The sequence below is a fragment of the Tropicimonas marinistellae genome, from assembly GCF_001509585.1.
GTDB classification, from domain to species: Bacteria; Pseudomonadota; Alphaproteobacteria; order Rhodobacterales; family Rhodobacteraceae; genus Tropicimonas; species Tropicimonas marinistellae.
The window spans coordinates 227,085-567,919 of sequence record NZ_LNCI01000003.1 but is presented as its reverse complement, the minus strand read 5'-3'; the positions used below and the strand labels follow the sequence as shown (position 1 = coordinate 567,919).

312 protein-coding genes, 1 tRNA gene, 4 pseudogenes and 2 riboswitches (1 of these 319 only partly in view) are annotated in these 340,835 nt (G+C 63.7%); of the genes and pseudogenes, 114 read left to right on the top strand and 203 right to left on the bottom strand.

Features of this window, described 5'->3' with window-relative positions:
* Positions 1–144: 144 nt before the first annotated feature.
* Positions 145–600, bottom strand: coding sequence for a methyltransferase family protein (locus ARC39_RS08885; RefSeq protein WP_068113158.1), 456 nt, complete (start codon positions 598–600; stop codon positions 145–147).
* A 223-nt stretch (positions 601–823) separates the two neighbouring features.
* On the opposite strand from ARC39_RS08885, the gene ARC39_RS08880 reads away from it, so the two are divergent.
* Together ARC39_RS08880 and ARC39_RS08875 are read left to right on the top strand one after the other, a co-directional pair.
* Positions 824–2,737, top strand: coding sequence for a DUF3604 domain-containing protein (locus ARC39_RS08880; protein ID WP_068113155.1), 1,914 nt, complete (start codon positions 824–826; stop codon positions 2,735–2,737).
* A gap of 337 nt (positions 2,738–3,074) precedes the next feature.
* Positions 3,075–4,502, top strand: a complete 1,428-nt coding sequence (locus ARC39_RS08875; protein ID WP_068113152.1) for an FAD-binding oxidoreductase — start codon at positions 3,075–3,077, stop codon at positions 4,500–4,502.
* Positions 4,503–4,786: 284 nt separating this feature from the next.
* Here ARC39_RS08875 and ARC39_RS26385 read toward each other — a convergent pair whose 3' ends face one another.
* From ARC39_RS26385 to ARC39_RS08855, 4 genes are all read right to left on the bottom strand, one after another.
* Entirely contained in the window at positions 4,787–6,349 is a 1,563-nt protein-coding gene (locus ARC39_RS26385; RefSeq protein WP_161470949.1) for a calcium-binding protein, read from the bottom strand.
* Positions 6,350–6,544: 195 nt separating this feature from the next.
* On the bottom strand, positions 6,545–7,234 hold the full coding sequence (locus tag ARC39_RS08865) for a helix-turn-helix transcriptional regulator (RefSeq protein ID WP_068113135.1): 690 nt from the start codon (positions 7,232–7,234) through the stop codon (positions 6,545–6,547).
* Positions 7,234–7,614: a VOC family protein gene (locus ARC39_RS08860; protein ID WP_068113132.1), complete on the bottom strand. Its 381-nt coding sequence runs from the start codon at positions 7,612–7,614 to the stop codon at positions 7,234–7,236. Before ARC39_RS08860 ends, ARC39_RS08865 begins: the two co-directional genes overlap by 1 nt.
* Positions 7,615–7,666: 52 nt before the next feature.
* A complete protein-coding gene (locus ARC39_RS08855) occupies positions 7,667–8,050 on the bottom strand; it encodes a VOC family protein (protein WP_068113129.1) in 384 nt (127 codons plus the stop codon).
* Positions 8,051–8,305: 255 nt separating this feature from the next.
* Between ARC39_RS08855 and ARC39_RS08850 the strand changes: the two genes are divergently transcribed.
* On the top strand, positions 8,306–9,214 hold the full coding sequence (locus tag ARC39_RS08850) for a sulfotransferase (protein WP_068113127.1): 909 nt from the start codon (positions 8,306–8,308) through the stop codon (positions 9,212–9,214).
* A gap of 82 nt (positions 9,215–9,296) precedes the next feature.
* On the opposite strand, the gene ARC39_RS08845 is transcribed toward ARC39_RS08850, so the two are convergent.
* The 12 genes from ARC39_RS08845 to ARC39_RS08790 all read right to left on the bottom strand — a co-directional run bounded on the left by ARC39_RS08845 (position 9,297) and on the right by ARC39_RS08790 (position 20,243).
* A complete protein-coding gene (locus ARC39_RS08845; RefSeq protein ID WP_068113124.1) occupies positions 9,297–9,734 on the bottom strand; it encodes a DUF302 domain-containing protein in 438 nt (145 codons plus the stop codon).
* 49 nt (positions 9,735–9,783) lie between these two features.
* Entirely contained in the window at positions 9,784–11,055 is a 1,272-nt protein-coding gene (locus ARC39_RS08840; RefSeq protein ID WP_068113121.1) for an NAD(P)/FAD-dependent oxidoreductase, read from the bottom strand.
* A 65-nt stretch (positions 11,056–11,120) separates the two neighbouring features.
* Complete coding sequence (locus tag ARC39_RS08835; RefSeq protein ID WP_068113118.1) at positions 11,121–11,846, bottom strand: c-type cytochrome; 726 nt, start codon at positions 11,844–11,846, stop codon at positions 11,121–11,123.
* Positions 11,843–12,910, bottom strand: a complete 1,068-nt coding sequence (locus ARC39_RS08830; RefSeq protein ID WP_068113280.1) for a c-type cytochrome — start codon at positions 12,908–12,910, stop codon at positions 11,843–11,845. Before ARC39_RS08830 ends, ARC39_RS08835 begins: the two co-directional genes overlap by 4 nt.
* A 364-nt stretch (positions 12,911–13,274) precedes the next feature.
* Positions 13,275–14,546 carry a sulfite dehydrogenase gene (soxC, locus tag ARC39_RS08825; RefSeq protein WP_068113115.1) on the bottom strand — a complete coding sequence of 424 codons (1,272 nt, stop codon included), beginning with the start codon at positions 14,544–14,546 and terminating at the stop codon, positions 13,275–13,277.
* A gap of 35 nt (positions 14,547–14,581) precedes the next feature.
* Positions 14,582–16,285, bottom strand: a complete 1,704-nt coding sequence (soxB, locus tag ARC39_RS08820; RefSeq protein WP_068113112.1) for a thiosulfohydrolase SoxB — start codon at positions 16,283–16,285, stop codon at positions 14,582–14,584.
* 121 nt (positions 16,286–16,406) lie between these two features.
* Entirely contained in the window at positions 16,407–17,264 is an 858-nt protein-coding gene (gene soxA / locus ARC39_RS08815) for a sulfur oxidation c-type cytochrome SoxA (protein ID WP_068113109.1), read from the bottom strand.
* Between the two features lie 83 nt (positions 17,265–17,347).
* Entirely contained in the window at positions 17,348–17,677 is a 330-nt protein-coding gene (gene soxZ / locus ARC39_RS08810; protein WP_068113106.1) for a thiosulfate oxidation carrier complex protein SoxZ, read from the bottom strand.
* Positions 17,678–17,759: 82 nt separating this feature from the next.
* The gene (soxY, locus tag ARC39_RS08805) at positions 17,760–18,176 is read right to left on the bottom strand and encodes a thiosulfate oxidation carrier protein SoxY (protein ID WP_068113103.1); all 417 of its coding nucleotides are present in this window, start codon (positions 18,174–18,176) and stop codon (positions 17,760–17,762) included.
* A gap of 46 nt (positions 18,177–18,222) precedes the next feature.
* Positions 18,223–18,702 (bottom strand): sulfur oxidation c-type cytochrome SoxX, encoded by a 480-nt coding sequence (gene soxX, locus ARC39_RS08800; protein ID WP_068113100.1) that lies wholly within the window; start codon positions 18,700–18,702, stop codon positions 18,223–18,225.
* 202 nt (positions 18,703–18,904) lie between these two features.
* Positions 18,905–19,477, bottom strand: coding sequence for a thioredoxin family protein (locus tag ARC39_RS08795; RefSeq protein WP_068113096.1), 573 nt, complete (start codon positions 19,475–19,477; stop codon positions 18,905–18,907).
* 31 nt (positions 19,478–19,508) lie between these two features.
* A complete protein-coding gene (locus ARC39_RS08790) occupies positions 19,509–20,243 on the bottom strand; it encodes a cytochrome c biogenesis CcdA family protein (protein WP_068113094.1) in 735 nt (244 codons plus the stop codon).
* 79 nt (positions 20,244–20,322) lie between these two features.
* Here ARC39_RS08790 and ARC39_RS08785 point away from each other — a divergent pair, with 79 nt between their 5' ends.
* The 3 genes from ARC39_RS08785 to ARC39_RS08775 all read left to right on the top strand — a co-directional run bounded on the left by ARC39_RS08785 (position 20,323) and on the right by ARC39_RS08775 (position 22,348).
* Positions 20,323–20,709: a thioredoxin fold domain-containing protein gene (locus ARC39_RS08785; RefSeq protein ID WP_149866364.1), complete on the top strand. Its 387-nt coding sequence runs from the start codon at positions 20,323–20,325 to the stop codon at positions 20,707–20,709.
* 178 nt (positions 20,710–20,887) lie between these two features.
* The gene (locus ARC39_RS08780) at positions 20,888–21,232 is read left to right on the top strand and encodes an ArsR/SmtB family transcription factor (RefSeq protein WP_068113277.1); all 345 of its coding nucleotides are present in this window, start codon (positions 20,888–20,890) and stop codon (positions 21,230–21,232) included.
* A gap of 60 nt (positions 21,233–21,292) precedes the next feature.
* Positions 21,293–22,348: a YeeE/YedE family protein gene (locus ARC39_RS08775; protein ID WP_068113088.1), complete on the top strand. Its 1,056-nt coding sequence runs from the start codon at positions 21,293–21,295 to the stop codon at positions 22,346–22,348.
* On the opposite strand, the gene ARC39_RS26550 is transcribed toward ARC39_RS08775, so the two are convergent.
* Positions 22,323–22,736, bottom strand: coding sequence for a cyanase (locus ARC39_RS26550; RefSeq protein ID WP_078059150.1), 414 nt, complete (start codon positions 22,734–22,736; stop codon positions 22,323–22,325). The two genes, ARC39_RS08775 and ARC39_RS26550, sit on opposite strands and share 26 nt — an antisense overlap.
* 438 nt (positions 22,737–23,174) lie before the next feature.
* Between ARC39_RS26550 and ARC39_RS08770 the strand changes: the two genes are divergently transcribed.
* Together ARC39_RS08770 and ARC39_RS08765 are read left to right on the top strand one after the other, a co-directional pair.
* Complete coding sequence (locus ARC39_RS08770) at positions 23,175–24,917, top strand: NirA family protein (RefSeq protein WP_068113085.1); 1,743 nt, start codon at positions 23,175–23,177, stop codon at positions 24,915–24,917.
* 26 nt (positions 24,918–24,943) lie between these two features.
* Complete coding sequence (locus ARC39_RS08765; RefSeq protein ID WP_068113083.1) at positions 24,944–26,695, top strand: diflavin oxidoreductase; 1,752 nt, start codon at positions 24,944–24,946, stop codon at positions 26,693–26,695.
* A 70-nt stretch (positions 26,696–26,765) separates the two neighbouring features.
* Here ARC39_RS08765 and ARC39_RS08760 read toward each other — a convergent pair whose 3' ends face one another.
* From ARC39_RS08760 to ARC39_RS08745, 4 genes are all read right to left on the bottom strand, one after another.
* Positions 26,766–27,752 carry an aldo/keto reductase gene (locus ARC39_RS08760; protein ID WP_068113275.1) on the bottom strand — a complete coding sequence of 329 codons (987 nt, stop codon included), beginning with the start codon at positions 27,750–27,752 and terminating at the stop codon, positions 26,766–26,768.
* Between the two features lie 123 nt (positions 27,753–27,875).
* The gene (locus ARC39_RS08755) at positions 27,876–28,721 is read right to left on the bottom strand and encodes a hypothetical protein (RefSeq protein ID WP_068113079.1); all 846 of its coding nucleotides are present in this window, start codon (positions 28,719–28,721) and stop codon (positions 27,876–27,878) included.
* A gap of 379 nt (positions 28,722–29,100) precedes the next feature.
* Positions 29,101–30,141 carry a zinc-dependent alcohol dehydrogenase family protein gene (locus tag ARC39_RS08750; RefSeq protein WP_068113076.1) on the bottom strand — a complete coding sequence of 347 codons (1,041 nt, stop codon included), beginning with the start codon at positions 30,139–30,141 and terminating at the stop codon, positions 29,101–29,103.
* Between the two features lie 208 nt (positions 30,142–30,349).
* A complete protein-coding gene (locus ARC39_RS08745; protein WP_068113073.1) occupies positions 30,350–31,732 on the bottom strand; it encodes a bifunctional enoyl-CoA hydratase/phosphate acetyltransferase in 1,383 nt (460 codons plus the stop codon).
* A 374-nt stretch (positions 31,733–32,106) separates the two neighbouring features.
* Between ARC39_RS08745 and ARC39_RS08740 the strand changes: the two genes are divergently transcribed.
* Positions 32,107–32,532, top strand: a complete 426-nt coding sequence (locus ARC39_RS08740; protein ID WP_236545159.1) for a hypothetical protein — start codon at positions 32,107–32,109, stop codon at positions 32,530–32,532.
* Positions 32,533–32,576: 44 nt separating this feature from the next.
* Here ARC39_RS08740 and ARC39_RS08735 read toward each other — a convergent pair whose 3' ends face one another.
* Positions 32,577–33,716, bottom strand: coding sequence for an alpha-D-ribose 1-methylphosphonate 5-triphosphate diphosphatase (locus ARC39_RS08735; protein ID WP_068113070.1), 1,140 nt, complete (start codon positions 33,714–33,716; stop codon positions 32,577–32,579).
* A gap of 74 nt (positions 33,717–33,790) precedes the next feature.
* On the opposite strand from ARC39_RS08735, the gene ARC39_RS08730 reads away from it, so the two are divergent.
* Positions 33,791–34,480, top strand: a complete 690-nt coding sequence (locus tag ARC39_RS08730; protein WP_068113067.1) for a DUF1045 domain-containing protein — start codon at positions 33,791–33,793, stop codon at positions 34,478–34,480.
* Here ARC39_RS08730 and phnN read toward each other — a convergent pair.
* The 5 genes from phnN to ARC39_RS08705 form a co-directional block, all read right to left on the bottom strand.
* The gene (gene phnN / locus ARC39_RS08725; RefSeq protein ID WP_368085971.1) at positions 34,462–34,947 is read right to left on the bottom strand and encodes a phosphonate metabolism protein/1,5-bisphosphokinase (PRPP-forming) PhnN; all 486 of its coding nucleotides are present in this window, start codon (positions 34,945–34,947) and stop codon (positions 34,462–34,464) included. The two genes, ARC39_RS08730 and phnN, sit on opposite strands and share 19 nt — an antisense overlap.
* A gap of 58 nt (positions 34,948–35,005) precedes the next feature.
* Complete coding sequence (gene phnL, locus ARC39_RS08720; RefSeq protein WP_068113059.1) at positions 35,006–35,689, bottom strand: phosphonate C-P lyase system protein PhnL; 684 nt, start codon at positions 35,687–35,689, stop codon at positions 35,006–35,008.
* 21 nt (positions 35,690–35,710) lie between these two features.
* Positions 35,711–36,631, bottom strand: coding sequence for a CorA family divalent cation transporter (locus tag ARC39_RS08715; RefSeq protein WP_161470948.1), 921 nt, complete (start codon positions 36,629–36,631; stop codon positions 35,711–35,713).
* Positions 36,632–36,676: 45 nt separating this feature from the next.
* Entirely contained in the window at positions 36,677–37,447 is a 771-nt protein-coding gene (phnK, locus tag ARC39_RS08710; protein WP_068113054.1) for a phosphonate C-P lyase system protein PhnK, read from the bottom strand.
* A 79-nt stretch (positions 37,448–37,526) separates the two neighbouring features.
* Positions 37,527–38,411: an alpha-D-ribose 1-methylphosphonate 5-phosphate C-P-lyase PhnJ gene (locus ARC39_RS08705; protein ID WP_268874333.1), complete on the bottom strand. Its 885-nt coding sequence runs from the start codon at positions 38,409–38,411 to the stop codon at positions 37,527–37,529.
* A 57-nt stretch (positions 38,412–38,468) separates the two neighbouring features.
* Between ARC39_RS08705 and ARC39_RS25950 the strand changes: the two genes are divergently transcribed.
* On the top strand, positions 38,469–38,615 hold the full coding sequence (locus ARC39_RS25950; RefSeq protein ID WP_201455733.1) for a hypothetical protein: 147 nt from the start codon (positions 38,469–38,471) through the stop codon (positions 38,613–38,615).
* 28 nt (positions 38,616–38,643) lie between these two features.
* On the opposite strand, the gene ARC39_RS08700 is transcribed toward ARC39_RS25950, so the two are convergent.
* Genes ARC39_RS08700 through phnG form a run of 3 tightly spaced genes read right to left on the bottom strand, consistent with a single transcriptional unit; the run spans position 38,644 to position 40,771 of the window.
* Positions 38,644–39,753 (bottom strand): carbon-phosphorus lyase complex subunit, encoded by a 1,110-nt coding sequence (locus ARC39_RS08700; protein ID WP_068113049.1) that lies wholly within the window; start codon positions 39,751–39,753, stop codon positions 38,644–38,646.
* On the bottom strand, positions 39,738–40,325 hold the full coding sequence (gene phnH / locus ARC39_RS08695; RefSeq protein ID WP_068113045.1) for a phosphonate C-P lyase system protein PhnH: 588 nt from the start codon (positions 40,323–40,325) through the stop codon (positions 39,738–39,740). Before phnH ends, ARC39_RS08700 begins: the two co-directional genes overlap by 16 nt.
* Entirely contained in the window at positions 40,322–40,771 is a 450-nt protein-coding gene (gene phnG, locus ARC39_RS08690; RefSeq protein ID WP_201455729.1) for a phosphonate C-P lyase system protein PhnG, read from the bottom strand. The genes phnH and phnG overlap by 4 nt, the downstream gene beginning before the upstream one ends.
* Before the next feature lie 98 nt (positions 40,772–40,869).
* Here phnG and phnF point away from each other — a divergent pair, with 98 nt between their 5' ends.
* Both phnF and ARC39_RS08680 read left to right on the top strand, forming a co-directional pair.
* A complete protein-coding gene (gene phnF / locus ARC39_RS08685; protein WP_068113044.1) occupies positions 40,870–41,586 on the top strand; it encodes a phosphonate metabolism transcriptional regulator PhnF in 717 nt (238 codons plus the stop codon).
* Positions 41,587–41,672: 86 nt separating this feature from the next.
* The gene (locus ARC39_RS08680; protein ID WP_068113041.1) at positions 41,673–42,854 is read left to right on the top strand and encodes an alpha-D-ribose 1-methylphosphonate 5-triphosphate diphosphatase; all 1,182 of its coding nucleotides are present in this window, start codon (positions 41,673–41,675) and stop codon (positions 42,852–42,854) included.
* A 39-nt stretch (positions 42,855–42,893) separates the two neighbouring features.
* Here ARC39_RS08680 and ARC39_RS08675 read toward each other — a convergent pair whose 3' ends face one another.
* The 14 genes from ARC39_RS08675 to ARC39_RS08610 form a co-directional block, all read right to left on the bottom strand.
* Positions 42,894–44,438 (bottom strand): acetolactate synthase large subunit, encoded by a 1,545-nt coding sequence (locus ARC39_RS08675; RefSeq protein WP_068113038.1) that lies wholly within the window; start codon positions 44,436–44,438, stop codon positions 42,894–42,896.
* Positions 44,439–44,565: 127 nt separating this feature from the next.
* Entirely contained in the window at positions 44,566–46,146 is a 1,581-nt protein-coding gene (locus ARC39_RS08670; RefSeq protein WP_068113036.1) for a hypothetical protein, read from the bottom strand.
* 2 nt (positions 46,147–46,148) lie between these two features.
* A complete protein-coding gene (locus ARC39_RS08665) occupies positions 46,149–47,180 on the bottom strand; it encodes a glycosyltransferase family 2 protein (RefSeq protein WP_068113033.1) in 1,032 nt (343 codons plus the stop codon).
* Positions 47,155–47,607, bottom strand: a complete 453-nt coding sequence (locus tag ARC39_RS08660; protein WP_068113030.1) for a GtrA family protein — start codon at positions 47,605–47,607, stop codon at positions 47,155–47,157. Before ARC39_RS08660 ends, ARC39_RS08665 begins: the two co-directional genes overlap by 26 nt.
* Positions 47,608–47,915: 308 nt before the next feature.
* The gene (locus ARC39_RS08655; protein ID WP_068113027.1) at positions 47,916–49,334 is read right to left on the bottom strand and encodes a radical SAM/SPASM domain-containing protein; all 1,419 of its coding nucleotides are present in this window, start codon (positions 49,332–49,334) and stop codon (positions 47,916–47,918) included.
* Positions 49,335–49,727: 393 nt separating this feature from the next.
* Positions 49,728–50,804: a glycosyltransferase gene (locus ARC39_RS08650; protein ID WP_149866363.1), complete on the bottom strand. Its 1,077-nt coding sequence runs from the start codon at positions 50,802–50,804 to the stop codon at positions 49,728–49,730.
* The gene (locus tag ARC39_RS08645; protein ID WP_068113022.1) at positions 50,794–52,086 is read right to left on the bottom strand and encodes a hypothetical protein; all 1,293 of its coding nucleotides are present in this window, start codon (positions 52,084–52,086) and stop codon (positions 50,794–50,796) included. Before ARC39_RS08645 ends, ARC39_RS08650 begins: the two co-directional genes overlap by 11 nt.
* Positions 52,087–52,174: 88 nt before the next feature.
* Positions 52,175–53,287: a glycosyltransferase family 2 protein gene (locus ARC39_RS08640; protein ID WP_068113020.1), complete on the bottom strand. Its 1,113-nt coding sequence runs from the start codon at positions 53,285–53,287 to the stop codon at positions 52,175–52,177.
* 26 nt (positions 53,288–53,313) lie between these two features.
* On the bottom strand, positions 53,314–53,760 hold the full coding sequence (locus ARC39_RS08635; RefSeq protein WP_068113017.1) for a hypothetical protein: 447 nt from the start codon (positions 53,758–53,760) through the stop codon (positions 53,314–53,316).
* 24 nt (positions 53,761–53,784) lie between these two features.
* Positions 53,785–55,203, bottom strand: coding sequence for a GMC oxidoreductase (locus tag ARC39_RS08630; RefSeq protein WP_068113013.1), 1,419 nt, complete (start codon positions 55,201–55,203; stop codon positions 53,785–53,787).
* Positions 55,200–55,949 carry a glycosyltransferase family protein gene (locus ARC39_RS08625; RefSeq protein ID WP_068113010.1) on the bottom strand — a complete coding sequence of 250 codons (750 nt, stop codon included), beginning with the start codon at positions 55,947–55,949 and terminating at the stop codon, positions 55,200–55,202. The genes ARC39_RS08630 and ARC39_RS08625 overlap by 4 nt, the downstream gene beginning before the upstream one ends.
* Before the next feature lie 3 nt (positions 55,950–55,952).
* A complete protein-coding gene (locus ARC39_RS08620) occupies positions 55,953–57,584 on the bottom strand; it encodes a phosphotransferase (RefSeq protein ID WP_068113008.1) in 1,632 nt (543 codons plus the stop codon).
* Between the two features lie 3 nt (positions 57,585–57,587).
* On the bottom strand, positions 57,588–58,820 hold the full coding sequence (locus tag ARC39_RS08615; RefSeq protein WP_068113006.1) for a lipopolysaccharide biosynthesis protein: 1,233 nt from the start codon (positions 58,818–58,820) through the stop codon (positions 57,588–57,590).
* Positions 58,817–59,227: an HAD family hydrolase gene (locus ARC39_RS08610; RefSeq protein WP_068113003.1), complete on the bottom strand. Its 411-nt coding sequence runs from the start codon at positions 59,225–59,227 to the stop codon at positions 58,817–58,819. Before ARC39_RS08610 ends, ARC39_RS08615 begins: the two co-directional genes overlap by 4 nt.
* 575 nt (positions 59,228–59,802) lie before the next feature.
* Here ARC39_RS08610 and ARC39_RS08605 point away from each other — a divergent pair.
* From ARC39_RS08605 to ARC39_RS08585, 4 genes are all read left to right on the top strand, one after another.
* On the top strand, positions 59,803–60,357 hold the full coding sequence (locus tag ARC39_RS08605) for a putative colanic acid biosynthesis acetyltransferase (RefSeq protein ID WP_068113001.1): 555 nt from the start codon (positions 59,803–59,805) through the stop codon (positions 60,355–60,357).
* Between the two features lie 510 nt (positions 60,358–60,867).
* Positions 60,868–62,142 carry a WcaI family glycosyltransferase gene (locus tag ARC39_RS08600; protein WP_068112999.1) on the top strand — a complete coding sequence of 425 codons (1,275 nt, stop codon included), beginning with the start codon at positions 60,868–60,870 and terminating at the stop codon, positions 62,140–62,142.
* A 331-nt stretch (positions 62,143–62,473) separates the two neighbouring features.
* Complete coding sequence (locus ARC39_RS08595; protein WP_068112996.1) at positions 62,474–63,886, top strand: mannose-1-phosphate guanylyltransferase/mannose-6-phosphate isomerase; 1,413 nt, start codon at positions 62,474–62,476, stop codon at positions 63,884–63,886.
* Positions 63,887–65,393: 1,507 nt separating this feature from the next.
* Positions 65,394–66,956: a hypothetical protein gene (locus ARC39_RS08585; protein WP_068112990.1), complete on the top strand. Its 1,563-nt coding sequence runs from the start codon at positions 65,394–65,396 to the stop codon at positions 66,954–66,956.
* Between the two features lie 218 nt (positions 66,957–67,174).
* On the opposite strand, the gene ARC39_RS08580 is transcribed toward ARC39_RS08585, so the two are convergent.
* The gene (locus ARC39_RS08580) at positions 67,175–68,911 is read right to left on the bottom strand and encodes a calcium-binding protein (protein ID WP_068112988.1); all 1,737 of its coding nucleotides are present in this window, start codon (positions 68,909–68,911) and stop codon (positions 67,175–67,177) included.
* 478 nt (positions 68,912–69,389) lie between these two features.
* On the opposite strand from ARC39_RS08580, the gene ARC39_RS08575 reads away from it, so the two are divergent.
* The 5 genes from ARC39_RS08575 (at position 69,390) to ARC39_RS25585 (ending at position 75,692) form a co-directional block, all read left to right on the top strand.
* Positions 69,390–71,669, top strand: coding sequence for a hypothetical protein (locus ARC39_RS08575; RefSeq protein WP_068112985.1), 2,280 nt, complete (start codon positions 69,390–69,392; stop codon positions 71,667–71,669).
* Between the two features lie 93 nt (positions 71,670–71,762).
* Positions 71,763–72,113, top strand: coding sequence for a hypothetical protein (locus ARC39_RS08570; RefSeq protein ID WP_068112982.1), 351 nt, complete (start codon positions 71,763–71,765; stop codon positions 72,111–72,113).
* A complete protein-coding gene (locus tag ARC39_RS08565) occupies positions 72,110–73,201 on the top strand; it encodes a glycosyltransferase (RefSeq protein ID WP_149866362.1) in 1,092 nt (363 codons plus the stop codon). The genes ARC39_RS08570 and ARC39_RS08565 overlap by 4 nt, the downstream gene beginning before the upstream one ends.
* A complete protein-coding gene (locus ARC39_RS08560; protein ID WP_068112977.1) occupies positions 73,198–75,261 on the top strand; it encodes a glycosyltransferase in 2,064 nt (687 codons plus the stop codon). The genes ARC39_RS08565 and ARC39_RS08560 overlap by 4 nt, the downstream gene beginning before the upstream one ends.
* Entirely contained in the window at positions 75,258–75,692 is a 435-nt protein-coding gene (locus ARC39_RS25585; protein WP_149866361.1) for a hypothetical protein, read from the top strand. Before ARC39_RS08560 ends, ARC39_RS25585 begins: the two co-directional genes overlap by 4 nt.
* 127 nt (positions 75,693–75,819) lie before the next feature.
* On the opposite strand, the gene ARC39_RS08550 is transcribed toward ARC39_RS25585, so the two are convergent.
* On the bottom strand, positions 75,820–77,700 hold the full coding sequence (locus ARC39_RS08550) for a calcium-binding protein (protein ID WP_068112971.1): 1,881 nt from the start codon (positions 77,698–77,700) through the stop codon (positions 75,820–75,822).
* Positions 77,701–78,134: 434 nt separating this feature from the next.
* Between ARC39_RS08550 and ARC39_RS08545 the strand changes: the two genes are divergently transcribed.
* Entirely contained in the window at positions 78,135–80,582 is a 2,448-nt protein-coding gene (locus tag ARC39_RS08545) for a beta-glucosidase (RefSeq protein WP_068112968.1), read from the top strand.
* Positions 80,583–80,693: 111 nt separating this feature from the next.
* Here ARC39_RS08545 and ARC39_RS08540 read toward each other — a convergent pair whose 3' ends face one another.
* Positions 80,694–82,328, bottom strand: coding sequence for a ribulokinase (locus ARC39_RS08540; protein ID WP_068112963.1), 1,635 nt, complete (start codon positions 82,326–82,328; stop codon positions 80,694–80,696).
* Positions 82,329–82,495: 167 nt separating this feature from the next.
* Here ARC39_RS08540 and araC point away from each other — a divergent pair, with 167 nt between their 5' ends.
* The gene (araC, locus tag ARC39_RS08535; protein ID WP_068112960.1) at positions 82,496–83,476 is read left to right on the top strand and encodes an arabinose operon transcriptional regulator AraC; all 981 of its coding nucleotides are present in this window, start codon (positions 82,496–82,498) and stop codon (positions 83,474–83,476) included.
* An 82-nt stretch (positions 83,477–83,558) separates the two neighbouring features.
* Here araC and araA read toward each other — a convergent pair whose 3' ends face one another.
* The 10 genes from araA to ARC39_RS08485 form a co-directional block, all read right to left on the bottom strand.
* The gene (gene araA / locus ARC39_RS08530; protein WP_068112958.1) at positions 83,559–85,067 is read right to left on the bottom strand and encodes an L-arabinose isomerase; all 1,509 of its coding nucleotides are present in this window, start codon (positions 85,065–85,067) and stop codon (positions 83,559–83,561) included.
* A 90-nt stretch (positions 85,068–85,157) separates the two neighbouring features.
* The gene (gene araD, locus ARC39_RS08525; protein ID WP_068112955.1) at positions 85,158–85,850 is read right to left on the bottom strand and encodes an L-ribulose-5-phosphate 4-epimerase AraD; all 693 of its coding nucleotides are present in this window, start codon (positions 85,848–85,850) and stop codon (positions 85,158–85,160) included.
* A 167-nt stretch (positions 85,851–86,017) separates the two neighbouring features.
* Positions 86,018–87,235, bottom strand: a complete 1,218-nt coding sequence (mmsB, locus tag ARC39_RS08520) for a multiple monosaccharide ABC transporter permease (RefSeq protein WP_068112952.1) — start codon at positions 87,233–87,235, stop codon at positions 86,018–86,020.
* Between the two features lie 4 nt (positions 87,236–87,239).
* Positions 87,240–88,766, bottom strand: a complete 1,527-nt coding sequence (mmsA, locus tag ARC39_RS08515; RefSeq protein ID WP_068112950.1) for a multiple monosaccharide ABC transporter ATP-binding protein — start codon at positions 88,764–88,766, stop codon at positions 87,240–87,242.
* An 86-nt stretch (positions 88,767–88,852) separates the two neighbouring features.
* Positions 88,853–89,875: a multiple monosaccharide ABC transporter substrate-binding protein gene (gene chvE / locus ARC39_RS08510; protein WP_236545168.1), complete on the bottom strand. Its 1,023-nt coding sequence runs from the start codon at positions 89,873–89,875 to the stop codon at positions 88,853–88,855.
* Between the two features lie 600 nt (positions 89,876–90,475).
* Positions 90,476–91,588: a GGDEF domain-containing protein gene (locus ARC39_RS08505; protein WP_236545158.1), complete on the bottom strand. Its 1,113-nt coding sequence runs from the start codon at positions 91,586–91,588 to the stop codon at positions 90,476–90,478.
* Positions 91,585–92,184 carry a heme NO-binding domain-containing protein gene (locus ARC39_RS08500; RefSeq protein ID WP_068112944.1) on the bottom strand — a complete coding sequence of 200 codons (600 nt, stop codon included), beginning with the start codon at positions 92,182–92,184 and terminating at the stop codon, positions 91,585–91,587. The genes ARC39_RS08505 and ARC39_RS08500 overlap by 4 nt, the downstream gene beginning before the upstream one ends.
* A gap of 77 nt (positions 92,185–92,261) precedes the next feature.
* Positions 92,262–93,866, bottom strand: coding sequence for a trimethylamine methyltransferase family protein (locus ARC39_RS08495; RefSeq protein WP_068112943.1), 1,605 nt, complete (start codon positions 93,864–93,866; stop codon positions 92,262–92,264).
* A 96-nt stretch (positions 93,867–93,962) separates the two neighbouring features.
* Positions 93,963–94,658, bottom strand: a complete 696-nt coding sequence (locus ARC39_RS08490) for an HAD family hydrolase (protein WP_068112940.1) — start codon at positions 94,656–94,658, stop codon at positions 93,963–93,965.
* A gap of 62 nt (positions 94,659–94,720) precedes the next feature.
* Entirely contained in the window at positions 94,721–94,999 is a 279-nt protein-coding gene (locus ARC39_RS08485; protein WP_068112937.1) for a DUF3572 domain-containing protein, read from the bottom strand.
* A 101-nt stretch (positions 95,000–95,100) separates the two neighbouring features.
* Between ARC39_RS08485 and ARC39_RS08480 the strand changes: the two genes are divergently transcribed.
* The gene (locus ARC39_RS08480) at positions 95,101–96,579 is read left to right on the top strand and encodes a diguanylate cyclase (protein WP_068112934.1); all 1,479 of its coding nucleotides are present in this window, start codon (positions 95,101–95,103) and stop codon (positions 96,577–96,579) included.
* Between the two features lie 152 nt (positions 96,580–96,731).
* On the opposite strand, the gene ARC39_RS08475 is transcribed toward ARC39_RS08480, so the two are convergent.
* From ARC39_RS08475 to ARC39_RS08460, 4 genes are all read right to left on the bottom strand, one after another.
* Complete coding sequence (locus ARC39_RS08475) at positions 96,732–97,301, bottom strand: periplasmic heavy metal sensor (RefSeq protein WP_068112931.1); 570 nt, start codon at positions 97,299–97,301, stop codon at positions 96,732–96,734.
* Between the two features lie 19 nt (positions 97,302–97,320).
* Positions 97,321–97,704, bottom strand: coding sequence for a hypothetical protein (locus ARC39_RS08470; RefSeq protein WP_068112929.1), 384 nt, complete (start codon positions 97,702–97,704; stop codon positions 97,321–97,323).
* Positions 97,694–98,293: an RNA polymerase sigma factor gene (locus tag ARC39_RS08465; RefSeq protein ID WP_068112926.1), complete on the bottom strand. Its 600-nt coding sequence runs from the start codon at positions 98,291–98,293 to the stop codon at positions 97,694–97,696. The genes ARC39_RS08470 and ARC39_RS08465 overlap by 11 nt, the downstream gene beginning before the upstream one ends.
* A 101-nt stretch (positions 98,294–98,394) precedes the next feature.
* Complete coding sequence (locus ARC39_RS08460; protein ID WP_068112924.1) at positions 98,395–98,961, bottom strand: EF-hand domain-containing protein; 567 nt, start codon at positions 98,959–98,961, stop codon at positions 98,395–98,397.
* Between the two features lie 233 nt (positions 98,962–99,194).
* Between ARC39_RS08460 and ARC39_RS08455 the strand changes: the two genes are divergently transcribed.
* Positions 99,195–99,617, top strand: a complete 423-nt coding sequence (locus ARC39_RS08455; protein ID WP_068112921.1) for a DUF983 domain-containing protein — start codon at positions 99,195–99,197, stop codon at positions 99,615–99,617.
* A gap of 6 nt (positions 99,618–99,623) precedes the next feature.
* Positions 99,624–100,295, top strand: a complete 672-nt coding sequence (locus tag ARC39_RS08450; RefSeq protein WP_068112918.1) for an NUDIX hydrolase — start codon at positions 99,624–99,626, stop codon at positions 100,293–100,295.
* Between the two features lie 49 nt (positions 100,296–100,344).
* Here the strand turns inward: ARC39_RS08450 and ARC39_RS08445 are convergent, their stop codons facing one another.
* From ARC39_RS08445 to ARC39_RS08435, 3 genes are all read right to left on the bottom strand, one after another.
* Complete coding sequence (locus ARC39_RS08445; RefSeq protein ID WP_068112916.1) at positions 100,345–101,253, bottom strand: EamA family transporter; 909 nt, start codon at positions 101,251–101,253, stop codon at positions 100,345–100,347.
* 27 nt (positions 101,254–101,280) lie between these two features.
* Complete coding sequence (locus ARC39_RS08440; RefSeq protein ID WP_068112913.1) at positions 101,281–101,622, bottom strand: hypothetical protein; 342 nt, start codon at positions 101,620–101,622, stop codon at positions 101,281–101,283.
* Positions 101,623–101,699: 77 nt separating this feature from the next.
* Complete coding sequence (locus tag ARC39_RS08435; RefSeq protein WP_068112911.1) at positions 101,700–102,743, bottom strand: aldo/keto reductase; 1,044 nt, start codon at positions 102,741–102,743, stop codon at positions 101,700–101,702.
* A gap of 505 nt (positions 102,744–103,248) precedes the next feature.
* Between ARC39_RS08435 and ARC39_RS08430 the strand changes: the two genes are divergently transcribed.
* Together ARC39_RS08430 and ARC39_RS08425 are read left to right on the top strand one after the other, a co-directional pair.
* Positions 103,249–103,872, top strand: coding sequence for a hypothetical protein (locus tag ARC39_RS08430; RefSeq protein ID WP_236545157.1), 624 nt, complete (start codon positions 103,249–103,251; stop codon positions 103,870–103,872).
* Between the two features lie 77 nt (positions 103,873–103,949).
* The gene (locus tag ARC39_RS08425; protein WP_068112908.1) at positions 103,950–104,264 is read left to right on the top strand and encodes a c-type cytochrome; all 315 of its coding nucleotides are present in this window, start codon (positions 103,950–103,952) and stop codon (positions 104,262–104,264) included.
* Positions 104,265–104,629: 365 nt separating this feature from the next.
* Here ARC39_RS08425 and ARC39_RS26145 read toward each other — a convergent pair.
* The 10 genes and pseudogenes from ARC39_RS26145 to ARC39_RS08370 all read right to left on the bottom strand — a co-directional run bounded on the left by ARC39_RS26145 (position 104,630) and on the right by ARC39_RS08370 (position 112,991).
* Positions 104,630–105,768: pseudogene (locus ARC39_RS26145) on the bottom strand (DUF4857 domain-containing protein).
* A 116-nt stretch (positions 105,769–105,884) separates the two neighbouring features.
* On the bottom strand, positions 105,885–106,550 hold the full coding sequence (locus ARC39_RS08410; RefSeq protein WP_068112895.1) for a hypothetical protein: 666 nt from the start codon (positions 106,548–106,550) through the stop codon (positions 105,885–105,887).
* Entirely contained in the window at positions 106,550–107,449 is a 900-nt protein-coding gene (locus ARC39_RS08405; RefSeq protein ID WP_068112892.1) for an ABC transporter ATP-binding protein, read from the bottom strand. Before ARC39_RS08405 ends, ARC39_RS08410 begins: the two co-directional genes overlap by 1 nt.
* A 21-nt stretch (positions 107,450–107,470) precedes the next feature.
* The gene (locus tag ARC39_RS08400; protein WP_068112889.1) at positions 107,471–107,791 is read right to left on the bottom strand and encodes a hypothetical protein; all 321 of its coding nucleotides are present in this window, start codon (positions 107,789–107,791) and stop codon (positions 107,471–107,473) included.
* A 76-nt stretch (positions 107,792–107,867) separates the two neighbouring features.
* Positions 107,868–108,104: a FeoB-associated Cys-rich membrane protein gene (locus tag ARC39_RS08395; RefSeq protein WP_068112886.1), complete on the bottom strand. Its 237-nt coding sequence runs from the start codon at positions 108,102–108,104 to the stop codon at positions 107,868–107,870.
* On the bottom strand, positions 108,101–110,608 hold the full coding sequence (gene feoB, locus ARC39_RS08390; RefSeq protein ID WP_068112883.1) for a ferrous iron transport protein B: 2,508 nt from the start codon (positions 110,606–110,608) through the stop codon (positions 108,101–108,103). Before feoB ends, ARC39_RS08395 begins: the two co-directional genes overlap by 4 nt.
* Entirely contained in the window at positions 110,601–110,939 is a 339-nt protein-coding gene (locus ARC39_RS25235) for a FeoA family protein (RefSeq protein ID WP_201455728.1), read from the bottom strand. Before ARC39_RS25235 ends, feoB begins: the two co-directional genes overlap by 8 nt.
* 87 nt (positions 110,940–111,026) lie before the next feature.
* Entirely contained in the window at positions 111,027–111,815 is a 789-nt protein-coding gene (locus ARC39_RS08380) for a DUF4198 domain-containing protein (RefSeq protein ID WP_068113264.1), read from the bottom strand.
* 24 nt (positions 111,816–111,839) lie between these two features.
* The gene (locus ARC39_RS08375; RefSeq protein WP_068112876.1) at positions 111,840–112,160 is read right to left on the bottom strand and encodes a hypothetical protein; all 321 of its coding nucleotides are present in this window, start codon (positions 112,158–112,160) and stop codon (positions 111,840–111,842) included.
* A 336-nt stretch (positions 112,161–112,496) separates the two neighbouring features.
* Positions 112,497–112,991, bottom strand: a complete 495-nt coding sequence (locus tag ARC39_RS08370) for a MarR family winged helix-turn-helix transcriptional regulator (RefSeq protein WP_068113262.1) — start codon at positions 112,989–112,991, stop codon at positions 112,497–112,499.
* 158 nt (positions 112,992–113,149) lie between these two features.
* On the opposite strand from ARC39_RS08370, the gene ARC39_RS08365 reads away from it, so the two are divergent.
* From ARC39_RS08365 to ARC39_RS08345, 5 genes are all read left to right on the top strand, one after another.
* A complete protein-coding gene (locus ARC39_RS08365; protein ID WP_068112874.1) occupies positions 113,150–114,100 on the top strand; it encodes an MBL fold metallo-hydrolase in 951 nt (316 codons plus the stop codon).
* A 34-nt stretch (positions 114,101–114,134) separates the two neighbouring features.
* Entirely contained in the window at positions 114,135–115,757 is a 1,623-nt protein-coding gene (locus ARC39_RS08360) for an FAD-dependent oxidoreductase (RefSeq protein WP_068112871.1), read from the top strand.
* On the top strand, positions 115,754–115,957 hold the full coding sequence (locus ARC39_RS08355) for a DUF2783 domain-containing protein (RefSeq protein ID WP_068112867.1): 204 nt from the start codon (positions 115,754–115,756) through the stop codon (positions 115,955–115,957). The genes ARC39_RS08360 and ARC39_RS08355 overlap by 4 nt, the downstream gene beginning before the upstream one ends.
* A 147-nt stretch (positions 115,958–116,104) precedes the next feature.
* Positions 116,105–117,352, top strand: coding sequence for a fumarylacetoacetase (fahA, locus tag ARC39_RS08350; RefSeq protein WP_068112864.1), 1,248 nt, complete (start codon positions 116,105–116,107; stop codon positions 117,350–117,352).
* Between the two features lie 87 nt (positions 117,353–117,439).
* Positions 117,440–117,802, top strand: a complete 363-nt coding sequence (locus ARC39_RS08345; protein WP_068112863.1) for a DUF1636 family protein — start codon at positions 117,440–117,442, stop codon at positions 117,800–117,802.
* A 69-nt stretch (positions 117,803–117,871) separates the two neighbouring features.
* On the opposite strand, the gene ARC39_RS08340 is transcribed toward ARC39_RS08345, so the two are convergent.
* The 7 genes from ARC39_RS08340 to ARC39_RS08310 form a co-directional block, all read right to left on the bottom strand.
* Complete coding sequence (locus tag ARC39_RS08340; RefSeq protein ID WP_078059159.1) at positions 117,872–119,317, bottom strand: cobyric acid synthase; 1,446 nt, start codon at positions 119,315–119,317, stop codon at positions 117,872–117,874.
* A gap of 88 nt (positions 119,318–119,405) precedes the next feature.
* Positions 119,406–120,014, bottom strand: a complete 609-nt coding sequence (gene cobO, locus ARC39_RS08335) for a cob(I)yrinic acid a,c-diamide adenosyltransferase (RefSeq protein ID WP_068112857.1) — start codon at positions 120,012–120,014, stop codon at positions 119,406–119,408.
* Positions 120,011–120,418, bottom strand: coding sequence for a GFA family protein (locus tag ARC39_RS08330; protein WP_068112854.1), 408 nt, complete (start codon positions 120,416–120,418; stop codon positions 120,011–120,013). Before ARC39_RS08330 ends, cobO begins: the two co-directional genes overlap by 4 nt.
* 133 nt (positions 120,419–120,551) lie before the next feature.
* Positions 120,552–124,367 (bottom strand): cobaltochelatase subunit CobN, encoded by a 3,816-nt coding sequence (cobN, locus tag ARC39_RS08325; RefSeq protein ID WP_068112851.1) that lies wholly within the window; start codon positions 124,365–124,367, stop codon positions 120,552–120,554.
* Entirely contained in the window at positions 124,367–124,822 is a 456-nt protein-coding gene (locus ARC39_RS08320; protein WP_236545156.1) for a GNAT family N-acetyltransferase, read from the bottom strand. The genes cobN and ARC39_RS08320 overlap by 1 nt, the downstream gene beginning before the upstream one ends.
* A complete protein-coding gene (cobW, locus tag ARC39_RS08315) occupies positions 124,819–125,889 on the bottom strand; it encodes a cobalamin biosynthesis protein CobW (protein WP_068112850.1) in 1,071 nt (356 codons plus the stop codon). The genes ARC39_RS08320 and cobW overlap by 4 nt, the downstream gene beginning before the upstream one ends.
* A 105-nt stretch (positions 125,890–125,994) precedes the next feature.
* A riboswitch (cobalamin riboswitch) is annotated at positions 125,995–126,196 on the bottom strand.
* A complete protein-coding gene (locus tag ARC39_RS08310) occupies positions 126,191–126,955 on the bottom strand; it encodes a cobalt-precorrin-6A reductase (RefSeq protein WP_068112848.1) in 765 nt (254 codons plus the stop codon). Its footprint overlaps the riboswitch before it by 6 nt.
* 174 nt (positions 126,956–127,129) lie before the next feature.
* Here ARC39_RS08310 and cobA point away from each other — a divergent pair, with 174 nt between their 5' ends.
* Positions 127,130–127,990 (top strand): uroporphyrinogen-III C-methyltransferase, encoded by an 861-nt coding sequence (gene cobA, locus ARC39_RS08305; protein ID WP_068113256.1) that lies wholly within the window; start codon positions 127,130–127,132, stop codon positions 127,988–127,990.
* On the top strand, positions 127,987–129,276 hold the full coding sequence (locus ARC39_RS08300; RefSeq protein WP_068112846.1) for a cobyrinic acid a,c-diamide synthase CobB: 1,290 nt from the start codon (positions 127,987–127,989) through the stop codon (positions 129,274–129,276). The genes cobA and ARC39_RS08300 overlap by 4 nt, the downstream gene beginning before the upstream one ends.
* A 145-nt stretch (positions 129,277–129,421) precedes the next feature.
* Here the strand turns inward: ARC39_RS08300 and cobM are convergent, their stop codons facing one another.
* From cobM to ARC39_RS08270, 6 genes are read right to left on the bottom strand one after another with little or no spacing between them, the layout of a single operon-like run.
* Positions 129,422–130,186 (bottom strand): precorrin-4 C(11)-methyltransferase, encoded by a 765-nt coding sequence (gene cobM / locus ARC39_RS08295; RefSeq protein ID WP_068112843.1) that lies wholly within the window; start codon positions 130,184–130,186, stop codon positions 129,422–129,424.
* Positions 130,183–131,991 carry a precorrin-3B C(17)-methyltransferase gene (gene cobJ, locus ARC39_RS08290; RefSeq protein WP_068112838.1) on the bottom strand — a complete coding sequence of 603 codons (1,809 nt, stop codon included), beginning with the start codon at positions 131,989–131,991 and terminating at the stop codon, positions 130,183–130,185. Before cobJ ends, cobM begins: the two co-directional genes overlap by 4 nt.
* Positions 131,984–132,682, bottom strand: a complete 699-nt coding sequence (gene cobI, locus ARC39_RS08285) for a precorrin-2 C(20)-methyltransferase (protein ID WP_068112835.1) — start codon at positions 132,680–132,682, stop codon at positions 131,984–131,986. Before cobI ends, cobJ begins: the two co-directional genes overlap by 8 nt.
* Positions 132,679–133,872, bottom strand: coding sequence for a precorrin-6y C5,15-methyltransferase (decarboxylating) subunit CbiE (cbiE, locus tag ARC39_RS08280; RefSeq protein WP_236545155.1), 1,194 nt, complete (start codon positions 133,870–133,872; stop codon positions 132,679–132,681). Before cbiE ends, cobI begins: the two co-directional genes overlap by 4 nt.
* On the bottom strand, positions 133,869–134,588 hold the full coding sequence (locus ARC39_RS08275; protein ID WP_068112831.1) for a precorrin-8X methylmutase: 720 nt from the start codon (positions 134,586–134,588) through the stop codon (positions 133,869–133,871). The genes cbiE and ARC39_RS08275 overlap by 4 nt, the downstream gene beginning before the upstream one ends.
* Complete coding sequence (locus tag ARC39_RS08270) at positions 134,588–135,700, bottom strand: sirohydrochlorin chelatase (RefSeq protein ID WP_068112829.1); 1,113 nt, start codon at positions 135,698–135,700, stop codon at positions 134,588–134,590. Before ARC39_RS08270 ends, ARC39_RS08275 begins: the two co-directional genes overlap by 1 nt.
* A 361-nt stretch (positions 135,701–136,061) precedes the next feature.
* A riboswitch (cobalamin riboswitch) is annotated at positions 136,062–136,282 on the top strand.
* A gap of 138 nt (positions 136,283–136,420) precedes the next feature.
* Between ARC39_RS08270 and ARC39_RS08265 the strand changes: the two genes are divergently transcribed.
* From ARC39_RS08265 to ARC39_RS08245, 5 genes are read left to right on the top strand one after another with little or no spacing between them, the layout of a single operon-like run.
* Positions 136,421–137,212 (top strand): DUF4198 domain-containing protein, encoded by a 792-nt coding sequence (locus ARC39_RS08265; protein WP_068112826.1) that lies wholly within the window; start codon positions 136,421–136,423, stop codon positions 137,210–137,212.
* 3 nt (positions 137,213–137,215) lie between these two features.
* Complete coding sequence (gene cbiM, locus ARC39_RS08260) at positions 137,216–137,833, top strand: cobalt transporter CbiM (protein WP_068112823.1); 618 nt, start codon at positions 137,216–137,218, stop codon at positions 137,831–137,833.
* On the top strand, positions 137,830–138,468 hold the full coding sequence (locus ARC39_RS08255; protein WP_068112821.1) for a NikL family nickel/cobalt ECF transporter subunit: 639 nt from the start codon (positions 137,830–137,832) through the stop codon (positions 138,466–138,468). The genes cbiM and ARC39_RS08255 overlap by 4 nt, the downstream gene beginning before the upstream one ends.
* Positions 138,465–139,259 carry a cobalt ECF transporter T component CbiQ gene (cbiQ, locus tag ARC39_RS08250; protein ID WP_068112819.1) on the top strand — a complete coding sequence of 265 codons (795 nt, stop codon included), beginning with the start codon at positions 138,465–138,467 and terminating at the stop codon, positions 139,257–139,259. The genes ARC39_RS08255 and cbiQ overlap by 4 nt, the downstream gene beginning before the upstream one ends.
* Positions 139,246–139,929 (top strand): energy-coupling factor ABC transporter ATP-binding protein, encoded by a 684-nt coding sequence (locus ARC39_RS08245; RefSeq protein WP_068112816.1) that lies wholly within the window; start codon positions 139,246–139,248, stop codon positions 139,927–139,929. The genes cbiQ and ARC39_RS08245 overlap by 14 nt, the downstream gene beginning before the upstream one ends.
* 74 nt (positions 139,930–140,003) lie before the next feature.
* On the opposite strand, the gene ARC39_RS08240 is transcribed toward ARC39_RS08245, so the two are convergent.
* On the bottom strand, positions 140,004–140,705 hold the full coding sequence (locus ARC39_RS08240) for a rhomboid family intramembrane serine protease (protein WP_068112812.1): 702 nt from the start codon (positions 140,703–140,705) through the stop codon (positions 140,004–140,006).
* Between the two features lie 75 nt (positions 140,706–140,780).
* On the opposite strand from ARC39_RS08240, the gene trpS reads away from it, so the two are divergent.
* Positions 140,781–141,809, top strand: coding sequence for a tryptophan--tRNA ligase (trpS, locus tag ARC39_RS08235; RefSeq protein ID WP_068112809.1), 1,029 nt, complete (start codon positions 140,781–140,783; stop codon positions 141,807–141,809).
* A 377-nt stretch (positions 141,810–142,186) separates the two neighbouring features.
* On the opposite strand, the gene ARC39_RS08230 is transcribed toward trpS, so the two are convergent.
* The 10 genes from ARC39_RS08230 to ARC39_RS08185 form a co-directional block, all read right to left on the bottom strand.
* A complete protein-coding gene (locus ARC39_RS08230) occupies positions 142,187–142,489 on the bottom strand; it encodes an FtsB family cell division protein (RefSeq protein WP_068112807.1) in 303 nt (100 codons plus the stop codon).
* A 171-nt stretch (positions 142,490–142,660) separates the two neighbouring features.
* Positions 142,661–144,475, bottom strand: coding sequence for an AMP-dependent synthetase/ligase (locus ARC39_RS08225; protein WP_068112804.1), 1,815 nt, complete (start codon positions 144,473–144,475; stop codon positions 142,661–142,663).
* Between the two features lie 175 nt (positions 144,476–144,650).
* A complete protein-coding gene (locus tag ARC39_RS08220) occupies positions 144,651–145,223 on the bottom strand; it encodes a hypothetical protein (RefSeq protein WP_068112800.1) in 573 nt (190 codons plus the stop codon).
* 246 nt (positions 145,224–145,469) lie between these two features.
* Complete coding sequence (locus ARC39_RS08215) at positions 145,470–146,399, bottom strand: class I fructose-bisphosphate aldolase (RefSeq protein ID WP_068112798.1); 930 nt, start codon at positions 146,397–146,399, stop codon at positions 145,470–145,472.
* A gap of 289 nt (positions 146,400–146,688) precedes the next feature.
* Positions 146,689–148,053, bottom strand: coding sequence for an aminotransferase class III-fold pyridoxal phosphate-dependent enzyme (locus tag ARC39_RS08210; protein WP_068112794.1), 1,365 nt, complete (start codon positions 148,051–148,053; stop codon positions 146,689–146,691).
* Between the two features lie 4 nt (positions 148,054–148,057).
* A complete protein-coding gene (locus ARC39_RS08205) occupies positions 148,058–148,825 on the bottom strand; it encodes a carbon-nitrogen hydrolase family protein (RefSeq protein WP_236545154.1) in 768 nt (255 codons plus the stop codon).
* Positions 148,822–149,847: an extracellular solute-binding protein gene (locus ARC39_RS08200; RefSeq protein WP_068112788.1), complete on the bottom strand. Its 1,026-nt coding sequence runs from the start codon at positions 149,845–149,847 to the stop codon at positions 148,822–148,824. Before ARC39_RS08200 ends, ARC39_RS08205 begins: the two co-directional genes overlap by 4 nt.
* Before the next feature lie 28 nt (positions 149,848–149,875).
* Positions 149,876–150,685 carry an ABC transporter permease gene (locus ARC39_RS08195; RefSeq protein ID WP_068112786.1) on the bottom strand — a complete coding sequence of 270 codons (810 nt, stop codon included), beginning with the start codon at positions 150,683–150,685 and terminating at the stop codon, positions 149,876–149,878.
* A 220-nt stretch (positions 150,686–150,905) separates the two neighbouring features.
* Positions 150,906–151,823: an ABC transporter permease gene (locus ARC39_RS08190; protein WP_068112783.1), complete on the bottom strand. Its 918-nt coding sequence runs from the start codon at positions 151,821–151,823 to the stop codon at positions 150,906–150,908.
* Positions 151,823–152,896: an ABC transporter ATP-binding protein gene (locus ARC39_RS08185; protein ID WP_068112781.1), complete on the bottom strand. Its 1,074-nt coding sequence runs from the start codon at positions 152,894–152,896 to the stop codon at positions 151,823–151,825. The genes ARC39_RS08190 and ARC39_RS08185 overlap by 1 nt, the downstream gene beginning before the upstream one ends.
* Before the next feature lie 213 nt (positions 152,897–153,109).
* On the opposite strand from ARC39_RS08185, the gene ARC39_RS08180 reads away from it, so the two are divergent.
* Positions 153,110–153,775: a helix-turn-helix transcriptional regulator gene (locus tag ARC39_RS08180; RefSeq protein WP_236545153.1), complete on the top strand. Its 666-nt coding sequence runs from the start codon at positions 153,110–153,112 to the stop codon at positions 153,773–153,775.
* 82 nt (positions 153,776–153,857) lie between these two features.
* On the opposite strand, the gene ARC39_RS08175 is transcribed toward ARC39_RS08180, so the two are convergent.
* From ARC39_RS08175 to ARC39_RS26140, 11 genes and pseudogenes are all read right to left on the bottom strand, one after another.
* Positions 153,858–154,562, bottom strand: coding sequence for an HAD family hydrolase (locus ARC39_RS08175; RefSeq protein ID WP_078059144.1), 705 nt, complete (start codon positions 154,560–154,562; stop codon positions 153,858–153,860).
* A 47-nt stretch (positions 154,563–154,609) separates the two neighbouring features.
* Positions 154,610–156,223: an FGGY-family carbohydrate kinase gene (locus ARC39_RS08170; RefSeq protein WP_068112777.1), complete on the bottom strand. Its 1,614-nt coding sequence runs from the start codon at positions 156,221–156,223 to the stop codon at positions 154,610–154,612.
* A 101-nt stretch (positions 156,224–156,324) separates the two neighbouring features.
* Complete coding sequence (locus ARC39_RS08165; protein ID WP_068112773.1) at positions 156,325–157,056, bottom strand: SDR family oxidoreductase; 732 nt, start codon at positions 157,054–157,056, stop codon at positions 156,325–156,327.
* Between the two features lie 35 nt (positions 157,057–157,091).
* Positions 157,092–157,817: an SDR family oxidoreductase gene (locus ARC39_RS08160; RefSeq protein WP_068112770.1), complete on the bottom strand. Its 726-nt coding sequence runs from the start codon at positions 157,815–157,817 to the stop codon at positions 157,092–157,094.
* Between the two features lie 281 nt (positions 157,818–158,098).
* Positions 158,099–159,085 carry an ABC transporter permease gene (locus ARC39_RS08150; protein ID WP_068112764.1) on the bottom strand — a complete coding sequence of 329 codons (987 nt, stop codon included), beginning with the start codon at positions 159,083–159,085 and terminating at the stop codon, positions 158,099–158,101.
* A complete protein-coding gene (locus tag ARC39_RS08145; RefSeq protein ID WP_068112762.1) occupies positions 159,075–160,577 on the bottom strand; it encodes a sugar ABC transporter ATP-binding protein in 1,503 nt (500 codons plus the stop codon). The genes ARC39_RS08150 and ARC39_RS08145 overlap by 11 nt, the downstream gene beginning before the upstream one ends.
* Before the next feature lie 72 nt (positions 160,578–160,649).
* Entirely contained in the window at positions 160,650–161,567 is a 918-nt protein-coding gene (locus ARC39_RS08140) for an ABC transporter substrate-binding protein (protein WP_068112759.1), read from the bottom strand.
* Between the two features lie 94 nt (positions 161,568–161,661).
* Positions 161,662–162,546 (bottom strand): helix-turn-helix domain-containing protein, encoded by an 885-nt coding sequence (locus tag ARC39_RS08135; RefSeq protein WP_068112756.1) that lies wholly within the window; start codon positions 162,544–162,546, stop codon positions 161,662–161,664.
* A 477-nt stretch (positions 162,547–163,023) separates the two neighbouring features.
* A complete protein-coding gene (gene xylB, locus ARC39_RS08130; protein ID WP_068112753.1) occupies positions 163,024–164,472 on the bottom strand; it encodes a xylulokinase in 1,449 nt (482 codons plus the stop codon).
* Between the two features lie 19 nt (positions 164,473–164,491).
* The gene (locus tag ARC39_RS08125) at positions 164,492–165,535 is read right to left on the bottom strand and encodes an NAD(P)-dependent alcohol dehydrogenase (RefSeq protein ID WP_068112751.1); all 1,044 of its coding nucleotides are present in this window, start codon (positions 165,533–165,535) and stop codon (positions 164,492–164,494) included.
* 509 nt (positions 165,536–166,044) lie between these two features.
* Positions 166,045–166,173 (bottom strand): annotated as a pseudogene (locus tag ARC39_RS26140) (IS6 family transposase); the annotation flags it as partial.
* Between the two features lie 165 nt (positions 166,174–166,338).
* Between ARC39_RS26140 and ARC39_RS08115 the strand changes: the two are divergent.
* Positions 166,339–167,502 (top strand): glycosyltransferase, encoded by a 1,164-nt coding sequence (locus tag ARC39_RS08115; protein WP_068112749.1) that lies wholly within the window; start codon positions 166,339–166,341, stop codon positions 167,500–167,502.
* A gap of 201 nt (positions 167,503–167,703) precedes the next feature.
* Here the strand turns inward: ARC39_RS08115 and ARC39_RS08110 are convergent, their stop codons facing one another.
* The 3 genes from ARC39_RS08110 to ARC39_RS08100 form a co-directional block, all read right to left on the bottom strand.
* Positions 167,704–168,375, bottom strand: coding sequence for a glycosyltransferase (locus tag ARC39_RS08110; RefSeq protein WP_236545165.1), 672 nt, complete (start codon positions 168,373–168,375; stop codon positions 167,704–167,706).
* A 425-nt stretch (positions 168,376–168,800) separates the two neighbouring features.
* The gene (locus ARC39_RS08105; protein WP_078059142.1) at positions 168,801–169,919 is read right to left on the bottom strand and encodes an NAD-dependent epimerase/dehydratase family protein; all 1,119 of its coding nucleotides are present in this window, start codon (positions 169,917–169,919) and stop codon (positions 168,801–168,803) included.
* A gap of 223 nt (positions 169,920–170,142) precedes the next feature.
* The gene (locus ARC39_RS08100) at positions 170,143–171,573 is read right to left on the bottom strand and encodes a lipopolysaccharide biosynthesis protein (RefSeq protein ID WP_068112739.1); all 1,431 of its coding nucleotides are present in this window, start codon (positions 171,571–171,573) and stop codon (positions 170,143–170,145) included.
* 523 nt (positions 171,574–172,096) lie between these two features.
* On the opposite strand from ARC39_RS08100, the gene ARC39_RS08095 reads away from it, so the two are divergent.
* The 6 genes from ARC39_RS08095 to ARC39_RS08065 all read left to right on the top strand — a co-directional run bounded on the left by ARC39_RS08095 (position 172,097) and on the right by ARC39_RS08065 (position 179,356).
* Positions 172,097–173,248 (top strand): glycosyltransferase family 4 protein, encoded by a 1,152-nt coding sequence (locus ARC39_RS08095; protein WP_161470946.1) that lies wholly within the window; start codon positions 172,097–172,099, stop codon positions 173,246–173,248.
* 536 nt (positions 173,249–173,784) lie between these two features.
* Positions 173,785–174,363, top strand: coding sequence for a sugar transferase (locus ARC39_RS08090; protein ID WP_149866357.1), 579 nt, complete (start codon positions 173,785–173,787; stop codon positions 174,361–174,363).
* 4 nt (positions 174,364–174,367) lie between these two features.
* Entirely contained in the window at positions 174,368–175,594 is a 1,227-nt protein-coding gene (locus tag ARC39_RS08085) for a glycosyltransferase (RefSeq protein ID WP_149866356.1), read from the top strand.
* Positions 175,595–176,032: 438 nt separating this feature from the next.
* Positions 176,033–177,157, top strand: coding sequence for a hypothetical protein (locus ARC39_RS08075; RefSeq protein ID WP_149866355.1), 1,125 nt, complete (start codon positions 176,033–176,035; stop codon positions 177,155–177,157).
* 10 nt (positions 177,158–177,167) lie between these two features.
* Positions 177,168–177,659, top strand: a complete 492-nt coding sequence (locus tag ARC39_RS08070) for a hypothetical protein (protein WP_149866354.1) — start codon at positions 177,168–177,170, stop codon at positions 177,657–177,659.
* 461 nt (positions 177,660–178,120) lie between these two features.
* A complete protein-coding gene (locus ARC39_RS08065; RefSeq protein ID WP_078059141.1) occupies positions 178,121–179,356 on the top strand; it encodes a glycosyltransferase family 4 protein in 1,236 nt (411 codons plus the stop codon).
* Between the two features lie 35 nt (positions 179,357–179,391).
* Here ARC39_RS08065 and ARC39_RS26470 read toward each other — a convergent pair whose 3' ends face one another.
* The 6 genes from ARC39_RS26470 to ARC39_RS08040 form a co-directional block, all read right to left on the bottom strand.
* A complete protein-coding gene (locus ARC39_RS26470) occupies positions 179,392–179,586 on the bottom strand; it encodes a transposase (protein WP_078059140.1) in 195 nt (64 codons plus the stop codon).
* A gap of 53 nt (positions 179,587–179,639) precedes the next feature.
* Complete coding sequence (locus ARC39_RS08060) at positions 179,640–180,563, bottom strand: right-handed parallel beta-helix repeat-containing protein (RefSeq protein ID WP_068112714.1); 924 nt, start codon at positions 180,561–180,563, stop codon at positions 179,640–179,642.
* 360 nt (positions 180,564–180,923) lie between these two features.
* Entirely contained in the window at positions 180,924–182,042 is a 1,119-nt protein-coding gene (locus ARC39_RS08055) for a GumC domain-containing protein (protein WP_149866352.1), read from the bottom strand.
* A complete protein-coding gene (locus ARC39_RS08050; protein WP_236545164.1) occupies positions 182,035–183,474 on the bottom strand; it encodes an O-antigen ligase family protein in 1,440 nt (479 codons plus the stop codon). The genes ARC39_RS08055 and ARC39_RS08050 overlap by 8 nt, the downstream gene beginning before the upstream one ends.
* Positions 183,475–184,090: 616 nt before the next feature.
* Positions 184,091–186,079, bottom strand: a complete 1,989-nt coding sequence (gene asnB / locus ARC39_RS08045; protein ID WP_236545152.1) for an asparagine synthase (glutamine-hydrolyzing) — start codon at positions 186,077–186,079, stop codon at positions 184,091–184,093.
* Positions 186,015–187,142, bottom strand: a complete 1,128-nt coding sequence (locus tag ARC39_RS08040) for a glycosyltransferase family 4 protein (protein WP_268874334.1) — start codon at positions 187,140–187,142, stop codon at positions 186,015–186,017. The genes asnB and ARC39_RS08040 overlap by 65 nt, the downstream gene beginning before the upstream one ends.
* A gap of 491 nt (positions 187,143–187,633) precedes the next feature.
* Here ARC39_RS08040 and ARC39_RS08035 point away from each other — a divergent pair, with 491 nt between their 5' ends.
* Positions 187,634–189,226, top strand: coding sequence for a right-handed parallel beta-helix repeat-containing protein (locus tag ARC39_RS08035; RefSeq protein ID WP_068112700.1), 1,593 nt, complete (start codon positions 187,634–187,636; stop codon positions 189,224–189,226).
* A gap of 85 nt (positions 189,227–189,311) precedes the next feature.
* Here the strand turns inward: ARC39_RS08035 and ARC39_RS26135 are convergent.
* Positions 189,312–189,487, bottom strand: a pseudogene (locus ARC39_RS26135) (IS6 family transposase); the annotation flags it as partial.
* 32 nt (positions 189,488–189,519) lie between these two features.
* Here ARC39_RS26135 and ARC39_RS26545 point away from each other — a divergent pair.
* On the top strand, positions 189,520–189,753 hold the full coding sequence (locus ARC39_RS26545) for a hypothetical protein (protein ID WP_438273257.1): 234 nt from the start codon (positions 189,520–189,522) through the stop codon (positions 189,751–189,753).
* Here the strand turns inward: ARC39_RS26545 and ARC39_RS08025 are convergent.
* Positions 189,743–190,036 (bottom strand): hypothetical protein, encoded by a 294-nt coding sequence (locus ARC39_RS08025; RefSeq protein ID WP_068112694.1) that lies wholly within the window; start codon positions 190,034–190,036, stop codon positions 189,743–189,745. The two genes, ARC39_RS26545 and ARC39_RS08025, sit on opposite strands and share 11 nt — an antisense overlap.
* Before the next feature lie 497 nt (positions 190,037–190,533).
* Here ARC39_RS08025 and ARC39_RS08020 point away from each other — a divergent pair, with 497 nt between their 5' ends.
* From ARC39_RS08020 to ARC39_RS08005, 4 genes are all read left to right on the top strand, one after another.
* Positions 190,534–190,986 carry a ParB/RepB/Spo0J family partition protein gene (locus ARC39_RS08020; RefSeq protein WP_068112689.1) on the top strand — a complete coding sequence of 151 codons (453 nt, stop codon included), beginning with the start codon at positions 190,534–190,536 and terminating at the stop codon, positions 190,984–190,986.
* 259 nt (positions 190,987–191,245) lie between these two features.
* A complete protein-coding gene (locus ARC39_RS08015; RefSeq protein ID WP_068112685.1) occupies positions 191,246–191,452 on the top strand; it encodes a hypothetical protein in 207 nt (68 codons plus the stop codon).
* A gap of 3 nt (positions 191,453–191,455) precedes the next feature.
* Complete coding sequence (locus ARC39_RS08010) at positions 191,456–191,758, top strand: site-specific integrase (protein ID WP_068112682.1); 303 nt, start codon at positions 191,456–191,458, stop codon at positions 191,756–191,758.
* A 15-nt stretch (positions 191,759–191,773) separates the two neighbouring features.
* Complete coding sequence (locus ARC39_RS08005) at positions 191,774–192,274, top strand: site-specific integrase (protein ID WP_068112679.1); 501 nt, start codon at positions 191,774–191,776, stop codon at positions 192,272–192,274.
* Positions 192,275–192,369: 95 nt separating this feature from the next.
* Here ARC39_RS08005 and ARC39_RS08000 read toward each other — a convergent pair.
* A tRNA-Cys gene (locus ARC39_RS08000) sits at positions 192,370–192,443 on the bottom strand.
* A gap of 1,573 nt (positions 192,444–194,016) precedes the next feature.
* Between ARC39_RS08000 and ARC39_RS07995 the strand changes: the two genes are divergently transcribed.
* Positions 194,017–194,352, top strand: coding sequence for a hypothetical protein (locus ARC39_RS07995; RefSeq protein ID WP_068112676.1), 336 nt, complete (start codon positions 194,017–194,019; stop codon positions 194,350–194,352).
* Between the two features lie 198 nt (positions 194,353–194,550).
* On the opposite strand, the gene ARC39_RS07990 is transcribed toward ARC39_RS07995, so the two are convergent.
* From ARC39_RS07990 to ARC39_RS07965, 6 genes are all read right to left on the bottom strand, one after another.
* Complete coding sequence (locus ARC39_RS07990; RefSeq protein ID WP_068112674.1) at positions 194,551–195,321, bottom strand: YdcF family protein; 771 nt, start codon at positions 195,319–195,321, stop codon at positions 194,551–194,553.
* Positions 195,322–195,467: 146 nt separating this feature from the next.
* Positions 195,468–195,818 carry a hypothetical protein gene (locus ARC39_RS07985; protein WP_068112671.1) on the bottom strand — a complete coding sequence of 117 codons (351 nt, stop codon included), beginning with the start codon at positions 195,816–195,818 and terminating at the stop codon, positions 195,468–195,470.
* A gap of 222 nt (positions 195,819–196,040) precedes the next feature.
* Positions 196,041–196,307, bottom strand: coding sequence for a hypothetical protein (locus ARC39_RS07980; protein WP_068112668.1), 267 nt, complete (start codon positions 196,305–196,307; stop codon positions 196,041–196,043).
* Between the two features lie 236 nt (positions 196,308–196,543).
* Positions 196,544–196,693 (bottom strand): hypothetical protein, encoded by a 150-nt coding sequence (locus tag ARC39_RS25830; protein ID WP_161470944.1) that lies wholly within the window; start codon positions 196,691–196,693, stop codon positions 196,544–196,546.
* Between the two features lie 391 nt (positions 196,694–197,084).
* On the bottom strand, positions 197,085–197,726 hold the full coding sequence (locus tag ARC39_RS07970) for a response regulator transcription factor (protein ID WP_068112661.1): 642 nt from the start codon (positions 197,724–197,726) through the stop codon (positions 197,085–197,087).
* Positions 197,727–197,900: 174 nt separating this feature from the next.
* On the bottom strand, positions 197,901–200,222 hold the full coding sequence (locus tag ARC39_RS07965) for a PAS domain-containing sensor histidine kinase (RefSeq protein WP_068112658.1): 2,322 nt from the start codon (positions 200,220–200,222) through the stop codon (positions 197,901–197,903).
* A gap of 737 nt (positions 200,223–200,959) precedes the next feature.
* Between ARC39_RS07965 and ppc the strand changes: the two genes are divergently transcribed.
* A complete protein-coding gene (gene ppc, locus ARC39_RS07960; protein WP_078059138.1) occupies positions 200,960–203,665 on the top strand; it encodes a phosphoenolpyruvate carboxylase in 2,706 nt (901 codons plus the stop codon).
* A 448-nt stretch (positions 203,666–204,113) separates the two neighbouring features.
* On the opposite strand, the gene ARC39_RS07955 is transcribed toward ppc, so the two are convergent.
* From ARC39_RS07955 to ARC39_RS07925, 7 genes are all read right to left on the bottom strand, one after another.
* On the bottom strand, positions 204,114–205,145 hold the full coding sequence (locus ARC39_RS07955) for an extracellular solute-binding protein (RefSeq protein WP_068112656.1): 1,032 nt from the start codon (positions 205,143–205,145) through the stop codon (positions 204,114–204,116).
* A gap of 163 nt (positions 205,146–205,308) precedes the next feature.
* Positions 205,309–206,703 (bottom strand): TRAP transporter large permease, encoded by a 1,395-nt coding sequence (locus tag ARC39_RS07950; protein ID WP_068112654.1) that lies wholly within the window; start codon positions 206,701–206,703, stop codon positions 205,309–205,311.
* A gap of 5 nt (positions 206,704–206,708) precedes the next feature.
* Positions 206,709–207,413, bottom strand: coding sequence for a TRAP transporter small permease (locus ARC39_RS07945; protein WP_068112651.1), 705 nt, complete (start codon positions 207,411–207,413; stop codon positions 206,709–206,711).
* 75 nt (positions 207,414–207,488) lie between these two features.
* Positions 207,489–208,490 (bottom strand): TRAP transporter substrate-binding protein, encoded by a 1,002-nt coding sequence (locus tag ARC39_RS07940; RefSeq protein WP_068112648.1) that lies wholly within the window; start codon positions 208,488–208,490, stop codon positions 207,489–207,491.
* A 291-nt stretch (positions 208,491–208,781) separates the two neighbouring features.
* Positions 208,782–210,023 carry a sigma-54-dependent transcriptional regulator gene (locus ARC39_RS07935; RefSeq protein WP_068112645.1) on the bottom strand — a complete coding sequence of 414 codons (1,242 nt, stop codon included), beginning with the start codon at positions 210,021–210,023 and terminating at the stop codon, positions 208,782–208,784.
* Positions 210,020–211,798, bottom strand: a complete 1,779-nt coding sequence (locus ARC39_RS07930) for a sensor histidine kinase (protein ID WP_068112642.1) — start codon at positions 211,796–211,798, stop codon at positions 210,020–210,022. Before ARC39_RS07930 ends, ARC39_RS07935 begins: the two co-directional genes overlap by 4 nt.
* 192 nt (positions 211,799–211,990) lie before the next feature.
* A complete protein-coding gene (locus ARC39_RS07925) occupies positions 211,991–212,458 on the bottom strand; it encodes an Lrp/AsnC family transcriptional regulator (RefSeq protein ID WP_068112640.1) in 468 nt (155 codons plus the stop codon).
* Between the two features lie 144 nt (positions 212,459–212,602).
* Here ARC39_RS07925 and cysG point away from each other — a divergent pair, with 144 nt between their 5' ends.
* The 6 genes from cysG to ARC39_RS07895 all read left to right on the top strand — a co-directional run bounded on the left by cysG (position 212,603) and on the right by ARC39_RS07895 (position 218,137).
* A complete protein-coding gene (gene cysG, locus ARC39_RS07920; RefSeq protein ID WP_068112637.1) occupies positions 212,603–214,003 on the top strand; it encodes a siroheme synthase CysG in 1,401 nt (466 codons plus the stop codon).
* Positions 214,003–214,314, top strand: coding sequence for a DUF2849 domain-containing protein (locus ARC39_RS07915; protein ID WP_068112634.1), 312 nt, complete (start codon positions 214,003–214,005; stop codon positions 214,312–214,314). Before cysG ends, ARC39_RS07915 begins: the two co-directional genes overlap by 1 nt.
* Before the next feature lie 75 nt (positions 214,315–214,389).
* On the top strand, positions 214,390–216,054 hold the full coding sequence (locus ARC39_RS07910) for a nitrite/sulfite reductase (RefSeq protein WP_068112631.1): 1,665 nt from the start codon (positions 214,390–214,392) through the stop codon (positions 216,052–216,054).
* Positions 216,044–216,781, top strand: a complete 738-nt coding sequence (locus tag ARC39_RS07905) for a phosphoadenylyl-sulfate reductase (RefSeq protein WP_068112629.1) — start codon at positions 216,044–216,046, stop codon at positions 216,779–216,781. Before ARC39_RS07910 ends, ARC39_RS07905 begins: the two co-directional genes overlap by 11 nt.
* 17 nt (positions 216,782–216,798) lie before the next feature.
* On the top strand, positions 216,799–217,212 hold the full coding sequence (locus tag ARC39_RS07900; RefSeq protein ID WP_068112626.1) for a DUF934 domain-containing protein: 414 nt from the start codon (positions 216,799–216,801) through the stop codon (positions 217,210–217,212).
* Positions 217,213–217,285: 73 nt separating this feature from the next.
* Positions 217,286–218,137, top strand: coding sequence for a ferredoxin--NADP reductase (locus ARC39_RS07895; RefSeq protein ID WP_068112623.1), 852 nt, complete (start codon positions 217,286–217,288; stop codon positions 218,135–218,137).
* Positions 218,138–218,434: 297 nt separating this feature from the next.
* Here ARC39_RS07895 and ARC39_RS07890 read toward each other — a convergent pair whose 3' ends face one another.
* Positions 218,435–218,626: a hypothetical protein gene (locus ARC39_RS07890; protein WP_068112620.1), complete on the bottom strand. Its 192-nt coding sequence runs from the start codon at positions 218,624–218,626 to the stop codon at positions 218,435–218,437.
* A gap of 280 nt (positions 218,627–218,906) precedes the next feature.
* On the opposite strand from ARC39_RS07890, the gene infC reads away from it, so the two are divergent.
* Positions 218,907–219,452 carry a translation initiation factor IF-3 gene (gene infC / locus ARC39_RS07885; protein WP_068112617.1) on the top strand — a complete coding sequence of 182 codons (546 nt, stop codon included), beginning with the start codon at positions 218,907–218,909 and terminating at the stop codon, positions 219,450–219,452.
* 64 nt (positions 219,453–219,516) lie between these two features.
* Positions 219,517–220,164, top strand: a complete 648-nt coding sequence (locus tag ARC39_RS07880; RefSeq protein WP_068112615.1) for a YceI family protein — start codon at positions 219,517–219,519, stop codon at positions 220,162–220,164.
* A 16-nt stretch (positions 220,165–220,180) separates the two neighbouring features.
* On the opposite strand, the gene rocF is transcribed toward ARC39_RS07880, so the two are convergent.
* From rocF to ARC39_RS07865, 3 genes are all read right to left on the bottom strand, one after another.
* Entirely contained in the window at positions 220,181–221,110 is a 930-nt protein-coding gene (rocF, locus tag ARC39_RS07875) for an arginase (protein WP_068112612.1), read from the bottom strand.
* 434 nt (positions 221,111–221,544) lie between these two features.
* Positions 221,545–222,132 (bottom strand): YeeE/YedE thiosulfate transporter family protein, encoded by a 588-nt coding sequence (locus ARC39_RS07870; protein ID WP_068112609.1) that lies wholly within the window; start codon positions 222,130–222,132, stop codon positions 221,545–221,547.
* Positions 222,133–222,135: 3 nt separating this feature from the next.
* On the bottom strand, positions 222,136–222,849 hold the full coding sequence (locus ARC39_RS07865) for a YeeE/YedE thiosulfate transporter family protein (RefSeq protein ID WP_268874332.1): 714 nt from the start codon (positions 222,847–222,849) through the stop codon (positions 222,136–222,138).
* On the opposite strand from ARC39_RS07865, the gene ARC39_RS07860 reads away from it, so the two are divergent.
* Together ARC39_RS07860 and ARC39_RS07855 are read left to right on the top strand one after the other, a co-directional pair.
* On the top strand, positions 222,841–223,398 hold the full coding sequence (locus ARC39_RS07860) for a hypothetical protein (protein ID WP_149866349.1): 558 nt from the start codon (positions 222,841–222,843) through the stop codon (positions 223,396–223,398). The two genes, ARC39_RS07865 and ARC39_RS07860, sit on opposite strands and share 9 nt — an antisense overlap.
* Positions 223,399–223,518: 120 nt before the next feature.
* Complete coding sequence (locus ARC39_RS07855; protein WP_068112599.1) at positions 223,519–224,418, top strand: hypothetical protein; 900 nt, start codon at positions 223,519–223,521, stop codon at positions 224,416–224,418.
* 410 nt (positions 224,419–224,828) lie between these two features.
* On the opposite strand, the gene ureG is transcribed toward ARC39_RS07855, so the two are convergent.
* The 6 genes from ureG to ureC all read right to left on the bottom strand — a co-directional run bounded on the left by ureG (position 224,829) and on the right by ureC (position 229,521).
* Positions 224,829–225,440: an urease accessory protein UreG gene (gene ureG / locus ARC39_RS07850; RefSeq protein ID WP_068112596.1), complete on the bottom strand. Its 612-nt coding sequence runs from the start codon at positions 225,438–225,440 to the stop codon at positions 224,829–224,831.
* A gap of 38 nt (positions 225,441–225,478) precedes the next feature.
* Positions 225,479–226,117, bottom strand: a complete 639-nt coding sequence (locus ARC39_RS07845) for an urease accessory protein UreF (RefSeq protein WP_068112593.1) — start codon at positions 226,115–226,117, stop codon at positions 225,479–225,481.
* A complete protein-coding gene (locus ARC39_RS07840; protein WP_068112591.1) occupies positions 226,110–226,634 on the bottom strand; it encodes an urease accessory protein UreE in 525 nt (174 codons plus the stop codon). The genes ARC39_RS07845 and ARC39_RS07840 overlap by 8 nt, the downstream gene beginning before the upstream one ends.
* A 71-nt stretch (positions 226,635–226,705) precedes the next feature.
* The gene (locus tag ARC39_RS07835) at positions 226,706–227,344 is read right to left on the bottom strand and encodes a hypothetical protein (RefSeq protein WP_068112589.1); all 639 of its coding nucleotides are present in this window, start codon (positions 227,342–227,344) and stop codon (positions 226,706–226,708) included.
* A gap of 123 nt (positions 227,345–227,467) precedes the next feature.
* A complete protein-coding gene (locus ARC39_RS07830; RefSeq protein ID WP_068112586.1) occupies positions 227,468–227,689 on the bottom strand; it encodes a hypothetical protein in 222 nt (73 codons plus the stop codon).
* A gap of 122 nt (positions 227,690–227,811) precedes the next feature.
* Positions 227,812–229,521 carry an urease subunit alpha gene (gene ureC, locus ARC39_RS07825; RefSeq protein ID WP_068112583.1) on the bottom strand — a complete coding sequence of 570 codons (1,710 nt, stop codon included), beginning with the start codon at positions 229,519–229,521 and terminating at the stop codon, positions 227,812–227,814.
* A gap of 542 nt (positions 229,522–230,063) precedes the next feature.
* On the opposite strand from ureC, the gene ARC39_RS25580 reads away from it, so the two are divergent.
* Positions 230,064–230,672, top strand: coding sequence for a hypothetical protein (locus ARC39_RS25580; protein ID WP_161470943.1), 609 nt, complete (start codon positions 230,064–230,066; stop codon positions 230,670–230,672).
* Between the two features lie 131 nt (positions 230,673–230,803).
* On the opposite strand, the gene ARC39_RS07815 is transcribed toward ARC39_RS25580, so the two are convergent.
* The 4 genes from ARC39_RS07815 to ARC39_RS07800 are packed head-to-tail and all read right to left on the bottom strand — an operon-like array spanning position 230,804 to position 232,780.
* Complete coding sequence (locus tag ARC39_RS07815) at positions 230,804–231,109, bottom strand: urease subunit beta (protein WP_068112576.1); 306 nt, start codon at positions 231,107–231,109, stop codon at positions 230,804–230,806.
* Positions 231,106–231,633 carry a hypothetical protein gene (locus ARC39_RS07810; RefSeq protein ID WP_068112573.1) on the bottom strand — a complete coding sequence of 176 codons (528 nt, stop codon included), beginning with the start codon at positions 231,631–231,633 and terminating at the stop codon, positions 231,106–231,108. The genes ARC39_RS07815 and ARC39_RS07810 overlap by 4 nt, the downstream gene beginning before the upstream one ends.
* Positions 231,634–231,638: 5 nt before the next feature.
* Positions 231,639–231,941 (bottom strand): urease subunit gamma, encoded by a 303-nt coding sequence (locus tag ARC39_RS07805; RefSeq protein ID WP_068112570.1) that lies wholly within the window; start codon positions 231,939–231,941, stop codon positions 231,639–231,641.
* A gap of 8 nt (positions 231,942–231,949) precedes the next feature.
* Positions 231,950–232,780 (bottom strand): urease accessory protein UreD, encoded by an 831-nt coding sequence (locus tag ARC39_RS07800; protein ID WP_068113243.1) that lies wholly within the window; start codon positions 232,778–232,780, stop codon positions 231,950–231,952.
* A gap of 194 nt (positions 232,781–232,974) precedes the next feature.
* Between ARC39_RS07800 and pyrC the strand changes: the two genes are divergently transcribed.
* The 6 genes from pyrC to ARC39_RS07770 all read left to right on the top strand — a co-directional run bounded on the left by pyrC (position 232,975) and on the right by ARC39_RS07770 (position 239,556).
* Positions 232,975–234,018, top strand: coding sequence for a dihydroorotase (gene pyrC / locus ARC39_RS07795; RefSeq protein ID WP_068113241.1), 1,044 nt, complete (start codon positions 232,975–232,977; stop codon positions 234,016–234,018).
* A 115-nt stretch (positions 234,019–234,133) separates the two neighbouring features.
* On the top strand, positions 234,134–234,808 hold the full coding sequence (locus tag ARC39_RS07790; RefSeq protein WP_068112565.1) for an orotate phosphoribosyltransferase: 675 nt from the start codon (positions 234,134–234,136) through the stop codon (positions 234,806–234,808).
* 278 nt (positions 234,809–235,086) lie between these two features.
* Entirely contained in the window at positions 235,087–236,586 is a 1,500-nt protein-coding gene (locus ARC39_RS07785; protein ID WP_149866372.1) for a replicative DNA helicase, read from the top strand.
* A 374-nt stretch (positions 236,587–236,960) separates the two neighbouring features.
* Positions 236,961–238,013, top strand: coding sequence for an alanine racemase (alr, locus tag ARC39_RS07780; protein ID WP_068112560.1), 1,053 nt, complete (start codon positions 236,961–236,963; stop codon positions 238,011–238,013).
* Positions 238,010–238,813: an MlaE family ABC transporter permease gene (locus tag ARC39_RS07775; RefSeq protein ID WP_236545150.1), complete on the top strand. Its 804-nt coding sequence runs from the start codon at positions 238,010–238,012 to the stop codon at positions 238,811–238,813. Before alr ends, ARC39_RS07775 begins: the two co-directional genes overlap by 4 nt.
* Positions 238,810–239,556: an ABC transporter ATP-binding protein gene (locus ARC39_RS07770; RefSeq protein ID WP_068112557.1), complete on the top strand. Its 747-nt coding sequence runs from the start codon at positions 238,810–238,812 to the stop codon at positions 239,554–239,556. The genes ARC39_RS07775 and ARC39_RS07770 overlap by 4 nt, the downstream gene beginning before the upstream one ends.
* A gap of 83 nt (positions 239,557–239,639) precedes the next feature.
* Here ARC39_RS07770 and ARC39_RS07765 read toward each other — a convergent pair whose 3' ends face one another.
* The 3 genes from ARC39_RS07765 to ARC39_RS07755 all read right to left on the bottom strand — a co-directional run bounded on the left by ARC39_RS07765 (position 239,640) and on the right by ARC39_RS07755 (position 244,486).
* Positions 239,640–240,128 (bottom strand): GNAT family N-acetyltransferase, encoded by a 489-nt coding sequence (locus ARC39_RS07765; RefSeq protein ID WP_068112554.1) that lies wholly within the window; start codon positions 240,126–240,128, stop codon positions 239,640–239,642.
* Between the two features lie 397 nt (positions 240,129–240,525).
* Positions 240,526–242,289: an autotransporter outer membrane beta-barrel domain-containing protein gene (locus tag ARC39_RS26130; RefSeq protein WP_236545149.1), complete on the bottom strand. Its 1,764-nt coding sequence runs from the start codon at positions 242,287–242,289 to the stop codon at positions 240,526–240,528.
* A gap of 697 nt (positions 242,290–242,986) precedes the next feature.
* Entirely contained in the window at positions 242,987–244,486 is a 1,500-nt protein-coding gene (locus ARC39_RS07755; RefSeq protein WP_149866347.1) for a LysM peptidoglycan-binding domain-containing protein, read from the bottom strand.
* 113 nt (positions 244,487–244,599) lie between these two features.
* On the opposite strand from ARC39_RS07755, the gene ARC39_RS07750 reads away from it, so the two are divergent.
* Entirely contained in the window at positions 244,600–245,175 is a 576-nt protein-coding gene (locus ARC39_RS07750) for an LOG family protein (protein ID WP_068113235.1), read from the top strand.
* Here the strand turns inward: ARC39_RS07750 and rarD are convergent.
* The 10 genes from rarD to ARC39_RS07690 form a co-directional block, all read right to left on the bottom strand.
* A complete protein-coding gene (gene rarD, locus ARC39_RS07745; RefSeq protein WP_068112548.1) occupies positions 245,097–246,005 on the bottom strand; it encodes an EamA family transporter RarD in 909 nt (302 codons plus the stop codon). The genes ARC39_RS07750 and rarD overlap by 79 nt on opposite strands.
* Positions 246,006–246,151: 146 nt before the next feature.
* Positions 246,152–246,751 (bottom strand): superoxide dismutase, encoded by a 600-nt coding sequence (locus tag ARC39_RS07740; protein WP_068112534.1) that lies wholly within the window; start codon positions 246,749–246,751, stop codon positions 246,152–246,154.
* 179 nt (positions 246,752–246,930) lie between these two features.
* Entirely contained in the window at positions 246,931–247,746 is an 816-nt protein-coding gene (locus ARC39_RS07730; RefSeq protein WP_068112529.1) for a class I SAM-dependent methyltransferase, read from the bottom strand.
* Positions 247,718–249,466: a hypothetical protein gene (locus ARC39_RS07725; protein ID WP_068112526.1), complete on the bottom strand. Its 1,749-nt coding sequence runs from the start codon at positions 249,464–249,466 to the stop codon at positions 247,718–247,720. The genes ARC39_RS07730 and ARC39_RS07725 overlap by 29 nt, the downstream gene beginning before the upstream one ends.
* A gap of 28 nt (positions 249,467–249,494) precedes the next feature.
* Entirely contained in the window at positions 249,495–250,856 is a 1,362-nt protein-coding gene (locus ARC39_RS07720) for a GSCFA domain-containing protein (protein WP_068112523.1), read from the bottom strand.
* Between the two features lie 100 nt (positions 250,857–250,956).
* Positions 250,957–252,096, bottom strand: coding sequence for a hypothetical protein (locus tag ARC39_RS07715; protein WP_068112521.1), 1,140 nt, complete (start codon positions 252,094–252,096; stop codon positions 250,957–250,959).
* Positions 252,097–252,254: 158 nt separating this feature from the next.
* Positions 252,255–252,818, bottom strand: coding sequence for a sarcosine oxidase subunit gamma (locus ARC39_RS07710; RefSeq protein ID WP_068112518.1), 564 nt, complete (start codon positions 252,816–252,818; stop codon positions 252,255–252,257).
* A complete protein-coding gene (locus tag ARC39_RS07705) occupies positions 252,811–255,810 on the bottom strand; it encodes a sarcosine oxidase subunit alpha family protein (protein WP_068112516.1) in 3,000 nt (999 codons plus the stop codon). The genes ARC39_RS07710 and ARC39_RS07705 overlap by 8 nt, the downstream gene beginning before the upstream one ends.
* Positions 255,807–256,130 carry a sarcosine oxidase subunit delta gene (locus tag ARC39_RS07700; protein ID WP_068112513.1) on the bottom strand — a complete coding sequence of 108 codons (324 nt, stop codon included), beginning with the start codon at positions 256,128–256,130 and terminating at the stop codon, positions 255,807–255,809. Before ARC39_RS07700 ends, ARC39_RS07705 begins: the two co-directional genes overlap by 4 nt.
* Before the next feature lie 271 nt (positions 256,131–256,401).
* Complete coding sequence (locus ARC39_RS07690) at positions 256,402–257,649, bottom strand: sarcosine oxidase subunit beta family protein (protein WP_068112507.1); 1,248 nt, start codon at positions 257,647–257,649, stop codon at positions 256,402–256,404.
* Positions 257,650–257,923: 274 nt separating this feature from the next.
* Here ARC39_RS07690 and ccmI point away from each other — a divergent pair, with 274 nt between their 5' ends.
* Genes ccmI through ARC39_RS07675 form a run of 3 tightly spaced genes read left to right on the top strand, consistent with a single transcriptional unit; the run spans position 257,924 to position 260,191 of the window.
* Positions 257,924–259,444 carry a c-type cytochrome biogenesis protein CcmI gene (ccmI, locus tag ARC39_RS07685; protein WP_068112504.1) on the top strand — a complete coding sequence of 507 codons (1,521 nt, stop codon included), beginning with the start codon at positions 257,924–257,926 and terminating at the stop codon, positions 259,442–259,444.
* 7 nt (positions 259,445–259,451) lie between these two features.
* A complete protein-coding gene (gene ruvX / locus ARC39_RS07680) occupies positions 259,452–259,928 on the top strand; it encodes a Holliday junction resolvase RuvX (RefSeq protein WP_068112501.1) in 477 nt (158 codons plus the stop codon).
* Positions 259,925–260,191 (top strand): DUF1289 domain-containing protein, encoded by a 267-nt coding sequence (locus ARC39_RS07675; protein WP_068112499.1) that lies wholly within the window; start codon positions 259,925–259,927, stop codon positions 260,189–260,191. Before ruvX ends, ARC39_RS07675 begins: the two co-directional genes overlap by 4 nt.
* A gap of 22 nt (positions 260,192–260,213) precedes the next feature.
* Here ARC39_RS07675 and dusA read toward each other — a convergent pair whose 3' ends face one another.
* The 3 genes from dusA to ARC39_RS07660 all read right to left on the bottom strand — a co-directional run bounded on the left by dusA (position 260,214) and on the right by ARC39_RS07660 (position 262,816).
* The gene (gene dusA, locus ARC39_RS07670) at positions 260,214–261,236 is read right to left on the bottom strand and encodes a tRNA dihydrouridine(20/20a) synthase DusA (RefSeq protein WP_068112496.1); all 1,023 of its coding nucleotides are present in this window, start codon (positions 261,234–261,236) and stop codon (positions 260,214–260,216) included.
* 128 nt (positions 261,237–261,364) lie between these two features.
* Entirely contained in the window at positions 261,365–261,988 is a 624-nt protein-coding gene (locus tag ARC39_RS07665) for a GNAT family N-acetyltransferase (protein WP_068112493.1), read from the bottom strand.
* A 39-nt stretch (positions 261,989–262,027) separates the two neighbouring features.
* Positions 262,028–262,816: a hypothetical protein gene (locus ARC39_RS07660; protein ID WP_149866346.1), complete on the bottom strand. Its 789-nt coding sequence runs from the start codon at positions 262,814–262,816 to the stop codon at positions 262,028–262,030.
* Positions 262,817–263,067: 251 nt separating this feature from the next.
* Here ARC39_RS07660 and pepN point away from each other — a divergent pair, with 251 nt between their 5' ends.
* The 5 genes from pepN (at position 263,068) to ARC39_RS07635 (ending at position 268,928) form a co-directional block, all read left to right on the top strand.
* Complete coding sequence (pepN, locus tag ARC39_RS07655; protein WP_068112488.1) at positions 263,068–265,632, top strand: aminopeptidase N; 2,565 nt, start codon at positions 263,068–263,070, stop codon at positions 265,630–265,632.
* Complete coding sequence (locus tag ARC39_RS07650) at positions 265,625–266,392, top strand: SDR family oxidoreductase (RefSeq protein ID WP_201455726.1); 768 nt, start codon at positions 265,625–265,627, stop codon at positions 266,390–266,392. The genes pepN and ARC39_RS07650 overlap by 8 nt, the downstream gene beginning before the upstream one ends.
* A 112-nt stretch (positions 266,393–266,504) precedes the next feature.
* Positions 266,505–267,380, top strand: coding sequence for a 1-acyl-sn-glycerol-3-phosphate acyltransferase (locus tag ARC39_RS07645; protein ID WP_236545148.1), 876 nt, complete (start codon positions 266,505–266,507; stop codon positions 267,378–267,380).
* A 186-nt stretch (positions 267,381–267,566) separates the two neighbouring features.
* Entirely contained in the window at positions 267,567–268,556 is a 990-nt protein-coding gene (locus tag ARC39_RS07640; RefSeq protein ID WP_068112483.1) for a hypothetical protein, read from the top strand.
* Positions 268,557–268,565: 9 nt separating this feature from the next.
* A complete protein-coding gene (locus ARC39_RS07635; protein ID WP_068112480.1) occupies positions 268,566–268,928 on the top strand; it encodes a Pepco domain-containing protein in 363 nt (120 codons plus the stop codon).
* Here the strand turns inward: ARC39_RS07635 and ARC39_RS07630 are convergent.
* From ARC39_RS07630 to ARC39_RS07620, 3 genes are all read right to left on the bottom strand, one after another.
* Positions 268,915–269,553 (bottom strand): LysE family transporter, encoded by a 639-nt coding sequence (locus ARC39_RS07630; RefSeq protein ID WP_068112477.1) that lies wholly within the window; start codon positions 269,551–269,553, stop codon positions 268,915–268,917. The two genes, ARC39_RS07635 and ARC39_RS07630, sit on opposite strands and share 14 nt — an antisense overlap.
* A complete protein-coding gene (locus ARC39_RS25825) occupies positions 269,550–270,014 on the bottom strand; it encodes an Lrp/AsnC family transcriptional regulator (protein WP_161470942.1) in 465 nt (154 codons plus the stop codon). Before ARC39_RS25825 ends, ARC39_RS07630 begins: the two co-directional genes overlap by 4 nt.
* 167 nt (positions 270,015–270,181) lie before the next feature.
* On the bottom strand, positions 270,182–270,874 hold the full coding sequence (locus tag ARC39_RS07620) for a transglycosylase SLT domain-containing protein (RefSeq protein WP_236545147.1): 693 nt from the start codon (positions 270,872–270,874) through the stop codon (positions 270,182–270,184).
* A gap of 312 nt (positions 270,875–271,186) precedes the next feature.
* Here ARC39_RS07620 and gatB point away from each other — a divergent pair, with 312 nt between their 5' ends.
* On the top strand, positions 271,187–272,695 hold the full coding sequence (gene gatB, locus ARC39_RS07615) for an Asp-tRNA(Asn)/Glu-tRNA(Gln) amidotransferase subunit GatB (protein WP_068112469.1): 1,509 nt from the start codon (positions 271,187–271,189) through the stop codon (positions 272,693–272,695).
* Between the two features lie 121 nt (positions 272,696–272,816).
* On the opposite strand, the gene ARC39_RS07610 is transcribed toward gatB, so the two are convergent.
* Entirely contained in the window at positions 272,817–275,072 is a 2,256-nt protein-coding gene (locus ARC39_RS07610; RefSeq protein ID WP_068112465.1) for a Calx-beta domain-containing protein, read from the bottom strand.
* 297 nt (positions 275,073–275,369) lie between these two features.
* On the opposite strand from ARC39_RS07610, the gene ARC39_RS07605 reads away from it, so the two are divergent.
* Together ARC39_RS07605 and ARC39_RS07600 are read left to right on the top strand one after the other, a co-directional pair.
* Positions 275,370–275,921: a DUF4177 domain-containing protein gene (locus ARC39_RS07605; protein WP_068112464.1), complete on the top strand. Its 552-nt coding sequence runs from the start codon at positions 275,370–275,372 to the stop codon at positions 275,919–275,921.
* A 53-nt stretch (positions 275,922–275,974) separates the two neighbouring features.
* Entirely contained in the window at positions 275,975–276,745 is a 771-nt protein-coding gene (locus ARC39_RS07600; protein ID WP_068112461.1) for a sulfotransferase, read from the top strand.
* Positions 276,746–276,770: 25 nt separating this feature from the next.
* Here ARC39_RS07600 and ARC39_RS07595 read toward each other — a convergent pair whose 3' ends face one another.
* Positions 276,771–278,375 carry a L,D-transpeptidase family protein gene (locus tag ARC39_RS07595; RefSeq protein WP_068112458.1) on the bottom strand — a complete coding sequence of 535 codons (1,605 nt, stop codon included), beginning with the start codon at positions 278,373–278,375 and terminating at the stop codon, positions 276,771–276,773.
* A gap of 351 nt (positions 278,376–278,726) precedes the next feature.
* Here ARC39_RS07595 and mepK point away from each other — a divergent pair, with 351 nt between their 5' ends.
* A complete protein-coding gene (gene mepK, locus ARC39_RS07590; RefSeq protein WP_068112455.1) occupies positions 278,727–279,302 on the top strand; it encodes a peptidoglycan L,D-endopeptidase MepK in 576 nt (191 codons plus the stop codon).
* A gap of 461 nt (positions 279,303–279,763) precedes the next feature.
* On the opposite strand, the gene ARC39_RS07585 is transcribed toward mepK, so the two are convergent.
* From ARC39_RS07585 to ARC39_RS07560, 6 genes are all read right to left on the bottom strand, one after another.
* On the bottom strand, positions 279,764–280,369 hold the full coding sequence (locus tag ARC39_RS07585) for a DAK2 domain-containing protein (RefSeq protein ID WP_068112451.1): 606 nt from the start codon (positions 280,367–280,369) through the stop codon (positions 279,764–279,766).
* On the bottom strand, positions 280,366–281,364 hold the full coding sequence (locus ARC39_RS07580; RefSeq protein WP_068112449.1) for a dihydroxyacetone kinase subunit DhaK: 999 nt from the start codon (positions 281,362–281,364) through the stop codon (positions 280,366–280,368). Before ARC39_RS07580 ends, ARC39_RS07585 begins: the two co-directional genes overlap by 4 nt.
* Positions 281,365–281,393: 29 nt before the next feature.
* Positions 281,394–282,185 carry an HpcH/HpaI aldolase family protein gene (locus tag ARC39_RS07575; protein ID WP_068112447.1) on the bottom strand — a complete coding sequence of 264 codons (792 nt, stop codon included), beginning with the start codon at positions 282,183–282,185 and terminating at the stop codon, positions 281,394–281,396.
* Positions 282,182–283,702 (bottom strand): tripartite tricarboxylate transporter permease, encoded by a 1,521-nt coding sequence (locus tag ARC39_RS07570; RefSeq protein WP_068112444.1) that lies wholly within the window; start codon positions 283,700–283,702, stop codon positions 282,182–282,184. Before ARC39_RS07570 ends, ARC39_RS07575 begins: the two co-directional genes overlap by 4 nt.
* A 7-nt stretch (positions 283,703–283,709) precedes the next feature.
* Positions 283,710–284,183, bottom strand: coding sequence for a tripartite tricarboxylate transporter TctB family protein (locus tag ARC39_RS07565; RefSeq protein WP_068112442.1), 474 nt, complete (start codon positions 284,181–284,183; stop codon positions 283,710–283,712).
* 117 nt (positions 284,184–284,300) lie between these two features.
* Complete coding sequence (locus ARC39_RS07560; RefSeq protein WP_068112438.1) at positions 284,301–285,287, bottom strand: tripartite tricarboxylate transporter substrate binding protein; 987 nt, start codon at positions 285,285–285,287, stop codon at positions 284,301–284,303.
* A 200-nt stretch (positions 285,288–285,487) separates the two neighbouring features.
* Here ARC39_RS07560 and ARC39_RS07555 point away from each other — a divergent pair, with 200 nt between their 5' ends.
* Entirely contained in the window at positions 285,488–286,510 is a 1,023-nt protein-coding gene (locus ARC39_RS07555) for a LacI family DNA-binding transcriptional regulator (RefSeq protein WP_078059132.1), read from the top strand.
* A 9-nt stretch (positions 286,511–286,519) separates the two neighbouring features.
* On the opposite strand, the gene ARC39_RS07550 is transcribed toward ARC39_RS07555, so the two are convergent.
* Positions 286,520–289,219 (bottom strand): calcium-binding protein, encoded by a 2,700-nt coding sequence (locus tag ARC39_RS07550; RefSeq protein WP_068112432.1) that lies wholly within the window; start codon positions 289,217–289,219, stop codon positions 286,520–286,522.
* Positions 289,220–289,612: 393 nt separating this feature from the next.
* Between ARC39_RS07550 and ARC39_RS07545 the strand changes: the two genes are divergently transcribed.
* A complete protein-coding gene (locus tag ARC39_RS07545) occupies positions 289,613–289,957 on the top strand; it encodes a hypothetical protein (RefSeq protein WP_068112428.1) in 345 nt (114 codons plus the stop codon).
* Positions 289,958–289,971: 14 nt separating this feature from the next.
* Here the strand turns inward: ARC39_RS07545 and ARC39_RS07540 are convergent, their stop codons facing one another.
* Positions 289,972–290,436 (bottom strand): Lrp/AsnC family transcriptional regulator, encoded by a 465-nt coding sequence (locus ARC39_RS07540; RefSeq protein ID WP_068112425.1) that lies wholly within the window; start codon positions 290,434–290,436, stop codon positions 289,972–289,974.
* 123 nt (positions 290,437–290,559) lie between these two features.
* On the opposite strand from ARC39_RS07540, the gene putA reads away from it, so the two are divergent.
* The gene (putA, locus tag ARC39_RS07535; protein WP_068112422.1) at positions 290,560–294,018 is read left to right on the top strand and encodes a bifunctional proline dehydrogenase/L-glutamate gamma-semialdehyde dehydrogenase PutA; all 3,459 of its coding nucleotides are present in this window, start codon (positions 290,560–290,562) and stop codon (positions 294,016–294,018) included.
* 83 nt (positions 294,019–294,101) lie between these two features.
* Here the strand turns inward: putA and ARC39_RS07530 are convergent, their stop codons facing one another.
* The 6 genes from ARC39_RS07530 to ARC39_RS07510 all read right to left on the bottom strand — a co-directional run bounded on the left by ARC39_RS07530 (position 294,102) and on the right by ARC39_RS07510 (position 299,419).
* A complete protein-coding gene (locus tag ARC39_RS07530) occupies positions 294,102–294,611 on the bottom strand; it encodes a CarD family transcriptional regulator (RefSeq protein ID WP_068112420.1) in 510 nt (169 codons plus the stop codon).
* On the bottom strand, positions 294,608–294,745 hold the full coding sequence (locus ARC39_RS25820; protein WP_161470941.1) for a hypothetical protein: 138 nt from the start codon (positions 294,743–294,745) through the stop codon (positions 294,608–294,610). The genes ARC39_RS07530 and ARC39_RS25820 overlap by 4 nt, the downstream gene beginning before the upstream one ends.
* A 177-nt stretch (positions 294,746–294,922) precedes the next feature.
* Positions 294,923–295,258, bottom strand: a complete 336-nt coding sequence (gene fdxA, locus ARC39_RS07525; protein WP_068112416.1) for a ferredoxin FdxA — start codon at positions 295,256–295,258, stop codon at positions 294,923–294,925.
* A 47-nt stretch (positions 295,259–295,305) separates the two neighbouring features.
* Complete coding sequence (locus ARC39_RS07520; RefSeq protein ID WP_068112414.1) at positions 295,306–295,707, bottom strand: RNA-binding S4 domain-containing protein; 402 nt, start codon at positions 295,705–295,707, stop codon at positions 295,306–295,308.
* 16 nt (positions 295,708–295,723) lie between these two features.
* Positions 295,724–298,819 carry a helicase-related protein gene (locus ARC39_RS07515; RefSeq protein WP_068112411.1) on the bottom strand — a complete coding sequence of 1,032 codons (3,096 nt, stop codon included), beginning with the start codon at positions 298,817–298,819 and terminating at the stop codon, positions 295,724–295,726.
* Positions 298,820–298,846: 27 nt separating this feature from the next.
* Entirely contained in the window at positions 298,847–299,419 is a 573-nt protein-coding gene (locus tag ARC39_RS07510; protein WP_149866344.1) for a tetratricopeptide repeat protein, read from the bottom strand.
* Positions 299,420–299,487: 68 nt separating this feature from the next.
* Between ARC39_RS07510 and ARC39_RS07505 the strand changes: the two genes are divergently transcribed.
* The 5 genes from ARC39_RS07505 to nusB all read left to right on the top strand — a co-directional run bounded on the left by ARC39_RS07505 (position 299,488) and on the right by nusB (position 303,001).
* Positions 299,488–299,781 (top strand): SCP2 sterol-binding domain-containing protein, encoded by a 294-nt coding sequence (locus tag ARC39_RS07505; RefSeq protein ID WP_438273256.1) that lies wholly within the window; start codon positions 299,488–299,490, stop codon positions 299,779–299,781.
* An 11-nt stretch (positions 299,782–299,792) separates the two neighbouring features.
* Positions 299,793–300,758, top strand: coding sequence for an alpha/beta fold hydrolase (locus ARC39_RS07500; RefSeq protein ID WP_068112406.1), 966 nt, complete (start codon positions 299,793–299,795; stop codon positions 300,756–300,758).
* 117 nt (positions 300,759–300,875) lie between these two features.
* The gene (gene ribB / locus ARC39_RS07495; RefSeq protein ID WP_068112404.1) at positions 300,876–301,982 is read left to right on the top strand and encodes a 3,4-dihydroxy-2-butanone-4-phosphate synthase; all 1,107 of its coding nucleotides are present in this window, start codon (positions 300,876–300,878) and stop codon (positions 301,980–301,982) included.
* Between the two features lie 3 nt (positions 301,983–301,985).
* Complete coding sequence (locus ARC39_RS07490; RefSeq protein ID WP_068112401.1) at positions 301,986–302,537, top strand: 6,7-dimethyl-8-ribityllumazine synthase; 552 nt, start codon at positions 301,986–301,988, stop codon at positions 302,535–302,537.
* Positions 302,538–302,545: 8 nt separating this feature from the next.
* Positions 302,546–303,001: a transcription antitermination factor NusB gene (gene nusB, locus ARC39_RS07485; RefSeq protein WP_236545146.1), complete on the top strand. Its 456-nt coding sequence runs from the start codon at positions 302,546–302,548 to the stop codon at positions 302,999–303,001.
* Between the two features lie 276 nt (positions 303,002–303,277).
* On the opposite strand, the gene ARC39_RS07480 is transcribed toward nusB, so the two are convergent.
* The 3 genes and pseudogenes from ARC39_RS07480 to ARC39_RS26120 all read right to left on the bottom strand — a co-directional run.
* Positions 303,278–303,637, bottom strand: a complete 360-nt coding sequence (locus tag ARC39_RS07480) for a DUF1428 domain-containing protein (RefSeq protein ID WP_068112398.1) — start codon at positions 303,635–303,637, stop codon at positions 303,278–303,280.
* Between the two features lie 11 nt (positions 303,638–303,648).
* The gene (locus ARC39_RS26125; protein ID WP_236545171.1) at positions 303,649–303,822 is read right to left on the bottom strand and encodes a hypothetical protein; all 174 of its coding nucleotides are present in this window, start codon (positions 303,820–303,822) and stop codon (positions 303,649–303,651) included.
* 14 nt (positions 303,823–303,836) lie between these two features.
* Positions 303,837–304,130 (bottom strand): annotated as a pseudogene (locus ARC39_RS26120) (VOC family protein); the annotation flags it as partial.
* Between the two features lie 346 nt (positions 304,131–304,476).
* Here ARC39_RS26120 and ARC39_RS07470 point away from each other — a divergent pair.
* The gene (locus ARC39_RS07470) at positions 304,477–304,947 is read left to right on the top strand and encodes a MarR family winged helix-turn-helix transcriptional regulator (protein ID WP_068112392.1); all 471 of its coding nucleotides are present in this window, start codon (positions 304,477–304,479) and stop codon (positions 304,945–304,947) included.
* Positions 304,948–304,987: 40 nt separating this feature from the next.
* Here ARC39_RS07470 and rhaD read toward each other — a convergent pair whose 3' ends face one another.
* The 9 genes from rhaD to ARC39_RS07425 form a co-directional block, all read right to left on the bottom strand.
* On the bottom strand, positions 304,988–305,833 hold the full coding sequence (gene rhaD, locus ARC39_RS07465) for a rhamnulose-1-phosphate aldolase (RefSeq protein WP_068112389.1): 846 nt from the start codon (positions 305,831–305,833) through the stop codon (positions 304,988–304,990).
* Positions 305,834–305,844: 11 nt separating this feature from the next.
* Positions 305,845–307,092 carry an L-rhamnose isomerase gene (locus ARC39_RS07460; protein WP_068112386.1) on the bottom strand — a complete coding sequence of 416 codons (1,248 nt, stop codon included), beginning with the start codon at positions 307,090–307,092 and terminating at the stop codon, positions 305,845–305,847.
* Entirely contained in the window at positions 307,089–308,498 is a 1,410-nt protein-coding gene (locus ARC39_RS07455) for an FGGY-family carbohydrate kinase (protein WP_068112382.1), read from the bottom strand. The genes ARC39_RS07460 and ARC39_RS07455 overlap by 4 nt, the downstream gene beginning before the upstream one ends.
* Positions 308,495–308,809 (bottom strand): L-rhamnose mutarotase, encoded by a 315-nt coding sequence (gene rhaM, locus ARC39_RS07450; protein ID WP_068112379.1) that lies wholly within the window; start codon positions 308,807–308,809, stop codon positions 308,495–308,497. Before rhaM ends, ARC39_RS07455 begins: the two co-directional genes overlap by 4 nt.
* Positions 308,809–309,807 (bottom strand): ABC transporter permease, encoded by a 999-nt coding sequence (locus ARC39_RS07445; protein ID WP_068112376.1) that lies wholly within the window; start codon positions 309,805–309,807, stop codon positions 308,809–308,811. Before ARC39_RS07445 ends, rhaM begins: the two co-directional genes overlap by 1 nt.
* On the bottom strand, positions 309,804–310,787 hold the full coding sequence (locus tag ARC39_RS07440; protein WP_068112373.1) for an ABC transporter permease: 984 nt from the start codon (positions 310,785–310,787) through the stop codon (positions 309,804–309,806). The genes ARC39_RS07445 and ARC39_RS07440 overlap by 4 nt, the downstream gene beginning before the upstream one ends.
* Complete coding sequence (locus ARC39_RS07435; protein WP_068112369.1) at positions 310,784–312,328, bottom strand: sugar ABC transporter ATP-binding protein; 1,545 nt, start codon at positions 312,326–312,328, stop codon at positions 310,784–310,786. The genes ARC39_RS07440 and ARC39_RS07435 overlap by 4 nt, the downstream gene beginning before the upstream one ends.
* Before the next feature lie 73 nt (positions 312,329–312,401).
* Complete coding sequence (gene rhaS, locus ARC39_RS07430) at positions 312,402–313,397, bottom strand: rhamnose ABC transporter substrate-binding protein (protein WP_068112367.1); 996 nt, start codon at positions 313,395–313,397, stop codon at positions 312,402–312,404.
* Positions 313,398–313,442: 45 nt separating this feature from the next.
* Positions 313,443–314,249, bottom strand: coding sequence for a DeoR/GlpR family DNA-binding transcription regulator (locus tag ARC39_RS07425; protein ID WP_068112363.1), 807 nt, complete (start codon positions 314,247–314,249; stop codon positions 313,443–313,445).
* A gap of 189 nt (positions 314,250–314,438) precedes the next feature.
* On the opposite strand from ARC39_RS07425, the gene ARC39_RS07420 reads away from it, so the two are divergent.
* Entirely contained in the window at positions 314,439–316,541 is a 2,103-nt protein-coding gene (locus ARC39_RS07420) for a bifunctional rhamnulose-1-phosphate aldolase/short-chain dehydrogenase (protein WP_068112358.1), read from the top strand.
* A gap of 82 nt (positions 316,542–316,623) precedes the next feature.
* On the opposite strand, the gene ARC39_RS07415 is transcribed toward ARC39_RS07420, so the two are convergent.
* Positions 316,624–316,902 (bottom strand): DUF2798 domain-containing protein, encoded by a 279-nt coding sequence (locus ARC39_RS07415; RefSeq protein WP_078059131.1) that lies wholly within the window; start codon positions 316,900–316,902, stop codon positions 316,624–316,626.
* A gap of 382 nt (positions 316,903–317,284) precedes the next feature.
* Here ARC39_RS07415 and lptF point away from each other — a divergent pair, with 382 nt between their 5' ends.
* From lptF to rsmA, 6 genes are all read left to right on the top strand, one after another.
* Positions 317,285–318,421 (top strand): LPS export ABC transporter permease LptF, encoded by a 1,137-nt coding sequence (gene lptF, locus ARC39_RS07410; protein WP_068112356.1) that lies wholly within the window; start codon positions 317,285–317,287, stop codon positions 318,419–318,421.
* Positions 318,418–319,524, top strand: coding sequence for an LPS export ABC transporter permease LptG (gene lptG / locus ARC39_RS07405; RefSeq protein WP_068112354.1), 1,107 nt, complete (start codon positions 318,418–318,420; stop codon positions 319,522–319,524). Before lptF ends, lptG begins: the two co-directional genes overlap by 4 nt.
* Complete coding sequence (locus ARC39_RS07400; protein WP_068112351.1) at positions 319,521–321,671, top strand: LPS-assembly protein LptD; 2,151 nt, start codon at positions 319,521–319,523, stop codon at positions 321,669–321,671. The genes lptG and ARC39_RS07400 overlap by 4 nt, the downstream gene beginning before the upstream one ends.
* 95 nt (positions 321,672–321,766) lie before the next feature.
* On the top strand, positions 321,767–322,993 hold the full coding sequence (locus ARC39_RS07395; RefSeq protein ID WP_068112349.1) for a peptidylprolyl isomerase: 1,227 nt from the start codon (positions 321,767–321,769) through the stop codon (positions 322,991–322,993).
* Positions 322,993–323,994: a 4-hydroxythreonine-4-phosphate dehydrogenase PdxA gene (gene pdxA / locus ARC39_RS07390; RefSeq protein WP_068112347.1), complete on the top strand. Its 1,002-nt coding sequence runs from the start codon at positions 322,993–322,995 to the stop codon at positions 323,992–323,994. The genes ARC39_RS07395 and pdxA overlap by 1 nt, the downstream gene beginning before the upstream one ends.
* Positions 323,991–324,851: a 16S rRNA (adenine(1518)-N(6)/adenine(1519)-N(6))-dimethyltransferase RsmA gene (gene rsmA / locus ARC39_RS07385; RefSeq protein WP_068112345.1), complete on the top strand. Its 861-nt coding sequence runs from the start codon at positions 323,991–323,993 to the stop codon at positions 324,849–324,851. The genes pdxA and rsmA overlap by 4 nt, the downstream gene beginning before the upstream one ends.
* Before the next feature lie 257 nt (positions 324,852–325,108).
* Here rsmA and ARC39_RS07380 read toward each other — a convergent pair whose 3' ends face one another.
* The 3 genes from ARC39_RS07380 to prfA form a co-directional block, all read right to left on the bottom strand.
* Entirely contained in the window at positions 325,109–325,855 is a 747-nt protein-coding gene (locus tag ARC39_RS07380) for a DUF4167 domain-containing protein (protein WP_068112342.1), read from the bottom strand.
* Positions 325,856–326,081: 226 nt separating this feature from the next.
* Positions 326,082–326,933, bottom strand: a complete 852-nt coding sequence (gene prmC, locus ARC39_RS07375) for a peptide chain release factor N(5)-glutamine methyltransferase (RefSeq protein ID WP_236545145.1) — start codon at positions 326,931–326,933, stop codon at positions 326,082–326,084.
* Positions 326,930–327,985, bottom strand: a complete 1,056-nt coding sequence (prfA, locus tag ARC39_RS07370; protein ID WP_068113220.1) for a peptide chain release factor 1 — start codon at positions 327,983–327,985, stop codon at positions 326,930–326,932. Before prfA ends, prmC begins: the two co-directional genes overlap by 4 nt.
* A gap of 127 nt (positions 327,986–328,112) precedes the next feature.
* Between prfA and mazG the strand changes: the two genes are divergently transcribed.
* Complete coding sequence (gene mazG / locus ARC39_RS07365) at positions 328,113–328,925, top strand: nucleoside triphosphate pyrophosphohydrolase (protein WP_236545144.1); 813 nt, start codon at positions 328,113–328,115, stop codon at positions 328,923–328,925.
* Between the two features lie 165 nt (positions 328,926–329,090).
* Here the strand turns inward: mazG and ARC39_RS07360 are convergent, their stop codons facing one another.
* Positions 329,091–330,710 carry a bifunctional ADP-dependent NAD(P)H-hydrate dehydratase/NAD(P)H-hydrate epimerase gene (locus ARC39_RS07360; RefSeq protein ID WP_068112339.1) on the bottom strand — a complete coding sequence of 540 codons (1,620 nt, stop codon included), beginning with the start codon at positions 330,708–330,710 and terminating at the stop codon, positions 329,091–329,093.
* 179 nt (positions 330,711–330,889) lie between these two features.
* Here ARC39_RS07360 and ARC39_RS07355 point away from each other — a divergent pair, with 179 nt between their 5' ends.
* From ARC39_RS07355 to metA, 6 genes are all read left to right on the top strand, one after another.
* Positions 330,890–331,228 carry a P-II family nitrogen regulator gene (locus tag ARC39_RS07355; RefSeq protein ID WP_068112338.1) on the top strand — a complete coding sequence of 113 codons (339 nt, stop codon included), beginning with the start codon at positions 330,890–330,892 and terminating at the stop codon, positions 331,226–331,228.
* A 56-nt stretch (positions 331,229–331,284) separates the two neighbouring features.
* The gene (gene glnA, locus ARC39_RS07350) at positions 331,285–332,691 is read left to right on the top strand and encodes a type I glutamate--ammonia ligase (RefSeq protein ID WP_068112336.1); all 1,407 of its coding nucleotides are present in this window, start codon (positions 331,285–331,287) and stop codon (positions 332,689–332,691) included.
* Between the two features lie 191 nt (positions 332,692–332,882).
* Positions 332,883–333,773 (top strand): DMT family transporter, encoded by an 891-nt coding sequence (locus tag ARC39_RS07345; RefSeq protein ID WP_068112333.1) that lies wholly within the window; start codon positions 332,883–332,885, stop codon positions 333,771–333,773.
* 204 nt (positions 333,774–333,977) lie between these two features.
* Positions 333,978–335,228, top strand: coding sequence for an OmpP1/FadL family transporter (locus ARC39_RS07340; RefSeq protein WP_078059129.1), 1,251 nt, complete (start codon positions 333,978–333,980; stop codon positions 335,226–335,228).
* A 477-nt stretch (positions 335,229–335,705) separates the two neighbouring features.
* Positions 335,706–336,581 (top strand): ATPase, encoded by an 876-nt coding sequence (locus ARC39_RS07335; protein ID WP_068112327.1) that lies wholly within the window; start codon positions 335,706–335,708, stop codon positions 336,579–336,581.
* A gap of 41 nt (positions 336,582–336,622) precedes the next feature.
* Positions 336,623–337,549 (top strand): homoserine O-acetyltransferase MetA, encoded by a 927-nt coding sequence (metA, locus tag ARC39_RS07330; RefSeq protein ID WP_068112324.1) that lies wholly within the window; start codon positions 336,623–336,625, stop codon positions 337,547–337,549.
* Between the two features lie 21 nt (positions 337,550–337,570).
* On the opposite strand, the gene ARC39_RS07325 is transcribed toward metA, so the two are convergent.
* Positions 337,571–338,317 carry a class I SAM-dependent methyltransferase gene (locus ARC39_RS07325; protein WP_068112321.1) on the bottom strand — a complete coding sequence of 249 codons (747 nt, stop codon included), beginning with the start codon at positions 338,315–338,317 and terminating at the stop codon, positions 337,571–337,573.
* A 134-nt stretch (positions 338,318–338,451) separates the two neighbouring features.
* On the opposite strand from ARC39_RS07325, the gene ppk2 reads away from it, so the two are divergent.
* The 3 genes from ppk2 (at position 338,452) to ARC39_RS07310 (ending at position 340,402) form a co-directional block, all read left to right on the top strand.
* The gene (gene ppk2 / locus ARC39_RS07320) at positions 338,452–339,324 is read left to right on the top strand and encodes a polyphosphate kinase 2 (RefSeq protein WP_068112318.1); all 873 of its coding nucleotides are present in this window, start codon (positions 338,452–338,454) and stop codon (positions 339,322–339,324) included.
* Positions 339,317–339,937, top strand: coding sequence for a TetR/AcrR family transcriptional regulator (locus ARC39_RS07315; RefSeq protein ID WP_068112315.1), 621 nt, complete (start codon positions 339,317–339,319; stop codon positions 339,935–339,937). Before ppk2 ends, ARC39_RS07315 begins: the two co-directional genes overlap by 8 nt.
* Before the next feature lie 231 nt (positions 339,938–340,168).
* Positions 340,169–340,402, top strand: a complete 234-nt coding sequence (locus ARC39_RS07310; RefSeq protein ID WP_068112312.1) for a hypothetical protein — start codon at positions 340,169–340,171, stop codon at positions 340,400–340,402.
* Positions 340,403–340,420: 18 nt separating this feature from the next.
* Here ARC39_RS07310 and ARC39_RS07305 read toward each other — a convergent pair whose 3' ends face one another.
* Positions 340,421–340,835: the 3' portion of a helix-turn-helix domain-containing protein gene (locus ARC39_RS07305; protein ID WP_068112310.1), read on the bottom strand. 221 nt of this gene lie beyond the right edge of the window; only the last 415 of its 636 coding nucleotides appear in the window; its start codon lies off the right edge, out of view; it ends in the stop codon at positions 340,421–340,423.

Here is a 340,835-nt window from a genome sequence, read left to right as displayed (position 1 = left end):
CCCTAGGTGAACCTATCTTCACGTCCCATACCTCTCCTTCAGGGCCACGCCATCCGCTGGTGCCGTCGCCATCGACTTCCCCGCAGGCTTCATTGCACTCCGGATGTGGCTTTACCAGCCCTTTGGCTGTTCCGCGGCTTTATATCAAAGCCAGCGGCGGGTGCGAGCGGCCCAATCGTCCCATTGCGGGCCGAAATCCTCTGCCAGCCAGCGTTCTTCCTCCAGGATGAAACGGTCGGTGACCAGCCACATGAAGAGCGGCACGAGCAGCAGGCTGGGCCAGGCGCTCCAATGCACGATCAGGCCCAGCAGGACCATCGCGTCGCCGAGGTAGATCGGGTTCCGCGAGCGCGCGAAAACGCCGTTTGTCACCAGGTGCCGGGCATGGCGGTGCGGGATGATCGTGGTGTGATTCTGCCGCATCTGCACCACCGCCACCGACATCAGGAGCAGCCCGCCGCCGACCAGCAGGCCGGCCAGCAGGTCGGTCAGGGCGGTGTCGAGACGCCCCACCGGCAGCCGGACCGCCTGTATCCGCGCAAGCAGGATGAAGAGCAGCAGCCACAGCGGCGGCAGGTCGATCCATTTTCGGAGCGGCATGACGGTTCCTTTCCTGTCGCAGCCCGCGCGGCGGATGTGCGGGCTGCGGTCATCGTGACCGGCCTACGGGTACCGGCAGGAGCGCCCGCGCCCAAGCGCGATCTGCCCCGATGCGACATCGCCGCCGCGTGGGCGGCGTGCGACCCCGGCGCGTCGGGCTTGCCCTTCGCCGTCGCGCCACTACCATCGAAGGTGTTTTCATTCGAGGGAGGGAGGCTCGACGATGGCGACGAGAATTCATGGACATGCCTTGCCGCTGGCGGCGATGGTTGCGCTTGGCGCGGCGTCCGGGGCCGGCGCGTTCGACGGATCGGTGCCCGCGCAGGCGGTGGAGGGGACCGCGGCCTATTCGCCCTTCGTCGGGCGGGCCTATCCCGACCGGGTGCTGTTTGGCGATCTGCATTTCCATACGGAGATTTCCTTCGATGCCGGGTTGATCGGCACATCGCTGACGATGCACGACGCCTTCCGGATCGCGCGCGGCGAAAAGATCGTCTCCAACACCGGCCAGCCGGTGCAGCTCGTCCGGCCGCTGGACTTCCTCGCCATCACCGAACATGCCGAGATGCTGGGTATCGCCACGGCAATCCGCGGCTCGGACCCGCGGCTGCTGGCGGACGATTGGGGGCGTCAGACCTACGATCTGTTCAACTCCGGCCAGGAGGGGCGGATGGCGGCATTTGCCGATATCATCGACATCGGCACGGTGCAGGGCGTGGACCCGACCGAGGGGCTCGATCTCGACGGCGATATCTGGCTCGACATCGTGGAAACCGTCGATGCCTACAACGACCCGGGGCGGTTCACGTCGCTGGCGGGCTTCGAATGGACCTTCACGCCGCAGGGCGACAACCTCCACCGGGTCGTGCTGTTCGGTGACGGGGCGGCACGGACCGCGCAGACCCGCCCCTTCACCTTCTTCGAGGGCTCGGACCCGGAACTCCTGTGGGATTACATGGCCGGCTACGAAGCCGCGACCGGCGGGCAGGTCATCGCGGTGCCGCACAATGCCAACATGTCCAACGGTCTGATGTTCGCGCCGACGAAGTTCGACGGAACGCCGATGGATGCCGGCTACGCCGCCAAGCGTATCCGCTGGGAGCCGATGCACGAGATGACGCAGATCAAGGGGGACGAGGAAACCCACCCGATGCTGTCGCCCGACGACGAATTCGCCGATTTCGAGAGCTGGGACGTGGCGAACCTTTCGGGCAGCGCCCCCAAGACGCCGGAGATGCTGCGCTACGAATACGCCCGGTCCGCCTTGAAGGTCGGGCTGGAAGTGGAACGCGAGATCGGCGTGAACCCGTTCAAGTTCGGCCTTTACGGAACGACCGACACCCACACCGCGATCCCGACGACGCGGGAGGACAATTACTTCGGCAAGTACCAGCATACGGAACCCTCGCCGAACCGGCACAATATCGAGGTGATCCCGGCCGAGGACCCTGCCCTGCGCATCTTGACCGCACAGGAGAGCGCCGCCGGGCTGACCGCCGTCTGGGCGCGGGAGAACACGCGCGCGGAGGTGTTCGGCGCCCTGACCCGTAAGGAAGCCTATGCGACCACGGGGCCACGGATGTCGGTGCGCGTGTTTGGCGGCTGGGATTTCACCGAGGCCGACCTCGGGGCCGCGGATTTCGTCGCGACGGGCTACCGCCGCGGCGTACCGATGGGCGGCGATCTGAGCAATGCGCCGGAGGGCGCGGCGCCGCGGTTCATGGTGCAGGCGCTGCGCGATCCGGATGGCGCCAATCTCGACCGGATACAGATCATCAAGGGCTGGATCGACGCGGCGGGCGAAACCCACGAGCGGATCTATGACGTGGCCGTTTCCGGGGACCGGGAGATCGGCGAAGACGGCCGCGCGCGGACGCCCGTGGGCACCACCGTCGACATTCCCACCGCGACCTACACCAATTCCATCGGGGCCGCGGCGCTCGCCGGCTTCTGGGAAGACCCGGAATTCGACGCGGCGCAGAACGCCTTCTACTACGTGCGCGCGATCGAGATCCCGAAACCGCGCTGGACGACGCATGACGCGGCCTTCTTCGGCGTGCCACTGCCCGAAAGCGTGCCGCCGACGGTGCAGGACAGGGCCTACACGTCGCCGATCTGGTACAGCGCCGGGAACTGATCCTGTCAGCGTTTGTCCGGGGTTGGGAACGCGCGAGGCGGCGGGCATCGCGATGCGCGCTGCTCGCCGCATGGCCGCAAGCGCATGACCCTTGGGAAGCCGGATCTGTTTTTGAACCGCATCATCGTGTATGATGCCCCTGCGCGTTCAGGAAAATTTCAACGAACACACGTGTCGGCGGGCGGCCAATCAGCCCGATGCCACGGCGTCGAACAGATAGTTCTCTGCTTCTTGCGAAAGTGACTTCGTTACTGGCTGTTCCGTCGCCCCGGGGGAAGTCGTCGTCCCGACCCGACCGTTCATTCCGTGAGCGGCATGTGTCTTGGGAGGACAAAAGATGACAGCAAAAACACCAAGCGAGTTGCGGGACCTGGTACGGGGCGAAGTGATTGCACCGGAAGACGACGGCTACGACGACGCCCGGAAGGTACACAACGGCATGATAGACAAGCGCCCCGCCGTGGTCGTGCGCGCGGCGAACGCGGGCGATGTCATGACCACGGTGCGGTACGCCCGCGACAATGGCCTTGAGCTTGCCGTGCGCGGCGGCGGCCACAGCGGACCGGGGTTCGGCACCTGCGACGGCGGGGTGGTTATCGACCTCTCGGCGATGCGTGGCGTTCGCGTGGACCCGAGGGCGAAGACCGCCCGCGCCGAGGGCGGCACGACCTGGGGCGACTTCAACGCCGCAACCCATGCGTTCGGGCTGGCGACAACCGGCGGCATTATCTCCACCACCGGCATCGCGGGGCTGACGCTCGGCGGTGGTGTCGGCTACCTGACGCGCGGCTGCGGGCTGTCGCTCGACAATCTCGTCTCGGCGGACGTGGTGACCGCCGATGGCGAGATGGTCGTGGCCAGCGAGACGGAGAACCCGGACCTGTTCTGGGCGCTGCGCGGCGGCGGCGGCAATTTCGGTGTCTGCACCTCGCTCGAATACCGGCTGCACCCGGTCGGCACGGTCTACTGGGGCCCGATGTTCTACGAGATCGAGGAGGCCGGGAAGATCCTGAAATTCTTCGATGAATATATCGAGACGGCGCCGCGCGAGATGGGCGGCTTCCCCGCCTTCCAGATCGCGCCGCCGCTTCCGTTCATCCCCGAAAACCGCCACGGGGACATGTTTGCGGCCATCGTCGCCTGCTGGTCGGGTGATCCGGAGGAAGGCGCGCGGCAGTTCAAGGTGTTCCACGACATTGCCGAGGTGAAGGCCGAACACGTCGGCCCGGTTCCCTACCCGGCGATCAACGGCGCGTTCGACGGCCTCTTCCCGACGGGTATTCGCCAGTACTGGAAGGGCAACTTCGTCAAGGAACTGACCGACGAGGCGATTGCGGTGCACGTGGAGCATGGCGCGAAGGCGCCCAGCGTGAGTTCGACGATGCACCTCTATCCGGTCAACGGCGCCTGCAAGGACGTCGCGCCCGACGCCACCGCCTACGGGCATCGGGACGCGAAATACTCGATGGTGATCATCGCCGCCTCGGACAACCCCGCGGACGACGCTGCCAACACCGCCTGGGTGCGCGGATATTCCGATGCGATCGCGCCCTATTCGGAGACCGGCGGCTACATCAACTTCATGGACGCGGACGATGCCGGACGGTCGAAGGCGAACTTCGGCGCCAATCACGACAGGCTGGTCAGGATCAAGGGCCGGTATGACCCGGAGAACCTGTTCCATGTGAACCAGAACATCGCGCCAGCGAAGTCCGAACGCCGCTCGGCGGAAGACCGCGCCAAGGTGCCAGAGCCGACCGGCTAAGAACACCGCTGAGGCAACCGGCAAACCCCGGCCGCTCGCGCGGCCGGGAGCGACCATGCGGTCGATGTCATCACCGTCGGGTGAGCACCTCCTGTTGCGCCGACCTTTCTCGGCATTGGACCGGCCGCGCGCAGGTGAGCGCAATGTGGGTCGGATCACGACGAATGGACAGGATGCACCGCGGCGGCCTTGCCACCGGGGCAAGCGAGCGATGCGGTATTCCCAATTGAGTACAGAATTACCTCGGTGGGGTGCGCGCGATTGGATCGCGATTTTCGGGCGCGTCACCCAAGAAGGTCGAACATGCCCGGATTGAATTCCGAAAACTCGACATCGCGGAATTCAATCGTTTCCATTCCGTTGTTCCCCAAATCAAAGATCACCGAGTTTTCGCCGACATTGCAGGCGGCAACGAAGGTTGCATAGTCACCCGGGAGTTCCCCGCCACGCCCGAAGGCAATGACGTCTACGGTTGGGTCGAAATCAAGGATGATGTCGGCGCCGAAATTCGCCCGGAATTCGAATTGATCCGTTCCCCCGCCGCCCTCCAGGACATCGTCCCAGGGGCCGCCCATGAGCTTGTCATTTCCCTCGCCGCCGCTCAGCGTATCGTCACCGTCGCCGCCCTTCAGGATGTCCTGGTCGGCCCCGCCAACGAGGGTGTCGCCGCCATCGCGTCCACTGAGCACGTCGCGGCCCGGGCCGCCGCGCACGACGTCATCACCGGCACCGCCGTCCAGCTCGTCGGCTCCGTCTTCGCCGAGCAGGGTATCCGCGCCGGCATTGCCCTGCGCCTGGTCGTTGCCAGCCCCGCCGTTCAGGTGGTCGTTGCCGTCACCGCCGCGGAGCACATCGTCGTCGGCGCCCCCCTTGAGGGTATCCGCCCCATCCTGCCCGCGCAGGGAGTCTTCCCCCTTCTCGCCGAGCAGGATGTCGTCCCCGCGCTCGCCATAGAGAGCGTCCTTGCCGGGGCCGCCTTCGAGGCGGTCATCGTCCAGCCCCCCCATGAGCGTGTCCTTGTCAGGGCCGCCGATGAGGATGTCGCGACCGGATTTTCCATCCATCCGGTCGCGGCCGTCGCCACCGAGCAATCTGTCATCGCCGGGGCCGCCGTCCAGCCGATCATCCCGATCGCCTCCGAAGAGCCTGTCATTGCCCTCTTGACCATACAGGATGTCCTTGCCGTCTTCGCCCTTCAGGATGTCATTCCCGTCGCCACCGTAGAGCGAGTCGTTCTTGTCACCGCCAAACAGCCGGTCCTTGCCATCCATGCCGGAGATCTCGTCGTTGCCGGCGCCGCCGTAGAACCAGTCGGCACGCGCCGTTCCATGGATGTCGTCGTCTTCGGAGACCTGCAGCCCTGGAAGTTCGGCCAGCCCGATTTTCTGGCCGGGCGCGAAACCGCTGCTGCGTGTTGGCGCGCTGTATTCGAAGGTGTTCCAGAATTTGTAGAGGCCGTTTGTGCCCGCATGCGCCGGCAGGTGGTCCCCTTCCAGGCGGACCATGAAATGCTTGCTGGTGTCGTGGCTGTAGTAGTCCAGTACAATCGCATTGCGCGATCCGTTGTTCCACGCGATGTCCAGGACATAGGGAAGGCTGTCGCTGGGCAAAGCCGTTTCGAAGGGAATCATTTTCGCGGTGTACGGGCTCTTCTGTACGGAAAAGTTATAGATGTGTTCGACGAACGGGAATGTCGCCGGGAAAACCGAACCGGGGGCCTTTCTTTCGACGCTGTATTGAATGGACCGAATATCATCCGGAAGGACCATTTCGAATTTCAGCTTGTTGGCGCGAGGTATGCCCCTCTCCCAATGGAATCGCACGAAATGCCCGCTGTATGTCGTCATGACCTCCTCCATCCGGAAATCTCGACCACGTGCATTTTATCAAAACCCGGTAAGTCGTGCGTTGACCTGCAACAATTGCATTCTCGCACGCAAACCCGGAACCGGCGAACCCGGTCGGGAATTGCGGAGATCGAGAAACGGCGTGGAGGCAGGCTGCGCCCCACCGGGGCGGCACGGCAGGTGCGCGCGCGTGCCTCAGTCGTGCTCGCCGCATTCGCGGCGGCGGTAGAATTCCTGCAGGCTGCGCCGCCGCTCCGGCGCGAAATGGCGCCCCGCAGGCGAGAGGCCGCGGATCCGGTCGAGGCGGAACATGCGGAAATCGTCGCGCAACTCGCACCAGGCGACGAGGGTCCAGACCTTGCCCCAGAACCACAGGCCGAGGGGGCGCACCTCGCGCAGGGAGCTTTCCCCGGCGCCGTCGACGTAGTCGAGCGCCAGCACCTCGCGGGCCTCCACGGCCTGTTCCAGCCGGTCGATGGTGGCGCGGACATCGTCGGTCATCTCCGGAGCCATCGCGTGCACCTGCACGGCACCCGCGCGGGCGCGTTCGGCTTCCGGCAGCACGGCCTCGATCTTGATCAGCGCCTCTTCGGCGGCACGCGCCATGCCCGCGCCGCCCCAGGCCCGCACCAGCCGCGCACCGGCCACCAGCGCGACGATCTCGTCACGCGAGAACATCAGCGGCGGCAGTTCGAACCCGCCCTGCAACACGTAGCCGACCCCGGCCTCCCCCTCCACGGGGACGCCGGAGCCCTGAAGATCCGCGATGTCGCGGTAGATGGTGCGTTCCGACACTTCCAGCCGCTCGGCCAGGTGCCGGGCGGTGACGAGCCGACCGCCGCGCAGATGCTGCACGATCTGGAACAGGCGGTCGGCCCGGCGCATCAGGCGGCCGCCTCGAAGAGCCCGACGCGGTTGCCGTCGGGATCGGCGGCGTAGACGTAGCGCCCGGGCGGGATCGTCACCACCTCGCCGAGCAGGGTGCCGCCGGCGGCCTCGGTACGCGCCATCGCCGCCTCCAGCCCGCCGTCGATCAACAGGTAGAAGGCGACACCGCGATCGGGCTTGCCGGGCTCCCCGACGTAGAGGTTCGCGGAGACGCCCTTGCCGGGCTCCTCGGTGCGGAAGAACGCGACGGTTTCGCCGCCCATCTCCACCTTGTCGAGCGCGCCGCCGGTCGCGGCGGCATAGAACGTCATCGCCTTGTCCAGATCGCGGACGGGGATCTCGGCCCAGACATTGAAATTCTTCGGTGCATAGCTCATGGGGGTGTCTTTCTGTCTTGATGGAAAATGTGGGTTGGAAAAGTGGGGGCCGTCAGCCGCCCGCCGCCGCGAAAGCGCCGAAGGAATTGCCGTCGAGATCCTGACAATAGGCGAACCGCCCGGCCGGGATCTCGATAGCGGGCGAGAGCACCTTGCCGCCAGCGGCTGTCACCCGCTCCAGCGTGTCCTCCAGCTTGCCCGGCGTGGCAAGATGCACGGTCGGCCCCTGCCCCTCTGCCGCCGGTTGTCCCGGATAGAGATGCCCGGCCACGGCGGTCGCCATGTCCGCGGCCTGAAAGACAGCAATGGGGTTCGGGCCGGTTTCGTCGAGTTGCAATGCCATGCCGGTCACCTCGGTGTAGAAGGCCATTGCCTTGGTCATATCGCGCACCGGCAATTCGAACCAGACGGCGGCGTTCGGGGGGATGTGGGTCATCGGGGTCTCCTGTCACTTCGTGCTTCCGATGACCCCTCTCTCGCACACCCCTCCTGACAGCCTGCTGTCAGGAGCCTGTCAGCGGGGCGAAGGTTTCGAGATCCGCGCGAGGACCGGCCCGACGCGCGAGCCCGCGGTCGCCCCCCCTTCCGCCGCCGCGCATGCTAGCCCGGACAGGAAGGAAGAGATTGCACCTCTATCCCGCGTCTGTTTGTGTTCCACCGAAGAGATAATCGCGCCGGGAGATCGCACGAGATGACCGCCAATCCCGATTTCGACCCGCGGTTCCGCCAGCCGCGCAGGATTGTCTTCGGCATCGGCGCGGCGAAATCCGGCACGAGCTGGTTGAATGCCCTGTTGCGCGCCCATCCGGAGGTGCACGTGGCGCATCAACGCGAGTTGCACTACTGGGACGTCGTGCGCCCGCCCTTCAACCAGAAGCCGAAGGATCACGCCCGCACGACGCTCGATGCATTGGAACGCCAAGCGCTCTGGAGCCGGCTGACACGGGCGCCGGCGCTGCGATATTACCGGGCAGCGGCGCGGATGCGCGAGGCCCCGGACCCGCGCCACAGCGCCTATGCCGACGTCTTCTTCGAGGGGTACAGGGGCGCGCCGGTTGCTGGCGAGGTCACGCCGGCCTATGCGCTCCTCGACGCGTCGACCTACGCCGAGATGGCCGCGCTCAACGACGATTGCCGCTTTGTCTTCCTGATGCGGGACCCGATCAGCCGGTTGCACGCCGGAATCCGCCACAAGCTCCGCAAGTCGGGGGAACACACGGAACTGACCGAGGCGCAGGTCCTGGCCGAGCTGAAACACCGGCTCGCCCCCCAGAGCGAGGCGGACATGCGCCGCGCCTATTACCTGACGACGATTGGCAACCTGGAACAGGCGGTGCCCCGCGAACGCGTGCACTACGAGTTCTTCGAGAACCTCTTCCGGCCCGAGAGCGTCGCGCGGCTCTTTGCCTTCCTCGGACTGAAGACGCTCGAGGTGGACCCGACGCAGAAGCGCAACGCGGGCTGGTCCACCGGCGCGCCCATGAGCGAGGAGTTTCGTGCCTTGGCCGGCAACCAGCTTGGGGGTGTCTACCGCGCCATCCGCGACCGGTTCGGAACGCAGGTCCCCGAAAGTTGGCTGGACCCCACCGAAAGGAATTAGGGCGCGCGGGCCTCGCTCCCCGCTGCCCGCGCGCCCCAACGACCGGACCGCCTGCCGTTTCGACAGCAGGCGGAGCGTCGGTCTATTCGCCCATGGCCTCCTGCACGATCCCGTCGAGCAGCGCCTGCACTTCCTGCATCGGCCCGTCGGGATAGGTCCGGTGGCCCACCTGCACCTTGCCGTCCATCTCGACGACGAAGACGTTGTAGGGACAGTGGATCACATTCATCGGGTCGGCCTCCATGACGCTGCGCGACACGGTCGCGGAGCAGAACAGGTAGACGTTGGCGGCCTCGAAGATCTTCACGTCGCTGCCCACATCGGCGCCGGTGCGGTTCAGCATGTCGCCGACGTGGCTGACATAGTCGATCACCAGCCCCTGCCCGACGATTGCCGATTCCACGGCGAAGGCCGCGTCGTCGAAGCTGCCATCGAAGTCGTGCAGCACAGCCTCCTGCGCGGTCGCGGGCGCGGCCAGCGCGAAACCCGCCGCGGCGAGCATGGGTATCAATCGTTTCATGTCTTCCTCCCCTTGATCATTGTCATCATCATGCGCGGGTCGTCACCGGTCAGCCGAACATGTCGGTCGTGATGCCGGAGTACCATCCGACGGATTCCACGAAGGTTTCCATGCGCTGGTCGGCATCCTCGCCCAGCTGGCTGATGAAGCCGTCCACCTTGGCGATCTTGTCTTCCGTGGCCTCGTAGGTCGCGCCCACCTTGATCCCGTTCTCGGGAGAAATCAGCGACCAGCAGGTGTTGGTGAATTTCGCCGGGAAGACCTTTGATCCGGTCAGCGCACCGCGGATCGCCATTGCCGCGACCTTTGCCTGGCTGTTGGCGGCGAAGCCGGATTTCGGCATATCCCCCTGGTTCGTCGCATCGCCCAGGACGTGGATATTCTCGTCCATCCGGCTTTGCATCGTCGCCGGCACCACCGGGCAGAACCCGGTTTCGTCGGCGAGCCCGGCAAGTTCGGCGATCCGCCCGGCCTTCTGCTTCGGGATCACGTTGCAGACGGCAACCTCGTTGACCTCGCCGTCGATATCCACCGTCATCGCCGCCGGGTCGACGGAGACGTTGCCGCCGCCGAAATCCGGCCCCAGCCGCTCGATCATCCCGCCGTAGTGGGTTTCCCAGCCATCTTCGAAGAGCGCCTGCTTGGAGAACTTCTCCTTGGGATCGGCGACAAGGATCTTCGCGGTCGGGTTCCGCTCCTTCAACACGTGCGCAACCATCGAGATCCGCTCGTACGGCCCGGGCGGGCAGCGGAACGGGTTGGGCGGAGCGATCATGCAGAACAGCCCGCCCTCGGGCATCGCCTCGATCTGGTGCTTGAGCAACTCGGTCTGGGACCCGGCCTTGTAGGCGTGGGGCATCGCGTGCTGTGCGGAGACGTCCCACCCGGGCACAGACCCCTGCACGAAGTCGATACCGGGCGACACGACCAGCCGGTCATAGGGAAGCACGGCACCACCGGCGAGCGTCACGGTCTTGGCGTCGCGGTCGATCCCTATTGCCCAGTCGTGGACGACGTTGACGCCGAATTCGGAGGCGAGCTTGCCGTAGGAATGCCGGATGGAGGCCATTTCGCGGAAGCCGCCGATCACCAGGTTTGAGAAGAAGCAGGTGTAGAAATCCCGGCTCGGCTCAACCAGGGTCACGTCGATGCCGCCGTCGCTGTCCTTGGCGATATAGCGTGCCGCGGTCGCACCCCCGGCCCCGCCGCCGATCACGACGACCTTCGGCCTGCCGCTCCCCTGGCCCCAGACCGTCGGCGCAGCCAGCGTTGCCGTCAGCGCCGCCGTCGCGCCAAGGAAATGGCGTCTGTCGCGTTTCATGTGGTGTCCTCCCAATAGAATGGCCGGATCCTCCTTCCGGCCGGTGGTGCCCCGTTTTTCGGGTTCTATCCGCCGAGTTCGGCGAAATAGGCGGCGATTGCCGCGATCTCCTCGTTGCTCAGGCGCCCTGCCATCATCTGCATGACCGGGTGGTCCCGCGCCTTGTCCTTGTAGGCGTGCATCGCAATGACGAAATCCTCCGCCGGCCAACCGGTGACCGAGGGGATTCCCTCCATCTCTCCATCCGCGCGATGGCAGGTCAGGCATTCGCTGGAGAGGTATTCGCCGTATTCCGGATCGCCCACGATGGCGAGGATCTCGGGCGCGACGTTGTGGTCGGTGCCGACGGCAGTTGGCGCGGCTTCCGGGATGTCGCGCGGATTGTCGGAATTCTCGCGCAGCCAGGCCAGAACGTCGGCGCGCTCATTGGCATCCGACAGCCCGAGGAAGCGCATCTTGGTGCCCGGCACGACCGATTTCGGCTCCTCGATGAAGGCGTCCAGCGTTTCCAGCGTCCAGACGAGCCCCTCTTCGCGGGCCTGCCCCATCGCCTTGGAATACTTGAACTCCTCCACCTCCGCCGCCTTGCGACCGAAGATGAAATTGAGGTTCGGGCCGATCCGGTTCCGGGCGTCCTCGCCGATCTGGTGACAGGGGCGGCACTTCTTCCAAAGCTCCGCCCCCTTCTCCACATCGCCGAACTCGCTCGCGCCCGCCGGGATGGCAGGCGCGAGGGACAGCACGGCAAGGACCGCGCCGCGTGCCACGATCTGCCGCGGCGCGCGTGTCATGGATGGGCCTGCAGATAGGCAACCACCGCGTCGAGATCCTCCGCCTTCTTCAGCCCCGCGAAGGACATCTTGTTCCCCTTCAGGAAGGACTTGGGATTGGCGAGGTATTCATTCAGCGTGGCGGCATCCCAGACCATGCCCCCCTCGCCGGCCTCGATCATCACCTTGGAGTACTTGAACCCCTCCCCGGTGCCGACCGAACGCCCGACGATGCCATTCAGGATCGGACCGACCTTGTTCTTGGCACCGTCGCCGACCTGATGGCAGGCCTTGCACTTCTTGAAGACCTTCTCGCCCGCGGCAACCAGTTCCGGGTCCGGCGCGCCCGCCGCGGCCACTTCGGTCACTTCCTCGGGCGATTCCGCTTCCGCGGCAGGCTCCGGCGCGCTTTCGGTCGTCGCGGCGGCCATTTCGGTGGAGTCCTCCGCGGCTTCCGGGGCCGGTTCGGCGGCAGCGGCCTCTTCGGCGCCTTCCTCTTCCGGCGTCACGTCCAGAACCGCGGCGCGCATGGTGATCTCGACGCTGTCCTTGCAATTCTCCATGCACGGCTCTGCGCTGAAGATCCCAAGTTCCGTCTCTGCCCGGTCGTCGACGATGAAGCCGTCGGCATTGGGCATCTCCACGTCGAGGAAGGTCTCTTTCGAGAGCACGAAGTCGTCGTCCACGAGATCGTTGGAATAGAGGATATAGGCGACCATGGCATAGACATCGTCATCCGACAGGGTCTGCGCGGCCCCGAAAGGCATGGAGCGGCGCACGTAGTCGAAGGCGGTCGACAGGTAGGGCCAGTAGGAGCCCACGGTCTTCAGCGGGTCCTCGTGGTCGAGCGTGTCCATGCCACCGGCGAGCTTGGGCCAGTTGTCCACACCTTCGGCGAAATCGCCGTGACAGACGGCGCAATTGTCGGCGAAGACCTCCTCGCCGGTCCAGACATCGCCCTCCCCCTCGGGGAGGCCGGTGCCATCGGGCAGTATGTCCAGGTCCCAGGCCGCGACCTCTTCGGGCAGCGCCGGGCGGCCAAGGCCGAACTTGCCGTGTGCGGCGGCGGTATCCTCGCCGGTCATGGCGTCGGTATCGCCCTGGCCGTCGAGCTTGTCGGTCGATCCGTCGACAACGGCCGCGGCAGTGGCAACGGCTGCCGCTTCCGGCGCGGGTTCGGATGCGGGCTCCTCGGCCTCGGCAAGCTCCTCCGTCGCCTCCCCGGTGGGCGCTGTCTCTGCCACGGCTGTTTCGGTGGCTTCCTCGACAGGCGCGGTCGCGTCCTCGGCGGCATGTGCCTCTTCAGCGGGCGCGGCGGCCTCGTGGGAGGCGGCGGCGTGCATTTCCGCGGCATGGGCGGCTTCTTCCGCCTTGTGAGCCGCGCGTTCCGAGAGCCCGACCGACAGCGCGATGGCCGAGACGCCGACCACGCTCACGAGGGCGAGCTGGTTAGGAAATTTCGACATTTTCGGCCTCCCCGTCGGCGTTGACCCACCAGGTCTGGATGCCGTTGTTGTGATAGATCGAGTTTAGTCCGCGCACCTCGCGGAGCTGGTCCTTGGTCGGCTGGACATAGCCCGTCTCGTCCCGCGCCCGGCTTTGCAGGAACATTTCCTCGCCGTTCCAGACGGTGTCGAAATAGAACCGAGTCAGCGCCTTGTCCTGCCCCGGCGCGCCCAGCCGCGCCTTGTGCCAGTTCTTTCCGCCGTCGGTGGTCACATCGACGCCGGTGATCGCGCCGCGGCCGGACCATGCCAGACCGGTGATCACCAGCGGCCCGTGGCCGTGGGTGATCGGCGCCTGCGGGCTGGGCGACGTGACGACCGATTTTGCGTCCATCTCCCATGTCCACTTGCGGCTGACGCCATCGGCCAGCGTGTCGGTGTATTTCGAGGTCTCCTCGCGGCTTTCGACGGCGACCTCGGTGACCTCGAAACGCCGGAGCCACTTGACCCACATGTTGCCTTCCCAACCGGGCACCACGAGGCGGGCGGGATAGCCGTGCTCCATGCGGAGCGCCTCGCCGTTGGCCTTGAACGCGACGAGGCAATCGTCCATCGCCTTCTCCAGCGGGATCGAGCGGCCGTTGGAGGAGGCATCGGCCCCCTCGACATAGACCCACTTGCCCTCGGGCTTCACCCCGGCCTCGTTCAGCAGCGTCCGGAGCGGCACGCCGGAATATTCCATGTTGTGGATCATCCCGTGCGTGAACTGTGCGCCATTGAGCTGCGCACCGGCCCATTCCATGCCGCTGTTGGCGGCGCATTCGCAGAAGTAGACCCGGTTTTCACGCGGGAAGCGCTCCAGGTCCGCGTAGGAGAAGACCAGCGGCGTATCGACCAGCCCGTTGATCATCAGCCGGAAATCTTCCTTCCGCAGTTCGATGGCACCCGAATGATGGCGCTCAAAGGCACAGCCCTGCGGCGTGATCGTGCCGTCGAGCGCGTGGATCGGCGTGAAGTTGATCGAGGAGATCGTGTCGGCGGTCAGCCACTCGACATTGCGGCGCACCACGTCGCTCTCGAACTCGATGGGCATGCCGTAGGGCGTGGCGTCGACGCCAGCGCCGGTGCCGGACGCCCAGTCCTGCATTTCGGTGATCAGCGGATCGGGGCCGGACGCCTTGGCGGCGGAGGCCGCAACGGCGCCGGCACCGGCGGCGGCGGCGCCGGTCAGGAACTGACGCCGCGACGGCTCGATGCCTTTGGTCTTGGTGGTCATCGGGGATGTCCCTCCTTGCGTTTCGGTTTCGCGGCTCAGACGCCGGTGACGGTGACGGATGTGTTGGGCGCGGTGCTGACCGTGCCCTGTCTCTTGATGTAGCTTTCCACCACATCCCAGATCGGCGGACCTTCGGTGCCCTCGTTGACGCTCGCCCAGCCGGCAACGACGTAGGTCTTGGCCGGGTCGATGGCTTCTCCGGACTTGAGAAGCGTCATGTTGGAGATCCGGCTGCCCTGCGGCTTGGTCACGTCGATGGCGTAGCCCATGCCGCCAATGCGCACCATGTCGCCGCCCTGCTGGTAATACGGGTCGGTGTTGAACAGGTTGTCCGCCACGTCCTCCAGGATCACATGGATGAACTCGCCGGTCATCTCGGTGCGGTAGGCATTGGGATAGCTCATGGATGTGACGTTCCAGAGGTCTTCCCGCGTGATCTCCTGCCCCGGCATGATCGACGGGCCCCAGCGGACGCCGGGCGACATGGCGATGTCGGCCTCGCGCTCTTCCAGGAGGGCGTCGCAGATCAGGTCGTCCCAGGTGCCGTTGAAATTGCCCCGGCGGTAGAGAAGCTGGTCGTCGGCCGTCTGGCCGATGACTTCCGACAGCGCATCGGCAAACGGCGCGCGCTGTTCGTCGATGAGCGCTGTCATTTCCGGATCGGGTTCGATCACGTCGGAGAAGATCGGGATCAGCTTGTGCTTGAAGCCCATCATCCGGCCGTCGCGCACATCCAGATCGACACGGGAGACGAACTTGCCGTTGGAGCCGGAGGCGACAACGATGGTCTCCCCCACCAGCACCGGTTCCGGCAGGGCATCGTGGGTATGACCCGACAGGATGACGTCGATGCCGGAGACGCGGGCGGCCATCTTGTGGTCCACGTCGAAGCCGTTGTGAGACAGCACGACCACCACTTCGGCCCCCTCGCCGCGGGCCTCGTCGACGATCTCCTGCATGCGTTCATCGCGAATGCCGAAGGAGAATTCCGGGAACATCCAGCCGGGGTTGGCGATGGGCATGTAGGGGAAGGCCTGGCCGATGACGGCAACCTTTGTGCCGCCGCGCTCGAACATGCGGTAGCTCTCGAAATACTCCGACGGCTCGTCCCATTCCTTGTCGAAGATGTTCTGGCCGAGGGCCGCGAATGGCAGGTTCTCCAGATGCTCCAGCACGCGCTCGGAGCCCAGCGTGAACTCCCAGTGGAAGGTCATCGCGTCGGGCGCGAGCTTGTTCATCACGTTGACCATGTCCTGGCCCTGCGTGTGGTAGCAGGTGTAGGAACCGTGCCAGGTGTCGCCGCCGTCGAGCAGCAGCGCATCGGGCCGCGCGGCACGAATGGCGTTGACCACGGTCGCCACGCGGTCGAGCCCGCCGACGCGCCCGTATTCCTTTCCCAGAGCCGCGAAATCGTCATAGGTGAGCGCGTAGGCGGAGGGCGAGCCATCCTCGATGCCGTAGAGCTTGCGGAACTCGGCGCCGGTCACGTGCGGCACCCGGCCCCGCGCCTCGCCGACGCCGAGGTTGATCTCCGGCTCGCGGAAATAGATCGGCTTGAGCTGCGCGTGAATGTCGGTGACGTGGATCAGCGTCACGTTGCCGAAGGTGTCGAATTCCAGCAGCTGGTCCTGCGTCAGGCTCTGCTGGGCGGCAAGCCGGGCCCAGTTGCCGAAGCCCGAGCCGCCCACGATGGCGGAGGCGGCCATCGAGACCTGCAGAAAATCACGGCGCGAGATCATGCGATTCTTTTCCTCGTGATGGCGCCGCCTGCCCTGTCAATGCGGCAAACATGCGCAAACTTGAATGTTTCTGGTCAAAAAAGACCCCGCACCGGCAAAGACCGATGCGGGGGCTGACCGGTTAGTTGCGGACGGACGGCCCTTCGACCGACAGACCGTTGCCGCGCGAGGCGACGTAGAGTTCGAGCGCCACGAATTCCGGGCTGCCCGGCGAAAAGGTCTCGGCACGGGTGTCGCGCACGCATCCCTTGAAGCGGGCATGGACGGAGTTCAGCTTGGCGTTCTTCAGACGGTAGGCCGGGAAGCCGTTGATCTGGCCCTGGCTCAAGTGGTCGGCGCGGATCATGTTGCCGTAATTGTCTTCGTGGCAATTCGCGCAGGAGAGCTCCAGCTGCCCGGTGCGGGTGTAGTAGAGTTCCTTGCCCTTTTCCCAGGTTTCTCTCGCCGGGCCGTCAATGGCCACGTTGACCGGCATGCCGCGGGAAATCGACGACAGGAGCGCGTTCATGTTCGTCATGTCCGCGCCGTCGTATTTCCAGGCCTCGGCGCCCATGCGGTCCGTCCGGCAGGCATTGATCGTGGTCTCCAGCGTCCAGACCTCGCCGGCGTTCTCGTTCCACTTCGGGTAGACCGCCCGCACGCCAACCATCTGTTCGTCTTCCAGCGCACCGTGACAATCCGAACAGGCCTTGCCGGCAGACCCCTCGACGGTGTCCCACGCCTCGATCGCCGATTCGACGCCCAGCATGCCGGGATTGTCGAAATCGTCCATTTCCAGCGCCTGCGTCTCGTCAGAGCGGAAGTGCCAGCCCGACATGATCTCGTCGATATATTCCATGTGCTCGGGCGCCGCGGTCTTTGTGACCATCTCGATTTCTTCGTTGATCACCAGCGTGTCGTCGTCCGGGTCGGCATTCGCGGCTCCGACGGCGGAGATAGCAAGGGCACCGGCAAGCGCCGTCATTGCCTTGAAATTCATGTCTCGTGTCCTCCCTGTGGGTGAACCCGCCCCGGTCGTTCGCCACCGGGACAGGCATTCCTGCAGCGCGCCTTGCGGCGGGATCAGCCGATGGCGATCGGCTTTGTCTCCTCGTAGACGGAGCCGTCGTCGTCGTACCAGGTGAAGTTGAAATCACCGGCTTCGGGGACCGAGGCCTCGAATTCGAAGTAGGGGTTGGTCGAGATCGCCGGCTCCATTGTCACGTCGATCACGTTCGTGCCGTTGAAGTCGCAGGTGAAGCGATTGATGATCGAGCGCGGAATGAGGTTCCCGTCGCCGTCCTTGCGCTGCCCGGATTCCATCTTGTGCGAAATCAGGGTCTTGATCGTGATCACGTCACCAGCGGCCGCCTTCTTCGGGACCTTGACGCGGGGCTTGACACCATCTGCCATTGTTCTTGTCTCCTAATGCCTGGTTGGAGCAATCCCGACGCGCGGACCCTGAGGGAACCGCCGCTGGAATTGCCTCGGTCCGTTAGCCGCCGCAGCCGCCGATGGTGACCTTCACGGTCGAGGACGTCTTGACGAAGCTGCCGTCGGCCATCTTGGCCACGGCGACCACGTCCTGCGTGCCGGCGAGGCGGATGCGCGTGGACGCGGCGTGGGAACCCGCCAGTTCGCCGAACTTGAACTCGGCCACGCCCGGCGTGGGGTTACCTGCTGCCAGTATCAGGATTGCCGCAGCCCCCGGCGCATCGACCGAGATCGGCACCGTATTGCCGTTTTCGGCAATCTCGGGCGCAGTCAGGGTCAGACCGCCTTCGCCCATGTCGGCACCGCCGGTAAAGGCGGCGATGGCATCCTCGGTGGCGGCGTTCACACGGAAGGGCATGATACCCATCGCGGCGGCGCCAAGGCCAAGGGCCAGCGTCTCGCGTCGTGAGAATTTCATTTCTCGTCTCCTTGGTTGAGAACGGGCCGTGGCCGGCCCGAAAGCGTTATTCTTCTTTCAGCGTCACGAGATACGCGACGACATCTTCGATCTGCTGGGGCGTCAGAAGCGGCGCAATCTCCTCCGCCGCGATGCCCTTGCCGGTGTAGCCGTTACCGGGCCGGACGAAGCCTTCGATCTTATAGAAGGAAGGCATGATGGTGCCGTCGTAGGTCATCTTCGCGTTGGCGACGATGCCGCGGATCTCGGCTTCGCTCCAGCGGTCGGCGACGCCATCGAGGCTCGGGCCAACGTTGCCCTGGAACGGCACGTCGGGCATTGCGCTGACCTCGTGACACGAGACGCAATTACCGATCGACTTCGTGGAGATGACCTTCGCCCCCTCCTCGGGATTGCCGGCCGCCCCGGTCAACGATGCGGCGACCGCCCCATCCTCATAGACCACGTCGCCGGGTGCGACAGGTTCGGCCGTGGCGGGCGTAGCCAGAATGAAGGCGGCAACAGCCGCCGAAAATGCGCGTTTCATATGTCCTCCCGTAGCGACGCCTTCGCGATAGATGCGATATCTTCTCGGTTCGCTCCGCACACCGTAGCGTACGGAATCCGCTCCGTGCAACAACAAATTCGCTTATTTGAATTTTCATGCCTTCGAACGAAACGTACGGACAGGGCCAGCACGACGGCCGAATGTTTCATCTGAGCGAAGAAAACGTAACAAATATGGCGCTCTACCCTCGCCGTTCGGCGATCATCCGAGCATGGTAGCGCTGGAAGTCCTCGTCGGGATTGGCCTCGTAGAGCTTCTCATTGACCCAGACCAGGAGGTCATACGTGGTCAGCTTCGAGAACGCTCCGGGCATCGTCGCCACCGCCGCCCGGTGCGCTGGCGTGTCTTCCGGCACCTCTTCGGGCAGGAAAAGAATCAGCGGGGTGAACATGAGCCCCCATTTGCGGGCCATGGCCGTTTCCGACAAAGCCTCGCCGTCGAAATCCGTCACCTCGGTTTGCCCGTGCATGTTGAGTTGCACGACGAAGAAATGCTCGGTGATGTAGTCGGAGACCTCGGGCTGCGAGAACACCTCCTCGTGCATTTTCTTGCAGTAGATGCAGCCGCGTTGTTCGAAGATCAACATCAGGCGCTTCCCCTCGGCATTGGCCTCGTCAAGGTCCTCGCGAAGATCCTTGAAGGTGTCGCGCATCCAGGGTTCCTTGTGCAGCCCGTCGTCGCCGATCTCGGCGGCCAGAGCCAGCGGTGCCGCTAGAATGAGCGCCGCAATCGCGGCCAGAAATCGTTTCAACATGCAATCCTCCCGAAATGGTTCGGCCCCGGCATCAGCCGGCCACCGGCATGAAATTCAACATCCACTCGGCGATCCGGTTCACCGAATCCGTGCCGATCAGCACGCCGAAGAGGATAAGCAGCGCTCCCATGGCCTTCTCGACCTTGGGCAGGTGCCGCCGAAACCCCTTCATCCAGCGCATGAAGGGGCCGATGAAAAAGGCCGCCAGGACGAAGGGCAGCGTCATTCCGAGCCCGTAGACGAAGAGCATTGCCGCCCCCTGCCCCATGCTCTGTTCCTCGACGGCGACGGTCATGAGAATGGCCGCCAGCACCGGTCCGACGCAGGGCGTCCAGCCGAAAGCGAAGGCCAGCCCGATGACATAGGCGCCCAACAAAGACACGTTGGACGTATCGCCGGCATCTGCCCGGAACTGGCGATAGAGAAAGCCGATGCGGATGACGCCGAGGAAGTGCAGCCCCATCGCAACGATGAGGACCGCGGCCGCGATCCGCAGGATGCCGATGTAGGAATAGACAAGCTGCCCGAAGGCGGAGGCCGAGGCGCCGAGCGCCATGAAGATCGTCAGGATCCCGGCCGCGAAGAAGATCGCCGACAGCACCGCGCGCCGGCGCACGCCGGCCGGCACTTCGCCGCCGGCGCCGATCTGTTGCATCCCCACCCCGGCGAGATAGCTGAGGTAAAAGGGTACGATGGGCAGGATACAGGGCGACAGGAAAGACAGCAGGCCCGCCGCGAAGGCGCCTGCCCAGGTGACTTCGGGCATGTCCTCCCCTCCCTTGTCCCATTCACACATTCATATTATGTTAGGTTTTCATGGCGCGTCAATCAGACCGGTGGCACCGATGATAGGAGCACTTCGTATACCCTTGGCAAGTCTGGCAATTTGCCTGTCGGCGCTGCCCGGGTTGTCGGCAGAGCTGGTCATGGTCGAGCAGGCCGGATGTGCCTATTGTGCGCGGTGGAACGCGGAGATCGGGCCGATCTACCCGAAGACGTCGGAAGGCGCATATGCGCCACTGCGACGTGTAGATCTGCGCGGTGACGAGATAGAGACGCTCACGCTGGAGCGCCGGGTCGTTTTCACGCCAACGTTTATTCTCGTCGACGACACCGACACCGAGCTTGCACGCCTTGAGGGATATCCCGGCGAGGATTTCTTCTGGGGACTTCTTGAACAGATGTTGCAGGACAAGACGGGCTATACGCCCGCCGCGGCGAACGGTGGGTAAGCGCCCGCCACCGGGATCAGGGGCAACGCCGCACGAATCTGCCGGCGGTGCCGAAAAAAGCGACTCTGCACCGCCACATGCAGCTCTAAGCGGTGCAAAAGGCGCTGAACGGATTGAAAATCAACGCTCAGGATGCAACCTTGGAAGCTGCCAACCGAATGTGAAAGACATGAACGACATGGGACTTCCCGTCATCGACGACCGTACGACCGAAGAGGAGATCGACCAGATCGTCTCAAAGGCGACGGCGGCATCGAACTTCCTAAAGGCCATCAGCCACGAGGGCCGGCTGATGATTTTGTGCCATCTGGTGACGGGCGAGAAATCCGTGACCGAGTTGGAAAACCTGCTGTCGGCGCGTCAGGCGGCCGTGTCCCAACAACTCTCGCGTCTGCGACTTGAAGGGCTCGTGCAACCGCGCCGTGAGGGCAAGACGATCTACTACTCCTTGACCGACGACCGCCCGCGCAAGATACTCGAGGTCGTTTACGACCTGTTCTGCAAGGACGAGAACGCCTGCTAGGCCGGAGATGACGCGCGTCTGACGTGCTCTGCCCGGCCAGCCAGCTGGGGAGGGCTGCGAATGGGCGATTTTCCGGGCGACGCCACATTTGTCGCCATGCTCGGCTTCATTGGGGGGCTCGGCCTGGGGCTGGCTGCACGCATCGGCCGCTTCTGCACACTTGGCGCGATTGAAGATGCGCTCTACGGCGATTCCGATATCCGACTGCGCATGTGGGCCATTGCCGTGGGCGTTGCCGTCATCGGCGCGTTCGGGCTCGCGGCCGCCGGTTTGCTGGAGCCGATGGAAAGCTTCTATCTCAATCGCGGCTGGAACCCGCTGGCCCATATCGCCGGCGGGCTGGTCTTCGGGTATGGCATGGCGCTGGCCGGCAATTGCGGATACGGCGTGCTGGCGCGCGTTGGCGGCGGCGATCTGCGCGCCTTCGTGATCGTACTGGTCATGGCCATCGCCGCCTATTCGGTGATCTCCGGCCCCTTTGCCGCGATGCGCGTGGTGATCTTTCCCGAGGGTTTGATCGGAACGGACGCACCCGCGGGCATTGCCCATCTGCTTGCAGAGCCGCTGGGGCTGGCGCCAGCCATCGTCGGCCTGGCGATCGGCGCCGCGATCCTCGCGGCAGCGCTTGCGCCCGCCCGGATGCGCAAGGCGCGCACATCGGTCTTCTGGGCCGTTGTGGTGGGCCTCTGCATCGTCTCCGGCTGGGCCGCGACCACGTATATCGCCCATCGCAGTTTCGGGGCGGTCCCGGTGGAAAGCCATACCTTCTCGGCACCGCTTGGGGATACGGTCCTCTACATCATGTTGGCCTCGGGCATGCAGCTCAATTTCGGCGTCGGTTCGGTTGCGGGCGTGCTCTGTGGCGCCTGCATCGGCAGCCTGCGCAAGGGGCATTTCCGTTGGGAAGCCTGCGAGGACCCGCGCGAACTGCGCCGGCAGATCCTCGGCGGCGCGCTGATGGGCATAGGCGGCGCGGTGGCCATCGGCTGTTCGGTGGGCCAGGGCCTGTCGGCCTTCTCGATGCTGGCCTTCTCCGCCCCGCTCACGCTGGCGGCGATCATGATCGGCGCCTGGCTCGGCCTGCGCCAGCTCATCCACGGTTTCGCACCGCTCTGAGTGCGGCCCGGCATCCAACACCTGGCGGATGCCGGGCGCATGCACTCCGACCACGCGTTACAGGCGAGGTGCGTGACGGATATCTCGACATGATGCCGTCGCCGAATTTCTCGTGGATCAGTGACTTCAAAGTCGGCCCGTAACCACCGACGATCTCGTCGAAACGCTGGATGCAGGGATCCGTCAGAAGGCTCCGCGCGGCGGATTCGGCGACCTGTCGGCACAGCGGGAGGCCGTAAGCAATCACAGCGCCGTTGCTGTTTGTCCGGAGAGGACATGCTGGGGGGGCCGCCGTGGCGCCACTCCCGCTCGGAGATGCGGGACGTACGCCCTTGACCGGCAGCCAAACGGGAGTCTGCGCGTCGTTCTGGCGAAAAGCTCGCCGCATGATCAATCCGGATGCGATATTGACGTGTAATTGCCACCTCTACCGCCGGTGAAACTCATTCCGGCAGATGTCCGAATTACAATACCTACACTGCCCCACGATTAGCGGAACAGTTTTGCACCGAGTCACGTTTCCCATTCCGCAGATCGGGCGTTGACGCTTATTTTTTCACCTGAAACCGACAAATCCTTCTGCAGGTGCGAAAACGCGAGGCCCGAGGCTTGACCAACGCCGCGTTCGGTCGCTATCGCGAAGGAAATACGACTCGCGCAGACGCGCGATTTCCGGCGCGCGGGCAACGGTGTCCAATGCGTCAAGGCAAGAGCAGCTCTTTGCTACGCCTGCCACGGACAACGGCGTCCAACTCCGAATTCAGTTCCGCCAGCGGCCCGCATGGGCCGATGTTCCGCGCAATCACCACACCGGAGGAAGCTCCGAATGTCCGAACAGCCAGCAGGCTTCAGTTCCGAGCAGCAACAATACCTCGTCGACGTTCTCTCCCGCCTCAACCTGCACCGCGCCTTTCAGGGGGGCGGCACGACACAGGCGGAGGCGGAAACCGTTTACGGCGTGCCACTGGAAGACCTTTGCAAGGAGGAGATCGCCAAGCACGAAATGCATCCGCTCGACATGTGGCGCAAGCTGGAGGAATGGGAAGCCAACGGTCACCTGGCCGCGGGGCTTGACCAGTTCCTGCTGCGGCACCTTGGCTTTTTCAACGTGGAGCCCAACAGCCCCGGCTACATGATGCGCCTGCGTGCGCCGGCCAATATCCTGCGCGGCGACCAGATGATCGCTCTGGGCGATATCGCGGAGGATCTGGCGGGCGGATACGCCCATGTGACCACACGCGGCAGCCTGCAGATGCGGGAGATCATGCCCGGACGCGTGATCCCGATCATCGAGCGGCTTCAGGAGGTCGGGCTGACGGCACAGGGCACCGGCGCGGATTCGGCGCGAAACCTGACCGCCTCGCCCACCGCCGGTTTCGATCCGCTGGAACTGATCGACCTGAAGAAATATGCCAAGCGGCTAAGCACGCGCATTCTTCGCACCCGCGAGTTGCAGGGCATCCCGCGCAAGTTCAACATCTCCTTTGACAATGCCGGGTCGCTCTCCTGCCTGAGCGACACAAACGATATTGGGTTCCTTGCCGTGGACGTGCGGGAAAACGATCGGGGCGCGGAGCCCGGCATCTGGTGCCGCATCCACCTGGGCGGAATCACCGGGCACAAGGATTTCGCCCGCGACACCGGGTTGATCTGCCGCCCCGAGGAGACGGTGGACGTGGCCGAGGCAATGCTGCGCGTCTTCGTCGAACACGGCGACCGGACCAACCGGAAAAAGGCGCGGTTGAAGTATCTGCTCGACGGCAAGGGCTTCGACTGGTTCTGCGACCGGACACAGGAAACGCTCGACGGCTTCGGCACCGGCGTTCAACTCCGACGCCTGGACGCCACGCATGACGCTCCCCGCCCGCCCATTGCCCGTCAGGGCCATATCGGCGTGCACCGCCAGAAGCAGGACGGGCTCAATTATATCGGCGTGGCGTTGGAACTGGGGCGCTTGTCGCCGGAGCAGATGCGCGGCCTTGGCCGGATCGCGCAGAAGTACGGAGGCGACGACATTCGCCTGACAGTGTGGCAAAACCCGCTGATCGCCCACGTGCCCGACGACGCGGTGGACGCCGCCTGCGCCGAGATCGAAGCGCTTGGGCTGACTACCAAGGCCACGGCATTTGCCGCGGGCGCGGTGGCTTGCACGGGCCGGTGGGGCTGCAAGCTCGCCGCGGCCTACACGAAGCAGGATGCGCTGCGGCTCGTGCGCCACCTGGAGAGCCGATTCACCCTCGACCAGCCGATCAACATCCATGCAACCGGCTGCGCCAATTCCTGCGCGCAGCACTACATCGGCGATATCGGGCTGATCGGAGCCGCCGCGCCGGACGGCGGCGAGGGATACAACATCGTGCTCGGCGGCGGGTCCGACCAGGACCAGGGGCTTGCGCGGCCGCTGTGCGGGCCGGTGGCCGCCGGCGAAATCCTCGCGCTTCTCGAACACGTGGTCGGCCAGTACCTGGCGCGGCGCGCACCCGACCAGAGCTTTCTCGACTTCACCCGCAGCCTCGACGATGCGGGCTTGCAAAGCCTGCTGCCGGCCGCCGCTGCCGCCGCCGCCTGACCCGACATTCCCATCGGAGACGCCCCATGAGCGCCGAAGACCCGAACATTCTCAACAATCTCGCGCTTGCCATCGGTCAGGCGCAAACGGCCCGTGCGCCGCAGTTCATTGCCGATGACGCGCCCTTTGACCCTGCGCAACGGCAGTGGTTGAACGGCCTGTTGACGGGGCTGCATGCCATCGCGGCTTCCGCCGCGTCGGGCGGGGAGGCCGAGGCCGGGACCGCACTGACGATCCTCTACGGCTCGCAATCGGGCAATTGCGAAGCTCTGTCGAAGGATCTGCGCAAATACGCCAAGACACGCGGTTTCGACGCGACGGTTGCGGCCCTCGACGACGTCGCGCCGAGCGATCTTTCCGCGGTCAACCACCTGTTGATCGTCGCCGCCACCTTTGGCGAGGGCGATCCCACCGACAACGCGGCGACTTTCCATGCGAGCCTGATGGCGGAGGATGCCCCCGCCCTGCCCGCCTCGCTGAATTACAGCGTCTGTGGCCTGGGCGATTCCAGCTATGCGGCCTTCAACAAGGCGGGCCGGGACATCGACGCGCGACTGACGGAACTCGGCGCCACGCGCGTTGCCGAATTCGTCGGCTGCGACCTCGATTTCGAGGACGACTTCGCGGCATGGAAAAGCGCCGCCTTCGACAGCGCCGCCTTCACGGAAGCCGCAGGAGCCGCGGCCGCCCCGGAGCCCGCGGACGCGGGCCCGGCGTTCGACAAGGCACACCCGTTCATGGCCTCGCTCATGGTATCGCAACGGCTGAGTGGCGACGGCTCCGCGAAATGCGTGAACCATATCGAGTTGTCGCTTGCAGGCGGCGGCGCCGACCTTGCCTACGAGGCCGGCGATGCGCTTGGTGTCTGGCCGGTGAACGACGCCGCCGAGGTGCAGGCGATCCTTTCCGCGACCGGGCTGACCGGCGCGGAGATGGTCCAGCTCAAGACCGGGCCAGCGGGGTTGCGCGCGGCGCTGCTGACGCGGCTGGACCTGACGACAGTCACACCCAAGACGCTGGAAGCATGGTCGCTGGCGGACGCCCCCGACGATGCGCAGATCATCGACCTGCTGACGGGCGGCGCGCTGGCGCTCGACGCACAGCAACTGGCCGACGGCCTGCGCCCGCTGCAGCCCCGGCTTTATTCCATCTCTTCAAGCCCCAAGGCCCATCCCGGCGAGGTGCACCTGACAATCGGCGAAGTCCGCTACGATCTTCATGGCACGCCCCGCAAAGGCGTCGCCTCCACCTATCTCGGCGAGCGCCTGACCCTCGGCGGCATGGTCGGTGTCTACGTCCAGTGCTCTGCGCATTTTCACCTGCCCGCGGACGATGTGCCGCTGATCATGATCGGTCCGGGCACCGGCATCGCCCCCTTCCGTGCCTTCCTGGAGGAACGCGCGGCCCGCGGCGCGACAGGGCGCAACTGGCTGTTCTTCGGCGATCAGCACGAGGCCTGCGACTACCTTTACCGCGCCCAGATCGAAGCCTGGCAGGAGAGCGGTCTGCTGACCCGGACGAGCCTTGCATGGTCTCGCGACGGCACCGAAAAGGTCTATGTCCAGACGCTGCTCGCACAGGCGGGCGCGGAGGTGTTCCGCTGGCTCGAAGAGGGAGCCGCGATCTACATCTGCGGCGACGCAACGCGGATGGCGGCGGACGTGGAGCGCACGCTGGTCGACATCATCGCAACCCACGGCAAGGTCGCGCAGGAGGAGGCCGAGGCGCGGCTGGCACAGCTCGCCGCGGCGCATCGATACCAGAGAGACGTGTACTGACCCAAACGGTTGAGGAGCGAGCGTTCCCCGCCCGCCCCCGACCACCGTGTCACGGCACCCGCGTCGCCGCTCAGTACGGCCCGCGGATATGCGGTTCGACCTCCGCCGCGTAGAACGCGGCCAGTTCCTTGCGCAGCGCCTTGGGAAGCGGCGCGACATCGGAGGCGGCGGCGTTGCGCAGGATCTGGTCGGGCGCGCTGGCACCGGGGATGATCGTCGACACGGCGGGATGATCGAGGATCCAGCGCTGCGCCATCTTTGCCAGCGTCACCCCCTCCGGCAGATGTGTCTTGAGCGCATCCGCCAATTCCACCGCCTTCTCGAAGGGGATACCGGCGAAGGTCTCGCCCACGTTGAACGCGGCACCGTCGCGGTTGTAGTTGCGGTGGTCCTGCTCGGCAAAGGTCGTGTTCGCCGTGAACTTGCCACTCAGAACGCCGCTGGCCAGCGGAAGTCGCACGATGAGTCCGACGCCCTTCGCCTCCGCCTGCGGCAGGAGTTCGGTTACCAGCTTTTGCCGGAACAGGTTGAATATCACCTGAAGCGACAGCAGTCCCTCCTGCTCAAGGCAGATCAACCCCTCCTCCACCGTTTCCACGCTGGCGCCGAAGTGGCGGATCGCGCCCTCCTGCTGGAGTTTGCGCAGCCAGTCGAAGATCGCGCCATTCCGCATAACATCGGTGGGGATGCAATGAAGCTGCACGAGGTCGAGCGCCTCAACCCCGAGCCGTTCGCGAGAGGCGTCCACTCCCCGTCGCAGCGTCTCCTCGGTGTAGCCGTCGGGATAGACATCCCCGCCCCGGCCGAACTTGGTGGCGACACGGATCGGCGCACCGTCCCAGTGCTTCAGGAATTGCCCGATCAGGTCTTCGCTTCGACCCGCGCCATATACATCCGCCGTGTCGAAGAATGTTACACCGTTCGCGGCTGCCGTCGTCAGGATTTCCATCCCGATCTCCCGCGCCACGCCGGAACCCCAGTCAGCCCCGAGTTGCCAGCAACCCAGTCCGACCTCGCTTACGTCGAACCCGTTCGCGCCCAGCTTTCTGTTCTTCATGAATGCCTCGTTGATCATGGCACCGCGTCGTCGCGCCGATGCGCGCGGCGGAGCGCCCCGCCCGCCTTATCGACCCCTGTGCCGGGCGGGTCAACGGCACGCGCCGCCGCGCTCGGCCGGAGCTCAGTTTCGACTGGCGAGCGCCATCTCCATCTCGAAGACCGTTACCCGCAACGCGGTGTCGTCCATACGCACGAGTCCTTCCGTTCCCCGTTGCGTGTCCAGGATCGAAATCATCACGACGAAGAGGAAAGCGGAGAAGACAAACGTTCGCCAGGTCAGCTTTCGTCCTACCATTCCGGCGCGGTTTCCGAGCAGGAAGAGCGACATCAGGGCGGACGCCAGCATCATCGACATGGTGATGTCGGAGACCGGATTCGACAGTGTTTCCACCCGGTAGAGATGGGCGTCGATCGCGTCGTTCATCGCGCCGGCGATGAAGGTCTTGAGCGGCGCGGGCAGTGGATCGGCCGTTACCTCCAGCGTCAGCGGCCAGAGCTTCGCCTGTGCCTCAAGCGTCCGGGCGATGAAGGCCTGCGCCTGCTCTATCGTGTGAATGCTGCCATCGCCCGGCAGAAACCTCGTTTGCCCATAATCGAGCAGCGCTTGCTGCAAGGTGGTGCGCCCCGGCTCGGGCAAATAGTCAGCCCGAAGGAATGCCGTACCAAGCGCGGCACCCTCGCCCACGATTGCCGACTTGCGCGCCTGGGAGACGTTCAGCGCATTGCCGAAGCTAAAAGCGAGCAGGAGACCGAGCAGCGCAAGAATGGCACCGAGCGTCGTCTCCCCAACGACGTGGTCCACATCCCGCCCGGCCGCGAGCAACATCTTGCGCCGCATGGCCCCGCTCAGAAATCCCAGAACTGCGGCAGCCGGGAGCGTGATCAGCAGCACGAGCGCCGCCGCCTGGATGGTTAGAACCGGCAGGCTGATCCGGTCGTAAAGTGCCGCAGCATCCATCGTGTCCATACCATTCCCTCCCCCATGACACTGACACACAAGGATTTCACCAGAAGACGCTGCGCAAAGCCACACCTTTGCGTCGACACACCGCAGGTGAATGCAGGATGTGCCGGGTAAACCCGTGTGCCGCGCGCCCGAGCCAGCGTGGACGTGGTCAGCCATCGGCACGAACGATGCCCAAGAACGGCCCGGTCGTCCGATTCCCGCAATGCGTGGCCGCTGCTCCGGATCAGGAAAAACCTGTCGGAGAAACGGTTGCCACCAACGCAAGCCCGATCCGGACTACGGTCACTCGGCACCAACCCGAGACATCGCGCAGCGACTTTCGCGTCGACGGCAGAACCGAGAGGCCGTGCAGGGCGAGTCTGGCTTCAGGCCCACGGGTTCAGAACGAGGTTATCACGGTCGCGCCGACCGATTGGAATGTATCCATGTTCATGAGCGCTGTCGGGGCTTCTTCCAGGCTGATCCGATTGCCGACAAGTCGCGCCGGATCGAGCTTGCGAGAGTTGATCATGTCCAGCATGGCCCCGTATCTGTGCGCCTGCATGCCGTGCGAGCCAAGAATTTCGAGTTCCTTGCCGATCACCCTGGCCATCGGAACCTCGGGCGTCGTGTGATCACCGAGCATCAGGCCAACCTGAACATGCCTGCCCCGAGGCCGGAGGTTCTGTATCGAATTGAAGCACGTTTCCGGGTGGCCCAATGCGTCGAGGGAGACGTGGGCCCCTCCTCCGCTCAATTCGATCACCGCTTCGGGCACGTCCGCAACCATTGCCCCGTTGATTGCGGCAACCGCTCCGAGTTCCCTGGCGAGGGACAGCTTGCCATCGTCGATATCGACGGCGATCACATTTGTCCCGACGGCGTTGGCGATCATCACCGCCGACAGGCCCACACCGCCGCATCCATGCACCGCGACCCATTGACCGGCGCCGGCCCGGCCCTGATCGACGACAGCCCGGAAGGCCGTGGCGAAACGGCAGCCGAGGCTCGCGGCGGTGGCAAAGTCCATGCTCTCCGGCAGAGACACGAGGTTCATGTCGGCCTGATGAATGGCGACATACTCGGCGAACGAGCCCCAATAGGTGAAGCCGGGCTGCTCCTGATTGTGGCAGACCTGTTGGTGCCCTGCGTGGCATTCCGGACAGGCCCCGCACCCCGCGATGAACGGCACGGTCACCCGATCCCCGACTTGCCAGTTGGCCACGTTCTTTCCGATGGCATGGATCACGCCTGCCAGCTCGTGCCCCGGTACATGCGGCAACTCGACATCGCTGTCATGCCCCATCCAGCCGTGCCAATCGCTGCGGCAAACGCCCGTGGCTTCGACCTTGATCACGACTCCATGGGCGTCTGGCGTCGGGTCACTGACGGTGACGACTTTCGGGGTTTCCCCGAACTTCTCGAACAAAACGGCTTTCATGGCGGTCGCTTCTCACTTGGGGGGCCGCCATTGAATTACATGCAAGGGATTTCGTGTCCACGCTGGGGTTGCGGGCCGTCACCCGAGCCCAGTGCCCCGGATGACCGCGCCGTCAGAAGGCAGGATCGACGCCCGACGACCACCGAAGCTGGCGAGGGGCGGGCCAGGGACCGCCCCATCGTTGCCGCATCGGCCGGGCTCGTGCTGGTCAGACCGGCATCTTGCGGTGGGCGTAGAGCGCCGCGACCGCGCACGACACAAGCCGCGCCTTGTCGTCATCGGCCCGGCTGGTGACGATCACCGGGCACCGGGCACCGACCACCAGCCCGCCGGCCTCTGCATGGGCGATGAAGGTCAGCTCCTTGGCGAGCATGTTGGCCGATTCCAGGTTCGGCGCGATCAGGATCTCCGCCTGTCCGGCCACCATGGAGCGGATCCCCTTGGTGCGCGCGGCCTCCAGGTTGATCGCGTTGTCCATCGCCAGCGGCCCGTCAACGAGCGCCCCCTTGATCTGGCCGCGTTCGGCCATCTTGGATAGCGCCGCCGCCTCCAGCGTGGAGGGGATCTTGGGGTTGACCGTCTCGACCGCAGAAAGGATGCCGACCTTTGGTTCGTCCATGCCGAGCGTATGGGCCAGGTCGATGGCGTTCTGCGTGATGTCCACCTTCGTCTCCAGGTCCGGGGCGATGTTGATCGCGGCATCCGAGATCAGCAACAGATGCGTGAGCCCCGGCACATCCATGACGAACACGTGGGAGAGCCGGCGGCCCATGCGCAGCCCACCGTCGCGCTTGACCACCTCGCCCAGCAGCACGTCAGTGTGCAGGTTCCCCTTCATCAGCGCCGCGGCACGGCCTTCGTTGACCAGTTGCACACCGAGGCTGGCCGCCGCCCTGTGACTGGGCTCGTGAATGATCTCGAAGCTGGAAATATCCCGTCCGATCTTCTCCGCGGCGTCGCGGATTTTCGCCTCGTCGCCGATCAGGATCGGGTCGATCAGCGTGTGATCGCACCCGAGAAGCGGCCCGAGCAGCGCATCTTCCGATTCCGGTGCCACGACGGCGGTCTTCATGGGCGGCAGCGGCTCCGCTTCGCCCAGCAACTTGTCGAAATGGGCGTGGCGCTCGACGATGAGGCCGGGAATATCGTCAACGACGTAATCCATCGACTCGGTCGGAGCGATCACTTCTGTCACGCCCTCGGCGAGTTTCTTGCCGTCGACGCTGTCGACGGAACACTGGAAAACCGCAATATTTTCAGGCTTCTTCTCGATCAACTTCACCTTGATGATCAACTCGTCACCGGCGAAGGCGCGTTCATGGAACGTGATCGACTGGGCTTTGTAGAGCGTGCCCGGCCCCGGCAGCTTGCTGCCCAGAACAGAGGAAATCAGCGTCGCGACCCACATTGCCGGCGACACCGGCTCGTGCAGCGATCCCTCGACATCCTTGAAGCGCGGGAAGTGCTTCGGGTTCATGTTGCCTGTGATATTGGCGAAGACATAGAAATCGTCGGCACGGCAGATGCGCCGGACCTCCGCTTCCATCCCGACGTCGAGCTGATCCCAAGGTGTATTGGTGATCTTGGTCATGGTCACATCCTCGGTCCGAGTCGCGGATCGCCTCTCCGCGGATGGGACTCGGTTTGCCACCCGCCGGCGTGCTCTTCCCCGCGCAGGCCTATCGCATGTCACGGTATGCAAAGGAACCCCGCGAAGCGGCTCCACAGCGGCGGATACCGCACGAATACACGGATCGGAGAAAATGCCGCACCGCCGCGAAAATTTCTGCGCATGCAATGGGCAGGTGCCGGAGCTCACGGCGCGGGCTGCCGGCCGGAGTCGCTGCCTCCCGACTCACGGCTGCGCGCTTCACGCACGTTCGCTCAGGGCTTTGCGGAACGCCGCGCGCGTGCTAGCACCTTGGCCACAGACGTTTTTGTGGGACTTTGAGAGGGCGATATCCGATGATTCCGAAACTCCTGACAGCCATGACCGTGGCAACCGTGACATCTCTGGGCGCCACGGCAGCCATTTCCCAGGAAAGCGGTTTCGGGCTGGAGCTGAACAATGCGCGTGAAGCCGAAAACGGCTGCCGCATGACCTATGTAGCGCGCAACGCCACCGGCACGGACCTGTCGGCCGTTTCGTTCGAGGTCGCGGTTTTCGATGCCGAGGACATTGTTTCCCGGCTGCTGATCCTAGAATTCGGCGCGTTGACCGACGGCAAGACAAAGGTCGTGCAGTTCGACCTGGCCGACCAGCCCTGCAGCGGAATCTCCCGGCTGCTGATCAACAGCCTGGCCGAGTGCACCGCCACCGAAGGCGAGGCGCCGGACTGCCTGGGCGTTCTGACACCCAGCTCGCGCACAGACATCGGGTTCGGCCTCTGAGCGCCACGGGGCCGGGGCGCACTGGCCCCGGTTTCGGTGCGCCGTCAGGCCACCCGTTCCCCGGCCACCCAGGCGCCGCGCACCGCGCCGGCGCCTGCGATCCGGTGTACGCGCACCACGTCAGCCCGCGCGCCGATCTGCAACCGGCCACGGTCCGGCATATCCACGACGTCGGCGGGCGCGCGTGTGACCGTCGCCACCCCGCGCGGAAGATCACCCCAGATATCGCCCAGCAAGAGCGCCGCCGAAAGCAGCGCCGAAGGCACGTAGTCGGAACTGACGATATCCAGCAGGTCGGCCTCTGCCAGTTCCTGCGCGGCAACATTTCCCGAATGGCTGCCGCCGCGGATCAGGTTGGGCGCCCCCATCATGACAGCGATGCCACGCGCATGGCAGGCCGCCGCCGCCTCGCGCGTTGTCGGGAATTCCGCCAGCCGCACGCCGTGTGCGGCGGAGGTATCCACATGGTCCTCCAGCGTGTCGTCGTGGCTGGCCAACACCGCCCCGTAGCGGCGCGCTTCGGCCACCGCTACGCGCTCGTGTTCCTCGCCGTTCGCCTCGCGCAGAGATTGCATGTGCGCGACATGGTCCTCGAACCCGGCGTCGGACATACCGTGCTTGCCCTGCACATATTGCTTGAGCTTGGACACGTCACGGAACTGCCGCTGACCCGGCGTGTGGTCCATGAGGCTCACGATACCGACCCTGTCCTCCGGCCCGAAGGCCGCCATTTCCTCCACCAGTGTCGCGGAGCAGATCTCGGCGCGCAGATGCAGGAAATGGCTGATCCGAAGGACGCCCTCCGCCCGCATCTGCAAGAGTTCGGTGGCGAGCTGGCGGGCATAGGCAGCATAATCGTTGCGTTCGCTGGGCACCGAGCCCACCCGCATCGCATCGAACACGGTGGTGATGCCGACACTCGCCAACTCGCCGTCGTGGGCGATTATCGCGGCGGGATGCGGCCAGTCGACCTTCGGGCGGGGTTGAATATGGCGCTCCAGATTGTCGGTGTGCAGTTCGATCAGCCCGGGCATGACCAGATCTCCGGCGCAATCGACCGCCCCTGCCGGAACCGATGCGCCGGCCGCAATATCGGTAATGCGACCGCCGGCGACCCTGAGGCTGCCGCGCACCACCTCGTCGGGGAGGACGAGCCTGGCATTGGCGAAAATCGTCTGTGTCATAGGGCTTTCCGATCTGCTCTGGCCTCGCGGCCCGCGCCGCGATGTGCTACGTGCCCCCAATCAGGAGACACGTCATGGATGGTTTTACGCGCTACGCGCTCTATTTCGCGCCACCGCCCGGCCCGCTCGCAGATTTCGGTGCTGCCTGGCTGGGATGGGATCCGCGCGGAGGACGGAAACTTGCGCACCCGTCCGTTCCCGGCTTGCCGATGCCGGTGGCCGAAATCACCCGGACGCCGCACAAATACGGTCTGCACGGCACATTGAAACCGCCATTCCGGCTGGCCCAGGGTTTCGACGTGTCCGAGTTGCACAATGCGACAGAGGCGCTGGCATCCTCGCTGGCGCCGGTGTTGCTCGACGGCTTGACGCTTGCGCGGCTTGGCGGGTTTCTCGCGCTCATCCCGGACGGCGAAACCACACCGCTCGCGCTGCTCGCCGCGCGGGTTGTCGAGGCGCTCGACGCGTTCCGGGCGCCTCCGAGCGAGGAAGAACTGGATCGCCGCCGCAAGTCCGGATTGAGCGCGCGGCAGGAGATCCTGCTGCAAAAATGGGGCTACCCCTACGTGATGGAGGAATTCCGCTTCCACCTCACCCTGTCCGGCAAGCTGCCGGATGCAGAGGCGGAGGCTATCGCCGCCCGGTTGCGTCCGATGCTTGAGCCGATCCTCCCGCGCCCCTTGCGGATCCGGGACATCTGCCTGTTCGGCGAGGGGCAGGACGGGCGATTCCACAACCTGCATCGCTACACGCTGAGCGGCTGAAGCACGCGGAGGAAGGCCTCCACCGCCGACTCCAGCTCCCCATCGTTTTCCACCACGCGGATTGGCGGTCCGTAGGGGATTTCATAGGCCGCCCGAGCCAGGCGCCGGGCAATGTCGTTCCGACTTTCCCGGCCGCGCGCCGCCAGCCGATCTGCCAGAACCGGAACGGAAGCCGTCACCAGAACGACCGTGAGGCCGGGGAACTCCTCCCAGGCGCGTCCCAGCACCCCGCGCGAGCCGTTGAACAGCACATTACGCCCTTCGGCGATTGCACGGTCGACGGTGTTCGGGATGCCGTAGTGCAGCCCATGCGCCTCCCAGTCGAGCACGAATTCGCCAGCCGCCTTGCGCCGCCGGAACTCGTCGACATTCACGCCCTCGAATGGTTCTCCACCCGCCTCCGCCGGGCGCGTGATCACCCGCCGCACGAGATACAGATCCGGCCGGCGTCGTTTGGCTTCGGACATCAAGGTATCCTTGCCCGCCCCCGACGGACCGACGACAGCGAACAGACGCCCCGCCATCTCAGGCCGCCCGTGCGGGCGCAAAGGACGTCACGTCCACCTCCCGGTCGCAAACCCGCTCCCGCGCCGCCGAGTCGTGAAAAATCCCGACGATGGCCGCGCCGCGCGCCTTGGCTTCCTCGATCAGCTGCAGCACCACGTCCCGGTTGACCGCGTCGAGGCTTGCCGTCGGCTCGTCCAGCAGCAGGGCGGGATAGGCATGTGCGAAACCGCGCGCGATATTCACCCGCTGTTGCTCGCCACCCGAGAACGTTGTCGGCGAAAGCTCCCAAAGCGTGCGCGGCACATTGAGCCGCTCCAGCAGCGCTTCCGCCACCGAACGCGCTGCCGCTTGCGGCGTTCCCACGGCCAGCAGCGGCTCGGCGACTACGTCTCGTGTGGGCACGCGCGGAACCACGCGCAGGAACTGGCTCACATAGCCCAGAGTTGTCCGGCGCAGTTCCAGGATGTCGCGCGGTTCGGCCCGCGCCACGTCGACACCGCCGACCACAATCCGCCCTGCCTGCGCGAGGTAGTTGCCGTAGATCATCCGCATCAGCGTCGATTTTCCCGCTCCCGATGCGCCTACCAACGCGACGCATTCGCCGGATGCCACGCGCAGCGACGCGCCTTCCACTACCGGGATTACCGCCCCGCCCTGGTTATGCAACGTGAAGCGCTTGGTCACGTTCGTCAGCTCGATCATGCGTTTGCTCCCCGGCCGGGCTCACATCCAGCCGCGTTTCTTGAAGAAGAGAAAAGTGACAACCCCCGAGACCCCCATTCCGGCGAGCGCCAACACGAAGCCCCATTTGCTGTCCAGCTCCGGCATCCACTGAAAATTCATGCCGTAGATCGACGCGATCAACATGGCAGGCGCGAACAGCGCGACAAGCGCCGACAACATCGACACCGACTTGTTTTGTTCAAGGCTGATCATGCCGAGCGTGGCGTCAGCGACGACCGACGCGCGCGCGGCAAGGTAGTCCGCATGGACCTCGAGCGCCGTGATATCCCTGATCTGCCCGACCAGCAGGCGTTTGATGGTCTTCGCCTCGGTCACATCGGTCGGGAATTGCTCCAGGTAGTTGACGGCACGCTCCAGCGTCAGCAGGGAATGGCGCACGGCCCCGATGTGAACGCCAAAGCGTCCAGTGGTCTCAAGCGCGCGTTGCAGCATGACGGTACGGTTCAGATTGCCGCCGTCGAAGACCTCGCTCGACGTGGTATCGAGCGCGCGCCCGATCTCTTCCAACGTGTCGGAGAGCTGGTCGACCAGTTCCTCCAGAAGGCCGAGACAGACCCGTGCGGGCGTGTCGCAACCTGCCCCGCTTTGACCGGCGCGTTCTGGATAGGCCCGGAAGGCATCCGGGGCGTGATAACGCACTGTCACCAGCCTGTCTGGTCCGAGCACGAGGCACAGCGGCCGCGAGAGCCGCCTGCCATCGGTCGCGAGCCCGGGCAGGACGACCGTCATGTAGTTTGTCCCGTTCAGGCGGTAGAGGCGACTGGAAAGCTGCAACTCCTCCATGTCAGGCAGTTCCGGCACGTCGACGCCGAGGGCCTCCACCTCGTCAACCTGGGCCGCCTGCGGCGACAACAAATCAATCCAGATCGCCTGCGACAGATCCTGGTCGGTGGGTGGCATGGGTTGGAGGCCGGCCGGGGACGACCGGAAGGCATAAAGCATGGCTCAGACCTGAAGCACCGAAGACACGAGCAGTTGCGTATACGCATGCTGCGGATCATCCAAGACCTGGTCCGTCAATCCGGCCTCCACGGCATGTCCGTCCTTCATCACTATCAGCCGGTGCGCGAGCAGGCGGACCACCGCAAGGTCGTGGGTCACAACGATCGCACTGAGCCCCATATCGCGCACCAAGCCGCGAAGCAGGTCCAGCAACCGCGCCTGAACGGACACGTCAAGCCCGCCGGTAGGCTCATCCATGAAGACCAGACGCGGGGCTGTCACAAGGTTTCGGGCGATTTGCAGACGCTGCTGCATACCGCCGGAAAATGCGCTTGGCCGGTCGTCGATACGCGTGGTGTCGATCTCCACGCGGCCTAGCCAGTCTTCGGCCGATGCGCGGATGGTCCCGTAGTTCCGTGCGCCAACGGCCATCAAGCGTTCGCCCACGTTACCACCGGCCGAGACCGACATGCGCAGCCCGTCGCGCGCATTCTGATGCACGAAGGCCCAGTCGGTGCGCGCCAGCATCCGGCGCTCGGGTTCCGACATGGTGATCGTATCGCGCATGCCGCCGTCCCGAGTATCGAAACGCACTAGCCCCGCATCCGGCGCCAGGTGGCCGGCGAGGCAATTCAGCAGCGTGGACTTCCCTGACCCGCTCTCGCCAACGATCCCCATCACTTCGCCGGGATAGAGGTCGAAGGACACATCCGCGCAACCGATGCGAGCGCCGTAGCGCTTGGTTACATCCCGGACCGACAGAAGCGGCTTCATTCCCCGAACCCTCCGTTTCGTGCCTGCGCCATCGAGAGAGCTCCGGTGATAGGTCGCCGGCAATCTTTTGCCTCGTCATTCATGCCGCGCCCTCCGCGGCCGGTCTGCCCGTGGCACCGCGGTGACCGGCGTCGCGACGCGCACGGCAGAAATCCGTGTCGGAACAGACGAACATCCGCCCGCCCGCATCGTCCACGATCACCTCGTCGAGATAGCTGTCCTCGGCCCCGCAGAGGGCGCAGGGATGATCGGCCTTGCTCGGGTCGAACGGATGGTCCTCGAAATCGAGGCTGACCACGTCGGTCCACGGCGGCAATGCGTAGATCCGCTGCTCCCGTCCGGCCCCGAAAAGCTGGATCGCTCCCATGCGCATCTTGGGATTATCGAATTTCGGGATCGGCGACGGGTCCATCACGTAACGATTTTCCACCTTCACCGGGTATGCGTAGGAGGTGGCGATGGTTCCGTGCCGGGCAATGTCCTCGTAGAGCTTCACATGCATGAGCCCGTATTCCTCGAGTTCGTGCATCTTCCGCGTCTCTGTCTCCCGCGGTTCCAGAAACCGCAGCGGCTCCGGAATCGGCACCTGGTAGACGAGGATCTGCCCATCCACCAGTTCGGTTTCCGGAATGCGATGTCGGGTTTGGATCACCGTGGCGTCGGCGGTACGCTCCGTTGTCTCCACCTGCGCGGTGCGCTCAAAAAACTTCCGGATCGAGACCGCATTCGTTGTGTCGTCCGCCCCCTGGTCGATGACCTTGAGCCGGTCATCCGGCGTCAGCACCGCGGCCGAGACCTGCACCCCGCCCGTTCCCCAGCCGTAGGGCATGGGCATTTCGCGGCTGGCGAAGGGCACTTGGTAACCCGGCACAGCCAGTGCCTTGAGCAGGGCGCGCCGTATCATTCGCTTCGTCTGCTCGTCGAGATATGCGTAATTGTACGTAGTCTGTCTCTCTCTCGTCACGTCTTTGCCCCAATTCGCTGAAATCTTGGCGCCATGTAAGCGGTATTGGAGGGACCAATGGAGTGGCTGTCGCAGATCACCGTCGGAGAGGTGATCATGAGCTTCCTCGCCTGTTGCCTGGTGCATGAAACGCTGATCGCGGTTCTGCCCGACACCGTCGCCGGTCCCGGCGGCTGGTTGATCAACACCGGCTCCGAGAAGTAACCCTTCCCCCGCAGCGGTCGTTCGAGATTCATTCGACCGCCTCCGCTTGTTGCGCGGATGCCGCCAGCGCGGCCTCGCGCCGGAGCCGCCGCACGAGTTCCAGTTCCGATTGGAAGTCGACGTAGTGGGGCAGCTTTATGTGCTCCAGAAATCCCGTCGCCTGAACATTGTCCGAATGCGCCAGTACGAATTCCTCGTCCTGTGCCGGCGCGCCGAGGTTGTCCTCCCCCAATTCCCGCGTCCGTAGCGCCCGATCCACCAGCGCCATCGCGATGGCCTTGCGCTCCGACATGCCAAAGACGAGCCCGTAGCCGCGCGTGAACTGGGGCGGCTCCGTCTTCGACCCCTTGAACTGGTTCACGGTCTCGCATTCGGTAAGGTCCACCTCGCCGATCTCGATGGCGAAACCGAGTTCCGGGATATCCATCTCCACCGCGACGGTGCCGACGCGCAATTCGCCCACGAAGGCATGGCTGCGGGCGTAGCCGCGCTGCGTGGAATAGGCGAGGCCCAGGAGGAACCCCTCGTCGCCGCGCGTCAGGTTCTGAAGCCGCAGCGGCCGGTCCGCCGGAAATTCCAGCGGCGCGCGCGTCAGGTCGGGGGGCTCGTCGTTACCGTCCGGTTCCCTCTCGATCATGCCGTCACGGTTGAGGAACTCGGTGATATGCGGCACCGGCTCTTCGGTCGGCACACCTCGGGGCACCTCTGGCCCCGCACCGGCGTCCTCCCCCTCCGCGGCCAAGGCAAAATCCATGAGCCGATGGGTGTAGTCGAACGTGGGGCCAAGCACCTGCCCGCCCGGCGCATCCTTGAAGGTGGCCGATATCCGGCGGTCGCACGCCATGTCGCCCGTTTCCACCGGGCGGCTCGCGCCGAAACGCGGCAGCGTCGTGCGGTAGGCGCGCACGAGGAAGATCGCTTCGATCAGGTCGCCGCGCGCCTGCTTGATTGCAAGCGCCGCCAAGTCCGGATCGTAGAGCGACCCTTCCGCCATCACCCTGTTTACCGCGAGCCGCAGTTGCTCCCGGATCTGCGCAACCGACAGCTCCGCGACGGCGAGGTCGCCGCGCCGCTCCTCCGCTAACCAGGCATGGGCGTTCTCGATGGCGCGTTCGCCGCCTTTTACCGCGACATACATCCGGGGGCCTCCGAAATTCGTGTGGTACGAGGCAGCGCCGCGAGACGCGCGCCCGCGCAGAAGAAGAAATCCAGCCCGAGCGGAAACTGCGCCGCGTTGGCCTGGAAAGCCGCCGGATCCGGCAGGTTCAACCGGGCATCGGCCTCGATCCCCGGCCCGATCAATATCGGCCCCGTCTCCGAGAGCGCAGGCATCTCCACGATCAACGTCGCCGACCGGTCGGGATAGGCCGGCTCGCCCCGGCGGTAGAGGTCCAGCGGCAAGAGCGCCTCCCAGGTGCCGAGCGCGAACTGTGCGGTTTCCGCCCCGACAAGAGGTGCGCCCGTATGAAACGCCAGCCACTCCCGAACCGACGGACAATCGGCTGAACCGGCAAGAAAGAGCGGCGTTTCCTGATCGACGAGCGTCAGGAGCAAGGTACCGGCGGCCACCGAGAGCGGCGCGGGCGGCCGGGCTCCGGCAATGTCGTAGATCCTGCCGGGGCGCGCCATCGCCTCCAGCGCCGCCCTGAAGGCGCAAGCCGCGTCTACCGGCGCATCCGGAAATCCGCCCTCCAGGGATTGCGACCTCATATGTCCTCTCCCCGCACCATGGTGAAAAACTCGACCTTCGTTGCCGCGGCGCGGGCCGCGCGCGCATGGCTGCGGGCCGACAATTCGGCGGCAAGCGGTTCGAGCACGGCCGCCCGCACCTCCGCGGCACGATCGGTCTGCATCAGCGCATCGACAAGTGCCGCGCAGCGGGCCGCGCGCTTGTCGCGGCCCTGCACATAGCCGTGCCCGACCTGCCCCCCCGCCAACCGAAGCGAACAGCGCGTGACGGTCATTTCGCCCAAGTTGAAAGGCTGGCCCGTACCGCCCATCCGGCCGCGCACCATGACGCCGCCGATTTCCGGCGCCCGCAAAAGCTGCGCCCCGGGCACGTCATCCAGCCCCGCCAAACACGCCTCCAGCGCGTCGCCGGGCGTCTTTGCCAGAAGGCTCATCCAGGTTTTCCTGTCGTCTGTGTGCGATATCATGGACAACTTGCCGATTTGTCGAAGTATCTATACAACTAGACAAATACAGGCCCGATCCGGGTTTCGCAATCGCCGCTACATGAAGCTTTGGTGACACGATGTCCCGAACAGCCGTCTGGAAATCCATCGCCGAGACCCTTCGGGGCGAGATCGCCGAAGGGCACTACCGCCCCGGCGACAAGCTGCCCACGGAAGCCGCGTTTTCGGCGCGTTTCGGTGTGAACCGGCATACCGTTCGCCGAGCGCTTGCCGATCTGGTCGAGCGCGGCCATGTGCACACGCGCCGCGGCGCGGGCTCCTTCGTCGCCACCGCCACGACAGAATACCCATTGGGCCGCCGCGTGCGCTTCTCACAGAACCTGCTGGCTGCAGGTCGGACGCCGACACGGAAGATCCTGCTGTTGGAGACACGCGCGGCGAATGCCCGCGAGGCGGAGGCGCTGCGGATCGAACCGGGACGAATGGTGCACGTGTACGAGGGAGTTTCCTACGCGGATGATACGCCGATCGCGCTCGCCAGCAGCGCCTTTCCGGCGGACCGTCTTCCAGGCCTGCGCGAGCGAATAGAAGAGACAACATCTGTCACCAGGGCACTCGCCTGCGAGGGGATCGACGACTATACCCGCGCCTGGACGCGGATCACGGCAAAACTGGCGAGCGCCACGCAGGCGCTGCACCTGGCAATCCGCGAAGGGGATCCGATACTGCGGAGCGTTTCGCTCAACGTAGGCCCGGACAGCACACCAGTGGAATTCGGGCGGACGTGGTTTGCCGGCGACCGTGTCACGCTTTCACTCTCCGGTGAGAACGAGTGAAAAGGTGACGTAGTGTCATATACGCGATACAGAAAAAAGTTATCCCCAGCGGGCAGAACGAAACACAGACAGCCCCGAGCTTAACGATGCATACGGCCCTTCCTCCTGTGCGCTTCACCGGCGCGCAAATCTTACGCGACGGCGCCCTTCAGCGCCGCTCGCTCGCGATTGCGGACGGACGGATCACCAAGGGTCCGCTGCCGGAAGTGGACATGCGCGGATACCTGATATTGCCCGGCATCATCGACCTGCATGGGGACGCCTTCGAGCGTCATATCGCGCCGCGCCCGCGCGCGCCTTTCGACATCGAGATCGGCCTCGCCTCCGTGGACCGCGATGCAGCCGCCAACGGGGTGACGACGGCCTGGATGGCACAGAGCTGGTCCTGGGAAGGCGGACTGCGCGGCCCCGATTTTGCCGAGCGCTTGCTGGCCGCCAAGAACGCGTACCGCCCGCGCATGGGCACGGACCTGCGGGTACAATTGCGCTGCGAGACGCATATGATCGACAGCGGCGACAGGATGCTCGCGGCAATCAGGCGTTTCGGCGTGGATTACGTGGTGTTCAACAACCATCTGGATCAGGCGGTTGAAATGGCACAGACGTCCCCGGAGGAAGTAACGCAATGGGCGAAGCGCGAAGGCCGGACCATGGAACAGCACATGGCGCTGGTCGAAGATCTGCTCGCCCGCGAAAAGGAGGTGCCGCGTCATCTCTGCCGATTGGCGGAAGCCTTTGACGTCCTTGGCGTCTGCTACGGTAGCCACGACGATCCCGACGGCGAAACCCGCGAAACCTATTCGATGATCGGCGCCAGCATTGCCGAGTTCCCGACGTCGCGCCGCGCCGCCGCAGCCGCGAAGGCAATGAACGATCCGGTATTGCTGGGTGCGCCGAATATCGTGCGCGGCGGCAGCCAGTCCGGTGGAATACGCGCTGCCGATCTTGTGGCGCAGAACCTCTGCGATGTGCTGGTCTCAGACTACTACTATCCCGCACTCGCGGCGGCGGCCTGGATACTGGTCGACAAGGGGCTGCTCTCCTTGCCCGATGCCTGGGCGATGCTGTCCAGTAAACCGGCGGAGGTCCTGCGACTGCCCGACCGTGGCACGCTCGATTTCGGTCGTCGGGCCGATCTGGTGGCGGTCAACGAAGCAACCCGCGCAATCGAAATGACAATCGCTGGCGGCGTGCTCACCCACCTCAGTCACGGCGCTGCGCAACGCTTTGCCCGCGGCTCCGCCACGCTGGAGATGGCGGCGGAATAGTCCCGATGGTTCGAAGGGACATGCTGACCCGATCGCAGCTCAGTCGATGACCACCTCGATCAGGAACGGGCCGGGACGCGCCACCGCATCGGCAAAGGCGGCATTGAAAGCGTCCATGTCCATCACCCGCACCGCGTCGACGCCGTGACCCTGAGCCAGCGCCACCCAATCGAGTACCGGGTCTTCGACGTTGAACATGCGTTCGGCATTCCGCCCGACCGATGGCACACCGACATTCGCCAACTCCCCGCGTAAGATCTGGTAGCCGCGGTTGGCGAAGACGATCACGGTCACGTCGAGGTGCTCGCGCGCCATGGTCCAGAGAGATTGCACGTTGTACATCGCCGAACCGTCGCCGGTGGCCGCAATCACCCGCCGGTCCGGGCAGGCAACCGCCGCGCCGAGCGCCAATGGCAGCGCCGCTCCGATGGCCCCGCCAGGGTTGTTCAGCACATCGTGGCGCCGCGCGGTCAGGGTCCCTTGCATCAGCGGATGGCCCGCCGTGATGCTCTCGTTGGCGATGATCGCGTTTTCGGGAAGCAACGCGCCCACCGCCTGCCCGACCTTCACCGGATCGGCTGGCCCCGTGGGAAGTTCCGGCAGGGCGAGCGGGCGGACATCCGGCGGCGAGGCGTCCGCCCCGGTCGCTTTCGCCAGCGCTTCCAGCGACCAGAGAATATCCATGCGCGGCCCACAGAGGTCGAGGATACGCGTATCGGGCGCCGCGGGGGTCGAGGGCTTGTCCGGATAGGCGAAGAACGCCACGGGCTCCCCTGCCCCAAGCAGCACCATGTGGCGGATATCGCGGAGGATCTCGACGTTTTCCATCACCGGATATTGCATGCATTCGATCGCGACGGCCCCCTCGCCGCGTTCGATCCGGGGCACGAAGAGGTCGGCCATCAGCCGACAGCCTGTCGCGCTGGCGATTTGCCCCGCGCGCCGCGCCGCGTCCCCAAAGAGCGCCGCACCGCCGACAAACAGGGCCGCGCCCGGTTGGCACAACGCCTCCGCCGCCGCGGCAACCTGATCTGGCCGGGGCCGGTGCAGGCGCGTGGGCGCGAGCGGCCCGGCCGGCGCTTCGGCGGATTCCCAGGCAGTATTCGCCGGCAGCACAAGTGTCGCGATCTGCCCGTTACCGTCACGCGCGGCCCGGATCGCATCGGCCCCGTCACGCGCCACCGACAGCGAATCTTGCGACACGCGCAACCAATCCGACACGCCCCGAGTCACGCCCTCGATATCGCCCTTAAGCGGCGCGTCGTATTTCAGGTGATAGTCTGCGTGCTCGCCGACGATATTGATCATCGCGCCAAAGCCCTTGCGGGCATTGTGGACGCTGGCATAGCCATTGCCGAACCCCGGCGCGAGATGCAGCAACGTGGCAGCGGGCTGACGCGCCATCCGCCAGTATCCGTCGGCAGCACCTGTAACACCGCCCTCGAACAGGCTGAGAATGCAGCGCATTTCCGGGTGGGCGTCCAGCGCGGCAACGAAATGCATCTCCGACGTGCCCGGGTTGGCGAAACAGATGTTCACCCCATTGGCGACAAGCGTTTTTACCAAGGATTCCGCACCGTTCATCGCAACACCTCCGAAGCATCGGGACTCATCTGTGCGCACTCAACCACAGGCGAGGCATCGCCGCACCCGCATTTGTGCGGCCTGCGGCAACGCTTGCCACGGGCGCCCGCGCGGGGTCGGGCTTCGGCTACAGCGCGCCGATACGATAGAGGGTAAACCGCCCCTGCTGCGCAACCCGATGTAACATCGGAAGGGCGGCGGCATCGGCTGCGGCGGTCTCGTCCAGCGGATCGAGCAGGATGGCGTAGGTGAACTTCTCGTCCCAGTCCTGAAGGAAGACCGGTTCCTCTACGCCAGTCTCCAGCGCCCTGTGCGCATGGCGCAGGCCGAGCGGAAAGAGCTGCGGATGCGCTGACTCGAGTAAGGCGGGACGAATATCCAATTGATGCACCCCCTGGAACAGAAGCGGGCTAAAGGCGTCGCGACGGGCAACGGCAAATGCGTCGATGTGCCAAAGCCGCCGGTCGAGAGACTTGCCACGCGTCCGCAACGGCAGGAGCCGGGCCGCGGGAGGCAGCGCCTCGGTAACGGCAAGAAAATCGGCGACGTCCTGGCTGTATCTGCGGCTTGCCGCCTCGAAGCTCGCGGCACGTGCACCCAGGATGGCCGCGACAACAAGCGAGAGCATCACTGCACTGCGTCGCGACAGACCGCACCAGTCCGTTGCGGCGAACACCACCAGAAGGCCGACGAAGGGGAGCCGCAGATGGATCAGCGCCACACCGTTCAACCAGTAGGGCGCGAGCAGTCCGACGGTCAGGATCGCGATGGCCGGACCGATGGCGAGCGGTGCAACCACCAGCCTTGCGCCGCGGCGGCGGAACAGGAAAAACGCCGCCACCAGCAAAAAGGCGAGAACGATCCATCCGGTTCCGATCGTCGCCGGCCCGAGCCATGGGTCCGCCACCAGCGCAGGCGAGATCAACGCTTCCAGCCGTGCCGATACGGGCCCGAACGCCGTCATTGCCCCCTGGACGCCAGCGGGCGCCGTCAGCACGTTCGCGGCCAGCCAGCCTGCGGGCAGGACATAAGGTATCGCGATGGGAATCCGCCGCAGGAAGACACCAATCCGTGTGCCCCGACCGGCGGTGGCGACGCATTGAAGCTCCCGGCCGAGGACCAGGAGAGCGAGCGCCGCAAAAGCGAAGAAATGCATCAGGAACAGGCAGAACGCGAAGGGGATGAACAGCGCCAGCCGCTGCCACATCCGGCGGTTCTCGGTGGCCAGCGCCATCGCAAACCCCGCAATCGCCACCGGCACCGAGATCAGGTAGTTCTGAAAGCCCCAGTAGAAGCAGGCATTGTAAACCACCAACGCCGAGGCCGCCGACCAGATTGTCCATCGGCCGTGGATCTGCCGGGCGAGCACCATGGTCGCTCCAACGGTGCCGGCAGCATAGAGGGCGAAACTCACCTGCGCGAAGCGGGCCGCATCGCCGGGATGGCCCAGCAAGGCCCAGATCAAGTCGGCCGCGGAATTGGGCACGATACGGAAGGAATACTCGTAGAATGCCGACAGCGGCCCGTCGCCATGCGCGGCGATGTGCAGCCGCGCAATGTGGTTGGGCAGGTCGACCAGCGGCAGATAGGGATGCGCCAGGATCGGCAGGGCGACAAGCGCCGATGCGACCACGAAAGCCAGGAACGGAAGCGGCAGCGCGCGTGTACGGGACCGGCTGTGAAAGGCCTGGGAGGGAATGTCGCTCACGTCTAGGCCGCCCGTGTCTTGCTCTTGAGGGCTTCGCTGTTCGGCTGTTCGGCCGATGCGCCGTGGGATGTGACGACCTCGTCAAGGATGTAGCGCGGCCGGCGCTTCGTCTCCTTGTAGATCTTGCCGACGTATTCGCCGATCACCCCGAGCGCGACCAGATGTGCGCCGCCAAGAAAGTAAATCGCGACGACCGTCGATGCCCAGCCGGCAACCGTGCCGCCAATCGCCCAGACGCAAACCGAGTAGAGGATGTAGAGAAAGGCGAGCAGCGCGACCACGAAACCGGCGACGGTGATGATCCGCAACGGCGCGACGGAGGTGGACGTTACGCCTTCGATGGCCAGCGAGATCATCTTGCGCAGCGGATATTTGCTTTCGCCCGCTTCGCGCTCCGGACGGTCGTAGCTGACCGTGGCTGTCTGGAAGCCGAGTTGCGGGATCAGGCCACGCAGGTAGAGGTTCGCCTCGCCGAATTCGGCAAGACTGCGCAGCGCCTTGCGGCTCATAAGCCGGTAGTCGGCATGATCGGGGATCAACTCGACACCCAACCGTCGAAGTGTCGCGTAATACAGCTGCGCGCTGCGTCGCTTGAACGGCGTATCGGCGTCCCGCGAGCGCCGCACGCCATAGACGATATCGGCCCCGGCCAGGTAACCGTCGATCATTTGCGGGATCACGGAAGGATCGTCCTGCAGATCGGCATCGAGGCTGACAACGACGTCGCTCTCTCCGTGCAGGAGCCCCGCCAGCAAGGCCCGCTGGTGCCCATGGTTGCGCGACAGCCGAAGTGCCGTGACATGCAGATGCGTGCTCGGTGCGGCGATCATCGGCCAGGTGTCGTCGGTGGAGCCGTCATCGATCAGGATCACCTCCATTCTGCCCTGAATTCGGTCCGACTCCAGCAGGCGGTATTCCAGCGCCTCAAGTTCGGCGAAAAGCGCATGAATGCAGGCCTGCTCGTTGTAGCAAGGAATGACCAACGCGAGGCTGGGGTTGGAACGCGGCTCAGCGGCCGGGAGCGAATACGACATGCCTCAGTCCCAGAAAGACGATTGTGGAATAGGCGACGAAGCCTGCGAGTTGCGAGAGCGGGTAGTTGACCCCCCACCCGGTGAGCCCTGCCGTGACCGCGAGATTGGCGCAGAAGCCAATGGCGACCAGCACGAGGAAGGCGACAACGCCGCGACGGTGGCCGCGTGAACGCGCGCCCGACGCATCGGAGAAGGTCCAGCTGCGATTGCCGACATAGGAGATGGCGAGACCGATGGCGTACCCGGCGACGTTCGCCGCCACCAGCGCCACGCCGCCCCACAAATGCAGCGACACGATGATGACGTAGCTCACCACCGTGTTCACGATCCCGACCAGACCGTACCGCAAAGCCTGACCGAAGAGCCCGCCGTGCGCCGGTTCGTGCGGCCGCGCCTGTCCCTCGCCGGTCACCAATATCTGATCCATGTCGCCCTGCCCTCTTGGTGCGAAGCTTCCAGAGGAAATTGGCAACAATGGGGCCGCGGAACGGTCATTCCGGGCACGGATTGGAAACGGTCATCGCAGGGCGCGCGTCACCTGTCCCGGCGCGCCTATTGCGGCGGACTGTTCCCCGGCTCTTTCGGGCTCGGACCACCGGGCGCAATGTCAGGAGAATGCCGAACACAGCGCGCGCACAAATGCCGGTCTACTCTCCCGGCAGGTGTCTCTTCAGCGGTCTAGACACGGGAAATCGCGGATGTTTGGCAACCGAAAGCGACCTCGCTCCTGCGGCGCTACCGTTGGAGGCCCCAGATTTCGACGTTCGGCGCCTTTAGCGCGGGGTGGTCCAGAACCGCCCTGAAGGCATCGTTCTCGGCATGATCCCGGCGCGCCACGTTCGCGGCATCGAAGGCGGCGGGCGTGAAGGTGCCCCAGTTTCGGATCATCTGGAACTTCACCCCGTCGCAACGGAGTGACTGCGCGAGCTCGACGAATGCCGGCATTTCGCGGAAATTCAGGGCCTGTACGACGAAATCGAGGCGGAAATTGCGGATGCGGTTCTCTCGCCTGAGTTCGGCGATGAAGGTCAGCGCACGCATCAATTGCTCGAAGGTCGCGCCCCGGCGAAGGATCGCGTAGGTTTCCGGTGTCGCCGCATCGGACGACACCAGCATCTGTTCGACCCGTCCCTCCAAACCGAGGCGGTCCCAGAGCGCGGGCGTGAGAAGCACTCCGTTCGTCTGCAGATCAACCTTGAGATCGGGATTGTCGAGATCTTTCAGCCGCCGCATCACATACTGAAAATGCGCACTTCCGAACGGATCGCCGCTGCCGGTCATCCTCAGGCGCCGCGCCTGGCCCATGAGCGGAAATAGCACGCGGTCGGCCAGCGCGTTCAGACGCTTCTGCTCCGCTTTGCGGGCAATCACGAGTTCACTGCGACAGGACGGGCAGGAAAGATTGCAGGATTTGTCGTGAGACAGCACCAACCGCTCCGGCATCGCATCCAGTTCCGTCGCTTCGGTGCGCGAGATCGCTCTCATTTTCGCATTCGACAGGTCGGCGGTTTCCGGCAGCGTGTCGGCCGTCAACTTTGGGCAATGGCTGCGGCTGCAATACCTGTAGCTACCGTCATGGATCGAGGCCCGGATGTCCTTGGCCGCGTCGGAATTCCAGATATCCCCGGCGGACTCGGTGTCGAGGTTTCCGATCGGTTTGGGCAGCCATGCCGGACAGCAGAAATACACGTCTCCTCCCGGCGCCGTCTCGATGGTGCGGAACGGGGCGTCGCAGAACCGCCCGCCAAAACCCGGATCAGCCGCGCCGCCGCGTCGGGCCTGATGCAGGATGGCCTGTACGCCCAAGTCGTTCGTTGCCCGCGCCAACGCGCGTGCCGCCCGCGCTTCGGCCATTGCATAATCACCGGTCGAAAGGGAGTGGAAGGCCGCGAGCGTCCAGTCGAACGCAGAGGCGCCTTTCATGTCGAAAACAGCGGACCAGAGGGCATCCCGCGCTGCGGGCGTTTCAACGCCGGCCGCGCGTTCGGCATCTTCTACGGCTGTCTCAATGGCGCGCCGCGGCTCGACATACCGGGGATCGCTTTCGGTCCGTTTCGCAGACTCCAAGTAGCGTGACCGATGCGACCGAATGACGGCAGCCGCGGCCTCAACCTCGGACGTTGCCGGTTCGATCCGGTCGATGCTGTGGCTCATGATCAGACCCTTTGAACACCAAATTGGTACACGGTTCCGTAGAAACGATCAATTGAGCGAGGGAATTGCCGTGTGCGCGGCGGCGATAGAATGCGCTCAATCCCGGGCTCCCTCGTCGCGTTCCGGCGCAATCTGCGCGGGTTGAGCCGATACGCCGAAAGCAAGGATTTGGATGATATTCAGCGGAGCCGTACGGCCATTGCCCAGCCCATCGGATAGGGCTGGAACGCCGGGAAAAGGACCACTTGTGTGCCCAAGATGCAAACCGAACGCATCGCCCTCTCGCGGGCATTCGACTTGGCGCGCGCCGAAACCGCGCGTCAGCGTGTGTATGTTTGGGTTCCGATCCCCGGTTGAGCGCGCCGCGGTTGCGCTGAACTCCCCGGTGACCTGCTATTGCGGTGTACCCGCCGCTTCCCGAACGGCGTCAACGAGTTGCTGGCCAACCCGGTCCCAGGAAAAGCGCTCGACGCAGGCCCTTTGGAAGGTCGCGAATTCATCTCGCAACCGTGCCGGCTCGACCTGCGCCAGAGCATCCAGCGAGGCGCGAATATCGTCAATATCCCGCACGTACCGAACGAATTGGTCCCCGTATGGGAGATCAGAGAACTCTTCGCGTATGTCGGCGTAGCTGAAGACGATTGCGTTTTTCGCAAGGTAGAAAGCGGCCTTGAGCTTGTGCCCGGCCACGAACCGATCGGGAATAATCCCAACGCGGATATGCGCAGCGCAATGTGCGTCATCGTCAAATCGTGCTGGCAAGAGGTCAACGCCATGGTTCAGGCCGGCGGGAAGCGGATCATCGCTGGCGACCTGCATCCCGGTGCCGGAAACGTCTTCAAGGAAGCGCTGCATGTCACGCTTCTTGACCTTCCACTCGTAGCTGCCTGAAACCGTTAACACGGGCGAAAACCGTGCGTCTCGGTCCGGTACGACAAACGGAGGAACGCCCGGTGGACACCAGTGAACCGGCGCAGTGACGCCCAGGTCCTCCACCAATCGCCGATCACGCCGCGAAAGTGTCAGGAGTCCGTGCACGTTCGCGTCCGTGTAGGTCTTCCGTTCGTGGCGCCGGGCGCGTTTGGCAAAGAACCGAGCGGTTCGACTCTCTGGCATCATTTCGACCAGCGAGTCGCTGGTGATGTTGTGCAGAACGAGAACAACCGGTCGGCCGATCGTTGTCGCGAATACGTCTAGCGGCTCCCATGAACAAACGACGGCATCCGCGTCCTGTGCCATTTCCCGCAGTCCGGCGACAGCGTTGCGCGACCAATAACGCGCCCGGTACCACGACACGCCGGAAACAAGGTTGCCGATTTCGGCACCCCGCCCGAGGCGCTCGGGCATGAAGAAGGTGACGTCCGCCACCTCGCAGAGTCTCTTTGCGAGCTTTCGGTCGTAGATCGCTTCTCCCGAGGTCTCATTGGACGCGTGGGGGCCAATCCAGAGCACCCTCAGTCTATCGCTCACGGGCGATTGTCCTTTCGGAGAGAATTGCGCAGGAAATGAAGAAGTAGACGAAGAACCAGCTTCTCGCGTCAACGAAGCCCCCCACGGTCATCCAGACGCCGAAGGACGTGAGTGCAACCATGACCATGGGGTACCGTCCAAGCTGGCGCACAAGCGCGAACACGATGCCAAGGAAAATCAGCCCACCGACGACGCCGAAATAGATCCAGAGCAAGAAGAAGTTGTTCGTGAGCATCCCGGTGATACCCCACTGCTTGATGTAATGCATCGAAGCCGCAAGCATGCCGGTACGGTTCCACACGTCCATGATGATCGTCTCGAGGGCGTTTTCGTTGCCTAGACCAAGTCCGAAGATCGGGTTGATCCGAAGCACCTCGATCGTTGTCATGTACGGCCCCAGGATCCGTGCGAAAAACGACGTGCCCTCCGCGTATTGTCCGACCAGCGTGGCTGCGGAAGACAATGTCAGGACAATTGTCATCGCGATTGCGACCCCGAGAACGACGAGTTGCTTGGACAAGCTGAAGCGGCGGTCGAACAGCGTCGCCACGAGGTGACTGATCAGGATCACCATCGAGGTTGTGGATCGTGTCACGAAGAGAAGCACCACCACGTACGCTATGAGAATTGCATAGCGTTTCCAGTCTTGCGCCGTGGACAACATGGTCGCGCCGATCATCAAGACGCTGCCCCAGATACCAACCAATGACGGCTCGGTCGAAAAAACCAGAGGGCGAACGGCCCCCCAGTTGGCCACATCCCGCCCCGCGTCAATGTAGAACCCCGCCGGACGCCAGGCATAGAGAACTTCATTTATTTTCAGCATGATGGGATAGAATCCCAGGTATGCTTCGGCGATGGCAGTAATCAGAATGCCAACCGAAAGACGCAACAAGATCCTTCGCAACCGATCGGGGCCAATTCGCGTGATCAAAATGGCGATGCCGAACCCGGAGAAGATACTCACGACGAGCTGGACGAACTTTGACATGGCCTGGCCGAAATAGCCGCCGACCAGCGCAGCGATGAGATAGCCGATCGAGAATATGGCGATTGCACCCAGGATGCTCAGCGACGGCCGAACATTGTATCGCGAGATGTATGAGACGAAGACGAAAGCGCCAATCAGGTTCGGCAGAACGAACGGAAAGAGAATCGTGCTGCCGCGATACAGGTGGAACTGGGTATAGAGCCCTATCAGAACCAGGTGGAGCAGGAACACACGCACGCTGGCCATGGGCACCTGAAGAAATCCTCGGCTGGCGGAATAGGGTCGCGCCATCAGGTCACCCGTCTGCCGTTTCGGGCCGCAAGGCTCATGGGGGAGCGCGCGCCAGAAATCTTGTCGGGTACCGTGGCGAAATGCATGTTCAGGCTCCGCTCTTCAGGCGAATGATCAGGTTTGACAGAACCCGCCGGCCGCGGTTGACCGCGCGAACCCCCTGGGCCGCAGCACTGGGGAGAGCCTCCAGAGTGCGGGCCTTGGAGTTCGTATTCAATGCCATCATCTGTGGCGCCATGTCGACGGAGAATCCGAGTGTCTGCGCTCGCAGGCACCATTCCACGTCCTCGCAATCGCCCCAGAGAAGAGCGTCGTTCAGCGGGCAAGCGTCGAAAACGCCTGCCATCACGGCGAACGCGCCGCCGTCCACGTAGGGCCGCCCGTGGGCCATCAGATCGAGATACCGGGCGGGTGACGTGGTCAACGTCGAGCGTTCGAAGCTTCGTGGCACCCGGTTGGGCCATCCCGGATCAATCGCGATCAGTCCGATACTCGGCTCTTCGCCCTTATCCGAGCGAAAGATCATGTTCGGAGCGATGATGTCGAATTCCTCGGGAGCACCGGCGATTGCGCCCGGTTCGAGCACGATGCGCGCATGCAGCACCAACCGCCGGGGGTGTGCCATCTGCGAAATCAGGAAGTTCTTCTTGCGGGAGATCGGGAAAGCCGATCCGGAGGGCTCAAAGTCGAACACCAGGTACGTCACCTGGGGATATGCGTCCAGAAAACCCAGGTCGCGCGTTGGTCCGCATAGGATGATTTCGCCGGTTTCTCCGACCAGTTCTGGCTGCGCGCAGAGGCCGTCGAGACAGCGATACACGGCTGGCAACTCTTCGTCGCGCCCCGAAAAGATCAGCCCCGCCGACCAACCCGCTTCGGGGCGCGGCGTGGTGCGGACGAAGCGGATTTCCCCCTTTTGCGCAACTGGTTCCTCACGGCAGTCGCGCCCAAGGGCGGTAATTGCCAAGGCGCGAAGCGTCGGCCAGCCAAGCAGGAATGGTCCTACGGACTGATCGCCCGAAGCGGTCCGATCGAACAATACAATCTCACCGCCCTCCGCGACTGCGAAATATGCCAATCGCATCGAAAGATGGGCGAGCCCCATGCGCTTGATACGCGACAAATCGACCGTGACCCGGGCCAGCCCCGCCATTGTCTTCAAACGATAGAGATCGTCCGCCGTTTTGACGTCAAATTGCATGTCACTCTCATTGGCTCTCATATCCATCAAGAAATCACCGCGACCGGGTTTCGGCACGCGCTCTCGTAGGGGTCTGGAAACACGACATAATTCAACGGTCGTGAGGGATCGGCCCCTTCATCGAAGAAATCGGTCGCCATGAGGAAGTCCCCGGCGATCTTCTCCTCGAAGGCATCGACCCGATCGGCCCAACCGGCGCCGGCGAGATTGCCCAGCACGCGCCCCATGCGCAGGCCAGGAAAGGCGATCAGTTTGCCCCGCGTTGCATTCATCGCCGGGTTCAGGCGGACGAAATCGGCCGCGAATTCGTCGAGCACGTCGTCAGCGTATTCCAGATACGAAAGGCGGTCACGCACCACCGCCTTGACATAGGACGCTTCGGGCTGGCTTGCGGCGCGGACAATGCTTCCGACGACCGTCACCAGTCCGGCCGCGCCCAGAAGCCCGAAAAAGGAACGTCGTGAAATCGTCATGTTCTGAACCTCAATCCAGTTGCCTCATGCCAGTGCCGAGGCACTTCGCAAGGAGAGCGCGGCGATTGTGAGCGATGGGTTGGTACCGGGGCCGCTCGGAAAGGCCCCCGAGCCGCCGACCACGAGATTGGCGATCCGATGGTGACGCATCAGCCCATCGACCACACCATCGGCCGGGTCGCCTGACATCACGGTGGTTCCTACGATATGCCCTTCCGAGGGTGCAATCTCGCTGTCGATCCGCACGTCCTCAATCGGGCTTACTCCGGTCAACTGGTCGATGAACTCGCTCGGCACTTCGGCCAGCGCACGCTTTGCGTATTCGGAGTGGTCTTCGAAATGCGCGACCGGTTGGTTCGTTTCCTCGTCGAGCCGAACCTCGTTGCGGTCCTCCGGGATATTCTCGGCAACAATCTTCATTACCGCGCGCGAGGTCCACTTCCCCCTGTCGCTTCGGAGTTGTGCCGGGGCGTTGTAGTTTTCGATCAGAACCGATCCACGGTCGCGGCGCTGCTCTCCGCCGTAGAACATATAGCCGAGCCCAGTGATGTGAGAGCCGCCGTTGAACCCGTCGGTATCGGTAAAATCCACACGGAGCTTGAGACTGGCCTGTTCGTTCAGACGACGCCCCGTCAGAGGGCTATCGTCGCCAGACAACTTCAGCACCTGGGGATTGAACAGTGCATTCATCCCGAGAAAAACCAACTCGCCGCGGGCCGAGCGCTCGGCGCCGTTCTCGCTCCAGGTGATGCCGGTCGCACGCCCGCCCTCGACATTCACCGCGAGCACCTCTGCACCGAGACGCAACTCCACGGCATCCGTTTCGTCGTAGAGCGAAGCAAGCTCGTTCATCACGCGGAACTTCGCGTCTACCGGACAAAGTCCACAGACGCCGTTGGCGCAGCAGACGCCACGAGCGTCCGTTGGCTGCGACGCGCGCGCCGTGGGCGCGGCCACCCATTCCCCCGGGAAAAGCTCCGCCATCCGACGGTCGAAACCCGACAGGTTGTGTGCCGGTTGCGGACAAGCACCGCGACGGGGATAGGGGGCATCGCGTGGACCCGCTACGCTTATCAAGGCCTCGGCCTCTTCGTAGTATGGCGCGAGATCGTCATATCCGATGGGCCAGTCGTGACCGACCCCGAAGCGGCTGAACAGCTGGAAATCCTCGGGCCACATACGCGGCGTTTGTCCCCACCAGCAGTTGGACCCGCCGCCAAGCCCGACCGTGAAAAGCCAATCCTTTGTGGCAAGTCCACTCTTGGAAAACAGGCTGGCCGACTCCAGGGAGGAGTTCTTGCCCATCTCGAGTTGGTCCCAGAAGTCGTCGCGCGCGCCACGTTCAAGGACGAGCACTCGCGACCCGGGTCTCTTTTCCAGCCACTTGTGCAGAAAAAAGCTCGACGCAAAGCCGGTACCGCAGACGATCAGGTCATATGTCATGGCTTCATCCGCTGGATCGCGGCAGGGTCGGCTCGCAACTCCTCGTACTCTGCTGGGACGCCGCAAAAAACGACATCCTCACTGGGTATTGTCCGGTAGAGCACGCGCGCCCCGCGTCCGATCAACTGGTTATAGATCGGCGCGATGTAGTGCTCTTTGAGGGGTTGGCTCGGGTTCTCGCGTTCGGCCGCATAGGCTTCTTCGAAGAGTGCCCGCGTGCGGAAATAGTAAAGGCCAGTGCAGCAGAGGTCGGAAATACGTTCCTTTTCCACGACCCGAAGCGCCCTGCCCTCCTTGGCCTCTGGTTCAGCCGGTGCAACAAAGGACCAACCGTCGCCTTCCCCGAGGAACGTCTCGAGGTAGCCATCGGCAGACCGTTCGGCCGCCGTCATGCTGAACCCCGGGCGGAAGCTGTCTATATTGAAGATTGTCAGGGGCGTATCGGCGTCTGTGCCCGCCGTCTCGAGCCCGATCGCGACTGTATCCGCCTGCCCGCGAGTTTCCTGGTCCAGCACCACCAGTTGCGCCTCCAGCCCGTTCGAGTTGAGCCGCTCTTGCACAAATGCCTCCGTGTCATAGTCGCGGCGCAGGACGATTAGGAATTCTTCCTGACCGAACCGTTCCGCGAAGGAGCGCAGCGCGTAGTCGAACACCGGTAGCCCGTCGAGCTGGAGTTTGTACTTCGGTTCCGTATAGCCAGCCTTGAAGAAGCGGCTGCTCAGGCCGGCCATTGGCAAGATGATCATGTGTCAGGACTCGCTTTTGTTGAACAGGTCATCTGCCATGAGAAGACCGTTGCAAAGCATGATGTTCTGCCGGCGGGGATCGTCGACATGCAACGGCAGCATCGTCAGGAACAACAGCGCAGTCATCGCTCGAATCTCGTCGGTCCAGAGAGGCGCGCCATTCACTTCCAATGAGGCGAATATCTCAACAATGCCTTCCTGGGCCGGGGTCGTGCAGCGATCGAACCGGAACGTCGTTGGGTTGAGTTCCTCGAAATCTACTCTTCCCACCAAAAGGCTGTCGTATCCCCCCATGATGGAATGGGCGAGTTTCGCAACGTCGTAGCGGTTATCACCGTAGATTGTGCAGTCTGTGTCCGTGTCACCGCCTCGAGGGTCAACGACCCGGACCCGGCCTGCCCGAAAATCGTACAGCATGTTGCCGAAAAAAAAGTCACCGTGCCAGACGGTTATGTGTTCTGGCCGGGTGGGTGCGATATAGTCGAGCAGTCTCTGACAAACGTCGCTGATCGGAGCATGCTGCCGACCATTGATAGACACCCTGACCGTATCGTCCCAGCCGCGTGACTTCAGAAAGGTCTGAACCCTATCTTGCGTCTTGCGGCGGAAGAGGTTGTCAAAGATGCGCTCGGCGCGCTTCGGACTAGCCTGTTCGCTGTCCTTGGCTGGCTGGTGATTGCGGCATTCGCGCAGGAAATCCAGACAACTCTCCATGATCTGGTTCCACGCGTATGCCGGCAATTCCCCGAAAGTGAACAGTTCCGCCAAGGTCGGCAAGTACAGATATTCAAGCCGGTAACTGCCCGCTCCTGAATCGTGTCCCAGGTATTGCGGCGTGAAGACCCGCAGTGCGCCAGGGATTGACTCGTACCAGTGCGCCTCCGCACGGATCTTTGCCTTCTTGGAGCTCGTCTTGGCCAGCGCAACACCGTCGCTGTGAATGCTGTTGAACGACCGGCTCACCATCACGTTGCGCCGTGATTGGTAGATCAGCGACAGGTGTCCGAAGTCATGCCATTCCCTGACCTCGATTGTTCGGAGGTTCTTGTTCCGAGCATAGGTTTCAATACTCGCATCGAAATTGTCGCCCGTGACGCAGGCGCGTCGCAGTGCCATCGCGTCCGAGAACGAGAAATACCCGCAAAGGACGGAGCGGTCCTGCGTACCGTCGCCATACCCGCTTGATATGTGCAGCATGCCGTTTTCGCCCACATGGGCTTCGGCCCAGTGGTAGTTGCTCCGGGTCCGATGGACCGCCGCCTGATCGAGTTCGACCAGCCGATCGCCTTCAACCAAGGTATCGCCGTAGAGAATGTAGAGTGGTCCAGTCGCGTCAATGACTTCCAGAACGAACTGTGCCGCTTCGTTCAGCGTGAGCGATGTAGGAGAACGCACCACACGGACGCCCTCCTGCGCAAGCTTCTCGGCGTCCCACGGCTGGATCACGTAGTTCGATGGGATCGAAAGCACCGGACGCGCATTGCAAGCACGTGCCAAAGCGAGTTGCCTGTCATAGAGGCGACCCTGGCCGAGCGGAATGAAACTTGGCGGTAACTTACCGAATTCTGCGGATATTTCAGGCGAGCAATAGCTACCTGAGAGGATTGCGAAGTTTGCGTTCTCGCGGTCCGCCATAGGCTATGTAGCTTTTTCAAAGTGGGAGTGAAGGAGGAGTCTCGTGGTGTATACACCATGCCCGGTCACGGTCAAACAACCCAGAACCTGGGCAATGATGACGCCTTCAACGCCGAAGCGAGACGTCAGGTAGAGCCCTAGCGGCAAGGTGAGAACAACGGCGACGCCCGCGGCGCGCGCGATCAGGTCGGCCCGGTCGAGTGCGCGCAGCGCTGAACCGATCATGAACGCGTACCCGATGGCAAGCGGATAGAGCCCGACCAACCAGTATCCTAACGGACTAAGCGCGTATTTGTCGGCGTAGATCAGGCCGATCAACGGCCTCCCGAACATGCCGAGCACCAGGATAATGGGAACCCCCAGTGCCGTGATCACGGCAAGAAACCGCATGAGTTTCCCTACAAATGCGTCGCGGTCGGTTGAGACGCGAAGCATCGGCACCGCGATGAGTCCAAGCGCTGAGAACGCCTGCGCCCCCGGCCCGATTATCGCGGATTGCGCACGAAAAACCGCGGTTGTTTCAATGTCTTGCAACACCGGCAGCACGAAGATGTAGAAATTCGTCACAAGGAACAACAGAAGGTGTGACGCCATCGACCACGCAGCAAACCGAACGTGCCGCCGGACGACCTCGTCACGCGCAAGTTCGGCGGTTCCAAATTGTGGCCAAGTGCGAAGATGGGCCACGAGTTGAAACAGGTTGGCGGCCAGAAAGCTGGTCGCGTATATGCCGAGAAATCCGCCGATCGTCTGTGTGCCTGATCCGAGGAATAGAAGCACCGTCAACGTCGCGAACTGAATGACCGAGGACGCAAAGGGAACCACGGGATTCAACTGCATGAAGAAGCTGCGATCCTGGAAATCGAGGCTGAGCGCGAGCGGAACAACGATGGCGAATGCAAGGTATCCCTCCTTGCCGAGGATCAAGCCGCCCACCCCAATTGCCACCGAGATCAGTAATCCCGCACCGAATTGGGTACTCCCGAGAAACCCCAGGTATCTTTGCAACGACGCCTGGTAGTCACGGGGGCCATAGACCAGCATCGGTTCGGAGAAGAGCGTGCTGTGAAAGATCATCAAGAGGCCAATGACGGCCATCATGAGTGCCAGGGCTCCGAAGTCAGCCACCTCAAGCGCCCGCCCCGCCACGATTGTCAGTACGAGGTTCGTACCGGCCGTGAATCCCCGGTGCCCAATGGTCGCGAGGTAAGGAAGCCCCTTCGAAATACGGCTCACCGTGGAGTTCCGTCCTTGTCGCTGGCTTCGTTGCCACTCACCGGACCACTCAGCAACGCCGCAATCTCCGCTTCCGAGAGCCGCACGAATTCGTCAGGCCGGATCGCGCGATCGTCGACATAGAAGCCCTCGTGACCGCACCAAGGCTTGCCTACAAGGATTTCGTCATAGGGTACTTCGTGGCGATCCAGCCATTCAATCACGGTGGGCAATGTGTGGACGTTGATCTTGCCCACTTCGCCGTCATACGTGCGCATGTTGCGTGCTGTGAACACGACGATGCAGAAGCCGTTGTCTCGATACGCCCGCATGCGGGAGATTACCGCGTGATCCGGCAAACAATCCGCGTAGCTCGTGGTTTTGGGCCCCGCGATCGTGTTATCGAGGTCAATAATGATCTTCTTCATAAGGCGTGCTTCCATAAGTCCGTTTGCGCGCTGGTGGCGAATGGCATCTCTCGGAACTCTCGAAAGTGTTTTCACACTGGAGTGTTCGACCTCGACACGCCCCACCGGCATGCCTGGCTCGACTAGCATGAGGCGGGTGGCTTAGGTAGCCCCAAGGGCGAGACGCTCAGTCGACGACCGCGAGTGATGCGAAGGGAGACGACATCCCGTTGCCGTTGAGAAGAAATTTGGCTATGCGCGAACCGGGTCGATCTGGGTTCTGCTCGCCGGGCCAAGAGATCGCCAAGCGGCCGCGCAATAGAAGGGCAGTTTCGGAATGAATCAACTCGCAGGCGTTGGGCGGTGGCTGCCGACCGTTTGTAACCTGAGCGTTATGGGAACGTTTGGGTCGTGTTGAACGCAGGTTCGTCATTGGGGGTGATCCCCTCCCCTTTTCACCAAGTTGCTGCACGTCACTTCGCGGGACGGATTGACTGCGGCGTGTCGAAGTGGCCTGCACCTCCGAAGGTGCGGGTTTCAGCGTCGGCGGCCGGGGAACACGCCGACGAGTGTTTTCACCGCGAAACGAGGCGATCATGACACAGCGGTCGGTTCAGGATCTCTCGCAATTCCGCGTTCCTGAGGGTTTTCGTGGTCGATCCGGCATTGTGGTCCAGTTGTGGTGGCTGACGCAGGCACTGCTTTTTGCCCCGTCCCTCCAGCCAATGTACGCTTGGCGTGTATTCCTGCTGAGGCTCTTTGGAGCGCGTATTGGCAAGGGGGTGTTGGTGCGCCCCTCGGCGCGCTTCACCTATCCCTGGAAGATCACAATCGGAGACAATGCGTGGATCGGAGACGGGGCCACGCTCTACAGCCTCGACTCGATCGAGATCGGCGACAATGCCTGCATTTCGCAGGATTGCTACCTTTGCACCGGTTCGCATGACCACCGTTCGGTGGACTTCCGCTACAACTGCGCTCCGATACGCATTGGAGCGCAATCGTGGATCGCGGCGGGTTGCTTTGTGGGCCCCGGCGTGACCGTTGGAGAAGGTACCGTAGTTGGTGCACGTGCGCTGCTGCTGCAGGATGCGGAAGAGATGTCTCTCTACGCGGGCCACCCTGCAAAACGCATCGGGTCACGCTCCTGATAATCGCTGTTGCACGGGCCGCTGCGCGCCTGTCGGCACAAAAAGCGTTTGAACCATCCGGCACACCATTTGCGCGGGCGTCGCGTTTGAATGGAATCAGGAATGAAACGTCCGAAGGCACTGGGTGCGTGCCAAAGCACCGATTTGCGCTACTCACGCATCTGATCGCCATCCCTATGGTGCCCAACCGGTACGGCCCCGAAATCCTGGCATGCCGCTAAGATTCGGAGCTCGCTAGCAAGGTCCCTCGGATCTGAGTGGCCAGCCGTCATCCTCGCTGAGCGGCGGCGCCTTCGCGAGGACACGCTGATTGAGGACCCGAAGCCCACACAATCCATATTCGGCGTCCAGCCGGCCGAAGTGAGGGTAGACTTTTTTTTGAGCATTCTTGTAATGAGATGTCGTCAAAGCCGACAACAAGAGGGCAAATCTCCCACGGCCACGCATCTGGAGTCGCGCAGGAACGTGTTTTCCGTGTATGAACAGGTCGAAGCAGTATCTTGAAAAATCATGAAAATACTTATACTTGGCCTGAATTACGCACCTGAGATAATCTCGATTGCCGTCTACACAACCGACCTGGCGGAAGACATGGCCAGGCATGAGATCGAGACCGAGGTCGTATCTGCCCTGCCGTATTTCCCCGCGTGGCGGGTGTTCGACGGCTGGAGTGGTCTGCGGTGGCGTCGGGAGAGAAGTGAGCACGGGGTAAGTGTCACCCATTGCCCGCTCTATGTTCCCTCCAACCCCACCGGTTCACGTCGGGTTCTACATCATGCGAGCTTTGCTCTGACTTCGCTGCCTGTCTTGCTTTGGAAAGCCCTGCGCCAACGACCAGACATCGTCTTTGTTGTGGCTCCTTCCATGGTTTCGGCGCCCGTGGGCTGGTTGGCTGCCAAGCTCGGTGGCAGCAAGGCCTGGCTGCATATTCAGGACTTTGAGGTTGAGGCAGCCTTCGCCACAGGGCTCCTGAAGGAAGGCAACAGAACGGGTCGGCTGGCGAAAGCCTTCGAACGCTGGGTTCTGCGCCGTTTCGACAGGATCAGCACGATTTCCCGGCCGATGATCGCCAAACTTGTCGAAAAGGGGATTCCGCCGGAACAGACCTACGAGCTGCGTAATTGGGCCAACCTTGAAAAGGTGACACCCATCGCGGGACGCTCGCCCATGGCCGACGAGCTGGGTATCACAACACCCCATGTGGCGCTCTACTCGGGAAACCTCGCGAACAAGCAAGGATTGGAGATCATTCCCGAAATGGCGCGCCGGTTGTCGCATCGTGAGGATCTGACGTTTCTCGTCTGCGGCGACGGTCCGATGCGTGAACAGCTTGAAGAGATGTCCGCCGCCCTGCCAAATATCCGCTTCTTGCCGCTACAGCCATTGGACCGGTTGAGCGACCTGTTGGGGACGGCGAGTGTGCATCTTCTGCCGCAGATCGCCGGAGCGGAAGACCTCGTTCTGCCATCGAAGCTCACCAATATGCTTGCATCGGGGCGCCCGGTTCTGACGACGACAGCCGCCGACAGCGCTCTTGCCGAGGAGGTCGAGGGTGCAGGTGTTGTCGTGCCGCCGGGAGATCCCGAAGCGGCAGCGAACGCTCTGGCGACGCTCTTGGACGACGACGCGCGCAGGGACGTTTTGGGCCGTGTGGCGCGTGAAAGAGCGCTGGAACGTTGGGACATGGCCGCAATCCTCGACCGGCTTCGCACCGAGTTCGATCTCCTTTCATCCGCTTCGCAAAACACGGGCGCAGACGTCGAACCACAGGGGCTCAAAGGATGACGTTGGGGCTTATTGCAGGCGTTACCAAGCAGGCTGGATTTTGTCGAACCGGATATTTCCCGGAGACGGGCGACAGGATTTCGCCTCAATATTCCGCCAAGTTTTCGCTCTCTTGACATTTCCGTGTACCGCCAGCGAGTTCTGATTGCTGCTTCAAGGAGTCTTCGAAATGGCAACGACCAGAAAGAACTCAGGAATGGAGTTACAGGGAATCCAAAATGCGAGAGCGTTTTGAGGGATAACTTTCACAAAAGATGACGTCCGGAATTGTATATCGCGCACGCAGCATGGCATGTGTCGAGAGCGCTTCTACCAAAGGGATCGGCTGACGATGATTACTCCTATTCTGCTTTGTGGTGGCACCGGGACGCGGCTATGGCCGCTCTCCCGCAAGAGTTATCCGAAGCAATTCACGGCAATCGTCGGCGATGAAAGCCTGTACCAGGCCTCAGCCCGCCGTTTTTCCGGTGCGGGCTTCTCCGATCCGGTGGTGGTTACGGCGGATGCATTCCGCTTCATCGTCACCCAGCAATTGTCCGAGATCGGGATGACCCCGGCCGGCGTGCTGATCGAGCCCGAAGGCCGAAATACGGCGCCGGCGGCGATAGCTGCAGCGCTTTTCGTTGCCCGGCAGGATCCCGAAACACTGATGCTACTGGCCCCCTCCGATCACGTGATGGAGACCCCCGAGGACTTTTGTGATGCCGTCGAGAAGGGAGCAGTCGCCGCGAAGGAAGGTCAGATTATCACCTTCGGCGTGAAGCCCGACCGCGCCGAAACCGGCTACGGCTGGCTCGAGACCGGCGCTGTCACACATGACGGCGTCAACGCGCTAACACGCTTCATAGAAAAGCCAGATGCCGAAGCCGCCGCGGCCCTGCTGGAGGACGGCAAGAACCTCTGGAACGCGGGCATCTTCCTGGCCAAGGCCGGCACGCTGATTGAGGCGTTCAAGCAATACGCCCCCGAGATCTACGACAGCGTCACCGCCGCGATCGCCGCGGCCCGCGAGGATCTCAGTTTCACGCGTATCGACGAAACCCTCTGGCGTTCGGTACCCGAAGATTCAATCGACTACGCTGTGATGGAAAAGGCCACGAATATCTCTGTCGTCCCCTATTCCGGCCATTGGAGCGACCTTGGCTCTTGGGACGCGGTGTGGAAGGAGACCGGAAAGGACGCCTTCGGCAACGGCCTTAGCCGCAATGCAACTGCGCTGCAGTGCGAAGACAGCCTGCTGCGCTCAGAGGACGAGACCGTTGAAATCGTCGGTATCGGCCTGAAGAACGTCGTCGCGGTCGCGATGAAGGATGCGGTTATGGTGGCCGACATGTCCGACAGCCAGAACGTCAAGACTGCTGTCTCCACGCTGAAGGCCAAGGGCGTTTCCCAAGCGGTGCAGTTGCCGCGCGACTACCGCCCGTGGGGCTGGTACGAGACCCTGATACTGGCGGACCGCTTCCAGGTGAAACGAATCCACGTCCACCCCGGTGCGGCGCTGTCGCTGCAAAGCCATGTGCACCGCTCGGAGCACTGGATCGTCGTTCAGGGAACCGCAAAGGTCACCGTAGATGACGAGGTCAAACTGCTGACCGAGAACCAGTCCGTCTACATTCCGCTCGGCGCCACCCACCGTATGGAGAACCCGGGAAAGGTCCCGATGGTACTGATCGAGGTGCAGACCGGCGCATATCTGGGTGAAGACGATATCATCCGCTATGAGGACGTTTACGCCCGCAGCTGACGCCACACGCCGCGGTCTGCTATCAGAGACTTGGACGACCTGCATTCGGAGAGAAACGATACCTTCGTCACCGGTCGAGCCTGCTGGACGTCATGTTTGATTGGGCGATACTCGGCGAGACCCGCCAGCGCTGTCCTTGTTCGAAGCGCTCAACCGCAAGTGCGGGGCGACGTGCCTCAAGGCGCATTGTCTCATAACGCTTTCAAATTATAAGAAATTTCCGCCGTTTTTGCTGTAGTGCCGACAGCGACGACTAACCTCACGGCGCCATCGAGGACACGCCAGCGGCGGAGCGGATGAATTCGGCGCGAGCACCCCGCCCATGCGCCTGACGGACACACGGACACTCCACGCGCCGCTGGGAACGCGTCGGAACTAGCCCCACATCGGATCCGGCACCAATTCCGGGCGAAGACAGAATTCTTCGCTGCTTCATGCATCGGCTCTGACGACGCACGCATCGTTAAGAACGGGTTAAAATAGATTTGTGACAAATCCTACCCATACAGCAATTCGGCGACCGCGCCCGGAGACAACCATGAATGACATGAAACGCGAGCCTCCCCGCATCATCTGGAAAATGAGGATCAACGGCAATATGGACCGAGAGATCCCGCGCGCGAGTGGCTTTATTCCAATCTTATCAGTGACGTGAAGCCACGACCGACTGGCCGCCCCCGTCAGGAATAACCTCTCTCGCCAAGATCCAGCGAACGATCCAACGCGAGATCCGCGAATTGACGGTGGCCGGTCCTCCGGATCGTCCCCTTTGTCAGCAACATGGCTGTTCAGCCCGGATTCGCACAACGGCCACTTTGGAAGATTGAAGGAACCTTTCCTCATGGTTCGGCAGACGGTGCCCGGTTCGAAGTGGATGTCCTACGATACCGGGCGGAACACGATATGAATGTTGAGGCCCCGCGCTTTCCGAGTCGTGTTTCTGAGCTGCGATTTGCAGGGACGCCCGCGACGCGGACGCTTGCGCCCCGTTTTCGTATCGACCGGTCGACACGTTAGCCCGGCACGCTGTGGGTGCGAATATCCATCCACTCGAACGCCGCCCGTGAAACAGCGGCTTTCAACTGCCCAACCCGAATGATCTGCCAACTCGCAATCGCCGGTACCGCATCAAAAAGAGAGCCCCCCGTCTCCATGAAGGAAACAGCTATGATTACTTGGACCTGTGATCCGCAGGTTTTCCGGCCCTCCGAGGTGAGACTCGATGCGTTCTCGAGAGCGGCAAGGACAGACGCGGTCCGCGGCAACGGGGCGGTCGATATCCAGTGGAACAAACCCGCGCTCGACCACCGGGCAATTGCCACGACACGCCATGCAGCCCGGGTTATCGCCATCGATGATGCAATGCCTTGCTCCATCCAGGCACTTTAAGGAGAACCACATGTCAGTCCTACGAAACACCGTGCCACACGTCCAAGTCGCTCTTCAGGGCGTGTCGGACCTAATTGCGGATACCCGAGCGCCGGGTTCAATGTCGCCAGGACAATATGTGAGAACCGAGAGCGGCTATTCCTACGAAGTCGCGGACTCGGATGCCACCGATCATCAGTTGACGACACTCGGCGGTATCAAGCTCTACGTCGTCGGTGCGGAGGCAGTTCTGTCAGCGTTCGGCTTTACGGGCGCTGGCACTTCCGCAGACACGGCATATGCCCAAGCGGCACTGAACTGGCTGGCGGCCGAACGTGGCCGGACGCTGGTGTGGGACGTCATAGACGCGGAAATCGTCGGGACGTTGACCTTGCCGGACGCATCCGAGTGGTGCGTACACTTCCCGTTGCCAACTCGGATCACCCAGCAGACGGACAACGTGCCGGTTTTCATGCTGAGCTACAGCACGTTCAAGTACGGTTTCGGGTTTTCCGGAGAGAAGGTGCGGTTTTTCTGGACGAATAGCCAGTCTGCCAGCGACACAGAGGCGATCGGCGTGGCATTTAACCCCACAACCGACATCTCCGATGGCTGTTTCGACTTCTTCTTTCACGGCCTCCAAAATGAAAACGGCTACGACCTGATCGGCCTTCACCCTGCTGCATCTGCCCAGACGAGCCCGTTCTGGGGGTACCGGATCGGTGAGTTGCACCACCAGACCAATGCAGTCGGGCGGGTGTTCAACCTCAATTCCGGTGTCTCCGCGGGCGCGCCGGCGGGGATCATCGACAAGATTTACATCAAGGGTCTGAATGCTGCCACCGCGCCCTTCGAGGTGACCGCGCAGACCGGAGTGCGCGTGAACAGCATGGAGGTCAACGACGCGCATGGGCGGGCCGGAATTGTGACCTCCAGCCAGAATTTCTCCATCGGGACACTCCGGTTCGAGAATTGCGAACTGGCCAACGGGGAGGATCTGTTTGTATTCACGGGATCCGACACTCAGGCGACAATCGAGCACTTGGAGCTTCAAGCCGTCAACACCAACGCTGGCGCCCATGTCTACGGAATAAAAGTGGATGTATCGGCCCGTCTCGCGGTCACGGGGTCGGTCAACGTCAATGGATGCACTGCGACCGGCAGCGGAGACTTCCACGCGTTCAAGCCAATCGATTTTGGCAAGGTCGTGCTCCCGCCCCTCCTGGACGTACAAACTGACGATACCGACGTACGGCTCTATGAATACGCCGAGGCCAACGATATCACCTTCGCCTCGGCGGTCGCGCTCGGGCCGTGGGTGCTCGGCTCCGTTGCCAACGCTGCGTCCTACACCGGAATGCAGAGCATGTTCGACGGGACGAATACCTACACCGAAATCGTCGCGCCCTGCGACGGCTGGCTGGTCGGGCTGCATGTGTGGTGCTCCTCAGCCGTAACCGCAGGCTCGCTCGCGTTTCGTGCGTCCATCAACGGAACGACCATCGGTGGCGGCGGGTTTGTCGCAACCTTGACGAACGGTCAGAGTGCCAGCGCCTTCGCGATCGCGGGATACTCGCCGGGGTCCATCAACCAGTCACATCGGGTCACGCGAGGAGACCGTATCAAGGTTCTGGTGACGCCCACATCCGTCACTGGCGGAGGAAATGCAACGGCACAAGTTCTCATCGCGGCGGCGCCGTAGGCCTGTTTCGTAGTAGGATCAACCGATTAGGTTTGGATATTGCGCGGCAGCGCAGTTGCAACAGGCGACGGTTGCGCTGCCGCAAGTGTACCACGACACGAGACCACCCCTGATCGGGTGGAGCCCAGAGGGGGTTTGGGCGCGGCCTGTTCCTCTCCCTACATCTGAGGCGCTGGCGGAAGCTCCCATCGGTGTAACAACTGCGGCGGACGCTCCTGTCACAGGATGATCACGTCATCCAGGCTTTCGACGTTCTCGATGATGATCGCCTGCCAATCCGGAAACTCGAGCACCAGTGCCTGATAGCCAAGGACAACCGTGGCGTCTTCCAGGTTGAGCCCCCCCGCCAGCCTGATCACGTCACCCTCGCTTGCATCGTAGTCCTTGATGCGGTCGCGACCGTCCCCGGGGCGAAAGACGAACCTGTCGCAGCCGAGCCCGCCCCAAAGGATGTCGTCACCCTTTTGTCCTTCAAGGATATCGTCTCCGGACAGGGCGAAAATCGTATCGGCGCCCGCGCGGCCAAAGGCGATTTCATCTTCGCCGGCCAGGACAATCCGATCATCATAGTCACTTCCGGTGACCGTCTGGATATCCGGGTCGATCCGGAAGGGCGCGGTACCCGCAACCTCCGCGATACCGAAGTCAATCAGGCCGTTCGTCAGAAACAGGTCCGAAATCGCTTCGGCCAGGATCGCCTTACCCGCGTCATTGAGATGGATCTCATCGGCTCGAAGACTCGCCGGGACAATGTTGTTCGCGGCATTGTCCTGATCCTCGGCGGTGTCAGAGGCATGAGCTACCATAAGCGCTGTAAAATCGAAGAACTGGTTCGGAAAATTCTCCTGCAACCAGGCATTCACCGCGTCCGCCAGCGGCGTAATCCAACCGTCCGGATAATACTCCGCCTGGTCCGCAGTATGGGTATCGAGCACCAGAAAGTCGTCGTGGCCCATGTACTCAAGGGCGGCCAAAAAGGCGGTCTGGTAGGCCTCAACCTTGGTTTCGCGCGGCTCGAATGGATGCAGGGCGCCGGGCCACAGGACCTGAAACCGGAGCGCGTCGAAGGCTGACAATTCCAGCACATGTGAGAGCGCGGTCTCGGGATCCTGCCCGGGGACGGCTGTGTTGATCCATTCTAGATCGGGATCAATGGATTCAAGTACCCACGATGGCCACCCGACCTGGAAGTCGGAGGTCATCGAGTCGCCGTGAAATACCGGTGCGGGTAGAAGCTCAACATGCACGGCGGCATCGCTCGTCGAAAAGTCGATTGTCTTCAAACCATCCTCGTATGTCGTGAGGCGGGAAACGACCTGCCCGGCAGCATTGAAATCTTCACGCTGCGTTTCCCACTCTGCCGATTCATTCGCCCCAGTGCCATCAGTCCAGAGCCGCGTAACGCGTTTCCCATCCTCGTAAGTGTCGACATGCGAGCGCGAACCGCCGGAATCGAATGCGATCACGCCAGAGGCAACCGTGCCGTCCGGATTGAAAATCTGCTGCAGGCTCGACCAACACGCAGAACCCAGCGAACCCGGTGCGTCAATAAGGGTCCGAGTCGTCATGACGCCATGGTTGAAACCTATCGTCTCAACGCTTCCGTCGTCATGCAATAGCGTGCGAAAGGAGAGCAAGCCATCAAGGCCGAAATGCTCGATCTGCCGTGTCCAGTCGGCAGAGTTTCGTGAGCCGGTGCCGTCTGTCCATGCGCGAGACAGTCGCAAATCGCCGGAGTAGCTGTCGACAAAGGTCCGCGTACCGCCGTTGTCGTAGATGTAGGTGCCCGATGCCAGACGGCCATCCGCAAAGAAATACTGGATATGCTGGTCCCAGCTTGCCTGATCCGCGACGTCGTCCCAAAGCCGCTCGGTGGTCAGATCCCCCACGAAGAAGTGCGTTACCTGATAGCCGTTCACAATTTGATCGTATGTTCGCGTTCCAATCGCAGACATATCCGTTCCCCCAAGATACGTACCGCTTTGCAGATGAAACGCGAGACCTTGATGGCCGATTAAGCGTGAGCACTGCGCGTGGTCTACCGGCCGGGAAAATGCTTAGAATTGATTGGATTAGGTCGTGTGAGCGCAACTCTTTGCCAAATCGAGACACGCAAATCGGGCTGGCTGGACTTGCATCAATCTGTTTGTAATGGCACGCATTCTTCCTGCGCGGAGACAGCGAGTCCGCGGATCCCGTAGCGATATGGCACATTGAAACCGACGCCCGCACTGGCAATCGGGCGTCTGAACGCGGATAGTTCCGGCGGTCGACCGCACCGTGCAGGCACGGTCAGGCCTCTGCGCGTCTGCGGCGTTGTTTCGGCGCGCAGCATTGGTTAAAATAGGCCCCGTAGACCGATGGGTGCGACGTTTCAGCTGCCTGTGGATCCTGTATTTCGGTCACGTATTCGTAGCTTGTGGGGGGCGGCGGATGACACTTGTGAAAGGCGCGAAAGCGCCGAATTCGGCGTATGACCGCAACGGTGAGGACCGTCCAGACCTCGCCGTGTTTGATGCTTGGAAGGTGCGGGTTCGGCGTGCGAATGCGCGCGGCGACGACGAAGCGCTCGATCATGTTGCGCGGGCAGCGGCAGATGCAATCGGCCCAAGGCACGCCCCGGCAGACGAACGAGCCTCAAAGCTGAGAGACGAAACGGACACGCCGACCCATGCGCGGCGGATGGAACGGGCGCGTCAACAACGCCAGGCGTTGCTCACCGAGATGTCGATGTATTTCGACGACTCGAGCGATTTTCAAGAAGATGTGCCGGAAGCGCGCCCCTTGGCGGAGCTACAGGCCGAGCCCGAAGGTCACAACATACCGGTTTTTATCCGGGACCCAGAAAGCTCTGAATCGAAAGACTTGCCTGCACCCAAGGCTGCCCTCGTGCTCCCCAAGAAGCCTCCCCAGGAGCCGAAGGATCCACTGCGTCAACTCCGACAGGAGGAGCATTCCGCCATTGGCCGCCGCCATGCCACGGACGTGATCCCGGGCAACGGCGCTCCTGCGCTGGATGCGAACGACGACGATATTCACGTCGACCGTCCGCCGCTGCCATTCAGGATCGAGCCTGTCGAAGACCTGGACACGCGTGGGCCGTTCGTGCGTCGGGTCACGTCGAAGCCAGCGTTGGCTTTGGTATCGGGGCTAGCCCTGTGCGCGGCGGTTTTCCTTCCCGATTGGCGCAGCGGTACGGACATAGCGGTTCCTGAAACGAACGTAAGTGTGGACGCAACGCCAACGGAATCGGCAACCGACGTCGCAGACGCGTCCTCGACAACGGCGCCGGTATCAACCACGTCTGAGCCGGTCGCGGCGACGCAGCCGGACGCAGCGACCTCCACTGTGGTTTCAGTTCCGGACCACGTGCCAGAGGTCACGACGCAAGCCGCTCAACTCGTGCTCAATCCCGAGGCGGAGGCGACACCCACAGCGTTGAACCGGGCGGCCTTGGTCGGCCCGGCGCCCGACGTGCGCGACATCGCGTTGCTTGCCAGTGCGCACTCGCCGGAGACTTCTCCGCAATGGGCCGCGCCACGCACTGCGCTGGCGGAAGCTGTCCCCAATGTCGAGAAACCAAAGGTGTCGGTTGCTCCGGCAACGTCACAAGCGGTTTCGCAGGCCGCCCCACAGGAGAATGCGGTCGCAGAACCGCCCAGATCCGTGACGCCACAAGGCGTGACGACCGAGAGATTCGCGGCCAAGCCCGCACCCGCTGGACGTGACAACCTGGGTATTGCCACAGCAACCGGGATCACCCCGATGGCACCCGGTACTGTACGGGCGACAACCGGTCTCGGGACAACAGCTGGTAACCAGACGGCTGGTATCACGGTGGCACCTGCAACGTCGGCCATCACCGGCCCTGCAACCCCGCACACGGAACCCGGGCGCGCTCTACGTGCGGCGGACATGCTGACCGCCGGATCGACTATCGGTACCATCCGTGCACGGGAATCCATTGCGGCATTGCGTGGAAGCCCGGATCAACCCGCACGCGTTCCGCTCGCAGAAATCGGTGCATCGCCGGTCACAAAGCTCGCGGTCGCAGCGTCGCCTGAAAGCAGCCTTCAAGGCTACGCGATGGTGCCGACGACAACGACGGTGGAAATGCTCTCGGCATCCATTCCGAACGCCGGTGTGAGCACCGTGACGGACCGTGGCGCACGCAAAGTCCCGGCGCGCCCGACGAGCGCCAATTTGGGTGTTTCGTTGACAGCCTATGCACCGGAAACCGACGCCTTGGCCGCGATCTACGATTCTTCCGCGATCATCGGCGTTGTTGTCCCGAATGCGACGATCACGCTCTTCGCCCCAGGCAGCGTCTCGGACGCGGCCGTCGGAAGCTTGCGGGCCGATCTCGTTTCGTCCGGATACGATTTGAGCTCGCCCGCACGGGTCAACTTCTCCATCAGCAAATCGAACGTGCGGTACTACCACGCCGAAGACGCTGCCGTGGCCGCGTCGCTCGCGGCCGATTCTGGAGCCTTGCTCCGGGACTTCACCGGCAGCGGTTCCAGTGCACCGCCGGGAACCATCGAGTTGTGGCTCGCGGGCAAGCCGGGGGGCGGTGCGACAGCAGCGCCAAAGCCCGCGAAGAAAGCGAGTACGAACACCGTGCGGCGCCAGGCAAGGCCGAACAATTCGCAAAAGACTGCCGCACTCCGCAGCCAGGTCATTCAGAAATTGAAGAGTGCGACAAGTCAGTGATATTTTGAACGGCAGAGGGCCGTCGTCAGGTGCAGCGCATCAGACTGTAGAGATCGCCGCCTTCGTGCGTATTGGGGGAACGACGAAAAAGAAATGCCAGACAAGCGCTTAGTTGCCGTAGTTACGGCTTTGATGATGTCCACGGCTGCATTCGGCGTCCGCGCCCAGGCGACACTCGAGCAGTTGGAGACGATTGACCGCCTGCTGTCGACCAACGACACCCGTGCGCTGTGGTTCTACATGCAGCAGAACCCTGAATTGCTGGCCGGCAACGACGAGCTTTCCCTTGAATTGCGCAAGTTCTGCAACGACGTCACCTTGGGGCGCTTGCGGTGTCACTACGTGCCGTCGAGTGAAACTGCTGGCACGGGAGGCGGTTCTACCGGCAGCGGAACCAGCCGCAACCTGACCAGCGCAACACTCGCGGATTCCCCCGTCCATTGAGCACCATGACAGACGGCGGCTTTCCAGGCGCAATGTCCGGCACGCGCGTGGCATATGTGGTCGAGCCGCGATTTTCCGGCGGCACGTCCTCCGCGGTGGCGGCAGAACTTCGTGTCATGTCAGAATGTTGCCCGGTCGTCATCCACGCGCGTCGTTCCGCGATGTTCGGCGATACACAGGGAATGGCCCCGGTTCTGCATCAGACAATCGACGCACTCGGGCTGCCCGTCATCTGGGACGCTCCTGAAATCAGTGCGGATGTGGTGATCATCCACAATCCTTCGTTCCTGAAATTCCAGCAGGCGTTCGGCGCGCGCATCTTCGCCCGACAACTCATTGTTGTTACTCACGAAAACTTCGTCAGGCCAAGCGGGATCGAGGCATTCGACGTTGGCGCCTGCCTTGCCCAGATCGACAGCGCCGCGCTCGCGCTCCGAAAGTGCCTTGCGCCGATCTCGACATACAACCGGGCGACTGTTCAGGCATGGCTGAGGGAACACCGCACAACCATTGCCTGGGACGTTCTCGATGCCGACTGGTTCAACATTTGCGAAACCGATGTTGCCGAGCCCACAACGACACCGCGGGACCGCCGCGGACGCCATTCGCGTGCGACCCGGGAGAAATTCCCACCGCTGGAGCAACTTGACCTTTGCTTTCCTGTCCATGCGGAGAGCAATGTGCTTCTCGGTGCGAACTTCCTGATCAATGCCGATATCGAGCGGCCCCATTGGACGTTACTTCCGTTTGGCTCGACAGACGTGGATACGTTTCTCGACATGATCGACTTCTACGTCTACTTCACGACGCCCACGTGGCGCGAGAGCTTCGGACGCGTGATTGCAGAGGCCCTTGCCGCCGGTAAGGTCGTGTTGACCGATCCGGACACTGGTGCGATCTTTGGCGACGCGGTTATTCCTTGCCAACCGTCGGATGTGGACCGGATTATCGACGGTTACCTCGCCGAGCCGAGCCGCTACGTCGAACAGGCTTTGCGTGCACAACCCGTATTGGACAGTTTCTCCGCGGCGTCGTTCCGCCAGAGGCTGTGCGACTTGCTAACAAACGATGCCGAGGCAGCAGGATGATTGTAATTTCGGCCGGAACGCGCAACTTGCGGTCCTATGACGCGCAGTTGGTCTTCGCGACACAACTGGCCGAACGCGGCCACGACGTTTGTATCGACGCAGCATCCCTGCCCGAGGGAACACGCCGGTCGCGCACATACGAAGCTGCGTCGTTGCTGGTGGACCGTGCCGATATCTCGCCGACCGCGGTTTTCGTCCTTGGCGCCGACGAGTTGGACGATCCGTTTCTATCGACCTTGTGGGAATACGGCCTTGGGTCGGAGGTGCCGGTCGTGGCGACCGGCCGGTTCGAAGACCAACAGGCATATCTCGCCGCAAAGGCGAAGCTGGCCTTTTCCTTGGGCCGCGAAGCCGAGGTGATAGATCTATGCCAGAGCCAACCCCGCGCAATGCTCCCGAAGGCCGTGAACCCGCTTGTGGCAGCACGCGCGCCACGGGCAAGGCCAATGGGACGGACACCGGTCGTAACGGTCGCGCTCGGCTCACTGGAGACAGATGAGGAAGCCCTACTGCCTCACCTGTCCCGCTTGAACAACCGCAAGGAGTTTCGCCTCCAAGTGATTGCAAGCGGAAAACAGAAAGAACAGATCAAATCCACGGCCTATCGCGACCTGCCGGTTCTGCACCTGACGGAGCTTTCCCCGGTAACGTTTGCGCACCGATCGGATGTGTTCGTGCTGTTTGGTCAGGGCATCGCCGGCGAAAGAATGGCATCGTTTGCGATCAACCTGATGGCCGCCGGCGGCGCGGTGGTCGATTGCACGGAGAACCGTGCAATCGTGGAAACCGGCGCCCCTGCCCTACGCGGCCCGGAGTCGCTTATGGCACTCGAAAACTACCTATGCGGCACCGTCGTGAAGTCGCTCGGCCAGATAGGCGAACAGGTTGCCCATTCGCCCTGGCAACGCAGCATCGACATCGCGCGCCTCGAATCCGCGGCAGGATTGCCCCCCCCCGAGCCCAAGGCAGAACCGCCGCACCGAAAGGTGGTGTTCTTTCCGACGAACGGCGTCGGGCTTGGCCACGCCCAACGGGCCACGGTTGTCGCCGAAGCCTTACCCACCGGCACGGACGTCACCTTCGCGGCCTTTCCAAGCTGTATCCCGATGATTCTTCGGCGAGGGTTCGACTGCTTGCCCCTGGTATCGCGCAGCGACTCCCACGAAACGCCGATTGCAAACGACATCCTGACCTACCGGCGCTTGCAGCAAGTGTTGTACCCGGGAGACCGGTTGGTCTTCGACGGCGGTTACGTGTTCGACTCAGTTTTTCGAACCATTCAGGAGATGGATTTGTCCGCCGCCTGGATCCGGCGGGGGCTTTGGCCTGACAGCCCGTCCGCCCGTATTGCGCTGGACCGTGAGCACGTCTTTGATCGCGTGATTGTCCCGTCGGAGGCGTTTGAGGAACTGAACGACCACTACAGCTTCGGCAATCGGATTCGCATTGTTGGACCGATCGTCAAGCAGGCCGAACGCTCGCCACAGGCGCGCGCCACGCTGCGCGACCGCCTGCAAGAGCGGTTTGGACGACCGTTCGACAAGCTCGTCGTCTCTATGCTCGGGGGCGGTGTGGCATCGGACAGGGCAGCCCATTCGCAAATGCTGTCTGCGCTACTCGCGGAACGTCCGGAATGCCTGCACCTGATTGTCGTCTGGCCCAACAGCACCGTTTCTCCGACGCTTCACAACTGGCCAAACACCCGCGTCGTCCAGACCCTCGAGGCAACGGCTCTCTGCCTATCGGCAGATTTCGTGATCTCGGCTGCCGGTTACAACTCGGTGCATGAGATACTCTACCATCGCATTCCGGCGATCTTCATTCCTCAATCGGCGCCCTATCTGGACGATCAGACCCGGCGCGCGCGGGCGCTGGAAGAGCGCGGGCTGTGCAGCACGGTCGAGGAAACCGATTTTCTGAAACTGGAACGCGCTTTGCGCGACTGCCTAGACGGGACTGCCGCGGAGAGCTTCCGCCGGGCGCTGGAGGCGGTCGAATTGCCGGAACCCGGAACAGAGTCAGCGGCGCGCCTCATTGCGCAGGACTGGGAGGCCGCATGATGGCAGCAGATTGGAACAGGATTCTGGGCGCGGTTGTACCGCAAAGCCCGACCTCCCTAGACGATCTCCTGGGAGGGGATACGCCACCCCCTGTGCGAGGTAAGTTGGAAGCCCCGAGTGCATCCCCGCCGCCATCGTCGCTCCTATGGCAGCGCGCGCTCGACGCCCCTTCTTACGTCGGAATTCGCATTACCGAGACGCCGTCCGCGCCAGATCGAGCCGCAATTCGCCTCGCTGCAATGGCAATCGAACGGTCGGTTGAGCCGATCATTCTGAGCCGGGTCGATGCGAGCGGGTTCGAGCGCTTTGGACTCCGGGTCGAGCGCCTGCCCGATGACGACGCTGAGGCGGCTGCGGCGGAGGAAGAACTGCGGAAATTCTGGGATCTGGCAATAATCATCGACGGCCGAGACCTCGAATACCTGACCTGACGCGCCAATCGTTCTGCTTCCGCCATCGTGTCTGGCCCGCCGGTGCCGCCCTTGAACGGAAAAAACGGCCAACGAACCGCTCCCCGTTCGGAGAGCGGTGCGCCGCGCCTTTGGACCTGCATCACCGTCAGGCGAAGCTGATGTCGTCTTCCAGATCGTTGATGTCGGAGATGTTCTTGAACACGAACACATCCTCACCGAAGTCCAGCAGAACAGTCGATCCGGTCTGCGTGCCATAGGTGTCCAGCACTTCGGCCGCGGTGAGGCCGCCACCCCAGAGCGCCTCTTCGAGGAGGATCGTGTCGATGTCGTCCTCGAAGTCCATAACCTTGTCCCGGCCGAAATCGGTCCGGAAAACGAAGGTGTCCGCTCCGTCGCCGCCAGTGAGGACATCTTTGCCGCGACCGCCGATGAGCGTGTCGTCGCCAGCGCCACCCATCAGCGTGTCGCCTTTCAGATCGCCGCGAAGGACGTCGTTCCCGTCGCCACCGTTCAACTCATCCTGACCGCGGGCCCCGCGCAGGACATCATCGTCGTCACCACCGTCGAGCGTGTCGTCGCCTGCACCGCCGCGCAAAGTGTCGTTGCCGGCGCCGCCGTCCATCGTGTCCGCACCGCTGTTGCCGCGGAGCACATCGTCTCCGTCGCCGCCGGAGACGTCATCATTGCCATCGTCGGCCTTGATCCTGTCGTTTCCGAGCCCGCCACCCAGTGAATCATCGAATGCGGTGCCGATCAGATCGTCTCCAAGCACCGTGCCCGTCAGATCTACCGCCTCCTCGCGCGGATCGAAGATCTGCGAACGGACCGCCGTGAAGGCGGTGTCGTCGCCGGTCTGGCTGTCGTCCGTCCAGGAGACCACAAAGCGTCCATCCGCAAGCACTGTGATACTTGGCGCTGTCTGATCTGAGGCTGTGGTCGTGTTGACCACGAACTCATCGTCCGCAGCGGTACCGTTGGCCTCGAACACCTGCGCGCGAATAGCAAAGCCGGAGGTGTCATCGCCGGTTGCGCTTTCGTCCTGCCAGGCGATCACGAAGCGCCCGTCCGCCAACGCCGCGACATCAGAAGTGCTCTGCTCGCCTGAGGTGGTCGTGTTGACGAGGATCTCACTGCCCGTTGCCGTGCCACTGGCGTCAAAGACTTGCGCGCGCACCGCAGAATCCGATGTGTCGCCCCCCGACACACTGTCATCCGTCCAGACAATCACGAAACCGCCGCCGGTGAGCCCGACGATACTGGGTTCGATTTGCTGGTTGGCCGTGGTCGTGTTCACCAGGAACTCGCTACCCGACTTCGTTCCGTCAGCATCGAACATCTGACCGCGGATCGCGAAGCTCGAGGTGTCTCCGCCAGTCTGGCTGAAGTCATCCCAGGTCACCACGAACTTCCCATCGGACAACAGGGTCACGTCGGGATTTCTCTGACCGTCCGTCGTCGTGGTGTTGACGAGGAATTCGCTGCCGGACTTGCTGCCGGTGTCATCGAATACCTGTGCCCGGATGCCGTAGCTGGAGTTGTCACCGCCCGTCAGGCTCGAATCCATCCAGGTGACAACGAACTCGCCATCTTCAAGCGCCGTGACGCTCGGCGTGATCTGGTTGCCGACCGTCGTCGTCGTGACGAGGAACTCGCTCCCGGATTCGCTGCCGTCGACGTTGTAGATTTGCCCCCGCACGGCATAGCTGTCGGTATCGCCACCTGTGCGGCTGTAGTCTGACCAGACGACGACAAAGCGGCCGTCGCTCAGCCCGGCAATCGAGGGCTCTATCTGCTCGTCCGCAGTGGTCGTGTTAACGAGGAATTCGTCCCCGGAGGTGAACCCCCGCGCCGTGAAAACCTGCGCGCGAATTGCATAGTCCGACGTATCGCCGCCGGTCAGGCTGCCATCTTGCCAGGTGACCACGAAGCGCCCATCCGCAAGCGCTGTGATACTCGAGGCGAGTTGTGAGCCCGCTGTCGTGGAATTCACCAGGAATTCGTCAGAGAACTTCGTGGGTGTAGACATTGTTCTGCCTGCCTTTAACTGCTTTTCCCTTTGGGAGCGCCAGAGATCGACGCAACATCACCGTTTCACCGGCCGATACAGCACAAGCAAACCGCGCCAGCACACGCAGTCTTTTTGTTGATGCCGCACAGCACCGACCGTCTCAAAAGCCTCCCACCCGCATTTGCCCAGCGATCATGACCCAAATGCGTGTCGTTTGTCATTGAACCCTCGACTAAAAACTTGGCAACCGTGACGTATGGTCATCACTTTTCAATCACCATGAATATTGCGCCGACGTGCAATTCGGTATCACGCGACCACCGATTGCACCTCCTCGGCCCTTCGGAATCCACATGTCAGGCAACGCAAATTGGCGGTGTCTCACCCATTTCTTTCGTCGCGAAGCAGCGCAATACTCCAACGCGACTGCCCCGTACCGAAGGACCACCGGAATGCACACGACCACGATCGAGACGTTGCTCGACGAGATGACCGTCGAAGAGCAGGTTTCATTGCTTGCGGGAGAGGACTTCTGGTCGCTCCCGCCAATTCCGCGGCTCGGCATCGGCAAGCTGCGCGTAACGGATGGACCCAACGGTGCACGTGGCGGCGGCGGTCTGGTTGACAATGTGCCTGCGGCCGCCTTTCCAGTCGGCATCGCGCTTGGCGCGAGCTGGAACCCTGCACTCACCGAGGAAGTTGGCGCGGCGCTGGCACAGGAAGTCCGCAGCAAGGGAGCACATGTGCTGCTGGCACCCACGGTCAATATCCACCGTTCCGTCGCCAACGGGCGCAATTTCGAATGCTACTCGGAAGATCCGGAACTCACCGCCGCGCTTCTGGTCGGATATATCCGCGGCCTGCAAGGCGCTGGTGTCGGCGCGACGATCAAGCACTTCGCCGGGAATGAAAGCGAAATCCAACGCACCACCATGAGTTCGGAGGTAGACGAACGCAGCCTGCGGGAGATCTATCTGCGCCCCTTCGAGGATGCGGTCAAGAAGGCAGGCTCCTGGGCGGTGATGTCCTCCTACAACCGCCTCAACGGCACCTACACGTCCGAGCATCCGTGGCTTCTGACCGATGTGCTGCGCGGAGACTGGGGGTTCGACGGCGTGGTTATGTCGGACTGGTTCGGTTCTCATTCGACCTCCGAGACGGTCAACGCGGGACTCGACATCGAAATGCCCGGCCCGACACGGGATCGGGGCGACAAACTGGTCGCCGCGGTGGCGGCTGGCGAGGTTTCCCCCGAGACGCTTCGCGCCCGCGCCGGCAACGTGCTGCGCCTGATGGCGCGCTGCGGCGCATTGCATGACACCGACCCGCATGAAGAGGTGGCAAACGATCTGCCAGCCCATCGGGCACTCATTCGCCGGGCCGGCGCGGAAGGGACAGTCCTGTTGAAAAACACGGGCGTGCTGCCGCTTGGAAAACCGGCGGCGAAGATCGCCGTGATCGGCCCGAATGCGCGTGAAGCACGCATCATGGGCGGCGGGTCGGCGCAGATCACCCCGCACTACATCGTCTCACCCTGGGACGGGCTGGCGGCGCGGCTGGGCGCGGAATCGCTTGCCTACGCGCCGGGCTGCACCAATCACCGCTGGGAGCCGCTCGCGAAAGCGGACATCACCGTTGACTTCTTCGCAAATTCCAACCTCGAAGGCGAGCCCGTCCACAGTGAGACGATGCGCGAAAGCCAGGCATTCTGGGTCCCGCCGATTGCCGGCGGCAAGGTCGATCCTCAGGATTTCTCCGCCCGACTGGCCTGGACCTTCACGCCCGAGCGCACCGGCCGCCACCGCTTCGGTATTCACTCGGCGGGCTACAGCCGGCTCTTCGTGGATGGCCGCTTGGTTGCCGACGCCCATGACAGCTGGACCGCTGGCCGTACATTCTTCGAGGAAGGGTGCGACGAGGTCGTGGGCGAAATCGACCTCGAGGCCGGACGCAGCTACACCGTGAGTGTCGAATTCGTTGCCCGAAAGAGTGAAATGCTGGCCTTTTCCGCCTTTCGTGCCGGCATCGGGCGCCCATTGGGAGATGCGGAAATCGCTGCTGCAGCCGAAATCGCCCGAAACGCGGAGACAGCGCTCCTTTTCGTTGGCCGGTCCGGGGAATGGGACACCGAGGGCAGCGACTTGCAAAACATGCGCCTGCCGGGCCGACAAGACGACCTGATCGCCGCAGTTGCTGCGGCGAACCCGCGAACCGTCGTTGTCCTGCAAACCGGCGGCCCGGTGGAAATGCCCTGGCTCGAGAGCGCAGCCGCCGTGTTGCAGGCGTGGTACCCCGGTCAGGAATGCGGCAACGCCATTGCCGATGTCCTGTTCGGAGACGCCGAACCCGGCGGCCGCCTGCCTCAGAGTTTCCCCGTCCGATGGGAGGACAACCCAACCCAGAGCCAGGACCCGGAGGTCTATCCGGGTCTGGACGGCAAGGTGCGGTACGAAGAAGGTGTCTTCATCGGCTATCGTCACTACGAGGCAAAGGGGATCGAGCCGCTATTCCCGTTCGGCCATGGGCTTGGCTATACCAGCTTCGCGCTTTCCGACATGGACCTGATACCCACGCCAGACGGGGCAGCAATCGACGTCACACTGGAAAACACCGGCGCGCGGCGCGGCAGCAGCGTCGTGCAACTCTATGTTGGTGATCGTCACGCGTCGGTGCCCCGCCCCGCGCGGGAATTGCGGGACTTCGCGAAGGAGACGCTGGAACCGGGCGAGCAGCGCCGCCTGCGGTTCGACCTGCCCGCGCGCGCATTTGCCTTCTACGATACGGACGCCAAGCAATGGCGTGTGGAGGCCGGTGAGTTCGAAGTCTCCGCGGGCTTCTCCGCAACGGATATTCGATGCTCGGTCACCGCTACGCAGACGGACGCGCTTCTGCCACGTTGAGCGAAGGTCAGGAAGCGATGACCCGCCCGGCATAGCACGGGCGGGTATCGGGCGGGAGGAGGAAGGAAACCCGCCAAGCGCTGCGACCGACGTACGGCCGGGCACCATCTCTCAAGCGTCGCGCGCCAATTCCTCGGCGTATCCACCGATCTTGCGGTAATCCGCGTAGATCGCCTCGTAGAGCTCGTGTGCCGCCGGATCGGGCGTGTAGACCCGCTCCACCGGGCTGTGCATGGCTGCCTTTGCCGCCTCGATATCCGCATACTGCCCGGAGGCCACCGCAGCAAAAATCGCCGCACCGCGGGCGCACGCCTGATCGGACTCCACGACGCTAATGTTTCGGTTCAAGACATCCGCGCAAACCTGCGATATCATGGGTGATTTTCTCGCGATACCACCGATACCGACGATATTCTTGACCGGGATACCTTCGCTCTCGAACCGCTCCACAATGGCGCGTGTTCCGAATGCCACGGATTCCACCAAGGCGCGATAGACCGACGGCGCCGTGGACCCAAGGTGCAAGCCCGCGACAATTGCGCGGAGTTTTTGGTTGGCGTCCGGCGTGCGCCGACCATTGAGCCAATCCAGTGCCCGCTCGCCATGCCCACCCGGGGGGAGCGTGCTGGCTTCGGCTTCCAGCGCGGGCAGTAGCGAGCCCTTGCGGCTGGAACTGTTCCGTCCCCATTGCAGCAATTGCTCGAACCAGGCAAACGCGTCTCCGAACGAGGATTGCCCGGCCTCGAAACCGATGTAACCCGGCATTGCGCTCCCCGGCACCTGGCCGCAAATGCCATGCACAAGCGTGTCACCAACCTCTTCGGGAGGCGCAATAAGGATGTCGCAGGTCGACGTCCCCATGACGCGCACAAGCGTATATGGCTCGATCCCCGCGCCCACTGCGCCCATGTGGCAATCGAATGCCCCCACTGCGACAGGGATTCCCGCGTCAATTCCGAACCGCCCGGCCCATTCCGGCGTCAGTTTGCCCGCTTCCTGGTCCGACGTGCGGGTCTCGGTGAAGAGTGGCATCGCGAGATTGCCGAGGCACGGATCGAGCGCAGTCAGCCAGTCGCGGTCCGGCAGGCCGCCCCAATCGGGATGCCAAAGTGCCTTGTGACCGGCTGCACAGACGCCCCGAACGATCTTGCTGGCATCGTCAACGCCTGTCAGCAACGCGGGGATGTAATCGGCCAACTCCACCCAGTTTGCGGCGGCACGGAATACGGTCGGGTTCCGACGCCCGACATTCAGGATCTTCGCCCAGTACCATTCGGAGGAATAGATCCCGCCGACATAGCGAATGTAATCCGGGAAGCGCCCCGTCGCACAAAGAGCGTTGATGTCGGCCGCCTCCTGCACCGAGGTATGGTCCTTCCACAGGATGCACATGGCGTCGGGGTCGGTGGTGAAGCCATCCTTCAGGGCCAGCGCGGTTGCGTCAGCAGCAACGGGCAGTGGCGAGGAACCTGTCGTGTCCACGCCGATTCCGGCAATTGGCGGCTTTTCCCCTCCCAGTTCGGCCAGCGCGCCGCGGACGGCGGCGGTCATGGCCTCCATGTAGTCGGCCGGATGTTGGCGGAACTGCTGGCGCGCGGGGTCGCAAAACCGCCCCTCCATCCAGCGCGGGTATTCGGCCACGGCCGAGGCGATCTCGTCGCCGTTCTCGGCACGGACAACAACGGCTCGAACGCTGTCGGAGCCGAAATCCAGCCCGAGAACGCAGGTGTCTCCAATCGCAGACATACTCGATTCTCCTCCAAAATAACCGGGCGGGCTTCAGGCCGGTGCGCCCGCCCCGTGTCATGGACAATTCTCCTCGTAATGCCCGACACGGCTCTTTCCTGTGGCAGCCGGCTCCCCTAGACTATTGAGCAGGGACATCAGCAACAATGCAGCATTCCGCTAGAGACATGGATGATCATCCAACAATCGATCCGAAGCAGGATCCGCAGGTCCGGCGAATAATCCGCAAGCTTGCTTTCATATCCGAACCTCCCAAGAACGACACACAGGTTGCCTCGCTGTTTCCGGGCTTCAATTTCGACGTTCGGCTGGTGGCAGGCATCACGCCGATCGAGAGGGGTGGTCTTCTCGACTTCTTCATTGACCGGCCGGAGGGACTGAACGGTTGGATCATCAACCTCACGGTCGACGGTGTCGGCCAAGTGTTTGACGGAGAAAATGAATTTACGGTTTCCCCTGGCGACCTTCTGCTCATTCCGGCAGGTGTTCGGCACTATTATGGCCGCCATCCCGACTCGCCGAAATGGTGGCACCGTTGGATCTATTTCCAGCCGCGCGCGTTCTGGAAACCGTGGCTCTCCTGGGAGCGGGAGACCGGCGGCGTCTTCCTTCTGCCCGACGGTGGCGAGGGTAGCTCCAGCGAGTTTTTCCGGCTGTTCGTTGAGGTGGAGAAGTGGTCGGTGCTGGACGATCCGCTTTCCATCGACCTCGCCTTCAACCGGCTGGAACACATTCTGCTGTCCGCTGCACGGATAGATCAGGCGACCAAAGCCGTGCCCATCAACATGGACGAACGCGTCCTTGCCGCGTGCAACCTGATCACGGAAAACCTGCACAAGCCGCTTACCGTGGCGCAGATTGCCGACCACGTTTGCCTGTCGCCATCGCGGCTATCGCACCTGTTTCGTAGCTACGTCGGAACCGGCCTATTGCAGTGGCGCGACGCGCAGCGCGTGCAATATGCGATGCAGATGCTGAGGATCACGAACGAACCAATCAAGTCGCTCTCCGTCATGGTCGGCTACGAAGATCCGCTCTATTTCAGCCGGGTCTTCCGACGTCATGCCGGAATGAGCCCCCGCACGTTCCGAGAACGGAGCATGCGGGTAACCAGCAACGAACCGGACGAAATGACCGCCGACAACTGACTTGCCGACGCAATTGCGACGGCATTGAGCTTTTCAGGCCGGACGGCAGGGCGCGAACCATGGACCCGCGCCCAAATCGGCGTTAGGCGCGAATGCCCTTGGCGAGGTGCCAGTAGACTTCGTTCGTCCGCAGATCCTGCTTGAACGTGGACAGTCGTGTGTCGGCGTCGATCACCGCAAGTTCGATCCCCGCAATCGTGGCGAAGTCTTCCAGCATCTCCGAGGTTACATCGTAGCTGTAAGCGGTGTGATGCGCGCCGCCGGCAAGAATCCACGCCTGCAACGCCGTTTTGAAGTCCGGCTCGCACTCCCAGACAGCGCGTGCCACTGGCAGATTCGGCAGGTCCGGATGTTCGACGGCATTCACCGCGTTCACGATCAACCGGAACCGGTTTCCGAGGTCGATCAGACTGGCGTTGACCGCCGGTCCCTTTCGAGAATTGAAGACGAGCCGGACCGGATCGTCCTTGCCGCCAATGCCGAGCGGATGAATCTCCACGCTGATCTTGCCCTCGGCAATGGATGGGCAGACCTCCAGCATGTGCGATCCCAGCACCTGCTCGGACCCCAACGTCATGTCGTAGGTGTAGTCCTCCATGAAGGACGTCGCGCCGGTGAGCCCGTGACCCATTACCTTCAAAGCGCGGACCAGCGCCGGTGTCTTCCAATCACCCTCACCGGCAAAGCCGTATCCCTTGGCCATCAACCGTTGGGTCGCGATACCGGGTAATTGCGTGAGCCCGTGAAGATCCTCGAAAGTATGGGTGAATCCCTTGAAGCCGCCCTCCTCCATGAACGCCGACAGCCCAAGTTCCTGCTTGGCGTTATAAAGCAGCGCGGCGTGGCGCTCGCCGTCCGGCGCAAGCGTGGGATCAACGTCATAAAGGTCCAAATACTCGGCCGCGCGCGCGGCGACATCCGCGTCGTCGATTTCGGCCATCCGGTCCGCGAGGTCCATGATTCCGTAGCCATCAACGGTGAACCCGAAAGCCATCTCTGCCGCGACCTTGTCACCCTCGGTCACCGCCACATTCCGCATGTTGTCGCCGAACCGGCAGAATTTCGCACCTTGCCAATCGTCCCAGGCCCGCGCTGCACGCATCCAGGCATCGACACGGTCCTGCACCTCCGGATCGGTCCAGTGTCCGGCCACGACCTTGCGGCCCAGCCGCATGCGCGTGTGCATGAAACCGCCTTCCCGGTCACCATGGGCGGCCTGGTGCAGGTTCATGTAATCCATGTCGATGGAATCCCAGGGCAGCGCTTCACGAAGCTGCGTGTGCAGGTGCAACAACGGCTTGGTCAGCAGGTTTAGCCCGCGTATCCACATCTTCGCGGGGGAAAACGTGTGCATCCACACGATCAGCCCACCGCACTCGGGGTCAGCCGAGGCGCGGCGGCACACATCGGCGATCTCGTCGGCGGTCGTCACCACCCCCGCGAACTCGATTGGCAGCACCAGACGCCCTCCGGCAGCGAGCCCCTCGGCCACCGTGCGCGCGCCCTCGCCCACCTGCGCCAGCGTCTCCGGCCCGTAGAGGTGTTGCGAGCCGCAAACGAACCAGAACTTCAGCGGATTCAGTCCAATCATGGTCTTGCCTTTCGATCTTCGGTGCGAAGCCTGCTCCGCACCACGTATCTCCTGCCGCACGGTTGCCCCGCGGATGCCCGTTTCGAGCGTTTACTTCTGGCCGTACCAGGCGTTCTTGCCGTGCTTGCGCTGGTAGTGGTAATCGAGCACGTAGTCCTCCAGCGGCTCCGGCGACGGCCCGGCCACGGTGACTGTCAGCGTCGCCATCTTCGCCGCCTCCTCCAGCACCACCGCGTTATAGACGGCCTCGCCGGCATCCTTGCCCCAGGTGAACGGGCCGTGGCCGGCCACCAGGACCATCGGAACGGCCACCGGGTCGAGCCTCTGGAAACGCCGGATGATCGCGTCCCCCGTTGCGGTCTCGTAGTCGCGCGCGACTTCTTCGGGTGGCAGCGGTGCCGTGCAGGGCACTTCGCCGGCGCAGTAATCGGCCTGTGTCGTTCCGAGGCAGGGAATGGCCCGGCGCGCCTGCGCCCATGCAACGGCATGGGTTGAGTGGGTATGCGCCACCCCGCCGATCTGCGGAAAGGCGCGGTAGAGCGCGGTATGGGTGCGGGTGTCAGATGACGGCTTATTCCTGCCCCAGACGACTTCGTTTTCGAGGTTCACGACGACCATGTCTTCGGCCGTCATCTCGTCGTAGGACACACCAGACGGTTTGATCACCATCAGGCCGCTGTCACGATCCAGAGCGCTGACATTGCCCCAAGTATAGAGCACCACGCCGCGGCGGTTGAGTTCGAGATTGGCTTCGAGAACCGCGTCCCGGAGGTCAGGCAGCATGTCGGCCGTTTCCTTTCATCCACGATCCGCCACCGGGCGTAAGGGCGGCGTGCCGTTTCGGTTTCATTTCCATGGTCGGGGCGCGTCGCTGAAAACGGGGAGGAGTTCCGCAACGCGCCCCGGGGTTGCCCCGGGCCCATGGGATCGGCCCGGGAACTGGTATGGGCTCAGCCGCCCTTTTTCTTGTTGTAGACGTCGAAAATCACGGCGGCGAGTAGCACCAGGCCCTTGATAACCTGCTGGTAGTCGATGCCCACCGACATGATCGACATGCCGTTATTCATGACCCCCATCAGGAAGGCGCCGATCACCGCGCCAACCACCGTGCCCACGCCGCCCGACATGGAGGCCCCACCGATGAAGACCGCCGCGATAACGTCTAGCTCGAAGGCGACACCGGCCTTCGGCGAGGCGGAGTTCAGCCGCGCGGCGAATACCAGTCCGGCCAGGGCGGCCAGCAGCCCCATGTTGGCAAAGGTGAGGAAGGAAAGCCGCTCGGTGTTCACGCCCGACAGTTTCGCCGCCTTCTCGTTGCCGCCAAGGGCATAGATGCGACGCCCGATCGTGGTCCGTCCCGTGATGAAGCTGTAGATCGCGATCAGCAGCGCCATGACGATCAGCACGTTCGGCAGCCCGCGATAGCCCGCCATCAGCCAGGTGAAGTAGTTGATTGCGACTAGGATCAGCGCGTTCTTGAACAGAAAGACCGTCATCGGCTCGTCAGGGGCCGCGATCCGGGACTGCGCGATGCGATTGCGGAAATTGGCGTAGACCAGATAGAGACTGATCGCGGCACCGAGCAGCAATGTGAGCCCGTGCATCCCGCCGATTGGCAGAATGTCCGGGATGAAGCCGGAGCTCAACCGCTGGAAGGCGACCGGGAACGGTCCGATGGACTGCCCCTGCAAAAGGGCCAAGGTCAGCCCCCGGAACACGAGCATGCCCGCCAGCGTGACGATGAAGGGCGGGATCTTGTGGTAGGCCACCCAGTAGCCCTGCATCGCGCCGATGGCGACGCCGGCCAGAAGGCAGACGATTACCGAAATGAAGACCGGCACCTCCCAGGAGACCATGAGAACCGCGGCCAGCGCGCCGATGAAGCCCACGATTGAGCCGACCGAGAGGTCGATGTGCCCGGCCACGATCACCAGCAACATGCCGATGGCCATGATCACGATATAGCTGTTTTGCAGCACAAGGTTGGTGATGTTGAGCGGCTTCATCAGGATGCCGCCGGTCATGATCTGGAAGGACGCCATGACGATGAGGAGTGCCAGCAGCAGGCCGTATTCCCGCAGGTTCGCCTTCAGGTAGCTGCCAATGGTCGTTTTCTTGCCCGCGTCTTCGGCCGCGGCCGGCGCGGCGGTGCTTGCCACGTCTTGCATGATATCACCCGTCGTTTTTCAGGATCATTCGCATGATCTTTTCCTGTGAGGCCTCGGCAGCCGGCAACTCGCCAGCCATGCGGCCTTCGTTCATCACGTAGATCCGGTCGCACATACCCAGAAGCTCAGGCATCTCGGAGGAGATAAAGACGATCCCCCGTCCCTGCGCCGCCAGTTCGTTGATGATCGTGTAGATCTCGTACTTGGCATTCACGTCGATGCCGCGCGTGGGTTCGTCGAGAATCAGCACTTCCGGGTTGGAATACAGCCACTTGCCGAGCACGACCTTCTGCTGGTTGCCGCCGGAGAGGTTCACCACCTCCTGCAACATCGAGGAGCAGCGGATGTTCAGCTTGTCTATGTACTCACGGCTCACCTGACGCTCTTCGTTGTCGTCAAGCACAGAACCTTTCGCAACGCCGTCGAGATTGGCAAGCGTCAGGTTGTTCTTGATCGTGTTCTCGAGGACGAGCCCGTATTCCTTCCGGTCTTCGGTCACGTAGGCGAGCCCCCGGTCCACCGCCTTGCGGATCGTGCTCACATCCACCTGCTGCCCCTTGAGCTGGACTTCGCCGGAGATCTTTTGACCATAGGAGCGTCCGAAAATGCTCATTGCCAGCTCGGTGCGCCCTGCCCCCATGAGCCCCGCGATCCCGACGATTTCACCGGCCCGCAGGTTGAGGTTCACGTCCCGGATCAGATGACGGTCGGAGTAGATGTGGTGATAGACGTTCCAGTTCTTCACCTCGAAAACGGTATCGCCGATTTCCACGTCTCGCGGCGGGAAGCGGTTGGTCAGTTCCCGGCCCACCATATCCTTGATGATCTTGTTCTCGATCTCAGGACCATGGTCGCAGGGAAAGGTACTGACCGTCATGCCGTCGCGCAGGACGGTGATCGTGTCTGCAACCTTGGCAACCTCGTTGAGCTTGTGAGAAATCAGGATCGAGGTGATGCCCTGACGGCGAAACTCTAGCAGCAGTTCCAGCAGCGCCTCGCTGTCGTTCTCGTTAAGGCTGGAGGTTGGCTCATCAAGGATCAGGAGTTCAACTTCCTTCGAGAGCGCTTTCGCGATCTCGACCAACTGCTGCTTGCCGACACCGATATTGTCGATCAGCGTGGCCGAATTCTCGTTGAGCCCCACTTTCCGGAGCAGCTCGGTGGCGCGCGAATGGGCTTCGTGCCAGTCGATGACTCCCTTGGTTGCGGTCTCGTTGCCCAGGAAGATGTTCTCGGCAATCGACAGCAGCGGCACCAGCGCCAGCTCCTGGTGGATGATGATGATCCCCTTGGCCTCGCTGTCGGAGATCTTGGCGAACTTCTGCAACTCTCCGTTGTAGAAGATGTCACCGTCGTACTGATGGTGAGGATAGACGCCGCTCAGCACTTTCATGAGGGTCGACTTTCCGGCACCGTTCTCGCCCACGAGTGCGTGGATCTCGCCTCTCTCGACCGTCAGGTTGACGTCTGCAAGGGCCTTCACCCCTGGGAACGTCTTGGTGATGCTGCGCATCTCCAGAATGGCATTCATTTGACCCGCTCCGTTTCGACGGACCTGCGTTTCTTGTTGCCCGACCGGGGCGGCACTGCTTGGCGCCGCCCCGAGGGAACAATCCGCTACTTGACCTGGTCTTCGGTGTAGTAGCCGCTGCCGAGAAGCACTTCTTCCCAATTGCTCGCATCCACCGGAACCGGCTTGAGCAGGAAGGAAGGCACGACTTTCACGCCGTTGTCATAGGTCTCGGTATCGTTGATCTCCGGCTCGCCACCCTTCAGAAGGGCGTCGACCATACCAACGGTTACGCGTGCGAGTTCGCGCGTGTCCTTGAATACGGTCGAGTACTGCTCGCCGGCGAGGATCGACTTGACCGACTGAACTTCGGCGTCCTGACCAGTGACGATCGGCATCGGCAGGTCGCCGGAGCCGTAACCCACGCCCTTCACGGAGGAGAGGATGCCGATGGACAGGCCATCGTACGGCGACAACACGCCGTGCAACTGTGTGTCGGTGTATTGGGCGGAGAGCAGGTTATCCATGCGCGCCTGCGCCACGGCGCCGTCCCAGCGGAGCGTGCCGACCTTGTCCATGCCCATCTGTCCGGACACGACGTTGATCTTGCCTTCGTCGATCAGCGGCTGCAGCACAGACATGGCGCCATCATAGAAGAAATAGGCGTTGTTGTCGTCCGGGCTGCCACCGAAGACCTCGATGTTCCAGGGCGAGTCATCGGGGAAACGCTCCATCAGGCCATCGACAAGCGACGTACCCTGAATGACCCCGACCTGGAAGTTATCGAACGTCGAGTAGTAGTCGACGTTTCCGGAGTCACGGATCAGTCGGTCGTATGCGATGACCTTGATGTCAGAGGCAGCGGCGTTTTCCAGCGCAGCCGAGAGGGTCGTGCCGTCGATGGCCGCGATGACCAGCACGTTTACCCCCTTCAGCATCATTGTCTCGATCTGCTGAAGCTGGTTGGCGATATCATCTTCTGCATACTGAAGGTCGGTCTTGTAGCCGGCCTCTTCGAATTGCTGGACCATGCTCTCGCCATCGGAGATCCAGCGGGACGAAGACTTCGTCGGCATCGCGATCCCGACGAAGGCCGAATCGGCCGCCGCGGGCACCGCCGACAAGCCCATCGTCGCTGCCACGGCACCGGCGGCGAGTGTCGCGCCCCATGAGTTGAATCCTTGCATTTCGTCCTCCCGAACTAACGCACCTGCCGGTGCAATCACGACTTGGCTCAACCGAATTGCCTGGAAAGGGGCCGTTTTCGACATGCTTGCAGCAGTTTCGCGACCATCGACCACACGATAGCAGACGAAGTACGATTGCCCGCCCTGTCAACGTGGGCGGTGCAGTTCACTGCAAGACCGGATCGTTTCCCTTCCCTTTTTGGCGCGCCGGTTGACGGGCTCCAAAACTCAGATCGTTTTGTCCTCCTGATCACATTGTGGCTGATCGACCGCTTTTTGGAAGTCGGCATACGGTCAAAAACATGGACGATATTGCTACGTGTTCAGGCTGGCGAGGGGCGGAACACCATCGGTAGTTCAGTGCTGTTGACGCAATCGAGAACGAGCGACGCACCTATCGTTGGATTAGTGACGGTCGGAATCACTCACAAAACGGCGCGCCCGACGCGCTGCCACCAACCCGATCGCCTCGCTCCGCCATATCGCAAGGCTGAAAGCACGACCTGAGAGGAACGTGACACCGGTAATGGTCGATGATGGACGTCAGATTGTCGGTCCGTCGCTGACGATTTGCCCGCTCGATCTACGCACCTGATTCCGGGACATGGTGAGATCGAACAAGGTGCACCGACCTCGACCGTCATTTTTGGATGCGTAGAGTGCCCTGTCGGCGTCGGCCAGCAGTTGCTCAACGTCGGCAGAAGGACGGATTTCGCTCGTTGTCACACCGATACTGCCGGAAATCCGGCAAAAAACATCGTTGTGGGGAATCGGCTCCTCCAGACGTGCAATGATGCGCCATGCGATAAGCTCGAGTTGATCTGTATCTGTCAGCCCGTCAAAGACCAGTATGAATTCGTCGCCGCCGATCCGCGCGACGGTATCCGACTGACGCGTCTCCGCAACCAGCGAGCGCGCAACGGATTGCAACACCTCGTCGCCGGCCGCATGGCCGAACGTGTCATTGACTTGCTTGAAATAGTCGAGATCGACCTGCATGAGGCCGAAACACTCCTTCTTGGACAGAATCCGGGCCAGAACATGGTCGACTGCGCGGCGGTTCTTGAGGCCAGTCAACGTATCGGTGAATGCCTGTTCCTCCGCCGCAACCTTTGCCCCTTGAAGACGCAGGTTGAGCTTTTTGGATTCCTGCATAGCTGCCGACTTTGCCTCTACAAGGTAGAGCATCTCCACGGCCAGATCCGTCGCCGCGAAATCCCCCGACGAAAGGTCGTAGGCCTCCACCGCATCGATAACCGAAAACCCGAAGGAGAGATTTATCAGGATGTCGCCATTTGCCGGCAGGCGAACCGCGACCCCCTTGAACGTTCCCTGCGTGCCATCGAGGAACGAGAGCGACACACGCCCACCGTCCCGTTCGGGGATCTGAGAGATATCCGTCAAGCCTGCGGGCCGGCGCAAGACGAAAACGTCGAAGATCGGGCACCCGATCAATTCCGATTGTGGGCGCAGTTTGAGCATCGTCGGACCCGCGCATCTGATACGCCCGTCGCTTGATACAACAAGATGCATGGGCATCAGCAAATCCGCTGCCGACCGGTCCAATGCCAGATGCACATCTCGCGCACGCTCGTGGACACCGCCAAACTCGTCGCGGGGAGACATACGATCAATGTTGGGCGGATGGACGCTCATGCAACCTGCCCCTGATGTCCGCGTGCCAGTGAGAACCGCCGCCCTTCTGCGAAGGCACTGTCCAACAGTCCGATTTCGATTGCCATGTTGCCGTCGTCCTGCGTTCGATGGTCCAGCAACACGAGCGCACCGTAGTCATCTGCAAGTGCGCGCAGGACGCCAACGAGTACAAAGGCAAAGCCGCGATGAGGGCCGCGGACGTGCAGTATGAAGTTGCCTTCTCCGTTATCCTCAAGCTGCAACTCCGGCAGGACGAGATCGCTGACCGCCAGGCGGGCGCGGTCAGGTAGATCGTCCAGAGAGTGCAGGAACTCGTCAAAAGTCTCTCCACCGAACCTCAGAAGCCTGCGAATGGCTTCGGTGTTCGGATGACTGACCAAGTAAGTTCCCACATCCTCAAGCAGCATCTCTTCAGGCTTGTCCAATTGGCTGACGACGGTTCTTAGGAGCTTCAGGCTCAACTTGTCGTCATATGTCAGCATTGCTTCGAAGCCGTCGGGCGGAACGCCCATCGAACTCGAAATGGATAGCCACCGGCCTTCGCCGTACGTGTCCTGAACGAAACACTGAATGGACCGATTGATTAACCCGTGCATACCCTCGCCTTTCCTCGCGACGAAAGGCTAGAACGCGAGCGCTTAAGAAAGGGAAAACGCAACCGGGTAGTTTCGGGTCAAAAATCTGTCGGCGCGCCGCCTTCGGACTTGCGACGCGCCACGAATTCGCCAAGCGCCTCGGCGGCACCGGCATCAATCGGCGGTGGTTCGAAGCCGCGCACGATCTCCTTCCAAAGCGTGTGCGCGCGCGCATCGGTCCAGATACCGCCCGATAGCGCCCAGGCCTCGAAGTTGCGCCAGTCCGACAGGAATGGCTGATAAAACGCCGTGGTATAGCGGGCCTGGGTGTGGCTCGCGCCAAAGAAATGGCCATCCGGCCCGACCTCGGCGATTGCCTCGACGGCGACATCCTCGGCACCCGTCGCCGTCAGGACGGGGTCGAAATACCGCTGAATCTGCTGCAGGATCTCGCAATCCATCACGAACTTCGCCGGGCTTGCAATGAGACCTCCTTCGAGCCAACCGGCCGCGTGGTAAACGACATTCGCACCAGCCTGTACCGCCGACCAGAGTGCATTCGACGTTTCCCACATGGCCTGGCCGTCAGGCACGTTGGCCGCGCAAGACCCCGAAGCACGCATTGGCAAACCGTAGTACCGCGCCATTTGCCCCGTCATCTGCGTCGCACGCATGTATTCCGGCGTACCGAAGGCCGGAGCGCCCGACCGCATGTCGACATTGGACGTGAAGGTGCCGATCACGCAGGGGCAACCCGGGCGAACCCATTGGAAAAGCGCAATGGCCGAGAGCGCCTCCGCTATGGATTGGGCCACTGCGCCGGCCATGGTCACCGGGGCCATCGCACCCGCGAGCGTGAACGGTGTGACAAACACCGCTTGACCGCGCCGAACCAGACGCAGGCAGCCGTCGATCATCGGTGTGTCGTGTTTGAGTGGCGAGGTGGAGTTGATATTGGTGTACATCCGCGGCGTCGCCTGAAACTCCTCGTCAGAGAGTCCCGCGGCGAGCCGCGCCATTTCCATCACGTCTTCGACCCGCTCCGGACCCAACGCATAGGCGTGCACGACCTTATCCGTTAGAAGCAACTTGTCGTGGAGCACCTCCAGGTGCCGAACCGAGGGATGAATATCCAGGGGTTCCACCGGGTAGCCGCCGGCAAAGTGGATACAGTTGAAGTACTGCGTGAGCTTCAGTAGATCGCGGCATTGCGCGCGCGTTCCGGAGACCTTTCCTGTCTCGGTATCCCAGTAGTTCGGCGGTGAGGAGACATTTCCAAACAGAATCGACCGCCCGCCGACTGTGACAGCACGATCGGGGTTTCGCGGCGTCAGGGTGAACTGGGACGGCGCGCGAGCCAGCATCTCCATCACCCAATCCCGCCCCATCCGAACATTCGTTTCCCGAACGATACATCCGGCGTCGCGAAACAATTCCAGCGCTTCGTCATGAAGAAACTCGATCCCGATCTCTTCGAGTATCCGCATGGAAGCGTCGTGAACCGCCGCAATACCCTCCGCGCCGAGTGGTTCGGTCGGGCGGTCTGTTACTTCGGGCGGCCGCCATGGCATTTGCTCGATTGCCGCGCCACCGGCCCGGCGCGTGTTTCCGGCACGGCCGCCCGCGCGACGACGCCTGCCGCGTCCGGCACTCTCGGATGCCGGAAACGGCTCTTTGCCGGCGGCGGGATCGGTCTCGGGCATCGCATTTCCTCCTGGCCTTGCCCGAGCATGGCAGGAGCAAGGACGCGCCGGAGCGCCGGAATGCGACCGTACGTGTCGGAAATGTCGCGCCGAGGGCTATTCCAATCCCAGCCAGCGCGGCAGATGCCCAATGTCCGGCAGAACGACATCGGCGTAGGGTGCCAGCTCATGCTCGTCAGCCACACCGGTTAAAACGGCCACTGTAGACATTCCGGCAGCACGTCCGGCATGAAGGTCGTGCGTGCTGTCACCGATCATTGCCACAGTCTCGACCGGCAGGTCTACGTGCGCGGCGAAGGCGAGGCATTGGCCCGGCGCGGGCTTCGCCCCATGGCCACTGTCGGCTCCGACAACGAAGTCGAACGCCTCTAGTACACCGATCGTGGCAAGCTGCGCGACAGCGACGGATTCCATGTCGTTCGTGGCCACGCCAAGCACCTGACCGGACGACCGCAAGCGCGCCGTCAGTCCGGTGAGCGGGACCGCCTCGACTGCCATGAGGTTTTGCGAACTCTCCTCAATTCTCCGCTGTATCGTGGACCTGTCCAGATGCGGCGCGCCGGGCAGAAGAAGCGCCACCGCATCGTCCACCGTCCCCGCGATCATTGGACTGTCCGGGAAAAACCGTCGGCGGGCCCTGTCGAGTCGGATGCGGGCGGCAAGCGTATCGGCCCGGCCTGAATCGCCCTCGGCGAACTCGTACACCAGATCGGCCGCCCAACCACCCCATGTTCCCTGAAAGTCGAAGAGCGTCCCGTCCTTGTCGAAAAGCAATCCGCGAATGTCCGGCATTGGATGCCCCTCCTCGTGGCGGTGGATCTCCGCTTCCCCGCCGGCCCGGCAGGACGTGCCCGTCAGGTCCAGTTCGGCAAGGCTCCTCCGGGGAGAGCCTGCCGTGCGCGCAGCGGATCTTCACCGGAAAGCCCCTCGCTCGCGCAGAACGCCGCGACCCAGGCGTCGTCCATCGTCAGGAAATCGAGCACCGCCGCCAGAAACTCCGCGTCGCCGGCACGGGCTTTTACATCCGTTAACGCGGCCCCGGTCGCTCCAAGGAACACAGGCAGCAATTCGTCATTCCCCGCAAGCCAGGCAAGCGCTTTCAACCCAATGATTTCGGCGAATTCCTTCTCCACTCACGTCTCCGTCATTTCGGCAGAAAGGTTTCCTTAACCAATCTCAATAATGACTAATAACTACAAGGGCTGCGGGGGCCTTGAGACAGGAGTGCGGCGCAATGCCCGGTCGAATTCTGGTCGTAGACGACGTTGCCACCAACAGGATCATCCTCAAGGTCAAACTGACGAAATCCTGCTACGAGGTCCTTCAGGCCAGCGGTGGGGCTGAAGCGCTCCGGCTCGCTCAAAAAGAACGGCCGGATCTCATCATGCTCGACATGTCGATGCCCGACATCGACGGGCTGGAAGTGTGCCGCCGTCTCAAGGCTGACCGGCGCACGGCGGACATTCCGGTCATCATCCTGACCGCCCACCGCGATACCCCGGCAAAACTCGCAGCGCTGGAGGCCGGTGCGGAGGAATTCCTTTCGAAGCCATATGACGACATGGGCCTTCTCGCGCGGGTGCGCAGCCTGCTACGCGCGCGAAGCATCGCGTCCGAACTGGCCCTTCGCGAAGGCACGCAGCAGGCGCTCGGCTTCGCCGAGGCCGAAAGCGCCTTCGTCCCGGCAGGGCGAATTTGCCTTGTCGCCGATGCCAGAGCGGAAGCCCTGAGCTGGCGCACGCGGCTGCAAGAGCGCTTGCAGGACACCGTCGAGCTTCGCAATCGGGAAGCAGCGCTGAACCATGCGGAACCGAGTCCGGATCTCTTCGTTCTGACCGCAGACCTCGAAACGCCGGGCGGCGGGCTTATGCTCCTGTCCGAGCTGCGGTCGCGACCGGAAACCCGCCACTCGGCGATAATCGTCGTCGTCCCGCCATCGAACCAGCACCACGCCGCAATGGCGCTGGACCTCGGCGCTTCCGACGTGGTCAGTATGCCCCTCGACATGGACGAAATGGAGTTGCGCCTGAAATCCATGATGACCCGCAAGCGCCAGTCCGACCGGCTACGCCGCAAGGTACGCGACGGATTGCAGATGGCCGTCACGGATCCGCTGACCGGCCTCTACAATCGGCGCTACGCACTGTCGCACTTGGAGCGCGTTCGCGGCCGGGCGCGGGATACCGGACGCAGGTTCGCCGTGATGATCGTCGATCTGGATCGGTTCAAGGCGGTCAACGATACCTACGGCCACGCGGCCGGCGATACCGTGCTGAAATCCATGGCCGATACCTTGCAGGGGAACCTGCGAACGGTCGACCTTGTTGCGCGCATCGGTGGTGAGGAGTTTCTCGTCGTGATGCCGGACATAGAGCCGGACGCCGCCCTGAATGCGGCCGAACGGCTAAGGAGCGCTGCGGCCGCAAACGAAGTTCTGCTATCTGGAACCGAGGTGTGCGGACCGACGACCAAACATCTGCAGACGATTTCTGTGGGCCTCGCGATTGGCGGTTCCGAACCCGATGCAACGGATGTGACAGCGCGGCAATTGATGGAGGCAGCCGATGCTGCACTCTACCGGGCGAAGAAACGTGGTCGAAATCGGGTTTTCCTCGGCACGCCCGGCGACAAACCTCCGGTGCACCGATTTCATCCCACGCGCGAGTCCATAGCCCCACCTCCTCCCCAGCAGACGGCTGTAGTCTGGCGCTGAGCCCAGAACAACGGAGGTCGTTCAATGGGCGCGCGATGACGTAAATATCCTCACGCGAGCAAAGGACAGGACGCTGTCCGAATTCCAGGGTAGTAGAAACTGGGGGCAAAGCGGAGGAAAGCCCGACGCCTCTGCACGTCGTCTGGTTTCCGCTAGTCCTGTTTCGGACCGTCGTTGTACGGGCGCGCTGGCCGGTCCGGTCCGAGAGGAACACCGCCGTGCCGTTTGTCCCGGAACCGTTCGGCGAAACGCATACCCCGCTCAAGCTTGTCGGCAAAGGCCGCACGTTCCTGCGGCGACATGCGTGCCAGTTGCACCGCAAGTTCTTCCTGCCCGATCGAGCGCCCGCGCGAGGCGATCTGCGCCTGCCGCTCCACCAGGTCGAGGAAACGCGCCTCGTCGAATGGCTCCTGCCGGATCAGGGTGAGCGTTTCCCGGAAGGCCGTGCCCCAGGCCGCTCGGCCTTCAACCAATTCGCCGCGGCGCGCCTTGGCCGACGCGTAGAGCGCTTCCCGGTTGTCTGCGTCCAGCGCCATCAGAAACGGACCAAGCCCCAGTTCACGGGCAATGCGCTCCGGACGTTCCTTGTCGTCGACGCGACTCAGGTAAGCGCCCGCCACGATCCCCACGACCGCGAGGTTCATGGCGAGGGAGACGAACAGGAGCACGCGGAGCCATATACGGCGGCGGGGTGCAATGGGCGGCGGGGTATTCTCGGTCATTCCAATCGGGTCTCCTGCCTCATCCGTCTGCCAACAGGAAGTCGATATCCGGCAGCGAGGAATCCATCGTCAGGTTGTAGACACTGCCCAATAGAGGCTGCGTGAGTGTATCCACCGTACTGGGCGGGTTGTACCCAATCCAAATGCCAGCTGCAGTTGCCGTGACAAGGCCCGCCATGGCCGGCCAACCGCCAATGGCACTGAACACTCCACCGAGACCCGCTCTGCGGCTTGTCTCGGGCGCGGTTGCTGGCGCTTCAATTTCTATCGCGTCCTGTGCGGAATAGGCATCGGCCAACACCCGCGCCAGCATTTCCGGCGAGGGGTCTGGGGCAGCCACCCGCGACGCTTCGAAAAAAACCTCAAGCTCCTCGTCGAGGGTCTTGTCCGTCTCACTGGTCATCGCTCAACCCCAGTTCTGCGCGGCGGCCGATAAGACGGGCGGCCAATGCGCGTTTGCCCCGTGCGGTCAGACTTTCCACAGCCTCGACGCCGATTTCCATTACGGCGGCGATCTGCGGGTTCGACAACCCCTCCAGGTGCCGGAGAACGACCGCCTGACGCTGCCGTTCCGGCAATTCTTCCAATGCGGCCTGCAACGCCGCTGCCCTGTCGGCCTGTTGCAGCCGAGTATCGATCCCGGGCGCGGCATCGGGCGGCTCGACGCCTTCTCCGAACGCATCGTCCAATCCCATACCGCGCCGGCGGCGAAGGCGGTCAGTGCAAAGGTTGCTGGCCACGCGGTAGAGCCAGGTGGAGACCTTTGCCTCGCCGTCTCGCCATTCCGGTGCGATTTTCCACAGCCGCAACATCGCCTCCTGCGCCACATCCTCGGCCTCGGCCGCGTCCCGCAGCATTCGTTGCGCCAAGGACAGCACACGAGGAGTCATCCGCAACGTCAGCACGCGCGCGGCCGCACGATCGCCCCGTGCGTATTGCGCCAGGAGCGCTTCGTCGGTCAGGTCGGAATCTGCATCGAGCGGCATGGTCATCGTGTCCGTGGCCTAGCCTCGTTCGTCGTGGATGCACAAGGCCGCCGACCCGGTTCGCGCGCCCCGATGGCCACCCGAACCGGTTTCGGCATCCCACCTCGTCAGTTGCGCCAGAACGGGGCAACATCCCCACGCGGTCCCGCCTTTCCCCGATCGTCGCGACCGAAATCCCTGCGCCCGAACCGGTCCGCACGCTGCGCCATTGAATTCGCTGCGGCGTCGAATTCCGCCTCGCTGATCGCACCGTCCTTGTAGGTATCCGCCCAGGTGAAGAATCGTTCACCCGGAGCCATCGTACGATTTCGACCTGGGTTTGCAGTCATTTCCTCCTGGCTGATCGTGCCGTCTCCGTCGGTGTCCAGCCGCGAGAGCATGGCCTCGGCACGTGCGATATCGCGATTTGCACGCATCTGCTCGATGCTGGCAGTGAGTTCCTCCTTGCTGATCGCGCCATCGCCGTCAGCATCTGCGGCCTTGAAACGCTCAGCCGCCCGGGCGGCTGGGAATGCCTGCATCTCCGCCGGTGTCACCTTGCCGTCGCCATCCGTATCAAGTTGCGAGAAGGTCGGCCGCTCGCCTGGCGCCTTCGGCCCACCGAAGGCGATTGCATCATTTGCAACCAGCAATCCGGAGACGATTGCGGTGCTCAGCAGAATGATTCGCGTCATTTCCTCAATCCTGTCTTGTTGCGTTGGAACACCGCATCCATGCGGCGTGTCATGCTCATTTCACGGAGCCACCCGCGCTTTCCGTCGCGATGGCTCAAACTTTTTTTGGGGGGTCTTTTCGCGACATCCGGACGCACGGACCGTCCGGGGGCCTCACATATCGTCTGAAAGCTGGCATTCTGAGCTTGCGAACAGACAGCGGCTGCTTAGGCCGCGAAATGGAGGAATCGGGCATGGAACCCCCAAAAGCGAGCCCCCTCGTTCAGGGCAGGCTCGCCGAACGGCCGTTGAAGCCGGCGCTGACGCGTGGCTGGAGGCGGCGTTGTCCAAACTGCGGCAGCGGGCCGTTGCTGTCGGGCTATCTCAAGGTGGCCGATCATTGCCCGGTCTGCGAGGAGCCGTTTCACCATCAGCGCGCCGACGACGGGCCGGCCTATCTCACGATTCTCATTGTGGGTCACCTCATGGCGCCGATGATCATGTTCCTCTACGCTGAGCTGCACATGGAACCACTGATCATGGCAACCGTGCTGACAGTGATTTGTGTCGCGCTCTCGCTTTACTTGCTGCCGCGGATCAAGGGCGCTTTCATCGCTCTCCAGTGGGCCCGGCGCATGCACGGTTTTGGCAGCCCGGACGGTACTGCGGAGCACTGAGCCCAGATGACCGACAAGACTGCGGTTCGCGATGCCTCGACGGTAATCCTGTGGCGCGCCGGCGGCGTCGAGCCCGAGGTACTCATGGGACAGCGCGGCTCTTCCGCTGCTTTCATGCCGGACAAGTTCGTCTTTCCGGGCGGCGCGATCGATGATGCGGATGCCGAGGTCGCCCTTGCGGGGCACCCGGACGAGACCTGCCTTCGCCGCCTTGCGCTGGAAGGCGACCCAACGCGCGTGACCGCCCTTCTGGCCGGAGCGGTGCGCGAAGTATGGGAGGAGACCGGTCTGGTGCTGGGGCGGTCACAGCCGTGGCAAGCCCCCTCGCCCGACTGGGACAGTTTCGCCGCCACCGGCCACGCGCCGTCGGCGGAGGCCTTTTCGTTCGTGTTCCGTGCGATCACGCCACCCGGCCGATCCCGCCGTTTCGACGCGCGGTTCTTCCTCGTACCAGCCACGGCCGTACGCGGTGACGCGGAAGACTTCACCCATGCCTGCGACGAGCTGCGACACCTACAATGGATCCCGCTGTCGGACGCCCGCCGGTTCGATCTGCCGTTCATTACCGAGGTGGTGCTGGCCGAACTCGACCCGCTGATCCGTGGCGGCGGCGCCCCTCAGAGCGTTCCGATGGTCCGAAACGACGACATCGTTTCCGGCATTACCCGGTTGCGCTGAACCCGCAGGCCACAACCGACCGGCGTGTGACCCAAGTGACATCATCCGGTCAGGTGACGAGCACCAGCACCACGAGGCTCGCCATTAGCAAGCCGATCCCGATCCATTCGCGGCGGCTAAGGCGCTCCCCGAAAAAGAGCGCTCCGCCGGCAATCGAGAAGAGCAGTTCAACCTGACCCAGGGCATAGACGTAGGCGGCATTCTGGAGCGCGAAGGCGATGAACCAGCAGAGGCTCCCGGCAAGGCTTGTGACGCCGACGGCGAGGCCAGGACGCCAGGCCGCGATTACCTGCCTGATCTGTGCTCGGTCACGCCAGAGAAACCACAGCAGCATCAGCACCGTCTGGCTCGCCGTGACGAAGGCCAGTGCCAGGGCGGCGCGGAAGGCGACCGGCCCGTCACCAAGCGCCAAGGTCGCGCCGCGGTAGCCGACGCCGGCCAGCGCGAAGAATGCCCCGCTCGTCAGTCCCAGGCCGGCCGAAGGCGACCACAGCCGGGCGACTCCCCGCGCCGGGGCGCTCCCGTCACCTGGGCTAGCGAGAACAAGGAGGGCAAAAAGGCCCAACAGCAACGCGCCAAAACCGGCCGGTGAAATCGCCTCTCCGAGAAGAAGCCATCCGACGAGCACCGTCTGCAGCACTTCCGATTTCTTGAAGGTGATGCCCACGGCGAAGTTTCGTCGAGAGAACAGTGCAACCACGCAAATGGTGGCAAGGATCTGCCCGATCCCACCAGCAAGCGCGAAGGCCCAGAAACGCGGCGTCAGCGGCGGTACGGTTGGTTGAAAGACGAAGACCCAGGCAAGAACCGCAACCGCAAGCATCGGCGCCGACCACAGGAAACGCGCCCAGGTGGCACCCGTTGTGGAGAGCCCTGCCTGCTTCAGGCGCTTCTGCAGGGCAAAGCGGACCGTCTGAAACAATGCAGCGGCCAGCGTGGCGAGGATCCAGGTTTCCATTCGGCGGCTTTCGCTGGCTTTGGCGCGTCAGTCCAGGCAGATCGTCGCGCGCAGCCCGTTTTCCATGATCGCTTCGTGGCATCCGAACATCGGCACTTCCGGCGCGCAGGTGCGCGAGCGCGCAAGGCACAAACCCTCGCAATCGGCGCCTGTTGTGCAGAACTGGCCGGCGTCGGCGGGCGTCTTGTAGCAAACACGGGTCGCGCCGCCGGGTCCGGTGCCGAACCGACCGCCGCCGCTTTCGCATTGGGCGCGCTGTTGCTCGACGAACTCTGGCGTTCCCGGCTGCGCCGGCGGCTCCGGCGGTTCGCGCCCGGGCAGGCAGGCGGCCAGCGCGAGCAGGCAGGCGATGCTGGTGATGATGCGCATGTTTTTGGCTTTCCGACTCGGGCCCCGGAGCGCTCAACCTGCCGCAGTGGCCGGGCCGGCACAAGCCGCGGGCGCACTCAGAATGGCATCGGGTGGTCGCGATGCGCTCGGTTGAGATCCTTGATCGCTTCCTCCGGCAATTCGAGATCGCGCCCCTTGAGGATGTGGGCCAGTTGCTCCGAGGTGGTCGCGCCGAATATCGCCGAGCCCATGAACGGCCGCGTGCGACAAAAGGCGAGCGCCATATGCGTGAGATCGAGACCATGGCGCGTGGCAATTTCCGCATATGTCTCCACGGCGGCGTGAGAACGCGGATTCGCGCGGCCCGCGAGATTTCCATTGATCGACATGCGGCTGCCCTCGGGCACAGCGCCATGGCGATACTTGCCGGTCAACAAGCCTGCAGCAAGCGGCGAATAGGCCAGGAGCGGCACTTGTTCGTTGACGCTCAACTCCGCAAGATCGGTGTCGAACAGGCGGCAGAGAAGCGAGTATTCGTTCTGGATCGAAACCATGCGAGGGCCACCGCTCTCAGCGGCAAGCCGCAGCCACTCGGCGGTTCCCCATGCGCTTTCGTTCGACAGGCCGAAGTGGCGTATCTTTCCGGCTTTCTGCAGCCCCGCGAGAGTCTCCAGCACTTCGCGCATGTGCGTCTCGGTCGCCGTGCGATCCTGATTGGAGGGATCGTAGTCCCAGTACTGCCGGAAATGATAGGATCCCCGGTTCGGCCAGTGGAGTTGGTAGAGGTCGATCGTGTCGGTCTTCAACCGCCGCAGCGAACCGTCCGTTGCCTCGACGAGGGTTTCGGGGTCGATCCCGCGTCCGCCCCGGCAGAACCCGCCATTGGCGCCGGTGATCTTGGTCGCCAGCACGATGTCGTTCCGACGACCCGACGCGGCGATCCAGTCCCCGACGATCTCCTCGGTGCGTCCGACGGTTTCGGCCCGCACCGGATTGACTGGGTACATCTCGGCCGCGTCGATGATATTGATCCCGGCGTCGAGCGCCATGTCGATCTGGCGGTGGGCATCCTCTGCGGAGGTCTGATTGCCGAAGGTCATCGTGCCCAGGCACAGATCTGTCACCTCCACATCGGAGGATCCGAGGCGTTTCTTCTGCATGGTTGTCCTTTCGTCGTGTTCGCGCTGACATTACGAAGGGGTCCGTTGGGGACAAGGGGAAAACGCTCTACCGCCAGACTGGATGGCGCCTGCAACGGAGCCCTCCCGCCCGTCGTCAGCGCATCTGGCGATGCACCTCCTCCCGTTGGGCCCGGCCGCGCGCAGCGGCGCGCGGTCGGTTTCTCCGAAGAGAAACCGTTCGGCGGACATTGGAAGGTATCGGGCCTGCTCATGCAGCGCATCCTGAGTCTCGCGACCGTTTTCCACCGGCGACCTTTCGCGCGCTTCCCGGGGTGACGCAGGCGAAGCCTGCCCGGCCCAACGGGATGAGATGCTGGCAAGCATCGAAGACGGGCGGGAGCGCCTGGGCGGCTTGTCCGTCCCCCTGGCATCGACGATTGCGAACAAATCAAGAACATCCTATCCTCCTCGCATGTCCCGCCATCATGCCCTTCTCCCGCGCAGCACTCGCACCGGCCCGCCCGCACTGCCTGTCACGGGCGAGATGACACTCGCGCTGGCGCGGGTCCATGAGTTCTGCGGACAGGCGCGCCACACGCTGGCGCTTGCGGTGGCCGCGGCCCGGCCGGGGACGATACTGTGGATTGCACCATCCTGGCGAATGGAGCGGCTGAACGGCGAGGGAGTGGCGGCACGGATCGATCCGGGGCGGCTGATCCTGCTTGACGCCCGGCAGATAGGTGACTTGCTGTGGTCGATGGAGGAGGCGCTGCGCTCGGGCGCGGTGCCGCTGGTGGTCGCCGAATTGCCGGAGCCCCCCGCACTGACGCCGGTGCGGCGGCTGCACCTGGCCGCGGAAGCCGGAGCGGCGGAAGGCAGCGTGGCGCCGTTGGGGGTGATACTCACCCCCGGAGAGGGCGGCGCCCAGGGGGTCGAAAGCCGCTGGCACCTCGCTCCCCGGCACGACGCCGCACAGAGCCGGTGGCATCTGGAGCGGCGGCGTGCCAGGGCGGCGCCGCCGGCGGCATGGACACTCGGTCCGGCAGTGGACGCGCAAGAGCCCCGGCTCCGACTCTCGCCACTGCCCGCCGACGAAGCGCTCCCGAAATCGCCGCCAAGCCGGCCGCAAGCCCGGCAGGCCCCGCACGACCCAAACTCCCCGTCTTGAGGCAAGTCAACGAGCCCGCTCACGAGATGTGAGACAATACCCCGCAAGATCCAATCACATGAGAAGGGGAGGACGACATGAAATTCACCGCATTGGCCGCAGTACTTTCCATTTGCTTCGCGGGCACCTCCCTTGCCGACGAACCGAACATCTCGGCGGGGAAGCGCATGGCCGAGGCGAACTGCTCGAACTGCCACAACATCGAGCCGGGAGGCGCATTCAAACTCTATCCGCCCAGTTTCCAGGCGATCGCGATCTACATGGACCCGCAGGTGATGCGCATGAAGGTCATGTTCCCGGACCATGCAACGTTGATGCCGCAGTTCCACACGTACATGTTTGCCGAGAACATCGACAACATCGTCGGCTATATCCAGACACTCGACGAATAGCTGCGGATCGCCGGCCCTCAACACCCGCGCAAACGATTCAATGCCATGTCGTTGACCGGTTGCGCAGGTAATGCCGAAGGAAGAGATTCTCCCTTCCAGCGTGTCGCGCTCGCATGATCCGGTTGGTTCCACATCAAGCGCCTGCTCGACCCAATCACACGGTCCCACCCGCCGTGGAGGAATCCCACCACGGCGCACTCTCGGAAGGGCGCGCTAGCTGCCCAACACGACTTCGCCATTTCCGGACGACTTTTTCACCAACGTCCGCCGTGAACCACTGTTCGCAACTACGCGCAACAGAACCGTCTCGCTATCAACCGCTCCCTATTACCGTGCCTCGACTCCCGGCAATCGTGGGGAAACGGTCACCGCGTCGATTGTGGCCACGGCACCAGCGTGACGGCGAGCAAGCCGAAGGTCCCGGTGAATGCCACAAGCGCGATCTGCGAGATCATTCGCGCGGGCCGAATGCGCTGGATACGGCCAAACAGCAACAAGGCCCCGACGGCAAGCAGGTTGCCGACGACCGCCATAAATCCGGGGCTGGTCACTCGCCAGGCGAGATAACCGCTATTTTCCTGCGCCAATGACAGGGCGAAGGGGAAGAGGAGCTTCGAAATCCTCTCGTGCAACATGCCACTCGTCCCCGGCACCGGGCGTTTATACTTCGCGACCTCAATGTAGTCGGGCGTCATGGCCACCGCCTTGACCACCTTGTCGTTGCCGAAAACCGCCGTGGGATGGACAGGATTCAATAGAAGCTTGTAATCCATCGTATCCGCGTCATAGCCCTCCGTCGGCAGTTCTACGAGTTCATAGCCACCCGACCTGAGAAGGAGGAGACGGTTGTCTTCGGTCAGGACGAGGCCGAGGAAAACGCGCTGCCTGTTCTCCTGCACCTTGATCGACCGGATCGCGAGATCGGTCGGGATCGGCGTGCGGGTGATCACCGGACCGTCGTCCAGCCGTTTGACATGGAACGTCGCCCCACCGGCATCAACAAGGAAGATCCCTTCGTCGAAGGCTTCAGGATGGTCTGTTTTCCTGCAACCAGCCGCGCGGGAAATGCAAACCCCTCTGCCGTCAGCGCGGCAGTGAAGCGCTCCGTGAGTTCCGGGTCTACCCGGTTCACATCCACATTCACGAATTCCATGCGGTCGGCCATCATCCGGAATACATCTTCGGGAAAACTCAGGCCCGCCTTGTCCGGATCGGAGTTCAGCAGCGCATAGACAGGAACGGAAGGGTGCCGGTCCTCGACCTCGCGCGATTTCAGTTCGAAGACCTGCCGCGCGTCGCGGATCGTCTCCAGGTCGAAGCTCTGCCCGCCAATCTCGACGGGCAGCAGGCCCCAGATGTCCATGTTCTTGTAGTAAATGAATGGCAGCGAGGTTTCGAAAGCGCGCCGATCAAACGTCTCGCCTGAGGCCGTGGCATAGGTGAAGTCATGATGGCCGCGATGCTCACGGAAGACGAAATCCTGCTTCACCGGCGAATAGAACATATGCGTCGGCGCGACCTTGGGGGAGTAGGCAATGGCGTAGACCATGGGCAAGACAATCGCGGCTAACGCCACCGTCAGCAGCGACAGGGACAGCCAGGAAAGGAAACGGGAGGTCATCACACCCCCCCGTTGCGAAATCGATGCGCGGCCTGCAGGCTCGCCGGCGCAAGCAGCAGCACGAAGGCCGCAGCGCCGATGAGCACGAGGTCATAGGCCTGGTATTGCCCCGAACGATGGCAGAGCCAGACGACACCGGCCGAGATCGCCAGATTGGCCGCCTGATAGCGCCGATCCGGCTCCAGCAGGGTCAGCGCCGCGCCGAGATAGGCGGCGATGCCAGCGAGGACCCATGGCGCCGCCGTGAGCAGCGCAGAGGCGATGAAAGCGGCGGGAAAGAAGGTCCCGATGGTGATAGCGAGCGCGGCAAGGTCGAACGCCAGGAAGACCAGCAGCGCGGCGAGGCCGACGCCGAGATGGGCGAAGACCAGCGGTACAATACCCGTCGGCAGGTGCAGCGAGAGGCGCAGCCGGCCCCGGATCAGTTCCGGCAGGAACTGCACCGCGCCGATCAGCGCACCGGTCAGGAGCGGCACATAGCGCAGGTCCTCGTAGAAGATCCGGCCGATATGGTTGGCCTGGTAATAGATCATCTCGGCATGTTCGATGCGGAACTGGTGCCGGATCGAGAGGTAGAGCCAGGCGGAAAAGAGAAGATGCGCGGCGAGGATGAAACCCAGCCATGAGCGTAGCTTCAGCCACTCCTTGTAGGCGATTGCACGCATCAGTATTTCCCCGTGTAGCCGACGAAGGCGTCTTCAAGCGTCATTTCACGCGGAGCGATCCCCGAAGCGTCGATCCCGAGCTTGCGCAGTTCCGCCTCGACTTCTGCTTGTTCCTTGAAAGCGAAGACCTCCAGACGCCCGTCCGCCTCCATTTCCATGCGATGTAGCGCGCCGTCAGGGGACGGTAACTCGCCCTTGGCGGCGCCCGGTGGGAGATCGTACCGCCGGAAACTCGACATGAACGCGTCCAACGAGGTCTGCAGCACCCGCGCGCCGCGGCGGATCAGGATCACGTCATCGACCAGTCGTTCCATATCCTGAACAACATGGGACGTGACGAAGACTGTCTTCTCGCCCTCTCGCGCATAGTGGACGAGATAATCGAGGAAAAGCCGCCGGTAGCCGGCATCGAGCCCCATCGTGTAATCGTCGAGGATCAGCAGGTCCGGATCCTGCGCCATGACCAGGCCGAGCACGACCTGGCTGCGCTGGCCCTCGGACATGTTGCGGATGCGATGTGTCACCGGCAGGTGCAGGCGGTCTACGAGGTCGTAGAACACGTCGCGCCGCCATTTCGGATACCATTTTGAGGTGAAGCGTTCGATCTCCTCGATGGACATGAAGTCATAGGCAAGATGTCCCTCGAAAACGAGACCGATCCGGCGTTTGGCCTCGGCCGAGAGCGCGTGGCTGGGTTCGCCCAACACGCGGCAGCGGCCCGCATCGGGGGTCAGGAACCCCATCAGGATCTTGATCAGCGTGGTCTTGCCGACGCCGTTCTTGCCCAGCAGGCCGAGGATACGCCCCGGTTCGACGGAAAAGCTCAGCCCGTCATGGATCTTGCGCGTGCCGTAGTGATGTACGAGCCCGTCCACCGCGATGGCAGGTTGTGACCTCATGGCAGCCCCTCAACAGTGCAATCAGTAGATGTCGTCGCCCGTGATCTCGATCCGGTGCCCTTCGCCGGCGTCGAACATCACCGTGAACTTCCCATCCGGCTTGTCGAAAATGAACTCGCTGTTCTCGTCCATGCTCGCGTCGATGACAATGTTGCCAGACTTGTCGCTAACGTAGATACGAACGCCTGCGGCAGACGAGCCGTCTGAAAAACCACCCTCACAGAGGACGGTACCGTCACCATTGTCGTAACAGGCGCAGAGTGGGGTGTGCGCAATGGCGGAGCCGACGGTGGCGGCGATGACGCCTACCATCACGATTGGCGAAATGACCTTGGCGATCATGAGTATCTCCTTGACGGGATTCTGTCTTGTCGTGGGGCGACTGGCGGTGACGATCGCCCTGCCGGGAAAACAATGGCTATTCCTTCCCGGGCTCGAAGGTGAATTGCGTCGTGGGCGGGCAGCTCCCGGTGGAAGAGCATCCCGGGCACCCGGTGCACCCCTCGCCCGAACCGGCCTTTGACCGGCGGCGGAGGAAACCGCGCAACAGATAGGCGAAGGCGAACCCGGCGATGATTGCGACGATGGCGAATTCCAACGGGCCGGTGGCGGCCTCCGCGCCCATATCGATCATAGGCTGTGTGCTGTCGGTCATTCTGCCGCCTCCCGCGTTCCGCCGGGCAAAAAGTCCGGCAGCCATGGTTTGGGAAGCGCCACGATGAGTAGAAGACCGAGCGCCGCAAGCCAGACCGTGGACATGGTCTGCAATCCCGTCAGCCCAAGCGCGGTTGCGCCAGTGAAAACGGCGGAGGCGACGGCCAACCCGAACAGCGTTGGAAAGATGATGGAGAAGACCATCCAGCGTGTTGAGGCGGTTTGCACCCGCACCATGATGACGGTGGCCAAACAGGGCGGGTAGAGCGCGAAGAAGAGCATGAGCGCCACGGCGGAGACGGCGGTGCGGCCCTCGCCGGCCTGTTGTTCGCCCATCCGTTCCTCAAGCGTCGCGTTCTCGCCCTCGTCCTGGTCGAAGAGCACGCCAAGCGTGGCAACGGAGCTCTCGCGGGCGGCGAAGGAGGAGAGAAGCGCGATATTGATCTTCCAATCGAAGTCGGCGAATTGCGTCACCGGCTCCATGGCCCGGCCGATCGAGCCGAGGAAACTGGCCTCGATCCGGTCGGACCGCATCTCGCGCCGCAGCGTCGAGCGCTGTTTGGAGAGGTCGCGCAGCGCCTTGTTGGCGGCCTTGGCATCGGCGTCGCGGCTGCGCAGGACAAACGGCACGAAATCCGGGTGATCCTCGGCCAGCGTAACATCCATCGCTTCCACAGCGGATTTGCTGCCGGCGTTGAGCCGCGCCGCCTTGTAGGCCGAACTCACGTTGATGAGGTCGACCAGACGGGCCGGATCTTCCACGGCCGCCCGGAGCGGATTGCCGTACAGTGTCTCGTAGAACTGCGCCACGGCGGCCTCGGCCTCGGCCTGATAGGCGAGCTGCTTCTCGGCTGGCACGCCGGGGAATTGCAGCAGCACATAGATGACGATGGCGATGGCCACGACCACGGTGCCGACCTTCTTGATATAGAGCCATGTCCGATCGAAGCTGCGCCGCGCCACGCCGGTGAGCGTCGGCAGGTGATAGGAGGGCAGCTCCATCACGAAGGGCGCGGTTTCCTCGTTGCGCAGCACCGAGGAGGTCAGCAATTTCGCCACCAGCATCGCCACCACCACGGTGATGGTGGAGAGATAGAACAGCATCAAGCCCTTGGCCTCGGGGAAGTAGATATTGATCAGCAGCGTGTAGAGCGGGATCTTGGCCATGCAGTTCATGAAGGGCACGGTCAGGATCGTGGCCAGCCGCGCGCGGGCATCGGGGATGCCCTTGGTCGCCATCACGCCGGGCACCGCGCAGCCGCCGGCAAAGACACCGGCGAGGATGAAGGGCAGCGTCGACTGCCCGTGCAGCCCGAAACGGTGCAGGATGCGGTCGAGGATGAAGGCGATCCGCGCCATGTAGCCCGAATCCTCCAGGATCGCGATCAGGGCGAAGAGGATCAGGAAGATCGGTACGTAATTGAGCAGCGTGTTGATCGAATCCACGATCCACAGGCCGAGCGAGCGGATCTGCGGGTCGGTCAGGAAGCCGGCATCGGGCAGGATCCCGGCCATCAGATTGCGGAAGGAGGCCAGGAAGGGCCAGGTGATCTTGGTCAGCTCATAGCCCTGGACGATGGAGAGCTGGTAGATCGCCCAGACCGTCGCCAGCAGGAAGAGTGGCGCGGCGAAGCGGTTGAGCAGCACCCGGTCGATGCGCTCCGAAACCGGCACCTGCCCGGCCTTGCTGTCGGTCACCGAGGCCGCGATAATCTCCGCGGCATGCCGGTCCCGGCAGCCGCTGATATGGTCGCCCGAACTCAGGCCCTGTTTGGCTTCGAACGCGTCCCGCGCCTTGTAGACCTCGTCGAGCATCCCATGCGGATTGTCGAGCCGCACCCCGAGGAACGTCTCTGCCTCGCTGTCGCCCTCAAGCAGTTTTACCGAAAGCCAGCGGGCGGAGACATCCTGAAAGGCGGCGTCGGCCGCGATGCCCGCCTGAAACCGCGCGACGGCCTCCTCCAAGGATCCGTAGTTCAGTGTTGCAGGGGTCACATGCTCGCTCACCGCCGCTTTTGTTATCGCGGCGCGAAGCTCGGCCTCCCCCCTGCCCTTGCGGCCCACGACGGGCACCACCGGCACGCAGAGCCGGCGCTCCAGATGGGCGATGTCGATCTCCAACCCGCGGCGCTCGGCGGAATCCATCATGTTGAGCGCGATGACGACCTTGAACCCCATCTCCAGGAGTTGGAAGGTCAACGGCAGGGAGCGGCGCAGATTGGTCGCATCGATGACATTGACCACCACGTCGGGCCTGTCCTCGAGCAGGAATTTCCGCGCGACACGTTCCTCCAGCGAGAAGGCGGCGAGCGAATAGCAGCCCGGCAGGTCCACGACCTCGTATCGCCTACCTTCGGCGAAGTAGCTGCCGGATTTCTTGTCGACGGTCACGCCCGGGTAGTTCGCGATATGCTGCGTGAGCCCGGTAAGCATGTTGAAGAGTGTCGACTTGCCGGCATTTTGCTGACCGGCCAGCGCCACCAGATAGGGACCGCGCTCAGGCATGGGTCACCTCGATATGCGCGGCCTCGCGGCGACGCAGGACAATGAAACTGTCACCGAGTTGCAGCTCGATCGGATCGTAGAGCGGCGCGTTGCGGACCACCTTCACTTCGCGGCCCGGCTGGAAACCGAGATCGAGAAGTCGCTGGCGGACAGAGCCACAACCATGCAACCGGCAGATCCGGCAAACCTCTCCGGGAACGATATCGTTTAGGTTTATGTCATCCCTTTCGCGGCAACAGGCATCCCGGCAGCGATAGCCCTTTTGGCGTCCGCCGCGCCCCACGCCGTTTCCACGTCCCAATCCCATGGCCTGGAAGACTCTGCGCCTCATCGTTCCGTCCGTTCTTCTTGGGGGGGAGACCCGCCCGGCGAGGTCCGGACGGGATGATTTCATGACTTACTGTTTTTCTCGCAACGCCTATTGCAGGTCGAACGCCTTGATCCAAATCACGGCATCCTGGCTGAGTTCTTTTCCGTCGAATTCCGTGTCCGGGCCGGAGCCAAGTGCGGCAAATCCCCAGAATCCGGCCTTCGGGATGCCGAAGGAGAAGATGCCATTTGCGTCGGTCATCGCGACCAGCGCGCCGCCGGGCATCGGCTCGGCGGTTACGTCCCCTGGCATGTTGGTTTCCATATCCGGCTCTGCGGCCATGAATTCGATTTCAACCTCGGCGCCGGCCAAGGGCTGGCCGTCGGACAAAAGCTGGGCGGAGAAGGTCGAGCCGGAGATCACATTGTAGGGCTTGTTGAGCGGCACAAACTCGGTCTTCATTCCCACCGGCTCGTTCCAGCCCGTGGGGATGCCGCCCTTGTTGATGAAGGTCTTGGTGAGTTGCTGGATGTAGATATCTTCCGACTCCTCATAGTAGGGCGCGGGGACCAGACCGACGATGTAGTCGCCATTGCGTTTCACCGGCAGCACCCCTTCGAAGGCTGCGGATTCGTTGCTCGCCCCCTTGAAGGTGATCGGCGTAAGGCTTTCAGAAATATCGGTCTTCTCGCCTTTGAGGACGTAGAAGAACTCCTCTGGCTGGCCCATATCCATCGCATAGCCGTTTTCGAACGGATGCCAGAAAATAAGCTTCAGCGGCATCTCGCCCGGCCTCTCGACATTCACATCCGGGCCGTAGACGAGTTGGAAATGCGCCATCGCCGGAGCGGAAATGGCAATGGCGGACAGTGCGGCGGCGGCAAGCAGTTTCTTCATCGGATATCCCACGTCTTCATTCACTCAGTAGATTTCGTCCTGCGGCACGACGATCTGGTGGCCTTCGCCGCCGTCGAACAGAACGTCATGGAAGCCCTCGGGCTTTTCGAACTCAAACTCGCCATTGGCATCGATCACACCTTCCAACAGCGCCTCGCCAGACGCATCTCGCACGATCATCGGCACGTTCGCGGCCGAGGAGCCATCCGAGAAACCGCCTTCGCAAAGGACGGTGCCGTCGCCATTGTCGTAACAAGCACAAAGCGGTGTGTGCGCCGAGGCCGTACCGGCCAGGAGCGCAAGAGACCCGCTCAACAGGAGCGCGGTCCGAATGGAGTTTGTCATTTTTTCCTCATGGAGCGGAGGCGGTGCAGAACCCTGCATCGCGGCACACCGCAAATCCGCCCTGGCTCGACGTATCTGGCGTGAGCTTTTGCGGTCTCGTTCGGGATACGCCCGCTGAGTAAAATGCTCAACTACTCCCGGCGCGACACGCGGTCGCAAAAAAAACGCGCGTGAACTCCCTCTCTTAACTCACCACCCAGGGCCCGGCATTCTAACGGCGCGGCGCCTCCGAAACGATTGAACGTGCGAGGAAGCCGCGCGTGGCCGGTCGCGCTGCCCCGAGGCCCGAGGCCGACTCACCGGCGCACATCAGGCAAACAAGCCGAGGAGTGGGATTCACACGTCTGGCTGGTCCGGGATCGTGTCCATACGGGAGCGGCGCGGTGCTTGCGGGTCGTTGTCGAGAACGCCATGAAGGCGCTCCATCATCGCAACGAACAACGCCGATTCTTCTGCCGAGAGCGCCGCCAGCAAACGACCTTCCAAAGCCTGCGCCTCGGGAACGATACTGTTCAGCACCTGCCGGCCTGCCTCGGTTAACGAGATTTCCACGAGCCGCTGATCCGCTTCGCTGGCTACCTTTTCCACGAGACCGGCTGCCTCCAGTTTTGCCACCGCCCTGCTGACCCTCGGCTTCTCCAGATTCACGCAGTTATGGATTTCCCGCACCGATACCATCTGACACCGAGACAGGTGGACGAGCACGCGCCATTCCGGGATGGTCAGCCCGAAACGCTCTGCATAGACCACGGACAACCGCCGACTGACCCGCTCGGAGAGCACCGCAAGCCGATAGGGCAGAAACTCGGACAACGAAAAAACGTCTGGCATGCGAACCTCGCCTGGTCGTGTCATTTCATTTGAAACGACATTGACAATCATTTCACCTGCAACGATATTCCGCTCACCCTAGCCGCGGAGATCGGATCGCGCAAGAATACCCCTGCCGCGCCCCTCAGAGACGCGGCACATCAGGAAGGACACGGGCCATGGCAAAAGCATTTGCTTCGCAGGACGACACGGCCGAGAAGAAGATCAGCTTTACCGAAGTCGGCGACGGGCTCTGGGCCTTCACCGCCGAGGGCGACCCGAACTCGGGTGTCATCATCGGCGACGACTCGGTGATGATCGTCGAGGCACAGGCCACACCGCGGCTCGCCGGCAAGGTGATCGAGAAGGTCCGCGAAGTCACTGACAAGCCAATCACCCATCTGGCCCTCACACATTACCACGCGGTCCGCGTGCTGGGGGCCTCCGCCTATGGCGCCGGGCAGATCCTGATGTCCGACGCCGCCCGCGCGATGGTGGTCGAACGTGGTCAGGAGGATTGGGACAGCGAGTTCCAACGCTTTCCACGGCTATTCGAGGGACACGAGAGCATTCCCGGCCTGACCTGGCCCACAACCACCTTCACCGGACGCATGTCTGTCTATCTGGGCAATCGACGGGTGGACCTGATGCAATTGGGCCGCGCCCATACCGCAGGCGATATCGTCATTCACGTGCCCGATCAGAACGTCATGTTCACCGGCGACATCGTGGAATACCACTCGGCCTGCTATTGCGGCGACGGGCATTTCCACGACTGGTCCGGCACACTCGACGCGATCAAGGCCTTCCATGTGGACGCCATCGCACCGGGCCGCGGCGACGCGCTGATGGGGCAGGACATGGTGACAGCGGCCATCGAGAACACCCGCGATTTCGTCGACAGCACCTATCGCCCCGCCGCCCGCGTGGCTGCCCGCGGCGGCTCGCTCAAGGAAGCCTGGGACGCCGTGCGCGCAGCCTGCGACCCAAAGTTCGCCGACTATGCGATCTACGAGCATTGCCTGCCGTTTAACGTCGCCCGTGCCTACGACGAAGCACGCGGAATAGACACGCCACGAATATGGACGGCGGAACGCGACCTGGAGATGTGGGCGCAGTTGCAAGGCTAATTGGCGGGTTTGGGGAGCCCCTGGGGAGGAGAAAATGAACAAGATATTCGAGGTTCCGCTCTATCCGTACGAGCGGAGTGACGACCAGGTTGCGACACGGCCCGCCCGCCACAAGGTGATCGTCATTGGCGCCGGCCCCATCGGGCTTGCTGCCGCCATCGACCTCGCGCAACAGGGCGTCGAGGTTGTCGTGCTGGACGACAACGACAAGGTGAGCTTCGGCTCCCGCGCCATCTGCTTCGCCAAGCGACCGCTGGAAATTCTCGATCGTCTCGGCTGCGGCCAGGAGATGGTGGACAAAGGCGTGGAATGGGACGTCGGAAAGGTCTTCTTCGACGACCGACAGGTCTATGAGTTCAACCTCTTGCCCGAAGAGGGGCACGAACGGCCCGCGTTCATCAACCTTCAGCAGTACTATTTCGAGAAATTTCTGGTGGATCGCGCACGCGAATTGCAGGCCGAAGGCGCCCCGCTGGACATCCGCGGCCGGAACAAGGTTCTGTCCGTCACCGACCACGGCGACTACGTAGGGCTTCTGGTGGATACGCCCGACGGCGAGTACCGGCTGGAAGCCGATTGGCTCATTGCCTGCGACGGCGCCGGTTCGCCCACCCGCGCCATGCTCGGGCTCGATTTCGTCGGGCGGGTCTTCGAGGATAATTTCCTGATCGCCGATGTGATCATGGAGGCCGACTTCCCGACCGAACGCTGGTTCTGGTTCGACCCGCCGTTCAACCGCGGCCAGTCAGCCCTGCTGCACAAGCAGCCCGACGGGGTCTGGCGGATCGACCTGCAATTGGGCTGGGACATCGACCGCGAGGAGGAAAAGAAGCCGGAGAACGTCATTCCCCGCCTGAAGGCGATGCTGGGCGAGGACGTGAAATTCGATCTCGAATGGGTATCGATCTATACGTTCCAGTGCCGGCGGATGGAGAAGTTCCGCCATGGCCGCGTGATTTTTGCCGGCGACAGCGCCCATCAGGTCAGCCCGTTCGGCGCGCGAGGCGCGAATTCCGGCCTCCAAGACACCGACAACCTGACATGGAAGCTCAAGCTGGTGATCGACGGCCTGGCGCCGGATACTTTGCTCGACAGCTACGATGTGGAGCGTATTCTCGGCGCGGACGAGAATATCCTCAACTCCTCTCGTTCAACCGACTTTATCACGCCGAAATCCGAAATGAGCCGCATTCTCCGCGATGCTGTGCTCGACCTGTCGGAGCACTACGACTTCGCCCGCCCACTGGTGAATTCGGGCCGCTTGTCGGTGCCTTGCACCTATGACGGCTCGCCGCTCAATTCCGCGGATGCGCTGACCGGCGGTCCGGAACGCACCCGCCCCGGCGCCCCCTGCCCCGACGTCCCGCTGGACGACGGATTCCTGCTGCGCGCACTGGGCGATCGGTTCACCTTGCTGACCATCGACTGCGACGCACCCGAGGAGATCGAGGAAGGCGGCGTCACCGTTACACGGCTGGCGCTTACCACCGCCAACGATCGAAGCGGGCTACTCAAGGAGCGCTATCTTGGCGACGCGCCCTCGGCGGTTTACCTGATCCGGCCCGACCAGCATGTCGCCGCCCGCCGCACCGAGTTCAACGAACCACTTCTTCGCGCCGCCCTGCGCCGCGCCACCGCACAGGAGGCCACGCAATGACTGCGTTGACGCTCACTCCGAACATAGAAATAGCCGACGATTTCTATGCCGACCTGCTGGCCGCACACGAGACGTTGAGCAAGGACGAAAGCGACGCCTTCAATGCTCGTCTCCTGCTCATCCTGGCGAACCATATCGGCGACCGGGTTGTATTGAGCGAAGCACTCTCCGCGGCGGCCAAGGCTGCCGGTCCGCGCTAACCCATCGCGCGCATCACCGGAGGCGAGCGTCTTGCCGCAGGCGGCCGGAGAGGTGTTGCCTGATTGGCCGGCGCGCACGATCCTTTTACGCGGGTGACTGACAGCGCGCCTGTCGAGTTGCCTGCCGCATTCCAGAGGAGGACTTTCATGAGCCTGTTGCGTAGCTGGGTCGAAACGGCCAACGACCCTATGTGCCCCTTCCCAATGAACAACCTGCCGTTCGGCGTGTTTTCGACTGCTGGCATTGCGCCGCGCTGCTGCACGGCGATCGGCGACCGGGTACTCGACCTCGGCGCAATGGAACGCGGCGGCCTGCTCAAACGCATGGGCTTCACAGAACCCGCCCTCAACAGTTTCATGGAAAAGGGGCCGGAGGCCTGGGAGGCAATCCGCGCCACCCTCTTCGGCTACCTCGGCGAAGGCAGCCCCTCTGCCGGCATGATCGAACCCTATCTGCACCCGATGGATTCGGTGCGCCTGCATCTGCCATTCCGGGTTGCCGAGTACACAGATTTCTACGCCGGCCGACAGCACGCCTTCAACGTCGGCACCATGTTCCGGGGTCCCGAAAACGCCCTGCCCCCAAATTGGCTGCACATACCCATCGGCTATAACGGACGCGCCTCCACGATTGTCGTCTCCGGGACCGACATCCACCGGCCCGTCGGGCAGACGAAAGCGCCCGATGCGGACGTGCCCGGTTTCGGACCTTGCAAGCGGCTGGATATCGAACTGGAGATGGGCGCGGTCGTCGGCCAGCCGTCGACCATGGGCGCGCCGGTCAGCGTGGCCGAGGCGGATGCAATGATCTTCGGATACGTACTCCTGAACGACTGGTCCGCACGTGACATTCAGGCATGGGAATACCAGCCGCTCGGCCCGTTCCAGGCCAAGGCCTTTGCAACCTCGATCAGCCCATGGGTCGTGACGAAAGCGGCGCTGGAGCCCTTCCGCCGCTCCACCCCGCCACGCGAGGTGCCGCTCCTGCCATACCTGGAGGAGCCCGGGTCCATGCTCTACGACATCGACCTTTCTGTTACGATTGGCCCTGACGGTGCAAAGAACCCGACCACGATCAGCCGAACGAACTACCGCGAGATGTACTACTCCGCTGCCCAGCAGCTGGCGCATCACGCCTCCTCGGGCTGTGCGATGCGCGTGGGCGACCTGCTTGGCTCCGGCACGATCTCAGGCCCGGAGAAAGACAGCTATGGCTCCTTGCTGGAACTCACCTGGGGCGGCAAGGAACCGCTGACCCTGGGCGACGGCACTACGCGAACGTTCATCGAAGACGGCGACAGGCTCACCTTGCAGGGCGAAGCCCGCGGTGACGGATACAGGATTGGCTTTGGCGATTGCACCGGTCGAGTCCTGCCTGCTCCGGACTTCCCCTGAGCGCGCGGGGAGCGTTCCGCATCGGCAGACTGGACAGTCGGGCCCGAACGCTTCAATCAGGGCCGATGACATAGTTCCAGGCCAATCATGACGACGATCACGATCTGCACCACGTGCCGCACCGGCAAAGACCGCGAGACCAAACTGGGCACCCCGGCCGGCGAGGCGTTCCTGCAACGGGCGCAGTCGGCCGCCGCGTCCGAGCCCGGCCTGTCCGTGCGAGGGGTGGCCTGCCTGATGGGCTGCGAGCACGGCTGCAATGCGGCGATCACGGCCACCGGAAAGATGACGTATGTGCTCGGACGTTTCGATGGAACCAATGAGGACGCCGAAGCGCTCGCCGGCTACGCACGCCTGTATGCGGAAAGCGACACGGGCAGCGTGCCTTACCGGCAATGGCCAACAGGAGTGAAAGGCCATTTCGTTGCCCGCGTCCCGCCCGTGGATTGAGCGAAAATTCCGTCCGACGCCGACCTTGCCATGCCGTCTCTGGGAAGCCGATCGTTCCCGTGCGGTCCTCTATGAAGTCACCGGGCCCGCCATCTCCAACAGCGCATCAATGTCCATATGCGTCTCCAGATGGACCGCAAGTTCGTCCAACGCAGTTTCCACGGCCGCACCGTGGGACAGACCGGAAGCGGTAGCACCGAGGGACGCAAGGAATGCGCTGCGAAACCCGTCGGAAGCAAACAACCCGTGCAGGTAGCTTCCCATGACCCGGCCATCAGGTGACATGGCCCCTTCATCGCGTCCGTCCACCGAGGCGAAGGGCCGCGCCCTGTCCGGACCGTCGCTGCGACCGATATGGATCTCGTAGCCCGAAAACCCCGCCCCCGACGGAACATGACTGGCCACCACGCGGGTCAACCTCTTGTCGGGCACCATGATCGTCTCGATATCGAGCAAGCCGAGCCCTTGGGTTTCGCCGGGGTCGCCCTCCAGCCCCTCTGGATCGAGAACTTTACGCCCCAACATCTGATAGCCGCCGCACAGTCCCAACACCGCACCTCCGCGGCGAACATGTCCGGCCAGGTCGATGTCCCAGCCCTGTGCGCGCAGAAAGGCCAGGTCGCCGCGGGTCGATTTCGTGCCCGGCAGGATCACCAGATCCGCATCTCCCGGCAACGCGGAGCCCGCCCGCACCATCGTCAGCCGCACATCCGGCTCCAGCTTCAGTGGGTCCAGATCGTCGAAATTGGCGATGCGAGACAGCACCGGGCACACGACGTGAAACGGGCCGCCGCCCGGTCCGGACGCCAGGTCGAGCGCGTCCTCGGCCGGCAGCCGATGCGCATTTTCGTACCACGGCAGGACGCCGAGCCCCTTCCAGCCAGTCCGCGCCGCGATCTCTCGATATCCGTCGTCGAACAGGCGCGGATCACCGCGAAACTTGTTGATTGCAAAGCCACATATCATTTCCGCATCGGCCGGGTCGATTACCGCCTGTGTCCCGACGATCTGCGCGATGACCCCGCCCCGGTCGATGTCGCCAACGAGCAGCACCGGCACGTGCGCCGCCCGTGCAAATCCCATATTCGCAATATCACCGGCCCGCAGGTTTACCTCCGCAGGACTGCCTGCGCCTTCCACGAGCATCAAATCCGCCTCGGTTGACAAGCGCCGAAAACTCTCCAGCACCGGCTCCATGAGGGAGGATTTCGCCCTCGAATACTCCCGCGCACGCAACGACCCGACCCGCCGCCCCTGCACGACGACCTGGGCGCCGGTGTCTGTCTCCGGCTTCAACAGCACCGGATTCATGTCGGTCATTGGCTCGACCCCACAGGCAAGCGCCTGCAGAGCCTGCGCCCGCCCGATCTCTCCCCCATCTGCCGTTACCGCCGCATTGTTGGACATGTTCTGCGACTTGAAGGGCCGGACTGCCAAACCGCGTCGGGTGAAGGCTCGCGCCAATCCCGCGACCAGCAGCGATTTGCCGACATTGGAGCCGGCGCCCTGGATCATCAGGGCGCGCGTCACGGCCGTCCTACGCAAGAACTTCGATATTCATGCACCTGAGTTCTGGATACGGTCTCCGCCGCCCCGAACGCCATCAGTACTCCACCCCCGCCTGGGCCTTGACCCCAGAGCGGAACGGGTGCTTCAGCAGCTCCATTTCTGTGACCAGGTCGGCGATCTCGATCAGTTCCTCCTTGGCATTGCGCCCGGTCAGCACAACGTGGGTCATCGGGGGCTTCTTCTCCTGCAAAAAGCGAACCACCTCGGTTACGTCGATGTACTCGTAGCGCAAAGCAATGTTGATCTCGTCAAGCAATACCATCCGGTTCGTCGGATCGAGTATGAGATCCTGTGCCTTGGCCCAGGCGGCCTGCGCCATCTCGATGTCGCGCGATCTGTCCTGGGTCTCCCAGGTGAACCCTTCGCCCATGGTGTAGAACGGGCATGCTTCCGCGAAATGGGCTTGGATCAATGCTCGCTCGCCGGTTTCCATGCCTCCCTTGATGAACTGCACCACCGCGCAGGGCATGCCATGGGCGATACAGCGGAAGATCATGCCGAAAGCGGCCGAGGATTTGCCTTTTCCCTTTCCGGTGTGAATGATGACAAGCCCCTTCTCCTCCGTCTTCGTCGCCATGATCTTGTCCCGCGCGGCCTTCTTCTTGGCCATCTTGGCGTTGTGGCGGTCTGTGTCGTCGGTCATTCGGGTTCTCCCTCGTTTCCGCCGTGAGGATAGCGCGGCAAGTCGTCCGCGACGATCATCCACGGCACGTGTTCGGCGTAGTGGACATGGAATTCCGGCTCAAATGCCGCGGGGGTATCCAGACCCGCGGCATAGAAATGGGTTTCTCCCGGGAAGCGCTTGGATGCATAGGCGACGGGTGTTCCGCAGTTTGCGCAGAAGTACCGCGTGACGTCCGGGGTCGATGTGTAGCGTGCGGGCGCGATGCCCACCCAACGCCAATGGCCGTCTTCGACACCGAAGAAAGCAGCAACCGGAGCCGCACAATTGCGTCGGCAGCTTTCGCAATGGCAATAGCCGGACCAGAGGCGCGCGCCATCTGTTTCCCACCGCACGTTTCCACACAGGCAGTGACCGCGATCCATCAGGCGGTCTTCCCGTGGACCACATGACGTCGGGACCATGCGGCAAATACCGGCCATCCGGCACTTCGGGTTGCATGCCTAGTTGGAAATCCGGCTATTATCGATTGCACACCCACATCCTTCCGCTCTCGTGTCACACCGATCTCGACAGTTCGGCCAGTCTTGCGCGGGCGGAGTTGGAGCGCGGGACCCACAGGCCACGTTCGATCGCTTCCTCGAAGCGTTCCGCCATCTCCCGCAGCGCCGGGGCATTGACGTCGGCTATAAATGCACAGGTGGCGTCGTCATCCAGATAGGCCTCGTACACGAGATCGAAATGATGGTCCCGAACCGCGCCTGTCGTCGCGGCGAACGCGAACAGGTAGTCGACCGTTGCGGCCATCTCGAACGCACCCTTGTATCCGTGGCGCTTCACGCCCGCGATCCACTTCGGATTTGCGGCGCGCGCGCGCACCACCCGTCCGATCTCTTCATCCAATGTCCGGATCACCGGCCGTTCGGGCCGGGAGTGATCGGTGTGGTAGACACGCGGCGCCGATCCTCGCAAATGCTCTACCGTTGCCGCCAGTCCGCCTTCGAACTGGTAGTAATCATCGCTGTCCAGAAGATCGTGCTCGCGGTTGTCCTGGTTCTGGACCACCGCGTCTGTCTGCCCGAGTCGCGATGCGAGATCGTCCGTTGCCGGGCGTCCCTCCGCGCCCTCTCCATACGCATAGCCACCCCATGAAAGGTAGGCCTCCGCCAGATCGCCCTTGTCGCGCCAGAGCCGCTCGTCGATCATCGCCTGCAAGCCAGCCCCATAGGCGCCAGGCTTCGAGCCGAAGACGCGATAGCCGGCACGCGCGGCGCCAACCGTCGAACGTTCCCGGCGGTAGCGGGCGGCGGCAGGATTGTCGGCCTCCGCTTCGTCCAACTCCATGACAGCGCGCGCGGCAGACGCCACGAGATCGACCTGTGCCGGGAAGGCATCCCGGAAAAAGCCGGAAACCCGAAACGTGACATCCACGCGCGGTCGACCGAGGACGCTTGCGGGCAGGATCTCGAACCCCGTCACGCGGCCGGACATCTCGTCCCAGACGGGTTTTGCGCCCATCAGTGCCAGTGCCTGGGCGATGTCGTCACCGCCGGTTCGCATATTGGCTGTTCCCCAGGCCGTCAGCGCGATGGCCCGCGGCCAATCGCCTTGATCCTGCACATGTCGGTCGATCAGTCGCGCGGCCGATTTCCAACCGAGTTCCCAAGCAGCCCGGGTCGGAATCGCACGACTGTCGACCGAAAAGAAATTGCGACCGGTGGGCAACACATCGAGACGCCCCCGCGTTGGCGCGCCCGATGGGCCAGGCGCAACGAAACGACCGTCGAGCGCAGCGAGGAGCCCGGCCATCTCGCCGGCGCCGGACGCCTCCACTGCCGGGCGCACCCGCGTCTCGATCTCATGGAGTACGGCGGCCGAGGCAGTGCCCGGTGCCGCGGCATGTCCTTCGACCAAACGGGCCGCGAAGAACTCCAACCGTTCCACCGTGTCGCCATGGCTGCGCCAGAGGTTGCGCTCTCCTGTCGGAGATCGCGACGAGGGGCGGAAGGCGGGCGCGCGCAGCGCGCCCGCCTTCCGCCCCGGCGGGTCGTCTGCGTCAGCAGGCGAAACATCCAGCGTCGCAATCGCACCGGGTCTGGGTCCGTCCCACGGTGCCGCCAGATCGCAGTCGAGCGGATCGAAGTTCAGTCCGAAGTCCGTAGCAAGCGCCCGGATGAGCGATGCGTCGCCACCGTTTCCGGTCGCGCGCGGCACCCGTGTGAGCGCTACGATCAGATCCCGCGCCAGACGCCCCTCCGGTGCCCGCCCAAAGATATGCAACCCGTCGCGGATCTGGCTCTCCTTCAACTCGCAGAGATAGGCATCGAGCTTCCTTAACCGGCTGTCGGTGTCATCCCCCGTGACTACACCGGCATCCGCGTCGAGCCCGGTGGCTTCCATGAGCGACAGGATTTCCTTGCGCAGGTAGTCGACCCGCCGGGCATCCACACCGGCCGCCTGGTAGTACTCGTCCACCAGCACTTCGAGATCGCGCATGGGGCCATAGCTCTCGGCTCGTGTCAGCGGTGGCGTAAGATGATCGACGATCACTGCCTGTGCGCGCCGCTTGGCCTGGGTACCTTCGCCCGGGTCGTTGACAATGAACGGATAGACATGCGGAAGCGGCCCGACCGCAACTTCGGGGAAACACCTTTCGGAGAGAGCAACCGCCTTGCCCGGCAACCACTCAAGATTTCCGTGTTTTCCCATGTGAACAATTGCTTGCGTGCCAAAGCTGTTTCGCAGCCAGAAGTAGAACGCGAGGTAGTTGTGCGGCGGGACAAGATCCGGCGCGTGATACGTTTCCTCAGGGTCGATGTTGTAGCCGCGTGCCGGCTGCACGCCGACCACGACATTGCCGAAATCCAGCACTGACAAGGCAAACGCGACGCCATCGCAAAATGGATCGGTTTCCGGCAAGCCCCAACGGTCCTCCACCTGGGTCCGGACCTCAAGAGGCAATGCGTCGTAGGCATTGCGATAGGCCTCCAGCGACAATTGCACGCCGCCCGTCCGCTGCGCGCGTTCGGTCAGCCAGTTTGTCGGTCCAGCCAGCACGGCCTGCATCAATCCGTCGGAGCTTTCCGATTCTTTTTCAACGCGGTATCCGGCACTCTTGAGCGCCTTCAAGACACCGACTGTTGCCGCTGGCGTGTCGAGCCCGACGCCGTTCGCAAGCCGGCCGTCCTTGTTGGGGTAATTGGCGAGGATCAGCGCGACCCGCCGCTCCGCCGCAGGAGTACGTGCCAGCCGCGCCCAGCCTGCCGCAAGTTCCGCCACGAATTGCACGCGGTCTCCACGGGCACGGTAGGATGCGATTGCGCATTGCGTCGCATCGTCGAAATACGCCTCCGATTTGAAGCTGATCGCGCGCGCGAGCACCCTGCCGTCTACCTCTGGCAATGCCACGTTCATCGCGATGTCGCGCGCTCCCAATCCGCTGTCGCTCTTTTCCCAGGTCTCCTCGGCACCGCCCGACAGAACGACCTGCAGCACTGGCGCCCCCGGCACATCGAGCACCGTCGGCTTCCTCCCGTCCCGCCATGTGCCGGGATCGGGCGACGAGACGGCAAAACTGGTCGCATTCAGCACCACCGCTGGCGGCGCATCCGCGAATATTCCCTCGAGTGTTGCGACCGATACCGGATCCTTCAAGGACGCCACGAAGACAGGCAGCGGGTTCAGACCGCGCCGCAGCAACGCCTTCACGAGCTGGTTTATCGGATGAAGCCCCGCCCCTTGCAGCAGGGCGCGGTAGAAGGTGATCGCAGCAACGGGCGCACCCTCGGTCCAATGGGCTTTCAGCGTCGCCAGATCTGCCCGTGTCTCTCCCGGCCAGTAGAAACCGGCCCTCAGAAGCGGTTCGGCCGCCGCAGGCCGATCGCCCTTCCCCAGCATGTGACCCGCCAGACGCAGCAGGTTGGCGGCATTCTCCGGTCCACCTTCGACGCAATAGGCCCAGAGCGCGTGCCAGTCATCCGTCGACACAGTGGAGAGCGCCAGCAAGTCCGGATCGGGTTTGTCGTCGCCGGGCAGAAGTGCCACTGCGACGCCGGCCGCCCTCAACCGGGCCGACAATTGCTCCACCGCATAGGACCAATAAGCCCCACCGCCCAACACGCGTGCTATGACAAGCCGAGCGCCTTCCGCCGTGTCGCCGATGTACTTGTCCACCGAGAAGGGATGCGAGAGCCAGGAGAGATTGGCCAGACGCAACTCCGGCGCCGCGTCGCCCAGCACCTGGCGGGCCTCCGAAAGCGCCGCCAGCTCGGTGTCGGCCGCCGAAAGGAAGATCACGTCGGCGGGCGTCTGCCCCGGATCGATCGGCTCGCTACCGTCGGAAACCTGGCCGGGGATGGCGGCTAGAAGATGCATCAGAGCGCCTTTTCCATGTAGAGGCTCCAGGGGGTCGGCGTGTAATCGTCAAACGAGCCGCAGAACCGGTATCCGTTCCGCTCATAAAACCGCAGTGCCGCCTTCAGCCCCGTACCCGTCTCCAGACGCATCGTGCCGCAGCCCACCTCTCGTGCCTCGGCCTCCGCATGCGCAAGCAATGCGTCGGCGAGCCCGGAGCCGCGGACATCCTCGCGCACGAACATGGATTTCAGCTCGCAATACCCGTCCCGGATCGCCAGCGCGATGCAACCGCGGGCGTCCGCTTCGCACTCGGCAACAAAGAAATGGATATCAGGCGCGACAAGTTTCTCGATCGGAAGATAATTCCGGGCTTCCGGCGGCGACGTCGCGTGCATGATTGCCTGACTGGCCAGGAGCAACGCGGTAGCGCCGGGCTCGCGCGGGTCGGCCCGGCGAATAGCGTGGCCGGTCACGCCACCAGTGCCTTTTCAATCGCTGCGCGGTCCAATCCGGCCTGCCCGATCACCACCAGACGGGTCTCGCGCGGTTCACCGGACCCGAAGGGACGGTCGAAATAACTGTCGATCCGCGGCCCGACCGCCTGCATGGCGAGCCGCATGGGTTTTCCGGTAACGGCCGCAAACCCCTTCAGCCGCAGGATGTCGTGCGTGCGGATTACCTCGGCCACGTGTTCGGCAAAGGCTGTCGGGTCGGCAATCTCGGCGCGCGAAACCACGAAGCTCTCGAACTCGTCGTGGCCATGCGCGTGTTCGTCGTCATGGTCGTGTTCGTCGTCGTCATCATGATGATGATGGTGGTGGTGCAACTCGTGCCGTCCATCCATGTCATCTTCCGCTCCGACACCAAGGCCGAGAAGAACGGCGGCGTCGACCATCCCCATTTCCGATTGCAGCACCGAGACGCCAGCCCGTACCTCGTCGCGCAGACGCGTCACAAGGGCGTCTGCGGCGGTGCCGCCCAGCAGGTCTGCCTTGTTGACCACGACCATGTCCGCGCAGGCGAGCTGATCTTCGAAGAGCTCCGACAAGGGCGTTTCATGGTCGATTGTCTCGTCGGCCGCCCGTTGCGCGTCCACCGCGGTTTCGTTTGCGGCAAACCTGCCGGCCTCGAGCGCCGGACCATCCACCACAGCGACGACTCCGTCGACCGTCACACGGGTGCGGATATCGGGCCAGTTGAATGCACGCACCAACGGTTGCGGCAGGGCGAGCCCGGAGGTTTCGATGACGATGTGGTCGGGGGCGTCATCGCGTTCCACCAGCTTTTGCATCGCCGGCAGGAAATCCTCCGCCACGGTGCAGCAGATGCAACCGTTGGACAGCTCCACCACGTCCTCGTCCCGGCATCCTTCCACGCCACACCCTTTCAGGATCTCGCCATCGACACCGAGATCTCCGAATTCGTTGATAATCAGCGCAATCCGCTTGCCATTCGCCGCATCGAGCAAGTGGCGGATTAACGTCGTCTTGCCTGCTCCAAGGAAGCCGGTGACGACAGTTGCGGGAATCTTCTGGGCCATGGCGCGGGCTCCTTGCGGCAGGTCTTCGGATGCTCCACTCCCGCGGGCGGCGCCTGCGCCGACGCGACGCCGGGGCACCCCGCCCGAATCCGCATCCCGCACCGGCTGCGCCGGCGGCACGAGGCAGGTCTCCTGGCTCGCGGGTCGCTGCCGGCACCGGCCTTCCCGGCGGCAAGCGCCAGTGGCAACGGGTGGCGGCTCTCCGCATACAGTCGCGGGGGCGGCTGCGGTTCGGGGCACACACGGGCGCCCTTTCGCATTCCCTCTTCGCCCGGATCGCACCGGGCACCTCGTGCGCAGGTTATGGCGTCGGTCCGGAAGAAGTGTCAAGCGCCAGCGTTTGCTCGAGCCAGTCCAACGCCTCTGCGACGCTGGAAACGCTGGCGACTCCGATTGGTGCGGGCGGACGTACAACCATGATAACAGGAAGCCCAAGCGCTGCAGCCGCATCGAGTTTGCTCCGGCCGCTCGCGCCGCCCGAATTCTTCGTTACCAGATGCGTAATGCCCATCGACGCAAAGAGCGCGTGCTCAGCATCCTCGGAAAACGGCGGGTGTGCGAGTACGGGTTCCACATGGGTCGGCAGGTCCGGTACCGCCGCAATGCTGCGCAAAACAAATGTCACATCCGCACGGTTGGAGAGCACGCCCGCAGAGCCCTTCCCCGTCGCCATGAAGGCGCGCGCGCCGGATGGCAGACGTGATACCGCCTGCGCGAGCGTTGCGACCTGTTGCCAGCCAGCACCGGAGGGCTCCGTCCAGGCCGGGCGGTCGAGCCTGATCGTCGGACAGCCCGAAAGCCGCGCAGCCGCCGCCGCATGGCCCGAGATCGTTGCGGCAAAGGGATGTGTCGCATCAACCAGTGCCGACACGTCCTGCGCCGCCAGGTAATCGGCCAGCCCCGCGGCACCACCGAAACCGCCAATGCGGACGTCGCCTGCATACCCGCTTGCGCGGCCGGACGCGCCCGCAAGCGCAGTCACCGTGTCGATGTCGCGCGCCGCCAAGGCCTCGGCCAGTTCGCGCGCCTCTGACGTGCCGCCGAGGATCAGGACCCGCGCATTCATTGCCATCGGCCCGGAGCAGCGGGGCGGCGTGGGAAATGGCATCGAAGCGGCGTGCAAGACTCAGGTGTCATTGGTGAGCTATAGCCTGTGCGGGCGCCAGACCAACAGCAGGTGCAGGGGAATTCGCACGATGATGTCTCGCCTTCGCCGCAGGGCAGCACTATGCTGCGCGCCATGACTGACGATACGCGTTTAACCCTGCCTCCCCATGAATGGCCGGAATTTCCACCGGGCCTCGTTTGGCTGGTGGGCGCTGGTCCCGGCGAGCCCGGTCTCCTGACCCTGCAGGCGTTGCACGCGCTCCAGCAGGCCGACGTGATCGTCTACGACGCCCTTGTGGATTCGCGCATTCTCGACTGGCGGCGTGACGAAACCGTTCTGGAATACGCCGGCAAGCGCGGTGGACGCCCCTCGGCAAAGCAGCGCGACATCTCGCTCCGTTTGATCGAACTGGCACGGGAGGGCCGGCGCGTCTTGCGGCTGAAGGGAGGCGACCCCTTCGTTTTCGGACGTGGCGGCGAAGAGGCGCAAGCGCTGGTACAAGCGGGCGTGCCATTCCGGGTCACACCGGGCATTTCGGCCGGTATCGGCGGGCTCGCCTATGCCGGCATTCCTGTGACGCACCGCGACGTGAACCAGGCCGTGACCTTCCTCACCGGCCACGATCAGACCGGGCTCACACCGTCTGCGATTGACTGGCACTCGCTCGCAATGGGCAGCCCTGTTATTGTTATGTACATGGCAATCAAACACTTGCCGCAGATTTCGCAAGCACTTCTCGAAGGCGGTCGCGATGCAACGGAGCCCGTAGCCATCGTCTCGAACGCGACTCTTTCAGACATGCGGGTGCTGGAAACCACACTTGGCGCCGCCGCGGATGAAGCGGTGCGCGCCAAGATGGAAGCCCCGGCCATCGTCTGCCTAGGCCGCGTCGTTCTGATGCGCCAGGTGATTGACTGGATGGGGCAGTTGCAGGGCATGGCACCGAGAGACCTCGATCCACTGCTGCGCGGGGGCACAGCCGAAGCGTCATGACTGCGCGCGGCTTCGTGATCGCCGCTGCCAGTTCCGGTGCGGGCAAGACGGTGGTAACGCTCGGGCTGCTCAGGGCACTCAAGCGGCGTGGTCTGGATGTGCGCGCGGCCAAGAGCGGCCCGGACTACATCGACCCGGCCTTCCACGAAGCTGCCTGCGGCGCGCCTTCGGTGAACCTCGACGCCTGGGCGATGACTCCGCAAACGTTGCTGGCCCGGGCAGCCGCACAAGGCGGGGCATTCCTGGTGGTGGAGGCCGCCATGGGCGTCCTCGATGCGGGTCGCGACGGGCACGGTTCGGCTGCGGACCTGGCAGCTTTGCTCGGCTTGCCCCTCGTGCTTGTGCTCGACATTGCGAAGACCGGGCAATCGGCATTGCTGCCTGCCGTAGGACTACAGGCACTGCGCCCGGATCTGCCGGTGGCGGGCGTGATCCTGAACCGGTGCGGGTCGGAGGCGCACGCCGAGATGGCCCTGCGCCCCATGCGCGACGTGGACATCCCGGTGTTCGGTGCAATCCCGCGCGACCGGGCGCTGAGCCTGCCGGAGCGGCACCTGGGGCTTGTTCAGGCCGCCGAAACCGAGGGAATCGAGAGCTTCCTGGAAGGAGCCGCGGACCGGTTGGAGGCCGCGCTCGACCTCGATGCGATGCTCGCCGCGGCCGGCCCCGTGGCGCCGGCGAGTGGCTCATCCAACCGGTTGCCGCCATTGGGTCAACGCATCGCCGTGGCCCGCGATGCGGCCTTCGCCTTCGTCTACCCCCACCTGCTTGACGATTGGCACGCACAGGGCGCGCAGATCCTGTCCTTTTCGCCACTCGACAACAAGGGACCGGACCAGTTCGCCGACGCGGTTTTCCTGCCCGGTGGCTATCCGGAGCTTCATGCCGGGCGGTTGGCGAATGCGGGCAAGTTCCTCGGCCTGACCCGGCGGGCGGCCGACCGTGGCGCGCGGATCTACGGCGAGTGCGGCGGGTACATGGCCCTCGGCGATGGGATGATTGACGCCGATGGCACCCGCCACGAGATGCTGGGCCTGTTGCCGCTCGTGACGTCCTTTGCCGAACGCCGCCGAACGCTGGGGTACCGGCGATTGTCGCCGTTGCCCGGCGCACCGTGGAACGGCGCGCTGATGGGGCACGAATTCCACTATGCCACGATTGTCGAAGAGGGTGGCGCAGCGCGGTTGTTTCGGGCGACCGACGCTACTGGTACACCCACCCCAAACATGGGTCTGCAGATTGGCCGTGTCGCGGGGAGCTTCGCACACATTATCGCGCCCGGATAAGACCGACAGCGGTGGCTCCCGCCCGTCGTCGGCGCATCGCAGATGCGGCTCCTCCCGTTGGGCCGGGCCGCGCGCCGCGGCGCGCGGGCAGCGCGGCAGACGGATATCCCCGCCCACGCCGCGTGAACATGGACAGGCCGGAGCGCTAAGGCTTTCGCTTCGGACGCAGAATATGGGGCTGGTTCGCGTCGTAGAGCGCGGAATCGGGGAACTCGTGCTGCGCGAATACGCGACCGACGAAAACCAGGGCCGTCCGGGTTAGTTTGGCAGCGCGCACCTTCTCGCGAATATCGGCGAGCGTGCCGCGAATGTAGCTTTCGTCGGGCCACCCAACGCGATAGGCGACGATGACCGGGCAATCGGCGCCGTAGAGCGGTGCAAGCTGTCGCTCGATTTCCAACAGATTGCGGATCGACAGGTGGATCGCCAGTGTCGCGCGGGAGGCACCTAGCGTTGCAAGGTCCTCGCCCTCGGGCATGGCCGAGGACTTCATTGCCGTACGGGTGAGGATGACGGTCTGTGCCACCTCCGGGATTGTCAGTTCCTGCCCAATTGCGGCAGCTGCGGCGGCATAGGCCGGTACGCCGGGGGTGATATCATACGGGATGCCGAGCGCGCGCAACCGGCGGACCTGTTCGGCGATCGCCCCGTAAAGCGACGGATCGCCAGAGTGCACGCGCGCCACGTCCTGATCCTTCGCGTGGGCGGCGGCGATCTCGGCGACGATCTCGTCAAGCGCGAGCGGTGCGGTATCCACGACCCGCGCGCCATCCGGAGCACCGGCCACGACCGCTTCGGGCACCAGGGAACCAGCGTAAAGACACACCGGGCAGGAGGCGATAAGCCGCTGGCCCTTAACGGTGATAAGCTCCGGATCCCCGGGGCCGGCACCGATGAAATGGACGGTCATGTGCGAGCTCCGTCGATCCGTTTTGCATAGCCTCGCGGCGTATATATCCAGGTGCCGCCGGCACCGGCCGCGATATCGCCGCTTTCAACGCGACGCGACGCGGACGCCCCGACGAGGACGATGGTCATCATATCCACCTCGTCCACATCGAGCGCGTCGAGCCGACGTAATGCTATCGATTCTTCGGGCCGCCCGAGGCTCTGCGCGAGCAGAACCGGCGTGTCCGCCGGACGGTGGGCCAGCAGGATATCACGCGCCTCGGCAAGCAGTGTGCGACGGCGACGCGAGACCGGGTTGTAGAAGGCGACGACGAAATCGCCCTCGGCGGCCGCTTTGATGCGTTTGAGAATTGCCTCCCGAGGCGTCAGCAGGTCCGACAGCGAAATCGCGCAAAAGTCATGCCCGAGAAGGGCGCCTGCGCGGGCCGAGGCGGCCTGAAGGGCGGAGATCCCCGGCGCGTGGGTCACCTCCACGCGTTTCGCCGCTGCCGAGACGCCGCCGGCGTCGCTCGCGCGATCGAGCAATTCCATGACCAGCGCACCCATGGCGTAGATCCCACCGTCGCCGGAACAGATCAGTGCCACACGCCGCCCTTCGCCCGCGGCTTCCAGCGCGTAGCGGCAGCGTGCTTCCTCCTCGCCCAAGGCAAAATCGCGGCGCATCCGACCGCGCGCCTCTGCCCCGAGGAGGTCGATGTAGAATCCATAGCCGACCAGTTCGTCCGCCTCGGCGATCAGCCGCGTCGCTTCCGGCGTGCGCCAGTTTGCCTGCCCCGGTCCGATCCCGACCACGGCCAGGTGGCCGCGCGGAGTGCCGGCATCGCCGCCCGATGAAATCCGCGCCAGAGCACATGTCGCATTGGCGCTTTTGGCCTTGGGCACGTCGAGCCTACCGCCCGGCCCTGCCGCCGCGAGCGCGGCGCCTTCGGCGACACCGTGGCACCCGACCTCGGCAAAGACGATATCGGACGGTGTCGCAAGGCGCGGCGTTTCCCGCTCCAACCGCGCGGCCGGGTGGAAGGCCGCCGGAACACCCAGTCGATGCGCCAGCGCGTGGATAGCCGCCTCATCCGACTTGAGGTCGATCGAATGCACCGCCGCAACATCGCCTTCGGCGAGCCCGGCGGCGTCGAGCGTGCGCTCCACAAGCCCGATCAGTTCCTCCGGCGCGCATCCACGGGCACAACCCACACCAAGTGCGTAGGCCGCGTGCCGGAATATCAACGGCGCGGTCCCCGGTACGCTGAGAACGACGGGCGCATTGGCATCTGCTGGCAGGGTGTCGACCACCCCCTGCGTTACCAGCGGCGCAAGCCAGGGCGCGTCCCCCGACAGCTGCCCGCGGCTGCCCGCGAGCAGCGCGGCCATCACTGGTTTCGCGGCGTCGGGATTCTCCAGCCGCCAACCGTCCGGCGGCGCGTCCAGCGCCACCCCGAGCGCTACATCCCCAGCGGTGGTGACGGCGGCCGCGCAGCCCAGCGTCTCCGCGATGCTGTGAGCGAGCACGTTCGCGCCGCGATGGCCGCCTAACAGGGGCACCACGGTAGAACCATCAGCCGCGACCGAAATCACCGGAGGCTCGTCGCGCTTGTCGGACAGAACCGGCGCCAGCAGGCGTATCAGGATACCCGCTGCCGCGATCCCGACAATTGGATGACCGGCGGTAAAAAGCGCTCGCAGATGCGTTCCGGGATCGTCGAAGTCCTGCCCGCGCAAGTCGCGACGTCCACCGGTTGCTGCGGCAATCCGCGCGGCCAGGTCACCGTGCGACGTCAGCGAGACGATGACTGGCACCGGCTCAGACATGCGAATCCCTCCCCGGCAGAACGACCATCGAGAAGTAGGGCACCGTCTCCGGGGCGCGCGAGAGCGGACAGACGTTCTGTTCCGGCAGCGAGGCGTGGGAGACGAATACGGCCCTTTCACCCAACCCCAATCCGTCCAGCATGGACCGGACCTTGGCGAAATGGCGTCCGAGTTTCATGATGGCCACGGCGTTCGATTTGCGGATCTGCGCCTCCAGTTCGGCGGCCGGCAAGGTTGCCGGCAATACCGTCAGCACCTCGTCACGTGCAATGAGCGGCAGGCCTGCGGCGGCGGTGACGGCGCACAACGACGAAACGCCGGGCACGACCTCCGTCGGGAACCGATCCGCCAGCCGGGCGAACAGATACATGAAAGAGCCGTAGAAGAACGGATCGCCTTCGCAGAGCACGACCACATCCCCGCCGGTTTCCAGCACCGCCGCGATCTCTCCGGCGGCTGCGTCATAGACTTCCTGCGCCGGAAAGCGCGCGCTGCGCATGGGGATCACGATTGGTATCTCGCGCGCGCCGACCGGTATGAAACTCGCGGCAATCGAGCGGGCGAAGCTGTCACCGCTGTCTGGGGCCGGATAGGCAATGACTTCGGCGGTGGAGATCAGACGATGCGCTTTCAGGGTCATCAACTCCGGATCGCCAGGGCCAAGACCCAGCCCGTAGAGTGTGCCGCTCATTTCGTGAAACTCCATTGCGTGACGGGCATCATCGGCTTCCAGCCGCGCATGCGGCCCACGGGGGTCGCGCGGGCGACCGAAACCCGGATGAGGCTGCCGCCGTGCTGCGCATGCAGGCGCGCCAATGCCGCCTCGCTGTCCAGAGTGACCGCATTGGCGACGAGGCGACCATGCGGTCGCAAAGCACCCAGCGCCGCCGCAGCCGTCTGTTCGGACAGGCCGCCGCCAATGAAAACGGCATCGGGTGCGGGCAAATCGGTGAGTGCATCCGGTACTTCCGCATGGCGAAGATCGAGACGCGGCGCCCCAAGCCGGGTCGCGTTTTCAGAGGCCATGGCCAACCGCTCCGCGGACCGGTCAAAGCCAATCGCCCGCATGTCCCGGTCCGCGCGCATCCATTCGATTGCGACCGAGCCACAGCCGGTGCCGATGTCCCACAGCAATTGGCCGCGCCGGGGCGCGAGCGCGGCCAGCGTCAACACCCGCAATTCGCGCTTGGTGAGTTGTCCATCATGCGAGAAGGCCGCGTCGGGCAGCCCCGTGCGCGGCAAGACCACTCCACCCGGCGCACCAAGGCACTCGACCGCGAGAACGTGGAAATCCGGCGCCTCGCCCGACCAATCCACCGCGGTCCCCTCGGTCCGGCTCTCCGCCGACCCGCCCAGACTGGCCAGCACTGTCAGCCGGCTGGCGCCCATCCCGCGTTCTGTCAGCATCGTCGCCACCTTTGCGGGCGACTTGCCATCCTTGGTCAGGATCAGCAGGCGCGCACCGGGGGTGAAGAATGGGATCGCCTGTTCAGCCGGTCTGCCGTGAATGGTGAGGGTCTCCGCATCGGCGAGGCTCCATTTCATGCGTGCGGCGGCGAGTTGGAAAGCCGAAAGCTGCGGGTAGTAGGTGATCTCGTCGGGTCCAAAGCGGCGTAGAAAGAGCGCTCCGGCGGAATACCAGAGAGGATCGCCGGTCACCAGAACGGCGACACGACGGCCGCGATGCCGTGCGAGTTCGTCGGCAAGGTCGCGGAAGGGAGATGGCCAGAGTTTTCGTTCCGCGTTCAATTCCGGGAGTTTCGCATCCAGGCGCGGGCCGGTGACGATCACCTCTGCCTCTTGCAGTCGCGACCGGGCGGCGGGTGCAAGTCCGTCCCAGCCATCGTCGCCCATGCCGATTACGTCAAGCCATGCGCTCACGTTCCATCTCCCCTCAGCCCGAGGGTCAGGGAGTTGACCGCCGCGGCAGCCATCGCCGATCCGCCGCGGCGGCCCAGCAGTGTGACGAACGGCACGCCGTGAGGCAATTCGGCGAGCGCCTGCTTGCTCTCCGCAGCCCCCACGAAGCCAACCGGAAAGCCGAGGATCAATGCCGGGCGCGGCCAGCCCCGCTCCAGCCCTTCCAGCAGGTGAAACAGCGCCGTGGGTGCATTGCCGATGGCGACAATGCTGCCTTCCAGCCGGTCACTCCACAACTCGGTGGCCGCTGCTGACCGTGTCGTCCCGAGACGATTGGCAAGTTCGGACGTGCGCGGATCGTTCAGCGTAACCACAGGGGCTGCCTCCTTGGGCAAAGCGCGCCCGATAATGCCGCGGGCCACCATTTCGCTGTCGCAGAGTATGGGAAGGCCACGAGAACCGACAGAAACGGTCTCGCGCGAAATGGCGGACGCAACGCGCGGAGAGACGTCGGATTGATCAGCATGCAGGCAACTTGCCAGAGCCGCCCGCCCTGCCTCGAACGCCCCGTCCGAAAAACGCAGGTCGGCGGCAATCTCCACCATGCCGCAGGCATGGATCAAGCGCACAGTCATGGGCCGCGCCGCCGCAGGAAGCGCCGATAAGTCGGCTTCCGCTTCGATTGTTGCGAAGCTCTGCCGATAGATCGCCGCCGGATCGCGCTCGTAGTCCAACATCAGCTGGATTTCAGGTGCTTGCGCACGCTCTCCGGCCCCATCGGATGATCGGCGTGGGGATAGGGCGGATGGTGATGATCGTGATCATGCCCGTGATGATGTCCGTGCGCATGGTTGTGATGATGCCCGTGCGTGTGCTGGTGGGAATGTCCTCCGCTATCCAGCCGGCACGCGCCAGTGCAGAAGGTATCGCACTTCTCGCAATCCTCCACGTTGGAACCCGGCGCGCTCGCCCCCTGCCCCTCCACGTGGTGATGATGGCTTTCCTGTGCCATGCCCACCTCGGCCTCGAAACCGAGGACCTGTGTCCGGTACTTGCACAAGCCACAGTTCATCGCGGTGTCACCGTCAAGGATCTCGGTCACACGTTCGGCAAATGTCTCCAACACCTTCGGATGGTCGTTCAGGTATCCCGCCTTCACCCATTGCGCCTGCGGATTGGCCGCCGCGACCATGTCCGTGAACCCGTAGATCCGGTCGATCAGGATGCCCGTGAAGAGAAAGTACGGGAAGACGATGTATCGCCGGAATCCGAGCTTCGCGGCCTGTTCCAACGCGGGTTCCACCAGCGGAAAGGTCACACCGGAATACCCTACCTCGCACCAGCCGAATCCCATCCCCTCCCAGAGCATGCGCGCAATCTTGGAAACGTTGGCATTGGCATCCGGGTCCGATGCACCGCGCCCGATCACAACCAGGCAGGTTTCCTGCACCGGAACGGCACCTTCGGCTGCGTCGGCCTGTGCCATAGCGTCGGCAATCCGGTCGGCCGCCGCTGCAATCATCCGCGCATCGACGCCAAGATCGCGTCCGTAATCCACCGCGATTCCGTGTTCGGCGGCATAAGCGTTGAGAACCGACGGGATGTCGTTCTTCGCGTGCATCGCGGCGAACAGCATGCCCGGAACTGCAAGGATACGCTCGCATCCCGCCTCGCGCAGGTTGTCGAGCCCGGCCCGGATGACCGGATTGGCGAATTCCAGGTAACCGTAGTCGACCATCCAGTCATCGGGCAGCAAGGCCGGTAATTTTCGGGCCAGCACGGCGAATTCGTCCACCGCCGCCTGCGATCGGGAGCCATGCCCGCAGAGCATCACACCGATCTTGCTCATCGGCCGGGTTCCGCTGATCGCACATTTTGGACAGTGGTCATGGCCTGGCTCCTTCGCTTGCCCAAACCGGCTGCAATACGGGGCCAGCGCGGGCACCGAACGCGCCCGCTCAGACGATGATCGGCCGCTCCCCCGGTGTGGGTCGGAGCCGCCTTTCTCCCGTTCCGCCTTCCGGCATCGTCGCCCGTCCCCTAGCAGCGCCCGGCTCGAACGGCAAGCGACGCAGGATCGCAGTCCGGTCGACCGGCGCTTCTGACCCCATCGGCACGATTCTCGGTGCCTGCCGGGAGGGCTGCGCAACCCGATTGGGTGAAATCGCCGCCCCCGGCACTACGAGATTGACAACTGGCCATGCGCGGGGACACAAGACGTCATCTTCGGTTTCCCGGTCGGATGCAAGCGCACCGGGGATGAAAAAGGGAACACGGTGTGGCGTACCCATCAGGGACCAAATCCGTGACTGCCCCCGCAACTGTGAGCGGAGAGCGAAGCTGAAAAAGCCACTGGGCGCGACGAGCCCCGGGAAGGCCAGCCGAGCATCGACCCGCAAGTCAGGAGACCTGCCGAGGCCGCACGGAGCCCGCTCTGTGGTCCAACCGGACGCCGGGGTGAGCGTCTGGCGCGAGCCGGGCAAGTACCTTCCCCCGTTTCGAGCCAAATACCCCGTCGATCCTTTCACACCTGCCGTCACGCGCGGCACTATCGAGTGAGAGACGACACATGACTGTACGTAGCTTCCTTCTGGCGAGCCTCGCCAGCCTCGGCCTTTCCCAGGCGGCTTTCGCGCATTTCCAGCTCATTTATTCGCCCGATACGATCATCGAAGCGCCCGTGGAACTGCCACTGAAACTGGTCTTCTGGCATCCGTTTGAAAACGGCCACGTGATGGATATGGGTGAGCCTCTCGAATTCTACGCCGTCCATCGCGGCGAGACGATCGACCTCAAGGACAGGCTCGCCCCGATCACCTTCACCGGCACTGGAAATTCCGCCGCCGCCTACGACGCCACCGTTCCGGTGAAGCGGTCGGGCGACTACGTGCTCGTGCTGGTGCCCGCGCCCTATTACGAGGAGAGCGAGGATATCTACATCCAGCAGATCACCAAGAGCTATCTCAACCGCAACGAGATGCCGACGGATTGGACCGAACCGCAGGGCCTGAAGACGGAGATCGTGCCGCTCAACAAGCCCACGAACGTCGTCACCGGCTCCACCTTTACCGGCCGGGTCCTGTCGAACGGTGAGCCGGTGGCCGGAGCCGAGATCGAGGTGGAGTATATCGCCGCCGCACCAGACATGGAGAGCAATAAGACACTCGCACCGACTTCCGCGCCCATGCCCGGGGGTCCGCTTGTCGCGGTGTCGGACGACGCGGGCTATTTCACCTTCGGCATCCCGAAGTCCGGCTTCTGGGGGTTCGCCGCGCTCGGTTCGGGGCCGGAAACGGAATTCGAAGGCAAGGAACTCAGCCAGGATGCCGTCATCTGGATCCGCGCCTGGGACATGGAGTGAACGATGCACGTCGTCGACGGAGCTCTCTCTAACCCGGTGGTGATCGGCGGCGCCGTACTCACCCTGGGCGGACTGGCGCTCGGGCTGCGACGCCTGCCGATGGAAAAGATCCCGGTCGCCGGGGTTCTGTCGGCCACGTTCTTCGTGGCGTCGCTTGTCCATGTGCCCATCGGACCGTCGTCGGTACACCTGATCATGAACGGTCTGGCCGGGCTTGTGCTCGGCTGGGCCGCATTTCCCGCGCTGTTTGTCGGACTGCTGCTTCAGGCGGTGTTCTTCGGCTTTGGCGGGGTCACGGTGCTCGGCGTCAATACGTTCAATATCGCGATGCCGGCCGTGATCGTCGGCGTGATCCTACGGCGTCTGGTGCTATCAGGCACACCGGCGACTGGCGCCATCTGGGGTGCCATCGGCGGAGCCATGGCAATCGCCCTGACCACGATCTTCGTGGCCCTATCGCTGGCACTGACTGGCGAGGAATTCTTCGCCCCTGCCAAGCTCGTCTTCTTCGCCCATATCCCGGTGATGGTGATCGAGGCCCTTTTGACGGGGGCCGCGGTGTACCTCGCCCGACAGGTCAAACCGGAGCTTTTCGACGTTTTCGAGGGAGCCAGATCATGATACGCGCTGTTTGCCTTGCCCTTTCGTTGGCATTGCTGCCTTTGCCTGCCGTCGCGCACAAGGTGGTGATGGGGGTTTTCCCGTCCGGCACTCAGATCGAAGGCGAGTTGGGTTTCTCCAGCGGTGATACTGCCAAGGAAGGAACCCCGATCGAGGTTTTCGATGAGAACGGCACGAAGCTCGGCGAGACCGTGACCGACGCAGACGGATTCTTCGTCTTCACGCCGCGCACGGCGGTGACCCATGTGTTCCGCGCCAACCTGGGCGCGGGTCATGTTGGTGAGGCAACAATGCCCGCCGACGAAGTGGCCGCCCTATTGGGAACGTCCGTCGTGGGCGCGGCGGCCTCATCCGTCGCAAATGCTGCCGCTCCCGAAACACCGGGAGCCGCCGCCACCATTGCCATTGCTGCGGAACCGAACACGGCTCAACTTACCTCAGCCCCTCCCGCCCTTGGCGCCGATGATATCGCTCGGATCGTTCGAGATGAGATGCGCCCGCTGCGCAAGGAGATCGCGGCCTACAAGGAGAAGAACGACCTTCAGAGCATTCTTGGCGGGATTGGCTACATCGTCGGTCTCTTTGGTCTCGGCTTCTACGTCGCCGCGCGTCACCGGCTGCGGAGCGCCACATGAGCGGCATTCCCACCATCACCGGCACCGCGCTGCCCTCCAACGCACCGGGCCATCAGACCGGCTGGCTGGCACAGCTCGACCCCCGTGCGCGCATTCTCTGCGCAGTCGGCTTCGCGGTGACCGTGGTGACCTGCGATAGCTTCGGCACACTGGTTGCGGCCGTCGCTATCGCCCTTGCGCTCCTGGTGGCCTCTCGCCTGCCGCCGCGCCAAACGCTTCGACGAATGGTGGCGATGGACAGCTTTATTCTCTTCATGCTGATCCTGTTGCCCTTCACGGTACCGGGAGAACCGATTCTAACCATCTGGGGAATAAGCGCTTCCTGGGAGGGGTTAGCGCAGGCGACGCGGATCGCGCTGAAGGCAAATGCGGTGATACTGGCCTTGATGGCACTGGTTGGCACGATGGAACCGGTCGTGCTCGGCCACGCGCTTCACAGCCTGCGGGTACCGGCTGGCCTTGTTCATCTGCTGATGTTCACGGTGCGCTACATCGAGGTATTGCGGCAGGAATACATGCGCCTGCGCCTTGCGATGAAAGCACGTGGGTTCCGCCCCTCAACATGCTGGCACACCTACAGGAGCGTCGGCTACCTTCTGGGGATGATGCTGGTACGTTCGGTGGAGCGATCGGAACGCATTATGGACGCCATGAAATGCCGCGGATTTACCGGCCATATCCCGCTTATGAAGCGCTTCTGCCTTAGCCAAAATGACATTGTTTTTGCGGCGTTATTCTCGCTCCTGATCGTCACCTTACTCGTCGGGGAAGCGCTGCATGCCGCTGTTTGAACTCTCCGACATTCACTTTGGCTATCCGCACCGGCCACCGATCCTGGCTGGCGCGGACATGGTGCTCGACGCCGGCGAACGCGTCTGCGTTACCGGGCATAACGGCGCCGGCAAGTCGACCCTGCTGCGGATCATGGTGGGATTGCTGCGCCCAACCGGCGGAACCGTCGCTGCATTCGGCCAGAGCCGCCGCGAGGAAGCGGATTTCCACGACGTGCGCAGACGCGCGGGGTTGGTTTTTCAGGATCCGGACGACCAACTCTTCTGCCCCACGGTCGCAGAGGATATCGCCTTTGGCCCCCTCAATCTCGGCGCCTCGCGCGCCTCCGCGATTGAGATCGTCGACTCCGTACTGACACGCCTTGACCTGATGCATTTGCGCGACCGGGTCACCCACCGGCTTTCCGGCGGCGAAAAACGACTCGTAACGCTTGCAACCGTTTTGGCGATGGAACCAGATGTGCTGCTGCTCGACGAGCCGACCAATGCGCTTGACGAGGAAAACGAGGCGCGGCTTGTCGAGGTTCTGGACGCCCTGCCCCAGGCCATGGTCATCGTCAGCCACGACCCGCACTTCCGGCGCCGTCTCGGCACCCGGTCACTACGCCTCAAGGAGGGTATACTCACACAACCGGCTCCACCGAAGTGCCGCAACGCTTCGGTGCCTTAGGCGCCGACACCGAAAGACGGCTGCAAGTTGCCACCGGCGGCGGCACGCGATGGATCGACACCCAAGGAGCAAAGTCAGCGGTTGCGGATACTCGCCAGAATCTGCGCCCAGCCACCGGGCCGCAGAATGCCGGACAGCACGAATCCGGTGACGAATCCGGCAAGCTCGGCGATCCAATCCTTGTTGGTGCCGAAGATCAAACCGAAGAGAAGTTGCAGCCCGAGCAGGAAGCCGATCAGTCGAAACGCCTGTAGCTGGTTCTGTCCGGTATGCCGGTATCCGACCCAAAGGATATAGGTGAAGGCCCCGATCAGCCCATAGGCGCCTGTATAGCCGCCGATCAGTGGATAGGGTGTGTCGAGCACGAGCCCGTAGACCGCCGCGCCAACGATTCCTGCGCCAAAGAAAACGCCGACCACCGCCACCTGTGAAAACGTCTCGCCCACCAGCTTGCCAAGGGCTAACACGAATACGCAAACCATGACGGCGTGGGTGAAACTGCCGTGTACAAACAGGTAGGTCACGAACCGCTGCACCTGTTCAAGCGGCCATCGGCCTGTCTCGATCATCCAATTCAGGATTTCGCCGGAAAAGGCGAATGTCTGGATCGCGATCATGCGCCAGTCGTCTCCCCCGCGCGTGCCGCCAATGAACCCCGACTTGACCAGTTGAAACAGCACCTCGACTCCAAAGATCGCGAGCGCGAGCACCACCACCACCGGCGGCAGGGCATTGAACGGATTGTCGTGGTTTGGCCCCTGTGGGTCAGTTTGCATCGCTGCCTCCGGTTGACGCCATTTCGAGCCATGGGTAAGCGAGCGAGACCCGTATGACCAGCCGGAGTTCATCTGATGTCGGAAGCCGCCAGCAAATTCACACCCCGTGTCTTCTCGGGGATCAAGCCTTCTGGCGGTCTGACGCTGGGCAATTACCTCGGCGCGATCAAGCGTTTTGTCGACTGGCAAGAGGCCGGCACCCACGAAACGGTCTATTGCGTCGTCGACCTGCACGCGATCACCGTATGGCAAGACCCTGCTGAACTGCACGCGGCGACGCGCGAGGTGGCCGCCGGTTTCATCGCCTCCGGGATCAATCCGACCAAGTCAATCCTGTTCAACCAGAGCCAGGTGTCGGCCCACGCGGAGCTTGCCTGGATCTTCAACTGCGTTGCACGCGTTGGCTGGATGAACCGGATGACCCAGTTTAAGGACAAGGCCGGTGCCAATGCCGAAAAGGCGAGCCTCGGGCTCTATGCGTATCCTGCCCTCATGGCGGCTGACATTCTCCTCTACCATGCTACCCACGTGCCCGTGGGCGAGGATCAAAAGCAGCACGTGGAGCTGACCCGCGACATCGCCCAGAAGTTCAACCACGACTTCAAAGTCGATTTCTTCCCCGAAACCGTCCCGGTGATCGAGGGGCCGGCAACGCGGGTGATGAATCTCCGCGACGGCACCAAGAAAATGTCGAAATCCGGCGAAAGTGACATGGAACGCATCAACATGACAGACGATGCCGACACGATCGCCAAGAAGATCAAGAAGGCCAAGACAGACCCCGAGCCGCTCCCCGAGACATTGGAAGGGCTGACCGGACGGCCGGAGGCGAAGAACCTCGTGGACATCTACGCCGGTCTGTCCGGCAAGACCGACGAGGCGGTGATCGCCGAATACGCCGGTGCCGGTTGGGGCCGGTTCAAACCAGCGCTGGCTGACCTCGCGGTTGAAAAACTGGCACCGATCTCGGCTGAAATGGCGCGCCTGATGTCCGACCCGGCGGAAATCGATCGTACGCTGGCGCATGGTGCGGATCAGGCTCGCACGGTTGCGGACCCGATCCTTCGCCGCACCTTCGAGATTGTCGGGCTCGTCGGTCGCTGAGGCCGCCGATCGACGCGCTCCGGTGCGGATTGTCTTCACAAATCCGATTCCTGACCGACATGGAATCGAAACCATCGCGCTTCAGATTGCGCACCGTACGGGCACGGCACGCGATGCCACCCGCCAATCTCGCGCACCCTGGTACCTCGCCTGGTTGTAGCGCAGCTACGCGTCTTTCCGTTTGGAGGGCGTCGGTGCACTCTAAAGGCCTTGCGCCACGCGTCTCCGGCACCCCCCCGGGTCGGGGACGCGTTCTCGCGGTGACACCATTTTGGGCTTGACCTGCCGGGGACATCCGCGCGCCATGGACGCCGCACATGCCCATCTATCGCTTCTGGCGACCTCTTTTCGCGCCACTCTTGGGTACGTCGTCTTGTCTACCGCACGACGATCTCGTCGGCGCGGATGAGGCCCAGAACGTCGCGCGCCTGCTGATCCAGAAGATCGAGGTCGAGGAATTCTTCCGAGAGCCGGTGCGTCTTGTTCCGCATAACCGCCACCTCGCGTTCCAGATCCGCCTTTTCCGCTTCCATCCGGCGGATTTCAGCTTCGATCTCAACACGTCGAAACAGACCGAAATCGCCTTGCACGGCGGCAAACGTGAAATACATCGCCAGCGAGAAGCTAACGGTCAGGAAGACCGCGGATTTCACCGCGGGGCGGGAATGGCTTGTGTTCATGTCTCTGCCTCGGTGCCACCTCTTCGGGCGGCGTGCAGGCACAGTGTCACACTGACGGCAGCTTGTGAATCCTGAAGAAAGGCACAATCGGGCGAGTAAAAACCTCCGGTGCGATGTGAGTCGCGGATGCAACACAACGGGTCCCGAACGCGTGTCCGGCATATCAGAGCTTCAGCCCGAACCGCCCTCGCGCGTGTAGAGAGCCGCGATTTCGTCGCCGTAGGCTGCCAGGATTCGGTCACGACGCAACTTCAGGGTCGGCGTGACGAGCCGTTGCTGCACCGTCCATTCGTCCAGACTCGCATGATAGCCACGGACCTGCTGGTAGGAAGGGAAGCCCGCAAGCCGGTCCTTGATCCGCGGCTGGATCAACGCCCGCGCCTCGCGGGAATTGGGGTCACCTGCATCGACGCCAGCCGCACCCGCCACCTCTTGCCAGACATCCTTGTTCAGGACGAGCAGCACCGTTAGGTAGGGGCGCCCGTCCCCGGCCACGCAGATCTGTTCGAACAGCGGATCGCTCTCCAGCGCCGTTTCGATTGGCCTCGGGTTTACATTTTCACCGTTGGAAAGGACCAGTATGTGCTTGAGGCGCCCTGTGATCCGTATCCATCTCCCGTCCAGTTGGGCCAAATCTCCGGTTTGCATCCACCCCTTGCTGTCGATCAGGTTGGCGGTGGCTTCCGGGTTTCGCCAATAGCCTGTCATGCATCCCGGCGAGCGTATTTCCAGTTCGCCGGCATCGGTGCACGCAATCTCAATCCCCGGAAGCGCGTATCCAACGGACCCCGGCACGTATTCTTCCTGCAACGAAGCGGTCACCACGGGGCCGGCTTCCGTCAGGCCATATCCCTCTACCATCGGCACGCCGAGCCCAATCAGCGCCCGCGAAATCTCGGGCGGGAAACTGGCGCCCCCCGATACGGCGACACGCAGGTTGCCACCGAAGGCCGCCTTGACCTTCCGCGCCACGAGCCGGTCGAGTAATGGCCAGATCATCCGCTCCAACACGCCGGGTCCCGGACCTAACCCGCCGCGCGCCGCAAAGCGCTGCCATCCGATTCGTGCGGTCATGTCGAAGAGGCGGAGACGCAAGGGGCTCTCGGCGGCCGCGCGCCGGGCGGACGAGTAGATCGACTCGTAGAGCCGCGGCACGCCCATGAGTGCGGTCGGTCGGATCGTTGCGAGGTCCTGCCGTAGCCTGAGGACTGATTGCGCATAGGCGACGCAGGAACCGCCGAGCAGCGGCAACACGTAGCCCATAGTGCGCTCGAACCCATGCGCCAGCGGCAGAACCGAGAGGAAGGTGTCGTCTGTACGCGGCGGAAAGACCTGCGCCACCCCTTCTGCATTCGCCAGAAGCGCCCGGTGGGTGAGCACGGCCCCTTTCGGCGCACCGGTGGTGCCCGAGGTATAGATCAGCGCAGCAGGATCGTCCGGTGTGCTGCAGGCCTCGGTCCCGAAACCAGACGCGGCCTCGATCACGGTGGACCATGGACTGCAGTTCCCGGGCAAAGCCTCCATTCCCTCGTCCGTCGCGCCCGCGTCGTGAATCCAAACCGCCTCAATGAAGCTCGTATCCTCCAAGGCGGTAGCCACGGCCTCCCATCGCGCGGCAGTGTCTAAAAGCAAAACACGCGGCCGGGCATCGGAGAGCACGTAGGCCGTGTTCGCGACCGCGTCGTTCGTATAGAGCGGCACGACCGGCAGACCCAGCTTGTGCGCCGCCATGTCGTAGCAGATCCAGTCGGCGCAATTCTGTAGAAATATCGCGACCCTGTCGCCGCGCCCGACACCGGTGGCGGCAAGCGCACCTGCAATGCGATCGACCCGCGCCAGCACCTCTCGCCAGGTAAGCGCCACCCACTCGCCGGACGTGCGATCCACCTCGCGATAGGCAACGGCGTCAGGCATTCGCTCCGTGCGTTTGCAAAGCAGGCCGTACAGCGTGCCGGCCTGCGCCGCCGGGATCAGATCTACCCCCATCCGTTCGTCCTCCCCAGTCCCGCCGGTTGCCGTGCACCACGGATCAGAGCACGTGCGAAACGCCCGGTGGGCTCGTGTTGCCCGGCGCCCCCATAACCGCTGCGCCTTCTCCCCAACGCCTTGGATCTGTCATTGCGCCGCGACAATACAGGTTGCGCGGACCGACAGGATCACGTCAATCGCTTGCCTGCGGCGGTTTCTCGAAATGCGGTTCGAAATCCGCTGGCGCGGCCGCTTGAGAGGGGGCTTCCGTCGTGCTGCCATCGTCCAGTCGCGGAACTTCGACCGGGCCGGGGTTCATGCTCAGCGCAGGCGGCGGCGCCATCGAAGCCTCGTCCAGCATCAGGTCGGTATGCCCGGTTCCCACAGGGCGTTCCTCCGACCAGACCACTCCCCGCAACAACGCGGGGTCTGCCAAGAGGTAGGACACCTCGCGGACCTCGTCGTCGTAGACCCGACAGCGAATGCGTACCCGGTCGACATCCTGGAAATCCGCTGTTCCGTAGACATAGGGCACGCCGTTGTGCCGCCTCAGATTCGAGATGTCCACTGTCACGGCACCCCGGTTTGCAAGAAGTTCGTCCCGGCACAGCGCACGCGCTTCGTCGTTCGACGTGGCCAAGGCTGCTTGAGCCCCGATCAGCAGCGCAAAGAACGCGAGGACAGGGCCGCCAATCCTGGCCGCGCCCGGGCGCAATCCCAGGCACCAAATCGCCGCCACCCGCTTTTCGGTCGGATCGAAAGTCATTCTCCTCACCCTCCTGCCGATCGCACAATGCCCGAAACGAAAAGATCCGCCCCCGACTGGATCTCGCACGGCGAACGGCCTCCGCCCAAAGCACAATGCCGGTCCCTACCCGGTTTGGCAACGCTTCGGGAGGGTGGTACGCCGGGACCCGGAAAGCGGCGCAATCTGCCTGCTGGAGAGTGACTAGCCAAATGAAACGGCCCGGCGCAAACGCACCGGGCCGAACATCCGTGTCAAGAAATGGCTTCAGGCCTTGCCCTTGTAGATGTCGACAAGGTTGGCAAAGAGCTGCAGGGCCTCTTCGCGCGGGCGCTGGAAGGAGTTCCGGCCGATGATCGAACCGTTGCCGCCGCCGTCGCGGATCGCGCGGGCATCGTCATAGACGCTGTCGGCGCCCTTCTTGGCGCCGCCCGAGAAGACGACGATACGCTTACCGTTGAAGCAGTTGTCGACGCAGTGCTTCACGCGGGCCGGCAGGGTGGAGATATCGACACCATTCTCCTCGTAGACCTTGCGGGCCTCGTCCTGCATGACGTGATCGGTGGTCAGCTTGATCTTGATGATATGCGCGCCGAGCAGGGCGGCAATATGGGCGGCATAGGCACCGACATCGATCGCGGTCTCGCCATCCTTGGTCACGCCTTCGCCGCGCGGGTAGGACCAGATCACCGTGGCGATGCCCTTGGCGGCGGCTTCCTTGCGCATCTCGACGATCTCTTCGAACATGTCGAACATCACGTCGGAGCCGGGGTAGATGGTGAAGCCGATGGCCGAGGCGCCGATGCGCAGCGCGTCGTCGACCGAGGCGGTGATCGCCTGGTTCTTGGCGGCGGTGCCCGACATCAGCGAGTTGGCCGAGTTCACCTTGAGGATCGTCGGGATCTGACCGGCGAAGGTGTCGGCGCCGGCTTCCAGCGAGCCGAGCGGGGCGGCATAGGCGTTCAGCCCGGCATCGATGGCCAGCTGGTAGTGATAGTGCGGGTCAAAACCGGCGGGGTTCGGGCAGAACGAGCGGTGGCCGCCGTGCTCGAAACCCTGGTCGACGGGAAGAATAATCATCTTGCCGGTACCGCCCAGCTTGCCGGCCATGAGCATGCGGCAAAGGTTTGCCTTCACGCCCGGCGTCTCGCCCTCGTAATTGGCGAGGATACGGCTAACAGCTCTGGTGGCTTTCATGGATTCGATCCCTATGCTGTGGATTGCACGAGCGGCGTAAAAGCCCGCCGGGGAGCGCGCAAGCCGGATGACCGAAAAGGGTCGCTAAGTCGCAGTTTGGGCGCTCCCACAGCGCCTTTTGCCGCCACAAAGCGGCCATTTCGGCGGTTTTTGGCAATCTGCTATGCTGCGGTGTCATGGCAGTGTCATAGCACCGCGCAGGGTTCACCGATGCAGTGCAATGGGGTCACCTTCGTGCCGGGACCCGAAACGGACTGCTCAGGGCGGGCCGCAATTCGGTCGGCAGATGTCAGAGCCCGGATTGTACCTCGACAATACTCTCGCGCAGGATTTCGGCGGTGGAATCTATCATGGTCTCGTCCATTACCAGTGTCGGCGACAGAATGAGGATGTTGCCCAGCGGCCGCGCGATCAGTCCGCGTTTCTGCGCCTGGCGCGCCACCTTGAGCCCAATCTGGTCTTCGGATGCGAATGGAGTCTTGGCCGCCTTGTCGCGGACGAATTCGATCCCCATCATGAAATGGCTGCCGCGCACCTCGCCCACCATCTCCAGATCCGAAAGAGCGCACAGGTTTGTCTCAAACCGTTTTCCGGTTATGCGCACCCTTTCCGGAATGCCCTCGCGCTCCATCAGCGCGATGTTGGCAAGTGCCGCCGCCGAGGCCGCCGGATGCCCGGAATAGGTCATGCCGTGCAGGAACATCGCGCCTTCGTCGGAGATGACTTCGTGGATCTCGTCGCTGAGGATCGTGGCAGAGAGCGGTTGGTAACCGGAGGTGAGCCCCTTGGCGGTGGTGATGATGTCTGGCTGGACGTCGAACACGTCCTTCGAGGCAAAGAAATGACCCAACCGGCCGAAGGCCGTCACAACCTCGTCGGAGATGTACTTGATCTCGTAGTCGCGGCAGAGCGCGCCCATGGCAGCGTGATACCCTGCGGGCGGCACGATGATGCCCCCTGCCCCCATGATGGGCTCGGCGATGAAACAGGCGATATTCTCTGCGCCAATTTCCTCGACCTTGTCCTTCGCGTCGTCGATCAGCGCGTCGAGGAACTCCGCCTCGCTCATGTCCGCGCCTTCGCGCCAATGGTGCGGGCAACGCAGATGGTGCACCAGCCCCTCGGCCTTGTCCCAGCCCTCGGAATAGCCGGGCGTGGTCATCGCGATGGCGAGGTGGGTCGAGCCGTGATAGGCGCCATGGCGGCTCAGGACCTGCTTCTTCTTCGGTTGGCCGAGGCGGTTGTAGTAGTGGTGGAGGATACGCACCGCGGAGTCGTTGGCTACCGAGCCGGAATTCCCGAAATGCACCTTGTTGAGCGGCCCGGGCGCGAGTTCGGCCAGTTTCGCGGCGAGCGTGGCGGCTGTCGGATGGGTAAAATTGTAAAACGTCGAGTAGTAGTCGAGCGTTTCCAGTTGCTCGGTGATGGCGGCGATGATCTCCGGCCGCCGGTGACCTGCATTGACGCACCAGAGCCCGCCGATGCCGTCGATGAGGCGATTGCCCTCACTGTCGGTAACATAGGCCCCTTCGGCACCCACAATGACGGTCCGCGCCCCGTCCTGCTTGAGTGCGTTGAGGTCCGCGAAGGATTGCACGAGATGGGTATCGGCGGTGAGGACGCCGTCGGTGGACATGTCGAGATCGAGAGACATTGCGTCAGACCTTTCGAAAATCGGTGAGTTGGGTGGACCGCAAGGCCGGGTCGACAGATGGGGCGGGAGCGGCAACAAGCAACGCTTCTGAGCGGTCGGCACAGGCCAGTGTACGGGCATCGGGGCCAACGATCCGAGACAGGCCGCCAAAGGCAATTTCGCCTTCGGACCCGCAGTAGTTTGCGTAAACGATGGTCATGTCCATCTCGGCGGCACGGGCCGGAACGAAGGTTTCCGAAACATGGTCAAATCCGGCAGGGTTGGCCGTCGGCACCAGCAACAGTTTCGCCCCGCGTTCGGCCAGTGCCCGCACATGGGGAGCGAATTCCACGTCATAGCAGATCAACAATCCGGTCGGCACGCCATCGAGATCGAACAGACAATAGTCGCGGCCAGCGGCGAAACTCGCCTTCTCCATTGCGCCAAAGAGCTGGATTTTTCGGTAGTGCCCGAGTAGGCGACCGTCCCTGCTCCATGCAGAAGCGGCGTTGTAAACAGAATCCCCTGACCGCTCGGCCCAGCCGACGGTCACCGCACAGCCCGTTTGCCGCGCCATGTCGGCAAGACGCTCACACCACTCTCCGCCTTGCAGTTGCGCAAGAGGCCCATGCAGGTCTGGCCGGTTGTATCCGGGCAGGAACAGTTCCGGCGCGACCAGCATATGCGCGCCCGCCGCGGTCGCAGCACGAAGCTGGCGGCCGAGACGAAGCAGCGCCGCCTCGGGGTCGCCCATAGCGGGCGGCCCCTGGTAGAGGGCGAGCGTGAGGCTCACTTCTTCAGGTTCGTCCAGATCGCGTCGTACATGACCTGCACCTCTTCCGGGCAGGCTTCCACAAAGACACCGGTCACCCCTTCCGGCGGGTTGGATTCCGGCGAGTTGGCGACCTCCGGGTCGAGCAATGGCGCGACATCCTTCACGCCTGCGGTATACTGGGCGTAGTTCGTCACGGCCGCCGCGTTTTCGGGCTCCAGCAGGAAGTTCATGAATTTCAGCGCGTTGTCGCGGTTCGGGGCATCCTTCAGCAGGACAACGTTGTCCATCCAAACGATCATGCCTTCCTTGGGGAAGACATACTCGATCGGCGCGCCTTCCGAACGGGCCTTGGCCGAAAAGCCGGACCAGATCATGCCGGCCGCAGCGTCGCCGGAGACCAGCACGTCCTTGGCGACATCGGAGCCGAAGGAGGCCCAATCGGCCTTGGCGGTCTGCACCAGATCGTTGAGCGCCTTGAGCTGGTCGCGGTCGGCGGTGCATTGCGGGATGCCAAGGTAAAGCGAGGCGAGCGTCAGCGTCTCGCCCGCGGTGTCGAGCACGTTGATCTTGCCCTTCAGTTCCGCCGGCGGCTCGAAGATCAGCCCGAGGCTGTCGAGATCGCCGCCATAGACCTCCTTGTTAACCGAAAACGATGTCGAGCCCCACTGGTAAGGGATGGAGGATTTGCGGCCGGGATCGAAGGCGACGTCGAGCCACTGATCCTCGATATTGCCGAAGTTCGACAGTTCGGAGGGCTCGAACGTGTCCAGCATCCCCTCGTCGCCCATGATCTTGACCATGTAGTCACCCGGCACCGCGACGTCGTATTCGCCAAGCTTGCCCGCCTTGAGCGCCGCCAGAAGCGCCTCGTTGCTGTCGTAGGTGTCCATCGTGACCTCGACGTCGTATTCCGCGGCGAACTTGTCGAGCAGTTCTTGCGGGATGTACTCGAACCAGTGATAGATCGAGAGCTTTCCTTCGGCGTGGGCAGTGCCCGCAAGGGCGAGCGCGAGGGCCGTGGTGGTCAGAAAGGTTTTCATGGCGTTACTCCGCTGTTGGATATCGTGGTTAGTTTTTTGATTGACCCGCCCGGCCGATGAACCAGGAGAGCGTGACGAAGACCACCGAGACGCCAAGAAGCAGCGTCGAGATGGCCATGATGTTGGGCTTGATGCCCTGTTTGACCGATCCGAAAATCGCCGTGGGCAGGGTCTCGATCCCCGCACCCTTGACGAAGTTCGTGATCAGGAAATCGTCGAGCGAGATGATGAAGGCGAGCAGGAAGCCCGAGAGAATGCCCGGGATCATCAGTGGCAGCAGGATCAGCCGGAAGGCTTCCCAGGGTGTCGCATAGAGATCCATCGCCGCCTGTTCGTAGACATCCGGCACAGATTGCATCCGCGCCGAAATCGGCAGATAGGCGAACGGGATGCAGAAGACGAGGTGGGCAATGAAAATGGTCATCAACCCGGTCTTGAACCCGATGGTGATGAAGAAGATCAGCGAGGCAACGGCCGTGACGATCTCCGGCACCATCAGCGGCAGGTTGATGAGCGCAAGGCTCGCCACCTTGCCCCTGAAGCGCCCGGCACGGTTCATGGCGACGGCGGCAGCCGTGGCGATGATAGTGGCGCAGGTCGCCGCACCAATGGCGATGGTGAAGGAATTGATTGCCGCGTTGCGGAATTTCGGCGCATCGGGCCCGGTGAAGACATCCACGTACCACTTGAGCGAGAAGCCGCCCCACCGGGTGATCGAGGTGCTGTCGTTGAAACTGTAGATCGCGACGATGATCAGAGGCGCGTAGAGCACGACGAGGCAGAGGATCGTCAGGGCGCGGAAACCCGTGAAGCGGCGCAAATCGAGGGGTTTGATCATCGGCAACGGCCCCCGGGCTGATCGCCACCCACGCGCCGGGCGAGCACCTGGCCGCGAGGGGGCGCGGCGACATCCGAACGGGGCGCTTTAGTGCAGCCAAAGCCTGCGAACATCCGAGTTGCGCGGATGGGTGACAAAGCGTTCGTCCGGCGCCTTGGGCTTGTTAACGGGCGTTTCAGCGCGCCGAGCCGACACGGTTCGAAATTCTGCCGGAACCCCATCACCGCCCCCCTTTCGCTTGCGCTCGGGCATGCAACAGCAGCACCCCCAAAACGATGGTCAAAAGGATCATCGCGGCTGCCGCCCCAAAGGGCCAGTTTCCCGCCGCGCCCTTGAACTGCTCCTCAATGAGCGATCCGATCATGAAGGTCTTGGCGCCTCCGAGCAGGTCGGGTGCGAGAAACGCGCCGAGCGAGGGAACGAAAACGAGAATGCACCCCGCCACGATACCGGGCTTGACCACCGGCAGGATTACGAGCCGCAGGGTCGTCCAGTTGTCCGCGTAGAGGTCTGCGGCGGCCTCCGACAGCGCAAAATCGTAGCGCTCAACCGCGGCATAGACCGGCAGGACCATGAATGGCAGATAGGAGTAGAAGAGCCCGAGCTGCACAGCGAAGTTTGTGTTGATGAGCGACAACGGCTCGGAGATCACGCCAAGCCAGAGCAGGAACTCGTTGAGCGGGCCGGTATCGCGGATCAGGAATTTCATCGAAACCGTGCGGATCAGCAGGTTCACCCAATAGGGAATGGTGACGAGAAACAGCCATACGGGCCGCACCGCCGCATTCCGGGTGGCGATGAACCAAGCCGTCGGGAAGCCGATCAGCAGGCAAAAAAACGTTGCGAGCCCCGCCTGCCAGATCGAACGCCAGAAAATGCCGATATACGTCCACTCGATCTGCGGCGGCTCGTCGCCGAAAAGGCCCCGGTCGAGGAAGAACTGGTCGTAGGCCGCAAGTGTGATTTCCCAGATCACTCCACCACGGAATTCCTTGGTGAGGAAGGAATAGATCGCCATCAGCAATACGGGGAGGACCAGGAAAATGCCGATGAAAGCCCAGACGGGCAGCATTAACCGCGGGCCGTTGCCACGGTAGATCTCGGATCGGGTTGCGCCGGCCGGCGCGGCCGCGGCCATCAGTCCACCAACAGGCGCGCAGCGCCGGCCTCGAAACGCAGTCCAAGCTCACTGCCGCGTTCTGGGATGCCGGAGCTTTCAGAATTCTGCATTCGCACGAGGATCGGCTCACCATCGACGAGGCGCGCGTGCAGGTGGATGTCGGTGCCCAGGTAGACGTGATCTGTCACCGTTGCCGGGAGTGTCTCTGCGCTTTTCGGACCGATGGAGATGCGTTCCGGGCGCACGGACAGATGCCCGCGCCCCGCGACCGCGCTCGCGGCTGCCGGACAGCGCAATGCCAATCCACCGGGAAGGAAGACCTCCGCCATTCCCTCCGAAACAGCGGCGACCTCCACGTCGAGCAGGTTGGTCTCGCCGATGAAATCGGCGACGAAGCGGTTGAGCGGTGCCTCGTAAATGTCACGCGGCGTACCGATCTGCTGCACATAGCCCTCCGACATGACCGCGATCCGGTCGGACATGGTCAGCGCTTCTTCCTGATCGTGGGTGACAAAAACAAAGGCGATGCCCGTTTCGCGCTGGATTTGTTTCAACTCGACCCGCACGGCCTGACGCAGTTTGAGGTCCAGCGCAGACAGCGGCTCGTCAAGCAGCAACACCTCGGGGTTCGGGGCGAGTGCCCGTGCAAGCGCGACCCGCTGTTGTTGCCCGCCCGAAAGCTGACCGGGCCGCCGTTGAGCAAAATCCTTGAGCTGCACCAGTTCCAGAACTTCGCGGGCCCGCGCCTCGGCATCCATTTCGATCCAGCCGCGTCGGCGCAGCCCGAAGCTGACGTTTTCCAGGACGGTCATGTGCGGAAAGAGCGCATATTGCTGGAACACCGTGTTCACGGGTCGGCGATGCGGCGGAAGCGGCGCGATATCCTCGCCACGCAGGCGGATCGCCCCTTCGGTGACGTCCTCAAAGCCTGCGATGCAACGCAGGAGCGTGGTCTTGCCGCAACCGGACGGACCCAGCAGCGTGAAGAACTCGCCTTCGCGGATATCCATCGACACGCCATGCAGCGCGGTCACGCTGTCATAGCGCTTCACGACGTTTTCGACATCCACAGCGATACTGTTCTGGTTCATCGACCCCTCTTGCGGCATACCCCCAGATTGACAATGATAACGCTAAAGACCGGCTCAACGGGGGGTATATACCCCCAAGGGGGTATTATCAGAGCCCTGCCAAACGCAACCGAGGCACATCTCGGCGCCGCAATCTCAGCCCTTGGGACAGAGGGTTTTACCGCCGCTCTCTATGGCTGGCTGCACCGTAGTTTCGAGATCGATAATACGACAATGCTGGCGTATTTCCAAACCCGCCGCCCGGAGATCCTGTTCACGCAATCGCGCATGCCGCAGGTCCACGAGAAGATAGAAACAGATTATATTTCAGGCGCTTACCTTCTGGACCCGTTCCATGAGTTACATGTGGCGAGGGTTGCAGAGGGGCTCTATCGCTTGCGTGAATTCGCGCCTGACCAGTTCCAGCGAAACGAGTACTACGCAAGCTACTATCGCCGCACGACATTGATCGACGAAGTCGCCTATGTGGCCTACCCGGCAGATGGCGTTTCCGTTCAAATCTGCCTCGGTCGCGACTCGAGTTCGGGACGGGTCTTTTCGCCTCGCGACCTAGAGGTTGCACAAAGACTGAGCGCGATTGCCTGCGGGTTGATCAGAAAGCAATGGGCCGGCCTCTCCTCCAGCGGCGACTACACGGACGCCGCGCTCGTTCGGCGACTCCGCGACGAACTCGTGGTGCGCAACGGCATCTCCCTCAGCCAACGCCAATCGGAAGTGGCCCTGCTCATCCTGCGCGGACACAGCTCCGTTTCCATCGGGCTGCGTTTGGGGATAAGCCCGCAAACGGTGAAGGTTTTCCGCAAACAGCTCTATCGCAAGTGCGGGATCTCCTCGCAGGCTGAATTGTTCTCGCTCGTCATGCCATTGTTGTCAGAGTAATTCGCGGCCGACGGAATTTGGTACGCCCCCGCCAGGCGTCACCCTCAGCTCACATTGAATCGATTTGGACAGGCGAACCGGATCAGTTCTGCCCCGCCGCCCGATCAAAGGGCCGCGCCGCGAAAAAGAGCTCGGACGCCTGTTCCGAAACGAATTCCGCGCCCGCATCGCGCAGCACTTTCGCATGCTGGTCCCGGATCCCTTCGAGGTGCTGCCCCCCGGTGAAGCCAATCGCTCGCATTCCGGCCGCGATTGCGCCGACGATGCCATGGGGCGAGTCCTCGATCACGACACAGGATCGCGGCTCCACACCAAGCTCGGCGGCCGCGTGCAATACGAGGTCAGGCGCAGGTTTGCCGCAGGGTACCTCCTCGCCACTGTATATCCGCGGGCCGAACCGGGCCGACAGCCCGGCCCGGTCGAGCGTGTGGCGGATCCGCGAGAGCCCGCCGCCGGACACGATGCATGTTGCCAGTCCCTCGTCCTGAAACCGGTCCAGAACCTCGACCATGTCCTCAATCCGCGGCAGGGTCTCGTCGTAGGCGGCAAACAGGCGCCGCACGTAGTTCTCCCGGAAATCCGGCGGACAGGGGCGGCCGAGGCGCTGTGACACCTCCTCGCAGACAAGCGGCATCGACACCCCGAGGTAGCGATCCCGCATGTCTTCGAACGTCACTTCGGCAAGACCGGCCGCGCGAATTTCGGCAGCAAGCGCGGCCAGCGACAGTGGCTCGCTGTCGACAAGGCAGCCGTCGAGATCAAAGAGAATGGCTTGCACTGGCGGCATGTCAGCTCCTTTAGATGCCAGATGGACGGACCGAGACCGGTTCGGGTTCAATCCCGGACGGCCGCCTCTCGGGCGAGCGCCTGGAATTTCCCATACATCTCGAACCGGCGATCATGGTAGGCGCGAACATCCGCCCCACTCGGCTTGTATTCAGCCGCGTTGGCCGACATCGCCGCCATCGCCGCAGGCATGTCGGAGAAACCACCTGCCGCCACCGCGCCAAGTATCGCCGAGCCCAGCAAGACCGGCTCTTCCGTCTTGGGCGCCGCAACGGGCACGCCCGTCGTATCGGCAAGCAACTGGCGCACCAGATCGCTCCGCCCCGCGCCACCACTGATGACGATGGTCTTGATGTGCGCACCATTCTCGGCCTGCGTGTCGATGATCTGGCGCAGCCCATAGCCCAACCCGCAAATACCGGCGATGTAGAGGCGTACAAGGCTGTCGACATCGCTATCCATCCCGAGCCCGGCAATCACGGCACGGGTATGCGGATCGGCGTGAGGCGCGCGGTTCCCGAGGAACTCAGGCACCACGTGAACGCCGTCCGCAAGCCGGGCCGCCCCGGCCGCGGATTTTCCGGCGTCCGTCGCACGCTCCGCCAACCAATCCGGAAGGGACTTGCCCGCTGCCTTCGCAGCATCTGAAGCTTCCGCGGTCGCGGGATGATGGGTGAGCAACTGCGCGATTGCTGCACCGGCCGCGGATTGCCCGCCCTCGTTGAGCCACGTACCCGGCACCATCGACGAGTAATACGGTCCCCAGACTCCGGGCACGAAAACCGGGTCCCGCGTGGTCGTCATCGTGCAGGACGAGGTACCAAAGACAAAGGCAAGGTTGGCCTCCGGCCCGCCGGCTCCCTCTGCACCGACAGTCCCGATACCTCCGGCATGGGCATCGATCAGTCCGGCGCCAACCTTCGTGCCGGCCACCAACCCCAGGTCCGCTGCTGCGGCCTCCGTCAACCCGCCGCCAAGCGGTGTTCCAGGTTCCACGACCTCGGTACCGATACGGATGAATCCTTCGTCGGCGAAGGTCCCAAGTCCAATCTCCCTGAAATAGCTTTCGTCCCAGGCGGCCTCGTGCCCCATGTAGGTCCACTTGCAGGTAACGGTGCAGATCGACCTCGCCTCGCTGCCGGTGGATTTCCAGGTGAGGAAATCGGTGAGATCGAAGAATCGCCAGGCCGCATCAAATGTGTTCGGGCGGTTTTCCTTAAGCCACAAGAGCTTGGGCGTCTCCATCTCCGGCGAGATGCGTCCACCGACATAGTCCAGTACCCGGTGACCCATGGCGTTGATCCGCTCCGCCTGCGCGACCGACCGATGGTCCATCCAGACGATGATGTTGCGCGACGGTTCATCGGATGGACCGACGGCGAGCGGCGCGCCCCCCTCCCCCAACACCACGAGCGAACAGGTCGCATCGAAACCGACGCCCCTGATCGCGGCCGGATCGACACCCGCAGCAGCGATAGCGCCCTTGCTGGCACTGCACACAGCCGCCCAGATCTCGTCGGAGGATTGCTCGACAATGGAGCCGGGCTCCTGAAAGAGGGTGATGTCGCGCTTGTCGGTCCCCAACAAGGTCCCTGCAGAATCAAAAACGCCGGCCCGGGCACTGCCTGTTCCGACGTCGATACCCATGTAGAATTGGGTCATTTTCGTTACTCCATTATCCTGATCGACGGGCCTCGAACGAGATCTCCGGACGCAAGCCCCGGACCGCGGCTGCCCGGGAGGAGGCAGCCGCGGCGCAGGCGTCAGACTCGGTCAAAGTTGGTCGGCAGAACCAACATATCCCGGATCGTGACGGTACGAGAACGCGTCAACATGTACATCACCGCATCGGCCACCTCGGACGCCTCGATGAGCGAGCCGGATTCCTTGGCCTTGCGCAGGTTTTCTTCCGGCCAGTCGGCGAGGAGCGCGGAGATGACCGGCCCCGGCGAGACCTGCGCGACGCGGATGCCATGCGGGATCATCTGGCGCCGCATCGTCTGAACGAAGCAGGTCACCGCCCACTTGGAGCCGGCATAGACGGGTTCCCAATAGGTCGGAAAATGCCCGGCGATGGAGCAGGTTACGACGATATCCCCGGTGCCACGCTCGATCATGTGCGGTGCGATGTCACGCACGTTCTTCATCACCGCATTCACGTTCAGGTTGAGCATCCGATCGATGGTGGCGGTGTCCGTCTCCACCAGATCGCCGCCGATATAGGTCCCCGCGTTGCAGTAGAGGATATCGACGTGATCGACCTTTTCCAGGATCTCCGGCACCATCGCCGCGCAGCTATCGGGATCGATCAGGTTGGTGACTTGCGCGATTGCCTTGTCACCGAGCCGGGCGGTCTGCTCGGCCAACGCCTTTTCATCGTAATCCACCATGACGACGGTCGCGCCAGCCTCGATCAACGCCTCGGTCGTGGCCAACCCTATGCCGGACGCGGCACCGGTGATTGCGGCGATCTTGCCTTCGAGCGATTCAGCCATTTTCATTCTCCTTGTTTGACGTTGAAAGCGGCCGCTCAGACGGCGAGGAAACCGCCGTCAACCGAAAGAACCGAGCCGGTCACCATGGCCGCGTCGTCGCTGAGCAGCATGGCGATGGCACGCGCGATATCGTCGGGCTCGGCGAAGCGGCCGACGGGGTGACGCACCATCATCGGCTCGCTCTTGACCGGATCGCTCCATGCTTCGGCTGCGAGTTCGGTCATGGTGATCGTGGGCGCAAGCGCCACCACGCGGATACCGTGTGGCCCGAGTTCCTTGGCCATCACGCGTGTCGCGCCTTCCAAACCAGCCTTGGACGCCGCATAGCACACATGCTCCGGGAAGCCGCGGTGGCCGGCAATCGAGGTGATATTGACGATGGCGCCGCCGCCGCCGGCCTCCACGCGGGCGCGTGCGAATTCCTGCGCGACGATCAGTGCCGCGCGCAGGTTGATGTTGAGAACCGCGTCGCACCCGGCATCGGTCATGTCCAGCACCGTTTCCAGCACATTGATACCGGCGCAGTTGACGAGGTAGTCGGCGGTTCCAGCCTCCTTCATCGCCCCGCGCACAGAGGCGGCATCGGCGAAGTCGGCGGCGATGACACGGGCGCCGGTCTCCTCTGGTAATCCGGCGAGTTCATCCAGCGTCCGGCTCATGCCGACGATGCTGGCACCACGATCGGCCAGCAGGCGTGCAGCGACGCGGCCAATGCCCTTTCCAGCGCCTGTGACGATGACAGTTTTGCCCTTGAAATCCATGGTTTTCCTCACGATCTTTGCGCGACCACTCAAGGCCGGGCTGGGGTATTCCGGATCGGTGCCCGCCCATCGGGCGCCGGTCACATGCCTGGTGCGCGGCAAAGCCCGACTGGCCCACCGCCCGGCGGTGGTTGCACTTCGTGCATGTCGGTCGATTTCCGCGGGCCCGATACCAACCGGGCGGACGGCCTAAATCGGTGCGGGCGGGTCTCGCGGGGCGGTACCGCCCCGGATGCCGCGGGAGATCGCGCTCGATACCGCTGCGACCCCCGCCCCGTTCATCATCGCCACTCGCGCCCGATGTAGATGGCGAGCAGGATGATGAAGCCTTTGATCACGTCCTGCAGGTAGGGGTTGATCCCCATGAGGTTCAGACCGTTGTTCAGAATGCCGAGCAGGACCGCGCCGATCAGCGTTCCGAAGATCAGCCCGCGCCCGCCAGCGATGGCCGTGCCGCCCAGCACCACGGCGGCAATCGCGTCAAGCTCGAAGCCAACACCCGCATTGGGCTGGCCGCTCATCAGGCGCCCGGTCAGGATGACCGCCGCCAGTGCCGAGGTCAGCCCGGAGATGGTGTAGATCGCCAGTTTGATCCATTGCGTCTTCACGCCGGAGAGCCGCGCGGCCGTCTCGTTTCCACCAATGGAATAGACGTGGCGTCCGAAGGGGGTCCGTTGCAGAAGCACCCAGGCGATCACGTAGATCACGAACATCAGGATCACCGGGACCGGAACAATCCCGATCCGGCCGATGCCGAACCACGACATCCAGGGCGGTAGGCCGCTGATCGGATACCCGCCAGAGTAGATGAGACCAAGCCCACGCGCGACGCCCATTGTGGCCAGCGTCACGATGATTGCGGGCATCCGGCCCCAGGCCACGAGAGCCCCGTTGAAGAGTCCGAAGACCACGCCGACCAGCATGCCGCCGGCGAGCCCGACCGCGCCGGGAAGCCCCATGTTCACCACGAGTCCCGCGCAGATCGTCCCGGACAGCGCCATCACCGCACCGACCGAAAGGTCGATCCCGCCGGTTAGGATGACGAACGTCATGCCGACCGCGAGTATCCCGTTGATAGAGACCTGGCGGAGTACGTTCATGATATTGGAAACGCTGAAGAAGTTTTCGCTCGCCAACCCCATGAGGATCGAAACCACGATCAGCCCGGCCAGTGGCAGCACCAGGGGTGAATGCAGCACCTGGGCAATGTTCAGCCCCCCCGACTTGCGCGCCTTCTCGGGGCTGTTGAGCGTCGTATCATGCGGCATGGTCCTGCCTCCCGGTCGTTGCATGCGTCATGATCTTTTCGGAGGTGATGTCCTCGCCCTCTACGGTCGCCACAATACCGCCGCCGCGGAAAACGCAGACCCGGTCGGACATCCCAAGAACTTCCGGAAGCTCCGAGGAGATCATGATGATCGAGCAGCCCTGTTTGGTCAGCTCGCGCATGAGTTGATAGATTTCTGCTTTCGCCCCGACGTCGATGCCCCGCGTGGGTTCGTCGAAGATCAGGATCTTCATGTCGTGGTTGATCCAACGCGCCACCACGACCTTTTGCTGGTTGCCGCCCGAGAGCGTATCCAACCGGTCGTTCGGGCCGGTCGCCTTCACACTGACCTGGCGCATCGCTTTCTGCGTGCAGGCGAGCTCTTTCTTGAGATCGATGAACCAGTGGTTCTTACGGTACTTCCCGTAGTTGTTGATCGAGATATTTCGCAGGATCGAGAAGCTGGTGATCAGCCCCTGCTCCTTGCGGCTCTCGGGCAGCAACCCGATACCGGCGGCCAACGCGTCGGCCGGTTCGGTGAATTTCACATCCTTGCCTTCGAGTTTCATCCGGCACGTCGCGCCGGGAAAGGCCCCGAGCAGCGCCATGGCCGTCTCGCTGCGCCCCGATCCCACGAGGCCCGCAAAACCGATGATTTCGCCGCGCCGGAGCGCGAAGGAGGAAACCGGCCCGCCGCGCTTGAGCTGCACGGCCTCCACATCCAGCACGATGTCTGTCTCGGCCAGGATCTCCAGCTTCGGCGGGAAGCTCTGTTCGATCCTGCGGCCGACCATCATTTCGACCAGCGTATCATTGTTCACATCGGCCACGTCGCATGTACCGATGTAGTCGCCGTCGCGCAGCACCGTGATCCGGTCGCAGATCTGGAAAATCTCTTCCAGATGGTGCGAAATGAAGACGATGGCCACACCCTTGCGCCGAAGCTCCCGGATAACCTTGAACAGGCGCTCCACCTCGGTAGGCGTCAGGGTTGCGGTGGGCTCGTCCAGCACCAGTATCCGCGCATCCAGCGAGAGCGCTTTCGCAATCTCGACGAATTGCTGTTCGGCAACGGACAGACGCGAAACAGGCGCGTTGAGCGGGACATCCACATCGAGTTGCTGCAGGATCTCCTGCGCCCTCTTCCGCATTGCACGCCGATCCAGCAGACCGAAGCGATTGCGCAATTCCCGTGCGAGGAACATGTTCTCAACCGCGGAAAGATAGGGGATGAGGCTGAATTCCTGGAAAACGATCCCGACGCCGGCGGCGATGGCCGCGTCGTAATTGGCAAACGCACATTCCTCGCCGTCGATCCTGATCGTACCAGCGCTGGCCGAGATTATGCCGCAGAGCACCTTCATCAGTGTCGACTTTCCGGCACCGTTTTCGCCAAGCAGCGCATGTACTTCGCCCGCACGCACTTCGAGATCCACGCCGCGCAGGACCTCGACCTTGCCGAAACTTTTCTTGATGTTCTTCATTTCCAGCATGGGACGCTCCGCATCGTTGTCAGGGAGGCCACCCCCGCCGTTGACGCGGGAGTGACCTGGGGAGGGAACTCGTTACCAGCCAAAGCCCTCGGCGTTCTTGGCGTCCACCACCATCACGTCGATCGGCACTTCGGAAGGCACCACACGGGCACCCCAGAGTTGCGCCAGCGCCATACCGAGGCCGACGCGGACCTGATCGCGCGGGAATTGCGCAGTGGTTTCAATGAAGGGCGTGCCCTTGGCAATCGCATCGACCGCTTCCGGCGCGCCGTCGACCGACGTCAGCTTGATGTCGCGGCCAGAGCCCTGGATGGCAGCCAAAGCGCCCATGGCGCCACCATCATTGACCGAGAAGATGCCTTCGAGGTTCGGGTGGGCCTGGATCATGTTCTCGACGACGCCGAGCGCCACCGAACGGTCCTGGCGGCCGTTCTGGGTGTCGACCAATGCGATGCCGGGGAATTCTTCCAGCGCGGCCTTGCAACCTTCGACACGCTGCAGGATCGGGATAACCGGAATACCGTCGAGAATGGCCACTTCACCGTCGCCGCCAAGGGCCTCGGCCATGTACTTGCAGGACATGTACCCGGCGTCGCGGTTCTTGGAGCCGACGAAGGTATCGACCGGACCATTGGCGTTGGCGTCGACGGCAACCACGATAGCGCCGGCGTCCTTGGCCATCTTGACCGCCGACTCGATCCCGGCGCTGTCGGTCGGGTTCAGCAACAGGATGTCGATGTCCTGCTGGAGCATGTCTTCGACATCCGAGATCTGCTTGGCAACGTCGTGCGCCGCATCGGTGACGACGAGGTCGGCACCCAGCACCGCCGAGGCTTCCTTGAGCGCCTCGAGCATGGAGACGAAGTAGGGGTTGTTCATCTCCTGGAACGTCATGCCGATTTTGAGTTTCCCGTCGTCTGCGGTTGCGACCGCCGCAGATGCGATGATGCCGAGCGCTGCGGCGGATACGGTTTTCATGAGGGTCTTCATTGGGTTCCTCCCTTTGCTGAAGATTGACAAGTCTCACCCGTTCGCGGCGGGCCCCATGCCCGTCGCGTGGAAATCGGTTTCATGTGTGTCGGAGCTATCCGGTCATTCGAACGGCATCGTTGGCGGCGAACGTCGCTCGGAATGATGACGGAGACATTCCTTTCAGTTTCAGAAAGTGACGGTTGAAGTTCGACAGGTTTGCAAAGCCGACGTCGAAGCAGATGTCCGCCACCCGCGTTTCGGGGTCGGTCAGTAGCATCTGGCAAGCCAGATCGATGCGAAGCTGGTTCTTGTAACGCACGAGCGTCATGCCCGTGTGCCGCTTGAAGGCACGCGAGAAACTGCTCAGGCTCATATCGGTCAGGTCGGCAAGATCGGCCTCGCTCACCTGATCGGTCAGGTTTTCCCGCAAGTAGGCGATCGCACGGTTCATCGTCGTGTCGTCGGCTTTGCCCATGTTGAGCTGGAAGTTCAGGCTCGCCAGGATTTGAGGCTCGGGAGCATGGATCAGCATGTCGACGATCTCGCAGAAGAGTGCGATGCGTTGAATGCCGCGGGTCTCCACGAGCCGGCCCATCAATGGTTCGATTGCGCGCCCGGTTTCAGGGGCAAAAAGCAGGCCCCGCCGACTGCGCTCCAATATTGGGCGCAGTGCGGCCATTTCCGGGACTGCCGCCATTGTCTCCTCGATAAACGACTCGGGGAACTGAATGACCCGGCTACGGCGCGGTTCTACCCTGCCCTCCGGAACATTGCTGATCCAGTTCTGTGGCAGATTCGGCCCCGTCATGACGAGCTGGCCGGGTTCAAAATGCCCGACGTGATCGCCGATGTAGAACTTGCCGGTCGTGGCGACGACAAGATGGATCTCGTATTCGGGGTGATAGTGCCAGCGCACCGTCCGGAACGGGTAACCATGCTGCCAGGCGGCGAAGGACTCGCCTTTCCTGATATGCACGAGTTCCAGATCTGGTTGCACGGTTCTCTCTCCCTTGTTTCGCTCCGGGCCGACCCTCCTCCAACGGATATGCCCCCGAGCGGTGCCTGTATTCCTAGCAAAGTTGGAATAGCCGCTTCCACGCTACGACAGAGCTTTCGCTGATAGTTTTTTGCCCGAAACAGGGAAAAAAACGCACATCGCAGAACTTTTGGGCGGGGATGCGCTACGCATCGTCACCGCCGATTCCACCAGAATCGCCCGAGTTCACGCGTCGTGCACATTACGCGCGTCGAATCCCCACCGCATGCCATAGGCGAGTTGACCTGCTTGGCTCACACGCATGTGGCGAGCCGGAGGAACGCCGCACACGAGAAGCAACTCGGCAAACCAGCCCGTAACGGTATGAAAAAAAGTAAAAAAGCAGGATGGGCACTGCCCTTCCTGCTTTCACGTGGTTCAAGAGCGCACAAGCAAACCCAAGAGGCTTGAGGCGCGGTATCTGCCTGATGGCGAGCCTCAGCTCAACGGGCAAAGGGCGCGATAGCTTTCCCGATATTTGCTGTAGTGCGGCAGATACTTTTCCGCGAGATCCGCATCGGGCTCGATCCTGCCCGCAACTTTCGGGGGCGCAAATACCTCGGAGGAGACATCCCCGGTTGCACAGGAAGCCGCGAGCTTGGCGGCGCCAAACGCCGCGCCGAAATCTCCGTCCTCCGGTTGCAGAAGCGTCAGCCCAGTAACCGCCGCCATGATTTGCAGCCACTGTGTTGAGCGCGCGCCGCCGCCAACTGCGTAAGCCGCCTCAATCTCCGTGCCCGCAAGGCGCAGCGCCCGCACGCAATCGCCGAATGCCATGGCCACGCCCTCCATCGTCGCCTGAACGAGATCGGGGAGTTGCGACACCCGTTGCAAACCAAACAGAGCGCCGGTCGCGTCGGGGTCGTTATGCGGCGTCCGCTCGCCGGACAGGTACGGCAGGAACCCGATGCCGGATGGCTCCGTGATCCTCTCCGGCAGCAGCGCCGCCAGATCCGCGGGCGACCTTCCGGTTATTTCCGACAACCAGGTGAGACTGTCCGTGGCCGAGAGGATCACCCCCATCTGGTGCCAGGTCTCCGGGACGGCATGGCAAAAGGCATGCACGGCCTCGTCAGTATTCGGTGCATATCGGTCCGTGACGGCAAAGAGCACGCCGGACGTGCCAAGCGACAGGAACCCAGTTCCCGGTGAGATGACGCCCATGCCGCAAGCCGTGGCTGCATTGTCACCACCGCCACCCGCAACCGGCACCTGGGGCACGCCCCACTTTTCGGCCAGCTCCGGGCGCAACATGCCGGAGACGTCAGACCCTTCGACGAGCGACGGCATCTGCGCGATCGTCAGGCCTGTCGCCTCAAGCAGGGACTCTGACCATTGTCGCCGCGCGACATCGAGCCAGAGCGTTCCCGCGGCATCGGACATCTCGGCAACATGCTCGCCAGTCAGCCACAGCCGGACGAAATCCTTCGGCAACAGTACTTTCGCTGTTTTCTCGAAGACGTCCGGCTCATTCTCAGCGACCCAGAGCAGTTTGGGTGCCGTGAACCCGGCCATGACGATATTCCCGCCAATCCCGCGAAAATCGGCCCGCGCTTCCAGGGTCCGACACTGCTTCCCGGAGCGGCCGTCGTTCCACATAATGCAGGGACGCAGCGGTTTGTCGGCGCTGTCGAGCAACGTCGCGCCGTGCATGTGGCCCGAAAGCCCAATGGCCTTCAGCCGGGCCAATGCAGCGCCCTGCCCCTTTGCAAGTTCCGCAATGGCCGTCTCGCAAGCCGTGATCCAATCGAGGGGGTCCTGCTCCGACCATCCTGGATGCGGCCGTGAAACAGTGAGTGGGGCCTGGGCGACAGCAACACTGGCGAAGCTCTCGTCCACCAGCATCGCCTTGACGCCGGATGTCCCGATATCGAGTCCAAGGTACATAATTCGCCTCCCAAGGGCTTCAGGCGACCGGCATTTCGATCTGGATTTTCACGTCGCTGTCGCGCGCCTCAACCGCGCGGTCGAAAGCCTCGATGCTCTTCTCGAACGGCAGCGTCGCGGAAATCAGCGGCTTGAGGTCGACCTTTCCGGCACCGATCAGTGCAATCGCCCGGTCATAGATATTGGCGTAGCGGAACACCGTCTCCAGCCGCAGCTCCTTGGCCTGCAACCCGACGATATCCATCGGAACAGGGTCCACCGGCATCCCCACGAGCACGATGGCGCCACCAGGGCGGGCCAGCGCAGGCAGGTCCAGCACGGCGGGCGCGGCACCTGAGCATTCAAAGACAACATCGGCGCCCCAGCCATCCGTCGCCTCGGCAATCGCCTGCGATACCGGCTGGTGGGTTATGTTGATCGTCTCGATACCCTCGTACTTTCCGATGATGTCGAGCTTCGGCTGGGCAAGATCGGCAATGAAGACCTTGGCGCAGCCGCCCGCCAGCGCGGCAAGTGCCACCATCATGCCGATCGGCCCAGCACCCGTGACAACGCCGATATCCCCAGGCTGGATTTTTGCGCGCAGGGCACTCTGCATGCCGATGGCGAAGGGTTCCACCATCGCGCCTTCAGCAAAGGAGACCGTCGAAGGGATCTTGTAGGTGAAGGCGGCCGGATGAACGACCTCCGGCGTCAGGCAACCGTGGATCGGCGGCGTCGCCCAGAAGCGCACCGACGGATCGACATTGTAGATCCCGAGCTTCGAGGCGCGCGACGTCGGGTTCGGGATACCCGGCTCCATACAAACGCGATCCCCCGGCTTGAGATGCCTGACCTCCGGCCCCGCTGCTACCACGACGCCGGCCGCCTCGTGTCCGAGCACCATCGGCTCCTCAACAACGAAATGCCCGATCTTGCCGTGCGTGTAGTAGTGAACGTCCGATCCGCAGACACCCACAGTACGTATCGCGACCTTCACGTCCTCGGGCCCAACTTCGTCGGTCAAGGCAAACTCCCTCAGCGACAGTTTACCCTTTTCTTCAAGTACGAGTGCCTTTGCCATTGGGGTCCTCCTGCTCTCATCCGGCCGCGAGAAGCGGCGAGCACCCAGCGTTATTGCCGGCTCTTCGCGCCTGTCGCACCTCTGTCGGGAGAAGAGACAAGGTCAACTATTGGCTCCGTGTAAACCGGTCACCGCACCTGATACGGCTTCGATTTCTCCAGCCGGTAAAAAAAGTATCGCCTTTGAGTCATGCCCTTTTCAGCGCGCGCTATCAGGCTCAGTCGGCTGAGAGGCGAAGGCACACTCAATACCCCATTCAGAGGCGCACGTGGCGAATCACGCGTGCAGGGTAGTCGCGTCTACACAACGATTTCGATCCCGCGCGCGCCAAGGGACTGCAAGTTGGTTGTTGCCGATCGATTGACGGGTGAGGAATCTGGAGCCGAGTACCGGAAGCGAACCGGTGTACACCGATTTGCAATCCGGCCTGAAACACAAGGAGACCAAGGGAAACTGTTTCAAAACATGCACCGACAAACCGAGAACTTTCCGGGAAAGTCCCAAAGGCCGACGTCGCGCTCATGCTGCAAGTCTTCGCCGGTCCGGAGCGACAGAGGGAAGCGAACGCAGAGCATTGCCGCCAGGCGGATGATCTCGCGGCTGGTGCGGAAGCACTTAAACGCGTCATCCTTCTTCATCCTGAGACGCAACAAGACCGCCCTGCCCCGCTTAACCAATTCTCTGCCACCCCAAGATGACCCTTGTAGCGGACGTGCACTCGCGCAGGGCAAACTGGACGGGGCCAGATCATTCGAGCAAGATCGCTTCATGGGAGCTCCGACTTCTGCGCGACTGGAGGCGTTATGATTGCCCTTTTTGTTCTAGCCTGCATCGGCCTGCAGCTTTTCCACTACGTAATCTATCCGGGCATCGTGATTATCGCTTCTCGCATACTGCGACCCAACCGCAATGACTTCGCGGCTCCGGACGCACGCATCTCGCTTATCATATGCGCCCACAATGAAGCTGGGATCATTGGCGAGAAGCTTGCGAACTGCGCCGAGCTCAATCCTTTGCCCAACGAAGTGATTGTCGTCGACGACGGTTCGGAAGACGGAACTGGGACTCTTGTGCGCGCAGCCATGGAGCAAACACCAAATTGGTATCTGATTGAACGCTCTCCAAGGGCGGGAAAGGCGGCCGCGATGAACGTCGGCGCGGAGGCAGCTTCCGGCGATATTCTGGTATTCTCGGACGCGTCCGAGATGTACGCAACCGACGCGATTGCCTACCTGACTACGCCATTCGCGGATTCGAAGGTTGCAGTGGTCTCCGGCTCGCACAGGAAAAGCTTCGTCGAGGGGTCTGTCGCGAAGGAACTCGCGGGCGGGTCGGAAGGGATGTACTGGCGCTACGAGGACCTTGTCCGAAGAGCGGAAAGTGATCTGGGAGCGACCGTGGCTACGGTGGGATCGATGCTCGCGATCCGGCGTGATGCGTGGAACCCCATCCCGAGTGGGGTCGTGAATGACGATGCCTGGATCGGCATGACAACTCTCACGCGGGGCATGGATGTTCGCTACGCTCGGCATGCTATAGGATGGGAAGACGCGTCCCAAAGCGTGAGAGAGGAAAGAGGGCGCCGACGTCGCATCAGCGCAGGTCGGCTACGGCTTCTCACACGGCGCGAAATATGGCCGCTCAATCGTCCCGCCGTACTGGCGGCATTCATCGCGCACAAAGTTCTGAGGCTTTTCGTTCCTCTACTCTTCGTGGCAGGCCTCGCCGCCAATGTGATCGCCGTAATCCTCGACCCAACCGACAGACTCATGGTCGGGTTGCTTGCCCTTCAACTTTCGGCAATCGCGTTGGCAATCATCGGCGCCATCGCCGAAAGGCATCAGAAACGTTGGCGAATACCACACCTTTTCTTCCACGTTATGTCGTCGAGCTTGGTCACACTACTCGCGATCTGGGATGTGATTGTCGGTCGCGATCACGTCCGCTGGGCGAAGGTTTCTCGCTAGGTAGCGTTTGGCTGCGCGGATCTGATTACCGTCACCGCTTCGGCGACATTTGTTCAGAGTGCATATTCACTTTGTGACGTGCGCGTGCGTTACGGCCGATCAAGTCTCTCGCCTCGACGGTTAATCTTACCTCTCTCCGAGTCACTCTTACGACGGGTTGGCCAGCCCCAACAGAAGACAAGCCGCGCGGTGGCCTTCAGTTCACGATCCGGAGCTAACCGTCCGAGCAACGTCGTACAATCGTTCGAGATAGCGGCTCCGCGTGAACTCGGCCTCCACGCGCTGCAAAGCCGATTCCACCATCGATCGGACGTGCTTCTCGTTGGCAGGGTCGAGAACATGGCAAATTGCATCGCGATAGGACTGCGGCGATCCGTCCACGATGATACCGTCCACGTTATCGCGAATGTGATCTCTCACCCCATAGGTGTCGTTCACGATCACCGGCCGCCCCAGCCGCATCGCGTTCAGGTATGTTTGTTGACCCGCCGCGCGCACCAGGTTGGTTCGGATCGGCGTAACGACGGCAGCGGCAGATTTCATTGAGAGATAGTAATCTACGTGACTCATTGGTCCGAAAGTGACATTTGCCGGAATGTCCGTGCGTTTTTCCAGCCGGTTCGTCGCGATGACGAACTCGATATCCGGCAACATGCGAGCTGCCTCGATCAAAGGATGATAGTCGCGCTTAGAATTGCCACCAGAAAAGACAAAGCCCTTCTCTTGGACGTCCTGCTCCAGGATGTCCGAAGTAACATAATGGTAATAGGGCGCCCAGTGGACTTTCTCGGAACGTATCCCCCACTTTTCAGGGAAGGCCCGGAGCTCGTCGGACGTGTGCACGACGTAGGCTGAGATAGCGGAGTCGACCATCCGAACCACCAGGCTCTCCACATGCCCCCTGAGGCCTCCGGATGGCTCCCACATATCGCCGGCAAGCACGATGTGAGGTCGCCGCCGCCAAATGCGAAGGCAAAGCGCGGCCAGGACATCGGGCTGCAAACGCCCCGAGGCGCTGTTCAGTATGAGGCACGTTTTGTCGCCAGATTGACCGAGGATCTGAAAAACGCGGTGTATCTCATCAACCAGGCGGTGCTTTTCCGGTGGAATGTAGCAGGTTTCTATCGTGTCGATCGGGTGCTTGAAACCGATGACCCGGAATCCATTGAATGTGGTTCCGATTCCGCCGGAACTAGACACCGATCTCTCCAGCGCGCATTGCCCAAGACCCAGTTTCGACGGGGCGATTTCTCAACCGGGATGCTGTGTTGCAGATCATTTCCGCATGTCGCCGGCAGTCACCGCGTCGCAACGGCAGTCTTGTCGGCGTAGATCTCATAATAGTAGGAGATCGTCTCCCTAAGGATTTCGTCAATTCCGATCTTTGCGGACCAACCGAGAAGGGATGTCGCGTTCGTGGAGTCGATGACACGACGATCGCAATCTTCGTACCCCCCCTTTCCATAGAACTCTTCGCCGGTCACATTGAGAATCGGAAGGTTGCGCTTTCGCGGATCGCAGGAAACGTCGGCGTAGATCTCTCGCATCCGGTGGGCCAGCTCACTGATGGTCAACTCGTTCCCGTCAGCTCCGATATTGAAGATCTGCCCGGTGGCGGCGTGGGGTCGATCGAACATTGCCATCATCGCGTCGATGGCGTCGTGGATCGAGGTGATCGTCCGACGTGCTGTACCACCGTCAACCAGCAGCAAGGGTTCGTCGTCGAGCAGCGCCGTAATGAAGCATGCAAGGACACGAGGAATTCCGGTGCCGTCGCGCCCAGGAATGAAGTCCATCCGCGGACCGAAGAAATTGTATGGGCGGATTATGGTAAACGGCATCTGGCGCTCGAATCCGAGCGCATAGACATAGCGTTCCAGTGTCTGCTTGGCCGAGGCATAACACCACCGCTGCTTAGACACCGGCCCCATCACGAGAGGCGTGCGCGACTCCGACTGTACGTAGAGATCGGGATCCGAATACCCCTCCTCGGGGACATAGCTCGACACCGTGCGGCCATAGACTTCGCATGTCGAGAACTGGATCAACCAGGTATTCAGCTCGCAACACAGATCTACGATCGGCAGCGCGTCGAACAGACTGGACTTGATCACCGCGGATGGACGAATTGCGTATTCGTAGGGATTACAGATCGCAGCAAGGTTGACGACCACATCCGCCCAGGCGACCGCTTCCTGCATCGATCCGTCGGCAACAGCCTCGTCAATCGACTTGCGATGAAGCGTGAAGTTGTCGTGGCCCAGCAGGTGCTCGATCTTTCCGGCTTCGAGGTCGAACCCTACCACTTCAAGACCTACGTCCTTTAGTAGCCGCTCCAGCAGGTGACTTCCAATAAACCCAGAGCAACCTACAAGTAGAAAGCGTCGGGGCGTAGTGAGATGATGTTGGTCTTTCATGTGCTCTTGCGACTAGGTAACAGTGATCTTGTCATCGTAGTATTCGCACGTACGACGGCCAATCATCTCTGTCATGTCGTTTCTATACATCACGAATCGTCCCAAGCAAATCATTGGCGCAACAACGAATGCCTGACCGATTGTGAGCAAAGTTCCAAGCCTCTCTTCTCTCTCTGCGCCGAAAGAACGATCTGGGCGCTCCCGTTACCCGCCAGTCGCTGCGTCACCGTCGTTTGGCCGCAGAGCGCATTTGAAGATGCGCCTTCTGTGACACTAGGAAGAAAGCAAAGACCATTCCTCCGCAGATGACCTTTGAGATTAACCTTACCCAGATTTCGGCTTCTTCGCCAAGGATGCCAACCAGGATGCAGGTGCAAGCGACAAGCGCCATGCCAATCAGCGGCGGTCGGAGGCTCAAGAAAAACTCGCGCAGTGAAAACCCAATCATGCGCTGCGCCACCCAAATCGTGGCACCGGTAACAATCAGATCCGCAAGCGTTTTCCCAATCGCGACACCAGTCAATCCGAGTGGCGACAGCACGAGCATCAGCGGAACGACGAGAACGAGCCGACCAGCCGTCAACAAATTGAGAACGCCGGGATTTCCCTTGGCCTTGAACACGTCGCCGGCATTGAATCCAATGGAACGCACCGCGGCACCCAATGCAAGTACTTGGATCACCGCGATCGCCGGGCGCCATTCATCCGAATACGCGAGGTCGATGAAGTCTTCCGCCACACATGCAAGGCCGGCAGCCGACGCGAAGCACAACAGAGTGATGTACCGGTTGCTGATTAGGTAGCCGTTTCTGAGCAAGCGCGGGTGGTTCTGCATTTTGCTAAACGCGGGAAAAGCGACCTGGCTGCCGGCATAGCAAATGCCCATCACGACCAGTTCGGGGAACATCGCCGCAAGCACATATATGCCCAGCAACGCCGCATCGAATAACCGGGCGACGATCACCTGATCCATCGTTTCGACGAAAACCCCGAAGAGCGTTACCATCGAGACATGTAAGCCGAAACCAAGCAAGCTGCGCGCCACGTCCGGATTGAGACCGAGCCTGTGACGGCGGGTGGATAGCAGCCAGTAGAGAAGGGTTGCGGAAACTTGGCCAGCAATGAAGCCGCCCACCAGGCTCCAAACGCCGAAGCCGGCTAAAGCGAGGGCAATCGAGACCACTGCCCGCACTATGCTTCTGGCGACCCGCGGAACCACCCTTTGCGAGAACATGAAATTTTTGCGGTACCAGGCGTCTTGGCTGCTGCCGGCTGCAACCACCAGCAAGACTGGTGACAGGACACGAATGATCCCAGTTAGTTCCGGTTGTTCGAAGAAAGCCGCGGCGTAGGGCGCCGCGAGAAACATGAGCGCTGCCAACGCTCCGCCAACCAACAACGAAAGAGTGAACGCGGCGTCCGCCGCCGCTTCCTCGTCACCCTGCCGTTGCACCATGCCCTCGCCAGCTCCAGCATCAGCGATCGGTTCGAGATACCGCAGGATAATCATAGCGGCCCCCATAGCGCCGAATGCCTCCGGCCCGAGAATGCGCGCCAGAACGATGGTGCTGAAAAAGGTTACAATGCGAGGGGTCAGATGGGCGACATAGGTCCATCCCGCCCCAAGCAGCAACCTGCGTCCACCGATCGCCATGACCCTCCTTCCTCGACACTTGGCCGAATGACGATCCGCCGTTCGGTTCCCTCAAAGACCGTCAGACATCCGAACGGGAGGTACTAGATCACTTCTCGACACCGACGGGAATCCGTGACAATCCGCCGCAGACCACCCGACCGGGCGCGGCTGCCGATGCCATAGGCAGTTGAATTTGCGTGCCCGCCGGCACTACGCTGCGATCTGTGCTGCTTGCGCTATACTTTGACGGTCCTTTTTGGGAGCTCGCGATGTTCGGTTTATTCGGTGCCTTGGGCTGCAATCTGCATGGCGAAGACGCAGCGGCATCACATATTTCGGATTCGCCGGTTCGTGTCGAGCCACTCGATGGAGAAATAGGCTCGGGCAATGAGCAAGGACTACTCGCCCGCAAACGCCGGTTCGATCATGAATTCCACCTCGCATGCGACGTTCCATTTAACAGGGACCGAGCGTCGACGTCCGGCTCACCTTCTCCTCCCGAGACGACCGCTAGGCGCGATCGCACTGCCTGCAAATGGGTATGATATCAGTGCGCGCCGCCATGCTCACCCAATGCTACCTACCGTTCATTGGCGGCGCGGAGAAGCAATTGGCGGCAATCCTGCCACGCCTTAGAACAAAGGGCATCGAGTCTACAGTCATCACGCGACGTCTCGACGATAGCCCCGAGCGCGACACCGTCGACGGCATTCCGGTTCGTCGATTGCAGGTCCGCGGGCCAAAGCCCGTCGCATCGCTGAGTTACACCGCGATGTGTCTTCGCGAACTACATCGCATACGCCCGAACGTGGTCCATGCTTTCGAACTCCGCTCGCCGACATTGACCGCGGTGGCATATCGGGCCCTGACGGGAACGCCGGTTGTCGCGAAGGTTCTGCGCGGTGGCTCCTTGGGCGATATCTCAGCCCTGTCTCGGCGCCCGTTAGACCGGCGGCGGCTTGCGTTCATGTTGTCCCGCGTCGATGCGTTCAACGTCATTAGTCAGGAGATCGACGACGAGTTGGCCGCCGCAGGGGTTCCGGAAACGCGCCGGCATTTCATCCCAAATGGTGTCGACATCGACCTTTACCGGCCTGTCGGCTCTGAACGGAAGGCAGCGGCCCGCGCTGCGCTCGGGCTGCCTTCCGGGCCAGTCGCTCTGTGCGTCGGCAGGCTTGAGCCTGAAAAACGTTTTCTGGAACTTGCCGGGATCTGGCCGCATATCCGCGAGCGGCTGCCCCGCGCAACATTGGCCATCGTCGGCACTGGCTCGCTAGAAACGCGCCTGCGCGCGCCTGGACCGGATGGTATCGTCGTCGCTGGCAAGACGGACGACCTTCTCCCGTGGTATGCTGCAGCGGATTGCTTTGTGTTGCCATCGCGATCCGAAGGTCTGTCAAACGCATTGCTGGAAGCGATGGCAATGGGACTTACTTGCGTTGCCACCCGCGTTGGCGCTGCTCCGGATCTGCTTTCCGGTGGACTTGGCTTCCTTGTCCCGGTGGGTGACGATCGCGCCCTTCTGGATGCCATAGAGACTGCACTGGTAGCGAGCGCAGATGAAGAATTTCGAAGCGTTGAGGCGCGCCATGAACGGATTGCCTCCGATTATAGCCTTGCCAACACCACGGCACGACTAGCGGCGCTCTACACGGAACTTGCCGAGAGGCGATCACCGGGAAGCCCGCGTTAGTAGAGGCATACCACCCTCCCCGGGGTGACTTGCACGTCCCAATGTGGATTCGGCGAGGTCGCCCAACGCGTTGGCATTTCCGAGCCGGTGCTCCAAGCCGAGGCCAGAAATCGTTGACAGACGTGGTAAGCTAAATAATAATAATTTCTTATGGCTCCGTGAGGGGGGAGTATGGGGGTATCCCACTAGATCGATGGTCGTCTCATTCGACGGGATGGCGGCTTGTGAAAGCAGTGTTAGCGCTTTCATCGGCCCGCTTGTTTCGCGCAACGACGAGCCTCGAAGAGAATGTGGCGGTTCCCCGAAAAATAGCGATGGATTTGGTCGCTTAATGGGAGAGAGATTTTCGGCGAAACCTGCAAGTTTGCGCTGCGTGGTTGGCCCTTGCCGCAGTGTATATCGGTTGATGGTTTTGTCGCGTGTGTGTGCGGAGAGTTGAATTGGGGAACGATTTGATAGCCGATCGTGTGGTTTTGGACGCCGGTAGTCTTGGTGTTCGCAAACAAATCGAATGGCCGACAGATGCCGCGGCTCGAATGATCGACATAGTGCTCGCGTGCCTGGCATTGCTCGTCTACGCGCCGTTGATCGTTATCCTCGCGCTGATGATCAAGCTGGAGGCACCGAAACAGCCGATCCTGTACACGCAGACGCGCTACGGTCGTAACGGACGCCCCTTTTCGATCCTGAAGTTCAGGACCATGTTCCCCGGCGCGGACGCGCTAAAGCAGGGTCTTCTCGAACACAGCGAGGACAAGGGACCGGGCTTCAAACTTGAAAACGATCCTCGCGTCACGCCGGTCGGACGGGTCCTCCGCCGGTACTACTTCGACGAGATTCCTCAGTTCTGGAATGTTCTGAAAGGCGATATGTCCGTGGTAGGCCCTCGCGCGAACTCGGCGCCGCCCTCAAGCTACAAGCCCTGGCAACGTGTTCGGCTCAGTGTCAAACCGGGAATGACCGGCACCTGGCAGATTGCGCGGAACAAGCCGGTCGATTTCGAAAAGCGCTGCCTGATGGATCTGGACTATGTGCGCAACAAGTCGATTCCAGGCGATTTGAAGATCATTCTCGGCACGGTGCAGATGTTGATGACCCGCGCAAACGGAAAATAGCGCGGTGAGCGCGAGCACGAGAGTAGACCGTCAGAGCCGAGCCGCTTCGAATGCCCGCGCTGCTGATGTGGAGACACCAAGTGTTCGCCAAGCTGCCGCAGATGTCATCCATGTCATCGACAGTCTCGATACCGGTGGCGCCCAAACGATTGTGCTGGCGCTGGCGCGTTGCCTGACACCCGAAACCCCGGTGAATGTCCTGTCTCTCTGCGCGAGAAGCGTTGCTGTGCAAGCATCGCTCGAGGCGTCGGGCGCGCAGATATCGGAACTATCGGGAATGCGGATATGGTGGCCTGGGTCCTACCTGAAAATCGCCCGGTTTCTCCGTAAGAGCGGCGCTCCGACTGTGCATATCCATCTGACGCAAACGACCATTCTCGCAGCGCCCGTTGCCAAGCTCCTTGGAAAGCGGGTTCTCGTCTCCATCTACGATGCCGACACGGTGCCCATCACTTGGCCGAAATCGCTGGTTCTGAACTGGCTGGAACGTCTCGCCCTTGGTCACTTCTGTGACACCGCCCTGTTCGTCGGGGACCGGGCCGCCGCCGCGAACCGCCATCGTATTGGAACGACGGTGGGCATGGCGATGCCCGAGCTGGTGGCTCCCAATCCCGCCATGACCGCCGCGGAGAGATCAGACCGACGTCAAAAACTCGGGATTGCCGACAACGACATCGCCATCATCGCCACCGGCCGTTTGAGCGAGCAGAAAGAGCACATCACGCTCCTCGCGGCATTCGCAGATGTCATCGAAAGCGTTCCTGAGGCCCTCCTGCTGATTGCCGGTCGCGGAGAACTCGACAGGAAGCTGAACAAAATATGCGATACGCTGGGACTGAATGACCGGGTCCGATTTCTTGAGGATCGGCAGGACGTTCGGGAGTTGCTCGCCCTGTCAGATGTCTACGCTCTCAGTTCAGCCAGTGAAGACCTGTCTGTCTGGCTGCTCGAAGCGATGGCCGCCGGACTACCGATCGTTGCGACCGACGTCGGACATGTCGCGACCGTCGTCGGCGACGCAGCCGGCATTCTCGTGACGCACGGACGACCCGACGAGTTTGCCAATGCGCTGGTTGCGCTTTCCAGAGATTCGAAACGACGACAGGCTCTTGGCTCGGGCGCTGTAGAAGCAGTGCGTCCATATACGGATGTGGCTGGCTGGTTCCAGAGCATCGATCAAAACCATATGGCCGACCTTGAACTCCGAAATGACCGCGGAACCACCGAATGAAGGTGACGAGTCACCGGATCTTATTGTGCCTTTGCGTCGCCAACTTTCTTGCGGCAAGGCACATTCGACTGGTCGTACCGGTTGCGTCACGGAACGATATTTTCGACGGTGGCGAGTAGTCCATGTTGGCACCGTATATCCCATTTCCGCGCGACCTCGACCGCAGCGCGCATGGCCGAATTCCGGAAGCCGCTGCCGAACAGCGCAATATCAGGCTGGACGTCCCGATGGTCCTGTTGCGGTTGGCGTTCAACACCGCAATATTCTCGACCCCGAAATACAGGTTGTTTGACGCGATGCCCGTGTCATTCGTCATCGGAGTAGCCGACAGATTCTTTTCCAGAAATTTCCTGTGGTTGATACTTGTGCACATGTTCACTTGTGAGAGGATGGCACTTCTTGACGGTGTCCCACCGCAATCGAGAGAGAGGTCAGACCGTGTCTAGCACAGCCTACAAATCAAGTCGTGAAGCCGCGGCCTGGCCAATCTTGCGGCCCCTGCTGCGCAACCTTTGGTGGATCCTTGTCCTGTCCGCAGCCGTCGGCGCAGGCATGTACTACCGCGCGATGCATGAGCCGCGCTTGGACCTCGTTCGGGCCGAGATTCTCGTGCGGCCAAGCTACGAATACACCCCGCCACCGGTGGAAAGCGGCGGCGCTTACCAGCAAGTAGCGGTCAACGCGGACGATGTAATCGGCAACGAGATCCAGGTACTCTCCAAAACCGAACTCTTTGAAGGCACCCTAGCCGATGTTCCCAAGCCGACGGCCGCTATGACGGCAGACGACGAGGTACCGGAGGCGCCCGAGACGGCGGCCGAGCTAATGGAGTCGCTGGGCGTGAAACACATAGATGGAAGCACCGTGGTGGAAGTGTCGATGATGGTCGACGATCCGGAATGGGGCACCCGTTTCCTGACCCGCATGCTCGAAAACTATGTGACTGCACGAAAGGAGGTCTTCTCTAGGAATGCCTACACCTCCCGCCTGCAGGAGCAATTAGAGGCGCTGGAAGACGAACGCGAAGAATTGCAGACCAACATTGTCGGCATCTCGACGACGATCGCAAACGATTTTGCCGAATGGCTACAGCATCTTCAAATCCTGCAGGCCAATCCCACGCGGGCAGACGATGTTCGCTCGTTGGAAACGAGGTTCGCTGCACGCCTTCTACAGTTGGACGCACCTAGAGGATTCATGCAACTTTCCGAACTCTCCAACGAAACGGATCGTCTGCCGCAAACATCTTCGCAACCGGCGGAACCCAGCGTTGATGAAGTGCTGACAGTTGTCGACCGGATGTTCTTCCGAGCAGTCAGGCGCGAGGCGCTGACCAACACGTTGGCGGTTCTGGATCAGAAAATCAGCGCGCTTGAAGACGTGACGCTGCGCCACGATCTCCGACAAGCTGCAAGCGAGCCTATCATCGTTCTCTCCTCTCCTTACGTCGATCCGAATGGCGCGACCTTGCCACCACTGGGCAAAGCGTTTCTGGCAGGGTTGTTGGCAATGGCCACGTTGTCGGTCCTTACCATTATCGTGAATGGTGCCCGCCAGTCCTAGAGCCGAGGCAATGGAGACCTCCCACCAAAAAACATGGGCGACGGCAACATCCCGTATTGTCAGTAGCAAGTTGCGACGCGATACTTCCATGACGATGCCTTCGCCGACCCGCGCGTCACTCCCACATCCATCCGGAATGCGTTGCGCCTCGACGCAGATGCACCCGCTCTTGGCCATCATCGTCGCTTTTCCGCTCAAGGTTGACGTTCAGCAGGAACTGCCTTCGCAGACCATGCTCTACGTCGAAAGCAACCAAGACATCGAAAAATTCGTCGAAGCCGGTAAGATGAGACTATGGGACGTTTGGAAAGCACTAGCGAACGGCCAGCGCGACCATCATGGCGGCGACACGTTACTGATCACCCTGGCATGTCAGAAGGGACTAACCCCGAAATACTCATTGCCGATCGGTATTCACCCGGTTGCGGAGTCGCTGCCGTTCTACCGGGAACGAAACGCATCGCTCTCCTCAACGCCTATGCCACAGTCCGTAGCAATTTGATGCTGGGTTCGCACATCGTGATGCGAGTGGGGCTCGCAAGGTGGAAGTATCTGCCGAAACCAGTCCGAAACGACCTGCAACTGCTCCGACATGCTCCCATTCCTACAGCACTTTCAAATCGGCAGCAGCAACGCGTCCGACTGGTTCGGCCCGATATTTATCTGTCCGAGCCCGAAGGCTGCGCGACAGGGCGCCACGACCACACAAGATACAGTTTCACTGGTGAACGTTCACAATGCGACGTCCGCGAACTCATCGACACCGTCGCTTACCGCGGCATCAGGTGTTGCTTCAAGAACATCCCTCTGTTTCGGAACATCGGTGAGCGCCAATGATTACTGCGCTTGATCAGGCAAGTGCGCTTCCGGGCACTGATGGTCGGTTTACTCGGCCGATCGAGCGAATCGCGGACAAGCGAACCGAGTTGTTCACTATGAACGCCGGTCGCTACACAGCCGAGAATGGCAACAGAGTGTTTCGCACTCGGCAACATTTCACGTCATCACGGGCGGCAAAAAGGGATGGATAGGGCCTTCATCGGCGAGGCGGCCGACAGGGATCTCGATACCCTGAAAGACAGTGGCGTTCTGCTTGTTTGCTTAGCTATCCGGCACGGAGGGGTGGACGTTCGGATCATCCAGACGGCGCGCGCACTAGCGCAACTCGGTATACCCTACCGGGTAGCCGTGATTGAAGGCGCACCGCTTCACGCGTCATTACGCGACCTGGGGCTGGCGGTCGCACCGATCGGACGACGCAGGTCGGACCCGCGTATCGTGTTTGACCTGATGCGCCTTGCAAGGGAATTCGGGCTATCGGTGATCGATGCCCACAACACGCAATCGCAATTCTGGAGCGGGCTCGTCGCCGTCGCGGCACGGATCCCGGCCCGGATTGCCACTGTGCATTCCGTCTATCGCGAGGAATACGCCAGCGCCATTCGGTGCCGAATGCATGAATCCGCATTGCGATTGTGTGCTCGTTCGGGTTTTCGGTTTGTATGCGTTTCGTCCAACGTGCAGCGATATCTGATAGAAGTCCTCGGCATTCCCCAAGAGAATACGGTGTTGTCTCGCAACGGCCTCGAACGGCTTGAAGCGCTCCCTGTCCCGGCTGACCTGCGCGCGGAAGCTGGCTGGGCCCCAGACGCGTTTTTGATAGCGATGATTGGGCGACTTTATCCACGTAAAGGTCACCGTTTTCTGCTGGAAGCCCTTCGGGAGCTTGCGGCAAACGGCGATACGCGCCCGCACCTGTTCATCGCCGGTACCGGCGGCGAAGAAGGACCACTGCGGGACATGGTCGCTCGCTACAACTTGACCGACCGGGTGCATTTCGCCGGTTTTCGTCAGGACGTGACCTCGATCCTGGCTGCCGCCGATCTCCTCTGCCTGCCGTCAACCAGTGAGGGCTTGCCCTATGTGGTTCTTGAAGCCGCCCGGCAGGGCGTCCCCGTTCTGGCGTCGAGACTGGAAGGGACCGATGACACGTTCGTTGATGGCGAGACCATTTTGTTCACGCCTGCCCGTGACGTTGAAGCCCTTGGTCACGCGCTCGCAAGAGCCATCGACGACCCGGCAATGCTGCGTCGCATCGGCTCCGCAGCGCACGCCATGTTCGAAGAGAAACTCGGAGCGAAGCGCGCGATTGACGAGACGCTAGCTGCCTACGAAACGGCTTTGGTCGAGAGAACCTGACAGATGGAGAGAAAAAGGCTCTTGTAGCCCACATTCTATTTCAATGCGAACCTCGCCCCCTTCGTGCAGACTTGGCTTTTCCAGCGTCGCAACTGTGTCTCTTGAACTCCAAGTTCCGCCGCAACATTCAAGGTCCTCAAACCGCCCGCCTCAATTTGCTCAGCGGCCGGACGCTTGAACTCATCCGGAACACCCCGGCGCTTCGCTCTCCCATCGGGTATCCGGTCCATACGCTCGAATCCCTATCATGGGAGTCCATCGAATCGGAGCGGGATCCAGGCCGTCAATTTGGAACTCCGTTCCCGAAGGATTGATTGTCGCGCATAATCGCAGGTAGTGATGCTTGGTTCGCGACGAAGCCGTGATACCGATTGTTGGATGCGACGTTCTGGACGATGAAATGAGCCGGGCCTGTCTTGTTTCGACCGAGTTTGAATCCATTTCCATCGCCCGCCGGGTTGCTTGTTCCCGGCACGTAGCCATTTCGCGTGGCTTCGGAATTGTGGATCGTGACGGGGGCCTCGGCTTCCCATAGATCGAAGCCGTCGTCGGAGTTGGAAAAGGATTTACAGTTCGACACGACGTTCCCGACGGCGTCAGTCGTCAAGTAGGCCAGCTGTATCCCATCGGCGTTTCCACCGGGCGGCGTCGCAAGCGGGTCGTAATTGTCATGCGAAGTGCATTGTTCGATTAGATTGCTGGCCGATCGCCCGGTGACGAGGATCCCGGGGCCCTCGTTTGCAAAGCTTTCCACGTCGGTCAATCGATTGTGCGAAGCACCCTCCAAGTGGATTCCGATCGACCACGCTCCTTGTGCGTTCTGCCGTGCGCGCGTCACTCCCAGTTTCTCAAGGTTCCACCAATCCCCTGTGATCTGGAGACAGGTCACTCCGGCTTCGCGGCTCATCTCGCCGCAATTCAGGATTGCGTTGCCACCGTCGCCGCGAAGCGTAATCGAGGCGTTCTGCCGGCCGCTGTTCGAAAGAGCCAGACCTACTGCTTCGTCGCCGGAAAAAACGTACTGTCCGGGCTCGAGAAGAATGACATCGCCAGGTCGGGCAGTAGAAACCGCTTGCTTGAGTCCGCGTGCGCCCTCTGCCATCGTCACCCTGATTTCCGTACCGGTCTTCGTCTCCGTGGAGGCCCCCGTGCCGGTAGCGGTACAGGAGGCCTGCGCGGTAGCAAATAGCACCATGACGGCCGACATCAGACACCACCCGACCCTCGATGGTTCTACCCGTGAATTCGTCATCCCTGCTCGTCCCGCCGGTTCAGCGCTCGCTCGATGTCAACCATTGCCTTCTGGTAGCTACGGGCGCAAGCCCCACGTTCGCCGGACGCGATTGCGCCATCGTCGACTTTTTCGTCAAGTGATGGGACCTGCGTGCACAGTCAGCGTTCGGTGGAATCGGCCGCCACGGTACTCGAAGCGATGGAGATGGCTAGTACAGTTTTGACCTCTCCCCAAGGATCCCGCATGCTTTGCGAGAGTTTGCGGGCCCGGATCTCGCTGTCTTGGTCATCGATTTGGGAATGTGCGTCGGGCGCGGAATCTTCCAGCCAGGGCCTAGCCACGGCGAACAATAAGCATCGGCGCTGCGACTGCGAGCGCGCAACCTGCTAGAATACCAATTATGCCCGCCATGAGTGCTTTTTCTGGTGGACGGAGTCCTATGCTGTCGAACTCCACATAGGGCGGTGTGACAACGGAAATGTTGTGGCTTGCGGCTTTGCGCAGGCTGTCGCGCTGCAAGGCAGAGTGCAGAAAAACCGCTCTGCGCGTGTTGGTCGCCACGGTTCGATCAATATCGGTGACGCGCTCGAACGCACTTTCCAAAGAACTCAGCCTTTCGTTGAGAACCGCGATCTGCACGTCAGGAGCTGCGGAAGTGCCAACTTCCGGCGCGTCGCTCTCCGCAGTTTCGATCTGATCGAACTCCGATTGCAATTCTCGCCAACCGGGAAGCGTAGACATCCGCACCCTGAGCTTAACCAAATTGTCGTTGAGACTCCTCGAGTTCTCTCGTTCGGCAGCATCGTCGCGGAGCACGCTTAGACCATCCCAAAACAACGGAAGTTCACGACCAGCGACTTGCACCAACAGGTCACGCTCGCGCGACAGTACTTCGTTCTCTGCCCTCAGCGCCGAAAGACGGTCTCGCACGTACCCGGAATAGTGCGACCGTTTGCTGAGTTCCTCGTGCCTTTTGAAGTAGGCGTTCGTCAGGCCCTCAAGAAACCTGAGCGAGAGATCTGGATCTTCTCCAATCACCGATACAGACAAGATGTTACTGCCCTCGAGACGCTGGATCGCAATCCGTCCCAGCATTCCCTCGACCGATGGCGAAGGACCCTCTGCCGGTATCGACAATTGGCTGGCGGCTTCAGAAACCACTCGCGGACTGGACAGTATTTGAACCTCTGTACCGAGCACGTCGTCGGCGTCAAATAGCACCTGCTGGAAATCTCCTCCAACGTCCGAAGGCGACGGTGTGTACTCGTACCCAATGCGGATCATGACTTCCGTGGTGGCCCTGTGGATCGGAGCAGCGTTCGACGTGAGAAAATAGACCGCAAGGGACAAGAGGGTGGAAGAAAGGAGTATCGGCAAGATATTCGCGAGTATCGGGCGAACAATTTCGGCTTCGGCAAAGCTGCGCGGCCGAGCGCGACCTTCTTCAGGCATGGCGGACATCGCCCATAAACCGCGCTTTCCAAGGTTGCCGCACCGTATCGACCCGCTCGAAGGCGTAAAGAAGGGTCAGCATGAGCCACATCAGATTGAAGTAGGCGTCGTGGAGAAACACCGCAGAGATCAACATGCCCACAGTGCCTGAGACCACCATACTGCGATGAAGTTCCAGCCTTGTGTCGGTTCCATCACGGCGCTTTGCCGCAGTGAATGCGAGCCAGATGACGGCGAAAAGAGCAATCAGTCCGGCAATGCCCTGTTCAGCCGCGACCTCGAGATACAGGCTGTGGGCAGCCCGGTCCGTGGAGCGTAGATCGAGATCCCTCTGAACCGAAATCGCCTGATAATTGAACTCGACTTGCCCAAAGCCGACACCGGTCCAGGGAGCCTCGGAAAATGCGATCGCGGCGACCTTCATCTCGGAGATCCGGCCTGAAACAGAAATCTCAGAAATCCGTTGACCGGTCGCTGCCTCGGAAACCGCTGTGAATGCGTCCTCGAAGCGTTCGAGTTTTCCAGGGGTGAGCATAATCACCGCCAGTGCGGGCGGCGCGAGCAAGGCAATCAGGTAAGCCTTCCGCGTATATACCATCACGACAATGATCATTGCCACCATGGCAACCGCGCCACCACGCGACAGAGTCATCAAAACCGCTGCAGCGATGACGCTCGACATGATCGCGAAAACAACGCGTTGCCAGCGCTGGATCTCACTCATTGCGCTGCCGAGGCTAATCGCCAGTCCGGGAAGCAACATCTGAGCATAGTAGTTCGGGTTTTCGATCGGCCCACTCGGCCGGAAACTGTCGCTATCTCCAGAGACATGCGCGACAACGCCGCGTGCCAACCCGAAGTAGTCGTTGCTGGTTGTTCCGCTCAGTTTCTGGAAAACGGTCAAGGCGGACACCAGGAAGGCGGCCGATGCAAGCGCCCAACATGCGCTTAGAAACCTATCCCGATCGTTAATGAGAAAGAAGAGCGCGAAGCTGATCATCGGGATTGGAGCGAAATCCCGGAGCGCTTCGAGGCTCTGACCCGGCGTTGCAGAAAACATGATCGACAGAAGAACAGCAATCAACCACAGCGTCATCGCCAGAAAATAGCGGGCGGCACCGGCCGGTTGCTCTCCAAAGCGAATTAGTAACAGCAACGCGAGGCCCGTGGATGCTGCAAAAACAACAGGGTGTGCGATGCCGACACCGAACCGGGTGGAAAGCACGTAGTTTCCGTTGATGCCGATGAAGAAGACAATCGCAAACACGGCCCAGGCTGAGTATTTCCCCGTCACGGCAAGCTCACTTCGGAAAGGCGAATGGTAGCCGCGTCCTTGCTCGGTGAGCCATTCGCTTCTTGACCGGCTTGCACTCGACGGATCACATCGAGCAAGGCAATCGGCATGTTCCGCTCCTCCACAATCGTGTCCCACCAAGACTTCGTTCCAAACGTCCGCTAGCTTTCTCCCTCGGCGGTCCTTCAGTCAAATGCGAACGCCGGCGCGGCACCGGACCGGGTGCGTTCCCACCGTTCACCGGGGCTCGAAACAGGAACCGATTGAGATGCCTTCCTGGAAAAACCCGAGAGTAGACCGGGTCGCCACCGCGGAGGGCATTCGTGGCGACGGGGGAGTCGGGGATGCTCCAAACAAAGATTTGGGTAATCGGTGGCCATCGCAATTCAGTTGCCCGCACGACATCAAGGCGACAGTAGTTCACTTCCGTCACTCCGGCGACGCTGAATGCGAGAAATGCGCCGACACTTGCATGACCGTTCTCGAAGCGCCGGACGTTGCTACTATCCCCGCATTCGGCAACCGGGATGTCACCTTTACATTGCGTGATCGCCCACACTTTGAACCTACGCTCGGAAAGTGCCCTGCGAACGACGGTAAGTTGTTTCTCCGCAGTCTCGATGAAGGCAGGTAGCGTTGGGATGCCATTGCAACGCGGACGGGTACTACCATTTCGGCTCCGATAACTTGCCTGTGCAGGCGCGGCTAAACTCGCGGATCAAGCCGCAAGGGCGGACGCGTCCGTCGCAGTGTGTCACATTGATCTCTGTTCGTGCAACCATGCCTGAAACATCAGAACATCCCACAAAAGGTACTCCCAGCGTCCAGTTTGATCCTGATGCGCGCGCCACTTGCGCCCAATTGCCTTGGGATCAAACCATCCAGCGTCTTTGAGGGCAGCGGGATCGAGCAGATCTTCGGACCAATCACGCAATGGCCCTCGTAGCCACGCACCGATCGGAACGCCGAAGCCCATCTTGGGTCGGTCCATCATCTCCCGGGGCACGTAGCGGTACAACAAATCTCTCAGGACTCGCTTTTCGTGCCCAGTACCGCACTTGAACTTCACAGGAAGGGTCCATGACCATTCGACGATGCGGTGGTCAAGTAAAGGAACCCTTGTTTCTAGTGAAACTGCCATCGCCGCCCGGTCAACCTTAGTCAAGACATCTTCGGGCAAGTAGGTTTTCATGTCGCCCATAACCGCGTGATCGAGCGGCTCCGACAGAGTGAGGTTAACCGCCTCTTCGGTCAGCCAGTAAGGGACCTCAGATGGGTCGCGAACGACGTCGTCAGCGGGTAACCAATGTGCGGAAAGGGCACGGTAAAGTTCGGCATCGTGGCGGGCACCGAGGACGTCTGACAAGACGAGCCATCGCCGGCGGTGCCGACTGTCTGGGCTGATGGGCAACTGCCGAACTCCGAAGTGCAACATCTTACGGAGGGGATCAGGGGTCGAAGCCATCCTGTTTTGCCATCGCGCGAAAAGGCTGTATCGGTCGTATCCTCCGAACAGTTCGTCGCCGCCGTCGCCGCTCAGAGCAACGGTCACGTGCTCGCGCGCCAGATGGGAGACGAGATAGGTCGGTATTGCCGAAGAATCGCCGAATGGCTCATCGTAGATTCCCGGCAAGTCGGGAATAACTTCGCGGGCCTCAGCCGGAGTGACGTACATATCGGTGTGAACCGTCCCGAGATGCCGTGCCACCGACCTGGCGTGCTCGGCCTCGTTAAAGCCGGTTTCGTCGAAACCAATTGTGAACGTTTTGACCGGTTGCGTGGATTGAGACTGCATCAAGGCCACGACGGTCGAGGAATCAATACCGCCGGAGAGGAAGGCGCCAAGTGGCACGTCCGCCAGACGCTGACCGGAGATCGCCGCCGCCAACATCTTCTCCAGTTCGTCGACAGCTTCCGACAGGGAGCCGTCGAAGCGGTTCTTCTGTCCCGCTATCGCGACATCGGAAAGCGCCCAATATGGGGCGGGCTCGGGGAGTTCGCCGGACCGCTCGGGCGAGATCGCGATCCAGGTGCCCGGAAGGAGCTTTCGCACGCCCTTCCATATGCTCCACGGCGCCGGAATGTAGCCATGGCGCATGTATAGCGGCAGAGCGGCGCTTTCGATCTCGCAATCGAAATCCGGATGGCACCGAAGCGCTTTCAGTTCTGATCCGAACAGGAAGGTACCGCCAACCCAACCGTAAAAGAGTGGCTTTTCACCCATACGGTCGCGCGCCAGTAGCAATTGGCGGTCCCGGCGGTCCCAAACGCCCAGCGCGAACATTCCAACGGACTTTTCAAGTGCCGCTCCAAACCCCCACAGGTCGATCGCGGCAAGCAGTGTTTCGGTATCGGATCGTCCTCTCCAACTCGACGTCGCCTGCCTGTCGATTTCTTTCCGAATGTCGAGATGATTGTAAATCTCTCCATTGAAGACGATCACGTAACGGCCGGACTCGGACATCATTGGCTGATGTCCGGCCGCTGACAAATCGACGATGGAAAGCCGTGTGTGCGCAAGTCCGATACCGGCATCGACATCCGACCACAGGCCAAAGTCATCGGGGCCACGATGCGCAAGTCTTTGTCCCATCTTGCCGAGGACTTGCTCGCTCACCGAGGCTTTGGCTCCGCGTTTGTTAAGCACGCCTGCTATGCCGCACATATCCTTAACAGACTTACACGCGCGTTTCGTTTTGGGATAGAACTTTGGAGACCAGATCTTCCCAATGTCCCGCGACACGAGAAACCGAAAAATCCTCCCGTACCTGGATGCTCTTTGACGAAAGCCGGAGTCGTAAGCGACTGTCTTTCATCAAGCGCGACAGAGTCCCGGCCAACGCGGTCGCATCTCCTTGTTGGACCAATAGCCCGTTGACATCGTGCCGAATGATGTCGCTCGGACCGGTCGCGCAATCTACGGCGACGGAGGGCACACCATACGCCATCGCCTCAAGCAAAGTGTTGGGAAACCCCTCGAAACGGGACGCCAGCACGTAAACGTCGGCGGCGTCGAACCATTCTCCCAAGTTTCCGGCCAGCCCGGGTAATAAAACCACCTCTTGAAGGTCCAGCTTGCGGATCTGCACCGCAAGCTCGCTCCGAAGCGCACCATCGCCAAGTATGACAAGTGCCCAGTCGGGGTGGTCGTCTTGGATATCCGCGAATGCACTCAGCAGGAGGTCGAAACCCTTCTGATGCTCCAGTCGCCCAATTGCGAGAAGAAGCTTCGTCTTGTTCAGACGGCTAAGGCAGTCTTTCGGCGGCAGACGCGGACTGTGCGACGCCAGCGGATGCTGGACAGGATTGGGAATAACCACGACGCGAGCCGTCCCCGTGTTCGCTCTGAGCCAATCCGCGCTTGTTTCAGTCTGTGCCACGAGTGCAGACAAGAATGGGTAGAATACGCGCCTCAGCCTTTCCCAAAGTCGTCCCAGCGGCATGCTCGGCGGATGAACACGCTCCGACCCGATAACAGGGGTCCCCGACAGTTTCCCAGCAATGGAGAGAAGAATATTCGAGGTCGGCATCATCGCAATCGCGACGTCCGGCTTCGCTTTGCGAAGGATCCGGTAGAGACGACGGATCCTGAGGATATTCGCGAGCACGGATGCCGCCACATTGGTCCGTGTCCTCTCAAGGTCCAGGGAATATCGTTTGACCGATGGCTCCAACGGATAGAAATCCTTGGCTGCCGAAGCGGTCGTCACGACCGAGACATCCCATCCGATCTTCGCCCAGTGGTTGGCCAGCAACGCCGTCACTCTCTCCGCACCGCCCGGGGACAGGGAGTGAATGAAGAACATTAGCCTTCGGCTCATGGCAAGACACCTGCACGCTCAATTGCCCCAATGTCCTGTCGGGACACCGGTTCTGGCAAGAAAGAAATTTCTCATTGATGCGCGGGAGGGAGTTGAAGGGCGCTGGCGGTCGGGTCCGAACCAAGATCGCCAAGGGCTGGATTGGCGCCTTCCCTCCCCGTCGGGGCGAGCGATTGCCGCGACAATCTGGGAGCGACGGGCTCTTCCCGCTCTGTCGCCCAGGCGACGAGGGTGCGCGATACACCCGGAGGTTGCGGCAAGAATCAGCCGAATCGGCCGCATCCGAGCGACCTGTCGAGTCTTCGCCCGGTTTCCGCCCAAGTTCTGCTGCTTTCTGGCGTTCAACTCCAGGTTTAGTCGCATCGTCGGCAAGACTTTGCTCGATTGCCGCACTTTGTCCCTTGCTGCGTGGCCCTCAAGTCGCCTCTTCCCTATGGAGCCGTGCTTGATGTGCCGGAATAGTTGGATCGACGTTCATGGGTAGAAAACAAAAGACGGACACCACTTCCATCGACAGCGACGTTGTAAGCTCTCCCGAAAGCGACACGACTGGATACCTTGACGGTTTGTCGTTCGTGTCTTGGAGCGAAGAAGAACTTCAAGCATTCGTCGACTGGTACAGTGGGAGCGGCGGCTCCCCGGAAAGTCTTGGCGATTTTTCTCACGGACAACTCAAACGGCTGGTTCGGGATTTCGAGCGGGAATCGTCACTGGACGACGGGAGTTCCGACGACCCCGATCCCGACACCCCCACATCAGAGCCATCCGACACTGGCGCAACTGACACGAGTGCAACCGATACGTCCGATACTGGAACGACCGACACAGGCACAACCGATACGGGCACGAGTGACACCGGCGCAACTGATCCGGGCGCAACTGATCCGGGCACAACTGACCCGGGCGCGACTGACCCGGGCACGACTGACACCGGCACGACTGACACCGGCACGAGCGGCGAAGCTGCCCCGAGCGATCCGGCGCCCTCCCCCGACGAACCGCCGACGCAGGAGGACGACCCGGATCCCGTCCCCGTACCTACCCAGCCAGAAGACACCTCCAGCGAGACGTCACAGGACACAGGCGATCCGGCCTCGGCCGATCCGACCCTGCCGGAAAACGCGATTTACGTTGCCGTGGGCGGCGACGATTCCGCGGCTGGAACGAAAGACGCGCCGCTGGCCACTATCCAGAAGGCAATCAGCATGGCGGGCGCCGGCGACACGATCGTCGTTCGGGATGGTACCTATAAGGAGCAACTGGATATCTGGGCCGGCGGCGATGCCACCGCGGATCTCACCATTATGGGGTATCCGGGAGAACGGCCCATTATCGATGGCAGTGAAACACCTCCCGGCACCAGCCTGGTGGTGATTTCCGAGCCCTATGTCACGTTCACTGGTTTCGAGATCCAGAATGCCACTGGCAGCGGAGTATCGCTGTGGTCGACCCAGTATGTCACGATTTCCGACAATATCATCCACGACACCTACAAGGGTGGCATTTGGATGGGGTCGGACCGGCTTGGCGACAGTACCGGACATCTGATCGAGGGGAATGTCGTCTACAATACCTGCCTCATGAACGAAGCGCGCGATGCAGACGGCGGCTGGCCACGTGGCATCGGCGTCGACGTCTCCACGGACACAACCGTTCGCGACAACGTCGTCTTCAAAAACTATGGCGAAGGTATCGGTGCGCTCTCTTCCAGCGATGTCGAGATCCTCGACAATATCGTATACGATAACTTCAGCGTGCAGATTTACCTCGACAACACGCAAGACATGCTCGTGACAGGAAACAAGGTTTTCCACACTGGTGACGAGGAGTTCTTCCGCGATGGCGAGCCTGGTCGAGGGATAATGATCGCCAACGAATACACCGAGTTCGAGATGGCGACCCGCGAGGTGATCGTTCAGGAAAACACCTATTCCGGCGTCGAAACAGTATACTACAACGACAGCTTCGGATGGGGCGGCGGGATTGAGGATTCCGTTCTCGGTCCGGGATACATCGTCGCGGAGGACGACATCGACCCGGGCTGGATTAGCGATGTTCCCTTCGCATAGGTCACCGTGCGCTGTCAGACCGATTCGAACAGAGGTGCCAGACAGATTCGAAGCAGTCTTGGGTCGGAAAGAAGCCCTGCCCATTTGCCATGCCGAGTTGACGCCACTCGGCGAGAGCGGCGGCGCGGTTCTTCTTGCAATCACCCCGTGAAGAGAGGCTGCGCTACGAACTGTTGTGGTTGAAGACAGAAGCGTGGACGGAAGCAGATTTCTGCAAACTCCGCATGCGCCGGAAGCGCTGCTCGTTCGCTCTCGTCTACGACGTAGGCTGGCTCTTCGTGCCAGGGGAAGAAGTGGAACGCGAACTCCTGCGGCGCCAGTTCGCGGCCGAGTTCATGCAGTTCTTCAGCCCGGATGGCGATGTTGTGGAACTCGCCGGATTGTCTCTCGGCCGTGGACTCGATGATGGCAATACCGTCGTCTGGGACGGCAGGCAGCGAGCCTGTGACCACCTCGACAGCCTTTTCGGGGTGTTTCGCGCCCATCTTGCCCATCTCGGACACGTGCAGCCGGTGACTAGTACCTGAGCGTATGGAAATCGCCACACGCACGCCAGATGCGGTCAAACAGGACTTCCGACTGGGTTTGCTCCTTGACCGGGAAGAGTTGGCGCACGCCGTCTGGTAAACTGTCGTACCCGAACTTCACCTTCTTCCGGAAGATAACCTCGGCGTCGTCCTTGGTGTGAGCGACGCTCCCGCAGCGCTGGTTGGCCAAGAAGAGCGCATGGTCGAGCCACAGGATTGCAATGAGCCTGGTGAAACCGGTACGGCCCCGCCGAACCCATTCGTTAGCGAACACCTGGGGCACGCCCACGAGGTCCCGGTGCCAACCTGGAAAACGTCGAGTTGAGCCGTTCACGGTGAGAGATCCAGAAAATGAGCAGAGCCGAGAAGAGGGAGAGAACCGGCCCTTTCGGGCGAGCCGCTGAGCCTAAATGAACCGCCGAAAGAGAGCGACAGATGACAGACCGTGCAATATCCCACACCAACACTCGTGGTCAGGGTTCCGCTCGCGGCGGGCATCCGGCCCTCGCGAACATTCACGAGACGATCACCATTACGGATGTGGCCACGGCCCTAGCGGCAGCGCAGCCTTTTCCCCCACCGGGGGCTGGCAACGGCCGTTGAGATAGTCTCCGAGGTCGAGCGCGAAGTGCTAATCGCGGGTACGATGGAACCGGAATAGCGAGTGAAGTTGTTCACGCCTGCCCTTACCGCTGTTCTCGCGATGGAACGCGTTCTCCGGCGACCCAAGTTGCTCCCAACGCCGTGGCTTGCGGATATGATCGACGGGAAGGTGAAGCCATGAGCGACGCGCCCGCACCGATCCCGATCGCGCTGGCCAGCCGCGCCGCCGTCCCCGACCGGTCGGCCTTCAGCGAGGTCAGAGCCCCGCCCGCGGCGTTTGCGGACTTGCGGCTCGCCATGCTTCCGGTCGACCGCCTGCGCATCGATCCGTCTTACCTGCGCCGGGTCACGAAGCGCGGTTGCCGGGAGATCGGGCGCATCGTCCGCAGCTTCGCCTGGCCGCGCTTCGGCGCGATCTCGGTCGCGCGCATGGGCGAGGACTTCGCCATCATCGACGGGCAGCACCGCGCCATCGCCGCACATATCCTCGGGATCTCCGAAGTGCCGGCCGTCATTAGCGAGGGCGACACGCAGGCACAGACGGGCGACTTCATCGACATCAACACCGTGCGCTCGGGCATGCAGGCGACCGACAAGTTCCACGCCCCCGTGGCAGAGGTACTGCTGTGACGCTTGCAGGAGACAGGACGAAGCCGAAATGCGCCGAGTGGGGTTGCGGGCAACTCCTTGGCTGCTGGCATGGCGAAAGGGTAAATGCGAAAGGATGACGAAGCGCTTCGAGCGCTGTCGAACGTCGGCCGCAGGTATATCGGCAGGCTCCAGACGGAATGGTGGCGCAGCATTGGTTGACGGCCACCCCTCCGCCCCCCGCCAGGACTAAGACAAGGTTCTGTTCTACATCGAGGAATCTGTTGGCGACCTGTTAGCGGTGAAGATCCAGCGCAAGGACATTATCCGGGCGCAGCGCGCCAACGCGGATGCGGTGCAGTTCGCAAACAATATCGTTCAGATGTTCCGCGTGATGATGGAACACACCTACGACGAGGGCAGGCACACCGTTAACCCGGCCTGGCGCATGCCGCTACTCAAGACGCCGGATGCCAAGAAACAGGTGCACGAGCCTTGGCCGAATTGAGCGATGGACAAATGGCGCGCGGATGCTGGTGCCTTGCACCGGCTGATATTCGAGATCGGCGCGGGAAGTGTGCAACGCCCCGGAGATTGGGTGGCGTTCAATTGGGGCGACGACGACGGCGAGAACCTGTGGCTGACGCAAGGCAAGACGGACGTGGAGCGACTGTCGCCCTTTACGTCCCCGCTCAAAGCTGTTCTGGACACTGAAGCGGCACGGCTTACCCCTCACCCGGCGCGCACCATCATCACCCTGCAAGACGGCTCCCCCATGTACTACAGGCGCATGGCGGAAATCATGCGACGCTAGCGTGAGCGGCTTGGTTTGCAAGCCTACGACCAGCACGCGCTGCGCCATCGTGGGGAGATGGAATTGGCGCGGGCTGGCTGCGATGACGACGACATCGCCAGCTACAGCGGCCACACGACCAAGCAGATCATTCAGAAGCACGCGGGCAAGGTGCGGCAGATCATGCGGGCGCGGGAAGCTGCGAAGAAACGGAGAAGGAAGAGAACAATAGGCGTTTACTTGACGCGGGGCGCCAAGGTCGACCCGGATTCGGTTGATATTGACCGCGATGAGGCGGAATTAGACGGGCTACGCGGAGCCGCTTTTGATCTGGTCTCAGACGGCATGAGCGGCGAATATGCAGTCGCCGGGAAGATCATCGCGCGCTGTGATCCATGTGAAGGAATAGAGTTCCAGTCTATACCGACAGACGCCGCAGCATGGAGACCGGAAATTGTCGCGGTGGTTCGAATGCGTTTCCCCGGCGCAGAAGATGGTGACGGGTTCGGGCTCTACCCGTTTTCGCACTTTCCCTAGCTTAGACCGGAACATGAACGGAACGCGAATCTCCAAAAACCAATCCCAAACGTTTCCGCGCTACGCTCGAAAATCCGCTAAGTTATTGAAAATATTGGAGGCGAGTACCGGAATCGAACCGGTGTACACGGATTTGCAATCCGCTGCGTCACCACTCCGCCAACTCGCCCAAGTGGTCCCGCTTGGTAGGTTCAGAACCAAACGACGTCAACCTCCAAATCCCGGCATACGTATGTTGTTTGCGATCCCTGGCGTTTCGCGTCGCCCTGTTGGCCGCGCGGCGTCACCGTTTGACCGGCACTGTGTTCCGCATCTGCGACGGATGTCACCAATGCGGCGACGACGCGCTGCCAGCCCTCGTTTCAACGATTGGCTCTTACCGTGGTCGACAATTACGTGGATACTGCGGCACACGTGATGCGCGGCGCTGGCAAGTTTCACAAACCGTCGCCCCTGCTTCGGCGTCACAACCTCACTTCGCAGCGGTTATTGTTGGACCTTCTGAATTCTGCTGATTTCTTTAGCACTTGAATTAGCCTGAAGCTCAGCCATCCAAATTATTCACATATTTCCCAAATCTACTTCTCAATTAGATCTACCGCATCGATAAATAGGAATACGTTTTCGCCAGCAATCGGGATGCGCCTTTTCAACGCGTTGGATTGGAGTCCCCGGGCACATGCTAAACCACCGTGCCGTGCGATTGAATACAGAATATTCCCCGCAACCATTTCACGATCTCGGAGTGGACCAGGAGCCCGGCATTGCGTGGAGCATGTTTCAGGTACGTTTCGTCCAACAGGGAGTTCTGCGTCTCGCAATGCCCTGGCTTGATGTCGAGATGGCGGCCGTTCCGCTTTCTGAATACCCACGATTGAATGTGCGTCCTGACCTTCGTCGGCGGGAACAGCGGCCAATCGCCGGGGTCTCACTCCGGCTCATCGAGGTCAAACCCATGCAGCACGAGGCCCCAAGCCACGACTGTAGGATATCGACCGGTATCGAGATAAAACGTACCACCCATTCGGGCGCAGGCGACGGAAAGGTCATACCTACACACGGCTGATCTTGGCCAATATGCCGCGCGTGGGCCTATCCGCAATCGCTCCTCGCCCGGACGACACAGCATGCGCCGCCCGCTTCTAGGAAAAGACCGGCAGCACAGGCTGTCAGATCCAGACCACATGTTCTCAGATTTGTCCGCCGTCCATCCAGACCTGCGTGTTACGCTGCGCAGTAAACCTGTCGCGATTGCGTGAGCCAACACGAGCGGCGCGCCAAGGTGATGGCTCCTGCCACTCCGGACGCTCAGTCTCCTTCCTGCTCTGCCCTCTGCGGCCTGACTCGCCGCGCGGCGAACAACGGACCGCAACAGACCGGCTGCGACGAGCGACACCCGCTTCTTCTCCGTGGGGACATGCGCGAACCGGGTGTGTCGGCGCCCCATGCGGGGCCTGACGAGACTCGCATAGAACGTCCGACGGCATCGTTTGAGTGAGTTTTCGCCGATCATCGGCAGCATTGGCGAAATGTCGCCCGAAGTTCCCGGATGACCGATGCGCGAATGCACCACTACCCTGCTTACCCCCGTGGGATAACGTTCAGGTCACGGTCAGGCAGGCTATTAACGACACAGAGCAGGCAGCCGTTCCTCCGGTCAGGCACACGCACATGAATGTTGCGTGATCAGTCGGAGTGTGACCGGTTGCTATTAAGAGCGCGAACAGCCAGGGAATTAAATTGTGAAGATCAAGTCCAACAAGAACTTTGAAAAAAACATTTCCGGATCCGAATACAACTTCAACTTGAACGACATGGGAAAAGCGACCAGCGGACATAAACGGTCATCACGCCGCGATCAGGAATCAGGTCGTAGCGCGCTGGAGAGAATCCTTCTTCCCATGCTGGTCACCTCCGCAGTATTTCTTTGCGTTCTGTTGGGGATAGCCACCTACGAATACGGGACAGAAACGAACGCGGTTCCAATTTCGATCGGCAATTGGGCCACGGTTCTGGCCGCCAGTATACTCGTAATGCTCGGGCTTCTTGCGGTTGTTTCGGATTCCAGCACGTCGTAGCCAAATCCGCGGTCAGCGTTCGGCGTCTCCCGGGTAGCTGCGAACCAAAAAACACGGCGCCAGGCGGACCCTCCGCACTGGCGCCGAGCCTTTTTGCACTGTGGGTAGCATCTCGCTTCGCTTCCACGTCGAAGACACCCCAACAAGCGTCGGCAGGCAAACGTTAATGTAGCCGGCCGAGCTGCTGCTGCCGCCGTCCTAGCGCCCGCTGATCTCGTAGGCAAACAGGCCGATATACTCCTTCATCGCCGTATCCAGCGCGTTCAGGTTCTCCGAAAAATCCCAACGGAAAGACCGGCCGTACGGCGCGAGGAAATCGACCGGCCACGGCACAAGGTTTTGCCAACCGGCGCGCTGGAACGACCGCATTGCGCGTGGCATATGATAGCCGGAGGTCACCAGAACCCAGGTTTCGTCTGGCCCCGGTGTCGCCACCGCGAAGCCGAGTGCCGCATTCTCGGCGGTGTTGCGGGATCGGTTTTCGAGCAGCAGACGCGCGGGCTCCAACCCCTGCCCCAGAAAGAACAACTCTGCCGATTTCGCATTGGCTGCGGGCTTACGGCCCGTGTTTCGCATGGCACCGCTGCCGCCCGTGAACATCACCTTGGCATCTGGGAACCGAAGCGCGAGCGCCATGGTCTCGATCAGCCGCTCGCCCCCCTCATTGACCTGTGCTTGGCCACGGTATGGCAATCGTTCGCCCCCACCGAGCACGACGATCCCATCGACGCGCGTCAGATCGGGAGCAACCGGATATCTCGCTTCGAGCGGCCTCAGCATCCATTGTCCCACGGGAAAGGTGCCGATCCCGGCCACGAGCAGGAAGGAAAGGGTCGCGAAGACGCGCGCGGCCCAGATCCTCCGAAACCATAGGAAACAGCATGCCGCGAGAAGGCAGAATGCAATCAGGCTTTCCGGTTTCGCGATGCTCCAGAATACCTTCGAAGCAACGAAGAAGACGTTTTGCATGGACGCACAGTGAACCCGTAGCTTGCGTGACTTGGGGAGGCGTCGGTATCCGCGCTTCAACGCCTGCAACGAGGCGGTTGCTTGCCGCCTGGATCACTTGGATCCGAGCGTTGGCAACAACCGCGCCGCGACGTCGGGGCGGAGTCTCAGTTCGTGCCGGTTGTGGATCCCGTCGAGGCGGTGGATCCAATTCCGTCGCCCTTGCCGGACGCGAAGGCCCCGAGAAGAACCAGTGAACCAGCGGCAAGTGCGCCGCTTCCCGCGCCACCTACTGCCGCGCCGGCCCCGCCAAGAAGGATCGCAGCCCCCTCGTCGGTCTCGCACTCGACCGCAATCCGCTTTGGCTCAATGAAATAGGCTTTTTCAATCTGCCGGCCGTCGCACGCATCCTGCTTCGCCGCGACCGAGTAGGCCACCGGATCGTTTTCTTGAGCCCAGGCGGCAGTCGCACCGACACCGAGCACAATCGCGATAGCTACCAATTCTCTTTTTGCCATGCTGCCCTTCTGCCCCACCGTTTTTCATCGGTCTGTCAATCTTGTAACAGACCTAGGGGCAAGAACAATACAGGCATGGACAACGTGCATCCGTCACACCCGACTGTGACAGATTGGCCCCTAGATGGGCAAAGTCCGCATTGCGCCACCGATCACCGAAGGCGGCAGGCTGCTGGACAGGCGTGAGCCCCGGTCAACCGGATTATCGGAGCTTGTATCAGCTCACTGCGTTGTGCTGGTTGAGGAGGTGGCCTCCGGAATGTCCCCCATCGTGCTGGAAAGGAGCCCGATCGCCGAAGAGAGCGCCCGCTGAGGAGAGCGGAGCGTGTTGGACTCGATCTGCTGGGCCGCAAAGGCGAGGATGTTGGGGTTGATCGTGGCACCCGAAGTGTCCGAGGAGGTGGCTTCTAGACTCTGCGCAGATGTGGCGCCCGCCGCAGATATCAGGGCGGCACAAAACGTCAGAGAGGCAAGGCAAGTACGTGTCATGGCAGCAACCGTGGTTTGAATGGAGTGTTTCTTATGATTGCTGCGAAACTAACACCGAACCATGACACCCAGAACATAACCCAGCGGCAATTCCGGGATTCGGATGACCTGTGCCGGGGCTTCCTTGGGGGGCGGCGGTTTTTTCGCCGCCGAAGTCTAAATTTGTCGCACTCTGTCTGGCGACCTCGTGCGAATCGACGGCCCGTCCCCACGTGGAGAGTAGGTGCGTCTGCGGATTAACTCGCCGTGCACGTCCCGTGAACGATCCGCCGCGCATCCTGAAGGTAATACGCGATACTGCCGTCTGAAAAATACAGGACCGCAGAGTGAAACGTCGTGTCTACGCGCATCACATCCGGTCCGACCCAGGTGATGGACGCATTCATCGGCTTCTCCCAACCGTCTCGTTGCAATGTGTCTCGGGAGAGATCGACCTGAAGCCCGTCGCCAACCCGCGGCCAGTGGCGATCTCGCCCCAACGACCCCCCCGGTTTTAGAAAGGCGGCATCGGTCGCCTGACATGTGACAACATCGGCGTAACCGGGCGACGCCGCCAAAGCGAACGTCAAGATGGTCAAAATGGACTTAAAAACATGCACTCGCTCCATCACAACCTCCTTGCCAAACGGCAGTTGGGATTTCTGCAGATTGATTGCTAGCAGCGGGCTTTGGCGATCCCATGGCGACGGTTTGTTCACAATTGGGGATCAAACAGGTTTTTTTGGTCGGGAAAACGCGCGCGCCTCCCCCCACCGGTGCAGGGTTGCGCGCAATTCTCTATCCGGGTCGCGAAGCCGTGGCATCCTTGAGGCGCGACGCGAGATCGATCAATTCGACGACCGTCTTTACCTCGAGTTTCTCCAGGATACGCGCACGGTGGTGATCCACGGTACGCGGGCTGATGCCCAGGTAATTCCCGATCTCCTTGCTCGACACTTCGGCAGGGTTGGAGATCATCCGGGCAACGATTTCCTCTTCGCGTGCTGTCAATCGATCGAAGCGTACACGAATCTGGTGGTTTCGCTCCTGCGCGTCTCGCTTTGCAATCGCCTCTTCGGACGCAGCGAGAATACGCTCGACAAGCACGGATTGGCGAAACGGCTTTTCCAGGAAATCCACCGCACCCGCTTTCATCGCCTTTACGGATTCCGGCACCCCGCCGTGGCCCGTGATGAAGACGATGGCCAGCGGGAAACCAAGCCCGTTCAAGTGTTCCTGGAGTTCGAGGCCAGACATGACCGGCATCCCGAAATCCAGAACGAGGCATCCTGCCTGTTCGCCATCGTAGGCATCCAGAAACGCTTCTGCGGAGTCGAACGCTTCGACCTCGAAGCCGCGCTTGCGGAGCGCGCGCGACAACGAGGTTCGGATGTCCTGGTCGTCATCTACGACGTAGACGACTGAGTCCGCGTTGGGCATGTGTTTCCGCTCTTCCGGAAATTGGGGATTCGAGAAGAAACCCTACACCGGCAATAGACAACTCGCCAGTCCAACAATGAAAACAGGGGCTTCAACGAGAAAAATGCACGCTGCGGTGGTCACGAAACAGCCGCCACTCCGTGAAGCTGCATAATGTGTATTCACGGGGCATAATTACCCCGCTCCCCGGGCGCCGCCGGCATTCAGTGTGAAACAGAACCGTGCGCCGCCTGTCTCGCTCGCTTCGTGCCACAAACGGCCACCGTTTTCCTGAACGATCGACCGGCAGATCGTCAGGCCGAGCCCCATGCCGCCCGGTTTCGTCGTCTCGAACTGCGTGAAGAGGTTGATGCTCGGATCCACGCCCGGGCCGTTGTCGATCACGCAAATGATAACCTGATCCCCTCGCCGGCCAGCCCGCACCGTGACGTGCTTTTCGCGGTCGGAGGTTTCCGCAACGGCCTCTATGGCGTTTCTGAGCAGGTTCACCAATACTTGGGCGACCTGCACACGGTTCGCTTCGACCGGCGGGAGGTTTTCCATGTCCGTGGTGATCTTTGCGCCCACGTCATGCGCCTCCGCGATGACCAGACGTTGTGTCTGATCGAGCAGTTCCTCAATGTCGAAGACCGTGCGCACACCCTCGTCCTTGCGGATGAACGCACGTAGCGCCCGGATGATTTCGCCGGCACGAAGAGACTGCGACTCGATCTCTTCCAGTATCTCGCGCAATTCGGCATCCGCCTGCGGGTGCTGTTCCACCGTCATGAGCGCGGCATCGGCATTCTGCGCTATCGCCGTCAGCGGCTGGTTGAGTTCATGCGCCAGGCCCGACGCAAGTTGCCCCATCGTGTTGTCCCGCGACAGGTAGGACAGGTCCTTGTTCAGTTGCGAGATCTTTTCCTCTTTCTCCTTGTTGAGCGAGATATCGTCCATCGTAAGCACGAAATGCAGCGCTTTGCCCTCCTGGTTGTGAACCCGGATCGCATTGACGGAGGTCCAGATCGTGCGCCCACCCTTCCGCAAGCAACGCATTTCGTGGTTGATCTCGTCGTCTTTTCCGCTGCCACCATTCCACTGCGTCAGGAACGGCGGAGCGCCCGGCAGGGAAAGATCGGAGAATGTCATGCGCTCCAGTTCGCCAGCGTCGTAACCGGTGATCTCGCAAAAGCGCGCATTCACGCGGATAAACCGGCCGGTTTCCGCCTCCACCTGCGCCATGCCACGCGAGGAGAGCGCGAAGGTCTGGCCGTATTCCAGTTCGGTCTCTTTCCTCGCCGCGATTTGTTGCATCAGCGTCGTGTTGGCGTTTTCGAGTTCCTGGTACGTCTTCGGCAGAGGTTCCGACGGGTCGAGTTCGCCTTGCGAGATCAGTGCCGAGCGGACGGCGAAGGCGCGCACCGGTTTGTATATGTAATTCGCAAGCGCAAGGCCGCCGATGCCGGTTATCATCGCCACAACGGCCGCGATCCAGATATTGGTTCGCCGGTTACTCTTGATCACGGCGGTGAAATCGTCCTCCGGCGCGTATGCGGCAATTGTCCAGGGGAGTTTGTCGCTCATCACCGGCATCACGATCGAAACGTAGACTTCGCCGCCGTACTGAAACTGCGAGAGGTTGTTTCGCTCGACCGGAACCTGCCCGTCACCGGTCAATTGCACGAACGCGGCCTGCGCGATCGGATCGTCAATGTCCCGGATATTGGCAAACCGCAGCGACCCGTCGCTGTCACGCGTTTTCAACAGGCTCTGGTTCGGGTGCGCAATAACATCGCCGTTGGCGTGAATGATCAGCGCCCGGCCTGTGTGGCCAATCTGCAGGTGTGACAGGAACTCCGAGATTTCGCTGATCTCGATGTCCACGCCGACGATTCCGCGCACGCCCCCTGCCCCGTCTTCCACGGGCGATGCAAGCGTGATCCCCGGTTGTTGCGAGGAATAGAAGATATAGGGATCGGTCCAGATCGTGGTCAGCGACTCGCGGGCACCGATGTACCACGGGCGGGTGCGCGGGTCGTACGTGTCTTCCGGATCCATCCGGCGCTCTACAACCGAGAAATCGTCGTTTCTCCAGATCAATTCGGTCGTGCGGCTGTCTCCGTCGACCCGTATGATCTTCGAACGAAACGGCCCCGGACCGCTACTGCGCATGACATAGACGAAATCTCCGTCTTCGCTTCCATGATAGACGCCGGCGAATTGTGGAGCGAGTTGCAGTTGCTGAAACAGCAGTTGTTCGAGCAATTGCGGGCTGTCGCTGGCGATCACGTCGTTCTGTGCGAGACGCGCCGAGAGTTCCGCGGCGCCACGCGCCGGCCGCAAGAACCCCTGCGAATGCGCAATCGTATTGGTGCCAACGTCGTTCAGTAGCCCCCTGGCATGGTCCAGCAGCGCGCGTTCCGACGTGACGTAGGAAGAGAAGACCACGGCCAGAACGGCGACGAACTGCAAGCCGGCGAGGCCGATTGCAAGCAGGGCACCAAGTGAATTCCGCATCTTACAGTAACTCCGCTAGCATCCGCTTGTCGCGCTCCTGCCCATGGCCGCGAGCTGCCCCGCCAAGTCACCGCACGGGCATGTGTCTCACTTCACCGGCGTCCCAATCTCTTCCACAACGCGCATGCTTGGGCAACGCTTGGATCGGAAAGCTGCCCGATGCCATGCGGCACAGCCCGGCACCGGGGGCGAGCGGGCGTGTCTATAGGTAGAATTGCGCAGGTAATCTCACGAATTTTCCTATCGGCGGGAACGTGCCATTGTGCATGCATGGTTATTCCCCTGGGTGTGTTTAAGATGTGTGCTAGGTTCCCCCGTTCCATGAATGTGTAGATCCCCAAGATTAACGAGCGCTAGTGAGTGGAGCGCGACAATATATACTTAAGGCGCCGGCGCTTCGGGATGACCTCCCAGGCGCCGGCATTTCTTTGAGCCCTTCCGAGTAGAACGTTCGCCCTGCGGTCGAGCTGTCGTGAGGCGGCAGGGTACGAGGCCCGTTTCCGCAGGTCGCTGTTTTCCCCCTCCGAGGCCCAGCGCCCTCCCGTCGCGGCATTGTCCGATCTCGACGCACGCCCAAGGCCGTTGGCACAGTGATTGCTCACGAAGCGCCCAACCGTGCCCGGAGTTGCCGGTTCCGTGTCATTGCGCGCAGATGTCTGTCCCTCAGGTCGATTTTGCAACGGCAGCCCGGTTCTATCCGTGCTAGTGGCGGTATCGACAGAACAGGGAGACGCGCCTTGGCGAACGACACCACAGCCATTGAACCCGCCGCCACGCAACCACGAACCGACGAGGGCATACGCTACCTCGGAAAGATTCTGGGGCGGACCTTGCATGCCCAGGAGGGTGGACAAGCCTTCGACACGGTGGAGAACATCCGGCTCGACTCGGTTCACTATCACCGCACGGGCGACGAATCCGCCTACGATAAGCTCCAAAAAACGATATCCGGCCTGCCGGAGGACCGGACCCTGCAGGTGGTGCGGGCCTTTACGTACTTCCTTCACCTTCTGAACATCGCGCAGGATCAGCAGACCCTGGCCGGCGCGCGCGAAGGCGGATCGCGCATCGACGACATTCTGACGAAGGTGCGCGAGGCCGGGTTTTCCGAGGAGCAGATCCGCAAGTTTTTCCGTGAGGCGCTCGTCAGCCCAATTCTGACCGCGCACCCGACGGAGATTCGCCGCCAGAGCATCATTCGCGCGGAATTCTCGATTGTGCGCCTCTTGGACGAACGTACCCGCGCGCTTGCCGTGGGGCTCGACCACGCAGACATCGACACCGCCATCGAACGCGAAATCGCAACCCTCTGGCAAACGCACCTGCTGCGGCGCAACAAGCTGACGGTCCAGGACGAAATCAAGAACGGGCTCGCCTATTTCGACCTCACGTTCTTCGAGGCGGTCCCTCGTATTCAGGATGCCGTACGGGACACGCTGAAGCTCACCCCGCAGGAAACCGTTCCGCCTTTCCTGCGGATCGGCACCTGGATCGGCGGCGACCGCGACGGCAACCCGTTCGTCACCGACGATGTCCTGCGCGACACCTTCAGCCTGCAAGCCGGGCAGGCGCTGCTGCACTACCTCGTGGAGGTGGACGCTCTGGCGCGCGAGCTCTCCATGTCGATCCGTGTCGTCGGCGTCAGCGACGACGTCGCCGCGTTGGCGGAGAAATCGCCGGACCCATCCATCCACCGCGCGGACGAGCCCTACCGGCGAATCCTGATCGGCGTCTATGCACGCCTGGCCGCGACGTTGAAGGAGCTCGCGCCGAACACCGCGCCACCGCGCCCCGCCCTGCCCGGCACGCCCTATGCCAGCCCCGAGGAGTTGCTCGCGGAACTCGACATTATCGACGCGTCCCTACGCGCCAACGAGGCGAATATCGTCGCGGACGGACGCCTTCGGGCCCTGCGGCGCAAGCTGCGCAGCTTCGGTTTTCACCTCGCCAGCGTGGACCTTCGCCAGAACTCGGCGGTGCATGAAACAACCATCGCGGAATTGCTCGAGGCCATCGCGCCTGGAACCGGCTATGCGGATCTGTCCGAGGCGGACCGGATTGCGCTCCTGCGCGACGAGTTGAACTCGCCACGGTCGCTGCTGCGGCCGTTCTGGGCCTATTCCGAGGCCACCGAGCGAGAGTTGCGGATCTTCCGCACCGCCAAGGAAATGATCGACCGCTTCGGCCCCAAGGCAATTTCCACGTCGATCATCTCCAACGCACAATCCGTCTCCGACGTTCTGGAGCTGTGCGTCCTGCTCAAGCAGGTCGGCCTGATGGAACTCGACGGCACCTGCTCGATCTCCGTCGTCCCGCTCTTCGAAACCATCGCCGACCTCCAGATGGGCCCGCAGATCATGGGAGAGCTGTTCGACCTGCCGGAATACCGCCGCGTGGTCGACAGCCAGAACCGCACACAGGAGATCATGCTGGGCTACAGCGACAGCAACAAGGACGGCGGCTTCGTCACCTCGGGCTGGGAACTCTACAAAGCGGAGCGCGAGCTGGTCGCGCTCTTCAAGGACCGCAGCCTGCGATTGCGCCTGTTCCACGGCCGTGGCGGCTCGGTGGGCCGCGGTGGCGGCCCGGCCCGCGAGGCTATCACCGCCCAGCCGCCCGGTGCCGTGGACGGGCAGATCCGCCTGACCGAACAGGGCGAGGTCATCTCGTCGCGCTACTCGCACACCGAGAGCGGCTACGCGCATCTGGAAACGCTGGTATCGGCCACGGTCGAGGCCTCGTTGCTGCCAAGCCCCGACCTCGCGACCGATGAGGCGGCCGCGATCATGGAAAGCCTTTCCGATCACGCGTTCCGTGCCTATCGCAGCCTCGTCTTCGAAACCGAAGGATTCGAGGAATTCTTCTGGTCCTCCACGATCATCAACGAAATCGCCTCCCTCAACATCGGCTCGCGGCCGGCATCGCGATCCAAGACGCGGGAGATCACCTCGCTGCGGGCAATCCCCTGGGTTTTCAGCTGGGCCCAGTGCCGGCTCATGCTGCCGGGCTGGTACGGCTTCGGGACCGCGGTGAAGTCATGGTTGCAGGAAAACGACGGCTCCGGCGGGGAGACGCTGGCACGGCTGTACCGCGACTGGCCGTTCTTCCACTCGATGGTGGGCAAGGTGGTGTCGATGATCCAGAAGAGCGACCTGTCGATCGCCGCCCACTATGCGGAACTGGTTGAAGATGCGGCCCTAAGGGACAGGATTTTCAGCCAGATTTCCGATGAATGGCATGCGACCGTCGAGGCTTTGGAACTGATCACCGGGGAGCGCCCCGGCAAGGTGCAGGAAAACCGCACCCCCTACCTGGACCCGCTCAACCATATTCAGGTGGCCCTGCTGAAGCGCGTGCGGAATGAGGAGACGAGCGAACGGATCAAGCGGGGGCTCCTGCTGTCGATCAACGGTGTCGCCTCGGGCCTGCGCAACACCGGGTAGCGGCAACCCGTCAAACATTCGGGCGGGGTGCCATTCCCCGCCCGATACCCCACGTGCGGCAGATCCGGGCGTTCGCCCGGGTGAGAAACAACCAAACCCAGCGCATCGCTCTCGCGGGTCTCTGCGGGGGCGATACGAGCGAGAGCCCTTACCCGTTTCACCAAACGACGGGGACGGTATTTCGCGCGCCGCAGCGGACGATCCCTGCGCATAGCGGTCACTGGGCAAACTCCAGCCGAGGTCCGGTTCGCGGACAACCAGTCCCTCCCCAGCTTCGCGCAAAGGATGATCGATTGTCCGCGATGATTGTCGGATTCTTTGCAACTCAAGGATAAAGCTCGGGCCGCTGTTGCGCCGGCCAAGCCGACGCCGGCGCGCGTTGTGACGCCGCCGGAAAGGGGCTTGGCGCCGTGCCCCGCCCCTTTCGTAACGTCATGCGTCGCAGCGCTTACGGCCAGCCGACTTCATTGAAGATCTTCTGCGCGGTTGCGATATTCTCGGCAACCTCCGACAGATCAATCTCATCCATCTGGAAGTCGCCAAGCGCGGCAACGGAGTCCGCCAGCGGAGCGCCCTCGACCGCAGGGTATTCGTCGTTCCCGGCAGAGAAATAGGTCTGCGCGGATTCGCCGGACAGGTATTCGAGGAACTTCACCGCGACGTCCCGATGCGGCGCGTTGGCGGCGACACCGGCCCCCGACAGGTTGATGTGGGCGCCATTCCCGCCCTGATCGGGGAAGACCCAACCGATCCGGTCAATGTCCGGAGACACCCCATCGACCTCCCTTCGCAGAGCGCGCGCAAAGTAGTAGGTGTTCGACACGGCTATGGCGCATTCGCCGGACACCAACCCGCGAAGCTGGTCCGTATCGCCGCCCTGGGGGGGGCGCGCCATGTTGTCGACCACACCCTGCGCCCAATCCCGGGCCGCATCCTCGCCCTGATGGGTCACGATAGAGGCCAGCAGCGTCTGGTTGTATGTGTTCGTGGAGGACCGGATACAGACCATGCCTTCGAATTTTGGATCGGCCAGATCGGCATATGTCTGCGGCGGCTCGTTCACCTGCTCCTTGTCATAGAAGATGATCCGCGCGCGCTGCGAGAATCCGAACCACTGGTTGTCGCTGTCCTGAAGATGCCCGGGAATGCGCTCTTCCAGCACGCCGCTGTCCACCGACTGCAGGATGCCGGCCACCTTGGCCCGGTGCAGGCGCGACGTATCCACGGTAATCAGAACATCGGCCGGGCTGTTCGCCCCTTCGGCGACCATCCGCGCGATCAGCTCGTCGGCATTCCCCTCGATGCGGTTGATGGTGACGCCCTCGGCTTCCTCGAAATCCGAATAGAGGCGTTCATCGGTGTCGTAGTGGCGAGACGAGTAGATATTGAGCTCTCCCTCAGCGGTGGCGGTGAACGCCGTGCTGGCCAGGAACAGCGCCGCTGCCGGAAGAGTTCCCGGCCATATCGTACGCTTGAACATTGTTTTCTCCATTGTCTTTTCGCGGGTATAGCTCACACGTCACTAAAGCAAAGGCGCCGGCCATCAAGCTTTTTCCGAGTTTTTAACTCGGATTTTATCTCCAGACGTAACGAAAAAGGGCGCGGCATGCGCCGCGCCCGATCCGTCCGCATATGCGGCAGCCTCAGTTGGTTATGATCTCCGGCCCCATGACCGAATTGGGCAGGTAGGTGGAGATCCACGGCACGTAGGTCACCAGGATCAGGAAGACGAAGAGCACCGCGAGGAACGGCAGCGCCGCCCGCACCACCCGCATCATCGGCATTCCCGCCACGCCGGAGGTCACGAAGAGGTTGAGCCCAACCGGCGGCGTGATCATCCCGATTTCCATGTTCACCACCATGATGATGCCGAGATGGATCGGGTCCACACCCAGCTCGATGGCGATGGGGAAGACCAGCGGCGCCACGATGACCAGCAGGCCCGAGGGTTCCATGAACTGTCCGCCGATCAGCAGGATCACGTTGACCATGACCAGGAACATGACCTTGCCGAACCCGGCACTCAGGAGCGCCTCCGCGATGGTCTGCGGCACCTGCTCGTCGGTCAGGACGTGCTTCAGGATCAGCGCGTTGGCGATGATGAACATCAGCGTGATCGTCAGCTTTCCCGCGTCATAGAGCGTCTCGATTGTGTCGCGGTGGAAAAGCGCCGTCACCACTGCATAGGGTTTCTTGAGCAGTGGCAGGTTCTGTTCGCCCTCGGGTGTCGCAAGTGGCCCCATGTCCCGGTAGACAAAGGTCGCTACCAGGAAGGCGTAGACGGATGCGACGGCCGCGGCTTCGGTTGGGGTGAAGAGCGCCGGCGTGATAAACGGAACACCGTAGATGCCCACCATGATGATGACGATCAGCATCAGGCCCCAGAAGGCGTCCCGGAACGCAGCCCAGACCTCGCCCCAGCCCAGCCACTCGCCGCGGGGCAGGTTGCGGAACTTGGCGATGCCGTAGATCGTCAGCATCAGCATCCCGCCAGCCATAAGGCCCGGAATGACGCCGGCAAGGAACATCCGCCCGACTGAGACATCGGTCGCCGAGGCGTAGACCACCATGACGATTGACGGTGGGATCAGGATCCCCAGGGTGCCCGCGTTGGAGATAACCCCGGCCGCGAAATCCTTGGAGTACCCGACCTTCTGCATCGCCGCGATCACGATGGAGCCGATGGCCACCACCGTCGCGGGCGACGAGCCGGAGAGCGCGGCGAAGATCATACAGGCAAAGACACCCGCAATCGCCAGCCCGCCCGGCAGATGGCCCACGCAGGCAATCGCGAAGCGGATGATCCGTTTGGCCACCCCGCCGGTGGACATGAAGCTCGAGGCAAGGATGAAGAACGGGATCGCCAGCAGCGTGTAGTGGCCCGCCATCGCCTGGTAGAGCGATTGCGCCACCGAGGCGAGAGAGCTCTCCGAGGTGAGCAGCAGGAACAGGATGGAACTGAGGCCGAGGCTGACCGCGATCGGCACACCGATCAGCAGCAGCGCCACGACCATGACGAAGAGAAGAAGGATTTCCATGCCAGTCAGTCCTTCTTGTAGTAGGGATCGTCATGGTGGGTGCCGGACAGGTCATCGACCTGGTCTTCGGCTTCGTGGCTCACGATCAGGCTGTCGTGGTGGCCGTTGATCACGCCCACGGTCGCCTCGATCACCCGGATCAGCAGCAGCAGGCAACCGAGCGGCAGCATCAGGTAGACCACGAGCCTCGGCATCTTTTCGTAGCTTTCGCCCTGGTTCACCAGCGGCTCCAGCCAGCGCAGCAAGTCCAGCATCGGGATCTGGTCGGTCTCGTACCAGGCCTGGTCCCGCGAGTCCTCGAACCCGGTCGGGAACCAGCGTCCGCTCGTCGCGTCGAGGCCCGCGAAGGGCGCGTAATAATCCCAGGCGCCCTTCATCAGAAGCGCCGCGTATATGATGCAGAGCACGCCGGCGATGATACCCATCGTCCGTTGCCCCCTCGGCGGCATGATATTCACCACCGCATCGACCCCGAGATGCGCGGTGATCCGGAATGCGTGGGAAATGCCGAACAAAACCAGCCAGGCAAAAAGCACCAACACAACTTCGAGCCCCCAGATCAGGCTCTCGTTGAACACATACCGCAAGACCACGTTGACAAAGGTCAGGACGACCATCATGCCGAGCAGAAGTGCGATGAAGAATTCCTCGAAACGCGCAACGGCTTCGCCGAGCATCGTTTCCGGTTTGTGTCGTGAATGCGTGCTCATGCCGCCTCCCCCAGCCAAGGTGGCAAAGAAGGCCGCACGGGGATACCCGCACGGCCTCCTTCCCGCCGAATGGCGTTACATGGACATGTTGATCTTCTGAGCGGCCTCGATGTTCTCGGCCCCCACGTCGGCCTCGAACTTCTCCCAGACCGGCTTCATGGCTTCGACCCATGCAGCGCGCTGTTCCTCGGTCAGTTCGCGGATGACACCGCCAGCGTCGAGCACGGCCTGACGGTTTTCGGCGTCAACCTCGGCAATGGCCGCGTTACGCTCCGCGGTGACTTCGGCAACGATGGTGCCGAGTTGCGTCCGCACGCCCTCGTCCAGGCTGTCCCACCAGTCCACAGAGGTCACGACCATGTAGTCGAGCAGCCCGTGATTGGTCTCGGTGATGCCGTCCTGCACCTCGAAGAACTTCTGGCCATAGATGTTGGACCAGGTGTTTTCCTGGCCGTCCACGACACCCGTCTGAAGCGCGCCATAGACCTCGGAGAAGGCCATCGGCTGCGGGCTCGCGCCGAGCGCCTCCATCTGAGCCACCAGAACGTCAGACGGTTGCACGCGGAACTTCAACCCCGCGGCGTCGGACGGCAGTTCGAGCGGCTTGTTGGCCGAGAACTGCTTCAGCCCGTTGTGCCAGAAGCCCAGGCCCACAAGGCCGCGGCGCTCCATCGAGGTCAGCATTTCCTGACCGGCGTCGGAGCTCTGGAAGGCCTCGACGGCTTCCATGTTCTTGAACATGAAGGGCAGATCGAAGATGCGGAACTTCTTGGTGAACTTCTCGAACTTCGAAAGCGAAGGCGCGGCCATCTGCACGTCGCCCTGCAGCATTGCCTCAAGCACCTGATCGTCGTTGTAGAGCGTGGAGTTCGGGTAAACCTCCATGCAGGCAACCCCGTTCATCTCCTCGTTCACCCGCTCCTGCAGCAGCGATGCGGCGATGCCCTTGGGGTGCTTGTCGGTGTTGGTAACGTGGCTGAACTTGATAACGATCTCGCCGTCGTCGCAAGCCGCCAGCGCAGAGCCTGCACTGAGAATTACGGCCATCGCGGTGGCCGCGGCAGTCATGAACTTCATTCGGATGTCCTCCCAAGACATGTCGATATGGCATGCGGCCCGCTCTGTTGCGAACCTTGCATTCCAGCAAACAGAGCCTGCCCACATACGCCAAGAAGAAAATCGCCGCCGTGCAAAAAACAAGTAAATATCAATTTAAACAATTCACTAAAGGTCACTTCTAAGAACTATTTCTGATACCTCGGCAGGCATTGTGTGAACACTCGCACACCGCAAATCGCTGAGTGTGCGAGATTCCGCACAAGAATCCCGACGCGCTGCCGTGGCCCCCGTGGGCTCCCGCAGGCTGGTTCAGCCGTTCTCCGGGCCGCGCCGGTAATCCTCCGGGCGCAGGCCATGGCGGGCCAGTTTGTCGTAGAAGGTCTTGCGCGGCAGTTTCAGCGCCTCGGCGGCCTGCCCTGCGCGCCCGCCGGATTTCTCCAGCGCCGCCGCCAGCAACGTCCGCTCCACCTGTGCCAATTGCTCGTTCAGGCCCATTTCCTCCTGCGGTGCCGGATCGTTCAGCCCCATGGCGTACCGCATCGCCGCGTTCATCAGGCTGCGCGCGTTACCGGGCCAGTCCTGCGCCATCAGGCGGGCGATGACATCCGGCGATATGTCCCGCTCCGGCAGGGCTGCCTGTTCGCAGGCGACAGCCACATAATGTCGGAACAGCGGGCCGATATCCTCCTTGCGCTCGTCGAGCGGTGGGATTTGAACGCGCAACACGTCAAGTCGCATCGCAAGATCGGCCGAGAACCGGCCCGCGTCCACCTCACCCTGCAGGTCACGATATGTCCCGGCAATCACCCGGGCATCGCCACCCGTGTCCAGCCGGTCAAGCAAAGCCATCTGGGCCGCTGGGCCAAGCGCCGTCACCTCGTCGAGAAAGAGCGTGCCGCCGCGTGCCTCGAGGCTCGCCTCCATCAGCCCGTCCGGCGTCAGCGCCGCGGCGGCGCGTTTCACGAACGGGTGCTGGGCCGCGGAGGAGACCAGATGGATCACCTCTCCGACCTTCGCGGTGCCCGAGCCGGGCGGACCGGTCACCAGCACCTCCGCGCCGGCACGCGCAACGAGCCGTACCTTGCGCCGCAACTCCGCCGACTGCGGCGAGGTACCACGGAGCATCCGCGCCGCCGCATCGCCGGCGGCAAGCTCCCGCTTCAGGCGACGGTTCTCCATCACCAGTTCGCGTGCCGCCAGCGCCTTGTTAACAACCCCAAGGAAGGCTTTGGGCGCACAAGGTTTTTCCAGGAAATCGAACGCGCCGTTCGAGATTGCGCGCACCGCCATCGGCACATCGCCCTCTCCGGTCAGCAGGATCACCGGCAGATCGCCATCCACCGACCGCACGAGGTCGAGCAGTGCGAAGCCATCCTTGCCAGGCATCCGGATATCGGTCACCACAACGCCCTCGAAGGCGCGGGTGACATGGTCCTTCGCTTCGATGTAGCTGCCTGCCAGGATCGGCGTCAGATCCGACAATTCCAGCGTCTGCCCGAGCGCCTCGCGCACCGCCGCATCGTCGTCCACCAGCAGAACCTTGCCCGTCACGCCGCCGCCTCCTGTTCGCAGGGAGACAGTTCCACGGTGAACTCTGCCCCGCCTCCAGTGCGGTTTGCCCCGCGGATCACGCCGCCGAAGCTTTTTACGATTCCGTAGGAGATCGACAAGCCCAACCCCATCCCCTCGGAATGCCCGACTTCCTTCGTCGAGTAGAACGGATCGAATATGCGGTCCGGCGCGTCGATTCCACAGCCGGTATCGGCAACGCGGAGCCGCACCGGCGTACCGGGTTCCAGCCCGATCGTGAGGCGCTTCGGGCTTCGTCCCTCCATGGCGTCGATCGCGTTGCTGATGAGGTTCATGACCACCTGCTGCAACCGCACTTCGCCACCCATAGCAACAACTGGCTGCGGTGGCGGCGCCCATTCCAGCTCCACGCCTTCGCGCTTCATGCGACCCTCGCTCAGTTCCAGCACCGCCTCGACGACATTGCCCAGGTCCACAGGCCGCACCTCGCCCACTTCCTGCCGGGCGAATGCGCGAAGGTTGCGGATTATGCGCCCCATCCGGCCCGCCAGTTCCGAGATCTTGCCAAGGTTCTCCGCCGCCTTCTCCGGCCGTTCCCGCTCCAGAAAGGCGGCCCCGTTCTCGGCGAAGGACGAGATCGCCATGAGCGGCTGGTTCAACTCGTGGCTGATCCCCGCCGACATCTGCCCGAGCGCGCTCAGCTTGCCCGCCTGTACCAGATCCGCCTGTGCCTTCTTCAGCGCCGCCTCGGCGGTGCGGCGTTCTTCGACCTCCCGGCGCAATGCAGCATTGGTCGCGGACAGCTCGCCGGTGCGTTCCTTGACCCGCTTTTCGAGCACCACGTTGGCCTCCGCCTCCATCGCCAGCCGCTCGGCCAACGCCCGCCGTCTATCCGCCAGGATCAGGAAGAGCGCGCCGGCAACCAGTCCGAGCGCGAGCACGACAAGCGCCTGCCACGCCGCCAGCCGCAACGACGGAGCCACATCCACAAGGGCCTCGCCGGTCATTTCAATGACCGGCAGCGGCTGGGTCAGATGCAGGGCCAGCCTGGGCAGGTAGCGCCCCGCATCCAGCCTCCATAGCTCCAAACCGGCAACGTAGAAGGACTGCACATCCGGAAACGGCAGGAAATCGACACCGCGGTAACGCGCTTCGATCCCGGGCGTCGGCTCTCCGCGGACACGGAACAACAGCTCAAGACGGTTCGACGACAGCACGACCCCGAAGTCGTCGGTGAAGGCCACGGTCATCGCATCGCCGCGCCATTCCGCCTCGATGGCGCCGATCCGGGCGCGGACCAGCACCGCCCCGATCACCGGCCCGGCCGGCGAGAACACCGGCGCCGCGAAGGTCACGCTGCGGATGCCGGTCTCCGGGTTCACCGCGTTGTAGGTCCCGAGCGCCCCATCCTCCAGCGGACGCCGCAGATACGGCGCGCCCCCGAGATCGCCCCTGTGTGGTCCCGACGCCGCCATCACAAGGCCGGTTCTGGACACGGCAAGTATTTCCAGCGTCCCGGTCTTGTCGGCCGCGCGCAACAATACCCGCTCGGCCGCTTGCACGTTGCCCTGCCCGGCCAGCAATTCGGTCAGGGCCGGGTGATCCGCCAGCAGCACGGACAATTCCCGGAATTGCTGCAATTGGCCGACCAGGCGGCCGCTCGCAAGCGACAGGTCCGCCTCGCCACGCGCCGCAAGCCCGCGCAGATCGGACGTGAAGGCAAACCACCAGACGCCGGCCGCGAAGCTGACCAGCGCCACAAGATACAAGAGTGTTGCCCGAAACCGCGTTACCAAGTCCCTCTCCCGCGCCCCCGTTCAGCGTAAGCCGCGACCGGGCGGTTGAAAAGCCGCCCAACGCCGGCCTTCCGGCAGCCGGGGTCGCGGCGACGGGGGCTCATCGCGCCGCCGTGCCGCCGTCGCGGCCCACCGCAGGTGCCACGCCCAACGGGATGAGGCGCCGCAAGGCGCCGAAGACGGGCGGGAGCATCACGTCTCCAGGGGCAGCGCGGTCGTGGATTTGATAACCTCCATCGACAGGAGCGCCGTCACGTTGTGAATCCGCACCTCCGAGATCAGCGCCTGGTAAAAAGTGTCGTAGGCACGGGCATTTGGCACCTGCACTTTCAGGATGTAGTCGATGTCGCCCGCCAGCCGATGTGCCTCCAGCACTTCAGGCCTTGCCTGCAAGGCTTCGAGGAATCGTTTCTGCCAATCTGCCTCGTGCTCGCTGGTGCGGATCAGCACGAAGAAACAGGCCTCCAGCCCGAGCGCATCGGGGTCCAGCAACACCGTGCTCTGACGGATGACACCGGCATCCCGCATCTTGCGAATCCGGTTCCAGACCGGCGTCTTGGACGAGCCGACGTTGCGCGCGATTTCGTCCAGGGACTGATCCGCATCGCGTTGCAATTCGGCAAGGATTTTTCTGTCTGTGGCATCGAGACGGACCGACATTTCATGCTCTTCGCTGATTCAGAACTCCGTCCGCATATTACCGGATGTGACGGAACAATCATCCTTCTTTTTGCCGAGACCTAGCAAGATACGGGGAGAAAATTCTATATTGCGGTGCAGAAACACACCCCGACGGAGCCTCCGATGCAGCACTTCCCGATCTTCCTCGACACCGCCGGACGGCGGATCGTGCTGTCGGGCGGTGGCGAGGCGGCACTGGCGAAGCTCCGGTTGCTGCTGAAAACGCAGGCCGATCTGCACGTTTACACCGAGACTCCGTCGCCGGAAATCCTCGCCTGGGCCGACGAGGAACGCCTGACCCTACATCGCCGCCCGATCGCGGCCGAGGATTTCCCCGGCGCCGCCCTGGCCTATGCCGCCGAGGAGAACGCCGGGGCCGATGCCCGGGTGGCCGGTCTGGCAAAGGCATCGGGCGTGCCCGTCAACATCGTCGACAATCTTGACGACAGCGCCTTCATCACGCCCGCCATCGTCGACCGCGACCCGGTGACGGTTGCGATCGGCACCGAGGGGGCCGCGCCCGTCCTTGCCCGCGCCATCAAGCGGGACCTCGAAGCGCGCCTGCCCCAGCGTCTCGGCCTGCTCGCCCGGATCGGGAAGGCTTTCCGGCCACGCGCGGAAACCCTGCCCCACGGCCGCCAACGCCGCGACTTCTGGTCGGATTACTACTTCGCGGCCGGTCCCCGAGCGGCCGAGCACCAACCGGACATGATCGAACGTGAGTTGGAATCGCTGCTCCGTCGCCACGCCCGCGCCGAGCCGCGCCCCGGTCACGTGCATTTCGTCGGCGCCGGCCCGGGCGACCCGGACCTGCTGACCCTCAAGGCGCGCCGCGCACTGGACGAGGCAGACGTCGTGATCCACGACCGCCTGGTGCCGCAACCGATCCTCGAGCTGGCCCGCCGCGAGGCGATCCTCATTGCCGTGGGCAAGGAGGGCTTCGGCCCCTCGACGCCGCAGCCGGAGATTGACGATCTGCTGGTCGAACATGGCCGCGCCGGTGCCCAGGTCGTCCGCCTGAAGTCGGGCGATCCGACGGTCTTCGGCCGGCTGGACGAGGAACTCGCCGCAATCGACACCGCCGGTATCGCCTTCACCATCGTGCCCGGGATCACTGCGGCCTCGGCGGCTGCGGCCCAGATCGGCCAGAGCCTCACCGCACGCGGCCGCAACTCCGAGATGCGCCTGCTGACCGGGCACGACGTCCAGGGGTTCGCCGAACAGGACTGGGCCACGCTGGCCCGCCCCGGCACCGTGGCCGCGATCTACATGGGCAAGCGCGCCGCGCGGTTCCTGCAAGGGCGGTTGCTCATGCACGGCGCCGCCGCCGAGACGCCGGTAACCATCGTCGAAAACGCCTCGCGGCCCGACAGCCGCATTATCGCAAGCCGCCTCGCGACGCTCGCGGAAGATCTTGCCGACGCCGCGCTCCCCGGCCCCGCCGTTCTCATGTTCGGCCTCGCCCCCCGCGCGGCACGCACCGCCCTCGTCCAATCCGAATCCCTGCGGAAGGAACTCGCCTGATGCCCCGCCCCTTCACCCCCAAGGTTGTCACCGCCAACGATTTGCTGGAAGGCGACGTCGTCTACCTCACCGCCGATGACCGCTGGTCGCGCCAGCACCACGAGGCCGAGCTGATCGACGACGAGGCCCATGCCGCGATCCGCCTGCTCGACGCAGAGCGCCAGCAGGATACCGTGGTCGGCGCCTATCTCGCGGATGCCAAGGCCGGCCCGAACGGCCCCGAACCGGTGCACTTCCGCGAAACCTTCCGCAGCCGCGGCCCCTCCAATTACGCCCACGGCAAGCAGGCCGTCGCGGCGCAGCATCAATGACGGAAATTGAATATGTCTTTCATCTTTCCTGAATTGCAAATTCAGTTTAGTTGAAAGTCGTGACCGGAGAGTCCCATGTATCGCTACGATGAGTTCGACACCGCCTTCCTCGCCGAGCGCAACGCCCAGTTCCGCGCCCAGGTGGAGCGCCGCATCGACGGATCGCTCACAGAGGACGAGTTCAAGCCGCTCAGGCTGATGAACGGACTCTACCTGCAGCTTCACGCCTACATGCTCCGCGTCGCCATCCCCTATGGCTCGCTGGATTCGGCCAAGATGCGCGTTCTCGCGACGCTGGCGGAGCGGTGGGACGAGGGCTACGGCCATTTCACCACCCGGCAGAACATCCAATACAACTGGCCGAAGCTCCGCGACGTGCCCGACATGCTGGACGCGCTGGCCACCGTCGGCATGCACGCCATCCAGACCTCCGGCAACACGATCCGCAACGTGACCTCCGATCACTTCGCCGGCGCGGCCGCCGACGAGATCGCGGACCCGCGCACCTATGCCGAGCTGATCCGCCAGTGGTCCACCGACCACCCGGAATTCCAGTTCCTGCCGCGCAAGTTCAAGATCGCCATCACCGGCAGCCCCAACGACCGCGCCGTCACCCGCGCCCACGACATCGGGCTGCGGATGGTGGAGCAAGACGGCGCGCCGGGCTTCGAGGTGATCGTCGGCGGCGGGCTCGGCCGGACCCCGGTGGTCGGCAAGGTGATCCGCGAGTTCCTGCCGGAGGGCGACCTGCTGCCCTACCTGGAAGCCATCGTGCACGTCTACAACCGCTACGGGCGGCGCGACAACAAGTACAAGGCGCGGATCAAGATCACCGTGAACGAGAACGGGCTGGAGAAGATCCGCGAGGAGGTGGAAGCCGCCTTTGCCCAGGCACGCGCCGATTTCGACGGCGTGGACGCCGGCATCATCGCCCGTATCAACGAACGGTTCACCCAGCCCGACTTCGTGTCCGGCGGCGCGGACGCACTGGATGCCGCCCGGGTCGACCCGGTGTTCCGGGCCTGGGCCGATACCAACCTCGCCGAGCACCGCCACCCGGATTATGCCATCGTCACCGTTTCGCTGAAAGCGCATGGAGAGACACCGGGCGACGCGACCGCCGAACAGATGCGCCTTCTGGCCGATCTCGCCGAACGCTACGGCCACGACGAATTGCGCATCTCGCACCAGCAGAACGTGATCCTGCCGCATGTGCGCAAGGCGGATCTGGCAGTCGTTCATGCCGAACTGAAACGCGCCGGGCTGGCCACCGCCAACGTCGGGCTCGCCTCCGACATCATCGCCTGCCCAGGCATGGATTACTGCGCGCTGGCCACGGCGCGTTCGATCCCCGTTGCCACGCAGCTCGCCGAGCGGATCGACACGCTCCGGATCGAGCACGAGGTGGGCCCGCTGCAGATCAAGATTTCCGGCTGTATCAACGCCTGCGGCCACCATCACGTGGGCCATATCGGCATTCTCGGGCTCGACCGCGCGGGCGTGGAAAACTACCAGATCACCCTCGGCGGCGATGCCACCGAGACCGCGGAGATCGGCACCCGCGCCGGCCCCGGATTCGCCTATGACGAGATCGTCCCGGCGGTGGAGCGGCTGATGCTGGCCTACCTGGAATACCGCGAGGACGCCTCGGAGACGTTCCTCGAAACCTATCGCCGCCTTGGCGCCGCGCCTTTCAAGGAGGCGCTCTATGGACCGGAGAAACGGAAAGATGCCGCGTGATTCCATCCAGACGGCTCCCGCCGACAGGGCGAGCCGGATTACCCAGGACCTTCACGGTCTGAACGGCGCCGAGCGCATCGCCGCCGCGCTGGCCCATCCGCTGACCGGCAAGCTGGCGATGGTCTCCTCCTTCGGCGCGGATTCGGTCGTCCTTCTTCACCAGCTGTCACAGGTCGCCCCGGCCACGCCGATCCTGTTCCTGGACACCCAGATGCTCTTCCCGGAGACGCTCGACTACCAGCGCGAACTGGCCGACACGCTTGGCCTCACCGGCGTGCGCGTGATCCGCGCCCGGGCGATGCACCTGGCGCAGGAAGACCCGGCAAACACCCTGCACCTGCGGGACACGGACGCCTGCTGCGACCTGCGCAAGACGCGGCCGCTGGAACGCGCGCTTTCCGGATTCGACAGCTGGATCACCGGCCGCAAGCGGTTCCAGAACGGCTCGCGCGCCGAATTGCCGCTCGTGGAGGAAGCCGACAGCCGGTTGAAGATCAACCCGCTGGCCGATTGGACCGCAACGGAAATCGCCGACTACATCCGCGCGCACAAACTGCCGCGTCATCCGCTGGTGGACAAGGGCTACCCCTCCATCGGCTGTGCGCCCTGCACCTCGCCGGTGGCCGATGGCGAAGACCCGCGCGCCGGGCGCTGGCGCGGCGAGGACAAGGACGAATGCGGCATTCACTTCGTGGACGGCAAGCTCGTCCGCACCCGTGCCGCCTGAGACAAGGACCGATACCCATGACTGTCATCGTGACCGACGCGGGCTTTGGCCCGGACACCTTCGAAGGCGAATTCGCAACGCTGGAAACCCTGCCCGCGAACGGCGCCGCACCGGCGCTTGACCTCGCCTCCGACACCGATCCGCGGGACGTCGCGTGCCGGCTTGCGGAAATCCCGATGATCCGGGTGGATTTCCCCAGCTTCGCAGACGGCCGCGGATTCTCCATCGCCCGCGCCCTGCGCCGGATGGGCTACTCCGGGCGCCTTCGGGCACGCGGGCACGTGCTTGCCGATCAATACGCCATGGCGCGCCGCTCCGGTTTCGACGAGGTGGAGATCGACGACGATCTCGCCACCCGCCAGCCTGAAGCACAATGGCGCGCCCGTGCCGACTGGAAGGCCCACGACTATCGGTCGCGCCTCGCAGGCTGACGCGGCCCTTCCAGAAATTCAATCTTCGGAATATAGGAAAAGGACGGGGCCGCACGGCCTCGGCAGGATGTAGATGACCGAGCAGAAACCCGTGACCGACGCACAACCGATCAAGGCCGTTCCCACCCTGCCCGACGCGCAGACCGTGACCTTCGTCAAGCACTGGACAGACCGGCTGTTCCATTTCCGCTGCACGCGGCCGCAATCGCTCCGCTTCCGTTCGGGCGAGTTCGTGATGATCGGCCTGATGGGCGATCCGGACCCGAAGACAGGCAAGCAGAAGCCGATCCTGCGCGCCTATTCCATCGCCTCGCCGTCCTGGGACGAAGAACTCGAATTCTACTCGATCAAGGTACCGGACGGCCCGCTGACCTCCAGGCTGCAAAAGATCGAGGTCGGCGACCAGATCATACTGCGCCCCAAACCCGTCGGCACGCTGGTGCATGACGCGTTGCTGCCGGGCAAGCGGCTGTGGTTCTTCGCCACTGGCACCGGCTTTGCCCCCTTCGCCTCGCTCCTGCGCGAGCCGCAGACCTACGAGGATTACGACGAGGTCATCATCACCCATACCTGCCGAGAAGTGGGCGAACTCGCCTATGGTGCCGAGTTGATCGACAGCATCCGCAAGGACGAGCTTCTGGCGGAACTGATGGGCGAGGGCTTCCACGAGAAGCTGCGCTACTACCCGACCACCACGCGCGAGGAGAGCCCCAAGATGGGGCGGATCACCGACCTCATGCGCTCCGGAGAAGTCTTTGCCGATCTCGGCATCGACCCGATCGCGCCGGAAACGGACCGCGCCATGGTCTGCGGCAACCTCGCCTTCAACCTCGAGATCAAGGAAATGCTCGAGGACTACGGCCTGCACGAGGGCGCGAATTCCGAACCCAAGGAATACGTGGTGGAAAAGGCCTTCGTCGACTGACGTTGCCCCCTTCCAGCCTTACCTGCACTGTCGGCCACGCCCACAGACTGGCGCAGGCCGCGCAGGGCTCACCTTTGCAGTAACCGAAAGACCGCAGGAAGAATGACCGCGCCAAATGCAGGCGCGGTTTTTCCTTTCATCGGCATGCCATGCGCTGCCGGCTGACATCTGCGGAATCGGCACCACACGCCATCGTCCCGGTGGAGCACCCTCCGGGCATCGAGTTTCTGCAATTCCTGCCGACCAGCCTGGTCCTATGCGCTAACGATCAATTCGGTCTCGAAGCGCGGCGCGCCGCTATTGCGACGACGCCCCGTCGCCCTCGGCGGCCGTGTCGGCTGCGGCATCGTCGGTTTGCGCGGGCTCTGCCGACTCGGCAGGTGCGGCGGCCTCGCCACCCGCGGGCATCTCATCCCCCGGCTGCATCACGTACCAGATCGCAAGGATAACGACGATTGCGGCGACAACAATTCCAACGGTCTTTCCCATCTCGGATATCCTTTCCATTGAAGTCCCGTGCCCCGATCATAGCGCGGCACCCGCATCACATGTGCATCAAACGCTCCACGACCAGTACCCGCCACCCGTTTCAGCGGGCCTTTGCCACCCACCCGGCAGAGAACCGCCGGCCCACGCGTTGCCCGATCGCCGGTCAATCCGGCCCGGGACGTGCATAAGGTGACGGCATTTCGGCGCAATTCGCTTGAAACGGGGGAGCATGATCGGTATTTTCCCCGCACTTTTCCGCAGCGACTGAAGGACATACGCTATAGCCCGCAGACCTCACAACGCGCCGCCCCAACGCGACACCGGCCCCCGTGTCAACGGACGCATCCGGGCCACCGAAATCCGGCTGATCGGCCCCGAGGGCCAGAACGTCGGCGTCGTTTCTCCGTCCAGAGCCATGGAACTGGCCGAACAGGTCGGCCTCGATCTGGTCGAGATTTCGCCGAACGCCACGCCGCCGGTCTGCAAGATCATGGATTTCGGCAAGTACAAGTACGAACAGCAGAAGCGCGAATCCGAAGCCAAGAAGAAGCAGAAAACAATCGAGGTGAAGGAGGTGAAGTTCCGCCCCAACACCGATACGCATGACTACGACGTCAAGATGCGCAACGTCACCCGCTTCCTGGAGAATGGCGACAAGGTGAAGGTCACCCTGCGCTTCCGCGGACGCGAGATGGCCCACCAGAACCTCGGGCGCGAATTGCTCGAGCGCGTGGCCGAAGACATCAAGGACCTCGGCAAGGTCGAGAACATGCCGAAGATGGAAGGCCGCCAGATGGTCATGATGATCGGACCGCTGGGCAAGTGACCCCGCAACCACCGACATCCCGGCCCCCGCCTCGCGCGGGGGCTTTTTGATTCCGGGGCCGGCCATGGCGGGTGGCGGGCGATATCGCGAACGCTACCGGATCCGGCACACGGCGTGGCACGACCGGACCGTCGCAACTGCGATCCTGCGATTGCTCCTCCTCGTCGCCGCGCTGGCAATGCAGCCACCGCCCGCCACGGCGGCCACCGTGCGGTATGACCTCGATGGCAACGCGTCGCGCGTCGGCTTCGTGGTCCGGTTCGGCCCCGACAGCATCACCGGCGTGCTGCCGGTCCTCGGCGCGAAACTGGCGCTGGACGCCGACACCCCGCGCAACAGCCGCGTCCACGTGGTGCTGGACACGACCCGGGCCCGCGCGAGTTTTCCCTTTGCCACGCGAGAATTGCGCGGCCCTCGCGTGCTGCACAGCGCACGGCACCCGACGCTGGAATTCGCGACAACGGAATTGCGGGCGGACGGTCGGATGGCGCGCGTGCATGGCCTGCTGACGATCCGGGGCATCACGCGGCCGATCACGCTTCAGGCGCAGATCTATCGCCCGGCGGGCACCGCGCCCGGAGACCTCTCCCTCCTGACGGTGCACCTGTGGGGCGTTGTCCGGCGCAGCGAGTTTGGCGCCGACGGCTGGGCCGGGATGGTGGGGGACGAGGTGCATCTCGACATCCGCGTCACCATGCGCCGGGTCGAGTAACGCGCCCGCCGCAGGCTCAGTAGGCGCGGGTCGGCCTGTCCAGCACCTGGCGGCCGAAAAGGCTGGCGGCAAGATCGACCATAAGCGTCGCCGTGCGCCCGCGCTCGTCAAGGAACGGGTTGAGTTCAACCAGATCGAGCGAGGTCACCAACCGGCTGTCATGCAGCATCTCCATCACCAGATGCGCCTCGCGGAAGGTGGCGCCGCCCGGAACCGTCGTGCCGACCGCGGGAGCGATGCCGGGATCGAGGAAATCCACGTCAAGGCTCACGTGCAGGAACCCACCGGCGGCGGCGACGCGTTCCAGGAAGGGTTCCAGCAACCGCTCGACACCGGCCTCGTCGATCGCCCGCATGTCATATGCCTCCACACCGGCGTCGCGCAACATCGTGCCTTCGCGGCGATCCACGGAGCGCAGGCCGAGAATACAGACCTGAGACGGGTCGATTTTCGCATCCAGCGGGCGGCCGAGAACCGCATCGAACCCCGGCAAACCGCAGGCAAACGCAAGTGGCATGCCATGGAGATGGCCCGTCTCGCTGCTCTCGAAGGTGTTGAAATCGGCATGGGCGTCCAGCCACAGAACGAAGAGCGGCCGGCCCGCGTCCCGCGCGGCCCTGGCATGGCCCGCCAGCGTGCCGAGCGACAGGCTGTGATCGCCCCCCAGGTAGACCGGGAAGACATCCTGCCCGCCCAGCTGCTGCGCCTGCGCAAGCAGGCTGCGCGTCCAGCCCGCGACCTGTGGCAATGCCGGCGGCATGTCCGGGCTGGCAACGATATCGGCCGCCGCCTCCGGGCGCACATTGCCGAGATCCTCGATTGTGTAACCAAGCGCCTCAAGGTTCTCCGCCAGACCGGCGGCACGGAACGCATCCGGCCCCATCAGGCACCCCCGGCGGCCACTGCCTTCTTCCACCGGCGCTCCGACCAGAACGATCTTTTCCATGGCGCGATCCCGATGTCCCCTCCTGGGCCGCGGCGAGAGCGGCCCCGGCTACAGGGGCGTTTGCGTTTGGAAATGTCTAGGCGAGGCGGATCGCCGTGGCAACTCGCACGACATGCGCGGCGGGCTCCCGCCCACCGCCGCGGCATCGACAGATGCCCCGGCGGCGGTTGGGCCGGGCCGCGCGCAAAGCGCGCGGCAGCAGGGTTTCCCCGGCCCGCGCCAGAGAACGTCTCTCCGCGCCGACCCATCGCACGACCGGTCTCGCGCATGCCTTGCCCTATGGGAAAATACCGCCCTCGCGCAGCCGACCGACCTCGCTGCGGTCCCGGCTCAGGCGCAAACCGCGCTACAAATGCATGTCCCTGAACGCGAACCGGCCGGACAAACGATGCACGCACCGCCTCTCCGGCCGGGTGTCCCCTCCCTGGACATGGTTACTCGGCGGCGACCGGGTCTGCCTCACCGGTGATCCGTTCAGGCAGCAGTATCGCCACCACGATGAACGCGAGTCCCAGAGCGATCCCCAGGACATCTCCCGGCAGGGCGGTCACCCCCTCGTATTTCGCACCGGGCACGGCGCCCAGCGTAACCTTGCCACCGGCGATCGCGTCGAGCATGCCCGTGGACTCAACTGCCGGATAGGTTGCCATATAGGCTGCGGCGCCCAACAAGCCGCCGGCAATGAAAGCCAGCGCGTCGCGCCGTCCCGAAGCCGCGGCCACCAGGCCCGTTCCCGGACAATATCCGGACAGGGCCCAACCGAAGCCTAGGAGCAACCCACCCACAAAAACTCCGACATACGCGGTTTTGACCGACATGTGACCCACGTCAACCAGCCCCAACATTTGTCCGGCGAACATGAGCACAGAACCGGTTCCTATGGCCAGTAAAATCGTCTTCATCAAGTGAAGATTTTTCAAATTCAGCATATTACCGATGTAGTTCGGGTTCGACGCCCCAATTCGATCAAGCACCGCACCGAATGCACCGCCAATGAGCAACGCAAGTAAGATCGACACCATGGCTCAGCCCTCCTCGCGAAACAGGAACATCGCGGTCGGAACGGCCGCAAGAAACGCGCCGGCCGCGAAAATGTACCCCGACAGCGCCGTCTGCATCATGCCGGACATCATGTGACCGGACGTGCAGCCCCCGGCCAGCCGTGCCCCGTAGAGCACGATGAAGCCGCCGACAAATGTGGCAAGGAAGCGCGAGCCGGTGCTGCCGCCGAAATTGGCGCGCCAGATCGCCGGCATCTTCTGCTCCTCGCGACTCACCCCGCCCCGCGCCATCGCCGACAGAAACCCGCCGATCATCATCGCGATCACGAAGACGAAGCTGTAGTTCATCGGCTCCGACACCGACTTGGCGTATTTCCCGGAGGACTTGGCCAGGTAGGCGTTGGTGGATGTGTAGGCGCCATCTTCGGTCTGCACCACGACACTCGGGTCGGCCGCGTTCCACAAGATACCGTCAAGGATGACGAACTGGGTTGACACGCCGATCGGCTTGACCAGCAGGACCGCGAGGAAGAAGACCAGCCCGAGCAGGACCCCTCCCAGTTTCCAGTTAAGAACCATTTCCGCTCTCCCTTTGTATGTATTTATATGAATATGTTGATCTGATTGCCCGGTGCTTTGATCTCGGTCAATCCGGGCACTGGCGCGACGATTGCCCAGACCTCCGTTTCTCGGATAGAGCTTCGCTGGAACAGCCGCGACGAGGGAAGAATGACGCACGGCATGGACGAGACGGGATGTGTGGACGTACGCGGCTTCCGGTTTCCCGGCGCCGAACAGATCCTTGCAACCAACGACCTCTCTGAGCTGCGCGACGGCGGTTCGGGAGACGGTCTCGCCAAGGCGGCCCTTAGCGTAGCCCGCCCGGTGGACCGGATCCTCGTTCTCGGTGGCGGCTCCGGGCTGATTCCTGCCCTGCTGGCCGGGCAACTTGGCGTGCGGCACGTCACCGTGCTCGAGCCTACCCCGGAGAAACGCACCTACCTCGACAAGGTGATGGCGGAAAATGCGCTGGTGCGGGTGACATTGACCGCAACACTGCCGGACCTGCCCGATTTCACGCTGGTGATCGGGGACAGGTCGGACGGCCAATCAACCCTGCCCCCTCCCCTGCCCCTTGAGGGCCTACGCGGGGCCGTCCTGCGCCTTCCGGGCGAGAAATCCGCAATCGCCGCGCTCTTCGCACAGATGGCATCGGCCGGATTGATCTATTTCCCGCGACAATCCCGCGGAAATGTGGTTACTTTCCTGTCACGTTGGAATGGGTAACGCTTGGTCCGACGTCTGCCACCGGATACCCTAGGCCTGTTCCCAATTCGGTCCCATTTTGGCTTGATTGCTCCGCGAAGGTATAGCCGTCATCATATCCGTAGTGAGTTGCTCAATCCCATGACCCAAGGCGCCAGCCAGACCCGACCGCAAGACCCGACCGCGCAGCCAGACTGGCTGGAGCGTCTGGAAATCCACGGCGCCGATCATGGCTTCCACCGGCGAATCGACGCGTCTCACGGCGCGCTCTACACCGAAGACGACGACACGCTGATCGTTACCTTCGAGCCGCGGGAGAGCTTCACAAACGGCCCCGCGCCGCACCTGCCCATGGGGCTGAACGTGGCCGGACGCGAAGGCTGGTCGCACCTGTGCCTCTATTGCGACGGCACGACCTTCTTCCGGTCCGACGCGGTCTACGCCTTCTTCGACGAATTGATCGACGAAGGGTTTTTCTTCGGCTTCGACCGGGTCATCTTCTACGGCGCAGGCCCCTGCGGTTACGCCGCCGCCGCCTTCTCCGTCGCCGCGCCGGGCGCGACCGTCGTCCTGGTCCGGCCAATGGCGACGCTCGATCCGAACGTGACCCCCTGGGATCGGCGCTATCCCGCGCTGCGCCGCACCGACTTCACCTCGCGCTATGCCTATGCGCCCGACATGCTCGATGCCGCGGACCGGGTGTTTCTCATCCACGACCCGCGCGTGCCGGAAGACGCGATGCACGCCACGCTGTTCGCGCGGCCCGAGCTGACCCGGCTCGACTGCCCGCGCCTCGGCAAGGCGCCGGAAAAGGACCTGCTGCAGATGGGCGTTCTGCTGCCGCTTCTGCGCGCGGCGGGCAAACCCGGATTTGCACCGGGCGTCTTTCACGACCTCTACCGCGCGCGCTATGGCCACAAACCCTACCTGCGCCGCGTTGAGCGCCAGCTCGACGCCGCGAAACGCCCCGGCCTGCGCAATCGCTGGGCCCGCGCGGCGGAAAGCGTGCTGTCGGATGAGAGCGGGACGCGGTCAACCTGACCCGCCGGCGCACACCGCGCCCCCGCACCCGCCACACATCCCCTGACTCTCGGGCACCGCCCCGCCTCCCGACCCCCAAGCGCGGGACACGGCCGTCAGGCCGACCTGTATCTTGGCACGCCGCCAGGGCGGGCACCGGTTTCGCGCGCCTCGGACAGCCGCACTCGAACGGCTGGATCGTGTTGCATGACTGCGAAACAACGAAACGCAAACTGGACCACGCCGCGCCCTGTTTCTTCTGTCCGGAAATATCCCAGGGGGTCCGGGGGGCAGCGCCCCCCGGCGCCGCCGATCCGTACTCGGCAGTCCGGAGGTGGGATCTTCCTCGGCCACACGGCGATCGTGCGCGTTGGATCAAAGGGGAGAACGCCGCCCCGCGCACCGACGGTGCGCGGCATGTCCCACCGGCCTCAGAGCCCGCCTTCCCGAACGATGAACGCCGCGACGTCTTCCACGCCGCGCCCCTGCCGCAGTGCTGCCATGACATACGGGCGTCCGCCCCGCGCAGCGGCCGTATCGGCCTCCAACCTGGCCGCATCGACACCCACGTGGGGCGCGAGATCGGTCTTGTTGACGATCAGCAGGTCCGAGCGGGTCAACCCCGGCCCTTTCTTGCGCGGAATATCCTGCCCGGCCGCCGTGTCGATCACGTAAAGCGTCAGATCCGCCAGTTCCGGACTGAAGGTCGCGGCAAGGTTGTCGCCACCGGATTCGATCAGCACCAGGTCGAGATCCGGAAAATCCCCCACCAGCGCGTCGATCGCGGCAAGGTTGATCGAGGCATCCTCGCGAATGGCCGTATGCGGGCAGCCGCCCGTCTCCACGCCGCGCACGCGTTCAAGCGGCAGGACCTGGGCCCGCATCAGGTACTCGGCATCCTCGCTGGTGTAGATGTCGTTGGTGACCACGGCCATCGAGAACCGCGGCGCCAACGCGCGGCAAAGCTGCTCGGTCAGCGTCGTCTTTCCGGCGCCGACGGGGCCGCCGATGCCGACGCGCAGGGGGCCGTGAGGGCTGGGCATGGGATGTCTCCTGTCTGGAATGGGTGAACCGCCAGCGGTCACGTCTTGAAGATCCGCACGTCCTGGCGCTCATGCCGCATGGCCGCCAGATCGGCGCCGAAAGCCGCACTGCCGATGTCGTCGCGCGCGGCACCGGCGGCATCTTCCGCCACCTCCGCAATCGCCGCGTGCAGACCGGCCAGCACGCGCTGGCCCTCTGTCTGGCCAAGCGGCACGAACCGCACCGCCGCAGACACCAGGTTGGAGGCAAACGCGTGCAGGTAGAGCGCCGCGACCCTCTCCACCGGCAGCGAAAGTGCCGCCGTTGCCGCACCCACGGCCACCGGAAGCGCCATCGGCGCGAGGTCCCGGCCGGTCAGCGCATTCACCGCCCGGACGAAGGCCGCACCCTGCTCCATCGTCTCCCGGTGGCGCTCTTCGGATGACGCCAGCGCCTCGGCCAGTGCCGACAGCTCGTCCGCCGCTGCCGCGCCGCGCATTGCCAGCGACAGCAGGATCGCGTCGTTCCTGCCGCTGCCGAACCGCAGCACATCCTCCAGCCACACCGCCAGCCCCGACGCGGTGGCGACCTCGCCTGCCGCAACCGCCGCCTCCAGCCCGTGGGAATAGGCGTAGGCCCCGACGGGAAATGCCGGGGAGAGCCACTGCGTCAACGTCAAGAGATCGGCGTCACTCATGGGAATGCGCATGTCCGTGGCCGTGTCCATGCTCGTGGCCGTGCGCGTGCCCGTGATCATGTTCGTGCCCGTGGTCGTGTCCCATCGTCCGCCCGTGGCCATAGGCACCGCCCTCCGGCGAAAAGGCCGCCCGGATCGGCGTCACCTCCGCACCCAACCGGCGCAGCATGTCGGCCAGCACGTGATCGTCGCGGATCAGCAGCCGGTCGGCTTCGATCCGGCAGGGCGTGTGCCGGTTCCCGATGTGCCACGCCAGCCGTGGAAGATTGTCGCCGCTCACGACGAGCAGGGGTTCCTCGGCCGCAGCCACCGCCACGCGCAGCCCGCTTTCGAGCACCAGCGCGTCGCCGTCCTCCAGCGAGGTCGTCTCCGCAAGGTCCACGACCAGCGAATCCCCGCCATCGGTCACAAGCCGCCGGCGTCGCAGAAAACGGCCCTCGTAGTCCAGCCGAACGCAATCCGCGGCCACGGCGCCGCCGCCGCGCTCCACCACCTGCGCACGCCCTAGTTCGCCCATCTTCCGCCTCCGTTCATGGTAGTCCCGGCACCGGCGCAGCCTAGCCGCTGCACTGCGGCAGGAAAAGGGGTTCACGGCGGGTCGAGATCGAACCAGACCGGCGCAAACGGTTCAGGGTCCGCCCCCTGGTCCATGCGCGCCAGTTCCAGCGAAACGCCCAGGTCCGGCAGATGGGTCATCATGGAGGTGAAGCTTTCCACGCCCCAGCGGTAGGTGATCAACACCGGGAAACCCTCGTAAGGGCAGCCGGCAATGTCGATGGTTGCCAGCCCGCCGGTGCGCACGGAGATATGTTCCTCCTCCGCCGGCGTTCCATCCGCGAAACTGTTGACCGCCGCCACGGCGAATTCGGTATTGGCGGCCAGCGGAACATGCGCGCTCAACGTGGCGGGGTACGTGCTGGTGATGCGGCTGTAGTCGAGTTCCGTTTCTCCGTCGAGATCGACCTCATCGACGATGAAAACGCCGCCAACCGAAACCATGCGGAATTCGCCCGTGCGATCCGGAAAGCGCGTTGTTTCCTGTACCCTGCCATCCCCGAGCCAGCGCAGATCCACGATCGAGCCGTCGGGATAGGCAACATAGGCCGGTTCGCCCGCCGCCAGCGACGCGCGGGTCGGGCATTCCGCAAGCGCCGGGATTGAACAAACTACTGAAACGAATACGGTCGTTGAGCAGAGGACGTGAAGTCTGGCGGTGGCTGGACGCATGCGCGCGACGCTAGCACGCAACCGCGATATTGACGAGTTCGCGCGCCCGCGTCGCCGCAATCGCTGTCGGACCAGATGCGAATGCGCCGCAGTACCGGGACCGATGTCCGCGCATGCCGCGAGTCAGAGGATTTCGGAATAGACGTGCCGGACCAGGGTTTCGCGGGAGAGACCCCGACGTTCCAACTCGGCGTCCGACAGGCGGCTCAGCGCGTCGTACTCCCGTTGAAGTCGGATCCCCAATCGGATCGTGCCCACGGCTTCGGCGATCAAGCGCAACCGGCCCCCAAGGATGTCGCCGAAACCAGGCGCGCTGCCGGTGGTGGTCGTGGTGAGATCAGACATGGAATACCCTTTTTAGATCAGCACTTCTCCCCTATCTCCTACCTACAACGCCCAGGCATGTGAGCGCTATCAAGGCCGGCGCATACCGCGCATGCTGCGCCTGCATAATGGAATGGCCGAGATCAGAACAGGAAGTAGCGCTGCGCCATGGGAAGTTCTCTGGCCGGCTCGCAGGTCAGCAACTCGCCGTCGGCGCGCACCTCGTATGTCTCCGGATTCACGTCGATCTCCGGACGGGCGTCGTTCATCACCATGTCGGCCTTGCCAATGCCGCGGGTGTCGCCCACTGCAAACGTGTCTTTGGATAGCCCCAGCGATGCGCCGATCCCGTCGGCCTGGGCTGCAGCGGAAACGAAAGTGACCGCCGAACGCTCCACCGAGCGGCCAAAGGCGCCGAACATCGGCCGCGTGTAGACGGGCTGCGGCGTCGGGATAGAGGCATTCGGGTCGCCCATCTGCGCCACGGCAATCGTGCCGCCGAGCAGCACCATCTCCGGTTTCACGCCAAAAAAGGCCGGTGACCAGAGCGCGAGATCCGCCCGCTTGCCCTCTTCGATCGACCCGATATGGGCCGACATGCCATGGGTGATCGCCGGGTTGATGGTGTACTTCGCGACGTATCGCTTGACGCGGACATTGTCGTTGTCCCCCGTCTCCTCGGCCAGGCGGCCGCGCTGAACCTTCATCTTGTGCGCCGTCTGCCAGGTCCGGATGATCACCTCGCCGACCCGCCCCATGGCCTGGCTGTCGGACGCGATGATCGAAAACGCGCCCATGTCGTGCAGGATGTCCTCCGCCGCGATGGTCTCCTTGCGGATCCGGCTCTCGGCAAAGGCCACATCCTCCGGGATCGCCTTGTCGAGGTGGTGGCAAACCATCAGCATGTCGAGATGCTCTTCCAGCGTGTTCACCGTGTAGGGCCGAGTCGGGTTGGTCGAGGACGGGATGACATGCGCCTCGCCACAGACCTTGATGATGTCCGGCGCGTGCCCGCCGCCCGCACCTTCCGTGTGGAAGGCGTGGATCGTCCGGCCCTTCATCGCCGCCACCGTGTTCTCGACGAAGCCCGACTCGTTGAGCGTGTCGGTATGGATCATCACCTGCACGTCCATGTCGTCGGCCACGGAGAGGCAGCAGTCGATGGCCCCCGGCGTCGTCCCCCAATCCTCGTGCAGTTTCATCGCGCAGGCGCCCGCCGACACCATTTCGACCAGCGCCGCAGGCTGGCTGGCGTTCCCCTTGCAGGACAGGCCGAAATTCATCGGGAAGGCATCCAGAGATTGCAGCATCCGCCCGATGTGCCAGGGCCCGGGCGTGCAGGTGGTGGCCAGCGTGCCATGCGCCGGGCCGGTACCGCCGCCGAGCATGGTGGTCAGACCGGAATGCAAAGCGTCCTCGATCTGCTGCGGGCAGATGAAATGGATATGGCTGTCGAACCCGCCGGCCGTCAGGATCTTGCCCTCGCCCGCGATCGCCTCGGTGCCCGGGCCGATCACGATGTCCACGCCCGGCTGCGTATCGGGGTTGCCGGCCTTGCCGATCTTGGCGATGCGCCCGTCCTTCAATCCGACGTCGGCCTTGTAGATGCCCGTCACGTCGAGGATCAGCGCGTTGGTGATCACCGTGTCCACCGCGCCCTCTTCACGGGTGGCCTGGCTCTGGCCCATCCCGTCCCGGATCACCTTGCCGCCACCGAATTTCACTTCTTCCCCGTAGGTTGTCAGGTCTTTCTCAACCTCGATGACAAGATCGGTATCGGCCAGGCGCACCCGGTCTCCGGTCGTGGGGCCGTACATGTCGGCATAGGCGGCGCGGGAGATACTGGCGGGCATGGCAGGTCCGTTCTTCAGGCGGCGGAAAGGATGGAGCGGCCAACGCCGGGAAGGCGTTGCAGGCCGAATGCGGAGATTTCGGGGGGAGCCACAGACGCGCGCGGCAAGGCGCGGGCAGCATCAAACGCGCGCGCTACGACACAGATGCGCTGCATCCACCAGCGGCCGCTCATGGGCGTTGTGGAACCAATAACACAGACCCGGGGGCGCACGGAGATCCGCGGCAGGCGGGCTGTCAGCGACGCGGACCCTTGGGATCCCGGACCGGGACCGGAACCGGCTGCGGCGCAGGGGCCAGCAATCCAAGCAGTCTGTCGATCAACGTAAGACGACGCATGAGAGGCGCTTTCCGGCAGCTTTTTCTTGCTAACTAACCTAGTCCTCGCGCCCGAAGGCGCAAGGGTTGATTTCCGGAGGTTAGCGATCACTCTTTGGTCCCTTTTGCCGCAGGGCTCTCAACCGGTTGTTTTATTGCCGTTTCTTTCGCGGCAACTTTTGGCGTAGCCGCCGGCTTGGCTGCGGTCCGGCGACGCGGGGCCGGCTTGGCTGCCGATTCGGCAGGCGCCTTTTCGGCGGGTGTCGCTGCCTTGGCTGCCGCGCTGCGTCGCGTGGCAGGCGCCTTGCGCTTCGCGGGCGCCTTCGCGGGCGCCGCCTCCGGCGTGGTCAGGTTGGTCGGCGTCGCAGGCTTCGCCGGCGCACGGCGGCGTGCGGTCGTCTTCGCTGTCTTGGGCGCAGGCGCCGAGGTTTCGACCACGGCCGCGGTTTCCACAGCCGCCGGTTTGGATGCCGCGCTCGTCTTCGCCGCCCCGGTCGCTTTCGCCGTCCCTGTCGCTTTCGCCGCCGTGCGCTTCGTCGCGGCCGAGGATGTGGCCCGTTTTGCCACGGGCTTGGTCGTCGCGGCGGCTTTGCGGGCAGCAGGCTTGCGGGCAGCAGGTTTCGGCGCGTCTGTTTCGGGTTCGACGGCACGCAGACGCGCGGCGCCGGCGGCCGGGCGGGCCGTCTTGCGAACCGGTGCCTTGGCAGGCGCGGGTTTGCTGTCCGGCGTCCGGCCGGAGGGCTGCATCATGCGCATCATCGCGACACCCGGCGACTTGGAGGGATCGTACATCGCCTCCGCCATGCCGAATGTCATCCGAAACATCTCGACCTGAAGTTCAGCCGCGCGGCTCCAGACCGCCATGCTCGTCCGCAAGACGTCTACCGGCGTCATGTACTGGATCATTTCGTTCTTCCCCTTGCTTGAAATACCCGCGACTGCTCGCGCGGGACTGGCCGCGGCCCCTCAGAGGGCTCCCATCACGGCCTGGTTGAATCCATAGACCGCGCGCGCGCCGGCGAGCGGCACGAGCGCCACCTCCCGGCTCTGGCCCGGTTCGAATCGTACCGCTGTGCCAGCGGCAATATCGAGCCGCATGCCGCGCGCGGCATCACGGTCGAAATCCAACGCCGAGTTGGTCTCGGCAAAGTGGTAGTGACTGCCCACCTGCACCGGCCGGTCGCCGGTATTGGCCACCATCAGCACCAGCGCCTCGCGATCGGCATTCAGGGTGATGTCGCCATCGGCGGTCATGATCTCGCCTGGAATCATTTGGCGTCCTCCTTCGGATCGGGCGTTTGGTCGGGCTCCGCGTCCGGAGCAGGTTGTGTCTCGGTCTCGGTCGCGCTGCCCGGCCAGACGGCCTCCTTGACCGCGCGCAGGGTCTCGTCCGCGTCGTCTTCGCGCGTGCCACCGCCGCCCGGCGGCGCACTCCCCTCGGCAAGCAGATCCTCCATCGAGGCATGCTTGCCCGGTTCCGTCACCTCGCCATCCCAGTCGTCCCCGGGGTCGCCCTTCGCGCCGTCGGGATCGCGCGCAAATGCATACAGGTCGCGTCCGAAATACCCGAGCAAACCGCCAGCCGCAGCGAGCCAGGCCGAGCTGTCCGCGTCCAGGAATGGCCCGGCCGTCGCGGCAAGCAAGAGCATGAGCCCGAAGGAAAGGACGCGCAGCTCCCGTGCCTCCAGCGGCCGCCACTCCCCCTTGCCGAGCCGCGCGAAAGCCTTCGCGACATAGGGTTCGGCCTGTGGCGTCAGGAAGCCCGCAAGGGCAGACAGGAGGAGCGAGGCGAGCATCGGACCTACCGGATCGGGTGATGAACGGTCACGAGCTTGGTGCCGTCCGGAAAGGTCGCTTCGACCTGCACTTCGTGGATCATATCCGCGATTCCGTCCATGCATTGCTCGGCGCGCACGACGCCGGCACCAGCCTCCATCAATTCGGCAACCGAGCGCCCGTCACGCGCGCCTTCAACGACAAAGTCGGTGATCAGGGCAATCGCTTCGGGATGGTTCAGCTTCACGCCGCGCTCCAGCCGGCCACGCGCCACCATGGCGGCGAGGCTGACAAGCAGCTTGTCCTTTTCGCGGGGGGTCAGGTTCATCTTGCTCCTCAGATCTGCCAGACACGCGGCGGCAGGGTGCCGCGCAGCTGTGTCAAAACCCGTATCAACGTCTGCCGCAAAGGCCACAGATCGCACGCGGCCAGACGTATCAGACATCGACCGTCCCAACCACTGGCCTCTGCGACACAGGCGCATTCGGCCAGACAGGCACGCACCGGCCCAACGGCGTCCTCCGCGCCCGGCGCCACGAGCGCAACCAGCGCCATGGCCCGCGCCTCTCCGAACAGCGCCGCGCCAGAGCGCCGCGCAAGGACGCCGTCGTCGATCCGTACCGCATCCACCAGCACCGGCCGGCCGTCGCGGCACACCTCGCGCCTGTCGCTCAGGCGCAGCCGGTGAACGGTTTCGCCCATCGCGGCCCGGCCCAGCACGAGCGTCTCGCACAGCAGAAGCTGCGCATCGCCATCCAGTTCGATACGTGTCTCGCGATCCAGCGCCGCCCCGTCGAACAGGATCGTCTCCTGTGGCAGCCAGTCCAGCCGCGCCCCCTGCCCCACCTGCGCCCGCATCCGCACGCGGGCCTGCGCCCCGGAGGCGGCATAGGCACGCTCGGCCGTCTGCGTTGTGGCGACAACCCGCGTCCCCGCGGCAAGTTCCACGCCATAGCCCAGCCGGTCGCCGCCCGTCAGTCCGCCGGCGGTATTGAGAAAAACCACCTCGGGGGCCGCATCCCGCAGTCCCGAAACACGCGGCAGCATTGCCTTGGCGCAGCCCGACTGGTGCAGCCGCTCAAGGCGCGCGAGACCGCCGCGCTGACAAAACGAAACCTCGGCGCGCCCGCGGGCGCGCTGCAGCTTCGTCCGGTCTGCTGGGGCGATGTCGAGCAAGTGGCCTCCGAATGTTTCGCGCACCCTACCCCGGCCCCCGCAATGCTGCAACGCGGCAAGACGGCATGCGCGGCGAATTGCGCATGATTTTTGACCATTGCACAGTTTCCGGGCAGACCTTTCCGCCATCTGCGCGCCACGGCGGGCTGGCAGTGGCGCGATTGCTGGGCTATGCCCGCAGCGACATGACCCAGACCCTCACGCTCCGCCGCCCCGACGACTGGCACCTGCACCTGCGCGATGGCGCAATGCTCCAAGCCGTCCTGCCCGAAACGACGCGCCACTTCGCCCGCGCCATCATCATGCCGAACCTCGTGCCGCCGGTGGTGACCTCGGCGGATGCGGCCGCCTACCGCGCGCGCATTCTCGCCGCGCTGCCGCCCGGCGCCGACTTCACGCCGCTGATGACGCTCTACATGACCGAGCAGACCGACTCGGCCGACGTCGTTGCCGCCCATGCCTCCGGGCTGATCGCGGCCGTCAAGCTCTACCCGGCCGGCGCCACCACCAATTCCGCCTCCGGCGTGCGCGACATGGCGCGCGTGCAACCGGTTTTCGACGCGATGGCCGAGGCCGGCGTGCCGCTCTGCGTGCACGGCGAGGTCACCGATCCCGACATCGACATCTTCGACCGCGAGGCGGTGTTCATCGACCGCGTGCTCGACCCGATCCGCCGCCGCACGCCGGGCCTGCGGGTGGTCATGGAGCACATCACCACCGCCGATGCCTGCGCTTACGTGCGCGAGAGCGACGGAACCCTCGGCGCCACGATCACCACGCATCACCTGATGATCAACCGCAACCACATCCTCGTGGGCGGCATCAAGCCGCACTATTACTGCCTGCCCGTCGCCAAGCGCGAGAGCCACCGCACGGCGCTCGTGGAGCTCGCGACCTCCGGTTTCCCGTATGTCTTCCTCGGCACCGATTCCGCCCCACATACCCAGGCCAACAAGGAATCGGCCTGCGGCTGTGCCGGCGTCTTCTCCGCCCCCGTTACCATGGCCTGTCTGGCGCAGGTGTTCGACGAGGCGAACGCCCTCGACCGGCTCGAAGCCTTTGCCTCCCTGAACGGTCCAACCTTCTACCGGATGCCGCCGAACGACGCGACGATCACGCTGGAACGGGGCGCCCCCCTCGACATCCCCGCCAGCCTGGAAACCGGCGAGGGACCGGTGGTCCTGTTCGACCCCGGCCGCCCGGTCAACTGGCACGTCACGAAGGCCTAGCCTTTTCTTCTGTCCGGAAATATCCCCGCCGGAGGCAAGAAAACTCAAGTCCCCCGGTCCCGTCGTACGCGTCGACGGGGAAGCGGGGCACCGATCACCACCAGGAGGTTCCGAGATGATCCCGACCACGCATGTTGACGACGCCACGATGGCCCGCCTGACCGCCGGGATGCTCCTTGAAATCGGCGCAGTGCATTTCAATGCCACCGAGCCCTTCACGCTGGCATCCGGCCTGCCCTCGCCGACCTACATCGACTGCCGCAAGCTGATCTCCTACCCGCGCATCCGCGCGACGCTGATGGATTTCCTGACCGCCAAGGTTCTGCGCGACGCTGGTTTCGAGGCCTTCACCAATATCGCCGGAGGCGAGACCGCCGGCATCCCCTTTGCCGCGCTGGTGGCGGAGCGCATGGGCTTGCCGATGACCTACGTGCGCAAGAAGCCCAAGGGCTACGGACGCAACGCGCGAATCGAGGGCGTGATGGGAGACTCCGACCGGGTGCTCCTCGTGGAAGACCTCACGACCGATGGCGGATCCAAGCTCAGCTTCGTCGATGCGATCCGCGCCACCGGCGCTGCCTGCGCGCACACCGCGGTCATCTTCTACTACGGGATCTTTCCCGAAACGACGAAAACGCTGGGCGACCATGGCGTTGCACTGCACCACCTGTGCACGTGGCGCGACGTCCTGGCCGAGGCGCGCCGGCGCGAAGCCTTCGACGCGGCCACGTTGACGGATGTCGAGGCCTTCCTTGACGACCCGCGCGCATGGCAGGCGGCACGCGGGTGAGCCTGCAGCGATTCGCCGCGCTCAAACGCGCTTGGGCCGTCGAACGAATAAAATCTCAACCGGAAAACTTTTGCCCCGGTGTCTCATTTCTGCCGGTACCGCCCACCCAGCACCACTCTATATTGACGTGTGCCGCGCATGTGACGCAAGATAAGCCCAACGACGGTCGCTCACAGGTTCTCCACAGAGATATACATTTTGACCGTCCCTCGACGCTGTCGCTATGACAGCGGGAATAAAAAAGAGCGAGCAGTACGGCGATGAATGAACTGGCGGGCATGGGGGCGGTCCCGGCGAGATTGGCAGCACAGGCGGATACGGGCAGTGCAGAAGCGGAGGAGGTACTTCCGCATAATATCGAGGCCGAGCAGCAGCTGTTGGGCGCGATCCTGACAAACAACGATATCTACGACAGGGTCGCGTCCGTCATTTCCGAGAAGCACTTCTTCGATCCGGTGCACGCGAAGATCTACGAGGTCGCCAGCGCCCGGATCGCCAAGAACATGCAGGCCACCCCGGTCACCCTGAAGGCGTTCCTGGAGGACCATCCGGGCCTGAAGGAACTGGGCGGGCCGGCCTATCTCGCCAAGCTTGCGGGCGGTGCGATTTCCAGCTTCGCGGCGCGCGACTATGCCCAGATCATCTACGACCTGGCGATCCGGCGCGAACTGATCTCGCTTGGCAAGGACATCACCGCGAAGGCGGGCAATGTCGACGTGTCCTCCGAGCCCAAGGAGCAGATCGTGGAGGCCGAGCAGGCGCTCTACAAGCTGGGCGAACAGGGCAAGTCCGAAACCGGGTTCCAGAGTTTCCTGCGCGCGATCACCGATGCCGTGGAAGTGGCCCATGCCGCCTACCAGCGCGACGGCGGTCTGGCGGGCGTCTCCACCGGGCTCGACGACCTGGACAAGAAGCTCGGCGGCCTGCACCGCTCCGACCTTCTGATCCTTGCCGGGCGCCCGTCCATGGGCAAGACGTCGCTCGCCACCAATATCGCCTTCAATATCGCGAAAGCCTATCGTCGCGGCACGCTGCCCGACGGCAGCGAAGGCACCGTGAACGGCGGCGTCGTGGGCTTCTACTCGCTGGAGATGTCGGCCGAGCAGCTGGCGGCCCGTGTGCTGTCGGAAGCCTCCGAAGTGCCCAGCGAACAGATCCGCCGCGGCGACATGACGGAGGAGGAGTTCCGCCGCTTCGTCACCGCCGCCAAGCAGCTCGAAGCCTGCCCGCTCTTCATCGACGATACCCCCGCCCTGCCGATCAGCCAACTCGCGGCGCGGGCGCGGCGGCTCAAGCGGACGCACGGGCTCGACGCGCTCTTCGTGGACTACCTGCAACTCGTCCGCCCCGCCTCGGCCAAGGACAGCCGGGTCAACGAGGTCTCCGAGATCACGCAAGGGTTGAAGGCCATCGCGAAGGAACTCGACATCCCCGTCGTCGCCCTGTCGCAGCTCTCGCGCCAGGTGGAGAGCCGGGACGACAAGCGGCCGCAGCTGAGCGACCTCCGGGAATCGGGCTCCATCGAACAGGACGCCGACGTGGTGATGTTCGTCTACCGCGGCGAATACTACAAGGAACGCGAGAAACCCGGCGAGGACAACCTCGAAGCCATGGCCACGTGGCAGGAAGACATGGAACGCCTGCACGGCAAGGCCGAGGTGATCATCGGCAAGCAGCGTCACGGGCCCATCGGTTCGGTGGAGCTGAGTTTCGAGGGCCGTTTCACCCGCTTCGGCAACCTCGTCCAACCCTGGCAGAGGGACGGCGAGGAGTATTGAGCCGCCCAAGGGCGAAGCCGGTCGGGCGGCGATCTGGCCGGGCGAAAGCGCCCCGGCACGAGGCAAAGGCGCAGCCGGCCGTGACAGCGCCAGACTGCCCCCTCGGTCTGGCCCAGTCACGGCTCCTTCCCCGAAAGACACCCGAAGCATCGCGCAAGCCCGCTCTCCGGGCCGGCGATTGGGAGGCGTTGGCGCGCCGCTCAATGGTCTTTCGGGACGGAGAGATAAATCGCTCCCGGATCGACCGACGGTCGCCGCCCCACGGACCCGCCGACGCACGGCGCCCGCCCCCCCCATGAAGCGACGCGCGCCTTCCCTCGCCCACCCGCGCCTTTGCGCTTGACCTCGCGCGTCGGGATGTCAGAACCGTCTGCATGGCGACGGGCAAACTTACGATAGATCTCGATGCGATTGCCGCGAACTGGCAGGCGCTCAACGCGAAATCCGGCGACACCACCGAGACCGGCGCGGTGGTCAAGGCCGATGGCTATGGCCTTGGCGCGGCACGGGTCGCGCGGGCACTGGCGCGGGCCGGGGCGCGGCGGTTCTTCGTCGCCGTGGCCGAGGAAGGCGCGGTGCTGCGCGAGGCCCTTGGCCGCGGTCCCCAGATCTACGTCTTCGGCGGCCACATGGCCGGCGATACCGACATGATCCACGACCTCGACCTGATCCCGATGCTCAACTCCATCGAGCAGCTGACCCGGCATTTCGAAGCACTTCCGGGCGCGCCCTTCGGTGTCCAGCTCGATACCGGCATGAACCGCCTCGGCCTGGAGCCGGAGGAATGGGCCGCCGTTGGCGAGCTGGCGCTGGCGCAGCACCCGGAACTGCTGATGAGCCACCTGGCGAGCGCCGACGAGCCCGACAGCCCGCAGAACGCCGAACAGCTGCGCGTCTTCCGTGAGTTGACCGATGGCATCGGCATCCCCCGGTCGCTGGCCGCCACCGGCGGCACGCTGCTCGGCCCGGAATACCACTTCGACCTCACGCGCCCCGGCATCGGCCTCTACGGCGGCCGCCCCTTTGCCGAGGCCGCGCCGGTGGCCCGGCTCTCGCTGCCGGTCATCCAGACCCGCATCGTCACCCCGGGCGAATCCGTCGGCTACAATGCCACCTGGACAGCCCCCGACGAGCGCCTCATCGCAACGGTCTCCGCAGGCTACGCCGACGGGCTTCTGCGCAGCCTCTCCAATACCGGTGCCCTCTTTGCCGACGGCACGCGTTGCCCGATCGTCGGCCGGGTCTCGATGGACCTGATCACCGTGGACATCGGCGGGCTCGGCTACGTCCCCGCGAGCCTCGACATCCTCTGCCCGGATCAGACGGTGGACGACGTGGCCGACGCGGCCGGCACCATCGGTTACGAAATCCTCACATCGCTCGGCGGCCGCTACGTCCGCAAGAGCATCGGCGGCGGTCAGCCGTGAGCGCCGCACCGGCCCCGCGCTACCTGGCGCGCCCCCTCGCGGCCATCGGGCGGCCCGTCCTGGCCGGGCTGGCAAGCGTTGGCCGCATGGCGATCTTCACGCTGACGGTGATCAGCCACCTGATCCGCCCGCCCTTCTACCCGCGTGAGTTCGCCCACGCGATCATGACCATCGGGTGGTACTCGCTGCCCGTAGTCGGGCTTACCGCGCTCTTTACCGGCGGCGCGCTGGCGCTGCAGATCTACGACGGATCCTCACGTTTCTCCGCCGAGGCCGCCGTGCCCTCCATCGTCGCCATCGGCATGGCACGCGAGCTCGGCCCGGTGCTCGGCGGGCTGATGGTCGCCGCCCGCGTCGCCTCCTCCATCGCCGCCGAGATCGGCACGATGAAGGTGACCGAGCAGATCGACGCGCTGGTCACCCTCTCCACCAACCCGATCAAGTACCTCGCCGTGCCGCGCGTGCTCGCCGCCACGCTGACGGTCCCGGTGCTCGTCGCCGTGGGCGACAGCATCGGCATCATGGGCGGCTGGCTCGTGGGCGTGAACCGGCTGGACTTCAACTCCGCCGCCTATCTCAAGAACACCATTGACTTTCTCGAAGCCGCCGACGTCGCCTCCGGCATCGCCAAGGGCGCGGTCTTCGGCTTCATCATCGCCATGATGGGCTGTTTCTACGGCATGTCCTCGGGGCGCGGCGCCCAGGGCGTCGGCAAGGCCACCAAGCTCGCCGTGGTAGCCTCCTCGGTGCTGATCCTCGGCTCCAACTACCTGCTGACCGAGGTGTTCTTCTCCGGATGATCGAGCTTCAGGACGTTCACAAGGCTTTCGGCGACAAACGCGTGCTCTGCGGCGTCACCCTCACCGTGCCCAAGGGCGAGTCCATGGTCATCATCGGCGGCTCCGGCACCGGCAAATCGGTCACGCTCAAATGCATCCTCGGCCTCGTGACCCCCGATGCCGGCACCATCACCGTCGGCGGCCAGCCCGTGACCAAGGGCGACCGCGATGCCTTCCTCGCCCGCTTCGGCATGCTGTTCCAGGGCGCGGCGCTCTTCGACAGCCTCACCGTCTGGCAGAACGTCGCCTTCCGGCTATTGCGCGGCGCCCAGAAACGCGCGCGGGCGGAAGCCCGCGAGATTGCCATCGAGAAGCTGCGCCGCGTCGGCCTGAAGGCCGAAACCGCCGATCTCTACCCCGCCGAGCTGTCAGGCGGCATGCAGAAACGCGTCGGCCTCGCCCGCGCCATCGCCGCCGATCCGGAGATTATCTTCTTCGACGAGCCCACCACCGGGCTCGACCCGATCATGGCCGGCGTGATCAACGACCTGATCCGCGAGATCGTGGTGGAGATGGGGGCAACCGCGATCACCATCACCCACGACATGACCTCGGTCCGCGCCATCGCCGACGATGTGGCGATGCTCCACGACGGGGTGATCCAATGGACGGGAACGGTGGCCGAAATGGACGGCTGCGGCGACCCCTACGTGGAGCAATTCATCAACGGCCGTGCCGACGGCCCCATCGAGGCGGTGCGCTGAGGCGCACGGACGGGGCGGAGGTCCACGGCAAGCGCGACGCGGCGCGCGCCGGAGGTCGGAAGCGCAGGGTCCAGGCGGTTCGCCTACCGTGTCGCCACCATTGGCAGGATCAAGCCCCACTGCGTATCTTCGACCGGCCCGACAGGGTCGAAGCCCAGCTTCCTGTAGACCGAAATCGCCCGCGCGTTGTCGGGATGCGGATCGGTTGCGATCACCGGCGCGCCTTCGTCGAAGAGTACCTGCATCCGCGCCCCGATGAAGGCCGATCCATGCCCGACGCCGATCATCCCGGGCTCGCCGATATACTGATCAATCCCCCGCGCGCCCTTTGGAAGACCGGCAAAATGGTGGTTCTCCCATCCATGCACCGTGTAGTCCTGCATGAACGCAAACGGACGACCATCCAGCCAGACGATCCAACGCGCCACGCGAGGATCGCTCAGTTGCTCCCGGTCATAGGGTGCGTCCGTCTCCCACCACGCCCGCACATGCAGCTGCGCCTGCCACGCCATCAGCAGAGGCAGATCGTCCATCGTCGCTTGGCGAAACTCGTATCGTTTGGACCCCGGCATTCCGGCAATCTAGCACATTGCCCGTCGGCTTGTATGGCCGGTGCGGACCCTTACCATCGCGATGGAACGCCTCACGACGCGAACGGCGCGGTTATTCTGGCGCGCTGCCTGTATTGATCTAACCGGGGGAACTGTCTCACCCGAGCCGCCAACTCAAAGCGACCCGACCCGGTGATGCTGGAAACGGCGGATTTGGGAAGGAAGATTTCTTGCCACCAGACGCTCGGCCGGTATGCAGAACCAAGCATTCGTTCATCTGCGAGACTCTTTGCGACCGCTTCCTGCGCAGAGCTGACTCTTATTACATCAGCGACCATTGCAGGCGCAGCATATAATCGATCGTTGAGAACGCTCAATTCCGGCCTTTCATAGAGTACCTCGCGAACGAACGCCTGCGTCAAAAGAAGATCGACGCATTGATCTCGGCGCGGGTGTATTCGGCGTCCTCGATGCCGATGCCGCCGTAGCTGAATGTCGCCCCGATAAAGGAGTTGTTCGACAGGTATTGGCGGAAGCCGATCTCGGCCATGCCCCAGGTGTCCTGCAGGTCCTCGAGTTCGAGGTCGATGCTCAATACCTCACCGTTATTGATCTGCTGGAACTCGTGGCGCAGCCCGATCTTGCCGAAGGGCACGAAAACCGACGTATCCAGTTCGATCGGCTTATTGAATTCCAGGGTGAGGTCGAGCGCGCCGTAGTCGAAGTCCCGGTCAGATCGAGGAATGCTTCCGGAATAGATCGGCGTTTCGACCTTGTAGTTCAGGTTGTCGATCTCGTAGTGGCCGTAGAACACCGATGCCTTGGGAAGGTAGTTCCAGCCGTCGCGCTCGAACAAACCGGTCACGTTGAGCGAGCCAAAGGTGCGCTGCTCGTCGAAATTGCCGTCGAGGATGTCGATCCTGTTCGTGCCGTCGCCGCGCCCCCAGGCCAGCCAGCCGTCCAGGATCCAGGTATCGTTGAGCTGCCAGCCGAAATACGGGCCACCAGACCAGGATTCGAGCGTGGTCCGCACGAAGCCGTGGTAGGAATCGACCTCGTAGTGCTCCCACGAGAACGCGAGGCCAACCACTAGGTCCTCGCGCAGCAGGTAGTCGGATCCGAAGGTCATGTCCCGCAACTGGCCATCGACATCGGTGCCGTACTGGTCGTCCTCGACCCGCAAGCCGCTGCCGAAGGCCCAGACATTGACATCCGGCAGGACCGGGCCTGTCTCCGCATACGCCGGGGCGACACCGCCGGTCACCTGTGGCCGAGCCGAGGCGCGCCCGCGCAGCAGGCCGGAGCGATGGGCGAAGCCGTCTACGATCCGGTCGGAGATCGACTGCGACCGCGCCATCCAGCCGCGGGTGAAGGCCGAGTAGCCGGTATTCAGTATGCCATCAATAACGTCTTCCGGATCCGGGCGGGGGATTGGCTCGGGGTTTGTCGGGTCGGTTGGGTCGGTTGGTTCGGTTGGATCGGTCGGATCTGTCGGGTCGGTTGGGTCGGTCGGATCCGTTGGATCGGTTGGGTCCGTCGGATCCGTCGGGTCGGTCGGATCCGTTGGATCGGTTGGGTCCGTCGGATCCGTTGGATCGGTTGGGTCCGTCGGATCCGTCGGGTCGGTCGGATCCGTCGGGTCGGTTGGGTCGGTCGGATCCGTCGGGTCGGTTGGGTCGGTCGGGTCCGTCGGGTCGGTCGGGTCCGTCGGGTCGGTCGGGTCGGTCGGATCCGTCGGGTCGGTTGGGTCGGTTGGGTCGGTTGGGTCTCCCGGAACGATGGTCAGATCGCCTTTCTGGTTCTGGGTGTCGACCAGGCAAAAACCTCCGTTATCGAATACGGACAGTCTGTGTGTCTGGCCGTTGTTGTCTATGGCCACAAGCGGCGAGACGCTGACATGCAGCCCTTCGTCGTCGAAGCGGAAATCGTCCTTCCAGTCGATTGCCGCCGTCACCGGCTCGACCCGGAAGAGCCTGTTCTCAGGAGACTGCGTCGCCGAACTCAGCCAGAACGATGCGATCGGGATCAGCGACCCGTCCGCCGCTTCCTGCGCGGTTTTTCCGATGAAGGCGAAATCGGCATCATTCTTGCAATTCGAACGGGGCTGCGCAAAGGCTTCGGATGGCAGGCTAGTGAATAAGAGAACTGTAAGGTTCGTTACATGAAGGATGGAGTGACGCATTGCAAAACCTCCCTCTACAGTTCCTATCGGGACTTTTTCGACCGGGGTCGGTTATCAATTTCCTGTCGCGTTTTCCGTTCATGCTTGTTTCCTTTGCAACACAGTTGTTGCCACGGTACGTGGCGGTCGTTTGAGGATCGAATACGCGGCTGTGGTCGCGTCAAATCGGTTCTGATTTGCTTGAACAATGGCGGAGCCGTCTTACCGGGCAGAACGGTGAGAAATCCGCGTCGGACGTCCTGTCCTTGCTCGCCTTGTCAATCGCCACTTTAGCGCGAGGGGGAATACTGCTCTTGCAGCGAAGGACCACGACGTCGGCGTTCTCACCGTCTGTCCGGACCGCAGCACCGGTCGATATGGGCTCTTAACCGACCTTCTCTCAAGTGCACGATGTGTTGGAACGCGGTCGCTTTGGTCACCGCCTCTAACCCGTATCTCTGTCACGGTCCCCATAGCGAGCGTTCCACGATGCCCGGACCTCGGTGATTGGAGCAATTGACTGCGCGTGCGTCCACGGCCCGCGCTGCCCGGCACTGGAATGCCCCTCGGCATTGACCAACGCAGGCGGCATCGCCGCGCGGCGGCTTCCCGGCCCCGATTGGCCTGCGTCACCCACGCACAATCCCTAACAAACGGTAAATCCGTCAGATTTTTCCCAATGAAATCAACGCCCGGACTCCTGTCTCACGGTGAGACATCACTCCGCCCCCGCGTCGGCAGCCCCTTCCGGCAGCTCGAAGACCTGGCCCGGATAGATCAGGTCCGGGTCGCGGATCTGCCCCTGGTTGGCCTCGAAAATCTGGACATATTCCAGCCCGTCACCATAGCGGTCCGCCGCGATCCCCCAGAGCGTGTAGCCCGGCTGCACGGTGATGACCGAGGCCGAGACGGCCCCCGCCGCCCCCGCCTCCGGGATCAGCCGGGCCAGCTCGGCCGGATCCTCGCGCTTGAAGGGCGTCTCGAAGCGGGCCACGACCCGCCCGTCGGGCGCCACCTGATCGACCCGCAGGGTGTAGACCCCCGGTTTCACCGCCGGCAGCCGCAGGTGCCAGCGGCCGTCCGGCGCGATCCGCGCCGACTGGACGGGGCGGTTGTTCAGATAGACCTGCACCCGGTCGGCCCGGTCGACATTGGTTGCCGCGCGGCCTTCCAGCGCCACGCTGCCGTCATCCGAATAGCTGATCACGTCCACCACCACCCGGTCATGCAGACGCTGCGGGATCGCGTTTGCCGGCTGCAGGAGTTCCACCCCGTCGCGCCCGGCCAACAGAACCGACGGAGCCAGAGCATCGCCCGCGTGGGCAGGCACGACCTCTGCCGGTGGCATCCCGCCGGGTGCCTCCCATTCCTGTCGATCCGAGCGTTCCGTGGCCAGCGGTGTCGTTGCCACCCCCGCGGCGGCGGAGGCAGAGGTCGCGTCCGAAACAACGCCCGCGTCGCCGGTCGCCTCCAGTTCCTGCGCGTTGTCCACACTCACCTCCGTGCCCGCCACCTCGGCACGAGCAACCTCGCGGGTCGTGTCGCCGGCCAGCGCCACGTCGGTGCCCGATTGCCCAGCCAGTCGAGGCGCCAGGATCACGCTCTCGTCGGAGCGGATCTCCTGCCCCCCGCCATCGCGGGCAACCAGATAGAGCACCTGCGCCGCATTCGAGCGGGGAAGGTCGAAGAGCGCCGCGAATTGTCCGGTACCATCGGCCGAAACGGTGTGGAGGTCCGCTCCATCCACTTCCACCGACACGTCGAAGCCCGCCGGTGCGAGCCCGGAAACGACGGCACGCCCGTCGCCGCTCACCCGAACGTGGGCAAACTCGGGTACCCGCAATCCGGTTCCGTCGGTCTCAGTCGCCCCGTCCGATGCATCCGCATCGACCTCGGCTTGCATGGCCGGGATCGCTTCCTGCGCCACATCGGCGGTCGTCGCGGACGGCGCGGATTGCCCCTGTGACAGCGCTGTTTCATCCGTCTGGGCAGGGCGTTGCACCATTGCGGTGTCCAAGTTCCCCGAACCCGGCGTATTCTCGCCGTCGTCCGTGTCGCTCGGTGCAGGAGTCGCGCTGCGATCGGACGTTTCGACGACGGCCGGCGACGGCGACTCATCGAACGCGAGACTGTGAAGAACGAAAGCAACGCCGGCTGCAACGACCACGGCAACCGCTGCCACGCCGCCCGCCCCTCCGAGCATTGCTTTTTCCGACATCCTACCCTTTACCTTTCTCCAAACGCCGCCGCATGACCCCCTGCGCGGGTTGAGCGAAGATAGCAAGCCCGCTATCAGGGGTCAAAACGATGTATACTCAAGGTCTTGCAACGATGTCACAACCCATTTCCATCTGCGTCTACTGCGGCTCCCGAGATGGGAGCGACCCCGAGTACGCCGACGCGGCAGAGGCTCTCGGGCATGCTATCGCGACCGAAGGCTGGCGGCTCGTCTACGGCGCGGGAGACATCGGGCTCATGGGCCGCGTCGCCCGCACTGCTCAGGCCGGCGGCGGTGAGACGTTCGGCGTCATCCCTGTCCATCTCTTCGACCGCGAAGTAGGCAAACGGGACCTGTCAACCTTTATTGTCACCGAGACGATGCATGAACGCAAGAAGGTCATGTTCATGAATGCCGATGCCATCGTCGTCTTGCCCGGCGGTGCCGGTTCCCTAGACGAGTTTTTTGAGACATTGACCTGGGCGCAGCTCGGTTTGCATGGGAAACCGCTGATCCTGCTGGATGTGAACGGATACTGGGCACCGTTGAACGCGCTCATGAAACATGTTGTGACGCAGGGTTTCGCTGAAAGCAGTCTGCTTGACTTCGTTCAGACCGTGCCCGACGTTCCCGCGCTCATGGCTTTGTTGCGGACCGCCCTATCAGCGGCCAGCGCCTGCCCGGAGTAGAGTGCAAGCGCCGCCCAGATCAATCCGAAGGCTGCGGCGTGCCAGATGGTGAAGACCTCACCGAATATCACCGTCGCGCAGAGGAATTGCAGCGTCGGATTGAGGTATTGCACCAATCCGACCGTCGCCAGCCGTACCCGACGCGCAGCGTAGGAGAACAGCATCAATGGGATCGCGGTGAACCCAACCCCTGATATCACGAGCATTGCAGACGTCGCCGGCGCGTGCGGATACGCGCCCGTTGGGAGATAGAGCCACCCCATCCATGCCAGCGCTATGGGCGCGAGCAGTGTGACCTCGCCCGTGACCGAAACGACGGGCCCTGCATCCAGACGTTTCTTGAACATCCCGTAGAGGCCGAAGGTCGTGGCCAGTACGAGCGACACGATGGGCACAACACCCAATCCCAATGTCAGCACCGCAACACCTAGCGTCGCCAAGCCCACCGAGAGCCATTGTACCCTGCCCAAACGTTCGCCGAAAACGACCGCTCCGAGCAAGACGGCCACCAGCGGGAAGATGTAGTAGCCGAGACTTGCCTCGATTGCGCGCCCCACGTGAACGGCCCAGATGTAGACGAACCAGTTGACGGAAATCATCACCGCGGCCAGAAACACCCGACCGGGTGCCGCCGCCAGAAGTTGAGGCAGTTGCGAGAAACGCCCCTGAACCCACAAAACACCTGCGAAGAAGAGACAGGCCCATAGCGTCCGATGTGCCAGGATCTCCGCCGGCGAGACATGCGACAGCGCCTTGAAGAAGATCGGCGAGGAGCCCCAGATCACGCAGGCGCCGACCATCGCCAGAATTCCTTTTCGTACGTCGGTCATTGGCGCCGCTCCGTCTCTTCCAACGGGCGGACAAGACGCCTCTTGCGGCCAAAGGTCAAGCGGCTGACGTCGTACTCGGCCGAGCAACGAAAATGGCGGCCGAGGTACCCGGCCGCCATGCGAATTCGTCAAGAAGGTCGCGCCGATTACATCCGGCTGGCGACGTTTTCCCAGTTGACCAGCTTGTCGAGGAAGTTGGCGAGGTAGGCCGGACGCTTGTTGCGGAAGTCGATGTAGTAGGAATGCTCCCACACGTCGCAGCCGAGCAGGGCCGTCTGGCCGAAGCAGAGCGGGTTGACGCCGTTCTCGGTCTTGGTGACCTTCAGCGAGCCGTCGGTATCCTTCACCAGCCACGCCCAACCGGAGCCGAATTGACCGGCACCTGCGGCGGAAAACTGGGATTTGAACTCGTCGACCGAACCGAAGCTCTCGACGATGGCCTTTTCCAGCTCGCCCGGCATGGCGCTCGCGCCCGGACCCATCATTTCCCAGAACTGGTTGTGGTTCCACAACTGGGAGATGTTGTTGAAGATGCCGTTCTGAGCCACGGCGCCCTTGTCGTAGGTGCCGACGATGATCTCCTCGAGGGACTTGCCCTCCCACTCGGTGCCCGCGATCAGCTTGTTGCCGTTGTCGACATAGGCCTTGTGGTGCAGGTCGTGGTGGTACTCGAGGGTTTCCTGGCTCATGCCATTCGCGGCGAGCGCGTCATGGGCATAGGGCAGGTCGGGAAGTTCAAAAGCCATGCAACTATCCTTCGTGAGCAGCGTTTCCTGTGCCCCGTATGTGACCGTGCCGCGTGGCCGCGTCAAGGCGCAGGTCCGGACTTGTCTCACGATCGCGTTGCAGATGATTGGAGTTTCGGCATTTCACGCCGCGCGCACCCCGTTCTCACACCCGCCCGAGCCGCACCGCAGCGACTGACTCAGAGGACCGGGTTCGTGTCGTCGGTTTCGCTGGTGCTTTGCCCCACTGCGTCGCCCGGCGCCTCGTCACCCGCGCGCAACTGTTCCGCCCGCGCCTTGGCTTCCGCGACCCGAGCCCGGCGCGCCTCGATCTCTGCCAGAACGCCCTGCATGGCATGGACGTGATCGATGTTCTTGGACAACACGAACTTACTCCGCGTTCCGACGAGGATGAGACCGTTCTCGCGGGCGAATTCATCGGCGGCCTGGGTCACGCCCGGCCAGGTCTCGTAGTCGTCTCCAAGCAGGATCCCGTCATCGCTCAGCAGGTCGAAGTAGAGCGCCAGATCGCGCTTGCAATTGTCGTAGTCGTGCGCGGCATCCACATAAATCATGTCCGGTCGTGCCCGAAGCCGTTTGAGCACCTGCGCCCCCATGTCGGACGGCATCGGCATTGGCGTGATCACGTCCTGATGACCGCTTTCGACGACGTTCTTCATGAAGGTGAAGTAAAGCATGGGCCAGCCATTGCGGAGCTTCAGCACATCGGCCACCTGCTCCTTGCGCGCCCAGACACCCGGAGAGCCGAGCCACGTGTCGATGCAGCATATTTCCAGATTGGGCGTCTCAGCGGCTTTGGCGAGGTCGGCCATGTGCAGCGCCGACCGGCCCTTCCAGCTTCCGACTTCGACGATGAAGGAAGGTTTCAGATACCCGATGATCTCGCGGAAGAAGAAATGGGTGGAGCCCCAGCCTTGCATATCGACCTCGACATCGTCGAGCGGCGCGCCCTCGTAGGGATCTTCGTCATACAGCCTGTTGAAAATCTTGCGCATTCCGCACGTCCTCTGTCTGATCGGCCGGTGTGCCCTGCCCCTGCGCCGCCGCGTCGTTGATGAACTGCGCAAGCTTGAAATACCCGATTCTCGTGAAGTGATCTGCATCGACAACATCTTCGGGCGCCATGATTTCCGCCGGGTCGGCCAGGACCACCTGCGCCCGCTCCGACGCGTATTCTCGACCAAGCGCGTTGAACCCCTGCCGGATTTCCAGCGACCGGTCAGCACGCGCCCCAACCTCGCTCGCCCCGATCAGGATCACGGGGGTCCGGGGCCGCACGAGCGACAGCACCCGATCATAGGCCTTGCGGATGAGGGTCAGCTTCTCTTCCAGCGTGTAGCGTCGGTAGTAGAAATTCTTCGCGAACCACGCGGCATTCTCACCGGCAAGAATGGTCCGCATTGCCTGCGCGGGCACGTGCATAAGGTGCCGGCCACCGAATTCCGCCCCGCCGAAGGTGAAGAAGTTCTGCCCCGCCGCCGATTGGTAGAGCGACAGGATAACCACGTCCGCCTGCCCGAGTGCCGCATCGAAGGCCCGCATCTCGTCCCGGCTCCACATTTCCAGCCGGTTTCGATAGCCGGTGATCGACGGGTCCTCACGGTCGGCCAGGATGAAGCCAACGTCGTCGTAGCGCACCACCATGCCGTTGCGGACAATGTTGACGAATTCGTCCCGGTTGGCCCCGCAATAGAATGCCATCTGTAGCAGGTCGCAACCGCCCACCAGGCAAAGCCGCCGGTCAGGCGCTGTCGCATCGTCCTCGCCTTGCACAACCTCGCGTACCCAATCCACCGGCGCGGCGGCGTCCAGCCCGCTGGCCACCGGCTCTGCAATCTTGAGGACCGGCCGCTCCAGGCAGTCGTAGACGTATTGCTCGACGCCCATGTTGAGCGTCCGGCAGGAAAAGGCGAAATGCTCCAGCCGCGCGCCAGAGGCACGTTTCACAATCAGGTAGAAGCCCACCAATCCGTAGTCTCCGAAACGGTCCGTCACATGGATCAATGCCGCATGCGCACCGGGCATCGCCAGCATCTCCCGCAGCTCCGCCTCCGCCTCCGGCGTCTCCACCCGTTTCTTGGTGAAATTGAGCTGGTTGGTGCGGTTGATGAGTTCCAGCACCCGCTCCCAATTGCCATCAATATCGTAGATATGGCTCAGCCGGATGTCCGACTGCCGCAGGAATTCCTCGTTGGAAAGATCGCCCTGTACCTGCTCCCGGTGCTTCGCCTCGTTTACCCGGTACTGCGCCAGACGCGACAATTCCCGGTCGTCCTTGCCCGCGAGTTGCGGAAGGTCCAGCAATCCGCTCAGAGCGCGCCGGCCGTCCACGCACATGATCTGCTCATTGAAGAACGCCGCTTCTTCGAGGTTCATTGGATTGTCGTCCAGGAACAGCACGTTCTCGTCGCGCAGCCCCATATCGGCGATCATCGAGCGGATCGCCTGCCCCTTGGGCGTCCAGTCGATATGGGGAAACACGAAATAGTCCCATATCCCAATCTCTTCCAGTGCCTTCTTCGCCTGTTCGAAATCGTTCTTGGAACAGATTGACGAGACAATACCGCGTTCGGCCAGGCGCCGCACCAGTGCGACGTTTTCAGGGCGCACGGTGATGCCACCCTCAGAAAGCGTGCCACCCCAGAAGGTTTCGTCCAGATCCCAGACGACCAGCTTCACGGTGCTGCGGAATTCGCTCAGGTCGTAGGCTGTCATGGGCACAATCCTGACATGGGCTCCGGGTTCAGTCGAGCCAGGTGAGGCCGTCGCGGAAATCCGCCCGGTCGGGGAAGGCCGCCACATGCACTTGGCGCAAACCCCGCGCCACCTCCTTGCGGCCGAGCTTGCGGCACCACGCGATCTGGCGCTCCAGCGGCACCGCGTTGCCCGGTGCCAGCGCATAGGAGGCACCCATTGCGTCGAAGGCTTCTTCGAACCGGTCGAGAGAAGAGAGCGCCACGCCGCGAAGCTGCTGCAGGACCGCGCTGCTTGCAACGACCGCCTCGTGATCGACCATGAGCGCCAGCACGCTCTCGTGTTCCTTCATCTTGAGCATCATGCGGACCGACGCCTCGAGGGCTTCCGCCGTCATCGGTGCGGCCCCCTGCGCCTCCTGTTGCCCGGAGCCGGGAACGTATCTGGCAAGCACCGATTGCATGATCCGCGCGACGAGGTCTGAGGAAACGTGGCGGTAATCCCCGCGAGACCACGCGACACGCGGATCGCTGAGCACAACGAACTCGTAGGAGGGGAAGTAATCCACGCCGTCCGTCTCCGCGATAAAGGCATCGATGGCCGCGCGTTGCACCGATTTGGAGTAGCTGTTGGCAACCAGCACATCGACGTCGCGGAAGGTGGATAGCAACGGCACCGGGGAGACGGTCAGCAGCATCCGCAGCGGCTTGCTTCTGTAGCGCGTGAGAATCTCGTAGAGCTCGCGCAACCCGCCGAGGACATCCTCGTAGCTCAGCACGCGGAATTCGAAGCGCTCGGGCTGCTTCCGGGCAAGCTGCGGCGGCGGAGCGACGTTCAGGTAGATGCCCAGTTGCGTATCGTACCAGACCTCCACATAGCCCAGCGTAACGATCACCACATCGGCCTCGGCCGCGCGCGCCATGACATCGAGAAAGCGATGACGGAAAGCGAGGATCTCATCGGCGGAGAACTCAAGCTTGGCGGCCCCCAGTTGCAGGTCGCTGTATTTGCTGTCATCGGCCTGTAGCGGATAGAGGACGTCCTTGCCCGGGAAACTCGCCCTGTCGAGCGCCCACCGAAGCTCGTTGTTCACCGAATGGATCGAGTACTTGTTGAAGAAGTTGCCGGCGAATCCGAGGCTCTCACCAATGGGGCCAAGGTCGAAATCGCGGCTCGTCACCTCGATCCCGGCGCTTATCAGGGCCGATTCCACGTTGCGTGCAAAGCAGGATCCGATGGTGAAGACCGTGTCGTCGCGCGACATGGTGAATGAGGGCGTCGATTGCGGCGTCGCGAGGGGATAAAGCCGATCGCCATCCTTGTCTGGCGACGGGTAGCGCCGCAGGTTGTTGCCGGACGCGCGTCTGTAGGCCTCCAACGCGGTCAGTCTTTCCAAGTTTGTCTCAGCCATCTGCCTCTGCCTTTCGGGGCCTCTCCGACCTCCATTCTCATTGACCTTTATCCAATGCTCCGGTGGAGCAATGCCGCCTGTCTCGATCCCGCCGCACCGCTCATTGGACCGGCGGAATGGCCCTCACGATCCGCGCGATTTGGGCGCGGCGCTCCGGCCAATGGTGTTTTGCAAGCTCGGCCAGCGCGCGCGCTTGCATGCGGGCCTTTGGATCGTCGGTTGCCGCCAGGATGCGAAGCAATCTCCAGCAGAAACCGAAATTTTCCGTCACCGCCAGCGCCAGCTCCAGGACTTCGGTCGTCGCCCAGACTTGCCCCATCGCTTCGTAGCGGTCTGCAAGAAGCGTCCAGTAGCGCGGGCTTTCTGGTGCGGCGACCACAAGCCCCTCCAACGTCTCTACCGCGTTCAGCGGCTGGCCAAGCGCTGCCTGTGCCTCGGCGCGGGCCATTGCCAGATCCGGGAGGTGCTGACGCGTCGGATCGCCCTTGGCGGCGATTTCGGCCCCCCAACGAGGGTGTCCGCCCTGCGAGCAAGCAATCGAGAGCCGTGACAGGAAGCCGTCGTCATGGCCCCGGTTGTGCCGAAGCAACCGGGCGACTTCACCGGCCTCGCCGCGCAGCACCGCAGTGAAAACCCTGCGCGCGATATTCTCGCCGATCAGCGTGCGCTCCGTGCGCTGGCCCATAAACGGCAACCGAACAGGCTGAACGCCATCCAGCTGACGAAGCGCGGCGAATTGAGCCGCGTCATCGGCGCGATGCGGATCGAATGCGATGAGTGTGAACGGCGCCAGATCGTCCTGTTGCAGGTCCGGACCGGACGCCGGATCGCCCGTGGGTGCGACCCCTATGGGCGAAAACGCCAGTAAGGCACCGCAACCAGCCTGCCGCGCGTAGTGCAGTGCTGCCTGCCCTCCCATTGCCGCACCCAGAGCAATTGCCGGGCGCGAACTGGTCTCTGTCAGGATCTGGCAGAGTGCCCGCATCTCCTGCGGAGGGTAATGCCCGGCACGGCTCGGCCGAACCTCGAACAGATCGACCGCCGCCCGTCCCGGCGCGCTGATCCAGTTGGTCCGGATCCGGGCGCATGTCGGACCTTCGCAGAACAGCACGACGGCGTTGTCGGAGCGTGCGGACCTGTGGAACAACTGCACGCCGTCGGCTTCGAAGAGACAACGGGCATTCCCGCTGCCGCGCTGGCTACCGCGCGCTTTGTCTCCGTCGTATGCCATGCCACGCATCCAAGATTCTCCTGGCCCGGAGTTATCTCCCCAATTGCGTTCATTTCATGGCCAATCGAGGCTTGTTCGGGTCAATCGTATCCATATCCGGTGGGTTGTCCATCCGCCAAATCCGATACGTCCCGATGCGGGTCCTGCGTGAAACTCGGCGCCGGAATTTATCGCAGGACGCCCACTGGTTCGCCTTTTGCCGCGCCGCAGAGCACATCGAAGGCATATCGTGCGACAGAGCGAAAGCAGATCAACTTGATGTCATCGTTCGCATCGATCCAGAATGCCGCCGGAACCTGCGCGATCCGGCTGCGGCGAATTTCACCCGGCCCGAAAGCCGTCGATGCAAGATCCACCGGGCACAAGCGTGCGAGTACCTCCCGGGCGCCCGGCCCGGCGATGGAGAATACGGCCCGCGCATCGGACACGTCCACGGCGAGATGGTGGGAACCGGCGAGCGTCTCACCGAGAGACTTCAGGCAAGTGCCGACCTCGTCGCGCGGGCACATCAACAGGAACTCGTCAGGCGACATCCACCCCAATGCGAATTCGCCTTCGAAGGTGATTTCTCTTTGCCCCGGCACAGCGCAGCCTGTCGCATCCGCAACGGCTGCGCCGATCTCATCCGGGGATCCGCGCAGGGTAATCATGCCTTTGGGCGGCATTTCCACCACGCGCGCTCCTGCACCGTCGAACTCCGCGCCGCCAAGGGCCGGTTGGACATCAGACATTCTGCTTCTCCCCGTCCGGATCATAGAACACCGGATCGACGATCCTAGCTTCGATCATCGCGCCGTCGGTGGCCGCGAACTTCAGCACCTCGCCCATGCGCTCCGGGCCATGCGCCACCAACCCCATGGCGATCCCCTTGCCGAGTGTCGGTGAGTGGTAGGTGGACGTCACCCGTCCGATGGTATTGCGCTGACCATTGGCATTCTCGCCCTCGCCCACCGCATAGATTCCGTCAGGCAGCACGGACCCGTCGAGCGTCTCCAGCCCGACCAGTTTCCAGCGGTCGTCGCGCGTCATGAAACTGCGTTCCTGCGCGCGCTTACCGAGGTAGTCATCCTTCTTCTTCGAGATCGCCCAGTCGAGGCCGAGATCCTGCGGGATTACCGTGCCGTCGGTTTCGTCGCCGATCATGATGAATCCCTTCTCGGCCCGCATCACGTGCAGCGCCTCGGTTCCGTAGGGGGTGATGCCAAACGCCGCGCCATCCGCCAGCACCGCATCCCAGAGTGCCCGTGCCTGCCCCGCGGGAACGGCAATCTCGTAGCTCAGCTCGCCGGAGAAGGAGATCCGGTAGACCCGCACCGGGAATCCGGCCAACTCCCCCTCGACCCAGCCCATGAACGGCAGGGCCTCCTTGGAGACATCCATCCCCCCGAGACTTTCCATCAGCTTGCGGGCGTTGGGGCCGACAATGGCGATCTGGCCGTATTGCTCGGTCAGATTGACCGTCCAGACTTTCCAATCCCACCACTCGCATTGCAGCCAGTCCTCCATGTGGCCGTGCACATGGTCCGCGCCACCGGAGGTCGTGTGGCAGAGGAACGTGTCGTCGTCGAGCCGCGCCACCACCCCGTCGTCCATCAGGAAGCCGTTCTCGTTGCACATGAGCCCGTAGCGGCAACGTCCGGGTTTCAGCGTGGACATCTTGTTGGTGTAGAGCATATCGAGGAAGCGCCCGGCATCCGGCCCCTTCACGACGATCTTGCCCAGTGTCGAGGCGTCCAGCATACCCAGCGAGGCGCGGGTTGCCTTGACCTCGCGCGCCACCGCCTCGGCGTGGCTCTCGCCCGGCTTGGGGTAGCAATAGGGTCGCTTCCAGTGCCCAACCGGCTCCAGATATGCACCTGCCGCTTCGTGCCAGTCGTGCATCGGTGTCCGACGGAGCGGCTGGAACGTTCCGCCGCGTGCCTCGCCGGCGATGGAGCCAAAGGAGATTGGCTGGTAGGGCGGCCGGAATGTCGTCGTGCCGACCTGCGGAATCGCTTCACCCAACGACTGCGAAAGAACGGCAAGGCCATTGATATTGCTCAGCTTCCCCTGATCGTTCGCCATGCCGAGGGTGGTATAGCGCTTGGTCAGCTCAACGCTCTCGTAGCCTTCCTGAGCGGCCAGTTGCACGTCAGAGACCTTCACGTCGTTCTGGAAATCGAGGAACATCTTGGCCCGCAGTTCCGGCAGGGCTCCCGTGGGCATCACCCAGACGGGCTGCATCGGCAGTTCTTCGATATCGTTCGTCTGCGGGAGATCGCCGGAATACGCGGCACCGACCGCCGCCGCGCCTTTTTCAGCGGCATCTGCCAGGACCTCTCCGCTCGCCATGCAACCCGAAGCCGCGCCGGCCGTCGAGACGAAGGGAGCGCCATCTGCACCGGTGGGAGCGCGGCTCGGGTCGGGGTAGAAATGCGCGTATTCGTCCGACCACAGCAGCTTGCCGCCGCAATGGGACCAGAGGTGCACCACCGGTGACCAGCCGCCCGACATGGCCACGCAATCGCATTCCAGCAAAGCGCCCGCGCCGCCGGTACCATTGGCACGGCAGAGCATCACGCCCGCAACCTGTTTGCCGCCCTTGACCTTCATCACGGCGGCGCCGGTTTCCGCCCGCACCCCACGCCGGACGCATTCGCGGGCGAGCGGACCATCGCTGCGTTCCCGGACGTCGACGATGGCAGGCACCTCCAGCCCGGCGTCGATCAATACCAATGCGGTCCGATAGGCATCGTCGTTATTGGTCACCACAACGGTGCGACGGCCCGGTGCGACACCGAAATTCACCACATAGTCGCGCACGGCAGAGGCCAGCATCACCCCCGGCACATCGTTGCCGGCAAAACTCAGCGGCCGTTCGATGGCGCCGGTGGCGGTGACGATCCGCCCTGCCCGGATCTTCCACAGCCGGTGGCGCGGGCGACCGTCGCCCGGCGTATGATCGGAAAGACGCTCATAGCCGAGCGCGAATCCGTGGTCATAGAGTCCCGCGCCCATGCAGCGCGCGCGGAGCGTGACGTTTTCCATCGCCTGCAACGCTGCGATGGTATCGGCGATCCAGACATCGGCAGGCTGGCCGTCGATTTCCACCCCGTCCACCGGGGCGCGTCCGCCCCAATGGGCAGTCTGCTCGATCAGAAGAACCCGCGCGCCCGCGCGCCCCGCCACCAACGCCGCCTGCAAGCCGGCGATACCGCCGCCGACGATCAGAACGTCGACGAAGGCATAGAAATGCTCGTAGAGGTCGGCGTCGGGCTCCTTCGGGGGCAGACCGGAGGCCGCCGCGTCCCGGATCACCGGCTCGTAAACGTGCTTCCAGAAGCTCCGAGGCCACAGGAAGGTCTTGTAGTAGAACCCGGCCGGCATCATCGAGGAAAACCAGCCGTTGACGGCCATCGCATCGAAGCCAAGCGACGGCCAGGCGTTCTGGCTCATCGCAATCAGGCCATCAAACAGTTCGGTCGTGGTCGCGCGCTGATCCGGCTCGAAGCGGCCACCCTGCCCCAACCCGACGAGCGCATTGGGTTCTTCTGCCCCACTGGCGACAATGCCGCGCGGGCGATGGTATTTGTAGGAACGGTTGACCAGAACCTGCCCGCTACCGAGCAGGGCCGAGGCCAGCGTGTCGCCCGCGTAGCCCTGCATCGGGTTGGTGTCGAAGGTGAAGCCGAGGGGTTTGCTGCGGTCGATCAACCGGCCACCGCTCTCCAGACGTATGCTCATGCCCGCCCCTCCCAGTCGGGCCGCTTGGCCCTGATCCTCTCGACGATCTCGGCCGGCGGTTCGATGGATTGCGCCTTGTAGGTCCCGAAGACTTCCATCGTCACCGTATCCCGCGCCGCGAGGAACCACTTGCCGCAGCCGTTGGCATGCCGCCAGCGCTCGAAATGCACCCCCATCGGATTGTCCCGATCGAAGAGATAGGCCTCGAAAGCATCGTCGCTCGACCCCGGGCCCTCGCGTTTCAGATGCGCTTCGCCGCCATTGGCAAGCTCGGTCTCGTCGCAATGGATGCCGCAATAGGGGCAGGTGAGGATCAGCATGGGACGGTCCTTGCCGGAGTGATGTTGGGCTTGAGAACGGAGCGCAGCGCCGGAGCCGGGCTGTGGGCGAGAAACGCCCGCCCCGCGTAGGCAGGTCGGGCGCTGCCCGGCGGTGCCACCGCGCGGTGCGGTTCGGCCGGTGCGCCATTGACCGCCCGGCCGGAAGGCTGCGCCGCCTGGAGCCGGGGGGCCAGCCCCCCGGCGCCCCCCGGGATATTTCCCGACAGAAGAAGGGCCTCGGCGAGGAGGAATCGGGCGCGGTCCACGGAGATCAATGCGCCACCCCCGCCGCGACGCTTTCGTCGATGAAGCGGCCCTCGCGGAAGCGGTCGAGGCCGAAGTCGGCGGCCAGCGGGCCGGGCTCTCCGTTGGCGACAAGCTCCGCCATCGCCCAGCCCGAGCCGGGGATGGCCTTGAACCCGCCAGTGCCCCAACCGCAGTTGATGAAGCAGTTTCCCAGCGGGGTCTTCGAGAGGATCGGTGAACGGTCGCCCGTCATGTCCACGATCCCGCCCCATTGGCGTAGCATCTTCAGCCGCGAGATGATCGGAAACGTCTCGATCAGCGCCCGCACGGTCTCCTCGATGTGGTTGAAGGACCCGCGCTGCGTGAACCCGTTGTAGCTGTCGGTGCCACCGCCGATCACCAGTTCGCCCTTGTCGGATTGGCTCATGTAGCCATGCACGGTGTTCGCCATGACCACACAATCGATGCAGGGTTTGATCGGCTCCGAGACCAGCGCCTGCAGCGGCGCGGATTCTATAGGCAAGCGGAACCCGGCCATATCGGCCAGATGCCCGGAATGGCCCGCAACCACAATCGCGAGCTTGTCGCAGGCGATGTCACCCCTGGTCGTGACAACGCCCGTCACCTGGCCGCCCTCGGAGCGCACGCCGGTCACGGCGCATTGCTGGATGATGTCCATTCCCATGCCGGAACAGGCCCGCGCATAGCCCCAGGCGATGGCATCGTGCCGCGCCGTGCCGCCGCGGGCCTGCCAGAGCCCGCCCAGCACCGGATACCGTGGACCATCGATATTGATGATCGGCACGATCTCCTTCACCCGCTCCGGGCCGACCCATTCGGTTTCGACCTCTTGCAGCGCATTGGCGTGCGCCGTGCGCTGGTAGCCCCGGACCTCGTGGTGGGTCTGCGCCAGCATGAGCACCCCGCGCGGGGAGAACATGGCGTTGTAGTTCAGGTCCTGGCTGAATGTCTCGTAGAGGCTGCGCGCCTTCTCGTAGATCGCGGCCGAGGGGTCCTGCAGGTAGTTCGAACGAATGATCGTCGTATTCCGCCCGGTATTGCCGCCACCGAGCCAGCCCTTGTCGAGCACGGCCACATCGCGGATACCGAAGTTCTTTCCCAGGTAGTAAGCGGTTGCCAGCCCGTGGCCGCCCGCGCCGATCACGATCACCTTGTAGTGTTTCTTCGGTTCCGGCGAGCGCCATGCGCGTTCCCAACCGGTGTGATGACGCAGGGCTTCGCGGGCAATGGCAAAGGCGGAATATCGGCGCATGGTGGTCCTTGTCGGTCGGGGCCATTTCTTGTCCGCCCCGCAATTCGGGGCTCGGTCGGCAACGCGCAGCCACAGCGCCGCAGCGACACGTCGCACGGTATCCCTTTTCCCGCCGATTGCGAAAGGCCATCCGCCAACCTGCGGCATCTTGCGGGCAGGAAACGACCTTGTGAACGCCCGGTGCGAGGCGGGGTGTCGCGGGGGGGTTTGCCCGGCTCTCTGTTCCGGATAGACGGGGTGTCACCTGTATCGAGCGACGCCACCGGAAGGACGCATGCTTTTCTGGATTATCTCGGGGCTTGCCGCCCTTCTTGCCGCACTGTTGATCGGATGGCCGTTGATGCGGCCGCAAAATGGGGGCGCGCAATCGGTAAACGACACCGATATCCAGATCTACCGTGACCAGCTAAGGAGCATCGACAAGGATCTCGCGCGGGGCGTGGTGAGCACCGACGAGGCCGACCGGCTGCGCACCGAGATCAAGCGGCGTATCCTGGACGCTGACAAGGCGCGCGGCGATGCCATCGGCCGTGCGCCGCGCGGGGTGACCGTGGCAGCCGCGGTCATCGCGGGGTTGGCCGTGATTGCGGGAAGCTATCTCGTTTATGACCGTATCGGCGCGCCGGGCTATGCCGATATGCCGCTCAAGAAACGGCTTGCCGATGCGGAGGCGGCGCGAGAAGCCCGACCGTCGCAGGCAGAGCTGGAGGCTGCGATGCCCGCCGCGCCGCAGCCGGACGTCGATCCGGAATATGCCGCGCTGATCGAGAAGCTGCGTGTCGCCGTGGAGGAAAACCCCGACGAACTGGAGGGGTGGGTTCTGCTCGCCCGCAACGAGGCCGGGCTGGGAAATCTGCCGGCCGCCCATGTGGCACAAGCCCGGGTGATCGAATTAAAGGGCGAAAGCGCGACCTCACAGGATTACTCCACCTACGCCGCGATGCTGGTGCAAGCCGCCGGTGGCCGCATTTCGGCAGAAGCCGACAATGCGATTGCCGGGGCGCTTGACCGAGATCCCCACAGCCCATTGGCGCGCTACTTCGCTGGATTGATGCACTTGCAGACGGATCGCCCCGACCTGACATTCCAGTTCTGGGAGCCGCTCGTCGGCGAAAGCCCTCCCGACGCTCCATGGATGCCGATCATCCGCGCGCGGCTGGAAAGCGTCGCGGCGCTTGCAGGTATCAACTATACCCTGCCCGCGTCCCAGGTGATGCCCGACCCCCACGGCAACCCGACCGCGGACGACATTGCCGCGGCCGCCGACATGAGCCCGGAGGAGCGGCAGGCCTTCATCCAGAACATGGTGGACCAGCTCGGCCAGCGCATGGCGGAGGAAGGCGGTCCGCCCTCGGACTGGGCCAAGCTGATCCGCGCCCATGGAATCCTCGGCAATACCGACCGTGCAGCGGCGATCTGGGCCGAGGCGCAACAACGCTTCACCGATCCTGAGACCCTGGCACCGATCCGAGACGCCGCGGTGCGGGCTGGTGTGGAAAGCGGCGGCGCCGAGGAGCGAGGCCCGACGCAGGCCGATATTGATGCCGCAGCGGAAATGGCGCCGGAAGACCGGCAGGAGATGATCCGCGCCATGGTCGACCAGCTTGGCGAGCGGCTTGCAACAGAAGGAGGCCCGCCGGCCGACTGGGCAAGGCTGGTGCGCGCCCATGGCGTGCTCGGCAACACCGAACAAGCCGCAGCAATCTGGACCGAGGCCCAGCAGACCTTTGCTGAACGTCCGGAACTGCTGGAGACAATCCGCGCGGCCGCCGTCGACGCGGGCGTGGCGGAGTAGCGGCCCGATGATCTGCGAGGAAATCGAGGCGTTCGCCTCCACCTTGCCATCTGGCGTTCCGGTCGCCGGGTTGGATCTTGGCACCGCCACGATCGGCGTGGCCATTTCCGACCGGCGGCTGAGCACGGCAACACCCCTGGAGACAATCCGGCGCAAGAAATTCGGAGTTGATGCGGAGAAGCTGCTGGCGCTTCTGGCAGCACGCGAGGTCGGCGGGATCGTGCTCGGCCTGCCACGCAATATGGACGGAACGGAAGGACCGCGTTGCCAATCTACCCGCGCCTTCGCCCGCAACCTGGAGAAACTGACGGACGTGCCGATCACATTCTGGGATGAACGGCTGTCAACAGTGGCGGCGGAACGCGCGCTGCTGGAGGCGGATACGTCTCGAAAGCGTCGCGCCGAGGTGATCGACCATGTTGCCGCCGGTTTTATCCTTCAAGGTGCGCTGGATCGGATGCAGCACCTGAGGAGCGCGGGATGAAGGACGACGACATCTGGAAGCGGGACGAGGTCGAGTCCCCCTGCGTGAAGCTCTGCGTGATCCACCCGGAAGCGCAGATCTGTACCGGCTGTCTGCGCACGCTGGATGAAATCGCCGCTTGGTCGAAGATGACCGCCGAGGCACGCCGCCGCGTAATGGACGTCTTGCGGGATCGGGCTCCCCAACTGGCTCGCCGCCGCGGCGGACGCGCGGCGCGCATCGCTCGTCGGGATGGTGCGGCCTCTGACAGCGGGAAAGATTGACCCGGCTCCGCCCGGATCGCCCTCAGACCCCGGCAGCCTGCGTCCCGCCAACACGCTCCAGTGCCGCATCCAGCACATCCAGGCCGGCTCCGGGCCGGGATGCGCCCTCGCTCAATACCCGCCGCCAGCCGCGCGCACCGGGCTGACCCGCAAACAGGCCCAGCATGTGCCGCGTGACCGAATGCAACCGCCCACCCTGCTCCAAATGTCGCGCGATATAGGGCCGAAAACGGTCGACCGCCTCGTGGCGGGAAAGTGGGCGCTCGGTCGCTCCGAAGATCCGCCGGTCTGCCTCTAGCAGGATCTGGGCAGGCTGATGATAGGCCGCACGCCCGATCATCACCCCATCGAGCCCCTGCGCGAGTTGATCCTCGGCCGCCGTGAGCGTCGCGATGCCGCCGTTGATCGAAATGTGCATGTCCGCGAATTTGCGTTTCATCTGCGCCACAAGGGCATAGTCGAGCGGCGGGATCTCCCGGTTTTCCTTCGGCGAGAGACCCTGAAGCCAGGCCTTGCGCGCATGGATCGTCACCCGCCGCACACCGGCGGCGCGGATCGTGCCCAGAAAGGCCGGCAGGACCTCCTCCGGCACTTGCTCATCCACGCCGATCCGGCATTTGACGGTCACCGGCAGCCGTGTGGTGGCCGCCATCGCATTCACGCATTCGCCAACGAGGTCGGGCTGCGTCATCAACACGGCGCCAAAACTGCCCGATTGCACGCGGTCCGACGGGCAACCGCAGTTGAGGTTCACCTCGTCGTAGCCAGCCTCCTCGGCCATACGCGCCGCCGCCGCAAGCTCGGCAGGGTCCGATCCACCAAGCTGCACCGCCAAGGGGTGTTCAACGTCGGCGAACTCCAGCAGGTGCAAGGCTCCCCCCCGAACCAGTGCCGGCGCTGTGATCATCTCCGTGTAGAGCAACGCGCGCCGCGACAGGACCCGGTGGAATGCCCGGCAATGCCGGTCGGTCCAGTCCATCATCGGGGCCACCGAGAGGCGCGCGGCGTCGGCGGCGGGATCGCGATGGGTCGGGCGTGCGTGCATCGGGAGCGTTCCGGGTCGGTGGGGCGGTCCGCCGCAATCAGGCTGCGGTCGGGTTTCGGTTTCGGCGCCCCGCATACACGTCCGCGCATGCGCAGGGCAAGCGAATGCCGCCATGAACTCTCACGTGTTCACTGCTCGCCGGTCAAAGCTCGCACGACGCAAACGGTTTCAGGCTCGGGCGTGAACTCCACCGGTTCGAAACCGAGCTTCTCGTAAAACCTCAGCGCCCGGGCGTTGCTCGCGGCGACGCCCAGATGGATCCCCCGCGCTCCCTGTTTCCACACCGAATGCATCATCCGTTTCATCAACAGCTCTGCCACACCGGTGCCATGGCCCCTTGGGAGCAGGTCGATGTGGCCGTGCGCAGGCCAGCGGGAGAGTGGCGCCGCCAGAGCCTCCGGCGGGTGGTGCAACCGGTGGCGCAGCCAGTCGCTTCCATGCCAGCCGGCCTTGTCGGTGTCAGGTTCCGGATAGGTACCACGCAAGTCCGGCCACCAGACCCGTTCGGCCCATTTGCCGAACGCGACGCTGTCGGCGACCCCAACCGCGTAGCCAAAAATCCCCTGCCCGTCCTCGGCGACCCAGGCGCAGTCCGGAGCAAAGACCAGATAGGGCTCAAGAAAGATCGCCGGCAGCAGCTCCGGCGCATCCTCCTTGCCAGACGCATCCGCACCGGCATCGCCGGTTCGGATACAGATACTGCGAAGCTGCTCCACGTCCGCCCGGCGTGCCGAGTGTATTCTCACCGTCATCGGACAGATCCCCCCGGCCTGCCGCCGCCAAGCGAAAGATCAGAACCTGTAGTTCCAGAGCAGGATCGGGCCGGATTGGTAATATTCTTCCATCAGGTCGCCATCGGGAAGATCCCATTCCATGTGGCGGTAGCCAAGCACCAGATCGCTGCGGCCAAAGGTGTAGCCGATGCCCAGGCCCGCTTGCCACGTCAGGTCCGACTGCCCCGCGCCCACGTCGAAGATGTAGGACAGGAACCACGCGTCGGAGAACCGAGCGCGCCCATTCACGCCGATGACGGCATCCCAGTAATCCTCGTCTCCGTCCACTTCGAATGACCGATCCTGCGCGCCGGCGCTCACGTCGAGTGTCAGGTCGGCGGCGATCTTCAGATATCGCGCACCGAAGGTGCCGTAAGCGGAATAGGTTGGCGTGTCCGCGATCCGGTATCCGCCGCCGAAACTCACGACTGTCGTTTCGATATCTGCATCCGCGACCGCTTCAACCTTGACGCCTTCGGCGGGCGAACCCGGAGCGATCGTGTAACTCGCATCACCGCCTTGACGGATGCTCGCGTATCCCAACTCGCCATAGGTCATCCAGGGCCCGTTGAACCCCCGGAGTCCGCCCATGAGCGCCATGTTCAGGTTCTCGACGATATCGTCGAACCCAAGTTCGAAGTCCACACCGTTGGCCACTCCGCCAACCTCGGTGCCCCACAGGTACAGTTGCAGCTCGTAGTTCCATCTCGGTTCCGGCATGTACGCGACGCCGTCCTGCGCCATCGCCAAGTGTCCCGCACAGGTAGAACTCAAAACGGTTGCCACAGCGAAAAGTGCCTTTTTCATCGTCTCGACTCCCCTTCTTTCGCGCTTCGTCGGGCCGGCCCGCCGAGGCTCCCGGCAAGCAGAGTATCAACAAACGTGACCTGCGCTATGATCAGGCTCAAATCGTGGCCGTTGCAAGTGTTTTACCCACAACGACACCTTTTCGCTCGATTGACCGTTGCGGTTGCACACGGCCACGAAGCCCGGTTGCAGTTGCAGCGTTGCCCGCCCGCCCCTAGGGTGCGCGCGAGCAATATCGGAGTCCGACGCCCATGCCGCACGACGCCCCCCAAACCATTTATCTTGCCGATTACACGCCCTTTACCCACCTCGTTGAACAGGTTCATCTCGTTTTTCGCCTCGCACCCGACGTGACGCGCGTGATTTCACGCATTGCCTTTGTGCCCAATCCCGACGCACCCGATGGCCCTTTTTTCCTGCACGGAGAACAACTCAAGCTGATCGAGGCAAAGATCGACGGGCAGCCGGTTACACCCGAACTCTCCGAGGCCGGGCTGACCTGTCCGGTGCCGGACGGCCCCTTTACATGGGAGGCCGAAGTAGAGATCAGTCCGCAGACCAATACTGCACTCGAAGGGCTCTACATGTCCCGGGCGATGTATTGCACCCAATGCGAGGCCGAGGGCTTCCGCAAGATCACCTACTACCCCGACCGCCCCGACGTGATGGCTCCGTTCACAGTGCGGATCGAGAGCGACCTGCCCGTCCTGCTGTCGAACGGCAACCCATCCGGGCGCGGCGAGGGCTGGGCGGAATGGACCGATCCCTGGCCGAAACCAGCCTATCTCTTCGCCCTGGTCGCGGGCGATCTGGTGAACCATCCCGACCGGTTCACCACCCGCTCCGGCCGTGAGGTTGAGTTGAACATCTGGGTGCGACCGGGGGACGAGAAGAAATGCGCCTTCGGCATGGATGCGCTGAAACGCTCGATGACCTGGGACGAAGAAACCTACGGGCGGGAATACGATCTGGATGTCTTCAACATCGTCGCCGTGGACGATTTCAACATGGGCGCGATGGAGAACAAGGGGCTGAACATCTTCAACTCCTCGGCCGTCCTCGCCTCCCCCGAAACCTCCACCGACGCCAATTTCGAGCGCATCGAGGGGATCATCGCGCATGAGTATTTCCACAACTGGACGGGCAACCGCATCACCTGCCGCGATTGGTTCCAGCTCTGCCTGAAGGAAGGGCTGACGGTGTTCCGCGACCAGCAGTTCACCGGCGACATGCGGTCTCGTGCGGTCAAGCGGATAGACGATGTACTGAACCTGCGCGCGCGTCAGTTCCGAGAGGACAACGGCCCGCTGGCGCATCCGGTCCGGCCCGAGAGCTTTGTGGAGATCAACAACTTCTACACGGCCACGGTTTACGAGAAGGGCGCCGAGTTGATCGGGATGCTCAAGCGTCTCGTGGGCGATGAGGGATACGCCAAGGCGCTCGACCTCTATTTCGAGCGTCATGACGGCGACGCTGCCACGATCGAAGACTGGCTGAGAGTGTTCGAGGATGCGACCGGCCGCGACCTGTCGCAGTTCAAGCTGTGGTACTCTCAGGCCGGCACCCCGCGCGTGCGGGTGGACGAAGCCTGGTCGCCCGGGGCCGAAGGCGGGACCTTCTCGCTGCATTTCCGGCAGGAGACACCCCCGACCCCAGGACAGGCGGAGAAAGACCCGCTGGTGATCCCGGTGGCCGTTGGACTGCTGTCACCAAATGGCGACGAGGTCGTGCCCACGCAGGTGCTCGAACTCACCCAGACGAGCCAGGTTTTCCAGTTCGAGGGGCTGGCCACGCGCCCGGTGCCTTCGATCCTTCGGGGCTTCTCCGCGCCCGTCATCGTGGAGCGCAAGACCGACGCAAAGGAGCGTGCCTTCCTGCTGGCACACGACACGGATCCGTTCAACAAGTGGGAAGCCGGCCGCGGGCTGGCAAAGGACGTTCTGACGCGCATGGTCTCCGAAGGTGCTGACCCCGCGCCCGCCTATCTGGAGGCGCTTGAGGCAATGGCCCGCGACGAGAGCCTCGACCCTGCCTTCCGCGCCCTTGCCCTTCGCTTGCCGAGCCAGGACGACATGGCGCAGACGCTCTTCGATGCCGGCCGTACCCCTGACCCGTTGCAGATCCATGCCGCGCTTCGACACCTTCGCAAGGCCGTCGCCGAGCACATGGGCAGCTTGCTGTCGGACCTCTACGACGACATGGCCGTGCATGGCCCCTACCGGCCCGATGCCACGGACGCCGGCCAGCGCGCGCTTCGCCAGGGGGCGCTTGCACTCCTCAGCCTTGTGGACGAAGGCACGCGCGCGCAGGCGCAGTTCGAGGCGGCCGACAATATGACCGAACAACTCGGCGCATTGACCTGCCTGCTGGAAATCGGTGCGGCCGATGCGGCGCTCTCCGCGTTCCGCAGCCAATGGCAAAGCGACCGGCTGGTGATGGACAAATGGTTCGGGTTGCAGACCGCCCACGCCGAACCCGACAAGGCGGCGCAGGTTGCAAGCCGTTTGACGGAGGATTCCGACTTCGACTGGAAGAACCCCAATCGGTTCCGGGCGGTGATCGGCGGGCTGGCAATGAACGCGGCCGGCTTCCACACCCCATCGGGGGCCGCCTATGCGCTGGTGGCCGACTGGCTGATAAGGCTCGACCCGGTCAATCCGCAAACGACCGCGCGCATGACGACCGCCTTCGAGACATGGAAGCGATACGACGGCGACCGGCAGGGGATGATCCGGGACAACCTGGAGCGAATTGCCGCCACACCGGGCCTCAGCCGGGACACGACCGAGATGGTCGGGCGAATTCTGGGTGCCTGAGCGGAGCGCACAAGACCTCGGGCTGCTGCTCGTCACCGGTGCGTCTTCGGGGATCGGCGCGGCCTCGGCGATCCGGGCGGCCCGCGATGGCTGGGACGTGGCCGTGCATTTCAACCGCGACGCGGCGGGGGCGGAGACAACGGCCACAGCGGTACGCGCGGCGGGCCGAAAAGCATGGGTCGTGCAGGCGGATTTGGGTACGGGGGACGACATTCCATCCCTCTTTGCCGCGATCGACGAAACCGGCCGCCCGCTGCGCGGATTGGTCAACAATGCCGGCATAGTCGAACGCGCACAAAGGGTGGACGAGATGACGGCCGAACGGGTCGAACGCATGATGCGGGTCAATGTCGTTGCGCCAATTCTGGTGGCCGGCGAGGCGGTGCGCCGGATGTCAACCGCCTTCGGCGGACAGGGTGGCGCAATCGTCAACGTCTCGTCGCTGGCAGCACGGCTCGGCGGGGCCGGCCAATACGTTGATTACGCCGCGTCCAAGGGCGCAATCGACAGTTTCACCAAGGGCTTGGCACGGGAGGTTGCAGGTGAGGGAATCCGGGTGAATGCCGTCCGCCCCGGTATCATCGAAACCGCGATCCATGCCAAGGGTGGCCAACCTGACCGGGCCGCACAGCTCGGCTCCACGGTTCCCGTTGGACGCGCCGGAACGGCCGACGAAATTGCGGAAACAATCGTCTGGCTGCTTGGCCCCGGCGCCTCCTACGTGACCGGCGCACTTCTCGACGCTGGCGGCGGCCGCTGACAGGCGGGAGCCCGCCTATGAACACAGATTGACGCAGCAGGCTCCCGATTGCCCGAGAGGATTGTTACATGCTATGTCATTGATGTGTCACAGCGACGTGATGGATGGTCCCATGCGTGATCGAATCGACCCCCTGATCCAGGAACGCGCTGCCTGGCTGTTCGCGGACAACCCCGTTGCGCGCAATTCCCACCGGATTCTCAATCGCCTGCTGGGCTACGATCGGACCATCGAACTTGGAAATCTGCTCAAGGACGAGCCGAACGACGCAATCATGGCCCACATGGCGCGGATGATTGCGCGGGATGTGCAGATTTCCGGGCTCGATAACATCCCGGCGTCGGGGCCGGCCCTCGTTGTGGCCAACCACCCCACCGGAATTGCCGATGGCATCATCATGTGGCACGCGATCACCCAGCGTCGCGACGATCCGTTCTTCTATGCCAATTCCGATATTCTGCGCGTGATGCCGCAGATGGAAACGATGATTGCACCGGTCGAATGGCGTCTGGAAAAGCGCAGCCATGCAAAGACCCGCGAGACGATGGCCTACACCCGCAAGGCGATCGAGGCGGGGCGGCTGGGAGTGATTTTCCCCTCCGGCCGGTTGGCAAAGCGCCGTTGGCTGAAACTCTATGAACGGGATTGGATGGCCTCGGCCGCGATGATCGCGCGCAAGTGGGATCTCGACGTTATCCCGGTGAACGTGCGGGCGCGCAATTCGGCGTTGTTCTACCTGTTCGACATGATCCACCCGTCGCTGCGGGACATCACCCTGTTTTACGAGACGCTGAACAAGGATCGCCAACCTTACCGGCTGACATTCGGCCGTCCGATCCCGGCGAAATCGCTCTCGGCGAATTCCGGCGAGGCAATCGAGGAGTTGAAGGCGGCGACCCTAAAGTTGGGCGGCCGGCACGCGCCCACGGTTTCGCTCGCCGAAATGACCCGCCGCCCCCGCTGGGTCCGGTCCACGCTTTCGGCTTGATCCCACGGCGGTTTCTCACCCGGATTACTCCCGGCGACTGCCCTTCGTGAACGGGATTTTGACGCCGCGGCGCCATGCCGGGCGAAGCCAGCGTTTCTGGTCGTTGAGACAAGCGCCAATTGACCGATCGACCGAATCGGTGTGCAATGTTTGCATTTAAGGCTTCCATTCAAGGCGTGATTTGACATGCCGCTCTCGCAACAAGAAATCGACCGGCTGACACCCGACATCCCTGCGCCGCCTGAGGGACTCCCGGAGTCCATCCGCGAAGCTGTCGCCGAAAAGCACATGGAACCGTGGATGCGTCGGTTGTCCTGGACGCAGTTCCTTCTCGCGGGAGAGTTTGCGCAGCGCGTGCGTCATGCGGCGGAAGAGGTGCATGGCGCGTGGCACGCCGGGATCGGTTTCATTCCATTTGCTGGCCTGCCCGAAATACCGGGACGGTGGCCACCCGAGATTGCCGCGGCAATCGAGAAATCTGGATACCTCTGGGGTGGTCGCATCCTTACCAGTGGTTCGGAGCGTCCGTACGTCTACGGCGGAGACGTATATTCCGTGGGCGATGACTTCGCCTTTCCGATTCTCGTCATTCCAGCCCGAAACACACCGCAGGCGATGGAAGTCTCGGCTTCGGGCCAACTCCTCGGCACCGCCGCCTGCTGGGTTCGAGGCCGCGCCATCAACCGGTATTTCGCAAATCAGGAGGGGTGCCTGACGGCCGCTCACGTGCTGGGCGCAGGTATCCCTGCGGTTTCGGTACGCGCCAATGGCTCGCAGTATTCCGCACGGCGCCCGGTTTTTGCACCGCCCTGCGTGGACGCGGTTTTCCTAGACACGGGCTGGCCCTCCGTCGCCCCGACACAATTCTCGGCACCGGACGTCTCCTGGTTGTCCGCCGGGGATCCAACGCTGTTCTCAGGTGCGGTTTCCGCCGGCGTGGCCGGATTTGTGACCGACATCTCAGCCCATGCCCATTACACGGGATCAGCCGTTCCGATGATCCTTTGCCATGATGGACTTGGGTCAAATGGCGACAGCGGCTCGCTCGTGGAGGTCGGGCATCAACTGGCCGCGCTGCACCTGTCCCAGATCATGACCGACACAGGGTCGTATGAATCGCGCACCCTGCTGCTTCAGCAGGTCGAACGGGTACTCGACGTAGATCTTTATCAATAGGAGTTTGAAATGGCACCAGAAAATGATTCCAGCGAACCCACCACCCCGCCCGGCGAGGTCTATCTGGTCGTTCCCGCCGAGGGGAACGACGGAGCGCGGACCATGGTCGATGCGTCGAACGTCAACCAGGCTGTAGCGCGGGGGCTCTGGGGCGGCCGCAAAGAGGTTCCCTCGGACACCGAAAAGGTCGAAACGCAGATCAACAACTACGTCACGATCATCCAGGGTGTCGCCGAGCGCGAGGAAACGAAGGAAACCAAGCTGCGCCTCTCCGAAATCACGCTGAGCCTCACCCTGTCAGCCGAAGGCAACATCGGGATCGCCTCAACCTCCGCCGAAGCCGGCATATCGTTGGTCTTCAAGAGAAGCTGACGGCAGATCCGGCGATCCAAAGGCCCCAGATCAGCAAAACGGAGCCTGAGGCGAGGTCCAGCCAATGCATCGCCCCGGCGTTCATGCGCGCGCCGGCGAAATGCGCCATGTGCACCAGCAGGAGCCACCAAAGTGCCGACCCTGTGAACACTCCAACGACCAGGAGGTACGGTGCGAGTGCCGTGCCCGAAGCCGCGGAGCCGAGCGCCGCGATCATGCCGACAAAGGCGAGGATCGTCATCGGATTGGAGAGGGTGAGCGCAAAGGTGGTCGCCCAGGCCGCGGCAACTCCACGATAGGGCCGCCCACGCCCGGCGGCCTGTGGTGCGGGCGCATTGCGCGCAGCCCAGTACCCGCGCAATGACATCACGCCGAGTGCCGCCACCAGCAGCCCGCCTGCAACCGCCAGGGGATCCGTGTAGGAGACCAGCACCCCGGTTGCCGCAAAACCGGCCGCCACCATGAGCCCGTAGACGCCATCCGCCGTTGCTGCCCCGAGCCCTGTCGCGAGACCGGCTGCCCGCCCGTCCATCAGTGTGCGCCGAATACACAGCAAACCGATAGGCCCCACAGGCGCAGCAACGGCAAGCCCGATGCCGATCCCCTTGAGTAGAACGAGGATCATTCCCGCGTTTCCGGCGCAAGAATCCGAACCGCCGCAGTCTCCTTTTGGGTATCGAGCGAGATCATCGTCTCCGTTCGCCGTACCGCCCGAAGTGGCTTCACGACGTCTTGAAGGAACCGTTGCAGGGCCGCAGTATCCGGAAGGCGAAGTTTCATAAGATAGGAATGCGCACCGCTGATATGGTGCAACTCCAAGACCTCGGGACGCGCCGTCAATTCCGCTGCCGCCTCCGCTTCGCCGTCGAAATCCATGTCGATCAGGACGAAGGCACAAAGCGCCGCGCCGGCGGCTTCCCGGTCCAGCACGGCTTGCCACTGGGAAATCACGCCTTGCGCAACCAGGCGCCGCACCCGCTCATTGGCCGAAGAGACCGACAGCCCGACAGCCGCCGCCAATTCGGCGCTGGAGGCCCGCCCCTGCGCCTGGAGGATCTCACAAATTTTCCGGTCCGTATCATCCATGTCCAGCAATATGCTCGCATGAACATCAGATTGCAATAATCTTGTCGGCAGATAAGTCGATCTCCGATCAGGATCCACAAACCCAATCAGATAGCAGGACCGACTCCGATTCGCACGCGCATGCGGGCACGAACCGGGACGATAGCCGGCAACGCTGGTAAGGACGATCAGCCGTCGCGCTGAGAAATCTTGCGGAGCTGCGCCCGGAGGTTTTGCGGCTTGGGCTCGCAGAATGGCTGCGCGCGGGTCCATTCAATCATGTCGGCGCGTTTCTGGGCAGAGTGGAACGGCCCCCAATCGGCGGCAACACCGCGCATCCCCCGGCTCACGACACCGTCACGCGGTACCGTGTGCGCCATGATGCGGATGGCGCAACTTACGTTGTCCGACCCGTCCTTGAGCGCTGCGCCGCTGCGCGCGCGGCAGCCGTAGCCATTGGCGGTCGGCGGCGCGATCTGCACCAGGCCAAACCACAACCCTCCGCCGCCCACGGCAGCCGGGTTCCAGGTGCTTTCGTGTTTGGCGAGCGCCGATATGAGCCCGACCCAGAACGCCTCCCGGTCTTCGAGGCTCGCTTCCGAATACCCCGGACACCATGTTTCGATATCCGCCGGCACCATGGACGGAAGCACCGAGCCATGGGACCGCAACGCCTGAAGCGCCGATACGGTCCAGTCGTCGGACCCCGGCCGATGGTCCCACCGCATGGGTGGCGTGTCGAGAATCGGCGCCTTGCTGGAGGCCGTCGCTTCGGATTCCTCGACCGCTTCCATTGGCGGCTCCTCGGCAGATTTCACACATCCCGCGAGGGCAAGTGGCAAGGCGACGAGGACGGCAAGGAGCGGTGACGTGCGTGGCATGAGGTGGAGATCTCTGACAACACCGGATCTGGTCCGGCGGCGAATTTCTGACCTGTCCGCTCGGATCTGGCAAGATCTGCGATGCCGCAACTCGAAATTGGGCGGGATACCGCGCGTGATTTCCGACCACGGAACCAATGCTTGTCGGCCGCACGAATTGTCAAGCGGACCGTCACCAACGGCGTGACGGGCTATGGACCAGGCGCGTTGGCGTCTGCGCGGGCCACGGCCCTCTTGCCCCTCGTCACGGCGTCCCATAGAACCCAGCAGACACCGCGATACCGTCCCGAAATCCCTGCAAGGATACCGCCGATGCTGGATCTCACTTACGAAGCCCCCGCCCCGAAGGTCATTTCCGGCGCAAAGGAAGACTGGGAACTGGTGATCGGGATGGAGGTGCATGCGCAGGTCGCCTCCAAGGCGAAGCTGTTCTCCGGCGCCTCGACGCAATTCGGTGCCGAGCCCAATTCAAACGTCGCGTTCATCGACGCGGGGATGCCCGGAATGCTGCCTGTTATCAATGAGTTCTGCGTGGCCCAAGCGGTCCGCACGGGGCTCGGCCTGAAGGCGGACATCAACCTCTTCTCGGCCTTCGACCGGAAGAATTACTTCTATCCGGACCTGCCGCAGGGCTACCAGATCAGCCAGCTTTACCACCCGATTGTCGGTGAAGGCGAGGTGCTGGTCGACATGGGGCCCGGCGTGGCGCGCAAGGTGCGGATCGAGCGGATTCACCTGGAGCAGGACGCAGGCAAGTCGATCCACGACATGGACCCGCACATGTCCTTCGTCGACCTCAACCGGACGGGCGTGGCGCTGATGGAAATCGTCTCCCGTCCCGACATTCGCGGCCCGGAAGAAGCGGCGGCCTATGTTGCTAAGCTACGGCAAATATTGAGATATCTGGGAACCTGCGACGGCAACATGCAGAACGGAAACCTGCGGGCGGACGTGAACGTCTCGGTCTGCCGGCCCGGACAATACGAGAAGTACATGGAGACGCAGGACTTCTCGCACCTGGGCACGCGCTGCGAGATCAAGAACATGAACTCCATGCGCTTCATCCAGCAAGCCATTGAATTCGAAGCGAAACGGCAGATCGCGATTATCGAGGACGGTGGCACGGTGGATCAGGAGACACGCCTCTACGACCCCGACAAGGGCGAGACGCGGTCGATGCGCAGCAAGGAAGAGGCGCATGATTACCGCTACTTCCCCTGCCCGGACTTGCTGCCGCTGGAGATCGAACAGGCCTGGGTGGACGAGATCGCGGCCAGCCTTCCGGAGCTTCCGGACGAGAAAAAATCGCGCTTTGTCAATGACTTCGGGATGACGGAATACGATGCCTCGGTGCTGACGGCAGAGGCGGAATCGGCGGCCTATTTCGAGGAAGTGGCGCGGGGACGCGACGGCAAGCTGGCGGCGAACTGGGTCATCAACGAGCTGTTCGGGCGCCTCAAGAAAGACGATCTGGATATTGGCCAGAGCCCCGTTTCCGCAGCCCAGCTGGGCGAGATCATCACCCTGATCAGCAAGGGAGACATCTCCGGCAAGATCGCCAAGGACCTGTTTGAAATCGTCTTCAACGAAGGCGGAGAACCCGCTGAAATCGTTGAAGAAAGAGGCATGAAACAGGTCACGGACACGAGCGCCATCGAGAAGGTCGTGGACGAGATCATCGAGGCCAACCCGGCGCAGGTGGAGAAGGCCAAGGTCAATCCGAAACTCGCCGGATGGTTCGTTGGTCAGGTGATGAAGGCGACGGGCGGCAAGGCCAACCCGAAGGCCGTGAACGAGATCGTCGCCAAGAAACTGGGCTGATCGCCGGAATGTACGTTTTGCCCTGTGCGACCGGTCGTTTTGACCGGTCGCAAAAAGGTATCATGACACCCCATATTGCGGGTTTCGGTCGTTTTGCCCGTGGCGAACGACCGAAACGGCCTCAGATGTAGGAGATGTCGTCGACCAGCTGGTCGAGATCCTTCACCCCGGCGAATTTGAGGCTGTTGCCGCCGCTGAATTCCAGCGACACCGAGTTGCCGTTGTCGACCCCGTACCGGTCCACCAGACGCTGGACGGAGTAGCGGCCCGACCACAGATCGCTGTCCAGGAGCACGGTATCGACGTTGTTCTGGAAATCCGTGATGCGGTCGTTGCCGCCGGTGAAGACGAACTTGTCCGCCCCCTTGCCGCCGCCAAGAATGTCGGACCCCGCCCCACCGTCGAGACGGTCGGACTTGTCGCCGCCGAGCAGCTTGTCCCGGCCAGCGCCGCCGAGCAGCACATCGTTGCCGGCCTTGCCGATAAGCAGGTCGTCGCCCTTGCCGCCGTCCAGCTTGTTGGCGCGTCCGTCGCCTTCGAGCGTGTCGGCCTGATTGGAACCGATCATGTTCTCGACACCGGTGTAGCTGTCGCCCTGCGCATCGCGGGTGTTCTTGCCGGTCTTGGAGAACGAGGCGACGACGCCTTTCTTGGCGCTGGCGTAGCTTGCGGTGTCGACACCGGCGCCACCGACCAGCCGGTCGCCGCCCGCATCGCCGGACAGAAGGTCGTTCCCGCCGCCGCCGAAGAGGCCATCGTCCCCGCCGCCACCGAGCAGGTTGTCGGCGCCGGCACCGCCGTCGAGCAGGTCGCGCCCGCTGCCGCCGCGGAGGAGGTCATTGCCGCCGAGCCCGAATATCTCGTCATTGCCGCCCAACCCGTTGACGCGGTCATCGGCGGCGGTCAGGCGAATGACATCGCCCTTGGCGGTGAAGACGGGCGTGTCGACGATGGTGACGGATTGATTGAGGATCGAGCCGGAAAAATCCGCCCCGGACTTGAGGGTGAAGGCCAGTTCGAAGGATTCGAGCGCCTCGACCTTGAGATCGTCCTTGATCCTCACCTTCACGCCGGCCGTGGTCTTGCCCGGAGCGAAGTAGATCGAATTCTGCAACAAGGTGAAATCGGCGCCAGCCTTCGCCGTACCGTTGACGGCCTTGACGTCGAAGCTCAGGGCCGTGGTGGAGGGGCGTGTCAGCTCCACGGCGATGGAGTGGACCGTGCTCTTATCCTCGTATTCGTTCTCGACGATGCTCACCGGCGCCGAGGCGAGCGCGACATTGGTTCCGCCCCCGTCATCGTCGAGGATGACGCCCGATGCCGCCAAGGTCGGCACGCCGCCGGCGAGCATCGCGCCGGTCGACGGGTTGAAGAGTTCGAGGAACACAACCTCGTCGAACTCGTCGTCACTGTCATAGTAGGACGTCTGGATGGTGATGTCCTTCGAGGTCTCCCCCGCGACGAAGGTGATCGTGCCGGTGTGCTCACGGGTACTGTACAGATCCTCCACGGCGCCGGTGCCGGTAAAGAGCGTCCGGTAGGATACCATAACGTCCTGGGTGTAGGCCTCTGACAGCGTGGCGGTGAAAACCAGATCCGTGTAGTTATTCGTCCCCTCGATGGCGCGCGCCTCGTGCAGGGAGATGACCGTGCCCTTGCCTGCGTCATCGTCGAGAATGGTCGCCTCGCCCACGGAATCGTAGGTGCTGATCCCCTCGCCGGTTGGCGGCGTCACCTTGAGGCTGAAGGTTTCGGTTCCCTCGGCAAGCCTGTCGCCCTTGATCGGCACGTTCACGTAGGCGACCTCTTGACCGGGGACGAAATTGATCGTGCCCGTGGTCTCCGTGTAATCCGAGCCGGCGAGCGCGCTTCCGTCGATGGTCGTGTAGTCGAAGGACAGGGCCTTCGGCGCAGGTTGCGACAGGCGCACCTCGAAGACCGCGTTGCGGGTTCCGCTGTCCTGTTCGACATAGATCGGATCGGAGACGTTGACCGACAGGCTCGGGCTGCCGTCGTCGTCCTGGATGATCCCCATGGCGCGCAGCACCGGCCGGTCGCCGGGGAAGGTGACACCGCTGGTCGGGTTGAACAGTTCGAGCGTGAAGAACTCGTCGTATTCGTTCACATCGTCGTAGTAGCTCGTCCGCAGGGTGATCGTGGCGGTCGTGTCGCCGGCGGCGATGGTGAAGGATCCGGTGGGCGCATAGATCGAGTTGAGGTAGAGATCGGTCTCATCCGCCGAGCCGTCGAACAGGGTCCGGTAGTTGACCGTCACGTCGTAGAAAACGGTCGTGGCCAGCGTCGCGGTGAAAACGATATCGGTGTAGGCGTTCGTCCCCTCGACCGCATAGGCCGGAGACAGGGTCATCTTGACCATTGGAAATTCCCTTCTGAATGCACACTCGTGATACCCCTCCCCACAGGGGCCTCTATCGAGGCTAGCCGATTCGACTTTCTCGGCCTAACAATTTCCCAATATTCTCTTAGTTTTGCCACATTCGGACAGGTTGCGCCCGGCCAGCAGCGTGGAGCCGATTACCTAGACGGCGAACCGGTCTTTAAACCGTAGGTGGATACGCAACGCTGGACGTGGCAGAAACGGCCGGATTTGGACGCGGGCCGGCGAATCGGGTAATCATCGGGCTTGCGAGTGAGCCGACCGGGGGGTTTGGGCATGTCGATTTTCGAATACAAGGTGGTGCCTGCACCCGTGAAGGGGCGCAAGGGCAAGGGGACCAAGGGCGCGCAGGGCCGATTTGCGCTGGCGCTTGAGACGGCGATCAACGAGTTGGCCGCCGAGGGATGGGAATACCTGCGGACCGACACCCTGCCGAGCGAGGAGCGCAGCGGGCTGACCGGCTCGACCACCGTCTTCCACAACATGCTGGTGTTCCGCCGCGCGGTCGCGGTGGGCGTGCCGCTGCCGGAGCCGACGCGACCGGCCGAGCTGAAGGCGCCGGCCGAGATGCCGCCGCTGGTTGCGGCCGCGCCCGCGGGCAAGCCTGCCGCCCCGGAGATGCCGGTGCCCTCCGCGGCGCCGGTGCCCCCGACGCCGCCCGCGCCGCCGGCGGCCTCCAAGGCGGCCACGGACGGGGACCAGACGGCTGCGGCGGCAGCGGCGGCCGCTGCGGCGCTCAGCGCCTATCGCGATGCCCTGCCCGAAGGCGCGCCGACGCTCGGGCCGGCGCGGCGCGAGAAGGATGACGGCAACGTCGCCGCCGAGTAGCGCGGCACTGTGGTAGCTTGCACGCGGGGCCGCGCTGGTTCAGTGCTTTGCGCATGAAACACTTCGTTATCCTCGGTCTGCCACGAAGCGGCACGACGTACCTGCAGACCCTCCTCAACTCCGATCCGCGGCTGTTCTGCCGCGGCGAGAGCTTCGATGCCTGGCAGATCGACGACGATGGCCAGAAGACCACCGACTACGAGGCGATCGTGGCGCGCGATGCCGACCCGCTCGCCTTCTTCGACGAGCGCCTGTCGCTGACGGAGGGGCCGCAGGGGCCGCTCGCGGCGGTGGGGTTGAAGATCCTGTTCCAGCACAATCCGCGGCTCTTCACCGAGGTGCTGCCGGCGCGGCCGGATGTGGCGCTGATCTTCGTCCATCGGCAGAACAAGCTGGCGCAATTCGCCTCCATGCGGCACACGCAGATCACCGGCGAATGGACCCGTACCGCGCCGGGCGCGTTGCCGCCGAAGCTGGAGGCGCATGTGCATTGGGTCGCCGAGAGCTGCAACGAGCTGGTCAACAAGGACTTCCTGCTGCGCAACTGGCTGGAGCGCCTGCCCAACCCGCTGATGTGCGTGGAATACCGCGAGATGTTCGAGGAGGGGTTCCCGGCGCGGCTGCTGAAGCATCTGGGCGTGCCGGAGGGCGACGACGCGCTGCTGAGCCCGCTGGTCAAGCAGGGCAACAACGTGGTTCTGCGCCGCTATGCGGACGCGGCGACGGTTGCGGATTACTTCACCCGCATCGGTCGGGCGGACTGGCTGGGGCCGGAGCTGCCCGAGGGCGCGGGCGCCACGACGCCGGACGCCGCGGCGGGGTGAGCCGCCGCGTCGCGCCGGCACTTCGTCAGCTGCCTGCGGCGGTCAGACGGACACCGGCCTGCTTCATCGCGGCCCAGATCTTCGCATCCCGGCCGTAGATGTCGGACCGGTAGTTGATCCGGCCCTTCGGCGTCACGAAGGCGGTGCGGTATTGCAGGTGCACCGGCACGGGTTCGGCCAGGTCGAGGCGGGATTCCGCGCCGCCGTTGAGGCGCGACTGGAACAGGCCCTCGGGATCCTTCGTCTGCCGGGCCAGCAGAGCATGGGCGAAGTCGAAGGGATCGGCGACCCGCACGCAGCCGTGAGAGAAGGCACGGCGATCCCGCGCGAAGAGGCTCTTGGACGGCGTGTCGTGCAGGTAGATGTTGTACGGGTTGGGGAACATGAACTTCACCTGGCCGAGCGCATTGCCCTGGCTCGGCGGCTGCTTCAGCCGGTAGGGGAAGGTGGCGGCCGTGTATTGCGAGAAGTTCACGCTGTTGCGGCTGATCGTGCGGCCCTTGGAATCCACCACGCGCAGGTGGCTCACCGCGTTGGGGTTCTTCTGAAGCTGCGGCAGGTATTCCTTGATGGTGATGGAACGCGGCACGTTCCAGGTCGGGTTGATGACCATGAATTCCATCGTGTCGGAGAATTCCGGCGTCCGCTGGCCCGACTGGTTCTTGCCCACGACGACGCGGGTGGAGAAGGTCTCCTTGCCGTTGTCGATGATGCGCGCGGTGTATTCGGGGATATTCACCAGAACGTGCCGCTTGCCCTTCGGGATATTGGTCCAGCGCTCGCGTTCCATGGCGACGATGACCTGCGACAGACGCACCTGCGGGCTCACGTTGACGGCCTTGAGCGTCCCCTCGCCGGCCACGCCGTCAGGCGCGAGCCCATGGTCGATCTGGAACGCCTGAACCGCCTTTTGCAGCGTGCCGTCGTAGGACTGGCTGGCGGAGCGCTTCATGTACCCCATGGCGATGAGACGGTTGCGCAGCGCGACGACCTGCGCGCCGGACTGGCCCGGTTTGACCACCGATCCACCGACCTGCGGGCCCCAGCCGCCCTTCTCCAGCGCCTTCTCGAGCCGCATCTTCTCGGCCAGCAGGCCATTGTATTGCGGTGTCTTGGGCGGCAACGCCTTCAGGAAGCCAGAGGGCGACGACTTGGAGAACGCCTGCAATTGCAGCAGCGGGTCGCGGCGCGGAATCACCCGCACGATATCGCTGTCGATCCGCCGCGGCGTCATGGCGCCGGACTGGATGTCGGTGCTGTATTGCAGGAACATCCGCGCCGCCAGAACTTCGGCCCGGCCCCGGTCGCGCGGCGACTTGGCCGACGCGAAGGCGGATTTCAGCGCCTCCGGATCGTAGCGGCGCGCTGGAAGCCCGTGGGCATCGGCCGAGTCCAGCGCCCGGATCAGCGCGGACCGGCGGCGCTTGTCCTTCGCGCCGGTAAACAGCGGCTTGTAATCACGTGTCCGGTAGAAGGTCGCCAGCACCTCGTTTCCGACCGCGGCTTCGGCCACGGCCTGTTTGAAGGCCATGTCCTGCGCGACGGCGGGACGGAGCCCCCCGACCACGAACGCGAGTGTCAGGGCAACCAGAAGGGCTGGAATAGACCGGCGGCTCACCGCAGATTGCATGATTATTCCTTCGACAAATACTGCTCACAGGATCGGGATGCACCTTTTCACGCGTGGTTCGCGAGTGTCCACGCACAATTGCGACAGCGCGCAAGGCACCGTCGCCGGTGTGGCGATCCGACGACGCTGTGGTGCAAATCGCTCACTGGAAAGGGAAAAAATCAAATCTGCATGTGGTAACAGATTTTAAGCAGGTTTCTGCCTATTTTTTGACAATCACCTCCCCGGCGCAAAATGCGCTCTTGGATGGGGAATCGCTTTGTGGCATCACAGTGCCACACCTGGGGATGAGGTGTGGAAAAAACCGCCAAAAGGCGGATGCGAAGACAGGCAACGGGACAGGCAGAACCTATGACCGGAAGTCAGAGTGACCCTTCGAGGGTCTCGCGGCGCGGCATCCTACGCGCTTTTGCGGCGACAACGCTTATTGCGGCGCCGACATTCTCCAATGCAGCTGGATTCCTTCGTGGCGGCGGCGATATCCGCCGTGTGAAGATGTACAACGGCCGCACCGGCGAGAGCATGGATACGATCTACTGGGTCGAAGGCAGCTACATCAAGGACGCGCTCAAGGAGATCAATGCCTTCATGCGCGACTGGCGGCGCAACGAGGTCAGGTCGATCGACACACGGACGATCGACATCATGGCCGCGGCGCACAACCTGATGGACACGTCGGAACCCTACCTTCTGTTGTCGGGATATCGCTCGCCCGCGACCAACGCGATGCTTCGCTCCCGCTCCGGCGGCGTGGCGAAGAACTCCCTGCACATGAAGGGACAGGCGGCGGACCTGCGGCTCGGCAATCGCTCGATCTACCAGATGGCCAAGGCGGCGCAGGCCTGCCGGGCCGGTGGCGTCGGCACCTATCGCGGTTCCAATTTCGTGCACATGGATTGCGGCGTCGTCCGGAGCTGGAACGGCTGATCCTTCGGATTGCTGCCAAGCCCGTTTCGCTTCCCTAAGATCACTCCCGCCTCCTAACGAGGTGCGGCGCCGGATTGGCTGGTCCGGCGTCATTGCTTTTTGCGCGGCGTGATGCGGCCGGCGCCGGTGTGCGCCGGGGGCCGCATCGGCGGCAGACGCCGCCCGACGCCTTGGGCAAGGCAGCGCCACGGGTTTTTCGGGCTGTCAGTTGATGGACGACCCGGCGTGCGACCGCGCGAACGACCGGCAGAGATGGATGCGAGCGCCGCCGAAGCCCCGGCGGCGCTCGCCCCTCCCCTTTCCGTGAGTGCGGGATGCACGACCGCCGCACCGGCCGCGCCGCTCCCCGGGGGAGCCGGGCCTGCGTGCCGGTACCTGCCGGCCCGCAGGTTCTGTGAAACGTCTGTGCGGGGCGCGCGGCGCCGCTCCGCCCTTACTCAGGCCAATGCTCAGGCCAATGTTCAGGCAAGCGCGCGCGCCATTTCCAGCGCCGCCAATTGGCCCGGGTCATCGAGGCCAATCGACTTCTCGCCGAACATCCGCGCGCGGCCGAGCCTGTTCGGCCGGTCGCGAAAGGTCTCCAGCGTCTCCGTCGCGGCGGCGAAGGCAGCCGCTTGCAGGGCAGCCGGATCATCGAGCCCGGAGGTGGCCCGCGCCATGGCGTCCATGCTGTCGAGAACGCATTTGTCGCCGAGATTGCCCTTGCCGCGGGCCTTCATCGCTTCACCGGCGGCTGCGATCAGCGCCGACACGGCGGCCCAGGGCACGGCCTCGCGGCCCTTGCAGGCCTTTGCCGTGCTCATCAACCCGGTGGCCACCAGCGTGCCGAAGGACGAGGAGGAGGCGCGCTGGAAACACTTGGCGCATTCCATGAAGGCCTTGCCCAGATCGTCGGGAAGCGCCTCCGCGTGATCCGCGATTTCGCGCCAGCCCGCCGAGACGGTGATGCCGAGGTCGCCGTCGCCCAACTTGCCGTCGGCCTCGTTCAGCGACGCGGCGACGGCATCCGCGTGATCGGCGATCCGCGCGGCCGCGTGGCGCAGGTTCTCGGTGGTGAATCCGCTCATCCCACCCTCCAGAAGGCGCAATTGCAGGGCGCCTTGAGCAACGCCTCAAGCTCGTCGTCGAGCTTGCAAAGCGTGATCGTCGCGCCCGCCATTTCCATCGAGGTTGCGTAGCGGCCAACCAGTGGCATCACCATGTGCGCGCCGGTCGCTTCCAGCACCGCCTTGGCGCGGCGGAACATGATGTAGAGTTCCTCCGGCGGGGTGGCGCCGAGGCTGTTGACGAGGATCGAGTAGCGGTCCCCCTGCCCCAGCGGCCGGTCGGCCAGCAGGCGTTCCATCATCTCGTCGACGATCGCGTCCGCCGGTTTGAGCGTGTCGCGCCAGATCCCTGGCTCGCCGTGGATGCCCATGCCCATCTCCATCTCGGTCTCGCCGATGTCGAACGTGGGCTTGCCGGCCTGGGGCACGGTGCAGGGCGAAAGCGCCATGCCGATGGAGCGGCAGGCATCGGCCGCTTTCTGCGCCACGCGGGTCACGTCGCCGAGCCCGGCCATCTCCTCGGCTTTCGCCCCGGCCATCTTGAAGGCGTAGACCATGCCGGCCACGCCGCGGCGCTTCACCGCCTCCTCCGGACCGGCGGAGGCGACGTCATCGGCCAGCACGACAGAGGTCGAGTCGATATCGTCCTCCAACTCGACCATCTCGCTGGCCATGTCGAAGTTCATCACGTCGCCGCCGTAATTGCCGTAGAGGCACAGGACCCCTGCCCCGGCATGGGCATGGCGCATGGTGGCGGCCATCTGCTCCGCGGAGGGCGAGGCAAAGACGTTGCCGATTGCGCAGCCGTCCAGCAGCCCGCGCCCGACGTAGCCGGTAAAGACCGGCAGGTGGCCGGAGCCCCCGCCGGTGACGATCCCGACCTTGCCCGGCGTGGTGCCGCCGGCGCGGACAATCACGCGCGGCTCCGGCTGTGCGTAGTGCTCGGGATGGGCGGCGCAAAGCCCCTCCAGCATCTCGTCCACGTAGGCATCCGGGGCGTTGAGGATCTTCTTCATCGTATGCGCTCCTTTCTAGCCGCTTGCGGTTACTCCGCTGGCGTCTGCGCGTCGAATTGCGTGTCCATGTCGTCGGCGGCCTGCCGGGCTGCCTCCATGAAGAGGCCGATCTCGTTCGGCCCGACCACCAGGGAGTGTCCGCGCTGTTTCAAGTCGCGGTAGCTCCAGAGCGGCCGGCCGACCGTGCCCATGGGCTTGCCCGCCTCAAGAATGGCGGCCTCGGCTTCGGCGGCCAGCGCCTCCGCATCGTCGTCCGCCAGGCGTTCCAGCTTGCCGATGGAACCGGCCATGTCGTGCGGGCCGATGAAGAGCAGGTCGATCCCGTCCACCGCGGCGATCTCGGCGATATTGGGAATGGCATCGCGATGCTCGATCTGCCCCAGCAGGAACAGCTCGTCGTTGGCGGTGCTGAGATAATCCGCCTTGGCACCGAAATGCGAGGCACGCACGATGGGCGCCGCATAGCCGCGGGCACCGTCGGGCGGGTAGCGGCAGGCAGCGACGGCGGCCTCGGCGGATTCGCGGTCGTTGATCATTGGCACCATGATGGTGTTGATCCCGCGATCCAGGATCCGCTTGAGGTAGACCTGGTCGTTCCACGGTACGCGCACGATATAATGGCCGCCGGCCGCCTCGACGGCGCGCACCATCTGCACGGTCGTCTCCAGATCCGCGACGCCGTGCTCGTTGTCGATCACCACGCAATCCCACCCGGCCCAGACCGCGGCCTCGGCCAGTGTTGGAACGCCGAGTTCCAGCCATATCGCCCGAACGCACCGCCCCTCGGACAGCTGCTGTCTCAACCAGTTTCGTGATGTCATGCGGAAACCCCTTTCCTTTTTTCCTTTGCCCCGGCCCGGAGCATTTCCCGGATCGCGCGCAAGATGAGCAATGCCCAGAGCGCGAGTGTGAAGAGCCCGAGTACCAGGGAGTATTGACGGTCGAAGAACGCCATGAAATCCCCCTGCGCCTTGATCATGGATATCATGAAGTTGTCCTCGATGATCTTGCCGAGGACGATGCCGAGGATAGCGGGCGCCAGCGGGATGCCGTTCTGCTCCATCAGGTAACCGGCGAGCCCGAGCGCGAGCACGATCCAGACGGCGGTCACCGTGCCGGCGATGGCGAATGCGCCGACCAGCGAAAAGAGCAGGATCACCGGTGCCATCACCGCACGCGGCACCTTGAGGATATGCGTCGAGGCGAGGATCGCCAGCAGACCCACCGGCACCATCATGATGTTGGCGACAAGGAAGGAGCCGAAGAGCGCGGAGGTCAGCTCCGGTTGGTCGATGAAGATCCGCGGCCCGGGCGTCATGCCCTTGAGCAGCAGCACGCCGATGGCGATGGCGGTGACGCTGTCGCCGGGGATGCCGAAGACCAGCGCCGGTGTCCAGGCGCCGCCGATGGCGGCATTGTTGGAGGAGCCGCCTGCGGCCACGCCTTCGAGGCTGCCCTTGCCGAATTCGTCGGGCTTCTTCGAGAAGCGGCGCGTCAGCGCGTAGGAGATCCAGGCGGCGATATCGGCCCCCGCCCCGGGCAAGGCGCCCACCAGCGTGCCCAGCACGGAGGAGCGCGCCAGCGTCGAGGGGAACCGCGCCACGGTGCGGAAGGCGTTGCCGATGGCCTCGGCCACCGGTTCGGTCACGCGGGCGAGCGTTTCCTTCGGCTTGTCGAGGGTCTGCACCGTCCGCAGCACCTCGGAGAAGGCGAAGATCCCGATCATTGCCGGGATGAAGCTGATCCCGTCGAGCAGGTCGGGCACGCCAAAGGTATAGCGCGGGTGCCCCACCGCCACGTCGATGCCGACACAGGCGATGGCGAGGCCGATGCAGAGACTTGCAAAGCTCTTGGGCACGGTGCCGCCGCCGACGAAGACCGCGCAGCTGAGCCCGAGACAGGCAAGCCAGAAGGTTTCGAAGCTGGAGAAGCTGATGGCGATGCGCGCAAGCTGCGGGGCGACCATCATCAGGATCAGCACGCCCACCACGCCGCCGATGGCGGCCGTCAGCAGAGAGACGAAGAGCGACGTGCGCGCCCGGCCCGACTGGCTGAGCGCATGGGCATCGTCCACATAGGCCGCCGAGGCGGGCGTACCGGGAATACGCAGCAACGTGCCGGAGATGTCGCCGGCGAAGATCGCCGTGGTGGTGGTGGCCACGATGGCGCTGATCGCCGGGATCGGGTCCAGAAAGAAGGTGAAGGGCACCAGCAGGGCGACGGCCATGGTGGCGGTGAGCCCGGGCACCGCGCCGACGAAACAGCCGTAGAAGGTGGCCGCGGCGATAATGGCGAGATTGCCGGGGGCGAGGACGGTCAGGAGAACATCTGCGATCATGGCCGACCTACCAGGCGATCGGTTCGAGCATGCCCCAGGGCAGTGGCACATGCAGGAACGAATAGAAGATCAGGTGCACGAGCATGGTCACGCCGACGGACAGCAGCAGCGATTTCCACCAGGAGATACCGAAGAGCAGCAACAGCGCCAGCATCAGCGGGAAGGCCACGAGGTGAAAGCCCAGCGTGTTCAGGAACAGCGCGAAGAACACGACCCCCAGAACCACGGCACCGGAATTGATCCAGCCGCGGCGGCCAAGGGCGGGCGCGGGCGCCACCGGCGTGGCACTTGCGGCGGCCGCGATGACACCGGTCATCAGGATCAGCAGGCCGCAGAGGACCATCCCCGCGCCTGCGATGGTTGGAAAGAGGCCCGGGCCGTGGGTCATACCGCCCAGGGTCGGGAAGCTGCGTGCCTCCCAGGCGAGCCAAGCGCCCGCGGCGGCCAGGACGGCGCCGGTGACGATATCTCTGTTGATCATGGGTCCACTCTCGTCGTGCGGGGCGAGAAAAGTCCGGGGCGGGTGCTAAGGGGGGAGGCCTCCCGCCCCGGAGGGGCGACGGCGTCTGGGAGCGACGCCGTTCGTTATCGCGTGGTACTATTTCGCGAGACCGATGGCCTTGATCGTGTCACCGAGCGCAGCGTCTGACTTCTCCAGCATGGCGCCGAGGTCCTCGGAGCCCATCAGCACGACGTCGGCACCGCGGCTGGCCTTGAAGTCGGCCCATTCCTGCGTGTCCATCACCTTGAGCGCGGCCTTCTCGTAGGAGCAGGCGATTTCGGCATCCATGCCTTCGGGGCCGGAAACTGTGATGAAGGCCGCCAGCGTCCAGCCGGAATCGAGCTGCTCGGCCGTGGTCGGGATATCGGGCAGTGCTGCCATGCGCTCCGTGTGCATGTAGCCCAGACCCTTCAACTCGCCCTGTTCGATCAGCGTCTTGGCCTCGGATTGCGCGACCGTCACCACGTCGACCCCACCGGCCATCAGCTCTTTCATCGCGGGCGCGGCGCCCTTGGAGGGAATCCAGCGAATGGCTTCGGGGTCCAGGCCTTCGGCGTTCAGCAGGCCGGCCAGCGCCAGGTGCCAGATGCCGCCCTGGGCGGTGCCCGACCCGGTGAGCTTGCCCGGCTCTGCCTTGGCCACTTCCAGCACCTCGTTGACGCTATTGAAGGGCGAGTCCGCCTTCACCGTGAAGCCGGCCGGCACCACGTCCACCAATGCGATCGGCGTGATGTTTTCCCGCGTGAGGTCGGTCAGGCCGACCCAGTGCATGGTGTTGATCTCCACCGTCACGGCGCCCACGGTATATCCGTCGGGCTTGGCCCGGGCGATTGCGGAATGTCCGGTCACGCCGTTGCCGCCGGTGCGGTTGACGACGTTGAAGGGCACGCCGAATTCCTGGCTGAGCAGGCTGGCGAGCATGCGGGAGTTGGCATCGGTTCCGCCCCCGGCGCCCCATGGCACCACGTAGGTCACGGCGCGATCCGGCTTCCAGTCGCATTCGGCAACGGCCTGGGTCGCCATGAGCGCACCGACGCCGAGCGCCGTCGCCGCCAGCAGGCCCGACAGGGGATTTTTCGACATATCGTCCTCCCTAGGTAGACATCGTCTTTGAGTATCGTGGGTGTGTTTGTCCGGAACCGACGCGGCCGTCCGTTACAAGTCGTGCAGCTCCTCCAAGCAAGAAAAAGGTAGCATTGGTAAATCGATTGAGCAAGAGTTGAGTAGAGACAATTCGTCACCTGTCTGACGAGATAGGGAGGAAGCGGGAGGGAGGATTTTCGGTGAAGCCACGGGTTACATTGAAGGCCGTTGCGGCGGCCGCGGGCGTATCGGTTTCGGCGGTATCCATGGCCCTCCGGGACCATCCGAGGATTTCCGAGGCCAAGCGCAAGGAGATCAAGCGGCTGGCAAGCGAGATGGGGTACATCTACAACCGCCACGCCGCCAATCTGCGCAAGGGCACGAACGACACGCTGGCGATGTGCGTGAACGATTTGCGCAACCCCGTTTTCTCGGAGTTCCTGACCAGCATCGAGCGGCACTTCCGGCTGCGCGACAAGTTGCTCGTGCTGTGCAACACGCATGAGGACCTGGAAATCCAGACCGCCTTCATCCGGCGCATGCTCGAACAGGGCGCGGCCGGCCTGCTGTTGTCGCCGGTGATGGGCACCGACCCGGCACAGCTGCGCAATATCCTTCGGGCGAGCTTCCCGACGGTGCTGATGTCGCGGAACCTCGATGACGAGGGGTTCGACCACGTGGTGAACGACGACCGGCTCAGCCTGCGACTCGCGGTCAACGCGCTGGTGGAGCTGGGCCACCGGCGGATTGCCTGGATCGGCGGCGGTCAGTCCACCAGCACCGCGCAGGACCGCTACGAGGGCTATGGCACCGCGCTGCGCGCCGCCGGGCTTCCGCTGGATCCCGAACTGGTGTTGCGAACGCCGCAGACCACGTTGGAAGCCGGACACAACGCGATGGCGGAGATCCTGCGGAAGGCACCGGACGTGACCGGCGTTGTGTGCTTCGGCGACCTGCTGGCGCTCGGCGCGGTCACGGCCTGCCGCGAACAGGGCCTGACGGCGGGGAAGGACATCTCGATCATCGGCCACGACGACATCGAGGAGACCGCCTATTTCGAACCGGCGCTGTCGACCGTGCGCGTGCACAAGGACCTGATCGGCACGACGGCGGCGGAACTTCTCATGCAGCGGATCGATACACCGCTTGCGCCGCCCCGGCACCGCGTCATCGCGCCGGAACTGGTGTTGCGCGGCACCACCGGGCCCGCACCGGGCGCCTGAGCGGGCAGATCAGGCGAAGAGAAAACCCGTTGCGTCCAGATCCGTACCGAGATCCTCGATCAGGACGCCGGTCCCGGCAAACCGAAGCGTCGCCGTGCCGTCGTCGGCAACGGAGATTTCCAGATCCGCATAGGCGAGACCGGGGATGTCGATGAGGATCCTGTCCTGCGCCTCGAACCCGGAGAGCACGTCGGTACCGTCATTTGCGGCGAAAACGAAGGTATCGGCCCCGGCTCCGCCGATCAGCAGATCGTCGCCCGCGCCGCCGGCAAGGTAATCCTGCCCGGTGCCGCCGATCAGCGTGTCGTCGCCGTGACCGCCGTGCAGAATGTCGTCGCCGCTCCAGCCGCCAAGGTAATCGTCGCCCTCCTGCCCCCAAAGGGAATCGTCGCCGTCGTCGCCGCGCAGCGTGTCGTTGCCGGTACCGCCGTCAATCGCATCGTTGCCGCTGCCGCCACGGAGCGTGTCGTCGCCCGCGTCGCCGAAGACCCGGTCCGCCCCGTCGCCGCCCCAGGCCAGATCGTCGTCGGCTCCGCATCGCAGCGTGTCGCCGGCAGCACCGCCGGACAGCCGGTCGGCGCCGGCGCCGCCGGACAGGACATCCGAACCGCCCTGCCCGCGAAGCACGTCCGCGCCGGCGCCACCGTTCACAATGTCGGCGCCCGCTGCGCCGGTCTGGCCGGTGTCGCGGAACAGGTCGTCGCCACCGCCGAGGTCTATCCGGTCCGCGCCATTGCCGCCTGCGACCACATCGTCGCCGTCGCCAGCGTCGATCTCGTCGTTGCCCGTACCGCCGTTGAGCCTGTCGTCGCCACCGCCACCGATGAGCGTGTCGTTCCCGGCTTCCCCATGAAGCGCATCATCGCCGGCACCGCCGACCAGCCTGTCGTCATTGGCACCGCCCCGGAGGAGATCACTGCCGCGATTGCCGCGCAACAGATCGGCGCCCTTGCCGCCTTCCAGGGTATCGGCCCCGTCGCCGCCCTCCAGCCGGTCGCTTCCGGCGCGTCCGGCCAGCAGGTCGTCGCCCGCCCCGCCGAACACCACATCCGCACCGGCGACCCCGACCTGCCCGTTGTCGCGGAAGATGTCGTTGCCCGCGCCGAGGCTCACCCGGTCGCGCCCGTTTCCGCCGCGCACCAGATCGTCGCCCGCCCCGGCGACGATCCGGTCGTTCTGGCCGCCGCCGTCGATGGTGTCGTCGCCCGTGCCACCCGCGAGCCGGTCGGCGCCCGTACCGCCGGTGATCAGGTCCGCACCGCCCTGGCCATGCATCGTATCGGCAGCGGCCGACCCGGTGAGCACGTCGCCGCGCTCGGAGCCTTCGATCTGGTCGGGCAATCTTGCCGCCGCGCCTGAGGTATCATCGATGAAGGTGACCCGCATGACCCCGTAGGCATCCACCGAGAACCGCGCCTGAGACGCGGCATCGGCGGCCCCTGCCCCGATCGTCAGGAGCGGCGCCGCCTCCGGGTCGTCGGCAGCGCCGTCGCAGCCAAGCGCCTCGGTCCAGTAATAATGCCCGGTCAGGCCGAGCGCATCGAGGTCGAGCCGGAAGGTTTCGGCCGTATCGGACCGCGAGGCGATGAAGATCACCGTCTCGCCGCCGTCGCGATAGACATAGGCGGCGCCGGACCGGAAGCTCTGCCGCTGCACCAGATCCATGCCGGAGACGCTTTCGGACAGCATCCGGAAGGTCTCGCCGGCGAAGGACAGCTCGATGTCCCCTTCGTTCCCGGTGAGGTTCGTGTCGTTGTTCTGCTGGACCGGCCAGACATAGGCCGCATCGACCCCCTGCGCCACCATCTCCGAGAACATGTAGAGGATCGTCGAGGCCTGTTTCAGCCCGGTCTCATCGGTGCGGCCGTTGGACGTGTTCCACTCGGTGATGTGGTACTCGATGCCCGCGAAACGCTCGTCTTCCAGCCAGCTGTCCAGCCGGTTGAAGTAGTACTCGAAATTCACGAGGTCGTCGTAGCTGCCCCACGTATAGTAATGCGCCACCACCGCGTCGATGGCGGCGGCCGCCGCATCGGACAGCCCGGCCATGACGACATCGTTCTGCAGGTGCCCGGGGTCGGTGGAGTAGCGGCCGTACTGGCCGATCTGCACGGCAATCTCCGGCTCCTCCCACCCGGCGGGCGCGGCGCCGGAGGCCCGGTGTTCGTCAATTGCCGCCTGCGCGGCCTCGGCGATCACGGTGGCGATGCGGGCGTATTCCGCATCCGTCATCTCGCCCGACAGCCAGTATTCGTTGCCGATCTCGATACCGACGATGTGGGCGTCGCCGTATGCCCCGGCCAGAACGTCGGCGACGTAGGTTTTCACAGCGTCATAGGCATCGGGCGCCGGGGCGCGGGCCCCCAGGGCGCCCGTATCCAGCAGCGCGCCCGTGGGGATCACGAGATCGACGCCGACGCCGGCCTCCGCCGCCTGGGCGAGGAAGGTGGAGAGCGGCAGCAGATCGCGCATTTCGCCCCGGTCCGGGTCCCAGACGCTGGTCTTGTCGGGATCGGTGATGTCGAAGTACCACTCGGTGATAGAGCCGCCCGGATAGCGCAGGTTGGTCAGCCCCAGGTCCGCGATGGCCTCGTCGTAGGTGCCGGCGTCCATGCGGTCGCGGTCGATCAGGAAGTTGCCGCCGAACATGTCGGCGGAGACTGTGCCGAGCGGGGTCCCGGCGGATTGGAACGCAACATGGGTCGTCATCGGTGGCCTCGAGGCGGACGGCCGGACGCGATGCGTGCGTCCGACCCGTGTGAAGTCCTGCCGATGAAGCAACCGCGTGCCTTGGCCGGGGCTTAACGAAGCGTGGCGGGAATGAGGAAGTTCGCTCCCATTTTCCTCAAACGCCCGACCGCCGGGCCAGCGTCTGCGGCGTCAAACTCCTCGAATTTCAAGTGTTTTCTTGTGGTTGCGCGCGTTTTCTCCACGGGCCTGCCGCGACAGGGTCCGTTACCGCGCGCTTAACCGTGATGTGGATCTCTTAATGCCGGGCGCACCGGCGGGACCGGCGCACGCCACTGCGCCGCGCCATGGGGGCGTTAACCATCTCCGCCGGAAAACGATGCTAACGAACCGTTAACGGCGTAGGATGGGCGCATGAAACGGCTGGCATTTGTCTCCCTTGTTGCTGCTGCGGGATGCGCCGCGCCGCCGGACGTGCCGGTGGGAGTCACGTCGCGGGCGCCCAATACGACCTTCGCCTGCATCGCACCGCGGCTGGAGCGCCTGCCGGTGCGGTTCCGGACCGAACCCACTGCCGAGGGCTGGCGGATGGATGTGGAGGTCTTCTCCGGGCCGCCGGCGGGCTGGTACCGCAAGGGCACGATTGAGCACTCCGGCCACGTGGTGCTCTATGCGCCCGACGGCGCGACGCTGGGCATCGCGTCCGAACAGGTCCATGACGAACTGGTGCCGATCATCCGGCGGTGCAGCGGCCGCTAGGCCACCGCGCCGGGCTAGAGCTGCCCCTCCTTGACCGCCTGCATCGCGACATAGGTCGAGGTGCTGGCCACGTGGGGCAGAGCCGAAAGGCGGTCTGCGAGGACCTGACGGTAGCTCTGGATATCGGCCGTGCGGACCTTTAGCAGGTAGTCGAAGCTGCCCGCGATCATGTGGCATTGCTCCACTTCCGGGATGGTCTGCACCATGCGATTGAACGCGGACAGCGCCTTCTCCCGGGTGTCGTCGAGCCGGACCTCGACGAAGACCACATGCGCCCGGCCAAGCCGGATCGGGTCCAGCAATGCCTGGTACCCGGTGATGACGCCATCGGCCTCAAGCCGCTTCAGCCGCGCCTGGGTCGGCGATTTGGAAAGCCCGATGCGGCGCGCAAGTTCCGTGACCGGAATGCGCCCCTCGGTGGACACCACATCCAGAATGGCATGATCGAAGGAATCAAGGGATTGGTCGTTCTCGGACATGGAAGTCATATTTCCCTTCATTGGGGCTCAACTCAATACTATCGTCTGTAGATCAGGTGCATTCGGTCCATTCGACCGCGCGGCCTCCATTACACTGGTGCCATTCCAACCGCAGGCTCCACCATGACCCAGACGCTCGACACCGCCCGTGCGCAGCTCCGCGCACTCCACCTGCCCGACGAGGCCGCCCGCCTGGAGGACCTCGCCGCGATTGCCGGCCTCGACACCGACGCGCGGGCGCGGATCGTGGCGCAGGCGGCGGACCTGGTGACGCGCATCCGCAAATCCGACGATCCGGGGCTGATGGAGATGTTCCTCGCCGAATACGGGCTGTCCACCGACGAGGGGATCGCGCTGATGTGCCTGGCCGAGGCGCTGCTGCGGGTGCCCGATGCGGCCACGATCGATGCGCTGATCGAGGACAAGATCGCGCCGTCGGAGTGGAACCGGCACCTGCGCAAGTCGGCTTCCTACATGGTGAACGCCTCCACCTGGGCGCTGATGCTGACCGGCAAGGTGCTCGACAGCGACCATCCGGGGCTCGCGGGCACCCTGCGCGGGGCGGTGCGGCGACTCGGGGAGCCGGTGATCCGCACCGCGGTGGGCCAGGCGATGCGGCAGATGGGCAGCCAGTTCGTGCTGGGAGAGAGCATTGCCGCCGCGTTGCGCCGGGCGGCGAAAATGGAGGCGCAGGGATATGCCTATTCCTACGACATGCTGGGAGAGGCCGCGCGGACCGAGGCGGATGCGCTGCGCTATCACGCCGCCTACCTGACCGCGATCGATGCGATCTCGCCTGCCGCCAAGACCGGCGACATCCGTGCCAACCCCGGTATCTCGGTGAAGCTCTCCGCGCTGCATCCGCGCTTCGAGGTGAGCCAGCGCGACCGGGTGATGGCGGAGTTGGTGCCGCGCGTGCGCGACCTGGCACTGGCCTGCAAACACGGCCGCATGGGCCTCAACATCGACGCCGAGGAAGCGGACCGGCTGGAGCTGACCCTCGACGTGTTCGAGGCTGTCGCCCGCGATCCGGCGCTGGCGGGCTGGGACGGGTTCGGCACGGTTGTGCAATCCTACGGCCCCCGCGCCACAGCGGCGATCGACTGGATCGTGGCGCTGGCGGAGGAGCTTGACCGCCACTTCACGGTGCGGCTGGTCAAGGGCGCCTACTGGGACGCGGAGATCAAACGCGCGCAGGTGATGGGGCTCACGGGGTTCCCCGTTTTCACACGCAAGCCGGTCACCGATGTGAGCTACATCGCCTGCGCGCGCAGGCTGCTGGCGGCACGTGCGCGGATCTATCCGCAATTCGCCACCCACAACGCCCATTCGGCGGCGGCCATCCTTGAGATGGCACCGGATCGCGATTGCTTCGAGTTCCAGCGGCTGCACGGGATGGGCGAGAGGTTACACCAGATCGTGAAGGACGCAGAAGGCACGCGCTGCCGGATCTATGCGCCGGTGGGCGCGCATCGCGACCTGCTGGCCTATCTGGTGCGGCGGCTCCTGGAAAACGGCGCCAATTCGTCCTTCGTCAACCAGATCGTCGACGAGACCGTGCCGGCGGCGGTGGTGGTCGCCGATCCGTTCGACGCCGCCCGCGCCGCGCTGGCCCGCCCGACGCCGGTGGTGGCGCCCGCTGGGCTTTATGGCAGTGCCCGACGCAATTCTCGCGGCTGGGACCTGACCGACCCGGACGACCTGGCGGAGATCGACGCCGCGCGCGCGCCGTACCGTGACACCCAGTTCACCGGCGGGCCGATCCTGAGCGGCAGAGAGCACGACGGCGGGACGCTGGAGTTGCACAACCCGGCCAAACCGGACGACGTTGTTGGCCATGTATCGGAAGCCACCCCGGCGCAGGTTGCCGAGGCGCTGGCGGCGGCGGAGCCCTGGGCCGCGCCACCGGCCACGCGCGCCGCGGTGCTCAACCGGGCTGCCGACCTCTATGAGGAGAACTTCGGCCTCTTCTTTGCCCTCGCCGCGCGGGAGGCCGGCAAGACGCTCCCGGACGCGATGGGCGAATTGCGCGAGGCTGTGGATTTCCTGCGCTACTACGCGAGCCGGATTCCGGATCTGGAGCGCCCGGCGCGCGGCAGTTTCGCCTGTATCTCGCCGTGGAACTTCCCGCTGGCGATTTTCACCGGCCAGATCGCGGCCGCCCTTGCCGCGGGGAACGCCGTGCTTGCCAAACCGGCCGAACAGACCCCGCTGATCGCCGCCGCCGCCGTGCGCCTGCTGCACCAGGCTGGCGTGCCGGGGCGCGCATTGCACCTGCTGCCGGGGCGCGGCGAGGTGGTGGGCGCGGCGCTGACCTCGGATACACGCGTCACCGGCGTCTGCTTCACCGGCGGCACAGACACCGCCCAGGCGATCCACCGGTCCATGGCGGACAACCTCGCCCCGTCGGCGCCGCTCATCGCGGAAACGGGCGGGCTCAACGCGATGATCGTGGACAGCACCGCCCTGCCGGAACAGGCGGTGCGCGACATCCTCGCCTCCGCCTTCCAGAGCGCCGGGCAGCGCTGCTCCGCCCTGCGCTGTCTCTACGTGCAGGAGGATATCGCCGAGGGCCTGCTGGAGATGCTGAGAGGCGCGATGCAATGCCTGCGTCCGGGCGACCCCTGGGCGCTTTCCACCGATCTCGGCCCGGTCATCGACGCCGAGGCGCGGGCGACCATCGAGGCCCACGTGGCGAAGGCGGAGGCCGAGGGGCGGCTGATTTATCGCCTGCCGGTGCCGAAACAGGGCCTCTTCTGCGGCCCGGCGGTGATCCGCGTCGCGGGCATCGAGGCGCTGGAGCGGGAGGTCTTCGGCCCGGTGCTGCATGTGGCGACGTTCCGTGCCGAGGAGCTGGGCAAGGTGATCGACCGGATCAACGCCACCGGATACGGGCTCACCTTCGGGCTGCACACGCGGATCGACGACCGGGTGCAGACGGTGGTGGACCGGGTGAAGGCCGGGAATATCTATGTCAATCGTAACCAGATCGGGGCGGTGGTGGGCTCGCAGCCCTTCGGCGGCGAGGGTTTGTCGGGCACCGGGCCGAAGGCAGGCGGGCCGGCCTACGTGCCGCATTTCACGCAGGCTGTCGCGCCGGCGGCGCAGGCAGCGGCCGCGGATGCACCCGAGCTGGCACCCGAGGCGGTGCAGGCTAGCATCGAGGCGGCCGTGCCCGGCAGTGTGGCAATCTCACGCGAGGACATGCCCGGACCGACGGGCGAGTCCAACCGCCTCTCGACCCTGCCGCGCGGGCGCGTTCTCTGCCTCGGCCCCGGCGCCGAGGCGCGCGCGTCACAGGCATCCGAGGCGGCGGCAGCCGGGGCGACGCCCGTGCTGGTCGAGGGCTCGCTCGCCCCGGAGATGCTGACCGGCCTCACCGGGATCGCGGCGGTGATGTGGTGGGGCGACGGGGAGACGGCACGTGCGCTCCGGCGGGCGCTCGCGGCGCGGAGCGGCGCGATCCTGCCGTTGGTGACGGGCGCGGGAGAGACCGCCGCCTTCCACCTGGAACGGCACGTCTGCGTCGACACCACCGCCTCCGGCGGCAATGCGGCGCTGCTCGCGGCGGCGGCGGAATAGCGCGTGGCTGGCGCTCCCTGGCGCCGCAGCAATAAAAAAAGGGGCCTTGCGGCCCCTTTGGTCTGTCCGGTGGGTGCGCCCGCTCAGGCGGCGCGGCTGACCAGCACGGCGTCAACCTTCTTCTGGGCGTCGCTTTCGCCCTCGCCGGAGACGGCGGCGACCTCGCGGGTCAGGCGCTCCAGCGCGGCCTCGTAGAGCTGGCGCTCCGAGTAGGATTGCTCGCGCTGGTCGTCGGTGCGGTGCAGGTCACGCACCACTTCGGCGATGGCGATCAGGTCGCCGGAGTTGATCTTCTGTTCGTATTCCTGCGCGCGGCGGGACCACATGGCGCGCTTGACCTTGGCCTTGCCCTTCAGGGTTCCCATCGCCTTGGAGACGACATCGGGCGAGCTGAGGCTGCGCATGCCGACCTCGGTGGCCTTGTTGGTGGGCACCCGCAGAGTCATCTTGTCCTTCTCGAAGGAGATGACGAATAGTTCCAGGGAGAGTCCCGCGATTTCCTGCTCTTCAATGGATATGATCTGCCCGACGCCATGGGCCGGGTACACGACGTAATCGTTCGGGCGGAACTCGGTTTTTTTGGTTTTGGTCATATGATCCCCTCGAGTGCGACGCCGAAAGCCAAAGAAAGCCGCCCCGGAAACGTGTTTTCCGGCGTGGCCATCCCGGCAGGGCGCAATAAATCCACCATACAGGCGAGCAGCCCCATATGGCGGTTCTCAGTCATCTTCGCTCATCGTCAGAGGAATATAGCAAATCTTTTGCCGTTTTCATAGTGCCGCGCTGCGGCACGCCATGAAACGGCCCGAAAACCGGTAAAAAAACGGCGGATTCTTGCGAGTGCCCGGCCGGGAAGGCGGGCGCACGGGTACGTTCCGTCCGGCGCGCCCGGACGAATCGCGGATCAGCCGCCCTCGCCTGGCGCCTCGGAGAAGAGATCCATCTTGCCGGGCTTACCGTCCATCTCCTCGGCACTGGGCATCGGATCTTTCTTGGTCACGATCACCGGCCAGAGTTCGGAGTACTTCCGGTTGAATTCGACCCATTTTTCCATGTCGGGCTCGGTGTCGGGGCGGATCGCGTCGGCCGGGCATTCCGGCTCGCAGACGCCGCAGTCGATGCATTCGTCTGGGTGGATCACGAGGAAGTTCTCGCCCTCGTAGAAACAGTCCACAGGGCAGACTTCGACACAGTCGGTGTACTTGCAGGCGATGCAGTTTTCCGTGACGACATAGGTCATGGGCATGCTCCGGATTGATTTGGACTGACGTAACCGAGCGCTGCGGGCTATTCAAGCGGATCGGGGCCCGAATTGATGAATCTCCGACGTTCTTTTTTCGTCGGGCGCGGACCGCCACGGGACAGCGGGCGCTGAGCGGGCTGGGTCTCGGGCGGGGAGAGGTCTTCGTAGAGCGCCCGCGCCTCCGGCGCGGGGCCGCGCCGCGCACCGAGCGCGACCACCCGCACCACCCGGATGGCATGGCCCTGCGGAAAGGTCAGCACGTCGCCGGGACTGACCGTGCGGGCCGGCTTGGAAATCCGGGTGGCGTTGATGCGCAGCTTGCCGTCGGCGACCTGCCGGGCCGCCAGGCTGCGGGTCTTGAAGAACCGCGCATGCCAGAGCCATTTGTCGACCCGCAGCGACGCCGGTTCGTTCCCCGAACGCGGGCCTTCGGCGGGCGGGCTCATGGCGCGTGCCAGCCCGTCATTTCTTCTCCGTCAGCCCCATGAGCGCCGCGGCGAAAGGGTTGTCCGGGTCGATCGGCTTTTCCTTCTTCGGCGGGCGCGCCTGATAGGTCTTGGCGCCATGGGACTTGCCGCCCTTGCCGCCCTTCCCCTCGTGGCGCGGCGGGCGCTTGCCGCCCTTGCCCGGCTTGCCACGGCCCTTGCCGCCGGTCCGCTCGCCGCCACCGTTGGACTTGCCGTGCTCCCGGCGCGGGCGACCGCCGCCCTGCCGGCGCGGCGCCCAGGTAAAGGTGTAGAAGACTTCGATTTCGGGCTCGGGCTCGGCGGAGTCCGGGTCGGCCGCCGTCTCGGCGCTTTCCGCGGTGTCGTCGCGCGACCCGCCAGCCGTCTCGCCAGCGGCCTCGGCGTCCGCCGCATCGGCGCTTGCGCCATCGGCTTCGGCCGTGGCTTCGGCCGCGGCCTCGACGGCAGCCTCCGGAGCCTCGGGCGCGACATCCGCAGGTGCGTCCGGCGTCGTGTCGGCCGGGGCGGCCTCGGCGTCCGGGGACATTGCCTCGGAGGGCGCGGCGTCATCTTCGGCCGGAACCGGTGCGGCGGCCTCGGCGGCGGCCTCGGCGCTTTCGGTGGCAACCGCCTCGTCGGGGACAGGCGCCCCCTCCTCGGCGGTGTCATCGGCTTGCGCCGCTTCCGGCGGCGTATCGGTCCCGGCGGCCGGCGCGGCATCGGTGCGCGGTGCCTTCACCTTCTCGCGCTCCGCCTTCTCGGCGCGGTAGCCCAGCCCCTGCATCAGGTCGGCGAACTGGTCCAGCGTCATGCCGGTAATCGACAGCATGTCGGCCTTGGCTTCGAAACCGGCGCGGCTGTCCTCGCCGCGCAGCATGTCGGCCAGCCGCTCCAGCATGTCGATGCGGATCGCCCGCGTGCCGGCGATCCGGTAGCCCGACATGGCGGCATGTTCCTGGGGCGTGCCTTCCGGCACCGGTACGGTCACGAGGCCGGGCGGCGGCGCTTCGGGGAAGGTGTCGAGATCGTTCCAGAGCGACCAGAGCACGAGGCGCAGGCGCGTCGGCGCGGGTTTCAGCAACAGCGGCAGGAAGACCGTGTACTGCCCGAAGCGCACGCCATGCTTGCGAAGCTGGCCGCGGGCGTCCTGGTCGAGCGCCTTGACGTCGGCGGCCACGCCGTCGCGCGGCAGCACGCCGAAGGATTCGAGAAGCTGGAAGGCAAAGCCGCGCGGAAGGCCGGTGAGCCCCTCGTCGCGGCTCATCGCCAGCAATGGGTCGAAGAGGGTCGCCACCTTGCGGTCGATGAAATGCTGCAGGCGGCGCGTGACCTTCTCGGCCACCTCGCGTCCGGCGTCCTCTTCGACGAAGGCCACCACCGTGGGCTTGAGCGCTTCGCCGCCCTTGACCAGCTTGCCCACCGCGTGCTCGCCCCACATGAGGCCGCCCTGCTCGGTGAAGTCGATCTCGGTGTCGGGCGCGTTGTAGAAACGATCCGCGCGCAGGTGGAACTCCGGCTTGAGCGCGGTCATCGCCGCCTGCCGCAGCATCTTCGCCTCTTCGGGCGTCGCGGACTTGTCCTGGCTGAAGCGGAAGCCCTCCAGACGGCCCACGAACTGCTCCGCGACCGTCACTTCGCCCTTGTCGTTCACCTCGGCCACAAGGCCCTCCTTCTGCTTCAACCGGCGCAGCAGAACACTGGTGCGCCGGTCAACAAATCTCTGGGTCAGCGCCCCGTGCAGGGCATCCGACAGTCGGTCTTCTACCGCGCGGGTTTCGCCGCGCCAATGAATTTCGTCGTCAAGCCAGCCAGATCGCTGCGCGACGTAGGTCCAGGTGCGTATATACGCCAATCTTTTCGACAATGTGTCGATATCGCCATCATTTCGGTCGATCCGTTTGATCTGGCGGGCCATCCAGTCGTCCGGCACGCGACCCACGTCATGCAAAAAGCCGAAGATCAGGCCCAGGAGGTTTGCGTGTTCTGCATGGCTGATGCCACGAAAATCGGGAATCCGGCAGATGTCCCACAGCAGACGCACGTCCCGGGGGCCACGGATTCGCCCCCGGACCTCCGCCTCGGCGGCCAGCGACTTCAGCGCCATCAGGTCGTCGGACTCCCGGGCACGGGTCAGCAACTCGTCGTCGGTGCGGGCCTCCAGCGACCCGATCAGCCGTTCCACGGTGCCGAATTCCAGCTCGGAATTGCGCCATTGCAGCTTGCGCACCGGCGCGAAGCGGTGGGACTGGATCGCCTCCGCCACCTCCTCGTCGAGCGGATGTGCCTCCCCCGTCACGCCGAAGGTGCCGTGGGTCTTGTAGCGCCCGGCACGGCCCGCGATCTGCGCGAGTTCCGGCACGGAGAGGTCGCGCATCCGCCGCCCGTCGAACTTGCGCAGGCCGGAGAAGGCGACGTGGGTGATATCGAGGTTGAGACCCATGCCAATGGCGTCGGTGGCCACGAGGTAATCCACCTCGCCGGACTGGTAGAGCTCCACCTGGGCGTTGCGGGTGCGCGGGGAAAGCGCCCCCATCACCACCGCCGCCCCGCCCTTCTGACGGCGCAGCAACTCGGCGATGGCATAGACGTTTTCCACCGAGAAACCGACGATGGCGGAGCGTGGCGGCATGCGGGAGATTTTCTTGGACCCCGCGTAGGTCAGTTCCGAGAACCGTTCCCGGCGGAAGAACTGCACCTTCGGCACGAGTGCGGCGATGGCGCCGCGCATGGTGTCGGACCCCAGGAACATGGTTTCGTGCAGCCCGCGGGCGCGCAGCAACCGGTCGGTGAACACGTGGCCACGCTCGAGATCGGCGCAGAGCTGGATCTCGTCCACCGCTAGGAAGTCGGCGCCGATGTCCGTCGGCATCGCCTCCACGGTACAGACCCAATATGCGGCCCGCTCCGGCACGATGCGCTCCTCGCCGGTGACGAGCGCCACGACGGAGGGCCCGCGCAGGGCGACGATCCGGTCGTAGACCTCGCGCGCCAGGAGCCGCAGCGGCAGGCCGATGACGCCCGTGCGGTGCGCCAGCATACGTTCGATCGCGTAGTGAGTCTTGCCGGTGTTCGTCGGACCCAGCACCGCGGTCACGGTGGTTTCTCGCAACATTTCGGGTCCCTCTGGCGGGGCGATCGCTCAGAGGCGCGCGCCCTCGACCTCTTTCTCCAGCCGTTCGATGGCTTCTTTTACGGGGGGCCGGTGGGGATGTATAGACTCGACCGCGCGGTAAGCCTCCAGCGCTTCGGCGTCGTAGCCAAGCTCCTCCAGAATGATCGCCAGGCCCGAGAGCGCCCCGAAATGCTGCGGGTTCAACGCCAGCGTACGTTCGATATCGGCCAGCGACAGGCCCAGCTCGTCCGCATGGAAAAAGGCCGTGGCCCGCGCGTTCCAGCCTTCGGCGAAGTCCGGCGCGTGATCGGTGAGCGCGGTGAAATGCTCGATGGCGGCGTCTATGTCGCCAGCCTCAAGCGCCTCCTCGCCCCGTTCCAGCAACAGGTCCATCGCCGGCGAGCCGGATTTCGACCATTCCCGGATGATGCTGGATTCGATCTGCTCCCAGCCCGGCTGATCGGGCTTCGCGAGTTCGCCCAGAAGTCGGGCGATTTCCTCGCTGTCCTGCGCCATGACGGCGGCCGGAGCGGAGACGAGAACAACTGCGGCAAAAAATGCCGTAACGAAGCGGTTGAGAGATGGCAGCAGGCGACCCATAACGAAGGTCAGTCTAGCGCGGTCGCTGAAATTTCCAATCGCTTCCGCGATCACAACCACCGGAGGGAATGCGCGTGAGTGATCTGATCGACAAGGCCGTGGCCGCCCTGAGCGAGCGTCTGAGCGGCCCCGTCAACGGTTCGGCCAAGTTCGTGATCGAGGGCGAAGGCGCCCTGATGATCGACGGCGAGGGCGTGCGGGCCGGCGAGGAAGATGCGGACGTGACGCTTTCGGCGGATGCCGAGACCTTCCAGGCGATCCTGGCGGGGGAGACCAACCCCACGGCGGCCTACATGACGGGGAAACTCACGGTCGAGGGCGACATGGGGCTGGCGATGCAGCTCGGCGCGGCGCTCGCCTGACGGCGCCGGGCATGGAGGCCGCGCCCTTCCATCACGATATCGCCGCGGCGCCAGACGGGGCCGCGGCATTTTGGTTTCGTACCGTGGACGGCGTCAGGCTGCGGCTGGGGCGGCTCGCGCCAGCGCCGCAGAACGCGCTTGGGACCGTGCTGCTCTTTCCCGGGCGAACCGAGTTTCTCGAGAAATACGGGCCGGCCGCCACGGAACTGCAGGCGCGCGGCTTCGCCTGCGCGAGTATCGACTGGCGCGGTCAGGGCCTGTCGGACCGGTTGCTCGACGACCCGGCGACCGGGCATGTGGCGGCCTTCGCCGACTACCAGATCGACGTCGCGGCGCTGCTGGACTTTGCGCAAGTGGAAGGGTTGCCGGCGCCCTACTTCCTGCTGGCCCATTCCATGGGCGGCGCCATCGGGCTCCGGGCGCTGCACGACGCCTTGCCGGTGGCCGCCGCAGCCTTCTCCGCACCGATGTGGGATGTCGCCCTGCCCGCAAATTCGCGACCGCTGGTTCACATGATCGCCCTGACGGCGCGGACCTTTGGCCAGGGCAACCGCTACATGCCATCCACCGATTCGACGAGCTACGTGCGCGAGGCGCCGTTCGCCAACAACACGCTGACGACCGATCCGGAGATGTTCGCGTGGATGCAGCGCCAGCTCGCCGCCGCGCCCGGCTTCGCCCTTGGCGGGCCGTCCATCGACTGGCTTGACGACGCGCTGCGCGAGGGACGCGTGCTTACCCGCATGAAACCGCCGGACCTGCCCTGCCTGACCTGGATGGGCAGCAACGAGCGCATCGTCGGAAAGGAGGCGATCCGCCGCCTGATGGGGCGCTGGCCCGGAGGTGTGCTGACGGAGGTGCCGGGCGCGGAACACGAGCTCATGATGGAGGTTCCCGCCACGCGCATCGCGTTCTTTGACGCCTGCGCATCGCACTTCGCGGCGGCGCTGCCATCCGCCACCGGAGAACCGCGCTAGAGACCCTTCTCCGCGTGGAATACCCCCGATCCGGCGGCGCTCCACACCGGCTGTGCGGCACGGCCTCTGGCCTTCGCGCGCCCTATCGCCTATGTGCGGCCCGAGGAAGGATCCCTGATGACCGAAACGACCGAATCCATGTACCGCGACGCCATCTCCTCGGTGGAGGAGATTATCGAAGACGCCCGCAACGGCCGGATGTACATCCTTGTCGACCACGAGGACCGGGAGAACGAGGGCGACCTGATCATCCCGGCCCAGATGGCCACGCCGGACGCCGTGAACTTCATGGCGACGCACGGACGCGGGCTCATCTGCCTGTGCCTGACGCCGGAGCGGATCGACGCGCTCGGCCTGCCGCTGATGGCGGAAAACAATTCGTCGCGTCACACCACCGCCTTCACGGTCTCGATCGAGGCGCGCGAGGGCGTGACCACGGGCATCTCGGCCGCCGACCGCGCCCGGACCGTCTCGGTCGCCATCGACGCCAAGTCGAGCGAGGCCGACATCGCCACCCCCGGCCATGTCTTCCCGCTGCGCGCGCGCGAGGGGGGCGTGCTGGTGCGCGCCGGCCACACGGAGGCGGCGGTGGATGTCTCGCGCCTGGCCGGGCTGAACCCCTCGGCGGTGATCTGCGAGATCATGAACGACGACGGGACCATGGCGCGCCTGCCCGAACTCATCGCTTTCTCGCAGCGGCATGGCATCAAGATCGGGTCGATCAGCGACTTGATCGCCTACCGCCGCCGCCACGACAACCTGGTGCGGGAGACCGACACGCGCGATGTCGCCTCGGTTTTCGGCGGCGGCTGGACGATGCGTGTCTTCACCGAAGAAACCGAGGGCACGGAGCATATCGCGCTGATCAAGGGCGACATCTCGACGCCAGAGCCGGTTCTGGTGCGCACCCATGCGCTCGATCCGCTGGCCGACCTGCTGGGCATCGGGGTCACGCGGCCCGACACGCTGGGCCGGGCCATGGACATCATTGCGCGCGAAGGGCGCGGCGTGGTCTGCCTCTTCCGCAACCCGGACCGCAAGCTGCAACTCGACGACGAGGAGACGGGTCCGCGCACGGTAAAGCAGACCGGCCTTGGCGCCCAGATCCTGTCGAACCTTGGGTTGAAGGAGCTGATCCTGCTCACCGATTCCCCTGCCACGCGCTACGTCGGGCTGGACGCCTACGGGCTGACCATCGCCGGCACCCGCCCCATCACGGAGTAACCCATGGCCGAGGCCGAAAGTCACCACACCCTGCCATTGCCGCGTTTCGAGACGCCGGTGAAACTGCTGATCGTCGTGGCGCCCTATTACAAGGACATCGCCGACGAGCTCATCGCGGGCGCCAAGGCGGAGATCGAAGCCGCCGGCGGCAGCTGGGAGATCGCGGAAGTGCCGGGCGCGCTGGAAGTGCCCACGGCGATCCGCATCGCCTACCGGCAGTCGAATTTCGACGGCTTCGTCGCCCTCGGCTGCGTCATTCGCGGCGAGACCACGCATTACGACACGGTCTGCAACGACAGCTCACGGGCCTTGACGCTGCTGGGGCTGGACGGTGCCTGCATCGGCAACGGCATCCTCACGGTGGAAAACCGCGCCCAGGCCACGGTGCGCGCCGAGGCGAAGGGACAGAACAAGGGCGGCGGCGCGGCGGCGGCGGCGCTGCACCTGATCGCCCTCACCCGGCGGTTCGGAAACGAGAAGAAGAACATCGGTTTCAAGCCGCTGCGGGACGAAATTCAACTGGCCGGCGACGCAACCGGCCCGGCCACCGCGTGAGCGCGCCGATGTCGGACAAACGCCAGATGAAGTCCGCCGCCCGGCTCTATGCCGTCCAGGCATTGTTCCAGATGGAGAGCTCCGGCCAGACGACCGAGGCGGTGGAGAAGGAATTCGAGGACCATCGCTTCGGCGCGGCCTATGAAGGCGAGGAAATGGCCGAGGGCGACCCGGCGACCTTTCGCGCCCTGGTGGACCGGGCGGTGAACGAACAGGCCCGGATTGACCAGATGACCGACCGGGCGCTGGTCGCAAAATGGCCCATCGACCGGATCGACCCGACCCTGCGGGCGCTGTTTCGCGCGGCCGGCGCAGAGCTGGTGGCGGCGCAAACCCCGCCCAAGGTGGTGATCACCGAGTTCGTCGATATCGCCAAGGCGTTCTTCCCGGAGGGCCGCGAGCCGAAATTCGTCAACGCCGTGCTCGACCACATGGCCCGCGAGGCGCAACCGGAGAACTTCTGACCCCGCTCGGGCGGTCTCCCGCCCCTGTGCCGCGCCGCCCTTGCGGGCTCGGCAACAGGGTTGGGCCGGGCGCGCGCTGCGCGCGCGTGCGCGGTCCCGGTGGCCAAGTATCCCTGCCCCGCCGCACGCTCCCCCCCCCCGCGCCATTCCGGGCGCGCTCGGGCCAGAGGCCGCCGCGTGCGGACCGCACGCGGCCCGGCCCAACGGGAGGCGCGGCATCCGCGATGCCGCAACGACGGGCGGGAGCCGCGCCCCTTCGGCGCGCGGCCATGGGCGTTACGTGCCTTCGAATCCCACGTCGAACCCGCCGTAGATCATCCGCTTCATGTCGAAGGGCATGTTCTCGGCGAAAAAGTCCGCCCAGCGCGGATCCGTCTCCATGGTCGCCATGCAGGCATCATGGGTTTCCTTGTCCGGGAAGCTCACCCAGGAGAAGACGACCGTCTCCCCGGGTTCGGCCTTCACGGCCATGGGGAAGGACGTCACCTCGCCGTCCGGCACCGCATCGCCCCAGCACTCTCGCATGTCCAGCGCCCCGTGGTCCTTGAAGAGTGGCCAGGAGCGGCTCGCGATTTCGAGGTATTCCGCCTTTTTCGCCGTCGGCACAGGCTGCACGAATCCCGCAACATAGGTCATGAGTATCTCCTTCAATCGCCGTTGAAAGCCGCCTCCAGGGCGGCAATGTCGATCTTGCGCATGCGGAACATCGCGTCCCGGGCACGGGAGGCGGCGGCACGGTCTCCCCGGCCTCCAGCAGTTTCGGCAGCACCTCCGGCACGATCTGCCAGGAAACGCCGAAGCGGTCGGTCACCCAGCCGCACATGCTCTCCTGCCCGCCATCGGCGGCGAGCGCCTCCCAGAGCCGGTCGGTCTCCGCCTGGTCCGATGTCGTCACCGAAATCGACACGGCCGGGCTGTGCTCGAAGCCGGGCATCTCCTCGCTCGGCGCCATGTTGATCATCATGTAGGGCACGCCCGCGAGCGTGAAGCGAACGACCAGAGGCGGGTTGTCCCCCCAGGACTGCTCGAGATGCTCGATCCGGCTGTCGGGCAGGAGCGACACGTAGAATTCAGCCGCTTCGATCCCGTCGCCCTTGTACCACAGGCAGGTGCGCAGGTCGCGGATCATGCTTTCCCCTCCCCATGGCCGCGCCGCCGTTGCAGCATGCCGTGTGCAGCGCCACTGTTAATATGGCCCGGTGCAATCGGGTGCGCGTCTTCGGTCCGTGTGGTGTCCGCCGGCGGGTCGTTGCGCGTCTCCGGACCGTGCGTCTGCATCGTCCGGCCGACCACGTCCGTATGGAAAGCGCTCGCACGCGCGGAGCGCTCACAGGGCGTCTCGAAATGTACCAATGAGCAGCGATGCGCCATATCCGAGGCCTCTCCGTTTCAAATCCATGCAACGAACCCACGGTACCGAACCAATGGCCCCAGCGTGCTTGACCACTATGTTGATGTCAACGTAAATTCCGGTCATGCGTGACGACCTGCCCCTGAGCACCACCCACGAGGTGCGCGACACGTGCCTGTGCCTGCACCTTCAGAGAGCGGCGCGCGCCATCGGGCGCCAGTTCGACGAGGCATTGCGGCCGCTGGGCCTGACCAACGGGCAGTTCTCCCTGCTGATGTCGCTCAACCGCCCCGAACCGCCGCGGCTCGGCACGGTGGCCCATGTGCTCGCGATGGACCGCACCACGCTGACCGCCAACCTCAAGCCGCTGGAGCGGCGCGGGCTGCTGTCGGTGGCGCCGGACCCCGAAGACGGGCGCGGCCGGCGCCTGCGCCTGACCGACGCGGGTCGCGACCTTCTGGTGCAGGCGTTGCCGGTCTGGCGCGCCGCCCATGCGGCGGTGGACCGGCAACTCGCCCCCGTGCCGCCCGGCGAGATGCGGGAGGGTCTGTGGCGGATCACCTACGGCCCGCCGGAGGCATCGCGCACCGGCTGACCCGGCGCGACGGCGGCAAGCTTCACCGGCCCGCCTTACCTCAGGCGTCGTTCAGGAACGCCGGCCGGCAGACCATCGCCTGCGCGAAATTCTCCGACAGCTCCGACAGGAGCGACATGTCGATGCCGCGCTGCGGGCCACCGGCGGAGAGCACGCGCCGCTGGATGGCACAGGCTTTCTCCACCGTCTCCACCAGCGCGAAGACCCGCTCGGGGCTCTCCTCGGAGGCGAAGATTCCGTGGTGCGTCCAGGAGATGATGCGGCTCTTCTCCAGCTCCTTGGCGGAGGCTTCGGCAATCTTCACCGTACCGGGCAGGAGTGGCGGCACGACCCGGACCCCATCGGGGAAGATCACGATGCATTCGGGCATCTTCTGCCACAGCGCCAGCGTCAGCTCGCGCGAGTCGAGGGGCATCAGGAAGCTGAGCGCGATGAACTCGGGCACGTGGCAATGCAGGATCACCCGTTCCCGGCCGCCCGAGACGCGCTTGCGCACCGCGTGGCCGACAAGGTGCGTGGCGAACTCGGAGGTCGGGCTACCGCCCATGGCATAGCCCCAGACCCGGCGATAGGCGGTGCCGTCGTTGACGATCTGCACGATACCGAACACCTCGTCGGGATGGTCCAGCGCGTGGCGGAAGAATTGCCCGGACCCCGTGACGAGGAAGTATTCGCCGTCCAGCGTCGGTTGCGCCCGCTGCAGGGGCACGGCGGGGTTTTCCTTCGCCCTCGGGAAACGTCGGCGCAGGATCGCGGTGATCTCGTCGGTGGGAAGGCGCCAGCTCACATTACCGCCGTTGGCCTCGTTCCAGCCCATGTCCCAGCAGAGCCGCACGAAGGGAGCCATCTCCTCGACGAAGGAGATGGCGTGGGAAAATTCCGGCATGTCCTGCCTCCTTAATTCCGGTCCGCGACCGATGCCTGATAGGCGTTGAGATCGGCAAGCAGGGACTTGCCGGTCGGGACGTCCTGCCGCGCGCAGAACTCGTCCCAGACCGCCCCGTAGGGCAAGTCCTTCAACTCCTCGGTGAGGATGAGGCGGTCGGAGAAATTCAGCGCCGCCTCGATGTCCTGAAGCTGTGCCACGGGTTGCAGCAACGCCCGCAGCAGGGCCTTCTGCATGTTGCGGGTGCCGATGACCCAGGCCGCGGTGCGGCTGATCGTGGCATCGAAGAAATCGAGCCCGATATGGGTGCGGCCCAGCAGATCGCCGAAGACCAGTTCGTTGGCCATTGCCTGGATGTCGTCGTTGAGCAGGATCACGTGGTCGCTGTCCCACCGCATGGGCCGGCTGACGTGCAGCAGGATCTCGTCCACCGAGAGGCTGACGGAGCTGAGCTTGTCGGCGATATTCTCGGTCGGGTGGAAGTGGCCCATGTCGAGGCACAGGAGTGTGCCCTTGCGGATCGCGTAGCCGTAGTAGAACTCGTGGCTGCCGATCGTGCAGGCCTCCACCCCGATACCGAAGAGCTTGCTTTCTACGGCGTCCAGCAGATGTGCCTTGTCGTACGGGGTGTCCAGCATCAGATCGAGCGAGGCTTCCAGCCGTTCCCGGGCCGCCATCCGGCCTACGGGAATGTCCTTGTAGCCGTCCGGCACCCAGACATTGTCAACGCAGGGCGACCCGAGGGCGGCCCCCATGCGCGCGGCGATCTCGCGGCAGCACTTGCCGTGGGCGATCCAGAAGTCGCGGACGCCCGCATCGGGATGCGACAGGGTGAGATTGTCGTCCGCCAGGGGGTGCGCGAAGAACGTCGGGTTGAAGTCGAGCCCGTGCCCTTTCTCCTTCGCCCAGTCGACCCAGGATTCGAAGTGACGGTATTCCAGCGCGTCGCGCGATGGCGTCTCGTCGGTGTCGAGGTAGCAGGCGTGCAGGTTCAGCCGGTGCCGGCCGGGGATATTGTCATAGGCGAAATCCAGATCGGCGCGAAGCTCGTCCGGCGTACGCGCACGGCCGGGAAAGTTGCCGGTGGCCTGGATGCCACCACCGGAACCCGCGGTCAGCCCTTCGAAGCCAACCACGTCGTCCCCCTGCCAGCAGTGGACGGAGATGGGGATCTCCCCGAGTCGCGAGATCGCGGCCTCGGTATCGACGCCCCAATCGGCGAATATCTCGCACGCTCGGGCAAATTCGGGACGGGTCATGGAATCGGTTCCTTCTGGTCGGGTGCGCGCGCGGTCCAGAGGGCCGCGTAGCGCTGCAAATCTATGCCGCGCGCGCCGGTCGGCGGCGGGTGCGTGGCCGCGCCCTGCCCTGCTCCGCGTGGCATGTCGCCAAGCGCCAGCAAGGCTGCCCCGATGCTGGTGCCGGTGGCGGAACCGCCGGGCAGCAGGACCGGCCGCCCGGTTATGGCGGCGAGCATGTCGAGGAAGAGCCCGTTGCGGGCAAACGGCCCTTCGGTCAGCGTCGGGCCGCGGGCGCCGATCATGTCGAGGCAGGTCGCGGCCATGCAGGCGAGGTAGAGGGAGACCGCGGCCGACCGCTGCCCCGGCGTCAGCTCGCCCTCGGGGTGGCTCCAGCGCGCGGTGCGACCCTGGAACGGCCCGGATTCCGGCACGATGCTGGGCAGCAAAAGGATCTCGCGCGCCAGAACGGCGGCGATGTCATCGGGCGCGGGGTCCACGTGGGTTCCGCCGGAGAGGATCTCGTATTCCCGCCCGCCCATGAAACGCGCGGAGGGCACGGGCTGGCCGCGCGCGTTGACGTTGATCAGCGTGTCGCGCGCCGGGTCGAGCGCCACCTCGGCCCCGCCCATCGCCATTGCGATGACCCATGTGCCAGTGGAAAGCACCGAAAACGGCGGCGTCTGATCCAGAACATGCGGGTAGAGCGAGGCGTTGGAATCATGGATGCCGCAGAATACCGGCGTGTCGGGCGCAAGCCCGGTGGCGGCGCAGATTTCCGGCAGAACCGGCCCGATACATTGGTTGGCGCGGCGCACGGGCGCCATCACATCCAGCAGCCCCAGTTGCGCCACGAGCGCACTGAACCGGCCATTGCGGGGCTCCCAGAGGTCCGTGTGGCAGCCCAGCGACGTTGTTTCGCAGACCCATTCTCCGGTCAGCCGGCCGACCCAGTACTGCGGGTAGGTGACGATCCGCGCGAGCCTTGCGCGCAGGCCCGGTTGCGTTTGCAGCAGCCAGTGGATCTGCGCGCCCAGGTTCAGCCCCATGGGCAGTCGCGGGGCGCCGGTGAGCGCGAAGTCGGGGCGGATCGCGTCATAGGCAGCAGCCTGCGCATCCGGCCCGACGAATTCGTAATCGAGCACCGGGGTTGCCAGGTTTCCCTCCGCATCCAGCAGTGCGGCAGACGCGCCGTGGGTGGTTACGGTGAGTGCATCCACCCGATGTTGCGCGTGCAGGTCTTTCAGGCTCGCGAGGATGAAGGCCCAGAGCCCGTCGGTATCGTAGTGCGGATAGGGCGGCACGCAGCGAACGTCGTTCGGAGTGCGCGTCTCAGCGATCTCGGCGCGGCGGCCCAGGTCGACCAACGCCACCTTGGCGTTGGTCTTGCCGATGTCGACCACGGCGATATGGCGGGGCTGGCTCATGGCATGTGGAACAGGGTTTCGAGATCGGTCACGACCGGCTTGTTGTCGGCCTGGGTTTCCATGATGTCGGCCATGTGAGCCCACCAGCGCTGCATCACCTCGGTTTCAGGCAGGCTGTCCATGCGGTGATCGTCGCGGCGCCAGAGCACTCCGAAGAGCAGGCCGGTCTCACGGTCGAGATGGATCGAGTAGTCGGTGATCCCGGCATCGTGGAGCAGATCCACGAGCTCTGGCCAGATCTCGTCGTGGCGGCGCTTGTATTCCGCCTCGCAGCCGGGATTCAGGCGCATTCGGAAGGCGTATTTCTCCATCACTTCCCCCTCATGATCTGAAGCTGGAACCAGATCCGCGGCAGGGCGATGACCCCGATCAGCAGCAGGCCGATGAAGATCGACATGACGATGCCGGGCACGTTCAGCAGCCCGAGGCCGAAGGTGACGAGCCCCATCACGAAGGCGGCGATGACGACGCCCGGAATGGAGCCGGAGCCGCCGAGGATGTTGACGCCGCCGAGCACCACCATCGTGACCACCTCCAGCTCCCAGCCGAAGGCGATGGAGGGGCGCGTGGAGCCCAGGCGCGAGGTCAGGCAGACCGATGCCACGGCGGCCATGACGCCGGTCAGCAGGAAGAGGATGAACTTCACGCGCCGCACCCGGATACCGGAGAAGAGTGCGCCGGTGGCATTGTTACCGATGGCCAGCACGGCGCGGCCGAAGTTGGTCTTGTGCAACACGACCCCGAAGATGACCGCGAACAGCACGAAGAGCACCATCTCCACCGTGATCACCCAGCCCACGTAACCCTGGCCGAAGACGGCGAAGCTCGGCGGGTAGCTGGTGTAGGCCTGATCGCCGAGCACGATATAGGAGATGCCGCGAAAGAGGCTCATCGTGCCGATCGTGACCACGATGGACGGCAGGCCGAGCCCGGCGACCAGTGCGCCGTTGAACGCGCCGCAGGCAAGACCGGTGACAAGCCCCACCGCGACGATGCCGGGCATGCCGAGGCCGGCCTCTGCCGCCGCCCCCATCGCCGTGGAGGAGAGCGCGATGATGGAGGCGACGGAGAGGTCGATCTCGCCGGAGGTGATCAGCAGCGCCATGGCGAAGGCGATCATCGCCTTTTCGGTGAAGTTGAAGGTCGCGTCGCTGAGGTTCCAGGCGTCGAGGAAGTAGGGCGACGCGAAGGAATTCATCACGAAGATCGCCACGGCGACCGCGAGCAGCAGGGATTCCCAGCTGCGGACGGTGCGATGCAACGGACCGTTCAGCCGGTCGGGTACGTGGTGGTGGGTGGCGGTGCTCATGCTGTCTGCTCCGCGGTTTTGAGGATGACACGGCCCTTGGTGCGGCTCGACTGGGCATTGAGGGCCACGGCGACGATGATCGCGGCGCCGGAGATGGCGAGCTGCCAGAAGGGCGAGATATTGACCACCGGCAGGGCATTGTTGATGACCCCGAGGAAGAGTGCGCCGAGCACCGCGCCCGCCACCGAGCCGACGCCGCCGGCGATGGAGATGCCGCCGATGACGCAGGCGGCGACCACGGTCAGCTCGAAGCCACCGGCAATATCTACATAGGCCACGGCGAAGCGCGAGACCCAGAGATAGCCGGTGAGCCCCGCGAGCGTGCCCGAAAGCGTGAAGGCGAAGAACTGCGTGCGGCCCACGTCGATGCCGGTATAGACCGCCGCCCGCGGGTTGCCGCCCACGGCGAAGAAGGCGCGGCCGAGCGCGGTGCGGTTCACCAGCACCACGAAGGCGGCAACCGCGAAGATCGCACACCAGGAGAGCATCGGCAGGCCAAGCACCACGGCGCGCGGAAACTGCTTGAACGCGTCGCTCATCTCATGCGCGTTGATCCACTCACCGCCGGAGATCAGGAAGATGATCCCGCGATAGATGGTCATCGTTCCCAGCGTCACGACGATGGGCGGGATTTCGAGTTTCCAGACCAACAGACCGTTGATGGCCCCCATCACGGCACCAAGCGTCAGCGCGATGAGCAGGATCGCCACGATGGGCACGCCGGGCGCGACAGTATTGAGCATTGCCACGACCATCCCGGTCAGCGCCAGGTTGGCGGCGACCGAAAGGTCGATGCAGCGGGTCAGGATCACGACCATCTGGCCGAGCGCCAGCAGGATCAGCGTCGAGGTGTCGTTGAAGACCGCGACGAGGTTGCCCGGCGAAACGAAGCTGGGGAACCGCGACGCGATGAGCGCGAGCAGCAAAGCGATGGCCGCAAGCAGCAGCGCCTCCCGCGATTTGACGAACTGGGCGATCATGACCGGCCCTCCGAGATGCCGGCGGCGTGCCGGACGAGTGTTTCTGGCGTCATCTGGTCGCCCGAGAGTTCGGCGGCCATGCGCCCTTCGCGCATGACGATCACCCGGTCGGACATGCCGAGGACTTCCGGGATCTCGGAAGAGACCATGATGACGGCGAGGCCCTGGGCGGCAAGCTCGGCGGTGAAGGCATGCACCGCCGCCTTGGAGCCGATGTCGATCCCCTTGGTGGGCTCGTCGAGGATGATGATCTTGGGTTCGGTGGCGAGCCACTTGGCGATCACCACCTTCTGCTGGTTGCCGCCCGAGAGGTTGCCCACGTCCTGATCCAGCGCGGCGGCGCGCAGGTCCAGCCGTTCGGTGTACTTGCGGGTGAGCTCGAATTCCTCCGCCAGCCGGATGAACCCGTTCCGCGAGGTGCGCGACAGCGACGGCAGGGTGACATTCTGGAAGATCGGCAAGCCGATGATCGCGCCCTGCTTGCCGCGATCTTCGGGCACGTAGACGATGCCGGCCTCCACCGCCGCGGCGGTGGAGTGGATCTCCACCGGGGCGCCGTCGACGTGGACGGTGCCGGCCGAGGGCCGGGTGATGCCGAAGAGTGCCTGCATGACCTCCGAGCGCCCTGCCCCGACGAGGCCGTAGAACCCGAGGATCTCTCCGCGGCGCAGATCGAAGGAGATGTCGTCGAACTCGGTCGGATGACAGTAGCCGTCGACTTTCAGGATCTCGTCGCCGGGATTGGCGCTGCGTTCCGGGAAGATCGCGTCGACCGAGCGGCCGACCATGAGCCGCACCAGATCGTCCTCGGTGATATCGGCCATCAGGCCGGCGCCGACGTGCTGGCCGTCACGGAACACCGTGTAGCGGTCCGCGATGCGGAAGATTTCGTCGAACTTGTGGGAGATGAAGAGGATCGCCTTGCCGTCGGCCTTCAGCTTCTCCACCAGTTCGTAGAGTTCCTCGATCTCTTTCTGGCTGAGCGACGCGGTGGGCTCGTCCATGATCACCACGCGGGCATCGATGCTGAGCGCGCGGGAGATCGCGACAAGGTGCTTGTTGGCGATGCCTAGGTCTTTCAGCAGGACCGACGGGTCGATCTCGGCGCCGACGCGGTCCAGGATCTCGGACGCCTGCCGGCGCATGGTGGCCCAGTCGATCAAACCGCGGCGCCCGCGCGGGGCATGGCCGAGGAAGATGTTTTCGGCCACCGTCAATTCGTCGAAGAGCACTGTTTCCTGATGGATCGCGGTGATGCCTGCATCGGAGGCCGCGCGCGCGGTGGGAAAGCGTGTCTCCTGCCCGTCAACGCTGATCGTGCCCTCGTCGGGCCGGTAGATGCCCGTCAGCACCTTGACGATGGTGGATTTGCCGGCACCATTTTCGCCCACCAGGGCGGTTACCTGACCGGGGTAGAGCTCCAGCGACACATCCGAGAGCGCACGTACGCCGGGGAAGGTCTTGGTGATGCCGGAGAGCGAAAGAATGGGCTCGCTCGCGGCTGCATCGGTCGCGCCGGAGACGTCGGGGCTCACAAACATCGGGGGGGTTCCAGATCTGTTGCGGTGTCGCGGGCCCGGCGCGCGAGGCGCCGGACCGGGTGTCAGGAGGTGTTCAGAAGATGCTCTTGAACTCGTCGATGTTGGAGGAATCGTAGACGAAGGGATCGGCCATCGCGCCGGAGTTGGTCTCGTCCAGCGTCACCGACCCGATGCGGCCCATGGAAATCTCCGAGCCGGGCGCGGCTTCCGCAGCACCGGAGGCAAGCTGGTGGGAGATGTAGGTCGCGGCGTATCCGAGGTCGATCGGGTTCCAGATCGCGAAGGACTGGGACGCGCCGGATTCGATAGCGCCGGCCATTTCCGACGGCAGTCCGAGGCCGGTCACGTTGACCTCGCCGACCTTGCCGGCATCCACGACGGCCTGCGCGGCAGCAACAATGCCGACGGAGGTGGGCGCGATGATCGCCTTGAGGTCCGGGTAGGTCTGCATCAGGCCGGTTGCCTCGCGGTAGGACTTGTCGGACAGGTCGTCACCATAGACGGTCGCGACCACGTTGATGCCCGGGTAGTTCGGCAGGACCTTGTTCATCTCCTCGATCCAGATGTTCTGGTTCGTGGCGGTCGCGGTCGCGGACAGCACCGCGACGTCCCCGCCGTCGGGCATGTGATCGGCGGCGAGCTTGATGATCATGTTGCCGATCAGCGGGTTGGACGAGGGATTCAGGTGCATCTGCCGGCCCCCTTCGGCCACACCGGAGTCCCAGCTAATGACCGTGATGCCGCGATCCATGGCCTTCTTCAGGGCCGGAACCAGGGCGTCGGTATCGTTCGCGGAAATCGCGATGGCATCGACCCGCTGGGCAATCAGCGCGTTGATGACCTCGATCTGGCCTTCGGCGGTGGTGTCGGTCGGACCCGTGTAGATGACCTCGACTCCGCCGATCTCTGCGGCCGCTTCCTCTGCGCCCTTCGCGGCGGCCTCGAAGAACCCGATGCCGAGCGCCTTCACGACGAGCGCAATGCGCATGTCGTCCTGTGCCTGCGCCGTCCCCGCGAACATTGCCGCGGCGACCGCGACGGTGGAAAGGGCTGTCTTCACTACGTTCATGTTTGTCCTCCCTATGAACGGTCTTTGTCCCGGGTCATCCCGGGTTCACCCGGCCTTGGTTTCCTGGTCCTTGGCCGAAGCTGTCTGGGCAACGATCACGCGCACGCCCGCATCCTCCAGCATCGCGTGCGCTTCGGCGTCGATGCCATCGTCGGTAATGAGTATGTCGATCCGTTCCAGCGGGCAGAGCACCAGGCTGGAGCGGTTTCGGAACTTGCTGGAATCGACCATTAGCACAATCTCGTCGGCCTGCCCGATCAGCTTCTGCTCGGCCTGGATCAGCAGCGGATCGGCCTCCATCACACCGATCTGGCCGACCCCCTTCGCCCCCATGAACAGACGCCGGGCATAGAAATTGCGGGTCACGTCGTTCTCGAAGGGCGAGAGGATGATCATCTGCTCGCGATAGACCGCGCCGCCGGAGAGCATCACGGTGTTCTTCGACGTCTTCAGCAGGTGCTCCGCGATGGGGAACGAGTTGGTGAACACCTGCAAACGGCGGCTCGCGAGCGGATGCACCATCTGAAAGGTCGTGGTGCCGCCGTTGATGATGATCGGCTCGCCATCCTCGCACAGCGCCACGGCCGCCGCCGCGATTGCCCGTTTCTGGTCGATACGCAGGGTCTCGTTCATCTCGAAGGGATGCCCCGCGAGGCCCTGGAACTGCGGCGGCGCCAGCGCTTCCGCGCCGCCGCGCACGCGGCGCAGCTTCTTCTGCATATGCAGCGCGGCGATGTCCCGCCGCACCGTGGCCTCGGACGCACCTGTCAGCGAACAGAGATCGGCCACAGTGACCACCGGCCGGTCCTGAACCGCCGAAAGAATGACTCTGTGACGCTCCGATTCGTGCATCTTCCTGCCTCCGTGTTGCGCAACGTTGCGCGGATAACCAATCATTGTCAATCAAATTCAAGCATGGATGCACTTTCTGCAGCTGCATAATGATCGTTGATGATTGAAATTGATTGACTTTGAGAGCCACTCCGGCGACCGTCTTGCCGAACACACAGGACAGACCGGCTCATTGGGAGGAATGCCAACATGCTGGAAACGAGCGATAACAACAGGCTGCCAAACCTTTGGGACGCAGGCGCCGCCCGCGATATGAGCGAATCGGATCTTCTGCTCTATCGTTCCAACCTGCTTGGCTCCGACAAGCGGATCACGAATTACGGCGGTGGCAACACCTCCGCGAAGGTCATGGAGACCGACCCGCTGACGGGTGAGCCGGTGGAAGTGCTCTGGGTCAAGGGCTCGGGCGGCGACATCGGCTCCATGGGCAAGGATGGATTTGCGACGCTCTACATGGACAAGCTCCGTGCCCTGAAAGGTCTGTATCGCGGGCTGGAGCACGAGGACGAAATGGTGGGCTACCTGCCCCACTGCACCTTCAAGCTGAACCCGCGTGCCGCGTCGATCGACACGCCGCTGCATGCCTATGTACCGAAACCCCATGTGGACCACGTCCACCCCGATGCGGTGATCGCCATTGCGGCCTCGGAGAATTCCAAGGAACTGACGCAGGAGATCTTTGGCGACGAGATCGGCTGGCTGCCATGGAAGCGGCCGGGCTACGAACTGGGGCTTTGGCTGGAGAAATTCTGCCTCGAGAACCCGGAGGCCAAGGGCGTGGTGCTGGAAAGCCACGGGCTCTTCACCTGGGCCGAGACGGCCGAAGAATGCTATGCGCTCACGGTGGAAACGATCAACCGCGCGATTGCCTGGTTCGCCGCGAAGACGGCCGGTGCGCCTGCCTTCGGCGGCGCGAAGTTCGAGGCGCTGGCACCGGCAGGGCGCCGCGAGGTTGCCGCGCGGCTGATGCCCGCCATTCGCGGCATGGTCTCGGGCAACCAGCACATGGTGGGGCATTTCGACGATCAGGACGCGGTGCTGGAATTCGTCAATTCGCAGGACATGGAAGCGCTTGCAGCACTTGGGACGAGTTGCCCGGACCACTTCCTTCGCACCAAGATTCGCCCGCTTGTGGTGCCATTCGACCCGGCAAGCCCGGACGTGGACGGGGTACTTGCAGGGCTGGAGGGAAGCGTCGCCGAATACCGCGAGGGCTACGTGGCCTATTACGAGCGGTGCAAGCGGCCCGACAGCCCGGCGATGCGCGACCCGAACGCCGTTGTCTACCTCATCCCCGGTGTCGGCATGATCACCTTCGCCAAGGACAAGGCGACGGCGCGGATCTCCGGCGAGTTCTACGTCAATGCGATCAACGTGATGCGCGGCGCCTCTGCCGTCTCGACCTACGTCGGCCTGCCGGAGCAGGAAGCCTTCGACATCGAGTACTGGCTTCTGGAAGAGGCCAAGCTGCAACGGATGCCAAAGCCCAAGTCGCTGGCGGGCCGCGTGGCGCTTGTCACCGGCGGCGCGGGCGGGATCGGCTCCGCCACCGCCGAACGCTTCCTGCGTGAAGGTGCCTGCGTGGTTCTGGCCGACATCGATGCCGCAGCACTCGAAGAGACCCGGGCCGCCCTGGCTGCGCGTTTCTCGCCCGACGTGGTGCGCACGACCAAGATGGACGTGACCAGCGAGGCGGCTGTCACCGACTCCTTTGCGGCAGCTTCGGTGGAATACGGCGGGCTGGACATCCTGATCTCCAACGCCGGAATCGCGTCGTCCGCACCGATCGAGGACACCAGCCTCGATCTGTGGAACCGCAACATGTCGATCCTGTCGACGGGGTATTTCCTGGTGTCGCGCGCCGCTTTCACGGTGATGAAGACGCAGGGCATCGGCGGTGCGATCGTCTTCGTGGCCTCCAAGAACGGGCTGGCGGCCTCGCCCAATGCCTCCGCCTACTGCACGGCCAAGGCGAGCGAGATCCATCTCGCCCGCTGCCTCGCCCTTGAGGGCGCGCCGGAGGGTATCCGCGTGAACGTGGTCAACCCCGACGCCGTCCTGCGCGGTTCCCGCATCTGGGAGGGCGAATGGCTGGACCAGCGCGCCAGCACCTACGGCACCGACAAGACCGGGTTGGAAGAGATGTACCGCGACCGTTCACTGCTCAAGCGTTCGGTTCTGCCGGAAGACGTTGCCGAGGCCAGCTACTTCTTCGTCACCGAAGCCTCCGCGAAGAGCACCGGCAACATTCTCAACGTGGACGCGGGCAACGTGCAATCCTTCACCCGTTGACGCGTAGCCACACCGGCGTGCCTGCACGCCGCTTCGGAGAAAAATGCGCGCCGCTCAAGCGGTGCGCATTTGCGTGACAGCGTCAGGCCTCCGCCGGCGTTCCGCACTGCGGGCAGGCCGCCGGCGCACTGGATTGGTTCAGCGCCCCGGTGGCCTTCGCGGCAAGAAAGAAGCTCACCGGCCCGACGACGAGCGACAGTAGAAATGCGACCGGCCAGGCCATGACGAACCGGATGAGCCACGTTTGCACCCAGCCGGGCCCGAAGCCACCGGGCAGCGCGGAAAAGATCCAGGTCATCGTCAACGCCATGAGAAATGAAATAATGGCTTGTGCGACGATGAGTGTGAGCTTGTCGTTCATGTTCGAAACTCCAACAGCAACATGGAAAGACCCGCGTGCAGAATGCGCGCGGACCGCGATCATGAATGTCGTGGGTTCGAAGCTCGACTAACTGCCGCCGGAGGGGCGACGACCGGGATAACCGAACCGGCCATACGTTTTTCGACAATCGCTTTTGCGGTAGCGCAAACACGGACGGGCGGTCAAGCGCGGCGACGCACATGGCCCGTGCGGAAACGCGGGGCCGGACGCGACGGCGTCCACGGTGCACCGGCGCTCGGAGCCGGCAGGCGCGCGGTTGGCGGGTAGCTACCGATCCGCCGCCCCTGCACCCGATCTGTTTTACCGAGCCACGGATTTGGTCTAAGCCGAAAGAAAACGAGCATTCCGGAGCAGCGGCCGCGTGGCACGATTCGACCGATATTTCTTTTACCAGCTCATGCTGCTCTTCGGCTTCTTCGCGCTGGTGCTTGTCTCGGTCTACTGGATCAACCGCGCGGTAATCCTGTTCGACCAGATCCTCGCCGACGGACAATCGGCCGGGGTCTTCCTGACGCTCACGCTCTTCACCCTGCCCAACGTCATTCGCATGGTGCTGCCGATCGCCGCTTTCGCTGCGGCGGTCTATGTCACCAACCGGCTGACCACGGAGAGCGAACTCGTCGTGGCACAGGCCACCGGCATGTCGCCCTGGCGGATGGCGCGCCCGGTGGCCATTTTCGGGCTCGCGGTATCACTGCTCATGGGGCTGTTGGTGCATGTGCTGGTGCCCGTGAGCCGCACCCAGCTCGCCGACCGCACCGAGGAGATAGAGGCCAATGTCGCCGCCCGGATGCTCACCGAAGGGCAGTTCCTGAACCCGGCGCGGGGCATAACCTTCTATATCCGGGAGATCACGCGGGAGGGCGAACTGCTCGACGTTTTCCTGTCCGACTCCCGGGCCGACGCCTCGCGCACCGACTACCTCGCGGCCCGGGCCTACCTGGTGCAGGAGGAGAGCGGGCCCAAGCTGGTGATGGTCGAGGGGTCCGCCCAAACCTTCGACCTGACGGACCGGCGTTTGCTCGTCACCACGTTCGACAATTTCACCTATGACGTGGGTGCGCTGATGAAGTCGGCCGGGCGGGACCAGCGGGACGTGCGCGAGTACGACACGCTGACGCTGTTTTCCCCCGATGCCGAGGCGCTGGAAGCCACCGGCAAGAAACGCGCCAACTTCCTCTACGAGGGCCATCTGCGGATCGCGCAGCCCTTCAACCCGCTGGTGGTCGCGCTCATCGGCTTCTCGACGTTGATGATCGGCGGGTTCAGCCGTTTCGGCGTCTGGCGGCAGATCGGGCTGGCGGTGCTGATCATCATTGCGCTTCAGGCAATCGAGAACGTCACGGCCGACATGGCGCGGCGCGACGCAGAGCTGTGGCCGCTGGTCTACTTGCCAACCGCTCTTGGCACGGCGCTGATCGTTGCGACGCTCTGGGCTGCGGGACGGCCGAAACTCATTCGGGGCCGGCGCTCGTCGGCGGAGGTGGCGGCGCAATGAAATTGCAACTCTACTTCGCGCGGAAGTTCCTCTCGATCCTGCTGGGCATTTTCACCGTTTTCGCGGTCTTCGTCGTCTTGCTCGACATGGTGGAACAGATGCGCCGCTTCGACAGTGCCGAGCTGTCGTTCGGTGGCGCGCTGGAACTGGCCATGCTCTCGTCGCCCGAGGCGCTCTACCTGATGCTTCCGTTGGTGGTCATGCTGGCCACGCTGGCGCTGTTTCTCGGCCTTGCCCGCACGTCCGAGCTTGTGGTCACGCGTGCGGCGGGACGTTCCGCAATTCGCGCGATGATTGCCCCGGCAATCACTGCGGCGCTGGTCGGCGTATTCGGCGTCACGGTTCTGAACCCCTTGGTGGCCGCCACGAAGCACGGCTACGAGCGCAAGGCAGCGGAGCTGTCGGGGAGCGGAACCAGCGTGCTGTCGGTCAGCCGCGAAGGGCTGTGGCTGCGCCAGGGCGGCGTGGAGGGTCAGACCGTGATCCGGGCGCAGCGCGCGAACCTCGACGGAACGGAGCTTTACGGCGTGACCTTCATCGGTTTTGCGCCCGAAGGCGCGGAACGGACCGGCGCGGTTCGCCGTGCCGAGGCGGAAACCGCTGCGCTCACGGACGGCGCCTGGAAGCTCACCAATGCGAAACTCTGGCCGCTTGCTGTGGGCAATCCGGAAGCGGAATCCAGCGTGCACGAGTCGCTGCTGCTGCCGTCCACCCTGACGCTCGACCAGATTCGCGACAGTTTCGGTTCGCCGGCCTCCGTGCCGATCTGGGAGTTGCCGGGTTTCATCCGCAATCTCGACGAGGCCGGCTTCTCCGCCCGCCATCATCGCGTCTGGTTCCAGATGGAGCTGGCACTGCCGCTGTTCCTCGCGGCGATGGTGACCATCGGCGCGGGGTTCACGATGCGCCACACGCGGTTCGGCCGGACCGGGCTCATGGTGTTGCTGGCACTGTTGATGGGGTTCGGCGCCTTCTTCATCCGCAACTTCGCGCAGATCCTCGGGCAGAACGGCGATATCCCTGTGTCGCTTGCCGCCTGGGCACCACCCGCTGCGGCAATGCTGATGTCCATGGGCCTGCTTCTGCACCTGGAGGATGGATGAAGCGCCCCGCCCCGCCCCGGGCGCTCGCCGCGCTCTTTGCCGTGGCGGTTGTCGCGGCCAGCCAGGCGACCGCGCAGGACATTCCGGAGCCTGAGTTTTCCAGCCTTATCGCGGACCGGGTGGAACTGAGCGAAGATGGAAAACTGGTGGCAACCGGCGCTGTCGAGGCGCTCTATGGCAATGTCCGGCTCAAGGCCGAGCGGATCACCTATGACGAGGCGACGGACCGGCTGGAGATTTCGGGGCCGATCGTGCTGACGCAGGGCGTCAACACCGTCGTTCTCGCCGACAGCGCCGAGCTTTCCACCGACCTGCGCGACGGGCTGTTGCGCTCCGCCCGCGTGGTCATGGATCAGCAATTGCAGCTTGCCGCGGCCGAAGTTGACCGCGTGGGTGGCCGCTACACCCAGCTCTACAAGACCGTCGCCTCCTCCTGCGAGGTTTGCGCGGCCCATCCCGTGCCGCTGTGGCAGATCCGGGCAAAGCGCATCGTCCACGACGACCTGGAGAAACAGCTCTATTTCGACGACGCGATCTTCGAGGTGATGGGGCTGCCGGTGATGTACCTGCCGCAGCTTCGCCTGCCGGACCCGACGGTGGAGCGCGCCACCGGCTTTCTCACCCCGGAGCTGCGCAGCACTGACGAACTCGGGTTCGGCATCAAACTGCCGTACTTCATTACGCTCGGCGACAGCGCGGACCTGACGGTCACGCCCTACTGGTCCGCCAACCGCACGCGGACCCTCGAACTGCGGTACCGCCAGGCGTTCCGGAAGGGAAAAATCGAGGTCGAGGGGGCCGTCAGTCGCGACGACATTCGCCCCGAAGGCCCGCGTGCCTACCTCTTCGCGGAGGGGGAGTTCGACCTGCCCTACAATTTCGACCTTGAGTTCGATATCGAAACGGCATCGGACGACACCTACCTGCTCGACTACGATTACTCCGACAAGGACCGCCTCGATTCCGCGGTGAGCCTGTCGCGCACGCAGCGCGACCGCACGTTCCTCGCCGAGGCCATTGCCTATCGCTCCCTGCGCAGCTCAGAAGATAACAACACGCAGCCATTCCTTGTGGGCGACGCCTCATGGGCGCATCGGTTTGAGCCTGCCTGGCTCGGTGGAACCGCCGATTACCTCCTGGCCGCGCATGGCCACGAACGCCGCTCCGACGAGGATATCGAGGGGCGGGACGTTGCACGGATATCCGGTGCGCTCGGCTGGCGGCGGGACTGGAGCGGCCCCTGGGGACTCCGCCTTGGCGCGGCAGCGCGCGCGCGGCTGGACCACACCCAGGTCAACGACGACAGCCGCTTTGCGGACGAGATCACGGAGTTCACGCCGACCGGCGTGGCCGAAGTCCGCTGGCCATGGCAGAAGCAAGCCGGCAACGCTTACCATGTCATCGAGCCGGTCGTGCAGTTCGTCTGGCGGCCCGACGATGCAAAGGACGCACCGCAGGACGAAAGCACCCAGCTCGAGTTCGACGAAGGCAACCTCTTTGCCCTCTCCCGCTTTCCGGCGAGCGATGTGCTTGAGCGCGGCCTAAGGGCGAATGTCGGCATCGGGTGGACGCGCTACGATCCGGCCGGCTGGACCCTGGCGACAATGGTGGGGCGGGTCTACCGGCAGGAGGACCTCGGTCAGTTCGACGGCTACGAAAGCCTCGACGGGGTGCGCTCCGACTGGCTGACGGCGGTGCAGCTCGACCTGCCGAACCGTTTGTCGCTGATCAACCGGGCATTGTTCGACAACGCGTTCGACGTCACAAAGAACGAGACGCGGTTGACCTGGGCGAGCGAAAATCTCGATCTCAGCACCACCTACGTGTGGCTTGAGCCCAGCCTCGTCGAGGACCGCGACGTGTTCACGCACGAATGGGGGCTGGAAGGCGACTGGCAGATCGACGACCGCTGGCGCAGCACGGTCGACTGGCGCTACGACATCGAGCTGGACCGTGCCGCGTCGGCGCGGCTCGGGATCGAATACCGGACCGAATGCGCCACTTTCGACTTCGGGGTGCGGCGGCGGTTCACCTCCACCGAACAGCTCAACCCCACCACCGATTATACCTTTGAGATCCAGCTTGCCGGTTTTGGAAGCCCCGGTAGCGGCCGTTCGCGACCCACCCGGCCGGGGTGCCGAGGTTAGAGCGGCTTGTCGCAGGCAAATCGCTGGCTTAGAACGCGACAAAGACCCCGGGGCAAAGAGGCCCATCCGGGCGAGCAGGAACGGGAGTAGATGTGATGATCGGTGCGTGTCGCGCAATCATGTTCGGACTGATTGCTCTGGTGCTGGCGCCACAGCCGGGCGTCACGCAATCCGGATCGCAATTCTCGCCCGTGGCGATCGTGAACGAACGCCCCATTACCCGCTACGAGCTGGAGCAAAGGACGCTCATCCTGGCGCTGTTCAATTCCTCGGGCGATCTCGAAAAGCGGGCCCTCGAAGACCTGATCGACGACCGGCTGCGTCTCGATGCCGCCGCACGCATGGGCCTCTCCATCGGCCCCGAGATGACCGAGGCGGGGATGGCGGAATTTGCCGAACGCGCCAACATGGACACCGAGACCTTTCTTGCCGCGCTGGCCGAAGAGGGTGTGGCGCGCGAGACCTACCGCGACTTCGTGGCAGCCGGGCTGCTCTGGCGAGAGGTCGTCAGCGCGCGTTTCGGTCCGCGCACACAGATCGCCGATGCAGAGATCGACCGCGCGCTGGCCCTGACATCGCGAACCGGCGGCGCCGAGGCGCGGCTGGCCGAGATCATCCTTCCCGCGCGGGACGCCCAGGAGGCGGAATCCTCCCAGGCGCTCGCCGCGGAATTGTCGGAGTCCATTTCCACCACCGGCGCTTTCGCGGCCGCCGCGCGCCAATACTCGTTGTCGGGCACGCGCGACAATGGCGGCCGGCTGCCGCGGGCGGTGCCGCTTTCGGAATTGCCGCCGCCGGTGCGTGCGCAGATTCTGACGCTTGCCCCCGGCCAGGTAACGATGCCGATTTCTGTGACGAACGCGGTGGCCATCTTCCAGCTGCTCGAATTGCGGGAGACCGGCCTCGACGAGCCCAGCGACGTTACGCTGGAATATGCGACCTACCTGATCCCCGGCGGTCGCAGCGAACCCGCGCTGACGGAAGCGGCCCGGATTGCCGGCCGCGTGGACACCTGCGACGACCTCTTTGGCATCAACAAAGGGCAGGCACCGGAGCGGCTCACCATCGACACGCTCCCGGCGGGCGAGATTCCGCGCGACATTGCGCTGGAGCTGGCCAAGCTCGATCCCGGCGAGATCTCCACGGCGCTGATGCGCGGCGGCAACCTCGCGATGATCATGCTGTGCGGGCGCACGCCGTTCTTCGAAGAGCAGCCCGACCGCGACATCGTCCGCAACCAGCTCCGGAACCAGCGGCTGAGCGCCTACGGCGACGGCTATCTCGCGGAGCTGAGAGCGGACGCCATAATCATCTATCCCTGATGCCCGGGCAGGCCACCACGCCCGAGCGGCCCGTTGTCATGACATGCGGTGAACCCGCGGGCGTCGGTCCGGAGATTGCCGCGCGCACGTGGGAACATCTGCGGGACACCCTGCCCTTCGCCTGGATCGGCGATCCGCGGCACCTGCCGGCCGGAACCCCCGCGCGCGTCATCGAAACGCCCGGAGAGGCCGCCGCCGCGGCCGCGAGCGCACTGCCTGTTCTGCCGCATGAATTCCCGGCCGCGGCCGTTCCGGGCCGGCCCGACGCCGGCAACGCCGCCGAGGTGATCGCCGTCATTGCCCGCGCCGTGGAACTCGTGCAGGCCGGAGCCGCATCGGCAATGGTGACGGCGCCCATCAACAAGCAGGCGTTGCAGGAAGGCGCGGATTTCGGCTACCCCGGTCACACGGAATTCCTCGCCGCGCAGGCCGGGGTCGAGCGGGTGGTGATGATGCTGGCCTGCGAGGCGCTGAAGGTGGTTCCGACGACGATCCATATCGCGCTGCGCGATGTGCCCACCGTCCTGACACCGTCACTTCTGGAGCAGACGATCCGTATCACGGAGGCGGGTCTGCGCCGTGATTTCGGCCTTTGCGCGCCGCGGCTCGCGGTCGCCGGCCTCAACCCGCACGCCGGCGAAGGCGGCGCCATGGGGCACGAAGAGCTGGCGTGGATCGCCTCCCTGCTGGACCGGCTACGTGACGACGGGATGCACATTGCGGGCCCCCTCCCCCCCGACACGATGTTTCATGCCGAAGCACGCAGCCGCTACGACGCGGCGATCTGCATGTATCACGACCAGGCGCTGATCCCGATCAAGACACTGGATTTCGCACGCGGCGTGAATGTGACCCTTGGCCTGCCCTTTATCCGAACCTCGCCGGATCACGGTACCGCCTTCGACATTGCCGGCACCGGTACGGCCGACATCCGCTCGACGGTGGAGGCGCTGCGGATGGCCACGCGGATGGCGCAAACGCGGGCGGGAACGCCACGATGAGCGCGATCGACGGGCTGCCGCCGCTCCGCGAGGTGATCCGGACCCACGGTCTCGCGGCAAAGAAGTCGCTGGGACAGAATTTCCTGCTCGACCTGAACCTGACGGCACGGATCGCGCGGATTCCGGGCGACCTGTCGTCCGCCTCGGTGCTGGAAGTCGGCCCCGGTCCGGGCGGCCTCACACGCGGCCTGCTGGCGGAAGGCGCCGGGCGGGTTCTGGCAATCGAGAAGGACGCGCGCTGCCTGCCGGCTCTGGCGGATGTGGCAGCCGCCTATCCCGGCCGGCTCGAGGTGATCGAGGGAGATGCGCTGGACGTCGACCCTCTGGCGCATCTGGCGCCGCCGATCCATATCGTCGCGAACCTGCCCTACAACGTGGGCACCGAATTGCTGACGCGCTGGCTGTCACCGGCGAGCTGGCCGCCCTACTGGGCCTCGCTGACGCTGATGTTCCAGCAGGAGGTCGCCGAACGGATCGTGGCACGGCCTGGAACCAAGGCCTACGGTCGGCTGGCGGTGCTGGCACAGTGGCGCTGCGACGCCCGCATTGCATTGCGCCTGCCGCCGGGCGCCTTTACCCCGCCGCCGAAGGTGAGTTCCGCCGTCGTGCATCTGCGGCCGCTTGCCGAGCCGCGCTATCCGGCGGATCCCGAAATGCTGAGCCGTGTCGTCGCGATGGCGTTCAACCAGCGGCGCAAGATGCTGCGGGCGGCATTGAAAGGGCTGGGTGGCGATGTGGAAGCGCTGCTCTCAAGCGCCGGAATCCAACCGACAGAGCGGGCCGAACAGGTGCCGATCGAAGGGTTTGCCGCCCTCGCGCGCGCCGTGTCGGACCGGGATCGCCTCCCCGGAACCTGAGTCACCCGCGGCCCCCGCAATGTTGCGTGGAAACGGATCGATGCTCGCACCTGCGGCGGCGGCCAAGCGGTATCCGATCTGGCATGTCTCGCCGTGCGCTCCGGGCCACCCACATGAAACCGGCCTGCAGGTCCGTGTCGGCTCCCGCGCGCGGACCGCGCGCGGCCTGGCCCAACGGGAGGAGGCGCATCGCGAGATGCGCTGACGACGGGCGGGAGCACCTCCGGGTTGGCGCGTGTCCTGTGTGTGCCGCCTGGCTACTCGGCCACCTCGGCGGAGCCTTCGCCGCCTGTCTGGGCGGGACCAGGCGCCTCGCTCGGCGCGGCCGCTTCCGCCTCGGCGGTCGGTGCCTTGGGTTTGCGCGCGCGCGGACTACGCGTGCGCGGCTTGGCTTTCGGCTTGGCCTTCGGTTTGCTCTCCGGCGTTTCGACAAGGCCGCTGTCGCCGTCCACCGGCTCTGCTTCCTTGGCCGCCTTGTCCGGGGCCGGCTGCTGGGCCTCTCCCATCACGATGTCAGGTTGCGGCGTGCTCTGCAGGTCATCCTCGATCACGTCAGGCTGGCTGCGATCCGATTGATCCAGCGCCTCCAGCGCTTCGGGCTGCCCCTGCTGCGGCTCGCGTTTCTGGCTAAAATCGCCACCGCCGCCGCCCTGTCCACTGCCGCCGCCCTGCCCGCTGCCGCCGGCGTTGCCATTCTCGTGGCGCTCGCGCTGGCGTTCCCGGTTGGCCTGCTCCTGCTGCTCGCGCCGCGCCTCCTGCTCACGCTGCGCTTCGCCTAGCATCCGGGCATAGTGCTCCGCGTGTTGCTGGAAGTTCTCCGCCGCGACGCGGTCGTTGCCCAGCGTCGCGTCGCGCGCGAGCTGCGCATATTTGTCGATGATCTGCTGCGGAGTGCCACGCACTTTACCCTCCGGGCCGGAGGAGTCGAAGACCCGGTTGACGATGTTGCCCATCGAGCGCGAGCGATTCGACTTGGAACGCGAACGTGACTTGGATGATCTCATAGGTATCTAGTTCCGCCTTGTTGCGGTGTGGACCCTGTGTTGAAGGCGACCGGGCGAGTTGCCCGTGCGACGGTCCGAGTTGTTATGGCTTTCTTGCGCGGGGGGCCGTAGGCCGCCAATCCGCGCTTTGTCTGCTAAGCACGCGGCAGGGACGCTGGCAAGCCCAAAACGGCGGAATGCGCCGGAAAAGGCCGAAAAGGAACGGAATTCGTGCCGCGAATGCCACTCATCCGGGATTTGCGCGTCCGCTGACCACGCGGTCTCGCCCATCGAAATCGGGATGAAGCCTGACATCTTCAAGCCCCGCCGCCGTAAAAAGCGCCGCGACAGCGCGCCCTTGGGTCGGCCCGATCTCCACCAGCAACCGGCCTCCCTGTGCCAGGTGTTGCGGCGCACCGGCGGCGATCCGGCGATAGGCCCCGAGCCCGTCGCCCTCGTCGGTCAGTGCCATGCGTGGCTCGTAGCCGGTGACCCCGGGGGCCAGATCTTCCATCTCTTCCAATGCGATATAGGGTGGATTTGAGACGATGAGATCATAGCGACCGTCAACCTTCCCAAACCAATCGGACTCCTCCAACGCGCACCGCCCATCGACACCGTGCGTCCCCGCGTTCGCCCGTGCGACCTCGAGCGCTCCTGCGGAGGCATCCACACCGAGTCCAACCGCCGACGCGCGCTCCGCAAGCAGCGTAATCAGGATGCAGCCCGATCCGGTTCCGAGGTCCAGCACCTGCGAGAACGGCTCACGAAGGGCCTCGGCCACCAGGCATTCCGTCTCCGGGCGCGGGTCGAGCACGCGGCGGTCCACTTGAAACCGCCGCCCCCAGAAATCGCGATATCCACGGATATGGCTCAACGGCTCCCCGCCCAACCGCCGCGATCCAAGGCTCCGCGCAAGCCCAAGTGCGTCCGCCGACAGCGCGTCCTGAACGTGCAGCGACATACGGGAGGCGTCGATCCCGATCACATGGGCCATGATCATGCGCGCTTCCCGCGCCGGTTGATCGATATCGCCCTCCGACAAATCGGCCGTCAGAACGGCGATCCCGTCCTGCACCCTGCCTGCCGGCTGGTTCACGCCCCCAGGTCCGCCAGTTTGCGCGCCTGATCATCCGCCGTCAGCGCGTCGATCACCTCTCCCAAATCCCCCTGCATCACCTGGTCGAGCTTGTAGAGTGTCAGGTTGATCCGGTGATCCGTCATCCGCCCCTGCGGGAAGTTGTAGGTGCGAATGCGCTCGGAGCGGTCGCCGGATCCCACCTGGCTCCTGCGGTCCGCCGCGCGCTCCGCATCGGCTTTCTGGCGTTCCAGATCGTAGAGCCGGGCGCGCAGCACCTGCATCGCGATCTCCCGGTTCCGGTGCTGGGATTTTTCCGAACTCGTCACCACGATCCCGGACGGTATGTGGGTGATCCGCACCGCTGAATCGGTCGTGTTCACGTGCTGCCCGCCCGCGCCGCTGGCGCGCATCGTGTCGATGCGGATATCGCCTGCGGGAATGTCGATATCCACCTCCTCGGCCTCCGGAAGCACCGCTACCGTGGCCGCCGAGGTGTGGATGCGGCCGCCGCTCTCCGTTTCCGGAACGCGCTGAACCCTGTGCACGCCGGATTCGTACTTCAGCCGCGCAAAGACCCCCTCGCCCTGCACATGCGCCACCGCTTCCTTGATGCCGCCGAGTTCTGTCTCCTGTGCCTCCACCAGCTCGAAACGCCAGCCCTGGGCCTCGGCATAGCGCTGATACATCCGCAAGAGATCCCCCGCGAAGAGCGCCGCCTCCTCTCCGCCGGTGCCGGGCCGGATCTCGACCATCGCCGGGCGCGCGTCCGCGGCGTCCTTGGGCAGCAGCGCCAGCTGCAGCGCCCGTTCGTGTTCCGGCAGCCGCTCGCGCAATGCCGGAAGCTCCTCCTCCGCCAGGTCGCGCATCTCCGGATCGGCCAGCAGTTCCTCTGCCTCGGCAATATCGGCCCGGCATTGCCGCCAGGCGGCTATCTCGGCCACCACGGGTTTCAGATCGGAGTATTCCTTGGCGAGCCGTGCGATCTCGCCCGCTTCAGCACCACCTGCCATCTTCGCTTCCAGAAACTCGAAGCGCGCGGCGATCTCATCCAGTTTGTCCTCGGGAACCATGCCGGGCTGCGTGCCGGATTGCGCGCCCTTGGTCAAGAGCCCCGGCACCGAACCCGCAACCGCACCCATGGACAAGCCCCCCCGAACCACACTAACTCGCCGCATCTGGCCGCGAAGGAGAGCCCCCTTGCCTGATTCTCTCATCCATGCCGCGAACGGCGCCATGCCGCGTCTGTTGGAGATCATGGCCCGGTTGCGTGACCCCGATCACGGCTGTCCGTGGGACATCGAGCAGAGCTGGGAAACGATTGCGCCTTACACGATCGAGGAGGCCTACGAGGTGGCCGACGCCATCGAGCGCGAGGCCTGGAACGAAGTGAAGGACGAATTGGGCGATCTTCTGCTCCAGGTCGTCTATTTCGCGCAAATGGGTGCCGAGGAGGGCCGCTTTACCTTCGCCGAAATCGCGGACGGGATCTCCGACAAGATGGTCGCCCGCCACCCGCATGTCTTCGGCGACGAGAGTCGCGACAAGAGCGCGGAACAACAGACCCGCGACTGGGAGGTGCAGAAGGCAAAGGAACGCGCTGCGAAAGGCGAAGCGCGTGTCCTCGACGGGGTGGCCCTCGGGCTGCCGGCCCTGCTGCGCGCCTACAAGCTCCAGAAACGCGCCGCAAGGGTCGGATTCGATTGGGAAAACCCCGACCTTGTGCTCGACAAGATCCGCGAGGAGGCCGAGGAACTCGCGCAGGCGACGGCCAAAGGTGACACCGACGCCATCGAGGACGAGATGGGCGACATGCTCTTCGTGCTGGCCAATCTCGCGCGCCACCTCGGCATCGACCCAGAGCAGGCACTGCGCCGAACCAACGCAAAATTCACCCGCCGCTTCAATGCGATCGAAGACGCTCTTCACGAAGGCGGGCGCACGCCGTCCGACGCCAGCCTGGAAGAAATGGATGCCCTCTGGACCGAGATAAAGGGACGTGAACGCCGCTGATTGGTACTGGCGAGGTCCTAGTCCGCGTCTTCCACGTCGACTGCCGGCAGGAGAGTATCGCCGAAGATCTGCGCCGCCGCGCTGAGTGAAAGCAGGCAACGGGCGCGGCAGGGCATGCGCCGAAATGTGCCTGCCCCCGGGCGTTGGTCCGGTTGGTCGGCGGCGCTACAGACCAAGTTCGCGAAACACCCCCGGCAATTGATCGGGAAGATCCGTTGCGATCACGCCCGGACCAAACCTGCGCGCGGCCTCGACATGTAGCCAAACGGCGATCTCGGCCGCGGTAACCGGCCAGATGTCGCGCGCGAGGAGCCCCGTGATCATTCCCGCGAGGACATCACCTGCGCCTGCGGTCGCAAGCCAGGGCGCGGACCGCTCGTAGGCAGCGGCGTTCAAGACCGTCCGCCCGCCCGGTTCGGCAATTACCGTGTCTCTGCCCTTGAACAGCACGATGCAGCCGGCCCGCGCGGCCGCCTCCTGCGTGGCCTCCACCTTCGAATAGGCCGGACCACCCTGCGGCGCTTCGGAGAGCTTGCGCCAGATGTCCGGGAACAGCCGAGCAAACTCTCCGGCATGTGGGGTCAGAACCACCCGGCTGTGCAGATGGGCGAAGAGCGTCGGTGGCGAGCCTTCGAAGGAGGTCAGCGCATCGGCATCCAGTACACAGCGGCGGCGGCTGCCGAGCGCAGTCATCACCATGTCGCGGGTCGCCGCGCCGATCCCGAGCCCCGGCCCCAGGCAAAGCGCGTTCTTGCGGTCGTCCTCCAGCAGCCCGCCCAGATCGGAGGCTCCGTTACAGCGCGTCAACATGATCGCCGTTAAATGCGCCGCACATTCGCTCACCGCCGTACCGGGCGCGGCCACGGTGACAAGACCGGCGCCGACCCGCAGCGCGCCACGGGCGGCCAGGCGCGCAGCGCCCGTGTGGCCCGGACCACCGGACAGTATCAAAGCGTGGCCGTAGTCGTATTTGTGGCTCGCCGCAGTGTCGTCACTCCCCTTGCGTAGTTCGTAGGCCCGGGGAATGGCGGCCGTCACGGCCGCCCCGAGAACTTCCCGGAGTTCCGGGCGCGCCGTCCGCAATGCTCCCTGATCGAGCCCGATATCGGCCACGGCAACCGAACCGCAACAATCCGGCCCTTCGGCCAGCAGATGCCCCAGCTTGCGGCGATGGAAGGAGACCGCGAGATCGAACCTCAGCGGCAACTCCTCCCTGGAGCCCAACATCAGGGGGCGGCCGGAATCCATGCACAGCCCTGACGGCGCGTCCACGGCCACGCGACGCGCCGTGCCCTTCGGGAAGGCCGCATCCAGTTCCCGCAGAGCCTGGTCGAGGTCTTCCTCCATCGGACGTGTCAGCCCGGTCCCGAAGAGCGCGTCGATCAGAACCGACGGCGCCTTTTCGCTGGCCATGCGAACACCGTACCGCAGCCCGAAGCGCCAGTCGGCGAAGGGAACGACCTGCCCCATGTCGGCCCACCGGTCGTGGTTGGCCTTTGCGTCAGGCGGAAGGCGGATCGCATCGCCGTACAAGAAGCACTCGACCTGCCATCCGCGCTCCTGCAACAGGCGCGCGATCACGAACCCGTCGCCACCGTTGTTGCCGGGACCGCAGAGAATCACCGCGTGCCTGTGGCCCTCCTCCAAGTCCGGGAACGCGGCAAACATCGCATCCACGACGCCCTGTCCGGCACGCTCCATCAACTCGCTCCCGGTGGCCGCGCCGAGATCGAATGCCGCCTGCTCAATGGCGCGCATTTGTGCAGAAGTGAGTAGTTCAGTCATGGAATCCGGCCAGTCCTATTTATTTATTGCCCAAGTTTTGTTCATTTTGCACAGCATTTAACCACACGCATTGGAAAGGGCTCTTCGCCGCAATCCTGCCGTAGCTCTTGAATTGTTCCGCCTCAGCGATGATGGTCTCTGCATTTACCGGGACGGATCACAGGGAGTCGGCCGCCACCATGAAAAAAATCGAAGCCATCATCAAACCTTTCAAGCTCGACGACGTGAAGGAAGCGCTTCAAGATGTCGGCGTGCAAGGGTTGAGTGTGATCGAGGTCAAGGGTTTCGGGCGGCAGAAGGGGCATACGGAACTGTACCGCGGCGCCGAGTACGTCGTGGATTTCCTGCCCAAGGTGAAGATTGAAGTCGTGCTTCCCGATGACCAGCTCGACAGTGCCATCGAAGCCATTACGACGGCCGCCAAGACCGACAAGATCGGTGACGGCAAGATCTTCATCTCCGACGTCCAGCAGGCGATCCGCATCCGAACCGGCGAGGAAGGCGACGACGCGCTCTGAGCCACTCTGGACCCCGACCATCCAACACAATTTCTGACAGAGGAAACAGAAGTCACATGAGCAAAGAAGCGGTTCTCAAGACCATTGCGGACGAGGATGTCGCCTACGTCGACGTTCGTTTCACCGATCCGCGAGGCAAGCTGCAGCACGTCACCGTCATGTCCGACCAGGTCGACGAGGATTTCCTGGAAGAGGGCTTCATGTTCGACGGCTCCTCCATCGCCGGCTGGAAGTCGATCGACCAATCCGACATGAAGCTGATGCCGGATACGGATTCGGTCTACATGGACCCGTTTTACGCCGAAAAGACGCTGGCGGTGCATTGCTCCGTCGTCGAGCCGGACACCGGCGAACCCTATGAGCGCGATCCGCGCGGTACCGCCGAGAAGGCCGAAGCCTACCTGAAATCCTCCGGCATCGGCGACGCGGCCTACATGGGCCCCGAGGCCGAATTCTTCCTGTTCGACGACGTCCGCTTCCAGGTCGGGATGAACAAGGTCGGCTACGAGGTGGACGCTATCGACGCCGCCTGGAACACCGACACCGAATACGAGATGGGCAACATGGGCCACCGGCCCGGCGTCAAGGGCGGCTACTTCCCCGTGAACCCCACCGACGACGCCCAGGACCTGCGCTCCGAGATGCTCTCGACCATGAAGCGCATGGGCATGAAGGTCGACAAGCACCACCACGAGGTTGCGTCGTGCCAGCACGAGCTCGGCCTCATCTTCGGTACCCTGACCAAGCAGGCCGACGAACTGCAGAAGTACAAGTACGTCGTGCACAACGTTGCTCACGCATACGGCAAGTCGGCAACCTTCATGCCGAAGCCGATCGCTGGCGACAATGGCACCGGCATGCACGTCAACATGTCGGTCTGGAAAGATGGCAAGCCGCTCTTCGCGGGCGACAAATACGCCGATCTCTCCGACGAGGCGCTCTACTACATTGGCGGTATCCTGAAGCACGCCAAAACGCTCAATGCCTTCACCAACCCGTCGACCAACTCTTATAAGCGCCTGATCCCGGGCTTTGAAGCGCCGGTTCTGCGCGCCTACTCGGCGTCTAACCGCTCCGGTTGCGTGCGTATCCCGTGGGCGGAAAGCCCGAAGGCCAAGCGTGTCGAGGCCCGCTTCCCCGACCCGTCCTCCAACCCCTACCTGTGCTTCGCGGCCCTTCTGATGGCCGGCCTTGACGGCATCAAGAACAAGATCCATCCGGGCGAAGCCATGGACAAGGACCTTTACGACCTGCCGCCGGAAGAGTTGGAAGGCATCCCGACGGTCTGCGCCTCGCTGCGTGAGGCAATGGAGTGCCTCGAAGCCGACCACGAGTTCCTGCTTGCGGGCGACGTGTTCACCAAGAGCCAGATCGAGGGCTACATGGATCTCAAGTGGGAAGAGATCTACGCCTACGAGCACACGCCGCACCCGATGGAATTCAAGCTGTACTACAGCTGCTAATCCAAAGAACAACGGGACAGTGACAAAGGGGGGCGCCCGCAATGGGCGCCCCCAACTCGTTTGGGCCTCCACACCGCGCGCCCATTGCGCCTGCGGCGTTCCCGCCATGCACGCGCGACGGCCACTTGCATCCGCGTCAATTTCGGGTCACGCAGCCACGGCGCGTTTTGCGCTGACTGAAAGCACGCCCAATGTCCGAGTCCCACCCCCTGCGCGCCGCCTTCTGGATGGCAGGTGCCATTTCCTCCTTCTCGCTGATGGCGGTTGCGGGACGCGCGGTATCGCTGGAACACGACACGTTCGAGATCCTGATGTACCGCTCTATTGTCTCCTTCGGGATTGTTCTGGTTATTGGCGGCGCCACCGGCGCGCTTTCACAGGTCAATACGCGCAACATGAAATGGCACCTGGCGCGAAACCTCTGCCATTTCACAGGACAAAACCTGTGGTTCTTCGCGCTGGCACTTATCCCGCTGGCGCATCTCATGGCGCTGGAATTCACCTCGCCGATCTGGGTGGCGCTGCTGGCGCCCCTGATCCTTGGCGAGAAACTCACTGCAACGCGGGCGCTGGCGGCACTGGTGGGATTTGCCGGCGTTCTTATCGTCGTGCGACCGGAGGTCGGCAGCCTGTCGCCGCCGATGATCGCCGCGGCGGCGGCAGCCATAGGGTTCGCCGGGTCCGCCCTCTTCACCCGCAGGCTCACACGCACCGAGAGTATCACCTGCATCATGTTCTGGTTGACTCTGATGCAGGCGGTCATGGGGGCGATCTGTGCCGGTATCGACGGGCACATTGCTGTGCCCTCCGCGACTGCGATGCCGTGGCTGGCGCTGATCGGGGCGACCGGCCTTGCCGCGCACTTCTGCCTGTCGAGCGCGCTGGCCCTGGCACCCGCGGCGATGGTCATGCCGATGGACTTTCTTCGCCTGCCGGTCATGGCAGCAATTGGAATGGCATTCTATTCGGAACCCGTCGATGCCTGGGTGCTGGTCGGAGCGGCGATCATATTCGGTGCCAATTGGCTGAACCTCCGCGGCCGGACGGCCGGAAACCGCCCCGTGACCGCCGCGGGGAGATGACACTGCACCCAAAGAAACCAATCGTTAAGCAAAATAGCTCAATTTACGCGACGTAGCTTCGAAGCGGCCATTTCGAGAATGTGACGGAGCGTAAAAATTGACGTTTTGACGACGCAACACTTAGGTTTTTTCGGCCACACAATACCAACGATTACCGGCAGCAACAGAAATGCCGGCACCTAGGAAATAAGGGACGAGACCTGAATGAGAATGTTAGTGACCAGCGCATCGGTCCTCGCGGCGCTGTCTGGGGGAGCGATCGCCGGCGGATTGGACCGAACGGGCCAACCCATTGGCGCGCTGTTTGAAAAGGGCGGAGAAACAGGCAATTACTTTGAATTGTCATTCGCGCATACATCGCCGGACCTTTCCGGCACGGGACTGGGTATTTCGCAGGTCGGCTTGCCGGGCGGCACCGGCTATGACGACGTGGGCGGCGCGTTTTGGAGTGTCGGGACGGCGGTAAAAGTCCGGTTCAACGATTCCCTGTCGGGCGCGCTGATATTCGACCAGCCCTACGGTGCCGATGTGGAATACTCCGGCGACCCGGGCACGACCGAGCTGGGCGGGACGAGTGCCTTTGCAGAGACCAATGCCCTGACGGCGTTGTTGCGATACAATTTCAATGCACGCTGGAGCGCCTATGGCGGCCTTCGAATCCAGACCGCAGAAGGCGATATCGACCTGAGCGGCCTTGCCTACGGTCCCACGGAAGAGATGATCCCCGCCATCGGCGCCATTGCGCCCCCCGCTGCGGGCGAAAGCATCGGTACGGCGAACGGCTATGACGTGGAACTGGAGCGCGATACAGCTCTGGGGTACGTGCTCGGTGCGGCCTACGAGATCCCGGACATCGCCCTGCGCGTGGCGTTGACCTACAGCTCCTCCATCACGCATGAAATGAAAACCCGCGAAAGCGGGCCGGACGTGTTGGTCAATCACCCTGTCTACGGCCTGATCGCGGTCAATCCCTACGACGGCGAGTCGACGACGGATGTGAAGACGCCGCAATCGGTCAATCTGGATTTCCAGTCCGGCGTGGCCGAGGATACGCTGGTTTTCGGTTCGATCCGATGGGTGGATTGGAGCGAGTTCCGGATCGATCCAACGAACTTCGTGAAAGCGACCGGCAGTGGCCTGGTGGAGCTGGAAGACACGACAACCTATCAGATCGGGGTCGGCCGGCAATTTACCGATCAATGGGCGGGCTCGCTTGCCGTCAGCTACGAGGCGGAAACCGACAAACTCGTTTCGCCGCTTGCGCCGTCGAATGGCCTCTGGGCGCTCGCGGTCGGCGCATCCTACGATATGGGTGACGTCAAGATATCGGGCGGTGCCCGCTACACGTGGCTGGGCGACGCCCAGCCCGAGACCGGAACGCCGGATGTGGCGCGGGCGGACTTCACAGAAAACACCGCGCTGTCGCTTGGCATCAGGGTCGGCTACGACTTCTGACCGCCCGGCCGCGTTCCCAAGTGACCTCGAAACGCCCCCGTCTGCCTCGCGGCGCGGGGGCGTTTCAGATTTGACGGCGCGGGACGGGCCAAGGCTCGACGGACAGGCAGTTCGTCCGCTTTCAAGCCGACCGCCACCACAGGCTTTGGCAGCCGCGCGCGTCTTCCGGATCACCATCAGCGGTGACCTTCGGCCGCGCCAACTCGCTCAATTCGCGGAATGTCGGCGCGCGCAAAACCCGTCGACAGAAAGAGACCGACAGGCCACAGTGCCCCCTCGGCCGGGCTGGTCCCCCCAAAAAGCTGCGCGGTGGTGGTTCCCGAACCACAATACGCGGGCCGCAGACCGTCACCACGGACTCGGGCATTGTCATCCGCCCCTACCCGTCGCCGCAGCGACGCCACAGCAGGGCGCATTGGACGCGACCATGGAGAAACCCTCTGGATTGCATCCGGCCGGCTCGCTACCACTCATCGCATGAAGACACCGCCCCGCCTCTACCCCAACGCCGCCGCCTGGGCGGCCGCGCCGAAAAAACGTCTGCTGCTCTTCGGTATGTCCGGCCTCGGCAAGACGCACGTTTCCAACATGCTGCGCGCGCATGGCGACTGGTTTCATTATTCGATCGATTACCGCATCGGCACCCGCTACATGGGCGAGCTGATCTCGGACGAGTTCAAACGCGAGGCGATGAAGGTTCCGAAACTGCGGGAACTCCTGTTGACGGATTCGATCTACATCGCGTCCAACATCACCTTCAACAACCTGGCGCCGCTCTCCCACTACCTCGGAAAGCCCGGCGACCCGGCCAAGGGCGGCCTCCCGATGGCCGAATACGCCAAGCGTCAGGAACAACATCATGCAGCCGAACGGGCTGCGCTGCTGGACGCGCCGCATTTCATCGACCGCGCCGAGGAAATCTATGGCTATCCGCACTTCGTCTGCGATTCCGGCGGATCGATCTGCGAGGTCGTGAACCCCCAGGACCCCGACGACCCGATCCTCACGACGCTCAATGCCGCCATGTTGCTGGTATGGATCGAGGGCTCGGAGGACCACGCGGAAGAGCTGGTACGGCGCTTCGATCGGGCACCGAAACCGATGTGCTACCGGGCGTCCTTCACCGAGACGTGCTGGCAGGATTTTCTGCACGAAAACAACACGGAAGCGGCAAAAGTTGATCCGGACAGCTTCGTACGATTCGCCTATCGTCGCGCCATGGCCGCCCGCCGGCCAGCCTACAGGGCAATGGCGGAAAACTGGGGCGTGACCGTGTCCGCCGAAGAGGTCGCAGCCGCCAACACACCTGACAAGTTCGATGCGCTGATCGGGCACGCCCTTGAGCGCGGCTAAGCGCAGGGCTATGTCAGGCGCTCCAACAAGCGAGTCCTTCCATGCCGATCAAACTGCCCGAGACATTGCCCGCCTTCGACGTCCTTCAGAACGAGGGCGTCATGGTCATGGGCGAGGACCGTGCGGAGCGGCAGGACATCCGCCCGCTCAGGATCGCTTTGCTGAACCTGATGCCGAAGAAAATCCAGACCGAGACGCAGTTCGCCCGGCTCATTGGCGCGACCCCGCTGCAGATCGATCTGCACCTGATCAGGATATCCTCGCACGAGACGAAGAACACCGCCGCGGAACACATGGAGGCGTTCTACAAGCCGTGGGAAGACCTGACGGAGGAGAAATACGACGGGCTGATCATCACCGGCGCCCCCGTGGAACACCTCCCGTACGAAGAGGTCACCTATTGGGACGAGCTGACCCGGATCTTTGAGTGGACGCAGACCAACGTGCATTCGACCTTTGGCGTCTGCTGGGGCGGCATGGCGATGATTCACCACTTCCACGGCGTGCCCAAACACATGCTGGACGAAAAGGCGTTCGGCTGTTTCCGGCACCAGAACCTCGCCCCCGCCTCTCCCTACCTTCGCGGTTTTTCGGACGACCTGTTGATGCCGGTCAGCCGCTGGACGGAAATCCGCCAGCATGAAGTGGAGGCGGTACCAGGGCTGATCCCGCTGCTAGCTTCGGACGAGACCGGACCGGCTCTGGTCAAGGACCCGGATCACCGGGCGCTCTATATGTTCAACCATTTCGAGTACGACAGCGGCACGCTCAAGGAGGAGTACGACCGCGATGTCTCGGCCGGAAAGAAGATCGCCGTTCCGGTGAACTACTACCCGCATGACGACCCCGAGACCATTCCGACAAACCGCTGGCGCAGCCATGCGCACCTGCTCTATGGCAACTGGATCAACGAGATATACCAGACCACGCCCTTCAACCTCGATGCAATCGGCTCAGGCCACTGGTAGGGCTGCGTCCGGCGCGGGCCCCTATCCGGCAGCAGGCTGCGGTTTGCGGTAGAGCGAAACGTGCATGCTGCTGCCGGCGTCGAATGGCTCCCGGTGCCACCCGCCCCACCGTGCGTCGAGGGTCAATCCGGCAAGACGTGCCATCAGGTCGATCTCGCTCGGCCAGGCATAGCGCAGGCGCAGCGGTACCAGTCGCGTTCCTGCCTCGGTTATTCGAATGCGCTGAAACTCGAGCAACTGGCACACCGGGTCGTGCACGACGGCTTCGAGGAACACCGATCCTCGGTCCAGATACCGTGTTGATACCCGCTGTCCGTCGGTGAACGCCGAAAAGTCCGGGACGAACGCCTCGACGAGAAACGTGCCACCATCGTTCAAACGCGCGGCGACATTCCGAAAACAGCGTAGCTGATCTGCCTGGGACTGCAGGTTGAAGAGCGTGTTGTAGACCAGAAATACGTGATCGAACCGTCCGTCGACGGCGACGTCGGCAAAATCGCCGACCTTTACCGAGATCCGCTCCGATCCGGGTTTCTCCCGAAGCTTCTCGACCATCAGTGGCGACCCTTCAATCCCGGTAACGGAATGCCCTCGGCGCGCCAGAGGCAAGGCCACACGCCCAGTGCCGATCGCCAGCTCCAGGATTCTCCCGTCGCCGGCGACTTCGGAAATGAGTGCAACCGTGTCTTCCGTGGTGCCGGGATCGTGCAGATCGTCGTAGTCTTCGGCGTTCAATTCGCCGAACGTGGATTCCGTGAAGGCGTCCAAGCGATCCCCCCTTTCGTATCGGCAAGCTCGTGAAATGTGTAACATCCAGAGTACAATCCGACGACAACCTACCGGTTGCATGGATTGAACTGCCACCGATCCGCCGACATACTGGAAAAAAACGGGAAACCACCATGTCCAGTCTGCCGTTCGATGGCGCGATCAGCGAGTTCTTCAAGAAAAAGGCCCCAGAAGACGTCAGGGAAGCCGTCAAGTCATCCGGTGGCAAACCGATCCTCAATCACAGCTACCCCTATCCAGACCGGATGGACAAGGAGCTCTACGAGGACACGCTGCACAAATTGCAGATCGAACTGGTGAAGCTGCAGGCCTGGGCGCAACACTCCGGCGAACGCATCGCCGTGGTTTTCGAAGGACGTGACACCGCCGGAAAAGGCGGTGCGATCAAGCGCTTCATGGAGCATATGAATCCCCGCTCGGCCCGCGTCGTGGCGCTCTCCAAGCCCACGAGCCGGGAGGTCAATCAATGGTATTTCCAGCGCTATGTCGAACAGATGCCTGCGGGCGGCGAGATCTGTCTCTTCGACCGCTCCTGGTACAATCGGGGCGTGGTGGAGAAGGTCTTCGGATTCTGTTCGAACGAAGAACGGCAGGCCTTCTTCCGCCAATTGCCCGATTTCGAGAAGCTGCTTGTGGAGGACGGCATCCGCCTCTTCAAGATCTGGCTCAACATCAGTCAGGCGGAGCAGCTGAACCGGATGCTTTCGCGCGAACATGATCCGCTCAAGCAGTGGAAGCTCTCCAAAATCGATGTCGACGGCCTAAATTACTGGGATGAGTATTCCGAGGCCATCTCCGAGACGCTGCACTTGACCCACGAGATCTACGCCCCCTGGACCGTGATCCGCGCCGACGACAAGCGTCGCGCCCGCGTTTCCGCAATTCGCCTTGTGCTGAGCCAGATCAACTACGAAGGCAAGAAAAAGAAGGTCGTGGGGGAACTCGATCCCGCGATCTGCGGGGGCCCTGCCCTGATTCATGCCTAAGAAGCGCGGCTATCACCACGGCAATCTTCGGCAGGCGTTGGTGGATGCCGCACTGGGGCTGATCGAGGCCAAGGGGCCGCAGGGCTTCACCCTATCCGAGGCCGCCAAAGCCGCTGGCGTTACACCGGCGGCCGTCTACCGGCATTTCGAGGGCCGTGAGGATCTGCTGTGTGAAATCGCGCGGCAGGGCTTCGAGATCTTCGCAGATCTGATGGAGTTTGCCTTCGACAAGGGTCAGCCGTCCGCGCTGGCGAGTTTCGAGGCCACGGGTCGCGCCTACCTTGCCTTTGCCCGCAAGTACCCCGGCCACTACCAGGCGATGTTCGAGGCCGGCCTTTCAATGCAGTCCGTGCCGGAACTGGCAGCGGCGGCCGAGCGCGCGGCAGCTGTTCTGGAACGTGCCGCGGAAGGGCTCATGGGGCAGCTTCCCCCCGATCGGCGCCCGCCGCCACAGATGATATCCGCTCATATCTGGGCCATGAGCCACGGTGTCGTTGAACTCTACGCGCGCGGAGCGCCGGGCAGCCGCACGCCCTTCCCGCCCGACGACCTTCTGGAAACAGGGATCGGCATCTATCTGCGCGGGCTGGGCTTGCTGCCGCCGGACGCCTAGCAGCGGCCAATACCGCGAATCACCCCTGGAGTGATTCGCCGCACCCATGCGTTCATGTTCGCGCTAACCGACTGATATTGAAGAATATGAGAGGGCCGTCACAGAGCTGAAATAATCTTTCAGCACCAATGTATTGGAGACTACCTCCGCCGCTGCAGCGCAGATTTTTTCCGCAACGCAGCATCTATCGGTTAACGTACCGGAAGTTCGGAGGAACGCGGGGAGGATGAGATGACCTGGGGCGACATTCTGCAGGATTGGCATGGCCAGCTCGACCGCCTTGAAGCAATGTTTCCCCACGCCGACACAGCGGCCCTTGTCCGGTTCCGCGGCAACAAGCACCTGCTCGCGGAATATATCGCCGACACGCATGACCTGACACTCGCCGAAGGGCTGGAAGCCGTGGAGTTGCGCCTCTTGCCGGGCGCCGCGACGCCGGCGCATTTCGCCTGCGCCGCCGAGTGAGGCGCCCCTTCCTCGCGGTCAGGTGAGCGACGTCACCCAGAGGATCGTCGCATCGTCCTGACTGACAGACACCACATTGTGCCCCATGGTCGCGTCGTAATAGGCGCTGTCGCCGCGCCGCAGATCCACCGGCGCGTAGAACTCCGTATAAAGCCGGATGACCCCGGTCAGAACCAAGAGGAACTCCTCGCCCTCGTGGCGCACCCAGCCATCGAATTCTTCCATCGTGCGCGCCCGGATACGCGCGCGGTATGGCAGCATCTTCTTCGTCTTCAAGCCGCTTGCCAGCAATTCGTGCTCATAGGTGGCCGTGGCATGTGCCGCGCCATCGCCGGCGATATTGACCACCATGCGCCCATTTGCCTCCACCCGCGGCGGCGGCGTGAAGAGTTGCGGAACAGAGATCTTCAACCCTTCGGCAAGCTTCTTGAGC

Bases quoted from the DNA above. Each gene is read 5' to 3' on its own strand.
- ARC39_RS08885 (WP_068113158.1), bottom strand. From the start codon at position 600: ATGCCGCTCCGAAAATGGATCGACCTGCCGCCGCTGTGGCTGCTGCTC.
- ARC39_RS08880 (WP_068113155.1), top strand. From the start codon at position 824: ATGGCGACGAGAATTCATGGACATGCCTTGCCGCTGGCGGCGATGGTT.
- ARC39_RS08875 (WP_068113152.1), top strand. From the start codon at position 3,075: ATGACAGCAAAAACACCAAGCGAGTTGCGGGACCTGGTACGGGGCGAA.
- ARC39_RS26385 (WP_161470949.1), bottom strand. From the start codon at position 6,349: ATGACGACATACAGCGGGCATTTCGTGCGATTCCATTGGGAGAGGGGC.
- ARC39_RS08865 (WP_068113135.1), bottom strand. From the start codon at position 7,234: ATGCGCCGGGCCGACCGCCTGTTCCAGATCGTGCAGCATCTGCGCGGC.
- ARC39_RS08860 (WP_068113132.1), bottom strand. From the start codon at position 7,614: ATGAGCTATGCACCGAAGAATTTCAATGTCTGGGCCGAGATCCCCGTC.
- ARC39_RS08855 (WP_068113129.1), bottom strand. From the start codon at position 8,050: ATGACCCACATCCCCCCGAACGCCGCCGTCTGGTTCGAATTGCCGGTG.
- ARC39_RS08850 (WP_068113127.1), top strand. From the start codon at position 8,306: ATGACCGCCAATCCCGATTTCGACCCGCGGTTCCGCCAGCCGCGCAGG.
- ARC39_RS08845 (WP_068113124.1), bottom strand. From the start codon at position 9,734: ATGAAACGATTGATACCCATGCTCGCCGCGGCGGGTTTCGCGCTGGCC.
- ARC39_RS08840 (WP_068113121.1), bottom strand. From the start codon at position 11,055: ATGAAACGCGACAGACGCCATTTCCTTGGCGCGACGGCGGCGCTGACG.
- ARC39_RS08835 (WP_068113118.1), bottom strand. From the start codon at position 11,846: ATGACACGCGCGCCGCGGCAGATCGTGGCACGCGGCGCGGTCCTTGCC.
- ARC39_RS08830 (WP_068113280.1), bottom strand. From the start codon at position 12,910: ATGACCGGCGAGGATACCGCCGCCGCACACGGCAAGTTCGGCCTTGGC.
- soxC (WP_068113115.1), bottom strand. From the start codon at position 14,546: ATGACCACCAAGACCAAAGGCATCGAGCCGTCGCGGCGTCAGTTCCTG.
- soxB (WP_068113112.1), bottom strand. From the start codon at position 16,285: ATGATCTCGCGCCGTGATTTTCTGCAGGTCTCGATGGCCGCCTCCGCC.
- soxA (WP_068113109.1), bottom strand. From the start codon at position 17,264: ATGAATTTCAAGGCAATGACGGCGCTTGCCGGTGCCCTTGCTATCTCC.
- soxZ (WP_068113106.1), bottom strand. From the start codon at position 17,677: ATGGCAGATGGTGTCAAGCCCCGCGTCAAGGTCCCGAAGAAGGCGGCC.
- soxY (WP_068113103.1), bottom strand. From the start codon at position 18,176: ATGAAATTCTCACGACGCGAGACGCTGGCCCTTGGCCTTGGCGCCGCC.
- soxX (WP_068113100.1), bottom strand. From the start codon at position 18,702: ATGAAACGCGCATTTTCGGCGGCTGTTGCCGCCTTCATTCTGGCTACG.
- ARC39_RS08795 (WP_068113096.1), bottom strand. From the start codon at position 19,477: ATGTTGAAACGATTTCTGGCCGCGATTGCGGCGCTCATTCTAGCGGCA.
- ARC39_RS08790 (WP_068113094.1), bottom strand. From the start codon at position 20,243: ATGCCCGAAGTCACCTGGGCAGGCGCCTTCGCGGCGGGCCTGCTGTCT.
- ARC39_RS08785 (WP_149866364.1), top strand. From the start codon at position 20,323: ATGATAGGAGCACTTCGTATACCCTTGGCAAGTCTGGCAATTTGCCTG.
- ARC39_RS08780 (WP_068113277.1), top strand. From the start codon at position 20,888: ATGGGACTTCCCGTCATCGACGACCGTACGACCGAAGAGGAGATCGAC.
- ARC39_RS08775 (WP_068113088.1), top strand. From the start codon at position 21,293: ATGGGCGATTTTCCGGGCGACGCCACATTTGTCGCCATGCTCGGCTTC.
- ARC39_RS26550 (WP_078059150.1), bottom strand. From the start codon at position 22,736: ATGCGGCGAGCTTTTCGCCAGAACGACGCGCAGACTCCCGTTTGGCTG.
- ARC39_RS08770 (WP_068113085.1), top strand. From the start codon at position 23,175: ATGTCCGAACAGCCAGCAGGCTTCAGTTCCGAGCAGCAACAATACCTC.
- ARC39_RS08765 (WP_068113083.1), top strand. From the start codon at position 24,944: ATGAGCGCCGAAGACCCGAACATTCTCAACAATCTCGCGCTTGCCATC.
- ARC39_RS08760 (WP_068113275.1), bottom strand. From the start codon at position 27,752: ATGAAGAACAGAAAGCTGGGCGCGAACGGGTTCGACGTAAGCGAGGTC.
- ARC39_RS08755 (WP_068113079.1), bottom strand. From the start codon at position 28,721: ATGGACACGATGGATGCTGCGGCACTTTACGACCGGATCAGCCTGCCG.
- ARC39_RS08750 (WP_068113076.1), bottom strand. From the start codon at position 30,141: ATGAAAGCCGTTTTGTTCGAGAAGTTCGGGGAAACCCCGAAAGTCGTC.
- ARC39_RS08745 (WP_068113073.1), bottom strand. From the start codon at position 31,732: ATGACCAAGATCACCAATACACCTTGGGATCAGCTCGACGTCGGGATG.
- ARC39_RS08740 (WP_236545159.1), top strand. From the start codon at position 32,107: ATGATTCCGAAACTCCTGACAGCCATGACCGTGGCAACCGTGACATCT.
- ARC39_RS08735 (WP_068113070.1), bottom strand. From the start codon at position 33,716: ATGACACAGACGATTTTCGCCAATGCCAGGCTCGTCCTCCCCGACGAG.
- ARC39_RS08730 (WP_068113067.1), top strand. From the start codon at position 33,791: ATGGATGGTTTTACGCGCTACGCGCTCTATTTCGCGCCACCGCCCGGC.
- phnN (WP_368085971.1), bottom strand. From the start codon at position 34,947: ATGTCCGAAGCCAAACGACGCCGGCCGGATCTGTATCTCGTGCGGCGG.
- phnL (WP_068113059.1), bottom strand. From the start codon at position 35,689: ATGATCGAGCTGACGAACGTGACCAAGCGCTTCACGTTGCATAACCAG.
- ARC39_RS08715 (WP_161470948.1), bottom strand. From the start codon at position 36,631: ATGCCACCCACCGACCAGGATCTGTCGCAGGCGATCTGGATTGATTTG.
- phnK (WP_068113054.1), bottom strand. From the start codon at position 37,447: ATGAAGCCGCTTCTGTCGGTCCGGGATGTAACCAAGCGCTACGGCGCT.
- ARC39_RS25950 (WP_201455733.1), top strand. From the start codon at position 38,469: ATGGAGTGGCTGTCGCAGATCACCGTCGGAGAGGTGATCATGAGCTTC.
- ARC39_RS08700 (WP_068113049.1), bottom strand. From the start codon at position 39,753: ATGTATGTCGCGGTAAAAGGCGGCGAACGCGCCATCGAGAACGCCCAT.
- phnH (WP_068113045.1), bottom strand. From the start codon at position 40,325: ATGAGGTCGCAATCCCTGGAGGGCGGATTTCCGGATGCGCCGGTAGAC.
- phnG (WP_201455729.1), bottom strand. From the start codon at position 40,771: ATGATATCGCACACAGACGACAGGAAAACCTGGATGAGCCTTCTGGCA.
- phnF (WP_068113044.1), top strand. From the start codon at position 40,870: ATGTCCCGAACAGCCGTCTGGAAATCCATCGCCGAGACCCTTCGGGGC.
- ARC39_RS08680 (WP_068113041.1), top strand. From the start codon at position 41,673: ATGCATACGGCCCTTCCTCCTGTGCGCTTCACCGGCGCGCAAATCTTA.
- ARC39_RS08675 (WP_068113038.1), bottom strand. From the start codon at position 44,438: ATGAACGGTGCGGAATCCTTGGTAAAAACGCTTGTCGCCAATGGGGTG.
- ARC39_RS08665 (WP_068113033.1), bottom strand. From the start codon at position 47,180: ATGTCGTATTCGCTCCCGGCCGCTGAGCCGCGTTCCAACCCCAGCCTC.
- ARC39_RS08660 (WP_068113030.1), bottom strand. From the start codon at position 47,607: ATGGATCAGATATTGGTGACCGGCGAGGGACAGGCGCGGCCGCACGAA.
- ARC39_RS08655 (WP_068113027.1), bottom strand. From the start codon at position 49,334: ATGAGCCACAGCATCGACCGGATCGAACCGGCAACGTCCGAGGTTGAG.
- ARC39_RS08645 (WP_068113022.1), bottom strand. From the start codon at position 52,086: ATGGCGCGACCCTATTCCGCCAGCCGAGGATTTCTTCAGGTGCCCATG.
- ARC39_RS08640 (WP_068113020.1), bottom strand. From the start codon at position 53,287: ATGCAATTTGACGTCAAAACGGCGGACGATCTCTATCGTTTGAAGACA.
- ARC39_RS08635 (WP_068113017.1), bottom strand. From the start codon at position 53,760: ATGACGATTTCACGACGTTCCTTTTTCGGGCTTCTGGGCGCGGCCGGA.
- ARC39_RS08630 (WP_068113013.1), bottom strand. From the start codon at position 55,203: ATGACATATGACCTGATCGTCTGCGGTACCGGCTTTGCGTCGAGCTTT.
- ARC39_RS08625 (WP_068113010.1), bottom strand. From the start codon at position 55,949: ATGATCATCTTGCCAATGGCCGGCCTGAGCAGCCGCTTCTTCAAGGCT.
- ARC39_RS08620 (WP_068113008.1), bottom strand. From the start codon at position 57,584: ATGGCGGACCGCGAGAACGCAAACTTCGCAATCCTCTCAGGTAGCTAT.
- ARC39_RS08610 (WP_068113003.1), bottom strand. From the start codon at position 59,227: ATGAAGAAGATCATTATTGACCTCGATAACACGATCGCGGGGCCCAAA.
- ARC39_RS08605 (WP_068113001.1), top strand. From the start codon at position 59,803: ATGACACAGCGGTCGGTTCAGGATCTCTCGCAATTCCGCGTTCCTGAG.
- ARC39_RS08600 (WP_068112999.1), top strand. From the start codon at position 60,868: ATGAAAATACTTATACTTGGCCTGAATTACGCACCTGAGATAATCTCG.
- ARC39_RS08595 (WP_068112996.1), top strand. From the start codon at position 62,474: ATGATTACTCCTATTCTGCTTTGTGGTGGCACCGGGACGCGGCTATGG.
- ARC39_RS08580 (WP_068112988.1), bottom strand. From the start codon at position 68,911: ATGTCTGCGATTGGAACGCGAACATACGATCAAATTGTGAACGGCTAT.
- ARC39_RS08575 (WP_068112985.1), top strand. From the start codon at position 69,390: ATGACACTTGTGAAAGGCGCGAAAGCGCCGAATTCGGCGTATGACCGC.
- ARC39_RS08570 (WP_068112982.1), top strand. From the start codon at position 71,763: ATGCCAGACAAGCGCTTAGTTGCCGTAGTTACGGCTTTGATGATGTCC.
- ARC39_RS08560 (WP_068112977.1), top strand. From the start codon at position 73,198: ATGATTGTAATTTCGGCCGGAACGCGCAACTTGCGGTCCTATGACGCG.
- ARC39_RS25585 (WP_149866361.1), top strand. From the start codon at position 75,258: ATGATGGCAGCAGATTGGAACAGGATTCTGGGCGCGGTTGTACCGCAA.
- ARC39_RS08550 (WP_068112971.1), bottom strand. From the start codon at position 77,700: ATGTCTACACCCACGAAGTTCTCTGACGAATTCCTGGTGAATTCCACG.
- ARC39_RS08545 (WP_068112968.1), top strand. From the start codon at position 78,135: ATGCACACGACCACGATCGAGACGTTGCTCGACGAGATGACCGTCGAA.
- ARC39_RS08540 (WP_068112963.1), bottom strand. From the start codon at position 82,328: ATGTCTGCGATTGGAGACACCTGCGTTCTCGGGCTGGATTTCGGCTCC.
- araC (WP_068112960.1), top strand. From the start codon at position 82,496: ATGGATGATCATCCAACAATCGATCCGAAGCAGGATCCGCAGGTCCGG.
- araA (WP_068112958.1), bottom strand. From the start codon at position 85,067: ATGATTGGACTGAATCCGCTGAAGTTCTGGTTCGTTTGCGGCTCGCAA.
- araD (WP_068112955.1), bottom strand. From the start codon at position 85,850: ATGCTGCCTGACCTCCGGGACGCGGTTCTCGAAGCCAATCTCGAACTC.
- mmsB (WP_068112952.1), bottom strand. From the start codon at position 87,235: ATGCAAGACGTGGCAAGCACCGCCGCGCCGGCCGCGGCCGAAGACGCG.
- mmsA (WP_068112950.1), bottom strand. From the start codon at position 88,766: ATGAATGCCATTCTGGAGATGCGCAGCATCACCAAGACGTTCCCAGGG.
- chvE (WP_236545168.1), bottom strand. From the start codon at position 89,875: ATGGGCTTGTCGGCGGTGCCCGCGGCGGCCGATTCGGCCTTCGTCGGG.
- ARC39_RS08505 (WP_236545158.1), bottom strand. From the start codon at position 91,588: ATGAGCGTCCATCCGCCCAACATTGATCGTATGTCTCCCCGCGACGAG.
- ARC39_RS08500 (WP_068112944.1), bottom strand. From the start codon at position 92,184: ATGCACGGGTTAATCAATCGGTCCATTCAGTGTTTCGTTCAGGACACG.
- ARC39_RS08495 (WP_068112943.1), bottom strand. From the start codon at position 93,866: ATGCCCGAGACCGATCCCGCCGCCGGCAAAGAGCCGTTTCCGGCATCC.
- ARC39_RS08490 (WP_068112940.1), bottom strand. From the start codon at position 94,658: ATGCCGGACATTCGCGGATTGCTTTTCGACAAGGACGGGACGCTCTTC.
- ARC39_RS08480 (WP_068112934.1), top strand. From the start codon at position 95,101: ATGCCCGGTCGAATTCTGGTCGTAGACGACGTTGCCACCAACAGGATC.
- ARC39_RS08475 (WP_068112931.1), bottom strand. From the start codon at position 97,301: ATGACCGAGAATACCCCGCCGCCCATTGCACCCCGCCGCCGTATATGG.
- ARC39_RS08470 (WP_068112929.1), bottom strand. From the start codon at position 97,704: ATGACCAGTGAGACGGACAAGACCCTCGACGAGGAGCTTGAGGTTTTT.
- ARC39_RS08465 (WP_068112926.1), bottom strand. From the start codon at position 98,293: ATGACCATGCCGCTCGATGCAGATTCCGACCTGACCGACGAAGCGCTC.
- ARC39_RS08460 (WP_068112924.1), bottom strand. From the start codon at position 98,961: ATGACGCGAATCATTCTGCTGAGCACCGCAATCGTCTCCGGATTGCTG.
- ARC39_RS08455 (WP_068112921.1), top strand. From the start codon at position 99,195: ATGGAACCCCCAAAAGCGAGCCCCCTCGTTCAGGGCAGGCTCGCCGAA.
- ARC39_RS08450 (WP_068112918.1), top strand. From the start codon at position 99,624: ATGACCGACAAGACTGCGGTTCGCGATGCCTCGACGGTAATCCTGTGG.
- ARC39_RS08445 (WP_068112916.1), bottom strand. From the start codon at position 101,253: ATGGAAACCTGGATCCTCGCCACGCTGGCCGCTGCATTGTTTCAGACG.
- ARC39_RS08440 (WP_068112913.1), bottom strand. From the start codon at position 101,622: ATGCGCATCATCACCAGCATCGCCTGCCTGCTCGCGCTGGCCGCCTGC.
- ARC39_RS08435 (WP_068112911.1), bottom strand. From the start codon at position 102,743: ATGCAGAAGAAACGCCTCGGATCCTCCGATGTGGAGGTGACAGATCTG.
- ARC39_RS08430 (WP_236545157.1), top strand. From the start codon at position 103,249: ATGACACTCGCGCTGGCGCGGGTCCATGAGTTCTGCGGACAGGCGCGC.
- ARC39_RS08425 (WP_068112908.1), top strand. From the start codon at position 103,950: ATGAAATTCACCGCATTGGCCGCAGTACTTTCCATTTGCTTCGCGGGC.
- ARC39_RS08410 (WP_068112895.1), bottom strand. From the start codon at position 106,550: ATGCGTGCAATCGCCTACAAGGAGTGGCTGAAGCTACGCTCATGGCTG.
- ARC39_RS08405 (WP_068112892.1), bottom strand. From the start codon at position 107,449: ATGAGGTCACAACCTGCCATCGCGGTGGACGGGCTCGTACATCACTAC.
- ARC39_RS08400 (WP_068112889.1), bottom strand. From the start codon at position 107,791: ATGATCGCCAAGGTCATTTCGCCAATCGTGATGGTAGGCGTCATCGCC.
- ARC39_RS08395 (WP_068112886.1), bottom strand. From the start codon at position 108,104: ATGACCGACAGCACACAGCCTATGATCGATATGGGCGCGGAGGCCGCC.
- feoB (WP_068112883.1), bottom strand. From the start codon at position 110,608: ATGCCTGAGCGCGGTCCCTATCTGGTGGCGCTGGCCGGTCAGCAAAAT.
- ARC39_RS25235 (WP_201455728.1), bottom strand. From the start codon at position 110,939: ATGAGGCGCAGAGTCTTCCAGGCCATGGGATTGGGACGTGGAAACGGC.
- ARC39_RS08380 (WP_068113264.1), bottom strand. From the start codon at position 111,815: ATGAAGAAACTGCTTGCCGCCGCCGCACTGTCCGCCATTGCCATTTCC.
- ARC39_RS08375 (WP_068112876.1), bottom strand. From the start codon at position 112,160: ATGACAAACTCCATTCGGACCGCGCTCCTGTTGAGCGGGTCTCTTGCG.
- ARC39_RS08370 (WP_068113262.1), bottom strand. From the start codon at position 112,991: ATGCCAGACGTTTTTTCGTTGTCCGAGTTTCTGCCCTATCGGCTTGCG.
- ARC39_RS08365 (WP_068112874.1), top strand. From the start codon at position 113,150: ATGGCAAAAGCATTTGCTTCGCAGGACGACACGGCCGAGAAGAAGATC.
- ARC39_RS08360 (WP_068112871.1), top strand. From the start codon at position 114,135: ATGAACAAGATATTCGAGGTTCCGCTCTATCCGTACGAGCGGAGTGAC.
- ARC39_RS08355 (WP_068112867.1), top strand. From the start codon at position 115,754: ATGACTGCGTTGACGCTCACTCCGAACATAGAAATAGCCGACGATTTC.
- fahA (WP_068112864.1), top strand. From the start codon at position 116,105: ATGAGCCTGTTGCGTAGCTGGGTCGAAACGGCCAACGACCCTATGTGC.
- ARC39_RS08345 (WP_068112863.1), top strand. From the start codon at position 117,440: ATGACGACGATCACGATCTGCACCACGTGCCGCACCGGCAAAGACCGC.
- ARC39_RS08340 (WP_078059159.1), bottom strand. From the start codon at position 119,317: ATGATCCAGGGCGCCGGCTCCAATGTCGGCAAATCGCTGCTGGTCGCG.
- cobO (WP_068112857.1), bottom strand. From the start codon at position 120,014: ATGACCGACGACACAGACCGCCACAACGCCAAGATGGCCAAGAAGAAG.
- ARC39_RS08330 (WP_068112854.1), bottom strand. From the start codon at position 120,418: ATGGATCGCGGTCACTGCCTGTGTGGAAACGTGCGGTGGGAAACAGAT.
- cobN (WP_068112851.1), bottom strand. From the start codon at position 124,367: ATGCATCTTCTAGCCGCCATCCCCGGCCAGGTTTCCGACGGTAGCGAG.
- cobW (WP_068112850.1), bottom strand. From the start codon at position 125,889: ATGGCCCAGAAGATTCCCGCAACTGTCGTCACCGGCTTCCTTGGAGCA.
- ARC39_RS08310 (WP_068112848.1), bottom strand. From the start codon at position 126,955: ATGAATGCGCGGGTCCTGATCCTCGGCGGCACGTCAGAGGCGCGCGAA.
- cobA (WP_068113256.1), top strand. From the start codon at position 127,130: ATGACTGACGATACGCGTTTAACCCTGCCTCCCCATGAATGGCCGGAA.
- ARC39_RS08300 (WP_068112846.1), top strand. From the start codon at position 127,987: ATGACTGCGCGCGGCTTCGTGATCGCCGCTGCCAGTTCCGGTGCGGGC.
- cobM (WP_068112843.1), bottom strand. From the start codon at position 130,186: ATGACCGTCCATTTCATCGGTGCCGGCCCCGGGGATCCGGAGCTTATC.
- cobJ (WP_068112838.1), bottom strand. From the start codon at position 131,991: ATGTCTGAGCCGGTGCCAGTCATCGTCTCGCTGACGTCGCACGGTGAC.
- cobI (WP_068112835.1), bottom strand. From the start codon at position 132,682: ATGAGCGGCACACTCTACGGGCTGGGTCTTGGCCCTGGCGATCCGGAG.
- ARC39_RS08275 (WP_068112831.1), bottom strand. From the start codon at position 134,588: ATGTTGGACTACGAGCGCGATCCGGCGGCGATCTATCGGCAGAGCTTC.
- ARC39_RS08270 (WP_068112829.1), bottom strand. From the start codon at position 135,700: ATGAGCAAGATCGGTGTGATGCTCTGCGGGCATGGCTCCCGATCGCAG.
- ARC39_RS08265 (WP_068112826.1), top strand. From the start codon at position 136,421: ATGACTGTACGTAGCTTCCTTCTGGCGAGCCTCGCCAGCCTCGGCCTT.
- cbiM (WP_068112823.1), top strand. From the start codon at position 137,216: ATGCACGTCGTCGACGGAGCTCTCTCTAACCCGGTGGTGATCGGCGGC.
- ARC39_RS08255 (WP_068112821.1), top strand. From the start codon at position 137,830: ATGATACGCGCTGTTTGCCTTGCCCTTTCGTTGGCATTGCTGCCTTTG.
- cbiQ (WP_068112819.1), top strand. From the start codon at position 138,465: ATGAGCGGCATTCCCACCATCACCGGCACCGCGCTGCCCTCCAACGCA.
- ARC39_RS08245 (WP_068112816.1), top strand. From the start codon at position 139,246: ATGCCGCTGTTTGAACTCTCCGACATTCACTTTGGCTATCCGCACCGG.
- ARC39_RS08240 (WP_068112812.1), bottom strand. From the start codon at position 140,705: ATGCAAACTGACCCACAGGGGCCAAACCACGACAATCCGTTCAATGCC.
- trpS (WP_068112809.1), top strand. From the start codon at position 140,781: ATGTCGGAAGCCGCCAGCAAATTCACACCCCGTGTCTTCTCGGGGATC.
- ARC39_RS08230 (WP_068112807.1), bottom strand. From the start codon at position 142,489: ATGAACACAAGCCATTCCCGCCCCGCGGTGAAATCCGCGGTCTTCCTG.
- ARC39_RS08225 (WP_068112804.1), bottom strand. From the start codon at position 144,475: ATGGGGGTAGATCTGATCCCGGCGGCGCAGGCCGGCACGCTGTACGGC.
- ARC39_RS08220 (WP_068112800.1), bottom strand. From the start codon at position 145,223: ATGACTTTCGATCCGACCGAAAAGCGGGTGGCGGCGATTTGGTGCCTG.
- ARC39_RS08215 (WP_068112798.1), bottom strand. From the start codon at position 146,399: ATGAAAGCCACCAGAGCTGTTAGCCGTATCCTCGCCAATTACGAGGGC.
- ARC39_RS08210 (WP_068112794.1), bottom strand. From the start codon at position 148,053: ATGTCTCTCGATCTCGACATGTCCACCGACGGCGTCCTCACCGCCGAT.
- ARC39_RS08200 (WP_068112788.1), bottom strand. From the start codon at position 149,847: ATGAAAACCTTTCTGACCACCACGGCCCTCGCGCTCGCCCTTGCGGGC.
- ARC39_RS08195 (WP_068112786.1), bottom strand. From the start codon at position 150,685: ATGATCAAACCCCTCGATTTGCGCCGCTTCACGGGTTTCCGCGCCCTG.
- ARC39_RS08190 (WP_068112783.1), bottom strand. From the start codon at position 151,823: ATGGCCGCGGCCGCGCCGGCCGGCGCAACCCGATCCGAGATCTACCGT.
- ARC39_RS08185 (WP_068112781.1), bottom strand. From the start codon at position 152,896: ATGAACCAGAACAGTATCGCTGTGGATGTCGAAAACGTCGTGAAGCGC.
- ARC39_RS08180 (WP_236545153.1), top strand. From the start codon at position 153,110: ATGCTGGCGTATTTCCAAACCCGCCGCCCGGAGATCCTGTTCACGCAA.
- ARC39_RS08175 (WP_078059144.1), bottom strand. From the start codon at position 154,562: ATGCCGCCAGTGCAAGCCATTCTCTTTGATCTCGACGGCTGCCTTGTC.
- ARC39_RS08170 (WP_068112777.1), bottom strand. From the start codon at position 156,223: ATGACCCAATTCTACATGGGTATCGACGTCGGAACAGGCAGTGCCCGG.
- ARC39_RS08165 (WP_068112773.1), bottom strand. From the start codon at position 157,056: ATGGCTGAATCGCTCGAAGGCAAGATCGCCGCAATCACCGGTGCCGCG.
- ARC39_RS08160 (WP_068112770.1), bottom strand. From the start codon at position 157,817: ATGGATTTCAAGGGCAAAACTGTCATCGTCACAGGCGCTGGAAAGGGC.
- ARC39_RS08150 (WP_068112764.1), bottom strand. From the start codon at position 159,085: ATGCCGCATGATACGACGCTCAACAGCCCCGAGAAGGCGCGCAAGTCG.
- ARC39_RS08145 (WP_068112762.1), bottom strand. From the start codon at position 160,577: ATGCTGGAAATGAAGAACATCAAGAAAAGTTTCGGCAAGGTCGAGGTC.
- ARC39_RS08140 (WP_068112759.1), bottom strand. From the start codon at position 161,567: ATGAAGACCCTCATGAAAACCGTATCCGCCGCAGCGCTCGGCATCATC.
- xylB (WP_068112753.1), bottom strand. From the start codon at position 164,472: ATGTACCTTGGACTCGATATCGGGACATCCGGCGTCAAGGCGATGCTG.
- ARC39_RS08125 (WP_068112751.1), bottom strand. From the start codon at position 165,535: ATGGCAAAGGCACTCGTACTTGAAGAAAAGGGTAAACTGTCGCTGAGG.
- ARC39_RS08115 (WP_068112749.1), top strand. From the start codon at position 166,339: ATGATTGCCCTTTTTGTTCTAGCCTGCATCGGCCTGCAGCTTTTCCAC.
- ARC39_RS08110 (WP_236545165.1), bottom strand. From the start codon at position 168,375: ATGGTCGACTCCGCTATCTCAGCCTACGTCGTGCACACGTCCGACGAG.
- ARC39_RS08105 (WP_078059142.1), bottom strand. From the start codon at position 169,919: ATGAAAGACCAACATCATCTCACTACGCCCCGACGCTTTCTACTTGTA.
- ARC39_RS08100 (WP_068112739.1), bottom strand. From the start codon at position 171,573: ATGGCGATCGGTGGACGCAGGTTGCTGCTTGGGGCGGGATGGACCTAT.
- ARC39_RS08095 (WP_161470946.1), top strand. From the start codon at position 172,097: ATGATATCAGTGCGCGCCGCCATGCTCACCCAATGCTACCTACCGTTC.
- ARC39_RS08090 (WP_149866357.1), top strand. From the start codon at position 173,785: ATGATCGACATAGTGCTCGCGTGCCTGGCATTGCTCGTCTACGCGCCG.
- ARC39_RS08070 (WP_149866354.1), top strand. From the start codon at position 177,168: ATGGAGACCTCCCACCAAAAAACATGGGCGACGGCAACATCCCGTATT.
- ARC39_RS08065 (WP_078059141.1), top strand. From the start codon at position 178,121: ATGGCAACAGAGTGTTTCGCACTCGGCAACATTTCACGTCATCACGGG.
- ARC39_RS26470 (WP_078059140.1), bottom strand. From the start codon at position 179,586: ATGGACCGGATACCCGATGGGAGAGCGAAGCGCCGGGGTGTTCCGGAT.
- ARC39_RS08060 (WP_068112714.1), bottom strand. From the start codon at position 180,563: ATGTCGGCCGTCATGGTGCTATTTGCTACCGCGCAGGCCTCCTGTACC.
- ARC39_RS08055 (WP_149866352.1), bottom strand. From the start codon at position 182,042: ATGCCTGAAGAAGGTCGCGCTCGGCCGCGCAGCTTTGCCGAAGCCGAA.
- ARC39_RS08040 (WP_268874334.1), bottom strand. From the start codon at position 187,142: ATGTTCTTCATTCACTCCCTGTCCCCGGGCGGTGCGGAGAGAGTGACG.
- ARC39_RS08035 (WP_068112700.1), top strand. From the start codon at position 187,634: ATGGGTAGAAAACAAAAGACGGACACCACTTCCATCGACAGCGACGTT.
- ARC39_RS08020 (WP_068112689.1), top strand. From the start codon at position 190,534: ATGAGCGACGCGCCCGCACCGATCCCGATCGCGCTGGCCAGCCGCGCC.
- ARC39_RS08010 (WP_068112682.1), top strand. From the start codon at position 191,456: ATGGACAAATGGCGCGCGGATGCTGGTGCCTTGCACCGGCTGATATTC.
- ARC39_RS07990 (WP_068112674.1), bottom strand. From the start codon at position 195,321: ATGCAAAACGTCTTCTTCGTTGCTTCGAAGGTATTCTGGAGCATCGCG.
- ARC39_RS07985 (WP_068112671.1), bottom strand. From the start codon at position 195,818: ATGGCAAAAAGAGAATTGGTAGCTATCGCGATTGTGCTCGGTGTCGGT.
- ARC39_RS07980 (WP_068112668.1), bottom strand. From the start codon at position 196,307: ATGACACGTACTTGCCTTGCCTCTCTGACGTTTTGTGCCGCCCTGATA.
- ARC39_RS25830 (WP_161470944.1), bottom strand. From the start codon at position 196,693: ATGAATGCGTCCATCACCTGGGTCGGACCGGATGTGATGCGCGTAGAC.
- ARC39_RS07970 (WP_068112661.1), bottom strand. From the start codon at position 197,726: ATGCCCAACGCGGACTCAGTCGTCTACGTCGTAGATGACGACCAGGAC.
- ARC39_RS07965 (WP_068112658.1), bottom strand. From the start codon at position 200,222: ATGCGGAATTCACTTGGTGCCCTGCTTGCAATCGGCCTCGCCGGCTTG.
- ARC39_RS07955 (WP_068112656.1), bottom strand. From the start codon at position 205,145: ATGTTCAAGCGTACGATATGGCCGGGAACTCTTCCGGCAGCGGCGCTG.
- ARC39_RS07950 (WP_068112654.1), bottom strand. From the start codon at position 206,703: ATGGAAATCCTTCTTCTCTTCGTCATGGTCGTGGCGCTGCTGCTGATC.
- ARC39_RS07945 (WP_068112651.1), bottom strand. From the start codon at position 207,413: ATGAGCACGCATTCACGACACAAACCGGAAACGATGCTCGGCGAAGCC.
- ARC39_RS07940 (WP_068112648.1), bottom strand. From the start codon at position 208,490: ATGAAGTTCATGACTGCCGCGGCCACCGCGATGGCCGTAATTCTCAGT.
- ARC39_RS07925 (WP_068112640.1), bottom strand. From the start codon at position 212,458: ATGTCGGTCCGTCTCGATGCCACAGACAGAAAAATCCTTGCCGAATTG.
- cysG (WP_068112637.1), top strand. From the start codon at position 212,603: ATGCAGCACTTCCCGATCTTCCTCGACACCGCCGGACGGCGGATCGTG.
- ARC39_RS07915 (WP_068112634.1), top strand. From the start codon at position 214,003: ATGCCCCGCCCCTTCACCCCCAAGGTTGTCACCGCCAACGATTTGCTG.
- ARC39_RS07910 (WP_068112631.1), top strand. From the start codon at position 214,390: ATGTATCGCTACGATGAGTTCGACACCGCCTTCCTCGCCGAGCGCAAC.
- ARC39_RS07905 (WP_068112629.1), top strand. From the start codon at position 216,044: ATGCCGCGTGATTCCATCCAGACGGCTCCCGCCGACAGGGCGAGCCGG.
- ARC39_RS07900 (WP_068112626.1), top strand. From the start codon at position 216,799: ATGACTGTCATCGTGACCGACGCGGGCTTTGGCCCGGACACCTTCGAA.
- ARC39_RS07895 (WP_068112623.1), top strand. From the start codon at position 217,286: ATGACCGAGCAGAAACCCGTGACCGACGCACAACCGATCAAGGCCGTT.
- ARC39_RS07890 (WP_068112620.1), bottom strand. From the start codon at position 218,626: ATGGGAAAGACCGTTGGAATTGTTGTCGCCGCAATCGTCGTTATCCTT.
- ARC39_RS07880 (WP_068112615.1), top strand. From the start codon at position 219,517: ATGGCGGGTGGCGGGCGATATCGCGAACGCTACCGGATCCGGCACACG.
- rocF (WP_068112612.1), bottom strand. From the start codon at position 221,110: ATGGAAAAGATCGTTCTGGTCGGAGCGCCGGTGGAAGAAGGCAGTGGC.
- ARC39_RS07870 (WP_068112609.1), bottom strand. From the start codon at position 222,132: ATGGTGTCGATCTTACTTGCGTTGCTCATTGGCGGTGCATTCGGTGCG.
- ARC39_RS07860 (WP_149866349.1), top strand. From the start codon at position 222,841: ATGACGCACGGCATGGACGAGACGGGATGTGTGGACGTACGCGGCTTC.
- ARC39_RS07855 (WP_068112599.1), top strand. From the start codon at position 223,519: ATGACCCAAGGCGCCAGCCAGACCCGACCGCAAGACCCGACCGCGCAG.
- ureG (WP_068112596.1), bottom strand. From the start codon at position 225,440: ATGCCCAGCCCTCACGGCCCCCTGCGCGTCGGCATCGGCGGCCCCGTC.
- ARC39_RS07845 (WP_068112593.1), bottom strand. From the start codon at position 226,117: ATGAGTGACGCCGATCTCTTGACGTTGACGCAGTGGCTCTCCCCGGCA.
- ARC39_RS07840 (WP_068112591.1), bottom strand. From the start codon at position 226,634: ATGGGCGAACTAGGGCGTGCGCAGGTGGTGGAGCGCGGCGGCGGCGCC.
- ARC39_RS07835 (WP_068112589.1), bottom strand. From the start codon at position 227,344: ATGCGTCCAGCCACCGCCAGACTTCACGTCCTCTGCTCAACGACCGTA.
- ARC39_RS07830 (WP_068112586.1), bottom strand. From the start codon at position 227,689: ATGTCTGATCTCACCACGACCACCACCGGCAGCGCGCCTGGTTTCGGC.
- ureC (WP_068112583.1), bottom strand. From the start codon at position 229,521: ATGCCCGCCAGTATCTCCCGCGCCGCCTATGCCGACATGTACGGCCCC.
- ARC39_RS07815 (WP_068112576.1), bottom strand. From the start codon at position 231,109: ATGATTCCAGGCGAGATCATGACCGCCGATGGCGACATCACCCTGAAT.
- ARC39_RS07810 (WP_068112573.1), bottom strand. From the start codon at position 231,633: ATGCTCGCCTCGCTCCTCCTGTCTGCCCTTGCGGGCTTCCTGACGCCA.
- ARC39_RS07805 (WP_068112570.1), bottom strand. From the start codon at position 231,941: ATGAACCTGACCCCCCGCGAAAAGGACAAGCTGCTTGTCAGCCTCGCC.
- pyrC (WP_068113241.1), top strand. From the start codon at position 232,975: ATGACCCAGACCCTCACGCTCCGCCGCCCCGACGACTGGCACCTGCAC.
- ARC39_RS07790 (WP_068112565.1), top strand. From the start codon at position 234,134: ATGATCCCGACCACGCATGTTGACGACGCCACGATGGCCCGCCTGACC.
- ARC39_RS07785 (WP_149866372.1), top strand. From the start codon at position 235,087: ATGGGGGCGGTCCCGGCGAGATTGGCAGCACAGGCGGATACGGGCAGT.
- alr (WP_068112560.1), top strand. From the start codon at position 236,961: ATGGCGACGGGCAAACTTACGATAGATCTCGATGCGATTGCCGCGAAC.
- ARC39_RS07770 (WP_068112557.1), top strand. From the start codon at position 238,810: ATGATCGAGCTTCAGGACGTTCACAAGGCTTTCGGCGACAAACGCGTG.
- ARC39_RS07765 (WP_068112554.1), bottom strand. From the start codon at position 240,128: ATGCCGGGGTCCAAACGATACGAGTTTCGCCAAGCGACGATGGACGAT.
- ARC39_RS26130 (WP_236545149.1), bottom strand. From the start codon at position 242,289: ATGCGTCACTCCATCCTTCATGTAACGAACCTTACAGTTCTCTTATTC.
- ARC39_RS07755 (WP_149866347.1), bottom strand. From the start codon at position 244,486: ATGTCGGAAAAAGCAATGCTCGGAGGGGCGGGCGGCGTGGCAGCGGTT.
- ARC39_RS07750 (WP_068113235.1), top strand. From the start codon at position 244,600: ATGTCACAACCCATTTCCATCTGCGTCTACTGCGGCTCCCGAGATGGG.
- rarD (WP_068112548.1), bottom strand. From the start codon at position 246,005: ATGACCGACGTACGAAAAGGAATTCTGGCGATGGTCGGCGCCTGCGTG.
- ARC39_RS07740 (WP_068112534.1), bottom strand. From the start codon at position 246,751: ATGGCTTTTGAACTTCCCGACCTGCCCTATGCCCATGACGCGCTCGCC.
- ARC39_RS07730 (WP_068112529.1), bottom strand. From the start codon at position 247,746: ATGCGCAAGATTTTCAACAGGCTGTATGACGAAGATCCCTACGAGGGC.
- ARC39_RS07725 (WP_068112526.1), bottom strand. From the start codon at position 249,466: ATGACAGCCTACGACCTGAGCGAATTCCGCAGCACCGTGAAGCTGGTC.
- ARC39_RS07720 (WP_068112523.1), bottom strand. From the start codon at position 250,856: ATGGCTGAGACAAACTTGGAAAGACTGACCGCGTTGGAGGCCTACAGA.
- ARC39_RS07715 (WP_068112521.1), bottom strand. From the start codon at position 252,096: ATGCGTGGCATGGCATACGACGGAGACAAAGCGCGCGGTAGCCAGCGC.
- ARC39_RS07710 (WP_068112518.1), bottom strand. From the start codon at position 252,818: ATGTCTGATGTCCAACCGGCCCTTGGCGGCGCGGAGTTCGACGGTGCA.
- ARC39_RS07705 (WP_068112516.1), bottom strand. From the start codon at position 255,810: ATGAGCATACGTCTGGAGAGCGGTGGCCGGTTGATCGACCGCAGCAAA.
- ARC39_RS07700 (WP_068112513.1), bottom strand. From the start codon at position 256,130: ATGCTGATCCTCACCTGCCCCTATTGCGGCATCCATTGCGACGAGACC.
- ARC39_RS07690 (WP_068112507.1), bottom strand. From the start codon at position 257,649: ATGCGCCGATATTCCGCCTTTGCCATTGCCCGCGAAGCCCTGCGTCAT.
- ccmI (WP_068112504.1), top strand. From the start codon at position 257,924: ATGCTTTTCTGGATTATCTCGGGGCTTGCCGCCCTTCTTGCCGCACTG.
- ruvX (WP_068112501.1), top strand. From the start codon at position 259,452: ATGATCTGCGAGGAAATCGAGGCGTTCGCCTCCACCTTGCCATCTGGC.
- ARC39_RS07675 (WP_068112499.1), top strand. From the start codon at position 259,925: ATGAAGGACGACGACATCTGGAAGCGGGACGAGGTCGAGTCCCCCTGC.
- dusA (WP_068112496.1), bottom strand. From the start codon at position 261,236: ATGCACGCACGCCCGACCCATCGCGATCCCGCCGCCGACGCCGCGCGC.
- ARC39_RS07665 (WP_068112493.1), bottom strand. From the start codon at position 261,988: ATGACGGTGAGAATACACTCGGCACGCCGGGCGGACGTGGAGCAGCTT.
- ARC39_RS07660 (WP_149866346.1), bottom strand. From the start codon at position 262,816: ATGAAAAAGGCACTTTTCGCTGTGGCAACCGTTTTGAGTTCTACCTGT.
- pepN (WP_068112488.1), top strand. From the start codon at position 263,068: ATGCCGCACGACGCCCCCCAAACCATTTATCTTGCCGATTACACGCCC.
- ARC39_RS07645 (WP_236545148.1), top strand. From the start codon at position 266,505: ATGCGTGATCGAATCGACCCCCTGATCCAGGAACGCGCTGCCTGGCTG.
- ARC39_RS07640 (WP_068112483.1), top strand. From the start codon at position 267,567: ATGCCGCTCTCGCAACAAGAAATCGACCGGCTGACACCCGACATCCCT.
- ARC39_RS07635 (WP_068112480.1), top strand. From the start codon at position 268,566: ATGGCACCAGAAAATGATTCCAGCGAACCCACCACCCCGCCCGGCGAG.
- ARC39_RS07630 (WP_068112477.1), bottom strand. From the start codon at position 269,553: ATGATCCTCGTTCTACTCAAGGGGATCGGCATCGGGCTTGCCGTTGCT.
- ARC39_RS25825 (WP_161470942.1), bottom strand. From the start codon at position 270,014: ATGGATGATACGGACCGGAAAATTTGTGAGATCCTCCAGGCGCAGGGG.
- ARC39_RS07620 (WP_236545147.1), bottom strand. From the start codon at position 270,874: ATGCCACGCACGTCACCGCTCCTTGCCGTCCTCGTCGCCTTGCCACTT.
- gatB (WP_068112469.1), top strand. From the start codon at position 271,187: ATGCTGGATCTCACTTACGAAGCCCCCGCCCCGAAGGTCATTTCCGGC.
- ARC39_RS07610 (WP_068112465.1), bottom strand. From the start codon at position 275,072: ATGGTCAAGATGACCCTGTCTCCGGCCTATGCGGTCGAGGGGACGAAC.
- ARC39_RS07605 (WP_068112464.1), top strand. From the start codon at position 275,370: ATGTCGATTTTCGAATACAAGGTGGTGCCTGCACCCGTGAAGGGGCGC.
- ARC39_RS07600 (WP_068112461.1), top strand. From the start codon at position 275,975: ATGAAACACTTCGTTATCCTCGGTCTGCCACGAAGCGGCACGACGTAC.
- ARC39_RS07595 (WP_068112458.1), bottom strand. From the start codon at position 278,375: ATGCAATCTGCGGTGAGCCGCCGGTCTATTCCAGCCCTTCTGGTTGCC.
- mepK (WP_068112455.1), top strand. From the start codon at position 278,727: ATGACCGGAAGTCAGAGTGACCCTTCGAGGGTCTCGCGGCGCGGCATC.
- ARC39_RS07585 (WP_068112451.1), bottom strand. From the start codon at position 280,369: ATGAGCGGATTCACCACCGAGAACCTGCGCCACGCGGCCGCGCGGATC.
- ARC39_RS07580 (WP_068112449.1), bottom strand. From the start codon at position 281,364: ATGAAGAAGATCCTCAACGCCCCGGATGCCTACGTGGACGAGATGCTG.
- ARC39_RS07575 (WP_068112447.1), bottom strand. From the start codon at position 282,185: ATGACATCACGAAACTGGTTGAGACAGCAGCTGTCCGAGGGGCGGTGC.
- ARC39_RS07570 (WP_068112444.1), bottom strand. From the start codon at position 283,702: ATGATCGCAGATGTTCTCCTGACCGTCCTCGCCCCCGGCAATCTCGCC.
- ARC39_RS07565 (WP_068112442.1), bottom strand. From the start codon at position 284,183: ATGATCAACAGAGATATCGTCACCGGCGCCGTCCTGGCCGCCGCGGGC.
- ARC39_RS07560 (WP_068112438.1), bottom strand. From the start codon at position 285,287: ATGTCGAAAAATCCCCTGTCGGGCCTGCTGGCGGCGACGGCGCTCGGC.
- ARC39_RS07550 (WP_068112432.1), bottom strand. From the start codon at position 289,219: ATGACGACCCATGTTGCGTTCCAATCCGCCGGGACCCCGCTCGGCACA.
- ARC39_RS07545 (WP_068112428.1), top strand. From the start codon at position 289,613: ATGAAACGGCTGGCATTTGTCTCCCTTGTTGCTGCTGCGGGATGCGCC.
- ARC39_RS07540 (WP_068112425.1), bottom strand. From the start codon at position 290,436: ATGTCCGAGAACGACCAATCCCTTGATTCCTTCGATCATGCCATTCTG.
- putA (WP_068112422.1), top strand. From the start codon at position 290,560: ATGACCCAGACGCTCGACACCGCCCGTGCGCAGCTCCGCGCACTCCAC.
- ARC39_RS07530 (WP_068112420.1), bottom strand. From the start codon at position 294,611: ATGACCAAAACCAAAAAAACCGAGTTCCGCCCGAACGATTACGTCGTG.
- ARC39_RS25820 (WP_161470941.1), bottom strand. From the start codon at position 294,745: ATGACTGAGAACCGCCATATGGGGCTGCTCGCCTGTATGGTGGATTTA.
- fdxA (WP_068112416.1), bottom strand. From the start codon at position 295,258: ATGACCTATGTCGTCACGGAAAACTGCATCGCCTGCAAGTACACCGAC.
- ARC39_RS07520 (WP_068112414.1), bottom strand. From the start codon at position 295,707: ATGAGCCCGCCCGCCGAAGGCCCGCGTTCGGGGAACGAACCGGCGTCG.
- ARC39_RS07515 (WP_068112411.1), bottom strand. From the start codon at position 298,819: ATGTTGCGAGAAACCACCGTGACCGCGGTGCTGGGTCCGACGAACACC.
- ARC39_RS07510 (WP_149866344.1), bottom strand. From the start codon at position 299,419: ATGGGTCGCCTGCTGCCATCTCTCAACCGCTTCGTTACGGCATTTTTT.
- ARC39_RS07505 (WP_438273256.1), top strand. From the start codon at position 299,488: ATGCGCGTGAGTGATCTGATCGACAAGGCCGTGGCCGCCCTGAGCGAG.
- ARC39_RS07500 (WP_068112406.1), top strand. From the start codon at position 299,793: ATGGAGGCCGCGCCCTTCCATCACGATATCGCCGCGGCGCCAGACGGG.
- ribB (WP_068112404.1), top strand. From the start codon at position 300,876: ATGACCGAAACGACCGAATCCATGTACCGCGACGCCATCTCCTCGGTG.
- ARC39_RS07490 (WP_068112401.1), top strand. From the start codon at position 301,986: ATGGCCGAGGCCGAAAGTCACCACACCCTGCCATTGCCGCGTTTCGAG.
- nusB (WP_236545146.1), top strand. From the start codon at position 302,546: ATGTCGGACAAACGCCAGATGAAGTCCGCCGCCCGGCTCTATGCCGTC.
- ARC39_RS07480 (WP_068112398.1), bottom strand. From the start codon at position 303,637: ATGACCTATGTTGCGGGATTCGTGCAGCCTGTGCCGACGGCGAAAAAG.
- ARC39_RS07470 (WP_068112392.1), top strand. From the start codon at position 304,477: ATGCGTGACGACCTGCCCCTGAGCACCACCCACGAGGTGCGCGACACG.
- rhaD (WP_068112389.1), bottom strand. From the start codon at position 305,833: ATGCCGGAATTTTCCCACGCCATCTCCTTCGTCGAGGAGATGGCTCCC.
- ARC39_RS07460 (WP_068112386.1), bottom strand. From the start codon at position 307,092: ATGACCCGTCCCGAATTTGCCCGAGCGTGCGAGATATTCGCCGATTGG.
- ARC39_RS07455 (WP_068112382.1), bottom strand. From the start codon at position 308,498: ATGAGCCAGCCCCGCCATATCGCCGTGGTCGACATCGGCAAGACCAAC.
- rhaM (WP_068112379.1), bottom strand. From the start codon at position 308,809: ATGGAGAAATACGCCTTCCGAATGCGCCTGAATCCCGGCTGCGAGGCG.
- ARC39_RS07445 (WP_068112376.1), bottom strand. From the start codon at position 309,807: ATGAGCACCGCCACCCACCACCACGTACCCGACCGGCTGAACGGTCCG.
- ARC39_RS07440 (WP_068112373.1), bottom strand. From the start codon at position 310,787: ATGATCGCCCAGTTCGTCAAATCGCGGGAGGCGCTGCTGCTTGCGGCC.
- ARC39_RS07435 (WP_068112369.1), bottom strand. From the start codon at position 312,328: ATGTTTGTGAGCCCCGACGTCTCCGGCGCGACCGATGCAGCCGCGAGC.
- rhaS (WP_068112367.1), bottom strand. From the start codon at position 313,397: ATGAACGTAGTGAAGACAGCCCTTTCCACCGTCGCGGTCGCCGCGGCA.
- ARC39_RS07425 (WP_068112363.1), bottom strand. From the start codon at position 314,249: ATGCACGAATCGGAGCGTCACAGAGTCATTCTTTCGGCGGTTCAGGAC.
- ARC39_RS07420 (WP_068112358.1), top strand. From the start codon at position 314,439: ATGCTGGAAACGAGCGATAACAACAGGCTGCCAAACCTTTGGGACGCA.
- ARC39_RS07415 (WP_078059131.1), bottom strand. From the start codon at position 316,902: ATGAACGACAAGCTCACACTCATCGTCGCACAAGCCATTATTTCATTT.
- lptG (WP_068112354.1), top strand. From the start codon at position 318,418: ATGAAATTGCAACTCTACTTCGCGCGGAAGTTCCTCTCGATCCTGCTG.
- ARC39_RS07400 (WP_068112351.1), top strand. From the start codon at position 319,521: ATGAAGCGCCCCGCCCCGCCCCGGGCGCTCGCCGCGCTCTTTGCCGTG.
- ARC39_RS07395 (WP_068112349.1), top strand. From the start codon at position 321,767: ATGATCGGTGCGTGTCGCGCAATCATGTTCGGACTGATTGCTCTGGTG.
- pdxA (WP_068112347.1), top strand. From the start codon at position 322,993: ATGCCCGGGCAGGCCACCACGCCCGAGCGGCCCGTTGTCATGACATGC.
- rsmA (WP_068112345.1), top strand. From the start codon at position 323,991: ATGAGCGCGATCGACGGGCTGCCGCCGCTCCGCGAGGTGATCCGGACC.
- ARC39_RS07380 (WP_068112342.1), bottom strand. From the start codon at position 325,855: ATGAGATCATCCAAGTCACGTTCGCGTTCCAAGTCGAATCGCTCGCGC.
- prfA (WP_068113220.1), bottom strand. From the start codon at position 327,985: ATGGTTCCCGAGGACAAACTGGATGAGATCGCCGCGCGCTTCGAGTTT.
- ARC39_RS07360 (WP_068112339.1), bottom strand. From the start codon at position 330,710: ATGACTGAACTACTCACTTCTGCACAAATGCGCGCCATTGAGCAGGCG.
- ARC39_RS07355 (WP_068112338.1), top strand. From the start codon at position 330,890: ATGAAAAAAATCGAAGCCATCATCAAACCTTTCAAGCTCGACGACGTG.
- glnA (WP_068112336.1), top strand. From the start codon at position 331,285: ATGAGCAAAGAAGCGGTTCTCAAGACCATTGCGGACGAGGATGTCGCC.
- ARC39_RS07345 (WP_068112333.1), top strand. From the start codon at position 332,883: ATGTCCGAGTCCCACCCCCTGCGCGCCGCCTTCTGGATGGCAGGTGCC.
- ARC39_RS07340 (WP_078059129.1), top strand. From the start codon at position 333,978: ATGAGAATGTTAGTGACCAGCGCATCGGTCCTCGCGGCGCTGTCTGGG.
- ARC39_RS07335 (WP_068112327.1), top strand. From the start codon at position 335,706: ATGAAGACACCGCCCCGCCTCTACCCCAACGCCGCCGCCTGGGCGGCC.
- metA (WP_068112324.1), top strand. From the start codon at position 336,623: ATGCCGATCAAACTGCCCGAGACATTGCCCGCCTTCGACGTCCTTCAG.
- ppk2 (WP_068112318.1), top strand. From the start codon at position 338,452: ATGTCCAGTCTGCCGTTCGATGGCGCGATCAGCGAGTTCTTCAAGAAA.
- ARC39_RS07315 (WP_068112315.1), top strand. From the start codon at position 339,317: ATGCCTAAGAAGCGCGGCTATCACCACGGCAATCTTCGGCAGGCGTTG.
- ARC39_RS07310 (WP_068112312.1), top strand. From the start codon at position 340,169: ATGACCTGGGGCGACATTCTGCAGGATTGGCATGGCCAGCTCGACCGC.